General features: G+C 48.9%; 418 protein-coding genes, 4 tRNA genes, 2 other RNA genes, 10 pseudogenes, 3 riboswitches and 2 other annotated features (2 of these 439 cut by a window edge). Of the genes and pseudogenes, 352 read left to right on the plus strand and 82 right to left on the minus strand.

The window, feature by feature from the left end:
* From prmC to DXB83_RS00410, 18 genes are all read left to right on the plus strand, one after another.
* On the plus strand, positions 1 to 170 hold the end of the coding sequence (gene prmC / locus DXB83_RS00325; RefSeq protein ID WP_022462137.1) for a peptide chain release factor N(5)-glutamine methyltransferase. Its footprint begins 688 nt before the window's first position; the window shows 170 of its 858 coding nt (coding positions 689-858); the start codon falls outside the window, past its left edge; its stop codon occupies positions 168 to 170.
* A gap of 75 nt (positions 171 to 245) precedes the next feature.
* Positions 246 to 1,322, plus strand: coding sequence for a peptide chain release factor 1 (gene prfA, locus DXB83_RS00330; protein ID WP_022462136.1), 1,077 nt, complete (start codon positions 246 to 248; stop codon positions 1,320 to 1,322).
* A gap of 93 nt (positions 1,323 to 1,415) precedes the next feature.
* Positions 1,416 to 2,336 carry a nucleotidyltransferase family protein gene (locus DXB83_RS00335; RefSeq protein WP_055219722.1) on the plus strand — a complete coding sequence of 307 codons (921 nt, stop codon included), beginning with the start codon at positions 1,416 to 1,418 and terminating at the stop codon, positions 2,334 to 2,336.
* A gap of 104 nt (positions 2,337 to 2,440) precedes the next feature.
* Entirely contained in the window at positions 2,441 to 3,787 is a 1,347-nt protein-coding gene (gene glmM / locus DXB83_RS00340) for a phosphoglucosamine mutase (protein WP_118697167.1), read from the plus strand.
* Entirely contained in the window at positions 3,784 to 4,818 is a 1,035-nt protein-coding gene (locus tag DXB83_RS00345) for a tetratricopeptide repeat protein (protein ID WP_055219726.1), read from the plus strand. Before glmM ends, DXB83_RS00345 begins: the two co-directional genes overlap by 4 nt.
* Before the next feature lie 18 nt (positions 4,819 to 4,836).
* Entirely contained in the window at positions 4,837 to 6,072 is a 1,236-nt protein-coding gene (gene hflX, locus DXB83_RS00350) for a GTPase HflX (RefSeq protein WP_055227015.1), read from the plus strand.
* A 247-nt stretch (positions 6,073 to 6,319) separates the two neighbouring features.
* Positions 6,320 to 8,731, plus strand: a complete 2,412-nt coding sequence (locus tag DXB83_RS00355) for a ribonucleoside triphosphate reductase (RefSeq protein WP_055227013.1) — start codon at positions 6,320 to 6,322, stop codon at positions 8,729 to 8,731.
* 158 nt (positions 8,732 to 8,889) lie between these two features.
* Complete coding sequence (locus DXB83_RS00360) at positions 8,890 to 10,167, plus strand: O-acetylhomoserine aminocarboxypropyltransferase/cysteine synthase family protein (protein WP_022463108.1); 1,278 nt, start codon at positions 8,890 to 8,892, stop codon at positions 10,165 to 10,167.
* Positions 10,168 to 10,208: 41 nt separating this feature from the next.
* Complete coding sequence (locus DXB83_RS00365) at positions 10,209 to 10,691, plus strand: acyl-CoA thioesterase (protein WP_118697168.1); 483 nt, start codon at positions 10,209 to 10,211, stop codon at positions 10,689 to 10,691.
* A 133-nt stretch (positions 10,692 to 10,824) separates the two neighbouring features.
* Positions 10,825 to 10,905: riboswitch (ZMP/ZTP riboswitch) on the plus strand.
* A 78-nt stretch (positions 10,906 to 10,983) separates the two neighbouring features.
* Entirely contained in the window at positions 10,984 to 11,697 is a 714-nt protein-coding gene (locus DXB83_RS00370) for an IMP cyclohydrolase (RefSeq protein ID WP_022463110.1), read from the plus strand.
* A 31-nt stretch (positions 11,698 to 11,728) separates the two neighbouring features.
* Positions 11,729 to 12,907: a phosphoribosylaminoimidazolecarboxamide formyltransferase gene (locus tag DXB83_RS00375; RefSeq protein ID WP_117760499.1), complete on the plus strand. Its 1,179-nt coding sequence runs from the start codon at positions 11,729 to 11,731 to the stop codon at positions 12,905 to 12,907.
* Between the two features lie 243 nt (positions 12,908 to 13,150).
* A complete protein-coding gene (locus DXB83_RS00380; protein WP_022463113.1) occupies positions 13,151 to 13,393 on the plus strand; it encodes a hypothetical protein in 243 nt (80 codons plus the stop codon).
* A complete protein-coding gene (locus tag DXB83_RS00385; RefSeq protein ID WP_022463114.1) occupies positions 13,380 to 13,907 on the plus strand; it encodes a DNA-deoxyinosine glycosylase in 528 nt (175 codons plus the stop codon). The genes DXB83_RS00380 and DXB83_RS00385 overlap by 14 nt, the downstream gene beginning before the upstream one ends.
* A 4-nt stretch (positions 13,908 to 13,911) precedes the next feature.
* A complete protein-coding gene (locus DXB83_RS00390) occupies positions 13,912 to 14,142 on the plus strand; it encodes a hypothetical protein (protein ID WP_022463115.1) in 231 nt (76 codons plus the stop codon).
* 38 nt (positions 14,143 to 14,180) lie between these two features.
* Positions 14,181 to 14,525 (plus strand): metal-sensing transcriptional repressor, encoded by a 345-nt coding sequence (locus tag DXB83_RS00395; protein WP_055219739.1) that lies wholly within the window; start codon positions 14,181 to 14,183, stop codon positions 14,523 to 14,525.
* Positions 14,526 to 14,555: 30 nt separating this feature from the next.
* The gene (locus DXB83_RS00400; RefSeq protein WP_055219741.1) at positions 14,556 to 15,380 is read left to right on the plus strand and encodes an Mrp/NBP35 family ATP-binding protein; all 825 of its coding nucleotides are present in this window, start codon (positions 14,556 to 14,558) and stop codon (positions 15,378 to 15,380) included.
* A 335-nt stretch (positions 15,381 to 15,715) separates the two neighbouring features.
* The gene (locus DXB83_RS00405; protein ID WP_022463118.1) at positions 15,716 to 15,943 is read left to right on the plus strand and encodes an HPr family phosphocarrier protein; all 228 of its coding nucleotides are present in this window, start codon (positions 15,716 to 15,718) and stop codon (positions 15,941 to 15,943) included.
* 329 nt (positions 15,944 to 16,272) lie between these two features.
* Entirely contained in the window at positions 16,273 to 18,765 is a 2,493-nt protein-coding gene (locus DXB83_RS00410; protein ID WP_118697169.1) for an ATP-dependent DNA helicase, read from the plus strand.
* Here DXB83_RS00410 and DXB83_RS00415 read toward each other — a convergent pair.
* Positions 18,756 to 19,649, minus strand: coding sequence for an AraC family transcriptional regulator (locus DXB83_RS00415; RefSeq protein WP_055219743.1), 894 nt, complete (start codon positions 19,647 to 19,649; stop codon positions 18,756 to 18,758). The two genes, DXB83_RS00410 and DXB83_RS00415, sit on opposite strands and share 10 nt — an antisense overlap.
* A gap of 272 nt (positions 19,650 to 19,921) precedes the next feature.
* Between DXB83_RS00415 and DXB83_RS00420 the strand changes: the two genes are divergently transcribed.
* The 7 genes from DXB83_RS00420 (at position 19,922) to DXB83_RS00450 (ending at position 29,734) form a co-directional block, all read left to right on the plus strand.
* A complete protein-coding gene (locus DXB83_RS00420) occupies positions 19,922 to 21,091 on the plus strand; it encodes a galactokinase (protein WP_118697170.1) in 1,170 nt (389 codons plus the stop codon).
* A 40-nt stretch (positions 21,092 to 21,131) separates the two neighbouring features.
* Positions 21,132 to 22,625: a UDP-glucose--hexose-1-phosphate uridylyltransferase gene (gene galT / locus DXB83_RS00425; protein WP_118697171.1), complete on the plus strand. Its 1,494-nt coding sequence runs from the start codon at positions 21,132 to 21,134 to the stop codon at positions 22,623 to 22,625.
* A 73-nt stretch (positions 22,626 to 22,698) separates the two neighbouring features.
* Positions 22,699 to 23,715 (plus strand): UDP-glucose 4-epimerase GalE, encoded by a 1,017-nt coding sequence (galE, locus tag DXB83_RS00430; RefSeq protein WP_022463123.1) that lies wholly within the window; start codon positions 22,699 to 22,701, stop codon positions 23,713 to 23,715.
* Positions 23,716 to 23,901: 186 nt separating this feature from the next.
* On the plus strand, positions 23,902 to 25,803 hold the full coding sequence (gene ftsH / locus DXB83_RS00435; RefSeq protein WP_055227005.1) for an ATP-dependent zinc metalloprotease FtsH: 1,902 nt from the start codon (positions 23,902 to 23,904) through the stop codon (positions 25,801 to 25,803).
* A gap of 92 nt (positions 25,804 to 25,895) precedes the next feature.
* Complete coding sequence (gene uvrC, locus DXB83_RS00440; RefSeq protein ID WP_118594607.1) at positions 25,896 to 27,755, plus strand: excinuclease ABC subunit UvrC; 1,860 nt, start codon at positions 25,896 to 25,898, stop codon at positions 27,753 to 27,755.
* A 94-nt stretch (positions 27,756 to 27,849) separates the two neighbouring features.
* Complete coding sequence (gene hprK / locus DXB83_RS00445; RefSeq protein WP_022463126.1) at positions 27,850 to 28,785, plus strand: HPr(Ser) kinase/phosphatase; 936 nt, start codon at positions 27,850 to 27,852, stop codon at positions 28,783 to 28,785.
* A 4-nt stretch (positions 28,786 to 28,789) separates the two neighbouring features.
* Positions 28,790 to 29,734 carry an ROK family glucokinase gene (locus DXB83_RS00450; RefSeq protein WP_118697172.1) on the plus strand — a complete coding sequence of 315 codons (945 nt, stop codon included), beginning with the start codon at positions 28,790 to 28,792 and terminating at the stop codon, positions 29,732 to 29,734.
* Positions 29,735 to 29,825: 91 nt separating this feature from the next.
* Here DXB83_RS00450 and DXB83_RS00455 read toward each other — a convergent pair whose 3' ends face one another.
* Entirely contained in the window at positions 29,826 to 32,405 is a 2,580-nt protein-coding gene (locus tag DXB83_RS00455; RefSeq protein ID WP_118697173.1) for a transglycosylase domain-containing protein, read from the minus strand.
* 205 nt (positions 32,406 to 32,610) lie between these two features.
* On the opposite strand from DXB83_RS00455, the gene DXB83_RS00460 reads away from it, so the two are divergent.
* Together DXB83_RS00460 and DXB83_RS00465 are read left to right on the plus strand one after the other, a co-directional pair.
* The gene (locus DXB83_RS00460) at positions 32,611 to 33,306 is read left to right on the plus strand and encodes a YigZ family protein (protein ID WP_022463129.1); all 696 of its coding nucleotides are present in this window, start codon (positions 32,611 to 32,613) and stop codon (positions 33,304 to 33,306) included.
* A 13-nt stretch (positions 33,307 to 33,319) separates the two neighbouring features.
* The gene (locus DXB83_RS00465; RefSeq protein WP_117509660.1) at positions 33,320 to 34,348 is read left to right on the plus strand and encodes a S66 family peptidase; all 1,029 of its coding nucleotides are present in this window, start codon (positions 33,320 to 33,322) and stop codon (positions 34,346 to 34,348) included.
* A gap of 72 nt (positions 34,349 to 34,420) precedes the next feature.
* On the opposite strand, the gene DXB83_RS00470 is transcribed toward DXB83_RS00465, so the two are convergent.
* The 5 genes from DXB83_RS00470 to DXB83_RS00490 all read right to left on the minus strand — a co-directional run bounded on the left by DXB83_RS00470 (position 34,421) and on the right by DXB83_RS00490 (position 36,795).
* On the minus strand, positions 34,421 to 35,104 hold the full coding sequence (locus DXB83_RS00470) for a Crp/Fnr family transcriptional regulator (protein WP_117509659.1): 684 nt from the start codon (positions 35,102 to 35,104) through the stop codon (positions 34,421 to 34,423).
* Between the two features lie 153 nt (positions 35,105 to 35,257).
* Positions 35,258 to 35,575 (minus strand): thioredoxin, encoded by a 318-nt coding sequence (gene trxA / locus DXB83_RS00475; protein ID WP_117509658.1) that lies wholly within the window; start codon positions 35,573 to 35,575, stop codon positions 35,258 to 35,260.
* 127 nt (positions 35,576 to 35,702) lie between these two features.
* Positions 35,703 to 36,551 carry an NAD(+) diphosphatase gene (gene nudC / locus DXB83_RS00480; RefSeq protein WP_117509657.1) on the minus strand — a complete coding sequence of 283 codons (849 nt, stop codon included), beginning with the start codon at positions 36,549 to 36,551 and terminating at the stop codon, positions 35,703 to 35,705.
* An 81-nt stretch (positions 36,552 to 36,632) separates the two neighbouring features.
* Positions 36,633 to 36,704: transfer RNA gene (locus DXB83_RS00485), tRNA-Gly, on the minus strand.
* 20 nt (positions 36,705 to 36,724) lie between these two features.
* Positions 36,725 to 36,795: transfer RNA gene (locus DXB83_RS00490), tRNA-Gly, on the minus strand.
* A gap of 266 nt (positions 36,796 to 37,061) precedes the next feature.
* Here DXB83_RS00490 and DXB83_RS00495 point away from each other — a divergent pair.
* The 10 genes from DXB83_RS00495 (at position 37,062) to DXB83_RS00540 (ending at position 46,859) form a co-directional block, all read left to right on the plus strand.
* Positions 37,062 to 37,328, plus strand: coding sequence for a 4Fe-4S dicluster domain-containing protein (locus DXB83_RS00495; protein ID WP_118660180.1), 267 nt, complete (start codon positions 37,062 to 37,064; stop codon positions 37,326 to 37,328).
* Between the two features lie 172 nt (positions 37,329 to 37,500).
* A complete protein-coding gene (locus tag DXB83_RS00500; protein WP_022463135.1) occupies positions 37,501 to 37,956 on the plus strand; it encodes an Lrp/AsnC family transcriptional regulator in 456 nt (151 codons plus the stop codon).
* A 111-nt stretch (positions 37,957 to 38,067) separates the two neighbouring features.
* Entirely contained in the window at positions 38,068 to 39,192 is a 1,125-nt protein-coding gene (gene alr, locus DXB83_RS00505) for an alanine racemase (protein ID WP_022463136.1), read from the plus strand.
* Positions 39,193 to 39,398: 206 nt separating this feature from the next.
* Positions 39,399 to 40,253, plus strand: coding sequence for an amino acid ABC transporter substrate-binding protein (locus DXB83_RS00510; RefSeq protein WP_117509655.1), 855 nt, complete (start codon positions 39,399 to 39,401; stop codon positions 40,251 to 40,253).
* A 6-nt stretch (positions 40,254 to 40,259) separates the two neighbouring features.
* Positions 40,260 to 40,907: an amino acid ABC transporter permease gene (locus tag DXB83_RS00515; protein ID WP_055226988.1), complete on the plus strand. Its 648-nt coding sequence runs from the start codon at positions 40,260 to 40,262 to the stop codon at positions 40,905 to 40,907.
* Between the two features lie 24 nt (positions 40,908 to 40,931).
* A complete protein-coding gene (locus DXB83_RS00520; protein WP_055226986.1) occupies positions 40,932 to 41,690 on the plus strand; it encodes an amino acid ABC transporter ATP-binding protein in 759 nt (252 codons plus the stop codon).
* 167 nt (positions 41,691 to 41,857) lie between these two features.
* Positions 41,858 to 43,294, plus strand: a complete 1,437-nt coding sequence (gene purB, locus DXB83_RS00525) for an adenylosuccinate lyase (RefSeq protein ID WP_118660184.1) — start codon at positions 41,858 to 41,860, stop codon at positions 43,292 to 43,294.
* Positions 43,295 to 43,434: 140 nt separating this feature from the next.
* Positions 43,435 to 44,715, plus strand: coding sequence for an adenylosuccinate synthase (locus DXB83_RS00530; RefSeq protein ID WP_118660186.1), 1,281 nt, complete (start codon positions 43,435 to 43,437; stop codon positions 44,713 to 44,715).
* 26 nt (positions 44,716 to 44,741) lie between these two features.
* Positions 44,742 to 45,434: a hypothetical protein gene (locus DXB83_RS00535; protein WP_118660188.1), complete on the plus strand. Its 693-nt coding sequence runs from the start codon at positions 44,742 to 44,744 to the stop codon at positions 45,432 to 45,434.
* Positions 45,435 to 45,461: 27 nt separating this feature from the next.
* Entirely contained in the window at positions 45,462 to 46,859 is a 1,398-nt protein-coding gene (locus DXB83_RS00540; RefSeq protein WP_055265793.1) for a glycine--tRNA ligase, read from the plus strand.
* Positions 46,860 to 46,935: 76 nt separating this feature from the next.
* Here DXB83_RS00540 and arcC read toward each other — a convergent pair whose 3' ends face one another.
* Positions 46,936 to 47,865, minus strand: a complete 930-nt coding sequence (arcC, locus tag DXB83_RS00545) for a carbamate kinase (protein WP_022463144.1) — start codon at positions 47,863 to 47,865, stop codon at positions 46,936 to 46,938.
* 197 nt (positions 47,866 to 48,062) lie between these two features.
* On the opposite strand from arcC, the gene DXB83_RS00550 reads away from it, so the two are divergent.
* The 27 genes from DXB83_RS00550 (at position 48,063) to sigE (ending at position 79,492) form a co-directional block, all read left to right on the plus strand.
* Positions 48,063 to 49,538 (plus strand): UDP-N-acetylmuramoyl-L-alanyl-D-glutamate--2,6-diaminopimelate ligase, encoded by a 1,476-nt coding sequence (locus tag DXB83_RS00550; protein ID WP_118697174.1) that lies wholly within the window; start codon positions 48,063 to 48,065, stop codon positions 49,536 to 49,538.
* Entirely contained in the window at positions 49,535 to 51,763 is a 2,229-nt protein-coding gene (priA, locus tag DXB83_RS00555) for a replication restart helicase PriA (RefSeq protein WP_118697175.1), read from the plus strand. Before DXB83_RS00550 ends, priA begins: the two co-directional genes overlap by 4 nt.
* A 63-nt stretch (positions 51,764 to 51,826) precedes the next feature.
* The gene (def, locus tag DXB83_RS00560) at positions 51,827 to 52,318 is read left to right on the plus strand and encodes a peptide deformylase (protein ID WP_055219778.1); all 492 of its coding nucleotides are present in this window, start codon (positions 51,827 to 51,829) and stop codon (positions 52,316 to 52,318) included.
* A gap of 27 nt (positions 52,319 to 52,345) precedes the next feature.
* The gene (gene fmt, locus DXB83_RS00565) at positions 52,346 to 53,317 is read left to right on the plus strand and encodes a methionyl-tRNA formyltransferase (protein WP_118697176.1); all 972 of its coding nucleotides are present in this window, start codon (positions 52,346 to 52,348) and stop codon (positions 53,315 to 53,317) included.
* A gap of 86 nt (positions 53,318 to 53,403) precedes the next feature.
* Positions 53,404 to 54,099 (plus strand): zinc metallopeptidase, encoded by a 696-nt coding sequence (locus DXB83_RS00570; protein WP_022463149.1) that lies wholly within the window; start codon positions 53,404 to 53,406, stop codon positions 54,097 to 54,099.
* Positions 54,089 to 55,456: a 16S rRNA (cytosine(967)-C(5))-methyltransferase RsmB gene (gene rsmB, locus DXB83_RS00575; protein WP_330415457.1), complete on the plus strand. Its 1,368-nt coding sequence runs from the start codon at positions 54,089 to 54,091 to the stop codon at positions 55,454 to 55,456. The genes DXB83_RS00570 and rsmB overlap by 11 nt, the downstream gene beginning before the upstream one ends.
* Before the next feature lie 3 nt (positions 55,457 to 55,459).
* Positions 55,460 to 56,500, plus strand: coding sequence for a 23S rRNA (adenine(2503)-C(2))-methyltransferase RlmN (rlmN, locus tag DXB83_RS00580; RefSeq protein WP_055226967.1), 1,041 nt, complete (start codon positions 55,460 to 55,462; stop codon positions 56,498 to 56,500).
* Positions 56,501 to 56,530: 30 nt separating this feature from the next.
* On the plus strand, positions 56,531 to 57,274 hold the full coding sequence (locus tag DXB83_RS00585) for a Stp1/IreP family PP2C-type Ser/Thr phosphatase (protein ID WP_022463152.1): 744 nt from the start codon (positions 56,531 to 56,533) through the stop codon (positions 57,272 to 57,274).
* Positions 57,268 to 59,535 (plus strand): Stk1 family PASTA domain-containing Ser/Thr kinase, encoded by a 2,268-nt coding sequence (gene pknB, locus DXB83_RS00590; RefSeq protein WP_118697177.1) that lies wholly within the window; start codon positions 57,268 to 57,270, stop codon positions 59,533 to 59,535. Before DXB83_RS00585 ends, pknB begins: the two co-directional genes overlap by 7 nt.
* A 2-nt stretch (positions 59,536 to 59,537) precedes the next feature.
* Complete coding sequence (gene rsgA / locus DXB83_RS00595) at positions 59,538 to 60,422, plus strand: ribosome small subunit-dependent GTPase A (protein ID WP_055219788.1); 885 nt, start codon at positions 59,538 to 59,540, stop codon at positions 60,420 to 60,422.
* A 1-nt stretch (position 60,423) separates the two neighbouring features.
* Positions 60,424 to 61,107 carry a ribulose-phosphate 3-epimerase gene (gene rpe, locus DXB83_RS00600; protein ID WP_022463156.1) on the plus strand — a complete coding sequence of 228 codons (684 nt, stop codon included), beginning with the start codon at positions 60,424 to 60,426 and terminating at the stop codon, positions 61,105 to 61,107.
* A gap of 34 nt (positions 61,108 to 61,141) precedes the next feature.
* Complete coding sequence (locus DXB83_RS00605) at positions 61,142 to 61,795, plus strand: thiamine diphosphokinase (RefSeq protein WP_147398326.1); 654 nt, start codon at positions 61,142 to 61,144, stop codon at positions 61,793 to 61,795.
* Between the two features lie 124 nt (positions 61,796 to 61,919).
* Entirely contained in the window at positions 61,920 to 63,017 is a 1,098-nt protein-coding gene (gene ychF, locus DXB83_RS00610) for a redox-regulated ATPase YchF (RefSeq protein WP_022461456.1), read from the plus strand.
* Positions 63,018 to 63,223: 206 nt separating this feature from the next.
* A complete protein-coding gene (lgt, locus tag DXB83_RS00615) occupies positions 63,224 to 64,099 on the plus strand; it encodes a prolipoprotein diacylglyceryl transferase (protein WP_022461071.1) in 876 nt (291 codons plus the stop codon).
* 323 nt (positions 64,100 to 64,422) lie between these two features.
* Positions 64,423 to 64,854: a division/cell wall cluster transcriptional repressor MraZ gene (gene mraZ, locus DXB83_RS00620; RefSeq protein WP_022461070.1), complete on the plus strand. Its 432-nt coding sequence runs from the start codon at positions 64,423 to 64,425 to the stop codon at positions 64,852 to 64,854.
* A gap of 29 nt (positions 64,855 to 64,883) precedes the next feature.
* Complete coding sequence (gene rsmH, locus DXB83_RS00625) at positions 64,884 to 65,822, plus strand: 16S rRNA (cytosine(1402)-N(4))-methyltransferase RsmH (RefSeq protein ID WP_022461069.1); 939 nt, start codon at positions 64,884 to 64,886, stop codon at positions 65,820 to 65,822.
* A 29-nt stretch (positions 65,823 to 65,851) separates the two neighbouring features.
* The gene (locus DXB83_RS00630; protein ID WP_022461068.1) at positions 65,852 to 66,361 is read left to right on the plus strand and encodes a hypothetical protein; all 510 of its coding nucleotides are present in this window, start codon (positions 65,852 to 65,854) and stop codon (positions 66,359 to 66,361) included.
* A 74-nt stretch (positions 66,362 to 66,435) separates the two neighbouring features.
* Positions 66,436 to 68,490, plus strand: a complete 2,055-nt coding sequence (locus DXB83_RS00635) for a peptidoglycan D,D-transpeptidase FtsI family protein (protein ID WP_117760486.1) — start codon at positions 66,436 to 66,438, stop codon at positions 68,488 to 68,490.
* A gap of 82 nt (positions 68,491 to 68,572) precedes the next feature.
* Complete coding sequence (locus tag DXB83_RS00640) at positions 68,573 to 70,306, plus strand: peptidoglycan D,D-transpeptidase FtsI family protein (protein WP_118640307.1); 1,734 nt, start codon at positions 68,573 to 68,575, stop codon at positions 70,304 to 70,306.
* A 240-nt stretch (positions 70,307 to 70,546) separates the two neighbouring features.
* A complete protein-coding gene (gene mraY, locus DXB83_RS00645; RefSeq protein WP_055226954.1) occupies positions 70,547 to 71,503 on the plus strand; it encodes a phospho-N-acetylmuramoyl-pentapeptide-transferase in 957 nt (318 codons plus the stop codon).
* Positions 71,504 to 71,522: 19 nt separating this feature from the next.
* The gene (murD, locus tag DXB83_RS00650) at positions 71,523 to 72,890 is read left to right on the plus strand and encodes a UDP-N-acetylmuramoyl-L-alanine--D-glutamate ligase (protein WP_055226952.1); all 1,368 of its coding nucleotides are present in this window, start codon (positions 71,523 to 71,525) and stop codon (positions 72,888 to 72,890) included.
* 64 nt (positions 72,891 to 72,954) lie between these two features.
* Complete coding sequence (locus DXB83_RS00655; protein WP_118660199.1) at positions 72,955 to 74,037, plus strand: FtsW/RodA/SpoVE family cell cycle protein; 1,083 nt, start codon at positions 72,955 to 72,957, stop codon at positions 74,035 to 74,037.
* An 84-nt stretch (positions 74,038 to 74,121) separates the two neighbouring features.
* A complete protein-coding gene (murA, locus tag DXB83_RS00660; RefSeq protein WP_117804198.1) occupies positions 74,122 to 75,387 on the plus strand; it encodes a UDP-N-acetylglucosamine 1-carboxyvinyltransferase in 1,266 nt (421 codons plus the stop codon).
* Complete coding sequence (locus DXB83_RS00665; protein ID WP_117760483.1) at positions 75,384 to 76,331, plus strand: cell division protein FtsQ/DivIB; 948 nt, start codon at positions 75,384 to 75,386, stop codon at positions 76,329 to 76,331. Before murA ends, DXB83_RS00665 begins: the two co-directional genes overlap by 4 nt.
* A gap of 185 nt (positions 76,332 to 76,516) precedes the next feature.
* Positions 76,517 to 77,698, plus strand: a complete 1,182-nt coding sequence (gene ftsZ / locus DXB83_RS00670; protein WP_055219889.1) for a cell division protein FtsZ — start codon at positions 76,517 to 76,519, stop codon at positions 77,696 to 77,698.
* 189 nt (positions 77,699 to 77,887) lie between these two features.
* Entirely contained in the window at positions 77,888 to 78,751 is an 864-nt protein-coding gene (locus DXB83_RS00675; protein WP_158554986.1) for a sigma-E processing peptidase SpoIIGA, read from the plus strand.
* A gap of 42 nt (positions 78,752 to 78,793) precedes the next feature.
* Positions 78,794 to 79,492 carry an RNA polymerase sporulation sigma factor SigE gene (gene sigE, locus DXB83_RS00680; protein ID WP_330377007.1) on the plus strand — a complete coding sequence of 233 codons (699 nt, stop codon included), beginning with the start codon at positions 78,794 to 78,796 and terminating at the stop codon, positions 79,490 to 79,492.
* An 88-nt stretch (positions 79,493 to 79,580) separates the two neighbouring features.
* Here the strand turns inward: sigE and DXB83_RS00685 are convergent, their stop codons facing one another.
* Positions 79,581 to 80,885: a glycoside hydrolase family 27 protein gene (locus DXB83_RS00685; RefSeq protein WP_118660201.1), complete on the minus strand. Its 1,305-nt coding sequence runs from the start codon at positions 80,883 to 80,885 to the stop codon at positions 79,581 to 79,583.
* 111 nt (positions 80,886 to 80,996) lie between these two features.
* On the opposite strand from DXB83_RS00685, the gene DXB83_RS00690 reads away from it, so the two are divergent.
* From DXB83_RS00690 to DXB83_RS00700, 3 genes are all read left to right on the plus strand, one after another.
* Complete coding sequence (locus DXB83_RS00690; protein WP_117509636.1) at positions 80,997 to 81,854, plus strand: AraC family transcriptional regulator; 858 nt, start codon at positions 80,997 to 80,999, stop codon at positions 81,852 to 81,854.
* 77 nt (positions 81,855 to 81,931) lie between these two features.
* Positions 81,932 to 83,290 carry a sodium-dependent transporter gene (locus DXB83_RS00695; RefSeq protein ID WP_055226948.1) on the plus strand — a complete coding sequence of 453 codons (1,359 nt, stop codon included), beginning with the start codon at positions 81,932 to 81,934 and terminating at the stop codon, positions 83,288 to 83,290.
* A gap of 175 nt (positions 83,291 to 83,465) precedes the next feature.
* On the plus strand, positions 83,466 to 86,267 hold the full coding sequence (locus DXB83_RS00700) for a glycoside hydrolase family 3 protein (RefSeq protein WP_118697178.1): 2,802 nt from the start codon (positions 83,466 to 83,468) through the stop codon (positions 86,265 to 86,267).
* A gap of 110 nt (positions 86,268 to 86,377) precedes the next feature.
* Here DXB83_RS00700 and DXB83_RS00705 read toward each other — a convergent pair whose 3' ends face one another.
* Positions 86,378 to 87,007: an HdeD family acid-resistance protein gene (locus tag DXB83_RS00705; RefSeq protein ID WP_022462612.1), complete on the minus strand. Its 630-nt coding sequence runs from the start codon at positions 87,005 to 87,007 to the stop codon at positions 86,378 to 86,380.
* A gap of 72 nt (positions 87,008 to 87,079) precedes the next feature.
* On the opposite strand from DXB83_RS00705, the gene DXB83_RS00710 reads away from it, so the two are divergent.
* Both DXB83_RS00710 and DXB83_RS00715 read left to right on the plus strand, forming a co-directional pair.
* Complete coding sequence (locus tag DXB83_RS00710; RefSeq protein ID WP_118660203.1) at positions 87,080 to 87,895, plus strand: RNA polymerase sigma factor region1.1 domain-containing protein; 816 nt, start codon at positions 87,080 to 87,082, stop codon at positions 87,893 to 87,895.
* 69 nt (positions 87,896 to 87,964) lie between these two features.
* Positions 87,965 to 88,267: a Dabb family protein gene (locus DXB83_RS00715; RefSeq protein ID WP_022462610.1), complete on the plus strand. Its 303-nt coding sequence runs from the start codon at positions 87,965 to 87,967 to the stop codon at positions 88,265 to 88,267.
* Between the two features lie 123 nt (positions 88,268 to 88,390).
* Here the strand turns inward: DXB83_RS00715 and DXB83_RS00720 are convergent, their stop codons facing one another.
* A complete protein-coding gene (locus DXB83_RS00720; protein WP_147398494.1) occupies positions 88,391 to 89,893 on the minus strand; it encodes a hypothetical protein in 1,503 nt (500 codons plus the stop codon).
* A gap of 379 nt (positions 89,894 to 90,272) precedes the next feature.
* On the opposite strand from DXB83_RS00720, the gene DXB83_RS00725 reads away from it, so the two are divergent.
* The 4 genes from DXB83_RS00725 (at position 90,273) to glpK (ending at position 97,231) form a co-directional block, all read left to right on the plus strand.
* A complete protein-coding gene (locus DXB83_RS00725; protein ID WP_118660207.1) occupies positions 90,273 to 91,289 on the plus strand; it encodes a LacI family DNA-binding transcriptional regulator in 1,017 nt (338 codons plus the stop codon).
* Positions 91,290 to 91,444: 155 nt separating this feature from the next.
* Positions 91,445 to 93,115 (plus strand): glycoside hydrolase family 13 protein, encoded by a 1,671-nt coding sequence (locus DXB83_RS00730; protein ID WP_118660209.1) that lies wholly within the window; start codon positions 91,445 to 91,447, stop codon positions 93,113 to 93,115.
* Positions 93,116 to 93,215: 100 nt separating this feature from the next.
* On the plus strand, positions 93,216 to 95,603 hold the full coding sequence (locus DXB83_RS00735; protein WP_118697179.1) for a glycoside hydrolase family 31 protein: 2,388 nt from the start codon (positions 93,216 to 93,218) through the stop codon (positions 95,601 to 95,603).
* Positions 95,604 to 95,740: 137 nt separating this feature from the next.
* The gene (gene glpK / locus DXB83_RS00740) at positions 95,741 to 97,231 is read left to right on the plus strand and encodes a glycerol kinase GlpK (RefSeq protein WP_117814337.1); all 1,491 of its coding nucleotides are present in this window, start codon (positions 95,741 to 95,743) and stop codon (positions 97,229 to 97,231) included.
* An 86-nt stretch (positions 97,232 to 97,317) separates the two neighbouring features.
* Here the strand turns inward: glpK and thiC are convergent, their stop codons facing one another.
* From thiC to thiM, 4 genes are all read right to left on the minus strand, one after another.
* Complete coding sequence (thiC, locus tag DXB83_RS00745; protein WP_117760477.1) at positions 97,318 to 98,625, minus strand: phosphomethylpyrimidine synthase ThiC; 1,308 nt, start codon at positions 98,623 to 98,625, stop codon at positions 97,318 to 97,320.
* Between the two features lie 25 nt (positions 98,626 to 98,650).
* Positions 98,651 to 99,430: a bifunctional hydroxymethylpyrimidine kinase/phosphomethylpyrimidine kinase gene (gene thiD / locus DXB83_RS00750; protein WP_117760596.1), complete on the minus strand. Its 780-nt coding sequence runs from the start codon at positions 99,428 to 99,430 to the stop codon at positions 98,651 to 98,653.
* A gap of 115 nt (positions 99,431 to 99,545) precedes the next feature.
* Positions 99,546 to 100,190, minus strand: a complete 645-nt coding sequence (gene thiE, locus DXB83_RS00755) for a thiamine phosphate synthase (protein ID WP_055226936.1) — start codon at positions 100,188 to 100,190, stop codon at positions 99,546 to 99,548.
* Positions 100,177 to 100,998: a hydroxyethylthiazole kinase gene (gene thiM / locus DXB83_RS00760; protein WP_118697180.1), complete on the minus strand. Its 822-nt coding sequence runs from the start codon at positions 100,996 to 100,998 to the stop codon at positions 100,177 to 100,179. The genes thiE and thiM overlap by 14 nt, the downstream gene beginning before the upstream one ends.
* 126 nt (positions 100,999 to 101,124) lie before the next feature.
* Positions 101,125 to 101,236: riboswitch (TPP riboswitch) on the minus strand.
* Between the two features lie 174 nt (positions 101,237 to 101,410).
* On the opposite strand from thiM, the pseudogene DXB83_RS00765 reads away from it, so the two are divergent.
* Positions 101,411 to 101,566 (plus strand): annotated as a pseudogene (locus DXB83_RS00765) (response regulator); the annotation flags it as partial.
* Positions 101,567 to 101,627: 61 nt separating this feature from the next.
* Here DXB83_RS00765 and DXB83_RS00770 read toward each other — a convergent pair.
* Entirely contained in the window at positions 101,628 to 102,605 is a 978-nt protein-coding gene (locus DXB83_RS00770; RefSeq protein WP_118660215.1) for a Gfo/Idh/MocA family protein, read from the minus strand.
* A gap of 21 nt (positions 102,606 to 102,626) precedes the next feature.
* Positions 102,627 to 103,583: a ketopantoate reductase family protein gene (locus tag DXB83_RS00775; protein WP_118660217.1), complete on the minus strand. Its 957-nt coding sequence runs from the start codon at positions 103,581 to 103,583 to the stop codon at positions 102,627 to 102,629.
* A gap of 178 nt (positions 103,584 to 103,761) precedes the next feature.
* Here DXB83_RS00775 and DXB83_RS16990 point away from each other — a divergent pair, with 178 nt between their 5' ends.
* From DXB83_RS16990 to DXB83_RS16370, 4 genes are all read left to right on the plus strand, one after another.
* Entirely contained in the window at positions 103,762 to 103,896 is a 135-nt protein-coding gene (locus DXB83_RS16990; protein ID WP_264295184.1) for a hypothetical protein, read from the plus strand.
* Positions 103,897 to 104,004: 108 nt separating this feature from the next.
* Entirely contained in the window at positions 104,005 to 105,012 is a 1,008-nt protein-coding gene (locus DXB83_RS00780) for an ABC transporter substrate-binding protein (RefSeq protein WP_118660219.1), read from the plus strand.
* A 211-nt stretch (positions 105,013 to 105,223) separates the two neighbouring features.
* On the plus strand, positions 105,224 to 106,021 hold the full coding sequence (proC, locus tag DXB83_RS00785; protein ID WP_022461345.1) for a pyrroline-5-carboxylate reductase: 798 nt from the start codon (positions 105,224 to 105,226) through the stop codon (positions 106,019 to 106,021).
* A gap of 38 nt (positions 106,022 to 106,059) precedes the next feature.
* Positions 106,060 to 106,209: a hypothetical protein gene (locus DXB83_RS16370; RefSeq protein WP_158579586.1), complete on the plus strand. Its 150-nt coding sequence runs from the start codon at positions 106,060 to 106,062 to the stop codon at positions 106,207 to 106,209.
* Here the strand turns inward: DXB83_RS16370 and DXB83_RS00790 are convergent.
* Positions 106,204 to 106,659 (minus strand): CYTH domain-containing protein, encoded by a 456-nt coding sequence (locus tag DXB83_RS00790; RefSeq protein ID WP_022461346.1) that lies wholly within the window; start codon positions 106,657 to 106,659, stop codon positions 106,204 to 106,206. The genes DXB83_RS16370 and DXB83_RS00790 overlap by 6 nt on opposite strands.
* 235 nt (positions 106,660 to 106,894) lie before the next feature.
* Between DXB83_RS00790 and DXB83_RS00795 the strand changes: the two genes are divergently transcribed.
* The 12 genes from DXB83_RS00795 to rpsI all read left to right on the plus strand — a co-directional run bounded on the left by DXB83_RS00795 (position 106,895) and on the right by rpsI (position 118,225).
* Complete coding sequence (locus tag DXB83_RS00795; RefSeq protein WP_055219893.1) at positions 106,895 to 107,446, plus strand: DJ-1 family glyoxalase III; 552 nt, start codon at positions 106,895 to 106,897, stop codon at positions 107,444 to 107,446.
* Between the two features lie 144 nt (positions 107,447 to 107,590).
* A complete protein-coding gene (gene tig / locus DXB83_RS00800; protein WP_118697182.1) occupies positions 107,591 to 108,877 on the plus strand; it encodes a trigger factor in 1,287 nt (428 codons plus the stop codon).
* Positions 108,878 to 108,901: 24 nt separating this feature from the next.
* Positions 108,902 to 109,483: an ATP-dependent Clp endopeptidase proteolytic subunit ClpP gene (gene clpP / locus DXB83_RS00805; RefSeq protein ID WP_022461349.1), complete on the plus strand. Its 582-nt coding sequence runs from the start codon at positions 108,902 to 108,904 to the stop codon at positions 109,481 to 109,483.
* A 108-nt stretch (positions 109,484 to 109,591) separates the two neighbouring features.
* Positions 109,592 to 110,887 (plus strand): ATP-dependent Clp protease ATP-binding subunit ClpX, encoded by a 1,296-nt coding sequence (gene clpX / locus DXB83_RS00810; RefSeq protein WP_117509624.1) that lies wholly within the window; start codon positions 109,592 to 109,594, stop codon positions 110,885 to 110,887.
* Between the two features lie 21 nt (positions 110,888 to 110,908).
* Positions 110,909 to 113,236 carry an endopeptidase La gene (lon, locus tag DXB83_RS00815; protein ID WP_055265745.1) on the plus strand — a complete coding sequence of 776 codons (2,328 nt, stop codon included), beginning with the start codon at positions 110,909 to 110,911 and terminating at the stop codon, positions 113,234 to 113,236.
* Between the two features lie 34 nt (positions 113,237 to 113,270).
* Complete coding sequence (gene yihA, locus DXB83_RS00820) at positions 113,271 to 113,876, plus strand: ribosome biogenesis GTP-binding protein YihA/YsxC (protein WP_055219842.1); 606 nt, start codon at positions 113,271 to 113,273, stop codon at positions 113,874 to 113,876.
* 4 nt (positions 113,877 to 113,880) lie between these two features.
* Entirely contained in the window at positions 113,881 to 114,726 is an 846-nt protein-coding gene (locus DXB83_RS00825; protein WP_055219895.1) for an energy-coupling factor transporter ATPase, read from the plus strand.
* Complete coding sequence (locus DXB83_RS00830; protein WP_118660223.1) at positions 114,717 to 115,601, plus strand: energy-coupling factor transporter ATPase; 885 nt, start codon at positions 114,717 to 114,719, stop codon at positions 115,599 to 115,601. The genes DXB83_RS00825 and DXB83_RS00830 overlap by 10 nt, the downstream gene beginning before the upstream one ends.
* Complete coding sequence (locus tag DXB83_RS00835; RefSeq protein ID WP_055265741.1) at positions 115,595 to 116,395, plus strand: energy-coupling factor transporter transmembrane component T family protein; 801 nt, start codon at positions 115,595 to 115,597, stop codon at positions 116,393 to 116,395. The genes DXB83_RS00830 and DXB83_RS00835 overlap by 7 nt, the downstream gene beginning before the upstream one ends.
* A gap of 24 nt (positions 116,396 to 116,419) precedes the next feature.
* On the plus strand, positions 116,420 to 117,172 hold the full coding sequence (truA, locus tag DXB83_RS00840; RefSeq protein WP_118697183.1) for a tRNA pseudouridine(38-40) synthase TruA: 753 nt from the start codon (positions 116,420 to 116,422) through the stop codon (positions 117,170 to 117,172).
* Positions 117,173 to 117,386: 214 nt separating this feature from the next.
* Entirely contained in the window at positions 117,387 to 117,815 is a 429-nt protein-coding gene (gene rplM / locus DXB83_RS00845; protein WP_055219851.1) for a 50S ribosomal protein L13, read from the plus strand.
* 17 nt (positions 117,816 to 117,832) lie between these two features.
* Positions 117,833 to 118,225 (plus strand): 30S ribosomal protein S9, encoded by a 393-nt coding sequence (gene rpsI, locus DXB83_RS00850; protein WP_055219853.1) that lies wholly within the window; start codon positions 117,833 to 117,835, stop codon positions 118,223 to 118,225.
* Between the two features lie 103 nt (positions 118,226 to 118,328).
* On the opposite strand, the gene DXB83_RS00855 is transcribed toward rpsI, so the two are convergent.
* The 7 genes from DXB83_RS00855 to DXB83_RS00890 form a co-directional block, all read right to left on the minus strand.
* Positions 118,329 to 119,975: a recombinase family protein gene (locus tag DXB83_RS00855; RefSeq protein ID WP_202976589.1), complete on the minus strand. Its 1,647-nt coding sequence runs from the start codon at positions 119,973 to 119,975 to the stop codon at positions 118,329 to 118,331.
* An 80-nt stretch (positions 119,976 to 120,055) separates the two neighbouring features.
* Positions 120,056 to 120,358 (minus strand): hypothetical protein, encoded by a 303-nt coding sequence (locus tag DXB83_RS00860; RefSeq protein WP_117504225.1) that lies wholly within the window; start codon positions 120,356 to 120,358, stop codon positions 120,056 to 120,058.
* Positions 120,359 to 120,376: 18 nt separating this feature from the next.
* Entirely contained in the window at positions 120,377 to 121,666 is a 1,290-nt protein-coding gene (locus DXB83_RS00865) for a plasmid recombination protein (RefSeq protein ID WP_118697184.1), read from the minus strand.
* Positions 121,667 to 121,743: 77 nt separating this feature from the next.
* Positions 121,744 to 121,929 (minus strand): hypothetical protein, encoded by a 186-nt coding sequence (locus DXB83_RS00870; protein WP_109258816.1) that lies wholly within the window; start codon positions 121,927 to 121,929, stop codon positions 121,744 to 121,746.
* Between the two features lie 63 nt (positions 121,930 to 121,992).
* The gene (locus tag DXB83_RS00875; protein ID WP_109258817.1) at positions 121,993 to 122,208 is read right to left on the minus strand and encodes a phosphoribosylglycinamide formyltransferase; all 216 of its coding nucleotides are present in this window, start codon (positions 122,206 to 122,208) and stop codon (positions 121,993 to 121,995) included.
* Between the two features lie 399 nt (positions 122,209 to 122,607).
* Positions 122,608 to 123,981, minus strand: a complete 1,374-nt coding sequence (locus DXB83_RS00885; RefSeq protein ID WP_117804184.1) for a DNA primase family protein — start codon at positions 123,979 to 123,981, stop codon at positions 122,608 to 122,610.
* Positions 123,956 to 124,576 (minus strand): CHC2 zinc finger domain-containing protein, encoded by a 621-nt coding sequence (locus DXB83_RS00890; protein ID WP_118697185.1) that lies wholly within the window; start codon positions 124,574 to 124,576, stop codon positions 123,956 to 123,958. Before DXB83_RS00890 ends, DXB83_RS00885 begins: the two co-directional genes overlap by 26 nt.
* 221 nt (positions 124,577 to 124,797) lie before the next feature.
* Here DXB83_RS00890 and DXB83_RS00895 point away from each other — a divergent pair, with 221 nt between their 5' ends.
* The 7 genes from DXB83_RS00895 (at position 124,798) to DXB83_RS00925 (ending at position 132,749) form a co-directional block, all read left to right on the plus strand.
* Complete coding sequence (locus tag DXB83_RS00895) at positions 124,798 to 125,901, plus strand: DUF6076 domain-containing protein (protein WP_117760464.1); 1,104 nt, start codon at positions 124,798 to 124,800, stop codon at positions 125,899 to 125,901.
* Between the two features lie 25 nt (positions 125,902 to 125,926).
* Entirely contained in the window at positions 125,927 to 126,871 is a 945-nt protein-coding gene (locus tag DXB83_RS00900) for a DUF3658 domain-containing protein (RefSeq protein ID WP_110442444.1), read from the plus strand.
* A gap of 64 nt (positions 126,872 to 126,935) precedes the next feature.
* Positions 126,936 to 128,123 (plus strand): hypothetical protein, encoded by a 1,188-nt coding sequence (locus DXB83_RS00905; protein WP_117760462.1) that lies wholly within the window; start codon positions 126,936 to 126,938, stop codon positions 128,121 to 128,123.
* Between the two features lie 77 nt (positions 128,124 to 128,200).
* Entirely contained in the window at positions 128,201 to 128,968 is a 768-nt protein-coding gene (locus DXB83_RS00910; protein WP_110442442.1) for an ABC transporter ATP-binding protein, read from the plus strand.
* Complete coding sequence (locus DXB83_RS00915) at positions 128,958 to 131,030, plus strand: FtsX-like permease family protein (RefSeq protein ID WP_110442441.1); 2,073 nt, start codon at positions 128,958 to 128,960, stop codon at positions 131,028 to 131,030. The genes DXB83_RS00910 and DXB83_RS00915 overlap by 11 nt, the downstream gene beginning before the upstream one ends.
* 19 nt (positions 131,031 to 131,049) lie before the next feature.
* Complete coding sequence (locus DXB83_RS00920) at positions 131,050 to 131,727, plus strand: response regulator transcription factor (RefSeq protein ID WP_033121503.1); 678 nt, start codon at positions 131,050 to 131,052, stop codon at positions 131,725 to 131,727.
* Positions 131,724 to 132,749 carry a sensor histidine kinase gene (locus tag DXB83_RS00925; RefSeq protein ID WP_033121502.1) on the plus strand — a complete coding sequence of 342 codons (1,026 nt, stop codon included), beginning with the start codon at positions 131,724 to 131,726 and terminating at the stop codon, positions 132,747 to 132,749. The genes DXB83_RS00920 and DXB83_RS00925 overlap by 4 nt, the downstream gene beginning before the upstream one ends.
* A gap of 49 nt (positions 132,750 to 132,798) precedes the next feature.
* Here the strand turns inward: DXB83_RS00925 and DXB83_RS00930 are convergent, their stop codons facing one another.
* On the minus strand, positions 132,799 to 133,047 hold the full coding sequence (locus DXB83_RS00930) for a DUF6061 family protein (RefSeq protein ID WP_110442440.1): 249 nt from the start codon (positions 133,045 to 133,047) through the stop codon (positions 132,799 to 132,801).
* Positions 133,048 to 133,536: 489 nt separating this feature from the next.
* Here DXB83_RS00930 and DXB83_RS00935 point away from each other — a divergent pair.
* The 19 genes and pseudogenes from DXB83_RS00935 to DXB83_RS01030 form a co-directional block, all read left to right on the plus strand.
* Positions 133,537 to 133,815: pseudogene (locus tag DXB83_RS00935) on the plus strand (ParB/RepB/Spo0J family partition protein); the annotation flags it as partial.
* A 12-nt stretch (positions 133,816 to 133,827) separates the two neighbouring features.
* A pseudogene (locus DXB83_RS00940) lies at positions 133,828 to 134,118 on the plus strand (DUF5720 family protein).
* Positions 134,119 to 134,184: 66 nt separating this feature from the next.
* Positions 134,185 to 134,871, plus strand: a complete 687-nt coding sequence (locus tag DXB83_RS00945; RefSeq protein ID WP_118697186.1) for a DUF6017 domain-containing protein — start codon at positions 134,185 to 134,187, stop codon at positions 134,869 to 134,871.
* A 50-nt stretch (positions 134,872 to 134,921) separates the two neighbouring features.
* Positions 134,922 to 135,233 carry a DUF5720 family protein gene (locus tag DXB83_RS00950; RefSeq protein ID WP_008728385.1) on the plus strand — a complete coding sequence of 104 codons (312 nt, stop codon included), beginning with the start codon at positions 134,922 to 134,924 and terminating at the stop codon, positions 135,231 to 135,233.
* Between the two features lie 98 nt (positions 135,234 to 135,331).
* Entirely contained in the window at positions 135,332 to 135,832 is a 501-nt protein-coding gene (locus tag DXB83_RS00955) for a PcfB family protein (protein WP_117800733.1), read from the plus strand.
* Positions 135,829 to 136,134: pseudogene (locus tag DXB83_RS00960) on the plus strand (recombinase); the annotation flags it as partial. The gene DXB83_RS00955 and the pseudogene DXB83_RS00960, both read left to right, overlap by 4 nt.
* A gap of 56 nt (positions 136,135 to 136,190) precedes the next feature.
* Positions 136,191 to 138,041 carry a recombinase family protein gene (locus DXB83_RS00965; protein ID WP_330426792.1) on the plus strand — a complete coding sequence of 617 codons (1,851 nt, stop codon included), beginning with the start codon at positions 136,191 to 136,193 and terminating at the stop codon, positions 138,039 to 138,041.
* A 79-nt stretch (positions 138,042 to 138,120) separates the two neighbouring features.
* Entirely contained in the window at positions 138,121 to 138,312 is a 192-nt protein-coding gene (locus DXB83_RS00970) for a transposon-encoded TnpW family protein (RefSeq protein ID WP_006060444.1), read from the plus strand.
* A 133-nt stretch (positions 138,313 to 138,445) separates the two neighbouring features.
* Positions 138,446 to 138,742, plus strand: coding sequence for a hypothetical protein (locus DXB83_RS00975; protein WP_055228716.1), 297 nt, complete (start codon positions 138,446 to 138,448; stop codon positions 138,740 to 138,742).
* Positions 138,743 to 138,847: 105 nt separating this feature from the next.
* Complete coding sequence (locus tag DXB83_RS16735; protein ID WP_070103256.1) at positions 138,848 to 139,678, plus strand: hypothetical protein; 831 nt, start codon at positions 138,848 to 138,850, stop codon at positions 139,676 to 139,678.
* A gap of 82 nt (positions 139,679 to 139,760) precedes the next feature.
* On the plus strand, positions 139,761 to 140,054 hold the full coding sequence (locus tag DXB83_RS00985; RefSeq protein WP_055228717.1) for a DUF3847 domain-containing protein: 294 nt from the start codon (positions 139,761 to 139,763) through the stop codon (positions 140,052 to 140,054).
* A 233-nt stretch (positions 140,055 to 140,287) separates the two neighbouring features.
* Entirely contained in the window at positions 140,288 to 141,799 is a 1,512-nt protein-coding gene (gene mobQ, locus DXB83_RS00990) for a MobQ family relaxase (RefSeq protein ID WP_118697188.1), read from the plus strand.
* 16 nt (positions 141,800 to 141,815) lie between these two features.
* Positions 141,816 to 143,645 carry an AAA family ATPase gene (locus DXB83_RS00995; protein ID WP_118697189.1) on the plus strand — a complete coding sequence of 610 codons (1,830 nt, stop codon included), beginning with the start codon at positions 141,816 to 141,818 and terminating at the stop codon, positions 143,643 to 143,645.
* 155 nt (positions 143,646 to 143,800) lie between these two features.
* A pseudogene (locus DXB83_RS01000) lies at positions 143,801 to 146,503 on the plus strand (DUF4368 domain-containing protein); the annotation flags it as partial.
* Complete coding sequence (locus tag DXB83_RS01005; RefSeq protein ID WP_117805439.1) at positions 146,500 to 146,844, plus strand: TnpV protein; 345 nt, start codon at positions 146,500 to 146,502, stop codon at positions 146,842 to 146,844. The pseudogene DXB83_RS01000 and the gene DXB83_RS01005, both read left to right, overlap by 4 nt.
* A 374-nt stretch (positions 146,845 to 147,218) precedes the next feature.
* Entirely contained in the window at positions 147,219 to 147,971 is a 753-nt protein-coding gene (locus tag DXB83_RS01010) for a heparan-alpha-glucosaminide N-acetyltransferase (protein ID WP_117509146.1), read from the plus strand.
* A gap of 545 nt (positions 147,972 to 148,516) precedes the next feature.
* Positions 148,517 to 148,876, plus strand: coding sequence for a DUF3847 domain-containing protein (locus DXB83_RS01020; RefSeq protein WP_117509145.1), 360 nt, complete (start codon positions 148,517 to 148,519; stop codon positions 148,874 to 148,876).
* Positions 148,842 to 150,338 (plus strand): MobQ family relaxase, encoded by a 1,497-nt coding sequence (gene mobQ / locus DXB83_RS01025; protein WP_118697190.1) that lies wholly within the window; start codon positions 148,842 to 148,844, stop codon positions 150,336 to 150,338. The genes DXB83_RS01020 and mobQ (DXB83_RS01025) overlap by 35 nt, the downstream gene beginning before the upstream one ends.
* Positions 150,335 to 150,750 (plus strand): annotated as a pseudogene (locus DXB83_RS01030) (AAA family ATPase); the annotation flags it as partial. The gene mobQ (DXB83_RS01025) and the pseudogene DXB83_RS01030, both read left to right, overlap by 4 nt.
* Before the next feature lie 258 nt (positions 150,751 to 151,008).
* Here DXB83_RS01030 and DXB83_RS16995 read toward each other — a convergent pair.
* Positions 151,009 to 151,209, minus strand: a pseudogene (locus DXB83_RS16995) (transposase); the annotation flags it as partial.
* A gap of 177 nt (positions 151,210 to 151,386) precedes the next feature.
* A pseudogene (locus tag DXB83_RS01045) lies at positions 151,387 to 151,542 on the minus strand (winged helix-turn-helix transcriptional regulator); the annotation flags it as partial.
* A 273-nt stretch (positions 151,543 to 151,815) separates the two neighbouring features.
* Between DXB83_RS01045 and DXB83_RS01055 the strand changes: the two are divergent.
* Positions 151,816 to 151,953 carry a hypothetical protein gene (locus DXB83_RS01055; RefSeq protein ID WP_442857661.1) on the plus strand — a complete coding sequence of 46 codons (138 nt, stop codon included), beginning with the start codon at positions 151,816 to 151,818 and terminating at the stop codon, positions 151,951 to 151,953.
* Between the two features lie 95 nt (positions 151,954 to 152,048).
* Here DXB83_RS01055 and DXB83_RS01060 read toward each other — a convergent pair whose 3' ends face one another.
* From DXB83_RS01060 to DXB83_RS01070, 3 genes are read right to left on the minus strand one after another with little or no spacing between them, the layout of a single operon-like run.
* A complete protein-coding gene (locus tag DXB83_RS01060) occupies positions 152,049 to 153,071 on the minus strand; it encodes a helix-turn-helix domain-containing protein (protein ID WP_117509143.1) in 1,023 nt (340 codons plus the stop codon).
* Entirely contained in the window at positions 153,068 to 153,454 is a 387-nt protein-coding gene (locus DXB83_RS01065) for an ArsR/SmtB family transcription factor (protein WP_055228485.1), read from the minus strand. Before DXB83_RS01065 ends, DXB83_RS01060 begins: the two co-directional genes overlap by 4 nt.
* Before the next feature lie 53 nt (positions 153,455 to 153,507).
* Positions 153,508 to 154,050, minus strand: a complete 543-nt coding sequence (locus DXB83_RS01070) for an Rrf2 family transcriptional regulator (protein ID WP_242991104.1) — start codon at positions 154,048 to 154,050, stop codon at positions 153,508 to 153,510.
* A 127-nt stretch (positions 154,051 to 154,177) separates the two neighbouring features.
* On the opposite strand from DXB83_RS01070, the gene DXB83_RS01075 reads away from it, so the two are divergent.
* Genes DXB83_RS01075 through DXB83_RS01085 form a run of 3 tightly spaced genes read left to right on the plus strand, consistent with a single transcriptional unit; the run spans position 154,178 to position 156,889 of the window.
* Entirely contained in the window at positions 154,178 to 155,158 is a 981-nt protein-coding gene (locus tag DXB83_RS01075) for an NAD-dependent protein deacetylase (RefSeq protein ID WP_173841546.1), read from the plus strand.
* Positions 155,155 to 156,036, plus strand: coding sequence for an NAD-dependent protein deacetylase, SIR2 family (locus DXB83_RS01080; RefSeq protein ID WP_117509142.1), 882 nt, complete (start codon positions 155,155 to 155,157; stop codon positions 156,034 to 156,036). Before DXB83_RS01075 ends, DXB83_RS01080 begins: the two co-directional genes overlap by 4 nt.
* Positions 156,037 to 156,052: 16 nt before the next feature.
* Entirely contained in the window at positions 156,053 to 156,889 is an 837-nt protein-coding gene (locus DXB83_RS01085) for an NAD-dependent protein deacetylase, SIR2 family (protein ID WP_117509141.1), read from the plus strand.
* 167 nt (positions 156,890 to 157,056) lie between these two features.
* On the opposite strand, the gene DXB83_RS01090 is transcribed toward DXB83_RS01085, so the two are convergent.
* Complete coding sequence (locus DXB83_RS01090) at positions 157,057 to 157,410, minus strand: winged helix-turn-helix transcriptional regulator (protein WP_055187091.1); 354 nt, start codon at positions 157,408 to 157,410, stop codon at positions 157,057 to 157,059.
* Between the two features lie 154 nt (positions 157,411 to 157,564).
* Between DXB83_RS01090 and DXB83_RS01095 the strand changes: the two genes are divergently transcribed.
* The 10 genes from DXB83_RS01095 to DXB83_RS16375 all read left to right on the plus strand — a co-directional run bounded on the left by DXB83_RS01095 (position 157,565) and on the right by DXB83_RS16375 (position 166,105).
* A complete protein-coding gene (locus tag DXB83_RS01095; RefSeq protein WP_055218318.1) occupies positions 157,565 to 158,068 on the plus strand; it encodes a flavin reductase family protein in 504 nt (167 codons plus the stop codon).
* Positions 158,069 to 158,322: 254 nt separating this feature from the next.
* Complete coding sequence (locus tag DXB83_RS01105; protein WP_117814034.1) at positions 158,323 to 159,240, plus strand: radical SAM mobile pair protein B; 918 nt, start codon at positions 158,323 to 158,325, stop codon at positions 159,238 to 159,240.
* Positions 159,241 to 159,542: 302 nt separating this feature from the next.
* Positions 159,543 to 160,433, plus strand: a complete 891-nt coding sequence (locus DXB83_RS01110; protein WP_022462480.1) for a LysR family transcriptional regulator — start codon at positions 159,543 to 159,545, stop codon at positions 160,431 to 160,433.
* Between the two features lie 113 nt (positions 160,434 to 160,546).
* Positions 160,547 to 160,741: a DUF4224 domain-containing protein gene (locus tag DXB83_RS01115; RefSeq protein WP_022462481.1), complete on the plus strand. Its 195-nt coding sequence runs from the start codon at positions 160,547 to 160,549 to the stop codon at positions 160,739 to 160,741.
* A gap of 20 nt (positions 160,742 to 160,761) precedes the next feature.
* Positions 160,762 to 162,105, plus strand: a complete 1,344-nt coding sequence (locus DXB83_RS01120) for an MATE family efflux transporter (RefSeq protein WP_117760428.1) — start codon at positions 160,762 to 160,764, stop codon at positions 162,103 to 162,105.
* Between the two features lie 138 nt (positions 162,106 to 162,243).
* Positions 162,244 to 162,408, plus strand: a complete 165-nt coding sequence (locus tag DXB83_RS17070) for an oxidoreductase Fe-dependent alcohol dehydrogenase family (protein ID WP_022462483.1) — start codon at positions 162,244 to 162,246, stop codon at positions 162,406 to 162,408.
* Positions 162,409 to 162,875: 467 nt separating this feature from the next.
* Entirely contained in the window at positions 162,876 to 163,892 is a 1,017-nt protein-coding gene (locus DXB83_RS01130) for an O-acetyl-ADP-ribose deacetylase (protein ID WP_118697191.1), read from the plus strand.
* Positions 163,893 to 164,081: 189 nt separating this feature from the next.
* On the plus strand, positions 164,082 to 164,732 hold the full coding sequence (locus tag DXB83_RS01135; protein ID WP_117804010.1) for a vWA domain-containing protein: 651 nt from the start codon (positions 164,082 to 164,084) through the stop codon (positions 164,730 to 164,732).
* Between the two features lie 4 nt (positions 164,733 to 164,736).
* On the plus strand, positions 164,737 to 165,771 hold the full coding sequence (locus tag DXB83_RS01140; protein WP_055228476.1) for an alcohol dehydrogenase: 1,035 nt from the start codon (positions 164,737 to 164,739) through the stop codon (positions 165,769 to 165,771).
* Positions 165,772 to 165,943: 172 nt separating this feature from the next.
* Entirely contained in the window at positions 165,944 to 166,105 is a 162-nt protein-coding gene (locus DXB83_RS16375; RefSeq protein WP_158565074.1) for a hypothetical protein, read from the plus strand.
* Between the two features lie 49 nt (positions 166,106 to 166,154).
* Here the strand turns inward: DXB83_RS16375 and DXB83_RS01145 are convergent, their stop codons facing one another.
* On the minus strand, positions 166,155 to 166,997 hold the full coding sequence (locus DXB83_RS01145; RefSeq protein WP_117804163.1) for a 4Fe-4S binding protein: 843 nt from the start codon (positions 166,995 to 166,997) through the stop codon (positions 166,155 to 166,157).
* 617 nt (positions 166,998 to 167,614) lie between these two features.
* On the opposite strand from DXB83_RS01145, the gene DXB83_RS01150 reads away from it, so the two are divergent.
* From DXB83_RS01150 to DXB83_RS01230, 15 genes are all read left to right on the plus strand, one after another.
* A complete protein-coding gene (locus tag DXB83_RS01150; protein WP_117760423.1) occupies positions 167,615 to 168,916 on the plus strand; it encodes an MFS transporter in 1,302 nt (433 codons plus the stop codon).
* Positions 168,917 to 169,049: 133 nt separating this feature from the next.
* The gene (locus tag DXB83_RS16750; protein WP_226906283.1) at positions 169,050 to 169,418 is read left to right on the plus strand and encodes a hypothetical protein; all 369 of its coding nucleotides are present in this window, start codon (positions 169,050 to 169,052) and stop codon (positions 169,416 to 169,418) included.
* A gap of 270 nt (positions 169,419 to 169,688) precedes the next feature.
* Complete coding sequence (locus DXB83_RS01165; RefSeq protein WP_022462490.1) at positions 169,689 to 169,904, plus strand: hypothetical protein; 216 nt, start codon at positions 169,689 to 169,691, stop codon at positions 169,902 to 169,904.
* Between the two features lie 416 nt (positions 169,905 to 170,320).
* Entirely contained in the window at positions 170,321 to 171,316 is a 996-nt protein-coding gene (locus DXB83_RS01175; protein ID WP_117509129.1) for an asparaginase, read from the plus strand.
* 333 nt (positions 171,317 to 171,649) lie between these two features.
* Positions 171,650 to 171,922, plus strand: a complete 273-nt coding sequence (locus DXB83_RS01180; protein WP_191892600.1) for a hypothetical protein — start codon at positions 171,650 to 171,652, stop codon at positions 171,920 to 171,922.
* Positions 171,923 to 171,970: 48 nt separating this feature from the next.
* On the plus strand, positions 171,971 to 172,615 hold the full coding sequence (pcp, locus tag DXB83_RS01185; RefSeq protein WP_117509128.1) for a pyroglutamyl-peptidase I: 645 nt from the start codon (positions 171,971 to 171,973) through the stop codon (positions 172,613 to 172,615).
* Between the two features lie 139 nt (positions 172,616 to 172,754).
* Entirely contained in the window at positions 172,755 to 173,237 is a 483-nt protein-coding gene (locus DXB83_RS01190; RefSeq protein ID WP_055218301.1) for a LeuD/DmdB family oxidoreductase small subunit, read from the plus strand.
* Positions 173,238 to 173,242: 5 nt separating this feature from the next.
* The gene (locus DXB83_RS01195) at positions 173,243 to 174,493 is read left to right on the plus strand and encodes a 3-isopropylmalate dehydratase large subunit (protein ID WP_117509127.1); all 1,251 of its coding nucleotides are present in this window, start codon (positions 173,243 to 173,245) and stop codon (positions 174,491 to 174,493) included.
* Between the two features lie 45 nt (positions 174,494 to 174,538).
* Positions 174,539 to 175,030 (plus strand): LeuD/DmdB family oxidoreductase small subunit, encoded by a 492-nt coding sequence (locus tag DXB83_RS01200; protein WP_022462500.1) that lies wholly within the window; start codon positions 174,539 to 174,541, stop codon positions 175,028 to 175,030.
* A gap of 18 nt (positions 175,031 to 175,048) precedes the next feature.
* Positions 175,049 to 176,296, plus strand: a complete 1,248-nt coding sequence (locus DXB83_RS01205) for a 3-isopropylmalate dehydratase large subunit (RefSeq protein WP_117509126.1) — start codon at positions 175,049 to 175,051, stop codon at positions 176,294 to 176,296.
* Positions 176,297 to 176,330: 34 nt separating this feature from the next.
* A complete protein-coding gene (locus DXB83_RS01210; protein WP_117509125.1) occupies positions 176,331 to 177,857 on the plus strand; it encodes a Na+/H+ antiporter NhaC family protein in 1,527 nt (508 codons plus the stop codon).
* Between the two features lie 330 nt (positions 177,858 to 178,187).
* Positions 178,188 to 179,960 (plus strand): ABC transporter ATP-binding protein, encoded by a 1,773-nt coding sequence (locus DXB83_RS01215; RefSeq protein WP_158554957.1) that lies wholly within the window; start codon positions 178,188 to 178,190, stop codon positions 179,958 to 179,960.
* Positions 179,961 to 179,962: 2 nt separating this feature from the next.
* Positions 179,963 to 181,861, plus strand: coding sequence for an ABC transporter ATP-binding protein (locus DXB83_RS01220; RefSeq protein WP_117509123.1), 1,899 nt, complete (start codon positions 179,963 to 179,965; stop codon positions 181,859 to 181,861).
* Between the two features lie 249 nt (positions 181,862 to 182,110).
* On the plus strand, positions 182,111 to 182,803 hold the full coding sequence (locus tag DXB83_RS01225) for a YoaK family protein (RefSeq protein WP_242991102.1): 693 nt from the start codon (positions 182,111 to 182,113) through the stop codon (positions 182,801 to 182,803).
* Positions 182,804 to 182,838: 35 nt separating this feature from the next.
* A complete protein-coding gene (locus DXB83_RS01230) occupies positions 182,839 to 183,120 on the plus strand; it encodes a hypothetical protein (protein WP_022462506.1) in 282 nt (93 codons plus the stop codon).
* Between the two features lie 99 nt (positions 183,121 to 183,219).
* Here DXB83_RS01230 and DXB83_RS01235 read toward each other — a convergent pair whose 3' ends face one another.
* The 31 genes and pseudogenes from DXB83_RS01235 to DXB83_RS01410 all read right to left on the minus strand — a co-directional run bounded on the left by DXB83_RS01235 (position 183,220) and on the right by DXB83_RS01410 (position 208,482).
* Positions 183,220 to 184,107: a LysR family transcriptional regulator gene (locus DXB83_RS01235; protein WP_117509122.1), complete on the minus strand. Its 888-nt coding sequence runs from the start codon at positions 184,105 to 184,107 to the stop codon at positions 183,220 to 183,222.
* A 320-nt stretch (positions 184,108 to 184,427) separates the two neighbouring features.
* The gene (locus tag DXB83_RS01245; protein ID WP_003062094.1) at positions 184,428 to 185,618 is read right to left on the minus strand and encodes a site-specific integrase; all 1,191 of its coding nucleotides are present in this window, start codon (positions 185,616 to 185,618) and stop codon (positions 184,428 to 184,430) included.
* 77 nt (positions 185,619 to 185,695) lie between these two features.
* Entirely contained in the window at positions 185,696 to 185,899 is a 204-nt protein-coding gene (locus tag DXB83_RS01250; RefSeq protein ID WP_002322728.1) for an excisionase, read from the minus strand.
* Positions 185,900 to 186,272: 373 nt separating this feature from the next.
* A pseudogene (locus tag DXB83_RS01260) lies at positions 186,273 to 186,526 on the minus strand (helix-turn-helix domain-containing protein).
* Positions 186,527 to 186,529: 3 nt separating this feature from the next.
* On the minus strand, positions 186,530 to 186,949 hold the full coding sequence (locus tag DXB83_RS01265) for an RNA polymerase sigma factor (RefSeq protein WP_003061815.1): 420 nt from the start codon (positions 186,947 to 186,949) through the stop codon (positions 186,530 to 186,532).
* Positions 186,950 to 187,243: 294 nt separating this feature from the next.
* Positions 187,244 to 187,528, minus strand: coding sequence for a topoisomerase C-terminal repeat-containing protein (locus DXB83_RS01270; RefSeq protein WP_002326770.1), 285 nt, complete (start codon positions 187,526 to 187,528; stop codon positions 187,244 to 187,246).
* A 145-nt stretch (positions 187,529 to 187,673) separates the two neighbouring features.
* Positions 187,674 to 188,411: a 23S rRNA (adenine(2058)-N(6))-methyltransferase Erm(B) gene (gene erm(B) / locus DXB83_RS01280; RefSeq protein ID WP_117995282.1), complete on the minus strand. Its 738-nt coding sequence runs from the start codon at positions 188,409 to 188,411 to the stop codon at positions 187,674 to 187,676.
* Positions 188,412 to 188,535: 124 nt separating this feature from the next.
* Positions 188,536 to 188,619, minus strand: a complete 84-nt coding sequence (locus DXB83_RS01285) for a 23S rRNA methyltransferase attenuation leader peptide (protein ID WP_001814874.1) — start codon at positions 188,617 to 188,619, stop codon at positions 188,536 to 188,538.
* A gap of 20 nt (positions 188,620 to 188,639) precedes the next feature.
* On the minus strand, positions 188,640 to 189,482 hold the full coding sequence (locus DXB83_RS01290; protein ID WP_003060411.1) for an FtsX-like permease family protein: 843 nt from the start codon (positions 189,480 to 189,482) through the stop codon (positions 188,640 to 188,642).
* On the minus strand, positions 189,472 to 190,242 hold the full coding sequence (locus DXB83_RS01295; protein WP_003061398.1) for an ABC transporter ATP-binding protein: 771 nt from the start codon (positions 190,240 to 190,242) through the stop codon (positions 189,472 to 189,474). Before DXB83_RS01295 ends, DXB83_RS01290 begins: the two co-directional genes overlap by 11 nt.
* A 166-nt stretch (positions 190,243 to 190,408) precedes the next feature.
* The gene (locus DXB83_RS01305) at positions 190,409 to 190,639 is read right to left on the minus strand and encodes a hypothetical protein (protein WP_003060191.1); all 231 of its coding nucleotides are present in this window, start codon (positions 190,637 to 190,639) and stop codon (positions 190,409 to 190,411) included.
* Positions 190,640 to 190,654: 15 nt separating this feature from the next.
* Positions 190,655 to 190,984, minus strand: a complete 330-nt coding sequence (locus DXB83_RS01310) for a DUF3784 domain-containing protein (protein WP_003061243.1) — start codon at positions 190,982 to 190,984, stop codon at positions 190,655 to 190,657.
* A 14-nt stretch (positions 190,985 to 190,998) separates the two neighbouring features.
* On the minus strand, positions 190,999 to 191,208 hold the full coding sequence (locus DXB83_RS01315; protein WP_007286202.1) for a helix-turn-helix transcriptional regulator: 210 nt from the start codon (positions 191,206 to 191,208) through the stop codon (positions 190,999 to 191,001).
* Between the two features lies 1 nt (position 191,209).
* Entirely contained in the window at positions 191,210 to 191,524 is a 315-nt protein-coding gene (locus DXB83_RS01320; protein ID WP_003061887.1) for a DUF6442 family protein, read from the minus strand.
* A 144-nt stretch (positions 191,525 to 191,668) separates the two neighbouring features.
* Positions 191,669 to 192,580, minus strand: a complete 912-nt coding sequence (locus DXB83_RS01325; RefSeq protein ID WP_003062215.1) for a conjugal transfer protein — start codon at positions 192,578 to 192,580, stop codon at positions 191,669 to 191,671.
* A gap of 16 nt (positions 192,581 to 192,596) precedes the next feature.
* Positions 192,597 to 193,604 (minus strand): bifunctional lytic transglycosylase/C40 family peptidase, encoded by a 1,008-nt coding sequence (locus DXB83_RS01330; RefSeq protein ID WP_003059774.1) that lies wholly within the window; start codon positions 193,602 to 193,604, stop codon positions 192,597 to 192,599.
* Positions 193,601 to 195,811 (minus strand): CD3337/EF1877 family mobilome membrane protein, encoded by a 2,211-nt coding sequence (locus tag DXB83_RS01335; protein ID WP_003060083.1) that lies wholly within the window; start codon positions 195,809 to 195,811, stop codon positions 193,601 to 193,603. Before DXB83_RS01335 ends, DXB83_RS01330 begins: the two co-directional genes overlap by 4 nt.
* Entirely contained in the window at positions 195,811 to 198,261 is a 2,451-nt protein-coding gene (locus tag DXB83_RS01340; protein ID WP_003060327.1) for an ATP-binding protein, read from the minus strand. The genes DXB83_RS01335 and DXB83_RS01340 overlap by 1 nt, the downstream gene beginning before the upstream one ends.
* Entirely contained in the window at positions 198,239 to 198,637 is a 399-nt protein-coding gene (locus tag DXB83_RS01345; protein ID WP_003061368.1) for a conjugal transfer protein, read from the minus strand. Before DXB83_RS01345 ends, DXB83_RS01340 begins: the two co-directional genes overlap by 23 nt.
* A gap of 107 nt (positions 198,638 to 198,744) precedes the next feature.
* Positions 198,745 to 199,248 (minus strand): antirestriction protein ArdA, encoded by a 504-nt coding sequence (locus DXB83_RS01350; RefSeq protein WP_002323345.1) that lies wholly within the window; start codon positions 199,246 to 199,248, stop codon positions 198,745 to 198,747.
* Between the two features lie 17 nt (positions 199,249 to 199,265).
* Positions 199,266 to 199,769 carry an antirestriction protein ArdA gene (locus DXB83_RS01355; protein WP_003062492.1) on the minus strand — a complete coding sequence of 168 codons (504 nt, stop codon included), beginning with the start codon at positions 199,767 to 199,769 and terminating at the stop codon, positions 199,266 to 199,268.
* Entirely contained in the window at positions 199,688 to 199,984 is a 297-nt protein-coding gene (locus DXB83_RS01360; protein ID WP_008687105.1) for a hypothetical protein, read from the minus strand. The genes DXB83_RS01355 and DXB83_RS01360 overlap by 82 nt, the downstream gene beginning before the upstream one ends.
* 90 nt (positions 199,985 to 200,074) lie before the next feature.
* Positions 200,075 to 200,494 (minus strand): nuclear transport factor 2 family protein, encoded by a 420-nt coding sequence (locus DXB83_RS01365; protein WP_003060053.1) that lies wholly within the window; start codon positions 200,492 to 200,494, stop codon positions 200,075 to 200,077.
* A gap of 67 nt (positions 200,495 to 200,561) precedes the next feature.
* Positions 200,562 to 200,783 carry a hypothetical protein gene (locus tag DXB83_RS01370; protein WP_003060793.1) on the minus strand — a complete coding sequence of 74 codons (222 nt, stop codon included), beginning with the start codon at positions 200,781 to 200,783 and terminating at the stop codon, positions 200,562 to 200,564.
* Between the two features lies 1 nt (position 200,784).
* Positions 200,785 to 200,919, minus strand: coding sequence for a DUF3789 domain-containing protein (locus DXB83_RS01375; RefSeq protein WP_003061156.1), 135 nt, complete (start codon positions 200,917 to 200,919; stop codon positions 200,785 to 200,787).
* 13 nt (positions 200,920 to 200,932) lie between these two features.
* Entirely contained in the window at positions 200,933 to 202,129 is a 1,197-nt protein-coding gene (gene mobT, locus DXB83_RS01380) for a MobT family relaxase (protein WP_003062030.1), read from the minus strand.
* Positions 202,130 to 202,312: 183 nt separating this feature from the next.
* Positions 202,313 to 203,707, minus strand: a complete 1,395-nt coding sequence (locus DXB83_RS01385) for an FtsK/SpoIIIE domain-containing protein (RefSeq protein WP_118697193.1) — start codon at positions 203,705 to 203,707, stop codon at positions 202,313 to 202,315.
* Positions 203,708 to 203,790: 83 nt separating this feature from the next.
* Entirely contained in the window at positions 203,791 to 204,393 is a 603-nt protein-coding gene (locus DXB83_RS01390; protein WP_077729449.1) for an SAP domain-containing protein, read from the minus strand.
* An 80-nt stretch (positions 204,394 to 204,473) separates the two neighbouring features.
* Positions 204,474 to 204,857 carry a YdcP family protein gene (locus tag DXB83_RS01395; RefSeq protein ID WP_118697194.1) on the minus strand — a complete coding sequence of 128 codons (384 nt, stop codon included), beginning with the start codon at positions 204,855 to 204,857 and terminating at the stop codon, positions 204,474 to 204,476.
* Between the two features lie 15 nt (positions 204,858 to 204,872).
* Positions 204,873 to 205,199 carry a YdcP family protein gene (locus DXB83_RS01400; protein ID WP_118697195.1) on the minus strand — a complete coding sequence of 109 codons (327 nt, stop codon included), beginning with the start codon at positions 205,197 to 205,199 and terminating at the stop codon, positions 204,873 to 204,875.
* Positions 205,200 to 205,437: 238 nt separating this feature from the next.
* A complete protein-coding gene (locus DXB83_RS01410) occupies positions 205,438 to 208,482 on the minus strand; it encodes an SrtB-anchored collagen-binding adhesin (protein WP_118697197.1) in 3,045 nt (1,014 codons plus the stop codon).
* Between the two features lie 399 nt (positions 208,483 to 208,881).
* On the opposite strand from DXB83_RS01410, the gene DXB83_RS01415 reads away from it, so the two are divergent.
* The 3 genes from DXB83_RS01415 (at position 208,882) to DXB83_RS01425 (ending at position 213,115) form a co-directional block, all read left to right on the plus strand.
* On the plus strand, positions 208,882 to 211,422 hold the full coding sequence (locus DXB83_RS01415; RefSeq protein WP_117509121.1) for a heavy metal translocating P-type ATPase: 2,541 nt from the start codon (positions 208,882 to 208,884) through the stop codon (positions 211,420 to 211,422).
* Between the two features lie 193 nt (positions 211,423 to 211,615).
* Positions 211,616 to 212,782, plus strand: coding sequence for a GNAT family N-acetyltransferase (locus DXB83_RS01420; protein WP_117509120.1), 1,167 nt, complete (start codon positions 211,616 to 211,618; stop codon positions 212,780 to 212,782).
* Between the two features lie 27 nt (positions 212,783 to 212,809).
* Positions 212,810 to 213,115, plus strand: a complete 306-nt coding sequence (locus DXB83_RS01425) for an acylphosphatase (RefSeq protein ID WP_022462510.1) — start codon at positions 212,810 to 212,812, stop codon at positions 213,113 to 213,115.
* On the opposite strand, the gene DXB83_RS01430 is transcribed toward DXB83_RS01425, so the two are convergent.
* On the minus strand, positions 213,116 to 213,367 hold the full coding sequence (locus tag DXB83_RS01430; RefSeq protein WP_022462511.1) for a YlmC/YmxH family sporulation protein: 252 nt from the start codon (positions 213,365 to 213,367) through the stop codon (positions 213,116 to 213,118).
* Between the two features lie 142 nt (positions 213,368 to 213,509).
* On the opposite strand from DXB83_RS01430, the gene nrdR reads away from it, so the two are divergent.
* The 12 genes from nrdR (at position 213,510) to metA (ending at position 224,551) form a co-directional block, all read left to right on the plus strand.
* On the plus strand, positions 213,510 to 213,962 hold the full coding sequence (gene nrdR / locus DXB83_RS01435) for a transcriptional regulator NrdR (protein ID WP_022462512.1): 453 nt from the start codon (positions 213,510 to 213,512) through the stop codon (positions 213,960 to 213,962).
* Between the two features lie 14 nt (positions 213,963 to 213,976).
* Positions 213,977 to 214,612 carry a DUF3786 domain-containing protein gene (locus DXB83_RS01440; RefSeq protein ID WP_117509119.1) on the plus strand — a complete coding sequence of 212 codons (636 nt, stop codon included), beginning with the start codon at positions 213,977 to 213,979 and terminating at the stop codon, positions 214,610 to 214,612.
* Between the two features lie 130 nt (positions 214,613 to 214,742).
* Positions 214,743 to 216,101 (plus strand): citrate/2-methylcitrate synthase, encoded by a 1,359-nt coding sequence (locus tag DXB83_RS01445; protein WP_117509174.1) that lies wholly within the window; start codon positions 214,743 to 214,745, stop codon positions 216,099 to 216,101.
* Between the two features lie 104 nt (positions 216,102 to 216,205).
* A complete protein-coding gene (locus tag DXB83_RS01450) occupies positions 216,206 to 217,093 on the plus strand; it encodes a patatin-like phospholipase family protein (protein WP_055218274.1) in 888 nt (295 codons plus the stop codon).
* Between the two features lie 74 nt (positions 217,094 to 217,167).
* A complete protein-coding gene (locus DXB83_RS01455) occupies positions 217,168 to 217,692 on the plus strand; it encodes a YqeG family HAD IIIA-type phosphatase (protein ID WP_117509173.1) in 525 nt (174 codons plus the stop codon).
* An 84-nt stretch (positions 217,693 to 217,776) separates the two neighbouring features.
* Complete coding sequence (efp, locus tag DXB83_RS01460; protein WP_022462517.1) at positions 217,777 to 218,334, plus strand: elongation factor P; 558 nt, start codon at positions 217,777 to 217,779, stop codon at positions 218,332 to 218,334.
* Positions 218,335 to 218,603: 269 nt separating this feature from the next.
* Positions 218,604 to 219,515, plus strand: a complete 912-nt coding sequence (locus tag DXB83_RS01465; RefSeq protein ID WP_118666314.1) for a DUF5688 family protein — start codon at positions 218,604 to 218,606, stop codon at positions 219,513 to 219,515.
* A gap of 127 nt (positions 219,516 to 219,642) precedes the next feature.
* Positions 219,643 to 219,715 (plus strand) — tRNA-Arg (locus DXB83_RS01470).
* A gap of 144 nt (positions 219,716 to 219,859) precedes the next feature.
* Complete coding sequence (locus DXB83_RS01475; protein ID WP_117509117.1) at positions 219,860 to 220,738, plus strand: hypothetical protein; 879 nt, start codon at positions 219,860 to 219,862, stop codon at positions 220,736 to 220,738.
* A 75-nt stretch (positions 220,739 to 220,813) separates the two neighbouring features.
* On the plus strand, positions 220,814 to 221,515 hold the full coding sequence (locus DXB83_RS01480) for a pseudouridine synthase (RefSeq protein WP_117509172.1): 702 nt from the start codon (positions 220,814 to 220,816) through the stop codon (positions 221,513 to 221,515).
* Positions 221,512 to 223,467, plus strand: a complete 1,956-nt coding sequence (ligA, locus tag DXB83_RS01485) for an NAD-dependent DNA ligase LigA (protein WP_117804012.1) — start codon at positions 221,512 to 221,514, stop codon at positions 223,465 to 223,467. The genes DXB83_RS01480 and ligA overlap by 4 nt, the downstream gene beginning before the upstream one ends.
* A 151-nt stretch (positions 223,468 to 223,618) precedes the next feature.
* Positions 223,619 to 224,551, plus strand: a complete 933-nt coding sequence (gene metA, locus DXB83_RS01490; RefSeq protein ID WP_055228462.1) for a homoserine O-acetyltransferase MetA — start codon at positions 223,619 to 223,621, stop codon at positions 224,549 to 224,551.
* Between the two features lie 87 nt (positions 224,552 to 224,638).
* Here the strand turns inward: metA and DXB83_RS01495 are convergent, their stop codons facing one another.
* Complete coding sequence (locus DXB83_RS01495; protein ID WP_022462523.1) at positions 224,639 to 224,872, minus strand: helix-turn-helix domain-containing protein; 234 nt, start codon at positions 224,870 to 224,872, stop codon at positions 224,639 to 224,641.
* Between the two features lie 238 nt (positions 224,873 to 225,110).
* On the opposite strand from DXB83_RS01495, the gene DXB83_RS01500 reads away from it, so the two are divergent.
* The 27 genes from DXB83_RS01500 (at position 225,111) to rny (ending at position 256,040) form a co-directional block, all read left to right on the plus strand.
* Positions 225,111 to 225,884, plus strand: a complete 774-nt coding sequence (locus DXB83_RS01500) for a DUF6062 family protein (protein ID WP_118697198.1) — start codon at positions 225,111 to 225,113, stop codon at positions 225,882 to 225,884.
* A 31-nt stretch (positions 225,885 to 225,915) separates the two neighbouring features.
* Positions 225,916 to 227,985 (plus strand): LTA synthase family protein, encoded by a 2,070-nt coding sequence (locus DXB83_RS01505; RefSeq protein ID WP_117804013.1) that lies wholly within the window; start codon positions 225,916 to 225,918, stop codon positions 227,983 to 227,985.
* A 121-nt stretch (positions 227,986 to 228,106) separates the two neighbouring features.
* Positions 228,107 to 229,738, plus strand: coding sequence for an ABC-F family ATP-binding cassette domain-containing protein (locus DXB83_RS01510; RefSeq protein ID WP_022462526.1), 1,632 nt, complete (start codon positions 228,107 to 228,109; stop codon positions 229,736 to 229,738).
* A gap of 2 nt (positions 229,739 to 229,740) precedes the next feature.
* On the plus strand, positions 229,741 to 232,104 hold the full coding sequence (locus DXB83_RS01515; protein WP_117804014.1) for a DUF2298 domain-containing protein: 2,364 nt from the start codon (positions 229,741 to 229,743) through the stop codon (positions 232,102 to 232,104).
* Positions 232,105 to 232,220: 116 nt separating this feature from the next.
* Positions 232,221 to 232,895: a polysaccharide deacetylase family protein gene (locus tag DXB83_RS01520; protein ID WP_158581083.1), complete on the plus strand. Its 675-nt coding sequence runs from the start codon at positions 232,221 to 232,223 to the stop codon at positions 232,893 to 232,895.
* 113 nt (positions 232,896 to 233,008) lie between these two features.
* Positions 233,009 to 234,331: a replication-associated recombination protein A gene (locus tag DXB83_RS01525; protein WP_022462529.1), complete on the plus strand. Its 1,323-nt coding sequence runs from the start codon at positions 233,009 to 233,011 to the stop codon at positions 234,329 to 234,331.
* Positions 234,332 to 234,345: 14 nt separating this feature from the next.
* Positions 234,346 to 235,293: a TIGR01212 family radical SAM protein gene (locus DXB83_RS01530; protein WP_118697199.1), complete on the plus strand. Its 948-nt coding sequence runs from the start codon at positions 234,346 to 234,348 to the stop codon at positions 235,291 to 235,293.
* Positions 235,290 to 235,808, plus strand: a complete 519-nt coding sequence (locus DXB83_RS01535) for a DUF4364 family protein (protein WP_022462531.1) — start codon at positions 235,290 to 235,292, stop codon at positions 235,806 to 235,808. Before DXB83_RS01530 ends, DXB83_RS01535 begins: the two co-directional genes overlap by 4 nt.
* A gap of 107 nt (positions 235,809 to 235,915) precedes the next feature.
* Positions 235,916 to 237,508 carry a peptide chain release factor 3 gene (locus tag DXB83_RS01540; protein ID WP_022462532.1) on the plus strand — a complete coding sequence of 531 codons (1,593 nt, stop codon included), beginning with the start codon at positions 235,916 to 235,918 and terminating at the stop codon, positions 237,506 to 237,508.
* A gap of 38 nt (positions 237,509 to 237,546) precedes the next feature.
* Positions 237,547 to 238,230 carry an L-serine ammonia-lyase, iron-sulfur-dependent subunit beta gene (sdaAB, locus tag DXB83_RS01545; RefSeq protein ID WP_055218253.1) on the plus strand — a complete coding sequence of 228 codons (684 nt, stop codon included), beginning with the start codon at positions 237,547 to 237,549 and terminating at the stop codon, positions 238,228 to 238,230.
* Entirely contained in the window at positions 238,220 to 239,092 is an 873-nt protein-coding gene (gene sdaAA, locus DXB83_RS01550) for an L-serine ammonia-lyase, iron-sulfur-dependent, subunit alpha (protein WP_055228454.1), read from the plus strand. The genes sdaAB and sdaAA overlap by 11 nt, the downstream gene beginning before the upstream one ends.
* Positions 239,093 to 239,162: 70 nt before the next feature.
* The gene (locus tag DXB83_RS01555; protein WP_022463352.1) at positions 239,163 to 239,555 is read left to right on the plus strand and encodes an Asp23/Gls24 family envelope stress response protein; all 393 of its coding nucleotides are present in this window, start codon (positions 239,163 to 239,165) and stop codon (positions 239,553 to 239,555) included.
* A gap of 127 nt (positions 239,556 to 239,682) precedes the next feature.
* Positions 239,683 to 240,120: a transcription antitermination factor NusB gene (gene nusB / locus DXB83_RS01560; protein ID WP_022463351.1), complete on the plus strand. Its 438-nt coding sequence runs from the start codon at positions 239,683 to 239,685 to the stop codon at positions 240,118 to 240,120.
* Positions 240,110 to 241,336, plus strand: a complete 1,227-nt coding sequence (gene xseA, locus DXB83_RS01565; RefSeq protein WP_117509110.1) for an exodeoxyribonuclease VII large subunit — start codon at positions 240,110 to 240,112, stop codon at positions 241,334 to 241,336. Before nusB ends, xseA begins: the two co-directional genes overlap by 11 nt.
* A gap of 22 nt (positions 241,337 to 241,358) precedes the next feature.
* Positions 241,359 to 241,604, plus strand: coding sequence for an exodeoxyribonuclease VII small subunit (gene xseB / locus DXB83_RS01570; RefSeq protein ID WP_226906307.1), 246 nt, complete (start codon positions 241,359 to 241,361; stop codon positions 241,602 to 241,604).
* Entirely contained in the window at positions 241,582 to 242,496 is a 915-nt protein-coding gene (locus DXB83_RS01575) for a polyprenyl synthetase family protein (RefSeq protein ID WP_330410087.1), read from the plus strand. Before xseB ends, DXB83_RS01575 begins: the two co-directional genes overlap by 23 nt.
* 11 nt (positions 242,497 to 242,507) lie before the next feature.
* A complete protein-coding gene (dxs, locus tag DXB83_RS01580; RefSeq protein WP_118697200.1) occupies positions 242,508 to 244,385 on the plus strand; it encodes a 1-deoxy-D-xylulose-5-phosphate synthase in 1,878 nt (625 codons plus the stop codon).
* On the plus strand, positions 244,382 to 245,191 hold the full coding sequence (locus tag DXB83_RS01585) for a TlyA family RNA methyltransferase (protein ID WP_055267045.1): 810 nt from the start codon (positions 244,382 to 244,384) through the stop codon (positions 245,189 to 245,191). The genes dxs and DXB83_RS01585 overlap by 4 nt, the downstream gene beginning before the upstream one ends.
* Positions 245,192 to 245,210: 19 nt before the next feature.
* A complete protein-coding gene (locus tag DXB83_RS01590) occupies positions 245,211 to 246,068 on the plus strand; it encodes an NAD(+)/NADH kinase (RefSeq protein WP_022463345.1) in 858 nt (285 codons plus the stop codon).
* Between the two features lie 29 nt (positions 246,069 to 246,097).
* Complete coding sequence (gene argR, locus DXB83_RS01595; protein ID WP_022463344.1) at positions 246,098 to 246,574, plus strand: arginine repressor; 477 nt, start codon at positions 246,098 to 246,100, stop codon at positions 246,572 to 246,574.
* A gap of 64 nt (positions 246,575 to 246,638) precedes the next feature.
* Complete coding sequence (recN, locus tag DXB83_RS01600) at positions 246,639 to 248,330, plus strand: DNA repair protein RecN (RefSeq protein ID WP_117509106.1); 1,692 nt, start codon at positions 246,639 to 246,641, stop codon at positions 248,328 to 248,330.
* A gap of 165 nt (positions 248,331 to 248,495) precedes the next feature.
* Positions 248,496 to 249,716 carry a SpoIVB peptidase gene (gene spoIVB / locus DXB83_RS01605; protein WP_070103244.1) on the plus strand — a complete coding sequence of 407 codons (1,221 nt, stop codon included), beginning with the start codon at positions 248,496 to 248,498 and terminating at the stop codon, positions 249,714 to 249,716.
* A gap of 206 nt (positions 249,717 to 249,922) precedes the next feature.
* Positions 249,923 to 250,723, plus strand: coding sequence for a sporulation transcription factor Spo0A (spo0A, locus tag DXB83_RS01610; RefSeq protein ID WP_022463341.1), 801 nt, complete (start codon positions 249,923 to 249,925; stop codon positions 250,721 to 250,723).
* Between the two features lie 192 nt (positions 250,724 to 250,915).
* Positions 250,916 to 252,358, plus strand: coding sequence for a glycogen synthase GlgA (gene glgA, locus DXB83_RS01615; RefSeq protein WP_118697201.1), 1,443 nt, complete (start codon positions 250,916 to 250,918; stop codon positions 252,356 to 252,358).
* A gap of 273 nt (positions 252,359 to 252,631) precedes the next feature.
* The gene (gene recA / locus DXB83_RS01620; protein ID WP_022463338.1) at positions 252,632 to 253,699 is read left to right on the plus strand and encodes a recombinase RecA; all 1,068 of its coding nucleotides are present in this window, start codon (positions 252,632 to 252,634) and stop codon (positions 253,697 to 253,699) included.
* A complete protein-coding gene (locus DXB83_RS01625; RefSeq protein WP_117760399.1) occupies positions 253,700 to 254,326 on the plus strand; it encodes a regulatory protein RecX in 627 nt (208 codons plus the stop codon).
* Between the two features lie 148 nt (positions 254,327 to 254,474).
* Positions 254,475 to 256,040, plus strand: coding sequence for a ribonuclease Y (gene rny, locus DXB83_RS01630; protein ID WP_022463336.1), 1,566 nt, complete (start codon positions 254,475 to 254,477; stop codon positions 256,038 to 256,040).
* Between the two features lie 112 nt (positions 256,041 to 256,152).
* Here the strand turns inward: rny and DXB83_RS01635 are convergent, their stop codons facing one another.
* Entirely contained in the window at positions 256,153 to 256,983 is an 831-nt protein-coding gene (locus tag DXB83_RS01635) for a helix-turn-helix transcriptional regulator (protein WP_117760398.1), read from the minus strand.
* 187 nt (positions 256,984 to 257,170) lie between these two features.
* Between DXB83_RS01635 and DXB83_RS01640 the strand changes: the two genes are divergently transcribed.
* The 3 genes from DXB83_RS01640 to xerD all read left to right on the plus strand — a co-directional run bounded on the left by DXB83_RS01640 (position 257,171) and on the right by xerD (position 261,536).
* On the plus strand, positions 257,171 to 259,753 hold the full coding sequence (locus DXB83_RS01640; protein WP_117800854.1) for a glycoside hydrolase family 3 protein: 2,583 nt from the start codon (positions 257,171 to 257,173) through the stop codon (positions 259,751 to 259,753).
* A gap of 214 nt (positions 259,754 to 259,967) precedes the next feature.
* Positions 259,968 to 260,543, plus strand: a complete 576-nt coding sequence (locus DXB83_RS01645) for a stage II sporulation protein M (protein ID WP_022463333.1) — start codon at positions 259,968 to 259,970, stop codon at positions 260,541 to 260,543.
* Positions 260,544 to 260,654: 111 nt separating this feature from the next.
* Positions 260,655 to 261,536 carry a site-specific tyrosine recombinase XerD gene (gene xerD, locus DXB83_RS01650; protein ID WP_117509101.1) on the plus strand — a complete coding sequence of 294 codons (882 nt, stop codon included), beginning with the start codon at positions 260,655 to 260,657 and terminating at the stop codon, positions 261,534 to 261,536.
* 98 nt (positions 261,537 to 261,634) lie between these two features.
* Here the strand turns inward: xerD and DXB83_RS01655 are convergent, their stop codons facing one another.
* Both DXB83_RS01655 and DXB83_RS01660 read right to left on the minus strand, forming a co-directional pair.
* Positions 261,635 to 262,669, minus strand: coding sequence for a 3-deoxy-7-phosphoheptulonate synthase (locus tag DXB83_RS01655; protein ID WP_022463331.1), 1,035 nt, complete (start codon positions 262,667 to 262,669; stop codon positions 261,635 to 261,637).
* 167 nt (positions 262,670 to 262,836) lie between these two features.
* Positions 262,837 to 264,198, minus strand: a complete 1,362-nt coding sequence (locus tag DXB83_RS01660) for a polysaccharide biosynthesis protein (protein WP_055218215.1) — start codon at positions 264,196 to 264,198, stop codon at positions 262,837 to 262,839.
* 158 nt (positions 264,199 to 264,356) lie between these two features.
* Between DXB83_RS01660 and DXB83_RS01665 the strand changes: the two genes are divergently transcribed.
* The 35 genes and pseudogenes from DXB83_RS01665 (at position 264,357) to DXB83_RS01840 (ending at position 302,645) form a co-directional block, all read left to right on the plus strand.
* Positions 264,357 to 264,812, plus strand: a complete 456-nt coding sequence (locus DXB83_RS01665; protein WP_022463329.1) for an RrF2 family transcriptional regulator — start codon at positions 264,357 to 264,359, stop codon at positions 264,810 to 264,812.
* 6 nt (positions 264,813 to 264,818) lie between these two features.
* Entirely contained in the window at positions 264,819 to 266,000 is a 1,182-nt protein-coding gene (nifS, locus tag DXB83_RS01670) for a cysteine desulfurase NifS (protein ID WP_118697202.1), read from the plus strand.
* A 107-nt stretch (positions 266,001 to 266,107) separates the two neighbouring features.
* The gene (gene nifU, locus DXB83_RS01675; protein ID WP_022463327.1) at positions 266,108 to 266,545 is read left to right on the plus strand and encodes a Fe-S cluster assembly scaffold protein NifU; all 438 of its coding nucleotides are present in this window, start codon (positions 266,108 to 266,110) and stop codon (positions 266,543 to 266,545) included.
* Between the two features lie 2 nt (positions 266,546 to 266,547).
* Entirely contained in the window at positions 266,548 to 267,642 is a 1,095-nt protein-coding gene (mnmA, locus tag DXB83_RS01680; protein ID WP_055218213.1) for a tRNA 2-thiouridine(34) synthase MnmA, read from the plus strand.
* Complete coding sequence (locus DXB83_RS01685; RefSeq protein WP_117800863.1) at positions 267,639 to 268,439, plus strand: histidinol-phosphatase HisJ family protein; 801 nt, start codon at positions 267,639 to 267,641, stop codon at positions 268,437 to 268,439. Before mnmA ends, DXB83_RS01685 begins: the two co-directional genes overlap by 4 nt.
* 263 nt (positions 268,440 to 268,702) lie before the next feature.
* A complete protein-coding gene (gap, locus tag DXB83_RS01690) occupies positions 268,703 to 269,716 on the plus strand; it encodes a type I glyceraldehyde-3-phosphate dehydrogenase (RefSeq protein ID WP_022463324.1) in 1,014 nt (337 codons plus the stop codon).
* A gap of 214 nt (positions 269,717 to 269,930) precedes the next feature.
* Complete coding sequence (locus tag DXB83_RS01695; RefSeq protein WP_022463323.1) at positions 269,931 to 271,124, plus strand: phosphoglycerate kinase; 1,194 nt, start codon at positions 269,931 to 269,933, stop codon at positions 271,122 to 271,124.
* Between the two features lie 35 nt (positions 271,125 to 271,159).
* The gene (gene tpiA / locus DXB83_RS01700) at positions 271,160 to 271,912 is read left to right on the plus strand and encodes a triose-phosphate isomerase (RefSeq protein WP_022463322.1); all 753 of its coding nucleotides are present in this window, start codon (positions 271,160 to 271,162) and stop codon (positions 271,910 to 271,912) included.
* A 246-nt stretch (positions 271,913 to 272,158) separates the two neighbouring features.
* A complete protein-coding gene (locus DXB83_RS01705) occupies positions 272,159 to 273,439 on the plus strand; it encodes a type I restriction endonuclease subunit R, EcoR124 family (RefSeq protein ID WP_442857931.1) in 1,281 nt (426 codons plus the stop codon).
* A gap of 84 nt (positions 273,440 to 273,523) precedes the next feature.
* Positions 273,524 to 275,032 carry an ATP-binding protein gene (locus DXB83_RS01710; protein ID WP_118697203.1) on the plus strand — a complete coding sequence of 503 codons (1,509 nt, stop codon included), beginning with the start codon at positions 273,524 to 273,526 and terminating at the stop codon, positions 275,030 to 275,032.
* A gap of 347 nt (positions 275,033 to 275,379) precedes the next feature.
* The gene (locus DXB83_RS01715; protein ID WP_055218381.1) at positions 275,380 to 275,763 is read left to right on the plus strand and encodes a RidA family protein; all 384 of its coding nucleotides are present in this window, start codon (positions 275,380 to 275,382) and stop codon (positions 275,761 to 275,763) included.
* 15 nt (positions 275,764 to 275,778) lie between these two features.
* Positions 275,779 to 277,068 carry a homoserine dehydrogenase gene (locus DXB83_RS01720; RefSeq protein WP_118697204.1) on the plus strand — a complete coding sequence of 430 codons (1,290 nt, stop codon included), beginning with the start codon at positions 275,779 to 275,781 and terminating at the stop codon, positions 277,066 to 277,068.
* Positions 277,069 to 277,248: 180 nt separating this feature from the next.
* On the plus strand, positions 277,249 to 278,790 hold the full coding sequence (gene gpmI / locus DXB83_RS01725) for a 2,3-bisphosphoglycerate-independent phosphoglycerate mutase (RefSeq protein WP_022463319.1): 1,542 nt from the start codon (positions 277,249 to 277,251) through the stop codon (positions 278,788 to 278,790).
* Positions 278,791 to 279,343: 553 nt separating this feature from the next.
* Entirely contained in the window at positions 279,344 to 280,687 is a 1,344-nt protein-coding gene (gene eno, locus DXB83_RS01730; protein ID WP_118697205.1) for a phosphopyruvate hydratase, read from the plus strand.
* Positions 280,688 to 280,773: 86 nt separating this feature from the next.
* Positions 280,774 to 281,010: a preprotein translocase subunit SecG gene (gene secG, locus DXB83_RS01735; protein WP_055226503.1), complete on the plus strand. Its 237-nt coding sequence runs from the start codon at positions 280,774 to 280,776 to the stop codon at positions 281,008 to 281,010.
* Between the two features lie 223 nt (positions 281,011 to 281,233).
* Entirely contained in the window at positions 281,234 to 283,063 is a 1,830-nt protein-coding gene (rnr, locus tag DXB83_RS01740; RefSeq protein ID WP_243001829.1) for a ribonuclease R, read from the plus strand.
* A 19-nt stretch (positions 283,064 to 283,082) separates the two neighbouring features.
* Positions 283,083 to 283,553, plus strand: coding sequence for an SsrA-binding protein SmpB (smpB, locus tag DXB83_RS01745; RefSeq protein WP_022463315.1), 471 nt, complete (start codon positions 283,083 to 283,085; stop codon positions 283,551 to 283,553).
* A 128-nt stretch (positions 283,554 to 283,681) separates the two neighbouring features.
* Positions 283,682 to 284,039, plus strand: a transfer-messenger RNA (tmRNA) gene (gene ssrA, locus DXB83_RS01750).
* A 745-nt stretch (positions 284,040 to 284,784) separates the two neighbouring features.
* Complete coding sequence (locus DXB83_RS01755; RefSeq protein ID WP_117760391.1) at positions 284,785 to 286,245, plus strand: RNA-binding domain-containing protein; 1,461 nt, start codon at positions 284,785 to 284,787, stop codon at positions 286,243 to 286,245.
* 13 nt (positions 286,246 to 286,258) lie between these two features.
* Positions 286,259 to 286,690 (plus strand): annotated as a pseudogene (locus DXB83_RS17225) (DUF188 domain-containing protein).
* A gap of 227 nt (positions 286,691 to 286,917) precedes the next feature.
* The gene (locus tag DXB83_RS01765; protein WP_118697206.1) at positions 286,918 to 288,270 is read left to right on the plus strand and encodes an ABC transporter substrate-binding protein; all 1,353 of its coding nucleotides are present in this window, start codon (positions 286,918 to 286,920) and stop codon (positions 288,268 to 288,270) included.
* Positions 288,271 to 288,305: 35 nt separating this feature from the next.
* The gene (locus DXB83_RS01770; RefSeq protein WP_055266562.1) at positions 288,306 to 289,154 is read left to right on the plus strand and encodes a carbohydrate ABC transporter permease; all 849 of its coding nucleotides are present in this window, start codon (positions 288,306 to 288,308) and stop codon (positions 289,152 to 289,154) included.
* 21 nt (positions 289,155 to 289,175) lie between these two features.
* Positions 289,176 to 289,940 carry a carbohydrate ABC transporter permease gene (locus tag DXB83_RS01775; RefSeq protein ID WP_147326093.1) on the plus strand — a complete coding sequence of 255 codons (765 nt, stop codon included), beginning with the start codon at positions 289,176 to 289,178 and terminating at the stop codon, positions 289,938 to 289,940.
* 16 nt (positions 289,941 to 289,956) lie between these two features.
* Positions 289,957 to 290,577, plus strand: a complete 621-nt coding sequence (locus tag DXB83_RS01780) for a hypothetical protein (RefSeq protein ID WP_118697207.1) — start codon at positions 289,957 to 289,959, stop codon at positions 290,575 to 290,577.
* Positions 290,578 to 291,184: 607 nt separating this feature from the next.
* A complete protein-coding gene (locus tag DXB83_RS01785) occupies positions 291,185 to 291,778 on the plus strand; it encodes a type IV toxin-antitoxin system AbiEi family antitoxin domain-containing protein (protein ID WP_022463308.1) in 594 nt (197 codons plus the stop codon).
* Between the two features lie 116 nt (positions 291,779 to 291,894).
* On the plus strand, positions 291,895 to 292,371 hold the full coding sequence (locus tag DXB83_RS01790; protein ID WP_117509084.1) for an LURP-one-related/scramblase family protein: 477 nt from the start codon (positions 291,895 to 291,897) through the stop codon (positions 292,369 to 292,371).
* Between the two features lie 38 nt (positions 292,372 to 292,409).
* Positions 292,410 to 292,586 carry a YccF domain-containing protein gene (locus DXB83_RS01795; RefSeq protein ID WP_082424435.1) on the plus strand — a complete coding sequence of 59 codons (177 nt, stop codon included), beginning with the start codon at positions 292,410 to 292,412 and terminating at the stop codon, positions 292,584 to 292,586.
* A 201-nt stretch (positions 292,587 to 292,787) separates the two neighbouring features.
* Positions 292,788 to 293,333 (plus strand): hypothetical protein, encoded by a 546-nt coding sequence (locus tag DXB83_RS01800; RefSeq protein ID WP_117509083.1) that lies wholly within the window; start codon positions 292,788 to 292,790, stop codon positions 293,331 to 293,333.
* Positions 293,334 to 293,498: 165 nt separating this feature from the next.
* Positions 293,499 to 294,407, plus strand: coding sequence for an aminoglycoside phosphotransferase family protein (locus tag DXB83_RS01805; protein WP_147397750.1), 909 nt, complete (start codon positions 293,499 to 293,501; stop codon positions 294,405 to 294,407).
* Positions 294,408 to 294,720: 313 nt separating this feature from the next.
* Positions 294,721 to 296,271 (plus strand): ATP-binding cassette domain-containing protein, encoded by a 1,551-nt coding sequence (locus DXB83_RS01810; RefSeq protein ID WP_118697209.1) that lies wholly within the window; start codon positions 294,721 to 294,723, stop codon positions 296,269 to 296,271.
* Positions 296,272 to 296,494: 223 nt separating this feature from the next.
* Positions 296,495 to 297,784, plus strand: coding sequence for an ATP-binding protein (locus tag DXB83_RS01815; protein WP_118639913.1), 1,290 nt, complete (start codon positions 296,495 to 296,497; stop codon positions 297,782 to 297,784).
* Between the two features lie 550 nt (positions 297,785 to 298,334).
* Complete coding sequence (locus DXB83_RS01825) at positions 298,335 to 299,438, plus strand: glycerol dehydrogenase (protein ID WP_118639949.1); 1,104 nt, start codon at positions 298,335 to 298,337, stop codon at positions 299,436 to 299,438.
* 259 nt (positions 299,439 to 299,697) lie between these two features.
* Positions 299,698 to 300,381: a response regulator transcription factor gene (locus DXB83_RS01830; protein WP_117804030.1), complete on the plus strand. Its 684-nt coding sequence runs from the start codon at positions 299,698 to 299,700 to the stop codon at positions 300,379 to 300,381.
* A complete protein-coding gene (locus DXB83_RS01835) occupies positions 300,378 to 301,976 on the plus strand; it encodes a sensor histidine kinase (protein ID WP_243038320.1) in 1,599 nt (532 codons plus the stop codon). The genes DXB83_RS01830 and DXB83_RS01835 overlap by 4 nt, the downstream gene beginning before the upstream one ends.
* A 120-nt stretch (positions 301,977 to 302,096) precedes the next feature.
* Complete coding sequence (locus DXB83_RS01840) at positions 302,097 to 302,645, plus strand: TetR/AcrR family transcriptional regulator C-terminal domain-containing protein (RefSeq protein ID WP_055226495.1); 549 nt, start codon at positions 302,097 to 302,099, stop codon at positions 302,643 to 302,645.
* A gap of 21 nt (positions 302,646 to 302,666) precedes the next feature.
* Here the strand turns inward: DXB83_RS01840 and DXB83_RS01845 are convergent, their stop codons facing one another.
* Positions 302,667 to 303,689 (minus strand): hypothetical protein, encoded by a 1,023-nt coding sequence (locus DXB83_RS01845; RefSeq protein WP_117760382.1) that lies wholly within the window; start codon positions 303,687 to 303,689, stop codon positions 302,667 to 302,669.
* Positions 303,690 to 303,985: 296 nt separating this feature from the next.
* On the opposite strand from DXB83_RS01845, the gene DXB83_RS01850 reads away from it, so the two are divergent.
* The 11 genes from DXB83_RS01850 to DXB83_RS01900 all read left to right on the plus strand — a co-directional run bounded on the left by DXB83_RS01850 (position 303,986) and on the right by DXB83_RS01900 (position 319,067).
* Positions 303,986 to 304,786 (plus strand): PHP-associated domain-containing protein, encoded by an 801-nt coding sequence (locus DXB83_RS01850; protein ID WP_118697210.1) that lies wholly within the window; start codon positions 303,986 to 303,988, stop codon positions 304,784 to 304,786.
* Positions 304,787 to 304,879: 93 nt separating this feature from the next.
* Positions 304,880 to 306,052, plus strand: a complete 1,173-nt coding sequence (locus DXB83_RS01855) for a metallophosphoesterase (RefSeq protein WP_118697211.1) — start codon at positions 304,880 to 304,882, stop codon at positions 306,050 to 306,052.
* A 387-nt stretch (positions 306,053 to 306,439) separates the two neighbouring features.
* Entirely contained in the window at positions 306,440 to 307,774 is a 1,335-nt protein-coding gene (gene aspS / locus DXB83_RS01860; RefSeq protein WP_330426795.1) for an aspartate--tRNA(Asn) ligase, read from the plus strand.
* Positions 307,775 to 308,097: 323 nt separating this feature from the next.
* On the plus strand, positions 308,098 to 308,556 hold the full coding sequence (locus DXB83_RS01865; RefSeq protein WP_022463293.1) for a cyclase: 459 nt from the start codon (positions 308,098 to 308,100) through the stop codon (positions 308,554 to 308,556).
* Positions 308,557 to 308,788: 232 nt separating this feature from the next.
* On the plus strand, positions 308,789 to 310,246 hold the full coding sequence (locus tag DXB83_RS01870; protein ID WP_118697212.1) for a radical SAM protein: 1,458 nt from the start codon (positions 308,789 to 308,791) through the stop codon (positions 310,244 to 310,246).
* A 190-nt stretch (positions 310,247 to 310,436) separates the two neighbouring features.
* Positions 310,437 to 311,348, plus strand: coding sequence for an AAA family ATPase (locus DXB83_RS01875; protein ID WP_118697213.1), 912 nt, complete (start codon positions 310,437 to 310,439; stop codon positions 311,346 to 311,348).
* An 11-nt stretch (positions 311,349 to 311,359) separates the two neighbouring features.
* Positions 311,360 to 313,147, plus strand: a complete 1,788-nt coding sequence (locus DXB83_RS01880; RefSeq protein WP_118697214.1) for a cobaltochelatase CobT-related protein — start codon at positions 311,360 to 311,362, stop codon at positions 313,145 to 313,147.
* A 236-nt stretch (positions 313,148 to 313,383) separates the two neighbouring features.
* Positions 313,384 to 313,845: a MarR family winged helix-turn-helix transcriptional regulator gene (locus DXB83_RS01885; protein WP_242991099.1), complete on the plus strand. Its 462-nt coding sequence runs from the start codon at positions 313,384 to 313,386 to the stop codon at positions 313,843 to 313,845.
* Positions 313,839 to 315,587: an ABC transporter ATP-binding protein gene (locus DXB83_RS01890; protein ID WP_117760378.1), complete on the plus strand. Its 1,749-nt coding sequence runs from the start codon at positions 313,839 to 313,841 to the stop codon at positions 315,585 to 315,587. The genes DXB83_RS01885 and DXB83_RS01890 overlap by 7 nt, the downstream gene beginning before the upstream one ends.
* Positions 315,588 to 315,590: 3 nt before the next feature.
* Positions 315,591 to 317,516, plus strand: coding sequence for an ABC transporter ATP-binding protein (locus tag DXB83_RS01895; RefSeq protein ID WP_118697215.1), 1,926 nt, complete (start codon positions 315,591 to 315,593; stop codon positions 317,514 to 317,516).
* A 240-nt stretch (positions 317,517 to 317,756) separates the two neighbouring features.
* Complete coding sequence (locus DXB83_RS01900) at positions 317,757 to 319,067, plus strand: M18 family aminopeptidase (protein ID WP_118697216.1); 1,311 nt, start codon at positions 317,757 to 317,759, stop codon at positions 319,065 to 319,067.
* Positions 319,068 to 319,161: 94 nt separating this feature from the next.
* Here DXB83_RS01900 and DXB83_RS01905 read toward each other — a convergent pair whose 3' ends face one another.
* The 3 genes from DXB83_RS01905 to DXB83_RS01915 all read right to left on the minus strand — a co-directional run bounded on the left by DXB83_RS01905 (position 319,162) and on the right by DXB83_RS01915 (position 323,855).
* Complete coding sequence (locus tag DXB83_RS01905) at positions 319,162 to 322,755, minus strand: ABC transporter ATP-binding protein/permease (protein WP_118697217.1); 3,594 nt, start codon at positions 322,753 to 322,755, stop codon at positions 319,162 to 319,164.
* 189 nt (positions 322,756 to 322,944) lie between these two features.
* Positions 322,945 to 323,268 (minus strand): helix-turn-helix domain-containing protein, encoded by a 324-nt coding sequence (locus DXB83_RS01910; protein ID WP_117800904.1) that lies wholly within the window; start codon positions 323,266 to 323,268, stop codon positions 322,945 to 322,947.
* 218 nt (positions 323,269 to 323,486) lie between these two features.
* Positions 323,487 to 323,855 (minus strand): DUF1292 domain-containing protein, encoded by a 369-nt coding sequence (locus tag DXB83_RS01915; RefSeq protein ID WP_117509071.1) that lies wholly within the window; start codon positions 323,853 to 323,855, stop codon positions 323,487 to 323,489.
* Positions 323,856 to 324,133: 278 nt separating this feature from the next.
* On the opposite strand from DXB83_RS01915, the gene DXB83_RS01920 reads away from it, so the two are divergent.
* The 8 genes from DXB83_RS01920 to DXB83_RS01955 all read left to right on the plus strand — a co-directional run bounded on the left by DXB83_RS01920 (position 324,134) and on the right by DXB83_RS01955 (position 333,794).
* Complete coding sequence (locus DXB83_RS01920) at positions 324,134 to 325,198, plus strand: branched-chain amino acid aminotransferase (RefSeq protein ID WP_117509070.1); 1,065 nt, start codon at positions 324,134 to 324,136, stop codon at positions 325,196 to 325,198.
* A 114-nt stretch (positions 325,199 to 325,312) separates the two neighbouring features.
* Positions 325,313 to 326,773 (plus strand): aminotransferase class I/II-fold pyridoxal phosphate-dependent enzyme, encoded by a 1,461-nt coding sequence (locus tag DXB83_RS01925; protein ID WP_158554953.1) that lies wholly within the window; start codon positions 325,313 to 325,315, stop codon positions 326,771 to 326,773.
* A gap of 81 nt (positions 326,774 to 326,854) precedes the next feature.
* On the plus strand, positions 326,855 to 327,610 hold the full coding sequence (locus DXB83_RS01930) for an exodeoxyribonuclease III (RefSeq protein WP_117509068.1): 756 nt from the start codon (positions 326,855 to 326,857) through the stop codon (positions 327,608 to 327,610).
* Positions 327,611 to 327,706: 96 nt separating this feature from the next.
* Complete coding sequence (locus DXB83_RS01935; protein WP_118697218.1) at positions 327,707 to 329,602, plus strand: alpha-amylase family glycosyl hydrolase; 1,896 nt, start codon at positions 327,707 to 327,709, stop codon at positions 329,600 to 329,602.
* Positions 329,580 to 330,197 (plus strand): DUF5662 family protein, encoded by a 618-nt coding sequence (locus tag DXB83_RS01940; RefSeq protein ID WP_226906316.1) that lies wholly within the window; start codon positions 329,580 to 329,582, stop codon positions 330,195 to 330,197. The genes DXB83_RS01935 and DXB83_RS01940 overlap by 23 nt, the downstream gene beginning before the upstream one ends.
* Positions 330,198 to 330,320: 123 nt before the next feature.
* Positions 330,321 to 331,439: a GntR family transcriptional regulator gene (locus DXB83_RS01945; RefSeq protein WP_118697219.1), complete on the plus strand. Its 1,119-nt coding sequence runs from the start codon at positions 330,321 to 330,323 to the stop codon at positions 331,437 to 331,439.
* A 32-nt stretch (positions 331,440 to 331,471) separates the two neighbouring features.
* On the plus strand, positions 331,472 to 333,064 hold the full coding sequence (locus DXB83_RS01950; RefSeq protein ID WP_334294899.1) for a xylulokinase: 1,593 nt from the start codon (positions 331,472 to 331,474) through the stop codon (positions 333,062 to 333,064).
* 34 nt (positions 333,065 to 333,098) lie between these two features.
* A complete protein-coding gene (locus DXB83_RS01955) occupies positions 333,099 to 333,794 on the plus strand; it encodes an L-ribulose-5-phosphate 4-epimerase (protein ID WP_022461490.1) in 696 nt (231 codons plus the stop codon).
* Positions 333,795 to 333,908: 114 nt separating this feature from the next.
* Here DXB83_RS01955 and DXB83_RS01960 read toward each other — a convergent pair whose 3' ends face one another.
* Entirely contained in the window at positions 333,909 to 334,937 is a 1,029-nt protein-coding gene (locus DXB83_RS01960) for a LacI family DNA-binding transcriptional regulator (protein ID WP_118697220.1), read from the minus strand.
* 312 nt (positions 334,938 to 335,249) lie between these two features.
* On the opposite strand from DXB83_RS01960, the gene DXB83_RS01965 reads away from it, so the two are divergent.
* The 25 genes from DXB83_RS01965 (at position 335,250) to pgeF (ending at position 356,770) form a co-directional block, all read left to right on the plus strand.
* Complete coding sequence (locus tag DXB83_RS01965; RefSeq protein ID WP_117760371.1) at positions 335,250 to 336,623, plus strand: ABC transporter substrate-binding protein; 1,374 nt, start codon at positions 335,250 to 335,252, stop codon at positions 336,621 to 336,623.
* A gap of 27 nt (positions 336,624 to 336,650) precedes the next feature.
* Entirely contained in the window at positions 336,651 to 337,523 is an 873-nt protein-coding gene (locus tag DXB83_RS01970) for a carbohydrate ABC transporter permease (RefSeq protein ID WP_022461493.1), read from the plus strand.
* Positions 337,523 to 338,383 (plus strand): carbohydrate ABC transporter permease, encoded by an 861-nt coding sequence (locus tag DXB83_RS01975; RefSeq protein WP_022461494.1) that lies wholly within the window; start codon positions 337,523 to 337,525, stop codon positions 338,381 to 338,383. The genes DXB83_RS01970 and DXB83_RS01975 overlap by 1 nt, the downstream gene beginning before the upstream one ends.
* A gap of 117 nt (positions 338,384 to 338,500) precedes the next feature.
* On the plus strand, positions 338,501 to 339,820 hold the full coding sequence (locus DXB83_RS01980; RefSeq protein ID WP_117801219.1) for a glycoside hydrolase family 32 protein: 1,320 nt from the start codon (positions 338,501 to 338,503) through the stop codon (positions 339,818 to 339,820).
* Between the two features lie 134 nt (positions 339,821 to 339,954).
* Entirely contained in the window at positions 339,955 to 341,274 is a 1,320-nt protein-coding gene (locus DXB83_RS01985) for an aspartate kinase (protein WP_117800910.1), read from the plus strand.
* 75 nt (positions 341,275 to 341,349) lie between these two features.
* Positions 341,350 to 341,601, plus strand: coding sequence for a helix-turn-helix domain-containing protein (locus DXB83_RS17320; protein WP_226906317.1), 252 nt, complete (start codon positions 341,350 to 341,352; stop codon positions 341,599 to 341,601).
* Positions 341,602 to 341,659: 58 nt separating this feature from the next.
* Positions 341,660 to 342,358 (plus strand): UMP kinase, encoded by a 699-nt coding sequence (pyrH, locus tag DXB83_RS01995; RefSeq protein WP_022461497.1) that lies wholly within the window; start codon positions 341,660 to 341,662, stop codon positions 342,356 to 342,358.
* Positions 342,359 to 342,568: 210 nt separating this feature from the next.
* Positions 342,569 to 343,087, plus strand: coding sequence for a ribosome recycling factor (gene frr, locus DXB83_RS02000; protein WP_373141022.1), 519 nt, complete (start codon positions 342,569 to 342,571; stop codon positions 343,085 to 343,087).
* A gap of 67 nt (positions 343,088 to 343,154) precedes the next feature.
* The gene (gene uppS / locus DXB83_RS02005; RefSeq protein WP_022461499.1) at positions 343,155 to 343,892 is read left to right on the plus strand and encodes a polyprenyl diphosphate synthase; all 738 of its coding nucleotides are present in this window, start codon (positions 343,155 to 343,157) and stop codon (positions 343,890 to 343,892) included.
* A 5-nt stretch (positions 343,893 to 343,897) separates the two neighbouring features.
* Positions 343,898 to 344,689 (plus strand): phosphatidate cytidylyltransferase, encoded by a 792-nt coding sequence (locus DXB83_RS02010; RefSeq protein WP_022461500.1) that lies wholly within the window; start codon positions 343,898 to 343,900, stop codon positions 344,687 to 344,689.
* Positions 344,690 to 344,739: 50 nt separating this feature from the next.
* Complete coding sequence (locus tag DXB83_RS02015; protein ID WP_117812869.1) at positions 344,740 to 345,894, plus strand: 1-deoxy-D-xylulose-5-phosphate reductoisomerase; 1,155 nt, start codon at positions 344,740 to 344,742, stop codon at positions 345,892 to 345,894.
* A 6-nt stretch (positions 345,895 to 345,900) separates the two neighbouring features.
* Complete coding sequence (rseP, locus tag DXB83_RS02020; protein ID WP_118697221.1) at positions 345,901 to 347,193, plus strand: RIP metalloprotease RseP; 1,293 nt, start codon at positions 345,901 to 345,903, stop codon at positions 347,191 to 347,193.
* Between the two features lie 73 nt (positions 347,194 to 347,266).
* A complete protein-coding gene (locus DXB83_RS02025) occupies positions 347,267 to 348,520 on the plus strand; it encodes a peptidoglycan-binding protein (RefSeq protein ID WP_022461503.1) in 1,254 nt (417 codons plus the stop codon).
* Positions 348,521 to 348,680: 160 nt separating this feature from the next.
* The gene (gene ylxM, locus DXB83_RS02030; RefSeq protein ID WP_330377042.1) at positions 348,681 to 349,025 is read left to right on the plus strand and encodes a YlxM family DNA-binding protein; all 345 of its coding nucleotides are present in this window, start codon (positions 348,681 to 348,683) and stop codon (positions 349,023 to 349,025) included.
* A 2-nt stretch (positions 349,026 to 349,027) separates the two neighbouring features.
* Positions 349,028 to 350,377 carry a signal recognition particle protein gene (ffh, locus tag DXB83_RS02035; protein ID WP_118697222.1) on the plus strand — a complete coding sequence of 450 codons (1,350 nt, stop codon included), beginning with the start codon at positions 349,028 to 349,030 and terminating at the stop codon, positions 350,375 to 350,377.
* A gap of 54 nt (positions 350,378 to 350,431) precedes the next feature.
* Entirely contained in the window at positions 350,432 to 350,677 is a 246-nt protein-coding gene (gene rpsP, locus DXB83_RS02040; protein ID WP_022461506.1) for a 30S ribosomal protein S16, read from the plus strand.
* 21 nt (positions 350,678 to 350,698) lie between these two features.
* Positions 350,699 to 350,929: a KH domain-containing protein gene (locus DXB83_RS02045; protein WP_022461507.1), complete on the plus strand. Its 231-nt coding sequence runs from the start codon at positions 350,699 to 350,701 to the stop codon at positions 350,927 to 350,929.
* Between the two features lie 176 nt (positions 350,930 to 351,105).
* Positions 351,106 to 351,612, plus strand: coding sequence for a ribosome maturation factor RimM (rimM, locus tag DXB83_RS02050; RefSeq protein ID WP_022461508.1), 507 nt, complete (start codon positions 351,106 to 351,108; stop codon positions 351,610 to 351,612).
* 18 nt (positions 351,613 to 351,630) lie between these two features.
* On the plus strand, positions 351,631 to 352,755 hold the full coding sequence (gene trmD, locus DXB83_RS02055) for a tRNA (guanosine(37)-N1)-methyltransferase TrmD (RefSeq protein WP_117804041.1): 1,125 nt from the start codon (positions 351,631 to 351,633) through the stop codon (positions 352,753 to 352,755).
* Between the two features lie 88 nt (positions 352,756 to 352,843).
* Positions 352,844 to 353,191, plus strand: a complete 348-nt coding sequence (rplS, locus tag DXB83_RS02060; RefSeq protein WP_022461510.1) for a 50S ribosomal protein L19 — start codon at positions 352,844 to 352,846, stop codon at positions 353,189 to 353,191.
* Positions 353,192 to 353,272: 81 nt separating this feature from the next.
* Entirely contained in the window at positions 353,273 to 353,833 is a 561-nt protein-coding gene (gene lepB, locus DXB83_RS02065) for a signal peptidase I (RefSeq protein ID WP_055218369.1), read from the plus strand.
* Positions 353,834 to 353,857: 24 nt separating this feature from the next.
* Positions 353,858 to 354,700 (plus strand): ribosome biogenesis GTPase YlqF, encoded by an 843-nt coding sequence (ylqF, locus tag DXB83_RS02070; protein ID WP_117804042.1) that lies wholly within the window; start codon positions 353,858 to 353,860, stop codon positions 354,698 to 354,700.
* A gap of 36 nt (positions 354,701 to 354,736) precedes the next feature.
* Positions 354,737 to 355,504 carry a ribonuclease HII gene (locus tag DXB83_RS02075; protein ID WP_055266587.1) on the plus strand — a complete coding sequence of 256 codons (768 nt, stop codon included), beginning with the start codon at positions 354,737 to 354,739 and terminating at the stop codon, positions 355,502 to 355,504.
* Between the two features lie 35 nt (positions 355,505 to 355,539).
* Entirely contained in the window at positions 355,540 to 355,902 is a 363-nt protein-coding gene (locus tag DXB83_RS02080) for a YraN family protein (protein WP_022461514.1), read from the plus strand.
* A 13-nt stretch (positions 355,903 to 355,915) separates the two neighbouring features.
* Entirely contained in the window at positions 355,916 to 356,770 is an 855-nt protein-coding gene (gene pgeF, locus DXB83_RS02085; RefSeq protein ID WP_055226466.1) for a peptidoglycan editing factor PgeF, read from the plus strand.
* 97 nt (positions 356,771 to 356,867) lie between these two features.
* Here pgeF and DXB83_RS02090 read toward each other — a convergent pair whose 3' ends face one another.
* Positions 356,868 to 358,031: a ribose-phosphate pyrophosphokinase gene (locus DXB83_RS02090; protein ID WP_117509055.1), complete on the minus strand. Its 1,164-nt coding sequence runs from the start codon at positions 358,029 to 358,031 to the stop codon at positions 356,868 to 356,870.
* A 223-nt stretch (positions 358,032 to 358,254) separates the two neighbouring features.
* Here DXB83_RS02090 and DXB83_RS02095 point away from each other — a divergent pair, with 223 nt between their 5' ends.
* From DXB83_RS02095 to DXB83_RS02130, 8 genes are all read left to right on the plus strand, one after another.
* The gene (locus tag DXB83_RS02095) at positions 358,255 to 359,649 is read left to right on the plus strand and encodes a DUF512 domain-containing protein (RefSeq protein WP_117509054.1); all 1,395 of its coding nucleotides are present in this window, start codon (positions 358,255 to 358,257) and stop codon (positions 359,647 to 359,649) included.
* Entirely contained in the window at positions 359,603 to 360,931 is a 1,329-nt protein-coding gene (der, locus tag DXB83_RS02100) for a ribosome biogenesis GTPase Der (RefSeq protein ID WP_022461518.1), read from the plus strand. Before DXB83_RS02095 ends, der begins: the two co-directional genes overlap by 47 nt.
* Before the next feature lie 6 nt (positions 360,932 to 360,937).
* On the plus strand, positions 360,938 to 361,585 hold the full coding sequence (plsY, locus tag DXB83_RS02105) for a glycerol-3-phosphate 1-O-acyltransferase PlsY (protein ID WP_117509053.1): 648 nt from the start codon (positions 360,938 to 360,940) through the stop codon (positions 361,583 to 361,585).
* 3 nt (positions 361,586 to 361,588) lie between these two features.
* Positions 361,589 to 362,602 (plus strand): NAD(P)H-dependent glycerol-3-phosphate dehydrogenase, encoded by a 1,014-nt coding sequence (locus DXB83_RS02110; RefSeq protein WP_022461520.1) that lies wholly within the window; start codon positions 361,589 to 361,591, stop codon positions 362,600 to 362,602.
* Positions 362,603 to 362,790: 188 nt separating this feature from the next.
* Entirely contained in the window at positions 362,791 to 364,314 is a 1,524-nt protein-coding gene (locus DXB83_RS02115; protein ID WP_117509052.1) for a 4Fe-4S dicluster domain-containing protein, read from the plus strand.
* Between the two features lie 25 nt (positions 364,315 to 364,339).
* The gene (locus DXB83_RS02120) at positions 364,340 to 365,362 is read left to right on the plus strand and encodes an ABC transporter substrate-binding protein (RefSeq protein WP_022461522.1); all 1,023 of its coding nucleotides are present in this window, start codon (positions 364,340 to 364,342) and stop codon (positions 365,360 to 365,362) included.
* Positions 365,340 to 366,122: an ABC transporter permease gene (locus tag DXB83_RS02125; protein WP_117509051.1), complete on the plus strand. Its 783-nt coding sequence runs from the start codon at positions 365,340 to 365,342 to the stop codon at positions 366,120 to 366,122. Before DXB83_RS02120 ends, DXB83_RS02125 begins: the two co-directional genes overlap by 23 nt.
* Complete coding sequence (locus DXB83_RS02130) at positions 366,119 to 366,775, plus strand: ATP-binding cassette domain-containing protein (protein ID WP_070100780.1); 657 nt, start codon at positions 366,119 to 366,121, stop codon at positions 366,773 to 366,775. Before DXB83_RS02125 ends, DXB83_RS02130 begins: the two co-directional genes overlap by 4 nt.
* Before the next feature lie 48 nt (positions 366,776 to 366,823).
* Here the strand turns inward: DXB83_RS02130 and DXB83_RS02135 are convergent, their stop codons facing one another.
* Entirely contained in the window at positions 366,824 to 367,645 is an 822-nt protein-coding gene (locus DXB83_RS02135) for an aldo/keto reductase (protein ID WP_117509050.1), read from the minus strand.
* A gap of 363 nt (positions 367,646 to 368,008) precedes the next feature.
* Here DXB83_RS02135 and DXB83_RS02140 point away from each other — a divergent pair, with 363 nt between their 5' ends.
* The 29 genes from DXB83_RS02140 (at position 368,009) to ilvC (ending at position 403,592) form a co-directional block, all read left to right on the plus strand.
* The gene (locus DXB83_RS02140) at positions 368,009 to 368,359 is read left to right on the plus strand and encodes a hypothetical protein (protein ID WP_055218122.1); all 351 of its coding nucleotides are present in this window, start codon (positions 368,009 to 368,011) and stop codon (positions 368,357 to 368,359) included.
* Between the two features lie 14 nt (positions 368,360 to 368,373).
* Positions 368,374 to 368,556: a CooT family nickel-binding protein gene (locus DXB83_RS02145; protein WP_117509049.1), complete on the plus strand. Its 183-nt coding sequence runs from the start codon at positions 368,374 to 368,376 to the stop codon at positions 368,554 to 368,556.
* Positions 368,557 to 368,691: 135 nt separating this feature from the next.
* Positions 368,692 to 369,624, plus strand: a complete 933-nt coding sequence (locus tag DXB83_RS02150; RefSeq protein WP_022462431.1) for a methylenetetrahydrofolate reductase — start codon at positions 368,692 to 368,694, stop codon at positions 369,622 to 369,624.
* Between the two features lie 38 nt (positions 369,625 to 369,662).
* Positions 369,663 to 370,433, plus strand: a complete 771-nt coding sequence (locus tag DXB83_RS02155) for an ATP-binding protein (protein WP_022462430.1) — start codon at positions 369,663 to 369,665, stop codon at positions 370,431 to 370,433.
* A gap of 126 nt (positions 370,434 to 370,559) precedes the next feature.
* On the plus strand, positions 370,560 to 372,452 hold the full coding sequence (gene cooS, locus DXB83_RS02160) for an anaerobic carbon-monoxide dehydrogenase catalytic subunit (RefSeq protein ID WP_117509048.1): 1,893 nt from the start codon (positions 370,560 to 370,562) through the stop codon (positions 372,450 to 372,452).
* 62 nt (positions 372,453 to 372,514) lie between these two features.
* A complete protein-coding gene (locus DXB83_RS02165; protein ID WP_117509047.1) occupies positions 372,515 to 373,303 on the plus strand; it encodes an ATP-binding protein in 789 nt (262 codons plus the stop codon).
* 15 nt (positions 373,304 to 373,318) lie between these two features.
* Positions 373,319 to 375,448, plus strand: a complete 2,130-nt coding sequence (gene acsB, locus DXB83_RS02170; protein ID WP_117804043.1) for an acetyl-CoA decarbonylase/synthase complex subunit alpha/beta — start codon at positions 373,319 to 373,321, stop codon at positions 375,446 to 375,448.
* A gap of 297 nt (positions 375,449 to 375,745) precedes the next feature.
* Positions 375,746 to 376,687 carry an acetyl-CoA decarbonylase/synthase complex subunit delta gene (gene acsD / locus DXB83_RS02175; RefSeq protein ID WP_117509163.1) on the plus strand — a complete coding sequence of 314 codons (942 nt, stop codon included), beginning with the start codon at positions 375,746 to 375,748 and terminating at the stop codon, positions 376,685 to 376,687.
* 37 nt (positions 376,688 to 376,724) lie between these two features.
* Positions 376,725 to 378,080, plus strand: a complete 1,356-nt coding sequence (gene acsC, locus DXB83_RS02180; RefSeq protein ID WP_117509045.1) for an acetyl-CoA decarbonylase/synthase complex subunit gamma — start codon at positions 376,725 to 376,727, stop codon at positions 378,078 to 378,080.
* A gap of 93 nt (positions 378,081 to 378,173) precedes the next feature.
* A complete protein-coding gene (gene acsE, locus DXB83_RS02185) occupies positions 378,174 to 378,959 on the plus strand; it encodes a carbon monoxide dehydrogenase/acetyl-CoA synthase methytransferase subunit (RefSeq protein WP_022462424.1) in 786 nt (261 codons plus the stop codon).
* Positions 378,960 to 379,093: 134 nt separating this feature from the next.
* Positions 379,094 to 381,019 carry a corrinoid activation/regeneration protein AcsV gene (gene acsV, locus DXB83_RS02190; RefSeq protein ID WP_118697223.1) on the plus strand — a complete coding sequence of 642 codons (1,926 nt, stop codon included), beginning with the start codon at positions 379,094 to 379,096 and terminating at the stop codon, positions 381,017 to 381,019.
* A 94-nt stretch (positions 381,020 to 381,113) separates the two neighbouring features.
* Positions 381,114 to 381,785, plus strand: a complete 672-nt coding sequence (locus DXB83_RS02195) for a DUF3786 domain-containing protein (protein ID WP_055226447.1) — start codon at positions 381,114 to 381,116, stop codon at positions 381,783 to 381,785.
* A 61-nt stretch (positions 381,786 to 381,846) separates the two neighbouring features.
* Positions 381,847 to 382,479, plus strand: coding sequence for a cyclodeaminase/cyclohydrolase family protein (locus DXB83_RS02200; RefSeq protein ID WP_117812876.1), 633 nt, complete (start codon positions 381,847 to 381,849; stop codon positions 382,477 to 382,479).
* 87 nt (positions 382,480 to 382,566) lie between these two features.
* A complete protein-coding gene (locus DXB83_RS02205) occupies positions 382,567 to 383,418 on the plus strand; it encodes a bifunctional 5,10-methylenetetrahydrofolate dehydrogenase/5,10-methenyltetrahydrofolate cyclohydrolase (protein ID WP_022461835.1) in 852 nt (283 codons plus the stop codon).
* A gap of 171 nt (positions 383,419 to 383,589) precedes the next feature.
* On the plus strand, positions 383,590 to 385,059 hold the full coding sequence (gene spoIVA / locus DXB83_RS02210) for a stage IV sporulation protein A (protein ID WP_022461834.1): 1,470 nt from the start codon (positions 383,590 to 383,592) through the stop codon (positions 385,057 to 385,059).
* Between the two features lie 104 nt (positions 385,060 to 385,163).
* A non-coding RNA gene (gene ssrS / locus DXB83_RS02215) (6S RNA) lies at positions 385,164 to 385,358 on the plus strand.
* 70 nt (positions 385,359 to 385,428) lie between these two features.
* Complete coding sequence (locus tag DXB83_RS02220) at positions 385,429 to 386,472, plus strand: aldose epimerase family protein (RefSeq protein ID WP_055218365.1); 1,044 nt, start codon at positions 385,429 to 385,431, stop codon at positions 386,470 to 386,472.
* A 575-nt stretch (positions 386,473 to 387,047) separates the two neighbouring features.
* Positions 387,048 to 387,248: riboswitch (cobalamin riboswitch) on the minus strand.
* Between the two features lie 158 nt (positions 387,249 to 387,406).
* Positions 387,407 to 388,789: a SpoIID/LytB domain-containing protein gene (locus DXB83_RS02225; RefSeq protein ID WP_158579730.1), complete on the plus strand. Its 1,383-nt coding sequence runs from the start codon at positions 387,407 to 387,409 to the stop codon at positions 388,787 to 388,789.
* Between the two features lie 78 nt (positions 388,790 to 388,867).
* Positions 388,868 to 389,845 (plus strand): LacI family DNA-binding transcriptional regulator, encoded by a 978-nt coding sequence (locus DXB83_RS02230; protein WP_022461831.1) that lies wholly within the window; start codon positions 388,868 to 388,870, stop codon positions 389,843 to 389,845.
* A gap of 252 nt (positions 389,846 to 390,097) precedes the next feature.
* Positions 390,098 to 391,942, plus strand: coding sequence for an alpha-amylase family protein (locus tag DXB83_RS02235; protein ID WP_118639891.1), 1,845 nt, complete (start codon positions 390,098 to 390,100; stop codon positions 391,940 to 391,942).
* Between the two features lie 113 nt (positions 391,943 to 392,055).
* Positions 392,056 to 392,925, plus strand: a complete 870-nt coding sequence (locus DXB83_RS02240; protein ID WP_055226442.1) for a YihY/virulence factor BrkB family protein — start codon at positions 392,056 to 392,058, stop codon at positions 392,923 to 392,925.
* Between the two features lie 72 nt (positions 392,926 to 392,997).
* Positions 392,998 to 393,250 (plus strand) — a binding site (T-box leader).
* A 165-nt stretch (positions 393,251 to 393,415) separates the two neighbouring features.
* Entirely contained in the window at positions 393,416 to 394,462 is a 1,047-nt protein-coding gene (gene pheS, locus DXB83_RS02245; RefSeq protein ID WP_022461828.1) for a phenylalanine--tRNA ligase subunit alpha, read from the plus strand.
* Positions 394,463 to 394,493: 31 nt separating this feature from the next.
* Positions 394,494 to 396,938: a phenylalanine--tRNA ligase subunit beta gene (gene pheT, locus DXB83_RS02250; RefSeq protein ID WP_117804048.1), complete on the plus strand. Its 2,445-nt coding sequence runs from the start codon at positions 394,494 to 394,496 to the stop codon at positions 396,936 to 396,938.
* A 5-nt stretch (positions 396,939 to 396,943) separates the two neighbouring features.
* Positions 396,944 to 397,591: a histidine phosphatase family protein gene (locus DXB83_RS02255; RefSeq protein ID WP_117509036.1), complete on the plus strand. Its 648-nt coding sequence runs from the start codon at positions 396,944 to 396,946 to the stop codon at positions 397,589 to 397,591.
* A gap of 318 nt (positions 397,592 to 397,909) precedes the next feature.
* The gene (locus DXB83_RS02260; RefSeq protein WP_117804049.1) at positions 397,910 to 398,935 is read left to right on the plus strand and encodes an aldo/keto reductase; all 1,026 of its coding nucleotides are present in this window, start codon (positions 397,910 to 397,912) and stop codon (positions 398,933 to 398,935) included.
* Positions 398,932 to 399,876: an AEC family transporter gene (locus DXB83_RS02265; RefSeq protein ID WP_117804050.1), complete on the plus strand. Its 945-nt coding sequence runs from the start codon at positions 398,932 to 398,934 to the stop codon at positions 399,874 to 399,876. Before DXB83_RS02260 ends, DXB83_RS02265 begins: the two co-directional genes overlap by 4 nt.
* A gap of 107 nt (positions 399,877 to 399,983) precedes the next feature.
* Positions 399,984 to 401,786, plus strand: coding sequence for a glycoside hydrolase family 2 protein (locus DXB83_RS02270; RefSeq protein ID WP_117804051.1), 1,803 nt, complete (start codon positions 399,984 to 399,986; stop codon positions 401,784 to 401,786).
* Positions 401,787 to 401,907: 121 nt separating this feature from the next.
* A complete protein-coding gene (ilvN, locus tag DXB83_RS02275) occupies positions 401,908 to 402,414 on the plus strand; it encodes an acetolactate synthase small subunit (RefSeq protein WP_022462281.1) in 507 nt (168 codons plus the stop codon).
* A 158-nt stretch (positions 402,415 to 402,572) separates the two neighbouring features.
* Entirely contained in the window at positions 402,573 to 403,592 is a 1,020-nt protein-coding gene (ilvC, locus tag DXB83_RS02280) for a ketol-acid reductoisomerase (RefSeq protein ID WP_022462282.1), read from the plus strand.
* Between the two features lie 159 nt (positions 403,593 to 403,751).
* Here the strand turns inward: ilvC and DXB83_RS02285 are convergent, their stop codons facing one another.
* Entirely contained in the window at positions 403,752 to 404,108 is a 357-nt protein-coding gene (locus tag DXB83_RS02285) for a sporulation initiation factor Spo0A C-terminal domain-containing protein (protein WP_022462283.1), read from the minus strand.
* Between the two features lie 265 nt (positions 404,109 to 404,373).
* On the opposite strand from DXB83_RS02285, the gene DXB83_RS02290 reads away from it, so the two are divergent.
* The 41 genes from DXB83_RS02290 to DXB83_RS02490 all read left to right on the plus strand — a co-directional run bounded on the left by DXB83_RS02290 (position 404,374) and on the right by DXB83_RS02490 (position 449,639).
* Positions 404,374 to 404,447, plus strand: a tRNA-Pro gene (locus DXB83_RS02290).
* Positions 404,448 to 404,542: 95 nt separating this feature from the next.
* On the plus strand, positions 404,543 to 405,571 hold the full coding sequence (locus tag DXB83_RS02295) for a LacI family DNA-binding transcriptional regulator (protein ID WP_117804052.1): 1,029 nt from the start codon (positions 404,543 to 404,545) through the stop codon (positions 405,569 to 405,571).
* A 300-nt stretch (positions 405,572 to 405,871) separates the two neighbouring features.
* Entirely contained in the window at positions 405,872 to 406,333 is a 462-nt protein-coding gene (locus DXB83_RS02300) for an extracellular solute-binding protein (protein WP_158565809.1), read from the plus strand.
* Between the two features lie 125 nt (positions 406,334 to 406,458).
* Positions 406,459 to 406,722, plus strand: a binding site (T-box leader).
* Positions 406,723 to 406,822: 100 nt separating this feature from the next.
* Positions 406,823 to 408,484 (plus strand): 2-isopropylmalate synthase, encoded by a 1,662-nt coding sequence (locus tag DXB83_RS02305; RefSeq protein ID WP_022462286.1) that lies wholly within the window; start codon positions 406,823 to 406,825, stop codon positions 408,482 to 408,484.
* A gap of 15 nt (positions 408,485 to 408,499) precedes the next feature.
* Positions 408,500 to 409,105, plus strand: a complete 606-nt coding sequence (locus tag DXB83_RS02310; RefSeq protein WP_117804054.1) for a hypothetical protein — start codon at positions 408,500 to 408,502, stop codon at positions 409,103 to 409,105.
* 209 nt (positions 409,106 to 409,314) lie between these two features.
* The gene (gene thrC, locus DXB83_RS02315; protein WP_055266623.1) at positions 409,315 to 410,799 is read left to right on the plus strand and encodes a threonine synthase; all 1,485 of its coding nucleotides are present in this window, start codon (positions 409,315 to 409,317) and stop codon (positions 410,797 to 410,799) included.
* A gap of 81 nt (positions 410,800 to 410,880) precedes the next feature.
* A complete protein-coding gene (locus DXB83_RS02320) occupies positions 410,881 to 413,112 on the plus strand; it encodes a cell wall hydrolase (RefSeq protein WP_117804055.1) in 2,232 nt (743 codons plus the stop codon).
* Between the two features lie 35 nt (positions 413,113 to 413,147).
* On the plus strand, positions 413,148 to 414,197 hold the full coding sequence (gene cobT, locus DXB83_RS02325; protein WP_117804056.1) for a nicotinate-nucleotide--dimethylbenzimidazole phosphoribosyltransferase: 1,050 nt from the start codon (positions 413,148 to 413,150) through the stop codon (positions 414,195 to 414,197).
* 17 nt (positions 414,198 to 414,214) lie between these two features.
* Positions 414,215 to 414,736: a bifunctional adenosylcobinamide kinase/adenosylcobinamide-phosphate guanylyltransferase gene (locus tag DXB83_RS02330; protein ID WP_117509027.1), complete on the plus strand. Its 522-nt coding sequence runs from the start codon at positions 414,215 to 414,217 to the stop codon at positions 414,734 to 414,736.
* A 1-nt stretch (position 414,737) separates the two neighbouring features.
* Positions 414,738 to 415,514, plus strand: coding sequence for an adenosylcobinamide-GDP ribazoletransferase (locus DXB83_RS02335; RefSeq protein WP_055226435.1), 777 nt, complete (start codon positions 414,738 to 414,740; stop codon positions 415,512 to 415,514).
* Positions 415,511 to 415,918 (plus strand): bifunctional adenosylcobinamide kinase/adenosylcobinamide-phosphate guanylyltransferase, encoded by a 408-nt coding sequence (locus tag DXB83_RS02340; protein WP_022462293.1) that lies wholly within the window; start codon positions 415,511 to 415,513, stop codon positions 415,916 to 415,918. Before DXB83_RS02335 ends, DXB83_RS02340 begins: the two co-directional genes overlap by 4 nt.
* Positions 415,911 to 416,507 carry a histidine phosphatase family protein gene (locus tag DXB83_RS02345; protein ID WP_022462294.1) on the plus strand — a complete coding sequence of 199 codons (597 nt, stop codon included), beginning with the start codon at positions 415,911 to 415,913 and terminating at the stop codon, positions 416,505 to 416,507. The genes DXB83_RS02340 and DXB83_RS02345 overlap by 8 nt, the downstream gene beginning before the upstream one ends.
* A 6-nt stretch (positions 416,508 to 416,513) precedes the next feature.
* Complete coding sequence (locus DXB83_RS02350) at positions 416,514 to 417,383, plus strand: amidohydrolase family protein (RefSeq protein WP_207741833.1); 870 nt, start codon at positions 416,514 to 416,516, stop codon at positions 417,381 to 417,383.
* 116 nt (positions 417,384 to 417,499) lie between these two features.
* Complete coding sequence (locus DXB83_RS02355) at positions 417,500 to 418,069, plus strand: signal peptidase I (RefSeq protein WP_117760345.1); 570 nt, start codon at positions 417,500 to 417,502, stop codon at positions 418,067 to 418,069.
* Positions 418,070 to 418,113: 44 nt separating this feature from the next.
* Positions 418,114 to 418,818 carry a SipW-dependent-type signal peptide-containing protein gene (locus DXB83_RS02360; RefSeq protein WP_117760344.1) on the plus strand — a complete coding sequence of 235 codons (705 nt, stop codon included), beginning with the start codon at positions 418,114 to 418,116 and terminating at the stop codon, positions 418,816 to 418,818.
* A 22-nt stretch (positions 418,819 to 418,840) separates the two neighbouring features.
* Positions 418,841 to 419,374, plus strand: a complete 534-nt coding sequence (locus DXB83_RS02365; RefSeq protein ID WP_022462298.1) for a hypothetical protein — start codon at positions 418,841 to 418,843, stop codon at positions 419,372 to 419,374.
* A complete protein-coding gene (locus tag DXB83_RS02370) occupies positions 419,371 to 420,543 on the plus strand; it encodes a hypothetical protein (RefSeq protein WP_117509024.1) in 1,173 nt (390 codons plus the stop codon). The genes DXB83_RS02365 and DXB83_RS02370 overlap by 4 nt, the downstream gene beginning before the upstream one ends.
* The gene (locus DXB83_RS02375; protein ID WP_117804058.1) at positions 420,540 to 423,182 is read left to right on the plus strand and encodes a SpaA isopeptide-forming pilin-related protein; all 2,643 of its coding nucleotides are present in this window, start codon (positions 420,540 to 420,542) and stop codon (positions 423,180 to 423,182) included. Before DXB83_RS02370 ends, DXB83_RS02375 begins: the two co-directional genes overlap by 4 nt.
* Before the next feature lie 51 nt (positions 423,183 to 423,233).
* Positions 423,234 to 424,067, plus strand: coding sequence for a class B sortase (locus DXB83_RS02380; protein ID WP_117509022.1), 834 nt, complete (start codon positions 423,234 to 423,236; stop codon positions 424,065 to 424,067).
* 53 nt (positions 424,068 to 424,120) lie between these two features.
* Complete coding sequence (locus DXB83_RS02385; RefSeq protein ID WP_117509021.1) at positions 424,121 to 425,821, plus strand: MutS-related protein; 1,701 nt, start codon at positions 424,121 to 424,123, stop codon at positions 425,819 to 425,821.
* 134 nt (positions 425,822 to 425,955) lie between these two features.
* Entirely contained in the window at positions 425,956 to 427,128 is a 1,173-nt protein-coding gene (gene cbiD / locus DXB83_RS02390) for a cobalt-precorrin-5B (C(1))-methyltransferase CbiD (RefSeq protein WP_055226415.1), read from the plus strand.
* 7 nt (positions 427,129 to 427,135) lie between these two features.
* Positions 427,136 to 427,828 carry a precorrin-2 C(20)-methyltransferase gene (gene cobI, locus DXB83_RS02395; protein ID WP_117804059.1) on the plus strand — a complete coding sequence of 231 codons (693 nt, stop codon included), beginning with the start codon at positions 427,136 to 427,138 and terminating at the stop codon, positions 427,826 to 427,828.
* On the plus strand, positions 427,829 to 428,587 hold the full coding sequence (gene cobM, locus DXB83_RS02400) for a precorrin-4 C(11)-methyltransferase (RefSeq protein WP_118697224.1): 759 nt from the start codon (positions 427,829 to 427,831) through the stop codon (positions 428,585 to 428,587).
* A 1-nt stretch (position 428,588) separates the two neighbouring features.
* The gene (locus DXB83_RS02405; protein ID WP_118697225.1) at positions 428,589 to 429,620 is read left to right on the plus strand and encodes a cobalt-precorrin 5A hydrolase; all 1,032 of its coding nucleotides are present in this window, start codon (positions 428,589 to 428,591) and stop codon (positions 429,618 to 429,620) included.
* Positions 429,617 to 430,348: a precorrin-3B C(17)-methyltransferase gene (cobJ, locus tag DXB83_RS02410; RefSeq protein ID WP_022462307.1), complete on the plus strand. Its 732-nt coding sequence runs from the start codon at positions 429,617 to 429,619 to the stop codon at positions 430,346 to 430,348. Before DXB83_RS02405 ends, cobJ begins: the two co-directional genes overlap by 4 nt.
* Positions 430,341 to 432,320 carry a precorrin-6A reductase gene (gene cobK / locus DXB83_RS02415; RefSeq protein ID WP_117801002.1) on the plus strand — a complete coding sequence of 660 codons (1,980 nt, stop codon included), beginning with the start codon at positions 430,341 to 430,343 and terminating at the stop codon, positions 432,318 to 432,320. The genes cobJ and cobK overlap by 8 nt, the downstream gene beginning before the upstream one ends.
* On the plus strand, positions 432,317 to 433,726 hold the full coding sequence (locus DXB83_RS02420) for a cobyrinate a,c-diamide synthase (protein WP_117804063.1): 1,410 nt from the start codon (positions 432,317 to 432,319) through the stop codon (positions 433,724 to 433,726). The genes cobK and DXB83_RS02420 overlap by 4 nt, the downstream gene beginning before the upstream one ends.
* Entirely contained in the window at positions 433,723 to 434,688 is a 966-nt protein-coding gene (gene cbiB / locus DXB83_RS02425; protein ID WP_117760334.1) for an adenosylcobinamide-phosphate synthase CbiB, read from the plus strand. Before DXB83_RS02420 ends, cbiB begins: the two co-directional genes overlap by 4 nt.
* A gap of 48 nt (positions 434,689 to 434,736) precedes the next feature.
* Positions 434,737 to 435,783 carry a threonine-phosphate decarboxylase CobD gene (gene cobD, locus DXB83_RS02430; RefSeq protein ID WP_117804064.1) on the plus strand — a complete coding sequence of 349 codons (1,047 nt, stop codon included), beginning with the start codon at positions 434,737 to 434,739 and terminating at the stop codon, positions 435,781 to 435,783.
* Positions 435,784 to 435,794: 11 nt separating this feature from the next.
* Positions 435,795 to 437,306, plus strand: coding sequence for a cobyric acid synthase (locus DXB83_RS02435; protein ID WP_117804065.1), 1,512 nt, complete (start codon positions 435,795 to 435,797; stop codon positions 437,304 to 437,306).
* 2 nt (positions 437,307 to 437,308) lie between these two features.
* The gene (locus tag DXB83_RS02440) at positions 437,309 to 437,953 is read left to right on the plus strand and encodes a precorrin-8X methylmutase (protein WP_055218068.1); all 645 of its coding nucleotides are present in this window, start codon (positions 437,309 to 437,311) and stop codon (positions 437,951 to 437,953) included.
* 453 nt (positions 437,954 to 438,406) lie between these two features.
* Positions 438,407 to 439,630, plus strand: a complete 1,224-nt coding sequence (tyrS, locus tag DXB83_RS02445) for a tyrosine--tRNA ligase (protein WP_022462314.1) — start codon at positions 438,407 to 438,409, stop codon at positions 439,628 to 439,630.
* 78 nt (positions 439,631 to 439,708) lie between these two features.
* Entirely contained in the window at positions 439,709 to 442,348 is a 2,640-nt protein-coding gene (gene alaS, locus DXB83_RS02450) for an alanine--tRNA ligase (RefSeq protein WP_118697226.1), read from the plus strand.
* Between the two features lie 205 nt (positions 442,349 to 442,553).
* The gene (gene rpsU / locus DXB83_RS02455) at positions 442,554 to 442,730 is read left to right on the plus strand and encodes a 30S ribosomal protein S21 (protein WP_004222305.1); all 177 of its coding nucleotides are present in this window, start codon (positions 442,554 to 442,556) and stop codon (positions 442,728 to 442,730) included.
* 94 nt (positions 442,731 to 442,824) lie between these two features.
* Positions 442,825 to 444,405: a cardiolipin synthase gene (gene cls / locus DXB83_RS02460; protein WP_117760330.1), complete on the plus strand. Its 1,581-nt coding sequence runs from the start codon at positions 442,825 to 442,827 to the stop codon at positions 444,403 to 444,405.
* 74 nt (positions 444,406 to 444,479) lie between these two features.
* Entirely contained in the window at positions 444,480 to 445,757 is a 1,278-nt protein-coding gene (locus tag DXB83_RS02465; protein WP_243002016.1) for a D-alanyl-D-alanine carboxypeptidase family protein, read from the plus strand.
* A gap of 33 nt (positions 445,758 to 445,790) precedes the next feature.
* Positions 445,791 to 446,525 carry a ribonuclease H1 domain-containing protein gene (locus DXB83_RS02470; RefSeq protein WP_022462318.1) on the plus strand — a complete coding sequence of 245 codons (735 nt, stop codon included), beginning with the start codon at positions 445,791 to 445,793 and terminating at the stop codon, positions 446,523 to 446,525.
* Between the two features lie 53 nt (positions 446,526 to 446,578).
* Positions 446,579 to 447,379 carry a metallophosphoesterase gene (locus tag DXB83_RS02475; RefSeq protein WP_158565810.1) on the plus strand — a complete coding sequence of 267 codons (801 nt, stop codon included), beginning with the start codon at positions 446,579 to 446,581 and terminating at the stop codon, positions 447,377 to 447,379.
* A 15-nt stretch (positions 447,380 to 447,394) separates the two neighbouring features.
* The gene (locus tag DXB83_RS02480; RefSeq protein ID WP_022462320.1) at positions 447,395 to 448,216 is read left to right on the plus strand and encodes a segregation and condensation protein A; all 822 of its coding nucleotides are present in this window, start codon (positions 447,395 to 447,397) and stop codon (positions 448,214 to 448,216) included.
* Positions 448,194 to 448,817 (plus strand): SMC-Scp complex subunit ScpB, encoded by a 624-nt coding sequence (gene scpB / locus DXB83_RS02485; protein ID WP_055226398.1) that lies wholly within the window; start codon positions 448,194 to 448,196, stop codon positions 448,815 to 448,817. The genes DXB83_RS02480 and scpB overlap by 23 nt, the downstream gene beginning before the upstream one ends.
* Before the next feature lie 33 nt (positions 448,818 to 448,850).
* On the plus strand, positions 448,851 to 449,639 hold the full coding sequence (locus tag DXB83_RS02490; RefSeq protein ID WP_117804068.1) for a zinc dependent phospholipase C family protein: 789 nt from the start codon (positions 448,851 to 448,853) through the stop codon (positions 449,637 to 449,639).
* A gap of 99 nt (positions 449,640 to 449,738) precedes the next feature.
* Here DXB83_RS02490 and DXB83_RS02495 read toward each other — a convergent pair whose 3' ends face one another.
* From DXB83_RS02495 to DXB83_RS02510, 4 genes are all read right to left on the minus strand, one after another.
* Positions 449,739 to 451,613, minus strand: a complete 1,875-nt coding sequence (locus DXB83_RS02495; RefSeq protein ID WP_416388066.1) for an extracellular solute-binding protein — start codon at positions 451,611 to 451,613, stop codon at positions 449,739 to 449,741.
* 23 nt (positions 451,614 to 451,636) lie between these two features.
* On the minus strand, positions 451,637 to 452,479 hold the full coding sequence (locus DXB83_RS02500; RefSeq protein ID WP_055218051.1) for an ABC transporter permease: 843 nt from the start codon (positions 452,477 to 452,479) through the stop codon (positions 451,637 to 451,639).
* Positions 452,451 to 453,524 (minus strand): ABC transporter ATP-binding protein, encoded by a 1,074-nt coding sequence (locus tag DXB83_RS02505; RefSeq protein WP_117509007.1) that lies wholly within the window; start codon positions 453,522 to 453,524, stop codon positions 452,451 to 452,453. Before DXB83_RS02505 ends, DXB83_RS02500 begins: the two co-directional genes overlap by 29 nt.
* Before the next feature lie 72 nt (positions 453,525 to 453,596).
* Positions 453,597 to 454,136 carry a cupin domain-containing protein gene (locus tag DXB83_RS02510; protein WP_055226534.1) on the minus strand — a complete coding sequence of 180 codons (540 nt, stop codon included), beginning with the start codon at positions 454,134 to 454,136 and terminating at the stop codon, positions 453,597 to 453,599.
* Between the two features lie 278 nt (positions 454,137 to 454,414).
* Here DXB83_RS02510 and DXB83_RS02515 point away from each other — a divergent pair, with 278 nt between their 5' ends.
* A complete protein-coding gene (locus tag DXB83_RS02515) occupies positions 454,415 to 455,650 on the plus strand; it encodes a D-alanyl-D-alanine carboxypeptidase family protein (protein ID WP_226906314.1) in 1,236 nt (411 codons plus the stop codon).
* On the opposite strand, the gene DXB83_RS02520 is transcribed toward DXB83_RS02515, so the two are convergent.
* Complete coding sequence (locus DXB83_RS02520; protein WP_055226390.1) at positions 455,635 to 457,017, minus strand: MATE family efflux transporter; 1,383 nt, start codon at positions 457,015 to 457,017, stop codon at positions 455,635 to 455,637. The genes DXB83_RS02515 and DXB83_RS02520 overlap by 16 nt on opposite strands.
* A 268-nt stretch (positions 457,018 to 457,285) precedes the next feature.
* Here DXB83_RS02520 and DXB83_RS02525 point away from each other — a divergent pair, with 268 nt between their 5' ends.
* The 4 genes from DXB83_RS02525 to DXB83_RS02540 all read left to right on the plus strand — a co-directional run.
* The gene (locus tag DXB83_RS02525; RefSeq protein WP_117509006.1) at positions 457,286 to 458,509 is read left to right on the plus strand and encodes a 6-phosphofructokinase; all 1,224 of its coding nucleotides are present in this window, start codon (positions 457,286 to 457,288) and stop codon (positions 458,507 to 458,509) included.
* Between the two features lie 270 nt (positions 458,510 to 458,779).
* Entirely contained in the window at positions 458,780 to 460,213 is a 1,434-nt protein-coding gene (locus tag DXB83_RS02530) for an acyl-CoA carboxylase subunit beta (RefSeq protein ID WP_022462330.1), read from the plus strand.
* 15 nt (positions 460,214 to 460,228) lie between these two features.
* The gene (locus tag DXB83_RS02535; protein WP_117509005.1) at positions 460,229 to 461,002 is read left to right on the plus strand and encodes an OadG family protein; all 774 of its coding nucleotides are present in this window, start codon (positions 460,229 to 460,231) and stop codon (positions 461,000 to 461,002) included.
* Between the two features lie 14 nt (positions 461,003 to 461,016).
* Positions 461,017 to 461,373, plus strand: partial view of a biotin/lipoyl-containing protein gene (locus DXB83_RS02540; RefSeq protein ID WP_117509004.1) — the 5' portion only. The gene runs 21 nt beyond the window's last position; only the first 357 of its 378 coding nucleotides appear in the window; it begins with the start codon at positions 461,017 to 461,019; its stop codon lies beyond the right edge, outside the window.

Consider the following 461,373-nt stretch of genomic DNA (forward strand, 5'->3'; position numbering starts at 1 on the left):
CAGGAAGCTATTTAAAAGAGGGCGGAAAGCTCTGTTTTGAAATTGGATACGATCAGGGAGATGAAGTGCGGGAGCTGATGGAAACCCACGGCTTTGCCGATGTACAGGTTCTGAAAGATCTGGCAGGCCTGGACCGCGTGGTGACCGGTATCTGGCACAAAAAACCCTGACAGAAATGAATTTTAATTTTGACACCATAATGACATCATAAACAGACGAAAACAGCAAAAAGGAGCAGTCATTTTATGTTTGATAAACTTGATGATATCCTCATGCGTCTCGAGGAGGTACTGAATCAGTTAAGCGAGCCGGACGTCGCTGCCGATGCGGCGAAGTTCCAGAAGCTGATGAAGGAGCAGGCAGAACTCCAGCCGATCGCAGACGCATATAAGGACTATAAAACACAGAAACAGACCATCGAAGAGAGCCTGATGCTTCTCGAGGAGGAATCCGACGAAGAGATGCGCGAAATGCTGAAAGAAGAACTCTCCGATGCGAAAAAACGCGTAGAGGAGCTGGAGCAGGAGCTCAAAGTCCTGCTTCTGCCGAAAGACCCGAACGATGACAAGAACGTTATCGTAGAGTTCCGCGCAGGTGCCGGCGGAGACGAGGCGGCACTCTTTACCGCAGAAATCTGCCGTATGTACATCAAATACGCAGAGAGCCGCGGCTGGAAAACAGAGCTGACCAGCGCCGATGAAAACGGAATCGGCGGCTTTAAAGACGCAACACTTCTGATCAACGGAGCAGGCGCGTACTCCCGGATGAAGTACGAGAGCGGCACGCACCGCGTACAGCGTGTGCCGGAAACCGAGTCCGGCGGAAGAATCCATACCTCAACCATGACCGTAGCGATCATGCCGGAGGTGGACGACGTCGAAGTACAGATCGACCCGAAAGATTACAAATTCGATGTATTCCGTGCTTCCGGAAACGGCGGCCAGTGTGTCAATACGACCGACTCAGCAGTCCGTCTGACCCACTTCCCGAGCGGCATCGTCATTTCCTGCCAGGATGAGAAATCACAGTTAAAGAATAAGGACAAGGCACTGAAGATTCTGCGTGCCCGTCTGTACGACTTAGAGCAGCAGAAACAGCACGATGAGATGGCCGAGCTTCGAAAGAGCCAGGTCGGAACGGGAGACCGCTCCGAGAAGATCCGTACGTACAACTTCCCGCAGGGACGTGTGACGGATCACAGAATCAAACTGACCTTATACAAACTGGACGCCATTATGAACGGCGATCTGGATGAAATCATCGACAGTCTGATTGCAGCCGATCAGGCCGCAAAGCTGAGCAGCATGCAGGAAGAAGCATAATAATAAACGCTGCGAATCACGATTGGTCTACAGGATCGATTGTTGATAGAATAAACAGGAGAAAAAAAGGGGAAAAGAGAAAGGGAAAACGCTATGAAGAAAACAGCACTTGTGATCATGGCAGCCGGAATCGGCAGCAGATTTGGAAAGGGAATCAAGCAGCTTGAGCCAGTAGGACCAAACGGGGAGATCATCATGGATTATTCCATCCACGATGCACTGGAAGCCGGCTTCAACAAAGTAGTATTCATCATCCGCAAGGATCTGGAGAAAGATTTCAAGGAAGTCATCGGCAACCGCATCAGCAAAATCACAGAGGTGGAATATGCATTCCAGGAGCTCGATGATCTGCCGGCAGGCTTTGCAAAACCGGAAGGCCGTACCAAACCGTGGGGAACCGGCCAGGCCGTTCTTGCCTGCAAAGGTCTTGTAAAAGAGCCGTTTGCTGTTATCAATGCTGATGACTATTACGGAAAAGATCCGTTCGTAAAACTGCACGACTACCTCGTACAGGAGCATGATGTGGATGAGGTTATGCCGATCTCCATGGCAGGATTCGTGCTTGGAAACACCTTAAGTGACAACGGCGGTGTTACAAGAGGTGTCTGCGTCGTTGATGAAAACGGAAATCTGACCGGTGTCAACGAGACGAAAAACATCGTAAAGACCGCAGAGGGCGCAGGCGTTGAAAAAGAAGACGGAACGGTTGATCCGATCGACAAAAACTCCCTTGTTTCCATGAACATGTGGGGACTGCAGCCGGAGTTCATTGATCTTCTGGAGAAAGGCTTTGTTGAATTCCTTTCTGCACAGAAAGAGGGAGATGTAAAAGGCGAGTACCTCCTTCCGATCTACATCGACGAGCTGCTGCACGCAGGAAAAGCAGAAGTAAAAGTTCTTCCGACCGACGCAGAGTGGTTCGGCGTAACGTATCAGGAAGACAAAGCTTCCGTAACAGAAGCATTCCGCAAACTGATTGCGGACGGCGTATACAGCGAGAAGCTGTACGACTAATTACGATATTTTGTTATTTGAGTGAATAACCAGAAAAAGCGTGTTTGAATGATTGCAAAAAATTTCAGACACGCTTTCTGCCCGAAAGGGGAAAGGAGCATACCATGGGTAAATATTTTGGAACAGATGGATTTCGCGGGGAAGCAAACATTGATCTGACGGTTGAGCATGCATATAAAGTGGGAAGATTCCTCGGATGGTATTTCGGAAAAGACCACAAAGCACAGATCGTCATTGGAAAAGACACCAGACGCTCCAGCTACATGTTCGAATATTCGCTGGTAGCAGGACTGACCGCATCGGGAGCAGACGCTTATCTGTTGCATGTAACGACCACCCCGAGCGTTTCCTATGTTGTCCGTACCGAAAACTTTGACTGCGGAATTATGATCTCCGCCAGCCACAACCCGTTCTATGACAACGGAATCAAAGTCATCAACGGCCTGGGACAGAAACTGGAAGCCGACATCGAAGCGCAGATCGAAGCCTACATCGACGACGGAACACCGAAGATCCCGTTCGCAACGAGAGAAGACATCGGACGTACCGTGGATTTTGCAGCCGGAAGGAACCGCTACATTGGACACCTGATCTCGATTCCGACAAAATCCTTTAAAAACATGAGAGTCGGACTCGACTGCTCCAACGGAAGTGCCTCTTCCGTAGCCAAGAGCGTGTTTGATGCCATCGGCGCCAAGACATATGTGATCCACAACGAGCCGGACGGAACAAACATCAACTGCGGCTGTGGTTCCACCCACATCAAAGAGCTTCAGAAATATGTAAGAGAGAAACACCTCGATGTCGGATTTGCCTACGACGGAGACGCAGACCGCTGCATCGCTGTCGATGAGCTGGGAAATGTGGTAGACGGAGACCTGATCATGTATGTCTGCGGTAAATACTTAAAAGAAAAAGGCCAGTTAAACGGAGATACGATTGTGACCACGATCATGTCAAACCTCGGTCTTTACAAAGCGTGTGACCGCGCCGGTATCCGGTATGAGAAGACGGCAGTCGGCGACAAATACGTGTGCGAGAACATGATGGCAAACGGCTATTCTCTCGGCGGAGAGCAGTCCGGCCACATCATTTTCAGCAAGCACGCGACGACCGGTGACGGAATCCTGACCTCCCTGATGGTGATGGAAGTGCTGATAGATAAGAAACTCCCGCTCAGCACCCTGACAGCCGAGGTAGTGATTTACCCGCAGCTCTTAAAGAATGTCCGCGTGGCAAACAAAGCAGCTGCAAAGGCCAACCCGGCAGTACAGAAAGCAGTAGAAGACGTAGCAGAGGCCCTGGGCGATGACGGACGCATCCTCGTAAGAGAGAGCGGCACCGAGCCGGTGATCCGTGTCATGGTGGAAGCACCGGACGACGCAACGTGTGCAAAATACGTAGACCAGGTTGTTTCTGTGATGCATAAAGAAGGACTTGTGACAGAATGAAAAAAAGACTGGTAATCTTTTTTCTGGCGGCGGCAATGGTGCTTGGCGGCTGTGAAAATAAAAATTCAAAGCTTTATAAAAAGGGCATCGAGGCGCTCGAACAGAAGGACTACGTAACGTCGATTGCGATGCTGGAGGGAGCCGTAAAGGCAGGCGACCGACTGGCGGAGAGCTACCGGTCGCTCGGCATCGCTTATCTGAAAAGCCAGGAGTATGACAAGGCAAAAGAGGCTTTCAAGAGCAGTCTTTCGAGCATGAAGCACAAAGACGCGGAGTTTTCGCGCGATGTCATGTATTACGAGGCGGAAACCTGCGTACAGGCCGGAGATCTGGATGGAGCCATTGAGATCTGCACCAATATTCAGGAAGAAAAGGCCGATGCCGATGCGCTGTTCCTTAGGGGACGCGCGTACTTCCTGCAGAAGAATTACGAGCAGGCGAAGGTGGATTTTGATGCGGCAGTGGAGACGAAGGAGAGCTATCAGCTCTGCCTTGACATTTACGAGCTGTATCAGGAGAGCAGCATGAAGGCGGACGGAGACCGTTACCTCGAAGCGGCAGTGAAGATTGAGCCGAAAACGACCGAGGATTATTATAACATCGGCTGCGCATACTACTATCTGGAGGAGCAGGACGAGGCGGTCAAAGCGTTCTCGAAGGCAATGAAGGACGGCAGCAGCGCGGCGATGGAAATGCTCGGCGAGGTTTACCTTTCCAATGGTCAGAACGACGAGGCGAAAGCACTGTTTTCTTCGTATCTTTCGACAGATGGCTTTGCGGCGGCAGCAAACAACGGGCTGGCGCTCTGCGCACTTGCGGAAAACGACACGGACAGTGCACTCTCGTATATCGAGGAAGGACTCAAAACGGCAGAGGATTCCGACCGGGAAAATCTGCTGTTCAACCAGATTGTATCCTATGAAAAACGGGCGGATTTTGATACCGCGAAGTCGCTGATGGCGGATTTTCTGGCAGCATACCCGGAAAACACCGCGGCGCAGCGGGAAAATACGTTTCTCCAGAACCGATAACAGACGGAGGAAGTTGGATTGTTTGATTTAAGAGAAGAACAGGAGCGCGTGATTCTGGTCGGCGTACAGGAAAACGGCGGCGCAAACGCAGAAGAATCGCTCGACGAGCTGGCGGAACTGGCCAGCACCGCCGGTGCGAAGGTGGAGGGCCGCCTGGTGCAGGTGCGGGAGGCCATTCATCCGGGAACGTACATCGGAAAAGGAAAATTAGAGGAATTGAAAATTCTGGTGCGCGCCTGCGATGCGACGGGCATCATCTGCGACGATGAGCTCTCCTCGATCCAGTTAAAAGGGCTGGAGGAAGCACTGGAATGCAAGATCATGGACCGTACGCTTTTGATCCTGGATATCTTTGCGGCGCGCGCCGTGAGCAGCGAGGGTAAAATCCAGGTTGAGCTGGCCCAGTTAAAGTACCGTGCGTCCCGACTTTCCGGCCTTGGCACATCGCTTTCCCGTCTCGGCGGCGGAATCGGTACGAGAGGACCGGGAGAGAAAAAGCTGGAAACCGACCGGCGCCTGATCCGCACGCGTATTACGCAGTTAAAACGTGAGCTTGAGGAAGTACGCCAGCACAGAGAGCTCCTTCGTGAAGGCAGAAAACGTTCCAAAATCCCGGTAGCGGCGCTCGTAGGCTATACGTCAGCGGGAAAGAGCAGTCTTTTAAATGCACTGACAGGATCGGAAATTCTGGCAGATGCAATGCTGTTTTCCACGCTGGATACGACGACGCGGTCACTGACCCTTCCGGATGGACAGGAAATCCTGCTGACCGATACGGTTGGATTTATCAATAAGCTGCCACATCATCTGATCGATGCATTCCGCAGTACGCTGGAGGAAGCACGGTATGCCGACTATATTCTCCACGTTGTGGATACGTCAAATCCGCAGATGGAGCTGCAGATGCAGGTCGTGTACGATACGCTGCGGGAACTGAAAGTTGAGGACAAAAAGATCGTCACCCTGCTGAACAAGCAGGATAAGCTTCTCGCCCCGATGGTTGTAAAAGATTTCCGGGCAGACGCGAGCCTTGCGGTCTCTGCCAAAACAGGACAGGGACTCGAAGACCTCAAAAATTTACTCTCCTCGTGGATGATGGAGGGAAAAATCTATATCGAGCGCCTCTATCCGTACGATAAGGCGGGAACGATTTCACTGATCCGCGGATACGGAATTCTGCTCGAAGAAGAATATCTGCCGGAAGGCATCCGCGTAAAAGCCTATGTACCGAAGGATATCTATCCGAGGGTATAGAGGTATGGCAAGCGGGCTTAAAAACGGCAGTACATCCCTTTAAGCGCCGTACAGCGCCGAAAAATGGAAGGGACAGAATACAAGTAAAAGTACCATATCTAGTGATGTTAGAAAATTTCACACTAGATATGGTACTTTTTACTATTGACGGGAGAAACATGCTCTGCTATCATATGGTTCAGACACTGCAAAGAGTGGAACCTTAAAAAGGCCTTGCAGAAACGGTTGAATTAACAGGAGGGATTCCATGTTTCAGGTAGAAAAGAGAGACGGAACGATTGCAGAGTTCCAGATGAAAAAGATTACCGATGCGATTGGAAAAGCATTCGGCGCAAAAGATATGCAGTTCAGCGATGACATGCTTCAGATGCTGGCACTGCGCGTAACAGCGGACTTTCAGTCCAAGATCAAAGACGGAAAAATTTCAGTGGAGGCAATTCAGGACAGCGTGGAGAACGTGCTGATCCAGTGCGGCTACGCAGAAGTGGCAAAAGCTTACATTCTGTACCGCAAGCAGAGGGAAAAAATCCGCAACATGAAATCGACGATCGTAGACTACAAAGAGATCGTGGACAGCTACGTAAAAGTAGAGGACTGGCGTGTCAAAGAGAATTCGACCGTAACGTATTCTGTCGGCGGTCTGATCTTAAGCAATTCCGGCGCGATCACAGCCAACTACTGGTTATCAGAGATTTATGATGACGAGATCGCCGAGGCACACCGCAACGCGGATATTCACATCCACGACCTGTCGATGCTGACCGGCTACTGTGCAGGATGGTCGTTAAAACAGCTCATCAAAGAAGGACTTGGCGGCATCAACGGAAAGATTACTTCTTCTCCGGCAAGACATCTTTCGGTTCTGTGCAACCAGATGGTCAACTTCCTCGGCATTATGCAGAACGAGTGGGCAGGTGCGCAGGCATTTTCTTCATTTGATACGTATCTGGCGCCGTTCGTCAAAGTGGACAACTTAAGCTACGGCGAAGTGAAGAAGTGCATCGAGGCGTTTATCTACGGCGTCAACACACCGAGCCGCTGGGGAAGCCAGGCACCGTTCTCCAACATCACACTCGACTGGACCGTACCGGATGACCTCGCGGAGCTTCCGGCGATCGTCGGCGGTAAGGAGATGGACTTCAAGTACAAAGACTGTAAAAAAGAGATGGATATGGTCAACAAAGCGTTCATCGAGACGATGATCGAGGGAGATGCCAACGGAAGAGGCTTCCAGTACCCGATCCCGACCTACTCCATCACATCCGATTTTGACTGGTCCGATACGGAGAATAACCGTCTGCTGTTCGAAATGACTGCAAAATACGGTACCCCGTACTTCTCCAACTACATCAACAGCGATATGAAACCAAGCGACGTGCGCTCCATGTGCTGCCGTCTCCGCCTGGATCTGCGTGAGCTTCGAAAGAAAACCGGCGGATTCTTCGGTTCCGGCGAGAGCACCGGATCGGTCGGCGTTGTCACCATCAATATGCCGCGTATCGCATATCAGTCCAAAGATGAGAAAGAGTTCTACCGCCGTCTCGATCATATGATGGATATTGCCGCACGTTCGTTAAAGACGAAACGTGAGGTCATTACCCGCCTCCTGGACGAGGGACTGTATCCATATACGAAACGGTACCTTGGAACGTTTGAGAACCACTTCTCAACCATCGGTCTGATCGGTATGAACGAGGCCGGCTTAAATGCCGCATGGCTCGGAAAGGGTCTGGAGGATCCGAAGACACAGCAGTTTACGAAAGAAGTTCTGAACCATATGAGAGAGCGTCTTTCTGATTACCAGGAGGAGTACGGCGATCTGTACAACCTTGAGGCAACTCCGGCGGAGTCGACCGCATACCGTCTGGCAAAACACGACCGTGCAAAATGGCCGGATATCAAGACCGCAGGCCATGAGGGAGATACCCCGTACTACACCAACAGCTCCCATCTGCCGGTGGACTATACCGAGGATATTTTCTCTGCGCTTGATATTCAGGATGATCTGCAGACGCTGTACACCTCGGGAACTGTATTCCATGCGTTCCTTGGCGAAAAACTGCCGGACTGGAAAGCAGCAGCTTCCCTTGTGCGGAAGATTGCAGAGAACTACAAACTGCCGTACTACACGCTGTCCCCGACGTATTCTGTTTGTGCGAACGACGGCTATCTCGCCGGCGAGCACTTTACATGTCCGATCTGTGGAAAAGAGGCAGAGGTTTACAGCCGTATCACGGGATATTACCGTCCGGTCAAGAACTGGAACGACGGAAAACGCCAGGAGTACAAGAACAGAACTGTATATGATATCATCCACTCCAAATCGCCGGAGCAGAAAATGAAATCGTACGGCGCAGCAGAGAAACTGGCAGAGCAGGCCGCTGGAAAAGAAGAGCCGAAAGCCGCTGCAGCAGCAGATAAAATCGAGGAAGACGGCATGTACCTGTTCACGACAAGCACCTGCCCGAACTGCAAAATGGCAAAAGAAATGCTCGCCGAGGAGCAGTATGAGGTGATCGACGCAGAGCGTCACCCGGATCTTGCCGCACAGTACGGCATCATGCAGGCACCGACTCTTCTCGTTGTGGAGGACGGCCAGGCGCAGAAGATTGTGAATGCTTCCAATATCCAGAAATATGTGGATGAATATCTCTCCTAAATCTGTGCGCATATAGTTGCAGGAAAGAACAAACAGAGTTATAATAGGAAAAAGTGATACCCTCGCCCGGGCATCCCGGGTGGGGGTATTATTATGGCGCTGAGCACAGCAGAAATCGGCCCGGTGGACCGGTTTCACTTACAGAAGGGAGAAAAATTATGGGATACAGCCAGGACACAATCTGTGTACAGGGAGGATGGCAGCCGAAAAACGGTGAGCCGCGTGTACTTCCGATTTACCAGAGCACAACATTCAAATATGCAACCAGCGAGGAAATGGGAAAACTGTTCGATCTGGAGGAGGAGGGATATTTCTATTCCCGTCTGCAGAACCCGACGAACGACGTCGTAGCACAGAAAATCTGCGATCTGGAGGGCGGCGTGGCAGCCATGCTCACATCTTCCGGCCAGGCGGCAACGATGCTTGCTGTTACCAACATCTGTGAGGCAGGCGACCACGTTGTCTGCGCGGCAAAGGTTTACGGAGGAACCTCCAACCTGCTCGCCGTTACCTTAAAACGATTCGGCATCGAGACTACCCTCGTGGACCAGGATGCGCCGGCAGAGGAGCTGGAAAAAGCATTCCAGCCGAACACCAAAGCTGTCTTTGCCGAGACGATTTCCAACCCGGCAGGTGTTGTACTTGACATTGACAAGTTTGTTAAACTTGCACATGAGCACGGCGTTCCGATGATCTGCGACAACACCTTTGCAACCCCGATCAACTGCCGTCCGTTCGAGTTCGGTGTAGATATTGTCACCCATTCCACCACAAAATACATGGACGGCCATGCAATGGCGCTCGGCGGAGCGATTGTCGATTCCGGAAACTTCGACTGGGATGCGCATGCAGACAAATTCCCGGGCCTTACTACACCGGACGAATCGTACCACGGCGTGATTTATACGCAGAAATTCGGTAAAAAAGCGTATATCACAAAAGCAACCGCACAGCTGATGCGTGATATGGGAGCGTGCCAGTCCCCGCAGAATGCATTCCTGACGAATGTCGGTCTGGAGACCCTGCACCTGCGCGTGGAGCGTCACTGCAGAAATGCCGAGAAAGTGGCAGAGTTCCTGAAAAACCACCCGAAGGTAGCATGGGTTGAGTACGCAGGCCTTGCAGACAGCAAATACCATGCGCTGGCAGAAAAATACATGCCGAACGGAACCTGCGGCGTTCTCTGCTTCGGACCAAAGGGCGGAAGAGACGGCGCGATGCGCTTCACGAACGGCCTGAAAATGGTAGCAATTGTAACACACGTTGCCGATGCAAGAAGCTGCGTTCTGCACCCGGCAAGCCATACCCACCGCCAGCTGAACGATCAGCAGCTCATCGAAGCCGGTGTTCTGCCGGATCTGATCCGTCTGTCAGTCGGCATCGAGGATGTGAACGATATCATTGCAGACCTTGATCAGGCGCTTGCGAACGTATAAAGATACAAAAAACAGGATGTGAAAAGGAGCGTATTGGTAAAATGGAAGAAATGGCAAAGAAACGCGTAAAAGATTCTGAGACAGAGCAGTCGTATCTTCTGATGCACCGCCATATCAACGGCTATGGCCGTCTGTTCGGCGGCCAGCTGGTCGCGTGGATCGATGAGCTTGCCGGTCTGGTGGGACGCCGCCACTGCGGCAACGAAATCACCACCGCGTGCATCGACAATCTGAACTTCAAGCATCCTGCTTTTCTGAACGACACCGTCGTGCTGGTCGGAAGAATGACGTATGTCGGACGCACCTCAATGGAGGTGCGCGTCGACACGTACGTGGAAGAGCTTGCGACCGGCATTCGGAAAATGATCAACCGTGCCTACGTGGTGATGGTGGCCATCGACGAGAACGGCCGCGCACTTCCCGTTCCGGGGCTGATTCTGGAATCTCCGGAGCAGGAAGCTGAGTGGGAGGGCGGAAAACGCCGCTATGAACTGCGAAAAGAGCGTCACAGAGAGGGGTTCTAAGTTGACGTTTACCCGCACATTTGCAGAATCCACCGGGGCGTTTACCGGAGCTGTCTTCGTGCATTCTGAAAATTTCATTTAAAAAAAATCCCGCCGTGTCCCTTGACAGGCGGGATTTTCCATGTTAAGGTAAAGGCAGTTATACGACTGACGGAAGTGGAAATGACCACAGGGAGTATAGCGTGAGAAGAGGCCGACCGTCTGGGCAGAAGAATGCTTGGGGGAGTGGGTCTGTTTTTTTATCCAAAAACAGAAAATCCCATTCCAGCCACATTGAAAAGGAGAACAGAAGATGAAAAAAGTATCACTGGAACAGGAATTAAAAGGAAATGCATATCCAGGAAGAGGAATTGTGATCGGCAGATCCAAAGACGGCACAAAAGCCGTTGCCGGATACTTTATTATGGGCAGAAGCCAGAACAGCCGTAACCGTGTCTTTGTTGAGGAGGGTGAGGGAATCCGCACACAGGCGTTTGATCCGTCGAAGCTGGAAGATCCGAGCCTGATCATCTACGCACCGGTACGCGTTCTGGGAAATGATACGATCGTAACAAACGGAGACCAGACCGATACCGTATACGAAGGACTGGAGCAGGGAAAAACGTTTGAGGTATCCCTTAGAAGCAGAGAGTTTGAGCCGGATGCACCGAACTACACTCCTCGTATTTCCGGTGTGATGCACGTAGAGAACGGAACGTACGGCTACCAGATGTCGATCTTAAAGAGCAATAACGGCGATCCTTCCCAGTGCAACCGCTACACCTTCTCCTATGATAACTGTGTAGCAGGGGAAGGCCATTTCATCCACACCTACATGCACGACGGCAATCCGCTGCCAAGCTTTGAGGGTGAGCCAAAACTGGTCGAGATTCCGGATGACATCGATGCTTTCACCGAACTGCTCTGGAGCAGCTTAAACGAGGACAACAAGGTGTCCCTCTTCACACGCTATATCGACATTGCAACCGGCAAGTATGAGACAAGAATCGTGAATAAAAATAAATAAGAAATCGAGTGTTTTGCGAAAGGAGAAAATCATGAAAGAATTAGCGTTAAAATACGGATGCAACCCGAACCAGAAACCTTCCAGAATTTACATGGATGATGACAGAGATCTTCCGATCGAAGTATTAAGCGGCCGTCCGGGCTATATCAATTTTCTGGATGCCTTCAATGGCTGGCAGCTGGTACGTGAGCTGAAAGCAGCCACCGGTCTTCCGGCAGCAACTTCCTTCAAGCACGTTTCCCCGGCAGGTGCAGCCGTAGGTCTTCCGCTGGACGAGACCCTGCGTAAAATTTACTGGGTAGACGATATGGGAGAGCTTTCTCCGTTAGCATGCGCTTATGCAAGAGCCAGAGGCGCAGACCGTATGTCTTCTTTCGGCGACTTTATCGCACTTTCTGATGTCTGCGACAAAGACACCGCATCCCTGATCAAACGCGAGGTTTCTGACGGTGTCATCGCTCCGGGATTTACCGATGAAGCACTGGAAATCCTGAAAGCAAAGAAAAAAGGTAACTACTGCGTCATCAAAATCGACGAGAATTACCGTCCGGCTCCGCTCGAGCACAAACAGGTCTTCGGCATTACCTTTGAGCAGGGCCGCCAGGAGCTGCCGATCGACGATGAGCTGCTCTCCAACGTGGTAACCGAGAACAAAGAGATTCCGGAAGCAGCAAAACGCGATCTGAAGATTGCACTGATTACCTTAAAATATACCCAGTCCAACTCCGTATGCTTCGTCAAAGACGGTCAGGCCATCGGTGTCGGTGCAGGCCAGCAGTCCCGTGTGCACTGCACCCGTCTTGCCGGACAGAAAGCCGACAACTGGTTCCTGCGTCAGTGCCCGAAGGTGCTGGATCTGCAGTTTGTAGACGGCATCCGCCGCGCAGACCGTGACAATGCGATCGACGTTTACATCGGCGAGGAGTACATGGATGTTCTCGCAGACGGCGCATGGGAGAAGATCTTCAAAGTAAAACCGGAAGTCTTCACAAGAGAAGAGAAACGTGCATGGCTCGACCAGATGAAGGGCGTAACCTTAGGTTCCGATGCCTTCTTCCCGTTCAGCGACAACATCGAGCGCGCACACAAGAGCGGCGTCCAGTACATCGCAGAGCCGGGCGGATCAGTCCGTGATGATGCTGTGATCGAGTGCTGCAACAAGTACAACATGGCGATGGCATTTACAGGAATCCGTCTGTTCCATCACTAAAAAGAAATGCGTTTTATATTTATATAAGAAGAAAGAATCCGGTCTCTGGGCGGCCGGATTCTTTCTTTTTTTCGCACATGTATCATCAAAGAGAGAGTAGCATTTTCTGAAGAATAAAAAATAAGCAGGAAGAGGGCGGTACCGCCCTTTTTCTGTCGAAAACCCCTGTTCTTTTTCGGAAAAGTGTGATAAAATACCCCATGGGCGTATCTTTTGCCCGCTGCAAAAAGGAGGATGAGAAATATGCGGCAGATGGAATTTAAAATGGAGCGACAGGGACTTCTCGAGGAAGGCCAGGAAGTCAACGTGACAGAAAGCGCACTGCCTACCTCCTATTATTATACGATTACCCCGGCAGTGGCCATGAGCAGGAATTATCAGGCGTATGAGAGGCTGCAGTCCCGGAAGGGAATCGTAAAAGAAGTAAAAGAGACACCGAGAGGATTCTATACGGTAGTGGAGTTTGATGAAGATGAGCCGACCTGACGAGAACAAAAATGAGCACCCGGTGGTGCATCCGATTCCGCCGGTTTACCGCGCCGATTCCCGGATTCTGATTCTCGGCAGTTTTCCGTCCGTAAAATCCAGGGAGACCGGATTTTTTTACGGCCATCCGCAGAACCGTTTCTGGAAAGTGACGGCAGCCGTGTGCGGGGAAGAGGTGCCGCAGACCGTGGAAGAGAAGAAGGCGTTTCTGCTCCGGAATCATATCGCTGTCTGGGATGTGATCGCGTCCTGCGTCATCACAGGCTCGAGCGATGCGAGCATCCGCGATGTTGTGCCGAATCCGCTGCAGGACATTCTGGAATGCGCCGATATTCGGCAGATTTACTGCAACGGGGCGACCGCGTGGAAGTATTACCGGAAGTACCAGGAGAAGCAGCTGGGACGGGAAGCGGTTCGCCTTCCGTCGACGAGTCCCGCGAACGCCGCATGGTCTGTGGAGCGGCTGCTTGGCGAGTGGAGCCAGTGCGGAGAAGTCTTACGAAACGGAGAGTGACAGGATGAAAAAAGAGTACGAGACCGTCTGGGAGATTTTTAATGAGTGTGCCAATAATCAGATGCGGGACGTCTTTTTCGACGAGATCGAGACGGATGACCCGGAGGCGTATATCCGTCAGAAATTTCCGGACAAAAACTTAAAATATGAAAAAACGGTGGAAGCGGACGGATCTCTGGTCTTTGACATTGAGACCTCCGGCATCCGCCAGCGGTTTACGTTTACAGAAATCTGAATCGCGCAGAAAATACCAGAAAAGCGGAGAAAAAAACGATGAGTGAAGAAAAACACACGCATGTGCATGTGCTGGAAGACGGCACCGTGATCGAGCATTCCCACGATCACGCCCACGGGCACCATCATACAAATACAAAAGCAGTCTTAAACCGCCTCTCCCGCGCGATCGGACACATGGAGTCGATCAAGCGGATGGTAGAGGAAGGCCGGGACTGCACTGAGGTTCTGATCCAGCTGTCTGCCGTGAAGGCGGCCATTAACAATACAGGAAAAATTATCCTGGAGGATCACATTGAACATTGCATCGTCGATGCAGTCGAGCATGGGGACACAAAAGCGATTCAGGAGCTGAATAAGGCGATCGACCGCTTTGTCAAATAAGCAAGAAAAACAAGAAAAGAGGAAAGAAACATGGCAAAAGAATGCAGCAATTCGAGCTGTTCCAAAGAAAGCTGCGAAGGATGTCCAAGCAAAGCAGGACAGGGCAAACCGGATTTTCATATTGATCTGAATGCCGATTCTTCGATCAAACATGTCATTGGCGTTGTCAGCGGCAAGGGCGGTGTTGGTAAATCCATGGTAACCGCATCTCTGGCAAACCAGAAAGCAAAAGAGGGCTACAAGGTTGGTATCCTCGATGCCGATATCACAGGACCGTCCATCCCGAAAATGTATGGCCTGAAAGGACCTGCAAACGTAGATGACAAGGGCGTTTACCCGGCAGTTGCAGCAAACGGCGTAAAGGTAATGTCCATCAACCTCCTGCTTCCGGGCGAGGAAGAGCCGGTCATCTGGAGAGGACCTGTCATCGCAGGAACCGTAAAACAGTTCTGGACCGACGTCATCTGGGGCGACCTGGACTATCTCTTCGTCGATATGCCGCCAGGAACCGGTGATGTTCCGCTGACCGTTTTCCAGTCTCTTCCGGTAGACGGCGTAGTGATCGTATCTTCCCCGCAGGATCTGGTGCGCATGATCGTCATGAAAGCCTACAAGATGGCACAGATGATGAGCGTTCCGGTGCTCGGTATCGTAGAGAACTACAGCTACCTCGTATGTCCGGACTGCGGCAAAAAGCTGTCCATTTTCGGCGAAAGCCACATCGACGAGATCGCAGCCGAGATCGGCGTGCCGGTTCTCGGCAAAATGCCGATTCATCCGGAGTTTGCCGAGCTGGTGGACGAAGGAAGATTTGCAGAAGTGGATAACACCGATATTGCAAAGATCAACATCTAATCATTAAATATAGAAGCAAGTAATGGCATGAAAAACTCGTTTTTCCTTGATTTTACAAGGAAAAGCGGGTTTTTTTGACAAGATTTTTACGTTTCTTTTGGCAAAAACTATTTTATTTTAAACGGATTTTGTGTAACCGGTTACACACGACTGCGCAAATGAGACAAAAAGCGACAAATATGAAGGGTTAATGAGAAAAACTTGCATAAAAAACATGCATAATATGGCAAAAACAAGGAAATAAATTCAATATTGACATTTAAAGAGAAAAAGTGCATAATCTACCTCAACGATAGGAAAACAAACAGCTATTGATTAAGAAAGAGGTGAATCGTATGTCACACTGCGTAGTAAGACTCAATGGAACTGAGGAAGTAGAGGAGTTTGTAAAAGCAGCTTCCAAATGTGATTTTGATATTGACATTTTTTACAACCGCGTTATTATTGATGCAAAATCCATTCTTGGCATCCTCAGCATGGATCTGAACCGTGATCTCACCGTACACTGCTATGGTGACAGTCCGGCATTCAATAAAACCCTGCAGAAATTTGCTGTAGCATAAATTTTATTAAGGGAAACGAAAAAAATTCAGCCTGCGCCGCCAGCGAGAGTAGAGACAGAATTTGCGCAGGGGACTTTCTGAAGAAAAACTAATCACACGAGACACATAGCTTCAGAGAGAAAAAAAGGAGACTGTTGCGGCAGTCTCCTTTTTTCTGTATAATGATAACTATTCAGAGCTATGCGAAATTCCAGAAAAGGACACGAATCATGCTTGCATGAATGAGCGTTCTTTTCTGGAATTTCATATGGCGAGAAGCCACATCGAGATGCAGCGCAGCGGAATCGAGATGGGGCTCTGAATAGTCTGGTTAGAAAAGGAGCGGGCTAGTGGAAGAGAAGAAGAAAGAGATCCGGATTTCCGTGCGGAATCTGGTGGAGTTTATTCTGCGCAGCGGGGATCTGGACAACTCGTCGGGAGGTTTTGGCGAGCGCGATGCCATGCAGGCGGGAACGCGGGTGCATCAGCAGATTCAGAAAAAACGGGGCGCCGATTACCGTGCGGAGGTTCCGCTGGTTCACGAAAAAGAATATGAGCATTTCATTCTGCGCGTCGAGGGAAGAGCAGACGGCATGTACGAGGACGGAACCACGACCGTGATCGAGGAGATCAAGGGAACGTACCGTGACCTCGAAACGATGGAAGAGCCGGTTCCGGTACATCTGGCACAGGCGAAGTGCTACGCTTACATCTACGGCCTTCAGAACCGCAAAGAGGAGATGGGCGTGCTGATGACGTACACCCTGCTCTCCTCCGAGGAGGAAGGCCTTCTGCGCCCGCTCACCAAAGAAGAGGTAAAGCCGGAGCACTCCAACTGGCGCATCCGCCATTTTCTGCAGACGTACAAGCTCCCGGAACTGGAGCAGTGGTTCGGTGAGCTACTCGACGCCTGGTTTATCTGGGCGGAATTCCAGTACCAGTGGCAGAAAGCGCGAGATGCCTCAATGCAGCACCTCGAATTCCCCTTCCCGTACCGGAAAGGCCAGCGGGAACTGGTGAGCGGTGTCTACCGTACCATTCTGCGGAAAAAAGAACTCTTCGTCCAGGCGCCGACCGGCATCGGAAAAACAATGTCCACGGTCTTTCCGGCCATCCGCGCGATCGGAGAGGGCTGCGGCGACCGTCTTTTTTATCTGACTGCGAAAACCATCACCCGTACCGTGGCAGAGGAGGCGGTCTCCATTCTAAAAGAGAAGGGACTGCAGTTCAAAGCAATCACGCTGACCGCAAAAGAAAGAATGTGCATCCTCGATGAGCCCGAATGCGATCCGATCCACTGCCCGCGCGCGAAAGGTCATTTTGACCGGATCAACGCGGCGGTGTACGAGATGCTGACGGAATGCGATTCCTACACAAGAGAGGAAGTCCTGCGCCAGGCGGAAAAATGGAACGTCTGCCCGCACGAGTTCCAGTTTGATGTGGCTTCGTGGGTGGACGGCGTGATCTGCGATTACAACTATGCGTTTGATCCGACCTCGAAATTAAAACGCTTTTTCGCAGAAGGAACGAAGGGTGACTACATCTTTCTGATCGACGAGGCGCATAACCTGGTCGAGCGGGGCCGCGATATGTTCAGTGCCACGCTCGTCAAAGAGGAGATTTTAAAGGTCCGCCAGCTCCTCCGCCCGTATGCACCGGGCAAAAAGCTCGAGAAGGCGCTGAATCGCTGCAATCACCAGATGCTCGTCTACAAAAGAGAGTGCGATTCCTGCACGGAGCTGGAAAGCGTATCGACGTTTCTTATGATGGTCAATCAGCTGCTGGAAGAACTGGCGGGCTGGCTGGAAGCGCATAAGACAAGCGAAATCCGGAAGCAGGTTCTGGAATTTTACTTTAACTTGCGAAATTTTTCCGAGATTTACAATTTAGTGGATGAAAATTATCTGATCTACACGAGTTATCTCGATAACGGCGATTTTGCACTGCGCCTGTTTTGCGTCAACCCGGCGGAGAATCTGCAGCAGTGTATCAACCAGGGGCGGTCGGCCGTCTTCTTTTCCGCGACGCTGCTGCCGGTGCAGTATTATAAGAAGATGTTCAGCACGAATACGGATGATTACGCGATTTACGTGGAGTCCCCGTTTGATCCCACGAAGCGGTGTCTGGCGATCGGAAGCGAGGTCAGCACGAAGTATCAGCGGAGAAACCGCGCAGAGTTTGAGAAGATCGCCGCCTATCTGAACGAGATGATCCAGAGCCGGAAGGGCAACTATATGGCGTTCTTCCCGTCATACCGCCTGATGCAGGATGTCTATGCGGTCTATGAGGAACTGTATGCAGATGAAAACGTGACCTGCCTGATCCAGGAGTCGGCGATGCGGGAGCAGGAGAGAGAAGCGTTTCTGGAAGCGTTTGCGAAAGACAACGAGAAAACGCTGGTGGGATTCTGTATCATGGGAGGCATTTTCTCGGAGGGAATTGATCTGGACGGGGAAAAGCTGATCGGCGCGGCCGTTGTGGGAGCCGGAATCCCGCAGGTGGGGCCGGAGAGAGAACTTTTAAAGCAATATTTTGACCGCAGCGGAGAGAACGGTTTCGACTACGCGTACCGCTATCCCGGCATGAATAAAGTATTGCAGGCGGCAGGGCGCGTGATCCGTACGACGGAGGACACGGGTGTGATTCTGTTGCTCGACGAGCGGTTCCGAAACCGGGAGTACCGCGAGCTGTTCCCAAGAGAATGGGAGGACTGCCGGATTGTGCAGCGCAGCAGCCTCCCGGAGGTAATCCATTCGTTTTGGGAGAGGGTGGATTGTGAGAGCGGATCAAAAGCCGGGCAGCAGGAAATGAAATCTCGGTGCAGCGCTGAACGTTACGTGTGATCCGCGCGGTTCCGGTATTCGCTCGGCGAGCAGCCCATCTGCTGCCGGAAAATTTTAGAAAAATAGGCAGGACTGGAAAATCCGGTCTGTTCCGCTACGGAAGTGATACTGGCCTGGCGCTCGAGAAGGAGCGGCAGGCTTTTTTCAATACGGTAATCGAGAAGATAGTCAAACAGGGATTCGTTCATGCATTTCTTGAAAAAACGGCAGCATTCACTGCGGCAGATGTGGATCTGTGCAGCGAGATCCTCGAGCGTCAGATGCTCCATATAATGGCGGTGGATGTAGTCGAGCAGAATGCGGAGCCGCTCAACATCACGCGCTGCCGCCGTGTTCTGGGATTCACCGGAAAACGATGCGTGGCGGTAAATCTCAATCCAGATCGACAGCAGAAGCTCCTGGATTTCCATCTCAAACGCGGACGGCTGTGAAAGCGAGAGGTCGTAGATGCGGTGCATACAGGCAAGTACCTGGTTCTGCCAGTCGATCTCCGGCGAAAAGACGATGGAGGCGAGCTGCATATCCGTCAGCACCGGTTCGACGTAGCGCGTCTGGATCACACTGTTTGAAAAACCATAGAGAAAGCGCGGGGCGAACGTGGTTGAAATATAGACGCAGTCCATCCCGTCGATCATGTGGCCGCTGTGAAGCGCATTCGTGTTGCAGAAAATGCCGTCCCCTTCTTTTAAGACATACGATTTGCCGTTGACCTGATATCCGATCTGTCCCGAGAGGACAAACGTCAGCTCAATTTCCGGGTGCCAGTGCCAGGAAAAGGAGCCGCGCTCGTAGCGGGAGAGCTGTTCGTAACTGATGTTGACAGGAAATTCATAGCTGCCGTGGGCCTTCAGCTCACGGTTTTCTTTATCCATGCGGATCTGCATGAAACGTACCTCCAATCCATAAAATCCATTAAAAATCATACGATAAGTAAAGTATGCGGCAAAAAGGGAAAAAAAACAAGAAAAAATCGAAGATCACCTCAATATAATTATCGTTTGCCCCAATATTGTTGTTGCAGATGGGCGTACGGCTCACTATAATGATACTTAAGAAGATAAGAAAAAACACACAAACACACAAACACACAATACACACACAACACACAAAACGAAACCATGAAAACAACACACCAAAAAGAAAAGGAGACAACAAAATGAAACAGCAGGTACTGGATTGTTTTGCAAAACTGTTCGGGGGAGAGGGCGACATCCGCACCTACTTCGCACCTGGACGTGTGAACCTGATCGGTGAGCACACCGATTACAACGGAGGCCACGTATTTCCATGCGCACTGACCATCGGAACCTACATGGCAGCAAGAAAACGTGACGACAGAAAGCTTCATTTTTACTCTATGAACTTTGAAAAACTCGGCGTGGTAGAATCTTCTCTCGATGAATTCCTGATGGGAAAAGAAGGCAACTGGACCGCATATCCGAAGGGAATGATGTGGGCATTTTGTCAGAAGGGCTTCCCGGTAGAGCAGGGCTTCGATATCGTGCTCTACGGAAACATTCCGAACGGCTCCGGCCTTTCCTCTTCCGCATCCGTTGAGACCGTAACCGGCGTAATGCTGCGTGACATGTTCGGCTACGACACCATCTCCATGATCGACATCGCTCTGTACGGCCAGTTCTCCGAGAACAATTACAACGGCGTCAACTGCGGTATCATGGATCAGTTCGCCATCGCCATGGGCAAAAAGGACTGTGCGATCTTTCTTGACACCAGCGATCTGAAATATGAGTACGCACCGGTTAAACTGGAAGGCGCAAGAATTGTCATCTCCTGCAGCAACAAGAAACGCGGCCTTGGCGACTCCAAATACAACGAGCGCCGCAGCGAGTGCGAGACTGCTCTGGCTGAGATTCAGAAAGTCAAAGACATCAAGAGCCTTGGCGAGCTGACCGAGGAAGAGTTTGAGGCAGTGAAAGATGCCATCAAAGATCCGGTCCGCCAGAAACGTGCAAAACATGCTGTTTACGAGAACCAGAGAACCGTTCAGGCCGTTGCAGCTTTAAAGGCAAACGACATCGCAAAATTCGGCGAGCTGATGAACGCATCCCACGTTTCCCTGCGTGATGACTATGAGGTAACCGGCATCGAGCTGGATACTCTTGTGGAAGAAGCATGGAACTGCCCGGGTGTCATCGGATCCCGTATGACAGGCGCAGGCTTCGGCGGATGCACCGTCAGCATCGTAAAAACAGAAGATATTGACAACTTCATCGCAAAAGTAGGCGCAGCTTACAAAGAAAAAATCGGCTATGCCGCAGACTTCTATGTCGTAGACATCGGAGACGGCGCAGGCGTATTAAAATAAGAAATAAAAAAGCTGGATCGGCAGCAGGGAGGAAGCTACAGTGATTAACGAGAGTATTGCAAAACTGGTAAAATATGGAGAAAATGCCGGTCTTGTTTCGGGACTGGATAAAATCTATGCGACAAACCGGATTCTGGAAGTCATGCAGATTTCCGATTACGAAGAGCCGGAGCAGATTCCGGAGACCCCGTATCTGGAAGAGACTTTAAATGAACTGCTTGATGATGCAGCTAAGCGCGGTCTTCTCGAACACAACAGCGTCGTTTACCGCGATCTGTTCGATACGAAACTGATGGACTGCCTGATGCCGCGCCCGGGAGAGGTGGTAAAGAAGTTTGAGGAACTCTATGCGAAGAGCCCGCAGGAGGCAACCGATTACTTCTACAAACTGAGCCAGGATTCCAACTACATCCGCAGATACCGCATCGCAAAGGATATCCGCTGGAGCGTACCGAGTGCCTACGGCGATATCGATATCTCGATCAACCTCTCCAAACCGGAGAAGGACCCGAAGGCGATCGCGGCTGCAAAACTGGCAAAACAGAGCGGTTATCCGAAATGCCTGCTCTGCAAGGAGAATGTGGGCTATGCGGGACGCGTCAACCACCCGGCGCGCCAGAACCACCGCATCATTCCGCTGACGATCAATCAGACGGAGTGGGGATTCCAGTACTCGCCATATGTGTATTACAATGAGCACTGCATCGTGTTCAATTTCCAGCATAACCCGATGAAGATCGAGCGCGCGACCTTTGTGAAGCTGTTTGACTTTATCAAGCTGTTTCCGCACTACTTCATCGGTTCCAATGCGGATCTGCCGATCGTGGGAGGCTCCATTTTAAGCCACGATCATTATCAGGGCGGTCACTATACCTTCGCAATGGCGAAAGCGCCGATCGAGCGCCATTTTACCATCAAAGGATACGAGGATGTGGAAACCGGCATCGTCAAATGGCCGCTGTCCGTCATCCGGATCCGCCACAAAGATGAGAAACGGCTGATCGATCTGGCAGAGCATATCCTGAACTGCTGGAGAGGTTACACGGATGAGGATGCGTTTGTATTCGCCGAGACTGACGGAGAGCCGCACAACACGATCACGCCGATCGCAAGAAAAGTGGGCGATACGTTCGAACTCGATCTGGCACTGCGCAACAACATCACGACGGACGAATGCCCGCTCGGTGTTTACCATCCGCATGCACAGTATCATCACATCAAAAAAGAGAACATCGGCCTTATTGAGGTTATGGGACTTGCGATTCTGCCGGCGCGCTTAAAAGATGAGCTGGAAGAGCTTTCCAAATGCCTTGTAGAGGGAAAAGATGTCCGCGCTGTCGCAGAGCTGGAGAAACATGCCGACTGGGTAGACGAATTCCTGCCGCGCCATCCGGAGCTGAACAGCGAAAATGTGATGGATATCCTGAAAGAGGAAGTCGGAAAAGTCTTTGTCGGCGTACTCGAGGATGCCGGCGTTTACAAGTGCACCGAGGAAGGCAGAAGTGCATTTGCAAAATTCATGGAAACGTTGTAGAATAAACTAAATGCTTCAATTAACCCGCTGCGGCAAAAAAGCAGCAGCGAAGGAAAACATGGAGGATACCAAAATGAAAATCTTAGTTACTGGCGGTGCAGGCTATATTGGAAGCCACACCTGTGTGGAACTGCTGAACGCAGGCTATGACGTTGTTGTCATGGACAACCTTTACAATGCAAGCGAGAAAGCCATCGAGCGTGTAGAACAGATTACCGGAAAGAAAGTAACCTTCTACAAAACCGATATGCTGGACCGCGAAGGCGTAAAGAAAATTTTCGACAACGAGAAAATTGACGCTGTCATCCATTTCGCAGGCTTAAAAGCAGTCGGCGAGTCCGTACATAAACCGATTGAATATTATCACAACAACATGACCGGAACCCTGATTCTCTGCGATGAGATGAGAAACCATGGCGTAAAGAACATCATCTTCAGTTCTTCTGCAACCGTATACGGCAATCCGGCACAGATTCCGATCACCGAGGAGTGCCCGAAGGGAACCCCGACCAACCCATACGGCTGGACAAAAAGCATGCTCGAGCAGGTTCTGACCGACATCCACACCGCAGATCCGGAATGGAATGTTATCCTGCTTCGCTACTTCAACCCGATCGGAGCGCATAAGAGCGGCCTTATCGGAGAGGATCCGAAGGGCATCCCGAACAACCTGCTTCCGTATGTCGCACAGGTTGCCATCGGAAAACTCGAGTGCATCGGTGTTTTCGGTGATGACTACGATACTCCGGACGGAACTGGTGTCCGCGATTACATCCATGTTGTTGACCTGGCACGCGGCCATGTAAAAGCCATCCAGAAACTGGCTGACAACGAGGGCGTTTCCATTTACAACCTCGGAACCGGCAAAGGCTACAGCGTACTCGATGTGATCCACGCATTCGAGAAAGCATGCGGCCATCCGCTGAAATACGAAATCAAACCGCGCCGTGACGGTGATATCGCAACCTGCTACTCCAAATGCGACAAAGCAAAAGAGGAGCTTGGCTGGGAGGCTGAGTACGGCATCGAGGAGATGTGTGCCGATTCCTGGAACTGGCAGCAGAAGAATCCGAACGGATATAACGACTAATGTAATGTGAGTGTTATCTGGCGGCCCGCCGATACTTGAAAGAGTGTCGGCGGGCCGTTTTTGTATAGATAAATTCAGTCTTTTTTCACAAAGTCCGGCTTGCTAATTAAGAGGGAATCCGATATAATGTAAGAGTTAAAGTGTCCGTAAAAAAGAGGGGCGGTTTGACATACAAGGAGGAAAAGCATGGACGATAGAAAAAATCAGAACCGGGAACCAGAAAAAGGCTCCGGGGGAGGACCGAAAAACAGACAGACGATACTCATTATCCTGATCTGCCTCCTCGTCAGCCTGATGGTGATGGGACTTCTGAACAATGCCCTTGGGGGAATTACTTCCGAGGATCTTGACTATAGCAAATTCCTGGACATGGTAAACAACGATGGAGTGCAGGAAGTTGTCTTGAAATCGGGAACACTGACCGTAACGCCGAAAGACCAGAAATCGGAGGGAATCACCTATCAGGTAACGATGATGGGAGATGAGCAGGAGCTGGTCGATCTGTTACAGGAGAAAGGCATTACGTACCACAAAGATCCGCCGGATTCTACCGGAACGATCATTTACACATTGCTGACCGTCATTCTGCCGGTTGTGATGCTTGTCGCTGTCATGGTATGGGTGATGCGCAGCATGAACAAAGGCGGCGGAGTCATGGGTGTAGGAAAGAGCAGAGCAAAGGCCTACGTACAGAAAGAAACCGGCGTGACATTCCGCGATGTTGCGGGACAGGACGAGGCAAAAGAATCGCTCCAGGAGGTTGTGGATTTTCTGCATAACCCTGGAAAATACACGACAATCGGTGCAAAACTTCCGAAAGGAGCGCTTCTTGTAGGCCCTCCTGGAACCGGAAAAACACTGCTTGCCAAAGCCGTAGCCGGTGAGGCGCACGTACCGTTTTTCTCGATGTCCGCTTCGGAATTTGTCGAGATGTTCGTCGGTGTCGGTGCATCGCGTGTGCGTGACCTGTTTGAGGAAGCAAAGAAAAACGCACCGTGCATCATCTTTATCGATGAGATCGATGCGATCGGAAAGAGCCGTGACAACAGCTACAACAGCAACGACGAGCGGGAGCAGACGTTAAACCAGCTCCTCGCCGAGATGGACGGATTCGACAGCTCCAAGGGTATTCTGATCCTTGCGGCCACAAACCGCCCGGAGGTTCTTGACCCGGCGCTGCTGCGTCCAGGCCGTTTTGACCGCCGGATTATCGTAGAAAGACCGGACCTGAAAGGCCGTGTGGAAATCCTGAAAGTACACGCCAAGAACGTATCGCTCGATGAGACGGTTGATCTCGACGGCATCGCACTTGCGACATCGGGAGCCGTTGGTTCTGATCTTGCAAATATGATCAACGAGGCAGCGATTCTTGCGGTCAAGAACGGAAGAAAAGCCGTTTCCCAGAAGGATCTTCTCGAGGCAGTCGAGGTTGTCCTCGTCGGAAAAGAGAAGAAGGACCGCATCTTAAGCCAGGAAGAGCGAAAGATCGTTTCCTACCACGAGGTAGGCCACGCACTTGTTACTGCACTGCAGAAGGATTCCGAGCCGGTACAGAAAATCACGATTGTGCCGCGTACGATGGGTGCGCTCGGCTACGTCATGCAGGTGCCGGAGGAGGAGAAATACCTCAACACGAAGAGCGAACTCGAGGCGATGATCGTCGAGTGCCTCGGTGGAAGAGCGGCAGAGGAGATCGTATTCGGCAATGTGACAACGGGAGCTTCGAATGATATCGAGAAAGCGACGAAGATTGTCCGCGCGATGATCACGCAGTACGGTATGTCGGAGAAATTCGGTCTGATCGGTCTTGCGACCCAGCAGAATCAGTACCTCGACGGAAGAATGGTCTTAAACTGCGGCGATGCCACAGCAACCGAAATTGACCACGAGGTCATGAAGATCCTGAAAGAGTCGTATGAGCAGGCAAAAGAACTTCTGGCAGCTAACCGCGATGCGATGGATGAAATCGCAGCTTACCTGATCCAGAAAGAGACGATCACCGGAAAAGAATTTATGGAGATTTTTCATCAGGTGATTGCAAAACGGAATGGAAACGCGGAAGAAGCGGTTGAAAATCCAGAAATATAAAAAGAAAGCGAAAAGGCCCGGCGGGAGCAGAGAAAACGATCTCTGCACGCTGGGCATTTTCAACATTACAGTCCCAAAAAGAGGAGGGTCATATGGCGTTTGATATCCAGGAAGAACTGAAAAAACTGCCGGGGAAACCCGGCGTCTATCTGATGCACGACGCGGACGATACAATTATCTACGTAGGAAAGGCGATTTCGCTGAAAAACCGTGTCCGCCAGTATTTCCAGACGAGCCGCAACAAAGGGCCGAAGATTGAGCGGATGGTCACGCATATCGCCCGCTTTGAGTATATTGTGACTGATTCCGAACTGGAGGCGCTCGTGCTGGAGTGCAACCTTATCAAAGAGCACCGTCCGAAATACAATACGATGCTGAAAGATGACAAGGCGTACCCGTACATTAAGGTGACCGTGAACGAGGATTTTCCACGCATTCTGTTTTCCCATCAGATGAAGAAGGACAAGGCGAAATATTTCGGCCCGTACACGAGCGCCGGAGCTGTGAAAGATACGATCGAACTGTTGCGGAAGCTGTACGATATCCGTTCCTGCAATAAGAGCCTGCCAAAGGAGATCGGCAAGGACCGCCCGTGTCTTTACTATCACATCCACCAGTGTAAGGCACCGTGCCAGGGATACATTTCCAAAGAAGAGTACGGCGAGCAGATCAAAAAGGCGATCAGTTTTCTGAATGGAAATTACAATGACATGATCAAAGAGCTGACTGGAAAAATGACGGAGGCGGCTGAGGAGATGCGGTTCGAGCAGGCGGCGGAGTACCGTGATCTGATCGACAGCGTGCGCAGGATCGGCGAGCGGCAGAAGATTACGAACAGTAACGGCGAGGACAAAGATGTCATTGCGCTTGCGATGGACAAAGAGGATGCGGTGGCGCAGGTCTTCTTTATCCGGAACGGAAAGCTGATCGGGCGGGAGCATTATTATCTGCGGATCGGCGAGGAGGAGCAGAAAAGCGAGGTGCTGCTCACGTTTATGAAACAGTTCTATTCCGGCACGCCGTTCATCCCGCGGGAAATCATGATTTCCGAGGAGATTGCCGAGCAGGAGCTGATGGAAGAGTATTTAAGCAGCAAACGGGGCCAGAAGGTCCGCATCCGCGTGCCGAAAAAGGGCAGCAAGGAAAAAATGGTGGAACTGGCAGAGCGGAACGCACAGATCGTTCTCGACCAGGACCGCGAGCGGATCAAGCGGGAAGAGGGTCGGACGGTCGGTGCCGTAAAAGAGATCGCCAGATGGCTGAACCTGCCGTCGATCGACCGCATCGAGGCGTACGATATCTCCAATATCAGCGGTTTCCAGTCGGTCGGCTCAATGATCGTCTACGAGAAAGGAAAGCCAAAGCGCGCCGATTACCGAAAATTCAAGATCAAATCCGTCGAGGGACCGAACGATTACGCCAGTATGAAAGAGGTCTTAAGCCGCCGTTTTCTGCGCGGCATCCAGGAGGACAGCGGTTTCGAGCGGCTGCCGGACCTGATCATGATGGACGGCGGACGCGGCCAGGTTAACATTGCGCTTGAGGTGCTTGAAGAAATGGATCTTGCGATTCCGGTCTGCGGTATGGTAAAGGACGACAAGCACCGCACGAGGGGTCTGTATTTCCGAAACGTGGAAATCCCGATCGACCGGAACAGCGAGGGCTTCAAACTGATCACACGCGTGCAGGACGAGGCGCACCGCTTTGCAATCGAATACCACCGCCTGCTGCGGAGCAAAGGCCAGGTCCACTCGATTCTCGACGACATCCCGGGCATCGGGCCGACAAGAAGGAAAGAACTGATGCGCCACTTTCAGGGAATTGATGATATCAAGGCGGCAACCGTGGAAGAACTTTCCGGACTTCCGGGCATGAATAAAAAGGCAGCGGAGCAGGTTTACACATTCTTTCACGCACCTGCACAGGAGGAAAATGAGGATTCGTCAAAATAGTTAAATTTCTAGGTTGCCCGTGATGCTTTATTGTGCTAAAATCATAGAAGAGACGGATTTAAAAAGACGTCGAATGAAGTCGGAGGACAGGAAAATGAAAGAAATTGAAATGACCAAAATGGTGGAGGAAATGGATCTCCGCAACCTGACACCAGAGGTTGATATGACAGATCTTGTCATTGCCACACCGGATATCAACCGTCCTGCACTGCAGCTGACCGGTTACTATGAGCATTTTGCCAATGAGCGTGTGCAGATCATCGGTTATGTAGAGTTCACGTATCTGCAGCATCTTGAAGAGAGCGAGCGCGTCCGCGCGTTTGAAGAGTTTGTAAGCCGCAAGATCCCATGTGTCATTTTCACCACGAAGATGATTCCGGGACCGGAAATTCTGGAGCTGTGCAATCGTTATCAGGTACCGGCCTTTGCGGTAGACAAATCGACTTCCGTTTTCATGGCTGAAATCATCCGCTGGCTGAATGTCCAGCTTGCCCCGATGATCTCCATCCACGGCGTGCTGGTCGATGTATTCGGCGAGGGCGTTCTGATCATGGGCGAGAGCGGAATCGGAAAAAGCGAGGCTGCACTGGAGCTGATCAAACGAGGCCATCGTCTCGTCAGCGATGATGTGGTTGAAATCAGCCGTGTCAGCGACATTACGCTGGTCGGAACGGCACCGGATATCACGCGTCACTTTATCGAGCTGCGCGGTATCGGTATCATCGACGTCAAGACGCTGTTTGGTGTCGAGAGCGTAAAGGATACCCAGTCTATCGACCTTGTTATCAAGCTTGAAGAGTGGGACAAAGAGAAAGAATACGACCGTCTGGGCCTGGAAGAAGAGTATATTGAGTTCCTTGGAAACAAGGTTGTCTGCCATTCCCTTCCGATCCGTCCGGGCCGTAACCTGGCGATCATCGTAGAAACCGCTGCTGTCAACCACAGACAGAAGAAGATGGGCTACAATGCCGCACAGGAGCTGTACCGCCGTGTACAGGCTAACTTAGTGAAAAAAAGAGAGGAGAAGTAAGAAAATGGCAAACTATGTATTTGGAATTGATGTTGGGGGTACTTCAGTAAAATGCGGACTGTTCCAGACAGACGGAACTCTGTTGGAAAAATGGGAAATCCCGACCCGCACCGAAAACGGCGGAAGCGAAATTCTGCCGGATATCGCAAAAAGCGTAAAAGCAAAAATGGCTGAGAAGGGTATCGCGGCAGATGATGTTGCCGGTGTCGGCATTGACGTACCTGGCCCGGTTAATGACAAAGGTGAGCTTTCCATCGCAGTCAACCTGAACTGGGGATATAAAAATATCGTAAAAGAGCTTTCCGACGAACTCGGCGGAATGGCAGTAAAAGCAGCAAACGACGCAAACGCAGCAGCTCTCGGTGAGATGTGGGTAGGCGGCGGAAAGGGAAGCAAGAACCTGGTTATGGTTACCCTTGGAACCGGTGTCGGCGGCGGAATCATCGTGGACGGCAAGATCGTAGCAGGTGCTCACGGCGCAGGCGGCGAGGTTGGTCATGCATGTGTTGAGCCGGAAGAAGAAGCGGTCTGCAACTGCGGAAACCACGGATGCCTCGAGCAGATGACATCTGCAACCGGTATCGTTCGTCTGGCAAAGAAATATCTGGCATCCCATGATACTCCGTCTTCTTTAAGAGAAAGAGGAGAGTCCATCAGTGCAAAAGCTGTCTTTGATGCATTAAAAGAAGGCGATGCAGCAGCAGAAGCAATCGTTCAGGAGTTCTCCGAGTACCTCGGAAGAGCACTTGCAGTATTTGCATGCGTTGTTGACCCGGAAGTTATCGTAGTCGGCGGCGGTGTATCCAAAGCAGGCCAGATCCTGATCGACGGCGTAGCTAAATACTACCGTGAAGCAGCATTCATCGCATGCAAAGATACCCCGATCGTACTCGCTTCCCTTGGAAACGATGCTGGTATCTACGGCGCAGCAAAAATGCTGATTGACTAATTGATTCAGATGGAAAAAGAAGTATAGAAAAACCGGTCCTGCTGGCATATGCCAGAGGGCCGGTTTTTTGTGTATAGACTGACTGAAAAAGTTATTCGGAAGAGCCGCTCTCTTCGGACTGCGGCTGTACTTCCGATATCTCCGCCGGGGTATCCGGTTCTGACGGTGCATCAGGGGTATCCGGTGTGTCAGGAGTCTCCGGTGTATTAGAAGGCGGATCGGCAGGTGTTTCGGTCGGAGCCGGAGTTTCCTGCGGTGCCTCCGTCGGTGTCGGGGTTGCCTGCGGAGTTGATGCTGCAGAAGGGGTTCTGGTCGGCGTCGGTGTTGAGGCCGGCGCGGTGTAGTGGCCCTTGCAACGCTCGGTCGGCAGATCGGATACCGCAAAGTATTCGGTGATGGACGGGCAGCTTGAGCGGGCGAGCAGGCCAGTCTTCGTACAGATCGTTGCCTCCTGTACTGTTGCGGAAGTCTCGAAATCCATATCGGCAAGGCCTTCGTGGATTTCATTCATGACCTTTGCCCAGAGACGTTTGTGGAATTCACGGTCGCTCTCCGGAAACTCCGCGTGTGTATCATACGTTGCCCAGATGGCAGCGGTATAATACGGCGTAAAGCCTGCAAAAACAAGATCCTTGGCCTCGTTCGTCGTACCGGTTTTTCCGGCTGCGTGCATATTGTCGAGGCGGGCGGCAACACCGGTACCTTTTTCCAGAACATCCTCCATGGCATTGGTGAGGAGGGAGGCAGTGCTTGCCTTGAAGACCTGCGTTGCCTTGTTTTCTGTGTTGTCAATTAAAACATTTCCCTTGCTGTCGGTAACCTTTGTGTAGAACACCGGCTTGCGGTACTGGCCGCCGTCTGCGATTGCCGCGTAGGCTGCCGTCAGTTCGAGATCACTGACACCGTAGGTGATACCGCCGAGAGCCAGCGGCTGGATCACATCGTATTCCTCGGAGAGTTTGGAAAAACCAAGCTTCTTCAGATAATCAAAGCCGACCTTCGGCGTAAGCTCGGTCAGTACTTTGACGGCCGGGATATTGATGGAATTGATGATCGCCTGGCGGACGGTAACATCACCATGGTAGGTAAGATCCGAGTTCTGCAGCGGTGTGCCGTCGCTGTAGTTGAACGGCTCATCCTTAATTACCGTAGCGAGTGTAATCTTTCCAAGGTCGAGTGCCGGTCCGTACGCGGAAAGAATCTTAAACGTGGAACCCGGCTGGGAATAATTATCGGTTGCGCGGTTGAAGGTAAGACTTGCTGTTTTTTCGCCGCGTCCGCCGACGATGGCTTTCACGTAACCGGTGCGCTGGTCCATAACGGTCATGCACGCCTGCGGCTGCGGGGTGAAGCTGCTGCGCTCGGCAACAATCGTATCGCCCTCCTGCATGATAGCGGCTTTGTACTGGTCGATATAGCTCTGTGCCTCCTCCTGGGAGTCAAAGAGCAGATCGAAATTCGGATCGCTGTTGCGGAAGTAGAGCTGCAGCATCTCTTTGCTGTAGTTCTGTACCTCGCCGTCTGCCTGCCCTACGGTGAGCGCCCAGTCGAGACCGATCTGCGTGTTCGCCGGGAAGTTCTCCGGATTCTGGAATTCCGTATCGAGAATCGACTGCATGTAGGAATCCTGTGTGGTATAGATTTTGAGGCCGCCGCTGTAGACAACGTTCTTTGCCTGCACTTCGGTGTAGCCTTTCTGTACCATCAGATCGTTGATCAGGTTGGTGATGACTTCATCGATAAAGTAGGAGTACGGCGCGCTCTCCGCCTGGGACTGCGTGTGCATGGCGATGCGGTCGTAAACGTTGTCGTTCATGGCAATGGTGTATTCTTCTTCGGTGATGTAGCCCTGCTCCTTCATGTTGTTCAGGATCTTGTCGCGGCGCTGCTGGTTTTTCTCCGGGTGGTTTTTCGGATTATATGCCGTCGGCGCCTTTGGAATTGCGGCAAGAACGGCGCATTCAGAGAGCGTCAGATCTTTTGCATCCTTTCCGAAATACGTCTGCGCTGCCGTCTGGACACCGTAGCAGCCGGAACCTAAGTTGATCGTATTCAGATAATTTTCCAGAATAACGTCTTTGGCGTTTTCACCCTCTGCGGTCAGTGTTTTTTCCAGCTTCAGCGCCAGGTACTGTTCCTGGATCTTCCGCTTGAAGCTCTGCATCCGCGTCTCTTCCATCCAGTCAGTGAAAACATTGTTTTTTAAGAGCTGCTGTGTGATCGTGCTGGCGCCCTCGGTAAAATGAAAGCCGTGGCTGACGCCGACAACGAAAGCACGGATGATACCGCTCGGATCGATGCCGTTGTGCTCATAAAAACGGGCATCCTCAACCGCGACGATCGCGTGCTGCATATCGAGCGGAATCTCCTCAATCGAAATCGAGACACGGTTTCCCTGAGCCCCGGTCAGCTTCTGTACCTGGTTGCCGTCAGCATCGTAGATAAACGACGCGTTGCCGAGCGGCATGATATTTGCCTCCGAGATATCAGGGGCACTGTCAATCACGCCGCGGACAGCGCCGATCACAAGCCCGGCACCGCAGACGAGAACGACAAGAAGAAGACAGAACGCGATGCGCAGCGCCGTCACGCCGGCCGTCTTTTCAATCTTTCCGTAATGGGACCGCAGATCTTCACGTTTGTCTTCCAGATGACTTTTTCCAAAGTGCATATAGAAAATCCTCCTTATGTCATGTTCCTGCAAAACTGATTTAGTTCAGTAATCAATGGTGTTCCTGCCCTGCAAAAAGCAGGGTATACTTATTTTTATTATACCAAACAAAGGGCTGGAATAAAAGTATTTCTGAAAAGAATGCTGATTTTTCAGAAATGATATGGTAAGATAGGTACATATTTGGGTGAAGGAGTAAGGACATATGATCGATCAGTTTCGGACGGTTTACCGGGGTGGAACCGGGGAAATCGTGGAGAAGAAATCACGTTTTATTGCGACGGTGCGTCTGGTGGAATCTGAGGAGGAGGCACTTTCCTGCCTGGAAGCTCTGCGGAAAAAATACTGGGATGCGCGGCATAACTGTTTTGTGTATATTATTGGAGAAAATCAGGAGACGGTGCGCTGCAGCGACGACGGGGAGCCTTCCGGCACGGCAGGGCGGCCGATGCTCGATGTGGTACAGGGAGCAGGCCTCCGCAATGTGCTTGTTGTGGTGACGCGGTATTTCGGCGGTACGCTGCTGGGAACGGGCGGCCTGGTGCGCGCGTACTCGCAGGCGGTGCAGGAGGGGCTGGCAAACAGTGTTCTGATTGACGAGATCTGCGGCGTGCGGCTGTTGATTGAGACGGATTACAACGGCATCGGTAAAATCCAGTATCTGCTCGGCCAGCGGGGGATTCCGATTCTGGAATCCGAGTACACCGATCAGGTGAAAATCCGCGTTCTCGTTCCGAAAACGGAGGTGGACCGTCTCTGCGCGGAGATTACCGAGGGGACGAACGGAAAGGCAAAACTGGAAAAAGAAGAGGAGCTGTACTTTGCGCAGAACGACGGAGAGCTGATCTTCGGGGATGCGCTGACGCAGTATAAGAATCTGGAGGCAGAAGAATTAGGATAAAGGAGGATGCGATATGAGGTTTCCGGAAAATCTGAAAAAGGGCGGAACGATCGGCTTTGTGGCACCATCGTTTGGATGCACAACAGAGCCATACAAGTCTGCATTTGCAAATGCACAGAAAAAATGGAAAGAGATGGGATATCAGCTGGATCTTGGGCCAAACTGCTATGCAGAGCACGGCATCGGAATCAGCGCGGCACCGGAGGAGTGCGGAAAAGAGCTGACGGAATATTATGTCAGTGAGAAGAATGACTGTCTGATTTCCTGCGGCGGCGGAGAGCTGATGTGCGAGGATCTCGATTACGTGGATTTTGAAAAGATCAGAAAGGCACCGGCGAAATGGTATCTCGGCTATTCTGACAATACGCATTTTACGTATCTTCTGCCGACCATCTGCGATACGGCGGCTGTTTACGGTCCGTGTGCGAGTGATTTCGGCATGGAGCCGTGGCATAAATCCGTAGCGGATGCGTTTGGCGTACTGACGGGAGAAGTGCGTACCGTCCGCGGCTATGAGGGATGGGAAAGAGACGATGCGAAGGGCAGAAGCGAGGAAAATCCGTATCTGCCGTACCAGATTACAGAACCGCGCGTTCTGCGCCGCTTCCCGGATGCGGACAGTGCATTTGAGGGACGACTCATCGGCGGCTGTCTCGACTGTCTCGTCAATATTCTTGGAACGAAGTACGACGGAACGGTTGATTTTGTGGAAAAATATAAAGAGGACGGTTTTGTCTGGTTTCTGGAAGCGTGCGATCTGAACGTCTTTGCGATCCGCCGCGCAATCTGGCAGATGGAGCACGCCGGCTGGTTCCAATATGTGAAAGGCTTTCTGATTGGCCGCCCGCTGCAGTTCGGACAGAAATTCGGGGAACTCGACCAGTACCGCGCCGTGACGGATCTGCTTGGAAAATACAACGTGCCGATCGTGATGGATCTCGACATCGGACACCTTCATCCGGCGATGCCGCTGATCGTCGGAAGTTATGCGAAGGTGGCCGTGGAAGGAAATGAGATTGAAATTAAGATGGAGTGCCGTTAGAACGCTTTTGAAAAATATTTTCTCGAGCGGCAGGGCAGAGCCTGTGGGAAAATGTTTGCGCGCGTAGAAGAACTATCGGCGCATCCGGCAGATGCCGCGGAGCTTTTTGACATCGAGAATCGTGACCGTGCCGCGGGAGAGTGCGACGATGCCGTCTTTCTCGAACGACTTTAAGGTGCGGGAAACGACCTCTCTGGCACTGCCGAGGTTCCGCGCGATCTGCTCGTGCGTGGTGGAGAGCACCGGGGAACCGGTGCGGATGCGTTCATCCTCGAGATATCCGGCAAGGCGCTGGTCAAGCCGCGTAAAGAGAAGCTGGCCCATCGCCCACATGACTTCGGAAAAATGCTCCGTTGTTTCCCGGTAAATGTAGTTTTCAACGTAAATATTCTGATTCAACAGTCTGCGGAACGTGCTGGCCGGAGTGATGAGAACTTTTGTCTCCTCCTCGGCCTCAATCAGAATATCAAAGCTGATTTCCTGCATCGCACAGGAGGCAGACAGCGTGCAGACTTCGCCGGGACCGGTGGTAAACAGGGTAATTTCCCGCTGCTCGCCGGACTGGATAAAGATGCGGAGCTTGCCGGAGAGGACAAGCAGAACGCCGAGACAGTCATCGTCGCAGCTGTAGAGAAAATCGCCGCGCTGATACGTCGTCAGGACGGAAGAGAGCACGAGTGTCTGCTGTTCATCGGCGGTAAGCTTTGAATAAAATGGATAATGCTCCTGAAAACAGGATTCCAGAAAAGATGACATAAATAAAACTCCTTTCGGAAGAAAAACGTTCTTTTGTAAACTACGGCAGCAGCCGTTTCTTCCATGATAGAAAAGAACGGAAAGAAATGCAAGAAAAAACGTATCGGTTTTTGTGCCGATACGTTTTTTCTTGCATTTCCAATATTACGCTGTTTATTTTACAGAGTTAATCAGTTCTTCCAGCTCCTCATAGGAAACGGCGCCGACGTTTTTCTTTACGAGCTCGCCGTTTTTGAAGAAAGCGAGGGTCGGAACGCTCATGACTTTAAAGGATCTTGCCAGCTCCGGTGCTTCGTCAACGTCTACTTTGTAGAACTGGATCTCCGGCATATCCTCAGCTGCCTCTTCGATGACCGGGGCGAGCATTTTGCACGGTCCGCACCAGGTAGCAAAGAAATCAACAACGGCAACGCCAGGTGCTGCCTGCAGAGCTTTTTCAAAGTTTTCGGATGTAACATGAATTAATGACATAATAGAAGTCCTCCTTTTTTAAAACGGGATTTTTTATTTCCCGGTAAGTGTTTTTCTGTTGTGACTGTAGAATACCACAGCAGAACGGGAAGTTCTGTGACTAAGTCACAAAATGATTTCTTATTTTTTATTTCGGTTCTTTTCCCTGGCGGAAGCATTCGATCATTTCACCGGTCAGACTGATGAGGTTCGGCGTCTCCGGAAGAGAATCGCGGTCAAACCATTCGGCAACGGAGAGTTCCTCGCGGTCGAGGGTAATGGACGGATCGCCGTCCACATCGCAGTAAAATCCGGCGAGCAGCGAGCCGCTGAAGGACCACGGCTGACTCTTATAGTATCTCAGATTTTTGACCTTTAATCCGACTTCTTCCATGACTTCACGGTGCACCGTCTGTTCCAGCGTCTCACCGACCTCGGTATAGCCGGCCACGAGGGCGTACTGGCGGTGGCTGCTGTGGGAAGGTGCGTACTTCGTGAGCAGCAGGCGGTCACCGTCGGTGATGGCAACGATGACGCTCGGGCAGATGACCGGATAGGAGAGCGCGCCGCAGGAAGGGCACTGCATCGCGCGTTCATTTCCAGGCGCATGCATCTTCGTTCCGCAGCGGCCGCAGTAGGTGTGGTCGGTGTACCAGGTGTGGATCTGGTAACCGGTGATACCGGCAAACCCGAGCCATCCCGGAACGGCGCTGCGAAGAATTAGTGTATTTTCGTATTTCCAGATGCCAAATTCCGGAAGCTGCGGACTGCGCAGTTCATAATAGTCCGTCTCATCAATGCGGAACAGAAATTTTGCCTTTTCTTTAATCTCCGGAAAAACAGCTGCAATTTCCGCAATGGAAGGGTAGCAGATCTCGGGATCTTCGAAATTGCACAGAATTGTATGATGACCGTAAATTAAAACAAGATCCGTATCGTTCGGAACAGAAGGCTGGTAATCTACATAATATTTATGCGGAGCAATGTCCTGAATCATAAGAATTCCTTTCTTTGGTAAAAAAGTTTTTGGAAAAACAAAAAACCGAAATTCCTGTGAAGAAATTTCGGTAATAAAAAGAGCGCGAGACGGGATTCGAACCCGCGACCCCAACCTTGGCAAGGTTGTACTCCACCCCTGAGCCACTCGCGCATATACATCCTTTTGGATGAAGCGGGTGATGGGAATCGAACCCACGTATCCAGCTTGGAAGGCTGGTGTTCTACCATTGAACTACACCCGCAGATGATTGGCACTGATTTTTTTCTCTGTCTTGTTGACTGCCGTGCCTCACTGACAAAACGTATTCTACAGGAAAGCCGGAGAAAAGTCAACCCCTTTTTTAAAAAAAATTAAAAAAAATTTTAAAATACTGAAAAAGGTGAAAATTCAGGGCAAATGGCGCAAGTGAACGTCCGGTGAATAGCACGTAAATATCAGTCTTGTTCCGGGAAGGAAAGTGTACTATAATAAAAAAACGGAAAACAAAGAAAAAGGGGGAACTTCCCTATGCAGGAGAATGGAGCAGAACATCTGGTCGCCTGTACCGGCTGCCAGGGCTGCATGCCGTGTATGGTAAAAATCAACATCCCATTGCTGTTCGAACTCTACAACCGGACGGAGAGCGAAGGCATCGAGGCCGTCCGCGCAGAATACGAAAGCCAGGAAAAACGCGCCGACGACTGCATCAACTGTTACCGCTGTGAAAAACAGTGTCCGCAGCACCTCGGGATCGGCATTCTGATGCAGGATATTGCAGAAACCTTCGAAGAATAGAAAAACCGGCATCTGTGCAATTTAAAGAGGAATTCTAATCTTTCTATAAAATGTTTTGGGAAAAACTGGACTTATCTGAAAAATTTGATATAATAGAAAGGTAGTGACAGGGAAATTTTATGCTAAAATCTGGAAAGAAGAGCCCTGTCAATTCTTATGGGAGGAAAAATACATGGATGCCATTGATTATAAGATTCTGAAGATATTGCAGAAAAATGCCCGCGAGACGGCTTCCAATATCAGCAAAGAGATTCATTTATCGGTTTCTGCAGTCATCGAGAGAATCCGTAAAATGGAAGAAACCGGAGTGATTAAAGAATACACCATTATTGTAGACGAAAAGAAAACGGGAAATGAGATGACCGCGCTGATGGAAGTCAGCCTGGAGCATCCGAAGTTCTTTGACAGTTTTGCAGATGCGATCCAGAAACTGGAGTACATCGTATCCTGCTATTATCAGACTGGAGATTTTGATTTGATTATCCGCATTTCCTGTCACTCATCCGACGAACTCGAAGAAATCCACCGCCAGGTGATGAGCCTTCCGGGCGTCGATGCGACAAGAACGCATGTAGTGCTGAAAAATGTAAAAAATATCTATTCCGCCATCCGCAGACCGGACAAATAAAAACCGGCACAGCCGGAATCTGATACGAGAGCGTGTCTGAAAATAATCCGAAAGAGTTTTCAGGCACGTTTTGGCGTCTCAGAAAAAGTACGGAAAGAAAGAAGGAAAAAAGTGAACAGATACTTACGCTGTTATGCAGAGATTTCACTCGAAGCGATCGGGCATAACATCAGAGAAGTGAAAAAAAGACTACCGGAGGGCGTGAAACTCCTTGGCGTTGTAAAAGCGAACGCCTACGGCCACGGTGCCGTTCCAGTAGCATCCTATCTGGAAAACCAGGTTGATTATTTTGCAACCGCAACCATCGAGGAGGCTGTCGAGCTCAGAGAAAACGGCATTTCCGCGCCGATCCTGATTCTCGGCTACGTGTCCCCGTCCCAGTACGGCGACCTTGTGGAATACGACATCACTCAGACGATCGACAGCTACGCACAGGCACTTGCCCTCGAAAAAGAGGCAGCACGCCAGAACCGGAAAGCAAAAGCACACCTTGCGGTCGATACCGGCATGACGCGGATCGGCTTCCAGGTGACGGAGCACGATGCGGATGAGGCGGCAAAAATCGCGGATCTTCCGCACATCGAGCTGGAAGGTATGTTTACGCATTTCTCCTGCGCCGATCAGGAAGACAAGACGTACTGTTCGATGCAGATGGAAAAATATGATAAGATGACGGCACTTTTAGCAGAGCGCGGCGTGACGATTCCGCTTCGCCATATCTGCAACTCCGCCGGAATCATGGAATTTGACGATCACCGCTTTGAGATGGTGCGTTCCGGTATCATCACCTACGGCATTTACCCATCCGAGGAGGTAAAAAAAGAGCGCCTCGATCTGATCCCGGCGCTTTCATGGAAGAGCCATGTCATCCATGTGAAGGAAGTCGGCCCGGGCATCGGCGTCAGCTACGGTGCCACGTATGTGACCGAGAAACCGATGACACGGATCGCAACTGTTTCAGCCGGCTATGCAGACGGCTATCCGAGAGCTCTCTCGAACCAGGGCTGTGTGCTGATCCACGGGAAAAAAGCACCGATCATCGGAAGAATCTGTATGGATCAGATGATGGTGGACGTGACCGACATCCCGGATGTGCAGGTGGAGGACGTTGTAACGCTTGTCGGAACCGACGGGGATGAGACCATCACGATCGAAGAGATCGCCAACCCGGCGGCACGTTTCGATTACGAGATGCTCTGCGATATCAGCAGCCGTGTAACAAGGGTTTATAAATAGTTATCCAAAATAGAAAAATCAAAGTCTCCGAAGACGGAAAAAAGCAGAATCTGCTGACCGTTTCGGAGACTTTTTTGTGTTGGAACAGGTTTTCTGGATTATTTAACCGGTGCGGGTTGACAGGCGGTGCCGGAGTATGGTAGGATACCAATTAGTTTAGCGTAGTACAGTGATAACATGATCACGTAGAAAAGGAGAAGATTATTATGAAAAAGAAAATGGTTAGCATTTTGACAGCAGCCTTTTGTGTATCTGCCCTGCTGGCTGGCTGCGGCTTTGCAGACACAGCAAAAACATCTGCCTCATCAGCAGGAGCAGCATCCTCTTCCGCAGACGGAACGACAACCTTTACCGTGGGCTTCGATGCAGAATACCCGCCGTACGGCTACATGGACGATGAGACCGGCGATTACACCGGATTTGACCTGGAGCTCGCCGAGGCAGTCTGCGAGATTTACGGCTGGAAGCTGGTAAAAACCCCGATCAACTGGGATGCGAAAGATACCGAGCTGAATTCTGGTGCGATTGACTGCATCTGGAACGGCTTTACCATGAACGGCAGAGAGGACGATTACACCTGGTCCGATCCGTACGTGGACAACAGCCAGGTGATGGTCGTATCCGAGAATTCCGGCATCAACAGCCTGTCCGATCTGGCAGGAAAGACGGTTGGTGTGCAGGCAGCATCCGCAGCACTCGATCTTTTACAGAGTGAGGAAGAAGGCGGTCAGAAAGAACTCGCCGATACTTTCGCCGCTCTGCAGCAGTTCCCGGATTACAACAATGCGTTTGTAGAGCTTCAGGCAGGTTCCATCGATGCGGTTGCCATGGATATCGGCGTTGCCAAATATCAGCTGGAAAGCCGCGGAGAAGGATACAAAATCCTCGACGAGCACCTGAACTCTGAGAAATATGCGATCGGATTCAAAAAAGGAAATACCGAGCTCTGCGATAAAGTAAACGAAGGCCTGCAGCAGGTTCTGGCCGACGGAACATTCGACAAGCTCGCAGAAAAATACGGAATCGCAGACATGGTGTGTCTGGAGAAAAAAGGAGAGTAAAGCAGCATGAAGTTGTCCATAATTCTATCACAGCTTAGTACCGGAATGGCGGGAACGATCTCGATATTTGTCCTGACGCTCGTATTTTCCCTGCCGCTCGGTCTGCTGATCGCCTTCGGGCGTATGTCGAAAAACCGGATTGTGAGCGGAATTTTCCGGCTCTATATCTCCCTGATGCGCGGCACGCCTCTGATGCTGCAGCTCATGGTGGTTTACTTCGGACCGTTCTATCTGTTCGGTATGAACATCGGAAAATGGCGCTTTCCGGCGATTATCACCGGATTTGCCTTAAACTACGGCGCCTATTTTGCAGAAATCTACCGCTCCGGCATCGTTTCGATGGATCGTGGACAGTACGAGGCAGCAAAGCTTCTTGGTTATTCGAAGGGACAGACGTTTGTCCGCATTATTCTGCCGCAGGTTGTGAAACGGATTCTGCCGGCGATCACCAATGAGGTGATTACGCTGGTCAAGGATACGTCGCTGGCCTTTTCCATTTCCTATGTGGAAATGTTCACGATCGCAAAACAGATCGCGGCGGCCAAGACCACGATGGTTCCGTTCGTCGCCGCCGGTATTTTCTACTACATCTTCAACTTTGTCGTGGCGTGGGTGATGGAACTTTTGGAAAAGAAATTTTCTTATTATCATTAACTAAAGAAGAGAGCGGAAAACGATATGATTTATCTGGAAATGAACCATGTAAGAAAGAGCTTTGGGGATCTCGAAGTGTTAAAAGATATTTCCCTCAAAGTAGAAGAGGGCGAGGTGCTCTCGATCATCGGCCCGTCGGGATCGGGAAAATCGACGTTGCTGCGGTGTGCAGCGATGCTGGAGACGATGGATGGCGGTGACCTGACGTATCTTGGCGAGCAGGCAGTCACCATGCAAAATGGAAAATCCGTTTATGCAAAGCCGGCCGTGCTGCGGAAAATTCAGGAAAACTTTGGAATGGTATTCCAGAGCTTCCACCTGTTTCCACATTATGATGTGATGAAAAACCTCTGCGATGCGCCGATTCATGTGCAGAAACGGAACCGTGCGGAGGTGGAAGCACAGGCAGAAGAGCTGCTGCAGAAAATGGGGCTCACAGGAAAAGAAAAGGCGTATCCGTGTCAGCTTTCCGGCGGTCAGTGTCAGAGGGTTGCGATTGCGCGTGCGTTGATGCTGAACCCGAAGGTGCTCTTTTTTGATGAGCCGACTTCGGCGCTCGACCCGGAGCTGACAGGCGAGGTGCTGAAGGTCATCAAATCCCTTGCGGAGATGAATATGACCATGGTGATCGTTACCCACGAGATGAATTTTGCCCGGGAGATTTCCAACCGCGTCATCTTTATGGACCAGGGCGTGATCGCCGTGGAAGGAACGCCGGACGAAGTCTTCGATTCCGAAAATGCCAGAATGCAGGGCTTTTTGGGAAAATTTCGTGAGAAGTAACGACGTTGCACTTGCCTAAAAAAACAACATGCGTTATACTAGAGCGTGGTTGAAACGTATTTCAAACACGCTCTTTATACGTCCCGTTCTGTTTTTGGGGATGAAAAAGAGCGGGGATAAAAGAGAAACCGAATACACATTTTGACAAGAAAAGGAGAATCGTGTCTATGAGCGGAACTGACAGATATGTAAGCCCTCTTTCCGAACGTTATGCAAGCAAGGAGATGCAGTACATCTTCTCCCCGGATATGAAATTCCGTACCTGGAGAAAGTTATGGATTGCGCTGGCTGAGACAGAAAAAGAACTGGGACTTTCTATTACAGATGAGCAGATCGAAGAACTGAAAGCAAATGCCGAGAACATCAACTACGATGTGGCAAAAGAAAGAGAGAAAGTCTGCCGTCATGACGTAATGTCCCATGTGTATGCCTACGGCGTACAGTGTCCGAAAGCAAAAGGAATCATCCATCTGGGGGCAACCAGCTGCTACGTAGGCGACAATACCGATATCATTGTCATGAACGAAGCCTTAAAGCTGGTGAAGAAAAAACTGGTGAACGTTATCGCTGAGCTGGCAAAATTTGCGGATACCTACAAAGACCAGCCGACCCTTGCCTTCACCCACTTCCAGCCGGCACAGCCGACCACCGTCGGAAAACGTGCAACCCTGTGGATGCAGGAGTTCTTAATGGACCTTGAAGATCTCGAGTACGTACAGAGCACCTTAAAGCTGCTCGGCTCCAAAGGAACAACAGGCACACAGGCAAGCTTTTTAGAGCTGTTCGACGGAGATCAGGAGACCATCGACAAGATCGATCCGATGATCGCTGAGAAAATGGGCTTCAAGAACTGCTATCCTGTTTCCGGACAGACGTATTCCAGAAAAGTCGATACGAGAGTATTAAACGTTCTGGCAGGCATTGCGGCAAGCGCAACAAAATTCTCCAACGACATCCGTCTTCTGCAGCACTTAAAAGAAGTTGAGGAGCCGTTCGAGAAAGGACAGATCGGATCTTCCGCCATGGCATACAAGAGAAATCCGATGAGAAGCGAGCGTATCGCCTCCCTGTCCCGTTATGTGATCACCGATGCATTAAATCCGGCCATCACCTCTTCTGTACAGTGGTTTGAGAGAACCCTCGATGACTCTGCAAACAAGAGACTTTCCATTCCGGAAGGCTTCCTTGCCATCGACGGTATCCTGGATCTGTGCCTGAACGTCGTAGACGGACTTGTGGTTTATCCAAAGGTTATCTTAAAACACATGATGGCAGAGCTTCCGTTTATGGCAACCGAGAATATCATGATGGATGCGGTGAAAGCAGGCGGCGACCGTCAGGAGCTGCATGAGAGAATCCGCGAGCTGTCCATGATCGCCGGAAAACATGTCAAAGAGGAAGGCCGCGATAATGATCTTCTGGATCTGATCGCAGCGGATGAGATGTTCCATCTGACCAAAGAAGAGCTGGAAAAGACGATGGATCCGTCCAAATACACAGGCCGCGCATCCGTACAGGTTGACGCATTCCTGAAGAACGTAGTTAATCCGGTGCTTGAGGCAAACAAAGAGGCACTTGGCATGACTGCAGAAATCAACGTCTGATGCGTTTGATAAACAGAAATAATAAAAAAACAGATTTTATAAGTAATCATAAGTTTTACTTATGAGAAAAACATGGTATACTAAGCGTGTACGGTCGGGAAAACCGGTCGCAAGTATACGTTGAATTAGGAGGATGTCACATGATTAAGGCAGTAGTAGGAGCAAACTGGGGAGACGAGGGAAAAGGTAAGATTACCGATATGCTCGCAAAAGAGGCAGACATTATTGTCCGTTTCCAGGGTGGTGCGAATGCAGGCCATACCATTGTAAACAACTATGGAAAGTTTGCACTTCATACCCTTCCATCCGGCGTATTTTACAGCCACACAACAAGCGTAATCGGAAACGGTGTTGCACTCAACATTCCGGTTCTGATCAAAGAGTTAAATGAGATCGTTTCGAAGGGAGTGCCGGCACCGAAGATCAAAATTTCCGACCGTGCACAGATGGTAATGCCGTACCACATCCTGTTCGATCAGTATGAGGAAGAGCGTCTGGGCGGAAAATCCTTTGGTTCCACCAAATCCGGTATCGCTCCGTTCTACTCAGATAAATATGCAAAAATCGGTTTTCAGGTAAACGAGCTGTTCGACGATGAGCACCTGAAAGAGAAACTGAAATCCGTATGCGAGACCAAGAACATTCTGCTCAAGCATCTGTATCACAAACCGCAGTTAAATCCGGATGAGATCTATGCAGAGCTGATGGAATACAAAAAAATGGTTGAGCCATACGTATGCGATACTTCCGCATTCCTGTGGAACGCGATTCAGGAAGGCAAGGAGATCCTGCTTGAGGGTCAGCTTGGTTCCTTAAAAGACCCGGATCACGGAATTTACCCGATGGTAACTTCTTCCTCCACCTTGGCAGGATACGGTGCAGTAGGAGCAGGTGTTCCGCCATATGAAATCAAGAAAATCGTAACCGTATGCAAAGCTTACTCCAGCGCAGTAGGAGCAGGTGCTTTCGTTTCCGAGATCTTCGGCGATGAGGCAGATGAGCTCAGAAGACGCGGCGGAGACGGCGGAGAGTTCGGTGCAACCACAGGCCGCCCGAGACGTATGGGATGGTTCGACTGTGTTGCTTCCCGTTACGGCTGCAGAATGCAGGGTACCACCGACGTAGCATTTACCGTACTTGACGTTCTCGGATATCTGGACGAGATTCCGGTTTGCGTAGCATACGAAGTAGACGGAAAAGAAATCCACGATTTCCCGAACACCAGCATTCTTGAGAAAGCAAAACCGGTTCTGAAAACCCTTCCGGGATGGAAATGCGATATCCGCGGCATCAAGAAATACGAGGATCTGCCGGAGAACTGCAGAAACTACATCGAGTTTGTAGAGAAAGAAATCGGATTCCCGATCACCATGATCTCCAACGGACCGGGAAGAGACGATATCATTTACCGCAATAAATAATTCAGGCGGTTTTTTAGAGGATTTTTATGAAAAAAGCAGGACAGCTTCTCGCAGTTCTGACAGCGGCTTCCGTGCTGCTGTCGGGCTGTGAGAAGTTAAAAGATGTGACAACGACATCTGTCTATGTGAGCAAAAATGGTGTTGTGACAGAAGCTATTGTGGAAGATTACAGCAAAGACGATGATTACACGGAAGACGAACTGAAGGTCTTTGTGGAGGATGACATCAAAAAATTCACAGAGGAGCGCGGCGATGCGGATTCCGTGAAGCTGGAAAAATGCCAGATCAAAGAGGACAAGGTGGAGATCCGGATGGAATACGGAGATTACCAGTCCTACGCGGATTATCACGGAGCAGAATTTTTCGCAGGCACGCTGGATGAGGCAGAAGAAGCGGGATATGATTTTTCCGCTTCCTTTGTCGATTCTAAAGGCAATGAGGTTTCAGTCGAAGATGCGGTCAAAGGCGTTAAGCATGTACGCGTGATTGTCTGCGAGGAGCCGCTGGAAATCGTAACGGAAGATCCGGTGCTCTGCGTTTCCGGTACAGCCGTGATCAAAGGAAAAAACACGGTGGATACGGCCGGCGAGTGGACCACAAAGTCCACAGAGAGTGCTTCTGCGTCATCATCAGAGCAGGCTAAGACAGAAGAAACAGAGCAGGAATATGAGCAGGACGTTCTTCTTGCCAGTCCTGTTATTGTTGTTTATGGTAAGTAAACAAATAAAATAGAGGAGTAACTAACTATGGAAAAGACAATGGACAAAATTGTGGCAGTAGCAAAATCCAGAGGTTTTGTATATCCGGGTTCCGAAATCTACGGCGGCCTGGCAAATACCTGGGATTACGGCCCGCTCGGCGTTGAGCTGAAAAACAACGTGAAAAAAGCATGGTGGCAGAAATTCGTCATGGAGAGCCCGCACAACGTAGGTGTTGACTGCGCGATCCTGATGAACCCGCAGACATGGGTAGCTTCCGGTCATCTCGGCGGATTTTCCGATCCTCTGATGGACTGTAAAGAGTGCCACGAGCGTTTCCGTGCAGACAAACTGATCGAAGATTTCTGTGAGGAAAAAGGCATTGAAATCGAAGGCGGCAGCGTAGACGCATGGTCCCAGGAAGAGATGAAGAACTTCATCGAGGAGCATCAGATTCCGTGTCCGTCCTGCGGAAAACATAACTTTACCGATATCCGTCAGTTCAACCTGATGTTCAAAACCTTCCAGGGTGTTACAGAGGATGCGAAGAACACCGTATATCTTCGTCCGGAGACTGCACAGGGTATCTTCGTAAACTTCAAAAACGTACAGCGTACTTCCAGAAAGAAAATTCCGTTCGGAATCGGTCAGATCGGCAAATCTTTCCGTAACGAGATTACACCGGGTAACTTCACCTTCCGTACCCGTGAGTTCGAGCAGATGGAGCTGGAGTTCTTCTGCGAGCCTGGCACCGACCTTGACTGGTTCCAGTACTGGAGAGGCTTCTGCATCAACTGGCTGAAGAGCCTCGGCATGAAAGACGAAGAGATGCGTGCAAGAGACCATTCTCCGGAAGAGCTGTGCTTCTACAGCAAGGGAACAACCGATATCGAGTTCCTGTTCCCGTTCGGATGGGGCGAGCTGTGGGGAATCGCAGACCGTACCGATTACGACCTGACCCAGCATCAGAATGTATCCGGACAGGATATGACCTATTTCGATCCAGAGAAGAACGAGAAATACATCCCGTATGTTATCGAGCCGTCTCTTGGTGCTGACCGTGTCGTTCTGGCATTCCTGTGCAGCGCTTATGACGAGGAAGTTCTCGACGCAGAGAAGAATGATGTTCGTACCGTGATGCATTTCCATCCGGCACTGGCACCGGTAAAAATCGGTGTGCTTCCGCTTTCCAAGAAGCTGAATGAGGGCGCTGAGAAAGTCTTTGCAGAGCTGTCCAAGAAATACAACTGCGAGTTTGATGACCGTGGAAATATCGGAAAACGGTATCGCCGTCAGGATGAGATCGGTACTCCGTACTGCATCACCTACGACTTCGATTCCGAGACCGATGGTGCTGTTACCGTCCGTGACCGTGACACCATGGAGCAGGAGAGAATTAAAATTGAGGATCTCGATGCTTACTTTGCAGATAAATTTACTTTCTAATCTGGCTTTTTAGTCCGGAAAAAGAGTAGAAAAAAAGGATTCCCACTCGAGGGAATCCTTTTTTGTATACTTTGTATTACTCAATAATCGTACCTGTTTTTCCCTGGAATCCGGCGAGTGCGGAATCAATGGAAGTGATGACTGCGGTACGGCCGATGCCTTTCTCGAGGAAAGAAACAGCTGCTTCCATCTTCGGCAGCATGGAGTTTTCTCCGAACTGGCCTTCTGCGATGTATTTCTTCGCGTCAGCAACGGTGATGTGCTCCAGCGGTTTTTCGTCCGGGGTACCGTAGTTGATGGAAACGTTTTCCACGCTGGTCAGGATCATCAGCATGTCTGCGTTCAGCATTTCTGCCATCAGGCCGCTGGTGAGGTCTTTTTCGATGACTGCGGATGCACCCTTTAACTCTTCATTCTGTGGGAGAACCGGGATTCCGCCGCCGCCTGCTGCGATGACAACCTGTCCGGCATCGAGAAGAAGACGGATGGAGTCGATCTCTACGATATCCTGCGGCTTCGGAGCAGCAACGATTCGGCGGTAGCCGTCCTCGGTTTTTGTTACGTAGTTTCCTTTTTCTTCCTCTGCGTCAGCCTCCTCTTTGGTAAGCGTACGGCCGATCAGTTTGACCGGATTGTTGAAGGCATCGTCGTACGGATCTACTTCAACCTGTGTAAGAATCGTGGATGTGGTTTTGAAGATTCCTCTGCGGAGAAGCTCAGCACGGATGGCGTTCTGCAGGTCGTAGCCGATGTAGCCTTCGCTCATAGCGGAGCAGACAGACATCGGGGCTGCGCTGTAGTCGGTGTGCATTTTGCCGAATTCATTCATCGCCATGTGGATCATGCCGACCTGCGGCGCATTGCTGTGGGTGATGACAACATCAGCGCCGGCAGCAACGAGATCTGCGATTACTTTTGCGGAACGTTTTACGGCTGCTTTCTGTTCCGGCAGCGTCGTTCCAAGAGCTTTGTGTCCCAGTGCAACAACTATTTTTTTTCTTTTCATTGGAAGATACCTCTCTTTGCAGTTCATAGATTTTGATACGAAAAAACCAGGCATCAATATAAAACTATTATAAAGTTTATGGGGGCAAAAATCAAGAAGAAACCGACATTGCGCACATTGAAATGTTTTTCGGACTATGGTATTCTATAAAAGTATCTGAGTCGTAGGGATTTGAAACGTGAAAGGGAGGTCCCGGCATGAAAAACATGCGCACGTTACAAAAACGGATCGCATATCAGCTCCAGCAGGGCAGTCTGGATGCGGAAGTTACAGGAATCACATGCGACAGCAGAAAAGTACAGCCGCAGAACGTGTTTGTCTGCATCCGCGGAAACAGGATGGACGGGCACGTATATGCAGAAGAAGCAGTCGAGAGGGGCGCTGCCGTCCTGGTTGCGGAGCGGGAACTGGAAGGGATTCCGGAAAAGGTAACCGTACTCGTAGTAAAGGACAGCAGAGAAGCACTCGCACAGCTTTCCTGTGCCTGGGAGGACGATCCGGCGCAGCACCTTGTGACAATCGGAGTGACCGGCACGAAGGGAAAGACGACGACTGCATATATGATTTACGAAATCCTGCGAAAAGCAGGGATCCGCGCAGGACTCATCGGAACGATCGAGACGAGGATCGGGGAAAAAAGCATTCCGTCAGAAAATACAACGCCGGAGCCTGTTGTGCTGCAGAAGCTGTTTTCTGAAATGATGCGGGAGGGCTGCACCCATGTTGTGATGGAGGTTTCCTCGCAGGCGGAAAAACAGCACCGGTGTGATGGATTTACGTTTGATTACGGTGTGTTCACCAACATTGGAAACGACCACATCGGCGCCGGGGAGCATGCATCGTTTGCAGAATATCTGTCCTGCAAAAAGAAGCTGCTTCGCACCTGCAGAACCGGAATTGTAAACCGGGATGACAAAAGGTTTCCGGAGATCATAAGGCAGAGCACCTGCCGTCTGGTGACATTCGGATGCAGGGAAAAAGCTGATTTTATGGCAGCAGATGCAGCACTCGATCAGGCGCCCGGCGTGCTCGGTGTCTCATACCGGGTGCAGGGCGCAGCGGATTTTCCGGTACGGGTAGATCTGCCGGGTCTGTTTTCCGTTTCCAACTCGCTTGCCGCCATTGCGGTCTGCGCGCAGATGGGAATCCCGGAAAAGGCGATGCAGGAGGCACTTTCCGCAGTCCGCGTCCGTGGGCGGTGTGAGGCAGTTCCGGTGTATCCGGAAATGACGCTTCTCATTGACTACGCACACAATGCGATGAGCCTCGAAAGCCTGTTAAAGACACTGCGGAAGTACCATCCGAAGCGCCTGATCTGTCTCTTCGGCTGCGGCGGAAACCGCGCGCGGGACCGGAGATTCCAGATGGGAGAGGTGTCGGGGCGTCTGGCGGATCTGACCGTCATCACCTCGGACAATCCGCGGGATGAGGAACCACAGGCGATTCTGGACGATATCCGGACGGGAATCGGGAAAACAGAAGGCGCTTTCGTTGAGATTGCAGACCGTAAGGAGGCGATCCGGTATGTGATCGAAAACCGGCAGCCGGGCGATCTCGTGGTGCTCGCGGGAAAAGGCCACGAAACGTATCAGATCCGGAAGGGGAAACGGTACGAGATGGATGAGCGCGTGCTGATCCGGGAAATACTGGAAGAAAGTAAGGGGAATGTATGAGCAGCGTTTACGCTGATGTAATCGTAGACATCACAAATGAAAAACTGGACCGGACCTTTCAGTACAAGGTTCCGCCGGAACTGACAGGGGAGATCAGTCCGGGAACGGCGGTACAGATTCCGTTTGGAAACGGAAACCGCACGATCACCGGCTATGTGCTTTCCGTCGGAAACGAGCCGAAATATCCGCAGGACCGGATGAAGGCCATCCTCGCGGTACAAAAGGATGCGGCGACCGTAGAGACGAAGCTCATCGCGCTCGCCGCGTGGATGCGTCATACGTACGGATCGACGATGATCCAGGCGTTAAAGACGGTGCTTCCAGTCAAAGTAAAGGCGCGCGGGAAAGAAACCCGCGAAATTGCGCTTCTTGCAGATCCTGCGAGATGTGAGGAGCTGCTGGAAAACTACAGAAAGAAAAATTATAAAGCGAGAATCCGTCTCTTAAACGCGTTGCTGGCCCAGCCGGTTCTTCCAGGGCCGGTTGTGAGCAAGAAACTGAAAATCACGGCAGATACGCTGCACGTGATGGAAGAGCAGGGCGTGTTGGAAATCCGCCGTACGAGCACCTGGAGAAATCCGGTATCTGATGCGGCAGGAAGAACAACTGCGGGAAAACCAAACGAACAGCAGCAGGCCGTGGTGGACGGCATTCGAAAGGAATGGGAAGGACAGAACCGCCCCTGCCTGATCCGCGGTGTGACGGGAAGCGGCAAAACGCTCGTCTATATGGAGCTGATGGAGCGAGTGCTGAAGGAAGGAAAACAGGTGATCGTGCTGATCCCGGAGATTGCGCTGACGTATCAGAACGTGGAGCGGTTCTGCGCACGGTTTGAAACAAGGGTCACGGTGGTCAACTCGCGGATGACACCGTCCGAGCGCGCCGACCAGATGGAGCGCGCGCGGCGCGGGGAGGTCAGTATTATGATCGGTCCGCGTTCCGCACTCTTTGCACCGTTTCCGGATCTGGGGCTGATCGTAATCGATGAGGAGCATGAAACCTCCTATAAAAGTGAAGTGACGCCGCGCTACCATGCAAGGGAGACCGCCGTGCGCCGCGCCGGGCTGGAGCATGCCCATGTGGTGATGGGTTCGGCAACGCCGTCGGTGGATGCTTCTTACGCCTGCGAGACGGGAGCGTACGCGCTGTTCCGGATGGATGCGCGGTACGGAAATGCAGCACTTCCGTCCGTATGGATCGCGGATATGCGGGAAGAATTACAGATGGGAAACCGTTCGATTCTGTCCGGAAAACTGCGGGAAGAGATCGAAAAACGGCTTGAAAAAAAGGAACAGGTTGTACTGTTTCTGAACCGCAGAGGCTATGCGGGCTTCGTCTCGTGCCGTGCATGCGGCCATGTGATGAAATGCCCGCACTGCGATGTATCACTGACAGCACACAATAACGGAAAGCTCGTCTGCCATTACTGCGGTTATGAAACACCGCAGGTACATGCGTGCCCGTCGTGCGGTTCCCCGTACATCGGCGGCTTCCGTGCCGGCACACAGCAGATCGAGCAGAACGTGAAAAAGCTGTTTCCAAAGGCACGCGTTCTTAGGATGGACGGCGACACGACAAAAACGAAAAACAGTTATGAAGAAATCCTGTCCTCATTTGCGGCGGGGGAGGCCGATATCCTGATTGGAACCCAGATGATCGTAAAAGGCCACGATTTCCCGAATGTCACGCTGGTGGGAGCGCTGGCGGCGGATCTCTCCCTGAATGCAGTCGATTACCGTGCCGGGGAGCGTACGTTCCAGCTGCTGACGCAGGCAGTCGGCCGCGCCGGAAGAGGCGAAAAGCCGGGAATGGCAGTTATTCAGACGTACCATCCCGAACATTACAGCATTCAGACGGCGGCAGAGCAGGATTACGGGGCATTTTACGAGAAAGAAATGGACTACCGCCGTCTGATGGGATATCCCCCGGCGGCGGAGCTTCTGGCGATCCACGGAGCCGGGGAGGATGAAGCGCATCTGACGCAGGCGATGGAATACATTCGCAGATATCTCATCCGCATCCGGGGAAACCGCGAAGTCCAGATCATCGGCCCGGCAAGTGAGGCAGTGTCGAAAATCAATGACCTGTACCGCATGGCCGTGTATGTACGCGCGCCGCAGGAAGAGGTGCTGGCAGGGCTGCGGGAAAAACTGGAGCGGTATATCGAGATTAACAAAGGCTTTCGTACCGTTTATTTACAGTTTGACTTCAGCAGAAAGTATTAGTTTTTTCATACTATTTACACATAGATTATTTATAATAGAAGAGCAAAAGAAAGGAAAAGAATTATGGCAATCAGAGAAATCAGAGTCGTAGGCGACCGCGTATTAACGAAAAAATGCAGACCGGTGGAGAAGATGACACCAAGAATCAGCGAGCTGATCGACGACATGTTTGACACCATGTATGAGGCAAACGGTGTCGGCCTTGCCGCACCGCAGGTCGGCATCTTAAAGAGAATCGTAGTCATGGATGTGGATGGAACCCCACATCTTCTGATCAATCCGGAAATCCTGGAGACTTCCGGAAGCCAGACAGGAGCAGAAGGCTGCTTAAGCCTTCCGGGAAAATCCGGTACAGTAACCCGTCCGAATTACGTAAAGGTAAGAGCGCTGGACCGCGACATGCAGCCGTTTGAACTGGAGGGAACAGAACTTCTTGCCCGCTGCATCTGCCACGAGTGTGATCACCTCGACGGACATATGTATACAGAAAAAGTAGAAGGCGAACTCTGGGACAACACGTACGATGAGTATGAGGAGTACGAGGACGAAGAGTAAGTCTTAAAATAAAGGAGATGACTTCAGATGAAAGTGGTATTTATGGGAACCCCGGATTTCTCCGTGGGAACACTTGAGGCACTCGTGGAGGCCGGTTATGAGATCACAGGCGTTGTGACCCAGCCGGACAAACCGAAGGGCCGCGGAAAACAGATGATGCCGACACCGGTGAAAGAGGCAGCCGAAAAACACGGCCTTCCGGTCTATCAGCCGCGCCGCGTGCGGGATGCAGAGGCGATCGAGGAAATCCGGAAAATGGAGCCGGATGTGATCGTTGTCGTTGCATTCGGCCAGATTATTCCAAAAGAGATTTTGGACATGCCGAAATACGGATGCATCAACGTTCATGCCTCCCTGCTTCCGGCTTACCGCGGAGCAGCGCCGATCCAGTGGGCTGTCATGAACGGCGATGAAGTGAGCGGCGTAACCATTATGAAGATGGATGAAGGCCTCGACACAGGCGATATGCTGACGAAAGTGGAAGTTCCGCTTGCAGCAGATGAGACCGGCGGCAGTCTCTTTGACAAGCTCGCCGCAGCCGGAGCAAAACTTCTGGTGGAGACACTTCCAAAACTTGAAAAAGGCGAAGTGACACCGGAAAAACAGCCGGAGATAAGCACCACAGAGTATGCGCGGATGATCAAAAAAGAAGACGGAAAGATCGACTGGACGAAGAGTGCCGTTGAGATCGAACGTCAGATCCGTGCGATGAGCCCGTGGCCGAGTGCTTTTACAAAAGTAAACGGAAAGAATCTGAAAATCTGGGGTGCCAAAGTCATTGCCATGTTCGGCGGCGATCTGTTCTCGAAAATTCCGGGACAGAATCCGACGAAGAGTGCCGGAAAAGTCTGGGTGGCAGATGAGACAGGCCTCCATGTAAAGACGGGAGACGGCATTCTGGTGATCGAGGAGCTGCAGCTCGAAGGAAAGAAACGGATGAAAACCGCCGATTTCCTGCGCGGCTATGCGATCGAGCCGGGTACCAGACTTGGCGAATAAAAGAGAAAAAGCAACCTGAAGTTAAGGCGGGGAACTGCACAGCGGTGTGATGGCTGCTGTGCCTGAGAAAAAAGGAGAAAAACGATATGGGACTTTTTTATGACAGTACGTATCTGCTGGTGATTCTTGCCGCACTGATTTCCATGGCGGTATCCGCCCGCATGAACACGATTTTCAGCAAATATCAGACCGTCCGCTCGTACAGCGGCATGACGGGACGCGAGGCGGCGATGCGCATTCTGCATCAGGCCGGCATCTACGATGTGACCGTCCGCCACGTATCCGGTAAACTGACCGACCACTATGATCCGCGGACAAAAACCGTGAATTTATCGGATGCGGTTTACGATTCAACCTCGGTCGCAGCGATCGGCGTCGCAGCGCATGAGTGCGGCCATGCCGTACAGCACAATACGGATTACGTGCCGCTGAAAGTAAGAAGCGCCATTGTTCCGGCAGCGAACCTTGGATCCCAGCTTTTCTGGCCGCTGTTCCTGATCGGACTGATTTTCAGCCTTCCGATGCTGGTGAAAGCCGGTATCTGGCTGTTTGTGCTGGCACTGGCATTCCAGGTGGTAACACTTCCGGTCGAGTTCGATGCGTCGAGAAGAGCATTAAAAATGCTCAGTGAGGGCGGTATGGTGACAGAGACGGAACACGACGGAGTCAAGAAAGTACTCTGGGCTGCAGCCATGACATACGTGGCAGCGGTGATCGGTTCTCTGCTGCAGCTGCTCCGGCTGCTGATTTTATCCGGAGCATTTAGGAGAAATGATGACTGATACAATCAATACAAGAGAGCTGATTATGAACATTCTGCTTGAGATGGACAGGGAGAAAACGCCCTGCCATCTTGCTGTAAGGGACGCCCTCGATAAATACCAGTTCCTGCCGCGGCAGGACCGTGCGTTTATCAAGCGGGTCTGCGAGGGAACCGTGGAATACGGCATCCAGAATGACTACATCATCAATCAGTATTCCAAAATCAAGATCAACAAATGCAAGCCGGTGATTCGTGCGATCTTACGGATGTCGGTGTACCAGATCCGTTTTCTTGACGCAGTACCGGATTCGGCAGTCGTCAATGAGGCGGTGAAACTGGCGGAAAAGAAGCATTTTTACAACTTAAAGGGCTTTGTCAACGGCGTTCTGCGCACGATCGTGCGGGAAAAAGATCATCTGCCGATGCCGAAGGAGAACAATACTACGCAGTATCTTTCCGTGAAATACTCCATGCCGGAATTTCTGGTTGAGGAGTTCGTATCCCAGTACGGAAAAGAAACGGCAGAAACGATGATGGCGGATTTCCTGAAAGAAAAACAGGTGACGATCCGTATCAACCGCTGGAACAATACGATCGAGGAGACGAAGAAAAGCCTGGAAAGCCAGGGGGCAGAGCTGGAAAAAGCGCCGTATCTTGGCGAGGCGTTCTATCTGAAAAACTTTGAGACGATCGCATCACTGAATGCCTTCCAGGAAGGCCGGTTCCAGATTCAGGATGTGAGCTCCATGATGGCGGCGCATCTGGCGGATCCAAAGCCGGGTGACCAGGTGCTGGATCTCTGCGCGGCACCGGGCGGAAAGAGCCTCCATGCAGCAGATAAAATGAGAAATCAGGGATGCGTGGAAGCGCGTGATCTCACTGAATACAAGGTCGATCTGATCCGGGAAAATGTGCAGAGAGCAGGTGTTTCCTGCGTCGTGCCGAAGGTAAAAGATGCGGAACAGCTCGATGCGGAATGGATCGGAAAAGCGGACGTTGTGATTGCGGACCTGCCGTGCACCGGATACGGCGTCATCGGCAGAAAGCCGGATATCAAATATTACGCTTCAAAAGAAAAAGAAGAGGAGCTGGTACGGATTCAGCGGGCAATCCTTGCAAATGCCGCATCGTACGTAAAGCCGGGCGGCACACTGCTGTACAGCACATGTACCGTCAACAGAAAAGAAAACAGCGAGAATGCCGCATGGTTTCTGGAACAGTTCCCGTTTGAAGCAGTCAGTCTGGATGAACTGCTGCCGGATGAGCTGAAAAGCGGAGAAACGGCCAAAGGACAGCTGCAGCTGATCCCGGGGGTACACAAGACAGACGGATTTTTCCTTGCAAAATTCCGGAAAACAGAGGAAGGACGGGCGTAACAGATGGATATTAAATCAATGACCTTAGACGAATTAAAGGACGCCTGCCAGCAGATGGGAGAAAAGCCGTTCCGTGCCAAACAGTTATACGACTGGATGCATCATCGTCTGGCGGGCAGCTACGATGAGATGACGAATCTCTCGCTTGCCTTCCGGGAAAAATTAAAGGAACAGTATCCGCTTACCTGTCTCGAAAAAGTGCAGGTGCAGGAGTCCAAAATCGACGGAACGAGAAAATACCTGTTCCGCCTTAGCGACGGCAACGTGATCGAGAGCGTCTGGATGAAGTACCACCACGGAAATTCCGTCTGCATCTCATCCCAGGTCGGCTGCCGGATGGGCTGCCGCTTCTGCGCGTCCACAATCGGCGGACTCGTGCGGTGCCTGACTCCGTCGGAGATGCTCGACCAGATTTACCGGATTTGGGAGGACACCGGGGAGCGGGTCTCCAATCTGGTTGTCATGGGAACGGGTGAGCCGATGGACAACTACGACAATCTGGTGCGCTTCGTGCGGCTGCTTTCGAGCCAGGAAGGACTCAACATCAGCCAGAGAAACATCACCGTTTCCACCTGCGGAATCGTGCCGAATATGTACAAATTGGCAGATGAGGGACTCCAGATCACCCTGGCACTTTCCCTTCATGCGCCGAACGATGAAAAGCGCCGCGAGCTGATGCCGATTGCCAATAAATATTCCATTGATGAAATTCTCGATGCATGCCGCAATTACTTTGCAAAAACAGGCCGTCGGATTACATTTGAGTACTCTCTCGTTGGCGGGAAAAATGACAGCGAAGCCGATGCAAAAGAGCTTTCCGCGCGGATTTCGGATATCAACTGTCATGTAAATCTGATCCCGGTCAACCCGATCAAAGAGCGCGATTACGTGAAATCAACGAAAAAAGTCGTAGAGAATTTCAAAAATAAACTTGAAAAATACGGAATTAATGTTACTATTAGAAGGGAAATGGGCGCCGATATTGACGGAGCCTGTGGACAGTTAAGAAAAAGTTTTATCGATAAATCAAACGAACAGCCGTAAAAAGCGGCTGTCAATACAGGAGAAAAAAGCATGAAGGTATTTTCTGCAACCGATATCGGACAGAAACGGACGATGAACCAGGATTTTGTGTTTGCCTCCGCCTCTCCGGTCGGAAACCTTCCGAACCTCTTTGTCGTTGCAGACGGCATGGGAGGCCATAACGCGGGCGATTTTGCTTCGCGTTACGGTGTTTCTGTACTGGTGGAATCTGTAAAAAGGGATACGAATTTCAACCCGGTGCGGATCATTCGGCATGGAATTGAAGCAGCAAACAGCCAGATTTTTGAGCAGGCAAAACGAGATATATCCATGGAAGGCATGGGTACGACGATGGTAGTAGCTACGGTTGTCGGCAACTATGCCTACGTTGCAAACGTAGGAGACAGCAGGCTGTATCTGGCAGCAGATGGCACGTTTGACCAGGTGACGCAGGACCATTCCCTGATCGCAGAGATGGTGCGCCTTGGAGAACTCACTCCCGAGCAGGCGCGGAATCACCCGGACAAAAACATTATTACCAGAGCAGTAGGCACACAGGATACCGTAAAGATTGATTTCTTTGACATTCAGCTTGAAGAGGGCAATCAATTGGTGATGTGCTCGGACGGCCTTTCCAACATGGTAACGGATGAGGAGATTTTCGAACTCATCTGCCGAGAAGACGGTGAGGACAAGGCGAAACGTTTAATTGATAAAGCAAATGCAAATGGCGGCAGAGACAATATCGCAGTCATTGTCGTTGAACCATTTACAAACGAGGTGAAAGAATGTTAAAAGAGGGCGTTATTTTAGGAGAACGATATGAGATCATAAGCCGGATCGGTTCCGGCGGTATGGCTGATGTCTACAAAGCAAAAGACCACAAGCTGAACCGCATGGTGGCCGTCAAGGTTTTAAAACCGGAATTCCGGGAGGATAAAACCTTTATCCGCAAGTTCCGCACGGAGGCACAGGCCGCAGCAGGACTGTCCCATCCGAATATTGTAAACGTGTACGATGTCGGGGAGGACCGCGGCGTTTACTATATCGTCATGGAGCTTGTCGAGGGAATTACTCTGAAGGATTACATTGACCGCAAAGGAAAACTGAGCGTAAAAGAGGCGACCAGCATCGCCATTCAGGTTTCCCTTGGTCTTGAAGCAGCACACAACCGCAATATTGTACACCGCGATGTCAAACCGCAGAACATCATCATTTCCACAGACGGAAAAGTAAAACTTTCCGACTTTGGTATTGCAAAGGCAACTTCTTCCAATACGATCAGTTCGAACGTTATGGGAAGCGTACATTACAGCTCTCCGGAGCAGGTGCGCGGCGGATATTCGGACTATAAGAGTGATATCTATTCCCTTGGTATCACCATGTACGAGATGGTAACCGGAAGAGTGCCGTTTGACGGCGACACCACCGTTGCCATCGCAATCAAGCATCTACAGGAGGAGATTGAATCTCCATCCAAATATACCCCGAACCTTCCGTTCGCACTGGAGCAGATCATCTTAAAATGTACCCAGAAGAGCCCGGACCGCCGTTACAACAACATGGCGGAGCTGATCGATGACCTGAAGCATTCGCTGATGGAGCCGCAGGGCAACTTCGTAAAAGTAACTCCGTTAAGCTCCCACGCCGAGACCGTTATGGTATCCGCAGAGGAATTAAGCCAGATCCGTTCCGGCGCAGCAGCAAAAGCAAATGCGCAGACGGCAGAGGAGCCGGCCCGCAAGCGCTACAGCAAGATCGAGGATGAGGACGAGAACGAAGATTACAGCTACGAGGACGAAGAAGAAGAGGATGAGGACGAAGACGAGGATGACCGCGATTCCTACGATGAGGATGACGACGATTCCTATTACGACGATGAGGATGACGATGACAAAGCCGGAAACAAACTTGAGAAGATCATTACGATCGGCGGTTTTGCGATTGCAGCCATCATCATCTGCATGCTGATCTACTTCATCGCACAGGCAGCCGGCATTGTCGGCGGAAAAGGACCGACCGCAGCTTCTTCTGGTTCTGCATCATCATCGAGCAGCACGGAAGTTGTTTCTTCCAGCAGCAAAGAAGAGGAAAAAGTAACCGTTCCGGATCTGAGAAACAAAACAGAGGCAGATGCAGCCACACTGGCAAACAGCCTGAAGCTTGGCGTAGTCAATGGCGGAACCGAGGCATCGGATGTCATTGAGGCAGGAAAGATCTGCCGTCAGGATCTGACACCGGGAACGAAAGTTGATAAAAATGCAACGATTACGTATTATGTAAGCTCCGGAAAAGAAACCGTAACGATTCCGACCGGTATTGTGGGAACACAGAAAGACGCTGCAAGCGCTGCTCTGACCCAGCTTGGACTTCAGGTTTCTACCACAGAGGATTTCAGCGATACCGTTGCCGAAGGATACGTAATTTCCGTTGATCCGGCCGAAGGAAGCCAGGTTGCACCGGAATCCACCGTTACCCTCGTTGTCAGCAAGGGATCAAAGGACGCGGAAGAAATTGCAATCCGTGATGTAATTGGTCTGGATGAGGAAACTGCAAAATCAATCCTGAGCGATTTCAATATTATTGTAAAAACAGGAACCAGCAGCAAGGTGGCCGAGGGTGAAGTCATGGAGGTTGACCCGGCAATCGGAACCAAAGTGAAGAAAGGTTCGGACGTTACGATTTATGTCAACAGCCCAAGTGCACAGCCAACGACGCCGGATGAGAATACACCGACCCCGACACCGGCCGAGCCGGGCGCAAATACCGCTACGGATGTTACCTGGTCCTGCAGCCAGACCTTAAGTGCGCCGGATCAGTATCAGGGTGGTATTGCAAAAATTGAGCTGATCCAGGATGATGGAAACGGAAACGAAACCTCCATCACCATCATGGACGGACAGGCCATTACGAGCTGGCCGTATTCTGTCAACACCAACTGGAGTGCTTCATCGTCTGCTTCTTCTACCGGAAGAATCGTCTTCTATGAGATGGATTCGAGCGGAAGTTATCAGGCAATTGCACAGTACCCATCGGTTCCGTTGAGTGAAGGGTGAGTATGACAGGAAAGATTATGAAAGGAATTGCCGGATTCTACTACGTAGACGTAGAAGAATCCGGCATTTATGAGTGCAAAGCAAAAGGAATTTTCCGAAAGGAAGGCCAGAAACCGCTCGTCGGAGATCTTGTGGAAATCGAGATTCTGGATGAAGCGGAAAAAACAGGAAATATGACCCGGATTCTGCCGCGAAAGAATGAACTGATCCGTCCGGCAGTGGCCAATATCGATCAGGCGCTTGTGATTTTTGCGCTGGAAAATCCGACCCCGAACCTGACGCTTCTGGACCGTTTTCTTGTGATGATGGAACAGCAGAACGTTCCGACGGCAATCTGTTTCAATAAAAGAGATCTTGCGGGGGAAGATTACACAGACCATCTGCGAAGCGTCTATGAGAACTGCGGTTACCGTGTCTTTACGGTGAGTGCAGCGAAAGAGCAGGGCATGCAGGAAGTGGAAGCATACCTGAAAGGGAAAACAACGGTGGTAGCCGGTCCGTCCGGCGTCGGAAAATCTTCGATCACAAACCGGATGCAGAAAGAAATCCAGATGGAGACCGGAGAGATCAGCAAAAAGCTGAAAAAAGGAAAACACACGACGCGCCATTCCCAGATGATCCCGATCGACCATGAGACGTATCTGTGCGATACGCCGGGGTTCAGCTCGCTTTATACAACCGATATGGAAAAAGAGGAGCTGAAAAACTTTTTCCCGGAATTTCATCCGTACGAAGGAAAATGCCGTTTCCTCGGCTGCATCCACGGAAAAGAGCCGGGCTGTGCCGTCAAAGAGGCACTGGAACAGGGAAATATCAGCAAAGAAAGATTTGAAAACTATACCATGTTCTATGAAGAACTGAAAGAACAGGAAAAGAGGAGATACTAGCATGAGCCGAGTATATCAGTTGGCACCTTCTATTTTATCCGCAGACTTCAACCGTCTCGGAGAACAGATCCAAAGGGTAGAGAAAGCAGAGTGCCGGTGGCTTCATATCGATATTATGGATGGAATGTTTGTACCATCCATTTCGTTTGGAATGCCGGTGGTAAAGTCGATCCGAAAAGAAAGCAGTCTGTATTTTGATGTTCATATGATGGTAAAGGACCCGGAGCGGTACGTAGAAGAATTTCAAAGCTGCGGGGCGGATATGATCACGGTTCACGCGGAGGCATGCCGCGATCTGGCAGAAACCGTGAAAAAGATTCATGAAACAGGCGCAGATGCCGGAGTTGCCGTAAATCCGGATACGCCGCTTTCTGCGGTTACGGACGTGATGGATCAGGTAGAAATGATTCTGATTATGAGCGTTTATCCTGGCTTCGGCGGCCAGAAGTATATCCCGGAGTCGACGGAGAGAATCCGTACGCTCCGCAGAATGCTGGATGAAAAGGGACTGGAGCATGTGCACATTCAGGTCGATGGCGGCATCAACCGCGCGACCATCGATGAAGTCCTTGCGGCAGGTGCCAACATCATCGTGGCAGGCTCTGCTGTATTTGGCAGCAACATCGAGCAGAACGTGCGCGAGCTGCAGGAAAAAATTTCTTCATACAGCAAAAAGGCAGAATAAGATACAAAAAGACAGAAAAAAGAGGCAGGGAAACGTGAGAACATGTATTATTTCGGGAGGGATGATCGAACCGGATTTTGCCTTCCCATATCTTCAGAAACAGCAGTTTGATATTATCCTGGCAGCAGACCGGGGACTGGAGTTCTGCTACCATTACCAGATTATGCCGACGTATATTCTGGGAGATTTTGACAGTTTATCTCCGGAGATTTTAAATTATTACAAGGAGAACCATGTCGCACCGATCCGGGAATTTAATCCCATGAAGGACAATACGGACACGGACATCGCATTTCAGCAGGCGATTGTTCTGGGAAGCAGTGAAATCACGATCCTCGGAGCAACAGGGGGAAGACTCGACCATTTCTTAAGTATTGTGCAGAACCTGAAAACGGCATGGGAGAAGAAAATTCCGGCTTACATCGTAGACAGCCGCAATCTGATTACGATTCCGGTGGAAACTTCGTTTGAAATCCGGAAAGAAGAGCAGTTCGGAAAGTACGTTTCGTTCTTCCCGCTGGAAAAGGAAGTCGCATCCATCACCCTGGAGGGCTTCGCCTACCCGCTCGACCATCACTGTCTGCCGAATACTTCGGGTGGTCTGTGCGTGAGCAATGAGATCGTCGAGGAGACCGCGCATGTATCGTACGAGGGCGGCATTCTTCTGATGGTACAGTCAAGAGATTAAAATCCATTGAAATCAAAGAGCCCGTGTGCTATAATTTATAGTTGCATTGGGCTCTTTTTGTGCATAAAAAGAACCCGAACAGAAAAAGAAGCGAAAAATAAAAACAAAGGAGATATAGATTACTATGAAATTAGGTATCGTGGGCCTTCCGAACGTCGGAAAAAGTACACTTTTCAATTCCCTGACCAAAGCAGGAGCAGAGAGCGCAAACTATCCGTTCTGTACCATTGACCCGAATGTCGGCATCGTGCCGGTTCCGGACAAGCGTCTGCAGCAGCTCGGAGATTTCTATCAGTCCAAGAAAGTAACACCGGCTGTCATCGAGTTCGTTGACATCGCAGGTCTTGTAAAAGGTGCATCCAAAGGAGAGGGACTTGGAAACCAGTTCCTTGCCAATATCCGTGAGGTAGACGCTATCGTTCATGTTGTCAGATGCTTCGAGGATCCGAACGTTATCCACGTAGACGGCAGCATTGATCCGCTCCGTGATATCGAGACCATCGACCTTGAGCTGATCTTCGCCGACCTTGAGGTACTCGAGCGCCGTATTTCCAAAACTGCAAAATCTGCAAGAATGGACAAAGAGGCAGCAAAAGAGCTCGAATTCCAGGAGCGTCTGAAAAAACTGCTCGAGGACGGAAAAGATGCCATCCTGATGGAGCTGCAGAACGAGGACGAGGAGAAATGGATCGCAGAGTACAACCTGCTGACCAGTAAACCGGTCATCTACGCAGCAAACGTAGCAGAGGATGATCTCGCTGACGACGGCGCAAACAACTCCTATGTACAGTCCGTCCGCGAATATGCAAAAGAGCACAACAGCGAAGTATTCGTCATCTGCGCCGAGATCGAGGCAGAAATCTCCGAACTCGAAGAGGATGAGAAAAAAATGTTCCTCGAGGATCTTGGTCTTACCGAGTCCGGCCTGGAAAAACTGATCGCAGCAAGCTACCGTCTGCTCGGCCTCATGAGCTTCCTTACAGCAGGAGAGGATGAGACCCGTGCATGGACCATCAAAGTCGGAACAAAAGCACCGCAGGCAGCCGGAAAAATCCACACCGATTTCGAGCGCGGATTCATCAAAGCCGAGGTTGTCAATTATCAGGATCTGCTCGACTGCGGTTCCTACGCAGGAGCAAGAGAGAAAGGCCTTGTGCGTATGGAAGGAAAAGATTACATTGTCCGCGACGGCGATGTCATCCTGTTCCGTTTTAACGTTTAACACCAGTAGACAAGAAGTCCCCCGCTTCTAAAGCGGTGGGATGAATTGTTAAAAGAAACATAACAGCAGTGGCGGGCGGAGAGAAATCGGTATCCTCCACTGACATGAGGTAGGTCACAGTCGAACTATTTTCGACATGTCAGACTCCGTGAAAATACCGACTGTGAGTTGAAACAATGAACTGAAAATCAGAGAGAATAAAATCTATGGATATGGAAATTAATTTCCCCAATCTCGGGATTTATCTCGATCATGTGGGAAAAAACATCAGTATTTTCGGATTTTCCATTGCCTATTACGGCATCGTGATCGTAACCGGTATGATGATTGCGATCTGGATTGCCCAAAGAGAGGCAAAGCGGACGGGGCAGAACCCGGAGCAGTACCTCGATCTTGCGATGATCGGCATCGCAGCCGGTATTCTCGGGGCACGGATTTACTACGTTATATTTGCCTGGGACTATTATAAGGATGATCTTTTGAGTATTTTCAACATCCGCCAGGGCGGACTTGCCATCTACGGCGGCATCATCGGTGCCTGCATTGCGGTGGTGATTTACAGCAGAAAGAAGAAACAGAACTTCAGCCTTCTGATGGATACCGCGAGCATGAGCATCGTGTTCGGTCAGATTATGGGACGGTGGGGAAACTTCTTTAACCGTGAGGCATTCGGTGACTACACTAACAACCTGTTTGCGATGCAGCTTCCGGTTTCCGCGGTCCGTGCCAATGAAATCACACAGAAAATGTGGGATCATGTGGTGACGGTAAACGGCGTCGAGTATATTCAGGTGCATCCCACCTTTTTATATGAAAGTTTATGGAATGTGGGTGTCCTGCTTTTTCTTTTCTGGTTTCGGAAAAGAAAAAAATTTAACGGCGAAGTGTTCCTGATGTATCTGATAGGATATGGCCTTGGAAGAATCTGGATCGAGGGACTCCGCACCGACCAGCTTCTGCTTCCGGTGGTGGGACTTCCGGTTTCCCAGCTCCTTTCGGGGTGCCTTGTGGTGGGATGTACCATCTTGGTGGTATGGAAACGAAAAAAATTATCATCCGGTGGGGAGACAGCCCATTCTTAAGGATAAAACCAGTGAAAAAAACAGAATAAAAATACAGAAAAGGGGAAAACCGGCAAAAAAGGTTTTCTCTTTTTTGATACAAAATTGGTATAAAAAAGGCGGAAAATGCGCATAAAAATGTTGCATTTTGGGGAAAATCTTAAAAATGAAATAGAAAAAAGACCTTGCTATTTTCCCTGAGTTGATATAGAATAAAAATATAAGTGGTAGAAAGTGGTGAAAAGTGGTGCGTTGTGGAGCGGATGTGGCAGTCTGGCTGCGGCGCGATACATGAAGTGGTGCGTGGGGAGACCGCCATTTCAGGTGATAAGAGGGTTTTCATTATGTTCATGGGAGAGTACAGTCATACGATTGACGCGAAGGGAAGATTGATCATACCGTCCAAGTTCAGAGAACAGCTGGGAGAAGAGTTTGTACTGACGAAGGGATTGGACGGATGCCTTTCCATTTACCCAAACGACGAATGGGCTGCCTTTGAAGAGAAGCTGAGAGCCTTACCACTTACAAACAAAAACGCCAGAACTTTTTCCCGTTTCTTTGTAGCAGGTGCTACGTCATGTGAACTGGACAAGCAGGGGAGGATTCTCGTACCGGCAACGCTGCGGGAATTTGCTGGTCTGGAAAAAGATGTAGTCCTTACCGGAAATATCAACCGGATTGAAATCTGGAGCAAGGAAAAATGGAACGAAAACAGCAATTATGATGATATGGATGCCATCGCCGAATCAATGGAAGAGATGGGCATTGTGATCTGATCTGTTTCGTTGGGATACAGGAGATGACCATGGAATTTTCGCATACATCAGTATTACTGAATGAAACCATTGAAAACCTTAAGATAAAACCGGACGGAATCTACGTGGACGGGACGTTGGGAGGCGCTGGACATTCCAGTCATATATGTGAGCGCTTATCTGCCACGGGGAGATTAATAGGCATAGATCAGGACGAAGCTGCGATAGCTGCTGCGGGTAAACGCCTGGAACCATTTCAGAACCAGGTCACGATTATCCGCAGCAATTATTGCGATATGGTTCCGCGTCTTGCCGAAATCGGAGTCACCGGGGTAGACGGAATCCTGCTGGATCTTGGAGTTTCATCCTATCAGCTGGATAATGCAGAGCGTGGATTCACATACCGTGAGGATGTTCCGCTGGATATGCGGATGGATCAGAGAAATGCTCTTTCCGCGTACGAAGTCGTGAACGATTACAGTGAAGAGAATCTTTCGCGTATTCTCCATGAATATGGAGAAGAGCGTTTTGCAAGAAAAATTGCACACAATATATGCGTAAGCCGGCAGCAGGCGCCGATTCGAACAACTGGGGAGTTAATCGAAATCATCAAGCGCTCGATTCCGGCAAAAATAAGGGCGACGGGCGGCCATCCGGCCAAGAGAACCTTTCAGGCAATCCGTATCGAAGTGAACCAGGAACTTACCGTTCTGTCGGAGTCACTGGACGGCATGATTGATCTCTTAAATGACGGTGGAAGACTTTGTGTCATCACCTTTCATTCTCTGGAAGACCGTATCGTAAAAAACATTTTCAGAAAAAACGAGCATCCATGTACGTGTCCGCCGGAATTTCCGGTCTGTGTATGCGGAAAGAAGTCCAAGGGAACCGTAGTAACTCGGAAACCGATCTTGCCGGGAGAAGAGGAAATGGAAACAAATCCCCGTTCCAAGAGCGCAAAACTGCGCGTCTTTGAACGAAAAGTGTGACGGCTCGGCACGAAGGAGACAGAGAAGTTATGGCCAGACGGGCAGATGGAAGGGTAAATTCGACAGATAGAACGAAACGTTATACGCCAGATACGTTTGAGGACGGAAGTGCGGTACGGCGTCTTGCAGCACAGCCGCAGGAAGCACCAAAAGAAGCACGGCCTCTGAAATCGGGTGTGAGCAGCCAGACAAGAAGAAACCGGGCACGGGCGACACAGATCAGCGCGGGCTACGCTGTTTTTCTTGCCATTGTCTGCACACTGTGTATCGCGGCGTGTGTTGCGTATGTCAAGTTGCAGACCGTGGTTACCACGCAGGCGGAAGACATTACCAGCAAAGAAAAAGAATTGAGCGATCTGAAGGCGGACAATGACGCCTATTACAATACAACGGTTGCCTCCGAAGATCTTGAGGCAGTCAAAGAAGCAGCACAGAACCGGCTCGGCATGAAATATGCAGATGAGTCCCAGGTAATTTATTTCGATGATTCAGAAAACAGCTATGTGAGACAGTATCAGGATGTTCCGGATGCGAAATAGGTGAAAACGTGAGTAAACAGAAAAAAAATAAAAAACGAAGCGGGGCATTCCGGAGACGGAAGACAAGTGGGCGTATGAGCAGAAAACTGGTAGCACTCTTTTTGGGAGTGATGCTGGTTTTTGTTGCTTTAGCGATTGACATTACGTATGTGAATGCCACAAAGGGAGAAAAATACGAAAGACAGGTTTTAAGCCAGACGCAGCAGTCCTACGACAGCAGGACAATTCCATTCCAGCGGGGAAGTATCACCGACCGGAACGGAACGATTCTGGCAACGAGTGAGAAGGTTTACAACGTTATTCTCGACTGTAAACTTGCCAATACGACGGTAAAAGATGAAGAAAAGAACGATACCCATCCGTACGTCGATCCGACCGTAGCAGCACTGGTTGAATACTTCGGACTCGACGAGACGGATATCCGGGATCGTCTGACCGGCGAAACGACAAAAGAAAGCCAGTACCAGGTTCTCGCCAGAGAGGTCTCGATGGACGCGAAAAAAGCGTTTGAGGCCTATGTGGACGAGTACGCGGACAAAAAGAACAAGGAGCTCGATGAGAACGAGCAGGCGGAAAAAGCATACCGTGCCAACATCCGCGGCGTCTGGTTCGAGGAATCCTACCACAGAACGTATCCGTTAAATTCACTTGCCTGCGATCTGATCGGCTTTACGTATTCAGGAGACACGGCAGACTGGGGAATCGAAGGGTATTATTCCAGTATCTTAAATGGCGTGAATGGCCGCCAGTTCGGCTATTACAACGAAGATGCGGATATGGAACAGACGATCATCGAGGCGCAGCCGGGCAAAAACGTGGTTACGACGATTGATGTAAATATTCAGAAGATCATCCGCACGGCGATCGAGAATTACAATGAGCGGATTCATGTCCAGAACGGCGCGGACGAATCGGACACTGAGACGAACCGTCAGACAAAAGCGGCAAAGAATATCGGCGTTGTCGTGATGGATCCGAACAATGGAGAGATTCTTGGTATGGATTCTTCCGACTGGTATGACCTGAACAATCCAAGAGATCTGACACCGTTCTATTCGAAGGAAGAAATTGATGCGATGAACGATAACGAGACAATGGAGGCTTTGAGTGCCATCTGGAAAAACTACTGTATTTCCGATGCATATGAGCCAGGTTCCACGGCAAAACCGATGAACGTGGCGGCGGCATATTCCCTCGATGTAATCGATGATGATACCCTGTTTGACTGTGAGGGGTTTGAGACGATTGCAGGGCAGATGATCCGCTGCGGAGCTTATCCGGGAACACATGGCGTACAGACACCGGCCGATGTACTGAAAAACTCCTGCAACGCTGGTATGATGCAGATCGGACAGAAGATGGGAGCAGCGGAATTTCTCCGCTATCAGGATATTTTCGGTTTCGGCAGTCTGACAGGAATTGACCTGCCGGGTGAGGCGTACGGCCTGGTTCACACGGAGGATACCATGGGACCGACCGAGCTTGCAACGAGTACATTCGGACAGGGCTATACCGTGACGATGGTACAGCAGGCAGCTGCGTTTTCCTCTCTGATCAACGGAGGCAATTATTACCAGCCGCATGTGATGAAGACGATCACGGACAGCACAGGAGCTGTTGTTGAGAGCAATGAGCCGAATCTGGTGCGTCAGACGGTTTCCGCGGAAATCAGCGATAAAATGAGAAGTTTCCTCCAGGGAGTCGTGACCGATGGAAGCGGCCAGAGTGCAAAGGTTGCCGGTTACACGATGGGAGGAAAAACAGGTACTGCACAGAAGTATCCGCGAGGCAATGGAAAATATCTCGTTTCCTTTATCGGATTTGCACCGGTAGAAAACCCGAAAGCTGTTGTTTACGCGATTGTGGACGAGCCGGATGTAGAAAATCAGGCGAACAGTGTGCTGGCACAGGAGATCGTAAAAGAGATCTACACAGAACTGCTGCCGTATTTGAACGTATTCCCGGATGATACGGACGGTGTGACGGGCGAAGGCTCCGAGACCGGAACGGATGATCCAAACGTAGCGGCACCGGTACAGGAAGACGATACGGAAAACAGTGCTGAAAACAGCAATATCGAGAACGGCGGTCTGACAAACGCCGAGCTGGATCTCATCAATGAAGAGTAAAAAAACATAAAAAACAAAAGACATAACCCCATAGCAGTTTCCATATAGTGTTATCATAATGGATTCGGCTATGGGGTATTCTATGCGTAAAAACAAAACGTATCACCGGAAAAAGACGGTTCTTCTGTGGGTACTCTGCATGGGAATGATGGTCGGACTTGCCGGGCGGCTGGTGTATCTGTGTGTGTTCCGGTCCGTCTATTATTCCGAGAAGGCGGATGATCTGCACGAGCGGGAGCGCGGGATCAAGGCGGCGCGCGGCCGGATTCTTGATGCAAACGGGGAAGTTCTCGCGGCAAACCGCACGGTCTGTACGATTTCCGTGATCCACAGCCAGATTGAGGAGCCGGAGGCGGTGATTGCGATGCTGGTAAAAGAGCTTGGAATTTCGGAGGAGACGGCGCGGAAACGCGTGGAGAAGCGGTCTTCAATCGAGCGTGTCAAGACGAATGTGGACAAGGAGACGGGTGATACCATCCGGTCGTACGGATACGCGGGGGTAAAAGTGGATGAGGATTTCAAGCGGTATTACCCCAAAGGGAAGCTGGCGTCGCGCGTTATCGGCTTCACCGGAGGCGATAATCAGGGCATCATCGGACTGGAAGTGGAATATGAGGAAATTTTAAAAGGAATCAACGGAAAAATCCTGACGACAACGGATGCGCGCGGGATTGAGCAGAACGGCATCGGGGAGAGCCGCCAGGAGCCGGTGGCGGGAAGGGACTTAAAGGTCAGCCTGGATGTCAATATCCAGGCGTACTGCCAGCAGGCAGCGGAAAAGGCGATGGCAGAAAAACAGGCGGACAGCGTCTCGATTCTTCTTATGAATCCGCAGAACGGAGAAATCTATGCCTGTGTCAATGTGCCGGAGTTCGACCTCAACGATCCGTTCACGCTGCAGCAGGATACAACGGGACTTTCGGAAAAAGAAATTCAGGATCTGCTGAACCAGATGTGGCGGAATGCCTGCATCAACGATACGTACGAGCCGGGATCTACCTTTAAGATCATCACGATGTCGGCGGGACTTTCGGAGGGCGTTGTGTCGCCGAACGATTCGTTTTTCTGTCCCGGCTACAAAATCGTGGAGGACCGCCGGATCCACTGCCACAAGCGGACGGGACACGGAGCCGAAAACTTCGTGCAGGGCGCGCAGAACTCGTGCAACCCGGTGTTCATTGAAGTGGGGCTGCGGCTCGGTGTGGAAAAGTTCTGTGATTACTTCCGGAATTTCGGCCTGATGGAAAAGACGGGGATCGATCTGCCGGGCGAGGCATCGACGATTATGCACAAGGAGGAAAACATCGGAGAGGTTGAGCTTGCGACGATGGCATTCGGCCAGTCCTTCCAGATCACGCCGATCCGCCTGGCGGCGACGGTCTCTGCGCTCGTCAACGGCGGAAAAATGGTGACGCCGCATGTCGCAACGGATGTGCTCGATGAAGAAGGAAATGTTGTAAAGCATCTGAATTTTCCGGAAAAAGAAGGGGTTCTTTCGGAAGAAACTTCCAGGACGGTGCGCGAAATTCTGGAAAGCGTCGTTTCAGAAGGGTCTGGAAAGAATGCGTACCTCGAGGGATATTCCATCGGCGGAAAGACGGCAACTTCGCAGACACTTCCGCGGAGCGCCAACCGCTATATTTCCTCATTCCTCGGCTTCACCCCGGCGGAGCATCCGACGGTGCTGGGGCTTTGCATTATCCGCAATCCGCAGGGCGTCTACTACGGCGGAACGATCTGCGCGCCGGTGATCCGCGATATCTTTTCCAATGTACTTCCGTATCTCGGTATTGGACACAATTCTCAGGAAACCTGAGAATTGTGTCCTTCGCAGCCCTCATTTAAAGTTTTGCTTCGCAAAAGGAGGGCTGCTCACACCTGAATCACTTTCTTACGCAGCGAAACAGCAAGTGTTTCACTGCTGAGCGAACCGTAACTTGGATTATAAAAGAAGGTTGCGAAACAGAACAAAAAGCTATATACTGAATAGGCTGGAGAAAATATTTTGACATGCCTGTTCCGTACACAATCCGTACAAAAAGGAAGAGGTGCGTCTATGAAAAGAGAAATGATCCTGCCGGTTCTTCTTTCCTTTGGCATCAGCCTGGCGCTGGGGCCGGTTCTGATCCCGTTTCTGCGAAAAGTCAAAGCGGGGCAGAAGGAGCGGGAAGAGGGTGTGCCGAGCCACCAGAAAAAAGCGGGAACCCCGACGATGGGCGGCGTGATGTTTCTGGCGGCGTTTACCGCAGTTTCCCTCCTTTTCCGGAAAGAGGGAGCGGAAGTGGTTCCGGTGCTGTTTCTGACGCTTGGTTTTGGCCTGATCGGCTTTCTCGATGACTATCTGAAAGTCGTGCTGCACCGCAGCGACGGGCTGTACCCGAAGCAGAAAATGGCACTGCAGGCAGTGATTACAGCAGTCTTTCTGTGGTATTTGGCGCGTTTTTCCGGAATTTCCCTCCGGATGCGCATTCCGTTCCTTCCAGGCAAAGAGCTGGACGCAGGGATTTTTACGATTCCGTTTCTCGCCTTTGTGATTCTTGGAACGGTCAACGGTGTCAACTTTACCGACGGCCTTGACGGACTGGCGGCGAGTGTGACGATTTTAAATGCTGTTTTCTTTTCCGTGGCATCGATCGGCCTCGGAAACGGTGTTTCCCCGTCCCCGCTTGCGGTTATCGGGAGTCTGCTGGGGTTTCTGGTATTCAATGTATTTCCTGCCCGCGTCTTTATGGGCGATACCGGAAGTCTGGCACTCGGCGGTTTCGTCTCGGGAATGGCGTGTTTCTTACGTCTCCCCTTATTTCTGCCGCTTGTGGGATTCATTTATATGATGGAGATTCTCTCTGTGATCCTGCAGGTGTCATTCTTCAAACTGACGAAGGGAAAACGGATCTTCAAGATGACGCCGATCCATCACCATTTCGAGCTGATGGGCTGGTCGGAGACACAGATTGTGACGGTGTTTGCTACAATCACAGCGATACTATGCCTGATCGCATTGATGGGGCTTTAAAATATGGAGGTAATCAAACATGATTTTCGCAGGAAAAAAAGTACTGGTTTTCGGAACCGGAAAGAGTGGAATTGCAGCGGAGGAGCTGCTGCACAAGAAAGGTGCTTCTGTCGTTCTTTACGATGGAAATGACAAACTCGAAAAAGAAGAAATCTTAAAAAAATTAGAGAGCCGTGACAGCGTGGAAGTTGTCTTAGGCGAGCTCCCGGAGGAGATGCTCGACAGCCTTGATCTTGTCGTTTTAAGCCCGGGCGTTCCGACGGATCTGCCGGTTGTCCTTAAAATGAAAGAAAAAGAGATCCCGGTCATCGGTGAAGTGGAGCTGGCGTATCAGGTAAGCCGCGGAAAAGTGCTTGCGATTACCGGTACTAACGGAAAGACCACCACAACATCGCTGCTCGGCGAGATCATGAAAGCATATCAGCCGGAAGTAAAAGTGGTCGGAAACATCGGAACCCCGTACACATCCGCGGCACTCGACACGACAGATGATACCGTAACGGTTGCCGAGATCAGCAGCTTCCAGCTGGAAACCATCAAAGAGTTCCATCCGGCGGCAAGTGCGATCACAAACATTACCGAGGATCATCTGAACCGCCATCACACGATGGAAGAGTATATCCGCGTGAAAGAGTGTATCACCGAAAATCAGACGATGGATGATCTCTGTGTGCTGAATTATGAGGACGAAATCCTGCGCCCGTTCGGCGAGAAACTGATGGCAGAGAAGAAAGTACAGGTGATGTACTTCTCGAGTCTGCGTGCGTTAAAGGACGGCATCTATTATCAGGACGGCGAAATCCGCATTGCAAAGAACGGCGAGACGGAGCTTCTGACCAGAACCGACGACTTAAAACTGCTCGGCCTACATAATTTTGAAAACGTCATGGTTGCTTCTGCGATGGCACTTCATGCAGGCGTGCCGATGGAAACTGTCCGCAAAGTCATTCAGGAGTTTGCAGGGGTAGAGCACCGCATCGAGTATGTCTGCGAGAAGGACGGCGTGGCATATTACAACGATTCCAAGGGAACGAATCCGGATGCGGCCATCAAAGGCATCCAGGCGATGAACCGCCCGACTCTGCTGATCGGCGGCGGCTACGACAAGCAGTCCACCTACGAAGAGTGGATTCAGGCATTCGATGGAAAGGTACGTTTCCTGGTTTTGATCGGAGATACGAAAGAGAAGATCGCAAAAGCGGCAAGAAACGTCGGATTCAACGACATTATCATGGCAGACAACTTAAAAGAAGCCGTACAGATCTGCCACGACAAGGCAAATGCAGGGGATGCGGTTCTTCTTTCCCCGGCCTGCGCAAGCTGGGATCAGTTTAAGAGCTATGAGCAGCGCGGTGAGCTGTTTAAGGAGTACGTAAGAGCACTGTAAAAACGTCATATCAGGAAACTATCCCGCATAAGCTGAAAAAGAGCGAACGGCGGGTGTGGCGCGGATGCGGAAGGAAAAAGAGAAAAAAATAGATGGGACGCTGCTGGTGACGGTATGGATTCTGCTTGGCCTTGGCCTTGTGATTCTGTACAGCGCCAGCGCGTATAACGGCCGGGTCAGATTCCATGACCCGGCTTATTATTTCAAGAAGCAGCTCTTTGCAAGTGCGCTCGGTGTGATCGGTATGTATGCGGTTGCAAAAATAGATTACCGGCGGCTGTTTGCACTGGCACCGTGGTTTTATGCGGCTTCCCTTGCGCTCTCGACGGCGGTGCTCTTTTTCGGAAGTGAGTACAACGGCTCGAAGCGGTGGTTAAAGCTTGGCCCCTTATCGTTCCAGCCCTCGGAATTTGCCAAGATGGCGGTGATTCTCTTCCTGCCCTGGGTGATGGAGCACACGAAAGGCCGGCCCGACAGTCTCTGGTTTATGACAAAGGCGGTGCTGTGCACCCTGCCGATTGCAGCGCTTGTCGGAAGCAATAACTTAAGTACGGCGATTATTTTGCTCGGAATCTGTGCATTTCTGATCTTTATTTCACATCCGGGCTACCTGCCGTTTCTCGGAATCGGAGGCACCGGCATCGGGTTTATTGCCGTTTTTCTGATGATGGAGAGCTACCGCCTCGAACGCCTTGCCATCTGGCGCAACCCGGAGGCGTACGAGAAGGGGTTCCAGACCATTCAGGGACTCTATGCGATCGGCAGCGGGAGAATCTTTGGCTGCGGGCTTGGAAAAGGCCTGCAGAAGCTTGGCTTTGTGCCGGAAGCGCAGAATGATATGATCTTTTCGATTATCTGTGAGGAGGGCGGACTGTTCGGCGCCTGCCTGGTGATCGCCGTGTTTGCGGTGCTGATCTGGCGCTTGATGGTTATTTCGATCCATGCGCGGGATCTTGGCGGAGCACTGATTGCGGGCGGAATTATGGGGCATATTGCGCTTCAGGTGATCCTGAACATCGCGGTTGTGACAAATACGATTCCGAATACCGGCATTACGCTGCCTTTTATCAGTTACGGCGGCACCTCCGTGCTGTTTCTGCTCGGCGAGATGGGGCTTGCCCTGTCGGTCTCGAGGGACACCGATTAAAAAGGCGGAAAAGCGCTGCAGAACGGGAACAAAACGGGAGTGTAATGCATACCGTAAAAAGAGAGGCCGGATGGGAGAGAACAGGTGGGAGTATATCAGATTCTCGGCGGAAGGCGGCTTTGCGGAACGGTAACAGTCCAGGGTTCCAAAAATGCCGTTCTTCCCATGATCGCGGCGGCGGTTCTGACAAAAGAGGAGGTCGTGCTGGAAGGCTGCCCGAAGATTTCCGATGTGGAGGATATGGCGGAGATTGTAAGAAGCCTTGGCGGAACAGTCTGGTGGGAGAGGAATGCGCTCCACCTGAACTGTGAAAAGATCGAAAAAAGCCGTGTGGAGGGAGCGCTTTCGAAGAGACTGCGCGCCTCTCTTTTGTTTCTGGGAAGTCTTCTTGCAAGGACAGGGGAGGCATACCTTGCAGGGGCCGGCGGCTGCCGGATCGGAAAGCGGCCGACGGACCTGCATCAGAGGGCAATGGAGCTTCTGGGAGCCGAGGTCTTCGAGGAGGACGGCACCATTCGGGCAAAGGCAGATCATCCGAAAGGAGCCGTGCTCTGCTTTCCGAAAAAGAGTGTCGGGGCGACGGAAAATGCGGTTCTTTTTGCTGTCGGAGCGGAAGGTGCAACAAGGCTGGAGCACTGTGCGCGGGAGCCGGAAGTGGTTCATCTCTGCCGGTTTCTTAAGGCTATGGGAGCGGAGATTACCGGCGAGGGGACGGAGCAGATTACCGTTTACGGAAGGCAGGGAAAGAGACTGCTGTCCGGCTGCCGGTATCGTGTTCCGGGTGACCGGATCGCGGCAGGGACGTATCTTCTGATGGGCGCGGCGACGCGGGGGCACCTGACGCTTTCCGGCGCGCCGCTGGACGAAATGGGGGCGGTTCTGTCCCTCTATCAGAAAATAGGTGGACAATATACAAGGAAGAGTGGTACACTGGTAGCAGACAGCAAAAACGTGCAGCATGCTGTTCCGTACGTGGAGACAGAGGAATATCCCGGTTTTCCGACGGATCTGCAGTCGCTGTATCTGGCGGCAGCGATGACGCTGGAAGGAAAGAGCTGTATCTGTGAAAATGTATTTGAGGACCGCCTCCGGACGGCAGAGGAGCTGCAGAAAATGGGCGGTACGCTGCAGATCTGCGGAAAATGGCTGACGGCCGAAAAAAGCCGTCTGCACGGTGCAGAAGTTGTTTCCCAGGATCTTCGGGGCGGCGCGGCACTCGTATCGGCGGCGCTTGCCGCAGAAGGATTTTCCACAATCCGGCAGACAGAACTGATTGAGCGGGGGTATGAACGGTTTCCAGAAACGCTCCGGGAACTCGGAGCCAAGATTATCGTAGAAAAAGAAATATGAGACAGAAAAAAAACAGAAAAAAGAAGAAAAACAGAAAAATACGGATTCTGACCGGGGTGGTGCTTGGCGTCGGCCTTGCAGGTGCCTTGTTTTTTAATGTGTTCAAAATCCGCAATATCCAGGTGGCGGGGAACACCCGGTATACAAAAGATGAAATCAAAGAGATGGTCGCGGACGACAAGTGGATGAAAAACACGGTGCTTCTTACGACGTTTCATTCGAAGGTTGATATGAGCGATATTCCTTTTATGAACTCCGTGGAGTTTACGTTTGTAAGCTATGACACCATCTGCATCCAGGTAAATGAGAAAAAAGTGGTCGGTTATGTCGAGTACGAAGGCCAGAAGGTCTATTTTGACAAGAACGGCATCGTGCTGGAGTGCGTGGACGAGGAGCAGGAAACACCTGCGGAGGGTGAGCCTTCCGACGGAACCGCCTCCGATGGAACGAGTGCGGATGGATCTCTTACGAGTGAGTCGCTTGCATCCGAAAGCGTATCATCCGATGGCACAGCATCCGAAAGCAGTACGTCCGACGGTGCGCTCTCGGCGGATACGATTAAAAGTGCACGTGTGACAACGACAGACTTTCAGCCGACCCTTTCCGATGTTCCGCTTGTAACAGGACTTACGTTTGACTATGTGACCGTGAACAAGCAGCTCCCGGTTGAAAAACCGGCAGTTTTCCGCACCATGCTCGCACTTACGAGAATGACGGAGAAATACAATATCACGCCGGACAGTGTGGAATTTAATGAGAACAGCGAAATTATTCTGCATTACTATGATACCGTGCGGATTCTGCTTGGAACCGATACGGCGTTAGAAGAAAAGATGACGCGCGTAGCAGCAATCCTGCCGAGCCTTTCCGGTCTTTCCGGAGAACTCCATATGGAGGATTACAAGGACGGCGACAGCAGCTTTGTCTTCTCGAAAGATGTATAAGAGGAAAGGAAAGCCGTCAAAAAAACGCAATAATCCTGAATTTTTTATGAAATACGAAAAAAACAGTTGATTATTTTCCGAAGAAATTATATTATATCTTTATGTATGACCATCAGAATATCAGACTATTTTGAGATAGACAGCAGTTCATAATCAAAAGGAGGAAGTTGAAATTGTTAGAGATCATGACAAATGAGGCAGAATCATCTGCAAAGATTATCGTAATCGGTGTAGGTGGTGCAGGAAATAATGCTGTAAATAGAATGGTGGAGGAATCCATCGGCGGCGTTGAATTCGTTGGAATCAACACCGATAAACAGGCGCTGACCCTCTGTAAGGCACCTACCATTCTCCAGATCGGCGAGAAGCTGACCAAGGGACTGGGCGCAGGAGCAAAACCTGAGGTTGGAGAGAAAGCAGCCGAGGAGAGCATCGAAGAGCTCAAACAGATCATGGAAGGCGCTGATATGGTATTCGTCACCTGCGGTATGGGCGGCGGAACCGGAACAGGTGCAGCACCGGTTGTAGCAGGCGTTGCAAAAGAAATGGGCATTCTGACTGTCGGCGTTGTAACAAAACCGTTCAAATTCGAGGCAAGAACCCGTATGAGCAATGCGCTGATGGGAATCGAAAAACTCGAGGAAAACGTAGATACCCTGATCGTGATCCCGAACGACAAACTTCTTGAAATCGTAGACCGCCGGACAACCATGCCGGAGGCATTAAAGAAAGCAGACGAGGTTCTGCAGCAGGCCGTACAGGGCATCACAGACCTGATCAACCTGCCGGCACTCATCAACCTCGACTTCGCAGATGTTCAGACCGTTATGACCGACAAGGGTATCGCCCACATCGGTATCGGCGAGGCAAAGGGCGACGACAAAGCGCTCGAGGCTGTACAGCAGGCTGTTTCCAGTCCGCTGCTTGAGACCACCATCGAGGGTGCAAGCCACGTTATCATCAACATTTCCGGAGATATCTCCCTTATGGATGCAAACGATGCTGCAAGTTACGTACAGAATCTGGCTGGAGAGGATGCAAACATCATCTTCGGTGCTATGTATGATGATTCTGTTACCGATACAGCGAAGATCACCGTTATCGCAACAGGTCTCAACGATGCAACGGCGAAACAGGCAAGCGTATCCCGCAAAGAGCCGGCAGATGCAAGAAAGAGCGCATTTTCCAGCAGCAGCTTCTCTGCACAGGCAGCCGCTCCGGTACACACTGCTCCGAAAGCTTCCGCTCCGGTACAGCCGCAGCCACAGGTTCAGGTGCAGCCGCAGGTACAGGCTCAGCAGACCATGACAAGCAATGTTCCGAAAAAGGACATCCAGATCCCGGATTTCTTAAGAAACCGCAGATAAGCAAAGAATAATAAGCAAATAACGAATTTACCTCGACACGCCGCAGACCGAAAATGTTGCGGCGTGTCGAAGTTTGTTGATCAAAAAAGAAGGTCATTCTTCCGAAAACGACAAAAAATTCACCCCCTTCCGTCTATAATAGGGTCTGTTAGAAATTCAGACCATGCAAAAGGCGCAGGGGGTGTTTTTTTGCACTATGAGATCTTTCTGGATCTTCTCTTTGCAGAGAATCTTCTGCTGAATTATACTATTCTGCGCCTTTCCTCCTTTCTTCTGAAACGATCTGCCACGCGAAGAAGGAGTTTTGCGGCAGCCGCGCTCGGCGCCGGTTATGCGGTGCTGTATGCCGTGTTTGCACGGTATCTGCCGGGTGCGCTGCTCGCCCTGGTCGGAATCGGAATTACAACAGGGATGGTGAAATCTGGCTGCAGAATCACGACAGTACGGGATCTTGTGGTGGGAATGGCAGGCTATATACTGTCCGGTTTTCTGATCGGCAGTGCATACCGCCTGTTCCGGGAGCTGATGCCGGGAAGGGGAATTTTTCTTTTTCTTCTTTCCGGGAGTGCCGCATATGCGGGAACACTCCTCCTGCTGAAGATCCGAAAGGAGATGCTCCTGGAACACGCCAGGCAGGTTACGGTACAGCTTGTGCAGAATGGGAAATGGAAAAAAGTAAAAGGACTGTACGACACGGGCAATACTTTGCGGGATGCCACAACCAAAAAGCCGGTCTCGGTCGTACCGTACACTGTGATACTCGAATTGTTCCCGGACGAAATGCGGACAGGGATTGCGGCGCTTGCAAGGCACGAGACGGTGCCGGAGCCGGAACGGCTTCTTGCGCTGCAGCCCCGTTACATACCGTTTCGCGGACTGGAAGGCCGGGGCTTTCTGCCGGTGATCCGGATCTCGGAAATGATTCTTGTGACAGAACATACAGCCAGGCACATAAGCGGACCGCTGATTGCGCTTGGCGGAGAAAATAGTTCATCTCCCAGGGGCTATGAAATAATTTTGCATCCAGATCTCATGGAAGGACAGGAGGAATGAAGTATGCTGCAGGCTGCACTGCCAAACGGATTCCGGCTTCGTATGCTGCCGCGGTCCGTGCCGGCTGTATTTCGTCAGACAGGGGAAATTTTTTATATCGGGGGCACAGATGTTCTCCCGGCGCCTTTGGAAGGACAGGAGGAGGCCGATGCGATTGCGGGGCTTTCCGATCCGGAAAACGAGACGGCAAGGAGCGAGCTGATCGAACACAACTTGCGTCTCGTCGTCTACATTGCACAGAAATTTGATAATACAGGAGTTGGTGTGGAGGATCTGATTTCGATTGGAACCATCGGCCTCATCAAGGCAATTAACACGTTCAATCCGGAAAAAAAGATCAAGCTTGCCACGTACGCGTCCCGGTGCATTGAGAACGAGATTCTGATGTATCTGCGGAGAAATAACAAGACACGGATGGAGGTCTCGATCGATGAGCCGCTCAATGTAGACTGGGATGGAAATGAGCTTCTTTTGTCGGATATCCTCGGAACGGAGGAGGATGTGATCTATCAGGGGCTCGAGCAGGAGGCGGAACATCGCGTGCTGGGAAGCGCAATCAGCAAGCTCTCTGAGCGGGAGCAGGTGATCGTGAAACTCCGGTTTGGCATCAATATGCCAGAGGGGCGGGAGAAAACGCAGAAAGAAGTCGCGGATCTTCTCGGGATTTCCCAGTCGTATATCTCGCGGCTGGAAAAACGGATTATGAAGCGGCTGCGGAAAGAGATTGCGCGGTATGAATAGAGCATAAAAATGCCCTGCCCGGAGGAAAAACCATTGTTTTGGTCCCGGGCAGGACATGATTTGCTGCTTGTTTTAAGAAATGATCGTTTTATCGTGTTTCAAAACGGCATACGCTGCAGGCGTGCGGAGCAAGAGAAGCAGAAAAACCGCCGTTTAAAGAAAGTGCTTTACCGCTCCAGAGTTCTTTCGCCGCAACAGACTCCAGTGGGCAGTCTGCATCGGCAAGTGTGGAAGAAACCGTCTGCGGTGCATCCGAAAGATTAAAAAGTGCAACGTAGGTTGTTCCGGTTGTGTCATCCTTTGCATACCACACAGCTTCATTGTCTGTACGCGTGATCTGATGCGGACGAACGGACGGAGGCAGCATCGCGAGAATATCCGTGTTCGTAAGAAGTGCCAGTGTATCGTCATCGAGAAGCGTCATTTCGGCACCGAGCATCAGTGGAGAGCCGAAGAGACACCAGAGTGTCATCATCGTTTTCTGCTCATCCGGGGTAAAATACGTATGATGTTCTGTAGCAAAACCTTTTCCGAGTTCGCCAAGCGGCAGCATATCACAGTCCGGATAACAGCCGGCAGAGACGTGGCTCTGCCAGAGCTCGCAACGCTGGAACATATCCTTTAACTGTGCCCAGTTGTCCCAGAAATCATCGGTGATGCGCCAGAGATTCGCGTGCTTTTCATAGAACCATGCTTTCTCTATGAGCGCAGGTCCCGGAGACAGAGAGAGGACGATCGGCCGTCCGCATTTTTGGATGGCATTCGAGAGCATCTCGATCTCATGCGCAGCTGCAAACGGATTTTTGTGCATGTTGGTATTACAGATATCATCGCATTTAATGTAATCAACACCCCAGGAAGCGTAGAGCTCCAGCAGGGAATCATAGTAAAGCTGTCCTTCCGGAAGATCGCGTACACCGTACATATCCGGATTCCAGCCGCAGATGACCGTAGGATCGGCAACGTGTTCAGCACCAAGAGAACTGTTCTTGATCTTTCCGTGATGATGTGCAGCGATTCGCGGAATACCGCGCATGATGTGAATTCCGAATTTCAGCCCCAGACTGTGTACATAGTCGGCAAGTGGTTTAAAGCCGGAACCGTCTGCAGAAGATGGAAAACGTTCGGGATCCGGCAGCAGACGGGAGTATTCGTCCATTTCCAGTTCAGAGAATGGAATATACTGATACCGGTCGCGCATGGAACCGGCCTTTTTTGCATACCACTGGATATCCACTACAATATACTCCCAGCCATATGCTTTTAAGTGCTTTGCCATATAGTTGGCATTTGCCTTTACCGCAGCCTCGTCCACGGTTGTATCATAGTAATCGTAGCTGTTCCAGCCCATCGGTGGGGTTGGTGCACATGTATTTTTGTTTGTCAGATGCATAAGAAAAAACTCCTTTCTAAAGCAATGCTTGTTTTTTTCTGATAAGAAAAGTATAATAAAGGACATAGTGCAAAACAAGAAGACAAACCGGATAAAAGAGGTAATTTTTTGATGGAAGATCTGATCGGAGTATATGGAATCCTGGATCTGGATCACTGGCCGAACGCTCCGTTTTTGCTGCTGGACGGCGGGGTGGAAAAGAGATGGAAGGAACCGTATGCATTTCATAATACAGACCGCGGAACATATTCCGGATGGCTGATGCAGTATACGCTTTCGGGAACAGGATGGTTTGAAAAAAACGGAAAAACGTATGAAATGCGTCCCGGGAGAGGATTTTTGTGTCAGATTCCGGAGAATAGCAGATATTATCTGCATCCGGAATCCGAAGAACCATGGATTTTTCTGTATTTTCATTTTCGTGGAAGTGCAGTGTCCTATGCGGCAGAACGACTGTTTGAAAAAACAGGAGATGTTTTTTATGCGGATGCAGATAGCGAGCCAATTCGGACTGCACTGCAGATGCATCGAAAACTGAAAAACGGTTACCGGTCGGAACCGTATGAATGCGGTGTGTTTTTGTATCAGTTTTTTTGTTCTCTTCTGCGGGAGGTACAGCGTCCGGAGCGGAAGCAGACACATTTTTTTGTTCGGGAAGCGATACGGCAGATGGATACCGACTGCGCATCTGTGCAGGGGATTGAACAGCTGGCAGAACAGAGCCGGGTTTCCTTTGCCCATTTTACGAGATGCTTCCGGGAGGAAACAGGCGTTTCTCCCATGCAGTATCTTCAGGAAGCGAGAATTCGCAAAGCGATGACGCTGCTCTTGAATACCGGAAAGAGTGTGGAAGAGATTGCAGCAGAAACCGGATTTTCCAGTGGAAACTATTTTGGAAAAGTATTCCGTCACCATATGGGAATCTCGCCGTCGGCATACCGGAAAGAACGGCAGAACGGTGCTGTCTGAAGTCTTGGTTTTGTACGAAGATGTACTTGCGGAGAAATTCCGGGAGTATGGAAGAAAAAAGGGAGGAACAAAAAGAAATGGAACGAGAAACATTCCAATCGCGCCTTGGCTTTCTTCTGCTTTCGGCAGGATGTGCCATCGGCATCGGAAATGTATGGAAATTTCCGTATATGGTAGGAAACAACGGAGGCGGCATTTTCGTGCTGTTTTACCTGCTGTTCCTTGCCATCATGGGAGTTCCGATTCTGTCGATGGAGCTTGCCATCGGAAGAGGAAGCAAAAAGAGTACCGTGCGCGCGTATGGGGAACTGGAAAAGAAAGGGCAGAAGTGGCATATCCACGGATACGTTGCCCTCATCGGAAACTATCTGCTGATGATGTTCTACACCGTCGTTGCAGGCTGGATGCTGTACTATTTCTACAGCTTTTTAATCGGAAAATTCAGCGGCCTGACAGGCGACGCCGTAACCGGAAAATTCAACGAGATGCTTTCATCTCCGTCGATTCTTGTCATTACCATGCTGATTATTACAATTGCAGGCTTTCTGATCTGTTCGGTGGGTCTGCAGAACGGCGTGGAGCGTGTTACAAAGGTGATGATGATCGTGTTGATGGTCATCATGATTTTCCTTGCGGTTTACAGCTTTACGATGCCGGGTGCCAAAGAGGGACTGAAATTCTATCTGGTGCCGGATATGCAGCAGATCGAACAGGTGGGACTGTTCCACATTATCACAAACGCGATGAGCCAGGCATTTTTTACGCTGAGCCTTGGTATCGGCGCGATGCTGATTTTCGGCAGCTACTTAAACGGCGGAAAATCCCTGCTCGGCGAGGCAGTCAGCATTGCAGCGCTCGATACGTTTGTAGCGATTACCGCAGGCCTCATCATTTTCCCGGCGTGCTTCTCCTACAACGTACAGCCGGACAGCGGCCCGAAGCTGATCTTTATGACGCTGCCGCACATTTTCACCTCGATGAAGGGCGGACGGATTTTCGGAAGCTTCTTCTTCCTGTTCCTGTTCTTTGCGGCGCTGTCTACCATCATCGCTGTATTTGAGAATATCATGTGCTGTTTTTCTGAGATTTTCGGCGTTTCCAGAAAACAGTCAGCCATCATCAACTGCATTCTGGTGATCTTAGGATCCCTGCCGTGTGCACTCGGCTACAATGTGTGGTCCGGATTCCAGCCGCTCGGCGCAGGAAGCACCGTTCTTGATCTTGAGGACTTTATCGTCAGCAACCTTCTGCTGCCGGTCGGCTCTCTGATTTACCTTCTGTTCTGTACTTCAAAATGGGGCTGGGGCTTCAAAAACTACCAGGCAGAGGCAAATAAGGGCGGGGGCCTGAAAGTGCCGGACTGGGTACGGGTTTATCTTTCTTATATTCTGCCGTTGCTGCTTCTGGTATTAATTGTCCAGGGACTGATCGGATAAGACAGGAACAAAAAGGTCAATATCAGACGAAAAAAAGATAAGAAAAGAACTGGAAAAAAAGCCAGGAATACGAGATAATAAAAGACAAGAGACCAGAACAGGTGCCGGGACCCGGAAGTATCAGGTGTCCCGGCACTTGTCGGATCAGAAAGGATACAGGAGAAAGGGGAACAAAATGGGAAAATTTACACCACTGGATTTCAACAAATATGCAGCACTGGCCCGTCAGGCAGCGGCAGAAGGCTGTGTACTTCTGAAAAACGAAAATGAGGCACTCCCGCTTCGAAAAGGAGACAAAGTGGCTGTTTTCGGAAGAATTGCATTCCACTATTATAAGAGCGGACTTGGCTCCGGCGGTCTTGTCAATACGAAATACGTTGTCGGTATTCTGGATGCCTTAAAAGAAGAAAAAGACATTACACTCGACGAGAATCTTCTTGGAACATACGAAAAATGGATCGAGAAAAATCCGTACGACGAAGGACAGGGCTGGGGCAAGGTGCCGTGGTCCCAAAAAGAGATGGAGCTGACCGACGAGATCGTGGAGAGTGCAAAAGGCGCCGATGCAGCCATCGTTGTTGTAGGCCGTACCGCAGGTGAGGATCAGGACAACAAAAATGAGGCAGGCAGCTATCTCTTAACCGATACTGAAAAAGAGATGGTAGAAAAAGTCAGCAAAGCATTTGCAAGAACAATCGTTGTGCTGAACGTCGGAAACATTATCGACATGAAATGGGTGAAAGAGTGCAATCCGGCAGCTGTTCTCTATGTATGGCAGGGTGGTCAGGAAGGCGGAAACGGTGTTGCCGATGTACTGATGGGAAGAGTCAATCCGTGCGGTAAGCTGACCGACACGATTGCAGAGAATATCGAGGACTATCCGTCCCAAAGCTGCTTCGGCGATCTGACCCGCAATGAGTACAAAGAGGATATCTACGTCGGATACCGCTACTTTGAGACCTTTGCAAAAGAGAAAGTATTGTATCCGTTCGGTTTTGGTCTTTCCTATACGACATTTGCCGTGACCGCAGAGGCAGAAGAGAAAGATGTTGACAATGTAACCGTGACGGCAACCGTTGAAAATACCGGCAAAACGGATGGTAAAGAGGTTGTTCAGGTTTATGTAAAAGCTCCGCAGGGTGTTCTTGGAAAACCATCCCGCGCACTCGTCGGTTTTGCAAAGACCGGTGTTCTTGCACCAGGCGCAAAAGAGACGCTGACGATCGATGTGACCAAAGAGAGCTTTGCATCCTACGATGACAGCGGTGCAACCGGCCACAAATCCTGCTACGTACTCGAAGAGGGCAGTTATGAGTTCTACGTCGGAAGCGATGTCAGAAGCGCAGCCTTTGCCGGTGCATACGAGCAGCCGTTCAAAGTGGTTGAGATCCTGACCGAGGCTATGGCTCCGGTAGAAGCATTTGAGCGCATGAAAGCTGTTCCGGGCGAAGACGGAACGTTAAAACCGGGATATGAGGCAGCTCCTCTGCGCACCGTAGATCCGATCGAGCGCATGAAAGAAAACCGCATGGAGCCGATCACCTATACCGGTGACAAAGGCTACAAGCTCGGTGATGTCCTGGATAAGAAAGTAACGATGGAAGAGTTCGTGGCACAGCTTTCCGATGAAGATCTGATCTGCATCTTCCGCGGCGAGGGCATGTGCAGCCCGAAGGTTACTCCGGGAACCGCAGCAGCATTCGGCGGCCTGACACCGGAACTGCAGGAATTCGGTATTCCGGCAGCCTGCTGTACCGACGGCCCGTCCGGACTCCGCTTTGACTGCGGAACGAGAGCCTTCTCCATGCCGAACGGAACCCTGCTTGGCTGTACGTTTGACCTTCCGCTGGTAGAAGATCTGTACGAGATGGCAGGACGCGAGATGAGACAGAACCGTGTCGATGCCTTGCTCGGACCTGGTATGAATATTCACAGAAACCCGCTGAACGGCCGTAACTTTGAGTATATCTCCGAGGATCCGTACCTGACCGGATGGATCAGTGCCGTACAGATTCTTGGTATGGAAAAATCCGATGTAACCGGAACCATCAAACATTTCTGTGCAAATAACCAGGAGTCCAACCGACATCATGTGGACGCCGTTGTTTCCGAGCGTGCCCTGCGTGAAATCTATCTGAAGGGATATGAAATCGCAGTCAAAGAAGGCGGCGCAAGATCCATCATGAGCACTTACGGACCGGTCAACGGCATCTGGACTGCAGGAAATTACGATCTTCTGACCACGATTCTGCGCGGCGAGTGGAACTACGACGGCTTCGTTATGACTGACTGGTGGGCAATGTCAAACCGTGAGGGATATGAAGCAACCAAAACAACCCATGCACCGATGGTATCTGCCGGAAACGATGTCTTCATGGTATGCACCGACTGCTCCGATATGGGACAGGACGATGTGAAAGAGGCACTGGAAAACGGCGAGATCACAAGAGGCGACCTGCAGAGAAATGCGATGAATGTCCTGCATTTCATCCTTGGAACTCCAAGCATCTTACGGTTCCTGGACCGCATCAGCGAGGAAGAGAAAGAAGCACAGGAGCAGATGGGCGACAACGATTTCGTTGCAGCAGATCTTGTAACATACGAGGCAGATCCGGCAACGGGAGATGTTGTGATTGACGCATCCGCATGGAACACGAAAAAAGGAAACAGTGAAGTATGCGGTGTTACGATTCTGGCTGACAAGATGGGAACGTACGATATCGAAATCGAGATGAAATCCGATCTGGAAGACCTCGCACAGCTGCCGGTAACCGTGTACATCGACAATATCGTAAAAACTATGGTCAGCATCCGCGGAACAAAAGGTGAGTGGATCAAAGAGACGAGAGACCTTGGCTTCTTCTTCGGCCCGAACCACTACCTGAAGCTGTACTTCGGCGCAAATGGTCTGGAGCTTGGAAAGATCCGCCTGAAGTTAAGAGAAGGCATGGAAGTACTGAGCAAACACGAGGAATAAATAAAAAAAGAAATACAGAGAAAAACCGGAACCCGGGAGCCGCTGTTTGAAAGCGGTGCCGGGTTCCGGTTTTTCGTATGAAAGAAGATTTTTATGGAAGAAGCTGTTTTTTAGTGAAGCTCGTCCTCATCCACATCAATCACATTGTCATCGTGCAGGATTTTCTGCTGGTTGATCTCTGTCTGGATGACGTTTTTGATCCGGCGTTTTGCGCGGCCCATGTAGTAGGTGGTGACAAGATCGGAAATGCCGCTGTAGACAAGGCAGATACCGATGAAAATGTTTGTGGTTGCAACGGCATCAAACGGATTGGTACAGATGATGATGCCGAGAACGCTGGTTAAAAGAGCCAGCAGGAACTCAAGCCACCATTTTTCCAGCCCTGTTTTTTTGAGGTTGAACGCCTTCTGAATGCTGAGCAGTCCGTTTGCCAGAAGGATGATACCGATGACAACCGGGATGAATGCGATTACAAGGTCACTTTCAAAGATAACGAAGCAGCCGAACAGAATCAGTACCAGGGCAACGAACAGATCGTAGCGGAAGAAAAACGGCTCGCCGCGGCTTGCAATGTAGCGGATCAACGCAACAACGCCGCCAAACAGGAGCAGTGCTCCAGCGATATAACAGATCAGCAAACTCGTTTTTACGGGGTAGACGATCAGCACGATACCTAGTATAATAGAGACAGCGGCTGAAAGCAGGAAACTGTTTTTCACATCCTGAAAAAATTGTTTCATAAGGATTCTCCTTTCCACTTGAATGTGGTTTTTCGTTTGCTTTTATAGTAGCTTTTCAAAGCAGAAAAAGCAATGGACAAATTGAAAAAAAATGTACGAAGAAATGGAATCGTGAAACGGAAGAAAGAGAGGGTAAAAAAGATGCAGGACGAACAGAAAAAGTTCCAGGAGAAGCTCTCCGAATTGCTGTCCTACGCCAGAGACCATGAAAATAAAGTAACGATGAAAGAAGTCAGAGACTTTTTTGAAGACTTTGCACTGGATGAGCAGAAAGTCACTTTTGTCTGCGAATATCTGACGATGGAGCAGGTCGATGTGGCAGATTATGAGCCGGGCGTCGTGCCGGAGGAGACCGAAAAAGAAAAGAAAAAACCGGAGTTTTCCGAGGAGGAGCTGCGTGCCTTACAGCAGTATCTTGACGAACTGCCGGAGACAGAAACACCGTCGGAGGAAGAAACGGCAGAGCTTTACCGGAAAGCGGCAGAGGGCGATTCCCTTGCAAAGAGCATGCTCGTGCAGCTCTGGCTTCCGAAAGTTATTGAGACCGCAAAAGAAATGCACACCCGCGATTTCTTCCTGATGGATCTGGTGCAGGAGGGAAATGTCGGACTTTTAGTAGCGCTGGAGTCCGTTGTAAAAGCTGAGACGGCGGAGCAGGCGATTGATGCGGCTGTGCGTGAGACGATCAGCGATTTCATGGAAGAACACAGAGTTCAGAAACACAAGGACAATACTGTAGTCAATAAAGTAAACCGCTTAAAAGACGCCATCGAGGAACTCTCCGACGGCGATGACATGGATTTCAGTGTGGCAGAGCTTTCCGCGTATCTTGACATGTCCGTGGAAGAGATTGAGGATATTCTGCGGATTGCAGGCGAAGAGCCGTAACAAAAGGCTGGTATTTGCACAGAAACTGTGTGAATTGGCAATAAAACAAAAGCAAAGGAGAAAAATACAATGGTACATCATATTGTTATGTGGAAATTCAAACCGGAAGTAGAGGATGCAAAGAAACCGGAGCTGAAAAAAGCGATGGCAGAGAACCTGAAAAGCCTGGTCGGCAAAGTGCCGGGACTGTTGACGGTTGACTTTGTAGAAGCACCGCTTGCATCTTCCACCCATGATATGGCACTTGTCACAACCCTGGAAAAAGCAGAGGATGTAGCTGTATATGCAAAACATCCAGAGCACGTAAAAGTAGCAGACACCTATGTACGTCCGTACACAACGGAGCGTGCGGCACTCGATTACGAAGAGTAAAAACAAGCACGGACTTTAGCTCGTTGCCCGTGTAAATAAAAAAGTATCCCGCTTCCCCAAAAGGAACGGGATACTTTTTTTGTGCCGAGAAGATCAATTCCTGATCTGGTGAATACGTTTCATTTAAGTGTTTTTCTGTTCTTCCTTCTGCAGTTCGTCAATTGTAAGCAGCAGCTCATCGATGGAAACCTCTTCGTCCTTCGGATCTTCCGTAAATTCTCTGACCAGTTCTTCGTACGTTCTTCTTCTGTGTTCCAGCGCTTTCCGCGACCGCTCCCGCCGGATGCGGCGGACATACCGCAGGCGGAGGACAAAGAGCAGAATCAGAACGAGAAGGACAAACGGCATCGCCAGAAAAACAGGATCTGCCTTCCGGATACGGGCAAAAAGGGATGCACCGGCCGAGGCAAGATGGCGGAACCAGGAAGCGGCATGCACAGTGCCTTTCCAGAACGCTGCGAAATGGGAAGCCACAGATGAGAAGGAAACCGTGGATGATGCCGGTGCTTTGGAAATGGCCGGTTCCGGTGTCTGGGTTATGGCCGGTGTTTCGGTCGGCGTCGCAGTGGCAGTCGGCGTCGGTGTCGCCGTCGGAACCGGTTCAAACGTTACGGCAAGGGTATGATCCTTCTGGATATCGGAAAATGTATAGCTGTCCGGATATTCTGTCACCGGCAGATACAAGCCGTCCACCGAGAGCTTCGCGAGCCGGAAGCCTTCGTCTGCCGTGTAGGAAACGGTTTTTTCCTCTCCGCGGGAAACTTCCCCGCCCTCGGACACCGAGCCATGCTCCGCCACGGAAGTGGAAACCGTGAACAGATACGGCACCCGGGTGCGGTAGAACTGCACGTACCGTCCACCATCTGCCTTTGTTACGTTTACAATCGCAATAAATTCCCCAGGATTTGTCTCACAGAGGCCCTCTGGTTCATTGATGGTGATATCGTCGGAAAAGCCAAAATCAACCGTGTCGTCCGCAAGCAGTGTTTTCTGCGAGAGCGAGTATGTCTGGATAAAATTTCCGATTCCGAGATGCATCGTCAGCGGAAAAAGAAAAAAGAGATCGCCGGAAACACAGAGATCCTGAAAGTTTTCCATGTAAAAATCGAAGGGATACGTGCCCCAGTCATCCATCACCTGAAGTGAGGCATCGAGGAGTTTAAAGCCGTAGCCGCCGTCCGCATCGGTCTGGATCAGATAGCCGCCGGTGGAGGGAAGATAATCAATACCGAGAATATTGTAGCTTGTCGAGAGCTGGATCCGCTCTTTCTGCTCGAGAGTATCCGGGTCGAGGCGGAAGATACATCCGTAATTGGAAGCATCCGGGCTGCTGTAGCCGCTCACGAGGATTTCATGTGTGACGGGATTGTATGCCATACCGTTTGCGTGAGCAAAGTCTGCGTCCCTTACCTGATGCGCGAGGGAATACTGCGTAACGGGATTTCCGTCTGCGTCTGTATCATTTTTATAGTAGGCAGAGACTACGTCCGGCTCTGTCGTCAGATCATTAAAATTTTCGATGCAGATGATATAATCTTCCGTCGCACAGACGGACTGCACCGCGCCGTTGCTGCCGAGAATCGGATATTCCCCGACCAGTTCCCAGGAGGCACCGGTAAACGGCATACTGGAGGCAAAACCAGCCTGACAGAGTATGGGATGAGCGAGGAAGAGAAAAATACCCAGAAAAAGGGCAAGAAAAAACCGGCCGGATTTCTTGCCAGTGGGAGATTTTATCGAAAAATTTGTAAATGCAAGCCGCATATGATGTGTAGGTCCTTTCTTACAGAAAAAAGGTGAACTTTTTCTGTCATCCTATCTTACCACGGAACCGGCGGAAAGTAAATGAAGGAGGGATGGAGATTTTCTTACATATCGTTTAAGAAAATGTAATAATTTTGTAGTGTTTGCCGATGCAAAGTAGTTGTAAACATTTTGCCGTCTTGGTAAAATAAACATAACAGAATTCAGAAAATTGTGAAGAAAAAGGAAAGGCAGAGAACCGATGATTAGAATCAAAGATATTGCAGACCGCGCAGGAGTCAGCCCGACGACGGTTTCGAATGTAATACACGGAAAGACAGGGCGCGTCTCAAAGGCGACGGTCGAGAAAATCAACCGGATTTTAAAGGAGATGGAGTACGTGCCGAGTATCAGCGCGCGCATGCTGGCGAACAACAGCTCCGGTCTTATTGGTGTGGCGCTTGGTTTCATGAAGAAAGGAAATGCATCGTCCTTTGAGGATCCCTTTGTGTCGGCAATGCTTGGAAACCTGGAATATCAGATCCGGGAACACGGCTATTATATGATGCTGGTTGCGCGCCATGAGCAGGACGATCTTATGCAGCAGGCGCTCGGCTGGAATTTTGATGGCATGATTGCAATGGCTCTGAAGGAAAAGGAGATTGCAGAACTCTCGGAACGTCTCGGAAAACCGCTGGTAACCATTGATCAGTATCTCCCGCCGGAACTTGGAGTCCGCTCCATTACGATGGATGACTGCGGCGGTGCGTACCAGATGAGTCAGTACCTGATTGGAAAGGGACATAAAAAATTTCTCTTTTTATCCGACTGCGATCTCGGTGTTGACCACTATCGGTGGCTCGGTGTGCGTCAGGCAATGGAGGAGGCGGGAATTGAGGACTTTGAAAGTCGCCATATTGTGATCCCGTGGAATCCAGAGCAGAGGGAGAAGGCATATGAGGAGATGCTTCCGTTCTTCAAAAAACAGACCGCGCTCTTTTTTTCATCGGATTACTATGCACTTGAAGCATCCAACTTTCTGCAGAACAGGGGAATAAAGGTTCCGGAGGAAATTTCAATTGCGGGTTTTGATGATGTTACTTATGCGACACTTGCGCGGCCGAAGCTGACTACCGTGCATCAGATGGTGGATGGAAAAGCACGCCGTGCCGTAGAGGTCCTGATGCACCTGATCCAGGATGAGCCGGTACAAAAAGATATTCCGCCATTGCCGACAACGCTGGTGGAGAGGGAGTCGGTAAGAGATCTGATGAAGTAAATAGTTACCAAATTTGCAGAAAAACTCTTGTAGAAACTGCTGGTTTTGCGCAAAACTATTGAAAAATCACCGTGAGGTATGGTAAACTGTGCTTGCAAACGACAGAATCAAAGAACCAGACACGTTCTGGGGATGAAATAAAGGAGGTAAAAAAAATGGACAAAAAATGGTGGAAAGAAGCCGTAGTGTATCAGATTTATCCGCGCAGCTTCATGGATAGCAACGGAGACGGTATCGGCGATTTAAATGGTATCACATCCCGTCTGGATTATCTGAAGGATCTTGGCGTGGATGTTATCTGGCTGTCTCCGGTGTACCAGTCACCAAACGATGACAATGGATATGATATCAGCGATTACCAGGCAATCATGCAGGAATTCGGAACAATGGAGGATTTTGACCGCATGCTTTCGGAGATGCATAAAAGAGGCATCAAGCTGGTCATGGACCTTGTTGTCAATCATACCTCAGACGAACACAAATGGTTCGTGGAGAGCCGCAAATCGAAAGAAAACCCGTACCGCGACTATTACATCTGGCGTGATGCAAAAGAGGGAAAAGAGCCAAACAACTGGGGAAGCTGCTTCTCCGGCTCCGCATGGAAATACGATCCGCAGACCGAGATGTATTACCTGCATCTGTTTTCCACGAAGCAGCCTGACCTGAACTGGGAAAACCCGACCGTAAGAAAAGAAGTTTTCGATATGATGAACTGGTGGTGCGAGAAAGGCATCGACGGCTTCCGTATGGATGTCATCAGCATGATCTCCAAACCGGAAGGACTGCCGGATGGAAAGATTCCGGAAGGCGGACTCTACGGTGACTCCGGCTGCGTAAACGGACCGCATGTTCATGAGTATCTGCAGGAGATGAACAAGGAAGTCCTTTCCAAATATGATCTGATGACGGTCGGTGAGTGTGCCGGTGTCACGATCGAGGAGGCAGAAAAATATGCATCCGCAGACGGCAAAGAGCTCAGCATGGTATTCCAGTTCGAGCTGGTTGAGCTGGCAAGCGGAAAATACGGCAAATGGACGGACAAACGCGTACCGCTCAAAGATTTCAAACGCGTCATGACAGCATGGCAGACGGAGCTTGAGGGCAAGGCATGGAACAGCCTCTTCCTTGGAAACCACGACCAGCCGCGCTGCCTGTCCCGTTTCGGCGATGATTCACCGGAATATCGCGTAGTCAGTGCCAAAATGCTTGCAACCTGCCTTCATATGATGCAGGGTACCCCGTACGTATACCAGGGCGATGAGCTCGGCATGAAGAACGTTCCGTTCCACGATCTGTCCGAATTCCGCGATATTGAGAGCATCAACGCGTTTCACGAGCTGACCGGAGCCGGAAAAGTAGCGCCGGACGATATGATGCGCTACCTGAACCTGCGCGGAAGAGACAATGCAAGAACTCCGATGCAGTGGGATGATACCGCTTCGGCAGGATTTACCACAGGAACCCCGTGGATCAAAGTCGGACCGGATTACGAGACCGTCAATGCAAAAAATGAGATGGCGGATCCGGATTCTGTATACAATTATTACAAGAAACTGATTCATCTCCGGAAAGAGAAGGATATCATGGTTTACGGAACGTACGAGCTGCTCGATCCGGAAGACGAGGCACTGTATGTATATACCAGAACCTTAGGCGATCAGAAACTCCTCGTGATGTGCAATTTTACAAAAGAGGAGCAGGAGTACACGGTTCCGGAAACCTTTGCAGGAGCAGAGGTACTGATCAGCAACTATCCGCAGGACGGCGCGGCAGCAGGGACACGAAAACTGCGTGCGTATGAGGCAGTTGTTCTGGAAACCAAATAAAAAATGCAGAGGAACCTGTGGCAGAACGGATTTTTGCCACAGGTTCCCGTTCTCAAAATACGGCAAAAACCGGTAAGAGTAAGAAAGGGGAAAATAAAACATGAAATCATATCTGAAAATGGAGACACATCCGCTTGCAGATCCGAAGAATGTAGTAAAGGGCGATAAATATCGTATCACGGTGCTGACGGAGCATCTTCTTCGGCTGGAATACAGTGAGGACGGTGAATTTATCGATGCGGCATCCCAGACGGTTGTAAACCGTGATTTTCCAGCAGTGGAATTTTCCGTCAAAGACACAGGCGATGAGCTGGAGCTGCGTACAAAGTATCTGCAGCTGAATTACAACAAAAAGGCATTCTCTGCAAACGGACTTTCCTGCAAAACAACGGCAGTCGGCATCAGTTCTGTACCGGCATGGCATTACGGAGATCCGACACAGGATCTTGGAGGAACGGCCCGTACGCTTGATCAGGTCAACGGAGCATGCGAACTGGAACCTGGTATCATGTCCTGGTTTGGTTCCGCTGTTCTGGATGATTCGAAGTCGCTTCTGATGACAGAGGACGGTTGGGTGACCCCGAGAAAGAAAGGAGTGCAGGATCTGTACTTCTTCGGCTATGGCTGGAATTTCCGTTTGGCATTAAAGGATTTCTACCACCTTTGTGGCAAGACACCGATGCTTCCGAGGTTTGCGCTTGGAAACTGGTGGAGCCGTTACTGGCGTTACAGTGAAACATCCTATATGAAACTGATGGAAGACTTTGACAAAGAGAACGTTCCCTTCTCGGTTGCTGTTATCGATATGGACTGGCACCGTGTAGACGATGTGGATCCGAAATACGGCAGCGGCTGGACCGGCTATAGCTGGAATAAAAAACTCTTCCCGGATCCGGAGCGTTTTCTTGGAAAACTCCATGCACGTGGCATGAAGACAACACTGAACGTCCATCCTGCAGACGGAATTCGTGCGTATGAGGACTGCTATCCGGAAGTAGCAGAAGCTATGGGAGTGGATGCAAAAAAAGAAGAGCCGGTCAATTTTGACATTGCGGATCCGAAATTTGTTGATGTATATTTCGACAAAGTCCATCATCCGATGGAAAAAGAGGGCGTCGATTTCTGGTGGATTGACTGGCAGCAGGGACAAAGTACCAAGATCGAGGGTCTTGATCCGCTGTGGATGTTGAATCACTATCATTTCCTTGATAGTGGAAGAGACGGAAAACGTCCGATGACCTTCTCCCGCTACGCAGGACCCGGCTCCCACCGCTATCCGGTCGGATTTTCCGGAGACACTCACATCACCTGGGAATCACTGGATTTCCAGCCATACTTTACCAGCACAGCCTCCAACATCGGCTATGGATGGTGGAGTCATGATATCGGCGGCCATATGCTTGGCTACCGTGACGATGAGCTTGAAGCAAGATGGTATCAGTACGGAGTATTTTCTCCGATCAATCGTCTGCACAGCTCTAACAGTGCCTTCAGTGGAAAAGAGCCTTGGAACTTCAGTATGGAAGTGCGCAGCACGATGGATGATTTCCTCCGTCTGCGTCATAAACTGGTGCCGTATCTGTATACGATGAACTACCGTGCATGGAAAGAGGACACACCGATCGTTGTTCCGATGTATTATGATTACCCGGAGACGGTTTTCTGGGGCAAAAATCAGGCACCGAATCAGTACTTCTTCGGAAGCGAGCTGATGGTAACACCGGTGACAACGAAATGCATTCCGGAGCTGAAGCGTGCAAAAACAAAGGTGTGGCTGCCGGAAGGTACGTGGTTTGATTTCTTCAACGGAATGATTTACGAGGGTGGCAGAAGTATGGATCTGTACCGTACGCTCGAGGAGATCCCGGTTCTTGCGAAAGCAGGTGCGATTATCCCGATGACAGAGAAGATCAGTGCGCTGGATGTAGAATCCAACCCGGATGAGCTGACGGTACGCGTTTACGCGGGCGCGGACAATACATTTGCCCTGTACGAGGATGACAATACTACCATGGCATATGAGAAGGATGACTGTGCAAAAACATCGATGACGCTCGACTGGGGTGCGCGGAAATTTACGATTGCACCGGTTGAGGGCAATCAGAGGCTTGTTCCGGAAAGCAGAATGTACTGCGTAGAATTCGGCGGAAGTACGGCAAAAGAAGCGAAGGTCTTTGTAAACGGCGTGGAAGCGGATGCAGAAGTCAAAGAGAAAGACGGACTTCTTACGATCGCGGTAACAGATGTAAAACCGCAGGATACCGTGACAATCTGTCTGCCGGAAGATACGGAGATTGCAAAGAACGATGTCATGACACGTGCGATGGATCTGTTGCTGCACGCCGAAATCAGCTACATCACCAAAGAGCAGATCGCAAATCTTCTTCACAAAGCAGACGGAAAGGTAGCAATTCTGGCTGCAGAGCTGCAGAGCATGGAACTTTCAAATGATCTGCGCGGTGCGCTGCTGGAGATCATTACGGCATAAATTGCTGCAGAAAAACACGATTTGATTTACAGAAAAAGAATTCTGTGATACGATACATACAAAGAAAAGGAAGAGAGCGTGGCAGTGGATTCTGTCAGGCTCTCTTCTTGAAATGTAAGACAGGAGGATTTTTAAACGTGGGAAAATACATCATGGCACTTGATGCCGGCACAACGAGCAACCGCTGTATTCTGTTTGATCAGAAAGGACAGATCGTAAGCCTTGCGCAGAAGGAGTTTACCCAGCGTTTCCCGAAACCGGGCTGGGTGGAGCACGATGCCAATGAAATCTGGTCCACGATGCTCGGTGTAGCCGTGGAGGCAATGCAGAAAGCGGGTGCGTCCTACGAGGATATCGCGGCAATCGGCATCACAAACCAGAGAGAGACGACGATCGTCTGGGACAAAAAGACGGGAGAGCCGGTCTACAATGCAATTGTATGGCAGTGCCGCAGAACATCGGAATACTGCGATTCCTTGATGGAGCGCGGACTGGTTGACCGTTTCCGGGAGAAAACAGGTCTTGTGATCGATGCGTATTTTTCAGCCACGAAGCTGAAATGGATTCTAGATGAAGTTCCGGGCGTGCGCGAGCGGGCGGAGCGAGGCGATCTCTATTTTGGAACAGTGGAGACGTGGCTGATCTGGAAGATGACAAAGGGAAAGATACATGTCACCGATTACACCAACGCGTCCCGTACAATGCTGTTCAATATCCATACCCTGAAATGGGATGAGGATATCTTAAAAGAGCTGAACATTCCGCTCTGTATGCTGCCGGAAGTCCGCCCGTCGAGCTGTGTCTACGGGGAGACGGCATCCACATATTTCGGCGGCCCGATTCCGATTGCGGGAGCAGCGGGAGACCAGCAGGCGGCGCTGTTCGGCCAGACCTGCTATGCGCCGGGCGAAGCGAAAAATACATACGGAACAGGCTGCTTCCTGCTGATGAACACGGGAGAAAAGCCGGTTTCTTCGACACATGGTCTTGTTACCACGATTGCATGGGGCATCGGGGACAAGATTACGTATGCGCTCGAGGGATCCATTTTCGTCGGCGGAGCCGCAATCCAGTGGCTGCGCGATGAGATGAAGCTGATCGAGTCCTCGGCGGATTCCGAGTACATGGCGCAGAAGGTGAACGACACGAACGGCTGCTACGTCGTGCCGGCGTTTACCGGCCTTGGCGCACCGTACTGGGATCAGTATGCGAGAGGAACCATTCTCGGCCTGACCCGCGGCGTCAACAAATACCATGTGATCCGCGCAACACTGGAGTCGATCACGTATCAGGTGGATGATGTCTTAAAAGCGATGGAGGCAGATTCCGGCATGAAGCTCTCCGCACTGCGTGTGGACGGCGGAGCAAGCGCCAACAATTTCCTGATGCAGTGCCAGGCGGACATCAGCCAGGCGCCGGTGGAGCGGCCGTGCTGCATCGAGACGACCGCGATGGGAGCAGCTTATCTTGCGGGACTCGCCGTCGGATACTGGCCGGATCAGGAGACGGTAAAACAGAACGGAGCCATTGACCGTACGTTTGAGCCGGAGCTCTCGAAAGAGGAGCGCGATGAGAAGATGAACGGATGGCACAAAGCAGTCCGTTACGCCGAAGGATGGGCAAAATAGAAAAAGATTTTGGAAATGCAGAAAAGGAACGGTTTCGTAATGAAAACCGTTCCTTTTCGCGTACTGTGACTTCTTGTCTACTGACGTTAAAGAATGTCGATATGTTCGCCGTTTAAAGCTTTGTTCATGCTTCGCACGGCACAGAATTTACCGCACATCGAGCAGGTATCTTCCTGTTCCGGCGAGCGGTCGGCGCGGATGGCTTTTGCGGTCTCCGGGTCCAGTGCACAGTCCCACTGTGCTTCCCAGTCGAGCACGCGGCGGGCGTCTCCCATCTTGTCGTCAATATCACGCGCATGCGGCACGCCTTTGGCAATGTCGGCAGCGTGTGCGGCGATTTTGCTTGCGATGATGCCCTGCTTTACGTCATCCAGGTTCGGAAGAGCCAGATGCTCTGCCGGCGTTACGTAGCACAGGAAAGCAGCGCCGTTCATAGCGGCAATTGCGCCTCCGATGGCAGCAGTGATGTGGTCATAGCCCGGTGCAATATCGGTCACAAGAGGTCCGAGGACATAGAACGGAGCGCCCATGCAGATGGTCTGCTGTACTTTCATGTTGGCCGCAATCTGATCCATCGGAACGTGGCCCGGTCCCTCAACCATAACCTGAACGTCTTTTTCCCAGGCACGTTTGGTGAGTTCGCCGAGGCGCACCAGCTCCTCAATTTGGCAGACATCCGTTGCGTCGGCAAGGCAGCCAGGACGGCAGGCGTCGCCGAGAGAAATGGTCACATCGTATTCACGGCAGATATCGAGAATCTCATCGTAATACTCGTAGAACGGATTCTCCTCGCCGGTCATGCACATCCAGGCGAACACGAGGGAGCCGCCGCGGGAAACGATATTCATTTTCCGTTTGTGTTTGCGGATCTGATCGATGGTTTTTCTGGTGATGCCGCAGTGCAGGGTGACGAAATCGACACCGTCCTCGGCATGGAGGCGGATGACGTCAATAAAATCTTTGGCGGTCAGCGTATCCAGGTCTCTCTGGTAATGGATCACACTGTCATATACCGGCACGGTGCCGATCATGGCCGGACATTCGGAGGTCAGTTTCCGCCGGAACGGCTGCGTATTGCCGTGGCTCGACAGGTCCATGATGGCTTCTGCGCCCATATTGACCGCGGAGAGTACCTTCTGCATCTCCACATCGTAATCTTTACAGTCTTTCGAAACACCGAGATTTACATTGATTTTCGTGCGCAGCATCGAGCCGATGCCCTCCGGGTCGATGCAGGTGTGCAGCTTATTGGCCGGAATGGCAACCTTTCCGCTGGCAACGAGCGGCATCAGGTCTTTCACGGCCATATACTCTTTTTCTGCGACTTTTTTCAGCTCCGGTGTTACAATGCCGCGGCGTGCGGCGTCCATCTGTGTTGCGTAATTGCGTTCCATCTGTTGTTCTCCTTTATTTTCAAAATCAGATCCGGTAAGCGTGGTTCAGCGGTCCCGAGCCGTGGCCGAGATCCATCATGCTCGCGAGTGCGCCCGAAATATACTCTTTTGCGGCGGAAATGGCATCCGGAAGGGAAAGCCCCTTTGCGAGCCCCGATGCGATGGCGCTGGAGAGTGTACAGCCGGTGCCGTGTGTGTTCGGATTGTCGATGCGTTTTCCGGTGAACCAGGTAAATGTGCCGTCGTGATATAAAAGATCGTTGGCATCATTGATACTGTGGCCGCCCTTTAACAGAACGGCACAGCCGCAGGAATCCCCGATCTCTTTTGCGGCGCGTTCCATATCGCTTTCCGACTGGATTTTGATGCCGGAGAGAACTTCTCCCTCTGGGATATTCGGTGTGATGACTTCGGCCAGAGGAAAGAGCAGTTTTTTCATCAGGTCAGGCACGCCGCCCGAAGCGAGCGCGGAGCCGCTTGTAGCGACGAGGACCGGGTCCACAACGATGTGTTTGGCCTGGTAGAAGCGAAGCCGTTCGGAGATGACTTCGATCAGTGCCGGGGAGGATACCATACCGATTTTGACGGCGTCCGGGAAGATGTCCGTAAAGACGGCGTCAAGCTGTGCGGCCAGAAACTCCGGTGTTACATCGAAAATACCGGAAACGCCGGTGGTGTTCTGGGCGGTGAGTGCGGTAATTGCCGACATGGCGTAAACTCCGTTTGTGATCATGGTTTTGATGTCTGCCTGAATGCCGGCGCCTCCGCTGGAATCACTTCCCGCGATTGTTAATGCTGTTTTCATGTTTTTCGCGTCCATGAGAATTACTCCTTTGCATTACTTTTCTTTTTGGACAGGCGACAAAGAAAGTGGTGCCCCCAGTCTGCCGCCTGGTGTGAGGATGAATGGTTACGTAAAATTATTTGTTTTCCAGCATGCGCAGAGTCTGTTCTTTCAGATCCTTCGTTGCGGAAACAATGTCTTTCTGTGCAAAAATGGCACTGATGACGGCGATGCCGCAGATGCCGCTGCCGGAAAGCTCCGTCACGTTATCGCGTGTGATGCCGCCGATGGCGATGACAGGGATTTTAACGGCATTGCAGATAGCAGTCAGCGTTTCGTGGCTGACATCCTCCGCATCCGCCTTGGAACCGGTGTGGAAGACCGCGCCGACGCCGAGGTAATCTGCCCCGCGCTGCTCGGCGAGAATGGCCTGTTCCACGGTCTGCGCCGAAACGCCGATGATCTTGTCCGGGCCAAGCTTAGCACGGACATCGCCGGCCTCCATATCGCTCTGGCCGACATGAACGCCGTCCGCATCCATCTTAGCTGCGATTTCCACGTTATCGTTGATGACGAAAGGAACATGGTATGCGGCACAGAGTTTTTTCAGTTCCAGTGCCTCTTCCATAAAGTGATCCTGGTCAAGATTTTTTTCGCGGAGCTGGATAAACGTTGCGCCGCCCTGCAGAGCCTTTTCCACCTGGCTGTACAGTGTCTCGCCGTTCAGCCAGCTGCGGTCTGTCACAGCATATAAAAGCAGGCCTTTTTTATCGCACTTCATACTTTGCACCTTTCTCCAGCGTCTCGCCGTCCATGTGGTAGATGGCGTCGATGATGCGGTTCCGGTAGGTGGAGTTGCCGTCTTCCGGTTTCATATGGCTCCAGCCGATCTCGCCGGCAAGTCCCATCGCGCAGACAGCGGCAGCAGCGGCTTTTAACGGCTCGTCCGGGTTGGCAACGAGGTAAGCGGTCATCATGCCGGAGAGCTGGCAGCCTGTTCCGGTGATGCTTCCCATCTCGGCGCGTCCGTTGCGGATCACGTAGCAGGTGTCAGCATCGGCAACGAGGTCGATCGCTCCTGTGATGGCGACAACACAGTTGTGGTCTTTCGCAAAGTTTTTTGCAAAAGCAACGGCGCTGTCGAGGTTTTCGTCTGTTACTTTATCGGCAACGTCTGCGTCAACACCCTTTGTCGTTCCGCTTCCAAGTGCCAGTGTTTTGATTTCGGAAATATTTCCGCGGATGACGGTGAACGGGATTTTTTTCATCAGTCCGACTGCGGTCGAAGTACGTAAGTGGCTTGCGCCTGCGCCGACTGGATCGAGCAGGATTTTGTGGCCGAGCGAAGCTGCTTTTGCACCGGCACGGTACATGCCGTCGATGCTCGTTCTGTGCAGCGTTCCAATGTTGATGTTCAGACCGCCGCAGATGGAGGTGATATCCTCGACATCCTCCGGTTCATCGGACATGATCGGGCTTGCGCCGCATGCCAGCAGAATATTGGCGACATCGTTTACTGTAACGTAATTTGTGATGTTGTGTACGAGAGGGGTTGTTTTTCTGACATTGTCAAGACAAGTGCCTAACATAATTTTTTGTTCCTCCTGTGTGAGTATTTTTGCAGAAGCAAATTCCCTTGTGTTACTGGAAGAACCTGTTGATGATGTGTTCATAGAGATTAAAAAAGCAGATATACGTGGAGGTATATCTGCAGAAAATGTGCATATCGTATCTCCCTACGTTGGCATTACCCAAATCAGGTTCAGGGTCTAGGAGATGCATCCTACTCTCAGCCCGCTTCGCACGCGAGCTCCCCTTTGCTTTCTGCAGACAATTATATACGCATAAAAACAATTGTGCAAGAGAAAAACGGAAGATTTTAAAAAAATTCAGAAAAATAAAAAAGACATGCAAAATATTGGAAATGTAATGTTATTTGGGTTGACAGAGAAAATAATATCAGCGTAAAATGAAGTATAAAATATGCGTGGAAGTCATGGACGTGATGATGCCGCCTCCATTCCGATTTTCGCCATGACCGCCAACGCCTTTGTTGAAGACCGGCAGGCCGCAAAAGAGGCCGGCATGAACGTGCATATCGCAAAGCCGATTGATGCGGAAATACTGAAAAAGAAAATTGCAGAGCATTGCAGGTGAAAAGAAGTGCCCCTGCCCGGTATCTGATGTGTGCCGGGCAGGGGCTTTTGATGTGCGAATTTTATTTTTCTTCCTCCGGGTACGTATAGCCCCAGGTTCTGCGGAAGGAGGTCATCAGATCCATGACGTCCTTCGTGTAGTCGAGGTGCATGGCAGATGCATCTCCATTGATGGCGCGTTCCATGTCGGCGAGCTCATAGGCGAGTGCATCGGCGTTGTCACCGGCTTTGATGATTTCGGATTCGCCGGTGGAAGCGTCTGTGATTTTTGCTTCCCAGGCACGCGGGTACTCCATGATCTCGATAAATCCGTTCTCACAGGAAACCATGCCGCGTTTCGGCTGTTTGGAGTGGAGAGAGAGCATCACACTTGCCATCTGTCCTTCCTGATTGGTGAGAAGGAGGCCGGCCTGCTCGTCCACACCGGTCGGAGCGGGCTTTACCTGGGAAAGGAGCTGATCCGGCTTGGAGTCGAAGAACCAGCGGAGGAAGGAGAGTGCGTATACGCCGATATCAAGCATCGCGCCGCCTGCGAGATTCCGGTTGAAGAAGCGGTTCTTCATGTTGTACTCTTTGAAACTGCCGAAGTTCATCGTGATCAGATTGACTCTGCCGAGACGGCCGGAGTCGAGAAATTTTTTCAGCTTTTTGTAGATCGGCATATGGTAAATCGTCATTGCCTCTCCGATGATGACACCTTTTTCTTTTGCAAGCGCTATGGCCTCGTCGAGCTCGTCGCTGTTCAGCGTAATCGATTTCTCAACGAGAATGTGTTTTCCATTGGCAATCGCCTCTTTCATAAAGCCAAGATGCGTGTTGTGCGGCGTCGTGATATAAATGACATCGACCTCCGGATCGGTAAACATCTCATGGAAATCATCGTAAACTTTTCCAATTCCATATTTCTCCGCAAAAGCAGCCGCCTTCTCATGGGTCCGGTTGCCGACCGCGTAAATATTCTTTCCGTTTTTCTGCAGTGCGACCGCCATTTCATTTGCAATCACACCGCATCCGAGTACAGCCCATTTGATTTCTTTCATCGTGAGATTCTCCTATCGTATCTATTTCGCCCAGAGCGGTTCTTCGCTTCCGCTGTAGTCAAACCGTCCGTCGTTTTTCTCTTCCAGTGCTTTGATCATATGGTACGTAAATTCATTGTAAGGCGTTGGAATTCCAAGCTCTTTTCCCATGCGGATCAGCGCACCCGAGAACATATCAATTTCCGTATGGCGTCCCGCATCGAGATCCTGGAGCGTCGAGTAGCGCGCCGTCGGCGGAACCGCACTTCTGCGTCCCGAGGAGACATCCGCCTTGCTGATATCAATTCCCTTTGCCTCCGCAATCGCCATCAGTTCTGCGCGGAGTCCGTCGCTGATCGCCTTCATATGTACACTGTCGCGGTAGCAGCCGACCCCGGCACCGAGAATAGCCTGCGGCAGGTTATTGCAGACATTCAGCCGGAATTTGCTCCATATTTCCTCTAAAATACAATCGGTTGCCCGGTAATGCAGCCCTGTGCCGGAGAACAGATCCAGAACAGCCTGCACACGCTCACTGTCGTACGGCGCCGAAACTTCGCCGAAAATGATGCCGAGCGTCGCCTCAGGGTTGAAAACGTAGCCGTCATTCTCTTTATGAGAAGCTACTTTGATAACAGCATGAAGCAGATGCTCCGCACCGACTTTTTCCGCGATGATCTCCTCACTGTCCACGCCGTTCATCAGACTCATGATCACAGTATTCTCGCCGGTAACGGCAGTAATATTGTCAAGAGCCCCCGGCAGTGCGCCGTATTTGAGCGAGACGATCAGAAAATCCACGCCGTGTGCCTCTTCCGGTGTCCATACCTCCGGGTGATAAATCGTATCGTTAATTTTGCATCCTTTGTTTTTCAGACGCTTCGCCCGTTCCCCGGACGCGATAACGCCAAGCCGGATGTCCTTTTTCTCCGAAAGCCCCCAGATCACATAAGACCCAACCGCTCCGGCGCCCAGAACAGCAACTGATTTTATTATCATAATAGCCTCCTTTGTAACTGTTTGAATTACCCTTACTATAACAAATTTTGCGGAGATCCTCAATTTGTTTTTCAAAATAGAGAATTTCGGAAAAGGAAGCCTAAATGTGTTGACGGAGCGATAAGGTAGATTGTAGAATGAAAAATATAAAAGAAACGCGCAGATGCGGCAAAAGGAGATGACAGAAACACATTACCACATTTCCAAACCGACGGCCTGCTTCATGCTGGATCTGAACGATCTGAAAATGTACGAAGACAAAATCCGGACGAAAGAAGAACAGAAGGCAAAAGAAAAACAAGAGAAGAAATAAGAAACGAAGGAGAAACGAAATTCGAACGTTTCTCCTTCATTTTTTGCACGCATTTTTACCGGGAAATCATATTCTAAGGTTAGAATGAAAAAACAGGAGAATCTGTTGATGAAAGGAAAATGGCTGACAGGTGCGCTTGTACTGGCAATGGCGGCAGTGACGCTGGCGGGATGCGGGGCAAAAGATGAGACAAAAGAAAAAGTGGAGCAGGTGACATTAAATGAGGTTGCCCACTCCATTTTTTACGCCCCGCAGTACGTGGCAATTGAGGAGGGGTATTTCGCGGACGAGGGCATTGATCTGACGCTGATGACAGGATTTGGTGCAGATAAAGTGCTGACGGCGATGATTTCCGGCGAGGCGGATATCGGGTTTATGGGGGCGGAGGCAACCGTCTACGCGTACCTCGAGGGAACCGCAGACCCGGTTGTGAACTTCGCGCAGCTGACGCAGCGGGCGGGAAACTTTGTTGTGGGAAGAGAGAAAGACAATTCGTTTACCTGGGAGAAATTGAAAAACAAAGAGGTATTAGGGGGAAGAAAAGGCGGTATGCCGGAAATGGTCTTTGAGTATGTTCTGGCGCAGAAAGGGATTGATAAAAAAGACGTAAATATCAACCAGAGCATCGATTTTGGTTCCACAGCTGCCGCGTTCTCCGGCGGGCAGGGGGATTATACGATTGAATTTGAACCGTCCGCGACACTGCTCGAGCAGAAGGGCGACGGCTATGTCGTGGCATCGGTCGGAACGGAATCCGGGTATGTGCCGTATACGTCGTACAGCGTCAAACAGAGTTATCTGAAAACGCACGGCGCAACCGTAGAAAAATTCACGAAGGCACTGCAGAAGGGAATGGACTTCGTGCAGACGCACACACCGGAGGAGATTGCAGAAGTGATTGCGCCGCAGTTTGCAGAAACCGAGCTGGAAACCATCACCGCGATCGTGCACCGCTACTATGAGCAGGATACGTGGAAAGAAAATCTGATCTTTGAGGAAGAAAGTTTTGATCTTCTGCAGGAGATTCTGGAGCAGGCGGGAGAGCTGGAGAAAAAGACACCGTACAAGACACTCGTGACAACAAAATACGCCGAAGAGGCCGCCGCCAAAGGCTGATTCCGGCGGAATAGAAAAGCGAAAAAAGACAGAAAAAGACACTTTTCGACATTCGTCGACAAACAGCGACATTTAATTCGAAAAAAATAAAGAAAATTGCAAAAGAAAAGCAGAAAAATAGAGAAAAAGTATTGCAAAAAAGTAAATTTTGTTGCATACTATGGGTGTCGCATATATTTTTTACAACACAGGCATACGGAGGCGAACAGACATGAAAGTAGGTTTTATCGGCGGCGGCAACATGGCGAGTGCCATGATTGGCGGAATGATCCAAAAAGGAGTTGTATCTGCAGATGACATTCTGGTATCGGTCCGCACGGAGAAAAGTGTGGAACGCTTGACCAACCAGTTTGGAGTCCAGGCGACTATGGAGAACGAAGCGGTCGTAGCCGGATCCGATCTTGTATTCCTGGCAGTAAAGCCAAACCAAATAAAAAATATAATAAACCTCGTCAAAAACTTCATCTCACCCGAGAAGATTATCGTATCGATTCTTCCCGGTAAGTCTTTACAATGGCTGGGTACAGAAATCGGAAAACCAACAAAGTTAATTCGCACCATGCCAAACACACCAGCACTCGTCGGAGAAGGAATGACCGGCGTCTGTGCCAATGATCTCGTGACGGAGGAAGAGCTGCAGCTCGTTTTAACCCTCCTGAAAAGCTTTGGCCGCGCAGAAGTTGTTCCGGAGTATCTGATGGATACCGTCACAGGTGTCAGCGGAAGCTCGCCGGCGTACGTATTTCTTTTCCTGGAGGCTCTTGCAGATGCGGCCGTAGCCGAAGGAATGCCGAGAAAACAGGCATATGAATTTGCTGCACAGTCTGTCCTTGGAAGCGCCAAAATGCTTCTCGAGACAGGAATGCACCCGGGAGAATTAAAAGACATGGTCTGCTCGCCAGGCGGAACCACCATCGAAGCGGTTGCCGTACTGGAGCGGGAGAACCTGAGAAGTGCTGTTATTGATGCAACACGAGCCTGCATCCGGAAATCAAAGGGAGTGGATTAGAAGGAGCAGCACCGCCGCTTTGACAGAATGACGCTAATGTGAAAGCAGCAAAAATAAAGAATGTATGCACAAAAAAACAAACCAAAACAAGCAAAAAGCAAGCACAAAAAAGAGTAAAAAAACAAACGAGCGGAAAAATCCCGGCAGCCGTGGAAAAGGCACCGGGATTTTTTTCTGGTAATTTATAGTTTTTTTCCTTTACTGAGCGTACTGTTGTGATAATCGGAAGAATAGGTTACATCCTTTCCAAACCATACCGGAGGAACAAAGGCGTTTGCGGATGCTTCGTCCGGAAACTCCACCTCTGCGAGGTAAAGGCCTTCATACGGCGCATCAAAGACATCGAGCTCGATCGTCAGATCCGTTCCGGTAAGCGGCAGCAGATAGCGTGTTTTTGAGATGAGAACGCCGTCTGCCTTTTCCCGCAGATGCAGGTAGGATTCCTTTGTGAGCGGAAGATTATACTCTTCACGCACCATCAGCCCTTTTGACTTGTAGGTCAGATAATATTCGTCGTCAGAGCGGCGGATGCGGACAACCGGTTCGGTGGAAAGATAGCCCTGCTCGATTTTTTTACATGGATAGCTTGTAAGATTTTCCGGAAGCTGATCCAGAAGGTATTTGCGTTCGATTTCCATAAAAGAGACTCCTTCTCGTGATTGCATCACTGCTTTTTTCAAGAGTTTACCATGCTTTTCCCGTGATGTTAAGCGAAATCCGGCTTTTTGCGAAAAAAGTCCTGAAATTTTTATGAAATGCAAGCATTCTGCGGAAAAATGTGGTATAATAGCGGCGGTTTGTTACAAAGAAAAGCAGAGAATATCACGTGACAAAACACACGAGACTGATCATACAACACAGGAGGACAAAACCATGGCAAAGATTTATGTATTTCTGGCAGACGGATGTGAAGAGATTGAGGCACTGACCCCGGTGGATCTGCTGCGCAGAGCCGGAGAAGACGTATGCACCGTTTCTATTATGGGAAGAAAAGAAGTAACAGGATCCCACAAAATCACCATTCTTGCAGATGAAACCATCGAAGAGGGAGAGTTTGATGACGGAGACATGCTGGTACTTCCGGGCGGAATGCCGGGTACATTAAATCTGGCCGGAAACGAGACGCTCGCAGCGCTGATCCGTTCCTATGACGATCAGGGAAAGAAACTGGCAGCCATCTGCGCAGCGCCGAGCATCCTTGGTGTGATGGGCATCTTAAAAGATAAAAACGCCGTCTGCTTCCCGGGATTTGAAGAAAAGCTGGCAGGCGCAAACGTACTCGATGTACCGGCAGTCACCGACAAAAATGTGACCACCGGCCGCGGCATGGGAGCAGCCACTGACTTCGCACTGGAGCTGATCCGTGTTCTGCAGGGAGAGGACAAAGCAAAAGAAATGGCGGAAAAAATCGTATTTCATTGCTAAAAAAAAGCCTAAAAACCACAGAAATATAAAAAAATCACTGGCGTTTTTGAAAAGAGTATGCTATACTCGATAAATGACTGTAGAATGGAGAGGTGTGCAGGTTTTCTGCCGCTTTTCAGATAAATCAAGGAGGAAATTGATAAAATGAGTGTACAGGTCGAAAATTTAGAAAAGAATATGGCCAAACTTACCATTGAGGTTCCGGCTGAAGAATTAGAGAAAGCACTGGAGAAAGCTTACCAGAAACAGAAAAAGAACATCAGCGTTCCGGGCTTCCGTAAAGGAAAAGTTCCGAGAGCTATGGTAGAAAAAATGTATGGCCCGGCAGTATTCTATGAGGATGCTGTAAACAGCCTTGTTCCGGAAGAGTATTCCAAAGCAGCAGAAGAGAGCAAACTGGACATCGTATCCCGTCCGGAGATCAACGTAGAGCAGATCGAAAAAGGCAAAGCTTTCATCTTTACCGCAACTGTAGCAGTAAAACCGGAAGTTACCCTTGGCGAGTACAAAGGTCTGGAAGTAGCAAAAGCTGACACAACCGTTACAGATGAAGAAGTAGAAGCTGAGCTGAAAAAAGAGCAGGAGAAAAATGCAAGAACCATCAATGTAGAGGATCGTCCGGCAGCAGACGGAGATACCGTTACACTTGACTTCGAAGGTTCTGTAGACGGCGTTCCGTTCGACGGCGGCGCTGGAAAAGATTATCCGCTGACCCTTGGCTCCCATTCCTTCATTCCGGGATTCGAAGAGCAGCTCGTTGGCGCAGCTCTGGAAGAGGAGAAGGAAGTAAACGTTACTTTCCCAGAGGATTATCAGGCAGAAGAGCTTGCTGGAAAAGCAGCAGTATTCAAATGCACCATCCACAAAATCGAAGCAAAAGAGCTTCCGGCACTTGATGACGACTTCGCAAAAGACGTTTCCGAGTTCGATACTCTGGATGAGTACAAAAAAGAAATCAAAGACAACCTGACCAAGAAAAAAGAAGAGCAGGCTAAGACAGAAAAAGAGAACGCTGTCGTAGATAAAGCAGTAGAGAACGCAACAATGGAGATTCCGGAAGCTATGATCGATACGCAGGTAGAGAACATGGTTGACGATTTCGCAAGAAGAATCCAGTCCCAGGGTCTGTCCATGGAGCAGTACATGCAGTTTACAGGCGCTACCGTTGATTCCTTAAAAGAGCAGATGAAACCGCAGACTGTTAAGAAAATCGAGAGCAGACTGGTACTTGAGAAAGTTGCAGAAGCAGAGAACATCCAGATCAGCGATGAGAAGCTGGACGAAGAGCTGGCTAAAATGGCTGAAATGTACAAAATGGAGCTGGATAAATTCAAAGAGCTCGTTGGCGAATATGAGAAAGAGCAGATGAAGAAAGATCTCGCTGTTCAGGAAGCAGTAACTCTCATGGCCGACAGCGCAAAAGAGGCGTAAGACCTCGGAAAGAGAGGCAATTGAATGAGTTTTGTACCTTATGTCATCGAGCAGACAAGCAGGGGAGAGAGAAGTTACGATATTTATTCAAGACTGCTGAACGACCGTATTATTTTTCTGGGAGAGGAAGTCACTGACGTATCGGCAAACCTGATCGTTGCACAGCTTCTGTTCCTAGAGTCTGAAGATCCGGGAAAAGATATCCACATGTATATCAACAGTCCGGGAGGTTCTGTAAGCGCAGGACTTGCTATCTATGATACGATGCAGTACATCAAATGTGATGTATCCACGATCTGTATCGGTATGGCTGCCAGCATGGGAGCATTCCTTCTTGCCGGCGGTACCAAAGGAAAGAGAATGGCTCTGCCAAACTCTGAAATCATGATTCATCAGCCATCCGGCGGTGCACAGGGTCAGGCAACCGAGATCAAAATCGTTGCAGAACAGATTCTGAAAACCAAACGGAAATTAAATGAAATTCTGGCGGCAAATACAGGAAAACCGCTGGAACAGATTGAGATCGATACCGAGCGTGACAACTATATGTCCGCAGAGGAAGCAAAAGCATACGGTCTGATTGATAATGTAATTACGAACCGATAAGAGAGGAAAGGTGTCCAAAAGCGTAGTTCCGGCAATGAGGCTTTTGTGGCACCTTTTGCCTTATCCGGCGATAAGGTTTAGTTGTAATATGTTGAAAGGAAGAAAACGATGGCTATAAAAGGGAATGATACCAAGATCCGCTGCTCTTTCTGCGGAAAGACAGAAGACCAGGTACGCAAGCTGATCGCAGGCCCGGACGGGGCATACATCTGTGATGACTGCGTGGCAATCTGCTCGGAGATCATTCAGGAAGAATTTGAGGATCTGTACGGCGAGCAGGATACCGACGAGATCAACCTGATCAAACCAAAGGAAATCAAAGCATTTCTGGATGACTACGTAATCGGACAGGATGAGGCGAAAAAAGTGCTCTCCGTTGCTGTTTACAACCATTACAAACGAGTGCTTTCCGGTGCATCCTCCGACATCGAACTGCAGAAGAGCAACATTCTGATGCTCGGACCGACCGGTTCCGGAAAAACGTATCTGGCACAGACACTGGCCAAACTGATCAACGTTCCGTTTGCAATTGCAGACGCAACGGCGCTCACCGAGGCAGGTTATGTCGGCGAGGACGTAGAAAACATTCTGCTCCGCCTCATTCAGGCAGCAGACTATGATATCGAGCGCGCTGAGCACGGCATCATCTACATCGATGAGATCGATAAAATCACAAGAAAATCCGAAAACGCTTCGATCACACGAGATGTTTCCGGCGAGGGTGTACAGCAGGCACTGCTGAAAATCCTGGAGGGAACTGTAGCTTCCGTTCCGCCGCAGGGCGGAAGAAAGCATCCGCATCAGGAGTTTATTCAGATTGATACGACGAATATCCTCTTTATCTGCGGCGGTGCATTCGAAGGACTCGAGAAGATCATCGAGACGAGACAGGATACGAAATCCATCGGATTCAACAATCCGATCGGCCATGCAAAAGATGAGAATGTCGGAGATCTGCTCCGTCAGGTCATGCCGCAGGATCTGACCAAGTTCGGCCTGATTCCGGAGTTTGTCGGACGTGTGCCGATTGTCGTTACGTTAAATTCTCTGGATGAGACGGCCCTGATGAAGATTCTGGTTGAGCCGAAGAATTCTCTGGTCAAACAGTACAAGAAGCTGTTTGAGCTGGACGGCGTACAGCTTGATTTCAAAGAAGATGCACTCGAAGCGATTGCAAAGAAATCCCTGGAGCGGAAAACAGGCGCCAGAGGTCTCCGCGCAATCATGGAAGATACGATGATGGATCTGATGTATGAGATCCCGTCGGACAATACGACAAAAGAATGCGTCATCACCAAGGACGCTGTAGAAAAGAAGGCGGAGCCGGAGATTATTCACGGCGAACCGGCCCCTGTTCCACGGCGGAATATGGGAAGAAGATCCGGAAGACCGGAAACCGCCTGAAAAACGCAGGAGGAAACTTAAATGGAAGAAGTGACAAAAGTATTACCGGCGATTGCGCTGCGTGGAACAACGATTTTGCCGGATATGATTGTACATTTTGATATCAGCAGACCTAAATCGGTCCGTGCGGTCGAGGAGGCGATGCTGGGAGACCAGAAAATTTTCCTGATTACACAGAAAGACCCGGATACGGAAGTACCGGGTCTGCTTGATGTGTATAAAATTGGAACAATTGCGGTCATCAAACAGGTTGTGAGAATGCCAAAGGATGTTCTTCGGATTCTCGTAGAAGCAGAAAGACGCGCAGAACTGCTGAACTTCGAGGAAGAGGAGAGCGAGTATCTCCGCGCCGAGGTGGCGCTGTTTACCGGCTCGGACGAAATGCAGTTTTCCGATATCGAGCAGGAGGCAATGCTGCGCAACTTAAAAGAGCTGTTTGCCGTCTACTGCGAGCAGACGCAGAAAGTCAGCAAGGAACTGGCAGGCCAGATCCTCGGAACCGAAGAAGTCGGAAAGCTGGTGGACCAGATCTGCATGAATCTGCCCCTCGACTACGTAAACCGCCAGAAACTGCTGGAGGCTGTGGAGCTTTCCGAGCGGTATGATACGCTCTGCGTCATGATCGCCAACGAGATTCAGATTCAGGAGATCCGTTCGGAGATTCAGGGAAAAATCAAAGAGCGGATCGATAAGAACCAGCGTGATTATATTCTGCGCGAGCAGCTTAAAGTCATCCGCGAGGAACTCGGCGAGGACAATTCCCGGACCGAGATTGAAAATTATAAGAAGCAGCTTGAGAAGCTCAAAGCCTCCAAAGAGGTAAAAGAGCGGATTTCCGAGGAGATTCACCGTCTGGAAAATTCGGCCAACAATCCGTCCGAGGCAGGCGTGATTCGCGGCTATATCGAGACACTGCTGGGGCTTCCGTGGGATAAGGCATCCCGTGACAATCAAGATCTGGCAAGAGCACGCGAGATTCTGGAGGAAGATCACTACGGTCTTTCGAAAGTAAAAGAGAGAATCCTCGAATTCCTGGCCGTACGCACCCTGACGAAGAAAGGCGAGAGCCCGATTCTCTGCCTGGCAGGCCCTCCGGGAACCGGTAAGACCTCGATTGCGAGAAGCGTGGCGCGAGCCCTGAATAAAAAATACGTCCGCATCTGTCTCGGCGGTGTGCGGGATGAGGCGGAGATCCGCGGCCACAGAAGAACCTACATCGGCGCGATGCCGGGACGCATTGCGGCGGGACTCCATCAGGCGAAGGTGAAAAATCCGTTGATGCTGCTCGACGAGATCGACAAAGTAAGTGCAGATTACAAGGGAGATACCTCTTCCGCACTTCTTGAGGTCCTCGATTCCGAGCAGAATAATAAATTTGCCGATCATTACGTAGAGCTTCCGATCGACCTTTCGGAGGTGCTCTTTATTGCAACCGCAAATGATATTCAGAACATTCCGCGTCCGTTGCTGGACCGTATGGAAGTGATTGAAATTTCAAGCTATACGGAAAACGAGAAGTTCCATATCGCAAAAGAACATCTCGTTCCGAAGCAGAAGAAGGCGAACGGTCTGAAAGAAGCACAGCTTGTGATCGAGGATGAGGCGCTGATGGAAGTGATCAGCGGCTACACCAGAGAGGCCGGTGTCCGCTCCCTGGAGCGCCAGATCGGCAGAATCTGCAGAAAGAGTGCGAGAAAGATTCTCGAGGAACAGGTAAAAGAGGTTGTTGTGACGAAAGAAAACCTGGAAGAGTTCCTCGGAAAAGAGAGGTATGAGTTCCAGCCGGCCAACGAAAAACCGGAGATTGGTATTGTGCGCGGTCTTGCCTGGACGGCAGTCGGCGGCGATACGCTGCAGATCGAGGTCAATGTGATGCCGGGAAAAGGAGAGTTTCTGCTGACCGGCCAGCTCGGCGATGTGATGAAGGAGTCTGCGCAGGCGGGCATCAGCTTTATTCGTTCCGTGGCAGAGCAGTATAAGATTCCGAAAGAATTTTTCGAGAAACACGACATCCACATTCATATTCCGGAGGGAGCCGTTCCAAAAGATGGCCCGTCTGCCGGTATTACGATGGCGACGGCGATGGTTTCCGCGATCACAAAGGTTCCGGTAAAAGCAGACGTTGCGATGACCGGAGAGATTACGCTCCGCGGCCGTGTGCTTCCGATCGGCGGCTTAAAAGAGAAGCTGCTGGCGGCAAAGAAAGCCGGTATCCATATGGTTCTCGTTCCGGAGAAAAATGAGCCGGATGTAAGAGAACTGGATGCGGAGATCACAGACGGACTGCAGATCGAATTTGTCGGCAGCATGGAACAGGTATTAAAACTGGCACTTGTGGAAAAGAAGTAAGGCCAGAAGATGCAAAAAACAGGAGAAGAAAAGTATGGTAATTAAACAGGTAGAGCTGCAGCATGTCTGCGGAATCACCAGTAAACTGCCGGATACCGGTCAGGTGGAAGTGGCATTTGCGGGAAAATCCAATGTTGGAAAATCTTCTCTCATCAATGCCCTGATGAATCGGAAATCACTGGCGCGTACCAGTGCGCAGCCGGGAAAAACACAGACGATCAACTACTACCACATCAATGAGGAAATGTATCTGGTGGATTTGCCGGGATACGGTTTTGCGAGAGCCTCCGAGGAGGTTAAAGCAAAATGGGGCAAGCTGATCGAGGATTATCTGCATCAGTCAAAAATGCTGCACGCAGTATTTCTTCTGATTGATATCCGTCATGCACCGTCCAACAACGATCGCATCATGTACAACTGGATTCTTCGAAACGGCTATCAGCCGATCATCATTGCGACGAAGCTGGACAAGATCAAGCGCAGCCAGCTTCAGAAGCAGATCAAGCTGATCCGCGAGACGCTGGAGGTTGAGAAAGATACGATTGTGATTCCGTTTTCTGCAGAGACAAAACAGGGACGCGAGGAGATCTGGAATCTGATTGATGAAATCCGCTCGGATGCAGAAGAAAGCGGGGAATAATGTCATGGGTATGATACGTGCGGCAGGCCTTGGGTATGAATACCTCCGTTATGAGGAGGAAGGACAGGAGCCGGAAGTAACAAAAGCGATCGAGGACGTCAGTCTGGAAATCCAGAAGGGACAGTTTATCGCGGTGCTCGGGCATAACGGAAGCGGAAAATCAACGCTTGCGAAACATATCAACGCTCTGCTGGTGCCTACAGAAGGCACCATGTGGGTGGACGATATGAAGACGACAGATGAGGAGGATGTCTGGAAGATCCGCCAGAAAGCCGGTATGGTATTCCAGAACCCGGATAACCAGATCATCGGAAATGTGGTGGAAGAGGATGTCGGCTTTGGACCGGAAAATCTGGGTGTCCCGACCGATGAAATCTGGAAACGGGTGGAGGAGAGCCTTACGGCGACCGGGATGATTTCATACCGGGCCCACTCTCCGAATAAGCTCTCGGGAGGTCAGAAACAGAGGGTTGCAATTGCAGGAGTGATGGCTATGCAGCCGGAATGTATTGTTCTTGATGAACCAACCGCGATGCTGGATCCGAACGGACGAAAAGAGGTTCTTCGCGCTGTGCGTAAGCTGAATGAAGAAAAGGGCGTTACGGTTATTCTGATTACGCATTACATGGAAGAGGTTGTTTTTGCGGACCGTGTGTTCGTTATGGACAACGGTAAGCTGGTAATGCAGGGGACGCCAAGGGAGATTTTTTCCGAAGTGGAGAAATTAAAAGAACTCCGTCTTGATGTACCCCAAGTGACACTGTTGGCTTATGAATTGAGAAAAAATGGTGTAGATCTCCCGGAGGGAATTTTGACCATTGAAGAACTGGTGAATGCATTATGTCATTGAAACTTGAAGATGTAACGTACACATACAGCCCGGGAACGGCATATGAAATGCACGCCCTGGAGCATATCAATCTTGAAATTCCGAATGGCCAGTTTGTTGGGATTATCGGCCATACGGGAAGCGGAAAATCGACGCTTGTGCAGCATTTGAACGGTCTGATCCGCCCGACATTGGGACGGGTGCTGTATAACGGAGAGGATATCTGGAAAGAAGGATATTCGCTAAGAGAGCTTCGAAGCCATGTGGGACTGGTTTTTCAGTACCCGGAGCATCAGCTTTTTGAGACGGATGTGATCACAGATGTCTGCTTCGGACCGAAAAATCAGGGACTTTCACCGGAGGAATGCAGAAAACGGGCGGAAGAGGCGCTGGATCATGTCGGATTTCCAAAGGAAATGTATGAAAAATCGCCGTTTGAACTCTCCGGAGGTCAGAAACGTCGTGTTGCGATTGCCGGTGTGCTTGCCATGAACCCGGATTTTCTGGTGCTTGACGAGCCGACTGCAGGCCTTGATCCGAAGGGACGCGATGAAATCCTCGATCAGCTTGCATTGCTGCATAAGACGCGCGGCATTTCGGTCGTGCTCGTATCGCACAGCATGGAGGATATTGCAAAATATGTAGAGCGGATTATTGTCATGAACCACGGTCATGTGGCGTTTGACGATACACCGAAGAAAGTCTTCGCTCACTATAAAGAGCTCGAGAAAATCGGTCTTGCGGCGCCGCAGATGACGTATATTATGCATGCGCTAAAGGAACACGGCATGGACGTGGACGTAACGGCGACGACGGTTGAGGAGGCACGCGATACGATTCTTGCGGCACTGGAAAGTCAGAAGAAAAACGGGAAAAAAGGAGCAGAAGTATGTTAAGAGATATTACTCTGGGACAGTATTACCCGGCAGATTCTATTCTGCACCGGCTTGACCCGCGTGTGAAATTTGTAGGAACGATCGTTTATGTCGTTTCCCTCTTTTTGTTCCACAATTGGGGCTATCTGCTTGGAACCGTATTCCTTGCGGTGATGATTAAACTGTCGAAGGTACCGTTCAAATTTATCACGAAGGGTCTGAAATCAATTTTTGTGCTGCTTGCGATTACGATGGTGTTTAACATCTTATTTACGCCGGGTGAGGTGCTCGTCCGTATCTGGAAAATTACGATCACCCGTGAGGGTGTGGCTATGGCATGCCGTATGTCGGTGCGTCTGATTTTCCTGATGATCGGCTCTTCGCTGATGACGCTGACGACAACACCGAACCAGCTGACGGATGCACTCGAAAGCCTGCTCGGACCATTGAAAAAAATCCATGTGCCGGTGCATGAGATTTCCATGATGATGTCAATCGCGCTCCGTTTTATCCCGATTCTTCTGGAAGAGACAGACAAGATTATGAAAGCGCAGATGGCGCGCGGCGCGGATTTTGAGAGTGGAAATATTATCCAGAGAGTAAAGAACATGGTGCCGCTTCTGGTGCCGCTGTTTATTTCAGCCTTCCGCCGTGCAAATGATCTGGCGCTGGCGATGGAAGCACGCTGCTACCATGGAGGAGAGGGAAGAACACAGATGAAACCGCTTCGGTATCAGACGCGCGATTATGCAGCGTATGGCGTTCTTATGGCATACCTTGTGTGCAGTATCGGCCTTCGCGTGTGCGGACTCTGACTTTGACGAAAACGGAGGAGAAGAATGCGCAGAATTAAGCTGATTGTAGCGTATGACGGCACAAATTACTGTGGATGGCAGGTGCAGCCAAACGGCATTACAGTACAGAAAGTATTAAATCAGGCTCTTTCCGATCTCTTTGCAAAAAAAATTGCCTGCATCGGCGCAAGCCGGACCGACGCCGGGGTACATGCTCTCGGCAATGTTGCGGTATTTGATACGGATGCGAGAATGCCGGCGGACCGTATCGCTTTTGCGCTGAACACACGGCTTCCGGCAGATATCCGTATTCAGGGATCATCCGAAGTGCCGCCAGACTTTCATCCGCGTTTTACCGCAACAGTCAAAACATATGAGTACAGGATTTTGAACCGCACCTTTGCAGATCCGACGCGGAGACTGAATTCCTATTTCTGGTACGGCCCGCTGGATGTGGATGCGATGCGGCAGGCAGCATCGTATCTGGTTGGCATGCATGATTTTAAAAGCTTTGCAACAGCCAAACCGGAGGTGACCGACACGGTCCGTACGATCTATGAAACGAGTTTGGAAAAAGAAGACGATCTGATCCGCTTCCGGATCACCGGAAACGGTTTTCTCTACAATATGGTGCGGATTATCACCGGAACACTGCTTGAGGTTGGAAAGGGTGATTATCCGCCGGAGAAAGTAAAAGAAATCCTTGCGGCGAAGGATCGAAAAATGGCGGGAGCAACGGCAAGGCCGGAGGGGCTGACCCTGGTGCAGATCCGGTATCCCGAATGGGATTTCGAGTAAAGACATAAGTGGTCTGTATTTCCCGCAAAACGGGACTCGCAGTTTGCGAAAAAATGCAAAATATGGGTAAAAAACAGTTGACATTCCAAAATCCGTATAATATAATTACTAAATGTGTGACGTAGTTTGAAAACGCCGATGCCATAAGCCCCGGTAAGGCGGTTTCCTATATACATGAAACAGTAAATTGAATTTTTCACAGGAGGTTATATCCATGAACACCTTTATGGCAAATCCAGATAAGATTGAAAGAAAATGGTATGTTGTTGATGCAGAAGGATGTACATTAGGACGTCTGGCATCTGAAGTAGCAAAAGTATTACGTGGAAAAAACAAACCGGAGTACACTCCGCACGTAGATACTGGTGATTACGTAATCGTAATCAACGCTGATAAAGTAGCAGTAACCGGTAAAAAACTGGATCAGAAGATCTATTACAGCCACTCCGATTATGTAGGCGGAATGAAAGAAGCTACTCTTCGTGAGATGATGGCTAAGAAACCGGAGAAGGTTGTTGAACTTGCAGTGAAAGGCATGCTTCCAAAAGGACCTCTTGGAAGACAGATGTTCACAAAACTTCACGTATACGCTGGTGCAGAGCACGCTCATGCAGCTCAGAAACCAGAAGTATTAACATTTTAATAGGGAGGTAAAGAACATTGGCTAGCGCAAAATATTACGGAACCGGAAGAAGAAAAAAATCTATCGCAAGAGTATATCTTGTACCGGGAACTGGTAAAGTTACCATCAATAAAAGAGACATCGATGAGTATTTTGGTCTGGAGACCCTGAAAGTTATCGTTCGTCAGCCTCTGGCAGCTACAGAGACCGCTGATAAATTTGACGTGATCGTAAACGTTCACGGCGGCGGATACACAGGACAGGCAGGAGCAATCCGTCACGGTGTTGCACGTGCCCTTCTGACTGTAGATAACGACTACAGACCAGTTCTGAAAAAAGCAGGATTCCTGACTCGTGATCCTAGAATGAAAGAGCGTAAGAAGTACGGTCTCAAAGCAGCTCGTCGCGCTCCGCAGTTCAGCAAGCGATAATCGACTGCTCAGACTATATCAAAATGGTTCAAAAAGCCCGGAAAATCAAGGCTTAATAGTGACAAGTAACTATTTTGTCGCAGAGAACGGTGTGACCCGAAGGTCACGCCGTTTTTCTGTGTTCATAGGTTGTTTGCGTGATGATAGGCTCGGAAATAACGGGAATATCTACATCGTCCACGAAGTTGAAGAAAATCTTCACTTTCTGCTTGCGCTTGCCGCTGGATTTGTCCGGGGCATAGACGATGATTTTCTTGATATACTCGTTCACGATGGTCTGTGTCAGCTCCTCCACATCCACATATTTCTGTGTCAGGGCGATAAAGGCATCCAGACCGTCGTTCATTTCTTCCCGCTGTTCCACCCATTCTTCGATAACTTCAATTTCGAGCTTTAACCGTTCCTGCTCCGCTTCATAGTCCGCAGACATCTTTCTGTATCTGTCCTGATTGAGATTTCCAAGAACATAGTCCTCGTACAGCCGGGCGATGATGACATCCAGATCGGCAAGGCGTTTCTTTGCCTGTTCCAGCTTCTTTTTGTCATCCCGGATGCTGCGCTCCTGGTCAGTCCTGCGGCATTGCAGCCATTCCTCCTGAAAACCGTCCACATCGCTTCGGATATACTCATTGACTGCCCGGATGCGTTCCAGAACGATTTCACGAAGCACATCTTCCCGGATATAGTGGGCAGTACAAGTACCACGGTTGCTCTTGTAGTTGTTGCAGACGTAGTGATCCTGCTTGCCCTCAAAGTTTTTGCTTGTGGCAAAGTGGAGCTTGCCGCCGCAATCGGCACAAAACAGAAGCCCGGAGAACAATCCCTGCCGTTCCGCTTTTGCAGGGCGGCGTTTGTTTTTCCTCAGTTCCTGCACCCTGTCAAACTGTGCCTGAGATACAATCGCTTCCTGTGTGTCCGGCAGATAAAACATATTCTCCGGCTCATTGGGAATCCGCTTTTTCAGCTTGTAGGACTTGGAATAAGTCTTGAAGTTGCAGGTACAGCCTGTGTACTCCTGCCGTTCCAAAATCCCTACAATGGACTGGTTGCCCCAGTGGTACGGTCTTTCCGGCATCGGCTTTTTCTTTCGCTTGGCATAGAGTGCCTTTGCAGTCAGAATCTGCTTTTCTTCCAGAATCCTTGCAATCTGCTCCGGGCCTTTGCCGTCAATGCAAAGGTCGAAGATGAGCTTGACTACCGGAGCCGCTTCTTCATCCAGAATCCAGTGATCCTTGTCCTCCGGGTCACAGCGGTATCCGTAGGGCGGTTTGCCCATGTGCTTCCCACTGGTTCCTCTCTGCCGCAAACTGACACGGACTTTCTTGCTGGTATCACGGGGATACCACTCGTTGAACAGATTACGGATTGCGGCGAAGCCCTCGCTGTCTCCCCGGTTGCTGTCTACGCCATCATTTATAGCGATAAAGCGGACATCATAACTCGGAAAGATAATATCCGTATATTGTCCAACAGTCAGATAGTCACGACCAAAGCGGCTGAGGTCTTTGACCAGCCAGCAGCCCACAAGCCCCTGCTTGACAAGCTCAAAGCCTTCCTGCACACCGGGACGATTGAAGTTCGTCCCCGTATAACCGTCATCCACCAGAATTTTCAGGTTTGTATATCCGTGGTCACGGGCATATCGGGTTAAATACTCTCTCTGATTTGCGATACTGTTACTCTCGCCTTCCTGGGCATCCTCGTTGCTCAGACGGCAATAGAGAATGGTAATTTTCTGCTGATCCAACATAATATCCTCCTTCGGTGGTTGGTCAGCCGACAGTACCGTTGTGCATATTGGAATTATATCATGCTTTTGTGTCGCAGTCATTAACAAATCACCCCCTTGTCAGAAAAAATGAGCCGTTTTACCTTGTCGGTAAGTGGCTCATTTCCGTCACACTCCGTTTCAATCACATACCATGTGTTTCCGATCTTGCACTCAATGGTTTTGCAGAAAGAGGACTGTGCCGCTTCCCAACGCTTGCGGCATTCTTCCAGAAAATCAATAGGCGGCTCAAAAATCGGATCGAAGCAGGAGCAAATATCAATATAGCCGATGGCATCGTTGATTTCTTCCATCGGGGCATCTTCCATAATCATCTTGTTAATTTCCTCTACGGTTTTCTTCATAGGCAAATAGTTCCTTTCTTAAATTTCCATGTCCTGTCCACGATTGCGGGCAGGGTGTTTGTGTTCATACAGTTCCTTTCCCCTGGCGAGGATGGCATTGATAAAAGCCCAGACCTTTTCAGATGCAATCTCAATCGCATCCAGGAAAGGCTGGGCTTTCTGTTTCAGCTCCTCATAGTCTTTGTTCAGTTTTTCAAAACGGTCTTTCCATATCTTTGCGTTTTTATCTGCCTGCTCGAATTTCTGCTTGTATTTCAGCTTCTCAGACTTTTCCGCAAAGCTGCTGACCGCATAATCCTTTAGCGTGCGGCACTCATCCGCCGTCATGGTAACATTTCCCGTAATGGGATTTTTCTTGCCCATCGACTCAATCTCATGTGCAGTCATAGCAACAGACTTAGCAGCTTGAGTTTCCTTTTTCAGCGCTTCCAGTTTCTTTTTCTGCTTCTCCGTGGCAGCTTTGGCATCCGCTAAGCTCTGCTCGGCCTGTGTCACCTGTCCGGTCACAGCTTCCAAACGCTGCTGTTCGGCCTGTACCTTGAACTGTGTCACCGTCAGATGTTCCTCGGTACTGCCACGCTCTCCACGCTCCACATCGGTATATCCGGCGGCTCGCATGAAATTAAAAAAGTCATCCTGCAGCACACTGTAGGACGACTTCAAAATCTTTTTCCCTTTTGCGTTCAACATCGGATTTCCGTTTTCATCAAGAACGGGTTTGGATTCCCACTTCTTACTGCGGCTGACCTGTGTGATCGTTTCCTTTACCGTTCCCCGGAGGGATTCATCCTTGCATCGCTTCGACCACAGGATTTGTTTCTCCACCACCGGGATATAAACCACATGAAGGTGATAGTGGTACACATCCTCACCCAGAGCTTCCGACATTGCCCGGTTGCGCTCGTCGGCATGCATTACAGCGGAGAGGATATACTGCTCACCGCCCACAATCTCCACGGCGGCTTTGTAGGCATAGGCATAGAACTGTTTGGCATATTCATAGCCGCCGTGGTTGTGGAAGTAGGCAGAGTTTACATCAAACAGCAGCTCCCCATATTTCACCGCATCGGCTTTCAGACCACGGGTGGAGATAACACCATCTGCAATCATCTGATCGAACATGGCGGCATAGCTGTCGGTAGGTTTCTTGAAGTGGACATTGCGGTGGGTCTGGGTGGTATCAATATCTTGATTGGAGTAGCTGTCTTTTTCTCGCTCGTTATGCTCCTGAACTTTCGCCACATCGTCGAGGGTGGGCAAGTCCTGGTTACGGGCAAAGGTACGGTCAATTCCATCGTTTCTTGCCATAGGTTTTTTCCTTTCTTTCGAGAGTAGCAGACGGGCGGGGCTGCGGGGATGCACTTCTGCGGAAGTGTAATAACCCACTATAACACTTTCATCCATTCTGGCTGCAAAGTGCCGTGGGCTCTCCCGAGGGGGTGTGCGGTCACTGCGGTGACCTCTGCTGACCAAGGCAAAATGTCTGCAACTTTTCCCATGGTCAGCCCGTCTGCATGAAGCTGTTCTGCGGAACGTTTCTTGCAGACGTTGGCAGCGTCTTTCACTGCCATCCATAGGCAGCACTGCGGTGTGCCTATGGGGACGGGAGATGCGAGGGGCTGTTGCCGGGGGCATCACTTCTCCCGTCTTTGCTGCCATACAATGTCGCATCCCAGCACATCGGCAAGCTCCAATACTTCCTTGTATCGGATGCTTTCCCGCTGTAATTTTGCGGACAGGTTGGAAACGCTGTCGCTCCATCCGTACTCGTCCGAGAGCAGGTCAACAACTTCCTGCATGGTCATCCCAGCACGGATGATCTGTGCCTTGATTTCATTGCGTACATTCATATTGAAAAATCCTCCATAATTCTGTTTGTGGTTCGGTACAATCTCTGCACCCCAAAACGGAGCAGATACACCGAACAGTGAAAAATCTGCAATCTCTGAAATCCGTTCAGAATTTTGCTTGTGATGTCCTGTCCATATATGACCATATCCCGCTTTACTGTTTCGTGTGATTTGGTCTGGAAAAATGAAAACATCTATTGTTCCGTGAACAGGGTACACGGTTCAGAGAAGCACGATTTCGTGAAATAGCTTCGTCCTGCGGTCAAAAACTTTGCTGTTTCCATTGCCATTGATTTTCAATACCCGAAAACAGGTTGTCTCTGAAAGCCGTTGTTTCCTATAATGGGAGAAAACAGGGGTAAATGCTGCGTACATACGTACAGAGCATGACTGGCAAAATCAATCCCGCCATTCCTCCGGTACGTACGTACATGACGAAACATCGTAAAACCCATTTATATGAGGCCTTGCCACAGCTTCCACACCCATAAATCCCCACACCCGCCGTCCGGCAGAGTTGGTGATGTTGTTGCAATGTTCCAGATTGAATTTCTTGGCATTGGCAATCATGGCGTCGCTGAAGCTGCGGGCTTTCAGCGGTGCAAGGGAATTTTCTTCGCACCACATCCGATAGATTTCATAGAAATCCTTGGAGCTGATGGACGCATCCGCTTTACGCCGGATATATCCCTCGGAATCCATGAAATCAAAGATATTGTTGTTGTCACGCTTGACCGCTTCCCGGTTTTCCCGGATACGGTCACTCTCCGTAAACTTAAAGTTGTTGGCAACGAGCCGCTGCAATCCTTCGAACACCCACAGGAAGATGCCCTCAGCTTCGGCTTTCATCTTCTCAGCAAGGTCGGGATCGTCGGCTCTGCCCACGGGCTTTTCCTTGGTAGTCAGTACAAGCTGTCTGCGGTAAAAGCCGTCGCTGCGGTCATACAGGGCTTGCAGATCACCATTGCTGAATGCCAGCAACCGGGCAAACATCCAGCCCTGATAACTCTGCTTGCCCTTGCGTTCCAAGTCCATTTTGCCCTGTGCAGTCACGATGGATTTTACATAGTTGGTCTGACGCAGAGCTTCCATCCGCATATCATCATCCACGCACAGCAGGATGTGTTCCAGATCGGCACGGGCAAAACGGTTTTCAGAAATCTTCCCGATGCTGCCGTCTTTCATATTCGTGCCGAAGATGGTGGACAGCACCGCACCGATTTGGGATTTGCCCTCACCGCCGTTGCCCTTAATCACCATCATGCGCTGACCTTTGTTGGAGGGAATCAGACAGTAGCCAATGAACTCCTGCAAAGTGGGGATGTCCTCCGCATGGAGCAGCCCATCCAGAAAGTTCAGCCAGATCACCGGCGCAGTAGCATCGAGATTGTAAGCAACAGGCAGACGACTTCGCACGATAGCCGGTCTGCCCTCGGTAAATGTTCCGTTCAGCAGCAGCGTACCGTTGGACACATGAATGCGATCCTGCTCCGGCGGAAAGTCCGGCACTTGTGCTTCCAGTTTCAGCACTTCCAGAATGTTGGTGATCTTCCGTGGGATATTGTTCGCAGCACAGAATTTCAGCTTGTCGTAAATCTCCCCACGCAATGGGAGATCGTCCGTCACTCTACCATCGGGCGTGAAAAAAGCTCCGTTTGCAAAGATGATTCTGCGCTCATGCAGAAATTCTTCACAAAACAGAGCTTCGTTGATGTTCTGCCCATCAAACCACATGGGCAAGTTCATATCAGGCGTTTTTCGGTTCTTCGCCATGGTACGCCACCTCCTTCTTCTTTCGTGCGGTGTACTCTTGCAGAAAAGCAATCTTGCCCTCCTTCATCAGCTTGTCCACCAATGCCACCCGTTCTTCCAGATCGCCCACGGTCAGCACGTCTGCCATATATTCGATATGGCAGTGCATCTGGCAGGCTTCCACAAAACGATCATCCAGAGCATTTTCCGGTGTCTTGGGTGCGTATCGTACTTTCCAATCTTCCAGCAGATGCAGATAATCCGTCAGCACCCGGAAGCACAGCATTTCATCCTCCCGGAACTGACGGATATAGGGACGTTTGAGCTTGGCCATAGCTGCGGCAGTGGGCGGTTTCGGGTCAAGTCCGAAGTCCGAAGCCAGCTTTTGCGCTGCTTCATAGCTGCTCAGATCGAACGACCTTGCCACGAAGTCGATCACATCCCCCTTGACTCCGCAGCCAAAGCAGAAGAAATAATCCTCATTCAGCTTCATGCTCGGATGCCTGTCATTGTGGAACGGGCAGCAAGCCATGCCGTTTCGGTTGACTTTCAGCCCGTAGTGTTCGGCGGCTTGCTTTACGCTGATTGCCACCTTGATGGTTTCATAGATTGTCATAGAAAACCTCCGTTCATAGTATTCAGAAAGCACGAAACACCCGCCGTGATTGGCAGGTGCTTCGCTCCGTCTACTATTGTTATGCCGGATTTTTCAAAAAACAGGCTAATCGGAGGACAACCCCGTTTCAAAAAACAGGACAACTTATGGATAGATGTAGATTTCTTTACATTAGCATGATAGAATTAAGAAAATGAAAAAACAGGACAGGAGGGGCAAGCATGAACCAAGAACTGATGACATTGGATTTTTGGCAGGATACGGTCATATATGAGGGAAAAACACTTCCTGTCGGCGCTCTTGCCTGTGATGCGCTGAATGTCCCTGCGGATACCATCGCAAAGATGAACGAGCAATGCGAGAAAATCAATCTGCTGCTTGGAATATTAAACGCCGGACAGGATGCTTCTGCACTCTGTCCTATTGCAACGGAAGCTGCTCTGACGATGCTTGATATTCTCAGTCAAACACCGCCGTTCTCCTATATGAATATCTCAAAGCACAGAGAACGGATTGAAAAAGTCTTTACTGTGGACAATGCGCTGAAATATGTGGAGTTTGCCATAAAAGCCGCAACCAATTCTTTGCAATTTGAAGAAATCCAGAACTTTGCCGATGCGATGATGCTCCAACGCTATACCGCAGTTTTCGGGCATCTGGCATACTCCCTTGGGGAATACCAAACGACCATGCTTGATTTTGCAGAAAAATCAGACGGCAACGAAGCTGACCGTACCGCAGAGGGCTTTGCCAGAATGTTCGGCAATTATTTCCCGCCGGAGTTTTCCATCACGGAGGGCAATGCCTGGATGTCTACCCTGAACAATTCCGTTCAGTATGTATCCGTCATCCGTCCCGGCGAAAAAGTTGCGAAGCTGGTCAAGCGGATGCACTATGTATCCTTTGTGGGGATGTTCCGGTCTGATCTCTTTGAGGGCCTGTGTGTTGGCCATGCACCGAAAAAATGCAAAATCTGCGGCAAATGGTTTCTGACCACCAATGCAAGGCACACCAAATACTGCGGCGGCTACGCTCCGGGGGACAAGCTGCACCGCACCTGCCGGCAGATCGGTAACCTGAAAGGCAGAGAACAGCGGGAACTTGCGGACGATCATCCGCTGAAACAGATTTATGAGAAGCGACTGAATACCATAAACCGCTATGTGAAGCGTGGCGCTCTGGACGCTGATCTTGCAGAGGTTATGAAAAAACTGGCGAAAGATAAGATGCTTCGGGCGCTGAGCAATGTCGCTTACGCCAAGGGTGATTATGAAAAAGAAATGGGACAGGCTGCGTTGAAGAAAGAAGCAATAAAAAGAATTTGAATTTAGCTAAGAGGTGAGCAACGTTATGTTAGAAGTAGTATTTAGCGACAGTGCCGCAGGGACTATGGCGGTTGCGATTGGACATAAGGGTTTTTTAGGCGGAGCAACCAGTGTAATTATCTCTGATGGGACAGTTTCAAAAGAAGAAATAGAAAAGTTCCAGCATCAAGCAGAAGAACGGGAGCGTTCTGGTTGGGAGAATGCTATACCGTTGGAAGGAAATCGTAAGGACATAGTTAATCTTCCGCTGGCATTGTCTGTGGGCAACATCTCCGAAGCAGGAATTTGTTTGGAGCGTGAGTCGGCATTATCTTTGCTACTAAGCATACTGCCCGATATGGCATCTGAAATCGTAACTGAACTTCTCAATACATCCCGAAAGAACTATGCTACACTACTGGAAAAAGCACAAAACGGAGAGCCGATTCGTGTTTGGGTCGGACGAGACCCAGATGATGTGTGCGGATTGTATTGGCTTCTGGAACAACTACGACCAATCGGCTTTGAAAAATTGGATATTACCATTGTGGAGCTTCCAATGTGGGAAACAAGACCAGATGGATGCATTGTCCAGTATAACGGTTGGGGAGAAGTTGAACCTTATCACTTGGGACGGATGGCATCTCTTGGGAAGAAGTTGCCAACAAATTACCTTCGTAGTTTGGCTAACCGCTGGAGAGAACTCCAACAGGAAAATTCTCCTCTTCGTGCTGTTATAAACGGCAAACTGGTCAGCGTATCAGAAACTCTGTATGATACATTTATTCTTCGAGAATTGGATACACTGGACGACGAGTTTAGGGAAAGCGTGCTTGTTGGACAGGTTCTTGGAAAGAATCAATTAGGGATCGGTGATGGGTGGATTGCTTTGCGTGTGGAACAATTTATCAAAGAGGGACTTCTGCTCCCAATCACAACTCCTGCACCAAATGCACCTATTTATCACCGTATGTTAAAGAAAATAAAGTAATAAATAACCCATTAGTTGATCACGGGATATTTATGAGTATTACTAAACTGGAAGGAGGTGCGCTATGCTGAATGATTTTTCATGGAATATGACCGGATACATACCGAAACACGCTGTCAATCCATCCGATGATGGCATCCCACCCTATGTTGCAGAGCGCATCTTCCAGCTGGAACCGGAACCGCCTACAGTAGACAATCCGAACGAATATATCCTGTCTGCCCTACGGGAAAAAGACTTGAAATATTTCTCATTCTTTCTCCACCACTACGAGCTGCAACTTAACAAGCGCATCAAAACCTTTCTCGGTGTGGATGGCGGCAATCGATACGACACAGACCGTTTTCTGGATATAAAACTGTCCTGCCGGGAGCAAATGCTCCAAAAGCTGATGGACTATGCTCCTGCCAAAGGTGCGGAGTATGCAACATACATTTTTCCGTTCATTCGGGATGCTATGCTCCGTTTCCGCATGGGCGAAGAAAAATGGTCGGTATCCTCTCTGACCAATTACAAAATGGTGCGGTCAATGGCGTGGCTGTACCATAACACCAAGGATGCGGTCAGTGAATTTGCAAAGAAATACAACTGCGACCTTGCCCTTGCGGAAGGATACCTGAAAGTAGTCCGTGGCATCCGCAATCAGCAGCCATTCTATGTAACGGACGAGGATGGCGAGGAAACAGGTGAAGATGTTGCCCTTGATGATACATGGAACTATACCGACATCCTCTGGAACGGCATACAGGCTGAAAAGGTGCAGCGGGCATTTGAGAAACTGAATTACCGGGAGCAAACCTTGCTTGAAAAGCGGCTGGCGATTTGTATGACCTGTGGGCGTGTCGGCTCATGGAAGAACCGCCCCACCTTTGAAGAACTGGCGGTTATGTTTGAGGGCAGCACAGCCAGCGGTGCAGAGCGAGCCTACCGGAAAGCAGTGGACAAGCTGACGGAGTTTTTGGTTGCCGAGGGTGCTATCCATGCAGTCCGGCTGAAACAGAAATCCAAAACCAAGCGCAAAAAGAAAATCACCGCCGCAATCTACGAATACCAGGCAGACTGCGACGGCGAATGGGGCGAAATATCAGTTGATTTTGAGAACGGCACAGCAGAAATCATTCGGCTTGCTGATTGGGATACAATTAAAACGAACTGGTTTGCCAATGAGGCGATCCGGTATATTTTATCATTGTCGCCTGATGCTCTTAAAAAATATATGCTCGTCCCCCTTGAGCCGCCACTTATATCCTGAATCCTTACAACAACTGTAAGTGGTATTTGCTGTGTTCCCATGCTATCATTTTATTACAAATGATAGGAGGTATTCACATGAAACCCATTTTGAATATTGAAAATTTAACAAAAATCTATGGCAATGTGCCAAGTCAAACAAATGCACTGAATGGGATCACCCTCCAGGTGATGCCGGGAGAGTTTCTCGGCATTATGGGAAGCAGTGGTTCCGGTAAATCCACGCTTCTCAACTGTATTGCAACTGTGATTCAGCCCACCGGTGGAAGCATTCAGGTGGAGGGCGATACTCTGCAATCCCTCAGGGGAAAGGCTCTTGCAGAGTACCGTGGCAAAAAAGTTGGTTATCTATTCCAGAACTTTGAATTGCTGGACAACCTGACTGGCAGGGAAAACATCCTGCTCCCGACTTCCTTGCATGGGGTATCCGAAGCAGAAAGCAGCCAGCGGCTGAAGCAGTTGGCTGACTATCTGGAAATCACTGATGTTCTGGATAAGTTTCCGTCCAAGATGTCCGGCGGCCAGCGTCAGCGTGTTGCGGCAGCAAGGGCTCTGATCTTACATCCCCAAATGATCCTTGCCGATGAACCGACGGGTGCGCTGGATTCTAAGAACGCAAGAAGTCTTATGGAGAAGCTGTCCGGCCTGAATCGTGACGAACAAGCTACGATCCTGATGGTAACCCATGATTCCAATGCCGCCAGCTTCTGTAAGCGCATCCTGTTCATCCAGGATGGCGTGATCTTTCATGAGCTTCGGCGTGGAGACGAAAGCCAGCAGGAGTTCTACGGGCGCATCCTGAAGGTGATGGCGCAACTGGGAGGGGGCAGCGCAAATGTTCTCTAATCTCATTCTTCGGAACAGCCGCCGCAGCCGAAAGGAAAACGGTCTGTTTTTCAGCTCCCTGGTGATTTCTATTGTTGCCTTTTACATGATTCTTTCCATCTCCACTCAAGATGTGATGCTCTTTTTGCAGAAAATGGAGAGTGACGCAGTTGACAAACTCCTGCTTCTGATTCCTGCGTTTTATGGAATGACCCTCGGTATTCTGTTCTTTTTGATCTATTTTGCCTGCAAGTATCAGTTCGAGCGCAGACGGCATGAGCTTGGTGTTTATCTAATGTTGGGGATGCGTAGAAGTAAACTGTTTGGTATGCTTCTGGCGGAAGATTGCCTGACCAGTATTCTTGCCATGCTCATAGGCTTACCTGTGGCTGTGGTGCTTTCAGAAATTGTCAGTCTTGTCACCGCCAAGCTGGTAGGCATGGGGATCATCGGTCATCAGTTTTCTTTATCCTGGTCTGCGATTGAATGGACGCTGGCAGGATTTCTGGCAATTAAGCTGACGGCACTTCTGATTTTGAGTGGACGAATCAGCCGCCAGGAGATCGGTACTTTGCTATCCCAGCCAACGAACCGCCCCAAAAAGCAAATGCCATCTGTTATCTATGGACTGGCTGCTATATGCGGAAGTGTGATGTTGGCAGTGGCTTACTACATGGCGATTCAGGGAATTGCATGGACAAAGGTAAGTATGATGGGACTGACTTTGCTGTTGGGCATAGTTGGTACGATGCTGCTTTTCTATGGGATGCGTGCGCTGATTGCTTTGATTGTTAAGAAAGGAAAAGGAAATAAGCAGCTTCATGTATTTACCTTCCGGCAGATTCAGGAGAATGTCATTCATCAGTCAAACTCCATGGCCATCAGCTCCCTGCTGATTCTGGCGGCGCTGTGTTGTTTTGGTGCGGGCGTAGGAATTGCAGGAACGAATAGCCTGTCTTCTGGCCATGTAATCGACTATACTTTTGAAGATCATACTGCAGAAGATTCATCGCAGGTTCTTCCGAATATAAAGGCAGTCCTGAAAGAAAACAGTTTGGAAAATCAATTTTCAGAGCTTTTTGAAATGAGGGTTGGGCGTATTCGCACCACAGAAGATTATGATAATGCCTACAGCATGGACGCTGTTATGGACTCTCTTCGGAGCCTGCCCCAGTCGGAAGACCGGGATGTCCTTCTGAACAATCTTGGTTATGCCACATACCCATATTTGATTTGTTTATCGGACTATAATCGTTTGTTGGAATTGTCCGGCAATCCGGCTCTCCAATTAGGCGAAAAGGAGGCCACTGTCTATATTGATACAGAGTTTACTACGGCAAGCCGTACCGCAATGCTGAACCAAGTATTGGCCGGGCAGCCCAAGGTGGAACTGGATGGTAGTCCGATTCATCTTACAGGAGAGGTTCAGTCTGTGAATTTGGTCACGGACCGTTCTATAACCTTGTCCTTTGCATTGATTCTTCCGGATGAAGCATTCCTATATTATAGTCAGGGAATGTATGATACCTATGTCAATGCGGTGCTCAGTGAGCAAGCTCTGAATGGAAATAGCCTTATGACTGCCTATTCCGATCTGAACGAGAAGCTGGACAAAATAGGTATCGAATATGAAAGCTATCTTCAGAATATGGGCCGCCAGCTTTTCTACACCGTAGCATCCATCTATATTACCCTCTATCTGGCGATTGTGTTCTTGGTGGTTGCCAACACCATTGTGGGTGTTCAGTTCCTGATGAGCCAGCAGAAAACCGGGCGTAGATACCAGACCCTGATCCGCCTGGGAGCCACTTACGAAAGCCTTTGCCAGTCTGCCGGAAAGCAGATTGCGTGGTTTATGGGACTTCCTGTATTGGTTGCAGCTGTCAGCAGTCTGTTTGGAGTCAGAGCGTTGTTTACAGGGATACTCTCGTCCCGAACCCGTGGGACAGTGCCTGAAATGCTGCTTGTATCTGCTACTATGATTTTGCTGCTTTGCGTGATAGAATATATTTATATGAGAGTGGTCAAGCACTCCAGTGATCGGTATTTGCTGACACTGATGCAGCCGCAGAGAGAAGAATAATTTGGAAGGAGGTGCTGTCGTGAAAAGAATTGCTGTTGTGGAAGATGAAGTCTATATGCGGGAAGAACTCTGCAATATGCTCCAAAAGGACGGGTATCTTGCGGAGGCAATCACCGAGTTTGAAGATGCCGCTCGGCTCCTGGCAGCCCTCCGTCCTGACCTTGTGATCTTAGACCTGAATTTGCCGGAGATCAGTGGCTTTCAAATCTGCCAGGAACTAAAGAATAAAACCGCTATCCCCGTCCTGGTACTAACTTCCAGAGATCAGGTAAAGGATGAACTGCAAGCGTTCCACTTGGGTGCCGATGAATATTTGACGAAGCCGTGCAGAAAAGACCGGCTTCTTGCCAGGGTATCCAATATTCTCAAAAGGTATGAAGGCCGTACCAATCTCATAGAGGGACCAGATTTCCTGTTAGACCAGCAGACCTACACGCTTTATATTCATAATACCTCTGTCGTGCTTCCAAAAAATCAGGGAAAACTGTTGGTTGCTCTTTTGTCCGGCGGCGATGCTCTGGTCACGACGGAGCAACTTTGCATAGCACTATGGGGAACCACGGAATACATAGACGAAAATGCCTTGCAGGTTAATCTGACCAGGCTGAAAAAGACGATGTCCGGTCTTGAGATGAAGCAGCGAATCGTTGCGGTTCGTGGGATGGGCTATCGTCTGGAAACGGGGGTGGCTCCATGAAGCAGCTTTGGCGCATAACAGAGCGATACTACCCCTGGCTATTGTTGCTGTTGGGCGTGGATTGCTTTTGTGCTATCATTCTTTGGATTTCTGACATTCAGGCATTTCAACCCTTGATTGGGTTAGTAGTTCTGACAAGCCTCCTTTTGTTTTCAGCGATTCTGTTTGTACTAAACAAGCGGGAGACTACCCGCCGAGAACTGTTCCGGGATTTCCTCAGTGATCCTACCATCTGCAACGAGGAACGGCTGCTCAGTGCCATCAGCCGGGAAGAAGGAGAATCTATCCGGCTTCTGGCATCAGTTTTACAGGAACACAAAACTGAGAGTAACAGTATGGCAGATGCCCTACAGGACTATGAAGAATATGTGGAGGGCTGGGCACATGAAGCGAAAACGCCCCTATCGTTGCTGACCATGCTCTTGGATAACCGGAACGATGAAATCTCTCCTTCCCTGCAAGCAAAGCTGGATTATGTCCGCAGTCAGCTTCAGGAGGATGTCACGCAGATGCTGTACTATGCCCGGTTGAAGAGCAGTACAAAGGATTACCGATTTGAGGATGTCAATTTGAATGACTGCTTGGGTGAAGTTCTGGAGGACTATGCCCCACTTCTTGAAGAGAAGCAGTTTGTCATTCTCAACAAACTGCAATCTGAAACAGTCTATACAGACCGTAGAGGACTTCAGTTTATGTTGGGACAAATCGTTAGCAATGCCATCAAATATAGCAGCGATAGTCCCATGCTTACAATTTCCGTGATACATTCGGAGACCGCAGATATCCTTTCTGTTGAAGATAACGGCATTGGCGTAAAAAAATATAATCTGCCGTACATTTTTCAAAAGGGCTTTACCGGGGATTCTACTGACAGCAGAAAGAAGGCTACCGGTATGGGACTTTACCTGGTTAAGAAGATGGCCGACGATCTAAATCTTCATCTGGAAGCAGCTTCCCAGTGGGGAAAGGGCTTCAAGATTGTCATCTTCTTTCCTAAATTGAGATCCAACGGAGGGAAATAATATAAACAGAAAAACGCCCGCAGGATTTTCTCCTGCGGGCAGCGTGTTGTCAGCTATCCCAAGGCTTGTATTCTGTTACAGTTTTCAAATAGGTTTCGGGATCGCCGTTCAAGATAAGGTCTGCATACTCCAAAGGAGCGTTGTAGATCAAATAATCCAGCTCTGACCGCTGATACATATTGTCAGCAATCTCGTTCTCAACGGCGATAGTGTCAATCGCAATCATACTGCCGTCGCTGAATTTCACTTCCACACAGCAATTATCCATATTGTAGGCACAAGATATTAAGGTTTTCATGGTATGTCCTCCATAATTCGTAATATAAAGCGAAAATCCCGTCTGACTTCCTGTTAGAAATCAGACGGGATTTGTCCGTATGCACCCCGGAAACCGTCAGCTAACAGTTGATAAGTAAATTAGTTCCTTATCACTGTTAAGCCAAGGTTTTCCGGGGTTTTCTTATACCTAAACAGGCTGATATAGTTTGACCTCATTTGACCAAACGAGAGCCGTTTTCACCCGATTTTTAGTGGTTAAATATAGGACAGTCGGCAAAAATGGGGTCAAAAAACGGTCTTAGTGGTTAAAAAATAGGACAACCAGAGAACAATTTCGGGGGTATTTTTGAGGGTGATTTGGCACTCTCAGACACCGGATTTTTCGCTGGAGGGTTTGGCATAATCTGACCAAATCTGAACAATTAAATACGATTCTAATGCAGGCACTCAGTAACAAATAACTGGGTGCTTTTTGTCATGGCGAGGAGGAAAGTGACTATCGTGCTTGCATCAGGGAGAGCGAGTGGATTTAACTTCGTCCCAAGTTGGGACGAAGTTGCGGGCTGACGAAATTTTGGCACAACAGGCGGGGTCAAGTAGAAATCAGGTTCAAAGATTTATTCGACTGACAGAACTGATTCCCGAACTGCTGGACAGGGTTACTTTTACTTCTGACACTCTGCGGAAGTATTTTCCCAAAAGCTACACACCAGCCAGGATGCAGGAGACCATTATCAAGCTATTGGAACAATGGCAGCGTAAACGTCAGAGAGACCAGGAGCGATGAAAGGAGCCGCCTATGAAAGATATTTTAGCAAGGGAGCTGAAAGGACATAACATTCTTGCTGTGGAACGCTTTAAGGACAGCACCCGATGGATGATTGAATTTGGTGTTCTCCATCCGTGCAGTGCTTACGGGAGCAGAGGTGATGAAATGCGTCTGTTTCTTGCAGAGGACAGCTATTAGAACGCTCTCCAAGATCATCAGCGCCGGAAAATCAAAATCAAGCGGTATGCCCGTGTTGTTGAGGGACACATCCTCGACTTTAAGCCGGGAAAGAAATGCACAAGAAAATATAGAGAAAGTTGAACGCCACAATTCTTTGATTTAGGATTGTGGTTTTTTTGTACCCAAAATTCGGAAGGAGTGAGGTCGATGGCCGTTTTTCGCATTGAACGGACCCGTGATTATACCGTGATGAGCAATCATCATTTACGAAATGCAAACCTGTCGTTAAAAGCCAAGGGACTGCTTTCCATGATGTTATCTTTGCCAGAGGACTGGAATTACACCACCCGTGGTCTTGCAAAGATCTGTAAGGAGGGCGTGGATGCCATAGGCGTTGCGTTGCGGGAATTGGAGGCTGCCGGTTACATTGTGCGGCACAAGCTGCGTGACCGGCAGGGACGCATCAGCGATACAGAGTATGTCATATACGAGCAGCCACAGCTTAGAAAACCGGATACGGATTCACCAGATACGGAAAACCCGTATATGGATAAACCGGATACGGAAAAGCCCGCAGAATTAAATATAGAGAAATCAAATACTCAAAAACAAAATATTTATGGATCAAGTACCGATTCCATTCCCTTCCGGGATTGCGCGGCAGATTGTCTGCCGGAACGGAAAGGAAGTGATTTTCCGCATGAAATCGTTCGTTCCAGATTCTTGAAGCTGGATAACTCGCACATTGAGTTTGTCATGGACTGTTTACAGAAGAACACCACGGAAATTCGTAACATGAAGCAGTATCTTCTGACCGTTCTGTTCAATGCACCGACCACGATAAGCAATCATTACACCTCACAAGTAAATCACGATCTGTATGGCGGCTGGTAAATGGTCGCTTTTTTATTGCCCGGAACTGCCGGGAGAAAGGAGCAAGCATGATGTCTGAGGGAAAGACCATAGGGCAGCTGATGGAAGAAATGCGGGCAAAGGCAGGAGCGCAGAATTATCACGGTCATGGATATATGGATCTCCAGCGTTTTGCGGAGGACACCCGGCACATGATTATTTTTGATGTGCTGACGAACGATTCCCCTGTTGGCTGGAAAGGTGAACGAACCCGCCTGTTCCTGTCGGATACCGGTTATGAAAAAGCACTGGATAGTCAGGAAAAGGGGCAGATTAAGATTTTGAGCCACGCAAAGGTACGTCAGGGCAATCTGCACTATGACCGTTCTGACCAGTTACGCTAAGGAGGGCGGTATGAAGCGTTATCTTCTGCGGCGGCTGGTGGTTCCGCCTTAGCAAAAAAAGAGATTCCCTGCAAACTTCGTGGAAAGGAGGCGAGAAAATGCAGGAAGAAGTGGAAAACAGAACTTTGACGCTGGTTGTCAGTGGAACAAAGTTTACCGGCAGAATGTTAAAGGCTGCCATAAGCAAGTACATGGCACATCGCAAGGAAAAGAAGCTGGAAAAACAGAGAAGCCGTGATGCGCCAGTTGTTCCGCATGGAAAACAGACTGTGAAGCAGCTTGTCGGGCAGAATCAGGGAATATCCAACATTGAGATCACAGACCCCTCTATCAAGGAGTTTGAGAAAATCGCCCGGAAATATGGTGTGGATTATGCGGTGAAAAAGGACCGCAGCAGTTCTCCGCCAAAGTACCTAATTTTTTTCAAAGGCCGTGATGCAGATGCTTTGACAGCAGCTTTTACAGAGTACACCAACAAAAAGGTCAAAAAGGCAACGAAAACAGAGCGCTCGTCCGTACTGGCAAAACTTAACCAGTTCAAAGAGATGGTTAAAAATGCTGTGGTGGATCGCACCAAGCGAAAGGAGCTGGAACGATGAAAAAGACATTGGACATCAAAAAGCTCATTTTGCTGAATATGCCGTATATCCTGATGGGACGACTGTTTGCTACCAATTTTGGAGAGGCATGGCGAATGGCAAAAGGGGCGGATGCTTCAGAAAAGTTTCTTTCGCTGATTGCGGTTCTGCCTGGGGCGCTGGAAAGTTTCTGGCCAAGCCTGCATCCATTGGACTTGTTGGTAGGGCTGTGTTGTGGAGGCAGTCTGAGGCTGGCGGTGTATCTTAAAAGCAAGAACGCCAAGAAATATCGACATGGTTTGGAATATGGTTCGGCCCGCTGGAGTGCATAATTTTAAGTGTAAATGACACATACATGGACGCACAGGAGGTTATGCACATGACTGATTATAGCAAAATTACAGCCCTTTACTCCCGCCTTTCCGTGGGCGACGAGGACAGGGACGGCGGCGAGAGCAACAGCATACAGAATCAGAAGAAATTTCTGGAAAGCTACGCCAGACAGTTAAAGCTGACGAATATCCGGCACTACATCGACGATGACGAAAGCGGCAGGTTTTTTGACCGTTCCGCATACTCCCGCATGATGGACGATGTGGAAAACGGGAAAATCGGTGTCTGCATTATGAAAGACCTTACCCGCTGGGGGCGTGACTATCTCCAAGTCGGAAACGCTATGGAGATATTCAGACGGAACAATGTGCGCTTTATCGCGGTCAACAACGGCATTGACAGCGAGAAGCCCGACACATTGGAGTTTGCGCCCTTTATCAATATCATGTCGGAGTGGTACGCAAAGGACATCAGCAAGAAAGTGAAAACGGGCATTAAGACCAAAGGCATGAGTGGAAAGCCGATTGTCACCGAAGCCCCTTACGGCTATGTCAAAGACCCGGACGACAAGGATTTTTGGATAATCGACGAAGAAGCCGCCGAGGTTGTCCGTTTGATTTTCCGTCTGTTTATCGGTGGGAAGAACCGCAATCAAATCGCCATATATCTGACACAGGAGCAAATCCCAACCCCCACTTTCTACATGAAAGACCGCGGGTGGGGAACCTGTAAAAATAAGACGCTCAACGAGGATAACCGCTGCAAGTGGAACAAAGTCACCTTGACCAATATCCTCACACGGCAGGAGTATTGCGGCGATGTGGTCAACTTCAAGACTACAAAGCATTTCCGGGATAAGCATAACCACTATGTAGACCGGAGCCAGTGGCACATCACAGAAAATGTGCATGAGCCGATTATCAGCCGCAGCGATTTTGAAACCGTACAGCGGATTTTGGAAAACGCACCCGTCAAACGCCCCAACGGGGACGGGGAAATCCACCCTCTGTCCGGCTTGCTTTTCTGTAAGGACTGCGGCGCAAAAATGCACATTCGTATAGATTACCGAAACGGCGGCAAGCGGCATGTTGCCTATTGCAGCGAGTACCACAAGGGGAAAGCCAGAAATCTGAAATGCAATTCCCCGCACATCATGGACGCGGACTTGCTCATGCAGACCATCGCAGAAGTGCTGAAGAAAATCGAGGACTATTCTATCAGCAATCGGGCGGAGTTTGAAGCCTTAGTGAAAAAGAACCTTGCCATGCAGCAGACCGACCAGACCAAAAAGCAGCAGAAGCGTATTCCGCAAATCACGACGCGCCTTGAACAGATTGACAAGGTGCTGAATAAGCTCTATGAGGACAACGCCCTCGGCACTATCCCGCAAGACCGTTATGAGCAAATGTCGCAGAAGTATTCGGAAGAATACTATGCGCTGAAAGCGGAGCTTGCCACGCTCCAAGAGCAGCTATCCGCTTATGAGAACGCGGGAGGACGGGCGCAGAAGTTTTTGAAGCTGACGGAACGCCATGCCGCCTTTACCGACCTGACCCCCGCCATTCTCAACGAGTTTATCAGCCGGATTGAAGTGCATGAGCGCGACCAGAAAAGGGCGAGATACGCAATCCAGCACATCAGCATATATTTCAATTATATCGGCAAGTTTGAGAATGAAGTGACACAGCTTGCAGAGCCGACCGAGCAGGAAATCCGGCAAATGCGGGAGGAAATCGAAGAAGCCAAAAAGGAAAAGAGCCGCGCATACCACCGGCAGTATTCAAGGGAGTACCGGGCGCGAAACCTTGAAAAGCAGCGGGAGTATGACCGCATGAAAGCGCGGGAATACCGGGCAAGGCGAAAGGCACAGGCTGCCGCCGCACAGCCCACACAGTAAAACAGAATAACCGTCAACCAAGAGGGATTTTCCGAACTACGGGAAATCCCTCTTTTGCGCCCAAAGAAAGGAGCCGCCTATGGCAGAACAGACCCCCGACAGTATCATCACAACCCAGAGGAACGGGCAGACCATTGTTGCGGAGTTGTTTTTCAATCACAGCAGCACAGAAACGTTCCGCGACAAGCTGCTCAAACTGGTACTTGCCGACAGTTCGCGTTTATCTGCGTCTGACGGTCAAGAGCCGGAAAAAACGGAAATCTTGCGATAACAGCCGCCCCGACGAACCATTCCCTGTCTGGACGGTTTCTATTTGAAAATTCTCATTTCCCCCAAGTCAAGAGCCGGAAAAAACACCCGAAAAATGCCCCTATTGCGTAACAGGGGCGCAGAAAGGAGCTTACATGAGAACAGGGCTTACGAAGCAGGAAAAGACCACCGATATTTGGTTTGACGAGAAAGACCCCCTTATCCATATCCGCACCCACAACACCGACTTAAAGAAGCGGCTTGCCGCCTACACCAGACAGCACCCCGACCAGTGCCGCCAGACCGACGCAGACCCCGAAACGGGCTGCATGGAGTTTGAGATTGCAAAGGGGCGCTTCTCTTTCCGTCTGACCGCCCCATACAACGAGGAACGGCGGGAAGCTGCGCGGCGGTCTGCCAGAGAAAACAAGGCCACTGACAGGCTGAAATGAGGTGGATTTATTCATAACCATGTGCTATGATATTTATAGATAGTGAAACTTCCTTTCAATTTTTTCATCTATACAAGTAACAGAGAAGAACAGGAGGCTTGTTCCATGAGAAAAAAGAGATTGATGATTGCAATAGCTTGTATCATTTTAGTAGGTATCGCGGTAATCGTATTTTTTTCACAACAGGGGAAAAAACCGTATAAGGATTTGGACGCAGCGCAGATTGTTTCCGCTAAAGTGTTATTAACACCGCCAGACAAAACGATTGAGATTGAAAATATCCAAGAATTAGTTGAATATTTGAATGATGTTGTTGTCTATAATGAGGATAATTCTTACACAGAGTATGCTGGACAAGGCGTTGTTTTTACCTTGACTATGGTAGACGGTACACAAACAGATATTATGGCGTATAACCCATTTATTGTCATTGACGGTATCGGTTATAAGACAAAATATGAGCCATGTGAAGCACTCAACAACTATGCAAATGAATTACTAAACTCTGGGACTGCCAATATAATTTTGGAAGAACCGCCCACATTAAGCGTTGTGAGTGACGAAACCGCTATCGGTGCAGTATTAGGAACTTATTCGTGGCAAAAAACAAATATTGACGGAACTGCTGAAAGCACAATAGCTGATAGCCCACACCCGTTAGAGTGCAAGGATCTGTTGTCCCCGCCATTTGAAACAACAGAAACAACAGCTACATTAAGATTTACAGAAGACCCAGATACAATTTTAAGTGTGCAGTGCTGGAGTGACGAACATTGGGGAGAGCCTGCTGCAAACAGCGAAGATGTAACTATTGTTGGAAACGTACTCACTCTTAAACTGGGCGGATATATTTATGAAGTAACAGCTGAATGGAATACTGAAAATGGCTATGGCGGAACAGCAAGCTATTTTATATATTTGAAAACAGCAGACTAAAATTGAATAGCCACCCACAAGGGCAGCCGAGAAAATCGACTGTCCTTTTTCTATGCTTATGAGCAGAAAGGAGCGACCAACCATGACAAAGCCAAGAGAGAAAACCCGCGAGGAGCTGCAAGCCGAGATTGAGGACGGAAAGAAGAAAATCCGGCAGCTTGAGAACCGGGAGAAAATCATCAAGCAGAAGCTATCCGTCGAGGAACGCAAGGCGAGAAACCACAGGCTTTGCAAGCGCGGCGGCTTCATGGAAAGCCTTGTGCCGGAGCTTATTGCCATGCCGGACGAGGATGCGCAGACCTTTTTCCGGCTTGCCCTGACGAGCGAGCCAGCACAGGAGTTTTTGAAAAAACGAGCCGAGGAAACGACAAGCTGAAAATCCCTTAGGAACTAAGGGCGCACTTATACACCCTTACGGGCGTGTGCGCTCTGCCGAGGGCTTATCTCCGCACAGGGAGATTTCCCCGCGCTCCGATATGGCGGCTTTGCCGCAACAAGGGGCTGCACCCCTTGCGCCGCTTCGCGGCTATCCCTGCACACCCACAAAAACAGTACACCCGCCTTTGGCGTCTGTACCATTTTTGAGGGTTTTATCATCCTATCCGGGAGGTGATACCCATAGCCATTTACCATTGGAACATCGGCATTGTGAGCCGAGGAAAAGGCAAATCAGCCGTTGCCGCCGCCTACCGAAGCGGCGAAAAGCTGACAAACGAATGGGACGGAATGACCCATGACTACACTCGCAAAGGCGGCGTTGTCCATACAGAAATCATGCTGCCGCCCCTCGCGCCGCCCTCATTCTCTGACCGTTCAACCTTGTGGAACAGCGTGGAGCTTTACGAGAAAGCCGGGAACGCCCAGCTTGCGCGTGAGATTGACGCAGCACTCCCCATAGAATTATCCAGAGAGGAACAGATCCGGCTTGTCCGGAAATACTGTTCCTCTCAATTTGTTTCCAGAGGAATGTGTGTGGATTTTGCCATTCACGACACCGACAGCGGCAATCCCCATTGTCATATCATGCTGACTATGCGCCCCCTTGACGAGCGCGGCGCGTGGGCGGCAAAGTCCAAAAAGGAATATGACCTTGATGAAAACGGTGAGCGTATCTGCTTGCCAAGCGGCAGATATAAGACGCACAAGGTTGACCTCACGGGCTGGAACAGCCAAGAGAATGCGCTTGTTTGGCGCAAGGCATGGGCTGATATTTCAAACGACTATCTTGAGCGTGCCGGAAGCCCGGAGCGTATCGACCACCGCAGTAACGCCGAGCGCGGCATTGACGAAATACCGACCGTCCATATGGGCGTAGCCGCCTGTCAAATGGAGAAGAAAGGTGTAGCCACCGAGAAAGGCGAACTGAACCGAAATATCCAAAAAGCAAACCGCCTTATACGGGAAATCCGGGCGCAGGTTAGCAAGCTCAAAGAATGGATTGCCGACCTGTTCAAAGTGTGGGAAACCGCCCCGAAGCAGCCGCCGCAATCTCCCAACCTTGCAAATCTGTTGATGAAGTATTTGAGCGTTCAGAGAGAAAAGAGCCGGAAGTATTCGCAGCGTTGGCAACAACAGCACACAGCCGATGAACTGAAAACCATAGCGGCAGCGGTCAACTATCTCTCCGAGCATGGCATCTCTAATCTTGACGAGCTGGACGCTTCTCTTTCCTCTGTCAGTGATAGAGCCTATTCAATCCGGGCAGGAATGAAAACCGCCGAGGAACGCATGAAGAAGCTACAAAAGTTAATTGAATACGGGAAGAACTACACAGAGTACAAGCCCATTCACGATGAACTGAAAAAGCTGCAAAACGGCTGGACAAACAAGCGCGACAAGTACGAGGAAGCCCACCGCGCCGAGCTGACCCTATGGAACGCAGCAAATCGCTATCTCCATGCAAATCTGCCGAAAGGAACAAAGACCTTGCCTATTGCGGAATGGGAACAGGAATATGCTGACCTCAAAACACAAAGGGACGGCGATTATACCAAACTGAAAGAAACCCGCGCCGAGGTTGCCGAGCTTCAAAAAATCCGCAGGTGCGTGGATATTGCACTCCGCGCCGACCAACCGGAGCAGACGCAGAGCCGCACCAAACGGCATGATATAGACCGCTGAAAGGAGTTGAACTTTTATGTATTACACCCAAGAACAGATAGACCGCGCCAAACAAGCCGACCTTGTTTCTTTCCTGCAATCACAGGGCGAGCAGCTTACCCGTGCCGGAAATGAATACCGCTGGAAGCGGCACGACAGCCTGACCGTCCGGGGAAACAAATGGTACAGGCACAGCCAGAGTAAGGGCGGTGCACCCATTGATTTTGTCATGGAGTTTTTCGGCAAGAGCTTCACCGAAGCCGTTGAACTGCTGACAGGCGAAAAAGGAGCCGCCCCGCCGCCGGACAGACCAAGCCCCGCGCCCCTATCCGACTTCCGACTGCCACCCCGCAGCACCGACAACCGCATAGCGAGGAACTACCTCACAGCAGCCCGCCGTATTGATGAAGATGTGACGGGCTTTTTCTTTTCCACCGGGGATATTTACGAGGAAGCCGCCCACCATAACGCCGTATTCGTCGGCAGAGATGAAAGCGGCATACCGCGATACGCCCATCAGCGCGGCACAGCCGGGAGTTTTCGGCTTGATGTGAAAGGCAGCGACAAAGCCTTTAACTTCTGCTACCGTGGCGAGGGCGAAAGGTTGTTTGTCTTTGAAGCCCCGATAGACCTCTTATCTTTCCTCTGCCTGTTCAAAAAGGACTGGCAGAAGCAAAGCTATCTGGCGTTGGGCGGCGTGGGAGAAAAAGCCCTGTTGCGCTTTCTCTCTGACCGTCCGAACATCAAGACCGTTTTTCTCTGCCTTGACAGCGACGAAGCCGGAAACGACGCTTGTAGCCGCCTTGCAGAGCTTGTGCCGGAGGGCTTGACCGTCCATCGGCTTATCCCTCTTTTCAAGGACTGGAACGAGGTATTGCAGCACCGGGCAGAAATCACAGACGGGAAATATCTGCGGGAAGCTGTCTATGGCTTGAAAGAGCCGCCGCAGGAAGAAACCGTTGAGATTATCTGCATGAGCGAGGTTGACACACAGACCGTTGAATGGCTATGGGAGCTGTATATCCCCTTTGGGAAAGTAACCATTGTGCAAGGCAATCCCGGCGAGGGCAAGACCACCTTTGCCCTGCGCCTTGCCGCCGCCTGCACCACCGGGGGAACGCTGCCGGGAATGAAGCCCTTGCCGCCATTCCAAGTGATTTACCAGACCGCCGAGGACGGGCTGGGCGATACCGTCAAGCCCCGCTTGATAGAAGCCGAAGCCGACCTTGACCGGGTGCTTGTGATTGATGAAGCCAAGCGGGAGCTTACCCTGTCCGATGAGCGCATAGAAAAGGCAATCACGCAGAACGGGGCGCGGCTGATTATCCTTGACCCCATACAGGCGTACATGGGCGAAAAAACCGACATGAACCGGGCAAACGAAGTGCGCCCCATGTTCCGCCGCCTTGCCGATGTTGCCGAGCGTACCGGGTGCGCCGTTATCCTTATCGGACATCTCAACAAAGCTGCCGGAGGGCAGAGCGCATACAGGGGCTTAGGTTCTATCGACTTCCGCGCCGCAGCAAGGAGCGTCCTGCTGATCGGGCGCGTGAAGCGAGAACCGAATGTGCGCGTTATCGTCCATGACAAATCTTCCCTTGCGCCGGAGGGCAAGCCCGTTGCCTTTTGCCTTGACCCGGAAACGGGCTTTTCGTGGATAGGCGAATACGACATCACCGCTGACGAGCTGCTGTCCGGCGCGGGCGGCAACACCGCCACCAAGACCGAGCAAGCCGAAAGGCTGATACTTGCCCTGCTTGCAGACGGGAAAGAGCTTGCCAGCGAGGACATTGTAAAAGCCGCAGCCGAAGCCGGAATATCCGAAAGGACGGTACAGAACGCCAAGCGCAACATGGGCGCATTTTAGGCGCAAGGCGTGTCGGCGGTCAATGGTACAACTTCATCAAGAAGAAGCAGCCACCCGAACCCGCAAGCTGAAAGTGCAAAACGCAGACCCTTTGCACTTTGCACTTTGCACTTTCACGATAATTTGCGTCAATAACTCAAAAAAGCACTTGACAAAACGCTTCATGGGGAACCCGTGAGGATATTGCACCTTACGTTGATCCTGTATTTCAGAACAATGTGATTCTGACGAAAACGGAGAGCCTGACCATGAACAGTCGCCCCAAGGACCCCAAGACTGCCAGAAACAAAAATGTACTGGTGATTGGCGGCTCCGGTTCCGGTAAGACCCGATTCTGGCTGAAACCCAACCTGATGCAGATGCACAGCTCCTATGCTGTGACGGACCCGAAGGGAACAATTCTGGTGGAGTGTGGAAAAATGCTCCAAAGGGGCGCACCCAAGCTGGAGAAGGACGGAAAGCCCATGAAGGATAAGCACGGCAAGGTCATTTATGAGCCGTACCGAATCAAGGTCCTAAATACCATCAACTTCAAGAAGTCCATGCACTATAACCCCTTTGCATACATCCACTCGGAAAAGGATATTTTGAAGCTGGTGACAACGCTGATCGCTAATACAAAAGGCGAGGGCAAGGCTGGAGATGATTTCTGGGTCAAGGCGGAAACATTGCTGTATTGCGCGTTGATCGGATATATCCACTATGAAGCTCCGGTGGAGGAGCAAAACTTCTCCACCCTCATCGAGTTCATCAACGCCATGGAAGTCCGGGAGGATGACGAGGAGTTCAAAAATCCTGTAGACCTGATGTTTGATGCACTGGAATCGGAAAAGCCAAACCACTTCGCAGTGCGGCAGTATAAGAAATATAAGCTGGCAGCCGGTGTTGTATGCTCTAAAAGACTTCTTAATCAAGCGGTTGGGAAGTCTCTTAGAACACACAACCTAAAACCGAAGAAAGGAGCGCAAGTTATGAAAAAAAACGAGAAAATCACAGCTCTGTACGAACGACTGAGCCGTGATGACTTTGGCAAAGATGATGACCAACAGCGTGAGAGCAATTCCATTTCCAATCAAAAGGCTATGTTGGAGGAGTTCGCCGCACGGCAGGGCTTTACAAACATTGTCCATTTCACGGACGATGGCATTAGCGGCACCTGCTTTGACCGTCCCGGATTTTTGGCAATGATGAAAGAGGTTGAAGCCGGGAATGTGGAGTATCTGTGTATCAAGGACATGAGCCGCATGGGTCGTGATTATCTGAAAGTCGGTCAGATTATGGAAATCCTGCGTCAGCGTGGCGTTCGCCTTATCGCCATCAATGACGGTGTGGACAGTGCCAGAGGGGACGATGATTTTACCCCTTTCCGCAACATTATGAACGAGTATTACGCCAGAGACACCAGCCGTAAAATCCGTTCCACTTTCCAGTCAAAAGGCAAGTCCGGCAAGCACCTCACAGGCACGGTCATTTACGGCTATCTCTGGAACGAAGCCAGAGACCAATGGTTGGTTGACCCCGAAGCCGCTGATGTGGTCAAGCGCATCTTTGCCATGACGATTGAGGGCTACGGTCCGTATCAGATCGCCAGCAAGCTGAAAGAAGAAAAAGTCCTCATTCCGTCCGCTTACCTTGCCCAGCACGGCGAGGGCGTGAACAAGAATAAGACTTTCAAAGATGTGTACGGCTGGGGTTCTTCCACCATCTGCAACATTCTTGAAAAGCGTGAGTATCTGGGACACACCATCAATTTCAAGACCCGAAAGCACTTCAAGGACAAAAAAAGCCATTATGTCCCGGAGGACGAATGGACGATTTTCGAGAATACCCATGAGCCTATCATTGACCAGCAGACCTTTGACCTTGTGCAGAAAATCCGTGTGAATGTCAGACGCTACCCGGACGGCTGGGGCGAAGCAGCTCCCCTCACAGGCTTGCTTTATTGTGCCGATTGCGGCGGCAAGATGTATGTCCACCGCACCAACAACGGCAAGCGCATTTCTCAATACACCTGCTCACAGTACACCAAAGTTCCTTGCGGAACGCTCTGCAAGACCCAGCACCGTATCAATGAAGATGTGGTACTGTCCCTTGTCTCGGAAATGCTGAAAGCCATTGCCGAGTATGCGAAGCATGACCGAGCCGAGTTTGTCCGTGTGGTGCAGGAAGCGCAGTCCAGCCAGCAGACCACAGAGGTCAGGAAACAGCGGACACGCCTTGCCACCGCAAAGCAGAGAGTTTCCGAGCTGGAAGTCCTGCTCTGTAAAATCTATGAGGACAACATTTTAGGAAAGCTGTCCGACAGCAGATATGCCACTCTGGACGCTCAATACGAAAAGGAACAGTCCGAGCTTACCGCTGAAATCTCTGTTCTGGAAAAGGCAGTCAAGAGCTATGAGAAGCACGAAAAGGACGCTGACCGTTTTATCGCTCTGATTGATAAATATGAGAACTTCGACAAGCTGACCATTGCCATGCTCAACGAGTTTATCGAGAAAATCCTTGTGCATGAGCGTGACCGTAAAGGCAGTATACAGACCACACAGGAGGTCGAGATTTACTTCAATTTTGTTGGGCGATTCGTTCCCCCGGCGTTTGGAGAAGCGGAGCTTACCCCGGAGGAATTAGAGGAAATCCGCAAGCGTGAGGAACGCAAGGACAGGCTTCATCAGAACTACTTGAAGCGGAAAGCCAGCGGAGCGCAGAAGCGATACGAGGATAAAATCAAGGAGCGGAAAAAGGCAGAAATCGAAGCCAAGAAAGCCGCCATTCGTGCAGAGGACATTGCAAAGGGCGTGTTCGTCCCTGTCAGCAGCTTACCGCAGAGAGAGCCAATGAAAGGAGTACAATCAGCATGAATATCACTTACACACAGAACGGCGATTATCCTATCCCGAACATCGTTATCCGCAAGACCAAGCCCATCGGACACTACGGCAGACTTCGCAAGGCGTATCTGGAAATGCACCGCCCGATACTGTTCAATGAACTGGTGCTATCCGACAAGCTCTTTGAACATTGTGCCGAGATTGACGAAGCGGCACGAAACCGCATGGAGCTGATCGTGCGGTCACTGGCAGAGCAAAACGGTGTGACTGAGCAACTGAAAGCCGATAATCAAATGGAATGGGTGCGGCAGATGAACGCTTGCAAGGCACAGGCAGAGGAGATTGTGAAAGCGGAATTGATTTATGATTGAGCGAGGAAGTCCGGGCAGAAAACTGTTCGGACTTTTCTCATATAGTCCAAAGTTGCGGTAGAACTGTTCACAAGTTTTATGGTACAATTTGAATACGAAAAGTGAGCAACAAATGGAGGCTGGCTGACACATTTGTCTGCGGGCGTGATGTCCCAATCGGAAATTTCGTCAGACCATATCTCCATTTTAAAAGAAAAGAGCAAGGCCGGATAGACCTTACTCTTACATTATGAATCGGAATTTACGAAAGAGGTACAGAACATGAAGAAAATCAGAGGATTGCGTAGTTCCGGCAGAGCCGGAACGGCAGCAGCCAGAGCCGCCCCGGAGCTGGTGGAGCCGATTTTGGAGTAAATAAAAGGGGTGATGAAATTTTGCTGGAAACAACGCAAATAAAGCAGCGTTTACCGTTTATTGATTTGATAAGAGGTATAACCATTATTGAAATGATTTCGTATCATTTCTTATGGGATTTAGTTTATCTGTATAATGCAGATATTCCATGGTATAAGTCCCACGGTGCCTATATTTGGCAGCAATCCATTTGCTGGACTTTTATTTTGCTGGCTGGGTTCAGCTGGCATTTAGGAAAAAAACACATGAAAAGGGGATTGTGGGCGTTTGGTGGTGGTGTGGTCGTTTCGCTCGTTACTGCCATAGTTCTTCCCAATGATCGGGTGCGCTACGGTGTTCTAACGCTTATTGGCAGCTGTATTTTGATATGGATTTTACTGGATAAGGTTCTGAAAAAAATCCCGGCTGGGGTTGGGGTAAGTGTTAGTTTTGTGCTATTCCTCATTCTCAGAAGTTGGACGAAGCAAGACCCCATCCAACTATCTGATAATTTGCTGAATGTTACATGGTTGAAATCGGTATTAGCTTATATTGGATTTCCGCAAGCTGGCTTTTCATCTACCGACTATTTTCCGTTGCTCCCATGGATTTTCTTATTTGCAACAGGATATTTCCTGTACAGTTTCTTACAGGAAAAGGGGCTGATTAACCGGCTATTTGGAAAATGGAAAGTTCCAGGTATTAACTTTTTAGGGAAACATTCGCTTATTATTTACATGATACACCAACCGATCTGCTATGTTGTAGCGTTCTTGGTTTCGGAGATTTTTTAATATTGAGCCGTTGATCGGTGGAGTAAACAAGAAAGGAAGCCACCAAAAAGGGGGCTTCCTTTCTTTAATATCGGCAAATGTGTTTATTTTTGATTATCACAGTTTGTAGCCGGTGATGTATCGGTCGCTACCAACTTCGCCAGCGAAGAAATCGTTAAGGGAGCTGCAAGCGAAGAATCTCTAATACGACAGATTCAAGTTTGGCGAACTGATAAAATCCCTTTAGGAACTAAAGGGCGCACTTCTATACTCTCCTATCGGGAGTATCGTGCGTCCTGCGGAGCTTCATTCTCTGTCAGCAGAAAAAAGCTGCATGACCGAGAATGTTTCGTCACTTCGTTCCGTCAAGGTGGCTACACCCCCTTGCGCTGCTAATGCGGCTATCCCTTGTGTACTTGCCGTCCGCAAACGGTTTTGACAAACCGTTCGCCGCCAGCAAGTTTGGAAAAACAAATACCGAAAATCAGACCGTTGACTGGTCGCACTATGCGAAAAGTTGACGGTCTTTTTTTATCCCCAAAATCAAAAATAGGAGGTCAATCACAATGACAAAACCGAAAACCCTTGACCAGCTCCGAGCCGAAAAGGAACGGGCCGAGACGCAGCTTGCACAGGAACAGCACAAGCTCAACCGTCTTGAGAACAGAAAGAAATATCTGGAGAAAGGCGAAAGGCAGAAACGCACCCATCGTCTTTGCAATCTGGGCGGCACGATTGAGAGCCTTGCCCCGGAGGTCAAAGATCTCACACGCACCGAAATGACAGAGCTGATGGAACAAATCTTTTCTTTGTCCGAAGTCCAGCGAGCCGTCCGTCACATGACGATTACCCACATCAGCCAAGCAAACGGAGAAAAGGAGTTGAAAGCCGATGGCACTATTTCATCTGAGCGTCACGCAGACTAAGCGAAGCGCAGGACAGTCCGCTATCGCTTCTGCTGCCTACCGAGCCGGGGAGCGATTGTATAGCGAGTATTACGGCGAATACAGCGACTACACCAGAAAGGGCGGCGTGATCTGCTCTGACATTCTCCTGCCGTCCCATGCACCGCCCGAATACGCAGACCGCCAGACCCTATGGAACGCCGTGGAAAAAGCCGAGCGTGGAAAGAACGCCCAGCTTGCATACAGCTTTGACATTGCCTTGCAGAATGAATTTTCCCTTGAGGAAAACATCGCTCTTGCAAGGCAATTTTTATTGGAGAACTTTGTGAGCCGGGGCATGGTGGTTGACTTCGCCGTACACCAGCCAGACCGGGAGGACGGCGGCATACCAAACCCGCATTTTCATGTGATTTGCCCTATCCGCCCCATCGAGCAGGACGGCAAATGGGGGCTAAAGCAACGCCGGGTGTATGAGCTGGACGAGGACGGCAACCGTATCCGAGACCAGAACGGCGAGTTTGTTTTCAACGCCGTTCCCACTACCGACTGGGGCAGTCCCGAAACGCTGGAATACTGGCGGCAGACATGGGCGGAGCTATGCAACGCCAAGTTTGCGGAAAAGGGGCTTGACGTTCGTATCGACCACCGAAGCTATGAGCGTCAGGGCGTGGAGTTTCTTCCCACTGTCCACGAGGGCGCAACTGTCCGGGCAATGGAGAAGAAAGGCATACGCACCGAGAAGGGCGAGTTCAACCGCTGGATCAAGGCAACCAATGCCGTGATCCGGGACATCAAGAAGAAAATCGCTCTCCTGTTCGATTGGATTGCCGAAGCAAAAGCAGAGCTTGCCAAGCCGCAGGCACCCGACCTTGTTTCTCTGCTGAACGCCTATTACACCCAGGGCAGAGCCGGGGCGTATTCGCAGAAAGGCAAGGTCAGCAATCTAAAGGAGATGAATGAGACTTTCAATTATCTCCGGGCAAACGGGATTTACTCCCTTGAGGATTTGGAACACCGTGTCAGCGAACACAGTGCTACCACAGAGAGCTTGAAGAAAACGCTGGACGAACAGAACGCCCGAATGAAAGCAATCAAGCAGCTCTATGACAGCTCCGCCGCTTTCCAGAGCTTGAAGCCTATCTATGACGGCTTGCAGAAAATCAAGTTTGAGAAGCCCAGAGCCAAGTACAAGGCAGAGCATGAAGCGGAACTGAAACAGTTCTACGCCGCCAGACGAAAGCTGACCGGGGAGTTCCCGGACGGCAAGGTGGATATGAAAAAGCTGTCCGACGAGTATGACGAGCTGGAACAGGAGCACAACACCACCTATGGCGAGTTTAAGACCGTCAGAGACGATTTACACCGCCTTTGGAAGGTCAAGTCATGTGTAGATACTGCCGCCCGATTTAACGAGCGCACAGAGGAACAAAAGCTCCAAAATCGACCCCAAACACGACAGAAAAGGGAGGAACTATCCCGATGAATTACACCCAAGCACAGATTGACCGGGCAAACGCCGTCAGTCTGGAAGATTTTCTCCGCACACAGGGAGAGACACTTATCAAAAGCGGACGAGAATACCGCTGGAAAGAACATGACAGCCTGACCGTCCGGGGAAACAAGTGGTTTCGCCACAGCCAGAGCAAGGGCGGCTATCCCATTGATTTTGTCATAGAGTTTTACGGCAAGTCCTTTCCCGAAAGCTGACAATTATCCAGGGCAATCCCGGCGAGGGCAAGACCTACTTTGCCATGCGCCTTGCGGCGGCTTGCACCAATCGAAAGCCTTTGCCCGGTATGGAGACACTTGAACCTTTCAATATCATCTATCAGACCGCCGAGGACGGTCTGGGCGATACGGTCAAGCCCCGATTGATGGAAGCAGACGTAGCCCTTGCGCTGTAATTCTTTTTCAAGTTTTCTGCGTTCTTTCTCAGAATCCTTAAGTTCGCGGTTAAGCCGGGAAGCTTCTTTAGCGATGCCACCATTGGCATTCATGCAGGCATCTTTCCAGGCTTTGATCTGCTCGATATAAAGACCTTTTTTACGGGCATACTCGGCAAGTTCCGTTTCATTCATACCTGCTGTTTCAACAACAACTAAAAATTTATCCTGTGTACTCCAGTCATCAGGAACAGCATCCGTACCAGGAGCAGCATAGCCTTCCTTTCTGGCTTTATCCCGCCAGTTACGAAGTGTCTGTTCAGAGATTCCTTCTTCTCTGGATATCTTGGTAATAGATTCATTGTTTGGTGGAAGCATCCTCCTGAGGAGTGCATCCTTTAATTCTGGACTATCCTTTCGACATTTGCCCTGTCTCTTTTTTTGCCAATACCATAGACAGTTTTCTTTCATTTGCTGTTGTCTCCAATCTCCATACACTGATATGGATAAAGCCTGCCAAGTATCATGCTGATACAGCACCCGGCAGTGCTTTCTGAAAATATGGTTTCTCTGTACTCTTTCTTATCACCCCAGAGATGTAGGATTTCTCACAGGCGGCAGTGTGCTTCACTGCTCCATTGGAAGTTGTCACTCTGTCAGTCGATTCTCCTCGCCCCAGACACAGAGCTGATCCAGCACAGTCATCAGCGTTTTTCCTCGTTCCGAAAGCGTATATTCCACCTTCGGCGGAATCTGCGGATACTCGGTGCGGACGATCAGTTTATCCGCTTCCAGCTCCTTGACAGTCTACATCTGCATTTTTAAAAATATGCGTTTCAAGATTTTTTGAAAGTAAGCGCAAAATAATTCGACGGATTGTGTTGCCCTAAAAATCAATTCATAATAATCATTAGAGAATGCAAGCATTTCACTTCATTTTCTCTTGCTTGAAATGATAGATGCGAGCATTTTACTCTATTCAAGTTATCCCTGTGTGTTAGGATAGTTGTCAGTGAAAGATAATTACTTTTGTGGTAGTATGTAGCTATCACAGGAAGGGAGCTTTCGCTATGAACTATGACGAAGAAGGCGATGGATAAACTGATTACAAGGAAGGAAGCAGCCAGTATACTGGGAATCAGCGTAAAAACACTGGATGCTGTAAGAACAGACGGTTTGATCTCCTATGTTCAGTATGTGGAAAACGGCTGCTGATGCAGTCAGCACAGATTAGGATGACAACGCTGATTGACTATACATCAAAAGTGAAGAACTTGGCTTTGTTGGCAGTAGTCTACCAGAATTTTTCATTACAGTGTTTTGCTAAAGAAATCCGATGGAGCTATACCCTGGATTTTTCTGTATTCTCTGGGTGACATTTTGACTATAGACTGAAAAGCGCTTGAAAATTTTCCCTGGGTTTGGTAGCCTACCTGGGAAGCAATATCCGCGATAGTGTCATTTGTTTCCCGTAATAATTTCATAGCCTGACGCACTCGAAATTCCTTCATATAGGTGGCGATAGGCTGGCCGTAGACTGCCTTGAATATCTCCTTTAGAGTGGAGGTATTTATCAAATACTGTTTGGAAAGTTCTGCGATCGTAAATCGTTGATCCAAGTGCTCTGTCAACTGTTGATGAATTTCTTTTATCAATTCGGTTTGCTGGGAGAAGTATTGGGTCAATTCTTTATGCTCCGATTTCATGTTGCTCAAATAAATCAAAATTTCCAGCACCTTCAATTTCAAGAGGGAAATTCGAACGGATACAGGAGCAGAAAAGAGTGGGGCAAAAATGTGCTCTAAATCGGAACAGGACGGGATTGCGGATGGCTTTCCGGAGCAAAATCGATCCCGTAACTGGTCTGCCTCCACACCGGCATTCTTTAAAACTTCCGGGCAAATGGAAGAGAGCTGTTTCAGATCCACGGAAATGGAAATTCCCTCTGCATATCCTAGGGGAAACATCATGGCGGAATCCGCGCAGCAGGCCATACTGTGTGCTGTCACATCACCTCTACCTAAATAGACGGCAGTACCGTCTTGCATATTCCAACCCACGCGACCACTGCAACAATAGTAAATTTCTAAAACAGAATCCGAAGCATCATGCTGAAACTTGATCTCTGAAGCAAGAAAAACATTGAAGGATACCTCTATTCCAGGAAAAGTTTCATATGCCTCCATAACCCCTTTTCCAGCGGTAACCGCTCGAAACTGTTCTCCAAAGAGTGTGGTACCCGTTCCGCCAGCCCGGCAATGCTTCAAGGCGAGGGTGCCGTTTGGAATCTTTTGAAATTTTTGAGCGATAACTTTGGATTCTTCTTTTTTCATGGCGTTCCTTTTTGTTTTTCTACTTGCGACGGACAGGCGATTTTTACAAGCCACTCAATCATGTGATGGAAATTTCGGGCCTGCTCGGTATCGGCCGCTTTATAATAGACCTCTTTTCCGTCCCGGCGGCTAACGATCAGACCTGCTGATTTCAACTGCTTGAGATGGTGAGAAACTGCAGGACTGCTCATATTTACCATGGCTGAAAGATTGATAACACATTCCTCACAGTGGCAAAGCAACCAAAAAATGCGAATACGGCTGCCATCCCCCAGCTGCTTGAAAATATCAGCTACGGTTTGAAAGTTTTCTACGCTGGGCATATGTTCCAGTTCCTGCTCGATAGTTTGTCCGTGGTCGTGTGGTAAGGGGTTCTGAATCATTTAGCACTCCTCCTTAAAGTCTATCTTACCATAGGCTGAAGGAAAAAGAAACTTTACTTCTGAAATATTTCTGGTTCAGGACCAGCGTCATGGGTGTAATCCAAGATACGGACACCATCACCTATCTCTTTCTGCACCAGCTCCCGCATACGTTTGGCAAAAGGACAGGGGTAACCAATGGGAGTCATGTGATATTGTTCCAGCACATCTTTCAACGTGATTCCTTGCATTCTTTGTTCCGCTGTTTTTTGAATGTCCAAGTAAAAATCCCGCAGCACCAGTTGAATATTTACACCCACGCCACAGGCAGGATTGGTGTGGATGTCCTGATGGAGCAGGGGCTTGTTGCCCTCTACTGCCCGATAGGCATCCAGTAGAGTGATTTTCTCCGGCTCACGAGCCAGAGCAGGTCGGGGATGTCCCTTCACGCTGACCAGCAGTCCTCCCTTCCGCAGGGCGGACATGAGCTGGCGCACATAGGCAGGATTCGTCTGAATGCTCTCTGCCAGCTTGTTACTGGTCAGGTCGCAGTTTGGGTACAGAGCGATAAAAGCCAGAATATGAACAGCATCGCTAAGGCGGGTAGAATATTTCATAGCCTGATCTCCTTTTTTACTTTGATGTTATTTTTATTATAACAACATATTGACAGTGACGCAAGAGGATGCTAAAATAATTTGAAGTAAGAATAAAAATAACACCCACTTGAAAGGAATGGTGACAATGAACTTCTATGATGATCTGGTCATGCAGACCCAGATGAATTATTCCAGGCACTATCATATCTATGCTTCCGGCGGTACGCCTTATCAGCTGACTGACAAAAAGCCGCTGCCGTATAGCGAACAGATCCATCGTTTGGTACAGGAGGTAAAGGAAGCTGACTGTGTGGTAGTGGGCGGGGCCTCCGGCCTGTCCGCTGCCGGTGGTGGAGATTTTTACTACGAGGACAACGACTCCTACCGCAAATACTTCCGCCCTTTTGCCGAGAAGTACCACTTCAAAGGTGCTTTTGCAGGGATGATGCACCCCTGGAAGACAAGGGAAGAGTATTGGGGGTATCTCGCCACATTCCTTCACACTACCCAGACCGCACCTGTGCGTCATTCCTATTTGGATTTAGACGCTTTGCTGAAAGGCAAGGACTTCTTCATCCTCACCACGAACCAGGATACCCAGTTTGTCAAACTCTACCCGGAGGAGAAGGTGGCAGAGATTCAGGGGGATCACCGCTTCTTCCAGTGTGCCGCCTGTTGTACCGATGACACTTGGGATGCGGTAAAGCCGGTGGCTGATATGGTAGCCGCTATGGGGAGTGACACGAAGATTCCCACGGATCTCATTCCCCGATGCCCCCACTGCGGCGGCGAGGCATTCCCTTGGGTGCGAGGATATGGGAATTTTCTGCAAGGAAAGAAATACGAAGAACAGTACGAAAAAATTTCTCGCTATGTGCTGGAACACAAAGACAGCAAAATTTTGTTCCTGGAGCTGGGCGTGGGCCGAATGACTCCCATGTTTATCCAAGAACCTTTCTGGAACATGACCCTCAGCTTTCCCCATGCTCGATATATTGCTGTCAACAACAAGTATGACTTCCTGCCCAAGCAGTTGGAGGACAAGGGCATGACCATTGTGGCCGACATTGCTCAAGTGCTGCGGGATGCACGGGATACCATGGACAGCGGAGATAACGATCGATGAGGGTTGCAAACCAAGCGACGCTTCAGGAACTTGCCGAGCGTATTGATCAAGCAGATGCCGTTGTGATCGGAGGCGGCTCCGGCCTGTCAAGCGCGGCTGGATACGACCACTACCATTGGTCCCCGGCACTTTCGGAGGCATTGTCTCCCTTTCGCGAACAGTATGGCTTTACCTCTCCGCTGGCTGGATTCTACCATTGCTTTTCCAGCTATGGGGAACAGTGGGGGTATTACAGTCAATATATCCGCTTCATGTGGGAAGCCCCTACTGGGCAGCCCTATCTGGACCTGCAGGCGCTTGTTGCGGACAAACCTGCTTTTGTTCTGACCACCAATGTGGATCAGCAGTTTTTTCGAGTATTTCCCCAGAAACAAATTTGCGCCTTTCAGGGAGACTTTAGCTACTGCCAATGCAGTCAGCCCTGCCGGGATGATATTGGGGAAAACCGCGAACTGGTGAAGGAACTGACTGGTTGCCTGGCAGGTGTTCGCCTGCCGGAGGAGGCTGTTCCTCGTTGCCCGGATTGCGGGCGGGTGCTGGTGCCCTGGGTACGAGATGATACCTTTCTGGAGGGAACCTTCTGGCAGGATAGTCTGCATCGCTACCATAGATTCCTGCGACACTGGATAATGGATCAGTTCGACAAAAAAGTCCTGCTGTTGGAACTTGGCGTGGGTGAGATGACACCCAGTATCATCAAATTGCCCTTCTGGGAACTTACTGCCAAAAACGAAAACGTCTTTTATGCATGTCTTAATCGAGAGGCAGCTCATAGGCCAGAGCATCTGCGGGGACGCAGCCTGTATCTGCAAGGAGATTTGGCGGAAACTCTGGCTGCCCTCCGGCAGGAGCGATCCATCGCAGCAACCATAAAATAGAAAGGAGCGAACAAATATGATTGATTGGAACCCTATTGCGAAAAAATTCAGAGAAGCGGACGCTATCCTGATCGGAGCCAGTAACGGCCTGTCCATCACCGAAGGACTGCATTTGTTTGCGGACAATGCGACTTTTGAAAGACTGTTTGGGGATTTCAAACAAAAATACGGCTTACGTTGTATTTTGCAGGGCATGATGGCCGGATGGCCCAGCGAGGAGGAAAAATGGGCCTTCTGGGCCCGGCTCATCCATCGTTACTGTGGGCAGTACCAGCCTACGCCGGTGATGAACGATTTGAAGGCCATTGTAGGAGAAAAAGATTACTTTGTCGTCACATCAAACGGAGAAGGTCACTTTGAACTGTGTGGCTTCGATCCGACGAAAATCTATGAGATTGAGGGCAACTGGATTACTATGCAGTGTGCCCGCCCCTGCCACGATACCCTCTATTCAAGTTTAGAGGTGGCCGAAAAATTATCGGCTGCCGAACAGGGCGGCCATGTGCCTACAGAGTTGGTGCCGCGTTGTCCCAAGTGCGGAGGTCCCATGGACATCCACATGGGCGCGGGTCAGAGAATGATCCCGGATGCCGCTGCCCAGGCACGGTTCCAAAACTTTCTGAAAACCTACCACGGAAAGAAACTGGTGGTTCTGGAGCTGGGCATTGGCTGGCGCAATCAGCTGATCAAGGCCCCGATGATGCGCCTGGTGGCCGGCGAGCCAAACGCCACTTATGTGACCATCAATCTGGGGGAGATCTACATTGCGGACAATATCAAAGAGAAGTCCTTCGGACTGGACGGGCGGCTGGATGAGCTGCTGCCTGCTCTCCGGGAGGCGTGTGAGGTATGACGATTTCGGAGCAGGTTCAAAATGACTATACAAATGCATAAACTCTCATGAACCAGGTTGCTTCCTGAATCCTTTGCAGCAGTAGAGAATGCATAAAAAGCCGGGAAGTTGACTCAAATTGTCAATGCCTCCCGGCTATTATCAGGCAGATATTAATATAGTTAGAATCATGGTATATATTTCATTCCCCATTGGGAAATGGCGTAAAAGACCGGCAGCAGGTCCCGCCCTTTTTCGGTGAGGGAGTACTCCACTCGCAGAGGCATTTCATTATATTGGATACGCTGAACCAATTCGTCCGCTTCCAGCTCTTTCAGCGCGTTGGTCAGAGCTGTGTTGGTAATGGGTTTGAGAACTTTTTTCAGTTCCCCAAACCGCATAGGACACTTGATGCACAGTTCATAGAGAATTTGGAGTTTCCATTTGCCCTGCAGCATTTGAACCACCGGCGTGACCGGGCAGTTTCCCTCGCCGGTTAGAATGACACTGCCAACCTTTTCTTTGAATTCTTCATAAGTCATAATTGGATCGTTCCTCGTCTTTTGCAGTATATTTTTTGATACCAGGTATAAATAATTTGCGTACTTGAACAAAAATTACTATCAGATATAATAAATATATCACTGGTTGGCCATACAGTCAACGACTGAAATCTCTTAGAAAGGTCTGAATTTTATGAAAGAACTGAACATTATGGAGGCTACTGTTCTGACCTCCCCCAATCCGCTGACACTGATCTGCTCTAAAAAGGAGGATGGTTCTACGAACCTGGCTCCCATTTGCTTTGTGTCTTACCTCTCCTTCAATCCGCCTATGGTGGGCTTCGCCACTGGCAAACAGTCCCACACCGGCAAGCGTGTGCGTGAGACCGGCAAAGTCATTGTCACTGTTCCCGGTGAGAGTCTGGCAGGCGCAGTAATGGCCTGCGGAGCATCTACCGGTGCCGAGACCGATAAGGTGGCCGCCAACAACATCGAGATGATGGCTGTGGAGGGCAGCGATATCCAGATTCCGGCGGACACCCGGCTGGCGATGGTGGCTATCTTGCAGCAGTCGGTGGAGGTGGGCGACCATATCCTGCACATCTGTCAGGTGGACAAGTTCCTGGGCGATGAGGACAAGAAGGGCCTGTATGCCTGGAACGGCTTCGGGAAAGTTGCACCTGCGGCAGAAGGCTAAATCTTAAAACGGTAAGGAGGCATCAGCGGTGGCTGTTTGTATTAAATTGAGTGGATCGTCATTGGGACTGAGACCGGACATAGGAAGGGCAAAGCCGTATCGAAACCGGAATGGGTGTGGAACCTGACACATCAGGCCCATTCGCTTGGCATCCCTGTATTTATGAAGGAAGATCTGCTTCCTATCATGGGCGAGGCACAGATGGTACAAGAATTTCCCCTGGCTTTTTACCGGGTATTGGAGGAACAGAAGACATGACAGAAGTAAAAGAGAGCAGCATTCTGATTCAGGATGTAGAAACCAAAAATATTATGACAAAATCCGCCCTGCCGGTGGGAGGCTATTCCGTCAATCCTTATGTGGGCTGTACCCATGGCTGCAAATACTGCTACGCCTCGTTTATGAAGCGATTTACCGGGCACACCGAACCGTGGGGGACATTCCTGGATGTGAAACATTGGCCAGCAATCAAAAATCCGCAAAAATACAAAGGGCAGCGCGTAGTCATCGGTTCAGTGACCGATGGATATCTGCCCCAGGAGGCTCAGTTTCAGAACACCCGAAAGCTTCTTGAACAACTCCGGGGCAGTGAGGCAGAAATTCTCATCTGTACCAAGTCAGACTTGGTAATCCGTGACATCGACCTTCTGAAAAAATTGGGAAAGGTCACGGTCTCTTGGTCGATCAATACATTGGACGAAGGCTTTAAAAATGATATGGACAATGCCGTCAGCATCAAGCGACGGCTGGATGCCATGAAGCAGATCTATGATGCGGGCATTCGCACCGTCTGCTTTATTGCCCCTGTCTTTCCGGGTATCACGGATTTTGAGGCTATCTTCCATCAGGTCAGAAATCAATGCGACCTGATATGGTTAGAAAATCTAAACCTGCGAGGCGGATTCAAAAAAGACATCCTTGACTATATACGTAAAAAACATCCTGACTTGGTTCCGCTGTACGACGCTATCTACAACAAGAGAGACAGAAGCTACTTCCGTGGTTTGGAGGATCAAGCGGAACGGCTGGCGAAAGAAAACAGCTGTCCCTTCGTGGACAACGAGCTGCCCTACGGCCGGGCAGAGCCTGGGCACCCGGTCATTGTGGATTACTTTTACCATGAGGAAGTGCGTGGCTCGGAAAACACCGGGCGACGCAACTCCCAAAAATAATTTGTGAAATAAATGGGTTCTGACATGGAGCTGTGCTTCAATGTCAGAACCTTTTTTAGCACTGTTTACCCATTCAGAAGTTTTCTTATCCCTCTTGGAAGGACTTGTACTCCGTCCATTGTTTTTCGATTTTCCCCGCTCTACAATGTAGACAGAACGATTAAATGATAGGTGTTTATCAAGTTTTACATAAAATTATATTACCGGTAAGCATACGATGAGCAGATGTTTTTTATTGCCTTTCGAGTATAGATACGTTAAAATATACTTATTAAGCATGATGAATTTGGGAGGTATTTTTCGTGGAAATTAGAGTTCTTCGATATTTTCTGACTGTAGTAAGGGAAGAAAGTATCACAAAAGCCTCAGAAGTTTTACATATCACGCAGCCGACACTTTCACGTCAGCTTGCACAGATGGAGGAAGATATTGGTGTAAAGCTGTTTGATAGAGGGACACGGAAAATCAAATTGACAAATGAAGGAATACTTCTTCGCCGTCGTGCGGAAGAAATTTTGCAGCTTGTAGATAAGACAGAAAAAGAATTAGTGGAGCAAGAGGAACAGGTGGAAGGTAAAATTTCCATTGGGTGTGGAGAAATTGCTGCTGTACAACTTCTTCCTAAAATAATTGAGTCCTTTCGTCGGAAATATCCCCGTGTTACTTTTGACATTTTTACAGCCACAGCAGATTTGGTAAAGGAACAAATGGAGAAGGGACTACTGGATATTGGTTTGCTTCTTGAGCCGGTTGATATGGAAAAATATGAATTTATTCGCTTGAATATAAGGGAAAAATGGGTGGTTCTGATGAAATCGGATGATCCACTCTCCAAGAAAGAAACGGTAAGCGCAAAAGATTTGTCTGTACTGCCTTTGATTCTTCCTAGGCGTATGAATGTGCAGAGTGAGTTGGCAAGTTGGTTTGGCAACTACTATGAGAAACTGGATATTGTTTTTACCAGCAATTTAAGTACGAACAGCGCAATTATGGTGAATGGAGGCTTGGCATATTCATTGGTGATTGAAGGGGCTGTACCGTTCTGGAATCAATCAAAGGTTACATTCAGACCGCTTGATCCGCCACTTACAGCAACAAGTGTATTAGCATGGAAACGTGGTCAGCCGTTTAGCTTAGCAACCACAAAATTCATCAAACATATTCAATGCTTTTTAGGCATGGACAAACCATAAAAACTAAGTATTTGATATAATTCAATTAGAAAATTATAATATAGGTGTAGAGATAAAGCAAACAGCTTTAATTTCTGCACCTATATTTTTTATTGAGGAGGGAGTGCCATTTCATGAAACCGGATTATGATTCCCGTATAAACGCCGGATTAAGCAAAGAAGAAATCGCAAAAATTTCAGGATGCGAAGATCAAGAAATGCAGATAAGGATGTTGCGAAAATATCGGTACAAATTGCTTGATGAGGTACATGAAAAGCAGCAGTCACTTGATGCAATCGATTATATGATCTGTAAAACAAAAAAATAACAATAAGAGGAGGAAAAGGCGTGAATCAGCAAACAACTCTGTTTTCAAACGAGAAGTTGATGGCTATGATTATTCCCCTGTTTTTAGAGCAGCTGCTGATAATGCTTGTAGGGATGGCGGACACACTGGTGGTCAGCTACGCAGGAGAAGCGGCAGTATCCGGTGTTTCACTGGTAAATCAGTTCAATACTATTTTTATTTATCTGTTTACAGCATTGGCATCTGGAGGGGCGGTTGTGATCAGCCAGTATATTGGTAGAAAGAAAAATGATGACGCTGGAGAATCCGCCAGTCAGCTTCTTTCATTTTCTGCGATTTTTTCCATACTGATCGTAGTGATGGTTCTAATTGGAAATGAAGGGATGCTTCGTCTGATGTTCGGTAAAGTGGAAGATTCTGTGATGCACTCTTGTATTACATACCTTAGGATTTCTGCATATTCCTATCCGGCATTGGCGGTTTACAATGCTGGCGCTGCCCTTTTTCGCAGTATTGGAAAAACCAGTGTGACCATGTATTTGTCGGTAATTTCCAATATCATCAATGTTATTGGAAATTTCATTGGTGTACTTGTTTTGCGTGCAGGTGTTGCAGGTGTTGCATACCCTTCACTGATCGCTCGGACATTTTCAGCCGTGATGATTACAGTACTTTGTTTTCAGAGAAAAAATGAAGTGTTCTATCGCTGCAAGTGGATTTTCCGGTGGAATGTGGATTTCATGAAACAAATTCTAAAAATCGCTATTCCAAATGGGATGGAAAACGGTATATTCCAGTTAGTCAAAGTAGCATTAAGCGGTATCGTTGCACTTTTTGGAACATATCAGATTGCTGCAAATGGTGTTGCACAAAGTATCTGGTCATTGGCTGCGCTGGCGGGAGTCGCTATGGGTCCCGTATTTATAACGGTCATTGGACAGTGTATGGGAAATGGGGATGCAGATGCTGCGGAGCATTATTTTAAGAGATTGACAAGAATCACATTGCTGATTTCATCGGCATGGAATCTTTTGATTTTTCTTCTGACTCCATTCTTTATGAAATTTTATGCTTTGCAGCCGGAGACCAAACGGCTTGTAATCTGGCTGGTTTTAATCCATAACGTGTTTAATGCAGCAGCATATCCCTTTTCCGGTGCGCTTAGTAATGGGCTGCGGGCAGCGGGTGATGTGAAATTTACCATGTATGTTTCGGTTATCTCCACGATAGCGGTGCGTCTGCTTTTATCATGGCTCTTGGGAATTGTTTTGAAAATGGGCGTGATCGGGATTGCTATTGCAATGGTTTGTGACTGGAGCATTCGGGCGGTCATTTTCTTCTGGAGGCAGAAGTCCGGAAAATGGAAAACATTTCAGGTGATATAGATTCATTTATAATAAGTTCAATATCGGTATATTATGCCTTATGGTCTTAGCAAGTTTTGCCGTTTTGCTGTGAATGTGTGGGAGGTCAATCCTGCTGGAAAAGCTGATGAACAGGTTGCCAGAGAAGGGCTTTCCTGTATGGAAGTTTGGATGAAAGAACTGGGACTTACAATGAATCTCCATGAGTTGGGGGCAACAGAAGAAATGTTGCATGGTATTGCAAATGGAACCATCATCATGGAAGGTGGATATAAGGTGTTGAATCATGATGAGGTATTGGAGATTTTGAAGAACAGTTTGTAAGCATTCAAGTAGGAGCTTTTATAACGATAATATAATAGAAAAAGGCAAGTGCTGTGAAAGAAATTTTTCTTTGATGTTGCTTGTCTTTTTTTAATTCATCACTTGACATTGTGGCAAAGAAATCCTGAAAGGGGACGAGTAGAAAAAAGAGCAGCTGCATGAGCAGGAAGAAGAAAATAGACAGAGCAGTTGATGATGTGGAATGTCCGGTGCAGTGTGGGTGTAATGCTCATGTTGCATCGGACTTTTTTCGAAAATGATTTTTAATAATGTTGATTTTCAACTACTTTTAACTCAAATATTGCATCTTAACTTAAAAAGAGTTAAGATTGCAAGTAATGACATGGAATATCTCGATAAAGTTCCTGGAGTCAAGAATCAAAGTGTTTTTAAAGAAGCTTATGTTATGGGATATTTTATTTACTAATGTTGATTTTCAACTGCTGGACGAATGGGAGGGGTGCTTCATGCCGTTGCAAATGATCAGAAACGATATTACAAAAATGAGTGTTGACGCAATCGTCAATGCTGCCAACACGTCCCTTTTGGGCGGCGGAGGTGTGGACGGCTGCATTCATCGTGCGGCCGGACCGGAACTGCTTGCAGAATGCCGTACGCTGCATGGCTGCGAAACCGGCAGTGCAAAAATTACAAAGGGATACCGTCTGCCCTGCAAATATGTGATCCATGCAGTCGGTCCGCGCTGGCGGGATGGCAGGCATCGGGAGCAGGAGCTTCTGGAATCCTGTTATCGGACATCTTTGAATCTGGCGAAAGAAAATGGCTGTCAGTCTGTAGCCTTTCCGCTGATTTCCTCCGGTGTTTACGGCTATCCAAAAGACCAGGCTCTGAAGGTTGCAGTCGATACCATCAGCGAATTTTTGCTGGAAAACGAGATGATGGTCTATATCGTTATTTTTGACCGAAAGACATATCAGATTAGCGGAAAGCTGTTTGATGACATCGCAGTGTACATAGATGACAGGTATGTGGAAGAACATACCGACAGGAGGGCAGAACAGAGTCGGTGTTCCGAAGCATGGCAAGAGGAATCCTGCTTTGAAGCTGCATCTGTCCCGCTGCCGCCCGAAGCAATCTGTAAATCCTGCAGCAGTCAGTCTCTGGAAGAGGCGCTGGGGCAGATGGATGAGAGCTTTTCAGAAATGCTGCTTCGAAAGATTGAGGAAAGCGGTATGACGGATGCACAGTGCTACAAGAAAGCAAATATTGACAGGAAGCTCTTCTCAAAAATCCGTTCGGATAGATTCTATAAGCCATCCAAACCTACGGTGCTGGCATTTGCCCTCGCTTTGGAGCTGCCGCTTGCCCAGATGCAGGAGATGCTCGGCAAGGCAGGATTCACATTGTCCCATTCAAGTAAATTTGACATCATTGTAGAATATTTTGTCGAACGGGGAAATTATAATGTGTATGAAATTAACGAGGCACTGTTTGCCTTTGACCAGAGTCTGATCGGAGCATAAGAACAAAGAAATGTCGCTTTCCATGCGACCACTCCACAAAAGAAAATCGCTATACTATGACTGTAAGGTACAAAACCGAGCAGCCATATGCGCGTGTAATGAGCCAAAGTTCGAGCTTGCTCGAAACCTTGGCGAATACCGCGACAGCGAGCCCGCAAGGGCGAGATCTTTTTGGAGGAGGACAAGCATATGAGAAAGAATTTAACAGAGATCGTTTTTATCTTAGACCGCAGCGGTTCCATGAACGGACTGGAACGGGACACCATCGGCGGATTCAATTCTATGATTGAGCAGCAGAAAAAAGCAGAGGGCGAAGCATTGATCTCAACGGTACTGTTTGACAATGTGAGTGAAGTCCTGCACGACCGTGTAGATGTAAAGAAAATCCGACCGATGACCGACCGGGATTATACAGTTCGCGGATGCACAGCGCTCTTAGATGCCATCGGCGGTGCGATTCATCACATTGGAAATGTTCATAAGTATGCAAGACCGGAGGATGTACCGGAACACACCATGTTCGTAATCACTACGGACGGAATGAAAAATGCCAGCCGCCGGTACAACAGCGAAAAAGTGAGGCAGATGATCGAGCGGCAGAAAGCGAAATACGGTTGGGAGTTTTTGTTCCTCGGTGCTAATATTGACGCGGTAGAGACCGCAAGCCAGTTCGGAATCGGTGCAGACCGTGCAGTCAACTATCAGTGCGACAGCGAAGGAACTGCGTTGAATTATGAGGTGGTCAGCGAAGCAATCAGCTCTGTCCGGTGCAGTGCCCCGTTGAACGCAGACTGGAAAAAACGTATAGATGAGGATTATAAAAAACGTGGAGGAAAATAGAAATATGCAGGCGTATACCTACGTTTCAAAAGGAAAATTCGAATTAAGAGAGAAGCCAAAACCGACCCTGATGCAGGAGCGGGATGCTATTGTCAAAGTGACACTCGCCAGCATTTGCTCCAGCGATCTGCATATCAAGCATGGCAGCGTTCCGCGGGCAGTACCCGGGATCACGGTTGGCCATGAGATGGTGGGGATTGTGGAAGAGGTTGGAAAGGCAGTTACCAAGGTAAAACCGGGAGACCGGGTGACAGTAAACGTGGAGACCTTCTGCGGTGAATGCTTTTTCTGCAAGAAAGGGTATGTGAATAACTGTACAGATGAAAATGGCGGTTGGGCGCTGGGCTGCCGGATTGATGGCGGCCAGGCGGAATATGTGCGTGTGCCTTTTGCAGATCAGGGACTGAATAAGATTCCGGATGGCGTTACGGATCGACAGGCATTGCTGGTGGGCGATGTTCTGGCTACCGGTTACTGGGCAGCGCGTATTTCAGAGATCTCAGAGCAGGACACGGTGCTGATCATCGGAGCCGGCCCCACCGGTATCTGTACCCTGCTTTCGGTAATGCTGAAAAAACCAAGACGGATTATTGTGTGTGAAAAGGATAAAAATCGTCTGCAGTTTATCCGACAGCATTATCCGGAGATTTTGTTGGTTTCTCCGGAGAAGTGTGAAGCGTTTGTACGGGCAAACAGCGATCATGGGGGAGCTGACGTTGTGCTGGAGGTTGCGGGGGCGGAAGCTACCTTCCGTCTGGCCTGGGAATGCGCGAGACCCAATGGTCTGGTGACGGTGGTTGCTCTTTATGATCAGGCACAGATCCTGCCGCTTCCGGATATGTATGGAAAAAATCTTACCTTTAAAACCGGAGGGGTGGATGGCTGTGACTGTGAAGAAACATTACGGTTGATTGCAGAGGGAAAACTGAACACAGAGCCGCTTATCACCCATACCTATCCCTTAGAAAGGATAGAGGAAGCCTATGAACTCTTTGAAGGTAAGCGGGACGGTGTAATTAAGGTAGCAGTAGAATGCTAAAAGAAGATATAGATAATTCCAATCATTAATGTACTATATATGGTATGATAATGATTGGAATTTTGTTATAACAGGGGGATTTCCAACCATTAGTATATACGATCCATGAAAAATCAGGTAAAATTATGTATAGGTAATTAAGGGATCGGTTTTATGAATCCGCTGGGTCCGGATGTGGCGACAATCCGTACTTCTGGCTGTATCGTCTTTTCGCATGGAGGCAATGGCTGCCGGAGGATTTGCCGGAGAATATGAACGATGGATGGATATGGCAGATCTGCCGACCGAAGAGGAAGAGAAGGAATTAATTGCCACGCTGTTTTCTCTGAGCTGAACGATCTGACGGCTGAAGCGAGGAATAAATTTACGGAAGAGGAAAACGGTTAATGCAGTGCTTTTGAGGGACAAACTTTCGTGCATTCATAGCAGAGAATACACTCTGTTCCGTTTTTCCGCTTGCGGGTTTCCTTATTAACCTCCACGTTCATGGGGCAGACCTGCAGACACTTCCTGCAATGGACACACTTATCCTCATCACAGTGGACGCGCAGAAGAGAGAAATAGCTCATAGGTTTGAGAAAAACCGTAATGGGACACAGGTACTTGCAGAATGCCCGGTTATCTTGAAACAGGAAGGCGAACACAATACCGACAAGGTAATAAAGCGCATTTCCGGCCAGGAAAAGCCAGAACATGATTTGCTCCAGATGTGCCACCTGCATCAGAAACAGCCCAGACACCAACGCCAGAGACAGAAGAAACATCACATAGCGAAGGAAGCCCAGCTTTTCTTTTCGTGGCTTCTGCGGCTGATTGTAGGGCAGAAAGTCCAGCACCATAGCTGTCCAGCAGGCGTAACCGCACCAGCCACGCCCAAAAAGCAACGGTCCGAAAATTTTTGCAACCGCGTAGTGGATAGTTGCTGCTTCGAAAACGCCGAGAAACAGGTAGTACCAGAACCCTTCGATCTGCATATTTTCACGGGAAATCACGCCAAGGTACAGCAACATATAGCTGCCCACCGCCAACTGGACGAAATGCCGGGCATATCGTTTCCCGGCGGTAAACAGTGCCGTTCCAAGCCCAAGGCAGGCTCCGATGTAGCTGAAATTCAGCAGATAGAAAAAATTGTCCTTTGTGAGCCACAACGTAATAGCCACTGCTTCAAACAGCAGAAACAGCAGCATAGATGGCACGTATTTGTGAAGTCTGTGATAGATTCTCATGTTCTCTTTGATCCTCTGCTTTCTTGCTTTTTTCAATACACTGACTGCCGGGCCGGTGCAACGCCCGACATCTTATTATAAGTATAGCAGAGAAATGAAAAAATAGTAATCAGATTCTTATAAAACATCTGCAAAAAAAGTGAAACGATTACAGGCGCAGACGGTTATGACCGCCTGCGCCTGTAATCGTTTGGAGTCATGCCAGACTGTTTTTAAAAGCTGTCTGGAAATGGCCTGGACTGGAAAAGTTTGATGTATTCCTATGCATAGGGTATAATGTCTTTAGGAAAAAAGATATGATTACGAAAACAAAATATTCCGCAAACATGATAGAGAAAGCAGGTATGCTATGAAAAGAAAAATTATGATTGCTGCAGTGGCAGCTGCTGTGATTTTTGCGGTGATTGCGATCCTTTCCGTTTTGGCGCAGACACCGGCATTAATCTGAGAAATCGAAATGATCTGCTGTGAAATTTCCGGCGGATCATGGAAGGATGGGAAAACTGGCGTTTTGCAAATGATTTTGCCTACTTTCATACAAAAAATACTTTGAATATCAAGAAATCTATGCTACACTGATACTGCATGACAAAATAAAAGAAAGTGGGGATTGGAGTATGAGTGGTCTGTTTCGGGCTCTTCATCGGACAAAAGTGTTTCGAAATCTGACGGAGCAGGAGTTTGCATGGGTTTTATATGATGTGGGAAATTCGGCATTTATTATGCTTGCCTGTTCGCTGATTCCGATCTGGTTTAAGAGTCTGGCAATCGGTACAGGGCCGGGAAAAATCAGTTCGGATCAGGCGACGGCGTATTATTCGATTGCCATTTCAATTGTTACGGTGGTGGTGGCACTGATCGGTCCTGTCTGCGGTGTGCTGGCGGATCGTAAGGATAAGAAAAAGATCTTTTTTACCACAACGGCAGGTCTTGGCATCACAGGATGTGTGCTGAATGGCGTTGCGACGAGCTGGGTGCTGTTTCTGGTCATTTATATTGTGACAAGAGTCTGCTATAATGCATCGCTGACGATTTACGATTCCATGCTGAATGACGTGACGACGGAGGAACGTATGGATGAGGTATCCTCCTATGGCTATGCGTGGGGATACCTGGGATCCTGCATTCCGTTTCTTGTAGCACTGATTGCTTACGTGTTGGGGCCGGATATGGTCGGGGTGCTGCCGGATTTTGTCTCTAAGATGATTGGCTTTTGCGTGACGGCTCTCTGGTGGCTGGTGGTGACGCTGCCGTTGCTGAAGGAGTATCGGCAGAAGAATTACGTGGAAATGAGAACGGTTACCGTCGGTCAGACATTTGGAAAAATATTCAGAACCCTGAAAAAAATCGCAGTTTCGGACCGGAAAGTATTTTTCTTTCTGATTGGATTCTTTCTCTATATTGATGGGGTTGGAACTATCATTGACAACTGCATCAACATCGGAACCGATCTGAATCTGAATACGGTCGGACAGGTTGTTTTCCTGCTTGCCACGCAGGTTGTCGCTTTTGGAGGATCTCTGTTTTTTGCAAAATTGTCGCGGAAAAAAGACACGGTATCCCTGATTCTGATCTGTATCGCAGGCTATTTTGTCATCTGCCTCTATGCGCTGACACTGCGGACGCTGGTGCACTTTGCGATTCTGGCATTTGGAGTGGGATGCTTTCAGGGATCAATTCAGTCGTTGTCGCGGTCGTATTATTCCAAAATTATTCCGGCGGAGAATTCGGGAGAATATTTTGGCATCTACGATATTTTTGCCAAGGGCGCTTCCTTCCTTGGATCTGTAGTCATTGCAGTTGTAAAGCTGGCGGGAGGAACGATCAACGTAGCGGTTGCATGTCTGGCGGTTTTCTTTGCGCTTGGATTTGTTTTTCTGAAAATTGCAGACCATCAGCCGATGGCGGGTGAAAAATAAAAGATACACAGCATAAAAAATCTCAAAACCAGGAGAACAAGAGCAACTGGTTTTGAGATTTTTTGTTTTTGACTCCGGGGTTTCACAAAGAGAGGTTACGTGTTACGATAATCAGTGAGTCGGGCTGCCGGGAATGTGGCTGCCTGAAAAAAGCACAGACAGGCCAGATCCGGAAAGCCGGAAGAGTCGATCACAAGGATGCGTTTCTGGACACCGAGGAGCTGCACATTGGTACCAGACCCCATTACACTTCTATCTGCAGACCCCGATTGCACAGATTCATGATTACAGCATGGCGCAGTTTGAGCATTGGACGAAAGAAACATTCTCTGCCAATTTTCGCAAAATGCTGACGCTGGAACAATACCGCGATTCAAAACTTGCGCAGCTTCATCATGATTATCTGGCGGGCGGACCATTGAAATATATGGCGGTGATTTTTCGTAAGCTGGCGGATTCTGATGAAACGGCCATGCAGCTGGCGTTGGAGTTTTATCTGTGACAAGAACCCGGAAGCTTTTGAAAAATTTGAAGCCGCATTCCCCAAAAAGGAAAAGCTGAAACTGCTGGGGCAGCTGTTCTGATTCGAGCGATAAAGTTTGGCAGCAGAACGATGCTGAGGGGTAAGCAGGTGTGTGATAAAAGGAGAACAGGACAATGGGGGAATCCCGTGTCCTGTTTTTTTGCCCCTGAAAAGTGGAAATTTCCTATCCCCTCTGCATACAATACAGGTAGAGTATCTTTTCAAACCCGTTCAGAAAGGATGATCATTATGACGAAAGGCATTGTAAAAATAAAGAAAAACCGTGCATTTGTAGAGCAGCAGAACGGCGAGGTGGAAGTGGCTTCCGGGCAGTATGTGTATCTGAAAGTGGAAAATTGCTGGATTCCGGTGGTGGTGCGGTATTCGGCGCGGAGGAAGAAGTGGTATTTTAAGTATCTCGAGGAAATCCCGGTCTGCGGGCAGAAGGTGTTGCTGAAGGCGTAGCCGGTAAAGGGCGTTTCACGTATGTTTAACATGTGTTTAATCTTTCTGAGTCAGAAATTCATTATGCAGCTCCTGGATTCTGCGCTGTTCGGCAGCTTCCTGTTTTTCACGCTCCGATCAATACGAAGATCCCGCAAGCAGAGCGCAGATCAGCGTCAGACCGAAAACAAGAAGAAAAGAATAAAGATATGGATGACCGGGATGATTTTCATGATTCATAGGAAGCCTGGCTTTCTGAATGTAAAATTCGTAGATAAGGATTTTCTGTGTCTAAAATTCAGTATAGCAAACGGAATTTTTCGCGTCAATGGAAAGGATTGGTTTCTCGATTTCCAAATTCATCATTTACGCCGTCCCCAAAGTCTGCTAAGATAAAGAAAACTTGTTACCAAACGAGAAAACAGGAGTGATTTACATTGAAAAAGATTTTATTTATCGCAACCGGCGGCACAATCGCTTCGAAGAAGACGGAAAATGGTCTGACTCCGCAGATTACGCCGGAGGAGTTATTGTCTTATATTCCGGAGGTGGAAGGCCTCTGTGAGATTACGGCGGTGAATCCGTTTAATCTGGACAGCTCGAATGTGGTTCCGGAGAACTGGAGCACGCTGGTGAAAGTGGCGAAGGAGCATTACGAGGATTACGACGGTTTCGTCATCGCGCACGGAACTGATACGATGGCGTACACCGCGGCGGCGCTTTCCTATATGATTCAGAATTCGGAAAAGCCGATCGTCATCACCGGAGCACAGCGGCCGATCAATTTGGATATCACGGATGCAAAGACAAACCTGTCCGATAGCTTTTATTACGCCTGTGATGATGCATCCCAGGGTGTACAGATTGTGTTCGACGGAAAAGTCATCGCGGGAACGCGCGCGAAGAAGGTGCGGACGAAGAGCTACAATGCCTTTTCCAGCATCGATTTCCCGTACCTTGCGGTAATACAGGACCGCAGGATTCTGCGGTATCTGCCGATGCTGCCGTATGAAAAGCCGGTTCGTTTTTATGAAAACTTAAGCGATAACGTTTTTCTCTTGAAACTGATCCCGGGAATCAGCCCGGTATTGCTTCCGGCGATTTTTGAGCACTACGATGCGATCATTGTGGAGAGCTTCGGTGTCGGCGGTATTCCGGCGAGCATCAAGGAGCCGTTTTACGAGCTCTGCCAGAAGTACCCGGAAAAACTCATCATCATGTGTACCCAGGTTTCTCACGAGGGAAGCGATATGACCGTCTATGAAGTCGGCCATGAGATGAAAACCCTGTGCAACATTCTCGAGTCATACGATATGACCCCGGAGGCAGTCGCAACTAAAACCATGTGGCTTCTCGGCAACCGTCCGGATGATCATGAGAGCCGGGAAAAAGCATTCTATAAACCGATCAACTACGATACGGTCTGGAAATAAGAAAAAGAAAGACGGCAAAAAGGCTGTCACGGTCCGCAGGAAAGAAATGTTTCTGCTGGCTGTGAACGCCTCTTTTTCTTTTTGAGGAAAAAGAAATTTTCTGCAAAATTTTCAGACAGTACGGACGCAAAATTGATTTTTATTGGAAGAATTGTGCAAATTTCATAGAAAAATCAGAAACAGGTTGATATCTTTTGAACATTTTAGTAGAATTGAATTCATGATGCAGTGCGGAAAACGGCGGATTTTGGATGACGAATCCAACCGCTGGTTACAGTTACAACATATGTCGATATCGAGGAGACACCGACCGGCATCCGCTTAAAGAAGTATATGGAGAAATATTTCGATCCACGGATTTATATCGCAGGAGAGCTTGGCATCGGACTGAATTCGTGCTCGAACTGCCTCGGCAACTGCTACATTGAGGATGAATCCGCGTATGGAACTTTCCACGTAGGGCTTGGACGCAATATCGCGCTCGGCGGCGTGCAGAATGCGAAAGGCCACTTCGACCTGGTCTGCCGGGAACCCGATATTTTTACCGATAACCGTCAGATTATGGACCGGGGAAAGATTATTGCACCCGAGCCTGTGTTATACTAAAGGACAGAACCAGGAGACAAAAATTAAGAGACAAAAGGAGAAAAGACGATGAAAGTTTTATTAACAGGATTTGACCCATTTGGAGGAGAGAGCGTGAACCCGGCATTCGAGGCCATCAAACTTCTGCCGGATACCATCGCCGGAGCAGAGATCGTAAAAGTTGAGATCCCGACCGAGTTTACCAGAAGTATTTCCTGCGTGGAAGCAGCCATCAAAGAGCACAATCCGGACGTTGTCATCGATGTCGGACAGGCAGGCGGACGCGCATGCGTAACCGTAGAGAAAGTCGGCATCAACCTTGCAGACGCAAGAATCCCGGACAACGCCGGAGAGCAGCCGTCCGATGAACCGCTGCAGGCAGACGGCCCGACCGCATACTTTGCAACGATTCCGGTCAAAGCAATGGTTCAGAACGTCCGCGAACACGGCCTTCCGTGCCACGTATCCTTCACCGCAGGCACCTACGTATGCAACTGCGTCATGTACAATGTGCTTCACCTGTGCGCAACGAAATATCCGAACATCCGCGCAGGCTTCATCCACGTACCGTTCGCATGCGAGCAGGTAGTCGGAAAAGCAAGCACCATGGCAAGCATGCCGCTGGAAACGATTGCAAAATCTCTGGAATACTGCATCGAGGCAGTCGTAACCAACAAAGAAGAAGTAGAAGAAGCAATGGGAACTACCCACTAAAACAGACTTTCAGACCGTCGTACCGGAATTTTGGTGCGGCGGTCTGCTTTTTTTGCTATTTTCTCTTTTGCAAACTATATCTTTTGTGATACAATAAGATTCGTCAGAATTTTTATGCGAAAGGAACGAAAGAAAGAAAATGGAACAGGGTAAAATTTTTAAATTTCATAATGACCTTGATACAGACCAGATCATCGCATCCCAGTATCTGCTTCTGCCGAATCTGGATGAGATGAAAGGTCATGCGTTTGAATCGTTAGATCCGGACTTTGCAAAAAAAGTAAAACCGGGAGATTTTGTCGTAGGAGGAGAAAACTTTGGCTGTGGTTCCTCAAGAGAGCAGGCACCGGGCGTTTTAAAGGCACTTGGTGTACAGGCTGTTATCGCAAAATCCTTTGCCAGAATCTTTTTCCGCAACGCCATCAACATCGGTCTGCCGGCGATTGTCTGTAAAGACCTGCCGGATGCCGTAGAAGACGGGGACACCATGGTCCTCCATATGTCCGAGGGAACCGCAGAGGTGAACGGCAAAACGTACACCTGCACCAAACTGCCGGAATATATGCAGAACATACTGAATCAGGGAGGCTTGATTGCCTCTTTGAACCGCGAGGAGGAGTAAGAACCATGGGAATGACAATTGCAGAGAAAATTATCGCCGCTGCAGCCGGCGTTCCGGAAGTAAAACCGGGAGATATCCACACCGTAACACTGGATCGTCTGATGAGCAACGACGGAACAACTCATCTGACGGTTGATATGTACCGCAACAAATTAAACCACCCGCACATTGCGGATCCGAAAAAGCTCGTTTTCATCGTCGACCACAACGTGCCGTCCGACAGCCCGAAAACAGCAGCATCCCAGAAAAAGATGCGTGATTTTGCAAGAGAGAACAACATTGACTTCTGGGAAGGAAAAGGCGTATGCCATCAGGTGATGATCGAGAACTATGTCCGCCCGGGCGAGCTGATCTTCGGCGCTGACAGCCATACCTGCTCTTACGGAGCACTCGGCGCATTCGGCACCGGTGTCGGCTGTACCGATTTCCTGTACGGCATGGTAACGGGAACTTCCTGGGTACTCGTACCGGAAAGCGTAAAATTCAATCTTGTAGGAAAACTGCCGGAGGGCGTTTATGCGAGAGACCTGATCCTCACCATCATCGGCGAGGTCGGCGCAAACGGATGCAACTACCAGGTGATGGAGTTTACCGGTGAGGGTGCAAAAACGCTGAGCATCAGTGACCGTATGGCACTTTGTAATATGGCAGTCGAAGCCGGCGCCAAGACCGGTATCTTTGAGGCAGATGAGAAAGCCATGGAATACCTGAAAGAGCACGGAAGAGAGCCAAAAGAAGTCTTCCACAGCGACCCGGATGCAAAATACGTCCGAGAGTATACCTTTGACCTCTCCAAAGTCCGCCCGGTTGTTGCAAAGCCAGACTTTGTGGACCGCGTTGTTCCGGCAGAGGAAACGTGCGGAACGCCAATCAATGAGGCATTCCTTGGTTCCTGCAACAACGGAAGAATCGAAGACCTCCGTGTCGGCGCAGAGATCATCCGCGGAAAGAAGGTCGCAGAGGGTGTCCGTTTCCTCGTTGTTCCGGCAAGCCAGACGATCTACCGTCAGGCATTAAAAGAAGGCATCATCGACACCTTCATGGAGGCCGGAGCCATCGTCATGAACCCGAACTGCAGCGTCTGCTGGGGAAGCTGCCAGGGTGTCATCGGCGAGAACGAAGTGCTGATCAGCACCGGAACCCGTAACTTCAAGGGCCGTGCCGGTCATCCAAGCTCCAAAGTATACCTGGGATCCGCTGCTACGGTAACCGCATCCGCGATTGCCGGAAAGATTGCGACGGCAGATCAGATCTGACCATTTTCTTTGAGGGATACATAATATTTTTGGGAGAATAAACATATGGAAGCATTTACAGGAAAAGTATGGGTGCTTGGAGACGATATTGATACCGATATCATTATCCCGACCGAGTATCTTGCTTTAAAGACAATTGACGATATGAAACAGTACGGCTTTTCCCCGCTCCGCCCGGAACTGGCCGGACAGATCGAAAAGGGCGACATCATCGTGGCAGGAAAGAACTTCGGCTGCGGCTCCTCGAGAGAGCAGGCACCGGAGATCATCAAGGCGCTCGGCATTTCCTGCGTTATCGCGAAATCCTTTGCTCGGATCTTTTTCCGCAACTCCATCAATAACGGCCTTCTTCTGATCGAGCAGCCGGATCTGCACGATGATATCAAAGAGGGCGACACCATCACCGTCAAGATGAATGAGCATGTTGATTACAACGGAAAAACATACCCGATCGCAGCTCTGCCGGAGAACCTGATGGATATCATTCAGGCAGGCGGCCTGGTAAAGGCAATGCGCAAGCGCAACGGATTGGATTAAGAGCGGGAGGAAGAAACGATGGGCAATACAGTAATTGAAAAAATCATCCGCCACAACACCGGAAAAGACGTAAAACCGGGCGACATTGTGACGGTCAACGTGGACAGAGTCATGATTCATGATATCTTCATCCCGTTTGTCGGCGATAAATTCGAGGAGATGGGCTTTACCAAACTGTGGGACCCGGATAAAGTCGTTCTGATCTACGACCACCTCGTTCCGACAAGCCAGGTGGACGATACGAGACATTTCCACAAAGGCGATGAATTTGCAAAGAAATATGGCATGAAAAACGTACACAGAAGCGACGGAATCTGCCATCAGTTAATGACAGAGGCAGGTTACGTAAAACCGGGCGACGTTGTTTTCGGAACCGACAGCCACACGACGACATACGGCTGTGTCGGTGCATTCTCTTCCGGAATCGGCTACACAGAGATGGCGAGCATCCTTGGAACGGGTACGATGTGGATCAAAGTGCCGGAGACGATCAAAGTTGTCATCGAAGGCGAGCTGCCGAAAAATGTGATGTCAAAAGACATTATCCTGCGTCTGATCGGTGACCTCGGTGCAGACGGCGCAACGTACCGCGCACTGGAGTTCTCAGGAAGCACCGTAGAAAATATGACCGTGGCAAGCCGTATGACGATTGCCAACATGGCGATCGAGGCAGGTGCCAAATGTGCACTTTTTACCCCGGATGAGAAGACCGCAGAATACTGCGAGATCGAACTCAATGACTATCAGAAGAGCTTAAAAGGCGATGAGGATGCAAAATATCTGTGCACCATCACCTACCGCGCCGAGGATTTTGTGCCGGTTATGGCATGCCCGTCCCAGGTAGACAAGATCCGTGATACCAGCGTTCTCGAGGGAACCCCGATCGATCAGGTCTTCATCGGTTCCTGTACGAACGGCCGTCTCGAGGATCTGCAGGCGGCAGCCGAGGTTTTAAAAGGCAAAAAAGTAGCCGACTACGTAAAACTGATCGTAACACCGGCAAGCCGCAAGATTTATCTGCAGGCAAGCAAAATGGGCATTCTCGATACACTGGCAGAGGCAGGCGCCATGATTACACATCCGGGATGCGGCCTGTGCTGCGGAAGAGCGGGCGGAATCCTCTCTGACGGCGAGCGTGTTGTAGCAACGAACAACCGAAACTTTCTTGGAAGAATGGGTACTTCTAAAGTTGAAATTTATCTGGCATCTCCAAAGACAGCGGCAGCATGTGCAGTAGCTGGAAAAATTGTGACGCCGGAAGTGTAAACGAACTTAACAGCAGAAAGGGAAAACAGACGACATGAATGGTTCAATGTTTATCGGAACCTGGTGGGCACTCGTCCCGCCGCTGCTTGCAATTCTGCTTGCATTTGTCACAAAAGAAGTTTACAGTTCCCTGTTCATCGGATCGGCAGTCGGTGTCCTTTTGTACACCGGCTTCCATCCGTGGGATGCGTTCACAAGCTTCTTTGAAATTTTACGGAACAGCATGAACATCAACATTCTGATCTTCGATATCCTGCTTGGCATGGTTGTCGTGCTGATGGCGAAATCCGGCGGCTCGGCGGCGTATGGAAAATGGGCGGGGACGAAGATCAAAACGAAGCGGAGTGCGCTTCTGGCAACGATGGGGCTTGGTGTTCTGATTTTTGTGGATGACTATTTCAACTGTCTGACAGTCGGCTCTGTCATGCGCCCGGTCACGGACAGCCACAAGGTTTCCCGCGCGAAACTCGCATACATCATCGACTCCACCGCAGCGCCGATCTGTATTATCGCGCCGATCTCAAGCTGGGCGGCAGCCGTCAACTCGTATGTGCCGGCGGATGCGGGAATCAGTGGATTCCAGCTGTTTCTGCGGACAATTCCGTATAACCTGTATGCGATCCTTACAATTGCGATGGTCTTTTACATCTGCTACACCGGCTTTGATTTTGGTCAGATGAAGCTCCACGAGGATAATGCCGCCAAAGGTGATCTTTTCACGACCGGAGGCGAGGAGTTTGAGCAGGTTTCCGAGCAGGAGGTCAATCCGAACGGAAAAGTCATCGACCTCGTGCTCCCAGTTGCCGTGCTGATTGTATCAGCGATTGGAGCGATGGTTTACACTGGCTTCCTCGGCGGCGCGGACAATGTGATTTCCGCGTTCGCAGGATGTGATGCAGAGACGAGTCTGATTTTTGCCTCCGTCGTGACGATCCTGTTTATGATGGCGCTGTATCTGCCGCGGAAGGTCATCACCTTCAAGAGCTTTATGGACAGCCTGTCCGAGGGCTTCAAGCTGATGGTTCCGGCGGTTACGATTCTCGTCTTTGCGTGGACCTTAAAAGGCGTCGGTGATGCGATGGGCCTGGCCCAGTTTGTCGGAAGCGTCGTGGGAGACCATGCATCCGCAAGTATTTTTATCCCGGTGGTGCTGTTCGCCGTGGCGGTGTTCCTTTCCTTTTCGACGGGAACCTCCTGGGGAACGTTCGCGATTCTTGTGCCGATTGCAACGGGCATGTTCGCCGCCGGAACAAATCTGGAGATGATGATTATCTCGGTATCCGCCGTCCTGGCAGGGGCGGTCTGCGGTGACCATATTTCGCCGATCTCGGATACGACGGTTATGTCAAGTGCGGGTGCGCAGAGCAACCATCTGAACCACGTATCGACGCAGATGCAGTATGCGGCCGTTACGGCGTGTGTCTGCCTGGTGGGATATCTGATTGCAGCCGTGACCAGAACGTGGTGGATCACACTTGGCGTCAGCCTTTTTCTTCTTTTGGCTGTTTTAACCGGAATGCGCAGATTTTGCGCAAAAAAAGCGGAAAACGGCAAAAAATAAAAAAGAAAACAGAAAAACGCGTGAAATGCTTGACGGGAGAGAAAAAGAACCGTATACTAAAAAATAGAACAAACATTCACAGGACAACGGTGTCCTGCAAAGAAGAAGCGGAACGCTTTTGGAGCAGGAATGTGAATTGGAACAGAAGGAATTGGATTTTTCAAAGTCCAGTTCCTTCTGTTTATCTCTGTTAAAATTGCATCGGAGCTGTGAAATGCAGGAGAAGAAAGGAGGCATTCCGGGGCGAAAACGCTTTGGAAAAGGGAAGGACTGTTATGGTCAGAAAGATCATAGCAGACAATGGCAAAAACAAAAAGAGGGAGAAAATATATGATATTTGGAAAGTACATTAACAAATACTACCTGAAGAATGCGCCCATTCTGATTCTCGGTCTTGCAGCGCTGATTCTCGTAGATTATTTCCAGCTTTTCATACCGGAGCTGTACCGCATGGTCATCAACGGCATGAACGGCGACCCTGTTCTGGTCAACGGCCAGGCGGCGGTGTTTGATATGGAATTTCTGCTGGATCAGGTCTGCCGGCCCATGATTATTACCATTATCGTCATGGTAGTCGGCCGTTTCCTGTGGCGAGTCTGCTTTTTCGGCTCCGCGATCCGCGTGGTGACCGATCTTCGTACCTGCATGTTCGCGCACAGCAAGGAGCTGTCCCAGGAGTATTATCAGGTCAACAAAGTCGGAAACCTGATGAGTCTTTACACGAACGATCTCGATACCGTGCAGGAGTGCTTCGGCGACGGTATTCTGATGTTCTGCGATGCGCTGTTTTTAGGCCTGCTTGCCGTGATCAAAATGTGGCGCATGAACCACTTCCTGACCGGCCTTTCCATGATCCCGATGGCATTTCTGATGGCCGCCGGCACAACGCTCGGCAAATACCTGATGAAAAAGTGGGAAGAGCGCCAGGCGGCCTTTTCCGAGCTGTCCGATTTCGCGCAGGAAAACTATTCCGGTCTTGCTGTCATCAAAGCATTCGTCAAAGAGACGAAAGAGCTGATGATGTTCCGCAGACTGAACCGCGAGAACGAGGACATCAACGTAGAATATACCAAAATTTCCACACTGCTGAACATTATGGTAACGCTGTTCGTCGAGTCCGTCATCTGCGTAATCTTAGGCTACGGCGGCTATCTCGTTTACTGCGGAAGCTTCGACGCCGGCCAGCTTGTCGAGTATATCGGCTATTTCTCGGCCGTTGTATGGCCGATCATGGCGGTCTCCATGCTGATTGAGAAGACATCCCGTGGAAAAGCGTCCTTAAATCGTATTACGGAACTGCTTGACGCAAAAGTCGATGTGAAGGACCGCGGCGGTGTGCAGGATCTGCCGTTCATCCATGGAAAAATCGAGTTCCGCAATCTGACCTTCCGCTATCCGGACGGGGAGTACGATGTGCTGAAAAACGTATCGTTTACCATTGAGCCGGGCGAGAGTGTCGGCATCGTCGGAAAGACCGGTTCCGGAAAAACGACCATCGTCGATCTGCTGCTCCGCACCTACAACGTGCCGGACGGAATGCTGTTTATTGATGACCACGATGTCAACACCGTTTCCATTCACTCCGTGCGTGAGGGCTGTGCCTACGTGCCGCAGGACAACTTCCTGTTCTCCGACACGATTTCCGGCAATATTTCCTTCGCCTTTGATGACGAAAACCAGGAGGCCATTGAGGATGCGGCGATGATGTCCGATGTCCATGACAATATCGCAGAGTTCAAAGAGGGCTACCGCACCGTTCTTGGCGAGCGCGGTGTGACGGTTTCCGGCGGACAGAAGCAGCGAATCTCGATTGCGCGTGCGCTGATGAAACACGCACCGATTCTGATTCTCGACGATTCCGTCTCTGCGGTCGATACCAAAACAGAGCGCACGATTCTCGACAATCTCAAAAAACGTGAGGGACTGACGACAATTCTGATCGCACACCGGATTTCAACGGTGGAGCAGATGGACAAGATCGTGTTCGTCGAGGACGGAGAAGTCCATGCAGTCGGAAAACACGAGGATCTGTACCGGACCTGCACGGCGTACCGCAAGATGGTCGATCTGCAGAAACTTGAAGAGGAAGCGGGGGAGGAGTAGAAATGCACAATTATTATCCGATTCTCTGGGTCGGCGCGATCATCGGCGTGATTTCCACCCTGCTGATTGTGGCCGCGTTTGTAGTGAAAGATGGAGAAAAAGAAACCGGCTTTGAGCGGAACATGAAAGACAGTGAAATCATGCAGCGTCTGATGGATTACGCAAAGCCGTTTTACCGCCAGTTTATCGTTGTTGGTTTTCTGATGCTGTTTTCGATCGCGTACGATATCATTTCGCCGCTGATCGTCGGCAAAATTGAGGAGCTCGTCGTTGGAAAATTCGCGCTGAATGCCCTGTTTCTGTGGGTAGCGGGCTATGCGGCAATCCTTCTTGTCTCGATGGCGTGCACGTATTTCCAGGCCGTGATTCTGCAGAAGACGGGTCAGAAAATTATTTCCAATATGAGGGAGGATCTGTTCGTCCACATCGAGCGCCTTTCCCACGAGCAGTTAAATGAGATTCCGGTCGGAAAGCTTGTCACGAGAACGACAAACGATACGAACGCGATTTCGCTGATGTTCACCAACCTTCTGGTCAATCTTCTGAAGAACTTCTTCGTGATCATCGGTATTCTGATTGCGATGCTGTTTCTGAACTATGAGCTGACGCTGATGGTGCTCTGCTTCGTGCCGTTTATCATGCTGTTCTCGATTATTTTCCGCAAATTCTCGCGAAGAGCACACCGGAAAGTAAAAGACTGTACTACGGACATCAACACGTATCTGTCGGAGAACCTTTCCGGTATGAAAATCACACAGATCTTCAATCGCGAGGATGCCAAGATGCGCGAGTTTACCGACAAGAGCAACGCACTCGGCCGCGCACAGCAGGAGCAGATTTTCGTGTTTGGTATTTTCCGTCCGCTCGTCTACATGCTGTATATCAGCTCCGTGCTCTGCCTTTTGTATTTAGGCGGCAAGGGCTATCTGGAGGGAACGTCGTTCCTCGGCCAGACGCTTACCAGCGGTATGATCGTCAGCTTTTACATGTATATTTCAAAATTCTTCAACCCGATCCAGAACCTGGCGGAGCAGTTCAACTGGCTGCAGTCCGCATTTGCATCCGCCGAGAAAGTATTCTCGATTCTGGATCTCGAGCCAAAAATGCAGGATGCGCCGGATGCGATCGAGCTTACCGACATCAGGGGCGAAATTGAGTTCCGCGACGTATGGTTTTCCTATATCCCGGGCGAGTGGGTGTTAAAAGGCGTTTCATTCCACGTCAACCCGAAAGAGACAATCGCATTTGTGGGTTCCACCGGTTCCGGAAAATCGACGATTCTTTCCCTGATCTGCCGGAACTACGAGTTCCAGAAGGGTGAGATTCTGATCGACGGCATCGACATCCGAAAGATCAAGATCGATTCCCTGCGGAAAAAATTCGGCCAGATGCTGCAGGATGTCTTCCTGTTCTCGGGAACGATCCGTAGCAACATTATTCTCCGCGAGGAGGGGATTTCCGATGAAGAGATCATGGACGTCTGCCATTACGTGAATGCTGACCAGTTTATCAACAAGCTGGATTACGGCCTCGACGAGCCGGTGCGGGAGAGAGGAAACAACTTCTCCGCCGGACAGCGCCAGCTTCTCTCGTTTGCGCGTACCATCATCCATAAGCCTTCGGTCATGATCCTTGACGAGGCGACGGCGAACATCGACACCGAAACCGAGCTTCTGATCCAGGATTCCATGGAAAAGATGAAGAACATCGGAACGATGCTGATCGTAGCGCACCGTCTTTCGACGATCCAGCATGCGGATGAGATTATCGTACTGTCCCACGGAAAAATCGTGGAGCATGGAACGCATCAGGAGCTTTTAACAGCGCAGGGAAGATATTACCAGCTCTACACGCTGCAGTACCACCGCGAGCAGAGTGAGAAACAGAGAGGAAGAAAGTAAGAAAATTTTAGAACAATAAAGACAATTTACAAAAAGGGAGAAATTTTGTTTGTGCAAAGTGACAAAATTTCTCCTTTTTTTACGGTGTATCATATTAAAATGATTTTAAATCAATATAGTCATATGAAAAATATATGAGCATAATACGATATCCGTTTTTCCATCTCAAAAAGCGGGCGGTTATAATAAGGGAAGCAAAACGGCAGGCACCAAAAAGCCGGGCCGTCTGTTGAAAGAAAGGGAAAATTTATGGAAAAGAAAGCAAGCCTTGTAGGACGCCTGCTCTCGGAAAATCAGATGTCGGAAGCATTTATCAACAGTATGTTTCTGGCGCTGTCCGGCGGTTTTCAGGATGCCTACACGTACAATTGCAGAGATGAAGTATTCTCAAATGCCCAGACGGGAAACGTTGTGCTGATGAGCCAGAACTTTCTGGAAGGAAACTTTACGGCAGGTCTTCGGTATCTCTTCCCGATCCTCTTTTTTGCGATGGGTGTATTTCTGGCAGAAAATTTCCAGGAGCATTACCGGTATGCAAAGAGGCTGCACTGGCGGCAGGTACTTCTCGCGGCGGAAATTGTGATCCTTGCGATCGTCGGATTTATTCCGTCTTCTTATAATATGCTCGCGGCGATGCTTGTATCGTTTGCGTGCGCGATTCAGGTACAGACCTTCCGCAAGGTCGGCGGTTATTCGTATGCAAGCACCATGTGCATCGGAAACCTGCGAAGCGGAACCGCAGCGCTGTCTATGTATATGCGGGATAAGAAAAAAGAACAGCTCCGTCAGGCCGGATACTATTTCGGCGTGATTCTGGCTTTCGCCATCGGCGCCGGAATCGGAGGCGTGTTCTCCATGCTGTATGGAATCCATGTAATCTGGATTTCCTGCGGACTTCTTCTGGTGAGCTTCCTTCTGATGTCACTGGAAAAGTACCGCTGAGAAATAAGAGAGAGTGAAGAAAGAAGGCTGAAAAAATGGAAGTATTTCTGGAGTGCTGTATGACACTATTCTTTTCAGCGGCCATGCTGCTGCTGATCGTCCGCCTGGCAAAGGGTGAGGAGAAAAACATGATGTTTGCGCGTGTGTTCTCCCTGGCGTCCAACGTCGGTTTCTGGATTGGAATTGTCCGCATCGCTGTGCTGAACCGGAGCGGATTTCTGATGTTCTTCTACATCACAGGCGCAATGCTTTCCTACACGGCGATGGTATTTGCCATGCCGCATAAAAAAGAGCAGATTGCCGGACAGCAGGCATAAATAAAAAAGAGACCCTGTATACGGGAAGGATGGAGCAGCGATGTTCCGTCCGCCGGTAGACAGGGTCTTTTTCTGTTTCAAACAAAAGTTCATAAAATCTTATACGCGTTCCAGAAGCTCCTCGATCAGCTCTTTTGCCGCCGCGTTCTGGTGCTGCCGCGGGTTGATGATAAGACAGATTTCACGTTTGGGGGCCTCCTCGATGAGCGGAATCCGACAGACGGTACGGCTCTTTAAGGCATCGCGTGCCAGCTCCTCCGGATAAAATCCGATGCCGAGGTTATACTCGACCATAGGAAGAATCTGATCCGTTGTCGCCGCCTCCATATCGGGGTGGAAGGCGAGGTTGTGATTCAGAAAGTACTCGGCGTACAGCTCCCGCGTGCCGGTGTCTTTGGCAAGCGAGATAAAAGGATATTCTGACAATTCGCCGAGATGATGCGGCTCTGCGGAAAGGGATGCATATTTCGATCCGCCGATCAGAATTTCCTGGAATGGGAAAATCGGGATCTTGTGCAGCGGTTTGCGGATTTCCACCGGGCTTGTGACGACTGCGAAGTCGACCAGACCGTTTTCGAGCGCCTGGATGGCCTGCGGCGTCGAGTGGTTGGAGATGCGCAGGCGGACGTGCGGATAGCGGGTGTGGAAGTGCTCCAGGCGGGAGAGCAGCATCAGACGAAGTGCCGTCTCGCTCGCACCGATTGTGATAAGGCCGCTCTCAAGAGACCGCTCAAGAGCCAGCTCCTCCTCAACCGTGCGGAGCTGTTCGTAGGCAACGGCCACACGCTCATACACCTTTTCGCCCTCCGCTGTCAGTGTGACACCCTGGTGGGAACGGATAAAAAGTTTGCAGCCAAGCTCACTTTCCAGATTGTTCATGCACCGTGTGATGTTGGGCTGGTTGTTTTTCAGAATTTCCGCGGCTTTTGTAAAGCTGTGATATTGTGCTACGAAGTAAAAAATGCGATAATAATCATATGTAATCATAAAAACCTCCGAAGGATGAAGAAGAAAAAATCATCCATGATTGCTTCAATATAAAATACATGCGCCGGGTTGTCAAGGGATTTCTGAGGATGGTCCGGCCGGATTGTGCGGGGGATGGCAGAAGAGAAGTGGAAATTTTTTGAAAAAAAACTTACTAAATTTCTGATTATCTTTTCATAAGTTGGTAAATGCCGATATATCCCGTATTTTAGGGCTTTATCGGTATTTTCTTTTTGGAAGATACCTTGCATAAGCTGGCATTTACCAGCATGAAAATGCAACCAAAAGTAGTAAATGAGTAGTAAATATAAGCTCCGATATTAACAAGCCAGTCTTTCCAGTTCTGCTTTTGCAGATTGAAATGTACCGTGTGCATAATAGCCAAGTGTCATGGTTATGTTAGCGTGTCCCATAAGATATTGCAGGGTGTTTGGGTTCATTCCTCTGTTTGCCATATTCGTACAGTAAGTATGTCGGAATGAATGTGGTGTGATGTTCGGTAACTTGTCCGTGTGATACTTGTTATACTTCTTAATTAGTCCTCGCACCATGCCCTCATAGTTTCCTGCAACTTTAGGTAAGCCCTCACGGTTCAAGAATAGGAAATTGCTATAACCACCTACAATCAACGGTTGTGCCTTTCCTCTGTTCTTTAGTATTCTTTGGATTGCTTGATAAGCCCGTTCTGTCAATGGAAGTTCTCGTTTTCCGTTTTTGGTCTTTGGCGTTTCAATATAGTAGCCGATTTCGCTGTCTTTCAATAACTGGTGGTCTATATTGAGTATTCTGTTCTGCATATCAATATGCGTCGTTAGTCCGCAAAATTCAGAAATACGAAGTCCCGTTTCCAGCAGAAGCACAACCTCATCATAATACTTGCTGTAAATCTTATCCTTTTCCATAAAGGCAAGCAGGCGTTCTTCCTGCTCTGGTGTAAGGATAACTTTCTGCTCCGTATCATCTTCCAGAACATCACTTAGCTTAAATTCAAACGGGTTCTTTCTGATACAGTCGTCTTGTATCGCCATGTAAAATGACGCTTTCAAGGAACGCTTGTAGTTATCAATCGTTTTATAGGCGTATCCTTTTTCGCTCATTCTGATAGCCCATTCTTTAGCGTCCGACTGCTTAACAGTATCAATCGCCCTCATACCCAATGGGTCATTTTTCAGAGCGTTCATAAGATACTGTCGTCCTTTTTCAGTAGCCCTCTTGATGTTCTTTCTTTGGCTGTTCTTCTTGTCGTAGAGCTGGCAGACTGTCATTTTACCGCCTGCTGTATCGATACCGTCGTTAAGGTCTTTTTTAATCTGTGTTTCTTTTTCCCTCAACGATATATCATCACGCTTTCCAGCAGGTGTCTTGTCTGTCGGTACAAGTTTCCAAGAATAGATAAATTGTGGCTTTCCGTATATATCGGTATATTTATAAACGTATCTTCCGTCTTTTCGCTGGCTCTCTCCATTACGCAAATTGCGATTTTTACTGTCTTTTCGTTTTACATTAGACATAGTGTAAAGCTCCTTTCCGTCATGGAACGAGCCGTGATACGCTATATTTATTATACCATATCTACGGCTCAATGACATTAGATTTCGTCCAATGTATCTATGATTTTTTCAAATTGTTTTCGCTTAATCTGAATACGGTTGCCGTTCACGATAACCCAGCCAGCGTCAAGATTTTCTTCGGCTAATTTACGCAATTTCTTTTCGCCAATGCGGAAGTATTTGGACGCTTCTTCAACCGTCAGCGTATATTTTTCCCAAATAGGCACATCAGTATTGTTCATAATCTATGCACCCCCCTTTACTGTGTGTCGTTTTTTACAAGCAGGCAGACGGCTTTGGAAAGCTCCATTAGTATCTCAACTATTCCCATTCTTGTGGGCAGAACCGCACCATGCGGACGTATCATTATTCTGTGAGGATAGGTCGTGGCAAAACAACTTTTCCAACAGTCGCTCTCGGATCACTGCGTGGGTCGCTCGCTTTCTTTTGAAAAGGTCGTGGCGTACAGTCCCCGTGGCTCGCCATCTCACAAACGTATCTGTCTGCTTTATTCAGTTGTCAAAGAGCTGTGGTGAAAGCGTGTTGCTTTCATATAAAAGCAGGTGGCAGAGCAGGAAAGAGGGGGATATTAAATCATGCTCCGCTAAAAACTGCTTATTCTTCTGGTTCTAAGTCCATATCTTCAATATCAAAACCTAAAATCATTTTGATAAGTGCTTCTCTGATACGTCCTTTTAATTCCATATCTACAACGATATAAACATTGCCGTATTCATCATAAAGTGAACGCAAACAGCACTTTGATATGTAAGGGTCATAAAATGCCAGTAATTTTTCAATCGCTTTTCGTTTCCGTCCATAGCTGATGAAATCAAGTAATAAGACGGTTTCTTAAATAACTGTTTCATTTTCTAATGTTCCTCCTTGAGTATTTTTTTCATAGTTTCCAAAGCGTGATGTCGGTTTCTAAATACACCGCTTTGCGTGATTTTCTGCAAGTTGGCAATTTCACTTTCTGTCATTTCCAAGAAGTAATACATCAACAGAGTATTGCGTTTTCTTTCTGGAAGTTTCTTCAAGGCTTCTGCCAATTCATCATCAAGGACACGAATATCAATGCCACATACTGAAAAGATTGTATAATCTGTTTCGTAGTCGTCCCAAACAGCCATTTTATCAACAAGGACATCTGGCAATTCGCTGAAAGATATTTCTTTATTCTTACGACGGTTTAATTCCTTGTAATAATCTTTCACGACACTACGGACAACTTTCTTTAAACAACTTTCAAAACGACATTGAACTGTTTTCTGGAAGTCAGACGGTTTCATCAATCTCACCTCCTTTCCTTTATGATTTGAAAAGTGTTTATCCCTCTTTCCGCACCATATAAGGACAGCTAGGTGTGATTTAATGACCTCTTTTGAAAAATTTTTTAAATTTTTTCGGGTATGAAAAAAGCCCGCACAAAACATATAGTCTGTACGAGCCTTTAAAGCTAAAACATAGTAATATTGTATCATTAAGAATCACAAATCACAAGTGATTTGTGATTAATCACTTGTGATTTGTGATAAGTGATTTGTGATTAATATATAAAAGCCCTCTTTAAAGGGCTTTTATGTTTATTTTGAAAAAGAGATAAAATCAATATATCCCTTTTCCCCAATTTTTACAACGGCATTGTAGGGCTTTTTCTCTTTGTTTTTGATTCCTTTTACCAGGGTTTCTTTTCCCTCCAGTAATTCTTTTACATTCGTTTTGGTTAGTTTTTTCTTTCTAAAATGTTCAGCTAAAGTAAACTTACATTCAGGATAATTTGAACAACCATAAAACGATTTTTTTAATACAATATTGTTGCCACACTTAGGACATTTTCCTACAAGGGGTCCCGAGCGCTTAGTGGGAATTTGTACCCCTTATCGATACAAATTCCCCGTAGGCGCTAGGGACCTCTTTAGCTTCTTGGAAGCTGTCAGTAGTATATCTAATAATTTATCTCCATTCCCTTTAGTAACGTGTAACTTTCCAAATTTAAAAAAGCGACTCATAGAATTATTTCCTCCCGTTAATTAATAGATAACTATTAAAAATAGACAATACTTGCTCATAAGTAATGGTACTTAAATTGTTTACTTTGGCGTGTTTCATTGCTTGATGAAACTGATTTTTAGTAAACAGTTGACGATATTCTCGATTGACCCATTTTGAAACAAAGTACGTATATAGCTTCCAATATTTATCTGGAACATCTGTGGTATGGCGGGTAAGTTTTATTAAGACACTGTTTACTTTTGGTTTAGGATGAAAGCATTCCGCTGGCAGCTTAAGCAATTGCTGAATCGAGACTTGAGTGTGCAAGAGCAACCCTAGTGTTCGGTGAATATCCAAGGTACGCTTGTAGAATCCTTCTTCAACAATCAGATAGATGTCAGACGCACGGCTTTCAAAAACCACTTTTTTAATAATTTGTGTGCTTAAATGGTAAGGAATATTCCCAACAATTTTATACCTCTGTTTGTTAGGGAATTGAAACTGTAGAATATCTTGGTGAATTAAAGTGACACGAGTATTCAGTTTTAATTTTTCTGACGATAAGTTGAATAGATGACTGTCTAATTCAATAGACGTTACCTGTTTACTTATTTTAGCCAGTTTCGTCGTTAAATGCCCTTTACCTGTTCCAATTTCGTAAACGGTATCGGTTTCTTTTAAATTCAATTGTTTTATTATTTGGTTGAGTACTTTTTCACTCGTTAAAAAGTTTTGAGAATATTTTATATTTTTGTTCATGTAATCACTCCTGAAGTGATTACATCTGTAAATAAATACAGAAGTTAAACGATTTGTTTGTAATTTTAGTTATCTGTTTAAAAAGTCATAAGATTAGTCACTGGTAGGAATTAATCTAACGTATTTATTTATCTGCGTAATCACTGTTTTTAGTCTGTTTCAAAACAGTAGATGTTTTATCTACATTACGCATTTGGAATACCAACATGACGAATCCCTCCTTCTTAATTACAAATTTTTAGCATCTAATTTAACTTCAATTCCTATTATACAAAATTTTAAGATAACAGTCAAGAACATATCTGCACAAGTTGTAGATATACCATAAATGCTGATAATCAACATGATTACGCTTACCATCAAATAAGTAAGTGTTTCTTGCTTATTAAAATTATCCATAGTACAACGTGAATTCCAGAGAAAAAGAGAAATCGCACCAAGAATAATACTTAAAACAAAAATGACATTTCTTTTTTTACTGTCACGGAACATTTTCTTTTCATTTTGTTTGTCAAAATAAAGAAAATCACGTATCGTCATTTTACTTATTCTTCTTAATAGATTAAGCAAAACCAAAACATAAATAGTTAAAAAATAAATTATCAATAGTCCAATAGAAACGAAATTCAAAGAAATAAAGAGAGTTTTTGGAATACCCAGTAAGTTTACAATTACTAACGACACAAACTGGCTGAATAAAAAGCCAATAGGAATAGCTAATACAAATGCTAAAATTCCCAACAGTATATTTTCAATTACAACTAAGTGGGCAATTTCTTTTTTCTTAATGCCAAGAAGCATATATGTTCCTAATTCTTTACTTCTTTTTTCAAACATAAATTTCGTTGTATAGTTGATCAAAAAGCATATCACAAAAATAATAAGAATATTTACAGCGAACAATGAATTCTTAAATGCATCCATACTGGAACATAACTTTACAATTTCATCAGAATTTGCCACCAAATTAAAAGCAAATATAAGAGAAAAGGATGCAGTAACGGTTATCAGATAAATCAAATAATCTTTAATATTTCTTTTTGTATTTCTATACGCTAACTTACCTAACATTTCCCACTTCACCTCCGAGCAAGGTTAATATATCCAGTATTTCATTGAAGAAATCTTTTCTGCTTTTTTCCCCTCTGAAAATTTCATTGAATATTTTACCGTCTTTCAAGAACAAAATACGTTCACAGAAAGACGCACTAAACGGGTCATGTGTTACCATTAAAATAGTAGCCTGCATTTTCTTGTTGATTTCAGACATTGTTTCCAGTAATAATCTGGAAGCTTTTGAGTCCAAAGCTCCCGTCGGTTCATCAGCTAAAATCAGTTTCGGTTCATTGATTAAGGCTCTAGCACAAGCACAACGCTGTTTTTGTCCGCCAGAAACTTCATAAGGAAATTTCGATAAAATATCACGAATACCCAATTTATCGGCGATAGCATGAACTCTTTTCTCAATATCAGTAGGGTTCTGTTTGTTGATAACCAATGATAAAGAAATGTTTTCTCCAATCGTTAAAGTATCTAAAAGGTTGAAATCTTGAAAAATGAACCCTAAATTTTCACGTCTGAAATCAGCAAAATCTTTATCCTTGATTTTGGTAATATCTTGATTATTGACTGTAATGTGTCCGCTGGTTACAGTATCAATCGTAGAGATACAGTTTAATAGGGTAGTCTTTCCAGAACCACTAGCTCCCATGATTGCGACAAATTCGCCCTTATCTACATACATAGAAATACCGTCTACTGCCTTTGTGATATTTCCAGAGTTACCCCCGTAGTATTTTTTTACTTGCTCTAAATTTAAAATGTGTTCCATTAAAAATCGCTCCTTTCTTCCTGCCACATTTATTTGTTTTGGAATACAATTAAATTATAGCAAGGGCAGTATTCAATTACACTTACAGTTTTGAAAGTAAACAGAGAGTAAAAGAGCCGTGATAATGCAGATCACAATTTTGTGAAGCATTTCCACGACCCTTTTATTATAATTTTGCCTTTGTCTTTTTCGTAATGATATAAATATATTCTTCTGGTGTAGGGCGTTTATTCCCAAAATACTTTTTGAAATTTGCCTGCACCTCTGGGTCGGTGCTATTCATAGCTTCATCAATCGTAGCTTCAATATCCGCCCGAACATCAGCCAATGATACACCGCCAGCTTTTGCACCAGCTTTCAATGCCTTTTTTATATCTCTTTTGTTCAGTCCTATCATATTCATACCTCAATTCTACTTTTTAAAGCTAATAAGTTTTCCATTGTATTTTACAATGATGAATATGATATAAAACACTCCTACAACAATCAAAATAAGACCTATGTAATAGCCTAATTCAGAATGAGAGATTAAATTGATAATCGGCATAACAAGAATACCAATACTAACCAGTAAAGTGCCTATTCCTATTTTTTTTGTAAACACCTTTTTATCTTTAGGGTCAAGTTGTGTATAATGATAACCATGTAATAAAGTAATATTCTCTTTTATACCTATTTGATAAGATGTAAAAAGTAAAAACAATCCTATAACTATTTCAACAATCAATTCCTCTAATTCCATAATCGTTCTCTCCTTTAATCAAAATAAAATAATTCTTCAAATTTTTTATCTAAAGCTATACAAAGCACTAATGCCAATTTTGCTGTTGGATTAAATTGTCCAGTTTCAATAGAACTAACTGTATTCCGAGAAACCCCGACTAGTTCAGCTAATTCTGTTTGTGATAATTTTTTTTCTTTTCGTACAGTTTTTAATCTGTTTCGCAAAATTAAATGTTCGTCCATTCTATAAACCTACCATTAAAAATTTATAAAAGTAATACCCCATAAATAGAAAAAAGAATAAAGCAATAACAAATTTGGATTTATTTTTTGAAATATGTGCTTCATAACCCATAGAGCCAAATGCCACAGACCCAATAATTGTCATTATGTCATAGTAAGGTTCTTTACAAACTGCTTTAATGAAAAGAATTAAAATGCAGATAAATAAAACAAACATTAAGCCAAAAGATTTCCCTTGAAGTTTAATATGTTTTTCGTATTCATCAAGATATAGATTCTCTTTTTTGTTTTGTGATAGTATTTTTTCTTTATCCATTATATAACGCTCCCTTCAAATAATACCAAGTACACTTGTCATTTATATTATAGCATTCGGTCATTACAAGTCAATATTTTTGCACAGTTTTCTTGTCGTTTTGTAAAAGCGTGCAAATCTGATAGGAAATGCACGCTATATCATTTATCCTACAATCTTCCAGTTACTATCCTTATGTAGCACAAGCTCATACTGCGATACCTGCGTCGCTTTTGTCTGATTATCAATGAATTTTACCGCAACCTTGACTTTCACATTGTCGCCGTCCTTTATAAAGATAGGGTTTACCAGTTCAGAATAAAGGTAGTCCCTGCCGATAGGTTCAATCACATTTCCCAATACATAGTAAGCAAGCTCTTTTTCCGTCGCTGTTGGGTACAGCTTAAAGAATGTTTCCAGAAAAGCGGTAGCGTCATTTACCGTATCAGCGTCCACGCTTGCGTCTGCTTCTGGTGTCTTAGGCTCATAGTCTGATTTTTCAACTGCTGGTGCAAGGGTAGGGTTTTGAACGATTACCATATCCCCGTCTGCGTCCACATAGACTTTTACAGTATAGGTTGCTTTCACATTGCTTGTCTGTTCTCCCTCTTTTATCTGCTGATCTACTTCGTAGGTAGCAGAAAAAGTGTCCGCTCCCGATTGCTCGATATGCCATACAATCACATCTGTAACCGTGGAGCTGGTCGGTATATCGGTTCTAATGGTGTCTACATTTAAGTCCTGCAATTCCTTTGTCAGATAACCGCTGATTGCCTGCGTCCTTGCTTCGATAGCTTCTTTGCTGTTATCCCATGTGTAATAGGACTTCGCAAAGTTTTTCACGAAATTTTCTATCCCGTTGGTGTCCTGCAAGCAAAGTTCAATGATTTCTTTTTCATGGGTGGTGTGCTGGTCGATAGCCGTAAAATTCTTATACACCCCAAAGCTCACGCTTGCGACAAGCACCACCCACAACGCAATCACGGTTTTCTTATGTGTGCCTACCTTGACAGTACGCACCTTTTTTTCTTTTGGTTCTTTGATAGTTTCTGTCTGTTTCTTATTCTTCTTAAACATATTTTTCAAGTCCTTTCTATTGTTTTACTCGTCCTGCACCGATTAAGTGCTGTTGCCAGTAACTACTACTTAGGTCTGCATATCCTATCGGGTCGCCTGCGTGGTACATCTGTGTCGGCGAAACAAGAATACCGACGTGTGTTACATACGAACCAGCGTTATAGGTGGAATGGAAAAACACCAAATCGCCTGCTTTTGCCTGCGAGAGTGGCAGATGTTGGGTTGCGTCATACTGTGCTTGTGCTGTTCTCGGTAAGGAGATACCAGCTTTTCCATAGCACCATTGCGTCAATCCCGAACAATCAAAGGAAGTATTCGGGTTACTGCCACCATACACATACTTCCAGCCTTGATATTTCAACGCTTCATTCATTACCTTTTGTGCCAGTTCTCCCGATACCTGCGGAACTGCTAAATACTGATTGACTACTTCCACATAGAACATATTTCCATAGCCATACCGCCAGCCCCCATTCTTAGCAACGGCTATCGGGTTGGTGTAGGTTACTTTCTTTCCACCCGATTTCTCACGGGCGAAGCTCTCTGCAAGATTAAAAGTGTGTTTTTTTCCTTTTCCTGCCACATATCCCACATAGCCACCGCCATAGTTATAAGACTGTATCGCTACATTCAAGTCGTCGATACCTTGATTTTTGCAGGAAGAAAGCAGGGACGCAAAATACTTACACCCCTGCTTGATTGAGCTTTCCGTATCTAAGGAATTAGGCGGTAAACCAAGACTTTCCGAACTCTGCATAACATCTTCTGCCGTACCGCCACTTTCTACTTGAATGATAGCAAGTAACACATTGACATACTCGGAGATACCGTTTTCTCTGGCGTATTTTTCTACCATAGGCTGATGTTTCAAGACTTCTGCGGATAGGTTCATACCCGTAATGCCAGAAGAAAAATTGCTGTTCTCGTCGTCGCTGTCCGCACTAATGAGGACGCCAAAGAAAAGCACCAGAGAAAAGAGGATAGGAAACAGACTGCCAATGATAGCGATATGTTTCAGTTTCATTTTTTCTTCTGTCCTTTCTTCGTTACAAGGTTACGGGTTTTCTCTATGGTCTGCTGGTTCTTCTGGACGCTCTGGGTCTGCTGAACCTTTATCCTGCGGTCTTTGGTGTCATTCTGGCGTGTTTCCTGCGATACCACTTTTTCTACATTCTGCCTATGTACTGTCTGTGTAGGCTGGGGTGCTTTCTTATCAGAAGCACCAGAAGATAACGGACGCTCTTTGATAACATTTGTCTTGACTGGCTCACTTGCTTTCGGAGTTGGAGCTGTGGCTGGGCGTTTGACTTCCTGCATTTTTTCAACACTCGGCTTTGGAATGGTTGAAGCTGTGACTGGTCGCTCATGGGGACGGGTAGCTCCCGTTGTCGCTGATCCGTCAGCCTTTCGCTGTACCTGCCTTGCTTCTTGTGCCTTTTGAAGCTCCATACGTTTGTCAGCGATATTTTTCTTACGCTGTTCCTGCTTTTCCAAGCGTCCCGTCTGTCTGGACTGCTGTTCCTGCACCATGCCACGCTTGAAGTCGGACACGCTGGACTTTGCCTTTTCCTTTGCGGAATACACCGCATAAGCGGTCTGTGTCGGCATATCCTTGATATTCTCTTTGACAGCGTTTGCCTTGTCTTTCACTTTATTTTTCGTATCTAAAACAGCACCGACTTTTGAACCTGCACGCTGTCCCATGCTGGAAGTGGTATTGCCCCGATTTTCTTTAGAAGCCGTATTTTTTCTTTCGGCTCTCTTGCCAGCAACGGCACTTCCAGCCACCGCACCAGCTACACCGCCCGAAATACCGCCAGCACTTACCGCCCTTGCAATACGGTGTTCCATACGCCTAGCCCGATGTCGCATAAACAGATACGGTCTGCGGAATATGCGTCGTCCCATGCTTTGACTGTCGCCAGCATTAAGTGAGAACATACTCATTAAGTCGCCCAGCTTCATGTAGATACCAGCGAAACATACTATCTGCAAGAACGCCACCATAAAGAATGGGTAGTCTGTGGAAATGTTGTAAAACATACTGGAAATACTAAATGCCACCGTTACAATGAGCGTTATTCCTGCCCGTGTCATTATGGTATTAAATACTCTCACGATTGCCTGCTTTGCCATGCTTTCATAGCTCGGTATCATGGAAAGTAAAAAACTGATAGGTAAAAACATTGCAAAGATAATAAAAAGTATCTGGCTGAACAACATCATGCCCGTAAGCAAGAATACAAATATCGTGATACCCAAGTTAAAGAACAAGAGGAAGAACACCATACCCAAACGGTTCACGACCTGCGGTATTGTCAGATTGTTATTGTCGTTGTCCTCGATTTCTGTTTTCACGACTTCCTCTCTGGTTTTCCCGTCCTCGTCCTCTGGACTTGCCGATACGAGAGCTTCTACACGGTCTGTCCCGATTTCTTCTGCGTTGCTGTTCCCGAATTGAAGCAAGAGCCACGGCTGTTCCACTTGAATAGAAAATAGGCTGTCCCGTATCAAGTCCACGCTGTCCTTACCCTCGCTGTCGGAGTTAGGGAGCATGATTTTTGTTCCCAAATCCAAAGAAGCGGTACTGATGTCTGATGAAAATTCATTTATCTTCTTGATATAGTCGGGAGCATAAGCAATAAATGAAGCGGACAGCACGAACACCACCACAAAGTTGATAACAGCGTGAAGTGCTTTGCTGGTTTCCCGTTTTATCAGTCCCGTATAAGCAACGTACATTCCCACCACTAAGATAATGAGAAGCAGGAAACCAACATAGAAGCCCGTAGAAGAAAAGCCGTTCTCGGTAACGCCTGCAAGGGTCTGTATGCTCTTTCCGATACTGTCTGCCATATCATTGATGAAGTCCAGCTTATAGGCTTCCTGCACCACATAGCCCGTTGCATTACTCAAATACAAACTGATAGTCCAGACAAAGTTGGTAATGCAGTACAGCCCGTATTGTACCGATTTTCCGATACCGTCGAGCCAGTTCCACGGAAGCCACGACCAGCTATTATCGACGAAAAAATCAAGCTGGTAGTTGGAAAGGGGATATTTTGAATAAAGATTTTCTGCGTTTATGGTATCGTCTACAAGCCCCGTCGCATGAGCCACCGTCCCCAAAAGTGAAAGCAGGATAAGGGAGAGTGCCACCACGAACAGAGCCATTTTGAGAAAGTGGAAAATCTTCTTTTTTGTGAACACACCTTTTATCCTTTCTTTCATCACTCCACCTCATTTCTCTGTACGGGCGGTCTGGTATCAAAGGCGTGTAGCAGTTCTTCAAAGACTGGGTGTATCTGCACCACACCGACACGCCCGTATAAGTCCTGCAATAAGCATTGTCCGTTCTCCAAATCACGCAAGCGTTTCTGGTTGTTCTCATCGTCCTTGTCGATACCGAAAAACTCTAAGGTCTGCTTTATCTCGTTTATATCCGTGCTTCTAAATGCAAACTTTAAGCCGATATTGTTTTTCAGACTTTCCTTTGACACGTCATAGGCAGACTGGGTAACGAAATAAACGCCTGCCTGCATAGCTCGCCCAGCACGAACCAGCTTATTTGATAAGGTTTCTCCTTGTGCCACATTTAAGAACGCCCACGCTTCGTCTAAATCGACAATCTTAAAAATGCTTCTGTCCGAATGGATAAAATCAAGGGCAAAGGTACTAATCACAATCAGCATAGACACAGACAACAATTCAATGGTCGTGTATTCTTCAAAAGTGGTATCTTTATCTGGCAGTACAAGGTCGGCTACTTGAATGATATTGAGCTGATTATCCAGACTGATAGCATTTTCTACCGTACCGTCTGAAAACAGCAGGTGTGCAAAGTCGTAGTCCGTGAAGCTGTCGATATGGTCTGCGATATTTCTTGATATGGGCGTATCTTCACGGCGTAGCTCGTCTATCACATGGAGCAAGCCCCGACTGTCGCTCTGGGTAACGGAGCGTACTGCCTTACGAAGTACGGGGAATTTTTCGCCGTCCCTTGAAGAAATACCCGTAAGGAATGTTAAGATGTCGATTGCCAGACTTTCAGCGTCTTTTACATTCTTCATAATCACAAACGGGTCAAGAAGCCCTGCATTGTCCTTATCGCTGGTAAGATTTACGATATTGATTTCATGTGCAATCTCTGGGAGCGTTTCTTTCCAGTTACCACGCTCACTTTTAGGGTCTAACAGAAGTGCTTGACCGCCAAACAGCACCGCATAATATACCAGAAGATTGTTACAGAACGATTTCCCACCGCCAAGCGAACCGACAAAAGCAGACGCTAAAGCGTTGGTAACTGTACCTTTTACACCTTGACTGGCAAGGGACGGTTGCAGGTACACATTTCTTCCCGTATCAACAGAATAGCCCATATAGATACCCGTAGTTTCTCCTAACTGCTGTGTCGCACCAAAGCCAAGCCCAGCTAAAAAATCTGATTTTACATACTGCACATAGTCATTGATATATCGCTTGCTGGCTGGTAAAAATTCAGAATGAAGCCCCAGCATATCCCCAGCAGGACGCACCAGCTTTACATTGAGGTCGTCGTAAAAGTCCTTGACTTCATCACAACGGCGTTTCAGCTCGTCAAGATCGGGTGCAGACACCCGTATGACGTAGCTTAACTTATACATACTTTCTTTTGTCTGGTCTAAATCAGTTTCCAGCTCGTCCACGCTGTCTAAAGCGTCCACCACATTTGAGCTGGTTTCACTTCCTGCTTGATAGGCGTGATTATCAAGGTCTTTCAGTTCCTTTTTCTTGTTGCGGACGGTCGTTAATGCTTTCCGATTTTCCACGATTTCTACATTCATGCTCGTATCAACGGGGAATGTGAATTGCTGTTGCTGGAAATAGAAGATTTCAGACGACGGAAAATCAAGCTCTCCTACAATCGCATTGACGGTAAAATAGGACACATAGCTTTCCTTGTCCTCATGTTCCAATCGTAAATACCGCTGGCTTTCCTCAATCACACACCTTGTCGGACGGATAAGGTCGTAGTATTTTATCAGCGTCTCTTTGTTCAATTTTTTCTTTGGTAGCTGGTACTCATAATCTTCATAAGCGATACCGTCCCTGCCGTAAAGATGTTCCATGAGATACCCAAAATCATGGATTTCCAAGCGACGCACCTTAAAGCGACGGGAGATTTTATTTTCCAGTAACTTTTCCATTTTTATGTAACGGTTGATTTCATCATTCGGCATGGAAACAAAATCATTCATCAGCGTGTGGTTCACTTCATGGAGAAATTCTGTGAACGTCAGCCACACCGATTTTTTGATGTTCTTCAGATTGAGCTGTTCTTCCGTAACCATGAGCTTAAAGCCAAGAAAAAAGCGGTAGTCCACTTGATTGTCCCCAATCATAGATACTAACGCTTCGGTCTGTTCGTCTATCTTCTGGCAGGCAACTTCCTTTAATTTTCCAGTTACCAGCTTCTTTGACTGTTCCTGCATACTGCGGATTGAGCTTTCTGTGGCAATCTGCAACGCATGAATTTTACCCTCACGGGACTGTGCGATAAGCTGTCGGAAACTGTCATGCACGATAAATTTCTGCTCTGCGGATAGAAAAGAATAGTTGTATGGTATCAGCTCATAGTAGGCGAACACCTCATTGTCCTTGTTCCAGACAAGGTTATTGTCAATATATTTTATCGGGAACATAGTTCACACTCCTTACTGCCGTGATTGTTTCATTCAATATCTGCTTATGCAGTTTTACGGCTTTTCCTGCATAAGTGATTTTTGGTCGCAGGGCATAGGTTATCTGTGATTTCAAAAAGCTGTACGGCTTCTTTCCGTCAAAGGTTTTCTGCGACATGAACCAAGTGAGAGCAACGGGAATACCAAAGTATTTGAGAAATGCTCCCTCAATCATGGAAAGTGGGGGAATATCCCCAAACAGAATGATGATAAATTCCGTAATCACAAACCATGTAATCTGTGTAAAAGTAACGGGAAAGGGTAAGTTAAAGTCATTGATTGCATACAAGACTTTTTCCACGTTCCAGATACCCGTGTAGCTTTTAATCTTTTTCAAGTTCTTTCAGCTCCTTTCAAAATAGAAAAGGACAGCCATTTTCAGACTGTCCCTTAAAGAGAAATACGCTGTCAGTAGCAACAATGCTTGTCGCTGATCTTCCAGCGTTAATATGGTATCTCGCACATACCTCGGCTTGTTTCAATAAAGCAACCGCCCATATCCAAATCTCGCCCGTAGGCTTCATAGTCAATGTAATTCTGTAAGCTGGGTGGAATGTCCCCAAGTGCCTGCAATTCGTCTATGTAGTAGTAGGCAACATCTGTCATGGTTTCACAGTCGGGATAATAGTAAATATCGTCCTTATGTTCCACGACTTCTTCCAGCGTCCCATAGTGGCTGATAAATTCGTCCAGACACTCTACAATATAGTCGGGAAGTTCCTCTATCATTTCATACATCTCATTGAGTTCTTCAATGGAAACATACTCGCCAATCGCAATGGGAAAGTTGTCGGTATCATGGATAGCGTATTCCTCATACTGTTCATTCAAGCCGATTTTTTCTTTCACATCTTCCTCGTCAATGGGGAACGTGAACCAAGCACCGACTAAATAGCCCTCATTGTATTTGCCAAGATTAGCAATATAAACCGCCATATCATCAATCATAAGCACCACCTCATTTCCTACTCTGGCAGTTCAAAGATACCGTGTTCTGTTACTAAAAATTTCCCGTGTTCCTGCAAGTGAGAAGCGTAGGCTTCAAAGTCAAAGTAGTATTCTTGACAGTCCTCGGATAAATGCTTGAACATCGGGTCGTTCATCAGCTTTTGCCTTGCAACATCTATCATGCTTTTACAGTCGGGATAAACAATAATCACGTTCCTGCAAATATAAAGTGCTTCTAAATTTTCAAACACCGTAAGTAGTGATACATATTCTTCCTGCATATCACTTGAAAGCTGGCGGTACATAAAATCTAATTCGTTGAGCTGGTACACGCTGGTGTGTTCGTGGACTTCATCAGCATAAGGCAACACCTTTTCGATAATACGATAATCCCCACTTTCTGCACCGATACCTAACTTTTCTTCAAACTCGGCAACATCTATCGGCAGGTCGAACCAGTATGATATTGTTTCTTCGCCAGTTGTTCCTCTCGTTTCCACCAGCACCCTTGTTTCCTGCATTGTTCCTCACGTCCTTTCTGTTGCTTCATCACATCTTTTAAGCTCTGGTACGACATACCAAACACATACTTTGAAAAATCTTCTAACTGTTTTATATCATAATTCGTAAGCGGTAATCGCTTCATTTCATGCCACACTTTACGCTTGTAAGAGGGCAGGTTAGAAATATAATCACAGCCGACGTTTGCCTGCATATCCTTAAAAATATCGCTCATTTCATCACTCCAATCTGATTTTAGGTAAGAAAAAAGCAGTCAATCCTAAGACTAACTGCTTTATGTATATGGATATAATTTGATTAAGTTTTAAAACCAGTTTGTTTTTTCATCTCTAAATTGAGGGTTATCGCTGTGTTGATATGGATTATAGTTATTCAGATTGCAACCATATTCTTTTAATGATTTGATTTTGTTATCTTCTGTCCATTCAATTAAGGAAATACCGTCAAATTCTTCAACGCTTCCCGTATTCATTTCATTTTTAAAATACCATTCTACGACAGTTTGATTTTCTTTATGAAAGAACTGTTTAATATCCCAAATAATGACTTTACCACGAGTATTCCATTCATTAAACCAATGTTTTACTGTTTTAAGATTTTCATATTTAGGACACCAGCTTTCCGTATAAACAACATCTTCTGTAAAAATTTTATCTATTCCTAAGTCTTGCTGTTTCAACCACATATCAAACCATAAACGAATAATTTTTTCTCTCTCATTCAAAATAGAACACCTCGATTACTTCTTTTTTCACATTATAGCACCCATACATCAGCCCCACAATAAAATTTTATGCACCGATAATCTTATTGAACAGCTCTAACAGTACATCTTTCACACCGCCAGCATTGAATACCAAGCCGACAGCAATCAAGGCAACTACCAAGAAACCGATAAGTTTTGAAAACTCACGCTTGAACCCTAAGTAGATACCGATAACCACAATCGACATAAGCACTAAGCTCTGTGCGTTGCTTAAAAACCATTGATACAAATTTTGCCCGAAATTCATGTTATTTGTCCTCGCTTTCTTTTAATTTCTTCATTTCATAGTCAGCTCCTTTGCCAACACTTAAAATACACATCAAGGCTACGCCGATACCCGTTCCAACAGATACCAGCAGGAAGTCTTTCAATAATTCCCACATTTTTTCATCACTCCTAACTTTCTACTAAATCTTTTGCAGGGGTCGTCTGCTGTTTGATTATCATTTCATGCTTTTCTGTGAGCTTTGCCTGCTGTTCGATAGTTTTCATGTAGTCTGTTCCGTTTCCCTTATCAATCCTTTTCAGCATTTTCAAGGTCGGTGCTACCTGCCGTTGTACCCACCGCAATGTACGGTCTAAGGTGTAAGGCTCTGGCTTTGTCGTCAGCTTCAAGCTCTGTCTGTTATCGCCGATAAACCACGCCCAGCGGTCATTGAGTTTCCAGTCATTTTTTCGCTTGTCTGCTTCTTCATCAACAAACCGCACATACTGGTTGATGATAGAAAAGGCAGTCTGCTCTGCGTCATAATAGGTCAGCAAATCTCGTACTGCATAATAGGCACGTTCATTTCTAAGCCGTATCTCAAAACGGTTGATAATGTCGGCTTCTTCCAGCGGTGTCCCTAACTTGACGTACTGCTCATAGTCCTTTTCATAGATACAGAAATACACATCTGATTTTAGCGAACCAAGATAAAGGGTGCGTCCCATATATTCTCTGTCGTCCTCTCTATGCTTGATAAGCTCGCCCGACTGATAAAACTTATAACTTCTGGACTTTCCGATATATTCCCGTTTCCTGCATTTTTCCGCAAGCTCTGGAATATCCAAAATACCCGTATGGTCGTTGATAGCAAGGTCGATACGCTTCATCACGCCACCGTCTATGAGTGCGTCCATGAGAAAGTCATACCAACTTCTTTGTTGTGCCAGCAGGTAACTTTCAAACTGTCGGCAACCACGCCCCTTTAACTCTAAAAGGACACCTTTTTCTTCGTCAGCCGACGTATAGATAAAGATGTCCCCTAAAGAATAATGCTCCGTATAACTGTAATGTCCGTAATCTTCATGGAGCATATAATTGATATTCAGTTTTAATATATCTTTGATGATGTGCTGTATATCCAGCGTGGGAAAACGAATTTTCACATAATCAAACAGCATGGTAAGCGGTACTTCTGGATTGAACCTTGCCAGTTCCTTATGCAGAGTTTCCAGAAGTTCCTTTGACGGCTTCATTTTTCCACTTTCTATCTTGTTGAAATATTCCCTTGTGATACCAGAAGCCACCGCCAGCCTGCCTTGTGAGATACCGTAAGCAATCCGTTTCTCCCGTAATTCTTTTATCCGTTGTTCTTCATTCAGAACCATACCCCCAATCTGTAAAGTGTGAAGTTTTTTAAGGCGACTTCACAGCCGATTTTTGCTAGAAAACCATGCCAGAAGCCTTATGTTTCCTATGTTTTTTGTCTATTGTCTATTTGCAAACGTACCCCTCTGTTAGATACCGAGGGGTTTTACCTGCTGGCGTGGCTTACGCCACACCAGCAACGGCTAGTCCGTGCCGTCGCCTTTCGCTTCGCACGTCGCCGTCCCGTCCTGCCTTGCTTGTGCAAGAGAGCTGATAGTCTGTAAAAAATCATGTCCTTTTGGGACTAAAGGCGTGTAAAACTCACTTATGACGCTTGTTCCCACATCACAATAGCCACGCCCCTTGATACGTTTCTGGAAAAACTGCTTTTTCACATCTGAACCAAACAGCATACCGTAACCTAATTCGCTGATACGCCCAAGTCCCACACGGAAATTGAAGTTATCTCTGATACCATCTGAAAAATACTTTGCGTCTGGACGCTGGCAGGCAACAATAAGGAAATAACCTGCTTGTCGCCCTAACATAACGATTTTCTTTAACTGGCTAAGTAAGCTCACGCTTTCTTTTGTCCCCAACATTTCAAAAAACGCCACATATTCATCAAAGATAAGAAAGCAGGGTGGAAGTCCCAGATAGGCGTAGTTTTCGCCCGTCTTATAGTTCGGGTGTTGCTTCATTTCCTCACTTCGCCGTACCATGCCCTCATAAAAGGCATTGACGCAATCAATCATTTCTTCTTTGGTGTGATAGACATTAGGCATGACTGTTCCCAAGTCTGCAAGGTCGCTGTTCTTTGGGTCTAAAATGTAAAGGACAGCGTTGGTATGCAGTAAGGCTTCAATGAGCGTCAGCAGAAAATAAGTTTTACCGCCACCAGTCCCACCAGCAATCAAAGCGTGAGGGAGTGCGTCATATTCCCACACAAGATTTTTCATCAGCCTAAGACAGCCGTTTTCTGCCCATACTTCATCAATGGTAATGCGGTTCGCTATCATGTCATAAAGCAGGGTGTATTCAATATAGCCGTCATGCAGGGTCTTGTCGGTCAGCTCGCAATACAAGCCACTTTCCAATTTATCCTCTAACCGTAAAAGCTGGTCTTGATATTTTCCTAACGTGATTTCACAGCGGATATGGAGCAATCCCTTTTCCATTTGATAATAAATCTTTGGAAACCAGACGATTTTTTCCCTTGATCTGCTTTGCAGGTCAGTAAAAAAACCGCTGTCTTGTACGGTATCGGCTTCATACCACTTATTTTCCAGTATCATTCGTGCCAGCTTTTGACGGTGCAATAGCTTCTTGAAACTGTCGTAACAGAAGCGGTAATACAGAAAAGCGACCAATGCACAAACACCAGTCGCTATCAGCACAATTATGAAGTTGTAAGGGGAAAGCGTCAAGCCGTTTTCTAACAAGCTGAAATGTTCCCAGTCGGTACGCATGAGCTGTTTGATGTTCAGTAGCAGAAGAACCGCCATGAATACAAACAGAAGCGTCCCTATGGAAAAGTGGTAGACAAGGTGCTTGTCGCTGGCTCTGATACGGTGTCCTTTGTTCCAAATCTTACGCATAAATCAATCACTCCTTTCTGGGTATGAAAAAAGCAGTCAATCCTAAGACTAACTGCCTCTACTACAATTTATATTTTATAATTTCACACCGTTTTTAGATATTTTATTACCAAATCATAAGTATAAACCTTTGGTAAATCCGAGTCCCTAACTATCTTCCAAAGGATAGACGCAACTTTTAATTTGTTTTTAAATTGAGTGTTTCTTTCATCAGCACAAAAATCTTTTAAGAATTTATTCCATTCGCAAGTGGAATTATCATATTTTGCATAATCTGATTTACAATAGTAGATGTTCAGCATATCTTGAATTGTAAAAGACGTATCATTCTCTTTTTTTACCTTTCGCCATGCTGTTGCCATATCTGCTGTAAACTTGAAATTATTAACTCCGGTTTGTTGTGAAAAAAATTCTCTAAACTTTGTATTGAATGAAAATCCACAGTCAAGCAAAGGACTATTTAATGTAACTTCTGCTATCAAGTTTGTTCGAGAACGGCTCTTTTTTTTCTTGATTAAGTTACCATTAAAATATTCCTTAATATTTTGATTTAATTCTTGTTTTGTTCCTGTATTATCAATACCAAGCTGTTTACATATTTTTGATAATTCATCACGATACCAGTAATATTTAACAAATTCATCGTATGATTTTATCTCATTAAAAGTAGGACGATTATTATTCATTGTTACCACTCCATAATATTTATTGTGAAGTTATTATAACTCTATAGAGTATCGCTTACAATCAAAATATATTTTATAGATTATTTTTTTTGCTGTCCCTGCGGTGTAGGGTTCTGTGGATTGCCTGTGTTCTGATTGCCTTTATTCTTCAATACAATATCCTCTGCCTTTACATACCAGTCCACATCTGCACCCGTATAGGTTTTTCGTGATACCGTATCGGCTACTGGATTGACAAGCTCCACAACTGCATTATACGGAAATTCCCTTAACGGTACTTCTGGCAGTACAGACACGGGGATAATTCCACCATGCAGACTGCACTTCAAATCATAGATACGCTTTTTAAGCTGGGTACTCGGTGTCCCGTCCTCATTCTGCAAGTACACATCACGCACCGCTGTAAATTTTAATTCTCCAAATGTTTTCTCTTTGTCAATAACAAATCCGTTTGATAATCTCATAAATTCTTAACTCCTTTACTTTTCTTCAACTGTTACAATATCATCAGCAAGCAACACATAATCGGTATGTCCCATATCCCCGATTGCGTAACCTCTGCCGTATAACTTCGGATTGACAAGTTTTACTTTCTGTTCATACTTGAAATGCTTTTCGCCAGCCTGCACGGGAATTTCCACAACAACATTTTCGCCTTTCTGTACGTCAGAATAAAGGTTATAGCTTCGTCTGGCTAAAACCCTGCGGTTATTTTTATCCCTTTCAAAGATAGGCTCGCTTTCTCCTGCAAATTCAAGAGTTCCAAAAGACTGTGCCATATCTGGCACGACATATTTCATTTCCATAGTGTTTTACCTCGTTTCTTTCTATTTTTGATTAGTTAATTGATTGTGATTTCTTATTCTGGCGGTTTGGAAAGTACCAGCAATCCCCCAGATAGTAAAGGGTAAAATAAATGCTTACGCACCCTTGACTATCCGTGTTCTTGCAGGTTGTTGGCAGATAAGCCAGAATAAGCGGAAGTCTGCCGTTTGACAGCTTCGGCGGAGAGCGTGATTTTCCTTTTCTCATACCGTTACCGCCTTATGATTTCTTCATTTTACGGCGTTTGTAGAAGAAGATACCTGCCAGTCCAGAACCAGAAGTCAAAAGAAGTGCAAGCAGTCCGTAAAGGTTGGTGTTATCTCCCGTTTTGGGACTGTCCGTAGGTCTGCTAGGCTTTTCTGGCGTTTGCGGTGTTTCGGGTTTCTCTGGTTCTTCTGGTTTTTCCTTAAAAGTAATCGTCTGTCCCTCGTCTGTGGTGTCCTTATGCTCGGTAACTTTCTTCGGCTCGTCTGGATTGCTTAAATCGTACAATTCTTCAAAAGTTACAAGCTGTTTGCCGTCAAGAGTAGAAGCGTCAAAGGTAAAGGCAACTTCCACTTTCATAGTTTCGCTGTCAGCGACAAAAGTATAGTCATTTTCTACACGCTTTCCATTGATAAGAAGTTCTGCATTTTCTTCTTTCAACATTTGCCAACCTTTAAGCTGATATTTTGTGCCAATTTCTAAGCCCTCTAAGGTTACGGTATCAATGATTGTTACCTCTTTTCCTGCTTTAAGCTCTTTGTTGCCGTCCTTATCGGTAGCAGTTGTATGTATCTTGATGATACGCTCTGTGATAAGTACCGTCTGCCCGTCGTCCTCAATGTCTTTGTGTTCCGCAACTTTTACGGGTTCGTCTGGATTGCTTAAATCATACAATTCTTCAAAGGTAACAAGGTTCTTGCCACCTAAAGCAGACGCATTGAATGTATAGGCAATTTCCACTTTCATAGCTTCATCATCAGCGACAAAAGTATAGTCATTTTCTACACGCTTTCCGTCAATGACAAGTTCAGCGTTTTCTTCCTTTAACATCTGCCAGCCTTTCAACTGATACTTTGTGCCTTTTGTAAGTCCGTCTAATTTGACAGTATCTACAATCGTGATTTCTTTTCCCGCAAGGATTGTCTTTTCGCCGTCCTTGCTGGTCGCTGTGGTATGGATTGAGATTTCTCTTTCGTATTCATCAGTCAGCGTTCCCAAATCAATCACACGGTTATTTCTTGATACTACGATTTCAAAAGGTGGGATAAGTTCAAAGCCTTTGTTGCTTTCACATTTTAATTCTTCAATGATGTAAGTATCATAAGGTAATGCACCCTTGCTGTCGTCTGGTTCAGAAGTCCCAAACCACACACCGTCCTCGCTGGTCTTTCCTGCGTTGGTATTGTGCTTATGACTAGCCCAGTCAGCAGAAGTGGAGAACTGCCCGTTATCATCAGTTACCACAACATGACTTTCGCCCGTCGTCTTGCTTGTGATCCTAAAAGGAACATCAGCAAGACGCTTGTGTGTGCCTGCACCGATTTTTACGCCCTCAATATCGCCACGCTTAATCTGATTGTAGATAGAGTTTGCTTTGTCGGTTAAATCTACGATTTTTCCATTCTCTGTGATTGCAAAGTCAATCGGCTTCATACCGTCTGTCAAATATCCGTCGGGAGCTTCACTTTCAACGATACGGAATTTTCCATAAGGTAAAAGGTCAGCGGAAGTAGAAGCAATACCCTCAATATCCGTATAGATTGTTTTTACCACTTCGTTTTTCTTATAGAGCTTGCCCTCAATCAATACAGAATTATCATTTAAAGAAATGATGTCAAAAGCAGTATCTTTCAATGTTGCACTTCCTTGTGGTTTGGTATCGCCGGTTTCTAAATCTCGTTTCTGAATTTTGACACCGCCACGAATGACTTTATCTGATACGGAAAACTGGTTACTTCCAGATAATACGGCAAGGTCGCCGTCCTCGGTAATCTGTGTTACATATAAGCCCTTAATCTGTTCGGACTTGTCGCCAGCCTGCATATATGCACCGTCTAGCAAGTAGCCGTTTGGGGCTTTTGTTTCCTCAACGGTTAGCGTTCCAAGTGGAAGAACCGCTTTTCCGTCCTGCATATAGAAGCTGTCGCCAGCTACCTTATAAGCGTCCGCTAATTTTGTGATGTAGTGGGTTGTCCCGTCGCTGTCTGTTTCAGCGATTGTCTTTGTAACCCATGTACGAGTAGCTTCGGCAGGAAGATTGTCTTTATTATAGAAGCCTGCATAATACTTCCATGTAAATTCCGCACCTGCTAAAGAAGCGTTCCCCTGCGGATTGTTTTTCTGTGTTTCCATATCAATCTTGAAAAGCTCAATCAATGTGTTCGTTACCTTTGGTGTATCAGATACATTCAAGGTCGCTGTCTTTCCAGCTTCAACCTTTAAGGAATATACAGTTTTATCCACTTTATATCCTGCTGGTGCAGATAATTCCTTGATATAGACTGTGCCAGCCGTTACCTCTACAACGTCCGTATTTCCGTTTTCATCAGTCGTAAGGGTGGCAAGCTGTTTCGTGCAATCCTTATCAGCAAAGACACCATATGTTGCACCAGCGATAGAGTAATTTCCGTTACCGTCTGTAATGCTGGTATTACTGGAAATCTTTTGCAGTTTCGCATTTCCGACATTGAGTTTAGCCCAGAATTGTCCCAATTCCTGCCCCTCGCCAGAGTAGATATAACCGCCACATTCATAGCGTCCTTTATTTTCTTTGACAAAGGCTTTTGCACCAGCGAAAACTTCGTCCTGCGTTGCCTTTGGAATTTCATCATAAGAAGCTCGCACGTTATCACATTGCCAGCCTAGATGTACGCTCAATCTCTGCCAGACTACAAGCTGTCTTAAAAGGTAAGCGTGATTGTTGCTTATTCCGCTATGGCTGTCTGTGTACTGTTTCACATATTCGATAGATAAGGCAACATCGCTTATTTGGTCGGTACTCATACGGGTGCTTGCGTCAGCTCTGGTTTTATAACCGTTTTTGAATGCTGTATTGATGTCAATACAATAAGCGTCCTTGCCCTCAACGGTCAAATGTCCCTCATTAAAGGTTTCAGTAATAGAGCCATCATTATTAACACGTTCTACGATACCGACACGTTCGACAGACTCCGTCCAATACTGTGTTTCCGACGCATGAACGGGTGTACTCGGTAAAGCAGTAACGACAGTCGCAAGAGCAAGTACGCCAGTACATAATCGTTTTAATATTTCTTTCATAAGTCTAAATGTTCCTTTCATTTTGGGTAATAAAATAGCCGTCCAATAAGAACGGCTGGAAATAGAAAAGGAACGTCATTTTAGGCGTTCCATAGTCTATGAGTTATTCAATTTTTTCTTGTTTCAATACTGATGTGCTGTACCATATCTTTGCATATCTAGGAAAACTTGCGTATCAAGGCTCATTCAATGGTAGTAAATAAGTAGTAAATTGATGTGTTTGTTTCCTTGAAAATGCTGATAGATACTGTGTTTTAGCGGATAATCAGATTTTTAATGCGTTTTTATTATAAACACTTGCAAAATACCCGGACAGGGTATATAGTGTAGAAGAAAACAAGATACCCCATTAGGGTATATGAAATAGAAAATCCAGAACTACAGAAAGGAAGACATACGATGGAACAGTACAATGTAACCGGCATGAGCTGCGCCGCCTGCCAGACCCGTGTCGAAAAAGCCGTGTCAAAGGTACCCGGTGTCACATCCTGCGCAGTCAGCCTTCTGACAAATTCCATGGGCGTGGAGGGAACGGCCTCCCCGGCAGAGATTATTGCCGCCGTGGAAAATGCAGGCTACGGTGCGTCGAAAAAAGGCGAGAAGGGAAGCACATCACAGTCGGCTTCCACAGCAGAATACGAAGAGATGCTGAAAGACAAGGAAACACCGGTCATGAAACGCCGTCTGTTGAGCTCCGTTCTTCTTTTGATTCCGCTCATGTATTTCTCCATGGGCCATATGATGTGGGGATGGCCGCTGCCGAAATTCTTTGAAGGAAATCACATCGCAATGGGACTGGTACAGCTCCTGCTTACCATTGCGGTCATGGTCATCAACCAGAAATTCTTTATCAGCGGTTTCAAGAGTCTCTGGCATAAAGCACCGAACATGGACACGCTGGTAGCGCTTGGTTCTACCGCATCGTTTGTATACAGCGTCTACGCCCTGTTTGCCATGACGGGAGCGCAGGTACAGGGGGACATGGATGCAGTCATGAGCTATATGCATGAATTTTACTTCGAGTCCGCAGCCATGATTCTGACCCTGATTACCGTCGGAAAAATGCTGGAGTCGATTTCCAAAGGAAAAACGACCGATGCGTTAAAGAGTCTGATGAAGCTGGCTCCGAAGACCGCCGTTCTCTTAAGAGACGGAAAAGAAGTGGAAGTCGGCATTGATCAGGTGAAAAAGGGCGATCATTTCATCGTCCGCCCGGGCGAAAATATTCCGGTGGACGGCGTTGTCCTGGAGGGAACGAGTGCCGTCAACGAATCCGCGCTGACTGGCGAGAGTATTCCGGTGGATAAAGAGGCCGGCGACCGCGTATCGGCGGCGACCTTAAACCAGTCCGGTTTCCTGACCTGTGAGGCGACGAGAGTCGGAGAAGACACAACACTCTCCCAGATCATTCAGATGGTCAGCGATGCGGCAGCGACAAAAGCGCCGATCGCCAAAGTGGCCGATAAAGTTTCCGGTATTTTTGTGCCGGCCGTTATCTGCATTGCACTTGCTACGATTGTGATCTGGCTGTTTGCAGGAGAGAGCGTCAGCTTTGCTCTTGCAAGAGGTATTTCCGTTCTCGTTATCAGCTGCCCGTGTGCGCTCGGCCTTGCAACACCGGTTGCGATCATGGTCGGAAACGGAATGGGAGCAAAACACGGAACGATGTTCAAAACCGCAGTTTCTCTCGAGGAGACAGGAAAAACACAGATCGTTGCACTCGATAAGACTGGAACCATCACAAGCGGAGAGCCGCAGGTAACCGATCTTGTCCCGGCGGACGGTGTAAGTGAGGAGGAGCTTTTAAAAGGTGCCTTTGCACTGGAGCAGAAAAGTGAGCATCCGCTGGCCCGTGCGATTCTTGCACTTGCAGAGGAAAAAGGCCTGGCCCGCGAAGAAGTCAGTGATTTCTCTGCGCTTCCTGGAAACGGCCTTGTGGCAAAACGGAACGGAAAAGAGCTCTGCGGAGGCAACCGCGCACTGATTACGAAAAAAGCGGTTCTCTCGAAACAGATGGAAGAGCAGGCAGCAAAACTTTCCGAAGAAGGAAAGACACCGCTGTTCTTCAGTGAAGACGGAAAGATGCTCGGTATGATCGCGGTTGCGGATGTCATCAAAGAGGACAGCCCGCGTGCGGTGAAAGAGCTGCAGAATATGGGAATCCGTGTCGTGATGCTGACCGGAGACAATGAGCGCACCGCGCGTGCCATCGGCGCTGAGGCAGGTGTGGACGAAGTCATCGCAGGCGTTCTGCCGGATGGAAAAGAAGCGGTCATCAGCCGCCTGAAAGAAAAAGGAAAAGTAGCGATGGTAGGAGACGGCATCAACGATGCACCGGCTCTGACCAGTGCGGATATCGGTATTGCCATCGGAGCAGGAACCGATATCGCGATCGATGCGGCAGACGTTGTCCTGATGAAGAGCCGCCTCTCCGATGTACCGGCAGCGATCCGCTTAAGCCGTGCGACCCTCAGGAACATTCACGAGAATTTGTTCTGGGCCTTCATTTACAATATCATCGGTATTCCGCTGGCTGCGGGCGTATGGATCCCGCTGTTCGGCTGGAAGCTGAACCCGATGTTCGGTGCGGCGGCGATGAGCCTTTCGAGCTTCTGCGTTGTGACAAACGCCCTGCGTCTGAATCTGTTTCGGATGCACGACGCGTCAAAAGATAAAAGAATCAAAAACGAAATTCTAAAGGAGGATCTGAACATGACAACAGAACAGGGAATGGTAAAAACCATGACAATCGAGGGCATGATGTGCGGCCACTGCGAGGCAAGAGTGAAGAAAACACTTGAGGCAATCGAGGGTGTTGCATCCGCAGAAGTAAGCCATGAAAAAGGAACAGCCGTTGTAACACTGACAGCTCCTGTATCAGACGATGTGCTGAAAACAGCCGTAGAGGCACAGGATTACACCGTAAAAGGAATCCAGTAAAACAGGAAACGTTGAGAAAAGGGAAACGCGCCTGGAATGAAAATTTCCGGGCGCGTTTCTTTTTTTTACCAGATATAGCAAAAATATTGCAATTTGTTCGGAATTTTCGTGACAAAAGGACAAAAATCCGTTAGGATAGAGAAAAAGAAGAGCAAAAACAAAAGGGTTTTTAGGATCAGGAGGTTTTTACATTATGACAGAGTACAGACTTGCAAAGCCGGAAGAGTGGGAGGACTGCATCGAACTTGCAAACTACGTGTTCAGCACGGCACACCGTCCGCACGACTTTGAGCAGTTAATTCCAAGGGTTTATCAGGCAGGACCGGAAATGGCACGGATCCACCGCGTCGCTGTTGCGGAAAACGGCAGACTCCGGGCCGAGATTGCGGTGCTTCCGCAGCAAATGGCAGCAGGGGGTAAGCTGCTCCGCGCAGGATATGTGGGAAGCGTTTCCGTGCATCCAAAGGCAAGGGGCGAAGGCCACATGAAGCGTCTTCTTGGCGACTGGATTACGGATCTGGAAGGAACGTGTGATCTTCTGGCACTGGACGGCCAGAGACAGCGGTATGCCTACTTTGGCTTTACGCCGGGAAGTGAAAAATACACGTTTTACCTGGATGTGGCAAATGTGCGCCATACCTGGAAAAACGGGGAACTCTCCGCTTACACCTTTGCGCCGCTGTTTCCGGAAAACGGCGAAGCGGACGAAGAGGCGGCAGCCTTTGCAAAGAAGCTGAATGAGGAAAAACCGCTTTACGTGGTAAGAGAGGATGTGAAAGCCTGCCTGAAAACGTTCGGCGAGCAGGCAATTGCAATCTGGAAAAACGGTGAGCGGATCGGATATCTGGCACTTTGCGGCGGAAACCAGGTTGTGGAAGCAGAAGTGTTGGAGGAACAGGATTTCGTTCCTGCACTTGCCGCTTATTTAAAAGAAAATGCGCTTGACTCTCTTTTCATTTCCATTCCGGTGTATGAGACCGGAAAAGCAGCAGCGTTATCGGAAGTCTGCGAAAGCTTCACAAAAGAGCGCTGCGGTTCCGCGATGTACCGTATTTTCCAATTTGCAGACGTCATCGAGGCAATGCTGACCATGAAAGCAGAGACGATGGGCATCAGCGATGGAACGTGGTCTGCCGTACTGGAGGGACAGCCGCTGACCGTGACGGTAAAAGATGGAACTGTGACCGTGACACGGGAAGCCCATCCGGGGGCAGATGTACTCAACCGGGAGCAGGCGCAGGAACTGCTTCTTTCACCGCTGGCAAGTAAGGGAAGCAAGGTTCCATCTGAAATCTGGAAGAACATTCCATCCGACTGGTTCCCGCTTCCGCTGTACTGTGCGACGGCAGACGAATTTTAGGCAATGACTGTTGGGAGGCAGAGAAATATGAACGAGACAGCGAAACGAGACAGAAGAGACGAAAAAGAAGAAATCCGGTACCATGTGATTTTCTACGGCCAGGTGCAGGGCGTGGGGTTCCGTTACCGGGCGTATTATGCTGCCTACCAGCTCGGGCTGACAGGCTGGGTGAGAAACTGCTGGGATGAGACGGTGGAGATGGAGGTGCAGGGTGATGAGGAGACGATCACGGAGATGATCAAAAGGATCCGCACCTCCAGCTACATCGAAATCACGGATGCAAAATGGACGAAGATTCCGCTGGAATCGGAATTCGGTTTTCATATCCGTTGATCAGGGCTGTTTTTTCTCTTTTTCCGGAATTTCGACGAGAATGATATCGTTGCCGATCTGGCAGATGCGGTCCCATGGGATCACAAAATCCTCGCCGTGGCAGAAAAAGCCGCAGAATTTCACAGGACCCGGAAGAACGAGTCCGGTAAGATGTCCCGTTTTTGGATTGAATTCCACATCAATCGGACAGCCGAGCGTTTTGCAGGTGCAGATATTGATAACTTCTTTCTGGCGGAGATCTACAACGCGCATGCGGTGCTCCTTTTTACTGATTCCTATGGAAAAACATATGCGAAAATGTTGCTGCAGTTGACTTGAATTTCACGGAAAAATGCGTATACTGTAAAAGTAGAAAACTTTCCGAAATACTTATTTAGAAACGAGGACGAAAGATATGAGATGTCCATTTTGTAATCAGGATAATACCCGGGTTGTGGATTCACGCCCGATTGAAGACAGCAATGCGATCCGCCGCCGCCGGATGTGCGATGTCTGCGGCAGACGCTTTACGACATACGAAAAAGTGGAGACGATCCCTTTGATCGTCATCAAAAAAGATATGAACCGCGAGCAGTATGACCGCTCGAAAATCGAGACCGGTATCCTGCGCGCCTGCCACAAACGGCCGGTGTCCGCCGAGAAGATCAACGAGATGGTCAACAAGGTGGAGACGGAGCTTTTCAACGGCGAGGAACGCGAGATTCCAAGCTCTGTGATCGGAGAGAAGGTCATGCATTACTTAAAAGACCTGGATCAGGTGGCGTACGTCCGCTTTGCGTCGATTTACCGTGAGTTCAAGGACGTCAACACGTTCATGGACGAGCTGAAAAAGATGCTCGACAAATAGCGGGAGGCAAAAAAATGGAAGTGTCGAACTATATTAAAATGCGTGATCAGATGCAGGAACGTTTTCTGACATACGATCAGAAGGAGATCGAAGGAAAGTATGGCTTTGCGTTTGATGGCGATTATTTCTATGTGCCGTATCTTTTTGAAGAATGGAGAGTGAACCGCCATACCGGCGTTGTAGAGGGATCAAAAGACCATTTTCTTCATGTACATCAGGGCAGTTTCAATGAGACGCTGACGATTTTCGACCTGCTCTGCTGCGGAAAGAAGGAGATTGTGCTCGCCGGCACGTATGCGCGTACCAATTCCTTAAAGGGAACGATCAAAGGCCGCACGATTGCGTCCGGCGTTCACGACAGCCGCGCCGCACGGTATGACGGGCATGTGGAACAGCTGAAAAAAGCATGCGTTTCCCTTGGCGGAAAACCATATTTCCCGGGAGACGCTGCTTTTGTTTTTCATGTCTTTCCGTTTCTGCCGCTCGTCTTCCAGTTCTGGGAGTCCGATGAGGAATTCCCGCCGGTGCTGAAGTTTATGTGGGATGAAAACGTCCTCGATTATCTGCGGTTTGAGACGCTGTATTACGTGATGGGAGATTTCCTGGACGCACTGGATCAAGCCTTCGATGCATGTAAAACAGAAGCCTGATACCTTTTGTGAGACAAAATCTTACGAAAATTTTTCGAATGTTTATAAAAATTTCAGTATACGAATCCCTTGGTTTAATGCTATAATGAGCGAAAGTGAGTAAAAAAAGAGAAGAGAAAGGGGAATGCATATGGCTTTTAGCATGAAAGTAACACCGGAAATAGAGGAACTGACAAACATCTGTCTGGATAACTCCAAAATGGATGTTTCGCTGTATGGGCAATACGATGTAAAACGCGGACTGCGCGATGTCAACGGCGTTGGCGTCCTTGCGGGACTGACACAGATTTCAAACGTTGTGTCTTCGGATATCATTGACGGCGTCAAAACACCGTGTGACGGACGTCTGTACTACCGCGGCATCAACGTGGAAAAACTGACCCAGGGATTTTTGAGTGAAAACCGTATGGGATTTGAAGAAGTCGCTTATCTGCTCCTGTTTGGAAATCTGCCGAATGAAGAGCAGCTTAAGCATTTTAAGACGATTTTAAAACAGCAGCAGTCCCTGCCGAAGAACTTTGTGCGTGACGTTGTTATGAAAGCGCCGACCAAGGACATGATGAACACTCTGTCCCGAAGCGTTCTGACCCTGTACGCGTACGACAACCACGCAGATGATACCTCCCTTCCGAATGTGCTTCGCCAGTGCATTAACCTGATTTCTGTTTTCCCGATGCTGTCCGTCTATGGCTATCAGGCGTACAACCATTATATCAAGGGAAAAAGTTTATATATCCACAATCCGTCGAAGAAGCTTTCCACCGCAGAAAACATTCTGCTGATGCTCCGCCCGGATCAGAAATACACCCCGCTGGAGGCGAAGATCCTCGATCTTGCCCTCGTCCTCCACATGGAGCACGGCGGCGGTAACAACTCAACCTTTACAACACATGTTGTTTCTTCTTCCGGAACCGATACGTACTCCGCAATTGCAGCGGCGCTCGGCTCCTTAAAGGGACCGAAGCACGGCGGTGCAAACATCAAGGTTGTGCGGATGTTCGACGATATGAAGTCACACGTCAAAGACTGGACGGATGAGGAAGAAGTATCGAATTACTTAAGAAAGCTGCTGCACAAAGAGGCGTTCGACCAGAAAGGTCTGATTTACGGTATGGGCCATGCGGTTTACTCCATTTCCGACCCGCGTGCGCGCATCTTCAAGACCTTCGTTGAGCAGCTGGCAAAAGAAAAACACAGAGAGAAAGATTACCGGCTGTACGCTATGGTCGAGGAACTGGCTCCGAAGATCATCGGCGAGGAGCGCCATATTTACAAAGGTGTATCCGCAAACGTCGACTTCTACAGCGGCTTCGTTTACAGCATGCTGGATCTTCCGCTGGAGCTCTACACCCCGATGTTCGCCTGCGCGCGTATCGTCGGCTGGAGTGCACACCGGATGGAGGAACTGATCAACACCGACAAGATCATCCGCCCGGCGTACAAGAGTGTCAAAGATGAAGTGGACTATGTTCCGCTGGAAAACAGATAAAACAGGCAGAAGGGCCGGAGCGTGTCGGGATTTTCCGATCTGCTCCGGCATTGCTCTGTGCAGGAAGTAATGTGTCATTGTGAAAAATAGGAGAGTGCAGGAGAATGAATGAGACAAAAAATTACAGCATAACAAAATCCGGAGCAGTCATATTGGAAGGAGGGGCCAATCGCGGCGTCTTTACAGCAGGAGCGCTGGACTTTCTGATGGAGCAGGAGTATTATATCCCTCATGTGATCGGCGTTTCCGCCGGAGCCTGCAATGCGCTGGACTATGTATCGCGCCAGATTGGCAGAACGAGGGACTGTATGATTGTCACGGATGAGAAAAACCGCTACGTCAATAAGAATATCAAGACAATCGTTGAGAAAAAAGCACTGCTCGACATGGATATGGTGTTCGAACGGTATCCGTATGAGATTTTTCCATTTGATTTTGATACGTATTTTGCATCGCCGCAGACGTGTGAGCTGGTTGTGACAAACTGTGAGACGGGACGCGCGGAATATCTGGATGACCGCGAAAATAAAGAACGTCTGCTTGCAATTGGCCGTGCATCATCGAGCATGCCGATCGCCTGCCCGATGGTGGAGATCGACGGAAACGAGTACGTCGACGGCGGTGTTGCCGATTCGATCCCGATTATCCGTTCCTTAAAGACGGGACACCGAAAAAATGTCATTATTCTGACACGGAATTTCGGTTACCGCAAAAAAGAGGGAACGAGAGGCTGGGAGCTGTATGTGGCGGCATTCCGCAAATACCCGAATCTCGTGCGTGCGCTTGTAAACCGCGCGAAACATTATAACCAGGTACTCGAATGCATCGAAAAATGGGAAGAAGAAGGCTCCGTCTTTGTGATCCGCCCGGAGATACCGGCGGTATCGCGTCTCGAAAAGGACGAGGAGAAGCTGCGGGAATTTTACCAGCACGGCTATGACCAGATGAAAGCAAATTTTGAGGCTCTGCAGGAGTTTCTGAAAGAAGAATAAAGTTACTGTATAAACGAAAAGAGGATTGGAGAAAGAAGATGAGTGGAAAAAACCAGAAGAACCGGGGAACTATACTGATGCGGATGTTTTACCCGGACCGGAGAGAAAAAAGTGCCTATACGATCGATTACGCGGATCTGTACCGGAAAGGATACCGGGGCGTGATTTTTGATATCGATAATACGCTTGTTCCGCACGGTGCGCCGGCAACGAAGGAGGCGGCTGCGTTCTTTGCGTCTCTTCGGGAGACTGGTTTTTCCACCTGTCTGCTTTCCAACAATCAGAAACCGCGTGTGGCTCCGTTTGCCGATGCGGTCGGTTCTATCTATATCGAAAATGCGCACAAGCCTTCGGTGAAAAACTACCAGGAGGCATGCCGGAGAATGGGGATCAAAGAGGAGCAGGCGGTCTTTGTCGGGGATCAGCTTTTCACCGATGTGTACGGTGCAAAACGGACCGGACTTTACAATATTCTGACCGAGCCGATCAATCCGAAAGAGGAAATTCAGATCGTTCTGAAACGGTATCTGGAGCACATTGTACTGTTCTTTTATGAGCGTGATCTGGCCCGCGGCAGGATTACGAAAAAAAACAGTTGAAAAATCGGGAAAAATATTATATTATAAGATAAGCCTATGGTGCGCATTTGGCGCATCGTACTATGTTAAGGAGGAAAAATCAGAATGATTTCAGCAGGAGATTTTAGAAACGGCGTTACCCTCGAGATCGATGGTCAGGTCGTTCAGATTCTTGAATTTCAGCATGTAAAACCTGGTAAAGGAGCTGCATTCGTAAGAACAAAATTAAAAAATGTCATCAACGGTGGTGTGGTAGAGCGTACCTTCCGTCCGACTGAGAAATTCCCGCAGGCTCGTATCGAGCGTGTAGACATGCAGTATCTGTACAGCGATGGTGATTTATTCTACTTCATGAACGTAGAAAACTATGAGCAGATCGCTCTGAACGAAGAGACCATCGGAGATGCTCTGAAATTTGTAAAAGAAAACGAAATGGTTAAAGTATGTTCCTACAACGGAAATGTATTCGCAATCGAACCGCCTCTGTTTGTAGAGCTTGAGATCACCGAGACTGAGCCAGGCTTCAAGGGAGATACCGCACAGGGTGCTTCCAAACCGGCTACCGTTGAGACTGGTGCTACCGTAAGCGTTCCGCTGTTCGTAAACCAGGGAGACAAAATCAAAATTGATACCAGAACAGGTGAATATCTGTCCCGTGTATAAGTAAGACTGTTCCCGCCGTTGTCCGTCACAACTTTCTTTGTGGCGGACACGGTTTTCTAAATAAATAGAATATTCGTCTGAAAAATGGCTGATAAAGGCTGTCGGAAGCAGTCCGGGCCCGTTTTTCTCATCGTTCGAAGTTCCGCGAACCAACGAATCTCTGGCATATACAGATCTGTACAGAGGTTTTTAAGTTGTGTTTTTCGGAGCTTTTTTTGTTCCGTAAAGCAAAAATACAAAAGGCAATCAAACAGGAAAGGTGGGAAAAAATGGACTATCAGATGTTCAAAGAGCAGCTTGCCGCGCTGCTGAAAAGAAAAGCCGGCGATGATTTTGAGGTGAAGATAGAATCGGTGCAGAAGCTGAACGGTATCGAAAAAGAGGCGTTTGTCATCAGCAGAAAGAAGGACTGGATTGCACCGACGATCTACGTGGAGCTTCTGTATGAATGCTGTCTGCAGGGCGTGCCGCTTTCTCAGATTGCAGAAAAGGTACTGGAGCAGTACCGGAAAGTGGAAGCGGAGGCGAGAAGACCGGAGAAAGCTGCCTTTTTTACCAACTGGAAAAATGCTGCGCCGCAGATCTACTGCGAGCTCATTCATGCGGAGAAAAACCGTACGCTGCTCTCCGAAGTTCCGCACAGAAAATTTCTCGATCTCGCGGTCGTGTACTATTACCAGATGCGGGGAAACCGCGTGCCGGATGCGACAATTCTGATCCACGAGACGCACCGGGAGCTGTGGGGAATTTCGGCGGAGGAGCTGGATGCCCGTGCCTGGGAGAACACCCTGCGGGATCTGCCGGTGCGCACAGACAGCCTTATGGTGTATTTGAAAGAGGAGTACGGAGTAACATTTCCCCTGTTCGAGCTTGGTCCGCTGGCGGAACAGTTTTACCTGGTCAGCAACCGCAGAGGAAAGCTGGGTGCAATCTGCATGTGCTATCCCGGCGTGCTGGAGAGTCTTTCGCAGCGCTTTGAGGCAAGTCTTTATGTGATTCCGAGCAGTATCCATGAGTGCATGGTGATTCCAGATTATGATGTGTTCCCAGAGGAGTGTCTTTCCGACATGGTACGGGACGTGAATGAAAAGACGGTCAAGCCGCAGGAGATTCTGTCGGATCACGTTTATTATTACCACCGGGAAAGCGGGGAACTGACGCTGTGTGAGGAAGAAACGTAAGCTGTGTGGCAGAATAGTCTGCGAATAATTTAAGAAAAAAATGGGCGGCTGGGTGGGAAAAATACTTTACAATTGCAGGAGTCTGTGGTAAACTATCATAGTGTGGTTGAGAAAACAGATCACATCAGCGTCTGTAGCTCAGGGGATAGAGCAACGGTTTCCGGTACCGTGTGTCGGGGGTTCGAATCCCTCCAGACGCGTTTTTGCTACATGGCATGCTGCGGCGGGCAGGACCGGCGCAGGATAAGGAAAGCCCCTGCTTCGGTGTGAAGTAGAGGTTTTTTTGCTTGCTGAGCATATCAATAACTGATCCGGCGGATCAGTTTTGATGAAGGAGGAAAAATATGGCAAAACCAATGACAACAAAAGATAAAATCCGGGAATGGATTTCCGATAATCTGCGCTACATGCTTCTGATCGGAGCAATTCTCCTGATTGTGGCAGCGGTTCTTCTCATCGTTCATCTGGTGTCACCAAAAAACGATGGAAAATCGAGCGGCGGAACCGTAACAAGCAGCAGCACCGGAAACAATGTGCCGGATAAAAAGACACAGGTAAAAGCAGACAGCAAAGCAGATTCTGAGGACAGCACAGGCATTTCATCGGACGTTTCGGATTCCGCGAATGATTCCAGTGCAGATGCTTCCAGTACCGATACTGCCAGCGCGCCGGATGCAGAGGCTGAGCCGACAAGTGAGCCGGAAGCGGCAGACGATACCAGTAATACAGAGAATACCGATAATACGGCTGTCTCCTTTGCCACGGACAATGTCCCGGAAGTAAGCACCGTGCTGGAGCAGTATTACACCGCGCTCGGTGCAAGGGATATCAACGGTCTTTTTGCAGTAACAGATAATCTGACCGCGGAGGAGCAGGCGCAGATTGAGGCAGAAAGCGATGTGGAGTCATACGGAGATGTAAAGGTCTACACGATCAGCGGTCCAAGCGACGGAACGTACATCGCGTTTGTCAGCAGCAGATGCAAATATCTGGGAATCAACCAGACCCTGCCGATGCTTTCGGAGTATTATCTCTACACGACAGAAGACGGCGGCCTGAAAATCATGGATGATACTGACAGCGATGCGGCCGTAACCGAGGCTATGAAAGCGGCGCTCGAAAACGAAGAAGTCAAAAATCTGATCGAACAGGTTCAGAACGATTATCGGAATGCACTCGATGCAGATGCTTCCCTGAGAGTATATGTAGAGAGCATTCAGTAGGAACAATAGAATAATACAAAACAAAAAAAGCAGTTTCTGGTTTTTATGAAACTGCTTTTTTGGAAGGATAAAACCATGCGCTTAAACAAATACTTAAGTGATGCGGGCGTCTGCTCGCGGCGGGAGGCGGACCGTCTGACAGAAGCGGGCGAGATTACGGTAAACGGAAAACGCGCGGAAACCGGCATGCAGGTGGAGTCTGGCGACGTTGTTGTCGTGAAAGGCAAAACCGTTGTCCCGGAGGAGAAAAAAGTCTATCTCGCCTTCAACAAACCGCGCGGCATCGTCTGTACTGCGGAAAAACGGGAGAAAAACAACGTCATCGATTATCTGTCCTACCCGGTGCGGATTTACCCGGTGGGAAGACTCGATAAAGATTCCGAAGGCCTCCTTCTGATGACGAACGACGGTGCGATCGTAAACGGTATCATGCGTGCCAGAAACCGCCACGAAAAAGAATACCAGGTCGAGGTAAACAAAGAGATTACACCGGAATTTCTGAAAGAAATGGCATCCGGCGTGCCGATTCTCGATACCGTGACGCGCTCGTGCCGGATCCAGAAAACGGGAGAGCGCAGCTTTACGATTATTCTGACGCAAGGGCTGAACCGTCAGATCCGGCGGATGTGCGAAGCATTAGGATATCGTGTCACAAAGCTGAAACGTGTGCGGATCATGAATATTCACTTGAAAGACCTGAAAACAGGGGAGTACCGCCCTTTAACGGAAAAAGAATTAGCAGAACTGAAAAAGCAGATCGGGGAGGAAAAGCGATGAACGAGACAGAACGGATGAAGGAACTGGTCAAAAAGCTGAACGAAGCGGCAAAAGCCTATTACCAGGAAGACCGGGAGATCATGAGCAACCTGGAGTACGACACGCTGTATGACGAACTGCAGGTATTAGAGGAAAAAACAGGCGTAACACTCGCCGGAAGCCCGACCACAAAAGTCGGCTACGAGGCGATGGACGAACTGCCGAAAGAAGCGCACGAGTCGCCGATGCTTTCCCTTGATAAAACGAAAGATGTGGAAGTGCTCCGCAGCTTCATCGGGGATCACAAAACGCTGCTATCCTGGAAGATGGACGGTCTGACCGTCGTTCTGACGTACCGCGGCGGTACCCTCGCAAAGGCCGTCACCCGTGGAAACGGCGTGATCGGAGAGGTTGTCACGAACAATGCAAAAGTGTTTGAAAATATTCCCTTAAAAATCCCGTACCAGGGAGAGCTGGTTCTGCGCGGCGAGGCGATCATCCGCTATTCCGATTTTGAGAAGATCAACGAGGAGATTGAGGATGTCGATGCGAAATACAAGAATCCGAGGAACCTCTGCAGCGGTTCTGTGCGCCAGCTGAACAATGAGATTACGGCAAAACGCCACGTTCATTTTATGGCATTTGCGCTTGTGAGCGCTCCGGAACAGGATTTCGAAAATTCCAGAATCCGTCAGATGGAGTGGCTGAAAGAGCAGGGCTTCGAGGTGGTGGAATACAAGGTTGTCACCAAAGATAACCTCGACGAGGCGATGCAATATTTCTCCACGAAAATCGAGACAAACGATTTCCCGTCCGATGGCCTTGTCACGTTGTATGACGATATCGCCTACGGAGAATCACTCGGCACAACCGCGAAATTCCCGCGGAACGCTTTCGCCTTCAAATGGGCGGATGAACAGAAGGAGACCACTCTGCTTGAAATTGAGTGGAGCCCGTCGAGAACCGGTCTCATCAATCCGGTTGCGGTTTTTGAGCCGGTCGAGCTGGAAGGAACTTCGGTTTCCCGCGCAAGCGTCCACAACATCAGTATCATGCGTTCGCTGGATCTCGGTGTGGGTGATAAAATCCTTGTCTACAAAGCAAACATGATCATTCCACAGATCTCAGAGAATCTGACGAGAAGCGGTGTGCGCGATATTCCGGAAACGTGTCCTGCCTGCGGCGGTGCCACCCGGATTCAGATGATGAACAATGTCGAGACCCTCTACTGTACGAATCCGGAGTGCCCGGCAAAATTCATGAAGGCATTCACCCTGTTTGTAAGCCGCGACGCGATGAACATCGACGGCATGTCGGAGGCAACGCTCGAAAAATTCGTGGGCCACGGCTTCATCCGTGAGTTTGCCGATATTTTCCGTCTCGACCGCTACCGCGACGAGATTGTGGAGATGGACGGTTTCGGTGAAAAATCATACCAGAATCTGATCGACAGCATCGAGCGCGCGAAAAACACAACGTTGCCCCGTCTGATTTTCGGACTTGGCATCTTAAATATCGGTCTTGCAAACGCGAGAATGATCTGCAAAGCCTTCGATTTCGATCTCGACCGGATCCGGAATGCATCGGCGGAGGATTTCGCGCAGATCGACGGTGTCGGAGAAGTGATTGCAAAAAGCATCGTGGATTACTTTGCGGATGAGGAAAATAAAGAACGCCTTGAGCGCCTTCTGTCGTATCTGACGATTGAGAAGCCGCAGGCAAGCCAGGAAGAACAGAAATTAGCCGGTCTTACCTTCGTCATCACCGGAAGTGTGGAACATTTCCCGAACCGGAATGCATTAAAGGCAAGAATCGAGGAGCTCGGCGGAAAAGCCACCGGAAGTGTAACGGGAAAGACGAGCTATCTGATCAACAACGACACGACATCCAGTTCCTCCAAAAACCGGAAAGCGCGCGAACTCGGCGTGCCGGTGATCTCAGAAGAGGAATTTCTGAAGATGACAGAAGAATAACGAAATATCTGCAAAGGCGGTTTGCATCCCGCGCGGGAATCTGCTATAATCGGAAGCAGACGGCAGAAATTCCTGCCGGAAAAAGCAAACCGCCTGTCTGCGCAGAGAAAAGCGCGGCAGATCAAGAAGAATAGAAACGAGGAAAAAGAATATGCCGGTTAAAGTTCAGGCAGATTTACCTGTAAAAGAAATACTCGAAAGCGAAAATATATTCGTCATGGACGAGACAAGAGCGGTTCATCAGGACATCCGTCCGCTGAAGATTATGATCCTGAATCTGATGCCGCTCAAAGAAGATACCGAGCTGCAGCTTCTGCGCTCCCTTTCCAACACCTCCCTGCAGGTTGATGTCACCTTTCTGATGGTGGCAAGCCACGAGGCGAAAAATACATCGACCAGCCATCTGAACACGTTCTATGTGAAATTTGAGGATGTGCGGAAAAATTATTACGACGGTATGATCATCACCGGTGCACCGGTCGAGCAGATGGAATTTGAAGAAGTTGACTACTGGGATGAACTGACAAAGATCATGGACTGGACGAACACACATGTTACCTCCACGATGTTCCTCTGCTGGGGAGCCCAGGCGAGTCTGTATCATTTCTACGGACTGAAGAAACGGATGCTTCCGGAGAAGAAATTCGGGCTGTTCTGGCACAAAGTCAACAACCGCAAGATCCCGCTTGTGCGAGGCTTCGATGACGAGTTTTTGGCACCGCATTCCCGCCACACAGAAGTACCGATCGACGATATCCGTGCCTGCAAAGATGTCACGATTCTCGCAGAGTCCGACGAAGCCGGATTCTATCTTGGCATGGCGGAAGAGGGAAGAAAGATTTTTGTGATGGGTCATCCGGAGTACGACCGTATGACGCTCGACGGCGAGTACCACCGCGATAAAGACAAAGGACTCCCGATTGAGATTCCGAAGAACTATTATAAAAACGACGATCCAAATACAAAACCAGTGCTTTTATGGCGGTCACATGCGAACAATCTGTACACGAACTGGCTGAACTACTATGTATACCAGGTGACCCCGTATAATCTTGACGGAACTCCGGATTTTTCGGGAAAATAAGAGAGAAAAAGCCCCCGCACCGGGCGCACACCGGCTGCGGGGGGTTGCTGTAAAAATCTGCTATAAAAAACGGAAAGCTTTCCGGGCTTACCGTTTGAAATCAAATAATGTTTTCAGCGGAATTTCGAGTGCTTCCGCAATATCCATCAGCTTGTTTAGAGACAGAGAGGTATGACTGTTTGGCGCTTCGATGTTGCTCATATGTGTACGGCTGATCTGGACAGCTTCGGCAAGCTCACTTTGCGTTAATCCGCGTGCTCTGCGATAAAAAGCGATGGTAAGACCGAGGAGGCGCATCTCCTCCGTATGACGTTCTCCCATTGCTATGGCTCCTTTCTGAACAGAGTGATACAAAGACTTATATAATATTTATCTTAAACGATTAAATACCAAAAAGAAACAACTTTAAATTTTTATAATGCACATGTAAATTGTGCAAAATATAGAAATTATCCATCAGAATAATAGGAAAACAGGAAAAAGAGTTCTTTTGACAAATGAGAGGTTTTTGTGTATGCTGTAGAAAGCACCAACAAATAAAATCGGAGGTTTTTACATTATGAAAGAGTTGATCCATACCATTCCGCTGATGGATGCATTCAAGGCGGAAGATGAGTGCCCGTTCTGCTATCTGGAGCGGGAAGCAGAGCAGCATGCGATTTCGTTTGCGCTCGGTTCCGGCGCATCCTATATGGAGGATGATGTGCGTGCGGAAACAGACGCGATGGGATTCTGCCGCCACCACTATAAAATGATGTACGATTACGGAAACCGTCTCGGAAGCGGTCTGATTTTATCCACCCATCTGAAAAAACTGAACCAGGAGCTTGCCGCACAGATGGATCTGTTTGCACCGGGAAAATCCTCGGTGTTCAAGCGGATGCAGAAGACATCCCTCGACAAACAGGGCCGTGAGACTGCGATCGGCCAGTGGATTGATGAGAAGACGCATTCGTGCTACGTCTGCGATCACTTCAAGGCAAACTATAACCGCTATCTTGATACGTTCTTTGATCTCTACAAAAAAGACGAGGAGTTTGCAAGACTGTTCCGCGAGGGAAAAGGCTTCTGTCTGCCGCATTTTGCGGATCTGGTAGAAACGGCGGAGAAAAAGCTGAATGATAAACAGAAAGCGGAATTTTACCCGACTCTGTTCAAAATCATGAAAGAAAATTACCAGCGGCTGCAGGAAGAGGTAACATGGTTTACTGACAAATTCGATTACCGCAACAAGGATAAGGACTGGGGAAATTCAAAAGATTCCATCCAGCGCTGTATGCAAAAATTAGGCGGCGGCTATCCGGCGGACGAGCCGTTTACGGAAGGATTATAATTCTTGTTTATAAAAGGAGCATAAAGTTTCGATGCAGAAGTTTTATCAGAGATTAAAAGAGAATCAAAAGGAGCGCGCCCGGTGCGCGTTTCTTGTTTTGGATTTCGGCGTGCTGGCGGTGCTGCTGTTTCTGGCGCGCCCGCTGCTGGATACGACGGCGGCAGACCGGGAGTGGAGTATTCACTTTCTGTTCCCATGCCTGCTGGCGTGTATCATACTGACGACAGTTGTCAGTTTCTGCCGGTTTGCTGCAAAGCCGGACCAGAAACCAAAACCGCGCTATGTGGGATGGAAACAGCCGATTCTGATGCTGGCAAACGCAGCCTATCTGTTTGCCACACTGGAATTTGTCACAAACAGCCAGTTCCGGGAGATGAAATGGTATTATGCGTTGTTGAATATCGGTGTCATTTTCGTACTTTCCATTCTCGTTTCCCTCTTTCTGAACTCCATCCGCCGCGCGATGATTTTCATGAACATCTTTTATTTCTGCATGAGTCTGGTATTCTACTATGTTTATCTGTTCCGCGGAGAAGCGTTCCAGCTCATCGACCTGTACAGCATTGCGACGGCGGCGGACGTAGTCGGCGGCTACAAATTCGAGATCACAGGTGAAATCGTGACTTCGTTTATCACGATGATGCTCGTTGTGCGCCTCTGGCTGCAGAGCCGGGAATATCGTTTTGCACGGAAAACGAGAAATAAAATTCTGCTCCGCGTGGCTGCTGCTGCGCTGACGCTCGGAACATACCTGGCGTACATGAATCTGAACTGGAACGCCGAGTTCGGTGTCATCAGTGACCTCTGGAATCCGGCGAAGACATACCGCCAGTACGGAACGACAGTCGGTTTTACCGCGGTCGCCAAATACATGCGCCTGACACCGCCGGACGGCTATTCGAAAGACGAAGTGACAGCGATTGCCGATACGAGCGAGAAAGAGACGAAAACAGAAGATCTTCGAAAAGATAATGCGGATAGCGTGACACCCGTCAACATCATCGCGATCATGAACGAGTCGTGGTTTGACTACCGTTCCGTCGGCGATCCGCAGACGAGCGAGAGCTACATGCCGTTCCTCGACTCGCTGACCGAAAATATCATCAAAGGGCACACGCTGACGTGTACCAAGGGCGGCGGAACAGCAAAAACGGAGTATGAGTTCCTGACCGGAAACTCCTGCAAGCGGTTCCCGGGCATGGTGCCGTACGTCAGCTACTTTACGCACAGCCAGTATTCCCTTGTCACGACGTTAAAAGACCAGGGTTATCAGGCAATTGCGATGCATCCGAACAAGGCGACAAACTGGAAGCGGAGCACGGCATACCGTTTCCTTGATTTTGATGATTTCATCTCGATTGATCAGTTCTCCGATACGGCCAAGCGGTACCGCGGCATGATCAGCGATCAGGCGAACTATGAGAAGATCGTGGAAACCTACGAGAACAAGGAGCCGGGCAGCCCGTTCTTCCTCTTTGATGTGACGATGCAGAACCACAGCGGCTACACGAACCGTTATTTCCAGGCGGATATCAACTGCAACGGCTACGACAGTGATGAGGCCGATCAGTATTTCTCCCTGTTAAAGCTTTCCGATGAGGCAATTTCCTATCTGATCCGGTATTTCCAGCAGGTGGACGAGCCGACGATGATCATTATGTTCGGCGATCATTCCCCGAAACTGCCGGATGCGTTTGAAACATGGATTGCCGGAGACGCCTATCAGAATCTTTCGGTCGAGGATCAGGAGAAGTTCTATGGAACCCCGTTCTTCATCTGGACCAACTACAGCATGAAATCCGAGAGCAATGTCTGGATCAGCACAAATTATCTCTCAAGCTATGCGTTAAGCCTTACCGGCCTGGAACTGACGCCGTACAACGAGTATCTGCTTGACCTGCGCGAGAAGATGCCGGCGCTCAATCACCTCGGCTTTTTAGCAAGTGACGGAACCTGGTACCGCTGGAACGACAGCGATGCGCCGGAGGAGGATCTCGAGTACGAACGGCAGTATGAATGCCTGCAGTACAATGAACTGATCGACAAAAAAGACCGGGATGACAGCTTTTTTACAATTTCCGGTGAAAAAGACGAAGAATAAGGGCTTTCCCTACTTGCCAGAAAACGGAAACCTATGGTAGACTATACTCCGTATGACCGGGAAACCCCGGCGGTAACTTCACGTTTACAATTAAGAATAAGAAAATGAGGTTTTAAAAAGTATGATTGCAGCAAATAATGTGACACTTCGTGTCGGAAAAAAAGCGTTGTTTGAAGATGTCAATATCAAATTCACCGAGGGAAACTGCTACGGCATGATCGGTGCCAACGGAGCGGGAAAATCAACCTTTCTGAAAATCTTGTCCGGCCAGCTTGAACCGACAAACGGAGACGTAACCATCACACCGGGCCAGCGTCTTTCCTTCCTCGAGCAGGACCACTTCAAATACGACAGCTATCCGGTACTCGACACCGTTATCATGGGAAATGCCCGTCTCTATGAGATCATGAAAGAGAAAGAGGCGCTGTACGCAAAAGAAGACTTCACAGATGAGGACGGTATCAAAGCGAGCGAGCTCGAGGGTGAGTTTGCAGAGATGAACGGCTGGGAGGCAGAGACCGATGCAGAGCAGCTCTTAAACGGCCTTGGCATTGAGCCGGAACTGCACTACGCACAGATGGCAGACCTGACCGGTAGCCAGAAGGTCAAAGTTCTTCTTGCAAGAGCCCTGTTCGGAAACCCGGACATCCTTCTTCTCGACGAGCCGACCAACCACCTGGACCTCGATGCGATCGAGTGGCTTGAGGAGTTCCTGATCAACTTCGAGAATACCGTTATCGTCGTATCCCACGACCGTTACTTCCTGAATAAAGTCTGCACCCAGATCGCAGATATAGATTACGGAAAAATCCAGCTCTATGCCGGAAACTACGACTTCTGGTTTGAGTCCAGCCAGCTGCTGGTAAAACAGATGAAAGAGGCGAACAAGAAGAAAGAGGAGAAGATCAAAGAGTTACAGGACTTCATCTCTAGATTCAGCGCCAACGCATCGAAGAGTAAACAGGCTACTTCCCGTAAGAAAGCCCTGGAGAAAATCCAGCTCGACGATATCAAACCGTCCAGCCGGAAATATCCTTACATCGATTTCCGTCCGAACCGTGAGATCGGAAACGACGTTCTGCAGGTAGAGGGACTGACCAAAACCGTAGACGGCGTGAAAATCCTGGATAACTTAAGCTTCACCCTCGGAAGAGAAGATAAAGTTGCTTTCGTCGGAAGCAACGAGCAGGCGATCACCATGCTGTTCAAGATTCTGACCGGAGAAGAAGAGCCGGATTCCGGTTACTACAAATGGGGCGTAACCACTACACAGGCTTACTTCCCGAAGGACAACACCGCAGAATTCGACTGCGACCTGACGATCGCAGACTGGCTGACCCAGTATTCCGAGATCAAGGACGTAACGTATGTCCGCGGATTCCTCGGAAGAATGCTTTTTGCCGGTGAGGACGGCGTGAAACGTGTCAGAGTCCTTTCCGGAGGAGAGAAAGTGCGCTGCCTGCTCTCCAAGATGATGATTTCCGGTGCAAACGTTCTCGTTCTTGACGAGCCGACCAACCATCTGGATATGGAGTCCATCACTGCACTGAACAACGGTCTGATCAAATTCCCGGGCGTGCTGCTGTTCACCTGCCACGACCATCAGTTTGTACAGACTACAGCAAACCGTATCATGGAGATCCTTCCGAACGGCGCGCTGATCGATAAGATGACCACCTACGACGAGTATCTTGCAAGCGATGAGATGGCAAGAAAACGTCATGTCTATACAATGACAGAGGAAGATAATTAAAGATGAGCAAAAAGACGACAGTTTCCGGCATTCTGCTGGTGTTGCTTGTGCTGGCCACAACGCCGCTTCTTGGAACGGACAACGTTTCGTTCCTGAAGTGGTGGCTTATGACCCTGGTGCTCGGTATTGGATTTTATCCGGCTGCCGCAGCGCTGTTTCCGCGGTTTCATGACCGGGGATGGATGTTTTCTAAAGTGCTTGGCATCGTTGTTTCCGGTTTTGCTGTATTTGCTCTTGGAAGCTTCGGACTGGTTCCGTTTACCGCACCGGTCTGCCTGATCACAGTCGGTGTACTGATCCTGGCTTCTTGGATTTTCGGATGTTTTAAGGTACGCGTCCATGCGCCGGAAATCGACTTCCTGATGATGGAAGAAGTGTTGTTTTTCGCCTTTTTCCTTCTCTGGACCTATCTTGCGGGCTTTCACCCGGAGGCACACGGAACCGAAAAATTCATGGATTATGGTTTTATGAAGGCCATGATGCGCAGCACCGCCGTTCCGGCAGAGGATCTCTGGTACAGCGGAAGCGGTATTAACTACTATTACGGCGGCCAGTTCTATGCCGTATTTCTGACGAAGATTACCTTCACGGATGTAAAGCAGACGTACCATCTGATGCGTACGATGGTGGCATCGTTCGCGTTTGTTCTGCCGTTTTCGATCACCTACCATCTGGCAGAGTCGCGTGCGTGCCACCGCATCCGGAAAGAGGGCGGCAATAAAAGCCAGATTGCACCGGTGCTTGGCGGTCTTCTTTCGGGAGGCGCCGTTTCCCTTGCCGGAAATATGCACTATGTGATTTACGGCTGCATCCGCCAGTGGCTGGGACTGAACGAATCGGCTTACTGGTTCCCGAGTTCGACCCGCTATATCGGGTATGACCCGCTTGTGGAAAATGACCGCACGATTCATGAGTTTCCATCGTATTCCTTTGTGCTCGGCGACCTGCATGCCCATGTGGTGAATGTCATGTTCGTCCTGCTGGTGCTGGGCCTTTTATATTCCTACGTGAAAAATACCTGCCGTGATCCGGAAAAAGAGTGGAAATGGTCGTTAAAAGACGTTCTGCTTCAGCCGCAGATCATCGCGGCGGGCTTTCTGATCGGTGTGTTCCACTGGTCCAACTACTGGGATTTTGTTATCTATTTCGTCGTGATTGCAGGCTTCTCTCTGTACGGTGCGCTGTACCGGTATCATGCGCGGGCGAAAGAGACGATCGGAACGGTTCTCCTGCAGGCTGCAGAAGTTTTTGCAATTGGAACAGTTGTCGCCCTTCCGTTTACAATGAAGTTTGAGACGATGGTTTCCGGTGTCGGCATTGCCAGGCACCATTCGATGCTGTATCAGCTGACGATTCTCTGGGGCCTTCCGACGGTGCTCGTTGTGCTGTTTATCGCAGCCGTTCTGCTAGCATGGCGGAAAAACTGTCATCTTCCGGGCATGGAGCGGCAGGGACAGATTGTACTTGCCGATGGAAAGACGCAGGAAGAGGTGGAAGAGCAGGCCGTTGCCCTGATTCTGGGAGAGAAAAAACCGGAGCCGGGCGAAAAAGAAACGGCGGAAAAGCCAAAAAAAGTTTCTGCCTTCTGTAATTTCTGGAGAGAGATTGCGGTGAGCGATATGGTGATCGGTATTTTAGGCCTCTGTGCCATCGGCCTTATCATCATTCCGGAGCTCGTCTATGTGCGCGATATCTACGAAGAATCGTATGCGCGCTCCAACACGATGTTCAAGCTGACGTATCAGGCATTTATCCTGTTTGGGATCTGCATGAGCTACATCATCACGCGGTTCCTGCTCTGGAAAAAAGAGCGGATTCTGCAGGTGTTCGGCGGAATCGGGCTGGTACTGCTTTTATGGACCTTCGGCTATTTTGGAACGAGCGTGTACTCCTGGTTCGGAAATATTTTCGATCTGTCCGAGTACCGCGGACTCGATGCGACAGCGTATCTGGAAAATGTCTTTTCCGAGGACGCAGGTGCCATCCGCTGGCTGGATGAAACAATAGAAGGACAGCCGGTTGTGCTTGAGGCGAACGGCGACAGCTATAGCGATTACGAGCGCGTTTCCGCAATGACCGGTCTTCCGACCGTGCTTGGATGGTATGTCCATGAATGGCTCTGGAGAGGGGATCCCGCAGACTTAAATGTCCGCGCCGAGGATGTGAAACAGATGTACACCTCGACCGATACGAATGAAGTGCTGCGCCTGCTGGAGCAGTATCATGTGACCTACATTTTTGTGGGAAGCAAAGAAAAGGAGAAATATGGCGATGCGCTGAACGAATCGCTGCTGCAGTCCATCGGAGATATCGTTTACCAGGATACTGCGTCCGGTACGTATATTCTTCAGGTACAGGATACATAAAGAACAAAAACAGGAGAAAAGAACCGCCGGGTGCGGCATCTTTTCTCCTGTTTTTCATATAATACAGGGAATGCAGAAGAAAGTGCGAAGGGCAGACCATGCGGAGATTCCGAAAAGTGCGGCACGTTCCTCTGCCGCTTCTGGCTGTGATGATGGCGGCTATTCTGTTTGCAGAGCTGGCACGGTGTGAAAGAGAAGGCGCGAAAGAGACAGCGGCGGAAGCAGAAAAAAGTGTGCCCCGCCGTGCGGCGCTGACATTTGATGACGGGCCGAATGCGTGCTATACGCCGGAGGTGCTTGAAATTTTAAAAGAAAATGAAATTCCGGCAACGTTTTTTCTGCAGGGGCAGTGTCTTGCCGGAAACGAAGAAATCGTCCGCCGGATGCATGCGGAAGGCCATCTGATCGGAAATCATACGTTTCATCATGTTCAGCTTACGAAAGTATCAGAAGAGGAAGCGAGGGAGGAGGTCGTGAAAACAAGCAATGCAATCTACGAGATCACAGGGGAATATCCCGTCTATATCCGTCCGCCGTTCGGGGAATGGAGAGAGGGGCTGGACCTTGCAGTGACGATGATCCCGGTACTCTGGGATGTGGATTCCCGCGACTGGGAGAGCCAGAACACTGCGTCGATCTGCAGCGCGGTGCTTCCGAATGTGAAGGATGGCAGCATTATTCTCATGCATGACGGCTACCGCGCGACGGTGGAAGCGCTGCGGCGGATCGTAAAAGAATTAAAAGAAGAGGGATACACGTTTGTGACGGTGCGTGAGCTGATTGAAGAATAGCTTCCGCGGATTCCATCGAACATAGTTGCGGAGAATCCGAGATTAAGGGGTTGAGGATACCCGCCAAAATGTGATAAGATAAATGGCAGGAAGAAAAATGGGGTGAAAAATACATGGATTTGTTTGATTATATGAAAGAAACCACAATGGAAAAAGAGTCCCCCCTCGCATCGCGCATGCGCCCGACAACGCTGGACGAGGTGGTTGGACAGGAGCACATCATCGGCCCTGGAAAGCTGTTGTACCGTGCGATCAAGGCGGATAAACTCGGCTCCGTCATTTTCTACGGCCCTCCGGGAACGGGAAAAACGACGCTTGCCCGCGTCATCGCCAACACGACAAGCGCAGAGTTTACCCAGCTGAATGCCACGACAGCCGGCAAAAAGGATATGGAAGAAGTCGTAAAAGAAGCGCAGCAGCGGATCGGCATGTACGGCAAAAAGACGATTCTTTTTGTCGACGAGATCCACCGCTTCAACAAGGGGCAACAGGATTATCTGCTTCCGTTTGTGGAGGACGGCACACTCGTTCTGATTGGCGCGACGACGGAAAACCCGTATTTCGAGGTCAACGGGGCGCTGATTTCGCGTTCCATTATCTTTGAATTAAAGCCGCTCGAAAAAGAGGACATCGAAAAACTGCTGGAGCGCGCGGTGACGGACCCGGTAAAGGGGCTCGGGACGTACAACGTTGTGCTCGATGCGGATGCAAAAGAGTTCCTCGCCGACATCGCAGGCGGTGACGCGAGAGCGGCCTTAAATGCAATCGAGCTGGGCGTCCTCTCGACGGAACGTCAGGCGGACGGAAAAATCCATATCGATCTCGAAACGGCATCGGAGTGCATCCAGAAACGCGTCGTGCGGTACGACAAGACGGGCGATCAGCATTACGATACGATCTCTGCATTTATCAAGAGCATGCGTGGTTCTGACCCGGATGCGGCGGTCTTTTATCTGGCCAAAATGCTGTATGCCGGGGAGGATATCAAGTTTATCGCCCGCCGCATCATGATCTGCGCGGCGGAGGATGTCGGCCTTGCCGATCCGAATGCCTTAAATGTAGCAGTTTCCGCGTCCCTTGCCGTGGAACGCGTCGGCATGCCGGAGGCGCAGATTATTCTGGCGGAGGCAGCCACGTATGTTGCCTGTGCACCGAAGAGTAATTCTTCGTGCGAGGCAGTCTTTGCGGCGATGAAGACGGTCGGAAGTGTGCGGACGTCGGTTCCGCCGCATCTGCAGGACGCCCATTACAAAGGTTCTGCCAAACTCGGCCACGGTCAAGGCTATCAGTATGCACATGATTACCCGAATCACTACGTCGAGCAGCAGTATCTGCCGGACGAGATCTTAGGAAGCCGTTTCCTTCATCTTGGAACGAACGGCTATGAGCAGAAGATCCGGGAAAACTTCAAAAAAATTGGAAAAGACATCGAATAAAAGGGGAAGAAATCATGACAGACTGGCTTGGAAAGCCGTATTATTCGCTGGACGCCTATCTGAAAAAGACGTTCGGGGAAAAAGTGTACAAGCTCTCGCTCGACGGCGGGATGACGTGTCCGAACCGGGACGGCACCTGCGGTGACCGGGGCTGCATTTTCTGCAGTGCGGGCGGCTCCGGTGATTTTGCCGGGGACAGAAACAAATCCATCCCGGAACAGATCCGGGAGCAGAAATCCCTCCTGCAGCAAAAGCGGCCGGTGCATAAGTTCATCGCCTATTTCCAGGCGTATACGAACACGTACGCGCCGGTGGAATATCTGGAAAAAATTTTCCGGGAGGCAATTTCGGACGAGGAGGTCGTGGTCCTTTCGATCGGAACGAGACCGGACTGCTTAGGGGAAGAGGTTCTTTCTCTGTTAGAAGAGCTGAACCGGATCAAACCGGTCTGGGTGGAGCTGGGACTGCAGACGATGCATGAAAAAACGGCACAGTATATCCGAAGGGGCTATCCGCTTTCCTGTTTTGAACAGGCAGTAAACGAGCTGTACAGGCGGGGGATTCCCGTGGTTGTCCACACGATCCTCGGTCTGCCGGGGGAGGGACAGGAAGAAGTCTTTGCAACAATGGATTACCTGAATGGACTTTCCATTTCCGGCATCAAGCTTCAGCTGCTTCATGTGCTGAAAAACACGGATCTTGCGGCGGACTACGCGGCCGGAAAATTTGAGGTGCTGGAGCAGGAGGCGTATCTTACTCTTGTCATCGACTGCCTGCGGCGCCTCCGTCCCGATCTTGTGATCCACCGTGTGACGGGAGACGGCCCCGGGGATCTTCTGATTGCACCAACATGGAGCCAGGCAAAACGCACCGTCTTAAATGAGCTGCATCATCGCATGAAAGAAGAACATGCGTATCAGGGACAGCTTCTGGACGAAGAAAAAGGAGGAAACACACCGTGATTGAATCATCCTTTACGTTATACAAACTGATTATTCTCTACATGCTGCAGAATGTGAATTTTCCGCTGTCAAATACACAGATTTCGGATTTTATCCTGGAAAAAGAGTACACGAACTACTTTCATCTCCAGGAGGCGTTAAGCGAGCTGCAGGATACAAAGCTGATCGAGATCGAGAAGGTGCGCAACACCTCGTACTACCACATGACTGAGGAGGGCAGCAAGACGCTTTCCTTCTTCGAAAACGAGATCTCTCCGGAAATCCGGGAGGAAATCGACCGCTATATGAAGGAACACTCCTATGAACTGCGGAAAAAAGCGTCCGTTGTGGCCGATTACTACAAGACCGCGGGAGATGACTACGAGGTCCGCTGTCAGGCAAGAGAGCGGAAGACGACTATTTTTGAGATTGTCGTGACGGTTCCGTCCGAGGAGGCGGCCAAAAAGATCTGCAGCAACTGGGAAAACCGGAGTCAGAAGATTTATGCTTCGATTATGAATGAACTGTCAAGATAACGATTGACAGGAATGGTGGCATATAATAGAATAAATTAGTATGTCTAAAAAGCATAAACATGGAAAACATAGTAAATAAGATTTTATATTCTAAAGGAGATAAAACCGTGCCTGATTATACAAAAGAAATTGAAAGACGGCGTACCTTTGCCATCATTTCCCACCCGGATGCCGGTAAAACCACACTGACTGAGAAATTCCTGCTGTACGGAGGAGCGATCAATCTCGCCGGTTCCGTAAAAGGAAAAGCGACTGCGCGCCATGCCGTATCCGACTGGATGGAGATCGAGAAAGAGCGTGGTATTTCCGTTACCTCTTCCGTTCTGCAGTTCAATTACGACGGCTACTGCATCAACATTCTGGATACCCCGGGACACCAGGACTTCTCGGAGGATACGTACCGTACCCTGATGGCAGCCGATTCCGCCGTCATGGTTATCGATGCATCGAAGGGTGTCGAGGCACAGACCAGAAAGCTGTTTAAAGTCTGTGTCATGCGCCACATCCCGATCTTTACCTTCATCAACAAGATGGACCGCGATGCGAACGATACCTTCGAGCTGCTCGACGAGATCGAAAAAGAGCTCGGCATTGCAACCTGCCCGATCAACTGGCCGATCGGTTCCGGAAAGAAATTCCGCGGTGTTTACGACCGTGACAAAAAGAAAGTCCTTACCTTCTCCGATACAATGAAGGGAACGAAGGAAGGTATCGAGGAAGAAATTGATATCGACGATCCGCATCTTCTCGATGTGGTCGATGAGGACCAGAAAGAACAGCTTATGGATGAGATCGAGCTGCTCGACGGCGCAAGTGCAGAGTTTGACCAGGAGCTTGTCAGCAAGGGAGAGCTCTCCCCGGTATTCTTCGGATCTGCGCTCACCAACTTTGGTGTGGAGACTTTTCTGCAGCACTTCCTCACGATGACGATGCCGCCGCTTCCGCGTACGGCAGACTGCGGCGTGATCGATCCGGTCAAAGAGGATTTCTCTGCGTTTGTCTTTAAAATCCAGGCAAACATGAACAAAGCACACCGTGACCGTATCGCATTCATGCGCATCTGCTCCGGCAAATTCGACGCCGGAATGGAAGTCTTCCATGTGCAGGGAGGAAAGAAAATGCGTCTTTCCCAGCCGCAGCAGATGATGGCGAGTGACCGTCATATTGTTGATGAAGCATACGCCGGCGATATCATCGGTGTATTTGACCCGGGTATCTTCTCCATCGGAGATACGATCTGTATGCCGGGCAAAAAATTCGCATACGAGGGAATTCCGACCTTCGCGCCGGAGCATTTTGCAAGAGTGCGCCAGCTCGATACGATGAAGAGAAAACAGTTCGTCAAGGGAATTTCCCAGATTGCACAGGAAGGTGCGATCCAGATTTTCCAGGAGTACAAAGGCGGCATGGAGGAGATCATCGTCGGCGTTGTCGGCGTCCTGCAGTTTGACGTTTTAAAATACCGTCTGGAGAACGAGTACAACGTGGATATCCGTCTGGAGAACCTGCCGTATGAGCACATCCGCTGGATCGCAAACAAAGAGGAGATCAACCTGGACCGTATTCAGGGTACATCCGATATGAAGAAGGTCATGGACCTCAAGGGAAATCCGCTGCTTCTCTTTGTCAATCCGTGGAGTGTCGGCATGGTACAGGATCGAAACAAAGACCTTGTGCTGACCGAATTCAGCAAAAACTAAGAACAAAAGCGCGGGATGCCGCTTAAAAAGGAGAAGGAATGAACTTATTCGATATTCTGGGCCCTGTGATGGTCGGTCCGTCGAGTTCGCACACAGCGGGGGCGGTGCGGATTGGATGGATGACGCAGAAACTTCTCGGGGAACAGCCGGTGGAAGCAAAAATACTGATGTACGGTTCCTTTGCCGCAACGGGAAAGGGCCATGGAACAGACCGCGGTCTCGTCGCGGGTCTTCTCGGCATGCGGCCGGATGACGAGCGGATTCCGGACAGCTTTGAAATTGCCCGGAAGATGGGTCTTTCCTATTCATTCGGCATCGCCAATCTGACGAGTGCCCATCCGAACAGCGTCGTTCTGGAAGTAAAGGGAAAGAGCGGCCGGACGCTCGAGGTGCAGGCGTGCTCCCTTGGCGGCGGCCGTATCATGATCAACCGCCTCGACGGGCTGGATGTCAACTGCAGCTGCGAGATTCCGACCCTGATCGTCCACAATCTGGACCAGCCGGGCCACGTAGCCGAGGTTACGTCGATGCTGGCACATAAGTCAGTCAACATTGCGAATATGTCCCTCTACCGCGACAAGAGAGGCGGATCGGCCGTCATGGTCGTGGAGATGGATCAGCCGCTTCCCAAAGAGTCGCTGGAATGGCTGGAGCATCTTGAGGGCATTGTAAAGGTAACATACATCAACGTAACGGAAGGAGAAGAGGACGATGTCTTATAATTCACTGGAAGAAATTGTCCGAGAGTGCCAGGAAAAAGACCTGCCGTTTGATGAAGTCATCCTTCTGGATGATATGAATGAGAGAAATGTAAGCCGCGAAGAGTCCATTGAGACGATGCGCGGCATGTGGGAAGCCATGAAAGGCGCTGAACGGAATTACGACGGTTCGCTGCAGTCGAGAAGCGGTCTTGTGGGCGGCGCCGGAAAGACGATGCGCGCGTATGTCGAGAGCGGGAACACGCTCTGCGGACCGTTTGTCGGAAAAGTTATGGCATCTGCACTTGCGATGGGTGAGTCAAACGCCTGCATGAAGCGGATCGTTGCAGCACCGACCGCAGGAGCGTGCGGTGTGCTTCCGGCTGTGCTCGTGAATTACCAGAAAGAGAAGGGGACAGCGGATGAGCAGATCGTGCGTGCGCTCTACACGGCAGCCGGTATCGGCCAGGTCGTTGCGGCGCGGGCCTACATTGCGGGCGCTTCCGGCGGCTGCCAGGCCGAAATCGGAACAGCAAGCGCGATGGCGGCAGGCGCACTGACCGCACTTGGCGGCGGCACTCCGTCCCAGATCACGCATGCGGCAGCGATGGCATTAAAGAACCTGCTCGGTCTCGTGTGTGACCCGGTCGGCGGTCTTGTCGAGGTCCCGTGCGTCAAACGGAATGTGATCGGTTCCGTGAATGCACTTTCTGCGGCGGACATGGCACTTGCGGGAATCATAAGCCGCATTCCGCCGGATCAGGTGATCGATGCGATGCGGGAAGTCGGCGACCAGATGCATCCGAGTCTGCGCGAAACCGGCCAGGGCGGCCTTGCCAACACGCCGGCAGCACGCGAGTGGTGCGCGGCACAGGAAGAAGAATAAAAAAAACTTTTATTTTCGGAAAACTTTTGGTATAATAAAGGAAAGTCAGCCAAGGAGGAGGTTCTTTAAGATGGCAGAGGCAAAAATTCAGAAAAGAAACACTTATACGATATATGATGACGAAGGAATCGGAACCGTGCAGATTGCAGACGAGGTGGTAGCTATTATCGCAGGACTTGCGGCAACGGAAGTGGACGGGGTAGCCTCCATGGCCGGAAATATTACCAACGAATTAGTCAGCAAGCTTGGCATGAAAAATCTTTCCAAGGGTGTCAAAGTTGATGTACTCGACGGCGTTGTCTGCGTGGATCTTGCCCTCAATCTCAAATATGGATACGAGATTCCGGCAACCTGCAAAAACGTACAGGAAAAAGTAAAAACAGCGATCGAGAATATGACAGGCCTGGAAGTTTCCGATGTCAATGTAGCCATTGCAGGCGTGAATATGGAACAGACGAAATAAAAAACAACGAACCGCGAGGGAATAAGGCGACCCCTTACAACCCCGCGGTTCTTGTTAACTATTCAGAGCCAGATGAAATGGAAGAAAAATAGTTAATTAACTATACAGGAAGGAATTAAAACAGACAATGAACAGAAGCAAACTTCGCGAAAATATTTTTAAACTTCTCTATACCGCAGAGTTCCAGGAGAAAGAGGAGATGCCGCAGCAGATGTCTCTTTACTTTACGTACTCTGACGACAACGACGAGGATGAAGAAGTAACCGTAAGCGAAAAAGATCAGACCTATATGGAAGAGAAATACCATCATGTGACCGAGCACATCCCGGAAATCGACGAGATGCTGAACCGTACTTCCGAGGGCTGGAAAACGACCCGTATGGGAAAAGTAGACCTGGCGATCCTGCGTCTTGCCGTTTACGAGATGAAATTCGACGAGGACGTTCCGGTCGGTGTAGCCATCAACGAGGCCGTTGAGCTGGCAAAACGCTTCGGCAGAGACCAGTCTCCGTCCTTTATCAACGGTATTCTTGGAAAACTGGCAAGAGAAGAAGATGAGAAATAAAAATCAGAATGTTTACACCGTAGGCCAGGTCAATTCATACATCAAAAACATCTTTGACCAGGACTATATGCTCCGCCGGATTTACGTCAGCGGAGAAGTAAGCAACTGTAAATACCATCCGTCCGGCCATATCTATTTTTCCTTAAAAGATGCGGAAGGAACCATTTCCTGTGTCATGTTCGCCGGTTCGCGGCGCGGCCTTGCCTTCCCGATGCGGGACGGCGATAACGTGATTGTCGGCGGCAGCATCAGCGTCTATGAGCGGGACGGAAAGTATCAGATCTATGCAAAAGAGATCACAAAAGAGGGCGCCGGCCTTTTATACGAAAAGTATCTGGCCCTAAAAGCAGAACTGGAAGAGATGGGCATGTTTGCCCCGGAGTACAAGCAGCCGATTCCTGCGTATGTAAAGAAAATCGGCGTTGTCACAGCACCGACGGGAGCTGCTGTGCAGGATATCAAAAACATTGCACTCCGCCGGAATCCCTTTGTCCAGATCATCCTCTACCCGGCCCTGGTGCAGGGAGAGGGAGCGGCGGACAGCATCGTGGAGGGCATACGCCGTCTGGACGTACTGAATCTGGATGTGCTGATCGTGGGCCGCGGAGGCGGTTCGATCGAGGATCTTTGGGCGTTCAATGAGGAAAAAGTAGCGCGTGCCGTTTTTTCCTGCCATACGCCGGTGATCTCCGCCGTCGGCCATGAGACCGACACAACGATCATCGATTTCGTGGCAGATCTGCGCGCCCCGACCCCGTCCGCAGCGGCGGAGCTGGCGGTCGCTGATGTCCGCGCGGTACTCAACACACTGGAAAATTATAAAAGCCGCATGAACCATGCGATGGCAAACCAGACGCAGAGAGCGAGAAGCCGCCTTCTGCAGTACGAGACAAAGTGGAAGTATCTCGGACCGGAAAATAAGATCCGTGACCAGAGAGCACGCCACGCCGAGCTGGAGCGTCGGTATACAGATGCGATGGAAGAAAAGCTCAAAGAAGCGCGCCACCGCCTTGCCCTTTACATTCAGGCGATGAAGGGTCTGTCCCCGCTGGACAAGCTGAACCAGGGCTATTCCTACGTGGAAAAAGAAGGAAAAGCCATCACTTCGGTGCAGGATGTCAAAGAAGGTGATCTGCTCGAAATCTGTGTATCAGACGGAAAGATCACAGCGCGCGCAGAGAAGACATCGGCCGTATCCTGGATGGAACAATCGTGAAAAAGCAGAGAATCGAGAAAACATGGGAAATATGGAAGCAGAAGAGAGAAAAGAAGAAGGAACCCCTTCCGGTGAGACACTGGAAGCAGCATTTGGAAAACTGGATCAGATGCTCGAAACGCTGGAGAGCAGCGATGTCAGCCTGGAAGACTCCTTTCGTTTATACAAGGAGGGAATGGAGCTTTTGAATGAATGCAGTCAGAAAATTGACCGCGTCGAGAAAAAAATGCTCCAGATGAATGAGGATGGAACATTCAGAGAATTTTAAAGCGGTACTCGAAGAAAAAACGCGGGAAACGGAAAGTATCATTGCCGCTTACCTGCCGAAAGAGGAAGGCTTTGCAAAGGAACTGGCAAAAGCCATGAATTACAGTATGACAGCGGGCGGAAAGAGGCTTCGTCCGCTGCTTTTGCAGGAGAGTTTCCGTCTGTTCGGCGGAACCGGGGAGGCAGTAAAACCATTTATGGCAGCCATGGAGATGATTCACACCCATTCCCTGATCCACGATGATCTCCCTGCGATCGACAACGACGATTACCGCCGCGGCAGAAAAACGACCCATGTCGTCTTCGGGGAGGCCGTCGGCGTGCTGGCAGGAGATGCCCTTTTAAACTATGCATACGAGACAGCCTGGAAAGCCTTTCCACTGGAGGAGCACACCGACCGCGTAGTGCGTGCTTTTGGCATTCTCTGTCAGAAAACCGGAATTTCCGGCATGTTGGGCGGTCAGAGTGTTGACGTGATGAATGAAAAAGCCGGCCATTTCGCCATCGACCGTGAGATGCTGGACTACATTTACGAGAACAAGACTTCGGCGCTTTTAGAGGCTGCCATGATGGCAGGTGCGGCACTTGCAGGAGCAAACGACGATGATCTTGACGCGCTCTGCCGGATTGCCTCCAAAGTCGGAATCGCGTTCCAGATCCGGGACGACATCCTGGATGTCACATCCACGATGGAGGAGCTTGGAAAGCCGGTTTTCAGCGATGAAAAGAATGAAAAAACAACGTATGTGACGATGTTTGGCACAGACGGGGCGGAGCAGGAGGTAAAACGGCTCACGAAAGAGGCCGTGGACGAACTGAAAAATCTGTCCTGTCCGGGAGATAAAATATTTCTGGAAGAGCTGTTTGAATCTCTGACTTCCAGAAAAAAGTAAGGGATGATTTCATGTTAGAAAAAATACAGAAACCAAACGATATTAAGAAGATTCCGGCGGACCAGCTTCCGGCGCTTGCAGAGGAAATCCGGGAATTTATTATCGAGTCTTTGAGTAAAACCGGCGGCCATCTGGCGTCCAATCTTGGTGTCGTGGAACTGACGATTGCGATGCACCGCGTCTTCGATCTTCCAAAAGACAAGCTGATCTGGGATGTGGGACACCAGTCCTACACGCACAAGATTCTGACCGGGCGGAAAGACGGGTTTGAAACGCTGCGCCGGGAAGGCGGCATCAGCGGATTCCCGAAGCGGAGCGAGAGTGACTGCGATGTATTCGACACCGGCCACAGCTCGACCTCGATTTCCGCAGGCGTCGGCTATGTGCGTGCACGGGAACTGAAAAAAGAAAATTATTCCGTTGTTTCGATCATCGGAGATGGTGCGCTGACCGGCGGCATGGCGTACGAGGCGCTGAACAATGCGGCCAGCCTGAAATCGAATTTTATTATCGTTTTAAATGACAACGAAATGTCGATCACCGAGAATGTCGGCGGTATGTCATCGTACCTGTCCGGCCTTCGGACGGCATCGGCGTACACGGATTTCAAGATGGATGTCACAAAGGCATTGAACCGCATTCCGGGCATCGGACCTGGCATGGTGGATGCGATGCGGAAGACGAAAAGCAGCATCAAACAGATCATCATTCCGGGCATGCTGTTTGAGGATATGGGACTTACGTATTTAGGTCCTGTGGACGGCCACAACATTCCGCAGCTGATCAAGATCTTCCAGGAAGCAAAACGGTTTGAAGGACCGATTCTGGTGCATGTCCTGACACAGAAGGGCCGCGGCTATGAGCCGGCGATGCGCCACCCGGCAAGATTCCACGGTGCGGGTCCGTTCGATGTGAAAACAGGATTGCCGGTTGGAAAATCCAATCCGACGTACACGGATGTCTTTTCCACGGTCATGCGGAAAATGGGAGATCGAAGAAAGGATGTTGCGGCAGTCACGGCGGCGATGATGACCGGTGTCGGACTGAAACGCTTCTCCAACATGTTCCCGGACCGCTGTTTCGATGTGGGAATCGCAGAAGAGCACGCGGTGACATTTGCAGCGGCACTGTCACTCGGCGGCATTACGCCTGTCGTTGCGATTTATTCTTCATTCCTGCAGCGGGCGTACGATCAGATCATGCATGACGTCTGTATGCAGAATCTCCATGTCGTCTTTGCGATTGACCGCGCCGGTCTTGTGGGCTACGACGGGGAGACACACCACGGCATTTTCGACCTTTCCTATCTGGGTTCGATGCCGAATATGACAATTCTTGCACCGAAGAACCTCTGGGAGCTTTCGGATATGATCAAATTTGCGGTCGATTACGACGGCCCGATCGCGGTGCGCTACCCGAGAGGGGAAGCGTATACGGGATTAAAAGAGTTCCGTGCGCCCATCTGCCTCGGAAAATCAGAAGTGATCCATGAGGGAAGCCGTGTTGCACTTCTTGCCGTCGGCAGTATGGTAAAAATGGCAGAAGAAGTGCAGAAACAGTTAAAAGAGCGGATGGATATGGATGCGGCGCTTGTGAATGCGCGGTTCGTCAAACCAATCGATGAAGAACTTCTTCGAAGCTTTGCCGATACGTATGAGCTTGTCGTAACACTCGAGGAAAATGTAAAAGACGGCGGCTTTGGAGAGCGCGTCCTTGCTTTTGCCGAGGAAGAAGACCTTCCGTTCGGCGTGGAGATCATTGCACTGCCGGACCGCTTTATTCCGCACGGAAGTGTATCATACCAGATGAAACAGGTCGGCTTTACGCCGGAAGATATCTGCGGCAGAATTGAGGAATACTACAGAAAACAGGGGCAGGAAGAAAGATGAAAAAACGATTAGATGTATTACTGGTAGAACGGGGCCTTGCCACATCGCGGGAAAAAGCGAAAGCCATGATTATGGCAGGAGAAGTTCTGGTGGACAATGAGCGGGAGGACAAAGCCGGTTCCATGTTCCCGGAAGAAGTGGAGATTGTCTTAAAAGGAAAACCACTGCCGTATGTGAGCCGCGGCGGCTTAAAGTTAGAGAAAGCAATGAAAAACTTTGACCTTACCCTGGATGGAAAGGTCTGCATGGATGTCGGAGCATCCACCGGCGGCTTTACCGACTGTATGCTGCAGAACGGCGCCGTCAAGGTATATTCCGTGGATGTCGGTCACGGCCAGCTCGACTGGAAGCTGCGGAACGATCCGCGCGTTGTCTGTATGGAGCGCACGAACATCCGTTACGTCGTGACGGAGGATATCGAGGAGAGACCGTCCTTCGTATCGATCGACGTATCGTTTATCTCCCTGACCAAGGTGCTGCTTCCGGTCCGGAATCTGATGGAAGAGAACGGCGAAATTGCAGCTCTGATCAAGCCGCAGTTTGAGGCAGGACGCGAAAAAGTCGGCAAAAAGGGTGTTGTCCGTGATCCGGCTGTACACAAAGAAGTCATTGAGATGGTCATTTCCTATGCGAAAAGCATTTCCTTCGGCGTGCGCCATCTGGAATTTTCTCCGATCAAAGGACCGGAGGGAAATATCGAGTATCTCGTTCATCTTGTCCGGCTGCCGGACGGCGTGACAGAGGAAGAGACCAATGTCGATGTAGACGCCGTTGTAAAGAGCGCACACGATACACTGGATAAATAAAAGGGTTAAGGAGCATGATATGGAGCGATTTTACCTGATCACAAACAGAGCAAAAGACCCGGACCTTACCGTGACAGACCAGATCAGGCAATATCTGGAGGAGCGCGGAAAAACGTGTCTTCTCTGCGATAACAGCGAAAAAGGGGAAAAATACCATTATACGGATCCGGCGAAGGTTCCGTCAGATATCGACGGCATTCTGGTGCTCGGTGGTGACGGCACGCTTCTGCAGGCAGCAGGCGACGTGGTGGATTTACAGATTCCACTGCTCGGCATCAATCTGGGAACGCTCGGCTATCTTGCGGAAATCGACCGTGACACGCTTTATCCGGCGCTGGATCATCTGATGGCAGATGAGTATACGATTGAGCACCGCATGATGCTCTGCGGATCGATTTACCGGGACGGAAAGCTGATTGCGGAGGACGCGGCACTCAACGACATTACGATCACCCGTGAGGGAAACCTGCGTGTCGTCCGGTTCGACAATTACGTCAACGGGGAGTTTTTAAATTCCTACAGCGCCGACGGCATTATCATCGCAACGCCGACCGGTTCGACCGGCTACAGCCTCTCCGCGGGCGGCCCGATCATCTCACCGTCAGCCAGCCTGATGCTGATGACACCGCTTGCCCCGCACACCCTGAATACGAGAAGCATTGTCTTTCCGGCAGAGGATGTGATCGAGGTGGAGCTCGGGCCTTCGAGAGACGGCGGCATTGAACAGGGCATGGCATATTTTGACGGCGACACCCGCGTTCCGATGAAAACCGGCGACCGGATCGTGATCAAAAAGGCCAGACGGGATACTCTGATTGTGAAGATCAGCAACATCAGTTTTCTGGAGACATTAAGAAAGAAAATGGCAAACATTTAAGATATAGTTACTGGGGAAGGATGCTTGAAATGAAAATCGCGAGACATGCACAGATTATCAAATTAATTAACCAATATGACATTGAAACACAGGAGGAGCTGGCAAAGAAGCTGGAGGAGAGCGGCTTTGCCGTAACGCAGGCGACGATTTCGAGGGATATCCGCCAGCTGAAGCTCACAAAAGTACCAAAAGAGAACGGCGGAAGCCGCTATGCGGTTCTGCAGAACGCACCGTCCGAGGTTGGGAGCCGCTATGCGCGCGTGTTAAAAGACGCGTATATTTCCGTTGATCTTGCCAAGAATATTCTGGTCATCAAAACCGTGTCTGGAATGGCGATGGCGGCGGCAGCGGCTTTCGATGAGATGAACTGGAATGAAATTGTCGGCTGCATCGGCGGAGACGATACGATTCTCTGCGTGGCAAGAGACGATGATGCGGCGCTTGTGGCAGCAGAACGACTGAAAAAAATGGTGGACGGCATGGAGGAGACGGGCGAAGAGTTCTAAAGAACGCACGTCTCTGCAAAAAGAGACAAAAAGATGACAGCAGGTGTGACACCGGAGGAAAAGAATGCTCACAAACTTACACGTAAAAAATCTGGCCCTGATCGACGAAGCGGAAGTGGAGTTCGGTCCGGGCCTGAATATACTGACCGGAGAAACCGGAGCCGGAAAATCCATCCTGATCGGTTCGATCAACGCGGCGCTTGGAAAGAAGATATCCCGCGAGATGATCCGGACGGGAGAGACAAGCGCGCTGGTGGAACTGGTCTTTGAAACCGAAAATCCGCATGTGCTGGAGCTGTTAAAAGAGATGGATCTCGAGGCGGAGGAGGGTCAGGTGATTATTTCCAGAAAGATCACCGGATCCCGCAGCGTCTGCCGCATCAATGGCGAGGCATGCAATATCTCGCAGGTAAAAGCTCTTGCGTCCCTGCTGCTCGACATCCACGGCCAGCATGAGCACCAGTCGCTGCTCTATCCGGACCGGCAGATCGCGATTCTTGACGCGTTTGCGGGAACCGAGGCGGCCACGGCAAAAGGAGAGGTCCGGGCGCTGTACCAGGAGTGGAAGAATGTCCGAAAGGAGCTCTCGGCGTACGAACTCGACGAGGAGGCAAGAAAGCGGGAGGCAGCATTTCTTACGTTTGAAATCAACGAGATTGATCAGGCAGAGCTAAAAGAGGGCGAGGACGAAGCGTTGGAAACTGCGTACCGGAAAATGGGCCATGCGAAAAAGATCGCGGAATCTCTGCAGACGGTATATGCGATCACCGGCTACGGTGCAGAGAACAGCGCCGGGGAGCAGGTCGGCCGCGCAATCCGGGAGCTGCAGCAGGCCGCGGTGTACGACGATGCACTTTCCGGTCCGTCGCAGACCCTTTCCGATATTGACGGACTGCTGAATGATTTCAACCGCGAAATTTCCGCATATCTTTCCGAACTGACCTTTTCCGAAGAAGAGTATTACGAGACGGAAAAGCGGCTCGACGAGATCAACCGCCTGAAAGCAAAGTATGGAAAGACGATGGAAGAGATCGCCGCATACCGCGAAGAACAGCAGAAAAAACTGGAAAAACTGGAAAATTTTGAGAGCTGCCGCGCCGCACTGCAGGAGCAGTTACAGAAAACGGAGCAGAAACTGGATGCGGCCGCACATAATCTGTCCAAAATCCGCAGAAACTATGCAAAACGGCTCGAAACACAGATTATCGAAGGTCTGCGCGACCTGAATTTCCTGCATGTCGCATTTGAAATTTCATTTGAAAAGACAAAAAGCTACACCGAAAACGGAACCGATGCTGTGGAGTTCTTAATCTCCACAAACCCGGGCGAAGCGATCCGTCCGCTGGCGAAAGTTGTTTCCGGCGGTGAACTGTCGCGAATCATGCTTGCAATCAAGACGATTCTTGCCGACCGCGACGAGACAGAAACCCTGATTTTCGATGAAATCGACACCGGAATCAGCGGAAGGACGGCGCAGAAAGTTTCCGAAAAAATGGCACAGATCGGGCAGCGCCATCAGGTCATCTGCATCACCCATCTGCCGCAGATCGCAGCGATGGCAGATTCTCATTTTGAAATCGAAAAAAACGTCGAAGAAAACGAGACCGTCACATCGATCCATCCATTATCCGAGGAAGATTCTGTCAGAGAACTGGCAAGAATGCTCGGCGGCGCGAAAATTACGGATTCTGTTCTGGCAAATGCCAGCGAGATGAAGGAATTGGCACAGGTACAAAAATCTGCAAGACTCAAATAAAGAGAAGTCCGCATACTAAGAGGGAAATCACGAAACAAAGCGTGGTTTCCCTCTTTTTCGCGGGCGGCGAGTCAAAGTCCGTGCCTGCACGAGAACTTGACGACCGCCGCGAAAACAAAAGAAATGCCGCAGTTCTGCCCTGCGGCGGAAAGGATGGGAATGCAAATGACGAGAAAACAAAAATACCGAAGAGTCCTGCTTGCGCTGGCGGCGCTGTTTCTGATCCTCGCTGTTCTTCTTGGCTACGATGCCATGCGCGAATCCCTGCCGGATACGATGTATGTGGATGAGAACAGCGAAAGCCCGTTTCAGCCGCTCACGAAACATCCGCTTCTGACGATTTCGGAAGATACGAAGGAAGCAGAAAAAACCGAATTCGGAGAAACGGGAGAAACGGTTGTAGAATGTTCCGCCGCCGGGATCCCGCTGAAAAAGATCCGTGTGATCCAGGAAGAACGGCCGAAAGTTGCCGTCTGCGGCGCGCCGGTCGGTATCTATATGGAGACCGACGGTGTGATGGTGATCCGTACAGCCGAAATCCGTTCGTCCGACGGAACCGTCAGCCGTCCGTCAGAAAATATTCTGCGGGAAGGCGACTATATCACAAAAGTAAACGGACAGAGCATCCGCAGCAAGCAGGAGCTGATTGATGCAGTAAAAGTATCAAACGGTTCCCCGGTGTGTCTTTCCCTGCTTCGGGACGGGGAAACGATCGAAGTGCAGGTGACACCGCAGAAAAGCCAGGACGGCACCTGCCGCCTCGGGGCCTGGGTCCGCGACAATATGCAGGGAATCGGAACACTGACTTTCGTGGAACCGGACGGAACCTTTGCAGCGCTCGGCCATGGAATCAGTGATGTCGATACCGGAAAAATGCTCCAATTGAACGGCGGAGAACTGTATCTGACACAGATTCTGTCTGTGATCCCGGGAAAAGCGGGTGTACCGGGTGAACTGCAGGGCGTGATCCATTACGAAGAAAAGAACCGTATCGGGTCAGTGGCGGAGAATACCATCTACGGTATCCACGGCGTTCTGGACAGGGAAAAAAGCAGTGCACTGCCGCTTACCGTGACGGAAATTGCCTACCGGCAGGAGATCGAGACGGGCCCGGCCACCGTGCGGATGTGCGTGGACAATACGGTAGAAGAGTATGAGGCGGAGATTACAGAAATCGATCTTGGAAGCGAGAATACGAACAAAAATTTTGTGCTCGAAATTACCGATCAACGGCTGCTACAGAAAACCGGCGGCATCGTACAGGGAAATTCCGGCTCGCCGGTGCTCCAGAACGGAAGGCTGATCGGCGCCATTACCCATGTTTTCGTAAACCATCCGGAAAAAGGCTACGGTGTCTTTGCGGAAAACATGCTTGCACGGAACTGAAAAAATATGCGTTAATTTGGTTGGAATTGTTACAAACTTCCGAATTTTTACGGAAAATGTCGATCGAATTTTCAAAAAATTACGGGAAATATATTGAAAATGCGAAAAAATAAAATTATAATGTCTGTGTGATTGGAAAAAGTTCAGAAGAAAACGGATGCAGTGAAATTCCGGAAAGACTATGAGTTTTTGCAAAGGAGAGCTTTATGGAAAAGATCAACATTGCCATCGCGGATGATAACGAACGCATGCAGGAAATGCTTGGGAACGTCATAAAACAGGATGACACGCTTGAACTGATCGGGCAGACCGGAAACGGAAATGATATCTACAGTATCATCCGCGACAAAGAACCGGACGTCGTACTGCTTGACATTTTCATGCCGAAGATGGATGGTCTGACTGTAATGGAGAAAGTCAATGAGGATAAAAATCTGAAAAAAAGACCTGCCTTTATCGTTGTCTCCGCCGTAGGAGAGGAGAGGATCACCGAAGATGCGTTCCGGCTCGGCGCTTACTATTACGTCTTAAAACCGTTCGACAACGAAACTCTTCTGAACCGGATCAAAGCAACAAAAGGAATGACATCAGTAAGAAGATACCATCCAAGAAATTTTACAAACCCCGGAAAAGAGCCGATCTGTCCGCCGGAAAACAGTCTGGAAATCGATGTGACAAATATGATCCACGAGATCGGCGTTCCTGCCCATATCAAAGGATACCAGTACCTGCGCGATGCGATTCTGCTTTCCGTAGAGGACACGGAAATGCTCAATTCCATTACCAAGATTCTCTATCCGACCATCGCGAAACGCCACCAGACAACGTCAAGTCGTGTCGAGCGTGCCATCCGCCATGCGATTGAAGTGGCCTGGAGCCGCGGCAAAATGGATACAATCGACGAGCTGTTCGGCTATACCGTGAACAACCGCAAGGGTAAACCGACAAATTCTGAATTTATTGCATTAATTGCAGATAAAATACGTCTTGAACTGAAAAATCAGTAAAAAGTAACAAAAAAATCCGAACAAACGGAGAAATTACAGAAGTTTAGACTTTTTTTTCTGGACAAAGTACGGTATAATACAGACAGGACGTTGATTATCCTTTCGCGTTTCATAGGATCGTGACAAAAAGGAAGGAATTACAGAAAAACAAAGATGCGATAATCAGCATGAAATTACAGGAGGATTCTTTTCATGAAAAATATTTTGTTCGTGGCTTCGGAGTGTGTACCGTTCATCAAAACAGGCGGTCTGGCGGATGTAGTAGGTTCTCTGCCGAAATACTTTCCGAAAGAGTATTTTGATGTGCGCGTGGTGATTCCAAAATACGCAGGAATCAAAGAACAGTTTAAAAATCAGATGCAGTATGTGACAAACTTCTACATGGATCTGAACTGGAGACAGCAGTATGTCGGCATTTTCGAGATGGAATATGAAGGCATCAAATTCTACTTTATCGACAACGAGGAGCATTTCGGAGGAAGCACTCCATATGCGGGCATGCCGTGGGATCTGGAAAAATTTGCTTACTTCAGCAAAGCAGCGCTTTCCATTTTACCGACCATCGGCTTCCGCCCGGACCTCATCCACTGCCACGACTGGCAGACCGGTCTCGTTCCGGTTTACCTGCACGAGCGTTTCCAGGCAGATGAATTCTATCGGGGAATCAAAACCGTCATGACGATCCACAACCTGAAATTCCAGGGCATCTGGGACCGCAAGACGATTCAGAGCATTACCGGCCTTTCCGACTACTACTTCACACCGGATAAGCTGGAGTTCAAACACGATGCCAGCTACTTGAAGGGCGGTCTGGTTTACGCAGATGCGATCACCACCGTCAGCAATACATACGCGCAGGAGATTCAGACCCCGTTCTATGGCGAAGGACTCGACGGTCTGATGTGTGCAAGAGCAAACGATCTGCGCGGTATTGTAAACGGACTCGACTACAATGAGTGGAACCCGGAGACAGACGCTCAGATTGCAAAGAATTTCAATGTAAAGAACTTCCGTAAAGAGAAAGTGAAAAATAAACTGGCACTGCAGGAGGAGTTAGGACTCGAGGTCAATCCGAAGACGATGATGATCGGTATCGTATCCCGTCTGACCGATCAGAAGGGCTTCGACCTCATCAGCTATATGATGGATGAGATGTGCCAGGATGCCGTACAGTTTGTGATCCTTGGAACCGGCGAGGAGCGCTACGAGAACATGTTCCGCCACTTCGCATGGAAATATGACAAGAAGGTTTCGGCAAACATCTACTATTCCGATGCAATGTCGCACAAGATCTATGCATCCTGCGATGCCTTCTTGATGCCGTCCCTGTTTGAGCCATGCGGACTCTCCCAGCTCATGAGCCTCCGCTACGGAACCCTTCCGATCGTCCGCGAGACCGGCGGCCTCAAAGACACCGTAGAGCCGTACAATGAGTACGAGGGAACAGGAACTGGATTCAGCTTCACAAACTACAATGCGCATGAGATGATGGGTACCGTGCGGTACGCAGAGCGCATCTATTACGACAAAAAACGCGAGTGGAACAAGATGATCGACCGCGCAATGGTACAGGATTTCTCCTGGGCGAATTCCGCAAAACAGTACGAGGAAATGTACAACTGGCTGATCGGATAAGCTGGTCTGCATTCTGAAAAATAAGAAAAAAATCCCGAAATGGCAGAAGAGGAAAGAAAAGCCGTTTCGGGATTTTTTTGCAGTATTTTTGGGTTGCAGCAGGAGAGTGGAATATGCTACACTTGTGCATAAGGATATATTCGAAGCAGCTCCGGTGCAGAGGATTTGGGAGCTGAAAAAAGACACAAGAAAAACAGTTGACAACAAAGCAGATTTGTAATAGTATGTATACAGAAGCGAACGGACGTTCGCGTGGTAAGGAGAATATTCAGTATGGGAAATAATAACGAAGATAAACTGCGTGCACTCGATGCCGCACTTGGACAGATTGAAAAACAGTACGGAAAAGGAGCTGTCATGAAGCTCGGAGATTCCGCAGCAAACATGAACGTGGAAACCATCCCGACCGGCTCTTTAAGCCTGGATATCGCACTCGGTCTTGGCGGTGTGCCGAAGGGAAGAATTATTGAGGTATATGGACCGGAGTCTTCCGGTAAAACAACCGTAGCGCTCCACATGGTAGCCGAAGTACAGAAACGCGGCGGAATCGCCGGCTTCATCGATGCAGAGCATGCGCTCGATCCGGCCTATGCCAAAAACATCGGTGTTGATATTGAAAACCTTTATATCTCACAGCCGGACAACGGCGAGCAGGCACTTGAGATCACCGAGACGATGGTCCGTTCCGGTGCGGTAGACATCATCATCGTGGACTCTGTTGCAGCCCTCGTTCCAAAAGCCGAGATCGACGGCGACATGGGAGATTCCCACGTCGGACTGCAGGCGCGTCTGATGTCTCAGGCACTCCGGAAACTGACTGCAGCGATCAGCAAATCCAATTGTATTGTTATCTTTATCAACCAGCTGCGTGAAAAAGTCGGTGTCATGTTCGGAAATCCGGAGACCACAACCGGCGGCCGTGCACTGAAATTCTATTCTTCCATCCGTCTCGATGTCAGAAGAATTGAAGCCTTAAAGCAGGGCGGAGAGATGGTCGGAAACCGTACCAGAATCAAAGTCGTGAAAAACAAAGTAGCTCCGCCGTTCCGCGAGGCAGAATTTGATATCATGTTCGGAAAAGGAATCTCCAAAGAAGGAGACGTTCTGGATCTGGCAGCTTCCGTCGGCATCGTACAGAAGAGCGGCGCATGGTTCGCATACGGCGGCGACAAGATCGGCCAGGGACGCGAAAATGCGAAAGCATACCTGCGCGAGCATCCGGAAATCATGGATGAGATCGAGCACAAAGTGCGCGTGGCTTACGGCCTGATCAAGGAAGAAGCGCCGGAAGGCACAGAAGAAACAGCAGCAGTTCCGGAAACCGAAGGAGACGACGAATAAATGTTTGTGACAGAGATTCGTCCTCTGAATAAAAAGAAATCACGGATCCTCTTCGATGACGGAGAGGATCTGGTTCTTTATAACGGGGAAATCCGCGCTTCCCGCATCAAAGAGCAGGAGGAGCTTCCCGATGAGGTTTACGAAAAGCTGGCAGGGGAAGTGCTGACTAAAAGGGCCAAACACCGCGCGATGTATCTGCTGCTCAGACAGATGCGGACGAAAAAAGAGCTGGAAGATAAGTTACGAAAAGACGGCTATCCCGAGAGAGCCATTGAAGAGGCTGTCTCGTACGTGGAGAGCTTTCACTATATCGACGACCGCGCATACGTGGAGCAGTATCTTGCGGGCAGCGGTGCGAAAAAAGGGAAAAAGGCAGTCCTCTATGCGCTGGCACAGAAAGGCGTGGACCGGGAACTGGTGGAATCCGTCCTGGAAGAGCAGGAGGATGCCCGCGATGAGTATGAACTTGCAAAAAGTGCCGCCTTCGCAAAGCTCGGCACGCCGCACCGGCTGGATGAAAAAGAGTACCGCCGTGCCGCCGGTTTTCTGACGCGGAAGGGATTCGGCAGTTCCGAAATCCGTCGGGCACTGGAAGAATACCAAGATTCCGCTGACGAAGAATCCTGAATATTCCCGGCGATTCCGCCACATGCCGTGAAATTATGTGCAATAAATTACATGAATATTTTTAAAACATTGACAAATTTGTGAAAACAGTATAAAATTGTAGTGTTGTAAATGTGCAATGAAAACTAAATAAGGAGGTGCTCCGGTAATGGGTACAGGTATTACAATTCTGCTGGTATTCATTGCTGTAGTAGTCACGCTGCTTATTGCGGTTCCTGTTACCAGGAAAATTGCTGTGGACAATAAAATCAAGCAGGATGCTGAGAAAATTGGCACAGCGGAAGAAAAGGCGAGAAACATCATAGATGAAGCACTGAAAACTGCCGAAACTAAGAAACGGGAAGCCCTGCTGGAGGCGAAGGAGGAGTCTCTTCGTACGAAGAATGAAGTAGAAAAAGAGACCCGAGAGCGCAGAGCGGAACTGCAGAAATATGAGAAGCGCGTTTTATCGAAAGAAGAATCTGTAGATAAAAAAGCGGACGTATTGGAGCGTCGTGAAAACGAAATTGCAGCAAAAGAGGCAAGCGTCAGAAAGAAAGAAAAGGAAGTAGACGGTCTACACGAAAAAGGAGTACAGGAACTGGAAAGAATTTCCGGTTTTACCTCCGAGGAAGCAAAAGAGTATCTGTTAAAATCTGTGGAAGACGAAGTAAAAATCGACACAGCAAAGCTCTACAAAGAGCTGGAGAGCAGAGCAAAAGAGGAAGCAGGCCGTAAGGCAAAAGAGTATGTGGTAACAGCTATTCAGAAATGTGCTGTCGATCACGTATCCGAGAGTACCATCTCCGTGGTACAGCTTCCGAGCGATGAAATGAAAGGCCGCATCATCGGCCGTGAAGGACGAAACATCCGTACACTCGAAACCATGACAGGCGTTGACCTGATCATCGACGATACACCGGAAGCAGTCGTTCTTTCCTCATTCGATCCGATTCGCCGTGAGGTGGCAAGAATTGCTCTGGAAAAACTGATCGTAGACGGAAGAATCCATCCGGCCCGCATCGAAGAGATGGTAGAAAAGGCCCGCAAAGAAGTAGAACAGAATATTCGCGAGGAAGGCGAGGCAGCCGCACTGGAAGTCGGTGTACACGGACTTCATCCGGAGCTGATCCGTCTCCTTGGAAGAATGAAATTCCGTTCCAGCTACGGACAGAATGCATTAAAGCATTCGATCGAGGTAGCACAGCTTTCCGGTCTCCTCGCAGGAGAGGTAGGATGCGATGTCCGCATGGCAAAACGTGCCGGACTGCTTCATGATATCGGTAAATCCATCGACCATGAGGTAGAAGGATCTCACATTCAGATCGGTGCAGATCTCTGCAAAAAGTACAAAGAATCTCAGATTGTGATCAACACAGTAGAATCACATCACGGGGATGTAGAGCCCCAGTCTTTGATTGCATGTATCGTTCAGGCAGCGGATGCAATTTCCGCAGCAAGACCGGGTGCAAGAAGAGAAACACTCGAAACATATACCAACAGATTAAAACAGTTGGAAGACATCACGAATTCGTTCAAGGGTGTCGAAAAATCTTTTGCTATTCAGGCTGGTAGAGAAGTCCGCATCATGGTTGTTCCTGAGCAGGTATCCGATTCTGAAATGGTACTGCTCGCAAGGGATATCTCGAAACAGATCGAAGCTGAACTGGAATACCCGGGACAGATCAAGGTCAATGTTATCCGCGAGAGCCGTGTAACGGATTACGCGAAATAAAAGACTTTCTACGAAACAATTTAATAACGAAATCAAAAAGAGGCTGTGGACATGAGCAATCATGTTCCACAGCCTTTTCAGTGTGTATAAGAACAGTAAGTTTCAAAAGAATTTATACGTGCCGTATCCGGTTCGAGCGCATTTTCTGAGGTGTAGAGCCATACAGCTTTTTGAAGGTCCGCATAAAAATTTTGTAATTCGACAGCCCGTTTTTCTCCATCAGTACCGTGATCGTTTCGTCGGAATTCTGTAAATCTTCGTACAGGTGCATCGTGCGCACATCGTTCAGATATTCGAGAAAGGTCTGTCCGGTATACTTTTTAAAGAGCCGGCAGAAATACTCCTTCGAGAGCGCCAGGGAATCCGCGGCTGTTTCGAGGCTTAACGGTTCCGGGTAATGCACTTTCACCCAATTCATAACGTGTGTCACGCGCTGCAGATCGCGCTGTGAACCCGTGAGGGATGCCGAAGGGATCTGGTGGGAATACGACCGGCAGAGATGGTACAGAAATTCGTACAGTCGTGAGGTAAAGAGAAGCTGGTATGAATCGGAAGGATTCTGCCGGATCTCGTTCATCTCCGAGAGCAGTGCGCGGAGCGGAGCCGGCTGTTCCGAGTAGGGAATGATCGTGTCGAAACGCATCGTATCAAAGTCCGGCAGATATTGGCGCATCTGGCTTGCGGAAATCTGCAGCAGAAGATATGTACAGGTGTTGGAGCGCGTCATATGGAGGTCGCCGGAGTTGATGATAATCAGATCGCCCTCGTTTAACCGATACTCCGTTGCCTGGACAATCGCGGAAAACTGTCCCCTGATCAGATAGAGAATTTCCACATATTCGTGCCAGTGCGCCGGAAAAACAAAAGCGGGCGCATCCTGCAGCTCAAAACGGACGTGCAGCAGATCGGTTTCGTGTATTGTTTCGTAAAAGCAGGATTCCATAAGTACCTCCAGGATGTGATAGAAATATACGTCAATTATAATCAAAAAAGATAAGAATATTGTACCAGAAATTGGGCGAAATATCAATATCAACCAGAGAAAGGACAAGAAAGGAACTAGAAGTTACACGAAAAAGGGAAGATAATGGAGACATTAGTACGAAACAAAGTTTGGGAGGAACAAAGACATGAAAGCAAAGGTAAGAACCTTTAACGGAACTACATCTCCGGAAGTAACCCAGCGTGAAACAGATCACCGCAAACTTGCCCGCGAGGCAGCAGCAGAGGGATTCGTTCTTCTGGAAAACAAAGATCATTTCCTGCCGCTGGCAAAGGGCAGCAAGGTAGGTCTTTACGGAGCAGGTGCGATCCGCACCATCAAAGGAGGCACCGGTTCCGGCGATGTCAATGAGCGTGACAGCGTTAATATTTTCCAGGGCATGAAAAATGCAGGCTACGACGTAACAAGTAGTGAATGGCTGGAGGATTACGATAAACTCTACGTACAGGCAAGACTGGACTGGAAAAATGAGATTTTCACAAAATTGAACGGAGACGACACAAAATTCTTTGATGCGTACTCTGCAACCCCGTTCTTTATGCCATCCGGAAACCCGATCGATGAAGAGAAAGCAGCAGCCGACGGTGCAGACACCGCATTCTTCGTTCTGGCACGTATCGCAGGAGAGAACAAAGACCGTTTTGATACGGAGGGTGACTACTTCATCTCCAAAGAAGAGAAAGCTATTCTGGCACAGGTTTCCAGATGCTATAAAAACGTTGTTCTTGTTATCAACACCGGCGGCCTGATGGATCTGGCATTCGTAGAAGAATTTGACAATATCCGCTCTATTTTACAGTACGTACAGGCAGGCCAGGAAGGCGGAAATGCATTTGCTGATGTTGTAAGCGGCGATGTAACCCCATCCGGAAAAATGACAGATACCTGGGCAAAAGATTACTATGATTATCCGGGTGCAGAGGTTTACAGCTACAAGAGCGGCGACCTCATGAAAGAAAAATACGAAGAGGGTATCTTCGTTGGATATCGTTACTTTGATACCTTTGAAGTACCAGTCCGTTACTCCTTCGGTTACGGTATGTCCTACACCGATTTCGAGATCAGAACCGATGACATCAAAGTAAGCGGCCGCGGTATGATGAATCCGAAAGTAAGCGTGACTGTTACCGTCACCAACACCGGCGATACTTATGCAGGAAAAGAAGTTGTACAGATCTACGCTTCCTGCCCGCAGGGCAGACTGGTGAAAGAGTTCCGCCGTCTGGCAGGCTTTGGAAAAACAAAACTGCTGGCTCCGAAGGAATCCCAGACCATGACCATCACCTTCCCGCTGTATCAGCTGACTTCCTATGAGGAGGAAAGCGCATCCTGGATTCTGGAGCCGGGCATGTATGGTATCTGGATTGGAAATGATCTGAATACATCTGTTCTCTCCGGCGCGCTGGAGCTGGACGAGAAAGCAGTCATGACAGCGTGTGAAAATATCTGCCCGCTGAAAGAGAAATTGAATGAGATTGTTCCTGATGCAGAAAAAGTTCAGGCAAGAGAGGCTGCATGGCAGAAGGAAGTAAAAGAAAAGAGAATGAGCGTGATCGAGCTCAAAGCATCTGAGATCCCAACTGAGAAAGTAGATTACCAGCCGGTACCGGAAGAGCTTCCTGGAAAAGCAGGAAAGATTGTGGAATCCCTTTCTGTGGATCAGCTGGCACTCCTTGCAACCGGTGATCCGGGAAGAGCACAGGGCAACGCGCTTGGCTCCGCAGGAATTTCTGTTCCGGGAGCAGCAGCGGAGACATCCCCGTGTGCTTCGGAGGAGCCGTGGAATGTAACCACGATTGCTCTGGTCGACGGACCTGCAGGTCTTCGTCTGAAGAGAGAATACCAGGTAGACAACGGAGAGATCGTAGCGAGCGATTTCCTGGCGGCACTGGAAGGCGGATTCTTCAGCAAACCGCAGGAAAAACGCGGAACAACCTATTATCAGTTCTGTACCGCAATTCCGGTCGGAACACTTCTGGCACAGAGCTGGGATGTAGAACTGATCAAGAGAGTCGGCGAAATGATCGGCCATGAGATGGAACTGTTCAACGTAACACTGTGGCTGGCACCTGGTATGAACATCCACAGAAATCCGCTCTGCGGAAGAAACTTTGAATACTATTCCGAGGATCCGTTGCTTGCCGGTATGATGGCGGCTGCCATGACACTCGGTGTACAGAAGGTACCGGGCTGCGGAACTACGATCAAACACTTTGCATGCAACAACCAGGAGGACAATCGTATGGGCTCCGATTCTATCCTGTCCGAGCGTGCCCTGCGTGAGATCTATCTGAAAGGCTTTGAAATCGCAGTCAAAGATGCACAGCCGATGTCCATTATGACATCTTACAACCTGATCAATGGTGTGCACGCTGCAAACTGCTACGATACCTGCACGAAAGCAGCGAGAGATGAGTGGGGATTTGCAGGAGCTATCATGACCGACTGGACAACCACCAACGTACAGATCCAGGGCGAGTGTACCGCAGCGGGCTGCATGAGAGCCGGAAATGACATGGTAATGCCGGGTCTGCCGGAGGATCACGAGAACATCAAAAAAGAACTTGCAGATGGAACTCTGACGATGGCAGAACTGAAACGCTGCATCTATAACACGGTAAATATCGTACTGCAGTCCAATATGTACGAGGGCGCAGTCAGCTACCTTGATCAGTTCGATGATCTGGATACCTATCTTGTCGTGAAATAAAAGAAGTGAAAAATATCTTATGGGGATATACAAAAAGCAGGGTTTGAAATGAACGGACATTTCGGTGCGTGAGACATTGGGGGACCCTGAAAAGAGGAAAGAAGTGCCATTCGCAGATGGGGGTCTGCGGAGCAGGCACTTCTTTTACGTATATTGTCTATGAACCGTGAATACATTGACAGTAAGGCAGAAAATAAGGAGGCGCAAAAAGCAAATGAGAGAACGGGATGAGAATGCATATATTCGTTTTTTTGCCCTCTGGTTTGCGGCCGGTATGACTCTCGGTGTACTGCTGCTGCTTGCGGCATCCCACACGGGAATGAAGGAGGGAAATAGCGTCCGCCTCTTTCAGGCGGAGGCGTTTTTTGGAAGAAAAATTTCCGCAAAGGCCTGCTTTTCCTATCTTCTAAAGGTACGGTTAGCACCGGCATTTGCGGGACTTCTCTTTGGATTGACGGCAATCGGTGCGTATTTTGCCACTGCTGCCGTTTGGGCATATGGTTTTCTGTGTGGCGTCTTTCTCTCGGCTGCCTATCTGCAGAACGGAATGGCAGGTCTTTTATTCTTTTTTCTGGCTCTTTTTCCGCAGATTTTCCTCTACCTTGCCGCGTTATTTCTGATGGCTGCTGCGTGCAGCCGGATGGCAGAGACGAATCACCTTGCCGGCGGCATACAGAAAAAGGAATATTTTTGCTTCGGCGTGCGCTACTTCTTTGCACTGATCCTGCTTCTGTGGGGTATTCTGCTTGAGAGTTATGTCAATCCGTGGTTTCTTGCGAAAATCCTGTAAAAACGGTCGGAAAAGGGAATTGCATTTTTGAAAAAACGTGTATATAATTAAAAGCATTGTTACCCTTTATCGGGCAGTGAGAGGGAGAAAAAAGCAAAAAGGAAAAAAGCTATGCAGGAAACGATACAGTCATTTACGGACTATCTACAGACGGAAAAGAAAGCGTCAAAAAATACAGAAGTCTCCTATCAGCGCGATCTTCGAAAGCTGGCAGTTTTTTTGAAGGAGCACGGAATAGAAAAACCGGAGCAGATGAATGCAACGGTTTTAAATTCTTATTTATTATATCTGGAGCGGGAACACTTCTCCCCGGCAACGATCTCGCGCAGCATTGCGGCGATTCATATGTTTTGCCAATATGCATGTCAGGAGGGAAAAATGGTATCTGACCCGTCGAAAGCGTTGCAGCCACCGAGGGTTGAGCGAAAAATGCCGGAGATCCTTTCCATCGCAGAGGTCGATCTGCTGCTTCGCCAGCCCAAAACCGACACGCCAAAGGGGATCCGCGACAAAGCAATGCTGGAAATGCTGTATGCGACCGGTATCCGCGTCAGTGAGCTGATCCATTTGAAGATACAGGATGTCAACCTTATGATGGGCTACATCACCTGCCGCGATGAAAAGGAGCGGATCGTTCCGTTCGGCGGACCGGCGAAAAAGGCGTTGGAGCAGTATCTGGGGAGTGCGCGCGCAGCCCTGATGCATGGACGGGATGATGATGTATTGTTTGTCAACTGCTCCGGAGGTCCGATGAGCCGTCAGGGATTCTGGAAAATTCTGAAATCCTATGCGAAATCCGCAGGCATTACGGCGGATATTACGCCGCATACCCTGCGTCATTCGTTTGCAACCCATCTGCTGCAAAACGGTGCGGACTTAAAGAGTGTCCAGGAGATGATGGGACACGCCGATATTTCGACGACGCAGATGTATCTCCACCTTGGTGTGAATAAAATCAGGGATGTGTACCGGAAGGCACATCCGAGAAAGTAAAGGTGGAACAGAAAAGTAAAACGATAGAAAAACCTCCGCCGCAGACTGGTGAAAAACTGCAGCGAAGGTTTTTGATGTTTTTAGGGTGTTGAGAAAATTTAGCACTCCTCAGCGATATCATAAATCAGGCGTTCGGTCTGATCCCAGCCAAGGCACGGGTCAGTGATGGATTTACCATAGACATGATTTCCGCATCCGATTTTCTGATTGCCAGGCTCCAGATAGCTTTCGATCATAACACCTTTTACGAGACTTTCGATATCCTTGTTGCATCGTCTTGTGTGCAGAACGTCTTTGACGATACGGATCTGCTGCTCGTATTTCTTTCCGGAGTTGGAATGGTTGGCATCGATGATGGTAGCCGGGTTTACGAGATGTGTTTCGTTGTATTTCTCCAGCAGAAGCTGAATGTCCTCGTAGTGATAGTTCGGCACGGAGTTGCCGTGCTTGTTGGTCGCACCGCGGAGAATGGTGTGCGCCAGCGGATTTCCGCTTGTCTTTACCTCCCAGGTACGGTAAATAAAGGAGTGGGAGCCCTGTGCGGCAATGACGGAGTTGATCATAACAGAAAGATCACCGCTGGTCGGGTTTTTCATGCCGGCCGGAATGTCGATGCCGGAAACAGTCAGACGGTGCTCCTGGTTTTCTACGGAACGTGCGCCGACCGCAACATAGGAGAGAATATCGGACAGATAGCTCCAGTTGGACGGATACAGCATTTCGTCTGCAGAAGTCAGATCAGTCTCTTCTACTACACGCATATGCATTTTACGCATGGCGATCAGGCCGTGCAGCAGGTCCGGCTTTCCTTCCGGGTCTGGCTGATGAACGATACCTTTGTAGCCTTCACCTGTGGTACGCGGTTTGTTGGTATACACACGCGGGATGATGATCAGTTTGTCGGATACTTTGTCAGCAACCTTTGCCAGACGGTGATTGTACTCCAGAACAGCGTCTTCGTTGTCTGCGGAGCAAGGTCCTACGATAACAAGAAATTTATCGGAATCCCCGGTAAAGACTTTTGCGATTTCAGCGTCACGCTGTTTTTTGATTTCAGTTGCGCGGGCGCTTAAGGGATATTGTTCCCGGATCTCTGTTGGGGTGGGAAGTTTTCTTACAAATTCAAGGCTCATTTTCGTTCTCCTTTATCTTAGATGCACTTCTTTTCTAGCTGCGGACAGAGGAGCGTTCTTGTGTGCCCCGTCGCAAACTATCTATAAATTATAATACATAACGCGAAGATTGTCGATATTTTTTCGGCGAAAATTCTGTTTCTCTTAAAAAAGATAGAAAAAAGGTATCAATGAACAGCAAATCCGTTTGCAGATTCCCGATGCAGGAACAAAAGTGCCATTGTCATAATGGTAAGTTCACTTGCAAGAATACCATAGAGATAGCCACGGATGCCGAAAACCGGGACGAGAAAAAGAATTGCAAGAATACGAATTACATCTCCGGCAAGGTTCTGGAAAAAAACGAGAGAAGTTTTTCCAAGGCCGTTTAAAATGCTTCCAAGTGTCGTTTCCAGATAGAGAAAAGGACTTAAAAATGAAAGGATACGCAGAAAAACGCCGACTTCTTCGTTTTGAAAAAGGAAACGTCCAAGCCACGGACCGAAAAAGAAAAAGGCAAAAACAGCGGAAGTGCCAAGCAGCACACAGAAAGAAATTGTATAACGGATCGTGTCTGATATTTGCTCCGGCGTACCGTCGGCCTGCTGTTTTGCTACGCCGGGCAGAAGCATGACGGACACCGCGTGGGTGATGGCAGATGGAAAAAAGATCATCGGAAGTGCCATACCGGTGAGAATGCCATACTGCGAGAGCGCTGCTTTCCGGGAAAGACCGAAGGTGACCAGACAGCCGGGGAGCAGAGCACTTTCAATGCTGTGGAGGACATTCAGAAGAATACGGTTCAGCGTAAGCGGAAGATTCAAAACGGCAAGCTCTCGGAAGGTATCGTACCAGAGGGTCTTTTCTTTGAAAAAAACAGAAATCGGGCGGTGTTTCTGAGGGGACCTGCTGTGCGAGACGGACAGGCAGGCCATCAGAAAGAGACACGAAAAGAGTTCGCCGGCGGCAGTACCGAATGCAGCGACAGCGGCAGAGGGGAGGCTTGTGGAAAGACAGAAAAGCCAGGCAAGGTAGGAAGCGCCCATGCGCACGAACTGTTCCAAAAGCTGGCAAAAAGAAGGCAGTGCCGTCTGATTCTGGCCAAGATACCATGCCGAGAGACAGTTGTGGATCCCGGAGGGGAGAATGCCGAGTGATAAAATCCGGAGGAGCAGAATCGTCCGCGGCTCAAAAAGAAGCCGTGTTCCGATAAAATCCGCGCTGAAAAAGAGAAAGATGGAGGCGGAGAAGGAAAGTATCACTACAATGCCGCATCCGGCCGCCAGACAGATCTTTGCCCGTCTGGAATCCTTTTTGGCAAGGTACGATGCGACAAAGCGCGAGAGCACCGTCTGCATGCCGCCTGCGCCAAGGGAGAGCATCAGTGCGTAGAGTGGTGTGGCGAGCTGGTAGATACCAAAGGCTTCCGCACCGATCCGGCGCGACAGGAATATTCTATAGAGAAATCCAAGAATTCTGCAGATGATCCCGGACGCGGTCAGGATCAGTGTGCCAAGAAGAAGCGTGTTCTTTCTTGTGATTTTCAGCATGGGATAGACTCCTTTCACGGCATTGCGCAGATAGTCTAAAATATGCGAAAAAACTCCTTGACAGAACCCCGTGATAGGTGCTATTCTGAGTGAGAAATAAATCCGATTAAAACTGTCGGAATTGGAAAACGACAGCACAGGAAAAAGGAGAACCAGGAATGAAATTATCGACCAAAGGAAGATATGGTCTGCGTGCCATGATCGATCTGGCGAGTCACGAAGAAGAGGGTGCAGTGTCCATTGCCAGCATTTCAGAACGCCAGAATATCTCAGAGAGCTATCTGGAGCAGCTGGTGCGTCCGCTTCGAAAAGCCGGATTCATTGAGAGTGTGCGGGGGGCAGGCGGTGGATATGTACTTGCAAAACCGGCAGATTCCATTTCGGTAGGAGATGTTCTCCGTGTGCTGGAGGGCGGACTCGAGGCAGTCACGTGCTCGGTCAATGAAGGCCTGGGCGGCTGCGATGCGGCCGATTTCTGCGTCACGCGTTTTGTGTGGCAGAGGATCAATGAGGGAATTACGAACGCTGTGGATTCCATCAGCCTCGGAGAGCTGGTTCAGCAGAGCCGGCAATTAGAGAAAAACAGAAACAGCGATAGAAATGACAAGGAGTGAACAACAATGATTTATCTGGACAATGCGGCAACAACAAAAACAGCCCCGGAAGTTGTCGAGGCTATGCTTCCTTATTTCAGCGAATACTACGGAAATCCATCCAGTATTTATGCAATTGCAGGAAAAAGCAAAGAAGCCATCACCAAAGGAAGAGAGCAGATCGCAAACGTGCTCGGCGCAAAACCGGAGGAAATTTATTTCACAGCCGGCGGCAGCGAGTCCGATAACTGGGCGTTAAAAGCTACCTTTGAAGCATATAAAAATAAAGGAAACCACATCATCACCACAAAAATCGAGCATCATGCGATTCTTCATACCTGTGAGTATCTGGAAAAAGAGCGCGGTGCGAAAATCACCTATATCGGCGTCGATGAGAACGGCGTTGTCAATCTGGATGAACTCGAAGCAGCCATCACACCTGAGACCATTCTGATTTCCGTTATGGCGGCAAACAACGAAATCGGAACGATTCAGCCGATCAAGGAAATCGGAAGAATTGCAAAAGAACACAATATTTTATTTCACACAGATGCCGTACAGGCATTTGGCCAGATCCCGATCAATGTGGATGAGTGCAATATTGATATGCTCAGTTCCAGCGGTCATAAGATTAACGGACCGAAAGGAATCGGCTTCCTTTACATCCGAAAGGGTGTGAAAATCCGCTCCTTCGTACACGGCGGTGCGCAGGAAAGAAAACGCCGTGCCGGAACAGAAAATGTACCGGGCATCGTAGGATATGGAGTTGCGGCAGAGCGTGCGGCAAGAACTATGGCGGAGCGTACCGCAAAAGAAATCGAAGTACGTGATTATCTGATCAACCGTATTTTAACCGAGATTCCGAACTGCCGTCTGAACGGCGATCCGGTAAAACGTCTGCCGAACAACTGCAACATCAGCTTTGAATTCATCGAGGGAGAGTCCCTTCTGATCATGCTGGATATGAAAGGTATCTGCGCATCCAGCGGTTCTGCATGTACTTCCGGATCCCTGGATCCGTCCCATGTACTGCTGGCCATCGGACTGCCGCACGAGAAAGCACACGGTTCCTTACGTCTGACTTTAAGTGAGGAGATCACAAAAGAGGACGTTGATTTTGTTGTAGAGCAGATTAAAGCGATCGTAGACCGTCTGCGCAGCATGTCCCCGCTGTATGAGGATTACATCAAAAAACAGCAGGGTAATTAAGTTTAAAAAAATAAGACAGTCCATCCAGAAAGCCGGTACAGAAAAATTCAGGTAAAAGCTGTGCCGGAGGAGGACTGCTTTGAAATAGTTCAGGAGGAAGAATAACAATGTACAGTGAAAAAGTAATGGATCATTTCCAGCATCCGAGAAATGTAGGAGAAATTGAGAACGCAAGCGGTGTAGGTACCGTTGGAAATGCAAAATGCGGCGATATCATGAGAATGTATCTTGACATCGACGATAACGGCATCATTCAGGACTGCAAATTCAAAACCTTCGGCTGCGGCGCCGCAGTTGCAACCAGCAGTATGGCAACCGAGCTGGTAAAAGGAAAAACCATCCAGGAAGCTCTGGAAGTAACCAACAAAGCTGTTATGGAAGCACTCGACGGACTTCCGCCGGTCAAAGTTCACTGTTCTCTGCTTGCAGAAGAAGCAATTCACGCTGCACTCTGGGATTACGCAGAGAAACACCACATCAAGATCGAAGGTCTTGCAAAACCGAAGTCTGATATCAGCGAGGGCGAGGAAGAGGAAGAATACTAAGTATGGGAAAAAAGAAAGTAGTCGTTGGAATGTCCGGCGGCGTAGATTCCTCGGTGGCAGCGTATCTCCTGAAAAAAGCAGGATACGATGTCATCGGGGTGACCATGCAGATCTGGCAGGATGAGGCCGAGACAGTCCAGGAGGAAAACGGGGGCTGTTGCGGCCTCTCTGCTGTTGATGATGCAAGGCGCGTGGCACAGGTGCTGGACATTCCGTATTATGTCATGAACTTCAAAAAAGAGTTCCGTGAGAACGTCATGGACTATTTCACGAACGAATATCTCTGCGGCAGAACACCGAACCCGTGTATCGCCTGCAACCGCTATGTGAAATGGGAAGCGTTGCTTCAGCGCAGTCTTTCCATTGGAGCGGACTACATTGCGACCGGACATTATGCAAGAATCGAACAGCTTGCCAATGGACGGTATGCGATTGCAAATTCGGTAACAGCGGCAAAAGACCAGACGTATGCACTGTATAATCTGACCCAGGAGCAGCTTTCGCATACGCTGATGCCGGTCGGAGACTACACAAAAGATCAGATTCGTGAGATTGCAGCAAAAATCGGTCTTCCGGTAGCAAAAAAGAAGGATTCCCAGGAAATCTGCTTCGTGCCGGATCAGGATTACGCTTCCTTTATCCAGAACGAGACAGGAATCGTGGCACCGAAAGGCAATTTCGTGAATACAAAGGGTGAAATCCTCGGTACCCATGAGGGGATTACCCATTACACCGTAGGACAGCGCCGCGGACTCGGCCTTCCGATGGGACACCGCGTGTTCGTACTGGAAATCCGTCCGGAGACGAACGAGGTTGTGGTCGGCGAAAATGAAGAGGTTTTCGCAAAAGTAGTAAAAGCAAACAAAGTAAACTATATGGCAATTCCGCCGCTGGAACTTGGAGAAGAGCTCTCCTGCACCGCAAAAATCCGGTACGGGCACAAAGGCTCCCCGTGCGTGATCAAACGGACCGGGGAAGATGAGATTACCTGTACCTTCCCGGACGGCGTGCGTGCTCCGACACCGGGACAGGCTGTTGTCTTCTACGTGGACGGCTGTGTCGGCGGAGGCGGAACGATTACGGAGGCCGAAAGATGAAAATAGCGGACTGTCATATGCACAGTTTCTTTTCAAGTGACAGCGAAGCACCAACAGAAGAGATGGTAAAACGGGCAGTCGAGCTGGGACTTCCGGCAATCTGCCTGACGGATCACTACGATATGGATTACAGTACCGGCGAGTTCCAGCTCGATACACCGGCATATGCGGCAAAAATCCGGGAACTGCAGGAAAAATACCACGACAGAATTGATATCCGATTCGGCGTGGAACTGGGACTGCAGCTCCACTTAAAAGAACGGATGGAAGAGTATGTAAATGCGTGGCCGTTCGACTACGTGATCGGCTCCATGCATGTCATTGACGGAAAAGACCCCTATTATGAGGATGCTTTCCCGGACTGGACAGCAGAAGAGCTGTACCGGGCGTATTTTCGGGCTACAGCAGAAAATATCCGGTTCTTCCACAATTTCCAGACGCTTGGTCATCTGGATTATGTGGTACGCTACTGCAGAGAAAAGGGAAAAGATTACAGCTACCGCGCATTTACGGACGAGATCGATACCATTTTAAAAGAGCTGATTCAGTACGATATCGCGCTGGAAATCAACACCGGCGGCTACAAGGCAGGCCTTGGCGTGCCGAATCCGACGCCGGATGTCATCAGAAGATACCGGGAACTGGGCGGCGAAAAGATCACCTTCGGTGCCGATGCCCACAAACCGGAACATATAGCGTTTCATTTCGCGGACGCGGCAGCTATCGCGCAGGAAGCCGGATTCCGGTACTACGTGCGGTTTAAAGAGAAAAAGCCGGAATATCTGCCGATCCAATAGAAAACACGCAGGAAAAGCCGGAAAAAGCCCCGGAAAGGCTGGATTCCGGCTCTTTCTGTAATAGACGGATCTTTCGAAATTTTGCAGAAATACGGATTGGCATCCGGCTTCTTCACAAATTTTAGAAATAATTTCGTATTTTCTTGAAAATAGAACTTGAATTTTCCGACGAAATTAGGTATTATACAGATAAGGTTGATGTTTCTTTAACAAAGTACAGAGACTCAAAATTAAAATTCACTTTTTAGGAGGAATTGAAAATCATGGCAGTAAAAGTAGCAATCAATGGTTTTGGCCGTATCGGACGTCTTGCATTCAGACAGATGTTTGGAGCAGAAGGTTATGAAGTAGTAGCAATCAACGACTTAACATCCCCGAAGATGTTAGCTCATCTGTTAAAATATGACTCTTCTCAGGGAAAATATGCTCTGGCTGATACCGTAACATCCGATGAAGATTCCATCACAGTAGATGGCAAAAACATCAAAATCTATGCTTTCCCGGATGCTAACAACTGCCCATGGGGAGAGCTTGGCGTAGACGTAGTTCTGGAGTGCTCCGGATTCTACACCTCCAAAGCAAAAGCTCAGGCACACATCAATGCAGGCGCTCGTAAAGTAGTTATCTCCGCTCCGGCTGGTAACGACCTTCCGACCATCGTTTACAATGTAAACCATGAGACCCTGACAGCAGACGATAACATCATCTCCGCTGCATCCTGCACCACAAACTGCCTTGCACCTATGGCAAAAGCTCTGAACGAACTGGCTCCGATCAAATCCGGTATCATGGTTACTATCCATGCTTACACTGGAGATCAGATGACTCTGGACGGACCGCAGAGAAAAGGCGATCTGAGAAGATCCCGTGCAGCTGCAGTTAACATCGTTCCAAACAGCACCGGTGCTGCAAAAGCAATCGGCCTTGTTATTCCGGAACTGAACGGCAAACTGATCGGTTCTGCACAGCGTGTTCCAACCCCAACCGGTTCTACCACAATCCTTACAGCAGTTGTAGAAGGAACTGTAACTGTTGACGAGATCAACGCAAAAATGAAAGCATCTGCAACCGAGTCCTTCGGATACAACACAGATGAAATCGTATCCAGCGACATCGTTGGTATGAGATATGGTTCTCTGTTCGATGCAACTCAGACTATGGTTCTTCCGCTGGACAACGGAACAACAGAGGTACAGGTTGTTTCTTGGTATGATAACGAGAACTCCTACACAAGCCAGATGGTTCGTACCATCAAATACTTCAGCGAGTTAGCATAATTTAACAAACTGAACGGCAAAATTTCAGAGCCCAAAGGGTCCGGTCTGTTAAGGACCGGGCCCTTTTTGCGAATGCGGCGGAAAAATACGGCACAAAAACAGCCCTTTTCCGTGTGCAAAAATTATAAACTGCATTTTTAAATAAGGACCGCGATGCCGCAAAAACAAAGAAACGGCGCGGCAGATGCAGTTGGATATATGGAGGGAAACGCCCATGTTAAACAAAAAAACCGTAGATGATATCAACGTAAAAGGAAAAAGAGTCCTTGTAAGATGTGACTTCAACGTTCCGCTGATCGATGGAAAAATCACAGATGAGAACCGTCTGGTAGCTGCTCTTCCGACGATCAAAAAACTGATCGCTGACGGCGGAAAAGTAATTCTCTGCTCTCATCTTGGAAAACCGAAAGGAGAACCAAAACCAGAGCTTTCTCTTGCACCGGTTGCAGTTCGCCTTTCCGAGCTTCTTGGACAGGAAGTTAAATTTGCAGCAGATCCTGAGGTTGTAGGACCGAACGCAAAAGCAGCTGTTGAGGCTATGAAAGACGGAGATGTAATCCTTCTGGAGAACACCCGTTACCGTGCAGAAGAGACCAAAAACGGTGAGGAGTTCAGCAAAGAACTGGCTTCCCTGTGTGACGTATTCGTAAACGATGCATTCGGAACCGCACACCGTGCTCATTGCTCCAATGTTGGTGTTACCAAATATGTTGACACTGCTGTTGTTGGTTACCTGATGGAGAAAGAGATCGCATTCCTTGGAAATGCTGTCAACAATCCGGAGCGTCCGTTTGTTGCCATCCTTGGTGGATCCAAAGTATCCAGCAAGATTTCTGTTATCGACAACCTGATCGATAAAGTTGATGTCCTGATCATCGGCGGTGGTATGGCTTATACCTTCGCAAAAGCAGCAGGCGGCACCGTTGGTGATTCTCTGCTTGAGATGGATTATCTGGATTATGCAAACAAAATGAAAGAAAAAGCAGCAGCAAAAGGCGTGAAACTGCTTCTTCCGGTAGACAACGTTGTTGCAGATGCATTCTCAAACGACGCAAATACACAGGTTGTTCCGGCCGGACAGATTCCGGATGGCTGGGAAGGTCTGGATATCGGACCGGAAACTGCAAAACTGTTCGCTGATGCTGTTAAAACTGCTAAAACCGTTGTATGGAACGGACCGATGGGATGCTTCGAGATGCCGAATTTTGCAGCAGGAACCAAAGCAGTTGCAGCAGCACTGGCTGAAACAGATGCAGTTACGATCATCGGCGGCGGAGATTCCGCAGCAGCTGTAAACCAGCTTGGATATGGCGATAAGATGACTCATATCTCCACTGGCGGCGGCGCTTCCCTGGAGTTCCTGGAAGGAAAAGAACTGCCGGGCGTTGCAGCAGCAAACGACAAATAAGAATTTATATTCAAAACTAAGGAGATCAAACGATCATGGCAAGAAAGAAAATTATCGCCGGAAACTGGAAAATGAACATGACTCCGAGCGAGGCAGTAGAATTAGTCAATACATTAAAACCACTGGTAGCAAATGACGACGTTGACGTTGTTTTCTGCGTACCGGCCATCGATATCATCCCGGTTGTAGAGGCTGCAAAAGGCTCCAACATCCAGATTGGTGCTGAAAATATGTATTTTGAGGAGAAAGGTGCTTTCACAGGCGAAATCTCCCCGGCTATGCTGACAGACGCTGGCGTGAAATACGTTGTACTTGGCCACTCTGAGAGAAGAGAATACTTCGCAGAGACCAGCGAGACCGTAAACAAAAAAATGCTGAAAGCTTTCGAGCACGGCATCACCCCGATCATGTGCTGCGGAGAAACTCTGGAGCAGAGAGAGCAGGGTGTAACGATGGATTTCATCCGTCAGCAGGTAAAGGTTGGATTCCTGAATGTAACAGCAGATCAGGCAAAAACAGCCGTTATCGCTTACGAGCCAATCTGGGCAATCGGAACCGGCAAAACTGCTACAACAGAGCAGGCTGAGGAAGTTTGCAAAGGCATCCGCGAGTGCATCGCTGAAATCTATGATGATGCAACAGCAGCAGCTATCCGTATCCAGTACGGCGGCTCTGTAAACGCAAAAACTGCACCGGAACTGTTCGCACAGGAGAACATCGACGGCGGCCTGGTAGGCGGAGCATCCCTGAAACCAGATTTCGGAGCTATCGTAAACTACAATAAATAATTGATTTTGTACGAAATCAATCAATAAAACGGGCTAAAACGCCACCAAACACGGTGAATTCGGCAGAAATGCTGAAGGTGAGGTGTTTGGTGGCGTTTTGCTGTTTTTTATGCAACATATAACCCTTGATTTAGCTATAGAGAGTGCCAGTTTGTGCAAAAAGAAATCACTTCGTTTCTGTGTTTTGAAGCGGAGTGATTTTTTGCGCGGATTGAAAAATTCACGTTTTCGTGATATGCTTGTTTTATATCTGTCGACCAGCCGTCCAGAGAGTTTCTGGAAGAAGTAATCAAGGATTATAACAAAATGTTCCATACGAACTACGATACCTCAAGTGATAAATTCCAGAATTATTATAAAGATGTGTCGCTTCGCATGAAGAATAAGGAATTGGACATTCTGATCGTAGTCAATATGTTTCTTACCGGTTTTGATGCGACGACTATGAATACGCTGTGGGTAGATAAAAATCTGAAAATGCACGGACTGATACAGGCGTTTTCCCGTACAAACCGTATTCTGAATTCTATCAAGACCTTTGGAAATATTGTATGTTTCAGAAATCTGCAGAAGCGAGTAGATAGTGCCATTTCCTTGTTTGGGGATAAGAATGCCGGGGGCCTTGTTTTACTGCAGAGCTTTAAGGATTACTATTACGGATATGAATCCGTAGATGGTAAGCCAATGCCAGGGTATGTGGATCTGATGGAGGAATTGAATCATAAGTTTCCGCTGTCAGAACCGCAGATTGTCGGAGAGCAGAACCAGAAGGATTTTATTGCTTTGTTTGGTGCTATTCTTCGTATGAGAAACCTTCTGCTTTCCTTTGACGAATTTAAGGGGAATGAGCTGATTTCTGAGCGCAATTTGCAAGACTACCTTGGACGTTATCAGGATTTGCGTGACGAGTGGAAACGGAAACGCCGGGAAAGTACGGATATTACAGATGATGTGGTGTTTGAAATTGAATTGATCCGGCAGGTAGAAATCAACATTGATTATATTCTGATGCTTGTAAAGAAGTATCATGATACCCGCTGTGAAGATAAGGAAGTGCTGATAACCATCAATAAAGCGATTGATGCCAGCCCGGAGCTGCGCAGCAAGAAACAGCTTATTGAAACCTTTATTGCAGGAATCAATGATGTGGACGATGTTATGGATGAGTGGCATGAATTTGTTGTGGAACAGCGCGATTATGATCTTAATGTAATTATTACGGAAGAAAAATTGAAGCCGAAAGACACACGAAAGTTCATAGAGAATGCGTTTCGGGACGGAGAGATCAAAACAGCGGGAACGGATATAGATAAAATCATGCCGCCAATTTCTCATTTTGGTGGTGGCGGAAGAGCCAAGAAAAAACAGAGAGTCATTGAAAAACTGAAAACGTTTTTTGAAAAATATTTCGGTATCGGTGGTTCGTCTTCCTTTAATGAGCCAGAGCATAAAGCCGTGACATACGATCTGAGCGATCAGGAAACAGTGTTGATGGCGGCAGAATCTGAAGCACCATACGGAAAATAGTCATAAATGAATGGAACCACATTGGAAGCAAAAAGCAAAATAATAGAGTCATCATGGACAAAACTTAATCATGGAGGTGATCGGATGACAATAGAAGAAATCCTTGCTGGAGAATCCAAGAACGTTGAATTCAAAGTACAACGTCCAGACAAGAGCATGAAATATATGAAAACGGTTGTTGCTTTCGCTAACGGAAAAGGTGGGAGGATTATATTTGGTATTGACGATAAAACAAGAGAAGTTGTTGGCATTCCGGAGGATAAAGTTTTTCGGGAGATTGATGCGATTACGAATGCTATTTCTGACAGTTGTGAACCTACAATTATCCCGGATGTTTATTTGCAAAATATAAATGATAAACCTGTAATTGTTGCAGAAATCAGGACGGGACGTCGGAAACCATATTATATTAAGGCAGAGGGGCTGGAGAATGGCGTATATATTCGAGTTTCTGGAACAACACGCCCTGCTGATCGTGATATGTCAAGAGAGTTATATTATGAATGCGATGCCCGCTCTTTTGATTCAATAATCTGCAGAGATATGGAAGTGACCGATGAAGATATTAAAAGTCTCTGTGAACAAATGAAAGAAGTTGCTATTGCCAACTGCAAATCCAATCTTCAGCGATCAGAAGTTAAAGATGTAACGAAAAATATTTTGCTCAGTTGGGGAATTTTGAAAAAAGATGAGAATGAAAAAATCTATCCGACAAATGCGTATATTTATTTAACGGGACAAGGTGGACTCCGTTCCATGATACAGTGCGCTGTGTTTAAGGGAACGACGCGAGCTGTCTTTTTGGATCGACGTAATTATGAAGGACCGCTTTGGAAGCAAGTAGAGGAAGCGGTGCAGTTTGTCCTTAGAAATATTCGTATGGGATGTCGGCTGGAAGGCGTATATCGACAGGATATTTATGAACTGCCGCCGGATAGTATCCGTGAGTTGATCGTTAATGCAGTTATGAATTGCAGTTACATTCAGAATTCTAATATTCAGGTGGCAATTTATGATGATCGCTTGGAGATCACATCTCCTGGTGGACTGCTTCCTGGCGTAACGATTGAGTTGATGAAGGAAGGATTTTCAAAAATCCGAAATCGTTCGCTTGCCAATGCTTTTGCCTATATGAACCTTGTGGAAGCATGGGGAAGTGGTATTCCGAAACTTATGCAGGCTATGCAGGAATACGGATTGCGTGAACCGGAATTTATTGATATGGAAGTAGCTTTCCGCATCAATCTTTATCGCGGCCAGAATGAGGTCATTGAGGTCAAAAATCGAGATCATGACCTCAATCATGGGTCAAATGATCTCAATCGTGAGCCCGATAATCTCAATCATGAGCCTGTTGACCTCGATCGAGATCCCAATGACCCCAATCATGATCCCAAAGATGACCTTGAAATTCAATTGTCAGAAATGATTTATAAAAATCCGAAACTGACTCAGAAAGAATTAGCAAAAGCGCTTGCAGTTTCTACGGCAACGATTAAGCGTATGCTTACAAAAATGCAGCATGAAGGTAAAGTTATCCGTGAGGGGTCTAATCGAAAAGGAAAATGGATATTGACGGATAAAATGAAATAGGATTGATGATTTGATTGGAAAAGGCAAATGAATTTACCGGCTTTTTTAAGAAAATCAGACGAACTTACAGAACAGTTATCAAAGAAACAAGTGATTGCTGTTATGTCGACATATCACAAAAGATATCCTAGACGGAGTGCGTTCATACATGAATTAATAGAATTTGGATATGTGAAATGAACGATTCTGAACTTTTCTTGTGTCCGGGAGCGGCTTTTTCGCACTTGCGGACATCTCCCACATGTGATATGATGGGAACGACAAAAGTGTCGGAAAAACCGCATGATAGAGGGAAAAAACGCGGCAAATCAGACGACGCGAAAGAAAGCATAAAGGAGAATATGATTATGGCAAGAGAAATCATTAATACAGAAAAAGCACCGGCAGCAATCGGACCTTATGTACAGGCAGTCGCAGACAACGGCCTTTTATTTATTTCCGGACAGCTTGGCTTTGATGTAGAGCATGGCAGCGTGATCCCGGAGACTGTAGAAGAGCAGGCAACCCTCTCTTTAAAGAATCTGGACGCAATCATGACAGCAGCAGGAACTGACCGCACGAAAGTGATGAAAACAACCATTTTCCTGACCGATATGAACGATTTTGCCAAGGTAAATGAAGTATACGGTGCTTTCTTTGGCGAGTCCAAACCGGCTCGTTCCTGTGTAGCAGTTGCTGCTCTTCCGAAAGCAGCAAAAGTAGAAATTGAATGCATCGTATCCCTGAAATAAGAGAGAGAGATGAGTATGGCAGAGGAAAGAGTAATTAAAATCGGAATGCTGGGTCTTGGCACCGTCGGTACCGGTGTGTACAAAGTGCTGAAAAGCCAGCAGGAGGAAATGCTTCCGAAGCTGGGAGCGCGTGTGGAGCTGAAAAAAATTCTCGTGCGCAATGTGGAAAAAGCAGCTGCAAAGGTTGATGATCCGTCAATCATTACCATGAACTTTGAGGACATTGCCAATGACCCGGAGATTGAGATTGTTGTTGAGGTTATGGGTGGAAAACAGCCGGCTATGAATTACATTCTTGCCTGCCTGGATGCAGGAAAGAATGTTGTAACGGCAAACAAAGATCTGGTGGCATCCGAGGGCAAAAAAATCCTTGCAACAGCAAAGAGAAACGGAAAAGATTTTCTCTACGAGGCATCCGTGGCAGGAGGAATTCCGATCATCCGTCCGGTGAAACAGTGCCTTGCAGCCAATCATATCACAGAGCTGATGGGTATTTTCAACGGTACCACAAATTTTATTCTGACAAAAATGTCGCAGGAAGGCATGGAGTTTGGTGATGCGCTCCGTCTGGCGCAGGACATGGGCTATGCAGAAGCAGACCCGACCGCAGATGTGGAAGGTCTTGATGCCGGCCGCAAGGTAGCAATCCTGGCTTCGGCAGCGTTCAACTCCAGAGTGACATTTGAAGATGTTTACACCGAAGGCATTACCAAAATCACGGCGACCGATATCGAGTACGCAAAAGAGATGGGATGCACGATCAAGCTGCTCGGCGTGGCAAAAGATACCCCGGAAGGAATCGAAGCCCGCGTTCATCCGATGCTGATCGACAGCAATCATCCGCTTGCGACTGTCAATGATTCCTACAATGCCGTATTCCTGACAGGCGATGCCGTACAGGATACGATGTTTTACGGACGAGGTGCCGGAGAGCTTCCGACTGCGAGTGCCGTTGTAGGCGATATTTTCGATGTTGTGCGCAATATTTTATGGAACTGCTGCGGCAGAATCGGCTGCACATGCTACCGGGAATGCCCGATCAAGCGTGTCGGCGAAATTAAGTCGAAATATTTTGTACGCATGCAGATTGAAAATCGGTATGGAACGCTGGCATCGGTAGCTTCTGTCTTTGGAAACAACAAGGTTTCGATTGCACAGATGCTTCAGAAACGTGTCAATGGAAAATACGCCGAGATCGTCGTCATTACGGACGAGGTCAAAGAGCGCCATTTTGAGGATGCCATGCAGATTTTAGGCGGAATGTCGATGATCCAGGAGATTTCTTCGACAATCCGGGTATACTAACAAAATGTAACAATTCAGAGCCATGCGAAATGGAAGAAAAATCGCGAATCATGCTTGCATGAAGGAGCGCTTTTTCTGGAGTTTCATATGGCGAAAAGCAACATCGAGATGCAGCGTAAGCGGAATCGAGACGGGGCTCTGGATTGTTACCCAAAATTTAAGTAAAGAAGGGAATTCACAATGAGTAAAAAACCAACCGTATTAATGATTCTTGACGGATATGGACTGAATGACAAATGCGAGCATAACGCTGTCTGCGAAGCGAAAACTCCGATTATGGACCAGCTGATGAGCCAGTGCCCGTACGTAAAAGGACAGGCCAGCGGACTTGCTGTAGGTCTTCCGGACGGACAGATGGGTAACTCTGAGGTAGGCCATCTGAACATGGGCGCAGGCCGCGTTGTATATCAGGAGCTGACCAGAATCACGAAAGCAATCCAGGACGGCGATTTCTTCGAGAATGAAGAGCTGGTAAAGGCTGTTGAAAATGCAAAAGCAAATAATTCCGCACTGCACCTGTTCGGACTTCTTTCTGACGGCGGTGTTCACAGCCACATCACCCACGTATTCGGACTTCTGGAGCTGGCAAAACGTAAGGGTCTCGAGAAAGTTTATGTACACTGCTTCCTGGATGGCCGTGACACTCCTCCGGCATCCGGAAAATCCTATGTTGAGCAGCTGCAGGCAAAAATGGATGAGATCGGTGTCGGCGAAATCGGCGTGATCTCCGGCCGTTACTATGCAATGGACCGTGATAACCGCTGGGATCGTGTCGAGCTGGCTTACAAAGCTCTGACAAAAGGGGAAGGCGTAGAAGGAACCGATGCAGCAGAGGCTGTTCAGGCTTCCTATGATGCTGAAAAAACCGATGAGTTCGTTCTGCCGACCGTTCTGAAAAAAGACGGAAAACCGGTTGCAACGATTCAGGATAAAGATTCTGTAATTTTCTTCAACTTCCGCCCGGACCGTGCAAGAGAGCTGACAAGAGCATTCTGTGCAGATGAGTTCACCGGATTTGAGAGAGAAAAACGTCTGGATCTGACCTACGTATGCTTCACGGAATACGATGAGACTATCCCGAACAAATCCGTTGCATTCAAAAAAGAAGAGATCACCAACACCTTCGGTGAGTATCTGGCAGCACATAACATGACTCAGGCACGTATTGCTGAGACCGAGAAATATGCACATGTAACCTTCTTCTTCAATGGCGGCGTTGAGGAGCCAAATAAAGGTGAGGATAGAATCCTTGTAAAATCCCCGAAGGTTGCTACTTATGACCTGAAGCCGGAGATGAGTGCTTACGAAGTATGCGACAAGCTGACGGATGCTATTCGTTCCCAGAAATATGATGTTATCATCATCAACTTTGCAAATCCGGATATGGTTGGCCATACCGGTGTTGAGAGCGCAGCAATCCAGGCAGTTGAGGCTGTTGATGAGTGCGTAGGCAAGGCAGTTGATGCATTAAAAGAGGTTGACGGACAGATGTTCATCTGTGCGGACCACGGAAATGCAGAGCAGCTTGTAGACTATGAGACCGGCGAGCCATACACCGCTCATACTACCAATCCGGTTCCGTTCATTCTGGTTAATGCAGACCCATCCTACACGTTAAGAGAGGGCGGATGCCTGGCAGACATCGCACCGACCCTGATCGAGCTGATGGGAATGGAGCAGCCAAAAGAAATGACAGGAAAATCCCTGCTGATTAAGAAATAAAGAGAAATCGTGAAAATGTCCCTGCCGGATTCGTTTTGAAACGGGTTCGGCAGGGATATTTTATTATAATAATCTGAAAATAAAAATAATTACGCAATAAGAGACAGAATAAAAATAAAAAACAGATAAAAAATCAAAATAAAGTGTTGACAAACGGTGAGAAAACTGATATAGTAAAGTCAACAAAAGAAAACGGAAGAAAAAAACAGAAAGAGAGGACGGACCACCGAGAACATAACGAATTACCCCATAAACTAAGAAAGCGAAGGTATGGACCCAAGAAAACGTAACGAAGTACCCCAAAGCGAAACAAAAGAACAAAAAAAGAAAGGATTCAGTCCAATGCACAGTTCTAACTTATGAAAGCCATCCGAAAATGGAAAAATCGGATGGCTTTCATATTGCGTTTTTTTATGTTTGAAAAGAATAAGGACTGGAAAAAAGAGGTTTCGACAGAGAGAGCAACATATTTTTCCCATAGCACGGTCATACTGTGAACGCAGAGAAGAAACTTGGTTACTGTTCACTTTGCAGCAAAACAGGAGGGAAAACTATGTTTCGATATTTACCAATTCGAAGCGTGACAGGAAGAGAAATTCTGGATTCGCGCGGAAATCCGACCGTAGAGGTGGAAGTGGCCGTCGGGGAGGGGATTCTCGGGCTGGAAGGCCATATGGGGCGTGCCCAGGTGCCGTCCGGGGCATCGACAGGAAAATTTGAGGCACTGGAAAAAAGAGATCAGGAAGTGCGCTATCTGGGGCAGGGCGTGAGAAAGGCTGTAGAAGCGGTCAATACCGTGCTGGCCGATGCCGTTGTCGGCGAGAATGCGCTCGAGCAGGAGCGGATTGACCATATCCTGTGCCAGGCAGACGGAACCGAAACGAAAGAAAACCTCGGGGCAAACGCCATTCTCGGTGTCTCACTTGCTGTGGCGCGCGCGGCGGCAAATGCGCTTCATCTGCCGCTGTACCAGTACCTGGGCGGCTGCCACACAAGCCGTATGCCCGTGCCGATGATGAATATTTTAAACGGCGGCCGTCATGCCGACAACACCGTCGATCTGCAGGAATTTATGATTATGCCGTGCGGCGCTCCCTCATTCCGGGAGGGTCTTTCCATGTGCGCGGAGATTTACCATACGCTGAAGCAGCTCCTGAAGGAGAAGGGATACTCGACTTCTGTCGGCGATGAGGGCGGCTTTGCGCCGGATTTAAAGGATTCCGATGAAGCACTGCAGCTCATTGTCAATGCGGTCCAGAAAGCCGGCTATGCGCCCGGAAACGACGTGATGATCGCGATCGATGTGGCGGCAAGCGAGCTCTACGAGGAGAGCAGGAACGTCTACTACTTTCCCGGGGAATCCCGTCAGTGCGGAAAGACAGTATTTCGGGATACCGCAGAAATGGTTGCCTACTATGAGGAACTGATCGAAAAATACCCGATCGTATCCATCGAAGACGGGCTGTGCGAGGACGATTTCGAAGGCTGGAAACAGATGACGGAAGCGCTCGGGAACAGAGTACAGCTGGTCGGGGATGATCTGTTTGTGACGAATGTAAGAAGGCTTTCCTGCGGCATTGCACTTGGCACGGCAAATGCGGTTCTGATCAAGGTAAACCAGATCGGAACGCTCTCTGAGGCGCTGGATGCGGTGGAGATGGCGCAGAGAGCAGGGTACCGCGCCGTCATTTCCCACCGGTCCGGAGAGACAGAGGATGATTTTCTGGCAGACCTTGCCGTCGCGACAGGCGCCGGCCAGATCAAAACCGGAGCACCGTGCCGGTCGGAGCGGAATGCGAAATACAATGAGCTTCTCCGCATCGAGGAACGCCTCGGTGAGGAAGCGAAATACCGGAATCCGTTCCCGCAAAAGGGAACCGGCGTAAGAGAATGGTGAAAAACGGCGTAAAATAGGCAAATAACAGTTGAAATCGTTCTTCCGCTATGGTAAAATAATATAAGTTGGCCGTAGGAGGTGTAATTGTGGAAATTTTAAGAACGATTTTGACAGTCATTTATGTCATTGATTGTATTGCTTTAACCGTTGTTGTATTGATGCAGGAAGGAAAACAGCAGGGTCTCGGTGCTATCGCAGGTATCTCAGACACTTACTGGGGAAGAAACAAAAGCCGTTCTGCAGAAGGAACTCTGATCCGTGCAACAAAAATCATGGCAGTTCTGTTTATTGTACTGTCGGTTGTATTAAACATGAATTTTTAGCAAAGTAAAGACATCCTTATTCCCACGAGAAGGCGTAAGGGTGTCTTTTTCTACAAAGAGGAGATAATAGATGAAAGATAATAAGAAGAAAAAAGATCGGAGGAAATATCCGCAGGGCAGTGCGGCGTCCCATGCAGGACAGAACAGCGGGAACCATGGCGGTCATGCGGGCCATCCGCGTTCCAGAAGTTCGAAACTGCTGAAAAACCGCAAGACGCTGCTCATGGATCTCGTAAGCTCGAAAAACTATGAGCCGATGCGTCTGAAAGACATTGCCATGCTGCTGCAGGTGCCGAAAGCAAAACGGTCGGAGCTTGCGGAGGTTATGGAAATCCTGGTAAAAGAAGGAAAAATCGATGTGATCTCCGACGGCCGTTACCAGAAGAGCCGCGGTGCATCCACAACGACGGAAAAACGGGAAAAAAGAGACCGCCGCGCCGGAGAGCAGGGCAGAAGAGGACGCGATGACCGATTCCGTAGAAAGAATGGAAAGGACGGCGACACAGAGAAGAAGCCGCGTATCCAGACTGTCGATATCCAGGCAGTCGTGGACGTTTACCAGATCCCGGAGGAGTTCCCGGCACGCGTGATCACACAGGCAGAAAAATGCCCGGAGGAAGTAATTCCAAACGATTACAATGGCCGCCTCGATCTGAAAAGCTGGCAGATGGTGACAATCGACGGCGAGGATGCCAAAGACCTCGATGACGCCGTATCCGTCACAAAAGCGGGCGATACGTGGACGCTTGGCGTTCATATCGCTGATGTCAGCAACTATGTGCAGGAAAATTCCGCCCTCGACCGTGAGGCGTTAAAGCGCGGCACCAGTGTCTATCTGCCGGACCGCGTCATTCCGATGCTGCCGAAGCGTCTGTCAAACGGCATCTGTTCCCTGAATGAAGGACAGGAGCGCCTGGCACTCTCCTGTATTATGACGATCAACGAGAAAGGCCGTGTGATCGGCCATCAGATCGCTGAGACGGTGATCCGCGTGGACCGCCGCATGACCTACACCGCCGTCAATGCAATCCTGACCGAGCCGGAAGCACATCCGGAGCTGCTGGAGGAATATCATGAGCTGGTTCCGATGTTCCGCCAGATGCAGGAACTGTCTGCACTGATCCGGAGCTGTCGGAAAGAACGCGGAGCAATTGATTTTGAATTCCCGGAGAGCAAAGTAATTCTTGATGCAGAAGGGACGCCGGTGGAGATCCGCCCGTATCCGTCGAACGTGGCAACACGGATGATCGAGGACTTCATGCTGATGGCGAACGAGACCGTGGCAGAGGAATACTGCACACGCGAAATCCCGTTCTTATACCGGACGCATGACAAGCCGGACGGAGACCGCATGGAGGCAACGCTGACGCTGATCCGTGAACAGGGCATCAAAGTCGAAAAGCGTTCCCATGAGATTACGCCGGGTGAGGTGCAGAAGATTCTCACCAGCATCGAGGGAACCCCGGAAGAGCCGCTGATCAGCCGCCTGCTGCTCCGGTCGATGGCAAGAGCCATTTATACCCCGGAATGCAGCGGCCACTTCGGACTGGCAGCGTCATATTACTGCCATTTTACCTCACCAATCCGCCGTTACCCGGATCTGCAGATCCACCGCATTATCAAGGATGATCTGCGGGGACGTCTCGACAAGGGCGGCAGAATCGGCAAATATTCGTCCATTTTGCAGCATGTGGCGGAGCAGTCGAGTGCGATGGAGCAGCGTGCTGCAGAGGCAGAAAGAGAGGCTGTGAAGCTGAAGAAAGCCGAATATATGCTGGAGCATGTCGGCGAAGAGTACGACGGCGTCATTTCCGGCGTGACCGGATGGGGCTTCTATGTGGAGCTGCCAAATACCGTTGAGGGACTCGTTCACATCATGACACTGAAAGACGATTATTATAATTTTGATGAAGAAAATTACCGTCTGGTCGGAGAGCAGCACGGAAGAGTATTCCGCCTTGGTGAGCCGGTGCGTGTCCGTGTACGAAACGCCGAGCCTGCCAACCGGACAATCGATTTTACGTATGTAGAAAAAGAAACCGAGACAGAATAAATCCCTGGAGGAAAAAGTTATGGCAAAACAAAAAGGAAATCGAATGATTGCCAACAATAAAAAGGCATATCATGACTATTTTATCGAGGATAAATACGAGGCCGGCATCTCCCTTGCCGGTACCGAGGTAAAATCCCTCCGCATGGGAAAATGCAGCATCAAGGAGTCCTTCATCCGCATTGAGCGTGATGAGGTATTCATCTACGGCATGCACATCAGTCCGTACGAGAAGGGCAACATATTCAATAAAGACCCGCTGCGCATCCGGAAACTGCTGCTGCACGACTATGAGATCCGCAAACTTGAGGCGCAGATCAAGGAAAAAGGCTACACGCTCGTTCCGCTGCAGGTGTATTTTAAAGGCAGCCTCGTAAAAGTCGAGATCGGTCTGGCACGCGGTAAAAAACTGTATGATAAACGGCAGGATATCGCAAAGAAGGATCAGAGACGTGAGGCGGAGAGAGATTTCAAAGTTAAAAATCTGTATTAAAAATCCTTGACAAAAAGTATGGGGAAAGACTATAATACAATATACGGCAGTTGAAAGAGAGTTTTCACTGCACCGGGACGATCTGTTTGCGTCCCCGTATCAAAGAAAAGCGTCTGTAGAGCCAGCACGGGCTTGTACTGGTTTCGACGGGGGTTTTGAAGTTTGGGAAGCCATTCGTGGACTCCGGGACCGCGTCATCAACCTGGAACCTAAATTTAAACGCAGACGATAATTACGTAGCGTACGCTGCCTAAGTGCGGCGTTGTCAGCTGAATAGTTTTCCGCGGCTATTCTCCTGGCATCAAACAGATGCGGAGCACTTCGTTTCCAAAGCTTTGCGGAGATGAAAGATTTTATGAAGCTACCGAAGCGGCAAGCCTGTCATCCGGCGTGCCGATGGGGGAACCTTTAATAGAATGACTGTAATGGGAGATGCCTGAATGAATAGGCTTTCGGACAGGGGTTCGATTCCCCTCAGGTCCATACCTGAAAAACCGCTAAAATCCAGTGTTTTAGCGGTTTTTTTGTACATTTTTGATGGAAAAAACAGGGCAAAAATGCCGCTTTAGACCGTTTCAGACCGTTTAAAACCGCATGAATTTTGGTCAAAAAAGAAAGGAAAAATTCGAAATTTTGTCAAACTTTATCTTTATTCGCACTGTTAAGAACGTAAAAGAGACCGTTTCAAAGTGCTGCAGGCACATGAAGTAGAGATACTTGATGTGCCTGCTTTTTTGTACAATAGGAAAGTTCGACTTCCGTCGAACTCTTGATAAAAAGAGCCCGCACAAAGGCGGGCATGGCAAACAGACGATAGATTAAAAGAAGTCAATGTAAAAGCCTTCTTCAAATTCATCCTCATCAAGATCGTCATCTTCGGTAAGAAAATAGTGCATATGCACTATTTAAAAACGGTGGCTCCTTATAACAAAGATTTCTGTTCACAATATAAAAAAATATCCAGCAGGTTAACTTTTGAAGCGGTAAAACAAATGCTTAAGGATGTTTTGAGTTGGTAAGGGACTAATAGATTCTGTACTTTTCGCCCTATGATTGAATCTGATCATGCGCGAGAAAAGGAAAATAATAGAATTGACAGACTTGAAAAAATGAATTACGATTTTTAAAAGTACTGCATTGCTTGAATGAGAATTATATGTTAAGGTAACAGATATAAAGAGAACTTTAAGCATTGATTTATTAAAATAAACACGGATAGCGAGGTGTATTTATGACCATAGAAGAAATTCTTGCAGGAGAATCCAAAAACGTAGAATTCAAAGAGAACCTGCCGGAAAAGAGCATCAAATATATGAAGTCTGTGGTTGCCTTTGCAAATGGAACCGGAGGAAAAATTATTTTTGGAATTGCGGATAAAACCCGAGAAGTGGTTGGCTTTGACAAGGAAGATGTATTCAAAAAGATGGATGCGATTGCCAATGCCGTCTCGGATAGCTGTGAACCGGCAATTATTCCAGATATTACGCTGCAGACAGTTGATGGCAAGACGGTTATTGTGGCAGAAATTTCTGAAGGCAGACAGCGGCCATATTACATTAAAGCGCTTGGACGAGAGAGAGGCGTATATGTCCGTGTTGCTGGAACAACCCGGCTTGCTGACGAGTATATGATCAAAGAGCTGATGCTTGAGGGAAGCAATCGTTATTTTGATCAGGCGTTATGTACTGGACTGAGTGTTACAGAAGAAGAAATTGATACGCTTTGTAAAGCGATGAAGGAGCAGGCAGTCAAAAATGCCCATAATGAGGAGCAGAAAGCATCGGTAAAAGACGTTGGAAAGCAGCAGCTTCGGTCCTGGGGTATTTTGATTGAACGTGATGGAAAAGACTACCCTTCTAACGCTTATGCTATCTTAACGGGCTGTGGAGGGCTTCATGTTGCCATTCAGTGCGGTGTGTTTAAGGGAACAACGAAAGCGGTTTTTGTTGATCGAAGGGAATATACGGGTCCTTTGTGGGAACAAATAGAGGAAGCATTTCAGTTTGTTCTGCGAAATATTCATCTGGGAGCTACGCTTGTCGGCATTTACCGTCAGGATATTTATGAAATCCCGCCGGATGCAATTCGTGAGCTGATTATCAACGCGGTGGTGCATCGCAGCTATCTGGATCATGGTACAATACAGGTTGCGGTGTATGACAACCGACTGGAAATCACATCGCCGGGGAAATTGCCGATGGGACAAACGTTGGAGCGTATGAAAGAAGGCTATTCCAAAATCAGGAATGAAGCCCTTGCACATGCCTTTTCGTATATGAATCTGATTGAACATTGGGGAAGCGGGATTCCGAGAATTATAGACAAGGTAAAATCTGCTGGACTACAGGAACCGGAGTTTATTGGTGGAGAAGTTGACTTGCGTATCAATATCTATCGAGGACAAAACGATACAAATAACGCCAGAATCAACGCCAAGAAAACAAAAAATGGCGTTAATGATATAAAAAATGGCATTGATGGCGTTAAAATATCACGAACGAAGGAACAGGTTCAGATAGAAAAACTGTTACAGGCTATAGAAAAGAACCCATTTGCAACCCAGGCGTATTATGCGGAACAGATCGGTGTGTCCAAAAGAACTGTTTCACGAATATTTGTTTCTTTACAGCAAAATGGTGTGTTGGTACAAAATGGAACAAACAGAAAATCGAATTGGGTAATCATAAAGTAGGAGAAACAGAAGAATGCAAATATTGGTCGATGCAGATGCCTGTCCGGTAATTGAGACGGTTGAGAAAATTGCAAAAGAGCATTGTGTTCCGGTAACACTGTTGTGCGATACCAATCATGATTTGATATTTGATATCGGATTATAGCGAAATAGTCGTGGTTGGTGATGGAGCAGATGCTGTGGATTATGAACTGATCCGTGTCTGTCATAAAGGCGATATTGTCGTATCGCAGGATTATGGTGTGACGGCGATAGCGTTGGGAAGAGGTTCTTATGCGATTAATCATTCTCATGGAGCGTTATTTAAACAACGAAGTGAAAAAATACCCGCATCATCGTGTCAGAAGGACAAAGAAGCGAAAAAAAGGCGGATACTGAGGGATTTGAACAGTCTTTTGAAAAAAATGTTAGGGATGATACAGGAGAAAGAAGGAAAAGAGTTTAGAAGATAAAATTATCAGAGAGTGAAATAAAGTGATTTGATAATATTAGGAGATATGCCCGGATGCTATTTTTCAAAAAGGAAAAAGTGTCAGGGCATTTTTAGGTGCAAAACTAATAAAAATAATTCTGAAAATATAGTAAAAATAAGCATATTGTCAAATGAAACGGAGGGTATATAATAAAATATAGAAATATAAGCGGTGAGAAAAATTGAAAGGAAAAGTGCCTATGAAAAAACTCGGAAAATATGGTAAAAAGGTATCCTGCGTGGTAATTGGAATGCTATGTGCAGCAGCGATTGGCGCCTGTGGAAGCACACAAAGTGGGTCCCAAGATGAAAAAGATGTGAGAAATGATATTTCTGTCTATGAAGAGGGAGCTGATTTGGAAGGAACGCTTACATATGGAACCTTATTTATTGAGCCGCAGACCCAGCATATGATTGATTTATTTATGAAGGAGCATCCAGGCGTAAAAATTGAAACAAAGGTTGTTTTTGACAATGATGTTACGGATGAACAGTATAATGAAGGCTTAAATACCTTGCTTACAGAACTTGCATCGGATCAACGGGCGGATATTTATGATGCAACGTATTTACCATCGGAAATTAAGACGAAAGGCAGCGGCTATTTCGAGGACTTAAATCAGTATATTGATGCAGATCCTAATTTTAACAGAGATGATTATTACGATAATATCCTGCGAGCAGCAGAAGTCGATGGAAAACTGTATCAAATTCCGGAAGGTTTTTATTATGTTATGCTTCGGTTGAATAGAAACATAACGGATGAACTGAATTATGAAGTCCCGGACGAAATGGATATCAATGATTTATATGAGTTATATCAGCAGGCCAAGCCAATTGCAGATGATGATTTTACGATTGATGTACAAAACAATATTTACGTGTTTCTGCCGATGACAGAGGACAGAGCTTATTTGAAGAAGGAAGAAGTAAATTTTGATTCAGAAAATTATGTGGATTTTCTGAGAAAAATGCAGGAACTGTATCAATATCAACCATCCTATGCGACCCATGCATTCACGGATATTAAAAGCTTTTCCGGAAAGAGTGTCCTGCTGAATACATTTACAAATTTACTCGAAGGTTCTCCGAGCGGAATGTTTGAAGAAACCGATACGGCAACAAAACCGATCCTGTTGAAATCAACGGATGGAAAAATTCCTTTCTGGAGAAGTGGTGAGGACTTTTCCATGAGTTCAGGCTGCAAAGATAAAGCGCTTGCATGGGAATTTATCAAATTCTGCATTGGTCAGAAACAATTTGAGTTCGAAGATGCAAACAGTGATTCTTACTACAGAAATTTCTTTACCTATGGCAGTATGCTGAACAAAGAAAACACACGGCAGCTTGTTGCGTATCAATTGGAAAATGATGACGACACAGCAGAAAAATGGGAAGCATACAATGAAAAAGTTTCTGCAAAAGCTTTTCGGGATTTACAGTTAGACAGTATTTTGACTGAAATTCGAAACGAATGTATGGAGCAGAAAATCACCCCAGAGGAATGTGCGAAGCTTTTTCAGCAAAGAGCAGAGCTTTATGTTAATGAGTAGAAGCTGTCCTTAATCCATGGAATCAGGTATATGAAATGAAAAAACGAAATTTTATTTATATGTGTTTTATCCTTCCAAGTTTTATCGGGATCATGGCTTTTTACATCGTGCCGTTTCTTCTGTCTTTGTATTTTGCAGTGATTGACAACATGATGAACAAGGAATGGGTGGGTCTTAAAAACTTTAAACTGTTATTCGAAAATGAGTTATTCCTTTCAGCACTCCGTAATACCGGAATTTTTTGCGGGATTGCAATACCGCTGGGAATGGCGATTGCTTTGCTTCTGGTACTGGTTTTGAAAAAGCAGAGGAGAGGTCGAATTCTTCTTATCCTGCTCCTGATCCCATTAATCGTTCCATCTGGAACGGTGATTGCTTTCTGGAAATATTTGTTTGAGAGAAATGGTTTTCTGGATGGGTTTTTACAGCTTTTTGGAAAAAACATGTTCGATATTGAGAATTCCAGATGGGCCATTTTGATTATTATCCTGATGTATCTGTGGAAAAATATCAGTTTTTCGATTGTCCTTTTCTGGTCCGGGATAAACTGGATTCCGCAGATCTATCATGAGCAGTGCCAGCTGGATGGAGCTACAGGGCGGCAGGAATTCCAATATATTACATGGATCTTATTAAAACCAACGACGTTAGTTGTGCTGTTGATGTCGATCGTGAATTCTTTTAAGGTTTTTAAAGAGATCTATATGCTGTATGGGGCCTATCCATCACCGTATGTTTATATGCTGCAGCACTATATGAATAACCAGTTTTTGTCACTTAATATGCAGAAACTGTCTGCTGCAGCATGGTGTATGTTTCTCATACTGGGAATCTTTCTGGGCATCATTTATCGGGTCCAGAGGAAGAATCTGGATTATTTGTAAAGATCTTTTGTGGGTGATTTTATGAAAAAGAGATATTCGAATTTTTTCGAAAAGCTGATCTGCATGGGAGCTGTCATTTTGGCAGTCATTCCGTTGTTGTTTGTGGCTGGAAAGTCGGTACAAGTTCCAGAAGAGTATCTTATATTGCTCTTTAAGAGACCTTTGTATTTGCGGATGATGTGGAATTCCCTGATTATTACTATTCCGGTTTTGATTGGACAGCTTTTGCTTGCACCGCTTGCCGCATACGGCTTTTGGCAATGCAGGTGGAAATACAAGGAGATTTTGTTCTATCTTTACATGATTGTCATGCTTATGCCGCTGCAGCTGACTTTAGTGCCAAATTATTTAGTGGCGAATTGGCTGGGCATTCAAAATTCGTCCTTGGCAATTATTCTTCCGGCAATGTTTCAGCCATTGGGGGTATTTCTGATTCGTCAGCAGATACAGGATTTTCCGCAGGAAACGTTAGAAGCAGCCAGACTGGACGGAGCCAGCGAATACAGAATTTATCGTTCCATTGTAAAGCCTAATTTGAGTTCAGCCATTGCTGCTGCATTAATCCTGATTTTTATTGACAATTGGAATATTGTAGACCAGGCGGTCATTTTTTTGAGAGAGCCATATCAGCAGCCGTTATCCGTGTATCTTTGCCAGATTTTAGAGGAACAGCCGGATATCTTTTATGCAGCGTCCGTTTTTTACGCAGTACCAGTTTTATTGATATTCTTAATGGGACAGGACTATTTGATACAGGGAATCAGTATGTCCGGTGTGAAAGCGTAGAGGGGAAGAAAGTACGATGAAGTTCAAAAAAATAAGTATAGGGTTAATCGCTCTGTGGTTTCTGTTTTTAACTGCCGCAACGTTTTGGTCGGTCAAAGAAGAGAACAAAACGCTTCCTTCCGTCTGGACAGAGGAGGCACAGGAAGGCAGCATTGAGTATGAATTTCCAGTTGATTTGGAAGTAAGCGCAGCTGATCAGGCAATTGGCTATATCAGCGTGTATGATAACGTTCCGGAATCTTTGCTGCAGGAGGGCAGAGATCTTCTGGTTGGAAAAGTGTGTTCTGTCATTCGAAAGGATGATTTGTATGAGCTTACGGTAGATCTGTATGAAAAACATTCGATTAGTGAAAACGTTGAGGGAAAAATCGAAATCACTTCTGAAGATGTTTTTCCAAAAGTGATCACACGGCAGGCGATTCATGAAGGAGACTTTGGAAAAACGTGTGTCTATTATATTAAGCGTCAGAAGGGAGCCTGGGGGTATGAAAATATTCTGGAAGAAAAAGCTGTGACATGTTTTCCAAATAGAAATTCAGATTTCGTGGTACTTTTATCAGAAGTAGACGAACCGATGGTCGTAAGCACATCAGAACTGACAAATGGAGAACGGGTGAAATTAACAGAAAAAGATTAAGGAAAAGAATACAGCCTCACTACCGGGACTTTCAGGGGTGAGGCTGTTTCATTATGTTCTATGCATGTGTCGATTTATACAGGCTTTAAAACACATTGTCATCCGAATAATGCGTCATGATACCTTTCGCATTGTAGCCCAATATATTCCGTAACTTATCAATTGCATTTGCTTCTATATATTGATTATGCCATAACCGCTTCATAAGAACTACGGTCCTAATCGTAAGAACTGGAAACATTGTGAATGACAATGAAAAATGTACGACTATCACCAAAGCCGGAAGCCTAGAAACAGGAGATGCGACCTTGACCGGCATTTTAATGGCGCTGGTGGCAGGATTTTTCGGTGTGCTGGAAGAAACCGTCCGCAGAAAAAACGCCAGTAATGCGGTGGTAATTTAAAAAATATGGAAACAAGGAACGATATAGCTTAACGGCTATGCCGTTCTTTGTTTTTTACTTAAGTACATGTTAGAAATTCCCTGATATCTGACAATCACACATTATTTTTACGTAATTTAATGTGTGTTCGTCGCTTTACAGTTGACAATCACACATTATTTCAATATAATATAATGTGTGATTGTCAAAGAGGGGTGAGAAACATGAATGTTAAGGAGAAAATCGAAGAACTGCGAGAAGCGTCAGAGGACGGTACGATTACCGCAGCGCAAGTAACAGAAGCCGGACTGCACCGCAGCGTTTTACAGAAGTTTGTCAAGAGCGGCGAGATATACCGCTTCGGGCGTGGCCTGTATGTGTGGAGCGACGTATGGGAGGATGATTTCTACCTTTTACAGCGAAAGTATGGGCGCGGAATTTATTCGCACGATACTGCTTTGTATCTGCGGGGCTATTCGGATCGTACCCCGGCAAAATATACGATGACCTTTCCCAAAGGCTACAATGCTTCATCCTTGAAACGGGAAAATCTAATTGTCAAGCGCGTTGTGCCGGAGAACTATGAACTTGGCAGAATTGAAATGAAATCCCCATCCGGCAATCCAATTCGTGTTTACAATTTGGAACGGACGCTGTGTGACATCCTGCGCGGCAGCGGCAGTGATATACAGATTGTCGGAGAAGCTATGAAACGCTATGCAGCATCCAAGGATAAGAACATTCACAGACTGATGCAGTACGCAGATCAGCTTCGTGTGAAGCCAAAGGTGCTGCGATATATGGAGGTTTTGCTATAGACTGTTTCAGACCGAAAAAAATGGGGTCAAAATCGCGGTCGAAAATTAAGGGGAAAAGGAAAAATTTTCCATAAAAAAGTTGATTATCTGATAGAAAAATGAAAAGGGGAGCAGATATGCAGTTACTAATCAAACAACGTGTATTTTCCTGGTCAGACACGTATGATATCTATGACGAGCAGGGGAACCAAAAGTATTTTGTGAAAAATGAATTTATCTCGCTGGGACACCGTCTGCATGTGTACGATGCGGCGCATAATGAAATTGGGTTTATCAAACAGAAATTATTTTGCTTTCTTCCGACTTTCGAAATTGAATGGAACGGGCAGTTAATGGGACATATCGAAAAACGTTTTGCACTGTTCCGCCCCAAATACGATGTAGATTTCATGGGATGGCGTGCAGAAGGTGACTTCATGGGATGGGATTACGATGTATATGAAGCCTGCAGTGCAGTCGTCCACGTACATAAAAAACTTCTGAGCTGGGGTGACATGTATGTCATCGAATATGATAATCCGAGCAATGAAATTCCGGCATTATTACTGGTGCTGGCGATCGATGCGGCAAACTGTTCACAAAATAATGGATAGCTGGTGGTGTCTGGAATGGCGTCAGGGGAGATGCGGATATGAGAACTTTGGGAAATATTCTGTGGTTTATATTTGGAGGCATGTTCGGCGGACTTGCATGGATTTTTGCAGGATGCATCTGGTGTATTACGATTGTTGGAATTCCGTTTGGACGGCAGTTTTTCAAGATGGCAAGGCTTTCGTTTATGCCATTTGGCACGAGTGTAATTGGATAAAAGGTGTATGGAAAAAGATCGGGTTACCGGTCTTTTTCTATGCATATCATGAGGCGGCCATTCCTTTGATGCAAATAGAAACATGATAAAAGTATTGCGCAGCAGAATAAAGTATGATACCATAAATTTACAGAAAAAATAAAGAAACGATAGAATATTCAGTATTAATTAAAAAATCAGGAAACAGAAGGGGGGAAGTTTATGAAGATAAGACAGACAATCTTTTTATTACCTTTGTTTTTGCTGGCGGGCTGCGCATCTGCAGGAGGATCACAGAGCAGAGATCTGGATTTAAAGGAACTCTGTACAGAGGAGCAGGTTTTCCAGTATGCGGATTTTGAATGGGGAACGGATTCGGAACAGCTTTTCAAACAGAGCTTCCTGAAGTTTGATGAAAAAGATCTGGGACAGGGTGATGAGAGCAGCACAAAGACATACGAGAGCAAAGAAAAATTTTCCCTGGAAAATGCAGAATCTAACATGGATCTGGAATTTTCGGACGGTCAGCTGAGTCAGGTTTCCTTTACTTTTGACATCGAACAGGATGCCAATACATGGATTCAGAAAGAAGTAGACGAACTGAATTCTTTATACGGCGGAGGAATTGCAACTGGACTCGGAAATCAGATTTATCAGTGGCAGGGGGAGCAGGATACGGTTCTGCAGCTGACGGCTTTTACGGAAGGGGATGAAAGCGCAACCGTTATCTTAAGCGTGGCATCGATGGAATACTCGATTGGATCATAAAATTGACAGATACGAGCGCATCAGACGGCAATGTCTGGTGCGCCTGCTTTTTTGTGAAAAAACTTTCCAAAGCTTTTAAAAGCCAGAAAGATAGAATGACAAAAGTGTCACAGATGTGATATAGTAGTAGAATAATGTGAAAAAGAGAAGGATTTGACAAAAGAGATGGAGTTAGGAAATTTTCAGAAATCAGTAGATTCAGATGAAATCAAAACAATGGCATTTGAAATCATCGGAGAACCGGTAAAAGCAGTTTCCCGCATCTGCGAGCAGTGGGGCGAGGCGGAAGATGAAGTGCGGGAGTACGATGTGTATGTGATCGAGACAGATGCAGGAAAATATACACTGAAGAAAACCGGCAGCAAAGAAGCGCAGATTTATGCGCAGTATCTGTCAAAAGGAGAGTTTCACGTACCGCAGTATGTCGGTATGCGGCAGGCAGAGGATGCGGACTGGATCTGCATGAAGTATGTAGAAGGAAACGACATGCGGGATATGACGGACGAGACAACAGAAAAAGCGGCAGAAACCTTAAGTAAAATTCAGTCGTATTTCTGGACACCGTCGATGGACAAAGCGCCGGAAAATGAAGTGGAGCAGAGATTTGTCGAATACTGGAAACGCGTTCTGCGCCGAGCATCGTCCGTAGCGGATGATCCAATTCTGCGGAAAGCGTATCAGATGTTCCTGGACCGCCAGCTGACCTGTCCATGTACGATGTCAAACGGTGATTTCCTGCAGTGGAATGTGATCTATGACGGCGAAAATGTTGTCATGATTGACTGGGGATTTGGTGGAATGATGCCGTATTCTCTGGACATTGCAAGATTCCTGGCACATGCGACCGAGACACGGAGTACTTTCCCGTTCTACATGAACAATGCACAGAAAGAGCTGTTTCTGGATCGGATGTATGAAGCGTTAAAGACAAAGATTTCACGCGAACAGTTCAATCTGGATGTGAAGCTGGCCACGCTGAATGAGTATATCGAGTTTGTGGAAGCAGAAGAGGACGAAGACGGCTGGTATCTGGAGCATGCACAGGCGCTGGCAGAGGAACTTCTCAATTTGTAAAAAAACGGATTGCATTTATCTGTAAGTTGTCCTATAATAGGGAACAGAAAATAAAAAGAAAGAGCACCATTGGTGTAAAGGTGAGGGAATGTTTCTGCGATAATCGACTTTAAGAAAAACACAAAGAACGGACAGCCTGGAAAACAGGCCTGTTTTTCGTGTACGCTTAAAGACGAGAATCGCTGAATCATTTCCCTTTTTTATGAGAATAGAACAGGGATATTTTTTTGCGGGTCTGTTTTGCGTACGCAGGACAGGCTCGTTTTGCGTAAAAAAGCAGAAAAGAGGCTGCCGGAGCAAAGGGGGCTTCTGTATGATGCAGATAAAAAAATTAACACTGACACATAAAAAAGATCTGCGGGTGATTCTCGAAGATTTTCAGCTTGTACTGAATGACGGTGATAAGGCCGTTATCATTGGAGAGGAGGGAAACGGAAAATCGACGCTGCTGAAGTGGATGTACGATCCCGCACTGACGGAAGATTACATCGAATCCACAGGCGAGCGCATCATCGGAAAGGAGCGGCTTGGATATCTGCCGCAGGAACTTCCGGAGGCGGAGAAAACGAAGACGGTGTATGAGTATTTCTATGAAAAAGAAAAGTTCTGGGATCAGACACCGAAGGATCTGGCGGTGCTGGCAAGAAAATTTGGTCTGACGGAAGAATTTTTCTACCGGGATCAGCAGATGAGTGAGCTTTCCGGCGGCGAGAAGGTGAAAGCGCAGATGATGCGTCTTCTCATGGAGGATGCCACGGTCCTTCTGCTGGATGAGCCGTCAAATGATATTGATCTTGCGACACTGGAACTTCTGGAGAAACTGATCCGCGAATGGGAGCATATTGTTGTTTTCATTTCGCACGATGAAACGCTGATTGAAAACACGGCAAATATGGTCATTCATATTGAACAGATTGTGCGGAAGACAAAATCGAGATACACGGTTGCGAAACTTCCCTATCGGACGTATGTAGAGGAGCGCCTGCAGAATTTCGGGCGCCAGGAACAGAAGGCGCAGAGTGACAGGAGAGAGAAAGCGCTGCGCGATGAGAAATACCGAAAGGTATACCAGAGCGTGCAGAACGCCTTGAGCAACTGTTCCCGTCAGGCACCGTCCGTGGCGAAAAATCTGAAGGACAAAATGCATACCGTAAAGGCGATGAACCGCAGATTTGAAAAAGAAGATGCCCGCATGACAGAAATGCCGGAGCAGGAGGAAGCGATTTACTTCCAGCTTGGAGGAGCAGAGGCAGCCATGCCGGCCGGGAAAACGGTCATCGAATATCAGCTTCCGAAACTGGAAACGCCGGATGGAGAGCGGGTTTTGGCGGAAAATATCACCTTAAAGATAAGAGGACCGGAAAAAATATGCATTGTCGGCCCGAACGGGGCAGGTAAAACGACACTGCTGAAAAAGATTGCAGCAGAGCTGAAAGAACGGGAGGATCTCCGCGTAGATTATATGCCGCAGAATTATGAGGATCAGCTGGATCTTTCCATGACGCCGGTCGATTTTCTGGATTCCACCGGGGAGAAGAGTGAGAGGACGAAGATTCGGACGTATCTCGGATCGCTGAAGTACACGGCAGACGAGATGGATCACCCCATCCGCGAACTGTCCGGCGGCCAGAAGGCAAAAGTATTGCTTCTGAAAATGAGCCTTGGCAATGCCAATGTGCTGATTCTGGATGAACCAACCCGAAACTTTTCACCCTTATCGGGACCGGTCATAAGAAAAATGCTCCGCGAATTTCCAGGCGCCATCATCAGCATTTCGCATGACAGGAAGTATATCGGAGAGGTGTGCGGGAAGGAGTATCTGCTGGAAAAAGACGGACTCAGACTGATCAGAGAAGAAAAATAAAAATATTCGATAACGAAAAATACGACGGTGGCTGGCCGTCGTATTTTTCCGTAGAGAGATTATGTTTGTCTTAAGAGAAGGTTTCGCAGCAGATTCTGTTCCGGTGAAGTCGGGAAAAATGTTGATTTTATATTGAATTAAGTCGGGAAAAATGTTAAATTAGGGTAAGAATAACACAGGAAAAATGTGAAATAATAAAAAAGAGAAATGGAGGAAGATCAGCATGCGTCGATTTGCAATGGATAAACTATTAGACTGGAAGAAAAAAAGTAACAGAAAACCACTGATTTTAATGGGAGCCCGGCAGGTTGGTAAAACGTGGTTAATGAAAGAATTTGGTAAGACATATTATGAAAAAACCGCCTACATTTCTTTTTACAATAATCAGAGAATGCAGGCGGTTTTCGATACGGATTTCGATATAAAACGTATTATTATGAACCTCAATATTGAATCAGGTGTAGCGATTACCCCAGAGAATACATTGATTGTTCTGGATGAAATTCAAAATGCACCGAAAGCGTTGGAATCTTTGAAATATTTTTGCGAAGAAGCACCGGAATATCATGTAATAGCAGCAGGTTCACTTCTTGGCGTGGCGCTTCATGAGGGAATATCCTATCCGGTGGGAAAAGTAGATTTACTGGATTTATATCCATTCAATTTTAGAGAATTCCTGTGCGCTATGGACGAAGAAGGGCTGGAAAGTGCATTGGAAACAAAGGATTACAATTTAATTGACAATTTTGCGGATAAATATTTGTTCTGGTTAAAAAATTATTATTATACAGGAGGCATGCCAGCAGTTGTGGATGCATTTCGGCTGAACAAAGATTATGCAGAAGTACGACAGATACAGAGTGATATTGTACGGCAGTATGAGGGTGATTTTGGAAAGCATATTGAAGCAAAAGTTCTCCCAAGAATACGAATGGTATGGGATTCTATTCCGAGGCAGCTGGCGAAGGAGAATAAAAAATTTTTCTTTGGACAGATAAAGAAAGGAGCCAGAAGCAGCGAATTTGAAATAGCAATTCAGTGGCTTCTGGATTGTGGATTAGTATATAAAGTCAACCGGGTAAATGAGCCTCATATGCCGCTGAAGGCGTATAAAAATATGAATGCATATAAATTATTCGTACTGGATGTAGGACTGCTCGGAGCAATGAGTGAACTGCCAGCAGAATCCATATTGGAGGGTAACGATATTTTTGTTGAATTTAAAGGCGCGCTTACAGAACAGTACGTTCTGCAGCAGTTGATTTCAGATACCCCTTATACGCCATATTATTATGGAAATGAAAAAGCAACTTTCGAGCAGGATTTTCTGATTCAGAAGGCAAAGAGTATTGTGCCGATTGAAGTAAAGGCGGAACAGAACATTCGATCCCATAGTCTTAAAACATATTGCGAAAAATTCCAGCCGGAAGAAGCAGTTCGATTTTCAACATTGAAGTATAAAGAGCAGGAGCGGATGGTAAATATGCCATTATACGCTGTTTGCAACTTATAAATTAAAACAGCTATAAATCCCACGAAAGAAGGTGATCCCCATGCCATTTAAAATCATCCGAAACGACATCACAAAAGTTCATGCCGATGCGATCGTCAACACAGCCAACCCTTAGCCAATTTACGTGAAAACGTATCAGAGGGGCGGTTACTTTAATCAAAGCCAGACGTTCCACCCGTTTTACCAGCCGGAGAAGATCAAAAAGGAAGAACTGGACAAAATTCTCGAAGCCGACAGCATCGCTGATGACAGCACAATCCAGAATGCTTTTTACGATGCCCCGACAGTTGTCTATCTGTTTGCACCGTATACCTACCCAAACGACGCACAGGACTGCTGCGTTGCAAAATCATTTACGATCAGGCAGAATAAACCGAAAAATCCCGGGGAAATATGTGAACTTCCGGGGTTCATTTTGGATGGAAATATTCTTGCAATTTTACAGCGCAGTTATTATAATAAAGACAAGTTCTGCGGTAAACTCATTTTTCGCAGAAAACGCCAGAAGCGGAGGCTGACGTTCAAAAAACAAAAAAGGAGCGTAAGAGAAATGGCAAAAATTTTAATTAGCCCTTCTAAATATTTACAGGGCGCAGGGGAAATGAAAAACATCGGAACATATGCGGCAAAATACGGAAAGAAAGCACTGGTTCTGATCAGCCAGGGAGGCTACAGACGGATCGGAGCAATGATCGAAGAAAGCTTTGCGGGAAGCGACTGCGACGTTGTTTTTGATTATTTCAACGGCGAGTGCTGTGAGAGTGAGATCAACCGTCTGGTTGCTATCGTGAAAGAAAAAGGCTGTGATCTGGTTATCGGTGTCGGCGGAGGCAAAATTTTTGATACCGCAAAAGCAGTTGCCTACTACGCAGAAACACCAGTATTCATCTGCCCGACCATTGCATCGACCGATGCACCGTGCAGCGCACTGTCTGTTGTATACACAGAAGAGGGTGTATTCGAGAGATACCTCTTCCTTCCGGCAAACCCGAACCTGGTTCTGATGGACACTGACATCATCGTAAAATCTCCAGTCCGCCTGACCGTAGCCGGAATGGGTGATGCACTTGCCACCTATTTTGAAGCAAGAGCCTGCCAGAGAAGCGGAGCTACTTCCTGCGCCGGTGGAAAAACAACCGAGGCAGCGATGGCACTCGCGAAACTCTGCTTTGACACTCTGATGGAAGAAGGTGTAAAAGCCAAAATCGCTCTTGAAGCCGGCGTATGCACCCCGGCAGTCGAGAAAGTCATCGAGGCCAACACCCTCCTTTCCGGAATCGGTTTTGAAAGCGCAGGCCTCGCAGGAGCCCACGCCATCCACAACGGCTTCACCGTACTCGAAGAGTGCCATCATATGTACCACGGTGAAAAAGTAGCCTTCGGAACCCTGACTCAGCTCGTCCTGGAAAACGTACCGCTCGATGAACTCGAAGACATCATCTTATGGTGCATCGAAGTCGGTCTCCCAGTCACCTTGGCTGAACTCGGTGCCGGAAACGTAACCGACGACCAGCTCATGGAAGTAGCCAAAACCGCATGCGCAGAGACCGACACCCTCCACAATATGCCATTCGAAGTAACCCCGGAGACCGTCTTCGCCGCCATTAAAGCAGCCGACGCCTACGGTAGATACTATCTCGACGAAGAAGAATAACCCGTATGAAAAAAGATCTCCTGCCAACCCAAGGAGATCTTTTTTCATACCCAAATTTAATCAATACAAAAAATAGAAGTTTCCAACTCCCTTCCTATATGTTAAAATAAACTCACCCCATTTCACAGAAAAAACATAAACCCATGTTAAAGTAAAATGGTAAAAATATCAAACATAAAAACACAACGAGATCAGGAAAAAGCACGAGCGGGCGGGCAGCCGGGCGTTTTCCGTCCGTCATATAAAGGAGACAAAACTCATGGAAAAATTAAAAATCCTAGTAGTAGACGACGAAAGCCGCATGCGCAAACTCGTCAAAGATTTCTTAGTAAAAGCCGGATACGACGTCATCGAAGCCGGTGACGGCGAACAGGCTGTAGACACCTTCTACGCCCAGAAAGACATCGCCCTCATCATCCTCGACGTCATGATGCCCAAAATGGACGGCTGGCAGGTCTGCCGCGAAATCCGCCAGAACTCCAAAGTCCCGATCATCATGCTCACCGCCAAAAGCGAAGAACGCGATGAACTCCTCGGCTTTGAGCTCGGCGTAGACGAATACATCTCAAAACCATTCTCCCCGAAAATCCTCGTCGCCCGCGTCGAAGCCATCCTGCGCCGCAGTGGCAAAACCGGCGAAGACGACGTATTAGAAGCCGGCGGCATCCGCATCGACAAAGCCGCCCACATGGCATCCATTGACGGAAAACCAATGGAGTTAAGCTATAAAGAATTCGAACTCCTCACCTACTTCCTCGAAAACCAGGGAATCGCCCTCTCCAGAGAAAAAATCCTGAACAACGTCTGGAACTACGACTACTACGGCGACGCACGCACCATCGACACCCACGTCAAAAAACTCCGCAGCAAAATGGGCGACAAAGGCGATTTAATCAAGACCATCTGGGGCATGGGCTATAAATTCGAGGCGGACGAATCATGAACGGAACAGAAAAACAAAATGAGACTTCCATGGAGATACCTGCAGAAGATTCCCGTGTGACAATGGGAAACCAGACGGAGAAAAAGCACCGGTTTCACTTGAAAATGCCACAAAAGGGAAGAAAACACTCCGTCAAAAAACGAATTGCCTACACTTTTATTGCGACCATGGCGGCTACCCTGCTTATCATCGGCCTGATCAATTACTTCTTTCTCGGGTCCTTTTATATCCGGGATAAAGAACACATTCTGGCAGAGAGCTTTCAGAAACTGAATGCGACAGGCGGAGACAGCGACAATATCCCTGATACCTTCGAGCAGTTCTGCGCTACCAACAACCTGAAAGTCATTATTACCGGACCGGAGCTCAGCAGCTTCGTCTATTCCAACGCAACCGACCGCCAGAGCCTCCAGACCCTGATCTTCGGCCTGATCAGCGGAAACGAGCAGGCAAATACCAAAGTCGTTGACAGCAAAGACAACTATCAGATCCAGAAATTCTACGACAGCCACGCCGATGCCGAGTATCTGCAGATCATCGGCTGGTTTGACAATGGAAACTGCTACTTTGCAAGATGCCCGCTGGAGAGCATCACGGATGCGGTCGGCCTTTCCAACCAGTTTTACCTCTTTATCGGCATTCCGATCATCATCATCGGTGCCATTGTGATCTGGATCATCACCCGCCAGATCGTCCGTCCGGTGCAGGAGCTGACCGAAATTTCGAAAAAAATGGCAGCCCTTGACTTCGATGCCCGTTACGTGAGCGGCGGAAAAGACGAGATCGGCGAGCTTGGAAACAACTTCAATGTCATGTCCGAACAGCTTGAGCAGGCGATTTCCGAGCTGAAAAGTGCGAACGTTGAGCTGCAGAAAGATATTGACAAAAAAACGCAGATTGATGAAATGCGCCGCGAGTTCCTCTCAAATGTTACACATGAGCTGAAAACCCCGATCGCTCTGATTCAGGGTTATGCGGAAGGCCTGAAAGACAACATTAACGACGATGAGGAAAGCCGCGAGTTCTACTGCGATGTCATCATCGACGAGGCGGCAAAGATGAACGAGATGGTCAAAAAACTCCTGAACCTGAACCAACTCGAGTTCGGTGAGGATCAGGTCAATATGGAACGGTTCGATCTGAACGCCGTGATTAAAGGCGTGCTGCAGTCCTCCGACATCCTGATCCGCCAGAAAGAGGCAAAAGTGCTCTTTACCGGCGGCGACCCGCTCTATGTCTGGGGCGATGAATTCAAGGTCGAGGAGGTTATCACCAACTATCTGACGAATGCCCTCAACCATCTGGACTACGACCACACGATTGAGATCAGCTGCAAAAAAGAAGGGAATGTCGTAAAAACAACCGTTTTCAATACCGGGGACCCGATCCCGGAGGAGGATCTCGACAAGGTATGGGTGAAATTCTTCAAGGTGGACAAAGCGAGAACAAGGGAATACGGCGGAAGCGGCATCGGCCTTTCCATCGTAAAAGCCATTATGGATTCCTTCCAGCAGCAGTGCGGCTGCCAGAATTACGACAACGGTGTGGCATTCTGGTTCACACTGGAGGCAGATGGAAAAACGGAAGAAGCATGATTGCAAAAAGCGTGCCAGAAAAAGGAAATACAGCCTTTTCCTGGTGCGCTTTTCTTGCATAAAGGAAAAAGATGGTGTAGAATAATAGCACAAACGGTCGAAAAGAGAGGGAGAGAAGAGATGGCGGATTCCAACAGTACAAAGAGTGCGCTTGCAGATGCAATGAAAAAATTGATGGTACGCAAGTCTTTTGCGAAAATCAGTATTTCAGATCTCTGCGAGGAATGCGGTCTGAACCGGAAAAGCTTTTATTATCATTTTAAAGATAAATACGATCTGGTAAACTGGATCTTTTATGTGGACTTTCTGACAAACATGGGCGGAAAGAACTTTGAGAATGAATGGGATGTGCTGGTGGCGGTCTGCAATATTTTCTATCAGAATAAAGCATTTTACCAGAGTGCCCTGAGGATCGAAGGGCAGAACAGTTTTAAGGATTACTTTTACGAGATGCTCGAGCCGGTCATGGCGTTTTTTGTACAGGATCTCTTTCAGGTACAGAATCAGAAACTGTTTGTAACGTTCTTTTGTGATGCCTTCCTGACCGCGGTTCTGCGCTGGTTTTCCATGGAAAGCGAGCTGGAACCGGAAACGTTTGTCGAAGAACTGAAAGAAGTGATATACAGATCATCAGAAAAAATAGCAGCCAAAGCGGAACCAAAGAAATAAAATTCCGCTTTGGCTGTACTTTTATGCATCTGCGAGCAGTTCACGGTAAAATATATTCCGAAGAGACAACTCTTCAAAGGAAACGGTGGGCGTATCGAGTGTGCGGGCCATGTGATCCGGCAGAAGCAGCAGATACGCCGGATTGGCGGTGATAATCTGCTCAATTTTGCGGGAGTCTTCCTGCACTTCGATCGGGAAGAATGGCTGTATGGGGGTGAAGCGGTACTGTTGAACAACATCGGAAACAGCCCGGATACTTTCTTTTGAGCACGAATCATCTGCGACCAGAAAGAAAAAGACACTCTGTTCCATCTGGGAATACAGGTGGTCAAAAGAGAGCAGATAAGCGGCAGCATCTGCATCCTGATAGACTTTGTGCATACCGAACAGCGTTTTCTGACGGCGCAGGGCTTTTGCCATGGAAACCGTTGAGGGGGCATCAATTGGAAGAGAAACCATCAGGTTCGGGCAGGATAAAAGCAGTTTCTGCTGTTTTTCGGTAAGCGGCGTATCGGAAAGAAACCAAAGAAACGCGCATTCCGGATGCGACTGGATGACGGCAAGGTAGGATTCCATATCCTCATGATGATCCATGGAGCGGAGCTGATAAGAGTAGATGCCGTATGTCAGACCGGTTCTGACCACGGATGCAAAAAACGAGGAATCGTAAGTGTCCGGGATGCGGCTGTCGAGACGGAGCTTGACAACCCAGGGAACAGCAAAGGAAAGTTCTTTCTGCTTCTGGCGCAGAATCTGCGCACCGTAGGTAAAACTGTTGTAGCCGATGTTGATGCCGAACTGACGAAGCGCTTCCGGATCGTTGCTGCGCAGCAGAAAGTCGATTGCCTGATAATACGGGCTTTCATCGTTGCGCAGAAGATCCTGAAAAATGGCAAAAATCTGATTCTGAAAGCGGCCGCGGGAAAACTGGCGGCCAAGATCGCAGAGCTTGCGGACGCTGCGTTTCGGATCTGCGTCCATCTCCACCATCGCGCGTGCAACTGTTGTGTCGATCAGTGCGCGGGTGATGTCCTGTGAATTCATAATGTGTTCCTCCGATCAAGTAAAATAAGCTGTTTTTATCATAGCAAAAAGAACACGGTAAAAACAGGGACAAAGAACAGGAATTGTCTAAAAACTCCATTCCTTAAGGAAAATTTACCAGATCTTCAGAAGAAATTTCTTTTTCTTTTGTGGAAAAAGTGGTAAAATAAAGTTAGATGGTGCAAACTATCGATTCTGCCGCGCCAAAAACGCGGCGGAACCATCCGAAACAATTCCAGAAAAATAGGAAAAACGAAATGGTTTTCGAACATGGAAGATAAAAGGAGGCGTTTTGCATGAAATTTGATATGCACTGCCACACAAAAGAGGGTTCGATGGATGGAAAAGTCATGATTGAGGAGTACATCCGAACACTGAAACGAAAAGGATTTGGAGGAATGTTGGTATCCGACCACGATTCCTATGACGGATACCGCGAGTGGAAGAATGCCATCAAGGGAAGAGCACACCAGGATTTTGTGGTATTAAAAGGTGTTGAGTACGATACGTGCGACTGCGGCCACATTCTTGTGATTATGCCGTTCGGCGTAAAATTAAAAATTCTGGAGCTGCGCGGCCTGCCGGGATCGATCCTTGTCAAGATCGTCCATGCGTACGGCGGAATTTTAGGACCGGCGCATCCGTACGGCGAAAAATTTATGAGCATGATCAGCACGAATGAACGGAAGAAAAAGTATCAGCAGCGGATTGCCCAGCTTCTCCCGCAGTTCGATTTTGTTGAAATTTTCAATGCGTGTGAGAGCGCGGGGACGAACGCAAAAGCGAAACGGCTGGCGGAGAAATTCAATAAGCCCGGCTTTGGCGGAAGCGATGCGCACCGGCTGGACTGCATCGGAAAAGCGTATACCGAGCTGCCGGATACTATCAGAAGTGAGGATGATCTGATCGCCTACGTAAAAACGTGCCCGCAGATCGAATGCGGCGGCGAACATTACAACGGAACGACGAAAGACCGGATCGGCCGCCTGAACATGGTGCTTGTGGATTCGTTCTATTTCTACAACAAACTTGCAAATGGCTGGCGCTGGCGGAAGCGGAGACGTGAGCTGTTTGATATCATAGAGAAAAAACTCTGATGAATGCCTGGCAAAAAAGCGTGCCGGAAACGTTTCGTTCGGCACGCTTTTTCCTGCCCTGTATTTGAATCGAAAAAGAGAGGAAACATACGTATGCTTGCAATATTTCTTGCGCCGGTCTACATACTGGCAAATGTATTTACCGCCTACTGGCTGCTGCGGTGGATGAAGGAGGTGCATCCTTTGTTCCGCCATCCGGCCGTGCTGGGTGTCATTTTGGTGCTGTATGCATTTTTTGCACTTTCCCTGCTGACGAGCTTTCTGATCAAAAGAGATCCCGTTCACCGGATTTTAAAGGTCATCAGCAACTGCTGGCTTGGCATGTATCTGTATTTTCTTGGCTTCACCGCGATTCTGGTGCTGCTGCGCTTCATTTTTGCGCATACGGCACTGACGAAAACTTGGCTGTATTCTCCGATGGGATTGAAAGCGGTCGGCCTTGGCGCGATCCTTTTTGTGACGGGAATGTGCATCTACGGAATGGTGCATGCAGTCCATATTTACACGACACGATATGAGGTTCCATCGAAAAAGGATGCACATCTGAAAATTGCGCTCGTCGCAGATCTTCATCTGGGGTACAGCATCGGCAGTCATCAGATGGAAGAGATGGTGGAAAAAATCAATGCTGAGGAGCCGGATGTCGTTGTGATTGCCGGGGATATTTTTGATAATGAGTACGATGCCATCTATGAGCCGGACCGCGTGGCGGATCTTCTGGCGGGCTTAAAGAGCCGGTACGGCACGTACGCCTGCTACGGCAACCACGATCTCGATGAGAAGATTCTCGCGGGCTTTACGTTTGAGACGAAGGAGGAGCGCATCGCCGACCGCCGGTTCGGTGAGTTTCTGGACCGCGCGAAGATTCATCTGCTGGAGGATGATGTGGTCTGTATCGATGATGCCTTTTATCTGGCGGGCCGAAAAGATCCCGACCGGATCCGCAAAACGCAGGAGACACGCGACACGCCGTCCGAACTGCTTACCGGACTGGACCAGTCGCTTCCAGTTTTTGTGATTGACCACCAGCCGTCGGAGCTGACCGAGCTGGCAGAGGCAGGCGCAGACCTTGATCTTGGCGGCCATACGCACGACGGACAGCTCTTCCCAGGCAATATCCTTACCGGCCTGATGTGGGAGAATGCCTGCGGGATGAAGAAAGTCGGAGACATGTACAGCATCGTCACATCCGGCGTGGGTCTCTGGGGACCGCCGATGCGGATCGGGACGAAAGCGGAAGTGGTGATGATCGATTACGGAAAATAAGGGTTGACAAAACCGGAACGCAGAATTATAATACAACAAAACTACGAAACAGAGGTTATCAACGATGAACGAGATGCACAGCGTACAGATGCACAGGGACGACGATTGATAGCGCTTGTATCAAAGTGAAGACTACTATACTTCACAGGTACAGGCGCTGATTGTGTTGTACCTGTGTGGAAGATAAGGCAAAGGGAAACCACACTGGGAGAAAAAGAAATACCCCGTGTGGTTTTTCTTTGCCATTTTTTATCCATGCGGGAATGACTTGAAATTTACATCAGAGAAGGGTTGTGATCGTATGGGACATACAGATTATGTCCATATGGATTTTCTGCTGATTTTGCGGCGATAAAGAAAAATCAGAACAGAAAGGCAGAAAAGACTATGAAGACAGAAATGAATACCGTAAAAGTAAGAAAAACAGAGGAACTCGAAGCAGAGCAGTTAGGAGCACACATCGGCGAAATCGTGCGGCTGCATGGAAGCATTTACAAAATCCGAAAAATGAGCTCATTTGCATTTGTGCTGCTTCGGACGAAACGGCAGATGGTACAGTGCGTGTACGAGCCGGCGTATGCCCGGTTTGCATTGGAGGAATTAAAAGAAGAGGCGTGTGTCCGGTTTACCGCGGAGGTGATCCGTGAAGAGCGTTCCAGAAGCGGGTATGACCTGCATCTGTTAGACGTGGAAATCCTCTCCGAGCCGGAAGAAGTACCGCCGGTTGTCATCAACCAGAAGCGGGTCAACACTTCCATCGAGAACCTGCTGGACTACCGGCCCATCACGCTGCGAAATGAAAAAGAGCGCGCGGTTTTCCAAACTCAGGCCAGGATCTGTCAGGCGTTCCGCGAATTTCTGGATGGACAGCACTTCACCGAAATCCACACACCGAAGCTCGTAGCAGCGGGAGCCGAGGGCGGAGCTAATATCTTCTCCCTGTCGTATTTCGGCGAACAGGCATATCTGGCGCAGAGCCCGCAGTTTTACAAGCAGATGATGGTCGGCGTCTTCGAGCGTGTCTACGAGATCGCACCGGTCTTCCGGGCGGAGAAGCACGACACGGCGCGTCATCTGAACGAATATACAAGCGTGGACTTTGAGATGGGCTATATCGAGAATTTTGAGGACATCATGGCGATGGAGCAGGAAATGCTGCGGTACACATTTGGACGGCTGCAGGAGACATGCGGAGCGGAGCTTTCGCTTTTAAAAGCAGAGGTGCCGGTGATCACGGAGATTCCGAGAATCCGTTTTTCCGAGGCGAAAGAGCTGGTGAGCCGCGTATACAAAAGAGCCTTTTCGGAGAAACTGGACTTTGAACCGGAGGAGGAAAAACTGCTGTGCGAATACGTGAAGAAAACGACAGGCAGTGATTTCGTATTTGTGACACATTATCCAAGCGCCAAGCGCCCGTTCTACGCGATGGACAGCAGAGAAAACCCGGCAGTGACGGAAAGTTTTGACCTTCTCTTCCGCGGCCTTGAAGTGACAACCGGCGGCCAGCGCATCCACAATTACCGGGAGCAGGTGGAAAAGATCGAAAGCCGCGGCATGCATGTTGAAGCGTTTGAGAGCTATCTAATGATGCACCGCTGCGGCATGCCCCCGCACGGCGGCCTCGGTCTTGGGCTGGAGCGGTTTACGGCACGGCTTCTCGGATTTGAAAATGTGCGGAACGCATCCCTGTTTCCAAGAGACATTCACCGTCTGATTCCGTAAACCAGAAGAGTGTAAAAAACTCCGGCGAAGCCGTGGCGCAGATTCACGGGCTTAGCCGGAGTTTCATAAGATTTCCCTCCCTTTTGAAAGATAGCGTAACCGTTTGGATATTTCTGTTATACACCAGGGGAGTGAAAATGACAAATTGTTTATTGCAGACAGGATTGCTGTATAAAAGTCAGAATTTTTGCAGAAATGAGCCTTGTAAAGCGTCCGAAAATAGGCTATACTAAACAAGGTTTGGCTGCCGGCAGAATCTGGCAGTATCGGCAAATATTGGAAAAAAGAAAGACGGGAGTTTCCCGGTTTGAGGATAGGAAAATATGAAATTATATGACATTTCCGGAGAGCAGTTTTCCGCAATGGACGCGCCGCGCCATCTGATGACGGAGGAAGGAACGGCGCAGACGACGCTCGACCGGTCACTTGGCATCTGTCAGGTGGCGGAGCTTGAGGGAAAAGTGACAAGAGAAGTGCTCGAGGAGGTCATGGAAGAAGACTGTGAACGTCTCCTGATCCGCGGCGATGCGCAGATTACACGCGATGGGGCAGATTACCTGGCAGAGAAAAAACTGGTGCTGCTCGGTGTGGAGCAGGAAACTGTCGGAAATGAGACATCGGGGAATGATGTTCATCAGCAGCTGCTGAAAAAAGGTACGGTGATTGTCGAAAATCTGAATCTGGAGAAAGTGACCTCGGGTCATTATTTTCTTGTGGCTGCTCCGGTCAAAAAGAAACACCAGTACGGCGGACCGATCCGCGCGGTTCTGATCGAAAATTAGAAAATGCTTTGTGTGAATCTGAAAATGCAATGTAAAATATAACGGAAAGAGAAAAACAGGAAAAAGTGTTCCCTTGTGGGACACTTTTTTTGATGTGTCCCAAACAGCGGAACTTTGGGTTGTATTTTCAAAATATGAAGAATATAATGGGAAAAAGCCGAGATGTGGTATTGAAAACCAGATCTGTCTCAGGCATAAAAATATTAAACTATTACAAAGGAGATCGTGAACAATGGATGGAAAAATGAAAGTAGAAAGAGCCGCTGCAGGCGCTGCGATCGATGGTGTTTTAAAATATGTGAATCACGGAGACGACAGAACAAAAGCGCTGTTGAATCTGACGGATTTTGTACAGAAATTTACCGGAAATATGTTTGCGGAGAAAACCTTCGACAACATCCGCACCATGCTGCAAAATCCGGACAACAAATGGGTACAGTACGTCAACCGCGGACTGGATGAGCTGGATCCGCAGGTGATCAAAATGACTGCTTTAAATTTAGGATTTCAGGCGGCTTTTGTCGGAACGAAACAGATCCGTATGAACCGTGAAAAATACAACTGCAATATCCCATGGACCATGCTGGTAGATCCGACGAGTGCCTGTAATCTGCACTGCACCGGATGCTGGGCAGCAGAATATGGTCATAAGCTGAATCTCTCCTATGAAAAGCTTTCCGATATTGTAAGTCAGGGAAAAGAACTGGGAACGTATTTTTATATGTTCACCGGCGGCGAACCGCTTGTACGTAAAAAAGATATCCTGCGTCTGGCAGAAGAGCATCATGACTGTGAATTCCACTGCTTCACGAATGGAACCCTGATCGACGAGGAGTTCTGTGAAGCAGTTCAGAAGCTCGGCAATATCTCCTTCTCCCTGTCACTGGAAGGCTTTGAGGAAGTAAATGACGGCCGCCGTGGTGCAGGTATTTTCGACAAAGTTCTGGCAGCCATGGATCTGATGAAAAAACATGGTCTCTTGTTTGGAACCTCCATCTGTTATACAAGAGCCAATCTCGAGACTGTGACAAGTGATAAATTCCTAGATCTGCTGATCGAACATGGCTGCCGCTACAGCTGGTATTTCCACTTTATGCCGGTTGGTATGGATGCAGCACCGGAGCTGATGCCGACGGTTGAGCAGAGAAAATATATCTATCACAGACTGCGTGAGATCCGTTCCGATAAGAGCGACAAACAGATTTTTGTTATGGACTTCCAGAACGACGGTGAGTTCGTCGGAGGCTGTATCGCAGGAGGAAGAAACTACTGCCATATCAATGCAAACGGCGATGTGGAGCCGTGTGTTTTCATCCATTACTCCGGCGCCAACATCAACGAAGTTTCCCTGATCGAAGCACTGCAGCAGCCGTTGTTCCAGGCATACCGCGATGGACAGCCGTTCAACCGCAACCACCTGCGCCCATGTCCGATGCTCGAAAATCCGGAACTGCTGCGTGAGATGGTAGAGAAGACCGGCGCGAAGTCAACCGACCTGCAGTCCCCGGAGAGCGCAGAGCATTTGTGCGGAAAATGCGACCTGTATGCAGCAGAGTGGAAAAAAGCCGCAGACGAGCTGTGGGCAGAGAATCCGCATCACAAACAGAGATATGAGAACTATAAGAAAGAGAACCTGGACGAGGAGGCAAAAGCTTCCACAGAGGAAATTCTTTCCGGAATCCGCGGATAATGCGATGCATGAACTGAATCAATGACAGAAATAAGACGCCGGGAAACGGGATAAAGCCTGTTTTCCGGTGTCTTTATGTTTCAATCCAATTCAATCTAAGTCCGACAGGTCTTGCAGAAAAAAGGCAGATCCCGTATACTGGTAGAAGCAAAAAGATATTTTAACGACAGAGAGGATTAAAAAATAGAAGATGAACGATTCATTTTTACAGGAACAGGGCGTAAGCGGGGCGTTAATTGAGAGTGTGCAGAAATTCCGCGAGAGCTATCCGGTGGCGGAGGGCTTAGAGAACCGCATGAGCACGCCGGAAATCCCGTTTTTCGGAAAAGAGATTCTGGAGATGGCAATTGCCGCGCTGCTGCAGGGCGAAAATCTGCTGCTGACCGGCGAGAAGGCAACGGGAAAAAACGTGCTGGCAGAGACACTGGCGTATGTTTTCGGAAGACCGACGTACAACGTTTCCTTCCATGTAAACACAGGAAGCGCCGAGCTGATCGGAACCGATACGTTCCAGAACCAGGAGGTCACACTCCGGAAGGGCAGCATTTACCGTTGTGCCGAGGAAGGCGGCTTTGGTATTCTCGATGAGATCAACATGGCGAAAAACGATGCGGTCAGTGTTCTTCACGCCGCGCTCGACTACCGCCGCATCATCGATGTGCCGGGCTACGATAAAATTCCGCTTCACCCGGCGGCGCGGATGATCGGAACGATGAATTACGGCTATGCGGGAACGAGGGAGCTGAATGAAGCGCTGGTGTCCCGCTTTCTGGTGATTGACATGCCGCCGCTTACAGAAGAGACACTGTTTTATCTGATGCAGTCAAAATTCCCGGATCTGAAACCGGCGGCACGCGAAGCGCTGGCCGGCCTTTACCTCGATCTGCAGAAAAAGGCAAAACAGGCGGAAATCACCACGCGCGCGCTCGACCTCCGCGGCCTGTTCGGAGCGATCGGCACGATGCGCCAGGGGCTGTCCCCGTATCTTGCGGTGCAGATCGGCATTGTCAATAAATGCTTTGACCTGTTTGAAAAAGAGATTGTGCGGGATGTCGTGCGCACGCGGATTCCGGAAGAGTGGACGCCGCAGGATATTTTTTAGAGGAAATACGTATGGTGACAGAGGAAACATTAAAAACGCATGAGATGGAGCTGGAAAGCCGGATCCGCAATCTCGTCTGGACTGTCAGCGGCGACTACACGCTGAAGCTGAACCCGGATGTGGAGCGGTATGCGAAAGAGCCGGATACGGTACTGTACGACACAATCCGCCAGGGCGCCTTTTCGTGTTACTTTGATCGGGGAGCCTACAGCCTGTATCTGGTGAAGAAGGTTTACAGCGGCGCAGCGGAGGGAGAACTGATGATGCTCGCCCAGCTGGTGACGGAGGAGGCCGTATCGAAGCGGCTCGAAAGCGAGCGCCCCGGTGTCAAGGGCTTTCGAAGGAGAGCAGCGGAGGAAATACTGGACCACTCTTTTGAAACTCTATCCAGAAATGAGACAGGCCGCCTGAAACTGGAGTATCTACGCGGAAGAAGAGAGGAGGACGAGGGAAAAAGCCCTTCATACTCGGGGAAAACGAGGGAGTGGATGGAGCTGCTGAAGCACGCATCCGAAACAGCGGATACAATGGAACTGATCCGGGTGACGGACGAGCTGTACAATAAGGTCGTCGATCCCGCATTTGTGAAAAAGCACGGTGATCTTGCCTCGGTTCTTGCGGTAACGATCGAGGAGCTCACCGAGTATTCCTGGAAGGATTTCCTTTCGGAGGAACTGTACGAGGACGGGCTCGAGACATATCTGGAGCGAGTTTCGCTTGATATGACAAATTTCACATCAAAAGAGGCGGAAGAGAAGAAAGAAAAAACAGCGGGAAGCGATACCAAAAAGATCGTTGTCGTCGATGAGAAAGCGTTGGCACGGATGTATCAGTACATTCAGCGCAATTACGGAAAAACGTGGCTCTCGGAGAGCGAGGAGAAAAGCCGGAATTACCAGCTCTGCCGCGGCATCCACAGCGACTGCAGCCTCTATTACACGGAGGGTGTGCTGAAAAATCCGGTCGGAAAGTATTATCAGCTCTCCTACGCGCAGAAGCAGAAGGATAAAAACCTTCATGCCTATTACGACCAGCACCGCGCGGTGCGGCAGAACATTTCGCTGCTGTATCAGGAACTGAAAAAAGCGATGCTGCTGCAGGAGGATCAGTCGTTTGCGGATGCAGACCACGGAATTTTACAGCCCGCGCGGATGTGGAAGGTGGGACGGAGCCAGAATGCGGATCTGTTCCGGCTGGAGCAGCGGCGGAATTCGCTGGATTTTGTCGTGGATATTCTCGTAGATGCGAGCGGTTCCCAGCGGCCGCGCCAGGAGAATGTGACACTGCAGACGTACATTCTGGCGGAGACCTTAAGCCGCCTGCACATCCCGTTCCGCGTGATGAGCTTCTGTACGTTCTGGGATTACACGATCCTGCACCGGATGCGCGATTACGACGATCCGCGGGAGAAGAACAGCAATATTTTTGAGTATATCACATCCTCAAACAACCGCGACGGGCTTGCTGTCAAGGCGGCGGGGATGGATCTTTTAAAACGCCAGGAGGACCGGAAGCTGCTGATCCTCTTAAGCGACGGAAAGCCGTACGATGTGCTGGTGAACCGGCCGAATGCGAGAAATCCAAAGCCGTACCGGGATGACTATGCACTGCATGACACGGCAACTGAGGTGCGGCGCCTCAGGCAGCAGGGTGTCTCGGTGCTTGGGGTCTTTGTAGGCGAGGAGACGGAGCTTATGGCGGAGCAGAAGATTTTCGGCAAGGATTTCGCGTATGCGCGCGATATCCGCAACTTTTCCCATATGGTGGGAAGCTATTTAAGAAGAAAAATCGAAGAATAAACGAGCGGAATGCTCCAGGCGGAAAGTGAAAAACTTTTATCCGGAGCATTTTTTTCGATTTTTTTACGCAAACAGGTTGACATTTCCCACAAAATCTCCTAGAATGTTCTATAACGAACTGTTTAATATGAAACAGTCATCTATAGAACAGTTGCTTATGGAACAGTCCTTATTCAAACAGTTTTATAACGAACAGATGGGGACGGCAGCAAAGGGGAAAGGAGGAAAAAAGCAGCGTGTGTTGTAAAAAAAGAAAAATCGGCCACGAACTGCGGACGCTGGACAATATGATGTCACGGAACCTGATGGCAGCCGCCAGAGAGCGGGGCGTCGATGAACTGACGGCCATGCACGGGTGGATTTTGGGCTATCTGTGCAGGAACGAGCACAAAGATATTTTCCAGAAAGATATTGAAGCGGAATTTAAGATCTGCCGCTCTACCGTGACCAACATTTTAAAGCTCATGGAGAAAAAGGGCTACATCAAACGGGAGTCCGTTCCCTATGACGCGCGGCTGAAAAAACTGGTGCTGACCGATACCGGAAGAGAGCTTCACGAGAAGACGAAAGATATGATCGATATGCTGGAAGAACAGACGGTTGCGGGAATTTCAAAAGAAGATCTTGACACTTTCTACCGTGTCATCGATCAGGTCAAAAACAACGTAAAAAATATGTTAGGAGAGACATCATGTTAAAAACACTTGGAGCACAGGTAAAAGAGTTTAAAAAAGCCTCCATTGCCACTCCGATTTTCATGATTCTGGAGGTTATCATGGAGATGATCATTCCTCTTATGATGGCATCCATTATCGATAACGGTGTAGAAAAAGGCGATCTCCATCACATTTACGTGGTGGGAGCATTCATGGTAGTGGCAGCAGCCATCGGTCTGTTTGCAGGTATCATGGGCGGAAAATATGGAGCAAAGGCATCTGCCGGATTTGCAAAAAATCTGCGTCAGGCCATGTTTGAAAATATCCAGGAATATTCTTTTTCCAATATTGACAAATTCAGTACAGCAGGTCTTGTCACCCGTCTGACCACAGATGTGACGAATCTGCAGAATGCATATCAGATGATCCTTCGTATGTGCATGCGTGCACCGGCGAGTATGATCATTGCAATGATTATGTCGTTTTACATCAATGCACGCCTTGCGAGCATTTATCTGGTGGCCGTTATTCTTCTTGGAACGTGTCTGTTTCTGATCATGCGGTCTGCAACCAAATATTTCGAGCAGGCATTTCCAAAATATGATGAATTAAATGCGAGTGTGCAGGAAAACGTATCCGCAATCCGTGTGGTAAAAGCGTATGTGCGCGAAGATTATGAGACAGGAAAATTTCACAAAGCGTCCGAAAATATTTATAAAATTTTCTGTAAAGCAGAAGAAAATCTTTCTTTTAATGCACCGCTGATGCAGCTGACCGTGTACAGCTGTATTCTTCTGATCAGCTGGCTCGGCGCCAAAATGATTGTCGGAAGCAGTCTTTCGACCGGAGAACTGATGAGCCTTCTGACCTATTGCATGAACATTCTGATGAGCCTTATGATGCTTTCCATGGTATTCGTTATGATCACAATGAGCCTTGCAAGTGCGCGCCGTATTTCAGAAGTCCTGAATGAGAAGAGTGATCTCGATAATCCGGAGAATCCGGACTTTTCGATTCCGGATGGAAGCATTACCTTCGATCATGTCTATTTCAACTACAAAAAAGGAGCCGGCGAGCCGGTTCTTTCGGATATCAATCTTTCCATCCAATCGGGTGAGACAATCGGTATTATCGGTGGAACCGGAAGTGCGAAAACAAGTCTTGTCAACCTGATCAGCCGTCTGTATGATGTAACAGATGGATCCGTTAAGGTCGGCGGAAAGGATGTCCGCTCCTACGATATGGAAACGCTGCGAAATGAAGTAGCCGTTGTTTTACAGAAAAATGTGCTGTTTTCCGGTACCATTCTCGACAATCTTCGCTGGGGTGATAAAAATGCTTCGGAAGAAGAGTGCAAGCGTGTCTGCCGTCTTGCCTGCGCCGATGAATTTATCGACCGGATGCCGGAGGGCTACAACACCTACATCGAGCAGGGCGGATCCAACGTATCCGGCGGCCAGAAACAGCGCCTCTGTATCGCAAGAGCACTGCTGAAGAAACCAAAGGTGCTGATTCTGGATGACAGTACAAGTGCTGTCGATACCGCAACCGACGCGAAAATCCGGAAGGCATTCCTGACCGAGATTCCTGAGACGACAAAGCTGATCATTGCACAGCGTATTTCCAGTGTGCAGGACGCAGACCGCATCATTGTCATGGAGAACGGAAAAGTAAATGGTTTTGGAAGCCACGAGGAATTACTGAAAACCAATGAAATTTACCGGGAAGTATATGAGTCTCAGACCGGTGGCGGCGGAGACTTTGACGAAAAGAGAGGTGAGTAAGGAATGGCAGAGAGAGTACAGCAGGTAAAGGGGCCGGGAGCAAGACCTCCAAGAGGGGTGAAACCGCAGGTCAAGAATCCGATGAAGATCTTTACCAGAATTATGAAATATGTATTAAAGGATTATACGGTACACTGCATCGCTGTTGTCATTGCGATTTTTGTCAACGTCCTGGCAAATGTACAGGGAACGATGTTTATGAAAACGCTGATTGACGGCTATATCACGCCGATGCTGACCCAGCCGGATCCGGATTTTGGCCCGCTGCTCCACGCAATTTTGCGGGTGGCCGGATTTTACGGAATCGGTATTGTGGCTGCGTTCGTTCAGAACCGTACCATGATTTATGTATCCCAGGGAACCCTGCGGAATCTGAGAAATGATCTGTTCGGCAATATGGAAAAGCTGCCGATCAAATATTTTGATACCCATGCGCACGGCGACATCATGTCGATTTATACAAATGATATTGATACCCTGCGTCAGATGATCAGTCAGAGTATCCCGCAGATCATCAACAGTGCAATCACGATTGCCAGTGTCTTTGTCAGTATGCTGATTCTGAACATCCCGCTGACGATTACAACGCTGGTTATGGTATCTATCATGCTGGGAGTGACAAAAAAGGTGGCCGGATTTTCCGGAAATTTCTTTGTAAAACAGCAGAGGGATCTTGGTAAAGTCAACGGCTTTATCGAAGAGATGATGGATGGCCAGAAGGTTGTCAAGGTATTCTGTCATGAAGAGGAGAATATCGAAAAATTCAAAGAAATTAATAACAATCTGTATGAGAGTGCTTACAATGCCAATGCGTTTGCAAATGTTATCGGACCGATCAATGCACAGCTTGGAAATATGAGCTATGTTGTCTGTGCAATTGTAGGCGGTGCACTTGCCCTTGGCAGCGTCGGTGGCTTTACGCTCGGTGGTCTGGCAAGCTTTCTGACCTTCAACAAGAGTTTTAACATGCCGATCAACCAGGTCAGCCAGCAGCTGAACGCAATTGTTATGGCACTTGCAGGAGCGGAACGTATTTTCCGACTGATGGATGAAGAGCCGGAGCTGGACGAGGGGTATGTAACGCTTGTCAATGCGAAGGAAGAAAACGGAAAACTCACCGAGACGAAAGAGCGTACCGGAAAATGGGCATGGAAGCATACGCACCAGGCAGATGGATCTGTGGATTACCGCGAGCTGCAGGGCCGTGTGGTATTCGAACATGTTGATTTCGGCTACAACCCGGATAAAATTGTTTTGCACGATGTATCGCTGTTTGCAGAGCCGGGTCAGAAGATCGCGTTTGTCGGTTCTACCGGAGCCGGAAAGACAACCATTACCAATCTGATCAACCGCTTCTATGATATTCAGAAAGGTAAGATTCGTTACGATGAGATCAACATTGGAAAGATCAAAAAGGATGACCTGAGAAGATCGCTTGGCATTGTTTTGCAGGATACACATCTGTTTACGGGAACGGTAAGAGAAAATATTGCCTTCGGAAAGCTCGATGCGACGGAGGATGAGGTTGTAGCAGCAGCAAAACTGGCGAATGCGCACGGATTCATTATGCGTCTGCCGCAGGGCTATGACACAATGCTGACCGGAGACGGTGCGAATCTGTCCCAGGGTCAGCGGCAGCTTCTTGCGATCGCGCGTGCAGCCATTGCAGATCCGCCGGTACTGATTCTCGATGAGGCGACAAGCTCCATCGATACCCGTACCGAGCGCATTGTTCAGGATGGTATGGATAAGCTGATGAGCGGAAGAACAACCTTTGTTATCGCACATCGTCTGTCTACCGTACGAAACGCCGATTGTATCATGGTTCTTGAGCAGGGACAAATTATTGAACGCGGTACCCATGATCAGCTGATGGAACAGAAAGGAAAATATTACCAGCTGTATACCGGAAATCAGGTTTCCGCATAGCAGAAAAAACGGAAAAAGTAAGTCCCGCACGACAGAAAATAAAAATCTGTCTGTGCGGGATTTTTTTGCGAAGCAGCGGCTGGTTTTATGTGCGAGTAGCGAAGCGGATTGCGAATATCCGCTTCGAAATGATGATTGCGAGTGATACAGTAAGTTCCCGCAGGTTTTTGGGTCTTGAAAAAGACAGCGGGATTTTATAAAATAGAAGAAGCGTTTGAATATATGCAAAGGAGAAAAACTATGGAATACCTGAATACAGCGCAGGAGCTGCTCGATTTTATCATGCGGTGCAAAAGCCCGTTTCATGTGGTAAAAGAAGCCGGCGATCTGCTGAACGAAAATGGATATACAAAACTGGAGGAGACAAAAGAATGGAGTCTCGTTCCGGGCGGAAAATATTATGTGACGAGAAATGAATCCTCGGTGATTGCGTTCCAGATCCCTGAGAGCGCATTTTCCAGCTACCAGATCATCGCAAGCCACAGCGACTGTCCGACGTTTAAAGTAAAGGGAGAGGACCCATTCGTGACGGATGGTCATTACACCCGCCTGAACGTGGAGGGCTACGGCGGCATGATCCGCGCTCCGTGGTTTGACCGTCCGCTTTCCCTGGCAGGCCGTATGGTGGTCCGCGATGGAAACGGCGTAAAATCCGTTCTGGTTGATGCCGGACGAGATCTGGTGACGATCCCGAATCTGCCGATTCATCTGAATCGTGACATCAACAACGGAATCAAATACAGTGTGCAGACCGACATGCTCCCGATTCTCGGTGATGAGACAGCGAAAGATCATTTTTATGAGCTGTTTCTGCCGGATACCGCAAAAGAGGATATTCTCTCCATGGAGCTTTATCTGTATAACCGAGTGGAAGGATCCATCTGGGGTGCCGGCAGGGAGTTTTTATCCAGTGGGCGTCTGGATGACCTGCAGAGCGCGTTTGGCTCCTTAAAGGGCTTTCTTGCTGCAAAGGCAACAGGCCAGGTCAATGTCTGCGCAATCTTTGACAATGAGGAGGTAGGAAGCCTCACAAAGCAGGGTGCGGATTCTTCGTTCCTGACAGAGACACTGCAGCATATCAATGCAGCCTGTGGAAAAGACACGATTGCATATCACAGAGATCTTGCGGGAAGCTTCCTTGTTTCTGCTGACAATGCACATGCCTTCCACCCGGCACATGCGGAGAAATACGATCCGAAGAGCCGCGTATACATGAACGGCGGCGTAGTCATCAAACAGAGTGCAAACCAGAAATACACGACCGATGCTGTTTCGGAAGCCGTAACAAAGATGATTTGCGAGAAGGCCGGCGTACCGTGCCAGGTATTCGCAAACCACGCCGACATTCCGGGCGGAAGCACGCTTGGCGCAATTCTGAACTCTCTTGTCTCGGTGACAAGCGTGGATATCGGAATGGCTCAGCTTGCGATGCATTCCCCGTATGAGACGGCAGGCGCCAAAGATACTGCTTATCTGGTGCAGTTCGCAAAGACCTTCTATGAGACGACACTGGTGCGGACAGAGCATGGATTTTCTCTGGAAGAAAAATAAAAGTTTAAGATAGAAAAAAGCGGCCGGCGGGACTTTTGAAAAGCCTCTGCCGGTCGCTTTTTGCGTACTTGCAAAGTGTGTTTTAAGGATCAGATTATTCTGTCCGGAGTGCCGTAACCGGATCGCTTTTTGCCGCTTTCTTCGACGGAATCAGACCGCCGATCAGGGTCAGAACGACGCTGAGTGCAATCAGAACAAGCGCCGGGACGAGCGGAAGAGAAGCACTGACCTTCGTCGTATCCGCCAGATGGTGGATCAGAAGGTTGCCCGGAATCATCAGAAGCAGCGAGAGCCCGATGCCGATCAGTCCTGCACAGAGTCCGATGATGAAGGTTTCGGCATTGAAGACCTGCGAAATATTGCGTTTCGAAGCACCGATCGCGCGCAGGATACCGATCTCTTTCTTACGTTCCAGAACACTGATATAGGTGATGACGCCGATCATAATCGAGGAAACCACAAGGGAAATGCCGACAAAAGCGATCAGCACGTAGCTGATGATGTTGACGATATCCGTGACGGAGGACATCAGAGTGCCAACCACATCGGTGTACGAGATTACCTGCTCGTTTTTGCCTTCTTTTTCCATCGTGTCATTGTAAACGTCGAGGATGGAGACAACGTGTTCCTTGCTCTCAAAGTTTTTCGGGTAAATGCTGATCGAAGAAGGTTCGTCAAAATCAGCGTAGCCCAGTTTCTGCAGATTGCCCTCATAGGTGGAAGAGCCGGAAGAACTAAGAGAAGCGAAGAGCTCCTTCATATCATCCTCAGTCATATTCATCTGGAAGGCACTTGCAAAGGCATCGGTGTCAATCTTCATGGCATCGCCCATCGAATCCTGCAGAGAATTACCGACCTGCGTTATGGCGCGCTCCATCTCGGACTGAATTGCAGAGGCCATCTGCGTCATCATCTGTTCCATCGCGGAAGTGATCTGTGTCTGCAGAACCGAGGCGACAGAAGCGGAGTAGCTTCCCATAACGCCTGCCATGTAGTTTGTGAGCGCAGAAGAAACCTGGGACTGCAGTCCGTCGAGATCGACGATTTTTGTGATACCGCTGTTCAGCCGCTGCTGGCCGTCCGCCGTGTTCAGATAGGCGATAAAGTGCTTGCCCATCTCCGTTGGATCCGGCAGGCCGTTCTCCTTCACGTAAGCGAGATAACCGTTGGAAAGCTCCGTCGCAAGCGCAGTGAGCTGGTCGGATGTAATTTCGATATTGCCGTTGTTCTGCATCACCTCGGAAATCCAGTCGTTGATGATCTGAACAGCTTCTTCGGTCTGCAGATACTCCGCAAGATAAGCATCAAACTGTTCCGGATCGGTGTAGCCCATCTTGATCAGGTATGCCTGATACCCTTTGAAGATCCGCTGAATGAGTTCCTGGATCTGTTCCTGGGTAATGGAAACACCGCCGCCGTCTGCAATGATGGTCTGGATGTGGCGCCGCAGGATTTCCTGTGCTTCCGTGGAATTGATGTAGGAGACGAAATCCTCCTGTAAATGGGAATAATCCGCCTCCGGGTGCTCCGAGGCGTAGCCCTGATAGCCCTCCATGAGGCTGGAAGCCAGTTCCTGCATGCCGTCTTCACTGACATTGAGAGTAAGCCCGGATAAAATCTGGCCAAGATCAAGCTGCGGCAGTCCGTCGAAATTAAGAGAGATCTGACTGAGGTCAATCGCACCCGCGAGATCCATGCTGCTTCCGGCGTCTGCAAAGGCGCTGGAAAAATCAAGGTTCATGGAATCACCGGAAAAAGCACCGGAGAGTGCGGAATCGTCGAACTGGAAAGCGTTCTGCAGCTTGTCCTCATCGACAGTGATAAAGGAATCCATATCAAGACCGCTGTTCTGATCCACGGTGCCGAATTCCTGATTCGTAAAGACATCGATGGAGGAGTCCGCCATCTGCTGTTTCACAATCTCGGATTTCTTTGCTTCCTCCACAACGTGGCGGGTCAGCGATGCCGGGTAATTGATGCCGGCGGTCAGGGCAGAGGCGGCAGAGTCAGGGGACGGCTGGACAATACCGGTGATTGTGAGCTTTTCGCCGTTGGCAACGAGTTTTTTCATATAGTCTTCGTTGTCGCTTTTATCTTTCCAGACCTGATACTGACTGTCGTATTCGTAGCAGTCGGCGCTGTTCACAAGATGGAACGTGGTGCCGAGGATATCATCGTAGGAATACGTGCCGATGGAGGAAGGGGTCTCGACGGTTTCTTCATTTAAAAACTGGCGGACCATCTCATCCAGCTCGAGTGCATCGCGGAGCCCCAGGGTGTAGAGCAGAAAATCACTCATTCCGCCGTCGGAAGTGAGGACAAGCACACATTCGTTATAGTTTTCCGGCCAGTGTCCGGCTTTTAAGTCGTACTGGTTCTCATACAGGGAAGCGGTGTCCGGCATCTCGTAAAAGACGTTGGTGCTCATCATGGATGACATGATGCTGTTGGAGCTTGCGCCAAGGCCGAGCGAGCGGAACGACTGGTCCGGGTGCACCTGGCGGATGGAATCGCCGTATTCGCGGTAGATCTGCGGCGTGACGGAGTAGGAATATTCGATGGCATTTGTGTAGTCGGAAATGCCGTCCGCACCGCCGTCAAGGTACTTTTTCAGGGAAGCGAGATCGTTGGAGTTCATGGTGGAGAACATGTTGGTCACGACTTCCTGGACTTTGATTTCATTCTTTTTGCCGGAATCTTTTGAGTCTTTGCCGGCATTCTGTGAGCCGATCATCATCGAAGTGAGGTCAAAGCCGGTGCTCTGGATCTGAAGCGGATATTCGGAGAGAGTTTCCTCTTCCATATTCTGAATATACTCGTTGACACCAGAGGAGAGTGCCAGAATCAGTGCAATGCCGATGATGCCGATTGAGCCGGCAAACGAGGTGAGCAAGGTCCGCGCTTTCTTGGTGCGCAGGTTATTAAAACTTAAGGAGAGCGCCGTCAGAAAGGACATCGACGATTTGCCCATGTTTTTGTGTTTGGGAGGAAGCAGGGTTTCGGAATCCGGCTCAAACGGGTTCGTGTCGGAGCAGATCACACCGTCGCGCAGGGTGACGATCCGGTTGGCGTAAAGCTCGGCGAGCTCCGGATTGTGTGTGACCATGACGACAAGGCGTTCTTTGGCAACTTCCTGCAGCAGGTCCATGACCTGAATACTGGTGTCGGAATCGAGCGCGCCGGTCGGCTCATCGGCAAGCAGAATTTCCGGGTCATTGACAAGAGCGCGGGCGATGGCGACACGCTGCATCTGACCGCCGGACATCTGGCTCGGCCGCTTGTGGAGCTGTTTTCCAAGACCGACCTTTTCAAGTGCCGCGATTGCTTTTTTGCGCCGCACCTCTTTGGAAACACCGGAAATGGTAAGCGCAAGCTCTACGTTTGCAAGGACGGTCTGGTGCGGGATCAGGTTGTAGCTCTGGAAGACAAAGCCGATCGTGTGGTTCCGGTAGGAATCCCAGTCGCGGTCCTTATACTTTTTCGTGGAAATGCCGTTGATGATCAGATCGCCGCTGTCGTAGCGGTCGAGGCCGCCGATGATATTCAGAAGCGTCGTCTTTCCGGAACCGCTCGGCCCTAAAATAGCGACAAACTCGTTGTCGCGCAAATTTAAGGACACATCGTCGAGCGCTTTCTGTACCAGCGTCCCGGTCCGGTATTCTTTTTTGATATGCTGAATCTGTAGCATGAAAGGGTAACTCCTTCTGTGATTAATATGTGAACAGTTGTCCTTTATTCTACAACGAAATACGGGAAAAGTCCCGGGCTTTAGAAAAATTTAAGAAAAGTTTATCGACAGAAAAAAAGTTCCGCCTCTGTTTCGGAAAAACAAAAAACGGAACTTTCTTTATCTGTGATACTTATGATGCCGGAAAAGTCAGACTTCCATCAGAAGACCTTTCATATAAGCCTTTAAGATTTTCTTTTTTTCCAGCGAAAGATTATTGTAAAGCGTAATGATTTCCTGCTGTCCTTCGGTAAGCTGCAGGGCATCCGGCTCGTCGAGAAAGAAATCGGCAAGTGTGATGCCGAAAGCGTCGCAGAGCTTCTGCAGGGTAGGGATGGTTGGAATATTGGTGCGGTTTACCATATTATTTAAGGTAGAATAGGGAATGTCTGCCTCTTTTGCAAGGCGGTAATAAGTCCAGGAGCGCTCGCGGCATAAATCCTGAATGTGCTGTATCACATCTTTATCTCTCATAAAAAGATACCTCGTATTCCTATGTAATGTAGCGGCATGAAAATTGCTACTCACATATATTATACGTCTGTAAAAGAATAGAAACAGATCTTAAAGAGAGATGCAGAAAAGCTGTACAAATAAGAAATAATGGGAATTTGAGAGAAAAAGAGAGAAAAACCCGGCAGGAAAATAAGGTCTCCCGCCGGGTTCTGCAATCGTTTCAAAGTCTGTGATTCTTACTCTTCGGTGGAATTTTCTTCCATCTCGTTGAACTGCTCGGTATCCATCAGCTCGTCGAATGCGTCTGCTGCAATTTCGTACTCTTCATCGGAATCAATGTTGTCGAGGTTCGGCTGGCCGTTCTCTTCGTAGTAACGATACAGATAAACTTCGCCGTCTTCGTTCTCGCCGTTTTCATCGAGCGGCAGAAGAGCGATGTACTCTTTCTGGTTCGGAGCTGGGAAAATGGTCAGTACGGCACATTTTACTTCGGTATCGTCGTCCAGTGTCAGGGTAACAGTCGGCTGATCCAGATCCTGGCAGTCGCTGCCGCAGTCTGCGCAGTCTCCGCTGCAGGATGCGCTGTTGAATAATTCTTCACTCATTTGTATTACCTTCCTTTTTCGTGTTCAAGTCTTATCAGGTTCTTGTCTGCCATTCTAACAGATAATAGAAAAAAACACAATGGCTGTGCCGGGAAAGCAGAAAAAATGCGGCTGATACAGGAAAATACGGAAAAGATACAATAAATAAGAACGAAAAAATGAAAAATTAGTCGTATTTTCTATTGACTGTTTTCGGGTACAGTTTTATACTATCACTATTGAATCTAAATATACAGGCAGCTGAACAAACTTATCCTCAACTGCCGGGGAGGCAAAAAATGGATATCAGATTTGAAAAAAGAGAACATTTACAGGAAAAACCGGATCAGAAAAATCTTGGATTCGGAAAACACTTTACAGACTATATGTTTGTCATGGACTGGGACAAAGAGCAGGGATGGCATGATGCAGCAATCGTACCGTACGGCGGAATCCCGATGGATCCTGCAACCATGGTACTTCACTATGCACAGGAAACGTTCGAGGGACTGAAAGCCTACAGAACAGCAGAAGGAAAGATCCAGCTGTTCCGTCCGGAAATGAACGCACGCCGTATGATTAAATCCAACGAGAGACTCTGCATGCCGGGCGTACCGGAGGAGATGTTTGTAGAGGCTGTCAAAGCACTGGTTAAAGCACAGGAAGACTGGGTACCGTCTGAGCCAGGTACATCTCTTTACATCCGTCCGTTCATGTTCGCTACTGAGGCAAGCCTTGGCGTACATATGGCAAAATCCTACAAATTCGTTATCATCACCACTCCGGTTGGAGCATACTATGCAGAGGGCATCAACCCGGTTAAGATCCTGGTTGAGGATGAATATGTTCGTGCAGTCAAAGGTGGCACAGGATTTACAAAATGCGGCGGTAACTATGCAAGTTCCATCGCAGGCCAGGTAAAAGCAGAGAAGATGGGATGCACCCAGGTTCTGTGGCTGGACGGCGTACATCGTAAATATGTAGAGGAAGTTGGAACCATGAACATCATGTTCAAGATTGCCGGCGAAATCTACACCGCACCGCTGGAAGGAACTGTTCTTCCGGGCGTAACCCGTGATTCCCTGATCCATATCTTAAGAGACTGGGGATATAAAGTAAACGAAACACATCTGTCGGTTGACGATCTGATGAAAGCAGGTCATGACGGCACACTGGAAGAAGCATTTGGTACTGGTACAGCAGCAGTTGTATCTCCGGTTGGTGAATTTGTATACAAGGACGATTCTGTTGTTGTAAATGACTTCAAGATCGGTGAGCTGACCCAGAAACTGTACGATACCCTGACCGGTATCCAGTGGGGTAAACTGGAAGATAAATATGGCTGGACTACTCCGGTAGAATAAACCATATAAAACAGAAAAATGCAGATAAGGGGGTCCTTCCCGCACAGCGGTGCGGGGAGGATTCTTTCGCTTCAGAAAAAGATTCAGAAATCGTTTGAAAGGAAACAAAGCAGAATGGATCAGAATCGAATGCCTCTTGTGGAGGCGTTACAACAGTTCCGGGAGGAAGCACCGGCCTATTTCCGTATTCCGGGACACCGGTTTGAGCGCGGGCTGGATGAGACGTTAAACGGAGCGTCGCTTGCGGCGTATGACCTCTCGGAGGCAGAAGGGCTTGACGATCTGCATCACGCGGAGGGCGTGATTGCAGAGGCGCAGAAACTGGCGGCGGAAACGTGGAAGGCAAAAAAAACTTTTTTTCTTGTCAACGGCACAACATGCGGCAACGAGGCGATGGTGCTTTCGTCTGTGAAAGAGGGCGAAAAAATCATTGTTCCGCGAAACGTGCACAAATCGGTGCTGATGGGCCTGATTTTAAGCGGAGCCACACCGGTTTATGTGATGCCGGAGTACAGCACGAAATGGCAGATGTGGGGCGGCGTAACGCCGGAGACGATCGAAAAAGCCTTCGCGGAAACGCCGGATGCGAAAGCCGTACTTCTGGTCAGCCCGACGTACTACGGTCTTTGCAGTGATCTGCAGGCGATCGCAGAAATCTGTCACTGCCACAACGCAGCGCTTCTTGTCGATGAAGCACATGGATCGCACCTCTATTTTTCCGAACAGCTTCCTCTCGGCGCACTGGAAAGTGGTGCGGATGCCTGCGCGCAGAGTATCCACAAAACGGCGGGTTCCTTTACACAGAGCTCCTTCTTATCACTCGGTTCTGGCCGTCTCGATGAGGCAAGAGTGGCCGCCAATCTGCAGATGGTACAGAGTACATCGCCGTCCTACCTTCTGATGGCATCCCTCGATGCGGCGCGGCGCGGGATGGCGCTGCACGGAAAAGAGCGAATGGAACGCGCGCTGGAACTCGGCCAGAGGGCGCGGCAGGAGCTTGCAAAGATCAAAGGAATCGAAGTTCTTGGGACCGAGATGGAAGGAACGTGCGGCGTATGGAAGATCGACCTGACGCGTCTTGTATTCTCGGCAAGAGAACTTGGTATTTCCGGCTACGATCTGCAGGTGCGTCTGTACGAGGAATACCGCGTCAGTACAGAGCTTGCCGACGAGGAGAACGTGGTCTGCGTTATTACCTGGGCAAACAGCGAGGAAGATATCACACGGCTGATCGATGCGCTGGCAGGAATTTCGGCAGCAGAGAGCGGGAAAACGACGGGGCGGACGAAGTTTACAGAAAAGCAGTGGCTGTTCCGCAGCCTGCCGGAGATGGTAAAGACACCGCGCGAGGCATATTTTGCGGAGAAGGAAGCCGTTCCGTTTGCAGAAGCGGAAGGACGAATTGCAGCCGAGATGGCAGCCCCATATCCGCCGGGAATCCCGCTCATCTGCCCGGGCGAGCGGTACAGCAGAGAAATGTTGGAACTGATGCGCCAGTATAAAGCAGACGGCTGCGAATTTCACGGACCGTCGGATGCGTCGCTGGAAGTGCTGTATGTTCTGAAAGAGGAATAAAAGAAAACGGAAGTCGGTTCCCAGCGTTTTGCAACAGAAACCGCAGAGAACAGACTGTCAGGAAAAGGAGATGAATTGCGTATGAAAAAAATGATATCCTGGAACGTAAATGGACTGAGAGCCTGCATGAAAAAAGGTTTTCAGGAATACTTTGAGGCGGCAGATGCCGATATTTTCTGCCTGCAGGAGACAAAGCTGCAGGAAGGACAGATCGACCTTGAGCTGCCCGGCTATCATCAGTATTGGAATTATGCGGAAAAGAAAGGATATTCCGGCACGGCCCTGTTTACCAAAGAGGAGCCGATTTCTGTTCGCTATGGTATCGGAATCGAAGAACATGATATGGAAGGCCGTGTGATCACGGCAGAGTTTCCGGAATACTTTGTTGTAACCGTCTACACACCGAATTCGCAGGATGAATTAAAACGCCTTGCCTACCGGATGGAGTGGGAGGATGCGTTTCTTTCTTACTTAAAAGGACTGGAGCAGGAAAAACCGGTGATTTTCTGCGGAGATCTGAACGTCGCAGCGACCGAGATGGATATCAAAAATGCAAAGGCAAATGAGAAAAACGCCGGCTTTACGAAAGAGGAGCGCGAAAAATTTGCTGTGATCAAAGAAAAAGGCTTTGTTGATTCCTTCCGTATGCTGTATCCGGACACCGTGACGTATTCCTGGTGGTCATACCGCTTCCAGGCACGCCAGCGGAATGCAGGATGGCGGCTTGATTACTTTATGGTATCAGAGTCCTTAAAAGATGCAGTTGCAGATGCCAAAATCCATACCGAAATTCTCGGTTCCGACCATTGCCCGGTGGAACTGGATTTAGAGGTATAACAATTGGTAACATTGGTCAATTGACAATTTTATTCAAATGATTTACATTAATAGTATGACAATTGCAACAAATTATAAAAAATAAGGGCGGGAATTATGATACAGACAAAAAACAGAGGAAAATATCGAATTTTACCGGGAAATCCGGAGAAAATGGGCGCATCGGCGACGAAAGACGGATACAATTTTGCCGTAGAAGTATCAGATGGAAAAAAAGCAGAGCTTCTGCTGTACCGGAAAGGTCACCAGAAACCGTTTCTTACCGTGCCGCTTCCGGAAGAGGAGCGCACTGGCGTGATCAGTTCCGTGGAAATCACAGGCCTGACGGTAGGAAAGTTTTCGTATGCCTACCGGATGGACGAAGCTTTCTGCTTGGATCCATATGCGGGAGCAGTAGAAGGAAGAGAAACCTTCGGTGCACCGATGGAAAAAGAAGAGGGCGCCTGCTGCTGCCTTCTCCCGGAGTACCCGGTAATGCGCACCACCTCACTGCACCGGCCGTATGAGGAGACGATTCTGTATAAGCTCCATGTGCGCGGTTTCACCAAAGACGGAAGCTCCCGTGTAAAGAACAAGGGAACGTTCCGCGGCGTGATCGAAAAAATTCCATACTTAAAAGAACTCGGTATCAATGCAGTAGAGTTGATGCCGTCCTATGAGTTTTTTGAGTGGACCTCCCTTACGGAGCCGGCCTATGTATATCCGGCGCCGGTGGAAGAGAAGCGCGTGAATTATTGGGGATACGGCACAAAGGCCCTGTATTTTGCTCCGAAAGCTTCGTATGCTGCATCCTCAGATGCCGTCGCAGAGTTCGCAGAGATGGTCGATGCCCTGCATGAGAATGGTATCGAATGCCTGATGGAATTCTGTTTTGCCCCGGGAACGCCTTCTGGTTTTGCCCTGCAGGTTCTGCACCACTGGCAGCTCCGCTATCAGATCGACGGTTTCCATCTGGTCGGCGATGCATCGCTGGCAGAAGAAGCGTCCAAAGATGCACTCCTTCGGAAGACGAAACTGATTTTCCTCGGTTTTGACGGCGCACGGATCTATCAGGGAAAACGCCCGTGGTTCCGGAATTTAGGGGAACACAATCAGGGTTACCAGTACCATATCCGCCGCTTCTTAAAAGGCGATGAGGGCAGCCTTTCCGACTTCACCTATTATCTGAGAAGAAGCCCGGAGACACACGGTGTGATCAATTATCTTGCGGATCACGACGGTTTTACCCTGTATGACAGCGTTTCCTACGAACAGAAACACAATCTGGACAACGGCGAAGACAATATGGATGGTTCCAACGAAAACCTGACCTGGAACTGCGGCGCAGAAGGCGTGACCCGGAAACCGGCTGTGCGCGCGCTGCGTCTCCGCCAGCTGAAAAATGCCGTTCTCATGCTGATGACAAGCCAGGGAACACCGCTGATTTACGGCGGCGATGAATTCGGCAACAGCCAGAAGGGCAACAACAACGCCTGGTGCCAGGACAACAAAACCGGCTGGATCGACTGGAAAGCAGCCGCCCGGAATCCGGAGTTTGCCGCCTTTGTAAAAGCAGCAATCGCCTTCCGGAAAGCGCATCCGGCGCTGCACGGCGAACGCGAGCCGCGCCTCATCGACTACAAATCCTACGGCTGCCCGGATATGTCCTTCCACAGCCAGAGAGCCTGGTTCTCCCAGATGGAAAATACGTGCCGTTTTATCGGCGTCATGTACTGCGGAAGCTATTTCCAGGATAAAGACGGCAACAAGGACGACGATCTTTATATTGCCTACAACATGCACTGGAATCCGCATGAGCTGGCACTGCCGTCCCTCCCGGAACAGAAGGTCTGGTATCTGACGGCCGACACCAACACGCCGGAAGTCTTCCTGACAGAAGAAAATCAGAAAAAAGTCAGCGCAAAAACGGTCATCGTGCCGCCGCGCAGTATCATAATTTTAACAGGAAAGCAGGAGAAGAGGCAGAATGATGAAAGCATGGCAGCACTTTAAAACCATTACCACACACAAAATGTGGGTCATGCGGTACTGCTTCAAAATAGGACTGTACTGGCAGGGACTGACCCACGACCTCTCGAAATATTCGCCGACGGAATTTCTGGTCGGCATGAAATACTATCAGGGCGACCGGAGTCCCAATAACGCCGAGCGCGAAGACACCGGCATGTCAAAATCCTGGATGCACCATAAAGGGCGCAACAAACATCATTTTGAATACTGGATTGATTACGGTATCAATTGTGACACCATCATCAAAGGCGTCCCAATGCCGCGCCGTTACGTCGCCGAGATGATTATGGACCGCATCAGCGCGTCCCGCGTCTACCTCGGAGACGCTTATACCGATCAGGCGCCGTACCAGTATCTCAAAAAAGGAATCGGCCACCTCTGGTTCGTCCATCCCGAGACACTCTCGCAGCTCGAATTTCTGCTGCGCATGCTCTCGGAACGCGGCGAAGACGATACCCTCTATTACATCCGCTACCATTTCCTAAAAGGTGACCCCGTCCCGCGAATGCACTGTCCTCAAGAATGCACCGTCTACGAAGAGGCCATCCGCAAGAAAGTGTCCCCGTCCACTCATTAAGGTATTGGACCCACCCGCCCTCCCGATACTCCTGAGCGTCCCTTTCCCACAACAAAAATACAACTTGTTACAACAACCGTACAAGTTGTATTATAAATTCCAGAAAGGGGAATCACCAATCACATGGAACCAACCACCGGCAAAGCCAAATACTACACCCTGATGGAAGCCCTAAAAGAGCAGATTCTCTCCGGAACCATAAAACCCGGCCAGAAGCTTCCCTCCGAAAACGAACTGACCCGGGAATACGCCCTCTCACGCCACACTGTCCGAAAGGCCCTCGCTCTTCTCGAAAATGAAGGCTATATCACCGCCCAGCACGGCAAAGGAACCTTCTGCTCCGAGCGCGTAATCCAGCGTCATAATTCAAAAAACATCGCCGTCACCACCACCTACCTGTCCGACTACATCTTCCCCCGTCTCATCCAGGGAATGGATCGAGTGCTGAGCGAAAACGGCTACAGCATTATCTTAAAGAACACCTGCAACAGCCGCTCCAAAGAAGAAAAAGTCTTAAAAGAACTCCTCGACAAGCCCATCGACGGCCTCATCATCGAGCCGAGCAAAAGCCAGATCCTCTGCCGCCACATCAACTTGTACGAAATGCTGGACAAGTACCAGATCCCGTATGTCTTCATCCAGGGCTGCTACCCCCAGATGGCAGACAAGCCCTGCATTCTGATGGATGACTGCAAAGGCGGCTATCTGCTGACCCGGCACCTTTTAGAGACCGGCCGACGAAACATCATCGGCATCTTCAAGGCCGACGACAGCCAGGGCGCCCAGCGCCATAAAGGCTACGTGCAGGCGCTGCAGGAAAGCGGAATCCTGTATGATCCCGAAAACGTCATCTGGTTTCACACCGAAGACCGGAAAACCAAACCGTCCCTGATGCTTTCCATGCTGCTCGACAGCAAAAAGTCCGTCGATGCCGCCGTCTGCTACAACGACCAGATCGCGCTCGCCGTCATCTCCATGCTGGAAGAAAAGGGAATCTCCGTGCCGGAAGACATCGCCGTCACCGGATACGACAACTCGCTGATCGGCCAGAGCAGTCCGATCGGGATCACGACCATTGCCCATCCGCAGGAAAAACTCGGTGAGATGGCAGCAGAGCTCATTCTCGAAAAAATCAGAAAAGTCCCGGAAGAAGAAAGCAGCGTCAAACGCCTGATTTCCCCGGAACTCATCGTAAGAGAATCCACTGCAGGAAAAAATCTGTCAACAGAGACGAAAAAATAGAAAAGAACCCAAGGGAGGAAAAAACAATGGGAATGGATGCAAAAACAGCAATCCTCGAACAGAAAACAGCACTTGGTATTGAGTTCGGCTCAACCAGAATCAAAGCCGTCCTGATCGGCGCAGACAACGCCCCGATTGCATCTGGAGATCACGAGTGGGAAAACCGCTATGACAACGGCGTGTGGACCTACACCCTCGAGGACATCTGGACGGGCCTGCAGGATGCCTATACCAAAATGGCAGCTGATGTCAAAGAAAAATACGACATTACTCTGACCCGCGTCGGAGCCATCGGCTTCAGTGCCATGATGCACGGCTATATGGCATTTGACAAAGCAGGAAACCTCCTCGTGCCGTTCCGCACCTGGAGAAACAATATCACAGAAGAAGCAAGCGAGAAGCTGACCGATCTTTTCGGATTCCACATCCCGCAGAGATGGACTATCGCCCATCTGTATCAGGCAATCTTAAACGGTGAGCCGCATGTGGCAGATATCGACTACGTGACAACCCTTGCCGGATACATTCAGTGGAAAATGACCGGCGAGCGTGTCGTTGGTGTCGGCGAGGCATCTGGAATCTTTCCAATCGATTCTGAAACCAACACTTACTTTGCCGACATGATCGCCAAATTTGACGAGGCAGTCGCAGACAAAGCATATTCATGGAAAGCACTCGATGTTCTGCCGCACGTTCTGAACGCAGGTGACAATGCCGGTGTTCTGACAAAAGAAGGTGCCGCACTTCTCGACATGTCCGGAAATCTGGAAGCAGGCATTCCGCTCTGCCCGCCGGAGGGAGATGCCGGAACAGGTATGGCAGCAACAAACAGCGTCCGCGTCAGAACCGGAAACGTGTCTGCCGGAACTTCCGTTTTTGCTATGATCGTTCTGGAGAAGAACCTTTCCAAAGTATACCCGGAGATCGATATGGTAACAACCCCGTCCGGTCATCCGGTTGCCATGGTGCACTGCCAGAACTGTACTTCTGATCTGAATGCATGGGTCAATCTCTTCCGTGAATTTGCGCAGACCTTCGGCATGGAAATCAGCACGAATGATCTGTTCGGCAAGCTGTACAACAAAGCCCTGGAGGGCGACGCAGACTGCGGCGGACTCCTTGCCTACAACTACTTCTCCGGCGAGCACGTAACCGGATTCAACGAGGGCCGTCCTGTCTTCGCGCGTACTCCGGATGCGAAATTCAATCTGGCAAACTTTATGAGAGTCAACCTGTTTACTTCCCTTGGCGCCCTGAAAGTCGGCCTTGATATCCTGATGAAAGAGGAGCATGTTCAGGTCGACCAGATTCTCGGCCACGGCGGTCTCTTCAAGACAAAAGGTGTCGGCCAGAAGATCCTCGCAGGTTCAATCGACGCACCGGTTTCCGTCATGGAGACAGCAGGAGAGGGCGGAGCCTGGGGCATCGCACTGCTGGCTTCTTATATGATCAATAAAGAAGAGAATGAAACACTCGAGGATTACCTCGATGCAAAAGTCTTCGCAGGAAATGCTGGAACCAAGATGGATCCGGACCCGGCAGACGTCGCTGGATTTGAAGTATTCACCGAGCGCTACAAAAAAGGCCTGCCGATTGAGCGTGCAGCAGTAGAGAGCTTAAAATGAACCATCGTTTGGGAAAGACAGAAAGGACAACACAATGTTAGAAGAACTGAAAAAAAGAGTATACGAAGCCAACATGCTTCTTCCAAAATACGGACTGGTTACCTTTACCTGGGGAAATGTCAGCGAGATTGACCGGGAAAGCGGTCTGTTCGTCATCAAACCAAGCGGCGTGGATTACGACCTGCTGACACCGGACGATATGGTTGTCATGGATCTGAACGGAAACAAAGTAGAAGGACGCTACCGTCCGTCTTCTGACACCCCGACCCATCTGGAGCTGTACAAAGCATTTCCAGAGATCGGCGGCATTGTTCACACCCATTCCTCCTATGCGACAAGCTGGGCACAGGCGGGAAGAAGCATTCCGTGCTACGGAACAACCCATGCAGACTACATCTACGGTGAAGTACCGTGCCTGCGCTGCCTGACAAAAGAAGAGATTGACGAGGCATACGAGGAAAACACCGGCCATCTGATCGTCAATGAGTTCAAACGGATGGGAAAAGATGTAAAAGCCGTTCCGGCCGTTCTTTGCAAGAACCACGGACCGTTCACCTGGGGCAAAGATGCGCATGAGGCTGTTCACAATGCTGTTGTCCTCGAAGAGGTTGCCAAAATGGCATACCGTGCCGAGACCATCAACCCGAGAATCCAGCCGGCACCGCAGGAGCTGCAGGATAAACACTATTACCGTAAACATGGTGCAAATGCTTATTACGGACAGAACTAAAAAAGAGTAAGAAGATAAGAAAAGTGTCATCCACAAACTGCAGGGCACACAGCCCGCAGGTGGATGACACTTTTTTGATAAAAACATTTTTATGATAGAAATCTGCTTTTAAAATCAAGTGGTCGTCTGACGCCGGATCAGAAGCGGCGGAACGGTCTTGTGAACCGGCTCGGCAAGCGGCACCGGGTGGCGTTTTTTCCGTTCCTGCATCTGGGAGACCAGAAGGGAAACAGCCTCGTCTGCAATCTGGTCAATCTGCTGGCCGACAGTGCTGATCGGATAGATAGCCTGCTCGGAAATCGGCGCACCGTCGAAGCCGATGAGTTCGTAATCGTCCGGCAGGGTATGGTATTTGCGGATCAGAAGATTTAAAAGAATATTGGCATGATCATCGTTGGAGAGGAAGATGCCCTTTTTCTGACCGGCATATTTTTGTTCGATGTTGTCAAAGATTTCCTGCAGCGGTGCTGCGGCTTCCTGATAGGAGAGTCCAAAATCCCGAATGATAACCTTGTGCGGTACACCGGCCTTTACACAGGCATCCTGGAAACCGGCGAGACGGCGGTAGGCAGGAACATTTTCTTTGGTCGGTGAGTTCAGATGAATCAGGACATCACAGTGGTTATGAATCAGAAGCGAAGTCGCTTCGTACGCGCCGAGGTAGTTGTCTGTATTGACACTGCTGACGAACTGGTCTTCGCGCTCAATTGCAACGACCGGGATCTGCAGATCGGAGAGTTCGCGGGAGGAGAGTGTATGGGAGAGGACGATGAGGCCCTCGATTTTGTACGACATCAGCTCCTGAATGTAGCGGTGCTCCGTCTCGTCGTGGCCGTTTCCGGCGAAGACGAGGAATTTATAGCCATATTTCTCATAAGAAGCAAGAATCTGATTCAGCATCTCGGAATAGTAGTTCATGGAGAGACTCGGGATCAGGACGCCGACAAATTCGGTCTGTCCGTTCGCGAGAATTTTTGCCACTTTGTTTTCTTTATAGTTCAGTTTATCCAGTGCATCGGAAATGATCTGCTGATTTTCCGGTGTCAGGGAATCCAGGTTGTTGAAATACCGGGAAATGGTTGTTTTGGAAAAATGCGTATACTGTGCAATATCATTAAAGGTTACATTTTTTTTTCGTGCCATAAGTTCAAGTGTCCTTCCCTTCAAAAGTGTTGCGTGAATCATGTAAGCTTTCAGAAAAAAACAAATAATATATGAATATAGTATAACATTTCTCGCCCGCCGGAACAAGCGGGAATCGGTTAAGTAACCGGTTTTGTAAAAGTTCCACAAAAGCCAAAAACAAAATTATGGAAAATCACGAAAAGTAAAGAAAATATTGACGAAACCCACTGTCAATGCTATGATAAAGACAACGAAAGTAACCGGTTACTTGACCGGTTACACAAAACGAAGGACAGGACCAGCTGTCCAGAGATAACAGGAGGAATTGTGATGAGAAAGAAATTTAGTGCCAGGGCGGCAGCTCTTGGAATGTCCGGCGTGCTTCTTACTTCTGCACTGACCGGATGCACCTTCGGCTTCGCAAGCGATCCGGATGACCCGAACGCAGTAAAAGAAGAAGTGCCGATCGACATGACCACTGATACCTTCCAGTACGATACGTCGCTTTCCGGAACGAGTATCGTCATCATGAACACAAAAGCAGAAATCCAGACAGCACTGGAAGAGATTGCAAAAGTGTTCGAGGAGAAAGCAGGCGTACATATTGAGATCATGCCGGTAACGGACGGCGATTCTCCTTATACCAAAGTAGTCAGCCTCTACAACTCCGGAAACCCGCCGACACTTTCCATTCTGGATACGACCGATGTCATTGCACTGGCAGAAGAAAAAGCAGCCGACTTAAGCAATGAAGCATGGACCGGCGAGGCAGAAGAGTACCTGACCAAAATCAACGGAAAGGTTTACAGCTTCCCGCTCTGTATCGAGGGCCGCGGTATTATCTACAACAAGAGCGTGATTGAAGATACCTTAGGTACCGAGTTCGATCCATCCGATATCAAAACCCAGGACGATTTCGCAGCACTTCTCCAGAGCCTGCGGGACAACGGAATGAAGAATCCGATCTCCATGGCAAAAGAAGACTGGTCCCTTGGAGCACACCAGCTGCAGTACATCTACGAGACATACAACGGAACCTCCGACGGTGCAGCAGAAGTCATCAACGAGCTGAAGGACGGAACCTTATATCTGCCGGACTACACCCGCATGAACGAGTTCCTGAATACCTTTGACCTGTTAAAAGAGTACAACGTAGCAAAGGGCGATCCACTCGGCGCAGATTACGATGAGATGGCAATTGACCTGGCAGACGGAAAAACCGCTTTCTGGTTCAACGGAAACTGGGCATGGCCGAACCTTGAGGAGGCAGGAGCCGAGACGACCGACGAGTACGGTTTCCTTCCATACTTCCTGAACAATGATCCGGACGACTTCGTCAACAGCAAAATCCAGGCATCCCCGTCCAAACAGATCATGCTGGATGATATCGTGGCTACCGACGAGCAGAAAGCAGCAGCAAAAGAGTTCCTGAACTGGCTGGTTTACAGTGAGATCGGACAGCAGATGGTTGTAAAGACCTGCAGCCTGATCCCTCCGTTTAAAAACAACCCGAACGAGCCAAGCGATCCGTTAAGCCGCGACATTTACGAAAAAGTACAGAACGGCGGAGCATTCAACGCATCTGCGATCGTGCCGAACGATCACTGGTCTGTCCTTGGTGCGGCAATGCAGAAATATCTGGCCGGAAGAAGTGACCGCGAGGAACTGATAGATTCCATCCAGGCATACTGGGATGAGCAGTAAGCCGGAGGATATGAAGGAGGAACGAAAATGAAATCAAGCAACAAGGGAAAAGATTTCTGTGTATTTGCGCTGCCGGGCCTGTTCTGCTTCCTGGCAGTCGTCATGGTACCGTTTATCTACGGTATTTACCTGACCTTAACCGACTGGAACGGTGTTTCCAGCGTGAAAAACTTTGTAGGACTTTCCAACTTCGCAGCCGTTATGCGCGACGCGCAGTTCTGGAAATCCCTGCTGTTAACCTTTAAATATGTCATTGCGGTTGTTGTTCTCGTCAATGTGATCGCCTTTTTACTGGCTTATATCCTGACCCGCGGCATCAAAGGTCAGAACTTCTTCCGCGCCGGATTTTTCACCCCGAACCTGATCGGCGGTATCGTACTTGGATACATCTGGCAGTTCGTATTCTCCCGTGTTTTCGTCAGCATCGGTGAGACCACAGGATGGAGCCTGTTTGAAATTTCCTGGCTTTCTACCCCGAACAAAGCATTTGCAGCGCTGGTGCTCGTTTCAGTATGGCAGCTGGCAGGCTATATGATCCTGATCTACGTCGCCGGCTTTATGGGACTTTCCGAGGACGTGCTCGAGGCGGCAAGCATCGACGGTGCATCCGGCTGGGTAAAAATGAAAAACATTATCCTTCCGCTGATGATGTCCTCCGTTACTATCTGCCTCTTCCTGACCCTGTCCCGTGCGTTCATGGTATACGATGTTAACCTGTCCTTAACCGGCGGTGCTCCGTACGGAACCACCGAGATGGCAGCCATGCACGTATATGAGAAAGCATTCACATCGAGACAGTTCGGTGTCGGCCAGGCAGAAGCCTTTATCCTGTTTATCATTGTAGCCTGCATCAGCGGTATTCAGGTATACACCACCAAGAAGAGGGAGGTTGAAGCATAATGAATCAGAAGAAAATTGGCGGAACAAAGAAAAAAGTAACTGACGCGCTGGCTATGCTCCTTATGATCATCGTTTTCTGTGCGTTCATGTTCCCGTTTGTCATGGTTATCATCAACTCCTTAAAACAGAAACGTGATATCATCAAGAGCCCGTTCTCCTGGCTGTTTACGATCAAAGGTCTTTCGTTTGACAACTTTGTAAAAGCATTCAATCAGATGAACTTCCTGAATGCCTTCAAGAACTCTCTGGTTGTAACCGTAACAGCAACCGTACTGGTTACGGTACTCGCAGCCATGCTGGCTTACTACATCGTGCGTAATGTCAACGTATTTTCCAATATCATCTTTGCACTGATGGTTGCATCCATGATCATTCCGTTCCAGGCAATCATGATCCCGCTTGTCAGTGTATACGGCGGAACCTTAAACATTCTGAACCACAGACTGACCCTGATCTTCATGCACACCGGATTTTCCATGGCGATGTCCGTGTTCATGTTCCACGGATTCATCCGCGGAAGTATCCCGCTGGCGCTGGAGGAGGCCGCTTACATCGACGGCTGTACCCACACCCAGACCTTCTTCCGCATCGTGTTCCCGCTGTTAAAGCCGATCATTTCCACCATGGTAATCATGAATGCGATGGCATTCTGGAATGACTTCCTGCTGCCGTCCCTGGTGCTGACCGACAAAAAGCTGCTGACTCTGCCGCTTTCCACCTACAGCTTCTACGGAACTTACTCCGCAGATTACGGAACCATCATGGCAGGTCTTCTGCTCTGCGTCATCCCGATCCTGATTCTGTACGTGGCACTGCAGAAACAGATCATCAACGGTGTCGTAGCCGGAGCAGTTAAATAAGTAAATCATAGAAATCAAGAACAAGCCGGGCAAAGGAGGGCGGAATTAAAAATGCTTTCTTTTTCCGGCTTTTCTTATCAGAGACAACAAGAAAGAGACAGAAAGGAAATCAAACACATGAAAAACAGATTACACGTAAAAGCGCCGGGCAACTGGGTGAATGACCCGAACGGCATGATTTATTATAAGGGACAGTATCATCTTTTTTATCAGCATTTTCCGTACGCGCCGCGCTGGGGCACCATGCACTGGGGCCATGCGGTGAGTCCGGATCTGATTCACTGGGAGCATGTCGGCGTTGCCCTGTTCCCGAGTCTTTCCGAGGACCAGAACGGCTGCTTTTCCGGAAGCGCAGTAGAAGAGAACGGCGTGATGCATCTCTTTTACACGGGTGTTCACTATAATCAGGTAAATCCGAAGGATATTCATCAGTGCCTTGATCAGGATTTTACCTCGGCGCAGCTTCACCTTACTTCGAAGGACGGTATGCATTTTGATGTCTTCGGGGATAAGGAGGTTGTTATCCCGGCACTCACCGATCCGGAAATCGGCGACAATACGCACACGCGTGACCCGAAAGTCTGGAAGGGAAGCGACGCATGGTATATGGTGCTTGGAAGCACGACGAAGGATCACAAGGGCGAGGCATTATTCTATAAGAGTGAGGATCTTTCCCACTGGCATCTGGCCGGACAGGCGACGACGAAACAGAAGCTCGGCTGGATGTGGGAGTGCCCGGATCTCTTTAACGTAAACGGACGCAGCGTCTTTGTATTCTCCCCGATGGAACTGATCGAGGACCCCGACGGCTATGCGGATCGGGCGATCTGTATGCTGCCTGAGTTTGATGAAAAAACCTGCACAATGAAATTTCCGGAGAACTGGCAGCTTCTGGACTGCGGCGGTGACCTCTATGCACCGCAGACCATGACGGATGCGGACGGAAACCGGATTTCCATCGCATGGCTTCGGATGCCGGAACCGGTAGATGGTATATGGCAAGGCATGTTCTGCCTGCCGCGTGTGGTGGATGTACAGAACGATCATATTTACTTCCGTGTTCTGCCTGCGATCCGCGACGGATTCTGCAAAAAGACGGATTCCCTCGTTTCGGCATGCGGAGAGTGTGCCATGATCCGCGCCGAATTAAAAGAGGGTGAGAGCCTGGAAATCGGCGGCTATAAGATCTGGCGGCAGAGCGGAAAAGTCTGCGCAGACCGCACGGATGTCTATCCATCCGGTGCAAAAGGATGGCTTCATGCCGAGACGCCGCAGTTAAAAGAGGGCGATCTTCTTGAGATTTTCGTGGATCCGAATATGATCGAAATTTATGCAAACAACGGCGAGTACGTATTAAGCCAGGCGGTTTACGGGCTTGGAGAGACATTCTCCTATAAAATGGAGAAAAAACCGGAAATTTATCTGTGGAATGAATGAATCAGCCCAAAAAGTTCTTGACGCATACGGGATTTTGTTCTAATCTAGTACGTAACAGCTTTCTAACGTTAAAGTGACGGGCTGAAAAACGAGATTTCGAAAGATATCCGAAAAGAACGCAAGGAGAGATTATTATGAAGAAAGTAGTAAAATTCGGCGGCAGCTCCCTCGCGAGCGCAGAGCAGTTTAAGAAGGTCGGAGACATCATCCGCGCAGATGAGGGAAGAAGATACGTGGTACCTTCCGCTCCTGGAAAACGAAATTCTGCTGATACGAAAGTAACCGATATGCTGTATGACTGCTATCGCACTGCAGTTGCTGGAAGAGATTTCAAGAAGAAACTGCAGAACATCAAAGCGAGATATCAGGAGATCATCGACGGTCTGAACCTCAGCCTGGATCTTTCCCCGGAATTTGAAAAAATCGCAGAAAACTTTGCCGCAGCAGCCGGAGAGGACTACGCCGCATCCCGCGGAGAGTACCTGAACGGTATCGTGATGGCAAATTATCTGGGATATACGTATATTGATTCTGCAGAAGTGATCTGCTTCGACGAGAACGGAAACTTCCTTGCAGACAAGACTGACGAAGTGCTCTCCGAGCGTTTAAAAGATCTGGATAACGCAGTCGTTCCTGGATTCTACGGCGCAAAACCGGACGGAAGCGTAAAAACCTTCTCCCGCGGCGGATCCGATATCACTGGTTCCATCGTGGCAAAGGCCGTACACGCTGACATCTACGAGAACTGGACCGATGTTTCCGGTTTCCTGGTAACCGATCCGCGTATCGTCAAGGATCCGGAAGTCATTTCCACCATTACCTACCGTGAGCTGCGTGAGCTTTCCTACATGGGAGCTACCGTCCTTCATGAGGACTCCATCTTCCCACTCCGTCAGGAGGGAATCCCGATCCACGTGCTGAACACCAACGCACCGCAGGATCCGGGAACCATGATTGTGGAGAACACCTGCAGCAAACCGAAATTCACCATCACCGGTATCGCCGGAAAGAAAGGCTTTGCATCCATTACGGTTGAGAAGAGCATGATGAATACCGAGATCGGCTTTGGCAGAAAAGTGCTCGGTGTTTTTGAGGACAACAATCTTTCCTTCGAACATATGCCGTCCGGCATCGATACCATGACGGTATTTGTTCATCAGAGTGAGTTTGCAGCAAAAGAACAGCAGGTTATCGCAGGACTGCATCGTGCCGTACAGCCGGATTCTATTGATCTTGAATCCGATCTGGCGCTGATTGCTGTTGTAGGACGCGGCATGAGAAGAACGAGAGGCACAGCCGGAAGGATTTTCTCCGCACTGGCGCATGCACACGTTAATGTCAAGATGATCGATCAGGGTTCCAGCGAGCTCAACATCATCATTGGCGTTGAAAACCGCGACTTTGAAACAGCAATCAAAGCAATTTATGATATCTTTGTCGTAGCGCAGATCTAAAATGAATCTATAAAAAATCTCTGTCAGGAGTCTGAACTTCCGACAGAGATTTTTTTATGGTTTTTATGCCGCCGTATCGCGGGATTCTTTTCGAATGGTGAATGTAAAAATACAGATTACCACACAGCAGATGATCCAGGTCGTCGGTTCGCAGAAGCCGCCGCAAGCGTTCACCTCTCTCCACGGGAATGTCAGCGGATTTTCAAAGCGTATCTGCACCGGACGCCGATGGAATATCTGCAGTGGAGACGGATTCTCGCAGCGGCAGACGATCTGCGGAACACAAACGAATTTTGCCCTTGTCGTTTTTGGGAACAGATGGTATAATCATTTCATAAATGCAAGACATTTGTGAAAAAATATCATAAAGGAACGAGGATGCAAGATGAAACGACGAGTATTACTGAAATTGAGCGGAGAAGCTCTTGCAGGAGAGAAACACACCGGTTTTGACGAGCCGACCGTCACAAAAGTGGCAAAACAGGTAAAAACTCTGGTAGACCAGGGGATTGAAGTCGGCATCGTAATCGGAGGAGGAAACTTCTGGAGAGGACGCAGTTCCGAAAATATCGACCGTACCAAAGCAGACCAGATCGGTATGCTGGCAACCGTTATGAACTGTATCTATGTATCAGAAATCTTCCGTTCCCAGGGAATGATGACCGCAGTTCTGACTCCATTTCCATGCGGAGAGTTCACAAAAGGATTTTCCAAAGACCGTGCAAACAAATATTTCCAGCACAACATGGTTGTATTCTTTGCCGGCGGTACAGGCCATCCATATTTCTCAACCGATACGGCAACCGTACTTCGCGCGATCGAGATCGAGGCAGACGAGATTCTGCTTGCAAAAGCAGTAGACGGTGTCTACGACAGCGATCCGAAAACAAACCCGGATGCAAAGAAATTTGACGAGATTTCCATTCAGGAAGTCATTGAAAAGGATCTGAAAGTGGTAGATATGACCGCATCCATCCTTTGCAAGGAAAACAAAATGCCGATGCTGGTATTTGGTTTAAATGAAGAGAACAGCATTGTAAATGCTGCAAACGGAAAAATTAACGGCACAAGAGTAACGGTATAATTAATAAAAATTCAGCAGTAAAACACTTGCTGTTTTACTGCGTAAGAAAATGATTCAGGTGTGAGCAGCTCTCCTTTTGCGAAGCAAAACTTTAAATGAGAGCTGCGAATGTCACAGTTCGCAGAACTGTGACCGTATAAGAGATAGCAGGAGGACAAATTTAATATGGCAAATCAGATCGACGAGAGAGTAAAACCGTTTGAGGTAAAAATGGGCAAATCCATTGCAAGCCTCGATTCCGAATTCGGAACCATCCGCGCAGGCCGTGCAAACCCGCACGTACTGGACCGCATTACTGTAGATTACTATGGAACACCGACTCCGCTGCAGCAGGTGGCAAACATCTCTGTTCCGGAAGCACGTATGATCCAGATCCAGCCGTGGGAAGCATCCCTGGTAAAAGAGATCGAGAAAGCGATCATGATGTCTGACCTTGGTATCAACCCGTCCGATGACGGAAGAGTCATCCGTCTGGTATTCCCGGAGCTTACCGAGGACCGTCGTAAAGAGCTGGTAAAAGAGGTAAAGAAAAAAGCAGAGGGCGCAAAGGTAGCCATCCGCAACATCCGCCGCGATGCCAATGATGCGTTCAAGAAACTTGCCAAAGAGGACGTTTCCGAGGACGAAATCAAAGAGCTCGAGGAGCAGACCCAGAAATTAACAGACAAATATATCAAAGAAGTAGATCAGATGGTGGACGTAAAATCCAAAGAAATTATGACCGTGTAATACAAAGAAAACGAGGGGCTGCCTGTCATTTGCAGGCAGCCTGTTATCGTTTACGGAGGAAAAAAGTATGGATAATGAATTAAAAGTGCCGAATCACATCGCCATCATCCTGGACGGAAACGGCAGATGGGCGAAAAAACGCAATATGCCGCGCGGCTACGGCCATATCGTCGGATGCGACAATCTGGAAAAAATGTGTGACGTGATCAAAGACATGGGTGTCAAATATCTGACCGTCTATGCGTTCTCAACCGAGAACTGGAAACGCTCCCGCGCCGAGGTGGAGGGCCTCTTAAAGCTGTTCCGCCAGTATCTGAAACGATGCATCAAAAAAGCACATAAAAATCAGATGCGCGTCAAAATCATCGGAGATCCGAGCGCATTCCCGCAGGATATTCAGGACAGCATTCATGAACTGGAGGAGTGCTCCAAAGATTACGATCACATGTACTTCCAGATCGCAATGAACTACGGTTCCCGTGATGAGATCCTGCGCGGCATGACCCGTATGATCGAGGATGTGAAAAACGGAACTCTCGCAGAGAATGCGTTTGATGAGAACGGAAAACTGACGGAGCAGTGTTTTGAGAGCTACCTCGACACCGCCGGAATCCCGGATCCAGATCTTCTGATCCGTACAAGCGGCGAGCAGCGCCTTTCCAACTACCTGATGTGGCAGCTGGCCTACACGGAATTTTACTTTACCGAGGTTCCGTGGCCGGATTTCCACGAAGAGGAATTGAGAAAAGCTATCGAACAATATAATAACAGAGACCGGCGTTACGGCGGCGTGAAGGAGGAATAAAAAAGATGTTTAAGACAAGACTGTTAAGCGGCATCGTGCTCGTCCTTGTGGCGCTGCTTACGATCTGCAGCGGCGGAACCGTGCTCTATATGACGGTTCTGTGCCTGTCGCTGATCGGCGCAGGAGAGCTGTTCCGCGTGATGAAGGTAAGAGAAGATAAATGGAATCTGTTGGAAATTACGGGCTATGCGGGCGTTGTGATTTTCTATCTGTCCCTGCTGCTTCATGACCCGATGTACCAGATGCTCGCGCTGATCCTGGATCTCGTGCTTCTGATGGCAGTATACGTATTTACTTATCCGAAATACAACGCCAATCAGGTGATGCCGGCGTTCTTTGCGATTGTCTATGTCGGCGTAATGCTTTCCTATGTATATCAGACCCGTATGCTGGACGGCGGAAAATTCCATGTATGGCTGATTTTCCTGTGCTCCTGGGGCTGCGATACGTGTGCATACTGTGTCGGCGTACTCTTTGGAAAACATAAAATGGCGCCGGTTTTAAGCCCGAAAAAATCCGTAGAAGGGGCTGTCGGCGGTGTCGTCGGAGCGATTCTGCTCGGCATCATCTATGCGGCTGCGACAAAGGGCGGCATGGTGGAATACGCCATCATCTGCGGTGTCGGCGCGCTGATCTCTATGGTCGGAGACCTTGCGGCATCCGCAATCAAACGAAATCAGGGCATCAAGGATTACGGAAAGCTGATTCCGGGCCACGGCGGTATTCTCGACCGCTTCGACAGCGTGATCTTTACCGCACCGATCATCTATTTCCTGTCGGTGCTTCTGATTCATTAAAAAAGCTTCCCCTACAGCATAAACGGGAAGCAGATGGGAGAAACTGGGATATGAAGAAAATAGCAATTCTTGGTTCAACCGGTTCGATCGGAACCCAGACCCTCGATGTCGTGCGTGCCAACGGCGATCTTGAGGTGGTCGGCATCAGCGCCGGAAGTAATATTACACTGCTCGAGCAGCAGATCCGGGAATTTCATCCGAAGTTTGCGGCAGTCGGCGATGAGGCGAAAGCGGCAGAACTCCGTGACAGAGTGAAGGATCTTCCTGTAAAAATCGGCAGCGGCATGGACGGCATGATCGAGCTTGCCACGATGCCGGAGAGCGAAATCCTTGTGACAGCGATCGTCGGCATGATCGGCATCCGCCCGACGGTTGCGGCGATGAAGGCAGGAAAAGACATTGCATTGGCAAACAAAGAGACACTGGTAACGGCGGGACACATTATTATGCCGCTGGCAGAGGAATGCGGTGTACAGATCCTTCCGGTGGACAGCGAGCACTCGGCGATTTTCCAGTGCCTGCACGGGGAAAACAGAAAAGAAATTGAAAAACTTCTGATTACTGCATCCGGCGGTCCGTTCCGCGGAAAAACAAGAGCGGAGCTCGAAAACGTAACGGTAGAGCAGGCGCTCCGTCATCCGAACTGGTCGATGGGGCACAAGATCACGATTGATTCCGCGACACTCGTTAACAAAGGACTGGAAGTCATGGAAGCAAAATGGCTGTTCGGTGTTGATCTCGACCACATTCAGGTTGTGGTACAGCCAAAGAGCATTATCCATTCCATGGTAGAATTTAAAGACGGCGCTGTCATGGCACAGCTTGGCACACCGGATATGAAACTGCCGATCCAGTACGCACTGTATTACCCGGAGCGCCGCTTCCTTGCAGGCGACCGCCTCGACTTTGCGGCGCTGACACAGATCACGTTTGAAAAACCGGATATGGATACCTTCCTCGGCCTTCCGATGGCAATGCAGGCGTCCCGGAGGGGCGGCTCCATGCCGACGGTCTTCAATGCGGCAAATGAACGCGCCGTTGCACTGTTCCTCGCGAAGAAGATCCGTTTCCTCGAGATTTACGACGTGATCGCCGGTGCAATGGAAGCACACAAAACGATTGCCGATCCGACGCTGGAGCAGATTCTCGCGGCGGAGCAGGAGACGTATGAATGGATTGCGAACAGATATAAGATGGGAGAATAAGACAGCATGATTGTAAAAATCCTGATAGCCGTACTCATTTTCGGAATCACCGTTATTATCCATGAGCTGGGGCACTTTCTTCTGGCGAAAGCGAATGGTATTACCGTGACGGAATTTTCGATCGGCTTTGGCCCGACGGTGGTAAAGACAGAAAAAGGAGGAACGATCTATTCCTTAAAACTTCTGCCTTTCGGCGGTGCGTGCCAGATGCTCGGCGAGGACGGTGAAGAGGAGGGGGAAGGAACCTTTAACAGCAAATCCGTGTGGGCAAGAATTTCCGTCGTTGCGGCGGGACCGGTGTTCAACATGATTCTGGCATTTTTCTGCGCAATCTTTGTGATCAGCTACGCGGGAAGTTCCCCGGCGCGCGTCACAGAAGTGGCAGACGGTTCGCCGGAGGCAGAGGCAGGCCTGGAAGCGGGAGATATCATCACTTCCTATGAAGGAAGACATATTTCCATCGGAAAAGAGCTGAACTCTGTGATGACGGTACGGGGTGTGCCGACGGATGAGATTACGCTGGAGGTTAAAAAGGCCGACGGGGAAAAGAAAACGATCACATATGAACCGACGGTGACAACGCGGTATATGATGGGCTTTAACTACGATGACTGTGACCGCGGCATGGAATTCACGTATGTGCAGCAGAATATGCCGCTTGCCGCTGCGGGTGTTGTCGCGGGCGACCTGCTCGTATCGATCAACGGAGCGCCGATCACCTGTGTGGCAGATTTTACTGCTTACCAGACAGAGCATCCTTTCGATGGAAGCGCTGTGACGCTGGAGTATGAGCACAGCGGAAAGACGAAAGAGATTACGGTGACACCGGTTGAAAATACGTATGCGAATGTACAGTTTTCGTATCAGCTCCGGGAGAAACAGTCCCCGATCGGCGTGCTGAAATACAGCGTGCTGGAGATCAAATACTGGGTGCGCACCGTCATTGACAGCGTCAGTATGCTGATCACCGGACAGTATTCTGTGAACGATCTTTCCGGCCCGGTCGGCGTGGTGGATGCGATCGGAACCGCCTATGATGATGTAAAATCGCAGGGCGTTTTGGTTACGGTGATGACGATGCTGAACATGGTGATTCTGCTGTCATCGAACCTTGGCGTCATGAACCTGCTGCCGCTCCCGGCACTCGACGGCGGACGGCTTGTTTTTCTGATCATAGAAGCCATCCGCAGAAAACCAATCCGGCGAGACCTGGAGGGTATGGTTCACTTCGCGGGCCTGGTGCTTCTGATGGCGTTGATGGTCTACGTCATGATCCACGACGTCCAGCGGATCCTGTAAATCGAAAAATGAAAAGCAACAAAGCCTCATATTCTGCATACCATAAAAGGAGTGCAGGATATGGGGCTTTTTTATGAAAAATTTGCGTATGCAGCAGGAAATGACTGACCGCGGGCGGCTGGAAATCCGGGTAAATACAAGAATCCAGGCGCGGCCTGTTTCCGGGGCGCGGGTGACGGTTTCGTATACGGGAGATCCGCAGAATGTGATCGAGGAGCTGATTACCGACGGGGACGGCAGAACGGAGACGCTGGATCTGGCGACGCCGCCGCTCGAGTACAGTCTGGAACCGAATGTGAATCAGCCGTATTCCGAATATACGGTGAAAGTGGAGGCGGAAGGGTATGAACCGGTTGAAGTGACGGGCTCCGAGCTTCTTTCAGGAGAACAGTCCGTCCAGCAGGTGGACCTCAAACTGGCAGAGGGCGCAGCGTTTGCGGATGTGACGATCCCGGACCATACGTTGTTCGGCGAATATCCGGCGAAAATTCCGGAAAGTGAGATCAAGCCGACGAGGGAGAGCGGTGAGATTGTGCTGTCCCGTGTCGTGATCCCGGAGTATATCATCGTCCACGACGGAGCGCCGACCGACAGCACGGCACGCGACTATTATGTGCGGTACCGCGACTACATCAAAAACGTGGCGTGCTCGGAAATCTATGCAACATGGCCGGATGCGGCGATCCGGGCGAATATCCTCGCAATCATGTCATTTACGCTGAACCGTGTCTATACAGAATGGTACCGCAACAAGGGATACGATTTTACGATCACTTCGTCGACGGCCTACGATCACAAATGGATTTACGGCAGGAATATTTTCGACAGCATTTCCCTTGTGGTCGATGAGATTTTTGCTGATTACCTGTCGCGCCCGAATGTGAAACAGCCGATTCTGACGCAGTACTGTGACGGAAACCGTGTGAGCTGCCCGAACTGGATGAGCCAGTGGGGGTCCAAAAACCTGGCGGACCAAGGGTATTCAACGATTCAGATTCTCCGCAATTATTATGGAGACAATATGTATATCAACACGGCGGAGGAGATTTCCGGCATCCCGTCCTCCTGGCCGGGGTATGACCTCACCATCGGCTCGTCCGGGAACAAGGTACTGCAGATGCAGGAGCAGCTGAACGTGATTGCGGAGGTGTATTCATCGATTCCGACGGTCTATGAAAATGGCTATTTCGATGAAGAGACGCAGGACGCCGTCGAAGCGTTCCAGCGGCTGTTCGGCCTGCCGGTTTCCGGCATTGTGGATTATCCGACGTGGTACAAAATTCAGTCGATTTATGTGGCTGTGACGAGGATTGCGGAGCTGCAGTAGGTATACAAAAGTCTTTATAAGGGGCGTGTTTTCTGCGAAAAAACGCGGAAAATGCGCCTTTTCTGCGGCTTTTGAAACGGATCAGAAAAATTTTAAAACTGTCAAGAAAAAATACTTGACACCCAGCATCATTTCGTGTATGATAACCAAGGTGATCGCAATGGAAAAAATATTGGAACAGACATTACTGTATGATTTTTACGGCGAACTTCTGACTGAACATCAGCGTCAGGTATATGAGGACGTGGTGCTCAACGATTTTTCCCTGAGCGAGGTTGCGGCAGCGCGGGGCATTTCCCGCCAGGGAGTCCACGATCTGGTCAGACGCTGCAACAAGACACTGGAAGAGTATGAAGAAAAGCTTCATCTGGTACAACGCTTTGTGCAGATCCGGGAGAATGTAAACGAGATCCGAAAGCTGACAGATCCTTCTGGTGATACCCCGAAAGAAGATGTGATGCAGCGGATTGCAGCAATTGCATCGGATATATTAGAGGAGCTTTGAGCATGGCATTTGAAAGTTTAACCGAGAAACTCCAGAATGTTTTCAAAAATCTCAGAAGCAAGGGCCGCCTGACCGAGGCGGATGTAAAGACTGCGCTGAAGGAAGTAAAAATGGCACTTCTCGAGGCGGATGTCAGCTTCAAAGTAGTAAAACAGTTTATCAAATCCGTACAGGAGCAGGCAGTCGGACAGGACGTCATGAACGGACTGAATCCGGGTCAGATGGTCATTAAAATCGTAAATGACGAGCTGGTTAAGCTGATGGGTTCCGAGACAACGGAAATCGCACTGCGCCCGGCGAGCGAAGTTACCATTATTATGATGGCAGGTCTTCAGGGAGCCGGTAAAACAACCACAACCGCAAAGATTGCAGGAAAGTTAAAAGCCAAGGGAAGAAAACCTCTCCTTGCAGCCTGCGACGTATACCGCCCGGCAGCGATCAAACAGCTGCAGGTCAACGGAGAAAAGCAGGGCGTGGAAGTGTTCGCTATGGGAGATAAAAACCGTCCGGTGGATATCGCAAAGGCAGCGCTGGTGCATGCAAAGACAAACGGCTTTAACGTATTGATTCTGGATACCGCAGGCCGTCTGCACATCGATGAAGAGATGATGCAGGAGTTACAGAATATCAAAGCGGCTGTTCCTGTGGATCAGACCCTTTTGGTAGTAGACGCTATGACCGGACAGGACGCAGTCAATGTGGCCGAGATGTTCAGCAATAAAGTCGGCATCGACGGTGTAGTACTTACAAAATTAGATGGTGACACCAGAGGCGGTGCGGCACTTTCAATCCGTGCAGTTTCCGGCAAACCAATTCTCTATGTCGGCATGGGCGAAAAGCTTTCGGATCTGGAGCAGTTTTATCCGGACCGTATGGCGTCCCGTATCCTCGGCATGGGCGATGTGATGAGCCTGATTGAAAAAGCGCAGGCAAACATCGACGAAGAAAAAGCAAAAGCCATGGAACAGAAGATGAAGAAGGCGCAGTTCGACTTCAACGATTATCTGGATTCCATGGAGCAGATGCGCAATATGGGCGGCATCTCCAGCATCCTGAATATGCTTCCGGGCGTCGGCGCGAAAATGAAGGGTCAGGATCTTGAGAGCATGGTGGATGAAAAAGACATGGCAAGAAAGGAAGCTATTGTACTTTCTATGACGCCAAAGGAAAGAGAAAACCCGGATCTCATCAATCCGTCGAGAAAGCAGAGAATTGCAAAAGGCGCCGGTGTTGACATCGCGGAGGTAAACCGTTTCATCAAACAGTTTGAACAGTCAAGAAAAATGATGAAACAGATGACCGGAATGGTCGGTAAGGGTGGTAAAAGAGGAGGATTCAAACTTCCCTTTTAGCATAAAAGAAAAAATATAAATAAATACATGAATTTACAATGGAGGTAAAGAAAAATGGCAGTAAAAATGAGATTAAGAAGAATGGGACAGAAGAAAGCTCCTTTTTATAGAATCGTTGTAGCAGATTCCAGATCCCCAAGAGACGGACGTTTCATCGAGGAGATCGGAACTTACGATCCGAACCGCGAGCCGAGCGCAATCAGCTTCAACGAGGAGGCTGCTAAAAAATGGCTGGCTAACGGCGCACAGCCGACCGAAATCGTTGCCAAACTCTTAAAACAGGCTGGTATCGAGAAATAATTCATACGGGGGTATCTTGTAATGAAAGAACTTATCGAAGTAATTGCAAAATCTCTGGTTGATCATCCATCTGAGGTAGTTGTGACAGAAACCGTCAGCGGTGATGACCTTCTGCTGGAACTCAAAGTAGATCCGTCAGATATGGGAAAAGTCATCGGACGTCAGGGACGCATTGCGAAAGCAATCCGTACGGTTGTAAAAGCAGCTTCCTCAAAGAGCGACAGAAAAGTTGTCGTAGAAATTTTACAGTAAGTAAAAGATAGGAAAAGGAACCGACAGTTGTTGCCGGTTCCTTTCTTTACGCGGGCAACGAGACAAAGTCCGTGCTTGCACGGGACCTTGGCGACTGCCGCGATAACTTGAGAAACTCGCAAAGCGTGTTTCTCAAGTCGCAATACACAGTAGAACTGGTTGGAAAGGGTTTTTGAATGGAAGAATATTTGCAGATTGGCGTAATTACCACAACCCACGGCGTACGCGGTGAGGTAAAGGTATACCCGACGACAGATCCGGAGCGTTTTCTTTCTCTGGACCGCGTTTTTCTCGATACAGGAAAAGAAAAAAAAGAACTCCATGTAACTGGCGTGCGTTTTTTCAAACAGCTTGCCATTGTAAAATTCAAAGGAATTGACAACATCAACGATATCGAACGGTATAAAGGCTGCAGCCTCTATGTGACGAGAGAGGATGCCATTCCGCTGGAAGAGGACGAATACTATATCGCAGACCTGCAGGGAATGCAGATGTACACCGAGGACGGCGAACTGTTCGGCACGCTCCGCGATGTGATGGAGACCGGTGCGAACGACGTCTATATTGTAGATTCGAAAGAGCACGGAGAGGTTCTGATTCCGGCGATCCATGACTGCATTCTGGATGTGGACCTGGATGAGCAGAAGATGACGATTCACCTTCTTCCGGGCCTGATTGACTGATAAAGAGAGTAAAGAACGATGAAATATCATATTCTGACGCTGTTTCCCGAGATGATCGAGCAGGGGCTGCACACCAGCATCCTCGGAAGAGCCATCAACAACGGCTATATTTCCCTCGAGACGACGAATATCCGGGATTTTTCAGCAAATAAATTCAACCGCGTGGACGATTACCCGTACGGCGGCGGTGCGGGCATGGTCATGGAGGCGGAGCCGGTGTTCCGCGCCTACCAGTCGGTAGCCGAAAAGATCGGGAAAAAGCCGCGCACGGTCTATCTGACACCGCAGGGAAAAGTACTGAACCAGACGATGGTGGAAGAGCTGGCGCTTGAGGACGATCTTGTGCTGCTCTGCGGCCACTATGAGGGCATCGATGACCGCGTACTGCAGGAAGTGGTAACGGACTATATCTCGATCGGGGATTATGTTTTAACAGGCGGAGAACTCGGTGCAATGGTGCTGGTGGATGCGGTATCGCGGTTTGTGCCGGGTGTCTTAAGCAACGAGGAATCTTCGCAGTTTGAGTCACTGCAGGACAACCTGCTTGAGTATCCGCATTACACAAGACCGGAGACATGGCACGAGAAAAAAGTTCCGGAGGTGCTTCTTTCCGGTGACCACAAAAAGATCGAAGCATGGCGTCATGAGGCATCCCTGGTGCGGACAGCCGAGCGGCGGCCGGACCTTCTGGAAAATGCATTCCAGATTTCCTGCGCATGCAATGAAAAAGAGGAATCGTCTGCCTGGGCGCACGATCTTTTGGCAGGCATGACACGCTATGGTGTAAGCCTTGATCTCGGACGAAAGAAGATCCGGAAACAGAAAAATCTGTTTGATGACCATGATTTGCTGATTCTGCAGCTTCCGGGAACGCTTGAGGAGGGTATGAAAGCAAAGAGCGAGTATATCCGCAGCTTTGCCGGAAAAGAAACACCGCTGGTGTTTTTGTGCCCGGACGGATTCTCAGAAGAGGAAGAAAAACTCGAAGAGCAGCTGGAAAAAAACGGTTTCCGTCTGGTCGCACGGCTTACCGGCATACAGTCCGCGGACGGCCTGCAGCGGTTTTCTTTCGCGCTTCGCAGTCTGCTGTACAGCGGCGAATGGAAAGTGAAAAAAATACTTGCATCTGCGGATGCATTATAGTATAATATATCTTGTTGTGAGTAAAGAGATGGTCCGCTGTTGCAAAAAGGCATTAAGAACATCCAGGGTAAAAAAAGGAGATAAAGAAATGAACGACATTATTAAGAAAATCGAAGATGCACAGTTAAAAGCAGAAGCACCGGAGTTCCGCGTTGGTGATACCGTTAAAGTTTACGGTAAAATCAAAGAGGGTAACCGCGAGCGTATCCAGGTATTCGAAGGCGTTGTCCTGAAAAGACAGGGCGGCGGAAGCAAAGAGACCTTCACTGTTCGTAAGAGCTCTAACGGCGTAGGCGTTGAGAAAACATGGCCGGTACACTCTCCGAACGTTGAGAAAGTAGAAGTTATCAGACGTGGTAAAGTAAGACGTGCGAAACTGAACTACTTAAGAGACCGTGTTGGTAAAGCAGCGAAAGTGAAAGAGCTGGTAAAATAATAAGTCGTTAAAAGGATGGCCGGAGGAACATGAGCAATTGTGTTTCTCCGGTTTTGTCTTACGGAGAATTACACTATGGGTATGAATACCAGATATGTAAAAGAATATTTCTACAAGAAAAAGATCCGTTCCATGTTTGTATGGAATCTGGAAATCATCGCAGCGATTCTTCTTGCGGCGGCATTTTCCTGGTTTTTCTGCAGAAGTGTCGTGGTGCAGGAGGGCTCGATGGAGCCGACTCTCGTGCCGGGGGAGCGTGTGCTGATGGACTCCGCCTGGTACCGCTTAAGTTCTCCGAAACGCGGGGATATCATCGCGTTCCGGACGAGTGAGGACAAGAAGGCGAGCATCCACATCAAGCGTGTGATTGCGCTGCCGGGCGAGACGGTACAGATCAAAGACGGACAGATCCTCATCAACGGGGAAGTCTATAATGAAAAAGATGAATTTCCGGCCATCACAAACGCGGGACTTGCCTCCGAGCCGATCACGGTCGGGAAGGGACAGTACTTTGTGCTCGGCGACAACCGGAACAACAGCGAGGACAGCCGCCACAACGGCATGGGACTCGTGGATTCGGACCGCATTGTCGGAAAGCTCTGGTTTACGATTTCGCCGTGGAAGAAAATCGGTTTCGTGTAAACGCAGCATAGAAGGAGAAGAAACATGAATTATCAGTGGTACCCGGGTCATATGACGAAGGCCCGCAGACAGATGCAGGAAGACTTAAAGCTCATCGACCTGATGATTGAGCTGGTCGATGCGAGAGTTCCTGCAGCGAGCCGCAACCCGGATATAGATGAACTTGGAAAGAACAAAGCACGGCTGATCCTGCTGAACAAATCGGACCTTGCCGATGAGCGCGGAAACGATGCCTGGATGGAATATTTCAAAGGAAAGGGATATTCTGTTGTGAAGGTCAATTCCCGTTTCGGAGCCGGTATGAAAGCGATCAACAGCGCCGTACAGGAGGCCTGCAAAGAGAAAATCGAGCGCGACCGCAAACGCGGCATCCTGAACCGTCCGGTCCGCGCGATGGTTGTCGGTATTCCAAACGTCGGAAAATCGACATTTATCAATGCGTATGCGGGCAGAGCCTGTGCGAAGACCGGAAACAAACCGGGCGTCACGAAGGGAAAACAATGGATCCGTTTGAGTAAACAGCTGGAGCTTCTGGACACACCTGGTATCCTGTGGCCGAAGTTTGAGGACCAGCAGGTGGGACTGCATCTTGCGATGATCGGTTCCATCAACGATGAGATCCTGAACGTGGAGGAGCTGGCGCTGTCCGTCATCGATTATCTGACGGCAGAGTATCCGGGAACGCTGGAGAAACGCTTTGGCTTTGAAGGTGTGACGGATCGTGTGGAAATCCTGGGTGAGATTGCGCGTGTGCGCGGCTGCCTGAAAAAGGGAAATGAGCTCGATTACGAAAAAGCAGCACGGCTTCTGATGGATGATTTCCGGAGCGGAAAGCTCGGCAGAATCACGCTGGAAAAACCGGAATAAATGGATTTATCAAAATAAAAAATGCGGAGAACAACGATGACAGAGAAAAAACAATCGATATCCGCCATACGGGAAATTTTTGCGGCAGCTTCGGAGACGGAGCTGCCCGCCCTTTATCTGGAATATGAAGAGGATTCCCGTGCCGGCGTACAAAATCTGATTCAAAAATACCAGAAACAGGAAGAGGCCTTAAAAAAAGAGCGCGAGCGCACGGAACAGATGAAGATCTACGAACACAAATATGAGGATCTTGGCTGGATCTGCGGCATCGACGAGGTCGGAAGAGGCCCTCTGGCGGGCCCTGTGGTCGCAGGTGCGGTCATTCTGCCGCGTGACAGTAAAATCCTGTATCTGAACGATTCCAAGCAGCTGACGGCCAAAAAACGCGACGAGCTGTACGATGTGATCATGCGCGAGGCAGTGGCCGTCGGCATCGGCTATGCCTCCCCGGCGCGGATCGACGAGATCAATATTTTACAGGCAACGTACGAGGCGATGCGGGAGGCGATCAGCAAGCTTTCCGTGAAGCCGGATGTACTCTTAAACGATGCGGTGAAAATCCCGCAGGTGGACATCCGCCAGGTGCCGATCATCAAGGGAGATGCCAAGAGTGTTTCGATTGCGGCGGCAAGTATTGTTGCGAAGGTGACAAGGGACCGCCTGATGGAAGAGTACGACAAGGTGCTTCCGGGCTACGGTTTTGCATCGAACAAGGGCTACGGTTCGGCAGAGCATATCGCTGCTTTAAAAGAAATCGGCCCGTCACCGATCCACCGGCAGTCGTTTATCGGCCATTTCGTGTAAAGGCACTGCATCAAAAAAAGGAGAGGGTATCGCATTTGAACCAGCGGGAAGTAGGAACGAGACAGGAGAGCCGTGCGGCAGAATATCTGGAAAGCCTGGGATATCACATCCTAGTGCGGAATTTCCGGTGCCGCTTCGGTGAGATCGACCTGATCGCAAAACAGGACGACACATACATTTTTATCGAAGTAAAATACCGCACCGGCCGGACAGCCGGAGACCCGACAAGCGCCGTGGATGGAAAGAAACAGAAGAAAATTTCAAAAACAGCAGATTACTACCGCATGCTCCACCAGATCCCGATGGATGTGCCCTGCCGTTTCGACGTCGTGGCAGAGACACCGGAGGAGATCCGCGTCTATGCGAACGCGTTTTATTATCAGGGGAGCGGCTGGTAGGAAGGGAGTTTTTATGATACCAATTCAATGGAAACAAAACGATAAAAAAACGATGCATGTCAACGAGGCGGAAAACGGCGTGGTCTATCTGACCTGGCCGGCGATTGAGAAAATTGAGGGCATCCGCCATGCATTTTCCACACGGATCGGCGGGGTGAGTAAGGAACATCTTTCCAGCATGAATCTCAGCTTTTCGCGCGGCGACGATCCGGCGAATGTGCGGGAGAATTACAGAAGATTCTGTGAGGCGGCGGGGTTTGAAGTGGAAAACATTGTTACCTCCGATCAGGCACACACAACGAAGGTCCGTTATGTGACGAAAGCAGACTGCGGCAGCGGCGTGACAAGAGACCGCGATTTTCATGATATTGACGGTATGATCACTGACGAGCCGGGCGTCGTACTTGCGACATTCTATGCGGACTGCGTGCCGCTCTACTTTGTCGACCCGGTGCACCGTGCAATTGGACTTTCACATTCCGGCTGGCGTGGAACGGTCCACAAGATGGGACAGGCAACGCTCGATGCGATGCACGAACGGTTTGGAACAGAAGCAAAAGATGTGATCGCAGCCGTCGGCCCGTCGATCTGCCAGGACTGCTACGAGGTGAGCGGTGACGTGATCGAAGAGTTCCGGGCAGCATTCCCGGAAACACTGCATGAGAAACTGTTCTACGGAAAACCAGATGGAAAATACCAGTTAAATCTCTGGGAGGCGAATCATCAGATCCTTCTTGCAGCAGGAGTGCCGGAGAAGCAGATTCATCTGCCGAACCTCTGCACCTGCTGCAACCCGGATTTCCTGTATTCCCACCGTGCATCGAAGGGAAAAAGAGGAAACCTCGCGGCATTCCTTTCCTTGGTCTGAAAACAGGATCGAAAACAGAATAGAAAGCATCAAAAAACGGACCTGGAAAAAACAGATCCGTTTTTTTGCTGTATGCATCCGGCGGACACAAAATCGATTATCTGTGTTTTGCCAGCAGCTTATTGATTTTCTCTGTCGTAGACTGTACTTTTGCAACGGATACGTCGTGGTTAAGCGTATCGATGATGCTTGCCATATATTTGCTCATCTCAGCCGGCTCATACCAAGGACGGGAAACGAGTTCCGGTGTACGGTAGGTCAGGTCGGTGGTGATGACTTTGCTGATATAGCCTTTCTCATAGTAAGCATCGAATTTCTCCAGACCATCGGTGAAGAGGCCGAAGGTGGTGCAGACAAAGACGTGGTCAGCGCCGCGCTCTTTGACCTGTTTTGCAACGTCGAGCATACTCTCACCGGAGGAGATCATATCGTCGATGATGACAACATCTTTTCCTGCTACGGAATCGCCGAGAAACTCATGTGCCACGATCGGGTTCTTTCCGTTTACGATGGTGGAGTAATCTCTTCTCTTATAGAACATACCCATATCGACGCCGAGCACGTTGGAGAAGTATACGGCACGCGCCATCGCTCCCTCGTCCGGGCTGATGATCATCAGATGATCGTTGTCGATCGTCAGATCCGGAACGGAACGAAGAAGGGCTTTTAAAAACTGGTAGGTTGGCATGAAGTTGTCAAAGCCGCCGAGCGGAATTGCGTTCATGACACGAGGATCGTGTGCGTCGAAGGTGATAAAGTTGGAAACACCCATGTTCATCAGCTCCTGCAGAGCAAGTGCGCAGTCGAGAGACTCACGTTTGGTGCGCTTATGCTGTCTTCCTTCATAAATGAAAGGCATGATTACGTTGATCCGGTGTGCTTTTCCTGTTGCAGCAGCGATGATACGTTTCAGATCCTGATAATGGTCATCCGGTGACATGTGGTTCTCGTAGCCGCAGACCTTGTAGGTGATGCTGTAGTTGCAGACATCAACCAGGATGTAAAGATCGGCACCGCGGACGGATTCGTTGATCTTTCCTTTTGCTTCGCCGGAACCGAAACGCGGGCACTCGCAGTCAATCAGAAAAGAATCCTCGGAATATCCGGAAAAGGAAACCCCGTTGCGGCGCTCGGCGAGCTCTTTACGGAACTGAACCAGATACGCATCAACTTTTTTTGCCATTTCCATACTGCCCGGCAGAGCTGCGAGCTTTAACGGAGCAACCGGAATGGAATTTTCAAGTAAATCTAAATTAGCCATACAAACCTCCAGTAATCGACATTTTTTACAAACCATTTACTTCCTATTTATATCATCTTGGGAAAGGGCGCGTCAAGCAAAAAACGAAAGAATCCTTGCTTTTTGTGCAGGTTGTTGTTATTATAATGGATGAATGTCCGGAAGGTATGCAAAAAAAGCACGCTTTTTACTGGGCAAAGAGAAGTTATAAAGAAGTAAATGGAAAGGCCAAAACGTAAGATCTGTGAAAAACAAGACGAAACACATTATCAAGACAATAGAACCGGGCAGTATTGCCGAAGAACTGGAACTCGAACCGGGAGATGAACTGCTCCGCGTGAACGGGGAAATTATCGAGGACGTCTTCGATTACCACTTCCAGACCAACGACACGTATCTGGAACTCACGATCCGGAAAAAGGACGGCGAGGAATGGGACCTGGAAATCGAAAAAGAGTATGACGAGGAAATCGGCATCACATTCGAGAACGAGTTCATGGATCAGTACCGTTCCTGCAGCAACAACTGCATTTTCTGCTTCATCGATCAGATGCCGCCGGGAATGCGTCCCACCTTGTATTTTAAGGATGACGATTCGCGTCTGTCCTTCCTGCAGGGAAATTATATTACACTGACCAACATGAGCGACCACGATATCGACCGGATTATCCGCTACCATCTGGCACCGATCAATATTTCGTTCCAGACAACGAACCCCGAGCTCCGCTGCAAAATGCTGCACAACCGTTTTGCGGGCAATATCTTTCCGAAGGTCCAGCGCCTTTACGAGGCGGGAATCGAGATGAATGGACAGATTGTGCTCTGCAAGGGATACAACGACGGCGCAGAGCTGGAGCGCAGTATTTCGGATCTGTCAAAATATCTGCCGCATCTGAAAAGTGTTTCGGTTGTCCCGGTCGGACTTTCGAAGTACCGCGACGGACTGGCGCCTCTGGAACCGTTTACCAGGGAGGATGCAAAAGAAGTTCTTGCCACGATTCACAAATGGCAGAAAAAGCTGTATGAACAGTGGGGACTTCACTTTATCCATGCTGGTGATGAATGGTATCTGCTGGCGGGAGAGCCGATCCCGGAGGAGGAAAATTACGATGGCTATATCCAGCTGGAAAACGGAGTGGGAATGCTCCGGCTTCTGGAGGACGAGGTTGCGGAAGAACTTTCGAAACGAGAAGGGGACGACCGTCACCGCCATGTAACGATTGCGACCGGAAAAGCTGCGGCGCCGTCGTTGGAAAAACACATGCAGAAAATTCGTGAAAAATATCCGAATGTACAGGCGGAGGTTATCACGATTATCAACTATTTCTTTGGAGAATCCATTACCGTATCCGGTCTGATTACCGGAAAGGATCTGATGGAGCAGTTAGAGGGAAGAGATCTTGGCGACTGCCTGCTGCTTCCGTGCAACATGCTCCGTTCGGGAAAAAACGTCTTTCTCGATGATGTGACGGTGGAAGAGGTGGAAGAGCGCCTGAAAACACCGGTACAGATTATCGATGAGCCGGGCAGCGACCTGGTGAAAGCCGTTGTGGAGGAAAACCAGGAGACGATACACAGAAGGAGAACAATGTATGAGCAAGCCGATTGTAGCAATTGTGGGCCGGCCAAACGTGGGTAAATCCACCCTGTTTAATGTATTAGCCGGAGACAATATTTCGATTGTAAAAGACACACCGGGTGTAACCCGTGACCGTATTTATGCCGACGTGGAGTGGCTGAACCACAAATTTACGCTGGTAGACACCGGCGGTATTGAGCCGGAATCCAAAGATATCATTCTCTCCCAGATGAGAGACCAGGCGCAGATCGCCATTGATACCGCAAATGTCATCATCTTCATCACTGACGTCCGTCAGGGCCTTGTAGATGCCGATGCAAAAGTAGCTGATATGCTCAGAAGAAGCCGCAAGCCGGTTGTGCTGGTGGTCAACAAAGTCGACAACTTCGACCGTCAGATGATGGATGTTTATGAATTCTATAACCTCGGCATCGGAGAGCCGCACGCCATTTCCGCATCCGGAAAGCTCGGCATCGGCGATATGCTCGATGAGGTGACAGGATACTTTGATCCGGAGATGGAAAACGAGGAGGAGAGCGAGATTCCGCGCATCGCCATTGTCGGAAAACCGAACGTCGGAAAATCCTCCCTGGTCAACAAACTGCTGGGCTCGAACCGTGTCATCGTATCCGATATCGCCGGAACGACGCGCGATGCGATCGATACCACGATCATGCACAATGGAAATGAATATATTTTCATCGATACCGCAGGTCTTCGAAAGAAAAACAAGATCAAAGAGGAGCTGGAGCGGTACAGCATCATCCGTACAGTATCTGCCGTAGAGCGCGCAGATGTCGTCGTTCTTCTGATCGATGCAACCGAGGGTGTCACCGAGCAGGATGCCAAAATTGCCGGTATCGCCCATGAGCGTGGAAAAGGTATGATCATTGCGGTAAATAAATGGGATGCCTTGGAAAAAGATGACAAGACGATCTACCGCTTTACCGAAAAAGTAAGAAATACATTGGCTTACATGCCGTACGCAGAGCTTCTTTTCATCTCTGCGAAGACAGGACAGCGTCTTCCGAAGCTGTTCGAGACGATCGACATGGTTCTGCAGTACCAGAACCTGCGCGTACAGACCGGTGTCCTGAACGAGATTCTGACCGAGGCAATGGCAATGCAGCAGCCGCCGTCAGACCGTGGAAAACGACTGAAAATCTACTACATGACACAGGTTTCGGTCAAACCGCCGACATTTGTTATTTTCGTCAACGACAAAGAACTGATGCATTTCTCCTATGTTCGATATCTGGAGAATAAAATCAGAGAGTCGTTCGGCTTCCGCGGCACACCGCTGAAATTCATCATCAGAGAACGAAAAGAGAAGGAGCAGTAAAGAGTTATGGTACGGATCATATGCCTTTTGATCGGATACGCATTTGGCCTTTTTCAGACCTCATATATTTATGGAAGGACGAAGGGAATTGATATCCGGGAACACGGCAGCGGAAACGCAGGAACGACCAACGCGCTCCGGACTTTAGGGAAAAAAGCAGGCGCCATCACGCTTGCCGGCGACTGCATCAAATGCATTCTGGCGGTCCTGACGGTACGCCTGATCTTCGGTGCATCGCACCCGGAAATGCTGAAACTGCTGACGGTGTATGCTGCGGCTGGAACGATTCTCGGCCACAACTTCCCGTTTTACTTAGGCTTCCGCGGCGGAAAAGGAATCGCTGCGACCGCGGGTCTGATTATCTCGTTTGACTGGAGAATCACGCTGGTCTGTGCAGCGCTGTTTTTCCTGAATCTTGCAGTAACACACTATGTTTCCCTCGGTTCCATGATGGTTTACGTTGTCTTTTTTGCGATGGCCGTTATCATGGGACAGGCGGGCTGCTTTGCGCTGGAACCGCCGTATCTCTATGAGATGTACGTGGTGATCGCACTTCTTGCCGTGCTTGCCTTCTGGGAGCACCGTGCAAACATCAAGCGCCTCATCGCGGGAACAGAGCGGAAAACGTATTTATCCAAAAAGTCGGAGAAATAAAATATGGCAAAGATTAGTATCATCGGAGCAGGAAGCTGGGGAACCGCCCTCGGCCTCCTGCTCTGCAACAACGGGCATGACGTGACGATCTGCTCGGAAAATGAAAAGGAAATTGAGAGCTTAAAGGAACACAGAGAGCATCTGACGAAGCTTCCGGGCGTAAAACTGCCGGATGAAATGAAGTTCACCTGCGATGTGCGCGGCTCCCTTTCAGGACAGGACATCCTTGTGATGGCAAAAGCATCCCCGTACGTGCGAACCACATGTAAAAAGTATGCGGCGGATATTCCGGACGGCCAGCTCATCGTCAATGTGGCAAAAGGCGTGGAAGCCGATACCCTGATGACGATGTCTCAGATCATCGAGGAGGAAGTGCCGGGAGCGAATGTCGTTGTTCTCTCCGGACCGAGCCACGCAGAGGAAGTCGGCCGTGGCCTGCCGACCACGATCGTTGTCGGCGCGCATGACCGCGAGAGCGCACTGTATGTGCAGAATGTGTTCATGAGTCCGGTCTTCCGCGTTTACACAAGCCCGGACATCACGGGAATTGAACTTGGCGGAGCTCTGAAAAATGTCATCGCACTGGCAGCCGGAACGGCGGATGGTCTTGGCTACGGCGACAATACGAAAGCGGCTCTGATTACCCGCGGGATCGCGGAAATTGCACGGCTCGGTACGGCGATGGGTGCCCATGCGGAAACCTTCTACGGTCTTTCCGGTATCGGCGACCTGATTGTAACGTGTGCTTCCGTTCACAGCCGGAACCGGAAAGCCGGATACCTGATCGGCCAGGGCAGAACGATGCAGCAGGCGATGGATGAGGTTCAGATGATCGTCGAGGGCGTCTATTCCGCAAAAGCGGGTCTTACCCTGTCGAAAAAATTCGGAATCGAAACGCCGATCATTCAGGCAGTCAATCAGGTTCTGTTTGAAAACAAAAACCCGAAACAGGCTGTGGATGAACTGATGCAGCGTATGAAAAAAGACGAACTCGCCCCGGATCTCTGGGAGCGGTAAAAATAAGAAACCTGTCACTTCTGTGAAATGATACAGAGACGGCAGGTTCTTTTTTTGTGCAGACCGAAATTTTTCAGCAAAAATACGGGAAAAAGATGACAATACTTTCGAAATCAAGTATAGTAATAGAAAGCGGAATAATTTTAACTGAAAAGATGCGGAGGAAAATACAGCAGGAGGAAGAAAGAATGAGAGGAGTAGAAACAAGAATTCAGGAAATCCGCCATGCCATTTTTACGGAAGTTGCAAAAATGGCGTATGACGTGGACTCCCCGGTGGAAAAGACGATCGAGGAAATTCCTTACCGTGTAATTCCCGGTGAGGTCGGAAATTTTAGAAATGATGTGTTTCTGGAGCGGGCGATTGTAGGAGAGCGGCTTCGCCTTGCAATGGGACTTCCGTGCAGAAGCGCGGCAGAGCACGCCCCGATCTCGGACAATATCAAACTGGCGGACCAGGCGGAGACGTATTATACACCGCCGCTCATTAATGTCATCAAATTTGCATGCAACGCCTGTCATGAAAAACGGGTTCTGATCACGGAGGGATGTCAGGGGTGTCTTGCACATCCGTGCGTGGAAGTCTGTCCGAAAAAGGCCATTACGCTGGACCGCACCAATGGACGATCCTATATTGATCAGGATAAATGCGTCAAATGTGGTCAATGTGCCAAGGTATGCGGATACCAGGCTATTATCATTCAGGAGCGTCCGTGTGCGAGAGCCTGCGGAATGGATGCCATCGGTTCAGATGAGAACGGAAAAGCGGATATCGATTACGAGAAATGTGTATCCTGCGGCCAGTGTCTCGTCAACTGCCCGTTCGGCGCTATTTCGGACAAATCCCAGATCTTCCAGGTAATCCGTGCGATCCAGTCGGGAGAGCGCGTCTATGCAGCGCTGGCACCGGCGTTTGTCGGCCAGTTCGGACCGAAAGTAACGCCTGGAAAACTGCGTGCGGCGATGAAAAAGCTCGGTTTTGCGGATGTCTTTGAAGTTGCGATCGGAGCGGATCTCTGTGCGGCACAGGAGGCAGAGGATTTTGTGAACGAAGTTCCGGAGAAACTGCCGTTTATGGCGACATCCTGCTGTCCGGCCTGGTCTGTAATGGCGAAGAAACTGTTCCCGGATTACGCAAACTGTATCTCGATGGCACTGACTCCGATGACGCTGACGGCGCGTCTGATCAAGAAACACAATCCGAATGCGAAGGTTGTCTTTGTCGGACCGTGTGCGGCGAAAAAACTGGAGGCCATGCGCCAGTCTGTCCGCAGTGAGGTGGACTTCGTTCTGACGTTTGAAGAGATGTCGGGCATTTTCGATGCGCGCCAGGTAGATGTGAGTGCACTTGAGGAAGATCCGGACGGCGTCAGCGATGCATCGGTGGACGGAAGAAACTTTGCTGTCTCCGGCGGCGTTGCAAAATCTGTGGAAAATGTAATCCGTGAAAAATACCCGGACCGCGAAATCAAGATGGCAAATGCAGAAGGTCTGAAGGAATGCCGGAAACTGCTGACAATGGCGAAGGCCGGAAAGTACAACGGTTATCTTCTCGAAGGCATGGCCTGTCCGGGCGGATGCGTGGCAGGAGCCGGCACGATGCAGTCAATCAAAAAGTCGCAGGCGGCAGTCAACAAATATGCGGCGCAGGCAAAACACAAGATTTCCAGCCAGACAGAATATGTAAAAGAACTGGACAAGCTGGTAGACTAAAAAGAACAGCAAGGTGGAGACAAAAGTGAAAAAGAAAAGAAAGATGGGCTTTGCGGCAGCGATTCTTGCAATGGTACTTCTGTTTGCAGGATGCGGCCAGACAGAGACAAAGACGGAGAGCAGCACAGCGGCATCGGAAACAGAAGATGAGACACTGGTCCATGTGCTTGCATTAAAAGGACCGACCAGCATGGGAATGGTAAAAATGATGAGCGATAACGACAGCAAAGAATCACCTGCGGACACGTTTGAACTTGCCGCTGCCCCGGATGAGGTCAGCGCAAAACTGGTACAGGGAGAGGTGGATATCGCCGCGGTTCCGGCGAACCTTGCAAGCGTACTCTACAACAAGACAAACGGCGGCGTGCAGGTGCTCGCAGTCAATACGCTCGGTGTCCTTTATATCGTCGAGGACGGCGATACCGTACATTCCATTGCGGATCTGAAAGGCAGAACCATTTATGCGGGCGGCAAAGGTGCAACTCCGGAGTATGCTTTGAATTATATCCTCGAAAAGAACGGCCTCGTACCGGGTGAGGACGTAACGATCGAGTGGAAGAGCGAACACGCCGAGTGCGTGGCAGCACTTGCAGAAGATGCCGATGGAATCGCCATGCTGCCGCAGCCGTTTGTAACGACGGCACAGACGAAAAAAGAAACGCTGCGCACCGCACTTGACCTGACCGAAGAATGGAACAAAATCCAGGAGTCCGAAGGAACGGCGAGCACACTGGTGACAGGTGTTACCGTTGTGCGCACTGCCTTTGCCAAGGAGCATCCGGAAGCAGTTGCAGACTTCATGGAAGCTTACCAGGCATCCGTATCCTACGTAACCGAAAACACGGATGAGGCGGCAAAACTGATCGGGGATTATGACATTGTTCCGGAGGCAGTCGCAAAGAAAGCGCTTCCGGCATGCAACATTGTCTGCATCACCGGTGATGAGATGAAAGAGAAGCTTTCCGGTTATCTCGGTGTACTCAAAGACCAGAACCCGGAGGCAGTCGGAGGAGAACTTCCAGGAGATGACTTCTATTATTCCGAATAAAAACAAAAAAGAGAAACAGAGAAAAACGAAGCGCTGGCCGATCGTGTTCTGGCTTATGATCTGGCAGGCGGTAAGCGTTTTTGTCGGGCAGGAGATCCTTCTGGCATCTCCTGCTGCTGTTTTGAAACGCCTTTTTACGCTTGTAACAGAACAGGTCTTCTGGCAGTCCCTGCTGTTTTCCGGAGCACGCATCGGAGCCGGATTCCTTCTTGGTGCGGCGGCGGGAATTGCAGGAGCTGCACTTGCCGGTCGGTTTTCCATTGCAGAAGAACTCCTGACGCCGCTGGTTGCAGCAGTGAAAGCAGTGCCGGTCGCTTCTTTTGTGATTCTGATCCTGATCTGGGTTTCTTCGAAGAATCTTTCGGTTGTGATTTCGTTTCTGATGGTATTTCCGATCCTGTATACAAACACGCGGAACGGCCTACGGGAACTGGACACAGCGCTTTTGGAGATGACAGACGTTTTTCAGGTTCCGCGGCCGGTGCGGCTGCGCTGGGTGATCCTGCCGCAGCTGTACCCATATATCCGGACGGGATGTTCACTTTCCCTCGGCCTTTGCTGGAAGGCCGGAACGGCAGCAGAAGTAATCGGCATTCCGAACCGATCCATCGGAGAGCATCTGTATCAGGCAAAAATATATCTCGACACACCGGGACTCTTTGCCTGGACGGCAGCGATCGTGTACGCCAGCTTCTGTCTCGAAAAAGCTGTTTTAAAAGGAATGGATCTTGCAGAAAAAAGGATGCTGGTGATGAAATGAGAGAAGATACGATTGAAATCTGCCATCTGAAAAAAGCGTATGGAGAACACGTTATTTTTTCGAATCTTACGATGGAACTGAAAAAAGGAGCAGTGACCTGTCTGATGGCTCCTTCCGGGGCTGGAAAGACAACCCTGCTGCGGATTCTGGCAGGCCTGGAGCAGGCGGACGGCGGAAAAATCGGGGGACTGGAAGCCTTAAGAAAAAGTATGGTTTTTCAGGAACCGCGGCTGGCAGAAGAACTGACAGCTGCAGCCAATATCCAGCTCGCGGTAAGGCGCCGCATGTTTGGAAAAGAAAAAAGAAGCTCCCGTCATCTTGTGGAGGAGATGGAGGAACTCGGCCTTTCGGGCTGTGAAAACCAGGCTGTATCGGAACTGTCGGGCGGCATGCGCCAGCGGGTGGCGGTTCTGCGGGCCATGCGCATGGACGCAGATTTCCTCCTTTTGGATGAGCCGTTCCGGGGACTGGATGCGGGGACGAAAAAGAAAACGATGAACTATATCCGCAGAAAAGGAAAAGAAAAAACGATGCTTCTGGTCACGCATGATTTAGAAGAAGCCGAAGCAATGGGGGACTGGATCTGCACCTGCAGCAGACTGGATGGTATCCTCGAAATAAAGAGAAACAGAAAAAGCAGCACAGAAATCTGAAACGGAAAGAAACAGATTTTCTGTGCTGCTTTTGCTGTGAATCCGCAGTTACAGCAGGTCATCCGGTATGGAAGCAGAGCGGAGCTGTTCGTCCATCGTGTCGATGAGCGCCATGTCGGCTTCAGAAAGTTCGAAGTCGAAGACATCCGCGTTGGCAAAAATGCGGTCCGGCTGTGTCGATTTCGGGATGACACTGATGCCCTGCTGGACGAGGTAGCGGAGGCCGATCTGTGCTTCAGTGCGTACATACTTTTCTGCCAGCTGCTGCATAATCTCACGGTTCAGATAAAGACCTCTTGCGAGCGGCGCATACGCTTGAACGGCGATTCCATGTGAACGGCAGAAAGCGATGAGCGGTTTCCGGTTCCAGAGCGGATGGCATTCGATCTGGTTGACGGCCGGGATGACGCCGGAAAATTCAAAGAGGGCGGTAAGGTGCGGCTCCTCGAAGTTGCTGACGCCGATCGATTTTGCACGCCCGGATTCGCGGATTTTTTCGAGTGCGCGCCACGTCTCCGGGTAGCAGCCCGGCACCGGCCAGTGAATCAGGTAAAGATCAACGTAGTCGAGACGGAGACGGTCGAGGCTGCGGTTGAAGGCACCTTCGATATCACCGACCCGCTGCGCGGTATTCCATACCTTTGTGGTAATAAAAAAATTTTCCCGCGGAATTCCGCTTGCGCGGATCCCGCGGCCGATGCTGTCCTCGTTTTTATAGGAGGAGGCGGTATCGATCAGACGGTAGCCGTATTTTGCCGCGGTGACAATTGCTTTTTCTGCCTCTTTTTCTGTCGATTTGTAAGTGCCAAGCCCCAGAAGCGGCATCGCTCTGCCGTCGTTCAATGTGATGGTTGGAATAGAAAGTGCCATAAAAACCCTCCGTATCTTGAATCAAAAAAAGATTCTGCCGTATTTCTCTCATAATTATGTTTAGTATAACATGAAAATTTAAAGAAATCAGACCAAATATATTAAAAAAGTTTAACACAATCGGGAAATGAAAAAAAATAACAAGCCACGCAAGAAAAAAGAAGGATGCCAGGACGGCCAGTACGGCGAATTGTACAGAAATTTTGTGGAGGCTGTATTGATTTTGTGCATGAAATAGAGTATAATAAACTTGAATTGATATTTATTTATCATTCCCTGTACAATCTGCAGGATGTTTCAGGAAAACAAAAGCGGACGAAACGGACGGCAGAGGAAAATACCAGGGACAGAGGAGGCCATATTATGCATTTATTATATGACGAGAATGGAAATCCCATTCCGCACGGAGCTCACGACGAGCACCATCATCACCATGACCATCATCACGAGGGAGAAGACTGCGGACATGCCTGCAATGCATGCGGTTCCGAAGAAAAATGCAAGGACGAGAATCTTGCCCTTTTAACCTATATGCTGCAGCACAATGAACATCACGCAGCAGAACTCGACGAGATGGCCGACAAACTGGAAAAAGCCGGAATGGCGGACGCCGCAAAACAGATCAGGGAGGGAGTATCCGATTTCCAGAAAGGCAATATGCGCCTGTCCCTTGCACTGACGCTTGTAAAAGAGCATTTGAAAGAAGTTAAGTAGAGGAGGCGTAAGCTATGTGCCTTGCAACGGTATACAAAAATCCGGAAAACACAGTTGTCTGTAAAAATGTAAGCCGCATCGATGTCGATGGAGAATACGTTCTCATCCGTGACATCCTGGGCGAAGAGATCAGACTGCAGGGTAAGATCAAAATGGTAGATCTTGCAAACAGCATCGTAGAGCTGGACTGTGAATGATAATTGGTTGACGGAACCAGTTATTCTATAAAAGCGGTTTTAAGACCCCGGGGTCTGCGAATCGGAACAAACAGAACAGGCGAACCGGGACTTAGAATAGGAATATATCATATTAAAGCGGAGGTAAATTGAATTATGAAACTTTCAGAAGAGATGAAAAACAAGACCCTTCTGTCTTTTGAGCTGTTCCCACCAAAGACAGAGAAGGGACTGCAGAATCTGCCGGGTACCATCGACCACCTGATGAAATATAACCCGTCTTACATTTCCTGTACATACGGAGCAGGCGGCGGAAACGTCGGAGCAAACCGTGAAGTATGTCAGATGATCAAAAATGCCGGAACCACACCGGTTACTCATTTCACCGTTATCAAAAACACAAAAGAAGGAATTAAAGAACAGCTGGATCAGTATCTGGCTGACGGCGTAGACCACATGCTGGCACTGCGCGGTGATATTCCGCTTGGCGAGACCACAACCTGCGGTGACTTTGACTACGCTACGGATCTTGTAAAATTCGTACGTGATACCTACGGCGACAAATTTGAAATCGCTGTTGCAGGTTCACCGGAAGGCCACATCTCCTGCAGAAGTCTGGAGTCTGATATCGCAGTTCTGAAACAGAAACAGGACAACGGAGCTGACTACATCATGACACAGCTCTGCTGGGATATGGAGCAGTTCAAATACTGGCTCGATGCAATCCGTAAAGCAGGAATCACCATGCCGGTAGACGTTGGAGTTATGCCGATCCTGGATCAGGCAGCTACCATCAACATGGCACTTTCCAGAAACGGCTGTGTGATGGACAGAGAGCTTTCCAGAATGATCTCCAGACACTGGCTGTTCCCGAACCCATTTGCAGCAAAAGATGCAGAGGGCAAACCGTTCGACGTATTCTACGACAAGAAAGTTGCAGAGTTCAAAGAAGAGGGTATCGAATATACCGTAAAACAGATTGATGCATACCGTGCACTCGGTGTCAATGGAATTCATCTGTATGCACTGAATAAATGGAAAGACGTATCTGAAATCATCGACAGATCCGGCCTTTGCACACTGGTTTAATGAATTAATTACTTGAATTTGGGAGGCATCCGATTTTTATGGCACACGTAATAGCTGTCGCCGGAAAAGGCGGCGTTGGAAAAACAACATTATGCGGCTTGCTGATCCAGTATCTCTGCGAGTCAGGAAAAGGTCCTGTTCTTGCGGTTGATGCGGACGCAAACTCAAACCTGAATGAGGTACTCGGTGTAGAAGTAGAAGCTACCCTTGGAGATATCCGGGAGGAGATTGCCCGTGCAGAGATGGCATCCAAAAACCCGATTCCGGCAGGTATGAGCAAGGCAGATTATGCGGAATTTAAATTTGCAGGCGCTCTGACTGAGGAAGATGATTTTGACCTGCTTGTGATGGGAAGAACACAGGGAAAAGGCTGCTACTGCTTCGTCAATGGACTTCTGCAGAATCAGCTTGCAAAGCTGTATCCGAATTACCCCTTCATGGTTGTGGATAACGAGGCAGGCATGGAGCATATCAGCCGTGGTATACTTCCGGGAATGGATACAGCTATTTTGGTCAGTGACTGCTCAAGAAGAGGAGTACAGGCCGCTGCGAGAATCGCGGAGCTGATCAAAGAATGCGATATGAAGCCGAAGCAGGTAGGACTGATCGTAAACCGTGCGCCGAATGGCGTGTTAAATGAGGGAACCCGTGAGGAGATTGAAAAACAGGGATTAACTCTCCTTGGCGTTGTTCCGCACGATGATCAGGTTTATGAATATGACTGTGACGGAAAACCAACCGTACGTCTGCCGGAAGACTCTCCGGTACGCGCGGCATTAAAGAAAATCGTAGAAAACCTTGATTTATAAAAACAGAGAATCTGCCCTCCGCTTTGTACACGCTGCAGACGGAGGGATATTTCAAAAGTAAAATATCCCCCATGGGAGGATGTTTTTACCATAAAAATATTAAAATACAATCTTGAGGAGGACAAGATGAGCGAATTCAAATTAACAAGCGTAGAAGAATTCGAACAGGCCACGAATGAGCTCCTGGAAAATGGTGCAAAGGTTGGCGCTGACGCATGGCAGTTTCGTGTAAAAAACCAGACCCCGCACTGTAAATTCGGTGAGCAGGGAACCTGCTGCCGTATCTGTACGATGGGACCTTGCCGTATTACACCAAAGGCACCGAGAGGAATCTGCGGATGCGATGTACACGGTATTGTAGGACGTAACTTCCTGCGCTTTACAGCAGGCGGTTCCGCAACACATTCCGATCATGGCCGTGAGATCTGCCACACACTGCATGAGGCTGATCCAAACGGAAACTACAAAGTAAAAGATCCGGAGAAACTGATCCGTATCGCAAAAGAGTGGGGCGTAGAGACAGAAGGAAAAGATATTTACGATCTGGCACATGAGATGTCCGAGCTGGCTCTGATGGAGTATGGTAAACCGTTTGGAACACAGAGATTCCTGAAACGTGCTCCGCAGCACACACAGGAAATCTGGGAGAGAGAAGAAATCGCACCGCGTGCGATTGACCGTGAGGTTGCATGTTCTCTTCATATGACTCATATGGGATGTTCTTCCCTTCCGGAAGCACTCGTTCGCCAGTCCCTTCGTTCCGGACTTTCCGATGGATGGGGCGGCTCCATGATGGGTACCGAGTTCTCTGACGTACTGTTCGGAACTCCAAAGCCGATCGAAACCGAGGCAAACCTTGGTGTTATGAAAGAAGATGAAGTAAATATCATCGTTCATGGCCATGATCCGTCACTTTCCGAGATGATCTGCGAATACGCAGACGATCCGGAGATGATCGCATATGCAAAAGAAATGGGAGCAAAGGGAATCAACGTGGCAGGTGTCTGCTGTACTTCCAATGAAGTAGCAATGCGCCGCGGCGTGCCGATGGCAGGTAACTTCCTGCAGCAGGAAAACGTGGTACTGACCGGTGCCTGCGAGGCCATCGTTGTTGACGTACAGTGTATTTTCCCGGCCCTTGGACCTTTAAGCAAATGTTTCCATACTAAATTCGTTACCACCAGCCCGATTGCGCAGATGCCGGATGCAGAATACATTCGTTTCAACGCAAAAACAGCAGGTGAGAATGCAAAAGCCATCGTAAAAATGGCAATTGAAAACTTTAAAAACCGGAAACCGGAGCTGGTACATATCCCGCATATGAAGCAGAAAGCAACCGTTGGATACTCTTTTGAGTCCATCATCAAGACTCTGGATAAAGTAACCAATTCCCAGGTTGACCAGACCGGAACTCTGATGCCGCTGTGGCAGTGTGTGGCATCCGGCGTTATCCGCGGTGCAGTTGCCATGGTAGGATGCAACAACCCGAAAGTCCGTCCGGACACCGCTCACATCGAGCTGATGAAGAAGCTGATCGCGCACGACGTTATCATCGTTGCTTCCGGATGCTCTGCACAGGCAGCAGCAAGAGCAGGTCTGATGGACAAACGTGCTAAAGATCTCTGCGGTGCAGGTCTGAAACGTGTCTGCGAGCTGGCTGATATCCCGCCGGTACTCCACATGGGATCCTGCGTTGATATCTCCCGTATGATGGTTCTTGTAGCAGAACTTGCTAAAATCGGTAATGTCAATATTTCCCAGCTTCCGGTTGTCGGATGTGCTCCGGAGTGGATGTCTGAGAAAGCAGTTTCCATCGGAAACTATGTTGTAGCAACCGGTATCGATACTTACCTTGGCGTAGAGCCGTACGTATCCGGATCCACTGAGGTAACAGGACTCCTGACCAACGGTGTCCGCGACTGGGTTGAGGCAGCTTACACAGTAGAAAAAGACATCGACAAGCTGGGCGATGCAATGCTCGCACGAATCGAAGAGAAACGTGCCGCACTCGGCGTATAAAAAGGACAGGGCGGTCCCTGACGTAAAAAGAGACCGCCCTTTTTGAAGTGAAAAGGTGTAAAATGAAAATAGCAGTAACTGGAAAGGGCGGCGTAGGAAAAACAACCATCGCAGCCACCCTTGCAAGACTTTATGCAGAAGAAGGCCATCCGGTTCTGGCTGCAGATGTCGATCCGGATGCCAATCTGGGCCTTGCGCTTGGATTTCCGGAAGAAATCCTCGATTCGATCATTCCGATTACCAAAATGAGAAAACTGATCGAAGAGCGCACCGAGGCAAGTGCAGACAACCGGTTTTACAAGATAAATCCGAGAGTAAGTGATATCCCCGATAAATACAGCAAAGAGTACAATGGAGTCAAACTCCTGACGCTTGGCACCGTGGAGACGGCCGGAAGCGGCTGTGTCTGCCCGGAGCATGTGATGCTGCGGAGAATCATCAACAGCCTGGTCCTTCACAGAGGGGATGTTGTCATCCTCGACATGGAAGCAGGCCTTGAGCATCTGGGAAGAGGAACGACGGAGGGCATGGATATGTTCATCGTAGTCATCGAGCCGGGTGCAAGAAGTATTCAGACCTATAAGAATGTCAAACGTCTGGCCGAAGAGCTTGGCGTTCATCAGGTTCATGTCGTGGCAAACAAAGTACGCGACGAAAAAGATGAGGCATTCATACAGGACCGTATCCCCCCGGAGGATCTTCTGGGCATGGTCCACTACAACCCGGAAATTATGGAAGCGGACAGGGAAGGTTCGTCTCCATATGATTACAGCGCGGCTGCAGTAGAAGAGATACGGAAAATAAAAACAAAAATCGATAAGTCAAACATGCCTGGCATGGAAAAAGTGTGATAGGAGGAAAAACACATGACATTATTCGAGAGAGTATTTGGCGGAAATGATGCAGTATACGGTCTTACCGAAGCTGCCATTGATGCCGCAATCGCAGCAAACGGAGAGGAAAAAGCAGTCAGCTTCCCGGACACTGCTTACGCACTTCCGTGTTACTATGCTGTAACAGGAGTAAAGGTTACCAACTTAAAAGAGATGAAAGAGGCTCTTGGCGTGGTAAAATCTCTGATGACAAGAGAAAATCAGCTGAATGATGTATTTATGTCCGGTGTTGCAACTGCACTCTGCGCAGAGTTCATCGAGGCAATTAAATACATCGACGGTGCAAAACCATATGATGAGCCGTGCTACGGCCATTTAAGCGATGCCATCATCCGTGAGCTTGGTGTGCCGCTTGTAACAGGCGATATCCCGGGCGTAGCTGTTATCCTTGGAAGCGCTCCGACCGCACAGGAAGGCGTGGATCTGGTTAAGAGCTATCAGGCACAGGGTATTCTTGTAACACTGGTTGGCCGAATCATTGATCAGTGTCAGGAATTAGGATACAAGACCGGCGCAAACGTACGTGTCATCCCGCTTGGAAAAGACGTAACATCTGTAATCCACGTTGTATCCGTAGCAATCCGTGCAGCCCTGATCTTCGGTAACGTAACTGCAGGCGATGCAGGCGCACTGATGACCTACACCAAAGACCGTGTACCGGCATTCGTAAATGCTTTTGCTCCTCTGGATGATGTGATCGTTGCATGCGGCGCTGGTGCGATTGCACTTGGTTTCCCGGTTATCACAAACGATGACAAAGACGTTCCGGCTATTCCGAAGAGTCTCATTATCCAGAAGGACGTTTCCAAATTCAACGCAACTTCTCTGGAAGCCCGCGACATCAAGATTAAAATTACAAACATCGATATCCCGGTTGCATTCGCATCTGCATTTGAGGGCGAAATCATCCGCCGCGGTGATATGCAGGTTGAGTTTGACGGTTCCCGTGTAGACTGCTGCGAGCTGGTTCAGACAAAAGATGCTTCCGAAGTAGAAGATCACAAGATCGAGCTGATCGGACCGGACATCGACGAGTTCGAGGTAGGTTCCAAGCACAGCATTGCATACGTTGTTGAGGTTGCCGGAAAGAGCATGCAGCCGGATTTCGAGCCTGTATTTGAGCGTAAATTCCACAGCTACCTGAACTGCATCGAAGGTGTGATGCATACCGGACAGCGTGATATGATCCGTATCCGTGTCAGCAAAGAAGCTTTCAACGCAGGCTTCCGTGCAAAACACTTCGGAGAAGTTCTGTACGCACAGGTGAAGAACGAGTTCGAGGCTGTTGTTGACAAATGTCAGGTTAAGATCTACACCAATCCGGAAGACTGTACCAAGATCCGTCACGAAATTGCAATTCCGGTATTCGACAAACGTGATGAGCGTCTGTCTACCATGACAGATGAATCCGTACCGGTATACTACAGCTGTATCATGTGCCAGGCATTCTCCCCGAGCCATGTATGTGTTGTTACACCAGAGCGTCTCGGACTTTGCGGTGCTGTTTCATGGCTGGATGCAAAAGCTACCAACGAGCTGGATCCGAACGGACCTTGCCAGGTTATCACAAAAGAAAAAGTAATCGATGAGAGAATCGGTGAGTACGAGGATGTTAACGAGGCTGTTCGTAAACTTTCCCAGGGCGCTCTTGATGATGTATCTTTGTACTCCATCATGGAAAAACCAATGACATCCTGCGGATGCTTCGAGTGTATCTGTGGTATCGAGCCGTTCTCCAACGGTGTCTGCATCGCAAACCGTGAGTACGCAGGCATGACTCCTCTGGGAATGACCTTCTCCGAGCTGGCTTCCATGACAGGCGGCGGTGTTCAGACTCCTGGATTCATGGGACACGGCAAACACTTTATCGCTTCCAAGAAATTTATGAAAGCAGAAGGCGGCGTTGCCCGTATCGTATGGATGCCGAAAGAGCTGAAAGAGCAGGTTGCAGAGAAACTGAATGAAACAGCAAAAGAGCTGTACGGTATCGACAACTTTACCGATATGATCGGTGACGAGACCATCGCAGAAGATCCGGAGACACTGGTTGCATTCCTGACCGAGAAAGGTCATCCGGCACTTGGCATGGATCCAATGATGTAATTCGTATTTTACAGGCTTATCCTGTGAAAGAATAAGCAGACCGGCATGGCTTGGGAGGGGATTCCAAAGCGGAGGAGGAAGCCCTTTCCGGCACATGCCGGCAGCTGTAAAGTGATTTTCTGGAAAAAAACGGCTGACGAAGAGAAAACGGATACTTTTTGTCAGAAAATCTTGGAAAATATCCTGGTAAATCTTGCATTCTCCGGGAAAAAACGTTAAAATAATAACAGGTGTGTCCATGAAGCGGAATCATGGAGATATGCCTGTATGGAATTTATTTTTAAGGAGGCTTTTTTTATGCCGTTTAATCGCAAACCACAAAAGTTTAATGCAGCAATTAAATCCGTTGTAATCGGCAGCGGAGACAAAACCGTAACTCTTGGCGGAGAAAACGTATTACCATTCTATGCTTTCGACGGTGAAATCAAAAACGGACCGAAGGTCGGCGTTGAAATCACAGACCTTGGTATGGAAGGAGAACCGGAAAGCGTAAAAGCATACTATGAAGGTGCAGCTACCATGGGCGAGATTGCAAAAAAAGCAGCAGCTATGGAAGGTGCAGATTTCCTCTGCCTTCGTCTGGCAGGCGGAGACCCGAACGGTCTGAACAAATCGGTAGAAGAACTCATTGAGACAGTCAAAGAGGTTGCTGATGCCGTTGACGTGCCGCTTGTTGTAGAAGGATGTAAAAACGTTGAGAAGGATTCCGAACTGCTCACAAAAGTAGCAGAGGTCCTTCAGGGAAGAAACGTTCTTGTTATGTCCGCAAGAGAAGAAGATTACAAGGCAGTTGGTGCAGCCGCAGGTCTGGCATACAGCCAGAAAGTCGGCGCTGAGTCCGCTGTAGATATCAACCTTGCAAAACAGCTGAATGTTGTTATGACCCAGCTTGGTGTCAGCGCGGACAGCATTGTTATGAACGTAGGTTCTGCAGCAGTCGGATACGGATATGAGTACGTAGTATCTACACTGGACCGTATCAAAGCAGCAGCATTATCCCAGGACGATAAAATGCTGCAGATGCCAATTATTACTCCAATCGCTTCTGAGACATGGAATGTAAAAGAGGCAATGGCAACAGAAGAGGAATCTCCGGAATGGGGAAATCAGGAAGTACGAGGAATCTCTATGGAGATTCAGACAGCAGCCGCATCTCTGGCTTCTGGTTCTGATGCAGTTATCCTCAAACATCCACAGTCTGTTGCAACCATTTCCAAAATGATTCAGGAACTGATGTAATCAGTACGTAAGGAAGAGATTAGGAGGATAAAGAATTATGGCATTATCAGGTATTCAGATTTTTAAAATGACCCCAAAGAAAAACTGTAAAGAGTGCGGATGTCCGACCTGTATGGCATTCTCCATGAAGGTTGCACAGGGCGCTATGGATATTTCAGCGTGCCCATATATGTCTGACGACGCTATGGCACAGCTTTCCGAAGCTACCGCACCGCCAATGAAGACCATCAAAGTCGGAACCGGCGACAGTGAGTACACCCTTGGCGGAGAGACGGTTCTCTATCGTCATGAGAAAACATTTGTAAGCAAAACCCGTTATGCAGTATCTCTCTGCAGCTGCATGTCTGACGAAGAGATCGACGCAAAACTGGAAGAAGACAAAAAAGTTGATTACGACCGTATCGGTGAGCGTATGTGCGCAGAGATGCTGTATGTAAACTATGCCGGAAATGGCGTAGACAAATACGTATCTCTTGTAACGAAAGCAGCAGCAACCGGAAAAGTTCTGGTACTTGGCTGTGAGGACGCAGAAGCTGCAAAAGCTGCTCTGGAAGTATGCAAAGCAGGCAAACCGATCCTGAATGGTGCAAATGCATCCAATTATGAAGAGATGAGCAAACTTGCCACAGAGGCAGGCGTTGTTCTCGGCGTAAGTGGCGCAAACATTGATGAGCTTCACGACACCGTAGAAGCAATCGAGAAACTCGGCAACAAGAACCTTGTTCTTGATACCACAGAAGCGACCATCAAAGAGACCTTTGCTACTACCGTACAGGTAAGACGTGCATCCTTAAAGGATACAGACCGTACCTTTGGTTATCCGTCTATTGTAAATCTGGCAAAAATTGCACAGGGCGACAGATATATGCAGCAGGCACTGCTTTCCCTGTTCACCATGAAATACGGTTCCATTATTGTTCTTGAGGAAATGGGATACGCAGAGGCACTTCCGGTATTCGGACTTCGCCAGAACGTATTTACCGATCCGCAGAAACCGATGAAAGTAGAGCCGGGCATCTACCCGCTGAACGGCGCAGATGAAAATTCGATCTGCCTGACCACCGTAGACTTTGCTCTGACCTATTTCCTGGTATCCGGAGAGCTCGAGAGATCCGGAGTTCCGGTCAACCTTGTAATCAACGACGCCGGTGGACTTTCTGTACTGACATCCTGGGCAGCAGGTAAATTCTCCGGTAACTCTATCTCCAAATTCTTCAAAGAGAATGTAGAAGATAAAGTAAAATCCAGAAAAGTTATCATTCCTGGTAAAGTAGCCGTATTAAAGGGCGACATTGAGTCCAAGCTTCCTGGATGGGAAGTAATCGTTGCTCCGCTTGAGGCGGTTCAGCTTGTAAAATTCATGAAAGATCTGCAGGCAAACGGAGAACTGTAATACATAAAAATTCCGGGAGGAACTCCGGTATCCGGAAGTTTCTTCCGTGAAAAAATAATTATGGGGGATTCCCAAAAGAAAAGGAGAAGAGATATGGCAAAATTTGTAACCATCGGCGAAAGACTTTCCGTTACAGCTCCTACTGTAAACAAAGCATTCGCAGCAAGAGATGAAGAGCCAATTTTAAAGAGAGCAAAACAGCAGCTGGACGCTGGTGCCGTTTACCTTGATGTAAACATCGGACCGGCTGAGAATGATGGAGAAGACATCATGAAATGGGCTGTTGAGCTGCTGCAGAGCAATTTTGACAATGTTCCGCTGGCTCTGGATACATCTAACAAAAAAGCAATTGAGGCTGGTATCTCTGTATACAACCGTTCCAAAGGAAAACCGATCGTAAACTCTGCAGATGCTGCAGGAAGAATCGAGTACGTTGACCTTGCGGCTGCAAACGATGCAATCGTTATTGCACTTTGCAACGGCGAAGGAATTGCAAAAGACAACGACGAGCGTATGATGTACTGCCAGACCCTTCTGGAAAGAGGTATGGAGCATGGTATGGAGCCGACCGATCTGTGGTTTGACCCGCTGTTCCTGGTTGTAAAAGGAATGCAGGACAAACAGATGGAAGTTCTTGAGTGCATCAAGATGTTCAGTGATATGGGACTGAATTCTACCGGCGGCCTTTCCAACAACTCCAACGGTATGCCGAAAAACATCCGTCCGATCATGGATTCCGCACTTGTAGCTATGGCTATGATGCAGGGTCTGACCAGTGCCATCGTTAACCCGAATGACCTGAGACTGATGGAGACCATTAAATCCTGTGACGTATTCAAAGGCAACACTCTGTATGCAGATTCTTATCTGGAGCTTTAATCTTTAAATCTCGCAGGTTTTCCCCTGATGGTGCCGCAGCGTTTGCGAAAACCTGAGGCACCATCAGGGGTTTTTCTATCTAAAAGCGGAAAAAAAACAGCGGAGAATATATACGACTGGGGGATTTACAGATTATGGCAAAAGTAACCTTTCGATTTGAAGAGGGAGAACCGGTAGTCACCTACGCAACCGAGGGTGAGCGCCTTCTTGAAGTAGCGCAGAAGAGCAATGTGCCGATCGATGCACCGTGTTCCGGAAACGCATCGTGCGGTAAATGCCGCGTTCGTCTTGTGAGCGGTGAGCTGGATTCCAAAATAACCCGCCATATTTCTGAGGAAGAATATCAGAATGGCTGGAGACTGGCGTGCGTCAGCACCATCAGGGGCGATGTTGAAGTGGAAGTGCCGGACATTGCATCCGCTTACCGGAGCCGCATGAAAGTGGCAGATCTTAGTTCACCGAGTGAAATTGCAATTTTTGAAGATACGAAAAAGAAAATTACAGACGCCGGCCTGGAATTGAAAAACAGCATGCAGGTGATTACAATCTCAATGGAAGAGCCTACTCTGGATGATACGATGCCGGATAACGAGAGAGTAACCTGGGCTGTACAGGCAGCGACGGGGCTTGACCGGGTACGGATTCCGTACTCTGTACTGAAAAAAATGCCGGATGTCCTTCGAGAATCCCATTTTCAGGCACAGTGTGTCGTCCGGGTTACGGCAAATGACGTCTTTTTATACGATATGCTTCCAATGGAAGCAAAAGCAGTTGTCGGCGGTCTCGTTGTCGACATTGGAACAACGACAGTTTCTGCACTGATCGTGGATATGCTGAGCGGAGAAATCCTGGCAAAAGCCTCTTCCGGAAACGGACAGATCCGGTATGGTGCGGATGTTATCAACCGTATCATTGAATCCCAGAAACCGGGAGGCCATGAAAGACTGCAAAATGCAATCATCAAAGAAACCTTAAACCCGATGATCTCCAACATGTGCCGTGCAGCGAAAATCAGCAGTCAGCAGATTTACCGTGCGGCGATTGCCGGAAACACTACCATGGAGCATCTGATGATGGGCATCAATGCAGATCCGCTTCGGATGGAGCCGTATATTCCGGCCTTCTTTAAGACAAACTCACTGTTTGCATCGGATGTCAATCTTGCGATTCATCCGGACGCCCATATCATTCTGGCACCGAACATCGGAAGCTATGTGGGCGGAGATATTACTGCCGGCGCGTTGGTCAGCATGATCTGGAACCGGCCGGAGATGAGTCTCTTTATTGACCTTGGTACCAATGGCGAGCTTGCATTTGGAAATTCCGACTTTATGGTAAGCTGTGCCTGCTCGGCCGGACCGGCCTTTGAGGGCGGCGATATCAGCTGTGGCATGCGTGCGACCGACGGTGCGATTGAAAAATGTACGATCGATCCGGAAACGATGGAACCTTCGTACCATGTTATCGGAGATGAGGGAACGAAGCCGATTGGTCTTTGCGGTTCCGGAATCATCGATGTAATTGCAGCGCTGTTCCGTGCGAAGATGGTCAATCCGAAGGGAAAATTTATCCGGGAAGGCAGACGGATCCGCCACGACAAATATGGCATGGGAAGCTATGTCATCGCATTTGAAGAGGAAGCCGGAAGCGTCCGCGACGTTGAGATTACAGAAGTAGATATCGACAATTTTATCCGTGCCAAGGGCGCGATTTTCTCAGCGATCCGTACGATGCTGAACTATCTGGACATGGATGTATCCATGATCGAGGAAGTATATGTAGCGGGAGGTATCGGAAGCGGTATTAACATGAAAAATGCCGTCACGATTGGTATGTTCCCGGATATTCCGCTGGAAAAATTCCATTACATTGGTAACTCTTCCCTGACTGGTGCGTACTCAATGCTTTTATCGACAGCAGCAGAGAAGAAAACGTATGAGGTTGCCCGGAACATGACATATCTGGAACTCTCTACGGTACCAACCTATATGGATGAATTTGTAGCGGCGTGCTTCCTGCCGCACACAGACACGACGATGTTTCCGTCTGTGGAAGCATAAAACGGAAGCAGAACTTTCTGTTACGATTCAAGGTAAAACACATGTGGTTTTGCTTTGAATTGTGGCGAACCTTTTTGAGAGGAATTGGATTTACATGGCAGTAGACTTAAATTACGAAAAAGACAGCAAAGAGCGTATTCCGTATGAGCATTATCTGGAAGTGTATCAGAATGCAGATCCAAAAGAGATTTCCAGCCGGTGTGACGTTCCGTATGATGCGGAAAAACAGGAGTTTACCGTTTCCCTGATGGGTGTTTCCTACCGGATTTCGTGGCCGGAGTACAACGTATTTCATATTGGAGATGATGGAAGCGTTTCGCCGATAATTGGCTGGTATCCACTCGAGAAAAAACCGAATGCAAAAATTTTGGTATTGCGCTATCTGACCGAGGGCGGAGCTGCCCCATCCACCGGAAAATTTCTGACATACCGGGAGATTCCGTGGGGAGAAGTTTATTTTAAACAGTTCCAGGGAAGATGCCTGTTCCGTCTTGCGTTTGGCTTTGGCGGAAAGCTGGATGCATTCCGTGAGATCATGGAACGTGTCGGCGCTCAGGCGATTTCATCCGGTGATGTCGGATATGAGCTGGAGTTTATGAAAGGGCTTTTTGTACGACTGATTTTATGGGCAGGAGATGATGAGTTTCCGCCGTCCGCGCAGATCCTCTTTTCGGACAATTTCCCGGCTGCATTTACGCAGGGAGAGGATATGGCGGTTGTGGGAGATGTCACAATTGATATGCTGAAGGCTCTGGCTGCAAAATAGTTATGGTTTGAGGCCATCAGGATGGCTTCTGGATCGAAAAAAATAAGCGGAGGAAAATAACATGGGATTTTCAACAGTACCTTGCAATGAGTTTGTAGAAGTGCTCGGTTCCAAAGCACCGGTTCCGGGCGGTGGCGGAGCTTCTGCACTGGTTGGCGCTGTCGGCACAGCGCTTGGCAACATGGTTGGTGCGCTGACAGTAGGTAAAAAGAAATATGCGGATGTCGAAGAGGAAATGAAAGAGCTGATGGCAAAAGCAACCACGCTTCAGGACGAACTGCTTCACCTGATCGAGCGCGATGCAGAAGTGTTCGAACCGCTCTCCAAAGCATACGGCATGCCGCGCGAGACAGAGGAGGAGAAGGCAGAAAAAGCAAGAGTCATGGAGATTGTGCTGAAGGATGCCTGCTCTGTTCCAATGGAAATTATGGAAAAATGCTGCGAAGCAATCGACCTGATCGTAGAATTTGCAGCAAAAGGTTCTGCACTTGCGATCAGTGACGCAGGTGTTGGCGCAACATTCTGCAAAGCAGCCTTAGAGGGTGCTTCCCTGAATGTATATATCAACACGAAATCTATGAAAAACCGGGAATATGCAGAAGAACTGAATCGAAAATGCGATGAAATGCTTGCGGTCTATACCGTAAAAGCAGACGAGATTTTCCGGAACGTACTGGGAAGACTGAAAGCCTGAAAACAAACGGCCAGAGAAGCTTCCCGGCAGCAAGCGGGTTGAAAAAGGAGTTCTCTTTGACCGAAAAGAAAAGCGGAGGATAAAAAAATGGCAAAACAGTTATTAGGAAAAGAAGTAACAGCAGCATTAAATGAGAAGATCAAAGCAAATGTAGCAGAGCTGGAAGCAAAAGGAGTAAAACCAACCCTCGGAATCATCCGTGTTGGAGAGAGAGAGGATGATCTTTCCTACGAAAGAGGAGCAACCAAACGCTGCGAGACCTTAGGCGTTGCATACGAGAAATTCCTTCTTCCGGCAGACGTTACCCAGGAAGAGCTGATGGCGACCATCGACAAAGTAAACAAAGATGATTCTATCCATGGCGTTCTGATTTTCCGTCCACTCCCGAAACATCTCGATGAGGCAGCTGTTATTAAAGCACTCTCCCCGGAGAAAGATGTAGACGGTATCACAGACGGTTCCATGGTAGGTGTATTCGCCGGAACAAAACAGGGCTTCCCGCCATGTACTCCGCAGGCCTGCATGGAGATCCTCGACCACTACGGTATCGACTGCACCGGCAAAAAAGCTGTTGTCGTAGGCCGCAGCCTCGTTGTAGGAAAACCGGCAGCCATGATGCTGTTAAAGAAAAACGCAACCGTAACCATCTGCCATACCAGAACGAAAGACATGCCGTCTGTAGTCAAAGAGGCAGATATCGTGATCGTAGCAGCAGGCCGTGCAGGTGTTGTGGATGATACCTACCTGCGTGCAGGCCAGACCGTTATTGATGTCGGAATCAACGTAAACGAAGAAGGAAAACTCTGCGGAGACGTTGCATACGCAAAAGCTGAGCCGATCGTTGAGGCAATCACACCGGTTCCAGGCGGTGTAGGATCCGTTACCACATCTGTTCTGGTCGGCCATGTGGTAGAGGCTGCCATGAGAAAAAACAGCTGATCATAGGCTGAAGATAAGAATGTGACAGAAAAAAGGCACTGTGCGTCCGAAAAAAGGGCGGCGGTGCCTTTTTTGCGTGCGCGGCAGTGCAGTTTTGGTGATAGGAGAGGGGGCCGGCTCATAGAATATAACAGTACATAGCAACAAAGATCAAAAGGGGGACAACAGCGCATGGATGCATATTCAGTATACCGCGATATTCAGAAACGAACGAAGGGCCAGTTCCTGATCGGAGTGGTGGGGCCTGTACGGACGGGAAAGTCCACCCTGATCCGCCGTTTCCTGGAGGTGCTGGCACTGCCGTATCTTTCGGAAAAGGAACAGGCGGAGGTACGGGATGCCCTGCCTTTAAGCGGGGAGGGAAAGACGATCACAACGGTGGAGCCGAAATTTGTGCCGAAAGACGCCGTGGAGCTGCAGCTTGGGGAGGGCGATCCGATCCGGCTGCGACTGATCGACTGCGTCGGCTTTCTGGTGCCGGACGCGGCGGGAAATCTGGAAAATGAGAAGGAGCGGATGGTGAAAACACCGTGGTCCGAGCAGGCGATTCCGTTCCGGGAGGCGGCGGAGATCGGTACGAAGAAGGTGATCGCAGAACATTCCACGATTGGTCTTATGGTGACGTGCGACGGATCGTTCGGCGAGCTGCCGCGGGAGAATTTTCTGCAGGCGGAGGAACGAACCGTTGCGGAGCTCAAAAAGCAGGGAAAGCCCTTCCTGATTCTTGTGAATGCGAAAAAACCGTACCGGGAGGAGACACAGCGGCAGGTAAAGGAGCTTGAAACAAAATTCGGCGTGGCAGCGATGGCGGTGAACTGCGACCAGCTCCGCAAAGAAGATATTCTGCATATGCTCGAAAAGGTGCTGTATGAGTTTCCGCTTCAGCAGATGGAATTTTATATTCCCAAATGGGTGGAGCTTCTTGCCGATGACCATCCGCTGAAGGCAGAGCTGCTGCAGAAGATCCGTGAGATGTGCAGGGAAAAGACGCGCCTGAAGGATGCAGTGGGCGGAAAAACAGCGATTGCCAGTCAGTATGTCAGCCAGACACTGCTGCAGTCGATGGATCTTGCGAGCGGTACGGTGAAGGTGCGGATTGAGGTGAAAGAGCAGTATTATTATGAAATGCTGAGTGTACTTGCCGGCGTGGAGATCAAAGGCGAGTATGATCTGGTGCAGACGATCCGCGAGCTGTCGGCACAGCGGGAAGAGTACCGCAAGGTAGAGGACGCGATTCATGCGGTGCGCGGATGCGGCTACGGCGTCGTGATTCCGGGGAGGGAGGAGATTCAGCTGGAGGAGCCAGCTGTGATCCATCAGGGAAACAAATACGGCGTGAAAATTAAATCGGTGAGCCCGTCGATTCATATGATCAAGGCCAACATCGAGACGGAGATTGCGCCGATCGTCGGAAGTGAGCAGCAGGCGGAGGATCTGATCGCCTATATCAAAGAGAGCGCAAAGAGCCCGGAGGGAATCTGGAATACCAACATTTTCGGCAAATCCGTCGAGCAGCTCGTTGACGACGGCATCCGCAGCAAAATCGCCCAGATCACCGAGGACGGCCAGGCAAAACTCCAGGATTCCATGCAGAAAATTGTCAACGACAGCCGGGGCGGAATGGTGTGTATTATCATTTAATACAAAAGCTGTTCGAATATTTTTGAGTAATTGTGCAATAATACTTGAAAAGCGAACCAAAATAGCGTATAATCCGAATTGTGAAAAGAAAAGAAGAAAAATGTAACTTCCTGGAATGTTCGATGATCTCATTATTTTGAACCTACATTTACTTTAAACGGGAGGCTTATTATTGTCATGTGGATGTCAGGCCACCCTGGAAACAGACGTCAGTGGAAGGCAGAAATGGTGACTGCGGCTACCCACCTAGCTTGCGTTGCTAGGAGTCAAAGTATGGGAAACGGCATTCCGGGGTTACAAAAGAGAAAAAAGAGAATCATGAAAATGGTTCTCTTTTATACGTTACATACAACCAAAAGGAGAAGGAACATGAAAAAACAGGGTTTTGGAACAACAAAAGACGGAAAAGAAGCATTGCTCTACACGCTCTCCAATAAAAACGGAATGGAAATCAGTGTAACCGATTACGGCGCACATCTGGTATCGGTTCTCGTTCCGGATAAGGATGGAAAGAAGAGAGACGTTGTCCTTGGATTTGACTCCGTAACCGGCTATGAGACCGACGGAAGCCATTTTGGAGCCACCATCGGAAGAAACGGAAACCGTATCGCGGGAGCAGCATTTGAACTGCACGGAAAAACATACCAGCTGGCAAAAAATGAGAACAACAACAACCTGCACAGCGGCCCGGACGGATACGATTACCGCCTCTGGAACGTAGAAGAGGCGGATGACAGCGCCGTTACCTTCGTTCTGATGAGCCCGGACGGAGACCAGGGATTCCCGGGAAACTTTGAAGTGTCCGTTACGTATACCCTGACCGATGAGAACGCCGTAGAAATCCACTATGAGGGAAGCTGCGATCAGGATACCGTTGTCAACATGACAAACCACAGCTACTTCAACCTGGCAGGCCACGATGCCGGATCTATTGAGAACCAGACACTTGTCTTAAAAGCGGAGCAGTTCAGCCCGGTGATCGATTCTGCATCCATCCCGACCGGCGAGCATGCACCGGTACAGGGAACCCCGATGGATTTCACCAGCGAGAAAGCAATCGGAGCAGAGATCGAAGCAGATTTCGAACAGCTCAAACTGACCGGCGGCTACGACCACAACTTTATCCTGGACAAGGCTGTCGAGGGAAGCATTGAGCTGATGGCAGTCGCATCCTGCAAAGAGAGCGGCATCACCATGGAAGCCTTCACGGATCTGCCATGCGTTCAGTTCTACGCCGGAAATTTCATTGCTCCGGTTACCGGAAAGAATGGGGTATTCTATGACAAACGCAACGGCTTCTGCCTGGAATCTCAGTATGTGCCGAATGCCATCAACCAGGAGGGTGAGGAGAAACCGATCCTCGAGGCAGGCGATACTTACGACACCACAACCGTATACAAATTCATTTTCTAAGATCCTATTTTATAGCAATCCTCGAAAATAATGCAAAAAATTCAGCACCGCAGAGCATGAATTACTGCGTCACAGATTTTCGTCGTACCTCGGTACGCCTTCAAATCTGTTCCTTGCAATTCGCGCTCTGCAGCACTGCCTTTTTTGCATTATTTTCGGGTCTTGCTATAGAAACAGCATAAAAAAGCTCCCTTCCTGCAGCGTCCTGTGAAAACAGGAGCGCAGGCGGGGAGCCTTTTTATGGGAAAATATGCAGAAAACGAATTCTGAAAAAACAGAAAAAGAAAAGACCCTGTTTTCGAATCCAACAGAATCTTACCAGTTATGTCATATTCTTTTCAGAGGTGGGTAACCGCTTCGCCATCTGAATCAACCTGCAAGCGGAATAGCAGACACCTTTAAGCGGAGGATGGCGCCTGACTAAGAACAGGCGAAACCAGAATCTGAAACGGTTTACCCGGCCGTTTAATGCAATGCATAAATCTCGCTCGAAGGTTTCTAAAAATCTAATCGAAAATTTTCAGACATTCCATATCCCATAATAGTCTTTGAATGGAAGCTTTCATCGGAAGCATCAACCCTATGCATACAGAGCAGGTTTCCTGACTTACAGATCATCGTTCCACATTCCTTCTCATATGTTGCGGACATACAATGGATTTGTTATGCTTCACTCCCTGATTACAGTGACCGGATCGCCCAGGAATCTCACCTGAATTCCCTCTCTCACCAAAAGACGGATCTTCTTTTGATGCACTCTGGATGTTGATATGAAATTTATACACAACCGTACTATATACCATAGGGCGGTATTTGTCAAGGAAAAATCGCAAAAAGAAAAGGAATCGGACAAAAAGCCGTGTGCATAGAATGAGATATGAAGAGAAAAAATGATAAATTGGAATTGATACTGTTAGGAGTGGGGATTCTCCTGTTGCTGTTATTGTTTGTTGTGAAGCGCCGTCTGGATGCGCCGGAAGAGACAGCGACAGCAGAAAGCAGGACGGAGACGATGGAAGGCAAAAAGCAGGAGGAGACGATACAGAACATGGAACAGGAAAACGCGGCTTTTCTGAACAGTAAAAAGGAAGAACAAAAAGAAACAACGGCAGCCGGACCGGTACAGATTCGTGTCCTTCTGACGGACTGCGGAAAGCTGGGATACGCACAGAAACAGGTGTCCCTGCGTGGAAACGCAAGCCTTTCCATGAACGACGGCGCATACATAGCTTCCCCGCAGGAGACGATCTGTGTGACGGAACAGGAATGCGGGGAAGTTGTGCATGTGGTGCCGGCCGATGAGACGGCGGGAACGGCGGTTTCCCTGACGGGAAAGCCGGAAGACGAGACGGTTTATCCGGGAAGTTTTGTCATCTATAAAAGCGAAGAGGGACTTCTCGTTGTAAATGAACTTGATCTGGAAATGTATCTTCGGTATGTCGTGCCGAGTGAGATGCCGTCCTCCTACGAAAAGGAGGCATTAAAAGCACAGGCGGTCTGTGCGAGAACGTATGCGTGTGCCAGGATTCGTGAAAAAACGTGGGAGAACTACCACGCGGATGTAGACGACAGCGTGGAAAGCCAGGTCTACCACAATATGGAAGCGCAGCCGGAGACAGACGCTGCGGTGGCGGAGACAGAAGGAAAAATCATCACCTGCGGCGGGGAACCAATTCAGGCGTATTTTTTCTCAACCTCCTGCGGGAAGACGAGTACGGATGAAGTGTGGAATACGGCGGAGACGGCAGAATATCTGAAGAGCGTGACGGTAGGCGGGGAGAAGCAGGAACCGGAGACGGAGGAGGCATTTGCATCGTTTATCACCAAAAGGGACAGCACAAGTCTGGAAGTGGAGGACGGCTGGTACCGCTGGCAGGTGACGATTCCGGCGGATGTGCTGTCAGAACGGGCAGCGGATCAGAAAATCGGGGAGATCACGGGGATTGAGGTGCGGCGGCGGTCAGAGGGAGGTGCGGCAGAAACCGTCCGTATCGAGGGGAAAAAAGGATCCATGGAAATCGAGGGAGAGTATCAGATCCGAAAGTTCCTCTCGGCGAAAGGCTGGCCGATTCAGAAAAATGACGGAACTGTAAGCTGTGAGATGGAGCTGCTTCCGAGTGCCTGCTTTATCGTGGTTCCGGAAAAAGAAGGGGAAACGGCTGTCTCCTTTACATTTTACGGCGGCGGCTACGGCCACGGCGTCGGCATGTCACAGAACGGTGCGAAACATCTGGCAGAGCAGGGAAAATCGTATGAGGAGATTCTCCGCTATTTTTACCAGAACATCGAAATCGGCGACTGCCGTTCCCTTTTTTAAAAAAATCACCGAAAACAGATTTTTTGTGCTATAATGGGCGAAAGTGAAAAACAGTTAGAAAATGACGAGGAGAGAAACATGGCGACAATCAAGGACATAGCGGCACGCGCCGGCGTTACGGCGACGACGGTTTCCCGCGTGATCAACAACCGCGGATACATCAGTGAAGAGACAAGAAAAAAAGTAACGCAGGCGATGCAGGAGATGAATTACCAGCCGAATGAGCTGGCGCGTTCCCTGGCAAAAGCGCATTCCAATACGATCGGGGTTATCGTTCCGCACATCTCGCACCCGTTTTTCAGTAAAATGATCAGTGCACTCGAGAGCGCGGCGGCAAAGCGGGGCTACAAGATTCTGCTCTGCAACTCGAAAGATCAGCCGGAGAAAGAAACCGAATATCTCGATATGTTCATCTCCAACCGTGTAACCGGCGTTGTGATGGCAAGCCGCGATGTGCAGATTGAAAAGTTTCATGATCTGAAAATTCCGATCGTCAATTTCGAGCGAGAGGAAAATACGGAGGCCATTACAATCCAGTGTGACAACGAGCAGGGAGGAGCGCTTGCAGCATCGCATCTTGCGGACTGCGGCTGCTGCCATCTGCTTCATTTCGGCGGAATCGTCGGAAGAGATATGCCGGCGGACCGGCGTGCGGATGGATTCCTGCGCGTCTGCCGGGAGCGGGGGATTGAAGGGGAAGTTCTTTTGAGTGACCGCTTAAGCTACGGCTCCATGCACTATGAATCCTATATTGAAAAGGGCCTTCTGGAGCACCCGGAGACGGACGGCATTTTTGCAAGCAGTGACCTGATTGCCGCACAGGTACTCCAGCGCCTTTACGCCATGGGAAAACGGGTGCCGGAGGATATTAAAGTTGTCGGGTTTGATGACACTGTGATCGCCGGGATTACCACGCCTTCCATCACGACGATCCATCAGCCGATTGAGGAAATGTCGGAGCTTTCCATTGCGTATATCGACCGGAGAAGAAAGGGAGAGATGGTGCCGAATGTGACGACCATGCCGGTGAGCCTTGTGGTGCGCGATTCGGCGTGAAACAAAAACGAAAAGAAAACTCTGCGGAAAAAAGAAACCGCGGAGTTTTTTTCTGCCCTGCGGTAAACGATAGACAGAAAAATAGCAAAAAAGACAAAGAAGAAGCCGGAAATTTGTTGAAAAATATGGTATGTAAACGGTTGACATATAATTCACACAACGGTATACTGCAAGAGAAGAAACGTAACACAGAATTACCGTTACCGGAATGATGTGACAAAATAAAGAATAAGATAAAGGAGAATAAACAACATGACAGTGGAATATCAGAGAAGACTCGAAAAACACTACGACGAGCTGAAATGGCTCTACTGTGAGCTGTATCCAAACGGCCAGGGACGCTTTGAGGAACTCTGTGCAGCCATGGAGCAGTGGTACAAAGAGCGGAATAAAAAATGGAAAGCGCTGGATCGGAAAAGAGAAAAACAGAAAGACTGGTACAAGAGCCAGAAAATGCTCGGTATGATGCTGTACATCGACGCATTCGCAGATAACATCAGCGGCCTTGAGAAAAAACTGGATTATTTAAAAGAGTGCAACGTCAACTACCTGCATCTGATGCCGTTCCTTGCAACGCCGAAGGGAAAAAGCGACGGCGGCTATGCGGTTGCCGATTACCGCACGGTACAGCCGTCCCTTGGAACGATGGAAGATCTGGCTGCCCTCTCTGAAAAATGCCATGACCAGAGCATGAGCCTTTGTATGGATTTCGTTATGAACCACACTTCCGAGGATCATGAATGGGCAAAACGTGCACTTGCCGGTGAAAAAGAGTACCAGGACCGTTACTTTTTCTTCGACAACTACGATATTCCGTCCGAATATGAAAAGACCTGTCCGCAGGTATTCCCGACAACGGCACCGGGCAACTTTACCTGGAGAGAGGACTGCCATAAATTTGTCATGACGACGTTCTATCCATACCAGTGGGATCTGAACTATGCGAACCCGGTTGTCTTTAACGAGATGGTAAACAATATGCTCTATCTCGTCAACCAGGGAATCGATATCGTCCGCATTGATGCCGTTCCATACATCTGGAAACAGCTCGGCACCACCTGCCGTAACCTGCCGCAGGTACATACCATTGTCCGCATGATGCGTATGATCACCGAGATCGTCTGCCCGGGCGTTCTGCTGCTCGGCGAGGTTGTCATGGAGCCGGAAAAGGTTGTTCCGTACTTCGGAACACTCGAGAAACCGGAATGCCATATGCTGTACAACGTAACGACGATGGCATCCACCTGGCACACGGTTGCAACGGCGGATACCCGCCTGCTGAAACATCAGATGGATATTGTGACGAGACTGCCGAAGGACTATGTCTTCCTGAACTATCTGAGATGCCACGATGATATCGGCTGGGGCCTCGATTACGAATGGCTGAAACAGTTTGGCATCGCCGAGGCACCGCATAAGAAATATCTGAATGACTATTTCCGCGGTTATGTGGAGGGAAGCGACGCAAGAGGAGAGCTCTATAACGACGATCCGGTGCTGCAGGATGCGCGTCTCTGCGGAACAACCGCTTCCCTGTGTGGACTTGAGGCGGCAGGCTTTGAGCAGAATGAGGCGAAGACCGAACAGGCGATCCAGAGAATTGAGATGCTGAACGCATACCTTTTCATCCAGTCTGGTATTCCGGTTATCTACAGCGGCGATGAGATCGGCCAGGTCAACGATTATTCCTACAAAGAGAGTGAAGATTCTGACCGCGCAGCCGACAGCCGTTATCTGCACCGCGGCCACTTCCGCTGGGATCTGGAGCCCCAGAAGGAGAAAAAAGGAACGGTTCAGAATCAGATTTTTGCTTCGATGAAAAAGATGGAGGAGCTGAAATTCAAATACCGTCCGTTTGAGGGTGAGGCGGATGTCTGGACCGAGGAAACGTATGATACGGCGCTTCTCTGTGTCTGCAGAAAATCCGGCAATGAGATGGTAACGGGTCTCTTTAACTTCAGCAATGAAGACCGCACGGCCTGGATCGATATGGGTGAGTTCACCTGGAAGGATCTGTTTACCGGCGAGAAACGTGTTCTGCGCGGCGTTCCGGTTCCGGCACGCGGTTACGCATGGTATTACCGGAAATGGAATTAAATCCCTTGCGAAGGAAAGAAAAGTATGATATGCTTTGTAGGCTATCCTGAAGTACGATATATGTGCAAGAATGGGATAGATTCACGAAAACAAAGAAAAGGCGGTTTTGCCAGATGATAAAAACAATCCGCGGTTTTATGAAGCGCCTGAATGAGGACCATGTCGGTGCTTATGCAGCGCAGAGTGCGTATTTCATTCTTCTTTCCTTTATTCCGTTTGTTCTTCTGGTTGTTACGCTTGTAAAATATACGCCGCTGACGCGCGACGATGTTTACAGCGTTCTGATCAATATGCTGCCCACGGAGTTTCAGAGCTACGTGGGCGGTATTGTAAATGAGATCTTTTATCAGTCCGTTGCTTATATGCCGATTACGATCATCACAACGCTGTGGTCGGCGGGAAAGGGCATTGCGGCGCTGACAAATGGGCTGAACAGCATTTATCACGTAACAGAGACACGTAATTACATCATCAACCGGCTGCGGGGCATGGCATATACCTTGATATTTGTCGTTGCATTCCTCACCAGTCTGGTGCTTCTGGTCTTCGGAACCCGCATTCAGAATAAGCTGACGGAACATCTGCCGATGGTGGCGCGTGTGACATCCTCTATCATGGGAATGCGTACCCTGATCACGACAGGCGTGCTGGCTCTTCTGTTTCTTGTACTGTATAAATGTATTCCAAACCGGAAGGCGAGCTTTAAGAGCCAGTGCCCGGGCGCACTGATCTCATCCCTTGCCTGGTCTATTTTTTCCCTTGCATTTTCCATGTACCTCGACATCGCGCTTGCGGCGTCCAATATGTACGGCAGTCTGACGATGATCGTGTTTATCATGATCTGGATGTATTTCTGCATGTGGATCCTTCTGATCGGCGCGGAGATCAACGCGTATTTTGAGGATAAACTGCGGAAACTGCAGAACGCGGCGATCGAGCATTTTATGGAAAATAAAGAGACGAATAAAGAAGCGGGAAAATAATGGCTTGACATCCGGGGGTCAAGACGGTACAATAAATATTGTTTATGAAAGTTTTATAAATAATCTAACAGGAAAAATGCTGTGAAGATGTTCAGAGAAATATTTTTTCCGCCAGAGAGAGGGAGTCATCGGCTGCAAGCTCCTTCAGGTTCAGGAATATTTCAAATTTCGCATTGGAGCAGATGTCCGGAACGTATAGCAGGATACTGGAAATGCAAGTAGGGACAGACGTTTGGTGTACGTTACAGCACCGGTTATGAGTGTCTGCAGGAAGTATCTGCAGAAATCAGGGTGGTACCGCGAAATTTCAGATCTCGTCCCTTTGTGGGGCGGGGTCTTTTTTTCGTGAGCAACGAGCCAGGCAGCCATGCTTGCATGGATATCTGGCGACTGCCACGAAAATCAGATGCTCCGCTGTTTGCAGCGGGGTATCTGATTGTTTTTCACATTTACCATCAAACAAGCAAGAAAAAGAAAGTAGGAGAGTCAAATGCAGGAAAAAAGTGTATTAACCGGCCATCTGTCTGAATTAAAACAGAAGATTGAAAATGGACTGGAAGAGCTGAAAAGCTCCAAAGAACTGTATGAATTTAAGAGCGAGTATCTGGAAGGAAAGAAAAGTAAGATCAGCGGGCTGATGAAAGAAATGAAAAACATTGCCCCGGAAGAGCGCGCAAACTACGGTAAATCCGTCAATGAGTTAAAAGAGTGGGCGCTTGGCCGCTTCCAGAAAGTGGAAGAGGAGATGAAAGAGCGCGAGCTGCAGAAGAAATATGAGTCCGAGAAAATCGACCTGACCCTTCCGGCAGAAGAGACAGCGATCGGAAACCTTCATCCGGTTACCCTGATCCGCAAACAGCTCATCGACATCTTTGCAGGTATGGGCTTTGAGGTATACGAGGGAAGAGAAATCGAGACCGATTATTACAACTTTACTGCACTGAATACACCACAGGATCACCCGGCAAGAGATATGCAGGATACCTTCTATCTCTCCCCGGAATTCCTGCTTCGTACCCAGACATCGGCAGGCCAGATTCATGTCATGGAAAACAAAAAGCCGCCGATCAAGATCCTTTCCCCGGGACGTGTTTTTCGGTCTGATGACGACGCAACCCATTCTCCGATGTTCCATCAGATGGAGGGACTCGTTGTCGACAAAAACATCACCCTCTGCGACCTGAAAGGAATGCTCGACGTACTCGTACAGAAGATCTACGGCGAGGGAACCACAACACGTCTTCGTCCGTCTTACTTCCCGTTCACGGAGCCGTCCGTTGAGGTAGACTGCAGCTGCTTCGCCTGCGGCGGAAAAGGATGCAGCCTCTGCAAGGGAACCGGCTGGATCGAGGTCCTTGGAGCAGGTATCGTAAACAAACGCGTGCTGGAGAACTGCGGCATTGATTCAGAAGAGTACAGCGGCTTCGCTTTTGGCATCGGCCTGGAGCGTATCGCCATGCTGAAATACGGAATCAACAACATCAAACTGTTATTCGGTTCCGATCTGCGGGTTTTAAATCAGATTAACGAGAAATAAAGACGAAACAGTTTGAATTTGGAGGTTTAATATGTTAGTACCGTTAAGTTGGCTGAAAGAATATGTAGATATCGATGTTACCCCGGAAGAACTGGAGAAAAAACTGTTCGACGGCGGTTTTGAAGTAGAAGAGCGTTATCAAGTGGGAAAAGACATCAGCAATGTTGTTGTCGGTCTGGTGGAGGGCTGCGAGCCGATTCCGGAGACCCATCTTCATGTGTGCCAGGTAAATGCAGGAGAACACGGCGCCATGCAGATCTGCTGCGGCGCAGACAACGTGCACACCGGCGGAAAATTCCCGGTTGCCCTTCCTGGCGCTTCTGTTTATGCAACAGCAAAGGATCATAAGACCATCGAGGGTGTTATGACCATCAAAAAAGGAAAATTAAGAGGATATGAGTCCTGCGGAATGCTCTGCTCCGGCGTGGAGCTCGGCCTTACCGAGGATCTGTACCCGGGCGCAGGCTACAACGGACTGCTTGTTCTGCCGGAAGATGCCGAGCTTGGCGCAGATGTCAAAGAGCTGACAGGTCTTGACGACTGGATCTTTGATATCTCCCTGACTGCAAACAGACCGGACTGCCAGAGTATCCTCGGTATCGCAAGAGAAGTATCGGCGATGCTGGAAAAACCTTTAAAAATGCCGGCAACCGATTACACCGAGACGGATGTGGAAAAAGAAGGCTTCTCTGTCCGCGTGGAAGCTCCGGAACTCTGCCCGCGTTACAGCGCTCATTACGTATATGACGTAAAAATCGGAGAGTCCCCGGCATGGATGAAACGCCGTCTGGCACTCGTCGGCATGTCCGCGATCTCCAACGTGGTTGATATCACAAACTATGTCTTAAAAGAGATCGGCCAGCCGATGCATGCTTTTGACTGCTCTTATCTGGAAGGCAATGAGATCTGCGTCAGAAGAGCAAAAGAAAATGAAAAGATCGTGACCCTCGATGAGCAGGAATACACAATGAATGAGAACAACCTCGTAATCTGTGACGGCGTAAAACCGGTTGCGCTTGCCGGTGTCATGGGAGGCTTAAACTCCGAGATCCGCGACACGACAGAGGCCGTTATGTTTGAGTCCGCAAAATTCGCACGCGACAACGTCAGAAAGACAGCCCGTGCACTTGGAAAAGCAACGGATGCCAGCGCAAGATATGAGAAAGGCGTAGATGAGTATTCTGCCGTTCTTGGTATGAAACGTGCGCTGCACCTGATGGAAGAGCTCGGCTGCGGTAAAGTTTCCCGCACCCATTTCGATGTGAATACAGGAAACTCGATTGATCCGACCCCGATTACCGTCAGCGTCAGCAAGGTAAACGGCGTACTCGGTATTGAAGTTCCGGAAGCTGAAATTCTCCGCATTATGAAAAATCTGAACTTTGCACCGGAAATCAACGGCGACGAGCTGACCATTCAGGTACCGGCTTACCGTGAGGATATGCTGCCGGAGGGCGAAAACGATGTAGAGCGTTACCCGGATGTGGCAGAGGAAGTCATCCGTATGTACGGCTACGATCACGTAACCGATACCTTCCTTTCCGCTGCACAGGTAACGATGGGCGGCTACAATGAAGAGCAGAAAGGCGAGCTGGCACTGAAGAATACCTTATGCACCATGGGTATCTACGAGTGCATGCATTACTCCTTCTTCTCCCCTGCAGATCTGGATCTCTTGAAACTGCCGGCAGATGCAAAAGAGAGAAATGCCATCGAGATCATCAACCCGATCAACCAGGATCTGTCCCTGATGCGTACCACACTGGCAGCTTCCATGCTGAATGCCATTTCCAGAAATGAGAAACAGGGCACTCTTGAAGGAAGACTGTTCGAGGTAGCAAGCATCTACATTCCGGAGTCCCTGCCGCTGACATCCTACCCGGATGAGAGAAAAGTTCTCTGCGTCGGAACCTTCGGAAACAACGAGAGCTTCTTCACTATGAAGGGCATCGCCAACACCATCGCCGAGAGCATGGACATTGAGTTCACCTACGAGCCGGTTCAGAAATCCTTCCTGCATCCGTATCAGGCAGTGAAAGTACTCTGCGAGGGTACAGAAATCGGATACTTCGGAAAAGCAGCATATGATATCCAGAACGAGCTGAGCATGCGTGCTTCCGCTTACATCATGGAGCTTGACTTAAAAGAGCTCTCCAGATGGTACGGCAAAAAACGCACCTTCCAGCCGATCTCCAAATTCCAGGAGGAGAAACGTGACCTGGCATTTGTCATGGACAAAAACATCAGCTGCGGCGATGTAGAGAACTGTATCCGCGAGGCAAACAAATACGTAAAAGAGATCCGTCTGTTCGATGTTTACGAGGGCGGCCAGATTCCGGAAGGCAAGAAGAGCATGGCGTTCACCGTCACCTTTGCACCGAAGGAAGAAGCATTTGACTTCGAAAAAGTACAGAAATTTGTCGAGAAGATCTGCAAGAAACTGCAGAATGAGTTCAACATCGAACTGAGAGGCTGATTTTTATGAAACTTTATATCATGCGCCACGGTGAAACCGCGTGGAACGTAGAAGGCAGGCTGCAGGGCCAGACGGACACCGAGCTGAATGAGAACGGTGTCCGTCTGGCGAAAGTGACGGCGGAAGGACTGAAAAATATCCCGTTTGACCTTGGAATTTCCAGTCCACTGCGCCGCGCAAAGCACACGGCAGAGCTCGTCCTTGCGGGCAGAAATGTGCCGCTTACGACCGACGACCGCCTGATGGAGCTTTCCTTTGGCTCCTGGGAAGGGCTTGGATGCCGGGCAAACAATTTTGAGATTCCGTCTGAACACTTCGACGATTTTTACAGAGATCCGTTCCACTTCCGCCCGGCGGGAGACGGAGAGACAATCCAGGAGGTCTGCGACCGGGCAGAAGCGTTCTATCATGAGCTGACTGCGAAACCGGAGTTCCAGGACAAGACGATCCTGATCGCCACCCACGGCTGCTGCATGCGCGCGCTGCTGCGCAATGTCTATGAAGACAAGAACGACTTCTGGCACGGCGGCGTGCCGTACAACTGTGCGGTCAGCATCATCGAAGTACAGAACGGTGTTTCCACGCTGCTTGCGGATAATAAAATCTATTATGATCCGTCGGACTGCGTAAACTTTTATAAAGAAGTAAAATAAAAAATGATATTCAGAGGCAGACATAAAAGGAAAGTATTTCCCTTTGTGCCTGCCTCTTTAAATCGCGTTTGCCGTCTGACAGAAAGTGTGATACTATAGAAATAACGGATTTTAACACCAGTAGACAAGAAGTCCCCCGTTTCTGAAGCGGTGGGATGAATTGCTAAAAGAAACATAACGGCAGTGGCGGGCGGAGAGAAATCGGTATTCTCCACTGACATGAGGCAAGTCACAGTCGAACTATTTTCGATATGTCAGACTCCGTGAAATACCGACTGTGAGTTGAAACAATGAAAGCGAAAAAGGAGGAACATAAGTATGTCCATGGTAACACTGGGAAGTACAGGAATCTGTGTAAACAAGAACGGCTTCGGCGCGCTACCGGTACAGCGTGTCACGAAAGAAGACGCTGTTTATCTGCTGCGCAAAGCGTATGACGGAGGCATCCGCTTTTTTGATACCGCGCGTGCCTACAGCGACAGCGAGGAAAAATTAGGCGCAGCGTTTGAGAAAATGCGTGAGAAGGTCTTTATCTCTACGAAGACGATGGCAAAGGATGTGGAGGGCTTCTGGAAGGATCTGGAGACAAGCCTTTCCCTTTTGAAGACGGATTACATCGATATCTATCAGTTCCACAATCCGTCCTTCTGTCCTAAGCCGGGAGATGGAACCGGCCTGTATGAGGCGATGCTGGAAGCAAAAGCACAGGGAAAAATCCGCCACATCGGTATCACGAACCACCGCATGAGCGTGGCAGAGGAGATCATTGAGTCCGGTCTTTATGAGACGCTGCAGTTCCCGTTCTGCTATCTGGCAACGGACCGTGAGAAAGCACTGGTACAGGGATGCAAAGAGAAAAATATCGGCTTTATCGCAATGAAAGCGCTCTCGGGCGGGCTGATCACAAACTCCGCGGCTGCATATGCTTTTGAAGACCAGTACGACAACGTGCTTCCGATCTGGGGCGTCCAGAGAGAAAAAGAGCTGGACGAGTTCTTAAGCTACATTGCCTGTCCGCCTGCCATGACGGATGAAATCAAGACGATCATCGAGAAAGACCAGAAAGAGCTCTCCGGCAACTTCTGCCGCGGCTGCGGTTACTGTATGCCATGTCCGGCAGGCATTGAGATTAACACCTGCGCGCGCATGAGCCTGCTTCTGCGCCGTTCCCCGTCCGCCAACCAGCTCACCGAGCGCGGCCAGGCGATGATGAAGAAAATCGAAGGTTGTCTCCACTGCGGCGCCTGCATGAAGAAATGTCCCTACGGTCTGAATACGCCGAAGCTTCTCGAAGAGAACTACGAAGATTATAAAAATGTACTGGCAGGAAAAACACTGGTATGAGTAATCTGATCTTCAGCCTGAACGCGACGATGCCGATCTTCCTGACAATGATTTTGGGACTTTTCTTTCGAAAGGTTGGTATTCTGGACGAATCGTTCACAAGCAAAATGAACAAATTTGTGTTTAAAATCGCACTCCCGGTGCTGCTGTTCCAGGACCTGTCGGATTCTGATTTCTCCGCTGTGTGGGATATCAAATTCGTTCTGTTCTGCTTCTTTGCAACACTGCTCTCAATTCTTGCGGTATGGGGACTTTCCCATCTCTTAAAAGAGAGAAGTGCAAGAGGCGAATTTATCCAGGCGGCGTACCGGAGCAGTGCGGCGATCCTTGGTATTGCCTTTATCCAGAATATCTACGGAAATTCCGGCATGGCGCCGCTGATGATCATCAGCAGTGTGCCGCTGTATAATATCATGGCGGTTGTCGTTCTTGCGGTATTCGGTCCGGAACGGGAGGAGATCACGGCAGATTTTGTGAAAAAGACGGCGAAAAATATCGTGACAAACCCGATTATCCTCGGGATCGTTGCAGGACTTCTCTGGTCGGTGCTTCGCATTCCAAAGCCGGTGATTCTGCAGAAAACGGTGCAGAATATTGCGGTACTTGCAACGCCGCTCGGCCTGATTGCGATGGGTGCGTCGTTTGAGGCAAAGAGCGCGGCAAAGAATATCCGGCCGTCGATTGCTGCAGCTGCGATTAAGCTGGTCGGTCTTGCAGCTGTCTTTCTGCCGATCGCCGTGATACTTGGCTTCCGTCAGGAAAAATTGGTGGCAATCCTTGTGATGCTGGGTTCCGCAACGACGGTGAGCAGTTTTATCATGGCGAAAAATATGGGTCATGAGGGAAGTCTGACGGCAAACACCGTTATGCTCACAACGTGCGGCAGTGCCTTTACGCTGACGTTCTGGCTGTATCTGATGAAAACGCTGGCGTTTATCTAACCGGATTGCGAATATCCGCTTTGATTTTCAGTACACCAAAAGCGTGTCCGGGATTTTGTCCGGGCACGCTTTTATCAATCATAAAAATCAGAAAAAGAGGGAAAAGAATGGACTTCAAAAATGCGGTCAAAGCATTACAGATTGGAAAAAAGGAAGGAAAAAAATTCCGCCTTTCTACGGAATTTGGGAAAAATCCGGAAGAAGAGCTCCCGTTTCCGGAATATCCGCGTCCGCAGATGCGCCGGGAAAACTGGACAAATCTGAACGGATGGTGGGAGTATGCGTTCACGGAAACGCAGAAAATGCCAAAACAGCGGGACGGAAAAATTCTCGTTCCGTTTTCCCCGGAGTGCGATGCGTCCGGCGTGAAGCGGCAGCTGCTTCCAAAAGAATATCTGTGGTACTTCCGCACGATTCAGCTTCCCAAAATTCCTGCCGGAAAACGGCTGCTGCTGCAGTTCGGCGCCGTGGATCAGGATGCGGTAATTTACTGCAACGGAAAGCGTGCCGGAGGCCATCTCGGCGGGTATCTTTCTTTTTCAGTGGATCTTACGCCGTATCTCAAAACGGGAGAGAACGAGCTTGCCGTCAAGGTGCGCGATGAGACGGACACGGACTGGAAGGGCCGCGGAAAGCAGAGCCTTACCCCGGGCGGCATGTTTTACACCGCGCAGAGCGGCATCTGGCAGAGCGTCTGGATGGAATGGGTGCCGGAGACGTATCTGGAACGCATCGTGATCACGCCGGAATATGATACGGCGAGCGTAAAAGTACGGGTTTTCCTCAACGGACCGGATGCGGGACTGACGAAAAAAATTACGGTGCGGGAGAGCGAAGCGCCGGATGCGAAGGTGATCTGCGTCCGGGAGACGAGAGAAAACGAGGCGGAGCTGATTCTCGGTAATTTTGCAGGCTGGAGCCCGGAACATCCGCATCTCTATGGGGTTTCCATTGAAGCGGGAGAAGACCGCATCGAGAGTTATTTCGGCATGCGCAAATTCGGCATTGGAAAAGATGAGAAAGGAATCACGCGTCTTCTCTTAAACGGAAAGCCGTATTTCCAGAACGGTGTCCTCGACCAGGGTTATTGGCCGGAAAGCTTCTACACGCCGCCGTCCGATGAGGCGATGGTTTATGACATTAAGACGGCCAAACGCCTCGGTTTCAATATGATCCGGAAACACCTGAAAGTTGAGTGCGCAAGATGGTATTCCCACTGCGACCATATCGGTATGCTGGTGTGGCAGGATATGATCAACGGCGGCGGCCGGTCGATTCAGACGTTCCTTTTGTACCTTCCGACCGTACTGCCGTTTGTGACAACGGAATTCAGGGATAACTGTTATCCGCTCTTTTCGCGGACCTCAAAAACGGGAAGAGAGTGGTGGAAGCGGGAGTGCCGCGAGACGGTTCATCAGCTTTACAATGCACCGTGCGTGTCGCTCTGGGTTCTGTTCAACGAGGGATGGGGACAGTTTGATGCCAGGGAGATGACAGAAATGGTGCGCGCTCTCGATCCGACGCGGCAGATCGACCACGCGAGCGGCTGGTACGATCAGGGAGCGGGGGACATCAAGAGCCTTCACAATTACTTTCGTCCGTTAAAAGTAAAACCGGAGGAGCGCGCGTTTGCTTTTTCTGAATACGGCGGCTATACGTATCCGGTACAGGAGCATCTCTACTCCGAAAAATCGTTCGGCTACCGCACGTACCAGAACCAGACACAGTACCAGAAAGCGATGAATGCACTGGCAGAAAAGATAAGAGAACTCACAGAACAGGGACTTGCCGCAGCAGTCTACACACAGCTTACCGATGTCGAGGAGGAGTCGAACGGCATCCTTACGTATGACCGGAAGGTATGCAAATGGGAACCACAGGAGGCAAAAGATTTTTGCTCAAAAGAATAATTTGGTAAAATTTTTGTTGACAAAGTGAGGATAAGTTGCTAATATATTGGATAAGGCGTTGGAAGTTGTAAGAAATTGCTGAAAATCCGCGGCGCCTGCGGATGGAGGAAAGTTGGTGTTTATGGAACAGAAAAGAACATTATCCCTGCTGGTGGATAATACGCCGGGACTTTTAAGCAGAGTAGCTGGTCTTTTCAGCCGACGCGGATACAATATCGAGACGATCACCGCCGGTGTGACAGCAGACCCGCGATACACAAGAATGACTGTTGTTCTGTACTGCAGTGATGAAATGATTCTGGAGCAGATCAAAAAACAGCTGGCAAAACTTGTCGATGTGCGGGATATCAAAGAGCTGAAGCCGGACGAGAGTGTCAGACGAGAGCTGATGCTGGTCAAAATCCGTGTGAATGAAAATGAACGCCGCAATGTCATCGCCATCTCCGATGTCTTCCGTGGAAGAATCGTGGATGTGGGACAGGAAAGCCTGATTGTAGAGCTGACCGGAAACCAGTCAAAGCTCGAAGGGTTCCTGAATCTGGTACAGGGATACGAAATCCTGGAACTGGCCAGAACAGGAGTGACAGGACTCTCCAGAGGAGCCCACGATGTGCGTTACCTCGATTAACGCAGATCACATTACATACGTTTGCTAGAGGAATGAAATTTTTGTATAGAAAAGTTCATTTCCCTGACAAACAGCAAAAGGCAGAAATGCTTTTCGCTGTATAAATTGACCGACCTGCCGCCGGTCAAGACATTCTATATATTATGGAGGAAAATAAAATGGCAGCAAGACTTTTTTATCAGGAAGATTGTAATCTCTCTTTACTGGAAGGCAAAAAAATCGCAATTATCGGCTACGGAAGCCAGGGACATGCTCATGCACTGAACCTGAAAGATTCCGGCTGTGATGTTATTATTGGACTTTATGAAGGCAGCAAATCCTGGGCAAAAGCAGAGGCACAGGGATTCAAAGTATACACCGCTGCTGAGGCTGCAAAACAGGCTGATATCATCATGATCCTGATCAACGATGAGAAACAGGCTGCAATGTACAAAAAAGATATCGAGCCAAACCTGGAAGAGGGCAACATGCTGATGTTCGCTCATGGTTTCGCTATCCACTTCGGACAGATCGTACCTCCGAAGAACGTAGATGTAGCTATGATCGCTCCGAAAGCACCTGGCCACACAGTAAGAAGCGAGTATCAGGCTGGCAAAGGAACTCCTTGCCTGGTTGCTGTTGAGCAGGATTACACCGGAAAAGCTCTGGACAGAGCACTGGCTTACGGCCTTGGAATCGGCGGAGCAAGAGCTGGTCTTCTGGAGACAACCTTCAGAACTGAGACCGAAACAGACCTGTTCGGTGAGCAGGCAGTTCTCTGCGGCGGTGTATGCGCCCTGATGCAGGCTGGATTTGAGACTCTGTGCGAGGCTGGATACGACCCAAGAAACGCATACTTCGAGTGCATCCATGAGATGAAACTGATCGTAGACCTGATCTATCAGTCGGGATTCTCCGGAATGAGATACTCCATCTCCAACACAGCCGAGTACGGCGATTACATCACCGGACCGAAGATCATCACAGAAGAAACCAAGAAGACCATGAAGAAGATCCTTTCCGATATCCAGGATGGTACTTTCGCAAAAGACTTCCTTCTGGATATGTCCCCAGCAGGCGGACAGGCTCACTTCCGTGCAATGAGAAGAAAAGCTGCAGAGCATCCGTCAGAGAAAGTCGGAGAAGAAGTCAGAAAACTGTACAGCTGGAGCAACGAGGACAAACTGATCAACAACTAATCGGTTTGCTGTCAAATGATCCATATCGGGAGGCTGCCTTTGCGGGCAGTCTCCTTTTTTTCGTTCTATCGTTTTATCATAGAAAAAACACTTCCGCGCCATGCATATCCCCCAATATGATAGGGCGCGGAAGTGTTATCTTTTCTGTATTCGTTTTTTTTATGCCTCCTGACGACAGGCAGGAAAAGCACGGTAGTATTTGATATAAGAACTTAAAATATCAAAAAATTCGGAATTGGTCGGTTTTGTCAGAACCGGATGCACAGAAAGCGAAAAGAGCAGATCACGGTTTCCGCGGGTCCAGCAGACGGAAATAGCGGTGCGGATGTCTCGTTCGACGCAGGAGGACGATACCTGAAACGTTTGCGCGATCTTTGGGTACAGCGTTTTGCTGACCCGAAGGAGATAATCTTCGTCTTCCATGCATAAAGCGATACCATAGGCGAGATAGCGAAATCCGCGGTATTTTGCACCAATTCCTAAAGAGTGTAGTAGAAAGTAAATTTCAGTTTCCATTACGATGTCTCCTTTTATTCAGTTTTTACATAGTCTTTGCAGACGGGCATGCCAGAGGTGAAAGTTTGTATGGCATACGATTTTCCCCTTTCACTTATGATACGTGGAAAACGTCGAAAAATTACATATTCAGAAAGAAAAAGTGACAATATAGTAAAATAAAAGAGAATATGACACGAAATAAAGAAATGAATGTAATGAAACGGGAGAGGGAAAAATAACATTGATTTTTCAGAAGTTCGCTGGTATAATGAAAACATGATTACGGGGTATGGCGTAGCTTGGTAGCGCGCACGGCTGGGGGCCGTGAGGTCGCAGGTTCAAATCCTGTTGCCCCGATCGGTAAGAGTGTCGTTTTACGGCACTTTTTTTCTTACGGACAAAGACGTGTGCGGAAGAAAAATGAATTGCGCAGAAAAAACAGGGAGGAAGTTATGGGGAAAGTAACGATACAGAGTATGGCAAAGGAGCTGGGACTGTCCCGGAATACGGTTGCCATGGCATTAAAGGATGATCCGAAGGTAGCTCCGGTGACGCGGGAGAGAGTTCTTCGGATGGCGAAAAGAAATGGCTATCTGGGCGAAAATGTATATGTGGAAGAAGTTCGGGCACCGCAGGAGAAGCATTACAATATTATGGTTCTGCGTACGCGGGATGCCGCTGTTTATTGGGACCGTGTCGTGAGCGGCATCTCCGAGGAGGCGAGCCTCAATAACTGTCAGACGCGCGTTGCGGTCGTGACGGAGCGGGAGGAGGAGAACGGCATTCTGCCGCTCGGCCTGAATGAAAATATCGATGCGATCTTCTGCATTAAAATGCTGCCGCCGGAATATATGCAGAAACTGGTAAATCTGGGTTACCGCATCTTTCAGCTCGACCATTACTGCGGCATCGAACAGCGGCCGATGGGCGATATCGTGCGTGTGGACGGTGTGCAGCCGGTGAGTCTTCTGACGTCCCATCTGATCGGGCAGGGCATGACGCGGATCGGTTTCCTAAGTGAGCACAGCAGCACGTATGAGTCGATGCATGACCGGTATGTCGGTTTCCTTGCAGCGATGGAACAGGCGGGCATTCCGCTCGATGAGGAGCTTGTGCGCCCCAATATGGAGAGCGATCATTTTTATTACCCGGAAAATTTTGACAAGATTGTGGCGAGCTACGATACACTGCCGGAAGCGATTGTCTGCGGCAACGATATGATCGCCAAAAGATTGACAGAATCCTTCCGGAAAATCGGCGTGCGCGTGCCAGAGGATGTGGCACTGACCGGATTTGATGATGATGAGGACCGGATGCTGTATCCGTTCTTCTCAACCGTTCATGTCGATACGAAGTGGCTTGGCCGCCGTATGGTGCATGAATTTTTATGGCGGGAGGAGCACCCGGAAGCGCCGAAAGAACGGATTCTCGTTTCGGGGGAGGTTGTGGTGCGCCGTTCCTCGTGCAAGCGCCAGGGATAGAAAGAAATAGAAAAAACAGGAAAAAGTGAACAAAGAAAGAAAGCCAGGGACGCCCCGGCGGACGAGAAGAAAAACCGTCTGCCGGGGCGTTTCCGGCTCCCTTTTTGCGATGATTCAAATTCGTGCATAAATGCCATGTAGAAAAACACTAATTAATAATGCAAAATGGTGCATTTAAGGAAAGCTAAACTGAACAAAAATGACAAAAACGCAAGAATAAAAACCTCGTTAATATCACACATTAAAAAATAATAGTGCAAAATAATGCATTATATCGCCGGAAGGAAGGGAGAGAGCGAAATGCAGGAATGGACGGAGGACCGCTGCAACCTGGATATCGATATCATCGCACTGCCGGGCTGGTCGGATGCAACATCCAAAATTTCCCTTCTGATGGGCGATGAGACACAGCGACCGGACATCATCTGGTGGTGGAACATGGAAGCTGACTATACGAAATGGGTAGACGCAGGCCTTCTGATGGATGTTTCTCCGTATATGAAGAAATACACCAACATGGTTGACTACTACAACAGCGTAGATCCTGGCGTTATGTTCTATGCATCCGGAGACAACGGAATTTACCGTATCCCGGGCGACGTTGCAGAGCCGGCATGTGAGACTCTGTGGATCCGGAAAGACTGGCTGGACAACTTAGGACTGGCTGTTCCGACTACACTGGATGAGCTGGATGAGCTCAAGAAAATCCACGGAAAACAGGTAGAGGATTACCAGAAATACCTGGAAGAGTACAACAAATAAAACAACGAAATCATGTGTTAGAGCACCCGCCGGAGCCTCCTTTCCGGCGGGTGTATTTTTACGGAATCCTGCGTTTTGCGCTTGACAGAGATGGAGAAAAATGGTAACATAAGAGCCAAGTTAGGAAAAAGGCAAAGAAGAGGAATACTACATGGAGCTTCCGAATCCAGAAAGCTGTTGGGTGATGCGAAACAGCAGACGAATTCCGTGGAACTGACCTCAGAGCCGCTGCTCCCAAATTTAGAATAAAAAGAGTAGGTGCAGACGGAAACCCACCGTTAGAAGGGCAGGATATGCAGATGTTTCATCCGTATCCGCAGAGTGTACAGAGAAAATCTCTGTAAAACAGGAGTGGTACCGCGTAAGATATCAAGTCTTTCGTCTCTTGTGTCAGAAGCCGACACAGAAGATGAGAGATTTTTTTATGCTTTCATCCCGAATTTATGTCGGCAGAATAAATTGTATTTCACTTTCTGGGAGGAAAAAATCATGATGAATGTAAAGAAGTATCAGAAACAGTATTATATGCCGCCGGTTCCGTGCATGGACTGGGCAGAAAAAGACAGCATTGACAAAGCACCGGTATGGTGCAGCGTTGACCTTCGTGACGGAAACCAGGCACTTGTAATTCCGATGAGCCTGGAGCAGAAGGTAGAATTCTTCAAACTCCTCGTCGAGGTTGGTTTCAAAGAGATCGAGGTCGGCTTCCCGGCAGCATCTGAGACCGAGTACGAATTCCTTCGCACCCTGATCGAGCAGGATCTGATCCCGGATGACGTAACCGTTCAGGTTCTGACCCAGGCGAGAGAGCATATCATCCGCAAGACCTTCGAGGCATTAAAGGGCTGCAAGAATGCCATCGTTCACGTTTACAATTCCACTTCCTATGCACAGCGTCAGCAGGTCTTCAAAAAATCGAAAGAAGACATCCTGAAAATCGCCGTTGAGGGAGCAAAGCTCTTAAAAGAGCTGACAGAAGAGGCCGGCGAGAAATACCGCTTCGAGTACAGCCCGGAGAGCTTTACCGGAACCGAGCCGGAATATGCGCTTGAGGTGTGCAACGCCGTTCTCGACGTATGGCAGCCGACTGCAGACCGCAAAGCCATCATCAACCTGCCGAGCACCGTGGAGCTTTCCATGCCGCACGTTTATGCAAGCCAGGTGGAATACATGAGCAAAAACCTGAAATACCGCGATAATGTCGTTCTTTCCCTTCATCCGCACAATGACCGCGGCTGCGGCGTTTCCGATGCAGAGATGGGTATCCTTGCCGGAGCAGACCGTATCGAGGGAACGCTGTTCGGAAACGGCGAGAGAACCGGAAACGTGGATATTATCACGGTCGGCATGAACATGTACATGCAGGGCGTCGATCCGGAGCTTGACTTCTCCGATATGCCGAAACTCTGCCATGCATTTGAATCCTTCACCGGTATGAGCATCAACCCGAGAAGCCCGTACTGCGGATCTCTCGTATTTGCAGCCTTCTCCGGTTCCCATCAGGATGCGATCGCAAAAGGCATGCACTGGATCGAGGAGAAAGCACCGGATACCTGGACCGTTCCGTATCTGCCGATCGATCCGACCGATATCGGAAGAAACTACGATGCAGACGTCATCCGCATCAACAGCCAGTCTGGAAAGGGCGGTGTCGGCTATATTCTGGAGACGAAATACGGCCTGAATCTGCCGGCGAAGATGCGCGAGGCTATGAGCTATACCGCAAAATCCGTTTCCGATCATCTGCATAAAGAGCTGCGTCCGGATGAGATCTTTGAACTCTTTAAAGATACCTTCGAGAACGTAACGACACCGTACAACATCAACGGCGTTCACTTTAAACAGCTCGATGAGGGCAGAATTGAAGCACAGGTTACCTCCAATTACGAGGGCGGTGAGTATGCAACTGTATATGCAGAAGGAAACGGCCGTCTGAATGCTGTCAGCAACGCGCTGAAACAGCAGTACAATCTGCAGTATGATCTGGTCAGCTATACGGAGCACGCGCTGGAGCAGAGCTCAAGTGCACAGGCAATTGCCTACGTCGGCATCAAAAAGCCGGACGGAATCCTTTCCTGGGGCGCAGGCGTAGATCCGGATATCATCCGCGCTTCCATCGACGCGCTGGTAACTGCAATCAACAACCGATAAGAAAAGAGAGAGCATATGCTGTTTAAAAACAAAATTGAATACACCAAAGGAATGTTTGTGGAGATTTACGGCACCGAGATAAAAAAAGTACGTCTGGTACTGCGGATCATTACAGGGATTGCTGTTGTGGCTGCGATCGCTTTTATGATCTACGGTGCAGCAGCGCGGGGATTTATCATGCCGGGAGACTTCTTCAATCTTGGAATCTCCATTCTGATGGCACTTCTGTGTACGTTTCTGCCGAATCTGATGGCACGTTCACAGATGAAAAAATGCAAAAAGAGAGGACTCCTTGGAGAACGTACCCTTCGTTTTACTGAGCAGGTGCTCACAATGACATACGAAAAAGAGGGCAGAAGCACTGATATTCCGCTCGAAGAGCTGACAAAGGTGACGGAGTTTGACAACTTTATCCGCATCACCATCGGAGGCAGAAGCACCTTTCTCGATAAGAAACGCTTTGAAATCGGAGACGCGGCAGCGTTTGTGACCTGGGCGGAAGATAGAATCGCAGAGAATGCGGAAAAAGAGGAAGAGGCACTCGCACTCGAGGAGACAGAAAGGGAAGCTCCGGCTTTAGAAGACGGCGAAGCAAAAACGGAGGAGTCCGACGAAAATTAAATCATACATTCTGACAAAAAATATTTTGGCAGAATGGTGGAAAATGGCTGTGCATTTTTGTGCACAGTCATTTTTTGTATATTTTTGTTGTTTTTTCATACTTCATCCATTATAATAAAAGGAAGCGTACAGGTAAAACTAATCTGAAACGTATCCGGCCAGGAGTCAGAGAGGCTCTGCCGGGAGTCAAAGTGAAGGAGAGAAAGAGCATGGAAGTATTATACAAAAGTACCAGAGGCAATGGAGAAACCGTAACTGCATCCCGGGCAATCTTAAAGGGTCTGTCCGACGACGGCGGATTATTTGTACCGACCTCCATTCCAGCACTGGATGTTCCCATGGAAAAACTTGCGGCTATGAGCTATCAGGAAGTAGCATACGAGGTAATGAGCCGTTTTCTTACCGACTTTACAGAAGATGAACTGAAAAACTGTATTGCAAACGCATACGATGCGAAATTTGACACAGAGGAAATTGCACCGCTGACAAAAGCAGACGGTGTTTACTATCTGGAGCTGTTCCACGGCGCAACGATCGCGTTCAAGGACATGGCACTTTCCATTCTGCCGCATCTGATGACGACCGCCGCAAAGAAAAACGGCGTGAAAAATGAGATCGTCATCTTAACTGCTACATCGGGAGATACCGGAAAAGCAGCAATGGCAGGCTTTGCAGATGTGCCGGGTACCAGAATTATTGTATTTTACCCGAAGAACGGCGTAAGCCCGATTCAGGAAAAACAGATGGTAACACAGAAGGGCAAGAACACCCACGTTGTAGCCATCCACGGAAACTTCGACGACGCACAGACCGGCGTGAAGAAAATGTTTAACGACAAAGAGCTTGGAAAAGAGCTGGCAGATAAAGGCTTCCAGTTCAGCTCTGCAAACTCGATCAACATCGGAAGACTCGTTCCGCAGGTCGTCTACTACGTATATGCTTACGCAAACCTGGTGAAAAACGGAGAGATTGCAGACGGAGAAAAGATCAATGTAACCGTTCCGACCGGAAACTTCGGAAATATTCTCGCTGCATTCTATGCAAAACAGATGGGACTGCCGATCGCAAAACTGATCTGCGCTTCCAATGAGAACAAAGTTCTGTTTGACTTCTTCCGCACCGGCGTTTACGACAGAAACAGAGACTTTATTCTGACAACATCACCGTCCATGGATATCCTGATCTCGAGCAATCTGGAGCGTCTGATCTACCGCATCGCCGGAAACAGCGAAGCAGCAGACCGCGAGCTGATGCAGGATCTTGCAAAGGACGGAAAATATGAGATCACCGATGCGATGAAAAAAGAGCTGGCAGACTTCTACGGCAATTATGCATCCGAACAGGAGACAGCAGACGCGATTGCAAAACTGTACAGCGATACCGGATATGTGATTGATACCCATACCGCGGTTGCAGCGGCTGTATACGGAAAATACCGCGAGGAAACCTATGACGAAACCAAGACCGTCATCGCATCTACCGCAAGCCCGTATAAATTTACAAGCAGCGTTCTTGCAGCGATTGCACCGGAGTATGACACCCTTCCGGTACTGGAGCAGGTAGACAAGCTGTCTGCACTTGCCAATACCGAGATTCCGCGTGCGATCGAAGAAATCCGTACTGCACCGGTGCTTCATACGACAGAGTGTGATGTAGATCAGATGCCGGAGACTGTTCGGGCGTTTTTGAAATAAGATAAAGCAGGAACAGAATTTAAAAACAGGCAGAGCACACAGCAGGCTTTGCCTGTTTTTGCAGGGAGAGAAGAATAAATAATGAAAAATAAAGTAATCAGGGGAGTACTGGCGGCAGCTTGCGTGACAACCGCTGTCAGTGCTGCGAACGTATTTGGAGCAGGCACAGAGCAGAGTCTGGTAAATGAGGCTTCTGCTGTTACAAAGGAAGAAACAGAAGAAACATCGGAGGCGGAAACCACAGACGAAAATACGCCGGAGATGACAGAAACGGAGACGCCGGATTCGACAGCGGAAAATGCCGCCTCGGATCTTCCGGCGGCAGAAGTACAGAGCGGAAAGCCCGAAGAGACGGCGGTATCCGTGCAGGCTGGAAGCTATTACCCATGGGTGAATGAGAACGGGATCTGGTATTTTAAGGATCCGGATGGTACCATTGTCAAAGGAGCCTGGAGAGAGTACGACAAGAACCGTTACTACCTGAATAATGACGGAAAAATGGCGGTCGGCTGGAAAAAACTTGATGGATCCTGGTATTATTTCCAAAGCTGGGGCGGTGTTTACCGGGATGCCTTTTACACCGTGAAAAATGTACCGTATTATTCTGATGCGGACGGAAAAATGGCGACCGGATGGAAACTGATCGATGATGTGTATTATTATTTTGATGATCAGGGCGCGATGTACCGGAATCATTTTTTTGAGTATGACAAGAATACGTATTATGTTGATGCGGATGGAAAAATGGCATCCGGGTTCGAACAGATTGACGGGATCTGGTATTACTTCCGAAGCTGGGGCGGCATGGCACGAAATACCTTTCTGACGCATAAAAATAATATTTATCATGTTGATACGGATGGAAAGATGACGACCGGCTGGCTGCTGCAGGATGGAACCTGGTATTATTTCCGAAGCTGGGGCGGCATGTACCGCAGCACCTTTTTCAAAGCACCGACAGGAAGTGCACTTTACTATGCCGATGAGAACGGAAAGATGGCTGTCGGAAAAAAACAGATCGACGGTGACTGGTACTATTTCAAGGACTGGGGCGGCATGTATCAGAATGCATTCATCAAAAACGGAACGAGTGTCTGCCATGCGGCTGCAGATGGAAAACTGACCGTCGGCTGGCTGCAGCAGGGCAGTACATATTACTATTTTGATGAAACCGGAGAGCAGTATTTTGACCGCTTTTTTGAATATGACAACAATACATATCGTGTGAATGCAGATGGAAAGATGGTAACCGGCTGGCAGAAAATCAATGGTACGTATTATTATTTCCGGGGCTGGGGCGGCATGTACCGTAGTACCTTTTTCCAGCTTGGCGGTGAAACGTATTATGCCGATGCGGATGGAAAGATGGTGACGGGCTGGCTTTCGAAAGAGAACCAGTGGTATTACTTCCGGGAAAATGGTGCGATGTACCGCAATACCTTCTTTACGCATTTAAACAACAGTTACTATGCCGATGCCAACGGCGTGATGGTGACGGGAGAGCGGACTATTAACGGCGCTTCCTATTACTTTAAAGACTGGGGAGGCATGGCAAAGAACCAGTGGCTCAATGCACAGAAACGGATGGTAAGCGGTGATCCGCAGACGGGCTGGTATTACTTTGGAAGCGACGGAAAGATGGTAAAATCGTATTACGCTCTGCTGAAAAAGAACAGCAGCAACTGGTACTACAGCTTTGACGAAAACGGAGTGTGCATTCTCGGCTCGAGCCAGTATGTGCGTGCAAAGGACAGCGTAAGCGGAAAATATTATACGATGGAGCATCAGTATTACACGGATCCGTCTGTGAGTGACCGTGATTTCTTTGCGGCTATCTGCAGTGCGGAGGCGGGTGTCCAGAGAAAAACCGGTATGACGGCAGTTGCGATGGTCATCCGGAACCGGATGGCGGCACAGAATATTTCGCTCCGCACAGCGATTTATAAACAGCAGCAGTTTGAACCGGCGCGGAACGGAAGTCTGACAAACTATCTGACGGGAATTGCGGAGCAGAGCAGTTCGATCATCAATCAGCTGAAAAATAATGGAGCCTACGGTGCAGTGGATGAATCCCGGTCGATCATGGATGCATATCTGAAGAACGGCACAAAACGTGTGATCCCGGGCTTTGGCGATACGAGAGATGATTTTGATTATCTATATTTCATGACTCCGAAAGCATTTGAAAATCTGAATATGGATAAAGAAAAATGTGTGACATATACATACACCTATAAATGGACAACTTCCAGCGGAACAGCGCGGGAAGATTCCCATATTTTCTTTGTGAACTGGGTGAAAAAACAGAGCTGATCGGACGTCATATCGAAAGAAGGGGCGAACAAAAGATGACATTACAGGAAACAATCGGACAGATCCATCCGCTTTCGAAAGAGGCGATGGATCGTGCCAAGGCTCACTGGGACGGCATTGCAAAGCCGCTCCACAGCCTCGGAAAGCTGGAGGACGTGCTCATCCAGATTGCCGGAATCACCGGAAAAGAGAAGATTTCGATTGAAAAAAGAGCACTTCTGACGTTCTGTGCGGACAATGGCGTTGTGGAAGAAAACGTGACGCAGAGCGGTCAGGAAGTGACAGCGACAGTTGCGGAAAATTTTCTGCAGGAGAAGGCGACAGCAGCCATTCTCTGCCGCGGTGCGCATGCGGATCTGTTTCCGATTGATATCGGAATGGCGCGCGATACGAAGGTTCCGCGGTATAAAGTTGCGTATGGAACAAAAAATATGGCAAAAGGTCCGGCGATGACAAGGGAAGAGGCCGTTCGTGCGCTTGAAACAGGAATCGCCGTGGCGGAAGAAAAAATTGCGGCGGGCTATCAGCTGATGGCAACCGGTGAGATGGGCATTGGAAATACGACGACGAGCAGTGCAATGGCAGCCGTTTTCCTGAATCAGCCGGTTCCGGAACTGACGGGACGGGGCGCCGGGCTTTCGAGTGAAGGTCTTGCGCGGAAAATTGCAGCGATTGAAAAAGCAATTGCCATCAATCAGCCGGATCCGTCCGATCCCATCGATGTGCTGGCAAAGGTCGGCGGTTTTGACATTGCCGGCATGGCGGGTGTCTTTCTTGCAGGGGCTGCACATGGCGTTCCGGTTGTGATGGACGGCTTTATTTCCTGTGTGGCAGCGCTTCTTGCTGCACGGATTGCACCGTTCGCAAAGGACTATATGATCGCTTCGCACGTATCGAAGGAGCCGGCGGCGCATCTGCTGCTTGCAGAGCTTGGAAAAGAAGCCTTCCTGCACTGCGATATGTGTCTGGGCGAGGGAACGGGCGCCATCATGCTTTTCCCGATTCTGGATCAGGCAAATGCCGTATACCGCGGCATGGCGACATTTGACGAGGCACAGATCGAAACGTATGTGCCGCTGACTTAAAAAAGGCAGGTGAAACGATGATACATCTGGTTACAGGCGGCAGCGGCAGCGGAAAATCGGCGTATGCGGAGCAGTGTATTCTGGATTTTGGCGGAACACGGAGGGTTTATATCGCAACGATGCAGCCGTTCGGTGCGGAAGGGCAGGCGCGTATTGCACGCCACCGGAAGATGCGCGCGGCAAAGAAGTTTTCGACGATTGAGTGTTATACGAATTTAAAAGAAGTGGAGCTGGAACCGGGAAGCGATGTGCTGCTCGAATGTATGTCGAATCTCACGGCAAATGAAATATTTGATCCATCCGGGGCGGGAAAAGCGCGGACGGAGGAGGAAATTCTTGCGGGCGTTTCCCGTCTGGCCAATCAGGCGCGGAATCTGGTTCTGGTGACGAATGAAATTTTTTCGGACGGATACCGATATGAGGAGGAGACGATGGAATACCAGCGGATCCTGGGAAACATTAATGTACGTCTGGCAGAGATGGCGGACTGTGTGACCGAGGTTGTGTATGGGATTCCCGTCAGAATAAAAAAAGAATAAGATGAAAACGATATGGAATAATTTTAAAGTGGCGTTTGCCATGTACTCGAAAATCCCGATGCCGCCGGCAGACTGGGAAAAAGAGAACATGAAATATGCGTTGTGTTTCTTTCCGTGGGTCGGACTGGCTGTCGGTGCAGTTTCGGCGGTGCTTTTCTGGCTGCTGCAGCAGATTGGCGCGGGAAGCATGCTGCGGGCTGCAGTGCTGACGGCAGTTCCGGTTCTGGTGACGGGCGGCATTCACCTCGACGGCTATCTGGATACGATGGATGCGTTAAGTTCCTGGAGAGAAAAACAGCGCCGACTGGAAATCTTAAAAGACCCGCACGCCGGAGCATTTGCGATTATTATGGGATGTCTGTATTTTGTACTGTACGCGGGCGCAGCCGGAGAACTTGTCTGGAAGATTTTTCCGGCGTATGCATTTGGCTTCGCAGTTTCGAGATCGTTCAGCGGTCTTTCGATCGCGTTTTTTCCAAATGCCAATCCGAAAGGAACAGCGGCAGCGTTTGGCATGAGCGCAGAGAAAAAAAGAACGGCGGCGGTGCTTGTTGTGACGATTTTTGCCGTGACGGCGCTCTCAGCTTCGTTCTGCGTCTGGGCGGCACTGGATGTACTGGTTGTATCGGCACTGGTATTCTGTTATTATAAATGGAAAAGCAGTAAGTATTTTGGAGGAATTACAGGAGATCTCGCAGGCTATTTCCTTTCGCTCTGTGAGCTGGCACAGCTCCTGTCTCTTGTGGTACTTTCTCTTGGAATGGAGAACTGGAAATGAAATTAGTAATTGGAGGGGCTTTTCAGGGAAAGCTTGACTTTGCAAAGAAGATGACCGGAAAAGAAACAGGATGGGCCGATGGGGCAGCAGTTTCGAAAGAGGAGCTGTCGGCATGTTCCGGCGTATATGATTTTCAGGAACTGGTCCGCAGATGGCTCCTTCTGGAAGAGGAGACCGGGACTGCACCGGAAGCAGAACTGGAAGAACTGCTGCAGAAAAATCCGGAAATCTGCATTGTTACGAATGAACTCGGTTACGGAGTGGTTCCGATCGAACCCTTCGACCGGAAATGGCGGGAAAAGACGGGGCGCATCTGTACGGAGCTGGCAGCAAAGGCTGATTCGGTAACCCGTGTGGTGTGCGGAATCGGAATCCTGCTGAAAGGTGAGGAAAAACATGATTAAAATTGCAATGATCCGCCATGGAAAAACCTATGGCAATACATTAGGACGGTATATCGGCGTGACGGATGAACCACTGTGTGAGGAAGGGAAAAAAGAGCTGGAACAGCGGACGATGGATACCGTTGAGCTTCTGTTCGTCAGCCCGCTGAAACGGTGTCTGGAAACGGCAGACATTCTGTATCCGTATGCCAAACAGGTCAAAATCCCGGAATTTGCAGAGTGCAATTTTGGTGAGTTTGAGAACAAAAATTATCAGGAATTAAAAGATAATCCGAAATACCAGGAGTGGATTGATTCCATGGCGACGCTTGCCTTTCCGGGCGGTGAGAGCCCGCAGCAGTTCAAGGACCGCTGCATCGCCGGCTTTGACAAGATGGTGGATACGTGTATCCGCCGCCATTACCGTAACGTGGCGATGGTGGTGCACGGAGGCACGATCATGAGTATCCTTGAGCAGTACGGCGTGCCACAGAAGAGTTACTATGACTGGCGAGTAGAAAACGGCTGTGGATATCATCTGTATCTCTCGGAGCAGAACTGGAAAATGGGCCGCAGAGAAGCTGTGGTGGAATCGGAGATAAGGCGGTAAACAAAAATGGTGACAGCAGAATGCCATGCCCATATTTTTATGGACGGTGTGGATTACAAAAAGGCGGCGGCAGCGCATGAAAACGGCCCGCGGGAGGATCTGATCCGGGAACATCTGGCGGCGTATCAGAAGGCAGGGATTTCCTATGTGCGTGACGGCGGAGATCCGTACGGGGCGGGTGTTCTTGCACGGAGCCTTGCGCCGGAGTACGGGATCACATACCGCACACCGGTTTTTGCGATTCACAGGGCGGGCCGTTATGGAAAAATTGTCGGACGCGCATTTTCAGACGGGAAAGAGTATTGCGCGCTTGTGCGTGAAGTACGCCGTGCGGGCGGAGATTTTATCAAGATCATGACGACGGGAATCCTGGATTTCGCGACAAAGGGGCATGTGACCAGTGAGCCGCTTTCCAGGGAAGAGGTTTTTGCAATGACAGCTGCGGCGCATGATGCGGGGCTTTCTGTGATGGCGCATGTGAACGGCGCACAGGCTGTGATGGATGCGGCAGAGGCAGGCGTGGACTCGGTTGAGCACGGGAACTTTCAGAATGAAGAGAGCATCTGCTGTATGGCAGAGCATGCAACAATCTGGGTGCCGACAATTGTGACGGTTTCGAATCTTCTGGAGAACGGCAGATATCCGGCTGAAACGCTGGCGTGGATTTTTGAGACGCAGAAAAAAGGTCTGCAGCTCGCATTTGAAAAGGACGTTGTGCTTGCGGCGGGAAGTGATGCCGGCGCATACGGCGTACTTCACGGAAAAGGAATCCGGGAAGAAGAGAGTGTAATGCGAAAAATCCTTGGGGCAGAAAATGGGCAGGAGCTGGAAAAGCGGCTTGCGTTTGGAGAAAAAAAGATCCGGGAAAAGTTCTGAAAATTTTCTGCGTTTCAGGCTTTAGAAAAAATTTAGAATTAAACGGGCAGACAATGCTTGCGCTTTCGCCCGGACTATGGTAAGTTTAAATCACTTTTACAAGAACTTTAGAGAAAATGAAACAGGGATATTCTGAGACAGAGGGTAAATGCTATCCTCTGTTTTTTGCGTGCAAAAATGACAGTCTGGATGTCCGCATCGACGGAAGGGAGCAAATGAAAGCAAAAGGAAAACTGGGGCTGCAGGGCTTTCTTTCCTTCCTTTTTCTGGCGGCGGGATGGTATCTGATGCAGTATTTCTGCGCCTATGTCGTACTGTCCGGGTCCATGGAACCGGAGATCCCGACGGGATCTGTTGTGGTTGTGGATGGACGGAAGAAGGAATGGAATCCGGGGGATGTGATTACCTACCGGAGAGGAAATATGGTGGTGACACACCGGATCGTGGAAAAGAGCGAGGAAGGATACTGTACTAAGGGGGATGCCAACGCGGAGGAAGATGCAGGCATCGTTTTGGAAAAACAGGTGATCGGGAATGTGATCGTAGCTCTTCCCTGGCTTGGCTTTGGTATCGTCTGGCTCCGGCAGAGAGGAACACTCTTTTTTCTGGCCGTGGGAGCGGTGATGCTTTTTACAATCCGGCAGCTTTGGCACGGTAGAAAAATCATGCAGGAAAACAAGTTATAAAAAGAATTAGCAAAATTATTTAGGAAAACAGGAGGAATTGATCTATGAAAAAACAGCGGAAAATCGTATTCTGGGCAGCATCACTGCTTCTGACAGGAGCCCTGGCAGCGGGCGGAACACTGGCGTATCTGACGGATAAGGATTCTGTGACGAACCAGTTTGTTGTGGGAAAAGTAGATATCGAAGGAAATGAACCATCGTACGCACCAGATCCGGACGGAAAGACCAATCATATCGTGCCGACCCAGGTGATTCCGAAGGACCCGCGTATCAAAAATAAAGGTAAAAATGATTCTTACGTTTATATGGATGTTTCCATACCAATCGCAAAAGTGATCGTTGCAGATACATCCGGAAACCGTTTAAACGGCGGGGCAGCCGTCGATACGGAACTGTTTTCGATGAATCAGCTTTCGAAAAAATGGGTGCTGATGTACAAGAAAAAACAGAACAATTCGATGGTATATACATATCTCTACAATGAAGTGCTCGCAGCTGGCAAAGCGACGGATCCTTTATTTACGAGCGTGACAGCAGCTAATATCGTGGAAGGGCAGCTGGATGAAAAAGAGGTCGATATTCCGATCAATTATTATGCAATCCAGGCGCTGAATACCGGTGAGGGAAGTACGGCTGCCGAGCGGGCAGCAAAGGCCTGGGAGAAGTATGTAAATCAGAATAATGGGCAGAAGGGGCAGGTAACGGCACCGCAGTCGGAGCCGGAACAGACAGAAGCACCTGGAATTTAAGCAGTTTTCTGGGGGACAAAAGATGAAGAAAAAGACGAAACGGCTGTTTTTCCTTGCGGGTGCGGCCGGGTGTACGATGGCGGCAGCCATTTGGCTGCTGCCGGGAACTTCGGCGTATTTTACAGATCACGAGAGTGTCTGGAATCGTATGGTGTTCGGACATAATACAAGTACTATCGATGAAGAATTTCCGACACCGACGCCCGTACCGCCAGGGAAAAGTGTGGTAAAGAGAGTAAAAATCAGAAATGAAGGTTCCGTTGCCTGCTATATTCGAGCGGCACTTATATTCAGTGAACCAATTGAAGCGATTGAGGGACTTGATACGGAAAACTGGGTAAAAGGAGAAGATGACTACTATTATTACAAAAAACCGGTTTCAGAAGGCGAAAGCACGACGGAATTGTTTACCGGAATCCGCGTTGCAAAAGAAATGGAACAGAAAGAACTTGAGGTTTCGGTCTATGAGGAATCGGTGCAGATCCAGAAGGGGAATATGGTATTTCACGGCTATCGGGAGGCATGGGATGCTTATGAGAGAGGTGGTCAGACATGAAAGGAAAACGCGTCAGGATCGGATGTGCGGCGGCAAGTCTTCTGATGGGAATCAGCGGAACGTATGCATATTACCGGAGCAGTGTTGAGACCATTAACAAAATAGCTGTCGGAGATGTAAATATTGGAATCTGGGAATATGAGGAAGACGGGGATGGAGAAAAGAAGTATGAGGGACCGGAAAACGGCATTGTACTGCCTTCCCAGGTGATTTCAAAAATTCCGCGGATCACCAATTATGCTGAACCATGCTATGTCCGGGTAAAGCCTGTGTTTGATGAGGAAGAAACGCAGGATTACCGTCTGGGGGAAGAGGACCTTGGGGGAATCGAGGACGTCTGGCTGAAAGCAGGAGAGTATTATTATTATCCAAAAGTGCTGGGAAAGCAGGAATCTGTCGATTTTTTCCGTACAATCACCATTCCATCTGCGTGGACCAGTGAGGCGGAGGGACAGGTGCTGTCCGTTGAAATCCAGGCGGAGGCCGTACAGGCAGCGAATGTGACGCCGGATTTTACGGCAGAAGCTCCGTGGGGAGAAGAACTGGAAATAGAACAGTGTGTCCACGAGGCGGATAATACCGTTTCGGAGGTTTCGCAGCAGAGCTTCCTCACCGTTTCGTACGAAGGAGCAGCGCGGAATCTGATCTTGGCACCCGACAATTTCTTTCGGAACTTTCCAGTGCTGATGCCGGGAGATGAATGGGAAGATACGTTCACACTGGTGAACACGACAGCAAGCCGTGCAGAATTTTTTCTGCGGACGGAACTTCCGGAAGAACTCAGTGAAGCAGAAAAAGAACTGCTTTCCAAGGTGAAACTGGAAATACGAGAGGGAGACAGCGTGATTTATGAAGGTGATTTAGAGAGTGAGGGACTATGGGCAGCAAAAAGTCTTGGAATATGCAGTCCAGATGAACGGAAAGAAATCTGTTTTTCAATCCGTGTGCCGTCAGAACTTGGAAATGAATGGGCACTTCGGAAAAGCGGGGTAAAATGGATTTTTTCTGTCGAAGGAGAAGATCTGCCGCAGGAAGAAGGCCCCTCTATCTGGCACAGCGCGCCAAAAACAGGTCTGCGCGATCCGTCAGCAGCGGTCCCCATTGGAATTGCCGTGACAGGAGCCTTCCTGTTTCTTGCCGCGGGCCGGTCTGAAAGGAGGAAAGAATGAAAAGAGCAAAGAAAAGCTTCTGGTTTCTCGCAGGAATTCTGCTGTTGTTGGGATTTTGTTTTCGGGAAGATGTTCTGGCTTCGAGTCTTACGAGTCTTCCTTCTCTTTCGAAAGCCGGAATCGGAGAAGTTGTATCATCGGACTCTGTTATTGACGGCCGATATGATTTTACCCCGCTGATCGGAAGTGAGACAAAAATCCGTTTTGGAAGTACAGATGGAAGTACCTGGGACAATCTGTTCTGCAAAAACGGAGAGAGCCATTCGAAATGCTGTTCCACATGGTGGCCGGCGGCCGATGTGAAGGGATGGAGTAATCTCCGTTCCTTCACGCCGCTGGAGTCGAAAAAAGGAAAAATGTATGCGGAATATACGAATGTTGGAGAGTGCCACGGGGAAAATGTAACGATGCGGATCTGGCTGGAAGACTGGCAGAACACGGTTGTACCATCAGGGTATGAGGACGTGGATGCGGTAGTCGTGGCGATTGACCACAATAAGCCGGTCATTGATATTAAAGGTCTGCTCTGGATCAAGGTACGGTTTGCTTATTACGACAGTAAAGGAAATCCGCTGAATGTGAAAGGATATTTTACACTTTCAGATCTGGACTTTAAGCAGGGCTTTTATCTGGCTGATGAGACAGAACATATCTATCTGACGAAGGAGGCAGATGCCAGAATCGTCTACGATGCCAGAACAGAAGCGATCTGGTCGGCAAGACGCGGCTCTGAGCCGGACGGTGGAACAACTCCGGAAAATTCGGAAGGCTGGGTTACAGTTACCTTTGAAGGAAATTCCCAGACGATGATTTTCTATGATGGAGGCACTAACGACGCGGTAACTGGTCCCGGCGGCGGAGTGAAAGCACCGAAAAAATGGCCGGATAATTTTGTAAACGATACTTCCAGTACGTACAACAACTGGCATGGAGCATCCCGTGAAACGGGAATAACTGTTGTGCCGTGGAATACTTCGGAATTTGGTTACACAGCGAACGTTCCCTGTCATCTGTCGAAAGTAGGAGATCTTGTAGTGAAAAAAATGGATGCAGAGACAAAAGAAGCTCTTTCGGGTGCAGAATTTACCGTGTACCGCTGGAAAAACAACACCTGGAGTGAATTCAAAAAGATGAACTGGGTGAAAAAAACGGGTTCTTATCTGCTGGAGGGAATTCTGGATACAGACAGTGAAAATGGAAAATTCCGTGTTGTGGAGACAAAGAATCCAGCTGGTTATGCAGGAAGCTGGGAGCAGGAATTTTCCATTGACAAGGAAGGCATGCAGACGATCCATCTGGAGGCAGAAAACACAAGAAAAACAGGCTCACTGAAGATAAAAAAGACGGAAGAAAACTCAGGGAAAGTACTTTCTGGTGCAACATATCAGGTGATTGCGAGCGGAGCAATTACAACGGTAAACGGAACAGTGCTGTTTCCGGATCAGGCGGTAGCAGCTGTGCTGAAAACGGATGAAAATGGAGAGGCGTTCAAAAACGGGCTGGAGTACGGAACGTATCTTGTGCGGGAAACGGCGGCTCCAAATGGATATGTGCTGGATCCGACGGAAAAGAAAATAACGATCGGGGAACAAAACGCACAGATCACACTGACGTTTACAAACTGGAAGAACCGTTTTGTTCTGCAGAAAGTAAGTCAGGGAGACGGAAAAGTGCTTCAGGGAGCAGCCTTTCATATCTGGACGAAAGATGGAAGTTTTGATGAGACAAAAAAGACGGATGCAAATGGAAAAATTGAGCTGACGGGACTTTTGGACGGTGTCTGGTACTATCAGGAGACAGCATCTCCGGAGGGCTTTCTGCTGGACAGCACATGCCGGGAATTTGTGGTAGAAAACGGAAAAATTGACGGTAAATCGGAACTGTCGGTGACGGTCGAAAATGATGGAACACATCTGACAATTGAAAAAATAGATGCAGAGAGCGGAAAACGAATTTCCGGCGCAAAGCTGGTATTAAAAGATATGGATGGAAACCGTGTGGACAGCTGGATTTCAGGAGGAAGCGGCCCGCATGAACTGGAAAAATTAAAGCCGGGTTCTTATGTCCTTGTGGAGGAGGCCGCGCCGGATGGATACCTTGCGGCAGAACCGGTTTCGTTTGTGCTGGAGGCAAAACAGGAAGTGCAGACCGTGACGATGAAGGATCTTGCATGTGAAACCTTGACGATTACAAAGAAGATTAAGGCGGATGAGATTACATGGGCGCATGGAAATCCAACGTTTCTGTTTTCCGTGAAGGGAAAGGATCTGTATGGAAAAGAACATACATACCAATGCTATCTTACGTTTACAAAAACACAGGTGGAGAAAACGACAGATCAGGACGGCTACACGGAACAGTCGGTACAGATCCGGGGAATTCCGGCAGGAAACGATTACCGGGTACAGGAGAAGAAGGTGCTGCGGTATTCGCTTATGCAGGTGACAGGTACGAAGAATGTTACCGTGAAAAAACTAGAAGAGCCGGCATATGGAAAAGATCCTGCGCGCGTCTTTTCGGTATCGGTAAATCTTTGCGGACATCCCAAAGAAAGTGAGGTTGTATTTGAAAATCAGAAATACCGCTGGGATGATTATGGACACAACAGTATTGTAAAAAACCGGATTCCGGTTGAATAACAAAACGGAAAAACATTCCACCATCGGTTCGGGTGGTGGAATGAAAACAAAATGGAGAGAGAAAAAATCAGCAGAAAAAGAAGAGGGATTGCAGTTCTGACATTGGCGGCGCTTTTTTTCTGGTATCTGCCGCAGATTCAGGTAAGCCGGCAGATTCGAAAAGAACAGGAAGAAGCGGTGGAGATGTATGTCAGAGAAGAAAAAGAAGAGAACAAAGAGGAAAACGAAAAAAGCGAAGAAGTGCAGGAGCAGGAACCGGGCAGTACAGATCAAAATCTGTTTCGGACAATTGATTTTACAGGACTTCGATCAAAAAATAGAGAAATCTGCGCGTGGCTCTGGATTCCGGGCTGCGCCTTAGATGTTCCGGTTGCGCACGGGCAGGATAACGCATATTATCTGACACACGATGCGTTTTGCAGGGAGCGGATTTACGGCAGTATTTTTGCACCGTGTGATACACCAGAGGATTTTTCTGAACGTCACACGATTTTATATGGGCATAATATGCGGGATGGAACGATGTTCGGAGGATTGAAAAAGTATCGTGAGGCGTCGTGGGAACAGGAATTTCCGTATCTGTACCTGTATTTGCCGGGTGAAGCATGGCAGTGCCGTATTTGGAGTGTGGAGGAGACGGATGCCAAAAGTGATGTTTACCGGCTGGGAGCATGGAGCGATGCGGACTGGAATGCATGGGTACAGGAAAGAAAAGAAAACAGCATTATCTTTGGCAGCGGTGAGGAAAAGAAAGTTCAAAAGATACTTACCCTTTCCACCTGCATTGGTGACGGCAGCAGTTCACAGAGACTGGCTGTACATGCGGCGGTGGAGATGATTTTTGCAACAAAATCTGGAAGGGAAGAGGGTTCTGTGCTAGAATAAGACAGAATCAAAAGACTTATGATACAGAGCAGGAAAAAGGATGGCGATAAGACATGAAAGAACTGTACACGGCAGCAGGAATTTTTGTTGTTCTGATACTGCTGGGAGTTTGGATGGTACAGAATAACAGAAATGAACAGGAAAAGAAGCTGGTACAACTGCGGAAGAAATGGGGAAAAAAGCAGGAGAAACGGACGGCACGGGAAAAGAAAGAAAAACTGGAAGCGTGTCTGAGACGAAAAGCAGGGGAAAACTTCTGCGTGGACGCGATTACCTGGAATGACCTGGATCTCGATGCGGTTTTTGACACAGTCGACCACACAGTGTCGGTGTGCGGGGAAGAATATCTGTACACGGCGCTTCGGATGCCGGTCACAACAACAGAAATCAGGGAAGAGCGGGAACGGCTGATGAAGCTTTTTGCAGAGAACCAAAAAGCCAGAGAAGCAGTGCAGAAAGCACTTCTTTTGATGGGAAAAGAAAAGATGAATCCGCCGACAGAAGAAATAGCCGTACTGATGGAGGCGGAGCCTGGAGAGAAGGGGAAATATCTTCTGATGGCCGGTATTGCTGTGCTTGGAATTGGACTGCTGTTTGTACTGCCTCCGCTGGGTGTGGCTGTTCTGTTTGCTTCTATGGTCGGCAACGGACTGATGCATGGAAGGGAGAGCAAAAAGCTGGAGAGTGCATTAAAAGCGTTTGGCTGTATCCTGCGGCTGCAGCGGACAGCCAGGGAACTTGGAAAAGAAAAAATTTCCGGACTGGAAATGTATCAGAAGCGTCTGGAAGAACAGGAAAAACAACTCCGTCCGATTACAAGAAAATGCAGAACACTTGTGAATACGAAAGAATCGCAGGGCGGTGCAGCAAACATGATTTTTGCATACTTTCATACGTTCTTTCTGCTGGATCTGATCGAGTATTCTTCGGTTGTTTCCGGAGTGAAATCGTATGAAAAAGCGATTCTGCAGATGGCAGAGGATCTTGGACTCCTGGACTTTGCACTGTCTGCAGCATCGTACCGGGAGAGCCTTTCGTATTACTGCCGGCCGGAATTCCTGGATGAGAAAAAGGCGGGCTGTCGGATCGATGTGGAGGAGCTTTATCATCCGCTTCTGACACATCCGGTGGCAAACAGTTTGTATGCGGAGGGCGGAATTCTGCTGACCGGCTCGAATGCGTCGGGAAAATCCACATTTATGAAAAACATGGCAGTGAATGCGATTCTGGCGCAGGCACTGAACACGAGTCTTTCGAAGCGGTACCGCGGTGTTGTGTGCCGGATCATGACATCCATGGCACTCCGCGATAATCTGGCACAGGGAGAGAGTTACTTTGTTGTGGAAGCAAAATCTTTAAAACGGATTCTGGAGGCAAGCCGGGAAAAAACACCGCTTCTGTGCGTCATTGATGAGGTGCTGCGGGGAACAAACACGACGGAGCGGATTGCAGCGTCAGAGAGTGTGCTTGCTGCCCTGCGCCGTGCAAATGTGCTCTGTCTTGCAGCAACACATGATACTGAACTGACGTATCTGCTGGAAGATCTCTATACCAATTATCATTTTGAAGAGCAGATTACCGCGCAGAGTATTTCCTTCCCGTATCGCCTGGAACAGGGGCCGGCAAGAGGAAAGAATGCGATTGCGCTGCTTGGAAATATGGGAATTGATGAAAAAATTGTAAAACAGGCAGAAAGAAGAGCTGCGGAGTTTGAAACAACAGGAAGCTGGGAAAAGAATAAGTTTCTGAGATAGAAAAACAGCCGGGAAAAATTGATCTTTTTTGAAAAAATATGCGAAAATGGTTCAGCATTTTTTCATTGTGTGTTATGATAAAACAGATCGCGTGATCTGGCAGAAAAACCGCCGGATCTGTTAAGGAGAAAAACATGAGCAGGACAGGCTTGGAAGATGCATATATTATGCGCGGCAGCAAGAAACTCCGCATGGGATATACGACGGGTTCCTGCGCTGCAGCGGCAGCGCGGGGAGCGGCGTTTATGCTGCTTTCCGGGAAAGAAATACAGGAAGTGAAAATCCATACGCCAAAGGGCATTGTTCTGAATCTGGAATTGCTGGATATCCGGAGAAGTGCCGAAAAAGTAAGCTGTGCCGTCCGAAAAGACGGCGGGGATGATCCGGATGTGACAGATAAAGCATTGATTTACGCGGAAGTGACGTTTGGAACAGAAGAGGGAATTGTAATCGATGGAGGATTCGGCGTCGGGCGTGTGACAAAGCCGGGGCTGGATCAGCCGGTCGGAAACGCGGCGATCAACCATGTACCGCGCCAGATGATCCGCGAGAATGTGGAGGAGATTCAGAAAAAACTCGATGATTTCCGCGCACTGCAGGTTATCATCTCCGTACCGGAAGGGGAAGAACTGGCAAAGCATACATTCAATCCGAGACTTGGCATCACCGGCGGCATTTCAATCCTTGGAACGAGCGGGATTGTAGTGCCGATGAGCGAGGAGGCGCTGATTTCCACGATCCGCGTCGAGATGGAAATGCGGAAAGCACAGGGTGACCGCGTCCTTCTGGTGACACCGGGAAATTACGGACAGGACTTCTTAAAAACGTATCCGTGGGTCCGTGCAGACCATTCCGTTAAGTGCAGTAATTACGTCGGAAAAACACTGGAATTTGCAGCTGAGCTCGGCTTTGACGCCATCCTTTTTGTGGCACATCTTGGAAAATTTGTCAAGGTGTCCGGCGGAATTATGAATACCCATTCCCACGAGGCAGACTGCCGTGCGGAGCTTCTTACGGCGCAGGCGGTGCGTGCAGGGGCGGATCTTGCACTGGCAAAAAAACTGCTGGAGACCGGAACGACGGAAGAAGCGGTGCAGATTTTAAAGGAAGCAGGATGCCTGAAAGAGACCATGGAAAAAGTGACAGAAAAAATTGCTTTTTACATGAATTACCATATTGAGGGCAGAGTGCAGACGGAGGCGATTGTTTTTTCAAGCAATGAGGGCCTGCTTGGGGAAACCCCGGGAGCGGGAGAACTTCTGGAGCGCCTGCGGGAGCAGGAAGAAAAAGAAAACAGAAAAGAGTAAAAACAAAATGACAGGAATTTTATTTGGAACAGGAATCGGACCGGGAGACCCGGAGCTTATGACGTTAAAGGCCGTCCGTCTGATCTGGGAAAATGATACGATTGCAGTACCAGGAGAGAAACCGGAAGAGAGCATTGCCTACCAGATTGCTGTTCAGGCAGTGCCGGAACTGGCGGAAAAAGAGCTCGTTGCTATTCCAATGCCGATGACAAAGAATGCCAAAGAACTGGAGGAAAATCACCGGCGCGGTGCAGAAAAAATAGAGGAGCTGCTGGATGCAGGAAAAAACGTAGTATTTCTGACACTCGGAGATCCAACCGTGTATTCTACCTACCTTTATGTACACAGACGGGTACTGGAAGACGGTTACGATGCGAGAATTGTAAGCGGTGTTACATCGTTCTGCGCGGCAGCAGCATCTCTTTCCGAGGGACTGGTGGAAAATTCCGAAGAACTGCATGTGATTCCGGCGTCTTATCAGATTGAAGATGCACTGGAACTTTCAGGAACAAAGGTTCTGATGAAAGCGGGTAAAAAGATGCCGGCTGTGAAACAGTTCCTGAAGGAAAAGAACTGCCGGGCGGTGATGGTAGAAAACTGCGGCATGGATACGGAACAGAAGTATTTCAGCGCGGAAGAAATCCCGGACCAGGCAAGTTACTATTCACTGATTATTGTAAAAGAAAAGAGGAAAAAATAGATGGTACATTTTATTGGAGCGGGCCCCGGAGCCCCGGATCTGATTACGGTAAGAGGACAGAAGCTGCTTGGTGAGGCGGACATTATCATTTATGCAGGTTCTCTTGTCAATCCGGAACTACTGGATCTGAAAAAAGAGGGCTGTGTGGTATATAACAGTGCAACCATGACGCTGGAGCAGGTGATTGATGTTATGAAAGAGGCCGAAAGCAAAGGTCAGACTGTGGCAAGACTCCACACGGGAGATCCGTGCCTGTACGGTGCAATCCGCGAACAGATTGATGCGCTCGATGCCCTTGGAATCGCTCACGATGACTGTCCGGGTGTCAGCTCTTTCTGCGGAGCGGCTGCTGCCCTTGAAATGGAATATACGCTGCCGGATATCTCCCAGAGTGTTGTCATCACCAGAATGGCCGGAAGAACACCGGTTCCGGAGCGGGAGAGCATTGCGTCTTTTGCGGCACATCAGGCAACGATGGTTGTATTCTTAAGCACGGGACTCTTAGAGGAACTTTCCCGTGAGCTGATTGCAGGCGGCTATACGGCAGATACTCCGGCAGCGATCGTTTACAAAGCAACCTGGCCGGAGGAGAAGACGTTCGTCTGCACCGTTGGAACACTTGCCGAGACGGCGAAAAAGAACCAGATCACCAAGACAGCGCTGATGATCATCGGAAATGCCGTTTCCCAGGGAAATTACCGCAGAAGTGATCTGTACAATCCGACGTTTACCACCGAATTCCGAGAGGCAGAAAAATAAGATGAAAATAGCCATAGCAAGTTTTACAAGAAACGGATGCGTCTGGAATCAAAAACTCTGTGCGGCACTGAAAAAACACAGCTGTGAAGGATATGCACTGGAAAAGTACGGGAAAGAAGCGGGAATTCCTGCGATTGCACCGTCGCTTCCTGCATGGACAGAGCGTATGTTTCAGAAAATGGATGCGATTTTGTTTATCGGGGCGTGCGGGATTGCGGTGCGCAGTATTGCACCGTACGTGAAAAGTAAAAAGACAGATCCGGCGGTTCTGTGTATGGATGAACAGGGAAAGTTTGTGATTTCATTACTTTCCGGCCATATCGGCGGAGCAAACGAGCTGACGGAAGAAGTTGCAGCTGTAACGGGTGCGGTTCCGGTCATTACAACGGCAACGGATGTCAATCACAAGTTTGCGGTCGATGTCTTTGCTGTAAAAAATCATTGTGAAATTTGTGAGATGGAGCTGGCAAAAGAGGCAGCGGCGCTTCTGGTGGACGGAAAAACGGTTGGATTCTGCAGCCGTTTTCCGGTGAAGGGAACAAAACCGGAGGAACTGATCCCGGAAGAGGTGGCAAAACCGTCGATGGGAATCTGCATTACCACATCGGAAGAGGATTCGCCATATGAGAGAACACTTCACCTGATCCCGAAGGTGATCACCGTCGGCATCGGCTGTAAGAAGAATACACCGGCCGGCCGGATTGAAGAAAAGGTTCTTGCGGCACTTGCGGCGGCCGGGATTTCTCCAAAAGCAGTTCGACAGGCGGCAAGTATTGATCTGAAAGCGCAGGAGCCGGGAATTCTGCAGCTGGTGGAAAAGTATGGCTGGCAGTACCGGACCTTTTCTGCAGAAGAACTGGAAACGGCGGAGGGGGAATTTACGCCGTCTCCGTTTGTGAAGAAGATTACAGGAATTGACAATGTCTGTGAGCGCAGCGCAGTTCTCGCCGGCGGCAGACTGATAAAGAAAAAAAAGGCAGCGGACGGTGTAACAGTTGCACTGGCTGCGGCGGACTGGAGGGCAGTATTTTGAGTACAATTTTTGTCGTGGGCATCGGCCCCGGAGCATATGAAAAAATGACGATCGAGGCGGCGGATGCGCTGCGGAACTGCGATGTGATCATCGGCTATACCGTCTATGTGGATCTGGTAAAAGAACATTTTGCAGGAAAAGAATTTCTGACGACGCCGATGCGGAAAGAGGTGGAGCGCTGCCGTCTGGCATTTGAAACTGCGGCAGAGGGAAAACAGGTTGCTATGATCTGCAGCGGAGATGCCGGCGTTTACGGTATGGCAGGTCTGATGTATGAGCTTTCGGAAGAATGGCCTGATATTGAAATTAAGGTAATTCCAGGCGTGACCGCCGCAACGGGAGGCGCTGCCGTTCTTGGTGCACCGTTGATCCACGATTTCGCCCTGATCAGCCTGAGCGATCTTCTGACACCGTGGGAGAAAATTGAAAAACGTCTTCTGCTGGCATCGGAAGCGGATTTTGTCATCTGTCTTTATAACCCGGGAAGCCATAAGAGAGCGGATTATCTGGAAAAAGCGTGTGATCTGATGCTTCGTTACAAAGCGCCGGAAACCGTCTGCGGAATCGTAAGCCAGATCGGAAGAGACGGGGAGACGAGCCGGACCATGACGCTTGCAGAACTTCGCAATACAAAAGTGGATATGTTTACGACGGTATTTATCGGAAACAGTCAGACAAAGGAAATCCGGGATCACATGGTAACGCCGAGGGGATATCGCTATGAATAAAGTAATCGTCTTTGCCGGAACGACGGAAGGCCGGGAAATCTGCAGTTTTCTGAAGAAATATGAGATTGCATCCCTTGCCTGTACGGCGACAGAATACGGCAAGTGCCGGATCGAGGAGGGCGGTGCCCTGACGGTTCGAAGCGGAAGACTGACAGAAGAAGAGATGGAACAGCTTTTTGGCGAAGAACAGCCGGAAATGGTTATCGATGCAACCCATCCGTATGCCGATCTTGTGTCGGAAAATATCCGGTCTGCATGTGAAAAAGCAGGAAAAACGTATCTTCGGCTGCTGCGGCCGTCGCTTGCGGCAGATCCATCCTGCGTCATGGTCGATACGACAGAAGAAGCGGTATCGTATCTGGCGGGCACAGAGGGAAAGATTCTGGTGACAACAGGAAGCAAGGAACTCGCAAAATTTGCAGAGCTTCCGGATTATAAAAACCGTGTGTATGCCCGGGTGCTGCCGTTGCCAGGCGTAATTGCATCCTGCGCGGAACTTGGATTTGATGCCGCACATACCATAGGCATGCAGGGACCGTTTTCTATGGACATGAACGTTGCAATGCTGCAGTCGTTCCATGCCGAATGGATGGTAACGAAGGAATCCGGAAGAAACGGCGGCTTTGAAGAAAAAATTGAGGCAGCCAAAAAGGCCGGTGTCCGTGTCGTTCTGATCGGCCGTCCGAAAGAGGAAGAAGGACTCTCGGAGGACGAGGTCAAGCGGTATCTCGTTGAAAAATTTGATCTGTCCGTGAAACGGGACGTCGTGATCGCCGGAATCGGACCTGGTGCAGAAGCACAGATGACGCTGGCGCTCGTAGACGCGTGTGAGCAGGCGGATGTGCTGATCGGTGCGGGACGCATGACAAAAGCAGTAGAAAAATATCAGAAGCCAATGCTTGCAGAATACAGCCCGGAAAAGATTTACGAGTATCTGAAGGCGCACCCGGAATATGAAAAGATTGTTCTTCTGCAGTCGGGTGATGTCGGCTTTTACAGCGGAGCAAAGAAACTTCAGGCCGTCCTTGCGGAAGATGCGGATTTTTCTGTCCGTGTAGAGCCGGGAATTTCTTCGCTGGTTTATTTCTGTGCCAAAATCGGAGTGTCCTGGGAGGATGCAGCATTTGTGAGCCTGCACGGGCAGCACTGCAACTTTCTGGAGACGGTCCGCCGAAACCGGAAAACTCTGGCGATCGCCGGCGGAAAGGGCAGTGTCAGGGAAATCTGCCAGACGTTAAGTTCGTACGGCTGGGAGCAGATTGTGCTGCATGTGGGAACGGATCTGTCGTATCCGGAAGAACAGATTGTGACAGGAACCCCATTCGAACTTGCTAAAATGGAGTTTGCTCCGCTTGCGGTTCTTCTGTTTGAAAACCCGAATCCGGAACCGGAGTTTACAGCCGGCATGGCAGATGAAGTATTTCTGCGTGACAAAGTACCGATGACCAAGCGGGAAGTGCGCAATGCATCTCTTTCTCATCTGCAGCTTTCTTCGAATTCTGTTGTCTATGATATTGGATCGGGCACAGGTTCTGTTTCGATTGAGATGGCGCTTCGTGCAGCACAGGGAAAGGTATATGCGATAGAAAAAAATCCGGCAGCCGTTGCACTTCTGCAGGAAAATAAAAAGAAATTTGCAGTGGATCATCTGGAAATTATTGAGGGAACTGCACCGGAAGCACTCGAAGCACTCCCGGTTCCGACGCATGCATTTATCGGCGGGTCTGCCGGAAACTTAAAAGAGATTCTGGAACTGCTCCTGCGGAAGAATCCGAACATCCGCGTGGTATTAAATACAGTAACCGTGGAAACATTAGCGGAGGCAGCATCGTGTTTCAAAAAACTTGCGTTTGAAGAGCCGGAAATCGTCTGCCTGCAGGCTTCCAATGCGAAAAAGGCCGGAAGAAGCCATCTGATGATTGCCCAGAATCCGGTTTATATCTTTACAGCCCAGGGAGGTGCCAAAGAATGAAAGCACCAAGAATCATGCTGGCAGCAGGAAGGAGCGGAAGCGGGAAAACGATGATCACCTGCGGACTGCTCCGTGCACTGCAGCAGATGGGAAAGCAGCCCGCAGCGTTTAAATGCGGCCCGGATTATATCGATCCGATGTTTCACGAACAGGTAATCGGCGCCCCGTCGTGTAATCTGGATCCGTTTTTCACAGAGGAAGAAACAACACAGTATCTGTTCTGCAAACATGCAGCGGGTCATGACATTTCCGTATTGGAAGGCGTTATGGGGTATTACGACGGTCTTGGCGGAATTTCTACCAAAGGCAGCGCCTACGATCTCGCCGGTATGACAAAAACGCCGGTTCTTCTGGTTGTCGATGCCAAAGGCATGAGCGTTTCAGCGCTTGCCTTTATCAAGGGATACCTGCAGTACAAAGAGGACAGCCGGATCGCCGGTGTAATCTTTAACCGGATGTCAGAGATGCTGTACCGGGAGATCGCGCCGATGGCGGAAAAAGAACTTGGCATTTCCTGTGTCGGCTTTGTGCCGGAACTGAAGGAATGCCACTTAGAAAGCCGCCACCTCGGCCTTGTGATGCCGGATGAGGTGGAAAATCTGCAGGAGCAGGTCAATCTGCTTGCAGAAACACTGCAGAAGACACTGGATTTTGAAAAAATTCTTGCGATTGCAGAAGGGGCAGAAGAGCTCTCGGGAAAAATGCCGGAAGTCCTGCGTAAGGTGACAGAAAGCGAAGTAGCCGCCAAGGTGCGTGTTGCGAAGCCGATTCTTGCCGTTGCAAAGGATGAAGCATTTTGTTTCTTTTATCGGGATAATCTGGAGCTTCTCGCGTCACTTGGAGCCAAAATCGAATATTTTTCGCCGCTTTCCGATGCGGAGCCGCCAAAGAATACAGACGGATTTCTGTTCTGCGGCGGCTACCCGGAGCTGCACGCAGAAGAGCTTTCGGAAAACCAGACCATGAGAACGAAGATCCGCGATAACATCCGTCAGGGAATGCCGGTTCTTGCAGAATGCGGCGGTTATATGTACCTGTCAGAATCCATGGAGGATATGGATGGAAATGTGTATCCTATGGTACAGGCTGTTCCGGGAAATGTTTACCGGACAAAAAAGCTGGGAAGATTCGGCTATATCACCCTCACGCCAAACACGAAAGATACCTTTCGGAACGGCGGAAATCCGGTGCGCGGCCATGAGTTCCATTACTTTGACAGCACAGATTGCGGAAGTGCATGGCATGCGGCAAAACCGCTGCGGAAGCGGAACTGGGAATGCATTCATGCGACAAAACGGATGATGGCGGGATTCCCGCATCTTTACTATATGGCAAGTCCGCACCTCGCACTGGAATTTCTGGAGCAGTGTGTTTCTTACCGGAAAGAACAGGAGAAAACAAGATGAAAACAGCATTAGCAGCCCTGATTGTGGGCTATGGATTGGACCTGCTGCTTGGAGATCCCTCCTTTTTGTACCATCCGATCCGTGTGATCGGAAATCTCATTGCCCTGCTGGAAAAATGGCTGCGGAAGGTATTTCCGAAAACGCCAAAGGGAGAGCTTGCCGGAGGAGTTTTTCTCGTGATCCTCGTCTGTCTGGCGGGATACGGTGTTCCGGCACTGCTGCTCTTTGCGGCATTTAAAATTCATCCGGTCATCGGCTTCCTTCTGGAGGTTCTCTGGTGCTGGCAGATTCCGGCAACGAAATGCCTGAAGGATGAGAGCATGAAGGTCTATCAGAAATTAAAAGAAAACGATCTTCCGGGGGCGCGCTATGCGGTTTCCATGATCGTAGGACGTGATACGAAAAATCTTTCGGAAACAGGAGTGACGAAAGCTGCCGTGGAAACGATCGCGGAGAATACGTCGGACGGTGTCATTGCACCGCTCCTCTTTCTTGCCCTCGGCGGACCGGCATTAGGCTTTCTGTATAAGTCCATCAATACCATGGATTCCATGGTGGGATACAAAAATGACAAATATCTGTATTTTGGACGGTGTGCGGCAAAGCTGGACGATGTCGTCAATTACATACCGGCGAGAATCAGCGCATGGCTGATGATTCTTGCGTCTGCATGCGAGCGCATGAACTGGAAAAATGCAGAAAAAATTTACAAACGCGACCGTTACTGCCACGCCAGCCCAAATTCTGCGCAGACAGAAGCAGTTATGGCAGGGGCGCTGGAAGTACAGCTTGCCGGAGATGCCGTGTATTTCGGCAAAGTCGTAAAGAAACCAACGATCGGCGATGACATCCGCCCGGTCGAGGCGGAAGATATCAAAAGAGCAAATCATTTGATGTATCTGACCTCGTTCCTCGGACTGGTGTTCTTTGCGGGAATCCGCGCGCTCTTTTTATTTCTGTAAAAAGAGAAGATAGAAACACAACGGAAAAGAGAAAGGAAGGCATATGGTATGAGACAAAATCCACATGGAGGAGACATTTACACGAAAAAATGCAGAGTCGATTTTTCTGTGAATGTCAATCCTCTTGGAGCTCCGGAAAGTGTGAAAGAGGCGGTGAGAAAGAGCGCGGAATCGGTGGAACAGTATCCTGACGCACTGTGCCGGGACCTGACCCGGGCACTGTCGGAAAAGGAGCAGCTTCCAGAAGAAAATATCCTGTTTGCAAACGGCGCCGCGGAGCTTATTTTTGCCCTGACACAGGCTCTCCGCCCGAAAAAAGCGCTGATTGCAGCGCCGGGATTTGCAGAGTATGAAGCAGCACTTTCAGCGGCAGGGTGTTTTATCCGTATGTATCCGCTGCAAAAGGAAAAAGGCTTTCTTTTACAGGACGATTTCTGCGATGATCTGACCGACGATCTGGATCTTGTTTTTTTATGTAATCCAAATAATCCAACCGGCCTTACGATTCCGCAGGAGCTTCTTTTAAAGATCCTGGATAACTGCCGGGAGCGTAACATCTATCTGGTGCTGGATGAGTGTTTCATAGAATTTCTGCCGGAGCCGGAAAAAGTGACGATGCAGGGAAAACTGGACGAATATCCGAATCTGCTGATTCTGCGTGCGTTCACAAAGATTTACGCAATGCCGGGCCTGCGTCTTGGCTATCTGCTCTGCAGCGACGAGGATCTGCTGGATCGGATCAGCCGCAGCATGCAGTCGTGGAATGTTTCGACTCCGGCGCAGATGGCAGGCCTTGCCGCCCTGAACGAGGATGCTTACGTCAAAGAAGCACGGGAACTGATCGGAAAAGAACGCGCCTGGATGAAAGCAGAACTGGAAAAAGCAGGTCTTACCGTATGGGATTCCTGTGCAAATTATCTGTTCTTTGAGGGACCGAAAGGACTTGCCGCACGGCTGGAAAAAGGCGGCATTCTGATCCGCGACTGTTCCAACTACCCGGGCCTTGCCGACGGATATTACCGTGCAGCCGTACGCACACATGAAGAAAACCAGATTCTGACAGAAGCCGTTTCACAGATTCTGCAGTGGTTTTAGGAGGAAAAACGATGGCGAAAGTAATTATGATACAGGGAACGATGTCAAATGCGGGAAAGAGTCTGCTTGCGGCGGGCTTATGCCGGATTTTCCATCAGGACGGATACCGTGTAGCGCCGTTCAAATCACAGAATATGGCGCTGAATTCGTTTATTACGAGAGAAGGCCTTGAGATGGGACGTGCACAGGTCATGCAGGCGGAAGCGGCCGGGATCGAACCGTCCGTTTTGATGAACCCGATTCTGTTAAAGCCGACGAATGACACCGGTTCGCAGGTGATTGTAAACGGTGAGGTACTGGGAAACATGAGTGCGCGGGAATATTTTTCCCACAAAAAAGAGCTGATCCCGGACATCATGAAAGCGTACCATGCACTGGAAGAACAGTATGATATCATTGTGATCGAGGGAGCCGGAAGTCCGGCGGAGATCAACCTGAAAGCCGATGATATCGTCAATATGGGAATGGCAAAGCTTGTGGATGCACCGGTGCTCCTCGTCGGAGATATTGACCGCGGCGGCGTTTTTGCTCAGCTTTACGGTACCGTAGAGCTTTTAGAGCCGGATGAGCGCGACCGCATCAAGGGTCTGATTATCAACAAATTCCGCGGGGACAAAACCATCCTGGACCCGGGCGTTGTGATGCTGGAAGAAAAAACACACATCCCGGTGGTCGGCGTGGCGCCGTATCTCCACATCGAAGTGGAAGACGAGGACAGTCTGACCGAGCGATTCACCAGAAAAGAGGAGATCGGTCTCATTGACCTTGCGGTCATCCGTCTCCCGCGTATTTCAAACTTCACCGATTTCAACCCGTTCGAGCGGATCGAAGGCGTATCACTCCGCTACGTAAGCTCTGTCTCCGAACTGAAAAATCCGGATATGATTCTGCTTCCTGGAACGAAAAACACGATGGAGGATCTGCTCTGGATGCGTCAGAATGGTCTGGAAGCGGCCGTACTGAAGGCGGCTGCGGCCGGAAAAGTAATTTTCGGTGTCTGCGGCGGCTTCCAGATGCTCGGAGATACGCTGAGCGATCCGCTGCATGTCGAAGCCGGCGGAACGATCAAAGGAATGGGACTCCTGCCGATGGATACCGTATTTGCCGGTGAGAAGACGAGAACCCGCGCGGAGGGCGCTTTTGGAAAAACAGAAGGCGTTCTTGCCGGGATCGAGAGAACCCGGATCGAGGGCTATGAAATCCATATGGGAGAAACGGTGCGGAAAGAAGAAACAGAAGCATTCACGTTCATCGATGATCAGAACCGTGCTGATTCGGATAAGCTGGACGGTGCACAGAAAGGAAATGTGTACGGTACGTATGTGCACGGCATTTTCGACAAAGAAGAAGTTGCCGAGCGGATCGTGGAAGCACTTGCAAAGAATAAGGGAATTGCCATGGAGCAGATTCACGGTGTCGATTACCAGACATTCAAAGAGACACAGTACGATATTCTCGCAGATGCGCTGCGCGAGCATCTCGACATGAAGAAGATTTATCAAATTCTGGAAGAAGGGGCATAAAGATGAAGATAGAACTGGAGCAGGTAAGCCCGCACGAGATTGAAAAGAGAAGCTTTGAAATTATCACGGAAGAATTAAACGGAAGAACGTTTCCAGAGGATCAGGAACTGGTTGTAAAGCGGTGTATCCACACAAGTGCGGATTTTGATTATGCGGATAATCTCTGCTTTTCGGAGCATGCGGTGGCAAAAGGCATCGAGGCGATCCGGGAGGGAGCCTGCATTGTGACGGATACGCAGATGGCAAGATCCGGCATCAACAAAAAGGTGCTTGCGCGCCACGGCGGTGAAGCGCTCTGCTTTATGTCAGACGAAGATGTTGCGGCAAGAGCAAAAGAAACCGGAAGCACCCGCGCGGCAGCCTGCATGGAAAAAGCGGCGGAGCTGGATAAAAAGCTGATTATTGCGGTTGGAAATGCGCCGACGGCACTGGTCCGCCTCTATGAACTGATCGGGGAAGGAAAAATAAAACCGGCGCTGATCATCGGAGTTCCGGTCGGCTTTGTCAATGTGGTACAGTCCAAAGAACTGATTATGCAGACCAATATCCCGTATATCGTGGCACGCGGACGAAAAGGCGGCAGCAATATCGCGGCGTGCATCTGCAACGCACTCCTGTATATGATGGATCAGGACCGCGGATATTAAAAATAGATGAAAAAACGGAAAGCAGAAGTCTTGACAGATTTCGAATCACCGTTTATACTATGGAACATGGAAAAAGGCTTGGAAGGGAACAAGTAGACGTACAAAAACGCGGACAGAAAGCAGCCGGCAGATGAGAGGCGCATGCAGGTTCTGTACGATTCGAATACATCCTGGAGTTGCGCACCGAATAAAACGGGCGGCAGAAGAACTATGATGCACGTTTTTAGTAGGCTGCGACGTAAGAGACGAACGTTACAGCGTCAGGGTATTCAGAGGTTTTGGATACCGACAAAGGCAGCTGCCGTGAGACAGCTGTGAAGTAAGGTGGTAACACGGGAGATACGGGCTCTCGTCCTTTGAATCGGAAAGGACGGGAGTCTTTTTGTATAAAAAACTTTGGTCCCAGACGGTAACACATACCCGAAAGTCAACCGAAAAAAGGAGAAAAACAAAATGCAGATTTATGACGAACTGATCGCCAGAGGCCTTCTGGCACAGGTAACCGACGAAGATGAAATCAGAGACCTGGTAAACAATGGAAAAGCAACGTTCTATATCGGATTCGACTGCACCGCAGACAGTCTGACCGCAGGTCACTTCATGGCACTGACCCTGATGAAACGGATGCAGATGGCAGGAAACAAACCGATCGCCCTGATCGGCGGCGGCACCACCATGATCGGTGACCCGTCCGGAAGAACCGATATGAGAAAAATGCTGACCCGCGAGGAGATCGACCACAACGCAGAGTGCTTCAAACGTCAGATGGAGCGTTTCATCGAGTTCGGCGAGGGAAAAGCTATGATGCTCAACAACGCAGACTGGCTGCTGAACCTGAACTATGTAGAACTGCTCCGTGAGGTAGGTGCATGCTTCAGCGTCAACAACATGCTCCGTGCAGAGTGCTACAAACAGCGTATGGAAAAAGGTCTTTCCTTCCTGGAGTTCAACTATATGATTATGCAGAGCTACGACTTCTATCACATGTTCCAGAAATACGGCTGCAATATGCAGTTCGGCGGCGATGACCAGTGGTCCAACATGCTGGGAGGAACCGAACTGATCCGCCGTAAACTTGGAAAAGATGCCTATGCAATGACCATCACCCTTCTGACCGACTCTCAGGGCAAGAAGATGGGTAAAACCGCAGGAAACGCTGTATGGCTTGACCCGAACAAGACCAGCCCGTTCGATTTCTACCAGTACTGGAGAAACGTGGACGATGCCGACGTCTTAAAATGTATCCGTATGCTGACCTTCCTGCCGCTGGAGCAGATCGACGAGATGGATTCCTGGGAAGGAAGCAAGCTGAACGAGGCAAAAGAGATCCTGGCCTATGAGCTGACCTCCATGGTACACGGCGAGGAAGAAGCAAAGAAAGCGCAGGAAGGCGCACGTGCCGTATTCTCTACCGGAAGCTCCGAGCATATGCCGACCAGTGAACTTTCTGCAGAGGATTTCACGGACGATAAAATCGATATCGTAACCCTTCTTGTCAAAGCAGAGCTTGCAAAGACCAGAAACGAAGGACGCCGTGCCGTAGAGCAGGGCGGTGTATCCGTAGACGGTGAGAAAATTACAGATCCGAAATATGCCGTAGAAAAAGCAGCCTTCGGCGAGGACGGTATCGTTCTGAAAAAAGGAAAGAAGAATTTCAAAAAAATTTGCGTTAAATAATTAAGTGTGCTATTATAAAAGAATGGATTCCCGGAAGAAATTCCGGGACACACTGAATTATTTGGAGGACAAACAGTCATGGAAAAATATGGCGTAAACGAATTACGAAAGATGTTTCTTGAGTTCTTCGAGAGCAAAGGACATCTTGCTATGAAGAGTTTTTCGTTGATTCCACACAACGATAAAAGTCTTTTACTGATCAACTCCGGTATGGCTCCGCTGAAACCTTACTTCACAGGCGCAGAGATTCCGCCGAGAAGAAGAGTAACAACATGCCAGAAATGTATCCGTACCGGCGATATTGAAAATGTAGGAAAAACAGCCCGTCACGGCACCTTCTTTGAGATGCTCGGAAACTTTTCCTTCGGTGATTATTTCAAACACGAAGCAATCGCATGGTCCTGGGAGTTTTTAACACAGGTAGTAGGGCTCGATCCGAATCGTCTGTACCCATCCATCTATCAGGACGATGATGAAGCATTTGATATCTGGAACAAAGAGATCGGCATCCCGGCAGACCGTATTTTCCGTTTTGGAAAAGAGGACAACTTCTGGGAGCATGGCGCAGGTCCGTGCGGTCCGTGTTCTGAGATTTATTATGACCGCGGAGAAAAATACGGCTGCGGCAAACCGGGATGTACCGTTGGCTGCGAGTGTGACCGTTACATGGAAGTATGGAACAACGTATTCAGCCAGTTCAACAACGACGGCGAGGGCCACTACACCGACCTGATCCAGAAGAACATTGATACCGGTATGGGACTTGAGCGTTTGGCCGTTGTCGTACAGGATGTAGATTCCATCTTCGATGTCGACACCATTCAGGCACTCCGCAACAAAGTATGCGAAATCTCCGGAAAAGAGTATGATAAAGATCATGAGACCGATGTTTCCATCCGCCTTATCACAGACCATATCCGTTCCGCAACATTCATGATTTCCGATGGAATCATGCCGACCAACGAAGGAAGAGGCTACGTACTGCGCCGTCTGATCCGCCGTGCAGCACGTCATGGCCGTCTGCTTGGCATTGACGGACTGTTCCTTGCCCGCCTTTCCGCAAGCGTAATCGAAGGCTCCAAAGACGGATATCCGGAACTTGAAGAGAAAAAAGATTTCATCTTCAACGTTCTGAACAACGAGGAGACCCAGTTCAACAAAACCATCGACCAGGGACTTCATATCCTCTCCGAGTTCGAAGAAAAAATGCAGAGCGAAGGCAAAAAAGTTCTGGACGGACAGGATGCATTCAAACTGTACGATACCTACGGATTCCCGCTGGATCTGACCAAAGAGATCCTCGAGGAGAAGGGCTACGGCATCGACGAGGACGGTTTCCATGCAGCAATGGAAGAGCAGAGAGAGCGTGCAAGATCGAGCCGTGAAGTAACAAACTACATGGGTGCTGATGCAACCGTTTACGATGAGATCGACCCGTCCGTAACAACTGAGTTTACCGGATACGATCATCTGGAGGATACCTCCAAAGTAACCGTTCTGACGACAGAGACTGAGATTGCAGAATCTCTGATGGAAGGCCAGAAGGGAACCATTTTCGTAGAGAAAACTCCGTTCTACGCTACCATGGGCGGTCAGGAAGGCGACTGCGGTATCATCAAAGGAGCAAATGGTGTATTCGAAGTAGAAGATACCATCAAACTCCGCGGCGGAAAATACGGTCACGTCGGTGTCATGAAATCCGGTATGATTTCAAACGGCGAGGAAGTTACACTTCAGGTCAACGAAGAGGCAAGAAAAAATATCGAGAAGAACCACAGCGCAACACACCTTCTGCAGAAGGCATTAAAGACTGTTCTCGGTGCACACGTAGAGCAGAAAGGTTCTCTCGTAACCCCGACCAGACTCCGTTTCGACTTTGCCCACTTCCAGGCTATGACACCGGAAGAACTGGAAAAAGTTGAGAATCTGGTAAATGAAAAGATTCAGGAGCAGATCCCGGTTGTAACCGACATCATGGATACTGAGGAAGCAAAGAAATCCGGCGCGATGGCTCTGTTCGGTGAGAAATACGGCGACAAAGTACGTGTCGTTTCCATGGGAGACTTCTCCAAAGAGCTCTGCGGCGGTACCCATGTAAAGAATACCGCTGAAATCGGACTGTTCAAACTTGTTTCTGAGGCAGGCGTCGCAGCAGGTGTCCGCAGAATCGAAGCTCTGACCGGACCGTCTGTTACTGCATACTATAAAGCACAGGAAGAGAAAATGCATGAGGCAGCAGCTCTCTTAAAGACAACACCGGCGGATCTCCTCGAGAAGATCGCTCATCTGCAGGCAGAGGCAAAAGCACTCCAGGCAGAGAATGAGTCCTTAAAGAGCAAACTGGCAAAAGAAGCGCTCGGCGATGTTATGGATAAAGTCACCGAAGTCAAAGGTGTAAAACTTCTCGCTGCATCCGTACCGGATGTCGATATGAACGGACTGCGTGACCTTGGCGACCAGCTGAAAGAAAAACTGGGAAGCGGCGTTGTTGTTCTGGCATCTGCAAAGGACGGCAAAGTAAGCCTTCTTGCCATGGTAACCGATGATGCGATGAAGAAAGGTGCACATGCCGGAAAACTGATCAAAGAAGTGGCAGCCGTTGTCGGCGGCGGCGGCGGTGGACGTCCGAACATGGCACAGGCCGGCGGAAAGAATCCGGAGAAGATCAACGAAGCAGTTGCAAAAGCTGCCGAGGTACTGGAAGGCCAGATCGCATAACAATAAGCAGGAAAAACAGCACAAAATCCTGCCGCCTGCAGGGCAGAAAAAGGAGCCAGGCAGGCGGCAGGGAAAAATTTTGCAAAAAAATGAAAAAACTTGTTGACGTACGAGATTTTTCTGGTATAATAAGAACAGTGCAAAAAATACCCATACAGTTGTATTATGCACAATCTACAACTGGAGGGAGGTTAGGTGTGAGACTATGTCAAATGTAATCGTTAAAGAAAACGAAACGTTGGACAGCGCTTTACGCAGATTTAAGCGTAGCTGTGCAAAAGCTGGCATTCAGCAGGAGATTCGTAAAAGAGAGCATTACGAGAAACCAAGTGTTCGTCGTAAAAAGAAATCTGAAGCTGCCAGAAAACGTAAGTATAATTAATGTGCAAAAAATCCCCGGCGATCTGTTTTGCCGGGGATTTTTATACTTGTAACTTAAAGTCGCAGGTTTTGACAAAACAGCAAGGCGGTGACAAATGAGAATTTTGTACAAAATAGCAAACAAGCTGTTTCGTATCGTGAAAAAGATTCTGAAGCTGCTTACCAGCCGTATGGTCATTATCGGTGTTGCACTTCTTCTGGAATTTTGCTGGCTGGCCGGAATTGTGATGCAGCTAAATGAAAAATCTGTCTACATCAACTATGCGGTCACGATTCTTTCCCTGATTGCAGTGCTTTCGATTATCAATAATCCGAAAATGAATCCCGGCTACAAACTGATGTGGGCAGTCTGTATCCTGGCGCTTCCGGTAACCGGAATCTGCCTGTACGGCATTCTCGGCCATTCCAGTGTGGCAAGAAAATTCCGTACACATTACGATACAGTTCTGCTTTCGCAGGGAGGCGTTCTTGGAGAGGAAGAAGAGACGCGTAAAAAGCTCGAGGAAGAAAATATCCTGGCAGCGGGGCAGTCTTCCTATCTGACCAATTATGCGCATTATCCTGTTTATGAAAATACAGAAACAGAGTATTACCCGCTGGGAGATGTATGGTTTGAGCACTTTATTGAGGAACTCAAAAAGGCAGAACACTACATTTTTATGGAATATTTCATCATCAGCGAGGGGTATCTGTGGGATACGGTGCTGGAGATTCTGAAGGAAAAAGCGGCCGCCGGTGTGGATGTGCGGCTGATTTACGATGATTTCGGCTGCGTGACGACACTGCCGTATCAGTATTATAAATCGCTGCAGCAGATGGGCATCAAGTGTGCGGCGTTCAATCAGTTCCGACCGGTGCTGAATGTCATTTTAAATAACCGTGACCACCGGAAAATTGCCGTGATCGACGGTCATACGGCTTTCACGGGCGGCATTAATCTTGCGGACGAATACATTAACCGCAAGGAGCGGTTCGGCCACTGGAAGGATTCCGGAATCTGTCTGCATGGTGAGGCGGTATGGAGTTTTACGGTGATGTTTCTGCAGATGTGGAGCACAATCACCGGTATGGAATGCGATTTCGAATCATACCGGCCGGAAATCTATCACGAGGAAGCGTTTAAAAAAGACGGTTTTGTGCAGCCGTACGGCGATTCCCCGCTGGATGGAGAGACAGTAGGCGAGCATGTTTATCTGAACATTATTTCACAGGCGAAAAAATATCTTTATATTTTTACCCCGTATCTGATTCCGGACAACGAGACGCTGACCGCTCTCTGCATGGCGGCAAAGCGCGGAGTCGATGTGCGGATTGTAACGCCGGGCATCCCGGATAAGAAGATTGTCTATATTCTGACGCAGGCCAATTACGAGATCCTGCTGGAATCCGGCGTTCAGATTTACCAGTATACGCCAGGCTTTATCCATTCCAAGAGCTTTGTCTGTGATGATGAAGTTGCGACGGTCGGAACGATCAACATGGATTACCGGAGCATGTACCTGCATTTTGAGTGCGGTGTCTGGATGTACGGCAGCAGTGCGGTTGCCCAGGTAAAAGAGGATGCGCTGATCACGTTTGAACAGTGTGAGCAGATCAATATGGACTACTGCCGAAAGAAAAATTTTGCAGTCCGTGCACTCCGCGGTGCGCTGAAGTTTCTGGCACCGCTGCTGTAAACGGAACAGACAGCATAGTTCTGCGGTCGTCTGCATAGCCTGTAGGGAAGAAAGAGCAGATGTTTCGGGGGAATATGAAGAGAAGAACACGAAATATCGTCTGGAGCCTGCTGATGATCCTGGCGCTTCTTGCAGCGCCCTTGAAAGTGACTGCGGCAGAGCAGAATGGAGAATCTTCCGACAAGCAGCAGAACGAAACAACGGAACAGAAAACAGAAGAGACGGAGGAGACGGAGGAGACAGCACCGGAGATGACAACGGACCTTGGGCTGGCTTCGCCGTCTGTTCTTTTGATGGAGGCACAGACCGGAACTGTTCTGTACGAGAAAAATGCGTCGGAACAGCGAAGCCCGGCGAGCATCACAAAAATCATGACGCTGCTGCTGATTTTTGAAGAGCTCGAAAAAGGGACGCTCCAGCTGACCGACGAAGTGACGACGAGTGCGCACGCCAGAAGTATGGGCGGGTCCCAGGTTTTTCTGGAAGAGGGCGAAAAGCAGACCGTTGAGACGATGATCAAGTGTATTGTCGTTGCTTCGGGAAACGATGCATCTGTAGCGATGGCAGAGCATATTGCGGGGACAGAAAGCGAGTTTGTCAGCCGGATGAACCAGAAAGCAAAAGAACTCGGCATGAACGACACGAAGTTTGAGGACTGCTGCGGCCTCACGGATTCCGACGGCCATTACACGACAGCGGCAGATGTGGCGAAAATGTCTCGGGAGCTGATCGAGCGCTTTCCGCAGATCCTGAACTATTCCTCTATCTGGATGGAAGAGATTACGCATGTCACACAGAAGGGAAGCAAACCATTCACCCTCACCAATACAAATAAGCTGATCCGCGGCTATGAGGGCTGTGTGGGACTGAAAACAGGAAGCACCTCGAAGGCGAAGTACTGCGTCTCGGCAGTGGCGAAGAAAAATGATCTGACGATGCTGGCAGTCGTGATGGGAGCACCGGACTACAAGGTGCGGTTTGCAGATGCAGCGTCACTGTTCCAGTATGGGTTTTCGTCCTGCAGCATCTACATAGACCGGGAACGCGATCCCCTGCCGGAACTTTCGGTTGTTTACGGAAAGCAGGATACGGCAGAACTGGAATATGCGGAAGAATTCCGCTATCTTACGACGGGCGGGACGGTGATTGGTGAAGTGGAAAAAACGATGGAACTGCCGGAAGAGGTGCAGGCCCCTATCCAGAAAGGCGAGTGTGCCGGAAGAGTTGTTTACAAAGCAGACGGTGAGGAACTTGGTTCCGTTGCGATTTTATATGGAGCAGACGTGGCAAGAGCCGGCATGTGGGACCTGTTCGGATGTACGATGAAACAATATTTTCTTGGGACGGCATAAAGCCGGAGTATCATGCGCGAAAAGGAGAAAAACATGGCAAAGAAAAATTACTATGCGGTAAAACAGGGAAAGGTTCCGGGCATCTACCGGACATGGGATGCGTGCAAAGCGCAGGTACACGGTTATCCTGGCGCAATTTACAAGGGATTTGAGCGTCTGGAGGAGGCAGAGGCCTTTCTGGGCGGCGGTAAAATGCCGGAACCATTGCTGCGGGAAACAAAAGGAACGTATTTCGCTGCCCCGGAACGAAAGGCAGTACAGAGCACGGCAGCACCCGATCCTTCTTCTTGGGACTGGGAACACCTGATTCTGGCGGAAAAACCATGCGAAGACCCGGAATACGCCGGTGTCGGCAGGAGCGCCGTCGCATACGTGGATGGAAGCTATCAGCATGCGCTCGGAAAGTTCTCCTGCGGTGTGGTCCTCTTCCTGGACGGAAAAGAGTTGAATCTTGCAGAAGAATACAGCGACCCGGATCTCGTCTCCATGCGGAATGTAGCAGGCGAGATCAAGGGCGCAGAGCTGGCCATGGCTTACTGCCTGACACATGATATTCCGGAGCTGGCCATCTATCACGATTACCAGGGAATCGCAAGCTGGTGTACGAGAGAATGGCAGGCGAAAAAACAGGGAACCATCGATTACCGGAATTTTTACGATCTGGCATCGGCCAAAGTTGCGATCCGTTTCTGCAAAGTAAAGGGCCACACCGGCGTCACCTACAACGAAAAAGCCGATCAGCTGGCAAAACAGGCACTGGGCTTATAAACAGCAGGGAAAACGGGTTGTCATACACCGAAAAATCAAGTATAATGAACGGTATGAGAAAATTTACAACGACCTATTACAAACTTTCGTCAAACGGAAAATTTCCGGTAGGAAACGGTTTTCGTCTGGCGTTTATCAGTGATCTTCACAATATGGAGTTCGGCCCGGACAACACGGTGTTAAAGGCAGTCATCGATGAGGCGGCTCCGGATCTTGTCATCATCGGCGGGGACCAGATTGTGGCAAAGCCGGGGGAGAACCTCGACCCGGGTCTGAGTTTCGCGGAACGTCTTGCGGAGGAATACCAGGTAATCTATGGCTGCGGAAACCACGAATACCGTCTGAAGCTGTATCCGGAACAGTACGGCGATCTGTATGAAAAGCTCCGGGAGCGCCTGAAAAAGGCAGGAATCTGCTATCTGGAAAATGAGACGGCGGATCTTACCATCAGCGGCTGTCCGGTCCGGATCTACGGCTATGCCATGGACCGCACCTATTACAACCGCTTTTACCGCGGACCGCTGCCGGTTTCGGAACTGACGGACCACCTTGGAAAACCGGATCCGGCGCGCTACGGCATTCTGCTGGCGCATCACCCTGCCTACCGCAGCTCCTATGCATCATATGGAGCCGATCTGACGCTTTCCGGCCATTATCACGGCGGCGTGGTGGGCCTTGGCGCGCACCGGGGGCTTGTGACGCCGGATTTCCGCCTTTTTTCGAAAAACTGCCGCGGGCTGTTCCTGACGGGCGGCACCTGCCAGATCATCAGTGCAGGAACGGGCGAACACACCATTCCGGTCCGCATCTGGAACAGAAGAGAATTGATTATTACAGATATCGGGAAACCGTAAGGGAGAACAGAGCACATGGCGATACCAGTAAAGCTTCCGGTGTTTGAAGGACCGCTGGACCTTCTTCTTCACCTGATCGATAAAAATAAAATAGATATTTACGATATCCCCATTGTAGAGATTACGGACCAGTATCTGGAATACATTCATCAGATGGAGCGGGAAGACCTCGACATCATGAGCGAGTTCATGGTCATGGCGGCGACGCTTCTGGATATCAAATGCCGCATGCTGCTTCCAAAAGAAGTGAATGAGGAAGGCGAGGAAGAGGACCCGAGAGCCGAGCTGGTGCAGCAGCTTTTAGAGTACAAAATGTACAAGTACATGTCGTACGAGCTGCGTGACCGCATGAACGAGGCGAGCCGTTCCGTGTACAAGGAGCCGACGCTTCCAAGAGAAGTGCTGGAGTACAGGACGCCGGTCGACACCTCCGAGCTTCTCTCGCAGATTTCTCTCGCGAAGCTCCATACGATCTATAAAATGATTTTAAAGCGCCAGGAGGACAAGATCGACCCGATCCGAAGCAAGTTCGGAAAGATCGAAAAAGAAGAGGTCAGCCTGCCGGACAAGATGACGTATGTCGAGCAGTTTGCTGTTAAAAAACGCCGCTTCAGCTTCCGCGACCTTTTGGAATCCCAGCCGGGCAAGGTGCATGTGATTGTCACCTTCCTTGCAATCCTGGAGCTGATGAAAACCGGCAAAATCCGGATCAGCCAGGAGGAGCTTTTCGGGGATATCCTGATTGAATCCCTGGAGGATGAAGACACCGTAGTTGTGCCGTATACAGACGAGACAGACAGTGAGGACAAGACAGATGGAAGAACAGAACAGGAATAAAGAAACTGCCCTGGGTGAGGCAAGACGCCCCTCTTCGGTCGAGGAGGCGGAAGCAGCCATCGAGGCAGTCCTTTTTGCGATGGGAGATTCCGTGGAGCTGGGAAGGATTGCAAAAGCGATCGGCCATGACACGGAGACGACCCGCAGGATTCTGAACCATATGATGGAAAAATATAATACGAAAGACCGCGGCATCCACATCGTGGAGCTTGAAAATGCGTATCAGATGTGCACGAAACAGGAATATTATGATTATCTTGTCAACATCGCCATGCAGCCGAAGAAGGCGGTTCTGACCGACGTCATGATGGAGACTCTCTCGATCATTGCCTACAAGCAGCCGGTCACGAAGCAGGAGATCGACAAGATCCGCGGCGTCAAGAGCGATCACGCGGTCAACAAACTGGTGGAGTACAATCTGGTGCAGGAGCTTGGCCGCCTCGACGCGCCGGGCCGCCCGATTGTGTTCGGCACGACCGAAGAATTCCTGCGGAACTTCGGCGTCGATTCCACCGACAATCTGCCGGAGATCAGTCCGGTCAAGATGGAGGACTTCCGCGCAGAAGTGGAAGAGGAAATGCAGATCAAGCTGGATGTCTGATCCGGCAGGAGAAAAAAGAAGGGAGATACCGATATGCCTACTACGTACGCACACGACAGGTTCGGAAGAGAAGTCTATGAACAGCTTCCGGCAAATTTGAAAAAGATCATTCGAGAAAACAAAAAATTGTATCTGATCGGACTGCACGGGCCGGATATCTTCTTTTATTACCATCCGTTCTCGAAAAACCGTGTGTCTGATTACGGAACGCTTCTGCATGAGCAGACGGCTTCCGTTCTGTTCGAGGATGAGGTGAAAAAGTATCAGCAGAGCCCGTCAGAGGCGATGGAAGCGTATCTGTTAGGCTTTGCCTGCCATTACCTTCTCGATTCGACGTGTCATCCGTATATCGGGAAATTTGTGGATCACACTGGAATTTCCCATGCAAAGATTGAGACGAGCCTTGACCAGTACTTCATGCTGGAGGACGGCCTCGATCCGCTCGTATACCGTCCGGCATCGCCGATCTGCCCGCACACCGACGGCAACAAGGTCATCCACCGCTGTTTTCCGGAAATCGGGGAAACAGAAATTGTCGAATGCCTGAAGGGCATGAAGCTCTGGACGAGAATCACGATCTGCCGCAGCAGTGCGGTAAGAAGCCTTCTTCTTGGAGTGATGAAACTGGTCGGCTGCTACGATTCGATGGGCGGCCGTGTGATGCCTGGAAGGCCTCAGAAGGAATGCGAAGCGGGCACACGGAATCTTGTCCACCTGTACGAAAGAGCGCTTGCAGAGGCGCCGCAGGAGCTTGTAAAGCTGGATGAAGTGCTCCATGGAAACGGAACGCTTTCTCCGCGCTTTGACCACAATTTTGATTAAAACAGACTTTTGAGAGCAACAGTAAGAATAGAAAAATCCCGGCAGGAATCTTTCCTAAGAATTCCTGACCGGGATCTTTTTTTGTCCGAAAGCAGATCTTTAATTTGATTTTACTTCACGCCACAGCTGGTTGTAAACCTCATCGGCATCATCGCCAAGATACGTAAAGGTTTCGCACCGTGCAAGCGTTTCCTCATCCGGGAAGGCGATTTCACTGTTTCGGATATCGTCATCCTCAATCAGTTCACGCGCCGCATCATTCGGCGTAGAGTAGGTAATATACTCAAAGTTTTTCAGTGCGATGTCCGGCCGGCAGAGGAAATTCAGGAATTTCTCTGCGTTCTCGACATGCTGCGCATCTTTTGGAATGCACCAGGAATCGATCCAGACGTTAGAGCCTTCTTTTGGAACAACGTATTCCAGATCCGGGTTTTCACGCTTCGTGTAGATAGCTTCACCGGAGTAAATAACGCCGATAGCCGCCTCATTTCCGATCATCTTGTCACGCACCTGATCCACAACGTACGCCTGCACGAGAGGTTTTTGTGTCACAAGCAGATCCTTCGCCTCCGTCAGCTCCTTGATATTGGTGGAGTTTAAGGAGTATCCCAGATCCTTTAAAGCAACAGCAAACGCATCGCGCACGCTGTCCTGCATCAGAATGCTGTCGCGGTAATTGGTATCCCACAGAACAGACCAGGAGTCGATCGGCTCGGTTACCATTTTTTTGTTGTACAGAATACCAACTGTTCCCCAGCAGTACGGGATCGAGTAGAGATTGCCCGGGTCGAACTGCTCGGAAGTCTCGTAGTACATATCTCCAATGTTGGAAGCGTTCGGAATATGGTCAAAGTTGATCGGCTGCAGCAGATCGTTCTGGATCATCTTCTGAATCATATAGTCGGACGGGCAGACAAGATCGTAGGAAATCGCACCGGATTTGATCTTCGGATACATGATTTCGTTCGTCTCATACTCCTCGTAAACAACGTGGATACCGGTTTCTTCCTCAAAGATATCGATGACATCAGAATCCATATATTCGCCCCAGTTGTACACAATCAGCTGCTGGGAGCCGCCGGCTGAAGCATTCTGGCTTCCGTAGTAAATACCGCCGCCGCCGATGACAAGCACCATGGCGATCGGAAGAATCCGGCGGAAGACCACACGTTTCGTGATGCGGAAACGGATGCCCTTCTTCGCCATAGCCTCGCGCTCTTTTGCCTCCTCTTTTTCTTCCTTCGGAGAAGGATTCACATTCACAAGGAGCAGCAGAAGCAGTACGGTAACAAAAAGAATCGTGGAGAGCGAGTACATCTCCGGCTTGATTCCCTTGCGGACTTCGGCATAAATCTTTGTGGAGAGCGTATCAACGCCCGGTCCCTTGGTGAAGTAGGTGATAACGAAATCATCGAGGGACATCGTAAAGGAGAGCAGAAAGCCCGAAACAACGCCTGGCATGATGTCCGGGAAGATGACTTTCCAAAACGCGTACAGAGGGGAAGCGCCAAGGTCGAGGGCTGCCTCGTACGTTGATTTGTTCGTCTGCTTTAATTTCGGCATAACGCTCAAAATAACATAAGGAACATTGAACGTGATATGCGCCATCAGAATCGTGCCGAATCCAAGCTGAATGCGGCAGATGATAAAGAGCAGCATCAGCGAGATTCCCATAACGATCTCACCGTTCAGCATCGGGATGTTCGTAATACCCATGAAAAGCGTCCGGCTTTTTTTTGACATGCTGTTGATGCCGATGCACGCAAGCGTTCCAAGGATGGTTGCAATCGCAGAGGCAAGAAGCGCAATGATTAACGTTGTATACAGCGCGTTCATGATCTCTGTATTGGCAAACAGTGAACGGTACCAGTGCAGCGTAAAGCCGCCCCATTTGGCACGCGTTTTTGATGCATTAAAGGAGAGCACCACAAGGGTGACAATCGGCGCATACAGAAGAATAAAGATGAGCGCCATGTAAATTTTTTCCAGTTTCTTTCTCAAAATGCCGTTCCCTCCCCGTCTTTATCGTATTTGTTCATCAGAACCATCGACAGGATGATGAAAATCATCAGGACTGTGGAGAGTGCACTTCCGGCATTCCAGTTGTTGGTCTGTTTGAACTCCTGCTCGATGACGTTTCCGATCAGAAGGATCTTGCTTCCGCCGAGCAGGTCGGAAATAACAAAGGTTGTAAGCGCCGGGATGAATACCATGGTAATACCGCTTACGATACCCGGCGTGGTGAGCGGCAGCGTTACTTTCAGAAACGTCTGCACACTGTTTGCTCCGAGGTCCCTTGCTGCGTTGATGACATCACGGTCGATCTTAATCAGAACATTGTAGATCGGCAGAACCATAAACGGCAGGAAGTTGTACACCATACCGAGAATGATCGCTCCCGGTGTATTGATGATAGAAATGCCGGGCAGATGGAAAAACGCGAGGATGCTGTTGATGACGCCGTTTTTCTCAAGCAGTGTCTGCCATGCAAGCGTACGGAGCAGAAAATTCATCCACATCGGGAGAATGAAGATCAGCACAATAAAGCTGGTCTGATTGACATTCCGGTTTGCCAGAATCATGGCAAGCGGATAGGCAAGCAAAAGACAGAGCGCGGTGCTAAGAAGCGACAGCCACAGCGCCAGGCCGAGTGCCTTGATGTTTTCCTTCGTCGCAACGTAGGCGAAATTCGAAAGGGTAAAGCCGCCTTCTTCCCCGGTGAACGCATAGTAGAGAATCAGGATCAGCGGGATGATGATGAAACCGGCAGCCCAGACGGCATACGGTGCTGCCAGCCATTTCTTTAATTTATTACTCTTCAATGGCTGCCGCCTCCTCATCTTCGGATTCCGGTTTGTTCATAATCTGGATATCGAACGGATCGACGTGAATGCCGACTTCCTGTCCGACCGGGAACAGATCGGTAGAGTGAACGAGAAGCTCAAAGCCGTTCACCGTAACCTCCATCTCATAGTGAACACCTTTGAAAATCAGATGGGTGACACGTCCGCGGATGGTACCTTCCTCCGGCTTCACAAGATCAATATCCTCCGGGCGGATCACAACGTCGATCGGTTTGTTTTTGCCGAATCCGACATCAACGCACTCGAACTTCGCACCGAGAATCTCGACGAGACGGTCCTCAATCATGATGCCGTCGAGAATGTTGCTGTCACCGATGAAGTCTGCAACGAATGCGTTCTGCGGCTCATTGTAGATGTCTTCCGGTGTGCCGATCTGCTGGATATAACCCTGGTTCATGACAACAATCGTGTCCGACATAGTAAGCGCCTCTTCCTGATCATGGGTGACATAGACAAAGGTGATACCAAGCTCGTTTTTCAGACGGATCAACTCGTACTGCATATCCTGACGGAGCTTTAAGTCAAGTGCGCCGAGCGGCTCATCCAGAAGCAGAACTTTTGGTTCGTTGACAATCGCGCGCGCAATGGCGATTCGCTGCTGCTGGCCGCCGGAGAGAAGCGCCGGGGAGCGGTTTTCGTAACCCTCAAGGTTAACAAGTTTTAATGCGTATTTGATTTTGTCATCGATATATGCTTTGGATTTTCCTTTGATTTTCAGCCCGAAAGCAATGTTTTCCGCAATTGTCATATGCGTGAAAAGAGCATATTTCTGGAACACCGTATTTAACTGGCGTTTGTTCGGCGGAAGCTGGGTGATATCCTGTCCGTTAAATAAAACCTTTCCGGCATCCGGTGTCTCAAAACCGCCGAGGATACGTAATGTGGTTGTTTTTCCGCAGCCGCTCGGGCCAAGGAGGGTAAGAAATTCGTTTTCACGGATATAAAGATTCAGATCATCCAGAATGGTAACTCCGTCGTACGATTTTGTGATGTTGACCAGATCAAGTAATTTGGTACTCATGTGTAATATGCTCCTTTCGGGTTGTGAAATTTGGAACACCGTTTCTCGTGAAAATCACGCGGTGTAAAAAATCTAAAAATAAGGCGGTGAACTGACCCAGAGAATGATGGCCGGTGTTTTACCCGGATTTTCCAGATAGTGATTACAGGAAGCGGGATAGTAGAAGCTTTCCCCTTTCTTCACTTTGTGGCATTCATCTCCAAGATGAAGGAGAATACGGCCGGAAAGTACATAGCCGAATTCCTCGCCTTCATGCGGTGAATCAATCTCGGTGCACGCGCCGCTTTGCAGCGTCAGCCGGATTGGCTCCATCCTGTTTTTCTGTGCATTCGGAACGATCCATGCGATCTCGTTGCCCTGCGCTTCAGCGGTCTTTACAAAGTAATCTTCTTCGCAAAAGACAACCTGATTGTCCTGCTCTTCGCCGAAAAACGTTTTTAGATCCGTTCCAAGGCAGGTAAGAACATCAACCAGCGTGGCGATCGAGGGAGAGGTCACATCGTTTTCAAGCTGGGAAATAAATCCCTTTGACAGCTCGCTCCGATCTGCCAGTTCCTCCTGCGTCAGCCCTTTCCACATCCGCAGTTCCCTGATTTTTTTTCCGATTTCCATAAAAAATCCTTTCTGCATCCAAAGTCTTTCCCGGGATCCTTTTGCTGAATACGGATTCTCAGGAAATCTCAGTAAAAATAAACAAAAAGTTTAGTAATTCTATACAAACACGGGGAATTATACATGATATGGATCGCAGTGTCAATAACTTTGTGAAATTTTACCATGATTTTGCAGGAAACCTCATATAATGAAGAAGAAGCAGACAAAAAGCCGGTCCCAAAAGAGCGTCCGGCTTTTCCATTTTTAAAGAGAAAAAACACAAGGGGGATCTGATTTTGAACAGAAAAAGAAGAAACAAGACAGGTTTTTTCCTGGGAATCCTGCTTCTGTTTTTGGGAAGTGTGTCCGTGACTGCGACAGAGCAGGAGAGCGAGCCGAATCAGCTGTTTGCAACGGCGGCATGCCTGATGGATGGCGATACCGGCCGTGTGCTGTTCGGAAAACGCGAGACAGATCCTATGGCAATGGCGAGCACAACGAAAATCATGACATGCATTCTGGCACTGGAAAACGGACAAGAGCAGACGGTCGCAACTGCATCGGCTAAAGCAGCCGCAGCGCCGAAAGTACATCTCGGTGTGCGGGAGGGAGAACAGTTTCTGCTTGGCGATCTTCTGTATTCCCTGATGCTGGAATCGCATAACGACGCGGCGGTAATGATTGCAGAGACCATCGGCGGAAGTGTAGAGGAATTTGCATCGCTTATGAATGAAAAAGCCGCAGCAATCGGCTGTACGGATACGCATTTTGTGACGCCGAACGGTCTCGATGCTTCTGACGCAGGCGGAGATCACCACACGACAGCAGCTGATCTGGCACGGATCATGCGATACTGTGTCTGGATTTCACCGAAAGCCGCCCAGTTTCTCGCAGTGACGCAGACGCGGTCCTATACCTTCTGGGATCTGGAAAAGAAAAACATGTTCAACTGCTATAATCACAACGCACTGCTGGATCAGATGGATGGAGCTGTTTCGGGAAAAACCGGCTTCACGGCAAAAGCCGGTTACTGTTATACCGGTGCGCTGGAGCGGGATGGAAAGCGTCTGATTGTGTCGTTGCTTGCATGCGGATGGCCCAGCCATAAAAACTATAAATGGGCGGATGCCGCAAAGCTTTTAAACTACGGGCTGGAATCGTATATGTATCGTGACGTGCTGGACCATAGCTGGAACCCAGGGCAGATTGAAGTAGCAGACGGTGTTTACGACGGGATGCTGCAGGTAAAAAGCAGCGCCCGCCTTACCCTTACAAGTCCGGCGCTTGATCCGGCGCGCTCGCTTCCCGCTCTTCTGAAAGAGACAGAAATACCGGAAAAAGACATTTTTTTACCGGAGCTTTTGAAAGCCCCGGTAAAGAAAGGAGAAAAGGTCGGTTCGGTTACGTATTCGATCGACGGGATTCTTCTCGCGGAATATCCCGTCTATGCAGCCGAAACGATCGAGAAAATTGATTATGGGTGGTGCATGGAAAAGGTCGCAGAGCGCCTCTTTTGTCACTCTTCGGTATGAGTTACTTTTGCAAGTGTTTCCGTTGAAAGAATTTTCCGGATATTGCAGAGAAACAGCGTAACGGCAGTGATAACAGAACATACATCAGCGATCGGTTCTGCATAGTAAACGCCCATGACACCGAAGAAATGCGGCAGAATGAGTGCAAGCGGAATCAGAAGGATGACTTTTCGAAGCAGTGCAATAAAAAGAGAAATCTTCGCCTGGCCAAGACCGAGGAAGGAACTCTGTACGCCGCTCTGCAGTCCGAAAATTGCCATGCCGGCAATGTAAACCGGAAGTACCTTCTCTACGATGACAATCAGTTCCGGGTCAGTCGTGAAAAGACCGGCAAAAAGAGCCGGACGAAGCATTGCGAATACAACGTAGACGAAAGCGGCAGTAAAAGTAATGGCGATCATGCGCCGGATTGTCTGGCGGACACGGTCAAACTGGCCTGCACCAAAGTTGTAGCTGATGATCGGCTGTACACCGTTCGTAAAGCCGTTGACCGGTACGAAAATCAGCTGCAGCACCGACTGGAGAATTGTCATCGAGCCGACATAGAGGTCGCCGCCGTACGTCTGCAGCCCGTGGTTCATGACGATTGTGATGGCACTTTCCGTTGCAGACATGATAAATGGTGAGATGCCGAGTGCCATGACAGAGCCTAAAATGGAAAAATCCGGTTTCATGGTGCGAAGAGAAAGGCGGACACCTGATTTTTTTGAGGTAAGAAACCGAAGAACCCATGCAGCACTTAAAGCCTGGGAGAGAATGGTAGCAAGTGCGGCCCCGGAAACACCCATATGAAGAACGAAGATGAAAACCGGGTCAAGACCAATGTTGATAACAGCGCCAATGAGAACGGAGCACATGGCCGTGCGTGCGTGTCCCTGACAGCTGATAAAAGTATTCAATCCGACAGCCAGCTCGACAAATACGGTTCCGACAAGATAAATGGAAATATACGTGGAAGCGTATCGGATTGTGTTGCTGCTTGCACCAAAGAGGTACAGAAGCGGTGTCTGAAAGAAAAAGAAAAACGCCATCAGACACACGGAGAAAAAGAGCAGCAGGGAAGTGGAGCTTCCAAGAATTTTTTCTGCGCGGTCCCGGTTTTTCTGTCCGAGTGCGATGGCGGCAAGAGGAGCACCGCCTCCACTTGCGAATCCGGCAAAGGCGGAGATGATTGTGATAATCGGAAACGTGACGCCGACACCGGTCAGTGCCAGGGAACCAACATCAGGAATCCGGCCGATATAAATGCGGTCTACAATGTTATATAGTACATTTACAATCTGTGCGAGGACAGAGGGAAGGGCCAGTTCGAGCATCAGTTTCCCGATTTTTTCGGTGCCGAGACGGCCATCTTGCTTGGTCTGCATGAAAAAAACCTCCAGTTTTTTTGTTGATGAAACGTATATTTTTCTGCGTCCTTTTCGTGGACATTGCTTCTATTATAGCTTTTTAAGGGCAATCCTGCAAGAAAAAAACGAAAAACTTTGCAATCCGTTGTGAAAGTCTACAGGCTTTTCCCGGAAACGCAAAACAGGGTGTACGGAAGAAAAAAAATATGGTACGCTATAGGACGAAGCGAAAGTGATTTCGTGAAAAACTTTTAGAAAGTAGTGGGAATAGATGGAGGAAAATCATATGCGAAATCTGTTAGTAGCGCAGTCTGGCGGCCCGACCGCGGCAATCAATGCAACGGTGGCAGGAGTTGTCTCCTGCGCAGTGCTGTCTGGAAAAGTAGATCATATTTATGGTGCAGTAAATGGAATTGAAGGCGTGCTTGCAGAAAAATTTCTTGATCTTGGAAAAAAACTGGATTCAGCAGAAAAAATCTCTCTTCTGATGCAGACCCCCGCAGCAGCGCTTGGCTCCTGTCGTTATAAACTGGGCGATCCGGAAGAAAACAAGGAGGATTTTGAAGAAATACTTCAAATTTTTCGCAGACATGAGATCCGTTATTTTATTTATATCGGCGGAAATGATTCGATGGATACCGTAGACAAGATGTCAAAGTACTGCAAAGAAAACGGTGTGGACGATGTGTTTGTTGTCGGGGCGCCAAAGACGATTGACAATGATCTTGTCGAAACGGATCACTGCCCGGGCTTTGGATCTGCGGCAAAATATCTGGCAGCAACCTTTGCAGAGCTGGAGAGAGACTGCCATGTATATGAAAAGAAGGCTGTGACCATCGTGGAGGTCATGGGAAGAAACGCAGGATGGCTGACGGCAGCGTCTGCACTGTCCCGTGTCAACGGCGGAGAAGGGCCGAGCCTGATCTATCTTTGCGAGCCGGTCTTTGACACCGAACAGTTTTTAAAGGATGTGCAGGAAAAACTGGAACAGAAGGACAGTGTTCTGGTTGCAATCAGCGAGGGCATCCATGACAGCGAGGGCCGCTATGTTTCTGAGCAGGTGCAGAGCGATACACAGGATCAGTTTGGGCACAGCTACATTGCAGGTTCTGCAAAAGTACTCGAAGAGCTGGTGCGTGACCGTATCGGCTGTAAGGTAAGATCGATTGAACTGAACCTGATGCAGCGGTGCGCGGCTCATCTTGCGAGTGCGACCGATCTTGAGGAGTCCCGTATGCTCGGCATGAAAGCCTGCCAGTGTGCACTGGAAAAACAGGGAGGACAGATGGCATCGATCCGAAGAATCTCCGCGGATCCTTACCGCGTGGAGTATACCTCCGTTCCGGTATCGGAAGTGGCAAATAAAGAAAAGAAAGTGCCGCTTTCCTGGATTACAGAAGATGGTCATGATGTGACCGAGGAGATGATGGCGTATCTTCGTCCGCTGATTCTTGGCGAACCGGCGATGCAGTATGAGAATGGAATTCCGGTTCACATTGAACTATATTAAACCGAAGGAAAAACGTGTAAGAAAAGCCGCCGCCGGGCGGCTTTTTTGTACGATGCGGAAAGAAAACAGGACTTTTTGAAAAAGGAAAGGCCGGGAAAAATCAAGTTTGACCTTCTATTTATAATAGGAAAAATCTGAAATTTTTCTGTCTATTTTCTGTCAAAAAGGTGAGAAAAAGTATTGAAAAAAAACGAAAAAACAGATATGATAGACTTGTATAAAATTTGTTTAAAATTTTATAATGAAAATAGAAAGATGGAGGTTTGAAGAATGAGTAACACAGCACAAAGTTTAGCGAGCACAAGAATCGCCTCTTTGCTGGATGAAAACAGCTTTGTGGAAATCGGCGGACAGGTTACTGCCAGAAGCACAGATTTCAACATGGCCGGCATGGAGACACCATCCGATGGTGTAATTACTGGTTACGGTGTGATCAACGGCAGCCTGGTATACGTATACAGCCAGGATGCGTCTGTGATGGGCGGTACCATCGGCGAAATGCATGCAAAAAAAATCGCGAGACTGTATGAGTTTGCACAGAAAACAGGTGCTCCGGTCATCGGACTGGTAGACTGTGCCGGTATGCGTCTGCAGGAGGCAACTGATGCTCTGAACGGTTTCGGCGAAATCTATATGGCGCAGGCAATGGCATCCGGCGTGATTCCACAGATCACAGCAGTATTTGGTACCTGCGGCGGCGGTATGGCACTCATCCCGGCTATGACAGACTTCACGTTCATGGAGTCTAAAAACGGAAAACTTTTCGTAAACTCCCCGAACGCACTGGACGGAAACCACGTATCCAAATGTGATACCGCATCCGCAGATTTCCAGGGCGAAGAAGCAGGTCTTGTTGACTTTGCTGGAACCGAGGAAGAAATCCTCGGACAGATCAGAAACCTGGTATCTATGCTTCCGGCAAACAACGAGGACGAAGCATACACCGAGTGCGAGGATGATCTGAACCGTGCATGTGCAGACCTTGCAAACTGCGCAGGCGATACCGGAATCCTTCTTTCCCAGCTCAGCGACAACGGCATCTATTTTGAGACCAAAGCCGCTTACGGAAAAGATGTTGTAACCGCATTCATCCAGTTAAACGGAGCAACCGTAGGAGCAGTTGCAAACCGCTCTGAAATCTACGGCGAGGACGGAACCGTAAAAGAAAAAATGGATGGAACCTTAAGCGCAAGAGGAGCCAAAAAAGCAGCAGATTTCGTAAACTTCTGCGATGCTTTCTGCATCCCGGTACTTACCATCACAAACGTAACCGGATTCAAGGCAACCAAATGCTCTGAGAGAACCATGGCTAAGAACGCAGCAGCCCTGACCGCAGCTTTCGCAAACGCAACCGTTCCGAAAGTAAACGTTGTTGTCGGCAAAGCATACGGAAGCGCATACGTTGTCATGAACAGCAAATCCATCGGAGCAGACATGGTATTTGCATGGCCGAACGCAGAAATCGGAATGATGGATGCAAAATCTGCGGCAAAGATCATGTACGAAGGATCTGACGCTGCTACCATCAACGAGAAAGCAGCTGAATATGCAACCCTTCAGAACAATGTAACTTCCGCAGCCAGAAGAGGCTATGTGGACACCATCATCGAGCCGGAAGACACCAGAAAATATGTTATCGGCGCATTCGAGATGCTGTATACCAAGAGAGAAGACAGACCGGACAGAAAACACGGAACAGTCTAAGGAAGGTGGCATACGATGAGAAAGAACTGGAAAAAATTAGTAAGTCTCGTCCTTACCGCAGCCTGCACCATGGTTGTGACCGTAGCTCCTGTTTTTGCGGATGCGGCATCTACACCGGCTTATTCACCGGTTGAGGCATCTACGGTAGATTCTCTGCTCTCCTCCAGTGTTCAGTGGGTAGGACAGAGCCTGATGACCTACAGCGATGACGATCTTGCCAATATGGAAGCTTCCGACCAGCAGTTCTATGCAAGAGCAGCTGAGGCATGGGAAGAGGCAAAGGCTGACCTCGGAGAGGTAAAAAGCCTGGAAGACGGTACTCTCGAAGTAGACGGAGATTTTGTAACCTGCACAATTCCGGGTGAATTTGAAAAAAATCCTGGTATTGTCCGCGTATTCTGGAACATCAGCACCGGAACACCAGTTCCGACCGACCTCACCATCACCGTTGAGGAGTCAAAGGGCGTTCTGATCGGCCAGGCCGGCATGAACACCATCATCGGAATCGGTACCGTATTTGTTATGCTGATTTTCCTGATTTTCGTTATTTCTTCGTTTGATTACATTTTGGGAGACAAGAAGAAGAAAAAAGCACCGGCAGCACCTGTACAGGAAGCACCGAAGGCTGTCGCAGCACCGGTTGTTGAAGAGACAGCACCGCAAGCAGACGATATGGAGCTGCAGGCTGTTATTACAGCTGCAATCGCCATGTATGAAGAAGATATGGCTTCTGCATCCGGAGATGCTTATGTTGCACGTCCGATCCGCAGAAAAGGCAAAAGAGCTTAAGGAGGAAATTTTCAATGAAAAACTACACCATTACCGTAAACGGAAATGTATATAACGTAACTGTAGAAGAAGGAACCACAGCAGGCGCAGCTCCAGTTGTCAGCGCAGCAAAAGCAGCTCCGGCACCAAAAGCAGCACCGGCAGCACCGAAAGCAGCAGCTCCGGCAGGCGCAGCAGGCAGCGTAGAGGTTACTGCTTCTGTACCTGGTAAAATCTGCAAAATCGAAGCAGCAGCAGGCACCGCTGTAAAAGCAGGAGATGCTGTTCTTGTACTGGAAGCCATGAAGATGGAAATCCCGGTTGTAGCACCGCAGGATGGCACAGTAGCAACCATCAATGTAGCAGTAGGCGATGCAGTAGAATCCGGTGAC

It is taken from the genome of Blautia sp. OM06-15AC (assembly GCF_003481425.1).
Taxonomy (GTDB): Bacteria; Bacillota; Clostridia; order Lachnospirales; family Lachnospiraceae; genus Fusicatenibacter; species Fusicatenibacter saccharivorans.

Coding starts and splice junctions, on each gene's coding strand:
- DXB83_RS02475 (WP_158565810.1), top strand. CDS start 446,579: ATGAGAAAATTTACAACGACCTATTACAAACTTTCGTCAAACGGAAAA.
- DXB83_RS01320 (WP_003061887.1), bottom strand. CDS start 191,524: ATGGATAAAGAAAAAATACTATCACAAAACAAAAAAGAGAATCTATAT.
- yihA (WP_055219842.1), top strand. CDS start 113,271: ATGGTAATTAAACAGGTAGAGCTGCAGCATGTCTGCGGAATCACCAGT.
- DXB83_RS02435 (WP_117804065.1), top strand. CDS start 435,795: ATGGCGAAAGTAATTATGATACAGGGAACGATGTCAAATGCGGGAAAG.
- DXB83_RS01265 (WP_003061815.1), bottom strand. CDS start 186,949: ATGAAACCGTCTGACTTCCAGAAAACAGTTCAATGTCGTTTTGAAAGT.
- DXB83_RS01195 (WP_117509127.1), top strand. CDS start 173,243: ATGGGAATGACAATTGCAGAGAAAATTATCGCCGCTGCAGCCGGCGTT.
- acsB (WP_117804043.1), top strand. CDS start 373,319: ATGACATTATTCGAGAGAGTATTTGGCGGAAATGATGCAGTATACGGT.
- ilvN (WP_022462281.1), top strand. CDS start 401,908: ATGGAACAGAAAAGAACATTATCCCTGCTGGTGGATAATACGCCGGGA.
- DXB83_RS02525 (WP_117509006.1), top strand. CDS start 457,286: ATGCGAAATCTGTTAGTAGCGCAGTCTGGCGGCCCGACCGCGGCAATC.
- DXB83_RS01370 (WP_003060793.1), bottom strand. CDS start 200,783: ATGAATTTCGGGCAAAATTTGTATCAATGGTTTTTAAGCAACGCACAG.
- aspS (WP_330426795.1), top strand. CDS start 306,440: ATGAAGACAGAAATGAATACCGTAAAAGTAAGAAAAACAGAGGAACTC.
- ylxM (WP_330377042.1), top strand. CDS start 348,681: ATGGAAAAAATATTGGAACAGACATTACTGTATGATTTTTACGGCGAA.
- mobT (WP_003062030.1), bottom strand. CDS start 202,129: ATGGTTCTGAATGAAGAACAACGGATAAAAGAATTACGGGAGAAACGG.
- uppS (WP_022461499.1), top strand. CDS start 343,155: ATGGATAATGAATTAAAAGTGCCGAATCACATCGCCATCATCCTGGAC.
- DXB83_RS01515 (WP_117804014.1), top strand. CDS start 229,741: ATGAGCAAAAAGACGACAGTTTCCGGCATTCTGCTGGTGTTGCTTGTG.
- sdaAA (WP_055228454.1), top strand. CDS start 238,220: ATGTCTTATAATTCACTGGAAGAAATTGTCCGAGAGTGCCAGGAAAAA.
- mobQ (WP_118697190.1), top strand. CDS start 148,842: ATGGCACTATTTCATCTGAGCGTCACGCAGACTAAGCGAAGCGCAGGA.
- DXB83_RS01945 (WP_118697219.1), top strand. CDS start 330,321: ATGGAACCAACCACCGGCAAAGCCAAATACTACACCCTGATGGAAGCC.
- xerD (WP_117509101.1), top strand. CDS start 260,655: ATGCAGGAAACGATACAGTCATTTACGGACTATCTACAGACGGAAAAG.
- DXB83_RS01975 (WP_022461494.1), top strand. CDS start 337,523: ATGAATCAGAAGAAAATTGGCGGAACAAAGAAAAAAGTAACTGACGCG.
- DXB83_RS01685 (WP_117800863.1), top strand. CDS start 267,639: ATGAAAATAGCGGACTGTCATATGCACAGTTTCTTTTCAAGTGACAGC.
- DXB83_RS01165 (WP_022462490.1), top strand. CDS start 169,689: ATGACGAAAGGCATTGTAAAAATAAAGAAAAACCGTGCATTTGTAGAG.
- DXB83_RS01800 (WP_117509083.1), top strand. CDS start 292,788: ATGAAGATAAGACAGACAATCTTTTTATTACCTTTGTTTTTGCTGGCG.
- DXB83_RS02015 (WP_117812869.1), top strand. CDS start 344,740: ATGAAGAAAATAGCAATTCTTGGTTCAACCGGTTCGATCGGAACCCAG.
- DXB83_RS00885 (WP_117804184.1), bottom strand. CDS start 123,981: ATGGCGAAGAACCGAAAAACGCCTGATATGAACTTGCCCATGTGGTTT.
- DXB83_RS01510 (WP_022462526.1), top strand. CDS start 228,107: ATGATTGCAGCAAATAATGTGACACTTCGTGTCGGAAAAAAAGCGTTG.
- DXB83_RS00930 (WP_110442440.1), bottom strand. CDS start 133,047: ATGAAAACCTTAATATCTTGTGCCTACAATATGGATAATTGCTGTGTG.
- DXB83_RS01640 (WP_117800854.1), top strand. CDS start 257,171: ATGAAAGCAAAGGTAAGAACCTTTAACGGAACTACATCTCCGGAAGTA.
- hprK (WP_022463126.1), top strand. CDS start 27,850: ATGAAAGAAATTGAAATGACCAAAATGGTGGAGGAAATGGATCTCCGC.
- DXB83_RS01715 (WP_055218381.1), top strand. CDS start 275,380: ATGGCAAGAGAAATCATTAATACAGAAAAAGCACCGGCAGCAATCGGA.
- DXB83_RS00975 (WP_055228716.1), top strand. CDS start 138,446: ATGAGAACAGGGCTTACGAAGCAGGAAAAGACCACCGATATTTGGTTT.
- DXB83_RS01585 (WP_055267045.1), top strand. CDS start 244,382: ATGAAAAAACGATTAGATGTATTACTGGTAGAACGGGGCCTTGCCACA.
- DXB83_RS00365 (WP_118697168.1), top strand. CDS start 10,209: ATGGAAGAAATGGCAAAGAAACGCGTAAAAGATTCTGAGACAGAGCAG.
- proC (WP_022461345.1), top strand. CDS start 105,224: ATGAAAGTAGGTTTTATCGGCGGCGGCAACATGGCGAGTGCCATGATT.
- DXB83_RS00335 (WP_055219722.1), top strand. CDS start 1,416: ATGAAGAAAACAGCACTTGTGATCATGGCAGCCGGAATCGGCAGCAGA.
- xseA (WP_117509110.1), top strand. CDS start 240,110: ATGAGAAATAAAAATCAGAATGTTTACACCGTAGGCCAGGTCAATTCA.
- rnr (WP_243001829.1), top strand. CDS start 281,234: ATGGATCTCGTAAGCTCGAAAAACTATGAGCCGATGCGTCTGAAAGAC.
- DXB83_RS00405 (WP_022463118.1), top strand. CDS start 15,716: ATGTCACACTGCGTAGTAAGACTCAATGGAACTGAGGAAGTAGAGGAG.
- plsY (WP_117509053.1), top strand. CDS start 360,938: ATGGTACGGATCATATGCCTTTTGATCGGATACGCATTTGGCCTTTTT.
- rsgA (WP_055219788.1), top strand. CDS start 59,538: ATGACAGGAAAGATTATGAAAGGAATTGCCGGATTCTACTACGTAGAC.
- DXB83_RS01330 (WP_003059774.1), bottom strand. CDS start 193,604: ATGAAACTGAAACATATCGCTATCATTGGCAGTCTGTTTCCTATCCTC.
- DXB83_RS00705 (WP_022462612.1), bottom strand. CDS start 87,007: ATGAAACAATTTTTTCAGGATGTGAAAAACAGTTTCCTGCTTTCAGCC.
- DXB83_RS00685 (WP_118660201.1), bottom strand. CDS start 80,885: ATGCATCTGACAAACAAAAATACATGTGCACCAACCCCACCGATGGGC.
- argR (WP_022463344.1), top strand. CDS start 246,098: ATGAAAATCGCGAGACATGCACAGATTATCAAATTAATTAACCAATAT.
- DXB83_RS01785 (WP_022463308.1), top strand. CDS start 291,185: ATGAATGTTAAGGAGAAAATCGAAGAACTGCGAGAAGCGTCAGAGGAC.
- DXB83_RS01795 (WP_082424435.1), top strand. CDS start 292,410: ATGAGAACTTTGGGAAATATTCTGTGGTTTATATTTGGAGGCATGTTC.
- DXB83_RS01720 (WP_118697204.1), top strand. CDS start 275,779: ATGGCAGAGGAAAGAGTAATTAAAATCGGAATGCTGGGTCTTGGCACC.
- recN (WP_117509106.1), top strand. CDS start 246,639: ATGCTCACAAACTTACACGTAAAAAATCTGGCCCTGATCGACGAAGCG.
- DXB83_RS02125 (WP_117509051.1), top strand. CDS start 365,340: ATGACTTCTATTATTCCGAATAAAAACAAAAAAGAGAAACAGAGAAAA.
- DXB83_RS01645 (WP_022463333.1), top strand. CDS start 259,968: ATGAGAGAACGGGATGAGAATGCATATATTCGTTTTTTTGCCCTCTGG.
- pcp (WP_117509128.1), top strand. CDS start 171,971: ATGAAAGTTTTATTAACAGGATTTGACCCATTTGGAGGAGAGAGCGTG.
- DXB83_RS01095 (WP_055218318.1), top strand. CDS start 157,565: ATGAAAGAACTGAACATTATGGAGGCTACTGTTCTGACCTCCCCCAAT.
- nudC (WP_117509657.1), bottom strand. CDS start 36,551: ATGATTCAGGACATTGCTCCGCATAAATATTATGTAGATTACCAGCCT.
- DXB83_RS00635 (WP_117760486.1), top strand. CDS start 66,436: ATGAGCAGAAAACTGGTAGCACTCTTTTTGGGAGTGATGCTGGTTTTT.
- DXB83_RS01385 (WP_118697193.1), bottom strand. CDS start 203,707: ATGCGTAAGATTTGGAACAAAGGACACCGTATCAGAGCCAGCGACAAG.
- glgA (WP_118697201.1), top strand. CDS start 250,916: ATGAAAAATATTTTGTTCGTGGCTTCGGAGTGTGTACCGTTCATCAAA.
- DXB83_RS01665 (WP_022463329.1), top strand. CDS start 264,357: ATGAAATTATCGACCAAAGGAAGATATGGTCTGCGTGCCATGATCGAT.
- DXB83_RS01220 (WP_117509123.1), top strand. CDS start 179,963: ATGCACAATTATTATCCGATTCTCTGGGTCGGCGCGATCATCGGCGTG.
- DXB83_RS00630 (WP_022461068.1), top strand. CDS start 65,852: ATGGCCAGACGGGCAGATGGAAGGGTAAATTCGACAGATAGAACGAAA.
- DXB83_RS00965 (WP_330426792.1), top strand. CDS start 136,191: ATGACTGATTATAGCAAAATTACAGCCCTTTACTCCCGCCTTTCCGTG.
- DXB83_RS01480 (WP_117509172.1), top strand. CDS start 220,814: ATGCGCTTAAACAAATACTTAAGTGATGCGGGCGTCTGCTCGCGGCGG.
- mraZ (WP_022461070.1), top strand. CDS start 64,423: ATGTTCATGGGAGAGTACAGTCATACGATTGACGCGAAGGGAAGATTG.
- DXB83_RS02155 (WP_022462430.1), top strand. CDS start 369,663: ATGGCACACGTAATAGCTGTCGCCGGAAAAGGCGGCGTTGGAAAAACA.
- DXB83_RS01230 (WP_022462506.1), top strand. CDS start 182,839: ATGGAAGTATTTCTGGAGTGCTGTATGACACTATTCTTTTCAGCGGCC.
- DXB83_RS00700 (WP_118697178.1), top strand. CDS start 83,466: ATGGGAAAATTTACACCACTGGATTTCAACAAATATGCAGCACTGGCC.
- DXB83_RS01150 (WP_117760423.1), top strand. CDS start 167,615: ATGAGTGGTCTGTTTCGGGCTCTTCATCGGACAAAAGTGTTTCGAAAT.
- DXB83_RS00890 (WP_118697185.1), bottom strand. CDS start 124,576: ATGACAATCTATGAAACCATCAAGGTGGCAATCAGCGTAAAGCAAGCC.
- DXB83_RS02045 (WP_022461507.1), top strand. CDS start 350,699: ATGAAAGAACTTATCGAAGTAATTGCAAAATCTCTGGTTGATCATCCA.
- rplS (WP_022461510.1), top strand. CDS start 352,844: ATGAACGACATTATTAAGAAAATCGAAGATGCACAGTTAAAAGCAGAA.
- DXB83_RS01775 (WP_147326093.1), top strand. CDS start 289,176: ATGAAAAAGAGATATTCGAATTTTTTCGAAAAGCTGATCTGCATGGGA.
- DXB83_RS01395 (WP_118697194.1), bottom strand. CDS start 204,857: ATGAGATTATCAAACGGATTTGTTATTGACAAAGAGAAAACATTTGGA.
- eno (WP_118697205.1), top strand. CDS start 279,344: ATGTTTCGATATTTACCAATTCGAAGCGTGACAGGAAGAGAAATTCTG.
- DXB83_RS02200 (WP_117812876.1), top strand. CDS start 381,847: ATGGGATTTTCAACAGTACCTTGCAATGAGTTTGTAGAAGTGCTCGGT.
- DXB83_RS00470 (WP_117509659.1), bottom strand. CDS start 35,104: ATGTCATCTTTTCTGGAATCCTGTTTTCAGGAGCATTATCCATTTTAT.
- DXB83_RS01465 (WP_118666314.1), top strand. CDS start 218,604: ATGGACTATCAGATGTTCAAAGAGCAGCTTGCCGCGCTGCTGAAAAGA.
- ftsH (WP_055227005.1), top strand. CDS start 23,902: ATGGACGATAGAAAAAATCAGAACCGGGAACCAGAAAAAGGCTCCGGG.
- DXB83_RS02220 (WP_055218365.1), top strand. CDS start 385,429: ATGAAAAAACAGGGTTTTGGAACAACAAAAGACGGAAAAGAAGCATTG.
- DXB83_RS00865 (WP_118697184.1), bottom strand. CDS start 121,666: ATGGCAAGAAACGATGGAATTGACCGTACCTTTGCCCGTAACCAGGAC.
- acsC (WP_117509045.1), top strand. CDS start 376,725: ATGGCATTATCAGGTATTCAGATTTTTAAAATGACCCCAAAGAAAAAC.
- DXB83_RS02520 (WP_055226390.1), bottom strand. CDS start 457,017: ATGCAGACCAAGCAAGATGGCCGTCTCGGCACCGAAAAAATCGGGAAA.
- DXB83_RS01305 (WP_003060191.1), bottom strand. CDS start 190,639: ATGATAGGACTGAACAAAAGAGATATAAAAAAGGCATTGAAAGCTGGT.
- pheT (WP_117804048.1), top strand. CDS start 394,494: ATGTTAGTACCGTTAAGTTGGCTGAAAGAATATGTAGATATCGATGTT.
- DXB83_RS01790 (WP_117509084.1), top strand. CDS start 291,895: ATGCAGTTACTAATCAAACAACGTGTATTTTCCTGGTCAGACACGTAT.
- DXB83_RS00715 (WP_022462610.1), top strand. CDS start 87,965: ATGGTACATCATATTGTTATGTGGAAATTCAAACCGGAAGTAGAGGAT.
- rpe (WP_022463156.1), top strand. CDS start 60,424: ATGAGCCGAGTATATCAGTTGGCACCTTCTATTTTATCCGCAGACTTC.
- DXB83_RS01505 (WP_117804013.1), top strand. CDS start 225,916: ATGCAGAAGTTTTATCAGAGATTAAAAGAGAATCAAAAGGAGCGCGCC.
- DXB83_RS01390 (WP_077729449.1), bottom strand. CDS start 204,393: ATGAATAATAATCGTCCTACTTTTAATGAGATAAAATCATACGATGAA.
- DXB83_RS00985 (WP_055228717.1), top strand. CDS start 139,761: ATGACAAAGCCAAGAGAGAAAACCCGCGAGGAGCTGCAAGCCGAGATT.
- DXB83_RS01350 (WP_002323345.1), bottom strand. CDS start 199,248: ATGATTGATGATATGGCGGTTTATATTGCTAATCTTGGCAAATACAAT.
- DXB83_RS00510 (WP_117509655.1), top strand. CDS start 39,399: ATGAAAAAGAAAATGGTTAGCATTTTGACAGCAGCCTTTTGTGTATCT.
- spo0A (WP_022463341.1), top strand. CDS start 249,923: ATGGAAAAGATCAACATTGCCATCGCGGATGATAACGAACGCATGCAG.
- DXB83_RS01285 (WP_001814874.1), bottom strand. CDS start 188,619: ATGTTGGTATTCCAAATGCGTAATGTAGATAAAACATCTACTGTTTTG.
- DXB83_RS01475 (WP_117509117.1), top strand. CDS start 219,860: ATGGCAAAACCAATGACAACAAAAGATAAAATCCGGGAATGGATTTCC.
- DXB83_RS01355 (WP_003062492.1), bottom strand. CDS start 199,769: ATGCAGGAAACAAGGGTGCTGGTGGAAACGAGAGGAACAACTGGCGAA.
- DXB83_RS00720 (WP_147398494.1), bottom strand. CDS start 89,893: ATGCCGTTTACCGGTGCCTCCTGGGAACTGGTCGGGGAATATCCGATT.
- DXB83_RS01180 (WP_191892600.1), top strand. CDS start 171,650: ATGGAGAAATATTTCGATCCACGGATTTATATCGCAGGAGAGCTTGGC.
- DXB83_RS01770 (WP_055266562.1), top strand. CDS start 288,306: ATGAAAAAACGAAATTTTATTTATATGTGTTTTATCCTTCCAAGTTTT.
- DXB83_RS01825 (WP_118639949.1), top strand. CDS start 298,335: ATGGCAAAAATTTTAATTAGCCCTTCTAAATATTTACAGGGCGCAGGG.
- DXB83_RS01005 (WP_117805439.1), top strand. CDS start 146,500: ATGAATATCACTTACACACAGAACGGCGATTATCCTATCCCGAACATC.
- DXB83_RS00520 (WP_055226986.1), top strand. CDS start 40,932: ATGATTTATCTGGAAATGAACCATGTAAGAAAGAGCTTTGGGGATCTC.
- ftsZ (WP_055219889.1), top strand. CDS start 76,517: ATGACAAATGAGGCAGAATCATCTGCAAAGATTATCGTAATCGGTGTA.
- smpB (WP_022463315.1), top strand. CDS start 283,083: ATGGCAAAACAAAAAGGAAATCGAATGATTGCCAACAATAAAAAGGCA.
- DXB83_RS01985 (WP_117800910.1), top strand. CDS start 339,955: ATGAAGAAAGTAGTAAAATTCGGCGGCAGCTCCCTCGCGAGCGCAGAG.
- DXB83_RS00860 (WP_117504225.1), bottom strand. CDS start 120,358: ATGAAGAAAACCGTAGAGGAAATTAACAAGATGATTATGGAAGATGCC.
- cbiD (WP_055226415.1), top strand. CDS start 425,956: ATGAGCAGGACAGGCTTGGAAGATGCATATATTATGCGCGGCAGCAAG.
- DXB83_RS02370 (WP_117509024.1), top strand. CDS start 419,371: ATGAAAGGAAAACGCGTCAGGATCGGATGTGCGGCGGCAAGTCTTCTG.
- DXB83_RS00775 (WP_118660217.1), bottom strand. CDS start 103,583: ATGATAATAAAATCAGTTGCTGTTCTGGGCGCCGGAGCGGTTGGGTCT.
- DXB83_RS01875 (WP_118697213.1), top strand. CDS start 310,437: ATGAACGATTCATTTTTACAGGAACAGGGCGTAAGCGGGGCGTTAATT.
- DXB83_RS00460 (WP_022463129.1), top strand. CDS start 32,611: ATGATCGATCAGTTTCGGACGGTTTACCGGGGTGGAACCGGGGAAATC.
- DXB83_RS01425 (WP_022462510.1), top strand. CDS start 212,810: ATGAACGAGACAGCGAAACGAGACAGAAGAGACGAAAAAGAAGAAATC.
- DXB83_RS00400 (WP_055219741.1), top strand. CDS start 14,556: ATGGCAAAAGAATGCAGCAATTCGAGCTGTTCCAAAGAAAGCTGCGAA.
- DXB83_RS00695 (WP_055226948.1), top strand. CDS start 81,932: ATGGAACGAGAAACATTCCAATCGCGCCTTGGCTTTCTTCTGCTTTCG.
- DXB83_RS00945 (WP_118697186.1), top strand. CDS start 134,185: ATGGCCGTTTTTCGCATTGAACGGACCCGTGATTATACCGTGATGAGC.
- DXB83_RS01655 (WP_022463331.1), bottom strand. CDS start 262,669: ATGAGCCTTGAATTTGTAAGAAAACTTCCCACCCCAACAGAGATCCGG.
- DXB83_RS00955 (WP_117800733.1), top strand. CDS start 135,332: ATGCAGGAAGAAGTGGAAAACAGAACTTTGACGCTGGTTGTCAGTGGA.
- gap (WP_022463324.1), top strand. CDS start 268,703: ATGGCAGTAAAAGTAGCAATCAATGGTTTTGGCCGTATCGGACGTCTT.
- DXB83_RS00535 (WP_118660188.1), top strand. CDS start 44,742: ATGAAAAAAGCAGGACAGCTTCTCGCAGTTCTGACAGCGGCTTCCGTG.
- DXB83_RS00465 (WP_117509660.1), top strand. CDS start 33,320: ATGAGGTTTCCGGAAAATCTGAAAAAGGGCGGAACGATCGGCTTTGTG.
- DXB83_RS00530 (WP_118660186.1), top strand. CDS start 43,435: ATGATTAAGGCAGTAGTAGGAGCAAACTGGGGAGACGAGGGAAAAGGT.
- DXB83_RS00500 (WP_022463135.1), top strand. CDS start 37,501: ATGGATGCCATTGATTATAAGATTCTGAAGATATTGCAGAAAAATGCC.
- DXB83_RS01315 (WP_007286202.1), bottom strand. CDS start 191,208: ATGGACGAACATTTAATTTTGCGAAACAGATTAAAAACTGTACGAAAA.
- ilvC (WP_022462282.1), top strand. CDS start 402,573: ATGGCAGCAAGACTTTTTTATCAGGAAGATTGTAATCTCTCTTTACTG.
- DXB83_RS01865 (WP_022463293.1), top strand. CDS start 308,098: ATGAAATTATATGACATTTCCGGAGAGCAGTTTTCCGCAATGGACGCG.
- DXB83_RS01840 (WP_055226495.1), top strand. CDS start 302,097: ATGGCGGATTCCAACAGTACAAAGAGTGCGCTTGCAGATGCAATGAAA.
- DXB83_RS01065 (WP_055228485.1), bottom strand. CDS start 153,454: ATGATTCAGAACCCCTTACCACACGACCACGGACAAACTATCGAGCAG.
- tig (WP_118697182.1), top strand. CDS start 107,591: ATGAGTGTACAGGTCGAAAATTTAGAAAAGAATATGGCCAAACTTACC.
- DXB83_RS01845 (WP_117760382.1), bottom strand. CDS start 303,689: ATGAATTCACAGGACATCACCCGCGCACTGATCGACACAACAGTTGCA.
- DXB83_RS02405 (WP_118697225.1), top strand. CDS start 428,589: ATGAAAATAGCCATAGCAAGTTTTACAAGAAACGGATGCGTCTGGAAT.
- DXB83_RS02300 (WP_158565809.1), top strand. CDS start 405,872: ATGCAGGAATGGACGGAGGACCGCTGCAACCTGGATATCGATATCATC.
- DXB83_RS02135 (WP_117509050.1), bottom strand. CDS start 367,645: ATGGCACTTTCTATTCCAACCATCACATTGAACGACGGCAGAGCGATG.
- DXB83_RS00730 (WP_118660209.1), top strand. CDS start 91,445: ATGGACAAAAAATGGTGGAAAGAAGCCGTAGTGTATCAGATTTATCCG.
- DXB83_RS01880 (WP_118697214.1), top strand. CDS start 311,360: ATGGTGACAGAGGAAACATTAAAAACGCATGAGATGGAGCTGGAAAGC.
- DXB83_RS01980 (WP_117801219.1), top strand. CDS start 338,501: ATGAAAAACAGATTACACGTAAAAGCGCCGGGCAACTGGGTGAATGAC.
- DXB83_RS02500 (WP_055218051.1), bottom strand. CDS start 452,479: ATGAGGAGGCGGCAGCCATTGAAGAGTAATAAATTAAAGAAATGGCTG.
- truA (WP_118697183.1), top strand. CDS start 116,420: ATGCGCAGAATTAAGCTGATTGTAGCGTATGACGGCACAAATTACTGT.
- uvrC (WP_118594607.1), top strand. CDS start 25,896: ATGGCGTTTGATATCCAGGAAGAACTGAAAAAACTGCCGGGGAAACCC.
- DXB83_RS02350 (WP_207741833.1), top strand. CDS start 416,514: ATGGTGACAGCAGAATGCCATGCCCATATTTTTATGGACGGTGTGGAT.
- pknB (WP_118697177.1), top strand. CDS start 57,268: ATGTTAAAAGAGGGCGTTATTTTAGGAGAACGATATGAGATCATAAGC.
- DXB83_RS02330 (WP_117509027.1), top strand. CDS start 414,215: ATGATACATCTGGTTACAGGCGGCAGCGGCAGCGGAAAATCGGCGTAT.
- DXB83_RS00830 (WP_118660223.1), top strand. CDS start 114,717: ATGTCATTGAAACTTGAAGATGTAACGTACACATACAGCCCGGGAACG.
- DXB83_RS02230 (WP_022461831.1), top strand. CDS start 388,868: ATGGCGACAATCAAGGACATAGCGGCACGCGCCGGCGTTACGGCGACG.
- DXB83_RS01225 (WP_242991102.1), top strand. CDS start 182,111: ATGGAAAAGAAAGCAAGCCTTGTAGGACGCCTGCTCTCGGAAAATCAG.
- DXB83_RS02205 (WP_022461835.1), top strand. CDS start 382,567: ATGGCAAAACAGTTATTAGGAAAAGAAGTAACAGCAGCATTAAATGAG.
- DXB83_RS01965 (WP_117760371.1), top strand. CDS start 335,250: ATGAGAAAGAAATTTAGTGCCAGGGCGGCAGCTCTTGGAATGTCCGGC.
- nifS (WP_118697202.1), top strand. CDS start 264,819: ATGATTTATCTGGACAATGCGGCAACAACAAAAACAGCCCCGGAAGTT.
- ffh (WP_118697222.1), top strand. CDS start 349,028: ATGGCATTTGAAAGTTTAACCGAGAAACTCCAGAATGTTTTCAAAAAT.
- DXB83_RS02340 (WP_022462293.1), top strand. CDS start 415,511: ATGAAATTAGTAATTGGAGGGGCTTTTCAGGGAAAGCTTGACTTTGCA.
- DXB83_RS01920 (WP_117509070.1), top strand. CDS start 324,134: ATGGATATCAGATTTGAAAAAAGAGAACATTTACAGGAAAAACCGGAT.
- thiE (WP_055226936.1), bottom strand. CDS start 100,190: ATGAAGTGCGATAAAAAAGGCCTGCTTTTATATGCTGTGACAGACCGC.
- DXB83_RS02480 (WP_022462320.1), top strand. CDS start 447,395: ATGGCGATACCAGTAAAGCTTCCGGTGTTTGAAGGACCGCTGGACCTT.
- ychF (WP_022461456.1), top strand. CDS start 61,920: ATGAAATTAGGTATCGTGGGCCTTCCGAACGTCGGAAAAAGTACACTT.
- DXB83_RS01070 (WP_242991104.1), bottom strand. CDS start 154,050: ATGAAATATTCTACCCGCCTTAGCGATGCTGTTCATATTCTGGCTTTT.
- pyrH (WP_022461497.1), top strand. CDS start 341,660: ATGAAACGACGAGTATTACTGAAATTGAGCGGAGAAGCTCTTGCAGGA.
- DXB83_RS02140 (WP_055218122.1), top strand. CDS start 368,009: ATGCATTTATTATATGACGAGAATGGAAATCCCATTCCGCACGGAGCT.
- pgeF (WP_055226466.1), top strand. CDS start 355,916: ATGATACCAATTCAATGGAAACAAAACGATAAAAAAACGATGCATGTC.
- DXB83_RS00515 (WP_055226988.1), top strand. CDS start 40,260: ATGAAGTTGTCCATAATTCTATCACAGCTTAGTACCGGAATGGCGGGA.
- nifU (WP_022463327.1), top strand. CDS start 266,108: ATGTACAGTGAAAAAGTAATGGATCATTTCCAGCATCCGAGAAATGTA.
- DXB83_RS16990 (WP_264295184.1), top strand. CDS start 103,762: ATGACAGAAACACATTACCACATTTCCAAACCGACGGCCTGCTTCATG.
- xseB (WP_226906307.1), top strand. CDS start 241,359: ATGGGAAATATGGAAGCAGAAGAGAGAAAAGAAGAAGGAACCCCTTCC.
- metA (WP_055228462.1), top strand. CDS start 223,619: ATGCCGGTTAAAGTTCAGGCAGATTTACCTGTAAAAGAAATACTCGAA.
- DXB83_RS01415 (WP_117509121.1), top strand. CDS start 208,882: ATGGAACAGTACAATGTAACCGGCATGAGCTGCGCCGCCTGCCAGACC.
- DXB83_RS02270 (WP_117804051.1), top strand. CDS start 399,984: ATGGACTTCAAAAATGCGGTCAAAGCATTACAGATTGGAAAAAAGGAA.
- DXB83_RS00370 (WP_022463110.1), top strand. CDS start 10,984: ATGAAAAAAGTATCACTGGAACAGGAATTAAAAGGAAATGCATATCCA.
- prfA (WP_022462136.1), top strand. CDS start 246: ATGTTTGATAAACTTGATGATATCCTCATGCGTCTCGAGGAGGTACTG.
- DXB83_RS00910 (WP_110442442.1), top strand. CDS start 128,201: ATGAAACCCATTTTGAATATTGAAAATTTAACAAAAATCTATGGCAAT.
- DXB83_RS02535 (WP_117509005.1), top strand. CDS start 460,229: ATGAGAAAGAACTGGAAAAAATTAGTAAGTCTCGTCCTTACCGCAGCC.
- DXB83_RS01855 (WP_118697211.1), top strand. CDS start 304,880: ATGCTTGCAATATTTCTTGCGCCGGTCTACATACTGGCAAATGTATTT.
- pheS (WP_022461828.1), top strand. CDS start 393,416: ATGCAGGAAAAAAGTGTATTAACCGGCCATCTGTCTGAATTAAAACAG.
- DXB83_RS01900 (WP_118697216.1), top strand. CDS start 317,757: ATGGAATACCTGAATACAGCGCAGGAGCTGCTCGATTTTATCATGCGG.
- DXB83_RS01085 (WP_117509141.1), top strand. CDS start 156,053: ATGATTGATTGGAACCCTATTGCGAAAAAATTCAGAGAAGCGGACGCT.
- DXB83_RS00710 (WP_118660203.1), top strand. CDS start 87,080: ATGGACAAATTGAAAAAAAATGTACGAAGAAATGGAATCGTGAAACGG.
- DXB83_RS02150 (WP_022462431.1), top strand. CDS start 368,692: ATGAAACTTTCAGAAGAGATGAAAAACAAGACCCTTCTGTCTTTTGAG.
- DXB83_RS00495 (WP_118660180.1), top strand. CDS start 37,062: ATGCAGGAGAATGGAGCAGAACATCTGGTCGCCTGTACCGGCTGCCAG.
- DXB83_RS00420 (WP_118697170.1), top strand. CDS start 19,922: ATGAAACAGCAGGTACTGGATTGTTTTGCAAAACTGTTCGGGGGAGAG.
- murD (WP_055226952.1), top strand. CDS start 71,523: ATGATTTTCGCAGGAAAAAAAGTACTGGTTTTCGGAACCGGAAAGAGT.
- priA (WP_118697175.1), top strand. CDS start 49,535: ATGAGCAGCGTTTACGCTGATGTAATCGTAGACATCACAAATGAAAAA.
- DXB83_RS01755 (WP_117760391.1), top strand. CDS start 284,785: ATGACCATAGAAGAAATTCTTGCAGGAGAATCCAAAAACGTAGAATTC.
- DXB83_RS00385 (WP_022463114.1), top strand. CDS start 13,380: ATGAGCCGACCTGACGAGAACAAAAATGAGCACCCGGTGGTGCATCCG.
- cls (WP_117760330.1), top strand. CDS start 442,825: ATGAGAATTTTGTACAAAATAGCAAACAAGCTGTTTCGTATCGTGAAA.
- thrC (WP_055266623.1), top strand. CDS start 409,315: ATGGAAGTATTATACAAAAGTACCAGAGGCAATGGAGAAACCGTAACT.
- DXB83_RS02355 (WP_117760345.1), top strand. CDS start 417,500: ATGAAACAGGGATATTCTGAGACAGAGGGTAAATGCTATCCTCTGTTT.
- ylqF (WP_117804042.1), top strand. CDS start 353,858: ATGAATTATCAGTGGTACCCGGGTCATATGACGAAGGCCCGCAGACAG.
- DXB83_RS02385 (WP_117509021.1), top strand. CDS start 424,121: ATGAAAGAACTGTACACGGCAGCAGGAATTTTTGTTGTTCTGATACTG.
- rseP (WP_118697221.1), top strand. CDS start 345,901: ATGATTGTAAAAATCCTGATAGCCGTACTCATTTTCGGAATCACCGTT.
- DXB83_RS01200 (WP_022462500.1), top strand. CDS start 174,539: ATGGAAGCATTTACAGGAAAAGTATGGGTGCTTGGAGACGATATTGAT.
- DXB83_RS02375 (WP_117804058.1), top strand. CDS start 420,540: ATGAAAAGAGCAAAGAAAAGCTTCTGGTTTCTCGCAGGAATTCTGCTG.
- DXB83_RS01955 (WP_022461490.1), top strand. CDS start 333,099: ATGTTAGAAGAACTGAAAAAAAGAGTATACGAAGCCAACATGCTTCTT.
- DXB83_RS02440 (WP_055218068.1), top strand. CDS start 437,309: ATGAAGATAGAACTGGAGCAGGTAAGCCCGCACGAGATTGAAAAGAGA.
- DXB83_RS02470 (WP_022462318.1), top strand. CDS start 445,791: ATGGCAAAGAAAAATTACTATGCGGTAAAACAGGGAAAGGTTCCGGGC.
- DXB83_RS01410 (WP_118697197.1), bottom strand. CDS start 208,482: ATGAAAGAAATATTAAAACGATTATGTACTGGCGTACTTGCTCTTGCG.
- spoIVB (WP_070103244.1), top strand. CDS start 248,496: ATGACGAGAAAACAAAAATACCGAAGAGTCCTGCTTGCGCTGGCGGCG.
- DXB83_RS01890 (WP_117760378.1), top strand. CDS start 313,839: ATGTTAAAAACACTTGGAGCACAGGTAAAAGAGTTTAAAAAAGCCTCC.
- DXB83_RS02490 (WP_117804068.1), top strand. CDS start 448,851: ATGCCTACTACGTACGCACACGACAGGTTCGGAAGAGAAGTCTATGAA.
- DXB83_RS00655 (WP_118660199.1), top strand. CDS start 72,955: ATGCGGAAGGAAAAAGAGAAAAAAATAGATGGGACGCTGCTGGTGACG.
- rpsU (WP_004222305.1), top strand. CDS start 442,554: ATGTCAAATGTAATCGTTAAAGAAAACGAAACGTTGGACAGCGCTTTA.
- DXB83_RS02195 (WP_055226447.1), top strand. CDS start 381,114: ATGGCAGTAGACTTAAATTACGAAAAAGACAGCAAAGAGCGTATTCCG.
- DXB83_RS01205 (WP_117509126.1), top strand. CDS start 175,049: ATGGGCAATACAGTAATTGAAAAAATCATCCGCCACAACACCGGAAAA.
- DXB83_RS02335 (WP_055226435.1), top strand. CDS start 414,738: ATGAAAACGATATGGAATAATTTTAAAGTGGCGTTTGCCATGTACTCG.
- lon (WP_055265745.1), top strand. CDS start 110,909: ATGGAAGAAGTGACAAAAGTATTACCGGCGATTGCGCTGCGTGGAACA.
- DXB83_RS01450 (WP_055218274.1), top strand. CDS start 216,206: ATGAATGAGACAAAAAATTACAGCATAACAAAATCCGGAGCAGTCATA.
- DXB83_RS00835 (WP_055265741.1), top strand. CDS start 115,595: ATGTTAAGAGATATTACTCTGGGACAGTATTACCCGGCAGATTCTATT.
- DXB83_RS02320 (WP_117804055.1), top strand. CDS start 410,881: ATGAAAAATAAAGTAATCAGGGGAGTACTGGCGGCAGCTTGCGTGACA.
- lgt (WP_022461071.1), top strand. CDS start 63,224: ATGGATATGGAAATTAATTTCCCCAATCTCGGGATTTATCTCGATCAT.
- DXB83_RS00795 (WP_055219893.1), top strand. CDS start 106,895: ATGGCAAAGATTTATGTATTTCTGGCAGACGGATGTGAAGAGATTGAG.
- cobI (WP_117804059.1), top strand. CDS start 427,136: ATGACAGGAATTTTATTTGGAACAGGAATCGGACCGGGAGACCCGGAG.
- clpX (WP_117509624.1), top strand. CDS start 109,592: ATGGCTATAAAAGGGAATGATACCAAGATCCGCTGCTCTTTCTGCGGA.
- DXB83_RS01815 (WP_118639913.1), top strand. CDS start 296,495: ATGCGTCGATTTGCAATGGATAAACTATTAGACTGGAAGAAAAAAAGT.
- DXB83_RS02420 (WP_117804063.1), top strand. CDS start 432,317: ATGAAAGCACCAAGAATCATGCTGGCAGCAGGAAGGAGCGGAAGCGGG.
- DXB83_RS02010 (WP_022461500.1), top strand. CDS start 343,898: ATGTTTAAGACAAGACTGTTAAGCGGCATCGTGCTCGTCCTTGTGGCG.
- DXB83_RS02115 (WP_117509052.1), top strand. CDS start 362,791: ATGAGAGGAGTAGAAACAAGAATTCAGGAAATCCGCCATGCCATTTTT.
- DXB83_RS00455 (WP_118697173.1), bottom strand. CDS start 32,405: ATGCACTTTGGAAAAAGTCATCTGGAAGACAAACGTGAAGATCTGCGG.
- DXB83_RS00915 (WP_110442441.1), top strand. CDS start 128,958: ATGTTCTCTAATCTCATTCTTCGGAACAGCCGCCGCAGCCGAAAGGAA.
- DXB83_RS01805 (WP_147397750.1), top strand. CDS start 293,499: ATGGAGTTAGGAAATTTTCAGAAATCAGTAGATTCAGATGAAATCAAA.
- DXB83_RS01360 (WP_008687105.1), bottom strand. CDS start 199,984: ATGAGCGATATTTTTAAGGATATGCAGGCAAACGTCGGCTGTGATTAT.
- thiM (WP_118697180.1), bottom strand. CDS start 100,998: ATGTTAGGCACTTGTCTTGACAATGTCAGAAAAACAACCCCTCTCGTA.
- DXB83_RS00925 (WP_033121502.1), top strand. CDS start 131,724: ATGAAGCAGCTTTGGCGCATAACAGAGCGATACTACCCCTGGCTATTG.
- DXB83_RS00790 (WP_022461346.1), bottom strand. CDS start 106,659: ATGGAAATCGAACGCAAATACCTTCTGGATCAGCTTCCGGAAAATCTT.
- DXB83_RS00450 (WP_118697172.1), top strand. CDS start 28,790: ATGGCAAACTATGTATTTGGAATTGATGTTGGGGGTACTTCAGTAAAA.
- DXB83_RS02165 (WP_117509047.1), top strand. CDS start 372,515: ATGAAAATAGCAGTAACTGGAAAGGGCGGCGTAGGAAAAACAACCATC.
- DXB83_RS01060 (WP_117509143.1), bottom strand. CDS start 153,071: ATGAAAAAAGAAGAATCCAAAGTTATCGCTCAAAAATTTCAAAAGATT.
- DXB83_RS01145 (WP_117804163.1), bottom strand. CDS start 166,997: ATGAGAATCTATCACAGACTTCACAAATACGTGCCATCTATGCTGCTG.
- cbiB (WP_117760334.1), top strand. CDS start 433,723: ATGAAAACAGCATTAGCAGCCCTGATTGTGGGCTATGGATTGGACCTG.
- DXB83_RS00895 (WP_117760464.1), top strand. CDS start 124,798: ATGAACCAAGAACTGATGACATTGGATTTTTGGCAGGATACGGTCATA.
- DXB83_RS02235 (WP_118639891.1), top strand. CDS start 390,098: ATGACAGTGGAATATCAGAGAAGACTCGAAAAACACTACGACGAGCTG.
- nusB (WP_022463351.1), top strand. CDS start 239,683: ATGAACAGAAGCAAACTTCGCGAAAATATTTTTAAACTTCTCTATACC.
- tyrS (WP_022462314.1), top strand. CDS start 438,407: ATGCAGATTTATGACGAACTGATCGCCAGAGGCCTTCTGGCACAGGTA.
- purB (WP_118660184.1), top strand. CDS start 41,858: ATGAGCGGAACTGACAGATATGTAAGCCCTCTTTCCGAACGTTATGCA.
- DXB83_RS02285 (WP_022462283.1), bottom strand. CDS start 404,108: ATGGAAACTGAAATTTACTTTCTACTACACTCTTTAGGAATTGGTGCA.
- scpB (WP_055226398.1), top strand. CDS start 448,194: ATGGAAGAACAGAACAGGAATAAAGAAACTGCCCTGGGTGAGGCAAGA.
- rsmH (WP_022461069.1), top strand. CDS start 64,884: ATGGAATTTTCGCATACATCAGTATTACTGAATGAAACCATTGAAAAC.
- DXB83_RS17070 (WP_022462483.1), top strand. CDS start 162,244: ATGGAAGTTTGGATGAAAGAACTGGGACTTACAATGAATCTCCATGAG.
- DXB83_RS00735 (WP_118697179.1), top strand. CDS start 93,216: ATGAAATCATATCTGAAAATGGAGACACATCCGCTTGCAGATCCGAAG.
- trmD (WP_117804041.1), top strand. CDS start 351,631: ATGAAATATCATATTCTGACGCTGTTTCCCGAGATGATCGAGCAGGGG.
- DXB83_RS02240 (WP_055226442.1), top strand. CDS start 392,056: ATGATAAAAACAATCCGCGGTTTTATGAAGCGCCTGAATGAGGACCAT.
- DXB83_RS00345 (WP_055219726.1), top strand. CDS start 3,784: ATGAAAAAAAGACTGGTAATCTTTTTTCTGGCGGCGGCAATGGTGCTT.
- DXB83_RS01500 (WP_118697198.1), top strand. CDS start 225,111: ATGAAAGAGTTGATCCATACCATTCCGCTGATGGATGCATTCAAGGCG.
- DXB83_RS01950 (WP_334294899.1), top strand. CDS start 331,472: ATGGATGCAAAAACAGCAATCCTCGAACAGAAAACAGCACTTGGTATT.
- cobT (WP_117804056.1), top strand. CDS start 413,148: ATGACATTACAGGAAACAATCGGACAGATCCATCCGCTTTCGAAAGAG.
- DXB83_RS02305 (WP_022462286.1), top strand. CDS start 406,823: ATGATGAATGTAAAGAAGTATCAGAAACAGTATTATATGCCGCCGGTT.
- DXB83_RS01400 (WP_118697195.1), bottom strand. CDS start 205,199: ATGGAAATGAAATATGTCGTGCCAGATATGGCACAGTCTTTTGGAACT.
- DXB83_RS02530 (WP_022462330.1), top strand. CDS start 458,780: ATGAGTAACACAGCACAAAGTTTAGCGAGCACAAGAATCGCCTCTTTG.
- DXB83_RS01075 (WP_173841546.1), top strand. CDS start 154,178: ATGAACTTCTATGATGATCTGGTCATGCAGACCCAGATGAATTATTCC.
- DXB83_RS02310 (WP_117804054.1), top strand. CDS start 408,500: ATGCTGTTTAAAAACAAAATTGAATACACCAAAGGAATGTTTGTGGAG.
- DXB83_RS01090 (WP_055187091.1), bottom strand. CDS start 157,410: ATGACTTATGAAGAATTCAAAGAAAAGGTTGGCAGTGTCATTCTAACC.
- DXB83_RS01765 (WP_118697206.1), top strand. CDS start 286,918: ATGAAAAAACTCGGAAAATATGGTAAAAAGGTATCCTGCGTGGTAATT.
- DXB83_RS01055 (WP_442857661.1), top strand. CDS start 151,816: ATGACGAAGAAGGCGATGGATAAACTGATTACAAGGAAGGAAGCAGCC.
- DXB83_RS00870 (WP_109258816.1), bottom strand. CDS start 121,929: ATGGCAGTGAAAGACGCTGCCAACGTCTGCAAGAAACGTTCCGCAGAA.
- DXB83_RS01905 (WP_118697217.1), bottom strand. CDS start 322,755: ATGCTACAGATTCAGCATATCAAAAAAGAATACCGGACCGGGACGCTG.
- DXB83_RS00640 (WP_118640307.1), top strand. CDS start 68,573: ATGCGTAAAAACAAAACGTATCACCGGAAAAAGACGGTTCTTCTGTGG.
- DXB83_RS01335 (WP_003060083.1), bottom strand. CDS start 195,811: ATGAAAGAAAGGATAAAAGGTGTGTTCACAAAAAAGAAGATTTTCCAC.
- DXB83_RS02510 (WP_055226534.1), bottom strand. CDS start 454,136: ATGGAAATCGGAAAAAAAATCAGGGAACTGCGGATGTGGAAAGGGCTG.
- thiC (WP_117760477.1), bottom strand. CDS start 98,625: ATGGAACGCAATTACGCAACACAGATGGACGCCGCACGCCGCGGCATT.
- DXB83_RS02505 (WP_117509007.1), bottom strand. CDS start 453,524: ATGAGTACCAAATTACTTGATCTGGTCAACATCACAAAATCGTACGAC.
- DXB83_RS01310 (WP_003061243.1), bottom strand. CDS start 190,984: ATGGAATTAGAGGAATTGATTGTTGAAATAGTTATAGGATTGTTTTTA.
- DXB83_RS01375 (WP_003061156.1), bottom strand. CDS start 200,919: ATGTGGGAATTATTGAAAGACTTCCTGCTGGTATCTGTTGGAACGGGT.
- DXB83_RS00770 (WP_118660215.1), bottom strand. CDS start 102,605: ATGAAAGAAATCAAATGGGCTGTACTCGGATGCGGTGTGATTGCAAAT.
- DXB83_RS01420 (WP_117509120.1), top strand. CDS start 211,616: ATGACAGAGTACAGACTTGCAAAGCCGGAAGAGTGGGAGGACTGCATC.
- cobM (WP_118697224.1), top strand. CDS start 427,829: ATGGTACATTTTATTGGAGCGGGCCCCGGAGCCCCGGATCTGATTACG.
- glmM (WP_118697167.1), top strand. CDS start 2,441: ATGGGTAAATATTTTGGAACAGATGGATTTCGCGGGGAAGCAAACATT.
- der (WP_022461518.1), top strand. CDS start 359,603: ATGAGCAAGCCGATTGTAGCAATTGTGGGCCGGCCAAACGTGGGTAAA.
- nrdR (WP_022462512.1), top strand. CDS start 213,510: ATGAGATGTCCATTTTGTAATCAGGATAATACCCGGGTTGTGGATTCA.
- DXB83_RS01080 (WP_117509142.1), top strand. CDS start 155,155: ATGAGGGTTGCAAACCAAGCGACGCTTCAGGAACTTGCCGAGCGTATT.
- rpsP (WP_022461506.1), top strand. CDS start 350,432: ATGGCAGTAAAAATGAGATTAAGAAGAATGGGACAGAAGAAAGCTCCT.
- recA (WP_022463338.1), top strand. CDS start 252,632: ATGGGAAATAATAACGAAGATAAACTGCGTGCACTCGATGCCGCACTT.
- DXB83_RS00380 (WP_022463113.1), top strand. CDS start 13,151: ATGCGGCAGATGGAATTTAAAATGGAGCGACAGGGACTTCTCGAGGAA.
- arcC (WP_022463144.1), bottom strand. CDS start 47,865: ATGAAAAGAAAAAAAATAGTTGTTGCACTGGGACACAAAGCTCTTGGA.
- DXB83_RS00825 (WP_055219895.1), top strand. CDS start 113,881: ATGGGTATGATACGTGCGGCAGGCCTTGGGTATGAATACCTCCGTTAT.
- DXB83_RS01935 (WP_118697218.1), top strand. CDS start 327,707: ATGATACAGACAAAAAACAGAGGAAAATATCGAATTTTACCGGGAAAT.
- DXB83_RS01910 (WP_117800904.1), bottom strand. CDS start 323,268: ATGAGAGATAAAGATGTGATACAGCACATTCAGGATTTATGCCGCGAG.
- DXB83_RS01115 (WP_022462481.1), top strand. CDS start 160,547: ATGAAACCGGATTATGATTCCCGTATAAACGCCGGATTAAGCAAAGAA.
- frr (WP_373141022.1), top strand. CDS start 342,569: ATGGGCAAATCCATTGCAAGCCTCGATTCCGAATTCGGAACCATCCGC.
- DXB83_RS01810 (WP_118697209.1), top strand. CDS start 294,721: ATGATGCAGATAAAAAAATTAACACTGACACATAAAAAAGATCTGCGG.
- DXB83_RS01210 (WP_117509125.1), top strand. CDS start 176,331: ATGAATGGTTCAATGTTTATCGGAACCTGGTGGGCACTCGTCCCGCCG.
- sigE (WP_330377007.1), top strand. CDS start 78,794: ATGCTGCCGCGGTCCGTGCCGGCTGTATTTCGTCAGACAGGGGAAATT.
- DXB83_RS01970 (WP_022461493.1), top strand. CDS start 336,651: ATGAAATCAAGCAACAAGGGAAAAGATTTCTGTGTATTTGCGCTGCCG.
- DXB83_RS00570 (WP_022463149.1), top strand. CDS start 53,404: ATGGGACTTTTTTATGACAGTACGTATCTGCTGGTGATTCTTGCCGCA.
- DXB83_RS01895 (WP_118697215.1), top strand. CDS start 315,591: ATGGCAGAGAGAGTACAGCAGGTAAAGGGGCCGGGAGCAAGACCTCCA.
- DXB83_RS02495 (WP_416388066.1), bottom strand. CDS start 451,613: ATGGCGCTCATCTTTATTCTTCTGTATGCGCCGATTGTCACCCTTGTG.
- acsE (WP_022462424.1), top strand. CDS start 378,174: ATGGCAAAATTTGTAACCATCGGCGAAAGACTTTCCGTTACAGCTCCT.
- DXB83_RS01325 (WP_003062215.1), bottom strand. CDS start 192,580: ATGTTTAAGAAGAATAAGAAACAGACAGAAACTATCAAAGAACCAAAA.
- galE (WP_022463123.1), top strand. CDS start 22,699: ATGAAAATCTTAGTTACTGGCGGTGCAGGCTATATTGGAAGCCACACC.
- DXB83_RS00905 (WP_117760462.1), top strand. CDS start 126,936: ATGCTGAATGATTTTTCATGGAATATGACCGGATACATACCGAAACAC.
- DXB83_RS01835 (WP_243038320.1), top strand. CDS start 300,378: ATGAACGGAACAGAAAAACAAAATGAGACTTCCATGGAGATACCTGCA.
- mraY (WP_055226954.1), top strand. CDS start 70,547: ATGAAAAGAGAAATGATCCTGCCGGTTCTTCTTTCCTTTGGCATCAGC.
- DXB83_RS00550 (WP_118697174.1), top strand. CDS start 48,063: ATGAAAAACATGCGCACGTTACAAAAACGGATCGCATATCAGCTCCAG.
- cobK (WP_117801002.1), top strand. CDS start 430,341: ATGAATAAAGTAATCGTCTTTGCCGGAACGACGGAAGGCCGGGAAATC.
- DXB83_RS00390 (WP_022463115.1), top strand. CDS start 13,912: ATGAAAAAAGAGTACGAGACCGTCTGGGAGATTTTTAATGAGTGTGCC.
- DXB83_RS00540 (WP_055265793.1), top strand. CDS start 45,462: ATGGAAAAGACAATGGACAAAATTGTGGCAGTAGCAAAATCCAGAGGT.
- DXB83_RS01940 (WP_226906316.1), top strand. CDS start 329,580: ATGAAAGCATGGCAGCACTTTAAAACCATTACCACACACAAAATGTGG.
- DXB83_RS02260 (WP_117804049.1), top strand. CDS start 397,910: ATGTCCATGGTAACACTGGGAAGTACAGGAATCTGTGTAAACAAGAAC.
- DXB83_RS01440 (WP_117509119.1), top strand. CDS start 213,977: ATGGAAGTGTCGAACTATATTAAAATGCGTGATCAGATGCAGGAACGT.
- DXB83_RS01780 (WP_118697207.1), top strand. CDS start 289,957: ATGAAGTTCAAAAAAATAAGTATAGGGTTAATCGCTCTGTGGTTTCTG.
- DXB83_RS01135 (WP_117804010.1), top strand. CDS start 164,082: ATGAGAAAGAATTTAACAGAGATCGTTTTTATCTTAGACCGCAGCGGT.
- DXB83_RS02025 (WP_022461503.1), top strand. CDS start 347,267: ATGAAAAATTTGCGTATGCAGCAGGAAATGACTGACCGCGGGCGGCTG.
- DXB83_RS02360 (WP_117760344.1), top strand. CDS start 418,114: ATGAAAAAACAGCGGAAAATCGTATTCTGGGCAGCATCACTGCTTCTG.
- DXB83_RS00995 (WP_118697189.1), top strand. CDS start 141,816: ATGTATTACACCCAAGAACAGATAGACCGCGCCAAACAAGCCGACCTT.
- DXB83_RS16375 (WP_158565074.1), top strand. CDS start 165,944: ATGTGGCGACAATCCGTACTTCTGGCTGTATCGTCTTTTCGCATGGAG.
- DXB83_RS01525 (WP_022462529.1), top strand. CDS start 233,009: ATGGATTTGTTTGATTATATGAAAGAAACCACAATGGAAAAAGAGTCC.
- DXB83_RS02075 (WP_055266587.1), top strand. CDS start 354,737: ATGACAGAGAAAAAACAATCGATATCCGCCATACGGGAAATTTTTGCG.
- DXB83_RS01105 (WP_117814034.1), top strand. CDS start 158,323: ATGACAGAAGTAAAAGAGAGCAGCATTCTGATTCAGGATGTAGAAACC.
- acsD (WP_117509163.1), top strand. CDS start 375,746: ATGCCGTTTAATCGCAAACCACAAAAGTTTAATGCAGCAATTAAATCC.
- DXB83_RS02265 (WP_117804050.1), top strand. CDS start 398,932: ATGAGTAATCTGATCTTCAGCCTGAACGCGACGATGCCGATCTTCCTG.
- alaS (WP_118697226.1), top strand. CDS start 439,709: ATGGAAAAATATGGCGTAAACGAATTACGAAAGATGTTTCTTGAGTTC.
- DXB83_RS01130 (WP_118697191.1), top strand. CDS start 162,876: ATGCCGTTGCAAATGATCAGAAACGATATTACAAAAATGAGTGTTGAC.
- gpmI (WP_022463319.1), top strand. CDS start 277,249: ATGAGTAAAAAACCAACCGTATTAATGATTCTTGACGGATATGGACTG.
- rimM (WP_022461508.1), top strand. CDS start 351,106: ATGGAAGAATATTTGCAGATTGGCGTAATTACCACAACCCACGGCGTA.
- tpiA (WP_022463322.1), top strand. CDS start 271,160: ATGGCAAGAAAGAAAATTATCGCCGGAAACTGGAAAATGAACATGACT.
- DXB83_RS01530 (WP_118697199.1), top strand. CDS start 234,346: ATGACAGACTGGCTTGGAAAGCCGTATTATTCGCTGGACGCCTATCTG.
- def (WP_055219778.1), top strand. CDS start 51,827: ATGGCAATCAGAGAAATCAGAGTCGTAGGCGACCGCGTATTAACGAAA.
- DXB83_RS01625 (WP_117760399.1), top strand. CDS start 253,700: ATGTTTGTGACAGAGATTCGTCCTCTGAATAAAAAGAAATCACGGATC.
- DXB83_RS01340 (WP_003060327.1), bottom strand. CDS start 198,261: ATGTTCCCGATAAAATATATTGACAATAACCTTGTCTGGAACAAGGAC.
- DXB83_RS01295 (WP_003061398.1), bottom strand. CDS start 190,242: ATGGAACACATTTTAAATTTAGAGCAAGTAAAAAAATACTACGGGGGT.
- DXB83_RS00690 (WP_117509636.1), top strand. CDS start 80,997: ATGGAAGATCTGATCGGAGTATATGGAATCCTGGATCTGGATCACTGG.
- DXB83_RS01635 (WP_117760398.1), bottom strand. CDS start 256,983: ATGGAATCCTGCTTTTACGAAACAATACACGAAACCGATCTGCTGCAC.
- DXB83_RS01215 (WP_158554957.1), top strand. CDS start 178,188: ATGATATTTGGAAAGTACATTAACAAATACTACCTGAAGAATGCGCCC.
- DXB83_RS02145 (WP_117509049.1), top strand. CDS start 368,374: ATGTGCCTTGCAACGGTATACAAAAATCCGGAAAACACAGTTGTCTGT.
- DXB83_RS00355 (WP_055227013.1), top strand. CDS start 6,320: ATGTTTCAGGTAGAAAAGAGAGACGGAACGATTGCAGAGTTCCAGATG.
- DXB83_RS02130 (WP_070100780.1), top strand. CDS start 366,119: ATGAGAGAAGATACGATTGAAATCTGCCATCTGAAAAAAGCGTATGGA.
- efp (WP_022462517.1), top strand. CDS start 217,777: ATGATTTCAGCAGGAGATTTTAGAAACGGCGTTACCCTCGAGATCGAT.
- DXB83_RS01695 (WP_022463323.1), top strand. CDS start 269,931: ATGTTAAACAAAAAAACCGTAGATGATATCAACGTAAAAGGAAAAAGA.
- dxs (WP_118697200.1), top strand. CDS start 242,508: ATGTTAGAAAAAATACAGAAACCAAACGATATTAAGAAGATTCCGGCG.
- DXB83_RS00415 (WP_055219743.1), bottom strand. CDS start 19,649: ATGCAGATCCGCATGGATAAAGAAAACCGTGAGCTGAAGGCCCACGGC.
- acsV (WP_118697223.1), top strand. CDS start 379,094: ATGGCAAAAGTAACCTTTCGATTTGAAGAGGGAGAACCGGTAGTCACC.
- DXB83_RS01190 (WP_055218301.1), top strand. CDS start 172,755: ATGGAACAGGGTAAAATTTTTAAATTTCATAATGACCTTGATACAGAC.
- DXB83_RS00665 (WP_117760483.1), top strand. CDS start 75,384: ATGAGACAGAAAAAAAACAGAAAAAAGAAGAAAAACAGAAAAATACGG.
- DXB83_RS01870 (WP_118697212.1), top strand. CDS start 308,789: ATGGATGGAAAAATGAAAGTAGAAAGAGCCGCTGCAGGCGCTGCGATC.
- sdaAB (WP_055218253.1), top strand. CDS start 237,547: ATGAACTTATTCGATATTCTGGGCCCTGTGATGGTCGGTCCGTCGAGT.
- DXB83_RS01140 (WP_055228476.1), top strand. CDS start 164,737: ATGCAGGCGTATACCTACGTTTCAAAAGGAAAATTCGAATTAAGAGAG.
- DXB83_RS01830 (WP_117804030.1), top strand. CDS start 299,698: ATGGAAAAATTAAAAATCCTAGTAGTAGACGACGAAAGCCGCATGCGC.
- DXB83_RS16750 (WP_226906283.1), top strand. CDS start 169,050: ATGTGGCTGCCTGAAAAAAGCACAGACAGGCCAGATCCGGAAAGCCGG.
- DXB83_RS02365 (WP_022462298.1), top strand. CDS start 418,841: ATGAAGAAAAAGACGAAACGGCTGTTTTTCCTTGCGGGTGCGGCCGGG.
- DXB83_RS01495 (WP_022462523.1), bottom strand. CDS start 224,872: ATGGGAGAACGTCATACGGAGGAGATGCGCCTCCTCGGTCTTACCATC.
- DXB83_RS01660 (WP_055218215.1), bottom strand. CDS start 264,198: ATGCTGAAAATCACAAGAAAGAACACGCTTCTTCTTGGCACACTGATC.
- DXB83_RS01590 (WP_022463345.1), top strand. CDS start 245,211: ATGGAGCGATTTTACCTGATCACAAACAGAGCAAAAGACCCGGACCTT.
- DXB83_RS01555 (WP_022463352.1), top strand. CDS start 239,163: ATGGCAGAGGCAAAAATTCAGAAAAGAAACACTTATACGATATATGAT.
- DXB83_RS01925 (WP_158554953.1), top strand. CDS start 325,313: ATGGATCAGAATCGAATGCCTCTTGTGGAGGCGTTACAACAGTTCCGG.
- DXB83_RS00375 (WP_117760499.1), top strand. CDS start 11,729: ATGAAAGAATTAGCGTTAAAATACGGATGCAACCCGAACCAGAAACCT.
- DXB83_RS00875 (WP_109258817.1), bottom strand. CDS start 122,208: ATGAATGTACGCAATGAAATCAAGGCACAGATCATCCGTGCTGGGATG.
- DXB83_RS00780 (WP_118660219.1), top strand. CDS start 104,005: ATGAAAGGAAAATGGCTGACAGGTGCGCTTGTACTGGCAATGGCGGCA.
- rsmB (WP_330415457.1), top strand. CDS start 54,089: ATGATGACTGATACAATCAATACAAGAGAGCTGATTATGAACATTCTG.
- rplM (WP_055219851.1), top strand. CDS start 117,387: ATGAACACCTTTATGGCAAATCCAGATAAGATTGAAAGAAAATGGTAT.
- DXB83_RS02090 (WP_117509055.1), bottom strand. CDS start 358,031: ATGGCTAATTTAGATTTACTTGAAAATTCCATTCCGGTTGCTCCGTTA.
- DXB83_RS00360 (WP_022463108.1), top strand. CDS start 8,890: ATGGGATACAGCCAGGACACAATCTGTGTACAGGGAGGATGGCAGCCG.
- cobD (WP_117804064.1), top strand. CDS start 434,737: ATGAGACAAAATCCACATGGAGGAGACATTTACACGAAAAAATGCAGA.
- DXB83_RS01290 (WP_003060411.1), bottom strand. CDS start 189,482: ATGTTAGGTAAGTTAGCGTATAGAAATACAAAAAGAAATATTAAAGAT.
- DXB83_RS01445 (WP_117509174.1), top strand. CDS start 214,743: ATGGCTTTTAGCATGAAAGTAACACCGGAAATAGAGGAACTGACAAAC.
- DXB83_RS02465 (WP_243002016.1), top strand. CDS start 444,480: ATGAAGAGAAGAACACGAAATATCGTCTGGAGCCTGCTGATGATCCTG.
- thiD (WP_117760596.1), bottom strand. CDS start 99,430: ATGAAAACAGCATTAACAATCGCGGGAAGTGATTCCAGCGGAGGCGCC.
- cooS (WP_117509048.1), top strand. CDS start 370,560: ATGAGCGAATTCAAATTAACAAGCGTAGAAGAATTCGAACAGGCCACG.
- mnmA (WP_055218213.1), top strand. CDS start 266,548: ATGGGAAAAAAGAAAGTAGTCGTTGGAATGTCCGGCGGCGTAGATTCC.
- DXB83_RS01020 (WP_117509145.1), top strand. CDS start 148,517: ATGACAAAACCGAAAACCCTTGACCAGCTCCGAGCCGAAAAGGAACGG.
- DXB83_RS01710 (WP_118697203.1), top strand. CDS start 273,524: ATGACAATAGAAGAAATCCTTGCTGGAGAATCCAAGAACGTTGAATTC.
- rlmN (WP_055226967.1), top strand. CDS start 55,460: ATGGATATTAAATCAATGACCTTAGACGAATTAAAGGACGCCTGCCAG.
- DXB83_RS02255 (WP_117509036.1), top strand. CDS start 396,944: ATGAAACTTTATATCATGCGCCACGGTGAAACCGCGTGGAACGTAGAA.
- clpP (WP_022461349.1), top strand. CDS start 108,902: ATGAGTTTTGTACCTTATGTCATCGAGCAGACAAGCAGGGGAGAGAGA.
- DXB83_RS00395 (WP_055219739.1), top strand. CDS start 14,181: ATGAGTGAAGAAAAACACACGCATGTGCATGTGCTGGAAGACGGCACC.
- DXB83_RS01250 (WP_002322728.1), bottom strand. CDS start 185,899: ATGAACAATACTGATGTGCCTATTTGGGAAAAATATACGCTGACGGTT.
- ligA (WP_117804012.1), top strand. CDS start 221,512: ATGAACGAGACAGAACGGATGAAGGAACTGGTCAAAAAGCTGAACGAA.
- DXB83_RS02345 (WP_022462294.1), top strand. CDS start 415,911: ATGATTAAAATTGCAATGATCCGCCATGGAAAAACCTATGGCAATACA.
- DXB83_RS02380 (WP_117509022.1), top strand. CDS start 423,234: ATGGAGAGAGAAAAAATCAGCAGAAAAAGAAGAGGGATTGCAGTTCTG.
- DXB83_RS01960 (WP_118697220.1), bottom strand. CDS start 334,937: ATGGCACGAAAAAAAAATGTAACCTTTAATGATATTGCACAGTATACG.
- DXB83_RS01850 (WP_118697210.1), top strand. CDS start 303,986: ATGAAATTTGATATGCACTGCCACACAAAAGAGGGTTCGATGGATGGA.
- lepB (WP_055218369.1), top strand. CDS start 353,273: ATGAATACCAGATATGTAAAAGAATATTTCTACAAGAAAAAGATCCGT.
- DXB83_RS00900 (WP_110442444.1), top strand. CDS start 125,927: ATGTTAGAAGTAGTATTTAGCGACAGTGCCGCAGGGACTATGGCGGTT.
- fmt (WP_118697176.1), top strand. CDS start 52,346: ATGAAAGTGGTATTTATGGGAACCCCGGATTTCTCCGTGGGAACACTT.
- DXB83_RS00970 (WP_006060444.1), top strand. CDS start 138,121: ATGGCAGAACAGACCCCCGACAGTATCATCACAACCCAGAGGAACGGG.
- DXB83_RS01930 (WP_117509068.1), top strand. CDS start 326,855: ATGAAAAAAATGATATCCTGGAACGTAAATGGACTGAGAGCCTGCATG.
- DXB83_RS16735 (WP_070103256.1), top strand. CDS start 138,848: ATGAGAAAAAAGAGATTGATGATTGCAATAGCTTGTATCATTTTAGTA.
- DXB83_RS00725 (WP_118660207.1), top strand. CDS start 90,273: ATGATTAGAATCAAAGATATTGCAGACCGCGCAGGAGTCAGCCCGACG.
- DXB83_RS01430 (WP_022462511.1), bottom strand. CDS start 213,367: ATGCGCGTTGTAGATCTCCGCCAGAAAGAAGTTATCAATATCTGCACC.
- spoIVA (WP_022461834.1), top strand. CDS start 383,590: ATGGATGCATATTCAGTATACCGCGATATTCAGAAACGAACGAAGGGC.
- DXB83_RS02110 (WP_022461520.1), top strand. CDS start 361,589: ATGGCAAAGATTAGTATCATCGGAGCAGGAAGCTGGGGAACCGCCCTC.
- DXB83_RS00950 (WP_008728385.1), top strand. CDS start 134,922: ATGTCTGAGGGAAAGACCATAGGGCAGCTGATGGAAGAAATGCGGGCA.
- DXB83_RS01245 (WP_003062094.1), bottom strand. CDS start 185,618: ATGTCTAATGTAAAACGAAAAGACAGTAAAAATCGCAATTTGCGTAAT.
- DXB83_RS01915 (WP_117509071.1), bottom strand. CDS start 323,855: ATGAGTGAAGAATTATTCAACAGCGCATCCTGCAGCGGAGACTGCGCA.
- DXB83_RS00585 (WP_022463152.1), top strand. CDS start 56,531: ATGAAGGTATTTTCTGCAACCGATATCGGACAGAAACGGACGATGAAC.
- DXB83_RS01575 (WP_330410087.1), top strand. CDS start 241,582: ATGGAACATTCAGAGAATTTTAAAGCGGTACTCGAAGAAAAAACGCGG.
- DXB83_RS01235 (WP_117509122.1), bottom strand. CDS start 184,107: ATGATTACATATGATTATTATCGCATTTTTTACTTCGTAGCACAATAT.
- DXB83_RS02295 (WP_117804052.1), top strand. CDS start 404,543: ATGGGGAAAGTAACGATACAGAGTATGGCAAAGGAGCTGGGACTGTCC.
- trxA (WP_117509658.1), bottom strand. CDS start 35,575: ATGTCATTAATTCATGTTACATCCGAAAACTTTGAAAAAGCTCTGCAG.
- DXB83_RS00855 (WP_202976589.1), bottom strand. CDS start 119,975: ATGTTGGATCAGCAGAAAATTACCATTCTCTATTGCCGTCTGAGCAAC.
- rny (WP_022463336.1), top strand. CDS start 254,475: ATGGGTACAGGTATTACAATTCTGCTGGTATTCATTGCTGTAGTAGTC.